The organism is Streptomyces sp. CWNU-52B (genome assembly GCF_047444975.1).
GTDB lineage: Bacteria > Actinomycetota > Actinomycetes > Streptomycetales > Streptomycetaceae > Streptomyces.
In genome coordinates, this window is sequence record NZ_JBLFJV010000008.1 from 1 (window position 1) to 336,222 (window position 336,222).

Annotated in this window: 324 protein-coding genes, 1 tRNA gene, 6 pseudogenes and 1 riboswitch; of the genes and pseudogenes, 167 read left to right on the top strand and 164 right to left on the bottom strand. The window is 70.7% G+C overall.

Annotation, left to right across the window (positions count from 1 at the left end):
• Positions 1–103: 103 nt before the first annotated feature.
• Positions 104–668, top strand: a pseudogene (locus ACLVWQ_RS10760) (GNAT family N-acetyltransferase).
• A gap of 36 nt (positions 669–704) precedes the next feature.
• Here ACLVWQ_RS10760 and ACLVWQ_RS10765 read toward each other — a convergent pair.
• The 6 genes from ACLVWQ_RS10765 to ACLVWQ_RS10790 form a co-directional block, all read right to left on the bottom strand.
• Complete coding sequence (locus ACLVWQ_RS10765) at positions 705–2,315, bottom strand: type VI secretion protein (RefSeq protein ID WP_414108105.1); 1,611 nt, start codon at positions 2,313–2,315, stop codon at positions 705–707.
• Positions 2,316–2,329: 14 nt separating this feature from the next.
• Positions 2,330–3,754 carry an ATP-binding protein gene (locus tag ACLVWQ_RS10770; RefSeq protein WP_414108106.1) on the bottom strand — a complete coding sequence of 475 codons (1,425 nt, stop codon included), beginning with the start codon at positions 3,752–3,754 and terminating at the stop codon, positions 2,330–2,332.
• Between the two features lie 6 nt (positions 3,755–3,760).
• On the bottom strand, positions 3,761–5,320 hold the full coding sequence (locus ACLVWQ_RS10775) for an SCO6880 family protein (protein ID WP_414108107.1): 1,560 nt from the start codon (positions 5,318–5,320) through the stop codon (positions 3,761–3,763).
• Entirely contained in the window at positions 5,317–6,645 is a 1,329-nt protein-coding gene (locus ACLVWQ_RS10780; RefSeq protein WP_414108109.1) for a hypothetical protein, read from the bottom strand. The genes ACLVWQ_RS10775 and ACLVWQ_RS10780 overlap by 4 nt, the downstream gene beginning before the upstream one ends.
• The gene (locus ACLVWQ_RS10785) at positions 6,635–7,480 is read right to left on the bottom strand and encodes a hypothetical protein (protein WP_414108110.1); all 846 of its coding nucleotides are present in this window, start codon (positions 7,478–7,480) and stop codon (positions 6,635–6,637) included. Before ACLVWQ_RS10785 ends, ACLVWQ_RS10780 begins: the two co-directional genes overlap by 11 nt.
• Before the next feature lie 196 nt (positions 7,481–7,676).
• Positions 7,677–7,985: a hypothetical protein gene (locus ACLVWQ_RS10790; protein WP_414108111.1), complete on the bottom strand. Its 309-nt coding sequence runs from the start codon at positions 7,983–7,985 to the stop codon at positions 7,677–7,679.
• A gap of 716 nt (positions 7,986–8,701) precedes the next feature.
• Here ACLVWQ_RS10790 and ACLVWQ_RS10795 point away from each other — a divergent pair.
• From ACLVWQ_RS10795 to ACLVWQ_RS10805, 3 genes are all read left to right on the top strand, one after another.
• On the top strand, positions 8,702–9,058 hold the full coding sequence (locus tag ACLVWQ_RS10795; protein WP_414108112.1) for an ArsR/SmtB family transcription factor: 357 nt from the start codon (positions 8,702–8,704) through the stop codon (positions 9,056–9,058).
• Positions 9,059–9,084: 26 nt separating this feature from the next.
• Complete coding sequence (locus ACLVWQ_RS10800; RefSeq protein ID WP_414108113.1) at positions 9,085–9,726, top strand: SRPBCC family protein; 642 nt, start codon at positions 9,085–9,087, stop codon at positions 9,724–9,726.
• Positions 9,727–9,818: 92 nt separating this feature from the next.
• Positions 9,819–10,211: a hypothetical protein gene (locus ACLVWQ_RS10805; RefSeq protein ID WP_414108114.1), complete on the top strand. Its 393-nt coding sequence runs from the start codon at positions 9,819–9,821 to the stop codon at positions 10,209–10,211.
• On the opposite strand, the gene ACLVWQ_RS10810 is transcribed toward ACLVWQ_RS10805, so the two are convergent.
• From ACLVWQ_RS10810 to ACLVWQ_RS10825, 4 genes are read right to left on the bottom strand one after another with little or no spacing between them, the layout of a single operon-like run.
• Positions 10,202–10,456, bottom strand: coding sequence for a DUF397 domain-containing protein (locus tag ACLVWQ_RS10810; RefSeq protein WP_414108115.1), 255 nt, complete (start codon positions 10,454–10,456; stop codon positions 10,202–10,204). The genes ACLVWQ_RS10805 and ACLVWQ_RS10810 overlap by 10 nt on opposite strands.
• Positions 10,449–10,640 carry a DUF397 domain-containing protein gene (locus ACLVWQ_RS10815; RefSeq protein ID WP_414108116.1) on the bottom strand — a complete coding sequence of 64 codons (192 nt, stop codon included), beginning with the start codon at positions 10,638–10,640 and terminating at the stop codon, positions 10,449–10,451. The genes ACLVWQ_RS10810 and ACLVWQ_RS10815 overlap by 8 nt, the downstream gene beginning before the upstream one ends.
• A 28-nt stretch (positions 10,641–10,668) precedes the next feature.
• Positions 10,669–10,863, bottom strand: a complete 195-nt coding sequence (locus ACLVWQ_RS10820) for a DUF397 domain-containing protein (RefSeq protein WP_414108117.1) — start codon at positions 10,861–10,863, stop codon at positions 10,669–10,671.
• A gap of 9 nt (positions 10,864–10,872) precedes the next feature.
• A complete protein-coding gene (locus ACLVWQ_RS10825; RefSeq protein WP_414108118.1) occupies positions 10,873–11,718 on the bottom strand; it encodes a helix-turn-helix domain-containing protein in 846 nt (281 codons plus the stop codon).
• 198 nt (positions 11,719–11,916) lie between these two features.
• Here ACLVWQ_RS10825 and ACLVWQ_RS10830 point away from each other — a divergent pair, with 198 nt between their 5' ends.
• The 4 genes from ACLVWQ_RS10830 to ACLVWQ_RS10845 all read left to right on the top strand — a co-directional run bounded on the left by ACLVWQ_RS10830 (position 11,917) and on the right by ACLVWQ_RS10845 (position 14,924).
• Entirely contained in the window at positions 11,917–12,345 is a 429-nt protein-coding gene (locus tag ACLVWQ_RS10830) for an ATP-binding protein (RefSeq protein ID WP_414108119.1), read from the top strand.
• 218 nt (positions 12,346–12,563) lie between these two features.
• Positions 12,564–12,911, top strand: coding sequence for a Uma2 family endonuclease (locus ACLVWQ_RS10835; RefSeq protein WP_414108468.1), 348 nt, complete (start codon positions 12,564–12,566; stop codon positions 12,909–12,911).
• Between the two features lie 175 nt (positions 12,912–13,086).
• The gene (locus ACLVWQ_RS10840) at positions 13,087–14,031 is read left to right on the top strand and encodes an NlpC/P60 family protein (protein WP_414108470.1); all 945 of its coding nucleotides are present in this window, start codon (positions 13,087–13,089) and stop codon (positions 14,029–14,031) included.
• A 182-nt stretch (positions 14,032–14,213) separates the two neighbouring features.
• Positions 14,214–14,924 carry a phosphatase PAP2 family protein gene (locus ACLVWQ_RS10845; RefSeq protein ID WP_414108120.1) on the top strand — a complete coding sequence of 237 codons (711 nt, stop codon included), beginning with the start codon at positions 14,214–14,216 and terminating at the stop codon, positions 14,922–14,924.
• Between the two features lie 100 nt (positions 14,925–15,024).
• Here ACLVWQ_RS10845 and ACLVWQ_RS10850 read toward each other — a convergent pair whose 3' ends face one another.
• Entirely contained in the window at positions 15,025–16,605 is a 1,581-nt protein-coding gene (locus tag ACLVWQ_RS10850) for an FAD-binding oxidoreductase (RefSeq protein ID WP_414108122.1), read from the bottom strand.
• Positions 16,606–17,035: 430 nt separating this feature from the next.
• On the opposite strand from ACLVWQ_RS10850, the gene pstS reads away from it, so the two are divergent.
• The 4 genes from pstS to pstB all read left to right on the top strand — a co-directional run bounded on the left by pstS (position 17,036) and on the right by pstB (position 21,170).
• A complete protein-coding gene (gene pstS / locus ACLVWQ_RS10855) occupies positions 17,036–18,166 on the top strand; it encodes a phosphate ABC transporter substrate-binding protein PstS (RefSeq protein WP_414108123.1) in 1,131 nt (376 codons plus the stop codon).
• Between the two features lie 112 nt (positions 18,167–18,278).
• Positions 18,279–19,286, top strand: coding sequence for a phosphate ABC transporter permease subunit PstC (gene pstC, locus ACLVWQ_RS10860; RefSeq protein WP_414108124.1), 1,008 nt, complete (start codon positions 18,279–18,281; stop codon positions 19,284–19,286).
• Positions 19,283–20,344 (top strand): phosphate ABC transporter permease PstA, encoded by a 1,062-nt coding sequence (gene pstA / locus ACLVWQ_RS10865; RefSeq protein ID WP_414108125.1) that lies wholly within the window; start codon positions 19,283–19,285, stop codon positions 20,342–20,344. Before pstC ends, pstA begins: the two co-directional genes overlap by 4 nt.
• Positions 20,345–20,393: 49 nt before the next feature.
• The gene (gene pstB, locus ACLVWQ_RS10870; protein WP_414108126.1) at positions 20,394–21,170 is read left to right on the top strand and encodes a phosphate ABC transporter ATP-binding protein PstB; all 777 of its coding nucleotides are present in this window, start codon (positions 20,394–20,396) and stop codon (positions 21,168–21,170) included.
• Positions 21,171–21,392: 222 nt separating this feature from the next.
• Here pstB and ACLVWQ_RS10875 read toward each other — a convergent pair whose 3' ends face one another.
• Both ACLVWQ_RS10875 and ACLVWQ_RS10880 read right to left on the bottom strand, forming a co-directional pair.
• Positions 21,393–22,391, bottom strand: coding sequence for an anion permease (locus ACLVWQ_RS10875; protein ID WP_414108127.1), 999 nt, complete (start codon positions 22,389–22,391; stop codon positions 21,393–21,395).
• A 7-nt stretch (positions 22,392–22,398) separates the two neighbouring features.
• Entirely contained in the window at positions 22,399–23,019 is a 621-nt protein-coding gene (locus tag ACLVWQ_RS10880; protein ID WP_107015224.1) for a DUF47 domain-containing protein, read from the bottom strand.
• Positions 23,020–23,222: 203 nt separating this feature from the next.
• Between ACLVWQ_RS10880 and ACLVWQ_RS10885 the strand changes: the two genes are divergently transcribed.
• A complete protein-coding gene (locus tag ACLVWQ_RS10885; protein WP_414108128.1) occupies positions 23,223–23,594 on the top strand; it encodes a metal-sensitive transcriptional regulator in 372 nt (123 codons plus the stop codon).
• 122 nt (positions 23,595–23,716) lie between these two features.
• Here the strand turns inward: ACLVWQ_RS10885 and ACLVWQ_RS10890 are convergent, their stop codons facing one another.
• The 5 genes from ACLVWQ_RS10890 to ACLVWQ_RS10910 form a co-directional block, all read right to left on the bottom strand.
• The gene (locus ACLVWQ_RS10890; protein ID WP_414108129.1) at positions 23,717–23,911 is read right to left on the bottom strand and encodes a hypothetical protein; all 195 of its coding nucleotides are present in this window, start codon (positions 23,909–23,911) and stop codon (positions 23,717–23,719) included.
• A 99-nt stretch (positions 23,912–24,010) separates the two neighbouring features.
• Positions 24,011–24,859, bottom strand: a complete 849-nt coding sequence (locus ACLVWQ_RS10895; protein WP_414108130.1) for a hypothetical protein — start codon at positions 24,857–24,859, stop codon at positions 24,011–24,013.
• A gap of 595 nt (positions 24,860–25,454) precedes the next feature.
• Entirely contained in the window at positions 25,455–25,877 is a 423-nt protein-coding gene (locus ACLVWQ_RS10900) for an NUDIX hydrolase (RefSeq protein WP_414108471.1), read from the bottom strand.
• A 46-nt stretch (positions 25,878–25,923) separates the two neighbouring features.
• Positions 25,924–27,075 carry a CHAD domain-containing protein gene (locus tag ACLVWQ_RS10905; RefSeq protein ID WP_414108132.1) on the bottom strand — a complete coding sequence of 384 codons (1,152 nt, stop codon included), beginning with the start codon at positions 27,073–27,075 and terminating at the stop codon, positions 25,924–25,926.
• A complete protein-coding gene (locus ACLVWQ_RS10910) occupies positions 27,056–29,287 on the bottom strand; it encodes an RNA degradosome polyphosphate kinase (RefSeq protein WP_414108133.1) in 2,232 nt (743 codons plus the stop codon). Before ACLVWQ_RS10910 ends, ACLVWQ_RS10905 begins: the two co-directional genes overlap by 20 nt.
• A gap of 196 nt (positions 29,288–29,483) precedes the next feature.
• Here ACLVWQ_RS10910 and ACLVWQ_RS10915 point away from each other — a divergent pair, with 196 nt between their 5' ends.
• From ACLVWQ_RS10915 to ACLVWQ_RS10945, 7 genes are all read left to right on the top strand, one after another.
• Positions 29,484–29,645 carry a hypothetical protein gene (locus ACLVWQ_RS10915; RefSeq protein WP_414108134.1) on the top strand — a complete coding sequence of 54 codons (162 nt, stop codon included), beginning with the start codon at positions 29,484–29,486 and terminating at the stop codon, positions 29,643–29,645.
• Between the two features lie 121 nt (positions 29,646–29,766).
• Complete coding sequence (locus ACLVWQ_RS10920; RefSeq protein WP_414108135.1) at positions 29,767–30,309, top strand: RNA polymerase sigma factor; 543 nt, start codon at positions 29,767–29,769, stop codon at positions 30,307–30,309.
• A gap of 116 nt (positions 30,310–30,425) precedes the next feature.
• Positions 30,426–31,283 (top strand): zf-HC2 domain-containing protein, encoded by an 858-nt coding sequence (locus tag ACLVWQ_RS10925; protein ID WP_414108472.1) that lies wholly within the window; start codon positions 30,426–30,428, stop codon positions 31,281–31,283.
• Positions 31,283–31,468: a hypothetical protein gene (locus ACLVWQ_RS10930; protein ID WP_414108136.1), complete on the top strand. Its 186-nt coding sequence runs from the start codon at positions 31,283–31,285 to the stop codon at positions 31,466–31,468. The genes ACLVWQ_RS10925 and ACLVWQ_RS10930 overlap by 1 nt, the downstream gene beginning before the upstream one ends.
• Before the next feature lie 175 nt (positions 31,469–31,643).
• Entirely contained in the window at positions 31,644–32,519 is an 876-nt protein-coding gene (locus tag ACLVWQ_RS10935; protein WP_414108137.1) for an ABC transporter ATP-binding protein, read from the top strand.
• Positions 32,516–34,084: an ABC transporter permease gene (locus ACLVWQ_RS10940; protein ID WP_414108138.1), complete on the top strand. Its 1,569-nt coding sequence runs from the start codon at positions 32,516–32,518 to the stop codon at positions 34,082–34,084. Before ACLVWQ_RS10935 ends, ACLVWQ_RS10940 begins: the two co-directional genes overlap by 4 nt.
• Positions 34,085–34,089: 5 nt before the next feature.
• A complete protein-coding gene (locus ACLVWQ_RS10945) occupies positions 34,090–34,725 on the top strand; it encodes an ABC transporter (protein ID WP_414108139.1) in 636 nt (211 codons plus the stop codon).
• 461 nt (positions 34,726–35,186) lie between these two features.
• Here ACLVWQ_RS10945 and mshD read toward each other — a convergent pair whose 3' ends face one another.
• Positions 35,187–36,152 (bottom strand): mycothiol synthase, encoded by a 966-nt coding sequence (mshD, locus tag ACLVWQ_RS10950; protein ID WP_414108140.1) that lies wholly within the window; start codon positions 36,150–36,152, stop codon positions 35,187–35,189.
• Between the two features lie 201 nt (positions 36,153–36,353).
• Between mshD and ACLVWQ_RS10955 the strand changes: the two genes are divergently transcribed.
• Complete coding sequence (locus ACLVWQ_RS10955) at positions 36,354–38,186, top strand: bifunctional metallophosphatase/5'-nucleotidase (RefSeq protein ID WP_414108141.1); 1,833 nt, start codon at positions 36,354–36,356, stop codon at positions 38,184–38,186.
• Positions 38,187–38,263: 77 nt separating this feature from the next.
• On the opposite strand, the gene ACLVWQ_RS10960 is transcribed toward ACLVWQ_RS10955, so the two are convergent.
• Positions 38,264–39,211, bottom strand: a complete 948-nt coding sequence (locus tag ACLVWQ_RS10960) for a helix-turn-helix transcriptional regulator (RefSeq protein ID WP_414108143.1) — start codon at positions 39,209–39,211, stop codon at positions 38,264–38,266.
• A gap of 208 nt (positions 39,212–39,419) precedes the next feature.
• On the opposite strand from ACLVWQ_RS10960, the gene ACLVWQ_RS10965 reads away from it, so the two are divergent.
• The gene (locus tag ACLVWQ_RS10965; protein ID WP_414108144.1) at positions 39,420–40,250 is read left to right on the top strand and encodes an SDR family NAD(P)-dependent oxidoreductase; all 831 of its coding nucleotides are present in this window, start codon (positions 39,420–39,422) and stop codon (positions 40,248–40,250) included.
• A gap of 50 nt (positions 40,251–40,300) precedes the next feature.
• Here ACLVWQ_RS10965 and ACLVWQ_RS10970 read toward each other — a convergent pair whose 3' ends face one another.
• From ACLVWQ_RS10970 to ACLVWQ_RS10985, 4 genes and pseudogenes are all read right to left on the bottom strand, one after another.
• Entirely contained in the window at positions 40,301–41,905 is a 1,605-nt protein-coding gene (locus ACLVWQ_RS10970) for a DUF4157 domain-containing protein (protein ID WP_414108145.1), read from the bottom strand.
• A gap of 183 nt (positions 41,906–42,088) precedes the next feature.
• Positions 42,089–43,045: pseudogene (locus ACLVWQ_RS10975) on the bottom strand (pectinesterase family protein); the annotation flags it as partial.
• Positions 43,046–43,250: 205 nt separating this feature from the next.
• A pseudogene (locus ACLVWQ_RS10980) lies at positions 43,251–43,520 on the bottom strand (hypothetical protein); the annotation flags it as partial.
• Positions 43,517–43,720, bottom strand: a complete 204-nt coding sequence (locus ACLVWQ_RS10985; protein ID WP_414108146.1) for a hypothetical protein — start codon at positions 43,718–43,720, stop codon at positions 43,517–43,519. The gene ACLVWQ_RS10985 and the pseudogene ACLVWQ_RS10980, both read right to left, overlap by 4 nt.
• A gap of 138 nt (positions 43,721–43,858) precedes the next feature.
• On the opposite strand from ACLVWQ_RS10985, the gene ACLVWQ_RS10990 reads away from it, so the two are divergent.
• Genes ACLVWQ_RS10990 through ACLVWQ_RS11000 form a run of 3 tightly spaced genes read left to right on the top strand, consistent with a single transcriptional unit; the run spans position 43,859 to position 45,095 of the window.
• Positions 43,859–44,683, top strand: a complete 825-nt coding sequence (locus tag ACLVWQ_RS10990; protein WP_414108147.1) for a helix-turn-helix domain-containing protein — start codon at positions 43,859–43,861, stop codon at positions 44,681–44,683.
• A complete protein-coding gene (locus tag ACLVWQ_RS10995; protein WP_414108148.1) occupies positions 44,680–44,883 on the top strand; it encodes a DUF397 domain-containing protein in 204 nt (67 codons plus the stop codon). The genes ACLVWQ_RS10990 and ACLVWQ_RS10995 overlap by 4 nt, the downstream gene beginning before the upstream one ends.
• Positions 44,880–45,095: a DUF397 domain-containing protein gene (locus tag ACLVWQ_RS11000; protein ID WP_414108150.1), complete on the top strand. Its 216-nt coding sequence runs from the start codon at positions 44,880–44,882 to the stop codon at positions 45,093–45,095. The genes ACLVWQ_RS10995 and ACLVWQ_RS11000 overlap by 4 nt, the downstream gene beginning before the upstream one ends.
• A 21-nt stretch (positions 45,096–45,116) precedes the next feature.
• Here ACLVWQ_RS11000 and ACLVWQ_RS11005 read toward each other — a convergent pair whose 3' ends face one another.
• The 4 genes from ACLVWQ_RS11005 to ACLVWQ_RS11020 form a co-directional block, all read right to left on the bottom strand.
• The gene (locus ACLVWQ_RS11005; RefSeq protein ID WP_414108152.1) at positions 45,117–46,583 is read right to left on the bottom strand and encodes an ATP-binding protein; all 1,467 of its coding nucleotides are present in this window, start codon (positions 46,581–46,583) and stop codon (positions 45,117–45,119) included.
• Positions 46,580–47,320, bottom strand: a complete 741-nt coding sequence (locus ACLVWQ_RS11010) for a response regulator transcription factor (protein WP_414108154.1) — start codon at positions 47,318–47,320, stop codon at positions 46,580–46,582. Before ACLVWQ_RS11010 ends, ACLVWQ_RS11005 begins: the two co-directional genes overlap by 4 nt.
• Positions 47,321–47,470: 150 nt before the next feature.
• Positions 47,471–47,662, bottom strand: a complete 192-nt coding sequence (locus tag ACLVWQ_RS11015; protein ID WP_414108156.1) for a hypothetical protein — start codon at positions 47,660–47,662, stop codon at positions 47,471–47,473.
• Positions 47,663–47,754: 92 nt separating this feature from the next.
• Positions 47,755–48,870 carry a S1C family serine protease gene (locus ACLVWQ_RS11020; protein WP_414108158.1) on the bottom strand — a complete coding sequence of 372 codons (1,116 nt, stop codon included), beginning with the start codon at positions 48,868–48,870 and terminating at the stop codon, positions 47,755–47,757.
• A gap of 271 nt (positions 48,871–49,141) precedes the next feature.
• On the opposite strand from ACLVWQ_RS11020, the gene ACLVWQ_RS11025 reads away from it, so the two are divergent.
• Complete coding sequence (locus tag ACLVWQ_RS11025; protein WP_414108159.1) at positions 49,142–50,902, top strand: trypsin-like serine protease; 1,761 nt, start codon at positions 49,142–49,144, stop codon at positions 50,900–50,902.
• Positions 50,903–51,116: 214 nt separating this feature from the next.
• On the opposite strand, the gene ACLVWQ_RS11030 is transcribed toward ACLVWQ_RS11025, so the two are convergent.
• Together ACLVWQ_RS11030 and ACLVWQ_RS11035 are read right to left on the bottom strand one after the other, a co-directional pair.
• The gene (locus tag ACLVWQ_RS11030; protein WP_414108160.1) at positions 51,117–52,148 is read right to left on the bottom strand and encodes a LacI family DNA-binding transcriptional regulator; all 1,032 of its coding nucleotides are present in this window, start codon (positions 52,146–52,148) and stop codon (positions 51,117–51,119) included.
• Positions 52,149–52,171: 23 nt separating this feature from the next.
• Positions 52,172–53,002, bottom strand: coding sequence for a winged helix-turn-helix transcriptional regulator (locus ACLVWQ_RS11035; RefSeq protein WP_414108161.1), 831 nt, complete (start codon positions 53,000–53,002; stop codon positions 52,172–52,174).
• 270 nt (positions 53,003–53,272) lie between these two features.
• Between ACLVWQ_RS11035 and ACLVWQ_RS11040 the strand changes: the two genes are divergently transcribed.
• From ACLVWQ_RS11040 to ACLVWQ_RS11075, 8 genes are all read left to right on the top strand, one after another.
• Complete coding sequence (locus ACLVWQ_RS11040) at positions 53,273–54,244, top strand: alpha/beta hydrolase (protein ID WP_414108162.1); 972 nt, start codon at positions 53,273–53,275, stop codon at positions 54,242–54,244.
• A 100-nt stretch (positions 54,245–54,344) separates the two neighbouring features.
• Complete coding sequence (locus ACLVWQ_RS11045; RefSeq protein ID WP_414108163.1) at positions 54,345–54,599, top strand: MoaD/ThiS family protein; 255 nt, start codon at positions 54,345–54,347, stop codon at positions 54,597–54,599.
• 8 nt (positions 54,600–54,607) lie between these two features.
• A complete protein-coding gene (locus tag ACLVWQ_RS11050; protein ID WP_414108164.1) occupies positions 54,608–55,756 on the top strand; it encodes a hypothetical protein in 1,149 nt (382 codons plus the stop codon).
• A gap of 448 nt (positions 55,757–56,204) precedes the next feature.
• Positions 56,205–56,948 carry a DUF2993 domain-containing protein gene (locus tag ACLVWQ_RS11055; RefSeq protein ID WP_414108165.1) on the top strand — a complete coding sequence of 248 codons (744 nt, stop codon included), beginning with the start codon at positions 56,205–56,207 and terminating at the stop codon, positions 56,946–56,948.
• Between the two features lie 214 nt (positions 56,949–57,162).
• Entirely contained in the window at positions 57,163–57,243 is an 81-nt protein-coding gene (locus ACLVWQ_RS11060; RefSeq protein WP_350310325.1) for a putative leader peptide, read from the top strand.
• Positions 57,244–57,405: 162 nt separating this feature from the next.
• The gene (locus ACLVWQ_RS11065; protein ID WP_414108167.1) at positions 57,406–58,251 is read left to right on the top strand and encodes a sulfurtransferase; all 846 of its coding nucleotides are present in this window, start codon (positions 57,406–57,408) and stop codon (positions 58,249–58,251) included.
• Positions 58,252–58,296: 45 nt separating this feature from the next.
• Positions 58,297–58,584 carry a DUF1416 domain-containing protein gene (locus tag ACLVWQ_RS11070; protein WP_033324392.1) on the top strand — a complete coding sequence of 96 codons (288 nt, stop codon included), beginning with the start codon at positions 58,297–58,299 and terminating at the stop codon, positions 58,582–58,584.
• A 126-nt stretch (positions 58,585–58,710) separates the two neighbouring features.
• Positions 58,711–58,968 carry a DUF3099 domain-containing protein gene (locus tag ACLVWQ_RS11075; protein WP_414108168.1) on the top strand — a complete coding sequence of 86 codons (258 nt, stop codon included), beginning with the start codon at positions 58,711–58,713 and terminating at the stop codon, positions 58,966–58,968.
• Between the two features lie 27 nt (positions 58,969–58,995).
• Here ACLVWQ_RS11075 and ACLVWQ_RS11080 read toward each other — a convergent pair whose 3' ends face one another.
• Positions 58,996–59,358 carry a DsrE family protein gene (locus ACLVWQ_RS11080; RefSeq protein ID WP_414108169.1) on the bottom strand — a complete coding sequence of 121 codons (363 nt, stop codon included), beginning with the start codon at positions 59,356–59,358 and terminating at the stop codon, positions 58,996–58,998.
• A gap of 302 nt (positions 59,359–59,660) precedes the next feature.
• Here ACLVWQ_RS11080 and ACLVWQ_RS11085 point away from each other — a divergent pair, with 302 nt between their 5' ends.
• From ACLVWQ_RS11085 to ACLVWQ_RS11110, 6 genes are all read left to right on the top strand, one after another.
• Positions 59,661–60,365 carry a hypothetical protein gene (locus ACLVWQ_RS11085; protein WP_414108171.1) on the top strand — a complete coding sequence of 235 codons (705 nt, stop codon included), beginning with the start codon at positions 59,661–59,663 and terminating at the stop codon, positions 60,363–60,365.
• Entirely contained in the window at positions 60,362–61,174 is an 813-nt protein-coding gene (locus tag ACLVWQ_RS11090) for a hypothetical protein (protein WP_414108173.1), read from the top strand. Before ACLVWQ_RS11085 ends, ACLVWQ_RS11090 begins: the two co-directional genes overlap by 4 nt.
• Positions 61,171–62,067 carry a hypothetical protein gene (locus ACLVWQ_RS11095; protein ID WP_414108174.1) on the top strand — a complete coding sequence of 299 codons (897 nt, stop codon included), beginning with the start codon at positions 61,171–61,173 and terminating at the stop codon, positions 62,065–62,067. Before ACLVWQ_RS11090 ends, ACLVWQ_RS11095 begins: the two co-directional genes overlap by 4 nt.
• Positions 62,068–62,287: 220 nt before the next feature.
• A complete protein-coding gene (locus ACLVWQ_RS11100; RefSeq protein WP_414108175.1) occupies positions 62,288–62,863 on the top strand; it encodes an FABP family protein in 576 nt (191 codons plus the stop codon).
• A 106-nt stretch (positions 62,864–62,969) separates the two neighbouring features.
• A complete protein-coding gene (locus tag ACLVWQ_RS11105) occupies positions 62,970–63,395 on the top strand; it encodes a Fur family transcriptional regulator (protein ID WP_414108473.1) in 426 nt (141 codons plus the stop codon).
• A gap of 34 nt (positions 63,396–63,429) precedes the next feature.
• A complete protein-coding gene (locus ACLVWQ_RS11110) occupies positions 63,430–64,404 on the top strand; it encodes a YgfZ/GcvT domain-containing protein (RefSeq protein ID WP_414108176.1) in 975 nt (324 codons plus the stop codon).
• Between the two features lie 10 nt (positions 64,405–64,414).
• On the opposite strand, the gene dtd is transcribed toward ACLVWQ_RS11110, so the two are convergent.
• Both dtd and ACLVWQ_RS11120 read right to left on the bottom strand, forming a co-directional pair.
• Positions 64,415–64,840 carry a D-aminoacyl-tRNA deacylase gene (gene dtd, locus ACLVWQ_RS11115; protein ID WP_414108177.1) on the bottom strand — a complete coding sequence of 142 codons (426 nt, stop codon included), beginning with the start codon at positions 64,838–64,840 and terminating at the stop codon, positions 64,415–64,417.
• A 93-nt stretch (positions 64,841–64,933) separates the two neighbouring features.
• On the bottom strand, positions 64,934–65,209 hold the full coding sequence (locus tag ACLVWQ_RS11120; protein WP_414108485.1) for a hypothetical protein: 276 nt from the start codon (positions 65,207–65,209) through the stop codon (positions 64,934–64,936).
• Here ACLVWQ_RS11120 and ACLVWQ_RS11125 point away from each other — a divergent pair.
• Together ACLVWQ_RS11125 and ACLVWQ_RS11130 are read left to right on the top strand one after the other, a co-directional pair.
• Positions 65,181–65,759, top strand: a complete 579-nt coding sequence (locus ACLVWQ_RS11125) for an aerial mycelium formation protein (RefSeq protein WP_414108178.1) — start codon at positions 65,181–65,183, stop codon at positions 65,757–65,759. The genes ACLVWQ_RS11120 and ACLVWQ_RS11125 overlap by 29 nt on opposite strands.
• Positions 65,760–65,952: 193 nt before the next feature.
• On the top strand, positions 65,953–67,233 hold the full coding sequence (locus ACLVWQ_RS11130; protein ID WP_414108179.1) for a GNAT family N-acetyltransferase: 1,281 nt from the start codon (positions 65,953–65,955) through the stop codon (positions 67,231–67,233).
• A 259-nt stretch (positions 67,234–67,492) separates the two neighbouring features.
• Here the strand turns inward: ACLVWQ_RS11130 and ACLVWQ_RS11135 are convergent, their stop codons facing one another.
• A complete protein-coding gene (locus ACLVWQ_RS11135) occupies positions 67,493–67,678 on the bottom strand; it encodes a hypothetical protein (RefSeq protein WP_414108180.1) in 186 nt (61 codons plus the stop codon).
• A 264-nt stretch (positions 67,679–67,942) separates the two neighbouring features.
• Between ACLVWQ_RS11135 and ACLVWQ_RS11140 the strand changes: the two genes are divergently transcribed.
• Positions 67,943–68,794, top strand: a complete 852-nt coding sequence (locus ACLVWQ_RS11140; protein ID WP_414108181.1) for a GntR family transcriptional regulator — start codon at positions 67,943–67,945, stop codon at positions 68,792–68,794.
• An 81-nt stretch (positions 68,795–68,875) separates the two neighbouring features.
• Here ACLVWQ_RS11140 and ACLVWQ_RS11145 read toward each other — a convergent pair whose 3' ends face one another.
• Positions 68,876–69,064, bottom strand: coding sequence for a hypothetical protein (locus ACLVWQ_RS11145; RefSeq protein ID WP_414108182.1), 189 nt, complete (start codon positions 69,062–69,064; stop codon positions 68,876–68,878).
• 221 nt (positions 69,065–69,285) lie between these two features.
• On the opposite strand from ACLVWQ_RS11145, the gene ACLVWQ_RS11150 reads away from it, so the two are divergent.
• The 8 genes from ACLVWQ_RS11150 to ACLVWQ_RS11185 all read left to right on the top strand — a co-directional run bounded on the left by ACLVWQ_RS11150 (position 69,286) and on the right by ACLVWQ_RS11185 (position 78,141).
• A complete protein-coding gene (locus tag ACLVWQ_RS11150) occupies positions 69,286–70,164 on the top strand; it encodes a winged helix-turn-helix domain-containing protein (protein WP_414108183.1) in 879 nt (292 codons plus the stop codon).
• A gap of 81 nt (positions 70,165–70,245) precedes the next feature.
• A complete protein-coding gene (locus ACLVWQ_RS11155) occupies positions 70,246–70,992 on the top strand; it encodes an HAD family hydrolase (protein WP_414108184.1) in 747 nt (248 codons plus the stop codon).
• 267 nt (positions 70,993–71,259) lie between these two features.
• Positions 71,260–72,135: a GntR family transcriptional regulator gene (locus ACLVWQ_RS11160; protein WP_414108186.1), complete on the top strand. Its 876-nt coding sequence runs from the start codon at positions 71,260–71,262 to the stop codon at positions 72,133–72,135.
• Between the two features lie 185 nt (positions 72,136–72,320).
• Positions 72,321–73,406 (top strand): phosphotransferase family protein, encoded by a 1,086-nt coding sequence (locus ACLVWQ_RS11165; RefSeq protein WP_414108187.1) that lies wholly within the window; start codon positions 72,321–72,323, stop codon positions 73,404–73,406.
• Positions 73,390–74,232: an HAD family hydrolase gene (locus ACLVWQ_RS11170; protein ID WP_414108188.1), complete on the top strand. Its 843-nt coding sequence runs from the start codon at positions 73,390–73,392 to the stop codon at positions 74,230–74,232. The genes ACLVWQ_RS11165 and ACLVWQ_RS11170 overlap by 17 nt, the downstream gene beginning before the upstream one ends.
• 126 nt (positions 74,233–74,358) lie before the next feature.
• The gene (locus ACLVWQ_RS11175) at positions 74,359–74,970 is read left to right on the top strand and encodes a TetR/AcrR family transcriptional regulator (RefSeq protein ID WP_414108474.1); all 612 of its coding nucleotides are present in this window, start codon (positions 74,359–74,361) and stop codon (positions 74,968–74,970) included.
• Between the two features lie 41 nt (positions 74,971–75,011).
• Entirely contained in the window at positions 75,012–77,306 is a 2,295-nt protein-coding gene (locus tag ACLVWQ_RS11180) for a HelD family protein (protein ID WP_414108189.1), read from the top strand.
• 82 nt (positions 77,307–77,388) lie between these two features.
• Positions 77,389–78,141: a DsbA family protein gene (locus ACLVWQ_RS11185; protein ID WP_414108190.1), complete on the top strand. Its 753-nt coding sequence runs from the start codon at positions 77,389–77,391 to the stop codon at positions 78,139–78,141.
• A 140-nt stretch (positions 78,142–78,281) separates the two neighbouring features.
• Here the strand turns inward: ACLVWQ_RS11185 and ACLVWQ_RS11190 are convergent, their stop codons facing one another.
• Positions 78,282–79,136: a nitroreductase/quinone reductase family protein gene (locus tag ACLVWQ_RS11190; RefSeq protein ID WP_414108191.1), complete on the bottom strand. Its 855-nt coding sequence runs from the start codon at positions 79,134–79,136 to the stop codon at positions 78,282–78,284.
• A gap of 496 nt (positions 79,137–79,632) precedes the next feature.
• On the opposite strand from ACLVWQ_RS11190, the gene ACLVWQ_RS11195 reads away from it, so the two are divergent.
• Entirely contained in the window at positions 79,633–80,028 is a 396-nt protein-coding gene (locus tag ACLVWQ_RS11195) for a hypothetical protein (protein ID WP_414108192.1), read from the top strand.
• A 143-nt stretch (positions 80,029–80,171) separates the two neighbouring features.
• Positions 80,172–80,750, top strand: coding sequence for a carboxymuconolactone decarboxylase family protein (locus tag ACLVWQ_RS11200; protein ID WP_414108193.1), 579 nt, complete (start codon positions 80,172–80,174; stop codon positions 80,748–80,750).
• Between the two features lie 220 nt (positions 80,751–80,970).
• Here ACLVWQ_RS11200 and ACLVWQ_RS11205 read toward each other — a convergent pair whose 3' ends face one another.
• From ACLVWQ_RS11205 to ACLVWQ_RS11225, 5 genes are all read right to left on the bottom strand, one after another.
• Entirely contained in the window at positions 80,971–82,101 is a 1,131-nt protein-coding gene (locus tag ACLVWQ_RS11205; protein WP_414108194.1) for a MerR family transcriptional regulator, read from the bottom strand.
• A 154-nt stretch (positions 82,102–82,255) separates the two neighbouring features.
• Positions 82,256–83,074 carry a VOC family protein gene (locus ACLVWQ_RS11210; protein WP_414108195.1) on the bottom strand — a complete coding sequence of 273 codons (819 nt, stop codon included), beginning with the start codon at positions 83,072–83,074 and terminating at the stop codon, positions 82,256–82,258.
• 11 nt (positions 83,075–83,085) lie between these two features.
• The gene (locus tag ACLVWQ_RS11215; protein WP_414108196.1) at positions 83,086–83,223 is read right to left on the bottom strand and encodes a hypothetical protein; all 138 of its coding nucleotides are present in this window, start codon (positions 83,221–83,223) and stop codon (positions 83,086–83,088) included.
• A gap of 8 nt (positions 83,224–83,231) precedes the next feature.
• Positions 83,232–84,227, bottom strand: coding sequence for an aldo/keto reductase (locus tag ACLVWQ_RS11220; protein ID WP_414108197.1), 996 nt, complete (start codon positions 84,225–84,227; stop codon positions 83,232–83,234).
• 89 nt (positions 84,228–84,316) lie between these two features.
• Positions 84,317–84,994 (bottom strand): hypothetical protein, encoded by a 678-nt coding sequence (locus tag ACLVWQ_RS11225; protein ID WP_414108198.1) that lies wholly within the window; start codon positions 84,992–84,994, stop codon positions 84,317–84,319.
• Between the two features lie 669 nt (positions 84,995–85,663).
• Between ACLVWQ_RS11225 and ACLVWQ_RS11230 the strand changes: the two genes are divergently transcribed.
• The 4 genes from ACLVWQ_RS11230 to ACLVWQ_RS11245 all read left to right on the top strand — a co-directional run bounded on the left by ACLVWQ_RS11230 (position 85,664) and on the right by ACLVWQ_RS11245 (position 88,388).
• A complete protein-coding gene (locus ACLVWQ_RS11230) occupies positions 85,664–86,413 on the top strand; it encodes a hypothetical protein (protein ID WP_414108199.1) in 750 nt (249 codons plus the stop codon).
• 173 nt (positions 86,414–86,586) lie between these two features.
• Complete coding sequence (locus ACLVWQ_RS11235; RefSeq protein WP_414108200.1) at positions 86,587–87,120, top strand: helix-turn-helix domain-containing protein; 534 nt, start codon at positions 86,587–86,589, stop codon at positions 87,118–87,120.
• 177 nt (positions 87,121–87,297) lie between these two features.
• Complete coding sequence (locus ACLVWQ_RS11240) at positions 87,298–87,900, top strand: hypothetical protein (protein ID WP_414108201.1); 603 nt, start codon at positions 87,298–87,300, stop codon at positions 87,898–87,900.
• Between the two features lie 146 nt (positions 87,901–88,046).
• Positions 88,047–88,388, top strand: a complete 342-nt coding sequence (locus ACLVWQ_RS11245; protein WP_414108202.1) for a DUF2516 family protein — start codon at positions 88,047–88,049, stop codon at positions 88,386–88,388.
• A gap of 144 nt (positions 88,389–88,532) precedes the next feature.
• On the opposite strand, the gene ACLVWQ_RS11250 is transcribed toward ACLVWQ_RS11245, so the two are convergent.
• The 3 genes from ACLVWQ_RS11250 to ACLVWQ_RS11260 form a co-directional block, all read right to left on the bottom strand.
• Entirely contained in the window at positions 88,533–90,158 is a 1,626-nt protein-coding gene (locus ACLVWQ_RS11250; RefSeq protein WP_414108203.1) for a PP2C family protein-serine/threonine phosphatase, read from the bottom strand.
• Between the two features lie 604 nt (positions 90,159–90,762).
• Positions 90,763–91,854 (bottom strand): NlpC/P60 family protein, encoded by a 1,092-nt coding sequence (locus ACLVWQ_RS11255; protein ID WP_414108204.1) that lies wholly within the window; start codon positions 91,852–91,854, stop codon positions 90,763–90,765.
• 283 nt (positions 91,855–92,137) lie between these two features.
• Positions 92,138–92,947 (bottom strand): class I SAM-dependent methyltransferase, encoded by an 810-nt coding sequence (locus tag ACLVWQ_RS11260; protein WP_414108205.1) that lies wholly within the window; start codon positions 92,945–92,947, stop codon positions 92,138–92,140.
• Between the two features lie 492 nt (positions 92,948–93,439).
• On the opposite strand from ACLVWQ_RS11260, the gene mshA reads away from it, so the two are divergent.
• Positions 93,440–94,777 (top strand): D-inositol-3-phosphate glycosyltransferase, encoded by a 1,338-nt coding sequence (mshA, locus tag ACLVWQ_RS11265; protein WP_414108206.1) that lies wholly within the window; start codon positions 93,440–93,442, stop codon positions 94,775–94,777.
• Positions 94,770–95,276, top strand: a complete 507-nt coding sequence (locus ACLVWQ_RS11270; RefSeq protein ID WP_414108208.1) for a YbjN domain-containing protein — start codon at positions 94,770–94,772, stop codon at positions 95,274–95,276. The genes mshA and ACLVWQ_RS11270 overlap by 8 nt, the downstream gene beginning before the upstream one ends.
• Here the strand turns inward: ACLVWQ_RS11270 and ACLVWQ_RS11275 are convergent.
• The gene (locus tag ACLVWQ_RS11275) at positions 95,248–96,072 is read right to left on the bottom strand and encodes an AraC family transcriptional regulator (RefSeq protein ID WP_414108209.1); all 825 of its coding nucleotides are present in this window, start codon (positions 96,070–96,072) and stop codon (positions 95,248–95,250) included. The two genes, ACLVWQ_RS11270 and ACLVWQ_RS11275, sit on opposite strands and share 29 nt — an antisense overlap.
• A gap of 49 nt (positions 96,073–96,121) precedes the next feature.
• Between ACLVWQ_RS11275 and ACLVWQ_RS11280 the strand changes: the two genes are divergently transcribed.
• Complete coding sequence (locus ACLVWQ_RS11280) at positions 96,122–96,580, top strand: DUF2000 family protein (protein WP_414108211.1); 459 nt, start codon at positions 96,122–96,124, stop codon at positions 96,578–96,580.
• 344 nt (positions 96,581–96,924) lie between these two features.
• Here ACLVWQ_RS11280 and ACLVWQ_RS11285 read toward each other — a convergent pair whose 3' ends face one another.
• The 3 genes from ACLVWQ_RS11285 to ACLVWQ_RS11295 all read right to left on the bottom strand — a co-directional run bounded on the left by ACLVWQ_RS11285 (position 96,925) and on the right by ACLVWQ_RS11295 (position 98,496).
• Entirely contained in the window at positions 96,925–97,740 is an 816-nt protein-coding gene (locus ACLVWQ_RS11285) for an aminoglycoside phosphotransferase (protein WP_414108212.1), read from the bottom strand.
• A gap of 70 nt (positions 97,741–97,810) precedes the next feature.
• Positions 97,811–98,272: a hypothetical protein gene (locus ACLVWQ_RS11290; RefSeq protein ID WP_414108213.1), complete on the bottom strand. Its 462-nt coding sequence runs from the start codon at positions 98,270–98,272 to the stop codon at positions 97,811–97,813.
• Positions 98,272–98,496 (bottom strand): hypothetical protein, encoded by a 225-nt coding sequence (locus ACLVWQ_RS11295; protein ID WP_414108214.1) that lies wholly within the window; start codon positions 98,494–98,496, stop codon positions 98,272–98,274. The genes ACLVWQ_RS11290 and ACLVWQ_RS11295 overlap by 1 nt, the downstream gene beginning before the upstream one ends.
• A gap of 344 nt (positions 98,497–98,840) precedes the next feature.
• Here ACLVWQ_RS11295 and ACLVWQ_RS11300 point away from each other — a divergent pair, with 344 nt between their 5' ends.
• Positions 98,841–100,130 (top strand): Twin-arginine translocation pathway signal, encoded by a 1,290-nt coding sequence (locus ACLVWQ_RS11300; protein ID WP_414108215.1) that lies wholly within the window; start codon positions 98,841–98,843, stop codon positions 100,128–100,130.
• Positions 100,096–100,404, top strand: coding sequence for a 4a-hydroxytetrahydrobiopterin dehydratase (locus ACLVWQ_RS11305; protein WP_414108216.1), 309 nt, complete (start codon positions 100,096–100,098; stop codon positions 100,402–100,404). Before ACLVWQ_RS11300 ends, ACLVWQ_RS11305 begins: the two co-directional genes overlap by 35 nt.
• A 41-nt stretch (positions 100,405–100,445) precedes the next feature.
• Here ACLVWQ_RS11305 and ACLVWQ_RS11310 read toward each other — a convergent pair whose 3' ends face one another.
• Entirely contained in the window at positions 100,446–101,747 is a 1,302-nt protein-coding gene (locus ACLVWQ_RS11310; protein WP_414108218.1) for an MDR family MFS transporter, read from the bottom strand.
• A gap of 154 nt (positions 101,748–101,901) precedes the next feature.
• Between ACLVWQ_RS11310 and ACLVWQ_RS11315 the strand changes: the two genes are divergently transcribed.
• The 4 genes from ACLVWQ_RS11315 (at position 101,902) to ACLVWQ_RS11330 (ending at position 105,933) form a co-directional block, all read left to right on the top strand.
• Positions 101,902–102,663 (top strand): phosphoglyceromutase, encoded by a 762-nt coding sequence (locus ACLVWQ_RS11315; RefSeq protein ID WP_414108219.1) that lies wholly within the window; start codon positions 101,902–101,904, stop codon positions 102,661–102,663.
• Between the two features lie 215 nt (positions 102,664–102,878).
• Positions 102,879–103,850, top strand: a complete 972-nt coding sequence (locus tag ACLVWQ_RS11320) for a response regulator transcription factor (protein WP_414108220.1) — start codon at positions 102,879–102,881, stop codon at positions 103,848–103,850.
• Positions 103,851–104,122: 272 nt separating this feature from the next.
• The gene (locus ACLVWQ_RS11325) at positions 104,123–104,500 is read left to right on the top strand and encodes a hypothetical protein (RefSeq protein WP_414108221.1); all 378 of its coding nucleotides are present in this window, start codon (positions 104,123–104,125) and stop codon (positions 104,498–104,500) included.
• Positions 104,497–105,933: a hypothetical protein gene (locus ACLVWQ_RS11330; RefSeq protein ID WP_414108222.1), complete on the top strand. Its 1,437-nt coding sequence runs from the start codon at positions 104,497–104,499 to the stop codon at positions 105,931–105,933. The genes ACLVWQ_RS11325 and ACLVWQ_RS11330 overlap by 4 nt, the downstream gene beginning before the upstream one ends.
• Positions 105,934–106,056: 123 nt before the next feature.
• Here the strand turns inward: ACLVWQ_RS11330 and ACLVWQ_RS11335 are convergent, their stop codons facing one another.
• The gene (locus ACLVWQ_RS11335; RefSeq protein ID WP_414108224.1) at positions 106,057–106,989 is read right to left on the bottom strand and encodes a LysR family transcriptional regulator; all 933 of its coding nucleotides are present in this window, start codon (positions 106,987–106,989) and stop codon (positions 106,057–106,059) included.
• 168 nt (positions 106,990–107,157) lie between these two features.
• Between ACLVWQ_RS11335 and ACLVWQ_RS11340 the strand changes: the two genes are divergently transcribed.
• Complete coding sequence (locus tag ACLVWQ_RS11340; RefSeq protein ID WP_414108225.1) at positions 107,158–107,901, top strand: SDR family oxidoreductase; 744 nt, start codon at positions 107,158–107,160, stop codon at positions 107,899–107,901.
• Positions 107,902–108,045: 144 nt separating this feature from the next.
• Here the strand turns inward: ACLVWQ_RS11340 and ACLVWQ_RS11345 are convergent, their stop codons facing one another.
• Complete coding sequence (locus ACLVWQ_RS11345; RefSeq protein ID WP_414108226.1) at positions 108,046–108,198, bottom strand: hypothetical protein; 153 nt, start codon at positions 108,196–108,198, stop codon at positions 108,046–108,048.
• Between the two features lie 1,509 nt (positions 108,199–109,707).
• Positions 109,708–110,385, bottom strand: coding sequence for a phosphate signaling complex protein PhoU (phoU, locus tag ACLVWQ_RS11350; protein ID WP_414108227.1), 678 nt, complete (start codon positions 110,383–110,385; stop codon positions 109,708–109,710).
• Between the two features lie 289 nt (positions 110,386–110,674).
• Here phoU and ACLVWQ_RS11355 point away from each other — a divergent pair, with 289 nt between their 5' ends.
• Both ACLVWQ_RS11355 and ACLVWQ_RS11360 read left to right on the top strand, forming a co-directional pair.
• The gene (locus ACLVWQ_RS11355; RefSeq protein WP_414108228.1) at positions 110,675–111,982 is read left to right on the top strand and encodes a sensor histidine kinase; all 1,308 of its coding nucleotides are present in this window, start codon (positions 110,675–110,677) and stop codon (positions 111,980–111,982) included.
• On the top strand, positions 111,979–112,659 hold the full coding sequence (locus ACLVWQ_RS11360; protein ID WP_414108229.1) for a response regulator: 681 nt from the start codon (positions 111,979–111,981) through the stop codon (positions 112,657–112,659). The genes ACLVWQ_RS11355 and ACLVWQ_RS11360 overlap by 4 nt, the downstream gene beginning before the upstream one ends.
• Positions 112,660–112,769: 110 nt before the next feature.
• On the opposite strand, the gene ACLVWQ_RS11365 is transcribed toward ACLVWQ_RS11360, so the two are convergent.
• Positions 112,770–113,483, bottom strand: coding sequence for a copper chaperone PCu(A)C (locus tag ACLVWQ_RS11365; RefSeq protein ID WP_414108230.1), 714 nt, complete (start codon positions 113,481–113,483; stop codon positions 112,770–112,772).
• Between the two features lie 856 nt (positions 113,484–114,339).
• Between ACLVWQ_RS11365 and ACLVWQ_RS11370 the strand changes: the two genes are divergently transcribed.
• The 6 genes from ACLVWQ_RS11370 to ACLVWQ_RS11395 all read left to right on the top strand — a co-directional run bounded on the left by ACLVWQ_RS11370 (position 114,340) and on the right by ACLVWQ_RS11395 (position 121,273).
• Entirely contained in the window at positions 114,340–114,822 is a 483-nt protein-coding gene (locus ACLVWQ_RS11370; RefSeq protein WP_003953493.1) for a CarD family transcriptional regulator, read from the top strand.
• A gap of 388 nt (positions 114,823–115,210) precedes the next feature.
• The gene (gene ispD, locus ACLVWQ_RS11375) at positions 115,211–115,963 is read left to right on the top strand and encodes a 2-C-methyl-D-erythritol 4-phosphate cytidylyltransferase (RefSeq protein WP_414108231.1); all 753 of its coding nucleotides are present in this window, start codon (positions 115,211–115,213) and stop codon (positions 115,961–115,963) included.
• Entirely contained in the window at positions 115,953–116,480 is a 528-nt protein-coding gene (ispF, locus tag ACLVWQ_RS11380; protein WP_414108232.1) for a 2-C-methyl-D-erythritol 2,4-cyclodiphosphate synthase, read from the top strand. The genes ispD and ispF overlap by 11 nt, the downstream gene beginning before the upstream one ends.
• 373 nt (positions 116,481–116,853) lie before the next feature.
• Positions 116,854–118,254 (top strand): cysteine--tRNA ligase, encoded by a 1,401-nt coding sequence (cysS, locus tag ACLVWQ_RS11385; protein WP_414108233.1) that lies wholly within the window; start codon positions 116,854–116,856, stop codon positions 118,252–118,254.
• Positions 118,255–118,385: 131 nt separating this feature from the next.
• Positions 118,386–119,330, top strand: coding sequence for a 23S rRNA (guanosine(2251)-2'-O)-methyltransferase RlmB (gene rlmB / locus ACLVWQ_RS11390; RefSeq protein ID WP_414108234.1), 945 nt, complete (start codon positions 118,386–118,388; stop codon positions 119,328–119,330).
• A gap of 203 nt (positions 119,331–119,533) precedes the next feature.
• The gene (locus tag ACLVWQ_RS11395; protein ID WP_414108475.1) at positions 119,534–121,273 is read left to right on the top strand and encodes a DoxX family protein; all 1,740 of its coding nucleotides are present in this window, start codon (positions 119,534–119,536) and stop codon (positions 121,271–121,273) included.
• 173 nt (positions 121,274–121,446) lie between these two features.
• Here the strand turns inward: ACLVWQ_RS11395 and ACLVWQ_RS11400 are convergent, their stop codons facing one another.
• The 3 genes from ACLVWQ_RS11400 to ACLVWQ_RS11410 form a co-directional block, all read right to left on the bottom strand.
• Positions 121,447–122,178 (bottom strand): nucleotidyltransferase family protein, encoded by a 732-nt coding sequence (locus ACLVWQ_RS11400; protein ID WP_414108235.1) that lies wholly within the window; start codon positions 122,176–122,178, stop codon positions 121,447–121,449.
• Positions 122,179–122,271: 93 nt separating this feature from the next.
• Positions 122,272–122,754 carry a hypothetical protein gene (locus tag ACLVWQ_RS11405; protein WP_414108236.1) on the bottom strand — a complete coding sequence of 161 codons (483 nt, stop codon included), beginning with the start codon at positions 122,752–122,754 and terminating at the stop codon, positions 122,272–122,274.
• A 235-nt stretch (positions 122,755–122,989) separates the two neighbouring features.
• Positions 122,990–124,126, bottom strand: coding sequence for an ABC transporter ATP-binding protein (locus ACLVWQ_RS11410; RefSeq protein ID WP_414108237.1), 1,137 nt, complete (start codon positions 124,124–124,126; stop codon positions 122,990–122,992).
• Positions 124,127–124,415: 289 nt separating this feature from the next.
• Between ACLVWQ_RS11410 and ACLVWQ_RS11415 the strand changes: the two genes are divergently transcribed.
• Positions 124,416–124,489 (top strand) — tRNA-Thr (locus ACLVWQ_RS11415).
• Between the two features lie 46 nt (positions 124,490–124,535).
• Here ACLVWQ_RS11415 and ACLVWQ_RS11420 read toward each other — a convergent pair.
• The 6 genes and pseudogenes from ACLVWQ_RS11420 to ACLVWQ_RS11445 all read right to left on the bottom strand — a co-directional run.
• Positions 124,536–125,933, bottom strand: a complete 1,398-nt coding sequence (locus ACLVWQ_RS11420; RefSeq protein WP_414108238.1) for a tyrosine-type recombinase/integrase — start codon at positions 125,931–125,933, stop codon at positions 124,536–124,538.
• 64 nt (positions 125,934–125,997) lie between these two features.
• The gene (locus ACLVWQ_RS11425; protein ID WP_385219812.1) at positions 125,998–126,183 is read right to left on the bottom strand and encodes a helix-turn-helix domain-containing protein; all 186 of its coding nucleotides are present in this window, start codon (positions 126,181–126,183) and stop codon (positions 125,998–126,000) included.
• Between the two features lie 300 nt (positions 126,184–126,483).
• On the bottom strand, positions 126,484–128,031 hold the full coding sequence (locus tag ACLVWQ_RS11430; protein ID WP_414108239.1) for a YfjI family protein: 1,548 nt from the start codon (positions 128,029–128,031) through the stop codon (positions 126,484–126,486).
• Complete coding sequence (locus ACLVWQ_RS11435) at positions 128,028–128,300, bottom strand: hypothetical protein (RefSeq protein WP_414108240.1); 273 nt, start codon at positions 128,298–128,300, stop codon at positions 128,028–128,030. Before ACLVWQ_RS11435 ends, ACLVWQ_RS11430 begins: the two co-directional genes overlap by 4 nt.
• 86 nt (positions 128,301–128,386) lie before the next feature.
• Positions 128,387–129,283 carry a bifunctional DNA primase/polymerase gene (locus ACLVWQ_RS11440; protein WP_414108241.1) on the bottom strand — a complete coding sequence of 299 codons (897 nt, stop codon included), beginning with the start codon at positions 129,281–129,283 and terminating at the stop codon, positions 128,387–128,389.
• A 26-nt stretch (positions 129,284–129,309) separates the two neighbouring features.
• Positions 129,310–129,510 (bottom strand): annotated as a pseudogene (locus tag ACLVWQ_RS11445) (SAM-dependent methyltransferase); the annotation flags it as partial.
• A 138-nt stretch (positions 129,511–129,648) separates the two neighbouring features.
• Between ACLVWQ_RS11445 and ACLVWQ_RS11450 the strand changes: the two are divergent.
• Complete coding sequence (locus tag ACLVWQ_RS11450) at positions 129,649–129,861, top strand: hypothetical protein (protein WP_414108242.1); 213 nt, start codon at positions 129,649–129,651, stop codon at positions 129,859–129,861.
• A gap of 3 nt (positions 129,862–129,864) precedes the next feature.
• Here ACLVWQ_RS11450 and ACLVWQ_RS11455 read toward each other — a convergent pair whose 3' ends face one another.
• From ACLVWQ_RS11455 to ACLVWQ_RS11500, 10 genes are all read right to left on the bottom strand, one after another.
• Positions 129,865–130,323, bottom strand: coding sequence for a hypothetical protein (locus ACLVWQ_RS11455; protein WP_414108243.1), 459 nt, complete (start codon positions 130,321–130,323; stop codon positions 129,865–129,867).
• 204 nt (positions 130,324–130,527) lie between these two features.
• On the bottom strand, positions 130,528–132,648 hold the full coding sequence (locus tag ACLVWQ_RS11460; RefSeq protein WP_414108244.1) for an FtsK/SpoIIIE domain-containing protein: 2,121 nt from the start codon (positions 132,646–132,648) through the stop codon (positions 130,528–130,530).
• Between the two features lie 110 nt (positions 132,649–132,758).
• On the bottom strand, positions 132,759–133,076 hold the full coding sequence (locus ACLVWQ_RS11465; protein WP_414108245.1) for a hypothetical protein: 318 nt from the start codon (positions 133,074–133,076) through the stop codon (positions 132,759–132,761).
• A complete protein-coding gene (locus ACLVWQ_RS11470; protein WP_414108246.1) occupies positions 133,076–133,465 on the bottom strand; it encodes an RRQRL motif-containing zinc-binding protein in 390 nt (129 codons plus the stop codon). Before ACLVWQ_RS11470 ends, ACLVWQ_RS11465 begins: the two co-directional genes overlap by 1 nt.
• The gene (locus ACLVWQ_RS11475) at positions 133,465–134,325 is read right to left on the bottom strand and encodes a protein spdB (protein WP_414108247.1); all 861 of its coding nucleotides are present in this window, start codon (positions 134,323–134,325) and stop codon (positions 133,465–133,467) included. Before ACLVWQ_RS11475 ends, ACLVWQ_RS11470 begins: the two co-directional genes overlap by 1 nt.
• Entirely contained in the window at positions 134,322–134,765 is a 444-nt protein-coding gene (locus tag ACLVWQ_RS11480) for a Pycsar system effector family protein (RefSeq protein WP_414108248.1), read from the bottom strand. The genes ACLVWQ_RS11475 and ACLVWQ_RS11480 overlap by 4 nt, the downstream gene beginning before the upstream one ends.
• Positions 134,762–135,028 (bottom strand): DUF6284 family protein, encoded by a 267-nt coding sequence (locus ACLVWQ_RS11485; protein WP_414108249.1) that lies wholly within the window; start codon positions 135,026–135,028, stop codon positions 134,762–134,764. Before ACLVWQ_RS11485 ends, ACLVWQ_RS11480 begins: the two co-directional genes overlap by 4 nt.
• Positions 135,029–135,224: 196 nt before the next feature.
• On the bottom strand, positions 135,225–135,404 hold the full coding sequence (locus ACLVWQ_RS11490; protein ID WP_414108250.1) for a hypothetical protein: 180 nt from the start codon (positions 135,402–135,404) through the stop codon (positions 135,225–135,227).
• A gap of 55 nt (positions 135,405–135,459) precedes the next feature.
• Positions 135,460–135,912, bottom strand: coding sequence for a hypothetical protein (locus ACLVWQ_RS11495; RefSeq protein WP_414108251.1), 453 nt, complete (start codon positions 135,910–135,912; stop codon positions 135,460–135,462).
• Positions 135,913–136,318: 406 nt separating this feature from the next.
• Entirely contained in the window at positions 136,319–137,035 is a 717-nt protein-coding gene (locus tag ACLVWQ_RS11500; protein ID WP_414108252.1) for a GntR family transcriptional regulator, read from the bottom strand.
• 65 nt (positions 137,036–137,100) lie between these two features.
• Between ACLVWQ_RS11500 and ACLVWQ_RS11505 the strand changes: the two genes are divergently transcribed.
• Positions 137,101–137,919, top strand: coding sequence for a class I SAM-dependent methyltransferase (locus ACLVWQ_RS11505; protein ID WP_414108253.1), 819 nt, complete (start codon positions 137,101–137,103; stop codon positions 137,917–137,919).
• Positions 137,920–138,228: 309 nt separating this feature from the next.
• On the opposite strand, the gene ACLVWQ_RS11510 is transcribed toward ACLVWQ_RS11505, so the two are convergent.
• Positions 138,229–138,477, bottom strand: coding sequence for a hypothetical protein (locus tag ACLVWQ_RS11510; protein ID WP_414108254.1), 249 nt, complete (start codon positions 138,475–138,477; stop codon positions 138,229–138,231).
• A gap of 437 nt (positions 138,478–138,914) precedes the next feature.
• On the opposite strand from ACLVWQ_RS11510, the gene ACLVWQ_RS11515 reads away from it, so the two are divergent.
• Positions 138,915–139,367 (top strand): hypothetical protein, encoded by a 453-nt coding sequence (locus ACLVWQ_RS11515; protein WP_414108255.1) that lies wholly within the window; start codon positions 138,915–138,917, stop codon positions 139,365–139,367.
• 57 nt (positions 139,368–139,424) lie between these two features.
• Here ACLVWQ_RS11515 and ACLVWQ_RS11520 read toward each other — a convergent pair whose 3' ends face one another.
• The 5 genes from ACLVWQ_RS11520 to ACLVWQ_RS11540 form a co-directional block, all read right to left on the bottom strand.
• On the bottom strand, positions 139,425–140,051 hold the full coding sequence (locus tag ACLVWQ_RS11520; RefSeq protein WP_414108256.1) for a hypothetical protein: 627 nt from the start codon (positions 140,049–140,051) through the stop codon (positions 139,425–139,427).
• Between the two features lie 982 nt (positions 140,052–141,033).
• The gene (locus ACLVWQ_RS11525; RefSeq protein ID WP_414108257.1) at positions 141,034–141,612 is read right to left on the bottom strand and encodes an HAD domain-containing protein; all 579 of its coding nucleotides are present in this window, start codon (positions 141,610–141,612) and stop codon (positions 141,034–141,036) included.
• 30 nt (positions 141,613–141,642) lie between these two features.
• Positions 141,643–142,383 (bottom strand): class I SAM-dependent methyltransferase, encoded by a 741-nt coding sequence (locus tag ACLVWQ_RS11530; protein ID WP_414108258.1) that lies wholly within the window; start codon positions 142,381–142,383, stop codon positions 141,643–141,645.
• Positions 142,384–143,295, bottom strand: a complete 912-nt coding sequence (locus tag ACLVWQ_RS11535) for an aminoglycoside phosphotransferase family protein (protein ID WP_414108259.1) — start codon at positions 143,293–143,295, stop codon at positions 142,384–142,386.
• Between the two features lie 76 nt (positions 143,296–143,371).
• Complete coding sequence (locus ACLVWQ_RS11540) at positions 143,372–144,121, bottom strand: hypothetical protein (RefSeq protein ID WP_414108261.1); 750 nt, start codon at positions 144,119–144,121, stop codon at positions 143,372–143,374.
• A 222-nt stretch (positions 144,122–144,343) separates the two neighbouring features.
• Between ACLVWQ_RS11540 and ACLVWQ_RS11545 the strand changes: the two genes are divergently transcribed.
• The 5 genes from ACLVWQ_RS11545 (at position 144,344) to ACLVWQ_RS11565 (ending at position 154,238) form a co-directional block, all read left to right on the top strand.
• The gene (locus ACLVWQ_RS11545) at positions 144,344–145,699 is read left to right on the top strand and encodes a tetratricopeptide repeat protein (protein WP_414108262.1); all 1,356 of its coding nucleotides are present in this window, start codon (positions 144,344–144,346) and stop codon (positions 145,697–145,699) included.
• Between the two features lie 36 nt (positions 145,700–145,735).
• The gene (locus ACLVWQ_RS11550; RefSeq protein WP_414108263.1) at positions 145,736–146,236 is read left to right on the top strand and encodes an NUDIX domain-containing protein; all 501 of its coding nucleotides are present in this window, start codon (positions 145,736–145,738) and stop codon (positions 146,234–146,236) included.
• Between the two features lie 159 nt (positions 146,237–146,395).
• Positions 146,396–151,894: an FxSxx-COOH system tetratricopeptide repeat protein gene (gene fxsT, locus ACLVWQ_RS11555; RefSeq protein ID WP_414108264.1), complete on the top strand. Its 5,499-nt coding sequence runs from the start codon at positions 146,396–146,398 to the stop codon at positions 151,892–151,894.
• 5 nt (positions 151,895–151,899) lie between these two features.
• Positions 151,900–153,183 carry a CHAT domain-containing protein gene (locus ACLVWQ_RS11560; protein ID WP_414108265.1) on the top strand — a complete coding sequence of 428 codons (1,284 nt, stop codon included), beginning with the start codon at positions 151,900–151,902 and terminating at the stop codon, positions 153,181–153,183.
• Positions 153,180–154,238: a hypothetical protein gene (locus tag ACLVWQ_RS11565; protein WP_414108266.1), complete on the top strand. Its 1,059-nt coding sequence runs from the start codon at positions 153,180–153,182 to the stop codon at positions 154,236–154,238. Before ACLVWQ_RS11560 ends, ACLVWQ_RS11565 begins: the two co-directional genes overlap by 4 nt.
• Before the next feature lie 215 nt (positions 154,239–154,453).
• Here the strand turns inward: ACLVWQ_RS11565 and ACLVWQ_RS11570 are convergent, their stop codons facing one another.
• Positions 154,454–155,182, bottom strand: a complete 729-nt coding sequence (locus ACLVWQ_RS11570) for an alpha/beta hydrolase (RefSeq protein ID WP_414108267.1) — start codon at positions 155,180–155,182, stop codon at positions 154,454–154,456.
• 15 nt (positions 155,183–155,197) lie between these two features.
• Positions 155,198–156,697: an NAD(P)/FAD-dependent oxidoreductase gene (locus ACLVWQ_RS11575; protein WP_414108269.1), complete on the bottom strand. Its 1,500-nt coding sequence runs from the start codon at positions 156,695–156,697 to the stop codon at positions 155,198–155,200.
• Positions 156,698–156,782: 85 nt separating this feature from the next.
• Here ACLVWQ_RS11575 and ACLVWQ_RS11580 point away from each other — a divergent pair, with 85 nt between their 5' ends.
• Positions 156,783–157,685 (top strand): aminoglycoside phosphotransferase family protein, encoded by a 903-nt coding sequence (locus ACLVWQ_RS11580; RefSeq protein ID WP_414108271.1) that lies wholly within the window; start codon positions 156,783–156,785, stop codon positions 157,683–157,685.
• 36 nt (positions 157,686–157,721) lie between these two features.
• On the opposite strand, the gene ACLVWQ_RS11585 is transcribed toward ACLVWQ_RS11580, so the two are convergent.
• On the bottom strand, positions 157,722–158,894 hold the full coding sequence (locus tag ACLVWQ_RS11585) for an FAD-dependent oxidoreductase (RefSeq protein WP_414108273.1): 1,173 nt from the start codon (positions 158,892–158,894) through the stop codon (positions 157,722–157,724).
• Between the two features lie 209 nt (positions 158,895–159,103).
• On the opposite strand from ACLVWQ_RS11585, the gene ACLVWQ_RS11590 reads away from it, so the two are divergent.
• Positions 159,104–159,760 carry a pentapeptide repeat-containing protein gene (locus ACLVWQ_RS11590; RefSeq protein WP_414108476.1) on the top strand — a complete coding sequence of 219 codons (657 nt, stop codon included), beginning with the start codon at positions 159,104–159,106 and terminating at the stop codon, positions 159,758–159,760.
• A 379-nt stretch (positions 159,761–160,139) separates the two neighbouring features.
• On the opposite strand, the gene ACLVWQ_RS11595 is transcribed toward ACLVWQ_RS11590, so the two are convergent.
• Entirely contained in the window at positions 160,140–160,640 is a 501-nt protein-coding gene (locus ACLVWQ_RS11595; RefSeq protein WP_414108477.1) for a hypothetical protein, read from the bottom strand.
• 37 nt (positions 160,641–160,677) lie between these two features.
• Here ACLVWQ_RS11595 and ACLVWQ_RS11600 point away from each other — a divergent pair, with 37 nt between their 5' ends.
• Positions 160,678–162,081, top strand: a complete 1,404-nt coding sequence (locus ACLVWQ_RS11600) for a M1 family metallopeptidase (protein WP_414108274.1) — start codon at positions 160,678–160,680, stop codon at positions 162,079–162,081.
• A gap of 150 nt (positions 162,082–162,231) precedes the next feature.
• Here ACLVWQ_RS11600 and ACLVWQ_RS11605 read toward each other — a convergent pair whose 3' ends face one another.
• On the bottom strand, positions 162,232–162,807 hold the full coding sequence (locus ACLVWQ_RS11605; RefSeq protein ID WP_414108276.1) for a TerD family protein: 576 nt from the start codon (positions 162,805–162,807) through the stop codon (positions 162,232–162,234).
• A 269-nt stretch (positions 162,808–163,076) separates the two neighbouring features.
• On the opposite strand from ACLVWQ_RS11605, the gene arfB reads away from it, so the two are divergent.
• A complete protein-coding gene (arfB, locus tag ACLVWQ_RS11610) occupies positions 163,077–163,505 on the top strand; it encodes an alternative ribosome rescue aminoacyl-tRNA hydrolase ArfB (protein WP_414108278.1) in 429 nt (142 codons plus the stop codon).
• 394 nt (positions 163,506–163,899) lie between these two features.
• On the opposite strand, the gene ACLVWQ_RS11615 is transcribed toward arfB, so the two are convergent.
• Complete coding sequence (locus ACLVWQ_RS11615) at positions 163,900–164,475, bottom strand: flavin reductase family protein (RefSeq protein WP_414108280.1); 576 nt, start codon at positions 164,473–164,475, stop codon at positions 163,900–163,902.
• A gap of 334 nt (positions 164,476–164,809) precedes the next feature.
• Here ACLVWQ_RS11615 and cdgB point away from each other — a divergent pair, with 334 nt between their 5' ends.
• The gene (gene cdgB / locus ACLVWQ_RS11620) at positions 164,810–166,510 is read left to right on the top strand and encodes a diguanylate cyclase CdgB (RefSeq protein WP_414108282.1); all 1,701 of its coding nucleotides are present in this window, start codon (positions 164,810–164,812) and stop codon (positions 166,508–166,510) included.
• A gap of 118 nt (positions 166,511–166,628) precedes the next feature.
• Positions 166,629–167,591 (top strand): carbohydrate-binding protein, encoded by a 963-nt coding sequence (locus ACLVWQ_RS11625; protein ID WP_414108284.1) that lies wholly within the window; start codon positions 166,629–166,631, stop codon positions 167,589–167,591.
• 116 nt (positions 167,592–167,707) lie between these two features.
• On the opposite strand, the gene ACLVWQ_RS11630 is transcribed toward ACLVWQ_RS11625, so the two are convergent.
• The 3 genes from ACLVWQ_RS11630 to ACLVWQ_RS11640 all read right to left on the bottom strand — a co-directional run bounded on the left by ACLVWQ_RS11630 (position 167,708) and on the right by ACLVWQ_RS11640 (position 170,925).
• Complete coding sequence (locus ACLVWQ_RS11630; RefSeq protein WP_414108286.1) at positions 167,708–168,637, bottom strand: 1-phosphofructokinase family hexose kinase; 930 nt, start codon at positions 168,635–168,637, stop codon at positions 167,708–167,710.
• 108 nt (positions 168,638–168,745) lie between these two features.
• A complete protein-coding gene (gene nagA, locus ACLVWQ_RS11635; protein ID WP_414108288.1) occupies positions 168,746–169,975 on the bottom strand; it encodes an N-acetylglucosamine-6-phosphate deacetylase in 1,230 nt (409 codons plus the stop codon).
• Entirely contained in the window at positions 169,975–170,925 is a 951-nt protein-coding gene (locus ACLVWQ_RS11640; RefSeq protein WP_414108290.1) for an ROK family protein, read from the bottom strand. The genes nagA and ACLVWQ_RS11640 overlap by 1 nt, the downstream gene beginning before the upstream one ends.
• Positions 170,926–171,106: 181 nt before the next feature.
• Between ACLVWQ_RS11640 and ACLVWQ_RS11645 the strand changes: the two genes are divergently transcribed.
• The 3 genes from ACLVWQ_RS11645 (at position 171,107) to otsB (ending at position 173,674) form a co-directional block, all read left to right on the top strand.
• On the top strand, positions 171,107–172,384 hold the full coding sequence (locus ACLVWQ_RS11645) for an ABC transporter substrate-binding protein (RefSeq protein ID WP_414108291.1): 1,278 nt from the start codon (positions 171,107–171,109) through the stop codon (positions 172,382–172,384).
• A 169-nt stretch (positions 172,385–172,553) separates the two neighbouring features.
• Positions 172,554–172,790: a DUF3263 domain-containing protein gene (locus ACLVWQ_RS11650; RefSeq protein ID WP_414108292.1), complete on the top strand. Its 237-nt coding sequence runs from the start codon at positions 172,554–172,556 to the stop codon at positions 172,788–172,790.
• A 29-nt stretch (positions 172,791–172,819) separates the two neighbouring features.
• On the top strand, positions 172,820–173,674 hold the full coding sequence (otsB, locus tag ACLVWQ_RS11655; protein WP_414108293.1) for a trehalose-phosphatase: 855 nt from the start codon (positions 172,820–172,822) through the stop codon (positions 173,672–173,674).
• A gap of 88 nt (positions 173,675–173,762) precedes the next feature.
• Here otsB and ACLVWQ_RS11660 read toward each other — a convergent pair whose 3' ends face one another.
• Together ACLVWQ_RS11660 and ACLVWQ_RS11665 are read right to left on the bottom strand one after the other, a co-directional pair.
• A complete protein-coding gene (locus tag ACLVWQ_RS11660) occupies positions 173,763–175,205 on the bottom strand; it encodes an alpha,alpha-trehalose-phosphate synthase (UDP-forming) (RefSeq protein WP_414108295.1) in 1,443 nt (480 codons plus the stop codon).
• A 441-nt stretch (positions 175,206–175,646) separates the two neighbouring features.
• Positions 175,647–176,618 carry a glucosyl-3-phosphoglycerate synthase gene (locus tag ACLVWQ_RS11665; protein ID WP_414108296.1) on the bottom strand — a complete coding sequence of 324 codons (972 nt, stop codon included), beginning with the start codon at positions 176,616–176,618 and terminating at the stop codon, positions 175,647–175,649.
• Between the two features lie 184 nt (positions 176,619–176,802).
• A riboswitch (SAM riboswitch) is annotated at positions 176,803–176,960 on the top strand.
• Between the two features lie 17 nt (positions 176,961–176,977).
• Between ACLVWQ_RS11665 and thrC the strand changes: the two genes are divergently transcribed.
• From thrC to ACLVWQ_RS11690, 5 genes are all read left to right on the top strand, one after another.
• Positions 176,978–178,306, top strand: coding sequence for a threonine synthase (gene thrC / locus ACLVWQ_RS11670; RefSeq protein WP_414108298.1), 1,329 nt, complete (start codon positions 176,978–176,980; stop codon positions 178,304–178,306).
• Between the two features lie 219 nt (positions 178,307–178,525).
• On the top strand, positions 178,526–178,801 hold the full coding sequence (locus ACLVWQ_RS11675) for a MoaD/ThiS family protein (protein ID WP_414108300.1): 276 nt from the start codon (positions 178,526–178,528) through the stop codon (positions 178,799–178,801).
• 474 nt (positions 178,802–179,275) lie between these two features.
• Positions 179,276–179,482: a cold-shock protein gene (locus ACLVWQ_RS11680; protein ID WP_007493268.1), complete on the top strand. Its 207-nt coding sequence runs from the start codon at positions 179,276–179,278 to the stop codon at positions 179,480–179,482.
• 410 nt (positions 179,483–179,892) lie between these two features.
• Positions 179,893–181,521 carry a chaperonin GroEL gene (gene groL, locus ACLVWQ_RS11685; protein ID WP_414108302.1) on the top strand — a complete coding sequence of 543 codons (1,629 nt, stop codon included), beginning with the start codon at positions 179,893–179,895 and terminating at the stop codon, positions 181,519–181,521.
• A 235-nt stretch (positions 181,522–181,756) separates the two neighbouring features.
• Positions 181,757–182,881, top strand: coding sequence for an NADH:flavin oxidoreductase (locus ACLVWQ_RS11690; RefSeq protein WP_414108303.1), 1,125 nt, complete (start codon positions 181,757–181,759; stop codon positions 182,879–182,881).
• Between the two features lie 433 nt (positions 182,882–183,314).
• On the opposite strand, the gene ACLVWQ_RS11695 is transcribed toward ACLVWQ_RS11690, so the two are convergent.
• On the bottom strand, positions 183,315–184,241 hold the full coding sequence (locus tag ACLVWQ_RS11695; RefSeq protein WP_414108304.1) for an NmrA family NAD(P)-binding protein: 927 nt from the start codon (positions 184,239–184,241) through the stop codon (positions 183,315–183,317).
• 144 nt (positions 184,242–184,385) lie between these two features.
• Here ACLVWQ_RS11695 and ACLVWQ_RS11700 point away from each other — a divergent pair, with 144 nt between their 5' ends.
• Positions 184,386–184,964 (top strand): TetR/AcrR family transcriptional regulator, encoded by a 579-nt coding sequence (locus ACLVWQ_RS11700; RefSeq protein ID WP_414108305.1) that lies wholly within the window; start codon positions 184,386–184,388, stop codon positions 184,962–184,964.
• A 40-nt stretch (positions 184,965–185,004) separates the two neighbouring features.
• Here the strand turns inward: ACLVWQ_RS11700 and ACLVWQ_RS11705 are convergent, their stop codons facing one another.
• The 3 genes from ACLVWQ_RS11705 to ACLVWQ_RS11715 all read right to left on the bottom strand — a co-directional run bounded on the left by ACLVWQ_RS11705 (position 185,005) and on the right by ACLVWQ_RS11715 (position 187,779).
• Complete coding sequence (locus ACLVWQ_RS11705; protein ID WP_414108306.1) at positions 185,005–185,592, bottom strand: hypothetical protein; 588 nt, start codon at positions 185,590–185,592, stop codon at positions 185,005–185,007.
• 172 nt (positions 185,593–185,764) lie between these two features.
• Complete coding sequence (gene murQ, locus ACLVWQ_RS11710; protein WP_414108307.1) at positions 185,765–186,739, bottom strand: N-acetylmuramic acid 6-phosphate etherase; 975 nt, start codon at positions 186,737–186,739, stop codon at positions 185,765–185,767.
• Positions 186,740–186,858: 119 nt separating this feature from the next.
• Positions 186,859–187,779: a MurR/RpiR family transcriptional regulator gene (locus tag ACLVWQ_RS11715; RefSeq protein ID WP_414108309.1), complete on the bottom strand. Its 921-nt coding sequence runs from the start codon at positions 187,777–187,779 to the stop codon at positions 186,859–186,861.
• Between the two features lie 233 nt (positions 187,780–188,012).
• On the opposite strand from ACLVWQ_RS11715, the gene ACLVWQ_RS11720 reads away from it, so the two are divergent.
• Together ACLVWQ_RS11720 and ACLVWQ_RS11725 are read left to right on the top strand one after the other, a co-directional pair.
• Positions 188,013–188,417 carry a hypothetical protein gene (locus ACLVWQ_RS11720; RefSeq protein ID WP_414108310.1) on the top strand — a complete coding sequence of 135 codons (405 nt, stop codon included), beginning with the start codon at positions 188,013–188,015 and terminating at the stop codon, positions 188,415–188,417.
• Positions 188,414–188,689 carry a DUF4031 domain-containing protein gene (locus tag ACLVWQ_RS11725; RefSeq protein ID WP_414108311.1) on the top strand — a complete coding sequence of 92 codons (276 nt, stop codon included), beginning with the start codon at positions 188,414–188,416 and terminating at the stop codon, positions 188,687–188,689. The genes ACLVWQ_RS11720 and ACLVWQ_RS11725 overlap by 4 nt, the downstream gene beginning before the upstream one ends.
• A 1-nt stretch (position 188,690) precedes the next feature.
• Here the strand turns inward: ACLVWQ_RS11725 and ACLVWQ_RS11730 are convergent, their stop codons facing one another.
• From ACLVWQ_RS11730 to ACLVWQ_RS11740, 3 genes are all read right to left on the bottom strand, one after another.
• Positions 188,691–189,812 (bottom strand): GNAT family N-acetyltransferase, encoded by a 1,122-nt coding sequence (locus ACLVWQ_RS11730; RefSeq protein ID WP_414108312.1) that lies wholly within the window; start codon positions 189,810–189,812, stop codon positions 188,691–188,693.
• An 18-nt stretch (positions 189,813–189,830) separates the two neighbouring features.
• On the bottom strand, positions 189,831–191,078 hold the full coding sequence (locus ACLVWQ_RS11735) for a Cmx/CmrA family chloramphenicol efflux MFS transporter (RefSeq protein WP_414108313.1): 1,248 nt from the start codon (positions 191,076–191,078) through the stop codon (positions 189,831–189,833).
• 120 nt (positions 191,079–191,198) lie between these two features.
• On the bottom strand, positions 191,199–191,852 hold the full coding sequence (locus tag ACLVWQ_RS11740) for a hypothetical protein (protein ID WP_414108315.1): 654 nt from the start codon (positions 191,850–191,852) through the stop codon (positions 191,199–191,201).
• A gap of 362 nt (positions 191,853–192,214) precedes the next feature.
• On the opposite strand from ACLVWQ_RS11740, the gene ACLVWQ_RS11745 reads away from it, so the two are divergent.
• Entirely contained in the window at positions 192,215–192,907 is a 693-nt protein-coding gene (locus ACLVWQ_RS11745) for a copper homeostasis protein CutC (RefSeq protein WP_414108317.1), read from the top strand.
• 61 nt (positions 192,908–192,968) lie between these two features.
• Here the strand turns inward: ACLVWQ_RS11745 and ACLVWQ_RS11750 are convergent, their stop codons facing one another.
• Entirely contained in the window at positions 192,969–195,146 is a 2,178-nt protein-coding gene (locus tag ACLVWQ_RS11750) for a HelD family protein (protein ID WP_414108479.1), read from the bottom strand.
• Positions 195,147–195,499: 353 nt separating this feature from the next.
• On the opposite strand from ACLVWQ_RS11750, the gene ACLVWQ_RS11755 reads away from it, so the two are divergent.
• The 3 genes from ACLVWQ_RS11755 to ACLVWQ_RS11765 all read left to right on the top strand — a co-directional run bounded on the left by ACLVWQ_RS11755 (position 195,500) and on the right by ACLVWQ_RS11765 (position 197,589).
• Positions 195,500–195,988 carry an acyl-CoA thioesterase gene (locus ACLVWQ_RS11755; protein ID WP_414108318.1) on the top strand — a complete coding sequence of 163 codons (489 nt, stop codon included), beginning with the start codon at positions 195,500–195,502 and terminating at the stop codon, positions 195,986–195,988.
• On the top strand, positions 195,985–197,244 hold the full coding sequence (locus ACLVWQ_RS11760) for a cytochrome P450 family protein (RefSeq protein WP_414108319.1): 1,260 nt from the start codon (positions 195,985–195,987) through the stop codon (positions 197,242–197,244). The genes ACLVWQ_RS11755 and ACLVWQ_RS11760 overlap by 4 nt, the downstream gene beginning before the upstream one ends.
• A gap of 153 nt (positions 197,245–197,397) precedes the next feature.
• A complete protein-coding gene (locus ACLVWQ_RS11765) occupies positions 197,398–197,589 on the top strand; it encodes a hypothetical protein (protein ID WP_414108320.1) in 192 nt (63 codons plus the stop codon).
• Positions 197,590–197,611: 22 nt separating this feature from the next.
• On the opposite strand, the gene ACLVWQ_RS11770 is transcribed toward ACLVWQ_RS11765, so the two are convergent.
• Positions 197,612–199,255 (bottom strand): DNA repair helicase XPB, encoded by a 1,644-nt coding sequence (locus ACLVWQ_RS11770; RefSeq protein WP_414108321.1) that lies wholly within the window; start codon positions 199,253–199,255, stop codon positions 197,612–197,614.
• A gap of 524 nt (positions 199,256–199,779) precedes the next feature.
• On the bottom strand, positions 199,780–202,479 hold the full coding sequence (locus ACLVWQ_RS11775) for a helicase-associated domain-containing protein (RefSeq protein WP_414108322.1): 2,700 nt from the start codon (positions 202,477–202,479) through the stop codon (positions 199,780–199,782).
• A gap of 141 nt (positions 202,480–202,620) precedes the next feature.
• Here ACLVWQ_RS11775 and ACLVWQ_RS11780 point away from each other — a divergent pair, with 141 nt between their 5' ends.
• Together ACLVWQ_RS11780 and ACLVWQ_RS11785 are read left to right on the top strand one after the other, a co-directional pair.
• Positions 202,621–203,670 (top strand): hypothetical protein, encoded by a 1,050-nt coding sequence (locus tag ACLVWQ_RS11780; RefSeq protein ID WP_414108323.1) that lies wholly within the window; start codon positions 202,621–202,623, stop codon positions 203,668–203,670.
• A gap of 208 nt (positions 203,671–203,878) precedes the next feature.
• A complete protein-coding gene (locus tag ACLVWQ_RS11785; protein WP_414108325.1) occupies positions 203,879–204,511 on the top strand; it encodes an HAD family hydrolase in 633 nt (210 codons plus the stop codon).
• A 49-nt stretch (positions 204,512–204,560) separates the two neighbouring features.
• Here ACLVWQ_RS11785 and ACLVWQ_RS11790 read toward each other — a convergent pair whose 3' ends face one another.
• The gene (locus ACLVWQ_RS11790) at positions 204,561–204,809 is read right to left on the bottom strand and encodes a hypothetical protein (RefSeq protein ID WP_414108326.1); all 249 of its coding nucleotides are present in this window, start codon (positions 204,807–204,809) and stop codon (positions 204,561–204,563) included.
• 187 nt (positions 204,810–204,996) lie between these two features.
• Between ACLVWQ_RS11790 and ACLVWQ_RS11795 the strand changes: the two genes are divergently transcribed.
• Entirely contained in the window at positions 204,997–205,380 is a 384-nt protein-coding gene (locus tag ACLVWQ_RS11795; RefSeq protein WP_149509302.1) for a cold-shock protein, read from the top strand.
• A gap of 115 nt (positions 205,381–205,495) precedes the next feature.
• Here ACLVWQ_RS11795 and ACLVWQ_RS11800 read toward each other — a convergent pair whose 3' ends face one another.
• From ACLVWQ_RS11800 to ACLVWQ_RS11815, 4 genes are all read right to left on the bottom strand, one after another.
• Positions 205,496–206,350 carry a 1,4-dihydroxy-6-naphthoate synthase gene (locus ACLVWQ_RS11800; protein ID WP_414108327.1) on the bottom strand — a complete coding sequence of 285 codons (855 nt, stop codon included), beginning with the start codon at positions 206,348–206,350 and terminating at the stop codon, positions 205,496–205,498.
• Positions 206,334–207,095 carry a futalosine hydrolase gene (locus ACLVWQ_RS11805; protein ID WP_414108328.1) on the bottom strand — a complete coding sequence of 254 codons (762 nt, stop codon included), beginning with the start codon at positions 207,093–207,095 and terminating at the stop codon, positions 206,334–206,336. The genes ACLVWQ_RS11800 and ACLVWQ_RS11805 overlap by 17 nt, the downstream gene beginning before the upstream one ends.
• 46 nt (positions 207,096–207,141) lie before the next feature.
• Positions 207,142–207,630 carry a hypothetical protein gene (locus tag ACLVWQ_RS11810; RefSeq protein ID WP_414108329.1) on the bottom strand — a complete coding sequence of 163 codons (489 nt, stop codon included), beginning with the start codon at positions 207,628–207,630 and terminating at the stop codon, positions 207,142–207,144.
• Between the two features lie 72 nt (positions 207,631–207,702).
• On the bottom strand, positions 207,703–209,124 hold the full coding sequence (locus tag ACLVWQ_RS11815) for an MFS transporter (protein WP_414108331.1): 1,422 nt from the start codon (positions 209,122–209,124) through the stop codon (positions 207,703–207,705).
• 468 nt (positions 209,125–209,592) lie between these two features.
• Here ACLVWQ_RS11815 and ACLVWQ_RS11820 point away from each other — a divergent pair, with 468 nt between their 5' ends.
• Together ACLVWQ_RS11820 and ACLVWQ_RS11825 are read left to right on the top strand one after the other, a co-directional pair.
• Entirely contained in the window at positions 209,593–210,597 is a 1,005-nt protein-coding gene (locus tag ACLVWQ_RS11820; protein WP_414108332.1) for a DUF3027 domain-containing protein, read from the top strand.
• Between the two features lie 393 nt (positions 210,598–210,990).
• Positions 210,991–214,218, top strand: a complete 3,228-nt coding sequence (locus ACLVWQ_RS11825) for a sacsin N-terminal ATP-binding-like domain-containing protein (RefSeq protein WP_414108333.1) — start codon at positions 210,991–210,993, stop codon at positions 214,216–214,218.
• Positions 214,219–214,440: 222 nt separating this feature from the next.
• Here ACLVWQ_RS11825 and ACLVWQ_RS11830 read toward each other — a convergent pair whose 3' ends face one another.
• From ACLVWQ_RS11830 to ACLVWQ_RS11860, 7 genes are all read right to left on the bottom strand, one after another.
• Positions 214,441–215,016, bottom strand: coding sequence for a hypothetical protein (locus ACLVWQ_RS11830; RefSeq protein WP_414108335.1), 576 nt, complete (start codon positions 215,014–215,016; stop codon positions 214,441–214,443).
• On the bottom strand, positions 215,013–216,470 hold the full coding sequence (locus tag ACLVWQ_RS11835; protein ID WP_414108336.1) for a hypothetical protein: 1,458 nt from the start codon (positions 216,468–216,470) through the stop codon (positions 215,013–215,015). The genes ACLVWQ_RS11830 and ACLVWQ_RS11835 overlap by 4 nt, the downstream gene beginning before the upstream one ends.
• On the bottom strand, positions 216,467–217,321 hold the full coding sequence (locus tag ACLVWQ_RS11840; protein WP_414108337.1) for an ABC transporter ATP-binding protein: 855 nt from the start codon (positions 217,319–217,321) through the stop codon (positions 216,467–216,469). Before ACLVWQ_RS11840 ends, ACLVWQ_RS11835 begins: the two co-directional genes overlap by 4 nt.
• Positions 217,318–218,220 (bottom strand): zf-HC2 domain-containing protein, encoded by a 903-nt coding sequence (locus ACLVWQ_RS11845; protein ID WP_414108338.1) that lies wholly within the window; start codon positions 218,218–218,220, stop codon positions 217,318–217,320. Before ACLVWQ_RS11845 ends, ACLVWQ_RS11840 begins: the two co-directional genes overlap by 4 nt.
• Positions 218,217–218,780 carry an RNA polymerase sigma factor gene (locus tag ACLVWQ_RS11850; RefSeq protein ID WP_414108339.1) on the bottom strand — a complete coding sequence of 188 codons (564 nt, stop codon included), beginning with the start codon at positions 218,778–218,780 and terminating at the stop codon, positions 218,217–218,219. The genes ACLVWQ_RS11845 and ACLVWQ_RS11850 overlap by 4 nt, the downstream gene beginning before the upstream one ends.
• An 87-nt stretch (positions 218,781–218,867) precedes the next feature.
• On the bottom strand, positions 218,868–221,321 hold the full coding sequence (locus ACLVWQ_RS11855; protein WP_414108340.1) for an HAD-IC family P-type ATPase: 2,454 nt from the start codon (positions 221,319–221,321) through the stop codon (positions 218,868–218,870).
• A 425-nt stretch (positions 221,322–221,746) separates the two neighbouring features.
• Complete coding sequence (locus ACLVWQ_RS11860) at positions 221,747–222,001, bottom strand: DUF2530 domain-containing protein (protein WP_414108341.1); 255 nt, start codon at positions 221,999–222,001, stop codon at positions 221,747–221,749.
• Positions 222,002–222,139: 138 nt separating this feature from the next.
• Between ACLVWQ_RS11860 and ACLVWQ_RS11865 the strand changes: the two genes are divergently transcribed.
• A complete protein-coding gene (locus tag ACLVWQ_RS11865) occupies positions 222,140–223,591 on the top strand; it encodes an NCS2 family permease (protein ID WP_414108342.1) in 1,452 nt (483 codons plus the stop codon).
• Positions 223,592–223,663: 72 nt separating this feature from the next.
• Here ACLVWQ_RS11865 and ACLVWQ_RS11870 read toward each other — a convergent pair whose 3' ends face one another.
• On the bottom strand, positions 223,664–223,846 hold the full coding sequence (locus ACLVWQ_RS11870; RefSeq protein WP_414108343.1) for a CopG family antitoxin: 183 nt from the start codon (positions 223,844–223,846) through the stop codon (positions 223,664–223,666).
• Positions 223,847–224,013: 167 nt separating this feature from the next.
• On the opposite strand from ACLVWQ_RS11870, the gene ACLVWQ_RS11875 reads away from it, so the two are divergent.
• The gene (locus tag ACLVWQ_RS11875) at positions 224,014–224,451 is read left to right on the top strand and encodes a MarR family winged helix-turn-helix transcriptional regulator (RefSeq protein ID WP_414108344.1); all 438 of its coding nucleotides are present in this window, start codon (positions 224,014–224,016) and stop codon (positions 224,449–224,451) included.
• Positions 224,452–224,691: 240 nt separating this feature from the next.
• On the top strand, positions 224,692–226,041 hold the full coding sequence (locus tag ACLVWQ_RS11880; RefSeq protein ID WP_414108346.1) for an MFS transporter: 1,350 nt from the start codon (positions 224,692–224,694) through the stop codon (positions 226,039–226,041).
• A gap of 219 nt (positions 226,042–226,260) precedes the next feature.
• Here ACLVWQ_RS11880 and ACLVWQ_RS11885 read toward each other — a convergent pair whose 3' ends face one another.
• Positions 226,261–227,253 carry an aldo/keto reductase gene (locus tag ACLVWQ_RS11885; protein WP_414108347.1) on the bottom strand — a complete coding sequence of 331 codons (993 nt, stop codon included), beginning with the start codon at positions 227,251–227,253 and terminating at the stop codon, positions 226,261–226,263.
• A 71-nt stretch (positions 227,254–227,324) separates the two neighbouring features.
• Here ACLVWQ_RS11885 and ACLVWQ_RS11890 point away from each other — a divergent pair, with 71 nt between their 5' ends.
• The gene (locus ACLVWQ_RS11890; protein WP_414108349.1) at positions 227,325–228,230 is read left to right on the top strand and encodes a phosphotransferase; all 906 of its coding nucleotides are present in this window, start codon (positions 227,325–227,327) and stop codon (positions 228,228–228,230) included.
• Between the two features lie 50 nt (positions 228,231–228,280).
• Complete coding sequence (locus tag ACLVWQ_RS11895) at positions 228,281–229,555, top strand: MFS transporter (RefSeq protein ID WP_414108350.1); 1,275 nt, start codon at positions 228,281–228,283, stop codon at positions 229,553–229,555.
• 4 nt (positions 229,556–229,559) lie between these two features.
• On the opposite strand, the gene ACLVWQ_RS11900 is transcribed toward ACLVWQ_RS11895, so the two are convergent.
• The 8 genes from ACLVWQ_RS11900 to ACLVWQ_RS11935 all read right to left on the bottom strand — a co-directional run bounded on the left by ACLVWQ_RS11900 (position 229,560) and on the right by ACLVWQ_RS11935 (position 232,993).
• The gene (locus ACLVWQ_RS11900; protein WP_414108352.1) at positions 229,560–230,057 is read right to left on the bottom strand and encodes a DUF6924 domain-containing protein; all 498 of its coding nucleotides are present in this window, start codon (positions 230,055–230,057) and stop codon (positions 229,560–229,562) included.
• 105 nt (positions 230,058–230,162) lie between these two features.
• Positions 230,163–230,675 (bottom strand): hypothetical protein, encoded by a 513-nt coding sequence (locus tag ACLVWQ_RS11905; protein WP_414108353.1) that lies wholly within the window; start codon positions 230,673–230,675, stop codon positions 230,163–230,165.
• Positions 230,672–231,016 (bottom strand): hypothetical protein, encoded by a 345-nt coding sequence (locus ACLVWQ_RS11910; RefSeq protein WP_414108354.1) that lies wholly within the window; start codon positions 231,014–231,016, stop codon positions 230,672–230,674. The genes ACLVWQ_RS11905 and ACLVWQ_RS11910 overlap by 4 nt, the downstream gene beginning before the upstream one ends.
• 4 nt (positions 231,017–231,020) lie before the next feature.
• On the bottom strand, positions 231,021–231,239 hold the full coding sequence (locus tag ACLVWQ_RS11915; protein WP_414108355.1) for a DUF397 domain-containing protein: 219 nt from the start codon (positions 231,237–231,239) through the stop codon (positions 231,021–231,023).
• Between the two features lie 68 nt (positions 231,240–231,307).
• The gene (locus tag ACLVWQ_RS11920; RefSeq protein WP_414108356.1) at positions 231,308–231,724 is read right to left on the bottom strand and encodes a PIN domain nuclease; all 417 of its coding nucleotides are present in this window, start codon (positions 231,722–231,724) and stop codon (positions 231,308–231,310) included.
• Entirely contained in the window at positions 231,721–231,936 is a 216-nt protein-coding gene (locus ACLVWQ_RS11925) for a type II toxin-antitoxin system VapB family antitoxin (RefSeq protein WP_414108357.1), read from the bottom strand. Before ACLVWQ_RS11925 ends, ACLVWQ_RS11920 begins: the two co-directional genes overlap by 4 nt.
• A gap of 77 nt (positions 231,937–232,013) precedes the next feature.
• On the bottom strand, positions 232,014–232,220 hold the full coding sequence (locus ACLVWQ_RS11930) for a DUF397 domain-containing protein (RefSeq protein ID WP_414108358.1): 207 nt from the start codon (positions 232,218–232,220) through the stop codon (positions 232,014–232,016).
• Positions 232,217–232,993, bottom strand: a complete 777-nt coding sequence (locus ACLVWQ_RS11935) for a helix-turn-helix domain-containing protein (protein ID WP_414108359.1) — start codon at positions 232,991–232,993, stop codon at positions 232,217–232,219. Before ACLVWQ_RS11935 ends, ACLVWQ_RS11930 begins: the two co-directional genes overlap by 4 nt.
• A gap of 118 nt (positions 232,994–233,111) precedes the next feature.
• Between ACLVWQ_RS11935 and ACLVWQ_RS11940 the strand changes: the two genes are divergently transcribed.
• From ACLVWQ_RS11940 to ACLVWQ_RS11950, 3 genes are all read left to right on the top strand, one after another.
• A complete protein-coding gene (locus ACLVWQ_RS11940; protein ID WP_414108361.1) occupies positions 233,112–233,531 on the top strand; it encodes a hypothetical protein in 420 nt (139 codons plus the stop codon).
• 108 nt (positions 233,532–233,639) lie between these two features.
• The gene (locus tag ACLVWQ_RS11945; protein ID WP_414108362.1) at positions 233,640–234,659 is read left to right on the top strand and encodes a hypothetical protein; all 1,020 of its coding nucleotides are present in this window, start codon (positions 233,640–233,642) and stop codon (positions 234,657–234,659) included.
• 55 nt (positions 234,660–234,714) lie between these two features.
• Positions 234,715–235,050, top strand: a complete 336-nt coding sequence (locus ACLVWQ_RS11950) for a hypothetical protein (protein WP_414108363.1) — start codon at positions 234,715–234,717, stop codon at positions 235,048–235,050.
• A gap of 2 nt (positions 235,051–235,052) precedes the next feature.
• On the opposite strand, the gene ACLVWQ_RS11955 is transcribed toward ACLVWQ_RS11950, so the two are convergent.
• The 4 genes from ACLVWQ_RS11955 to ACLVWQ_RS11970 all read right to left on the bottom strand — a co-directional run bounded on the left by ACLVWQ_RS11955 (position 235,053) and on the right by ACLVWQ_RS11970 (position 237,621).
• Entirely contained in the window at positions 235,053–235,577 is a 525-nt protein-coding gene (locus ACLVWQ_RS11955) for a GNAT family N-acetyltransferase (protein ID WP_414108364.1), read from the bottom strand.
• Between the two features lie 90 nt (positions 235,578–235,667).
• A complete protein-coding gene (locus ACLVWQ_RS11960) occupies positions 235,668–236,198 on the bottom strand; it encodes a DinB family protein (protein WP_414108365.1) in 531 nt (176 codons plus the stop codon).
• 48 nt (positions 236,199–236,246) lie between these two features.
• Complete coding sequence (locus ACLVWQ_RS11965) at positions 236,247–236,834, bottom strand: Uma2 family endonuclease (protein ID WP_414108366.1); 588 nt, start codon at positions 236,832–236,834, stop codon at positions 236,247–236,249.
• A gap of 88 nt (positions 236,835–236,922) precedes the next feature.
• On the bottom strand, positions 236,923–237,621 hold the full coding sequence (locus tag ACLVWQ_RS11970; protein WP_414108368.1) for an SGNH/GDSL hydrolase family protein: 699 nt from the start codon (positions 237,619–237,621) through the stop codon (positions 236,923–236,925).
• A 101-nt stretch (positions 237,622–237,722) separates the two neighbouring features.
• Here ACLVWQ_RS11970 and ACLVWQ_RS11975 point away from each other — a divergent pair, with 101 nt between their 5' ends.
• Positions 237,723–238,712 carry a WD40 repeat domain-containing protein gene (locus ACLVWQ_RS11975; RefSeq protein WP_414108369.1) on the top strand — a complete coding sequence of 330 codons (990 nt, stop codon included), beginning with the start codon at positions 237,723–237,725 and terminating at the stop codon, positions 238,710–238,712.
• A gap of 117 nt (positions 238,713–238,829) precedes the next feature.
• Here ACLVWQ_RS11975 and ACLVWQ_RS11980 read toward each other — a convergent pair whose 3' ends face one another.
• Positions 238,830–239,444, bottom strand: coding sequence for a hypothetical protein (locus tag ACLVWQ_RS11980; protein ID WP_414108371.1), 615 nt, complete (start codon positions 239,442–239,444; stop codon positions 238,830–238,832).
• Between the two features lie 297 nt (positions 239,445–239,741).
• Between ACLVWQ_RS11980 and ACLVWQ_RS11985 the strand changes: the two genes are divergently transcribed.
• Positions 239,742–241,277 carry a cellulase family glycosylhydrolase gene (locus tag ACLVWQ_RS11985; protein ID WP_414108372.1) on the top strand — a complete coding sequence of 512 codons (1,536 nt, stop codon included), beginning with the start codon at positions 239,742–239,744 and terminating at the stop codon, positions 241,275–241,277.
• A gap of 65 nt (positions 241,278–241,342) precedes the next feature.
• On the opposite strand, the gene ACLVWQ_RS11990 is transcribed toward ACLVWQ_RS11985, so the two are convergent.
• Both ACLVWQ_RS11990 and ACLVWQ_RS11995 read right to left on the bottom strand, forming a co-directional pair.
• Positions 241,343–241,897: a hypothetical protein gene (locus ACLVWQ_RS11990; RefSeq protein ID WP_414108373.1), complete on the bottom strand. Its 555-nt coding sequence runs from the start codon at positions 241,895–241,897 to the stop codon at positions 241,343–241,345.
• A gap of 66 nt (positions 241,898–241,963) precedes the next feature.
• A pseudogene (locus ACLVWQ_RS11995) lies at positions 241,964–242,455 on the bottom strand (DUF6879 family protein); the annotation flags it as partial.
• 276 nt (positions 242,456–242,731) lie between these two features.
• Between ACLVWQ_RS11995 and ACLVWQ_RS12000 the strand changes: the two are divergent.
• Together ACLVWQ_RS12000 and ACLVWQ_RS12005 are read left to right on the top strand one after the other, a co-directional pair.
• Positions 242,732–243,067, top strand: a pseudogene (locus tag ACLVWQ_RS12000) (hypothetical protein); the annotation flags it as partial.
• A gap of 41 nt (positions 243,068–243,108) precedes the next feature.
• Positions 243,109–243,798: a class I SAM-dependent DNA methyltransferase gene (locus ACLVWQ_RS12005; protein ID WP_414108374.1), complete on the top strand. Its 690-nt coding sequence runs from the start codon at positions 243,109–243,111 to the stop codon at positions 243,796–243,798.
• A 74-nt stretch (positions 243,799–243,872) separates the two neighbouring features.
• Here ACLVWQ_RS12005 and ACLVWQ_RS12010 read toward each other — a convergent pair whose 3' ends face one another.
• The 7 genes from ACLVWQ_RS12010 to ACLVWQ_RS12040 all read right to left on the bottom strand — a co-directional run bounded on the left by ACLVWQ_RS12010 (position 243,873) and on the right by ACLVWQ_RS12040 (position 250,818).
• Entirely contained in the window at positions 243,873–244,817 is a 945-nt protein-coding gene (locus ACLVWQ_RS12010; protein ID WP_414108375.1) for an NADP-dependent oxidoreductase, read from the bottom strand.
• A 172-nt stretch (positions 244,818–244,989) separates the two neighbouring features.
• On the bottom strand, positions 244,990–245,364 hold the full coding sequence (locus ACLVWQ_RS12015) for a MerR family transcriptional regulator (RefSeq protein ID WP_414108376.1): 375 nt from the start codon (positions 245,362–245,364) through the stop codon (positions 244,990–244,992).
• Between the two features lie 112 nt (positions 245,365–245,476).
• Complete coding sequence (gene serC, locus ACLVWQ_RS12020) at positions 245,477–246,595, bottom strand: phosphoserine transaminase (RefSeq protein ID WP_414108377.1); 1,119 nt, start codon at positions 246,593–246,595, stop codon at positions 245,477–245,479.
• 307 nt (positions 246,596–246,902) lie between these two features.
• On the bottom strand, positions 246,903–248,156 hold the full coding sequence (locus ACLVWQ_RS12025; protein WP_414108378.1) for a cytochrome P450: 1,254 nt from the start codon (positions 248,154–248,156) through the stop codon (positions 246,903–246,905).
• A 75-nt stretch (positions 248,157–248,231) separates the two neighbouring features.
• Positions 248,232–248,588: a DUF742 domain-containing protein gene (locus ACLVWQ_RS12030; protein WP_414108380.1), complete on the bottom strand. Its 357-nt coding sequence runs from the start codon at positions 248,586–248,588 to the stop codon at positions 248,232–248,234.
• Complete coding sequence (locus tag ACLVWQ_RS12035) at positions 248,585–249,046, bottom strand: roadblock/LC7 domain-containing protein (RefSeq protein ID WP_414108381.1); 462 nt, start codon at positions 249,044–249,046, stop codon at positions 248,585–248,587. Before ACLVWQ_RS12035 ends, ACLVWQ_RS12030 begins: the two co-directional genes overlap by 4 nt.
• The gene (locus ACLVWQ_RS12040; protein WP_414108382.1) at positions 249,043–250,818 is read right to left on the bottom strand and encodes an ATP-binding protein; all 1,776 of its coding nucleotides are present in this window, start codon (positions 250,816–250,818) and stop codon (positions 249,043–249,045) included. The genes ACLVWQ_RS12035 and ACLVWQ_RS12040 overlap by 4 nt, the downstream gene beginning before the upstream one ends.
• A gap of 229 nt (positions 250,819–251,047) precedes the next feature.
• Between ACLVWQ_RS12040 and ACLVWQ_RS12045 the strand changes: the two genes are divergently transcribed.
• The 6 genes from ACLVWQ_RS12045 (at position 251,048) to ACLVWQ_RS12070 (ending at position 259,896) form a co-directional block, all read left to right on the top strand.
• Positions 251,048–253,966 (top strand): FAD-binding and (Fe-S)-binding domain-containing protein, encoded by a 2,919-nt coding sequence (locus tag ACLVWQ_RS12045; RefSeq protein WP_414108383.1) that lies wholly within the window; start codon positions 251,048–251,050, stop codon positions 253,964–253,966.
• A gap of 1,470 nt (positions 253,967–255,436) precedes the next feature.
• On the top strand, positions 255,437–256,174 hold the full coding sequence (locus ACLVWQ_RS12050) for a Crp/Fnr family transcriptional regulator (RefSeq protein WP_414108384.1): 738 nt from the start codon (positions 255,437–255,439) through the stop codon (positions 256,172–256,174).
• Positions 256,175–256,263: 89 nt separating this feature from the next.
• On the top strand, positions 256,264–256,776 hold the full coding sequence (locus tag ACLVWQ_RS12055) for a hypothetical protein (RefSeq protein WP_414108385.1): 513 nt from the start codon (positions 256,264–256,266) through the stop codon (positions 256,774–256,776).
• Between the two features lie 412 nt (positions 256,777–257,188).
• Positions 257,189–258,199, top strand: coding sequence for a phosphotransferase family protein (locus ACLVWQ_RS12060; protein ID WP_414108386.1), 1,011 nt, complete (start codon positions 257,189–257,191; stop codon positions 258,197–258,199).
• A gap of 92 nt (positions 258,200–258,291) precedes the next feature.
• Entirely contained in the window at positions 258,292–258,546 is a 255-nt protein-coding gene (locus ACLVWQ_RS12065) for a helix-turn-helix domain-containing protein (RefSeq protein WP_414108387.1), read from the top strand.
• Between the two features lie 282 nt (positions 258,547–258,828).
• Complete coding sequence (locus tag ACLVWQ_RS12070) at positions 258,829–259,896, top strand: EamA family transporter (RefSeq protein ID WP_414108388.1); 1,068 nt, start codon at positions 258,829–258,831, stop codon at positions 259,894–259,896.
• A 38-nt stretch (positions 259,897–259,934) separates the two neighbouring features.
• On the opposite strand, the gene ACLVWQ_RS12075 is transcribed toward ACLVWQ_RS12070, so the two are convergent.
• From ACLVWQ_RS12075 to ACLVWQ_RS12085, 3 genes are all read right to left on the bottom strand, one after another.
• Positions 259,935–260,369: a hypothetical protein gene (locus ACLVWQ_RS12075; protein WP_414108389.1), complete on the bottom strand. Its 435-nt coding sequence runs from the start codon at positions 260,367–260,369 to the stop codon at positions 259,935–259,937.
• Positions 260,370–260,479: 110 nt separating this feature from the next.
• Positions 260,480–260,848 (bottom strand): cupin domain-containing protein, encoded by a 369-nt coding sequence (locus ACLVWQ_RS12080; protein ID WP_414108390.1) that lies wholly within the window; start codon positions 260,846–260,848, stop codon positions 260,480–260,482.
• 81 nt (positions 260,849–260,929) lie between these two features.
• Positions 260,930–261,628: a helix-turn-helix transcriptional regulator gene (locus ACLVWQ_RS12085; protein ID WP_414108391.1), complete on the bottom strand. Its 699-nt coding sequence runs from the start codon at positions 261,626–261,628 to the stop codon at positions 260,930–260,932.
• Between the two features lie 283 nt (positions 261,629–261,911).
• Here ACLVWQ_RS12085 and ACLVWQ_RS12090 point away from each other — a divergent pair, with 283 nt between their 5' ends.
• The 10 genes from ACLVWQ_RS12090 to ACLVWQ_RS12135 all read left to right on the top strand — a co-directional run bounded on the left by ACLVWQ_RS12090 (position 261,912) and on the right by ACLVWQ_RS12135 (position 273,817).
• A complete protein-coding gene (locus ACLVWQ_RS12090; protein ID WP_414108392.1) occupies positions 261,912–262,667 on the top strand; it encodes a DUF2249 domain-containing protein in 756 nt (251 codons plus the stop codon).
• 37 nt (positions 262,668–262,704) lie between these two features.
• A complete protein-coding gene (locus tag ACLVWQ_RS12095; RefSeq protein WP_414108480.1) occupies positions 262,705–263,115 on the top strand; it encodes a cupin domain-containing protein in 411 nt (136 codons plus the stop codon).
• A gap of 323 nt (positions 263,116–263,438) precedes the next feature.
• The gene (locus ACLVWQ_RS12100; protein ID WP_414108393.1) at positions 263,439–264,233 is read left to right on the top strand and encodes a TIGR03084 family metal-binding protein; all 795 of its coding nucleotides are present in this window, start codon (positions 263,439–263,441) and stop codon (positions 264,231–264,233) included.
• Positions 264,230–265,975 (top strand): acyclic terpene utilization AtuA family protein, encoded by a 1,746-nt coding sequence (locus ACLVWQ_RS12105; protein ID WP_414108394.1) that lies wholly within the window; start codon positions 264,230–264,232, stop codon positions 265,973–265,975. Before ACLVWQ_RS12100 ends, ACLVWQ_RS12105 begins: the two co-directional genes overlap by 4 nt.
• The gene (locus tag ACLVWQ_RS12110) at positions 265,972–267,570 is read left to right on the top strand and encodes an acyl-CoA carboxylase subunit beta (protein ID WP_414108395.1); all 1,599 of its coding nucleotides are present in this window, start codon (positions 265,972–265,974) and stop codon (positions 267,568–267,570) included. The genes ACLVWQ_RS12105 and ACLVWQ_RS12110 overlap by 4 nt, the downstream gene beginning before the upstream one ends.
• Before the next feature lie 20 nt (positions 267,571–267,590).
• Entirely contained in the window at positions 267,591–269,468 is a 1,878-nt protein-coding gene (locus tag ACLVWQ_RS12115; protein WP_414108396.1) for an acetyl/propionyl/methylcrotonyl-CoA carboxylase subunit alpha, read from the top strand.
• Between the two features lie 122 nt (positions 269,469–269,590).
• A complete protein-coding gene (locus ACLVWQ_RS12120; protein WP_414108397.1) occupies positions 269,591–270,757 on the top strand; it encodes an acyl-CoA dehydrogenase family protein in 1,167 nt (388 codons plus the stop codon).
• A gap of 74 nt (positions 270,758–270,831) precedes the next feature.
• Entirely contained in the window at positions 270,832–272,433 is a 1,602-nt protein-coding gene (locus ACLVWQ_RS12125; protein ID WP_414108481.1) for a 4-coumarate--CoA ligase family protein, read from the top strand.
• Complete coding sequence (locus ACLVWQ_RS12130) at positions 272,430–273,215, top strand: enoyl-CoA hydratase family protein (protein ID WP_414108398.1); 786 nt, start codon at positions 272,430–272,432, stop codon at positions 273,213–273,215. Before ACLVWQ_RS12125 ends, ACLVWQ_RS12130 begins: the two co-directional genes overlap by 4 nt.
• Positions 273,203–273,817, top strand: a complete 615-nt coding sequence (locus ACLVWQ_RS12135) for a TetR/AcrR family transcriptional regulator (protein WP_414108399.1) — start codon at positions 273,203–273,205, stop codon at positions 273,815–273,817. The genes ACLVWQ_RS12130 and ACLVWQ_RS12135 overlap by 13 nt, the downstream gene beginning before the upstream one ends.
• Positions 273,818–273,837: 20 nt before the next feature.
• Here the strand turns inward: ACLVWQ_RS12135 and pdxH are convergent, their stop codons facing one another.
• The gene (gene pdxH, locus ACLVWQ_RS12140; RefSeq protein WP_414108400.1) at positions 273,838–274,545 is read right to left on the bottom strand and encodes a pyridoxamine 5'-phosphate oxidase; all 708 of its coding nucleotides are present in this window, start codon (positions 274,543–274,545) and stop codon (positions 273,838–273,840) included.
• A 295-nt stretch (positions 274,546–274,840) separates the two neighbouring features.
• Between pdxH and ACLVWQ_RS12145 the strand changes: the two genes are divergently transcribed.
• Positions 274,841–275,941 carry a citrate synthase 2 gene (locus ACLVWQ_RS12145; protein ID WP_414108402.1) on the top strand — a complete coding sequence of 367 codons (1,101 nt, stop codon included), beginning with the start codon at positions 274,841–274,843 and terminating at the stop codon, positions 275,939–275,941.
• Positions 275,942–276,013: 72 nt separating this feature from the next.
• Here ACLVWQ_RS12145 and ACLVWQ_RS12150 read toward each other — a convergent pair whose 3' ends face one another.
• Entirely contained in the window at positions 276,014–277,018 is a 1,005-nt protein-coding gene (locus tag ACLVWQ_RS12150; RefSeq protein WP_414108404.1) for an isopenicillin N synthase family dioxygenase, read from the bottom strand.
• A 1,047-nt stretch (positions 277,019–278,065) separates the two neighbouring features.
• On the opposite strand from ACLVWQ_RS12150, the gene ACLVWQ_RS12155 reads away from it, so the two are divergent.
• Positions 278,066–279,481 carry a PAS domain-containing protein gene (locus ACLVWQ_RS12155; protein ID WP_414108405.1) on the top strand — a complete coding sequence of 472 codons (1,416 nt, stop codon included), beginning with the start codon at positions 278,066–278,068 and terminating at the stop codon, positions 279,479–279,481.
• Positions 279,482–279,549: 68 nt separating this feature from the next.
• On the opposite strand, the gene ACLVWQ_RS12160 is transcribed toward ACLVWQ_RS12155, so the two are convergent.
• The gene (locus ACLVWQ_RS12160) at positions 279,550–280,548 is read right to left on the bottom strand and encodes an NADP-dependent oxidoreductase (RefSeq protein ID WP_414108406.1); all 999 of its coding nucleotides are present in this window, start codon (positions 280,546–280,548) and stop codon (positions 279,550–279,552) included.
• Between the two features lie 122 nt (positions 280,549–280,670).
• Between ACLVWQ_RS12160 and ACLVWQ_RS12165 the strand changes: the two genes are divergently transcribed.
• Positions 280,671–281,642 (top strand): LysR family transcriptional regulator, encoded by a 972-nt coding sequence (locus ACLVWQ_RS12165; protein ID WP_414108407.1) that lies wholly within the window; start codon positions 280,671–280,673, stop codon positions 281,640–281,642.
• Positions 281,643–281,684: 42 nt separating this feature from the next.
• Here ACLVWQ_RS12165 and ACLVWQ_RS12170 read toward each other — a convergent pair whose 3' ends face one another.
• Entirely contained in the window at positions 281,685–282,440 is a 756-nt protein-coding gene (locus tag ACLVWQ_RS12170) for an SIS domain-containing protein (protein ID WP_414108409.1), read from the bottom strand.
• 283 nt (positions 282,441–282,723) lie between these two features.
• Between ACLVWQ_RS12170 and ACLVWQ_RS12175 the strand changes: the two genes are divergently transcribed.
• Together ACLVWQ_RS12175 and ACLVWQ_RS12180 are read left to right on the top strand one after the other, a co-directional pair.
• Positions 282,724–283,416, top strand: a complete 693-nt coding sequence (locus ACLVWQ_RS12175) for a metal-dependent transcriptional regulator (protein ID WP_362786885.1) — start codon at positions 282,724–282,726, stop codon at positions 283,414–283,416.
• 935 nt (positions 283,417–284,351) lie between these two features.
• Positions 284,352–285,278, top strand: a complete 927-nt coding sequence (locus ACLVWQ_RS12180) for an alpha/beta fold hydrolase (protein ID WP_414108410.1) — start codon at positions 284,352–284,354, stop codon at positions 285,276–285,278.
• A 259-nt stretch (positions 285,279–285,537) separates the two neighbouring features.
• Here ACLVWQ_RS12180 and ACLVWQ_RS12185 read toward each other — a convergent pair whose 3' ends face one another.
• The gene (locus ACLVWQ_RS12185) at positions 285,538–285,909 is read right to left on the bottom strand and encodes a winged helix-turn-helix transcriptional regulator (protein ID WP_414108412.1); all 372 of its coding nucleotides are present in this window, start codon (positions 285,907–285,909) and stop codon (positions 285,538–285,540) included.
• A gap of 87 nt (positions 285,910–285,996) precedes the next feature.
• Here ACLVWQ_RS12185 and ACLVWQ_RS12190 point away from each other — a divergent pair, with 87 nt between their 5' ends.
• Positions 285,997–286,836 (top strand): SDR family oxidoreductase, encoded by an 840-nt coding sequence (locus tag ACLVWQ_RS12190; RefSeq protein ID WP_414108413.1) that lies wholly within the window; start codon positions 285,997–285,999, stop codon positions 286,834–286,836.
• Positions 286,837–286,893: 57 nt separating this feature from the next.
• Here ACLVWQ_RS12190 and ACLVWQ_RS12195 read toward each other — a convergent pair whose 3' ends face one another.
• The 3 genes from ACLVWQ_RS12195 to ACLVWQ_RS12205 form a co-directional block, all read right to left on the bottom strand.
• On the bottom strand, positions 286,894–288,531 hold the full coding sequence (locus tag ACLVWQ_RS12195; RefSeq protein WP_414108414.1) for a transporter: 1,638 nt from the start codon (positions 288,529–288,531) through the stop codon (positions 286,894–286,896).
• Positions 288,528–289,307 (bottom strand): ABC transporter ATP-binding protein, encoded by a 780-nt coding sequence (locus tag ACLVWQ_RS12200; RefSeq protein ID WP_414108415.1) that lies wholly within the window; start codon positions 289,305–289,307, stop codon positions 288,528–288,530. Before ACLVWQ_RS12200 ends, ACLVWQ_RS12195 begins: the two co-directional genes overlap by 4 nt.
• 262 nt (positions 289,308–289,569) lie before the next feature.
• On the bottom strand, positions 289,570–290,220 hold the full coding sequence (locus ACLVWQ_RS12205; RefSeq protein WP_414108417.1) for a bifunctional DNA primase/polymerase: 651 nt from the start codon (positions 290,218–290,220) through the stop codon (positions 289,570–289,572).
• Positions 290,221–290,597: 377 nt separating this feature from the next.
• Here ACLVWQ_RS12205 and ACLVWQ_RS12210 point away from each other — a divergent pair, with 377 nt between their 5' ends.
• From ACLVWQ_RS12210 to ACLVWQ_RS12220, 3 genes are all read left to right on the top strand, one after another.
• Positions 290,598–291,983, top strand: coding sequence for a transcriptional regulator (locus ACLVWQ_RS12210; protein ID WP_414108418.1), 1,386 nt, complete (start codon positions 290,598–290,600; stop codon positions 291,981–291,983).
• Between the two features lie 358 nt (positions 291,984–292,341).
• Positions 292,342–292,596 (top strand): hypothetical protein, encoded by a 255-nt coding sequence (locus ACLVWQ_RS12215; protein ID WP_414108419.1) that lies wholly within the window; start codon positions 292,342–292,344, stop codon positions 292,594–292,596.
• A 191-nt stretch (positions 292,597–292,787) separates the two neighbouring features.
• Entirely contained in the window at positions 292,788–294,623 is a 1,836-nt protein-coding gene (locus ACLVWQ_RS12220) for a hypothetical protein (RefSeq protein WP_414108420.1), read from the top strand.
• 93 nt (positions 294,624–294,716) lie between these two features.
• On the opposite strand, the gene ACLVWQ_RS12225 is transcribed toward ACLVWQ_RS12220, so the two are convergent.
• Entirely contained in the window at positions 294,717–296,075 is a 1,359-nt protein-coding gene (locus ACLVWQ_RS12225; RefSeq protein WP_414108422.1) for an ABC transporter substrate-binding protein, read from the bottom strand.
• A 117-nt stretch (positions 296,076–296,192) separates the two neighbouring features.
• Between ACLVWQ_RS12225 and ACLVWQ_RS12230 the strand changes: the two genes are divergently transcribed.
• A complete protein-coding gene (locus ACLVWQ_RS12230) occupies positions 296,193–296,693 on the top strand; it encodes an SCO4402 family protein (protein ID WP_414108423.1) in 501 nt (166 codons plus the stop codon).
• Between the two features lie 99 nt (positions 296,694–296,792).
• Positions 296,793–297,644, top strand: coding sequence for a formyltetrahydrofolate deformylase (gene purU / locus ACLVWQ_RS12235; RefSeq protein ID WP_414108425.1), 852 nt, complete (start codon positions 296,793–296,795; stop codon positions 297,642–297,644).
• A 311-nt stretch (positions 297,645–297,955) separates the two neighbouring features.
• Here the strand turns inward: purU and ACLVWQ_RS12240 are convergent, their stop codons facing one another.
• Together ACLVWQ_RS12240 and ACLVWQ_RS12245 are read right to left on the bottom strand one after the other, a co-directional pair.
• Entirely contained in the window at positions 297,956–299,209 is a 1,254-nt protein-coding gene (locus tag ACLVWQ_RS12240; RefSeq protein ID WP_414108427.1) for a zf-HC2 domain-containing protein, read from the bottom strand.
• Complete coding sequence (locus ACLVWQ_RS12245; protein WP_414108428.1) at positions 299,206–299,787, bottom strand: sigma-70 family RNA polymerase sigma factor; 582 nt, start codon at positions 299,785–299,787, stop codon at positions 299,206–299,208. Before ACLVWQ_RS12245 ends, ACLVWQ_RS12240 begins: the two co-directional genes overlap by 4 nt.
• A gap of 400 nt (positions 299,788–300,187) precedes the next feature.
• On the opposite strand from ACLVWQ_RS12245, the gene ACLVWQ_RS12250 reads away from it, so the two are divergent.
• Together ACLVWQ_RS12250 and ACLVWQ_RS12255 are read left to right on the top strand one after the other, a co-directional pair.
• The gene (locus ACLVWQ_RS12250; RefSeq protein ID WP_414108429.1) at positions 300,188–300,562 is read left to right on the top strand and encodes an STAS domain-containing protein; all 375 of its coding nucleotides are present in this window, start codon (positions 300,188–300,190) and stop codon (positions 300,560–300,562) included.
• Between the two features lie 163 nt (positions 300,563–300,725).
• Positions 300,726–301,238 carry an EF-hand domain-containing protein gene (locus ACLVWQ_RS12255; RefSeq protein ID WP_414108430.1) on the top strand — a complete coding sequence of 171 codons (513 nt, stop codon included), beginning with the start codon at positions 300,726–300,728 and terminating at the stop codon, positions 301,236–301,238.
• Here the strand turns inward: ACLVWQ_RS12255 and ACLVWQ_RS12260 are convergent.
• Positions 301,217–302,737 carry a class I adenylate-forming enzyme family protein gene (locus tag ACLVWQ_RS12260; protein WP_414108431.1) on the bottom strand — a complete coding sequence of 507 codons (1,521 nt, stop codon included), beginning with the start codon at positions 302,735–302,737 and terminating at the stop codon, positions 301,217–301,219. The two genes, ACLVWQ_RS12255 and ACLVWQ_RS12260, sit on opposite strands and share 22 nt — an antisense overlap.
• A 179-nt stretch (positions 302,738–302,916) precedes the next feature.
• Between ACLVWQ_RS12260 and ACLVWQ_RS12265 the strand changes: the two genes are divergently transcribed.
• The 4 genes from ACLVWQ_RS12265 to ACLVWQ_RS12280 all read left to right on the top strand — a co-directional run bounded on the left by ACLVWQ_RS12265 (position 302,917) and on the right by ACLVWQ_RS12280 (position 307,363).
• Positions 302,917–304,122 carry an amidohydrolase family protein gene (locus ACLVWQ_RS12265; protein WP_414108433.1) on the top strand — a complete coding sequence of 402 codons (1,206 nt, stop codon included), beginning with the start codon at positions 302,917–302,919 and terminating at the stop codon, positions 304,120–304,122.
• The gene (locus ACLVWQ_RS12270; RefSeq protein WP_414108434.1) at positions 304,122–305,276 is read left to right on the top strand and encodes an acyl-CoA dehydrogenase family protein; all 1,155 of its coding nucleotides are present in this window, start codon (positions 304,122–304,124) and stop codon (positions 305,274–305,276) included. Before ACLVWQ_RS12265 ends, ACLVWQ_RS12270 begins: the two co-directional genes overlap by 1 nt.
• Before the next feature lie 4 nt (positions 305,277–305,280).
• Positions 305,281–306,174: an acyl-CoA dehydrogenase family protein gene (locus ACLVWQ_RS12275; RefSeq protein WP_414108436.1), complete on the top strand. Its 894-nt coding sequence runs from the start codon at positions 305,281–305,283 to the stop codon at positions 306,172–306,174.
• Positions 306,175–306,688: 514 nt separating this feature from the next.
• Positions 306,689–307,363 carry an ATP-binding protein gene (locus ACLVWQ_RS12280; RefSeq protein WP_414108483.1) on the top strand — a complete coding sequence of 225 codons (675 nt, stop codon included), beginning with the start codon at positions 306,689–306,691 and terminating at the stop codon, positions 307,361–307,363.
• Positions 307,364–307,861: 498 nt separating this feature from the next.
• On the opposite strand, the gene ACLVWQ_RS12285 is transcribed toward ACLVWQ_RS12280, so the two are convergent.
• On the bottom strand, positions 307,862–308,788 hold the full coding sequence (locus ACLVWQ_RS12285; RefSeq protein WP_414108437.1) for a cyclase family protein: 927 nt from the start codon (positions 308,786–308,788) through the stop codon (positions 307,862–307,864).
• A gap of 96 nt (positions 308,789–308,884) precedes the next feature.
• Here ACLVWQ_RS12285 and ACLVWQ_RS12290 point away from each other — a divergent pair, with 96 nt between their 5' ends.
• The 5 genes from ACLVWQ_RS12290 to ACLVWQ_RS12310 all read left to right on the top strand — a co-directional run bounded on the left by ACLVWQ_RS12290 (position 308,885) and on the right by ACLVWQ_RS12310 (position 314,205).
• On the top strand, positions 308,885–309,793 hold the full coding sequence (locus ACLVWQ_RS12290) for an SDR family oxidoreductase (protein ID WP_414108439.1): 909 nt from the start codon (positions 308,885–308,887) through the stop codon (positions 309,791–309,793).
• A 116-nt stretch (positions 309,794–309,909) separates the two neighbouring features.
• A complete protein-coding gene (locus ACLVWQ_RS12295; protein ID WP_414108440.1) occupies positions 309,910–311,064 on the top strand; it encodes an acyl-CoA dehydrogenase family protein in 1,155 nt (384 codons plus the stop codon).
• Between the two features lie 39 nt (positions 311,065–311,103).
• Positions 311,104–312,153 (top strand): Zn-dependent alcohol dehydrogenase, encoded by a 1,050-nt coding sequence (locus ACLVWQ_RS12300; RefSeq protein WP_414108441.1) that lies wholly within the window; start codon positions 311,104–311,106, stop codon positions 312,151–312,153.
• Between the two features lie 228 nt (positions 312,154–312,381).
• Positions 312,382–313,593 (top strand): FAD-dependent oxidoreductase, encoded by a 1,212-nt coding sequence (locus tag ACLVWQ_RS12305; RefSeq protein ID WP_414108443.1) that lies wholly within the window; start codon positions 312,382–312,384, stop codon positions 313,591–313,593.
• Positions 313,594–313,686: 93 nt separating this feature from the next.
• A complete protein-coding gene (locus ACLVWQ_RS12310) occupies positions 313,687–314,205 on the top strand; it encodes a DUF1203 domain-containing protein (protein WP_414108444.1) in 519 nt (172 codons plus the stop codon).
• A 23-nt stretch (positions 314,206–314,228) separates the two neighbouring features.
• On the opposite strand, the gene ACLVWQ_RS12315 is transcribed toward ACLVWQ_RS12310, so the two are convergent.
• Positions 314,229–315,218, bottom strand: coding sequence for a GlxA family transcriptional regulator (locus ACLVWQ_RS12315; protein ID WP_414108446.1), 990 nt, complete (start codon positions 315,216–315,218; stop codon positions 314,229–314,231).
• A 71-nt stretch (positions 315,219–315,289) separates the two neighbouring features.
• Here ACLVWQ_RS12315 and ACLVWQ_RS12320 point away from each other — a divergent pair, with 71 nt between their 5' ends.
• Positions 315,290–316,642: an MFS transporter gene (locus tag ACLVWQ_RS12320; RefSeq protein WP_414108447.1), complete on the top strand. Its 1,353-nt coding sequence runs from the start codon at positions 315,290–315,292 to the stop codon at positions 316,640–316,642.
• 20 nt (positions 316,643–316,662) lie between these two features.
• Here ACLVWQ_RS12320 and ACLVWQ_RS12325 read toward each other — a convergent pair whose 3' ends face one another.
• Together ACLVWQ_RS12325 and ACLVWQ_RS12330 are read right to left on the bottom strand one after the other, a co-directional pair.
• Positions 316,663–317,184 (bottom strand): N-acetyltransferase family protein, encoded by a 522-nt coding sequence (locus ACLVWQ_RS12325; RefSeq protein ID WP_414108449.1) that lies wholly within the window; start codon positions 317,182–317,184, stop codon positions 316,663–316,665.
• Between the two features lie 40 nt (positions 317,185–317,224).
• Positions 317,225–318,004 (bottom strand): GntR family transcriptional regulator, encoded by a 780-nt coding sequence (locus tag ACLVWQ_RS12330; RefSeq protein WP_414108450.1) that lies wholly within the window; start codon positions 318,002–318,004, stop codon positions 317,225–317,227.
• A 208-nt stretch (positions 318,005–318,212) separates the two neighbouring features.
• Between ACLVWQ_RS12330 and ACLVWQ_RS12335 the strand changes: the two genes are divergently transcribed.
• Positions 318,213–318,590 (top strand): hypothetical protein, encoded by a 378-nt coding sequence (locus ACLVWQ_RS12335; protein WP_414108451.1) that lies wholly within the window; start codon positions 318,213–318,215, stop codon positions 318,588–318,590.
• A 29-nt stretch (positions 318,591–318,619) separates the two neighbouring features.
• On the opposite strand, the gene ACLVWQ_RS12340 is transcribed toward ACLVWQ_RS12335, so the two are convergent.
• The 5 genes from ACLVWQ_RS12340 to ACLVWQ_RS12360 all read right to left on the bottom strand — a co-directional run bounded on the left by ACLVWQ_RS12340 (position 318,620) and on the right by ACLVWQ_RS12360 (position 324,943).
• Positions 318,620–319,246 carry a flavin reductase family protein gene (locus tag ACLVWQ_RS12340; RefSeq protein WP_414108453.1) on the bottom strand — a complete coding sequence of 209 codons (627 nt, stop codon included), beginning with the start codon at positions 319,244–319,246 and terminating at the stop codon, positions 318,620–318,622.
• Positions 319,247–319,298: 52 nt separating this feature from the next.
• Entirely contained in the window at positions 319,299–320,078 is a 780-nt protein-coding gene (locus tag ACLVWQ_RS12345; protein WP_414108454.1) for an enoyl-CoA hydratase/isomerase family protein, read from the bottom strand.
• A 786-nt stretch (positions 320,079–320,864) separates the two neighbouring features.
• On the bottom strand, positions 320,865–323,090 hold the full coding sequence (locus ACLVWQ_RS12350; protein ID WP_414108455.1) for an acetate--CoA ligase family protein: 2,226 nt from the start codon (positions 323,088–323,090) through the stop codon (positions 320,865–320,867).
• Between the two features lie 127 nt (positions 323,091–323,217).
• Positions 323,218–323,847, bottom strand: coding sequence for an SRPBCC family protein (locus ACLVWQ_RS12355; RefSeq protein ID WP_414108456.1), 630 nt, complete (start codon positions 323,845–323,847; stop codon positions 323,218–323,220).
• A 49-nt stretch (positions 323,848–323,896) separates the two neighbouring features.
• Positions 323,897–324,943, bottom strand: coding sequence for a medium chain dehydrogenase/reductase family protein (locus tag ACLVWQ_RS12360; protein WP_414108457.1), 1,047 nt, complete (start codon positions 324,941–324,943; stop codon positions 323,897–323,899).
• A gap of 429 nt (positions 324,944–325,372) precedes the next feature.
• On the opposite strand from ACLVWQ_RS12360, the gene ACLVWQ_RS12365 reads away from it, so the two are divergent.
• Both ACLVWQ_RS12365 and ACLVWQ_RS12370 read left to right on the top strand, forming a co-directional pair.
• Positions 325,373–328,177 carry an ATP-binding protein gene (locus ACLVWQ_RS12365; RefSeq protein ID WP_414108458.1) on the top strand — a complete coding sequence of 935 codons (2,805 nt, stop codon included), beginning with the start codon at positions 325,373–325,375 and terminating at the stop codon, positions 328,175–328,177.
• 13 nt (positions 328,178–328,190) lie between these two features.
• Positions 328,191–328,922: a pyridoxal 5'-phosphate synthase gene (locus ACLVWQ_RS12370; RefSeq protein ID WP_414108484.1), complete on the top strand. Its 732-nt coding sequence runs from the start codon at positions 328,191–328,193 to the stop codon at positions 328,920–328,922.
• A 52-nt stretch (positions 328,923–328,974) separates the two neighbouring features.
• Here the strand turns inward: ACLVWQ_RS12370 and ACLVWQ_RS12375 are convergent, their stop codons facing one another.
• The 4 genes from ACLVWQ_RS12375 to ACLVWQ_RS12390 form a co-directional block, all read right to left on the bottom strand.
• Entirely contained in the window at positions 328,975–329,586 is a 612-nt protein-coding gene (locus tag ACLVWQ_RS12375) for a GNAT family N-acetyltransferase (RefSeq protein ID WP_414108459.1), read from the bottom strand.
• Between the two features lie 43 nt (positions 329,587–329,629).
• A complete protein-coding gene (locus ACLVWQ_RS12380) occupies positions 329,630–330,115 on the bottom strand; it encodes a Zn-ribbon domain-containing OB-fold protein (RefSeq protein ID WP_414108460.1) in 486 nt (161 codons plus the stop codon).
• Positions 330,115–330,564: a DoxX family protein gene (locus tag ACLVWQ_RS12385; protein ID WP_414108461.1), complete on the bottom strand. Its 450-nt coding sequence runs from the start codon at positions 330,562–330,564 to the stop codon at positions 330,115–330,117. The genes ACLVWQ_RS12380 and ACLVWQ_RS12385 overlap by 1 nt, the downstream gene beginning before the upstream one ends.
• A 129-nt stretch (positions 330,565–330,693) precedes the next feature.
• The gene (locus tag ACLVWQ_RS12390; RefSeq protein ID WP_414108463.1) at positions 330,694–332,208 is read right to left on the bottom strand and encodes an ATP-binding protein; all 1,515 of its coding nucleotides are present in this window, start codon (positions 332,206–332,208) and stop codon (positions 330,694–330,696) included.
• A 265-nt stretch (positions 332,209–332,473) separates the two neighbouring features.
• Between ACLVWQ_RS12390 and ACLVWQ_RS12395 the strand changes: the two genes are divergently transcribed.
• Positions 332,474–333,679, top strand: a complete 1,206-nt coding sequence (locus tag ACLVWQ_RS12395) for a flavin-containing monooxygenase (RefSeq protein WP_414108464.1) — start codon at positions 332,474–332,476, stop codon at positions 333,677–333,679.
• A 60-nt stretch (positions 333,680–333,739) separates the two neighbouring features.
• On the opposite strand, the gene ACLVWQ_RS12400 is transcribed toward ACLVWQ_RS12395, so the two are convergent.
• Positions 333,740–334,381 carry a TetR/AcrR family transcriptional regulator gene (locus ACLVWQ_RS12400; RefSeq protein ID WP_414108465.1) on the bottom strand — a complete coding sequence of 214 codons (642 nt, stop codon included), beginning with the start codon at positions 334,379–334,381 and terminating at the stop codon, positions 333,740–333,742.
• Positions 334,382–334,491: 110 nt separating this feature from the next.
• Between ACLVWQ_RS12400 and ACLVWQ_RS12405 the strand changes: the two genes are divergently transcribed.
• On the top strand, positions 334,492–335,124 hold the full coding sequence (locus tag ACLVWQ_RS12405; RefSeq protein ID WP_414108466.1) for a WHG domain-containing protein: 633 nt from the start codon (positions 334,492–334,494) through the stop codon (positions 335,122–335,124).
• A gap of 175 nt (positions 335,125–335,299) precedes the next feature.
• On the top strand, positions 335,300–335,836 hold the full coding sequence (locus ACLVWQ_RS12410; RefSeq protein WP_414108467.1) for a hypothetical protein: 537 nt from the start codon (positions 335,300–335,302) through the stop codon (positions 335,834–335,836).
• The last annotated feature ends 386 nt before the right edge of the window (positions 335,837–336,222 follow it).

A 336,222-nucleotide genomic window follows, 5' to 3' on the forward strand; every position in this document is an offset into this window, starting at 1 on the left:
ATTATTGTGAGAGAGCCCCCGCACTTCGGTGCGGGGGCTTTTTTGCGTTCCCGTGCAGAAACCCCTTCCTGCGAGGACTCCTCCTTCCTTTAGGGTTTTCGTCATGCGCTACGACCCCCATGACGTGTCCCATGACGTGTCCGATGAGTACCTGATCCGTTCCGTGCGTGCCGACGAGTGGCCCGCGGTGCGGGAGATCCGGTTGGCCTCCCTTCAGGATCCGGTGGCCCATCTGGCCTTTCTGGACACGTACGAGAACGCCGTGGCCCAGCCCGACCACTTCTGGCAGGAGCGGGCGGCCGGCGCCGCGGAAGGGGCGCGTGACCGCCGGCAGATCGTCGCCGAGGAGCCCGGTGGGCGGTGGGTGGGTTCCTTGGTCGTGCTGGTCGAGGAGGCAGGGGCATCTGGTCGCCGTGTACGTGCGGCCCGAAGTGCGGGGGCAGGGGCTCACCGAGCGGCTCTTCACGCACGCTCTGGACTGGGCGTGGGAGGTCGCCGACGTGGACCGGGTGCGGCTGTTCGTGCACGAGGAGAACGGACGGGCCCAGGCGTTCTACCGGAGGTTCGGGTTCGTGGCCACGGGCGTGCGCGTTCCGGTGCCGGCGCCGGAGGAGACCGGTGCGCATGAAGTGGAGTTCGTCTTTGCACGGCCCAAGCGGTCGGCCTGAGTCTCTGACTCCCTGAGTAGCAGTCGGTCGCGGGCGTCAGGCCGGGAGTTCGTGGTGGGGCCAGCGGGAGCGGGCCTGCTCGCGGGAGCGGAGCAGGGCCAGGGTGGGGAGGCCACGGTCCGGGCCGGTGCCCTGGCCCGCGGCGAGCAGCTCCGGGAGCTGCGGGAGCGGGGCCACCGCGGCGACGTCGTCCAGGACGAGGGCAAGTGGTGGGTCGAGGCGACCGGAGGATGACCGTTCGGCCATGCGCCGGCCGCGCTCGACCACGCTTGAGGCGAGGGCCGTCAGGAGCGGCATGGCGCCGGGGTTCGACCTCGGGTCCTCGATGGGTTCACCGACCACATAAAGCGTTCCCCCTTCGTTGACGAAGGAATCCAAGGTGAGCGTGTCAGTTCGGTTTGGAGTACAAGCTTCCCGGACGTTGACGGTGGAGAGCGACGAAAGGGCTCGGGCCGTCAACTCCTGCGCGATGTCACGGCGTTCGGGGTGAGAGGTGAGCGCCGCTTCGAGTTCGCCCGCGGAACCGGCCGCAGCCTTCGGGTTCGTACGGAGGATGCGAACGGCTTCCTGGACCTGGGCGCCCTGGGCCCAGCGGTGCACGTGACGGATGGTGCGGCCGTCCACGGCCGCCGCGTGGAGGTAGCTGCGCAGGAGCGTTTCCGCGGTGTCGGCGACCGTCTGGTCGATCTTCGCGGTGGGGCGGACCGGGGCGAGCAGCGCTGCCGCGCGGGCCTTCGCCGTGTCCTTGGTCTCGCAGCCCGAGGAGGGGGACCAGTGGAGGCGGGCCGGGGTGTCGCAGAGGTGGGAGGGGTCGTAGAGGAGGACGGGGCCCAGTTTCGCGCGGGCGTCCTTGGTGGTCGACCAGACGGCGGGGTCCGAGGTGACGACGAGGGCGGGGCCGTCCGCGTCCCGGATCGCCTGGACGGCGAGGGGGTGGCGGGTGTCGCGCGGGCCGAGGACGACGGGGCCCCGCGGGGCCGGAACAGAGGTTTCCCACCCGCCTGCCCGTTCAGCTCGTTCAGCTCGTTCAGCTCGTTCACTGTCAGCGGCCGGGAGAGCCGGCTCAGTGGGATGCGACTCCAGCGGTGGCTCCGCCGCCCGTTGCGGGATCGCCTCGGGGGCGTGCGCCGTCGGCTGCGGTGCCGTGGCGTGTTCGACCGGCGGCTGTGGCGGCCTCCGACGTTCCGGCGCGGGCCCTTCCGCTGCCCGGCCCCGAACGGCCCCGCGGGGCTCGTCCTTCGTCAGGAGGTCCGGCTCCGCCGTGGCGACGGCTGCCCTGCGCCTGTCCCTGCCGGCCCGCCATCTGGCGACCGTGCCCAGCACGAACACGGTGAGGACCAGCAGCACCATCAGCTGCCCGATGAACAGGCCCCAGAAGAGCCCGTACCCGGAGAGCTGATCGACCGGGGTGTCGGGCCAGGCGGCCGCCAGGTCGTGCGGGGCCGCGATGAGCTGGCGGATGGCCAGCGGCGTACGGCGGAAGGTGACCCCGGCGGGCCACGAGCCGTGGGAGAAGAGGCCGGCGACGCCGGTCGCCGTCCACACCATGACGGTCATGCCGAGGGCGAAGGCGAGGATGCCCAGCAACAGGCCGTCGGGGATGCCCCCTTCGCCGCCACGCCCGCGATCGCGATCGTCCGGTCTCATCTCGGGTCGCTCCTCTACGCCACCGTGGACTCGGATGAGCCGTCGAGATCGCTCAGGTGTTGTTCCATGAAGGCCGCGGCCCGTTCCTCGGCCTCCAGCTCGGCGGCGCGCAGCGCGTCGTCCGCGAGGTGGTCCGCCGACGACTCCGTCATGGCGCGGTCGGTGAAGACGAGGGGCCGTTCGGTCTCGGAGATCAGGTGCTTGACGACCTGGACGTTGCCGTTGACGTCCCATACGGCGATGCCCGGGGTGAGCGAGGGGATGATCTCGACCGCCCACCGGGGCAGGCCGAGCACCCGGCCCGTCATTCTGGCCTCGTCCGCCTTCTGGGCGTAGATCGTCCGTGTCGACGCCATCTTCAGGATGGCCGCGGCCTCCTTCGCGGCGGCCCCGTCCACGACGTCGGACAGGTGGTGGACCACCGCCACGAACGACAGACCGAGCCGGCGGCCGAACTTCAGCAGGCGCTGGAACAGCTGGGCCACGAACGGGCTGTTGATGATGTGCCAGGCCTCCTCGACCAGGAAGATGCGCTTCTTCCGGTCGGGGCGGATCCAGGTGTGCTCCAGCCACACGCCGACGATCGCCATCAGGATCGGCATGGCGATGGAGTTGCGGTCGATGTGGGACAGGTCGAAGACGATGAGCGGGGAGTCGAGGTCGATGCCGACGGTCGTCGGGCCGTCGAACATGCCCCGCAGGTCACCGTCGACGAGCCGGTCGATCACCAGGGCGACGTCCAGGCCCCAGGCCCGTACGTCGTCCAGGGCGACGTTCATCGCCTCCGCCGACTCCGGTTCGGGGTGGCGGAGCTGGTCGACGATGTCGGTGAGGACGGGCTGGCGTTCGACGACCGTCTCGTTGACGTAGGCGTGGGCGACCTTCAGCGCGAAGCCGGAGCGCTCGTCCAGGCTGTGGCCCATCGCGACTTCGATGATCGTCCGGAGCAGCGCGAGCTGTCCGGTCGTCGTGATCGCCGGGTCGAGCGGGTTGAGCCGGATTCCCATGTCCAGGGCGGCGGTCGGGTCGAGGCGGATGGGGGTGAGGCCCAGTTCCTCGGCGATGAGGTTCCACTCGCCGACGCCGTCCTCGCCCTGTGCGTCGAGGACGACGACCTGGCGGTCCTTGAACCGCAACTGCCGCAGGACGTACGTCTTCTCCAGGGCCGACTTGCCGTTGCCGGACTCGCCGAGGACCAGCCAGTGCGGTGCGGGGAGCTGCTGTCCGTACAGCTGGAAGGGGTCGTAGATGTAGCCCTTGCCGGAGTAGACCTCGCGGCCGATGATGACGCCGGAGTCACCGAGGCCGGGGGCCGCGGTCGGCAGGTAGACGGCCTGGGCCTGGCCGGTGGAGGTGCGCACCGGCGGGCGGGTCGTCTCGACCTTGCCGAACAGGAACGACGTGAAGCTTTCCGTGAGGACGGACAGCGGATCCCGCATAGAGTCCTACCTCCGGATGCCGGTCGCGAACGGGAGCGTGTTGACGAAGGCGCGGTGGTGCTCGCGGTCGCACCATTCGAGCTTCAGGTACGACTTGCCGGCCGAGGCTCTGATCGTCCGCTTGTCGCGGGCGAGTGCTTCGGGGTTACGGGACGAGACGGTGATGTAGCCGACGAGGTTGACGCCGGCGGCGCCGCTCGCGAGGTCCTGGCCGCGCTGGTCGACACGGTTGTGCGAGGCGACGTCGCGCGGGTCGACGGTGCGGTTCATCTTGGCCTGGCGGCTGGCCTCGGCGTCGTCGTTCGTCTTCTCGGTCAGCATCCGCTCGATGGCGACCTCGGTGGGTTCGAGGTCCATGGTGACGGCGACGGTGCGGATCACGTCCGGGGTGTGGACGAGCAGCGGGGCGAGGAAGTTGACGCCCACCGGGGTCATCGGCCACTCCTTCACCCAGGCCGTGGAGTGGCACCAGGGGGCGCGGGTGGAGGACTCGCGGGTCTTCGCCTGGAGGTAGGTCGGCTCCATGGCGTCCAGCTCGGCCGGCCAGGCGTTGCGCCGGGTCATCGCCTGGATGTGGTCGATGGGGTGGTCCGGGTCGTACATGGAGTGGACGAGCGAGGAGAGCCTGCCCTGGCCGAGCGGCTGGCGCACCCGGATGTCGGCCTCCTGGAGCCGCGAGCAGATGTCGGTGAGCTCGCGGGCCATGACGACGGCGAGACCGGCGTCCTTGTCGAGCTTCTTGCCGCCCTTCGGGCGGGCGGCGCGGGCCATCGCCTGGCCCTCGGCGGCCAGTTCGCGCGAGTAGTGCATGCAGGCGACGAGGTAGGCGCGGTGCTGCTCGCTGCTCGTCGACACCATGGAGGAGAGCTGCTCGTACGACTGCTGGAGCCAGGCGGGTGCCTGCTCGTCGCCGCGTACGGAGACGTCCTTGGCGTGGGCGTCCGGGTCGGCGGGGAGCGTACGGGCGAGCATCTGGATGCGGGTGACGAAGCCGTCGCCGTTGGCGACGTGCTTGAGGAGGGTGCCGAAGCGGTCGACGAGCGCTTCCTGGTCCTCGCTGTCGCGCAGGCCGACGCCCGGACCCTCGATCTCGATCGCGGCGGTGACGGTCTTGCGGTCGGCGTGCAGGAGCACGGCGATCTCGTCGGGGCCGAAGGGCGCCGCGAGCCAGGTGATGCGTCCGATGCCGGGGGGCGGGCCGATCTCTACTTCGCGGCCGTCGATGTGTATGCCGGACTCCATGACGTCGCTGCGGTAGGCGGTGCCCCGTCGGAGCCCTCGCTTGAAACTGCGGTTGATCTCGAACCACTTGTAGAAGGTGCGCCGTTTGTACGGTACGTAGACCGCGGCCAGCGCGAGCATCGGGAAGCCCATGAGCAGCACGATGCGCAGGGACAGCACGGGGACGATCAGGCCGGACATCATGCCGAGGAACGCGCCCACGATGATGAGCCCGATCTCGCCGGACTCGCGGTTCCGGCCGACGATCGCGTTCGGCCGGGCGCGGCCGATCAGATATGTGCGGCGGGGCGTGACCTGATGGGTCAGGTGGGAATCGGTCGTCAACGCCCTTCACCTCCCGTGCGGTTGTTGCTTCCGTTGCGATTGTTCCCGGCGTGGGGGGTGTTCACCGGGCTGGAGCGGGGCGGGGGCGCGGCGGGGGCCGACCCGCCGTTGCCCGAGTTGCCGCGTGAGCTGTGGGCCGCGACGCCGCCGGAGACGGGGTTGGAGGGGCGGGCGCCGCTGTTGCCGCCGCCTCCACCGCCGTTGTTGTCGGCCCGGCTGCTGTGGGTCTTGATGCCCTGGGCGACGAGGGTGGCGGGCGAGCTGATGACGGCCGCGGCCTTGCCTTCGGCGCCCTGCATGATGCGGTTGTTGCGGGAGCCGGCGATCTCGTCGCCGAAGCCCGGTACGAAGCGGTAGATCATCGCGCTGGCGAAGATGGCGAGCAGGATGATCGCGAGGCCGGAGACGACGGCGGAGAAGGAGTCGGGGCCGTCCTCCGCGGAGAGGGCGCCCGCGAGGCCCAGGACGATCACGATGACCGGTTTGACGAGGATGACGGCGATCATGATGCCGGCCCAGCGGCGGACGTGGCCCCAGAGGTTCTTGTCGACGAGGCCGGCGTAGACGACGGTGCCCAGGAGCGCGCCGACGTAGAGGAGGGCCGCGCGGATCACCAGCTCCAGCCACAGGACGCCGGCGGCCAGGATCGACACGAGGGAGACCACGATCAGCATGATCGGGCCGCCGCCGATGTCCGTGCCCTTGTTCAGGGCGCCGGAGAAGTTGCCGAAGAAGGTGTCCGTCTGGTTGCCGGTGGTCTTGGCGAGGACCTCCGCGATGCCGTCGGTCGCGGACACGACGGTGTAGAGGATCAGAGGGGTGAAGGCCGAGGCCAGCACCGTCAGCCAGAGGAAGCCGACGGCCTCTCCGATGGCTGTGCTGAGGGGGACGCCGCGGACCGCGCGCTTGGCGACCGCCAGGAGCCACAGGAGGAGGGTGAGGATCGTCGACGCGGCGAAGACCACGGCGTACTGCTGGAGGAACGTGGAGTTCGTGTAGTCGACGGTCGCCGTGTTCTGGACCGCGTCACTGAGCTTGTCGATGGTCCAGGAGGCGGCCTTGGCGCAGCCCTTGGCGAGGGAGGCGAGGGGGTCGAGGGCGGTGGTGGGGTCGTCGAGGGAGGGGCCGTTGCGGCTGGAGCCGCCGCCGGTGTCTCGTTCGCAGTACTTCTTGGCCTCACCGGGGATGAGATCGCAGACGTCGTCCGAGGGTGTCGGTGTCGGCGTCGGTGCCGCATAGACGCGGGAGGCCGTGAGTACGACCGCGGCCTGTACGGCCGCTGCGACTCCGGCGAGCTTCAGCACACGGCGCGGGCTACCGGGCATACGTGAACCCTCCGTACTCTTCGATGGCCTTGCTGATCTCGTCGGAGGAGGCCGCCTGGTCGTCACCGGGGACGGGAGCCGGACCGTCCTTCTGGGAGTCCTTCGTGACTTTCCAGTCGCCGTCGGACCATCGCAGATCGAAGGTCCAGGTCTTCCAGGCGGAGTGCACGGGGTCGGTCGAGTTCGGTCCGGACATCCCGATGAGTCCCACGCACCAGACCGAGATCCGGGCGCCGCTGTCGCTGTATTCCTCGACTCCGGCGCCCAGGGGGACCGTGCGCGAGACGAAGGTGCTGCCCTCGGGCGCCTTGCCGTCGGCATCGAGACCCAGCTTGCCGAGGAAGCTCTCCGAGTAGGCCTCGTCCATGGGGCCCTGGAGCTTGCTCGCGGCCGCGGACGTGTAGAGCCCGGCGACGATCTCGTGTCGTCTGTCGCTCTGGAACATGCCCGTCGAACCCAGTGCCACGGCGTAGTTCGAGGCCGCGCTCTGGGCGCCCTGTTCGGTCTGTGCGAACCCCGACGGGATCCCGCCCGACTTGGTCCGCACCGGCTGCTCCCCGGAGGGTGCCGTCGGGGCCGGGGCCGCCTTCTTCGTGTCGTTTCCGGTGTCGTCCGAGCCGGAATCCCCGCCACCACGGTTCGCGAAGGCGATGGCCGCAATCAGGAGGACGACGACGCCGACCACCGTGACGAGGCTGCGCGACGACGAACGGCCGCCGCGACGTGCCCCGCCGTAGACGTCGCCGTCACTGTCGGGGAGCCTGGTGCGCGTCTGGCCGCTGCCTCCGTAACCGCCGCCCTCGCCGCGCGCTCCGTGCTCGTCGCCGAGACTCATGACGCGAACGCCCCCTCAACCTCGTGCCGAACCGCGTCGTAGTACGACGGTAGTCCCGCTGGTTCCCGCGCGGGCGCGGTGTGGTGACTGGACATCAGGAAAACGGGACCTCAGCCGGTGGGCACGTCGGACGGGTGGAGTGGTGGAAGGACCGGGTGCGCCCGGCCGGGTCCGAGGACACCGGGCCGGCGGCCGCCTAGACGGCCATGCCGTACACGATGGTGAAGAGCGTGCCCAGCGAGCCGATGATGAAGACTCCGGTGAGGCCCGCGATGATGAGGCCTTTGCCTTGCTCCGCGCTGAAGGTGTCGCGCAGAGCCGTTGCGCCGATACGCTGTTTCGCCGCGCCCCAGATCGCGATACCGAGACACAGAAGGATGGCGACCGCCATCACGACCTCGATCAGCACCCGGGCCTCGTTGCCCAGGGTGCCGAATGGCCCCCAGTCCGGAGCGATCCCGCCGATGATCGTGTTGATGTCGCCCTTTTCGGCTGCGAAAAGCATGTAAGTCACCGCCCCTAGTGGGTTGTTCTGTCACCCCTGCCACTCTGCGCAGAGGTCACAGCCATTGTCGCTGACAATGGCACCGTCGCATGTCGACTTGGAGTCATTGGTTGGCGGGTTTCGTGCGAAACCCTTGTTATCGGTGCTCGCGGGGCCCCCAGGGGGCGCGCGGGACGATCCACGGGGGGCGTATCGTCACTCTGTGTATCACGGCAGGTCACGCCGGGCAATGAAGTGGGAGCGGAACCTGTGGTGTGGTTCCGTCGTTAGCCCCTCTTACGCGACCGCCGCCTGAGAGTGGCTGATTCCGCCTGTCCATCGAGCCCGACTCCGTCCCCTGTGCGCCGGTTCTTCGTGCCGATGTCCTTCGGGCGTACGTCTCCTGGTGAGTAGACGCCACCCGATTTGTGCTGAGTGAAGGTTACCCGGGCGCGGTCGTGGGATGTCGCGAGGTGGGGGCTCACGGTGGACAACGGGTGCACTTCCGGGCTTGGTTGACGGAGGTGCCGCGGGCGGAGGCGCAGGGGAGGCGCACGGAGGTGTCCGGGGGGTGTCCGGGGGTGCAGGGTGGTGAGGCGCGAGGGGTGCGGGTGGTGCGGGTGGCGTGAGTGGCGTGAGTGGCGCGGGCGTCGCGAAGAGTGCCGGGGGTCGCGGGGGTCGTGCGATCCCGAGTATCCGTCTGCGCTTATATAAGTACATGGTGATACTTTGATGCCGTGCACGCATTCGACGTACTCGGTGATCCCGTTCGCCGCCGGATCCTGGAGCTGCTCGCCGACGGAGAGATGAGCTCGGGGGCGGTGAGCGAGGTCGTCCGGGAAGAATTCGGGATATCCCAGCCCGGTGTCTCGCAGCACCTCAAGGTCCTGCGGGAGAACGGCTTCGCCACGGTCAGGCCGGAGGGCACCCGGCGGCTCTACGCCGTGAACTCCGACCCCCTGCGCGACATAGACGCGTGGCTGGACCGCTTCCGGCGTCTGTGGACGCCCCGCCTCGACGCCCTGGCCACCGAGGTGGCCCGGGGCGCACGCGAACGCCGGCTGCGCGAGCGGTCCGGTGACGGCAACCCCTGATCGCTTCACAGTTGAGGAGCAACCCCATGATCGACGTCACGCATCAGATCAACTCTGTACGGCGCCAGGTCGGCAGCCGGGTCCTTGAGGCCGGTGAGGCCCACGTGGTGACCCTGGGCCGGACCTACGACACGACCGTCGAGGATCTGTGGGAGGCCTGTACCGACCCCGAGCGCATCCCGCGCTGGTTCCTGCCCGTCACCGGTGAGCTCCGCCCCGGCGGCAGGTACCAACTGGTGGGCAACGCCGGTGGCACCGTCGAGAGCTGCGACCCGCCCAAGGGCTTCACCGCGACCTGGGAGTTCGACGGGAACGTCAGCTGGATCGAGCTCCGGCTGACCCCCGCGCCGGACGGCGGGACGCGTTTCGAGCTGGACCACATCTCGCCCGACGACGACCCGAAGTGGCAGGAGTTCGGGCCCGGAGCGGTCGGCGTCGGCTGGGACATGGGCCTCATCGGACTCACCCTGCACCTGGCCTCCGGCGGCGCGGCCGTGGACCCCCAGGAGGCCATGGCCTGGTTCGCGACCGAGGAGGGGCTGCGGTTCGCCGCCTTGAGCAGCGAGGGCTGGTACGAGGCGAGTGTCTCCGACGGTGAGCGGGAGGAGGTCGCGCGGGCGAGGGCCGACCGGACGACCGCGGCGTACACGGGGGCGGAGTCCTCCTGAGCGCTCGCCGCCCGGAGCGCTTACTGTTCAGTAACCTCGCATGGCAGGCTCCCCCGTGAGCCTCCCGCCGGACCCGTAGTGGAGGAGAAACCGTGCAGCGGTCGGAACGGTCACCCTTGTTGCTCGCGGGGCTGCTGGCCTCCGCCGCGGTCGCCCACTTCGCGGTGCCGCGGCAGTTCGACGCGATGGTTCCGTCCGCGTTGCCGGGCGCGGCCCGCAACTGGACGTACGCGAGCGGGGTCGTCGAGCTGGCGCTGGCGGCCGGGGTGGCGGTGCCCCGCACGAGGCGGGTCGCTGCGCTGGCCGCCGCCGGGTTCTTCGTCGGGGTGTTCCCCGCCAACGTCCAGATGGCCGTGGACGCGCGGCGCGGGCCCACGCCCCGCAAGGCCGCGGCGCTGGCCCGTCTGCCGCTTCAGGTGCCGTTGGTGCTGTGGGCGCGGGGTGTGGCCCGGAGCGGTCCGGCGGGCCCGGCTGCTCAGGGCTGACCGCCCCCGAGGCCGTCCACGCCTTCCACTCCCTCCACGAAGTGGTCGAACTCGCCGGCCTGTACGCCGAGTACGAAGGCGTCCCACTTCTTCTGGGTGGTCGTGACGACGGTGTCGGGGTCGCTGGTCTCCCGGATGTAGACGAGTTCGTCGTCGCCGAAAGCGAGCTCGATCCAGGGGCCGGGCCCGGTCGCCTCCGGCGGGGCGGCGCGTTCCCAGGTGAGGTTGGTGGGGATGTCAGACATGAGAGGGGCTCTCTTTGAGTACGTGGATGAGGGCGGCGAAGGTTTGGGGGGTGGTCCCGAGGGTGGAGTGGGCGGGGTCGGCGGTTTCGGTGAGGTGGATGGTGCCGGTGGGGGTGGTGATTACGTGGACGCAGGAGTTGCCCTGTGCGCAGTAGGACGACTTCTGCCAGGTGGGTTCGGGCATCTGGGGTTCCTCGCAGGTCCCGGAAGCGTCAGCTGGGCAGGGTTTCCTTCTTGGCCTTCAGCCCGTGGATGAGGGCTGCGAAGGCGTGGGGAGTGGCGCCGAGTATGGAGTGGGCCGGGTCGCTGCTTTCGGTGAGGTGGATGGCTTCGGCAGTGGAGGCCGTGTGTATGCATGAGTCGCCCTCGGAGCAGTAGGACGACTTTTGCCAGGCGGACGGAGTCAAGGGAGTTCCCTAGAGGTCGTGGATCACTGTGCGGATGAGGTCGCGGGTCTTGTCGGGTGACAGGGCCACCGCGTTCAGTTTCTCGAAGAGGTTCCGGTACTTGCGCAGTTGGGCCTCGGCGTCCAGGAACGTGAGGCCGTGAGACTGGTCGAGGTGCACTGTGTCGAGCTCCGGTACTGGGCCGTGAGCGTAGAAGATGGACTGGCCCGACCCGGGGTAGGCGCCGGCGTCGAATGTGATGGCGCGCAGGATGATGTGCTCCCGCTCGCTCGCGTCCAGCAGATGTTTGAGCTGCTGTTGTGACACTGACGGCCCGCCGATCTTCATCCGCAGAGCTGCCTCGTGAATGATCGCCTCATACGGAGTGGGGTCGTCCCGGTACAGCACATCCTGGCGCTTGATGCGGAAGGAGACGCGGTGCTCGATGTCCGGCGGTGAGAGCTCCGTGACTGCCTGACGAAAGATTTCCCGGGCGTGGTCGACGGTCTGGAGCAGGCCGGGGATGCGTGCAGTGATCATCGTGCGCAACGACTGGGCGTTGTGCTCCAGCTCCGCCAGGTCGAGCAACGGGCCGGGCAGGATCTCACGGTACGTCTCCCACCAGCCGCGCTTGCGGCCACCGACCATCCCCGCGATGGCTTCCACCAGAGCTTTGTCCGAGCAGTCGTACCGGCACGCCAAAGTGCGCACGCGCTCCGTACTGACACCGAGCCGGCCCGTCTCCATGTTGCTGACCTGTGCTTGCGGCATGCCGAGGAGCTGAGCGGCCGCCGTCGAGGTGAGGCCTGCCTGTTCTCGCAACTTGCGCAGCTCGACCCCGAGCCGGAGTTGACGCCCTGTCGGGTTGGTGCGCACGGCGATGCTCCTCGATCCTCCGTGCTGCAAGTCACCCACACGGATGGTTGTCCTTACCCTTCACCCTTATTCGGTGAAGAATATAACTACTACCGATACCTTGCTGGTTGAGCGCCTCGCTCAGAAGCACCCCGCTCGACGGAGCGGCCGCGGTCACTGAGCAACCGTCCAACTCCTCTTCGTGATCGGAGACTTCCGATGGCAACGGTATCCCCGTCCTGGGCCTGCACCCTTCAGCTCCCGCGCGATCCGCGGTCACCCGGTATCGGCCGCGCCACCCTGCGCATCGTCCTCGCCGCCCACGGCCTCGCCCCGCTCGTCCCCGCCGCGGAGCTGCTCGCCGGCGAGCTGCTCACCAACGCCCATCTCCACACCAGCGGGCCCTACGCCCTGCGGCTGCGTGCCGTCGCGGCCGCGCGGGTGCGGGTCGGGGTGTGGGACTCCGACCCCACCGTCCCGAAGGAGTTCGACGACCCCGGTCTCGTAGCGCCGGACACGGCCGAGAGCGGGCGCGGTCTGCAACTCGTGCGGGCCTGTGCCGATACGTGGGGCGCGTACCGGCTGAGCGGCGACCGGGGCGGGAAGCTGCTGTGGGCTGAGTGTCAGTGGTGTGACCTAACGTATTGATGGATGAGCGGAGTGTGAGGAGGGTGGAGTGGTGGAGGTCGAACAGCGGCTCGGGGCGGCGTGTGCCCGTGCGGGCCGTGAAACGGAGGAAGCGGCGGCGGTCGCGCAGCGCGGTGGGTTTGAGGAACTGATCAGGCCGAAGCTTCCGCGGGTGCTCGTCGCGACAGAGATGTCGTCCATCGAGATGCCGGACGAACCGGATGACTTCGTGACGCCGGATCTTCTGGTCTGCCCCCGGGACTTTCTGGTCTCCGACGACTGGCTGCTCCGATCCGCGGGACGTCGAGCTCGCCGTGGAAGTCATTTCCCCGTCCGAGAAGTCTCGGGGTATCAGGGACAAAGCCGACTGGTATGCGGTTGCGGGAGTAGTCGCGCTGCTGGTCGTCGACCCTCGCAAGGGCACCTGGGCCCTGCACACCCACCCGGGCGGCGGCGCCTATCAGGACGTGCTGCCCGGCAAGTTCGGGGAGTCCGTGCCGCTGCCTCCGCCGCTCGGCTTCGAGGTCGACACGGATCGGTTCCCGTTGTACGGCGATCCGCCGTGCGCCCGGCGATCGCCTCGCTGACCCGGTTTGTGCCACGGCCGGTTCCACCGAACGGGAGTGCATCGGTTGTGCGTGCTTCCCGGTGGGAAGCTCCTAGGATGACGTGGGCGAATTCCGGAGCTGTTGAGGGCGGTTGACGGTGCGTAAGGGCTGGATCTTGGTGACCGCCGCCGTGGGGGCGGGGCTGAGCTTCGTCATGGTGCTGGTGGTCGGGGTCTACCTGGTCGCCGGGAACCTGGCCAACGGCGCGGGGCAGGGGGCCGTCGGCCTGGCCAAGGGAGCCGTGCCGGCCGCGTACCAGACGCTCGTGCAGAAGTGGGGCAATCTGTGCGGCGCCATCAACCCGGCGCTTCTCGCCGCGCAGTTGTACCAGGAGAGCGGGTTCAACCCCGACGCCAAGAGCCCGGCCGCCGCGCAGGGGATCGCGCAATTCATCCCCGGGACCTGGGCCACGCACGGAATCGACGGCGACGGCGACGGCGACCGCGACGTGTGGGATCCGAATGACGCGATTCCGTCGGCCGCGCAGTACGACTGCACGCTCGCGAAGTACGTCAAGGACGCACCCGGGGACCAGACGGAGAACATGCTCGCCGCGTACAACGCGGGCGCGTACGCCGTCATCAAGTACGGGGGCGTCCCGCCCTACAAGGAAACCCAGAACTACGTGAAGACGATCACGACCCTGGAGGAGAGTTTCGCCGCTCCGGTCGGTCGTGTGCAGCCCTCCCAACAGGCCGCCGGCGCCATCTACTACGCCCAGAAGAAGCTCGGGACGCTCTACCTCTGGGGCGGCAACGGCACCGCTGACCAGGGTGGACGCTTCGACTGCTCCGGGCTGACCAAGGCCGCGTACCACAGCGTGGGCATCACCCTGCCCCGCGTGGCCAACGACCAGTACAACGCCGGGCCGCACCCCGAGCGGGACGAACTCCTCCCCGGCGACCTGGTCTTCTTCTCGGACGACCTCACCAACTCCCGGGCCATTCGGCACGTCGGTATCTACGTCGGCGGCGGATACATGATCGACGCGCCCCGCACGGGCGCCGTGATCCGCTTCGACCCCATCGACACCCCCGACTACTTCGGGGCGACCCGTGTGACGGAAGATGGCGCGAAAGCATTGCCTACCTCTGTGTGAAACACACCCCTGAGCTGCGGCGATGTATCTCTCTTCGGTAACGTCTGAGTGATCATTCGGTGGAGGGCGGAACGTATGCAAGGGGAGTGTGCGTTCCTGTTCTTGTAGCCGATGACGGGGGTTGTGGCGCTGCGCATCCGGTGGGTGCGCTGGAAAGATGACGACGAAGGGGCCGTTGCACCATGGCTGGACTGGCCGACTCCGGATCGAACCCCGACGTCGACTTGCTCTACGACATCAATGGCCTCGCCAAGGACGCGCCGCACTGGTTCGACCGCGTCATGGAGTTCGTGGGTGAGTTCGGGCTGCTGCTCGTCCTGGTGCTGCTGATCCTGTGGTGCTGGTGGACCGTGCGGCGACGGGGCGGGGACGATGCCGCCTCCTCCGTGGCCTCGCTGATCTGGGCGCCGTTGGCCGCCGGGGTCGCCGTACTCGTGAACGTGCCGATACGGGGCTTCGTGGAGCGGCCCCGGCCCTTCGTGGACCATGAGGGGCTGGATGTCCTCGTCGCCGGGAAGACCGACTACTCGTTCGTGAGCGATCACTCGACTCTCATGATGGCCATGGGAGTCGGGCTGTTCCTCGCGAACCGGAAGTTCGGGCTCGTCGGGATAGGGCTCGCGCTGCTCGGTGGGTTCTGCCGGATCTACATGGGCGTGCACTATCCGACCGACGTCCTCGGCGGATTCGCCCTCGGGACCGCGGTGGTGCTGCTGCTCTCGCCGCTCGCCTCCGCCGCGCTGACGCCCTTGGTCCGGGCGATCGAGCGGTCCGGGCGGGTCGGGTGGCTGGTGCGGAGTGATTCCGCCGGAGGGCCGGGCAGGAAGAGCGCCCGGGGTGCGGGCGGTGTGGGGGCCGAGGCGGACCCTGAAGAGCGGGATCTCGCGGCGTAGGCGCTTCCGCTTCGTTTCGCCCGGGGCCCGGGGCCCGGGGTGCGGGGTGCGGGTGTCGGGTGCGGGTGGGTGGGGGCTGGTCGCGCCGTTCCCCGCGCCCCTAGAACGACTGGGGGAACTGGAAGAAGTTCTCGGGGTCGTACTTCTCCTTCAGGGTTTTCAGGTGCGGGGCCGCCGCGCCGTAGTACGCCTTGCGCCAGTTGGTGAGAGTGGAGTCCGTGTAGTTCTGGTAGGCCGAGCCCGAGGCGTGCGGGCCCATGGCCGTGTGGGCCTCGGCCAGCCAGGACTCGGAGGTCCTGCCGGACGTGCCGGGGCGCCACGCCGCGATGTACTGGGCCAGCATGCGTGAGCCGCGGTGGACGAAGGCCGTCGCCGTCGGGTCCACCCGGTTGATCGCGCCGCCCAGGGCGGTGAGCGCGATGCTTCCCGTGCCGCCCCGCACCCCGGATATCTGGGAGAGCAGGGTCCGGACGCCCGCCGCCGGGATCGAGCGGTCGAAGAAGTCCGAGCGGCCCGCGTACGTCTCACGGTTCAGCGCGCCCTCCGTCGAGCGGCCCGGTGTTCCGCCCGGGAGGTGGCACTGCGCGTCGCTGGAGAAGGACGAGCAGCCCGCGTACACCTCCATCGACTCCTCGTAGGAGCGGCGCCTGAGGGAGACGCTCTGCGCGGAGGCGCCGATCCGGTCCGCGAGGCGGTCGACGGCGTTCTGCAGCTCGCCGTACGTGCCGAGCGAGAACGCGGCGACGGAGACGGTGGGCGTGCCGCCGGCCGCGTTCGAGAGGTGGAGCGAGGACCAGATCTCGTCCGGCTGGTCGGGCCCCCACTCCTGCCAGGCGCTCACCACCGCGGCCGCCCTGGACCACGGCCAGGACATGTTCGCCGTGACGCCCCGCGGGGCCGGGTGCGTGGTGAAGCGGAGCTCCGTGACGACCCCGAAGTTGCCGTTGCCCGCGCCGCGCAGGGCCCAGAACAGGTCCTTGTTCTCGGTCGCGCTCGCGGTGAGCCGCCTGCCGTCCGCCGTGACCAGCGTCGCCTGCGTGAGGCTGTCGCACGTCAGCCCGTACGCCCGCGACACCACCCCGTGGCCGCCGCCCAGCGTCAGACCCGAGACGCCCACCGTGGGGCAGGAGCCCGCCGGGATCGTCACGCCCTTCGCGGAGAGTCCGCGGTAGACGTCGATCAGCTTGGCGCCCCCGCCGATCACGGCCTCGTCGCCGGACGCCCGTACCGCGGAGAGCTTCGACACGTCGACGATCAGCCGGCCGTCCCCGGAGGACCAGCCCGCGTACGAGTGGCCGCCGTTGCGGATCGATACGCGGATGCCGTGGGCGCGGGCGTACCCGAGCGCCGTACGGATGTCCTCGGTGTGGGCCACGTACGCGACCGCCGCCGGCTTCAAGGAGTCGAAGCGGGTGTTGTAGAGCTGGCGGGCCGCCGCCCAGTCCGCGTCCCCCGAGCGGACCAGGGGCCCCTCCAGATCCTTGGCCAGGGCCTTCCAGCCCGCCGCCGTGCTGCCGTGGGCCGTCGTCGTGGTGGCTCCGGTGGGTGCGGTCGTCCCGGTCCTGGTGCCGGACGCGCGCGTCCCCTCCGCGGACCGTGGCTCGGAACTCGGGGAGCACGCCGTCGACGCCGCCGTCACCACGACCGCGGCGCCGCCGCCCATGAATGTCCGCCGTTGCATGTGTGCCTCCCGTTGCTCCCGTTGAGGGAAGACGGGGCAACCGCCCGGCGGGTTCCCTGTGCGGGGCCCGGCATCGCCGCCGGAACGGGATCGGCCCGGCGAGGGGGCTTTCGGCCGGGACCGGGTTGGAACCTGTACGTGTTCAACCCGTGAGCGTTCCGTGACCTCACCGCACTGACGGCAGGGGTTCACCCGCCGTTCACTCACGGCCATCGGCGCCTTCACCTGTTCTGCCTAATTTCGGCCTTACCCGGTGCGTGTGCGGACGGATGCAGGCACACCCGCCGGTCGATGGACAGCAGGATGCACGAGCAGGACGACGAGGCACATCAGAACGAAGCAGTCTCATGGACCAGGACGCGGGCCGCGAGACTGCCCCACGACATCGCACGCCGCCAACCACGGCGGCTTCTGGAAGGAACTCCCGAAAGTGAAGCTTCAGCGCAAGAACCGGCTTCGCGCCCTTTCCCTCGGTGCTGTCGCCGTCTCCGGCGCCCTGGCGCTGACGGCGTGCGGCTCCGACGACACCAGCGGCGGTGGGAGCGGCGACAGCGGCACGACGGCCGCCAACAGCTCCATCAAGTGTGACGACGCCAAGGGCCAGCTGCTGGCCAACGGCTCCTCCGCGCAGAAGAACGCGATCGACGCCTGGGTCAAGCAGTTCGCGGCCGCCTGCAAGGACGTGCAGATCAACTACAAGTCCGAGGGTTCGGGCGCCGGTGTCACCGCGTTCACCCAGGGCCAGGTGGCCTTCGCCGGCTCCGACTCCGCGCTGAAGCCCGAAGAGGTCACCGCCTCCAAGGAGGTCTGCAAGGACGGCCAGGGCATCGACCTCCCGATGGTCGGCGGCCCGATCGCCGTCGGTTACAACGTCCCGGGTGCCGAGGGCCTCGTCCTGGACGCGAAGACCATCGCCGGGATCTTCGACAGCAAGATCACCAACTGGAACGACGCGGCGATCAAGAAGCTGAACCCGGACGCCAAGCTGCCCAGCCTCAAGATCCAGGCGTTCCACCGCTCGGACGAGTCCGGCACCACGGACAACTTCACCAAGTACCTGATCGCCGCCGCGCCCGACAACTGGAAGTACGAGGGCGGCAAGGCCTGGCAGGCCAAGGGCGGCCAGTCCGCGCCCGGCTCCTCCGGTGTCGCGCAGCAGGTCAAGCAGGTCCCCGGCGCCATCAGCTACATGGAGCTGTCGTACGCCAAGGACGGCATCAGCGCGGCCAAGCTCGACACGGGCGCCAGCGCGCCGGTCGAGGCCACCTCGGAGAACGCCACCACGGCCATCGCGGACGCCGAGGTCGTCGGCACGGGCTCGGACCTCGCGCTGGAGCTGAACCGCGCGACCAAGGCCGACAACGCCTACCCGATCACCCTGGTCACGTACGAGATCGTCTGCGACAAGGGCAACAAGGCGGAGACCCTCGCCGCCACCAAGGCGTTCCTCACCTACATCGCGAGCGAGGACGGCCAGAAGATCCTGGCCGAGAACGACTACGCCCCGATCCCCGAGGACATCATCGCGAAGGTCCGTACGACCATCGCGAGCCTGAGCTGACCTGAGCGTGTGGTCCGGCCCCACTCCACTCCAGGGGCCGGACCACACGCCGTCCGGTGCACCGCCGCCTGGGGCCGCGCGCAGCGTGTGGCCCCGCAGACCGGAGAACCCCATGGACATATCCACAAAGAACTCTGCAGCGCCTCCCCCCATCTCCCCGCCTTCCGAAGCCGACCAGAAGCGCGCGGCCCGTGTGGCCACGCGGCCCGGAGACCGGATCTTCCTCGGTCTGTCCCGCGGCTCCGGCATCTTCCTGCTTGTGATCATGGCCGCGATAGCGGTCTTCCTCACGTACCGCTCCGTGCTCGCGATCAGCAAGGACGAGAGCAACTTCCTCACCACCCTCGAGTGGAACCCGACCGCCGCCGAGCCGAGCTTCGGCATCGCCGTCCTGGTCTACGGAACGATCATCTCGTCGATCATCGCGATGGTCATCGCGATCCCGATCTCGGTCGGCATCGCCCTGTTCATCACGCACTACGCCCCGCGCAGGCTGAGCGGCGGCATCGCCTTCGTGATCGACCTGCTCGCCGCCGTGCCGTCCATCGTGTACGGCCTGTGGGGCGCCCTCGTTCTCGTACCGCACCTGAACGGCCTCTACGGCTGGCTGGACGACTACTTCGGCTGGACCGGCATCCTCGAATGGCAGGGCGGCGCACCGCGCTCGCTGTTCACCGTGGGCATCCTGCTCGCGATCATGATCCTGCCGATCATCACCAACGTGAGCCGCGAGGTCTTCCGCCAGGCTCCGCTGATGCACCAGGAAGCCGCACTGGCCCTCGGCGCCACGCGCTGGGAGGTCATCCGCATGTCGGTGCTGCCCTTCGGCCGCTCCGGCGTCATCTCCGCCTCGATGCTCGGCCTCGGGCGCGCGCTCGGCGAGACGATGGCCGTGGCCACGGTCCTGTCCTCGAGTTTCGAGATCAACGTCAGCCTGCTCGACGCGGGCGGCGGCACCTTCGCCCAGAACATCGCCAGCAAGTTCAGCGAGGCCACCGTGATGGGCCGGGACGCGCTCATCGCCTCCGGCCTGGTGCTGTTCGTCATCACCTTGCTGGTCAACGGCGCGGCCCGCATGATCATCGCCCGCCGCGCGGAGTACTCGGGGGCCAACGCATGAGCCAGTCAGTGAACGTGGAACGGCCCAGCTCCCTCCAGGGCGCCAGGCTGCCCAAGTGGACGCCGTGGGCGATCGCCGCGGGCTCGGTCGCTCTCGGTCTCGGCATCAGCGCCGCGGCCGGGCTGGACAGCAGCATCCAGTGGGGCCTGATGGCCGCGGTCATCTTCGTGGCCGGCTCGTACGGCCTCGGCGCGCGCGTCGAGGGCCGCCGGCAGGCCAAGGACCGGGTGGCGACCAGCCTGGTCTGGGTCGCGTTCATCCTCGCCGTCGTCCCGCTGATCTCGGTCATCTGGGAGACCGTCAAGCGCGGTGTGAAGGTCCTCGACGGCTACTTCCTCACCCACTCGATGGGCGTGGTGGCCGACACCGATCCCGGCGGCGGCATCTACCACGCGATCATCGGCACCCTGGAACAGGTCGGCATCGCCAGCCTGATCTCGGTGCCGGTCGGCATCCTGACCGCGGTCTACCTCGTCGAGTACGGGCGCGGCGGGCTCGCCAAGGCCGTCACCTTCTTCGTCGACGTCATGACGGGCATCCCGTCGATCGTCGCGGGTCTGTTCGTCCTCAGCTTCTGGATCCTCATCCTGGACATGGGCCCCTCCGGGTTCGCCGGCTCGATGGCCCTGACCATTCTGATGCTGCCCGTGATCGTCCGCTCCACCGAGGAGATGCTCAAGCTCGTACCGAACGAGCTGCGTGAGGCCTCGCTGGCGCTGGGCGTGCCGAAGTGGCGCACCATCATCAAGGTGGTGCTGCCGACCTCCATCGGCGGAATCATCACCGGTGTGATGCTCGCGGTCGCCCGCATCACGGGTGAGACCGCTCCGGTGCTGCTGCTGGTGTGGGGTTCGCCTCTCATCAACTCGGACCCCTTCGACGGCCCTCAGGCCTCGCTGCCGATGTACATCTACCAGCAGTACGCGGGCAGCGGCGGCGCCGGTGTGGCGTACGACCGGGCCTGGGCGGCGGCGCTCACGCTGATCATCTTCGTGATGATCCTGAACCTGGCGGCCCGCGGCATCGCCCGCTGGAAGGCCCCCAAGACCGGTCGCTGACGCGGCCATCCAGCGACCAGTAGTCCTTCTCGAAAGAAGCAGTGATCCCATGGCCAAGCGAATCGACATCAGCGGCCTCAGTGCCTACTACAGCTCGTTCCGAGCCATCGAGGACATCTCGATGACCGTCGAGCCCCGTTCGGTGACGGCCTTCATCGGCCCCTCCGGCTGCGGCAAGTCCACCTTCCTGCGCACCCTCAACCGGATGCACGAGGTGACACCGGGCGGCCGCGTCGAGGGCAAGGTCATGCTCGACGACGAGAACCTGTACGGCGCCGGGGTCGACCCGGTGGCGGTGCGGCGCGAGGTCGGCATGGTCTTCCAGCGTCCGAACCCGTTCCCCACGATGTCCGTCTACGACAACGTGGCGGCCGGGCTGCGCCTCAACGGCAGCTACAAGAAGTCCGAGCTGAGCGACGTCGTGGAGAAGTCGCTGAAGGGCGCGAACCTCTGGAACGAGGTCAAGGACCGCCTGAACAAGCCGGGTTCCGGGCTGTCCGGTGGTCAGCAGCAGCGGCTGTGCATCGCCCGCGCGATCGCGGTGGAGCCGAAGGTCCTGCTCATGGACGAGCCCTGCTCGGCCCTGGACCCGATCTCGACGCTGGCCATCGAGGACCTGATCGGTGAGCTGAAGGAGCGCTTCACGATCGTCATCGTGACGCACAACATGCAGCAGGCGGCGCGGGTCTCCGACCGGACGGCGTTCTTCAACCTGTCCGCGGTCGGGATGCCCGGCAAGCTCATCGAGATCGACGACACGGAGCGGATCTTCTCGAACCCGTCCGTGCAGGCGACCGAGGACTACATCTCGGGCCGCTTCGGCTGAGCGGGCCTGCCGCTCCCCGCTCCACATCGGTCTGAAGACCCCTCGCGGTGCTGCATGGCGGTGCCACCGCGGGGACCCATAGGGCCCGCCTCCCGGTCACAGGGGGGCGGGCCCGTAGGTTTTTCGCCCCCGCCGTCCCTTCCCCCCAGGTACCTGGGGGCGCGGGGAACCGCGCAACGGGGGTGGGGAGCGGAGCCCGAGGGCTCCTGGCTCCGCAGGTCCTTACAGGAACGCCACGTTCACGATCCAGAAGCTCGTCGCCGCCACCAGCGCCGCCGCCGGCATGGTGATGAACCAGCCGAGGATGATGTTCTTCGCGACACCCCAGCGCACCGCCTTCACCCGCTTCGTCGCACCCACACCCATGATCGCCGACGTGATGACATGCGTCGTCGAGATGGGCGCGTGGAAGATGAACGCCGTGGTGAACATGAGCGACGCGCCCGTGGTCTCCGCCGCGAACCCCTGCGGGGGATCCAGCTCGATGATCTTCCGGCCCAGCGTGCGCATGATGCGCCAGCCGCCGGCGTACGTACCCAGCGACAGCATCACCGCGCACGAGATCTTGACCCACACCGGAATCGGGTCGCCCGCGTCCTCGACGTCCGAGATGACCAGGGCCATCACCACGATGCCCATCGTCTTCTGGGCGTCCTGGAGGCCGTGGCCCAGCGCCATGCCGGCCGCCGACACGGTCTGCGCGATCCGGAAGCCGCGCTTCGCCTTGTGCGGGTTGGAGCTGCGGAAGAACCACATGATGACGCACATCACCAGATAGCCGACGACCAGGCCGACGACCGGCGAGATGAACATCGGGATGACGACCTTCTCCAGGACGCCGGACCAGATGACGTCGATGCCGCCCGCGAGGGCCGCGCCCACCATGCCGCCGAACAGCGCGTGGGAGGAGGAGGACGGGAGGCCGAAGTACCAGGTGGCGAGGTTCCACACGATCGCGCCCACCAGCGCGGCGAACAGGATCCACATGCCCTTGTTGCCGTGCGGCGTCTCGATCAGGCCCTGGCTGACGGTCTTGGCGACCCCGCTGCCCATGAAGGCGCCGGCGAGGTTCATCACAGCGGCCATCGCGAGCGCCGCACGCGGAGTGAGCGCACGCGTCGACACGGAGGTGGCGATGGCGTTGGCCGAGTCGTGGAAGCCGTTGGTGTAGGTGAATCCGAGCGCGACACCGATGGTCACGATCAAAGCGAAGGTGTCCATGAAGGGGTCAGGACTCCTTGACCGCGATGGTCTCCACCGTGTTGGCCACGTGCTCGAACGCGTCGGCGGCCTCTTCGAGGACGTCCACGATCTGCTTGAGCTTCAGTACCTCGATGGCCTCGTACTTGCCGTTGAAGAGCATGGCGAGCAGCTTGCGGTGGATCTGGTCGGCCTGGTTCTCCAGACGGTTGACCTCGATCCAGTACTCGGTGAGGTTGTCCATCGTGCGCAGGTTCGGCATCGCCTCGGCGGTGAGCTCCGCCGCCCGTGCCAGCACCTCGATCTGCTGCTCGACGCCCTTGGGCAGTTCCTCCACGTTGTAGAGGACGACCAGGTCGACGGCCTCCTCCATGAAGTCCATGATGTCGTCGAGGGACGACGCGAGGTTGTAGATGTCCTCGCGGTCGAACGGCGTGATGAACGAGGAGTTCAGCTGGTGGAAGATCGCGTGCGTCGCGTCGTCACCGGCGTGTTCCGCGGCCCGCATACGCTCTGCGATCTCGGCCCGGCCGGACGAGTCCGCCCCGAGCAGTTCCATCAGGAGCTTGGAGCCCGTGACGATGTTGTCCGCGGACGCGGCGAACATGTCGTAGAAGCTCGTCTCCCTGGGGGTCAGACGAAAGCGCACGTGGGGTCCTCGGATTGCTTCGGTGTAGGTCAGGCTGATGCTAGGCGCATCATCCAGCCACGGCTAACCGGCCGCCCTTCAGTGTCGCCCATCGGGCACAGTGATCAGCACAGGGTCCCGTGAGGGCATCGGCCAAGGGCCCTATACCCAGCAAAGTTCGTTACGATATACCCGGTAGGGGTATCAGTCAGCAGGAGGACGCGATGACGACCACCGAGGCCGGCGCCACGGTGCCCTCCGGGGAGAGCGCACAGACCGGTGCCGAGGCGATCGTGACGGACCACGACCGCGGGATCCACGGCTACCACCACCAGAAGGACGAGCACCTCAAGCGGCTGCGGCGGATCGAGGGCCAGGTCCGCGGCCTGCAGCGCATGGTCGACGAGGACGTCTACTGCATCGACATACTCACCCAGGTGTCCGCCTCCACGAAGGCGCTGCAGTCCTTCGCGCTCCAGCTCCTGGAGGAGCATCTGCGCCACTGCGTCGCGGACGCCGCGGTCAAGGGCGGCGCCGAGATCGACGCGAAGGTGGAGGAGGCGACGAAGGCGATCGCGCGGCTGCTGCGCACGTGACCCTCCGGGGGCGGGGCCGTCAGTACGTGCGGGGGCCGGTGTGCCGGGTGTGGGTGGGGTGTGGCCGGCCGCGCAGTTCCCCGCGCGCCTTGAGGGGCGCCTCGCAACGGGTGCCGCGAGGTCTACCTTCTGGGGCTTTTGCCGGGTTCCTCGGAGGAGTGTTCTTCGGCCACTTTGAGCACCTCGTCGATACGGTCGGGACTGAGCCGGTCCTCACGAGCGGCCGAGGCCGCGATGATCAGGTCGCCGCACAGCTCGATCTCGGCGAGGGCCACGTGGTCCTGAACTGCCGTACCGCGCGCCAGAGCCACGTGCATCACCTCTTCCTGCCGTCACCGACTTCCTAGAGTAGGGAGCGGCCCACGGACAGCGCATGGCACCAACGGACCATTTCCGGCCCCGCGCGAACAGGCCCCTCACTCGGCGATCCGCCCGGCGAAGATGTCGTCCGCCTTCGGCAGGCGTACGTCGACAGCGGCTCCGAAGTCGTACAGCAGCGTGGTGGAGGCCACAGCCACGGTGTTCTCCCGCTGCCCGTTCACGAAGCTGAACCGGTGACGGACCTTGCGGACCCGGCCCTGGTCGTCGAGGAAGACGTCGAAGGGGACCTTCGCCGTGGCGAACCCTTTCGCCGCCGCCCGCAGCGCCGCCCGGTTGCCCGCCGAGGCCGCACGCGCGGCCACCGTGAGGTCGGCGGTGCCGCGGTAGTGCCGTACGGCCGTGCCCGCGACCGACGTCCTGCCCAGGTACGTCGCCGTCCGGGCGCCCCGCAGCAACTCGGCGGCGGCGAACGGGTCGGTCGCGCCGCCGGTGACCAGGTTCCCGTCGGAGAGGGTGGCCGTGTCGACGCGTACCCACTTGTCGGCGGGTACGCCCGCGCCGCGGTTCTTCATGTAGAGCGCGCCCGGTGCGAGGAGCTCGGTGATCGGGCGGTGGTCGTCGGCGCCGGCCGGGTCCTGCGGGAGCAGCACCTTCAGCCGGCCCACCTGGTCCGCGAAGTCGTAGACACCCTCGCCGCGGATGGTCACGCGGGTGCCGCCGGTGGCCATCTCCATCGACGTACGGGCTTTGGAGGTGCCGGCACGCACCAGGTTCCCGGCGGCCCTGTGCAGTACCTCGACCGGGTCCCCGGCGGTCCGGGCGTCGTCGGAGGCCGCCGTGCCGCCCGAGCATCCGGTGGCCCCGGCGGCGCAGAGCAACAGCCCTGTCGCCGCGGCGGCCAGGGCGACCGCCCCGTCCCTGCGTTTTCGCTGCCGCTCCACCATCGCCTGCTTACCCCCAGCCGGGACGTCCTTGGGCGGGCCTCCTGTCGTTCCGCTTAACGACGGGTGGGAGGTGTTGTCACGCGGTCGGCGGGCTTGGGGAAGCGTTTACCCGGGATCAGTACCGTGGGGCGTGTGGCGCAGCAGGAAGACACAGCTCCCCCGGAACACCGGACGACGACGATCGAACGGGGCCCTTTCTGCCTGGCCCGATGCACCTGCGGCTGGAGCGGCCCGGCCCGCAGAGCCCGCAGCAGAGCCCGCACGGACGCAGAGTCCCACACAACAAAACCACACTGACCCACACAGCCTGCGCGCACTTTGGCGGGCAGCGGCGGGGGTTCGCTTTTAGGGGCGCGGGGAACGGCGCAGTCTTTTGAGGGGCGCGGGGAGCGGGCGGGGTTCGCTTTTAGGGGCGCGGGGAACGGCGCAGTCTTTTGAGGGGCGCGGGGAGCGGGCGGGGTTCGCTTTTAGGGGCGCGGGGAACTGCGCAATCTTTTGAGGGGCGCGGGGAACGGCGCGACCAGCCACAACGGACCCGCACCCGAAAACGCACCGCAGCCCACCCCCAGCCCCACCCGCCCAGCCGCACGCAGTGCTACACGCGTCGCAGAACCGCGACCAACTCATCGACAAGACCCCGATCACGCGCCTGAGTCAGCCGCACCCGCGCCGCGGCCGGAGCAAGCCACAGAACCCGATCCACCTCACTGTTGGGCACAAAAGAACCGCCCGCCACCTCCGCAGCCCAGTAACTCACCTGCTTAGGACGGCCGTTGGCCAGGTAATACACCGTCGCCAGCCCAGGCCCGGGCACACACCGATGACCGGTCTCCTCCTCGACCTCACGGACCGCCCCGGCAAGCGCATCCTCGCCCCGCTTCAGCTTGCCCTTCGGATGCGACCAGTCGTCGTACTTCGGCCGGTGGACCAGACAGACCGTCAACTCGCCGTCGACCGGCGAGCGGCGCCACAGGACGCAGCCCGCCGCGAGTACCGGATCGGTGTCCGCCGTGTTCATCGGGCGCACCGGGACTCCTCTCACACATAGGTGTCGGTGGGGCCGGTCAGGGGGTACCGACCGGTTCCCTCAGCCAGGCCCGCTGGAAGGCGAACCTGGCCGCCTCCACCTCGTGCCGCTGGTCCGCGTGGAGCACCCCGAGCGCGTACGCCGTCGCCGGGGCGATCCGCGGGGTACGGGCCGCCGACGCGGCGGCCGCCGCGGCCTCCGCCGCGTCGCGGTGCAGGTCCAGGGCCTGGCCGGTGTTCAGCAGGCGTACGTCCACGAGGACCTCGTCGCCGAACACCACCTCGCGCGCGTAACGGTGCAGGCGCAGCAGAAGGCGTACCTGGTGCCAGGGGGCGTCCTGGGGCTGCGGGGCCGTGTCGGCGGAGAGGCCGTGGACGAGGGCCTCCGAGTTGTAGGGGTGGCCCGCGGTGACCAGGGGCAGCCCGGTCACGGCGTCGCAGAGCCGTTCCTCCGCGGCGGCGGCCAGCGGCCCCAGAGCCGTACCGGACGAGGACGAGGACGCGGACGAGGCGATGGAGGCGGATGCGGAGGTGGAGGCGGATGCCGAGGCGGCCGCACTCAGCGGGACCTCGCTGGCCAGCACGGCGACGTTGTCGGCGACGGCGTGGAAGCGGGAGGAGCCCAGGGCCTGGAGCGCGGCCGAGTGGGCGCGCGTCCGCGCGAGGGTCAGCTGGCGCTCCAGGAGAGCGCCCGCCTTGGCCGCGCCGACCGTCAGCTGGCCCTTCTCCGACCGTGCCGCGGAGGAGGCGACGGCGGTCTGCGCCGGAAACACTCTCGAACCCGCTCCCACTCCCGCTCCCACTCCTGCTCCTGTCCCCGCTCCCGCCCCCGCCGTCGAGCCCGACAGCCGGTGCAGCGCCGCGAGCAGTCGCTCAAGACGGGCCCCGTACGCGTGCTCACGGGCCAGGGTGCCCGACAGCCAGGCCAGTTCGGGACGCATGCCCTCCGACCAGCCCTCGTCGAGCAGGGGCCGGAACGTGTGCAGGGTGCCGCTGATGCGGCGGGCCGAGCGGCGCAGAGAGCGCGCCGCGTCCACGGCCTCCTTCGAGCCGTTCACCGCCGCGGCGCCGCCGGTCTCGCGGTGCTGGCGCAGTGCGCGGAGGAACTCCGTGGCCTGGGCCCGGAGATAGTCCGCCAGTGCGTCCCCGGCCAGGGGTCCGGCAGTCGGATCAAGGTGTTGCTGTGCCACGCCGGCGCCTCCGGGCGTCTATGAGCATCTCCTGGACGTTGCGCAGGGGCTGGCCGTCGGCGTCGGTCGCGTGCCGGGTCCACTCGCCGTCGGGGCCGAGGTGCCAGGAGGAAGTGGTGTCGGACATGCCGGTCTCGAACAGGCGGGTGATGGCCGACCGGTGGCCCGGATCGGTGATCCTGACCAGTGCCTCGATCCGGCGGTCGAGGTTGCGGTGCATCATGTCCGCGCTGCCTATCCACACCTCGGGCTCGCCTCCGTTGCCGAAGCCGAAGACCCGGGAGTGTTCGAGGAAGCGGCCCAGGACGGACCGTACGCGGATGTTCTCGGACAGGCCCGCGACCCCCGGCCGCACCGCGCAGATCCCGCGCACCCACACGTCGACGGGCACGCCCGCCTGGGAGGCACGGTAGAGCGAGTCGATGAGTGCCTCGTCCACCATCGAGTTGACCTTGATGCGGACATGGGCGGGACGTCCCGCACGGTGGTGCTGGACCTCCTTGTTGATGCGCGCTATCAGTCCGTCGCGCAGGGACTTGGGCGCGACGAGCAGACGGCGGTACGTCTCGCGGCGCGAGTAGCCGGAGAGCCGGTTGAAGAGGTCGGAGAGGTCCGCGCCGACCTGCGGGTCGGCGGTGAGGAGCCCCAGGTCCTCGTACAGCCGGGCGGTCTTCGGGTGGTAGTTGCCCGTGCCGACGTGGCTGTAGCGGCGGAGGGTCTCGCCCTCCTGGCGTACGACGAGGGACAGCTTGCAGTGGGTCTTGAGGCCGACGAGGCCGTAGACCACGTGGCAGCCCGCCTCCTCCAGCTTCTTCGCCCACTTGATGTTGGCCTGCTCGTCGAAACGGGCCTTGATCTCGACCAGGACCAGCACCTGTTTGCCGGCCTCGGCGGCCTCGATCAGCGCGTCGACGATCGGGGAGTCGCCGGAGGTGCGGTACAGCGTCTGCTTGATGGCCAGCACGTCCGGGTCCTCGGCCGCCTGCTCCAGGAACGCCTGGACGGAGGTGGAGAAGGAGTCGTACGGGTGGTGCAGGAGCACGTCCCGTTCCCTCAGGGCCGCGAAGATGTCCGGCGCCGAGGCCGACTCGACCTCCGCGAGGTCGCGGTGGGTGCCCGCGATGAACTTCGGGAACTTCAGCTCCGGCCGGTCCAGGGCGCCGATGCCGAAGAGGCCCGTGAGGTCCAGGGGGCCCGGCAGCGGGTACACCTCGGCCTCGGAGATCTTCAGCTCCCGGACCAGCAGGTCCAGTACGTACCGGTCGATGGACTCCTCGACCTCCAGGCGCACCGGCGGTCCGAAGCGGCGCCGCATGAGCTCCTTCTCCAGGGCCTGGAGCAGGTTCTCGGCGTCGTCCTCCTCGACCTCCAGGTCCTCGTTCCGGGTGACGCGGAACGCGTGGTGCTCCAGGACCTCCATGCCGGGGAAGAGCTCCTCCAGGTGGGCCGCTATGACGTCCTCGATGGGGACGTAGCGGTCCGGGGAGGCCTCCAGGAAGCGGGAGAGCAGCGGCGGGACCTTGACGCGCGCGAAGTGGCGGTGCCCGGAGACCGGGTTCCGCACGACCACGGCGAGGTTCAGTGACAGGCCCGAGATGTACGGGAAGGGGTGCGCCGGATCGACCGCGAGGGGGGTCAGGACCGGGAAGATCTGGTGGCGGAAGAGCGTGAAGAGGCGGGCCTGCTCCTTCTCGGCCAGCTCGCTCCAGCGGACGAGGTGGAGGCCCTCGTCCGCGAGCTGGGGCGCCACGTCCTCCTGGTAGCAGGCGGCGTGCCGGGCCATGAGCTCCCGGGAGCGGGCCCAGATCATCTCCAGCACCTCGCGGGGCTGCAGGCCGGAGGCCGAGCGGGTGGCCACGCCGGTGGCGATGCGCCGCTTCAGGCCTGCCACCCGGACCATGAAGAACTCGTCCAGGTTGCTCGCGAAGATCGCCAGGAATTTCGCCCGTTCGAGGAGGGGCGTGTCCGGGTCCTCGGCGAGTTCGAGGACCCGCTCGTTGAACGCGAGCCAGCTGCGCTCCCGGTCGAGGAAGCGGCCCTGCGGGAGCTGGACGCCGTCCTGCACCGTGTCCTCGTACTCGTCGAGGTCGGCGTCGAGGTCGGGCTCCAGGTCGGAGACGTTCGCCGCCACGGTGTGCGGGCGGTGCGCGGCGATGGAGCCGACGGACGGCTGAGGGTGCTGTACCTGCGCCTTGGCATTGGGCTGGCTCATGAACCCATTCTTCCGTGCCGGGCCGGAAACAGGCGCGTCGGAGAGAGCGGGCGGGAGCGCGGCGACGAGGTGCGGGCTCCCGGTCCCCCTCTTTCGGGAGGGCTCGCGCTCCGGCGGAGGCGAGGGCTCGGGCGGGGCGGGGTTCATTGCCCGAGGGTCGCAAGCCAGTCTGAATCACTGGTTACGGAGACATGACGTGCGGGATATCGCAGGGAGGCTCCCGGGCGTCGACACCTCGGCGCGGCCGTCCAGGTCACTGTCACTGGGCCTGGACCTGGGCCTGGACCTGGACCTGGACCTGGGCCTGGGCCTGGACCTGTCACGGTCACGGTGGCTCGTCACGTCACGTCACCTGTGATGGTCACCCGTGCTGGTCACCTCTGAGGGTCGCCTGTCCGGGTGCGGTGCGTCCGGCAGGGGGTGTGAAAGTTTTTCGGGGTGCCGTGAACCGATCGGTGGGGCTCGTGCGATGAGGGGGTGTGAGGGAAACGAGAAGCGACGGAGATCTGCTGCGGGCCATCGCGGCGGACGGCGACCGGCACGCCTTCGAAGAGCTGTACCGGCGGTATGCGCCCTGGCTCGGGGCGAGACTGCGAGGTCGCTGTTCGGACGCGGGGACGGTCGACGACGTCGTCCAGGAGACGTTCCTCGCGGTCTGGCGGGGCAGCGCCCGGTACCGCTCGGAGGGGGACGTGGCCGGCTGGCTGTGGCGGATCGGCTCGCGGCGGCTGATCGACGCCCTGCGGGGCGACGGGGCCCGGGGCCGGATGCGGCAGGCGCTCGCGCGGCTGCGGCACCGGGAGGAGGCGTCGGCGGAGGAGCGCGTGCTCGCGGGGGTCGAGCACGGGGACCTCGCGGGCGCCCTGGTGAGGTTGTCGCCGGAGCTGCGCTCGGTCCTTCAGGCCACGGTCATAGACGGGCTGACCACCCGGGAGGCGGCCGTCCTTCTCGGTATCCCGCCGGGGACGGTCAAGACACGGGCCCTGCGGGCCCGCAAGCAGCTGCGGGAGGAGTTGGCATGAGCGACACGAACGAGGCCCGCGACGCGAGCGGAAAGTCCCGCGACGCGAGCGGTGAGATCCGCGAAAAGAGCGGCGAACCTCGCGACACGAGAGGTGCGATCCCCGACACGAGCGGTCTGACCTGGCACGTCGCGGACGACGACCTCCGGGCGTACGTGCGGGGCGAGCTGGCGTCGCCGATGCTCTGGTCGGCCGACACCCACCTCATGGCCTGCGCGCGCTGCCGGTCGGTACTCGCCGAGGTGAGCGACCCCGCCCCGCTGGACCGGGGATGGGAGCGGCTCGACGCCGAGCTGGACGCGCCACGGCCCGGATTCCTGGAGTCGCTGCTCGTCCGGGCCGGGGTGCCCGACCACACGGCGCGGCTGCTGGCGGCCACCCCCGTCCTGCGGCTGTCCTGGCTGGGCGCGGTCGTCGCCGTCCTGGCCATGACGGTGCTGGTGACCAACGTCGTGGAGGTGTCCGAGACACCGACGCTGTTCCTCGCCCTCGCCCCGCTGCTGCCCCTGGCCGGCGTCGCGCTGTCGTACGGTCCGGCGCTCGACCCGACGTACGAGATGGCCGTGGTGTCGCCGATGCACGGGTTCCGGCTGCTGATGATCCGGACCGTTCCCGTGCTGGCCATCGCCCTCGTCCTGAACGGCGTGGCGACGCTCGCGCTTCCCTCGTACGGACTGGCCGCCCTGGCCTGGCTGCTGCCCGCGCTCGCGCTCACCACGACCGGCCTTGCGCTGACCCCCCGGCTGGGCCCGGTCCTGGCCCCCGGCCTGGTGGGCGGGGTGTGGGCGGCCGTCCTGCTGGTCGCTCGGAACATGACCGACGGAACCCTCGCTCCGTACACGGCGCCGGGGCAGAGCGTGGCGGCCGTGGTCGCCGTGCTCGCCGCGGGGTTCTTCTACCTCAGCCGCGACCGCTTCGACTCGGCCTCCGCGCACACACCGTTCGCGGGCCCGCAGAACGGGGGTGCGGTCTGATGTCGCTCTTCCTGCGCAGGTGGCTCAAGCTCATCGGAGCCGCGCTGCTGATGACCGGTGTGGTCCTCCTCGGGGTGCTGCGCTTCGCCGTCGAGGTCTGCACGGCCCTCGCCGCTTCCTCCGGCAAGCGCCGTTCGTCCCCGTGGAGCTCGTCGTCCTCCTCCTCGGACGGGGGCGACTGCTGAGGGCCAGGCCCTCAGCCCCCGCACCCACTGTTCCTGCCCTGCCCCGCCCCGCCCCTGTTCCTGGCGCCGCTCCGGCAGCCGGACCGGTGCCGTACCCCGGTCGCCGCAGCCCCTGCCTCAGCGCCCTTCCACTCCCTCCTTCTACACCCCCCCTTCCACTTCACTGGAGCCACGTATGTCCGACCTTCCTTCGGCACCGACGGTGTCCGCCTCCGGGCTCACCCTCCGCTACGGCGGAACGGCCGCTCTCGACGACGTGTCGGTGCGGCTCGGCGAGGGCGTCACCGGACTGCTCGGTCCCAACGGGGCGGGAAAGACCAGCCTGCTGCGGGTCCTGGCCACCGCCGTGCCGCCGGACAAGGGGGCGTTCACGGTGCTCGGCCACGACCCGGGCACGACGGCAGGGCGGCAGGAGGTGCGGCGTGTGCTGGGCTATCTGCCGCAGACACCCGGTTTCCACCCGGACTTCTCGGCCTTCGAGTTCGTCGACTACGTGGCGATCCTCAAGGAGCTGACGGACCGCGCCGCCCGGCACCGCGAGGTGCGGCGCGTCCTGGACGCCGTCGCGCTGTCCGACGTCCGGAGCAAGCGCATCAAGAAGCTCTCCGGCGGGATGCGCCAGCGGGTCGCGCTGGCCGCCGCCCTCATCGGCGACCCCGGCTTCCTGGTCCTCGACGAGCCGACCGTCGGGCTCGACCCCGAACAGCGCATGCGCTTCAGGGAGCTGATCGCCAAGGCGGGGGAGGGGCGGACCGTTCTGCTCTCCACCCACCAGACCGAGGACGTCGCGATGCTCTGCCACCGCGTGATCGTCATGATCGCCGGCCGCGTCCGCTTCGAGGGCACCCCGGCCGAGCTGACCGCGTGCGCGGCGGGCCGGGTGTGGAGCAGCACCGAACGAGACCCGGGCGCCTGGGCCGGCTGGCGCACCGGAACGGGCTCCTTCCGCAACGTCGGCGAACCCCCCGAGGGCGCCGACCTGCTCGAACCGACCCTGGAGGACGGCTACTTGCTCACCCTCGACCAGGACTCCTCGGAGGTGGCCGCATGAGCACCGCCCTGGAGGCTCCCACCCGGACCGCCGGTCCATCGCACGCGCCACGCCCCTGGGCGGCGGTGTTCGCCCTCGCCCGCTTCGAGGCACGCGAACTGCGCATGATCGGCTCCGTCCTCGGCGTGGCGGTCCTGTACGTCGTCTGGGTCGGGTACGAGATCACGCGCCAGGGCGACTTCCCGGTGCTCCAGGACGTCGACCGGGACACGCAGCTCATGCCGCTGCTGGTCGGACTCGTCGTCATGATGGGCGTCAACCGCGCCGTCCTGCGCTCCAGGCGGCGGGGCACGGACCGCCACTTCGACGTCCTGGTCGTCGAACCCTGGCGGCGTACGGCGGCCCATGTGCTGTCCGTCGTCCCGGTGGCGCTGTTCACGGCGGTGTGCGTCGCCGTCCAGTTCGGCTGGGCGGCGTTCAGGCCGGGCGCGGTCGGCACCGGTTCACCCGCGGAACTGGCCGTCGGGCCGCTGACGGTCCTGCTGTTCGGCACGGTCGGTGTCCTGCTCGCCCGGGTGTTCCGCTCCTTCTTCGCGGCGCCGCTCGCCCTCGTCCTCCTCTTCTTCTTCGGGCAGATCTTCGTGACGGCCTCGTCCCCCGCCGACTGGACGAGCTGGCTGGGCCCCGTCGTCATCGAGCCCGGATCCACCCCGTTCCCCTCCGGCATGCTGGGCCGCCCCGCCGCCTGGCACGCCCTGTATCTCATCGGGCTCATCCTGTTCGTGGCCGCTCTGGCGGTACTGGTCAGCGGCGGACGTACGACGCTCGCCAAGGCCGCCGTCGCGGGATCGCTCGCCCTCACCCTGGTGGGCGGGGTCGGCCAGGCCGGCGGCACCCCGGCCGCGGCGCTGGCCGCCCGCGAACTGGGGTCGGCCAGCCCGGAGAAGGTCCGCTCGTGCGTCGAGCACGGCAGGTCCTCCTACTGCGCCTTCCCCGAGTGGACGAACCGCACCGAGGACTGGGCCGCCGTGGTCGACCGCGTCCAGAAGCTCGCGGGCGGCAGAGCCGATACCGAGCGGCTGACCGTGGACCAGCGACTCGACGCCCGCAACGGGCTGGAGTCCGACACCCTGATCGCCCCGTCCGCCGAGCCCGGCCATGTGTCCGTCGGCACGGAGTGGGGCGGCAACCGCGTCCCCGAGTTCGCCGTCGCCGTCGCGTCGGTGCTGGTGGTGGGCGACGAGAAGGCGGCCAGCCGGATATGCGACGCCCGGGTGGTGCCGATCATGTGGATGGCACTGCGCGGGGCGTCCGACCCGATGGGCTCACTCCGTGACGTCCGCCTCGACGACAGCGACTCGGGCCCCGCCATCGTCCTGTCGCCCACGGAGACCTTCAGCATGAACGCCGAACAGACCCGGATCGTGGCGGAGTTGCTCCGCAAGCCGCGCTACGACGTGGCCGGCAAGGTGGAGGCGAAGTGGGCCGAGCTGACCTCGCCCAGGACGTCGATCGAGCGAGTGGCGGAACTGCTGGGCGTACCGGCAGCGGCCAAGACGAAGACGGCCTCGGACGCCTCCGGCGGCGAGGACGGTGACTCGTGCGACAACGAGGACGAGGAGTGACGGTCATGACGCGCGCCCTGCTCCCACCCGTGTGGCGGGCGCTGCCCAGGCGGGCGCTCGTGGGCGCCGCCGCCGTGGGGCTGCTGCTGGCCGGCATCCCGCGGATGCAGTCAGGGCCGCCCGATCCCTTGCTCGCTCTCTACTCCCTGCGGGCCGCAGCGCTCGTCTTCGCCCTCGGCCTGGCGTTCCTGCTGGACGACCCGGCCCGGCACATCACCTCGTCGGTACCGACCCGCCGCCCGCTGCGTGTCGCCCTGCGCGTGGCGCTCGTGGCCCCGGGGGCCGCGCTCTGCTGGACGGCGGCGCTGCTCCTGGTCCCGTCCTCGGTACGTCCGCCGGCCGGCGCCCTCACCCTGGAGGCGGCCACCACAGCGGTCCTGGCCCTTACCGCGGCGGCCCTGGCGATCCGCCGCGTCCACGTCACGGAGCCGGGAGCAGCGATATCGACCGCCCTGCTCGTCACAACGGCGATCACGTTCCTCCTGCTCCCCCACGACTGGGACCTGCTGGTAACCCCCACAGACCCCCGCTGGCCCGCCACCCACACCCGCTGGACCTGGCTACTACTGGCAGCAACCCCCCTGGGAGCAAGAGCCTGCATGGAACCCCCACGAACAAGACCACGCATCCTCAGCCACTAAGGACCACGGGGCTTGGCTTTTCAGGGGCGCGGGGAACGACGCAGTGTCTTGGCTTTCTGGGGGCGCGGGGGAAACGGCGCAGCGTCTTGTGCTTTTAGGGGCGCGGGGAACGGCGCGCTCAGCCGTCACGGCCCGCACTTTCCCAGCGGCTTCAGCCTCGCTCTTCCAGGGGCGCGGGGGGAACGGCGCAGCGTCTTGTGCTTTTAGGGGCGCGGGGAACGGCGCGCTCAGCTCTCACGGCCCGCACTTTCCCAGCGGCTTCAGCCCCGCTCTTCCAGGGGCGCGGGGGGAAATGGCGCAGTGTCTTGTTGCTTTTAGGGGCGCGGGGAACGGCGCGCTCAGCCGTCACGGCCCGCACCTTCCCAGCGGCCTCAGCCCCGTTCCTCCAGGGGCGCGGGGAACTGCGCGACCAGCCACGACGCACCCGCAGTCGAATCCCGGCCCAAGCCCCGCAGGGCCCTTCAGGACTCCGTCCGATACATCAGATCCGTCTCGTACGTGACGAACCCCAGCCGCTCATAAACAGCAACCGCCGCCAGATTGTCCGCATCGACATACAACATCGCATCCGGCACCCCCACCCCCGCCAAATGCCGAAGGCCAACCGTGGTGAGGGCCTTCCCCAGCCCACCCCCCTGCGCATCGGGCCGCACCCCGACGACATACACCTCGCCGAGCCCCTCCGCCGCATGCACCTTCGTCCAGTGGAACCCGACCAGCTCCCCGCCCCGGAAGGCGAGGAAGAACCCGGCCGGATCGAACCACGGCTCCCCCTTCCGGTCGTCGAGGTCCCGCTGGGAGAGCGACCCCTGCTCGGGATGGTGAGCGAAGGCCGCGGCGTTGGCGGCGAGCCACGCCGCGTCGTCCTGACCGGGCACGAAGGTCCGTACGGAGACACCGTCGGGCAGCCTCGGCTCGGGCAGGCCGAGGTCCGCCAAGGACCGCCGCATCTGCCGCAGTTCGCGGAAGAGCGTCAGCCCGAGCACCTGCGCGAGATGCCGCGCGGCCGGATGCCCCCCGTGCGCCCACACCCGCAGCCGCTTGCCGGACTCGGCAAGGAGCGCGGTGCCCAGCGCCCGCCCGTGCCCGTGCCCGCGGTGCTCCGGGTGGACGACCAGCTCGGCGGCCGGCGCCTCGACCGGGTCGGTGTCCTCCAGCTGCGCGTACCCCACGAGCCGGCCCTCGGCGCTCAGCAGGAGATGCCGGATCCCGTCCCGCGCCTCCCCGCGCAACCGCAGCCGGCCCTGCTCGGACACCGCCTGCTGTCCGTCGGCCAGGGCGGCCGCGGCGAGGAGCGCGAGCACGGACTCGGTCCGCTCGGGGCTCAGCGCGGTGAGGACGTCGATGGAACGGGCCGTGGGGTTACCGCCCTTGCCGAGCGAGGCCGAGAGCCTGCGGGCAGCCGGTGCGGTGTCGTCGCTGGTCATGGTTACGAGGGTACGGCGGCCACGGAGTACGAGGGCGCGGCGCTCACGCAATGCCTGCCACGGCACGGTGTGTCCGTTTCATGCCGAAGTACCCCTGACGGCAACCAGCCCGTAACCCCGAACCCCCTGTCGCGCTACGCGCGTTGACTCTAGGCTGCGCCGGGACGAGGCCCACGTATCAGCCGACCCACAGGGGGGCACATGTCAGCCACACCTCAGCCGTACCGCCGCAGACGCCGCACCACCCGCCTCCTCGCGGCGGCCGCGGGCGTCGCCACCGTCGGTGTCCTGGTCGCGGCGGTGCCGCCGGCCGTGGGTGCGTCGGGCGAGTCGACGAAGAACTCCGGCCGGCAGCCCGGCCACCAGCACCAGCAGGGCCGTTACCAGGACGTCCAGCTGCTCTCCTTCAACGATCTGCACGGCAACCTGGAGCCGCCGGCCGGCTCCTCAGGCCGGGTCACCGAGATCCAGGAGGACGGCAGCACCAAGACGATCGACGCGGGCGGCGTCGAGTACCTGGCGACGCATCTGCGCCAGGCCCGCGAGGGCAACAAGTACTCCGTCACCGCGGCGGGCGGCGACATGGTCGGCGCCTCCCCGCTCATCTCGGGGCTGTTCCACGACGAGCCCACCATCGAGGCGCTGAACAAGCTCGACCTCGATGTGACGAGCGTCGGCAACCACGAGTTCGACGAGGGCGCCAAGGAACTGGGCCGCCTGCAGAACGGCGGCTGCCACCCCACGGACGGCTGTTACGTGGCGGGCGAGAAGTTCGAGGGCGCCGACTTCCCGTACCTGGCGGCGAACGTCCTCGACGAGAAGACCAAGAAGCCGATCCTCAAGCCCTACTGGGTGTGGAAGAAGAACGGCGTCAAGGTCGGCTTCATCGGGGTGACCCTGGAGGACACCCCGGGTGTCGTCTCCGCCGAGGGCGTGAAGGGCCTCAAGTTCAAGGACGAGGTCGAGACGATCAACAAGTACGCCAAGGAGCTGGAGAAGCAGGGCGTCAAGTCGGTCGTCGCGCTGATCCACGAGGGCGGGCTCCCGGCCTCGTCGGCGTACAACTACGACTGTGACTCACCCGGTGGCGGCGACGGCATCTCCGGCCCCATCGTGGACATCGCCAAGAACGTCACGCCGAAGGTCGACGCGCTGGTCACCGGCCACACCCACGCGGCGTACGCGTGCACGATCGACGACCCGTCGGGCAAGCCCCGCACGGTCACCTCGGCGGCGTCCTTCGGGCGGCTCTACACCGACACGACGCTGACGTACGACCGCCGGACCGGTGACATCGCCCGGACCGCCGTCGCCGCCGCGAACCACGTGGTGACGCGCGAGGTGCCGAAGGCCCCGGACATGACCGAGCTGATCGCCAAGTGGAACACCCTCGCGGCGCCGATCGGCGACAAGCCGATCGGGTACATCTCCGCCGACATCTCCAGCGCGGGCACCGAGTCGCCGATCGGCGACCTGATCGCGGACGCGCAGCTCGCGTACGGCAAGGAGCTGGACCCGGAGACCGACCTCGCGCTGATGAACCCGGGCGGTATCCGGGCGCCCCTCACCTACGCGGCCTCGGGCGCGGAGGGCGACGGCGTGGTGACGTACGCGGAGGGCTTCACCGTGCAGCCGTTCGCCAACACCGTGAACCTCCAGGACTTCACCGGCGCCCAGGTCGTACAGGTGCTCAAGGAGCAGGTCAGCGGTGTGAACGCGGCCTCGCCGAAGGTGCTGCAGATCTCGTCGGGCCTCACGTACACGCTGGATCTGACGAAGAGCGGCGCCGACCGTGTCGTCACCGACTCGGTCGAGCTGAACGGCGCCGCGATCGACCCGGCCGCCACCTACCGTGTCGCGACGAACAGCTTCCTCGCGGGCGGCGGAGACGGCTTCACCACCCTGGGTCAGGGCACGGGCGACCTGGTGGGCGACGACGACCTCGCGGCCCTGGAGAAGTACCTGCTGGCCAATTCGTCGGCGTCGGCCCCGCTCGCGCCGCCCGCGGCGGACCGGATCACGATCGTCCAGTAACCGCGTGACGCCTGGAACCGCGTGACCGTCCGGCTCGGCGACCGTCCGGCTCGGCGACCGTCCGGCTCGACGACCGTCTAGCCGGACGACCCGTCGTCGTCCGGCGGGCGGTGCGGCAGTCGGCCCCCATGCTCCAGATTCCGTTCTGGTGGCGTGGGGGCCGAGCCATGTGCGGGCGGGACCACGGGGGTGTGTGCCGCCGAGCCGAGGAGCGCCAGTTTGTCGGCGTCGGCGGTGCCGGGGTCGGGGTGGTAGACGACGAGCATGACGCCCTCGGTGCCGGTGACGAGGAGCTTCTCCCGGTTCAGTCGGAGCTCGCCGACCTGCGGGTGGTTGAAGGGCACGGCGACCGCGCCGCGCCGGGGCCGTACGTCGTGCCGGGCCCACAGCTGCCGGAAGAGCGGGCTGGCCAGGGACAGCTCGCCGACGAGTTCGATGTACCGCGGATCGTCGATGTCGGTGCCCACCGCCTCCCGGAAGCTGGCGACGAGGCCGGCCGCGAACGCCTCCGCGTCGGGGTGGAACAGATCCTGTTCGCCGGGGTCGAGGAACATGTCCCGCAGCCGGTTGGCACCGGTGACCAGACGCGGCGAGAGGGCCGTGGCCAGCGGATTGACGGCGAGTACGTCGAGATAGCGGCCCTCGATGAACGCGGGCAGCGGCAGCATCGCCACCAGGGCGGCCGTGCCGGCCGGGACGGTCTCCTTGCGCAGCCGGCGCCGACGGCGAGGCCTGTCCGCGGCGAGGCTGAGCAGATACGCGTGGGAGACGTCGTCGAGGCGCAGGACGCGGGCGAGGGATTCGAGGACCTGCGTCGACGGCCTGCGGTCCCGGCCGCGCTCCAGCCGCAGGTAGTAGTCGGCGCTGATCCCGGCCAGCATCGCGACCTCCTCGCGGCGCAGCCCCGGCGCCCGCCGTACGCCCACGACGGGGATGCCCGCCTCCTCGGGGGAGACGAGGTCGCGGCGGGCACGCAGGAACGCGCCCAGCAGGTTCGGCGGGTTCGGCTCGTCGCTCGTGGCCATGGCTCCACGGTAGGCCGTGAAGATCGGTGCGGAGGGGTGCCAGAGGGGGCCCTGTCGCTCCCCTGTCTGACGGGAGCCCTGGCGGGGGCGGGTGATCGGCCGGATCGTGGGTTCAGGGTTTCCTCGCCCCGCCGCCCCTGCCCCTACCCTTCCCGCCCCGTCCCTTCTGGGGGCTGCGCCCCCGGACCCCCGCATCGGAGTGCCTCCGATGACCCCCACGTCCCCCTCACCCTCACACTCCCCTTCTCCCTCCCCTTCTCCCTCCCCCTCTCCTCTCGCGCTGGTCACCGGAGCGTCGTCGGGGATCGGCAAGGCGTTCGCGGAGCGGCTGGCCAAGGACGGTTACGGCCTGATCCTCGTCGCACGGAGGCGCGAACGGCTCGAAGAGCTGGCGGCCTCCCTCCCCGCCACCGATGTGGAGGTCGTGTCCGCCGACCTGTCGACCGACGCGGGCATCGACACCGTGGCCGGGCTGTGCGCGGACCGGCCGCTGACGACGCTCGTCAACAACGCCGGTGTCGCGCACTACATGCCGTTGGCCCAGCTGCCCGCGGTGAAGGCGCGCGAACTGGTCAACGTCAAGGTGACCGCGCCGACGATGCTGACCCGCGCGGCCCTGCCCGGCATGATCGAGCGCGGTACGGGGACGGTCGTGAACATCGCCGGAATGCTGGCCTTCTCGGGACCCGCCACCCAGCAGGCGGGCCGCGCGGTCTACGCCGGAACGCTGGCCCACGCGGTCGCCATGTCGCAGACCCTCCACGCGGAACTGGCGGGGACGGGCGTGAACGCGCACGTCGTCTGCCCCGGACTCGTGGCCACCGAGTTCCACGAGGTCCAGGGCATCGACCTGTCGGCCGTCCCCCGTATGTCCCCGGAGGACGTCGTGGCCGCCGCCCTGGCCGGTATCGAACTGGGCGAGGTCGTCAGCGCCCCCGGCGTCGAGGACTACGGCCTCCTCACGACCGTGTTCGAAGCGGACCTCGCCGCGTTCGAGGGCCAGAGTCCCCAGCTCGCGTCCCGCTACCGGACCCACTGACTTCCGTGGCTCGCGGGACATGACACCGGGCGGCCGTGCTCGCGGCGGCGTCAGTAGCGGCGCCGGGGCTCCACGTCGACGACGTCGTACCCCGGGTCGTTCGAGGGCTGCCCGCCGTCGTATCCGCCGTCGTATCCGCCGTACCCCGACGGGCCGCCGCCCCCGCTGTATCCGCTGTACCCGCCGTACCCCGACGGGCCGCCGGGTCCGGCGTTGACGATGTTCACGCCGCCGGAGACGTAGGCATTACCCATCGGCGCGGGGTCCGCGTACCCCCTCTCGGGTGACGCCGACCTGCGTCCGTCATCCAGTGCGTAGGGTTCGCCGACCCACTGTGTCGGATTCCGGTCCATGTGACGGCTTTCGCTGTTGGCCGCCCGCGAGCCACCGTTGCACCCCTTGCACAGGACACGGAGATTGGTCGTGTGGTTCGCCGCCGCCCTGGCGTCCGTCAGCCTGATCCCCGTGGCCAGGCGGTAGACGTTGTCCGCGACCGGCACCGGCCAGTCGTCGATGGGATCCACACTGCGGTGCACGTAGGCGAGGATGCCCTCTTTGTGGTCGATCTCGTACCAGTTGTCCTTCTTCGCCTTTTTGGCGACCCTCTTGCTGAATACCATTTTCTGGCATTTCTGACATGCGTAGCGGTTGGCCTGTGCGCTTGAGCTGTACTCGCTGTACGTACTCGCCAGGACCGCGTCCTCGACCCCCGGCAGCCAGGTGAGTTCGTTCCGGACGCCGTTCCACAGCTGCTCGCCCTGCGGTCCGCGTGTCGGCAGTGGGGCACGCCGCGCCTGGGTCATCGGGTCATCTCGATCGCGTCTGCTGCTCGACGTACCGGCGCGGGTGCTCCCGTGCGTGCGCGGCCTCCGCCCGGCCTCGATACGGTCGCTGTCCTGCTGGGTGTGGCGCCGCTCCGACCGTCGGCTGGACAGACCGAAGACTCGCTGGACCGGCGCCGCGCCTGCCGAAGCCTCGGCGGGTGCGGCACTTGACGAGATCAGCCGCTGGAGCCCGGCCGAAGGCGCGCCGGCGTTCTCCATGGCGGCGGCCTGCCGCTCCTCGGGTGAGTGCGGGTCCGATACGCTCAGCCCGTTCCCGTTGTCGTGGCCCGAGACGGGCCCGGCCGCCTGTTGGAAGGTGTGCGCCACCTCGTGCAGCACCTTTGACCGCGTCATGGCGCCGTCGAACACCATGTGAGTGCCCGAGGTGTACGCCTCGGCCCCGACTTCCTGGGCGGACTGACGGGCCGACGCGTCGGTGTGCACCCGCAGGTGCGACAGGTCCACGCCGTAGACCGACTCCGCCTCCTTGCGCATCGGGCCGTCGAAGCGGGTGCCGGGCGTGCTGATGACATTCGTGACGGACGAGCGCTGCACCGACGGTGTGTGCCCACACCCCTGACCGCATCCCGCGCCGTGCCGGCCCTGCTGGTCCTGGTTCTTCTCCTGCTTCTTGTCCTGCTTCTTGTCCTGGGCGATCCGCTGGACGACAGCCGCGTTGCCTGCCGTCCCCTGAAGTGCCAGCGCCTGCATGGGCGTCAGGGCTCTGCCCGCCGAGAGGGCCCCCTGGCCGATGTGCGTACGGTCGGTGATCGCAGGTCGTTCCGACTGATCAGGAGCCCGGCCCCGACCGGCTTCGCGCCGCTTGCGCATACGTTGTTCGCCTCCTCACACAGACGTTTCGCCTGTGTCATTTCTGGCGCAACGATGCAGGTTCTCGGATTGCGTTCGCATCGGTGAGAGTCGCCTATTCCTCCGGGCGCCCGGAGTGTCGGCTCCTGCCAGGCCGCTCCCTGCCGTGCGGTGATCGCTTCCCCCGTCGCGTTCGGCTCGGCCTCAGGCGGTGGGGGTCCAACCGGCCAGCCAGTCCGCGACCTCCTGGCCGGTGGCCTGGGCGTCGGTCAGCTGCGGACGGTCGCTGCTCGCGGCGCCCGACCCGGGGCCGGTGTTCTTGTACTCCGCGAAACGGTCGTCCTTCCAGGAGAAGCCACCCATGTCGATCCACGGGGTCGACCTGATCGCGGCGCTCAGCGTGGTGTCGCGAACCGTGGCCTGTGGGTCGAGGGTCGCGTCGCCGCCCGCGTGCCAGTTGCGCCCGAGGTAGAAGGTCCCGGCGGACACGTCACCGTTCACGGCCGAGCGGTTGATGAGGAAGCCCTTGCGGTCGGCCGCCGTGCTGGGGGCGACGATGTAGCCCGCCGAGGAGCCGTCCCAGCGCTTCTTCAGGGTGATCACGGACTTGTCGATCACGGCGGACGCGCGGCCGAAGATGAAGTCGACGTTGCCGACGACGTAGGAGTTGCTCATGTAGACACGGCCGAGCTTCTCCTTGGCGGCGGTGTCGAGGAGCAGGGTGTCCTGGTCGCCCTCGGTGATGATGCTGTCGAGGAAGACCTGGTCGGCGGCGGTGCGCAGGGCAACCGCCTGGTGACCGCTCAGGCCCTGGTTGGCGGCCTCGTCGAAGTCGTTGGAGATCGTGAGGTTACGGGCCTGGAAGTCGTCGGCCTCCACGGCGACGGTGGCGCTGCCGCTGGTCCCGTACGTGCCGCCGCCGGGCTTCGCCGTACCGGCCGCGTTGTTGTAGACGATGACGGTGTCCTTACGGCTGCCGCCGGTGCCCCGGATGGTCACATGCGGCTTGTTCGACGGGACCTTGACCAGCTCGCGGTACGTGCCCGGCGCGAGGGAGATCACGACCCGCGAGGGGTTGTTCGCCGGCACGGCGTCCACGGCGGCCTGGACACTGGCGAACATGGCGCTGCCGTCCTCGGCGACGGTGAGGTCGGTGACGGCGCTGCTCGCGGCGGTCGCGGTGCCTGCCGTGGCCGCGGTGGAGGCGACCAGGGCCAGCGGTACGGCGAAGGCCACGGCGGTTCTCCGCCTACGGGGGTGGGCCTTGCTGCGGTTCACAGTCACGGGCGGCTTCCGTTCGTGTGGGGGGTGGGGGTGCGGTGGTCGGTTGGGGGTCGCCGCTCGCGGGGGAAAGGTTGCCGGTCCCGATGCGCGCGCCCCGGCTGACCGCGACGCGGATTGCGTCTCCCAGGCATTCGGTCGCCCTGGTGAGCGCGAACCGCACGGCGTACTCACCCGCCTCGGCGTCGTCGAGCACGGCTCTGGCTCCCAGGAGGACCTGTTCACCGGAGTCCAGTTGCGCCGCCTCCAGATCGTCGGCGAGCAGGGAGAGCCGGCTCCGGTCGCTGTCGGTGCTCAGGTAACAGGGCTTGCCCTCAGGGGTCGTCCACGGCAGCAGACGCAGCGCCCCCATCATGCGGACACCTCCAGGTCACGGAGGTAGGGGCGCACGAGAGGCGTGTCCCACTCGAAGCCGCCTGCTTGGAGAGCGAGTTGGCAGCGGCACATCGGTGTGACGGTTGGGGTGGGTACGGCGGGCGCGGCTCGGTGCCGCCCCCGGGCGGGCAGCAGGACGCGCAGCAGTAACTCGCAGAACCACGTGACGAGTTCACCCATGACGGGTGCTCCTTCGGGTGAGAGAGGGGTGCTTGACGAGCGGTTGTCACCGTTCGTGTCGCAATCGTCACCGACCGGATCTACGCTGCGGAAGAGGCTGGGCGTTGTCTGGGCGCCCTGACAACGGTGAGGGGTGACATGGGGGAACTTGTTGACGGGGGAGCGGGTTCGGGACTCGCGGGGCTGGGGCGGACTCTCCGGTTTCTGAGGGAGACGGCCGGAAAGTCGCTGGGGCAACTGGCCCAGGAGACGGCGTACGACAAGAGCTATCTGAGCCGCCTGGAAGCGGGAAAGCGACTGTCCAAGATGACGGTCATGGAGAACCTGGACCGCTACTACGAGTCCGGCGACCTGCTGGTCCAGCTCTGGAAGGTGGCGCGGCACGACGCGTTCAAGGACAAGTACAAGGAGTTCATGGCGCTGGAGGCGACTGCGCGGGTGATGCACCTCTTCACACCGGGAGTGCCTGGACTGGTGCAGACCGAGGAGTTTGCCCGCGAGCTGTTGTCTGGTGCCCAGGCAACAGCGAGCAACACCGAGGAAGTAGAGGAACAGGTGGCTGCACGTATGGGGCGGCAGCTTCTATTACGACGGGACCCGGCGTGCAACGTCCGCTTCATCATTGACGAGTACGCGTTTCGGCGTTCTGCGGCCACCGCGAAGACCTGGGACGACCAACTGCTTCACCTTGAGGCCGTGGCCATGTGGCCGAACGTTGTCCTGCAGGTGCTCCCCTTCGATACCGGAGTACATCACCTCATGGATGGATCACTGACCCTGTTGTGGCAGAAGGACGGAAGCGCTGTTGCCTACAAGGAGGGCAACGGGGACGGCGAGTTGATCGACGACTTGGAGGATGTCCTGCGCCACCGCTTGTCCTACGATCGGTTCCGAGACTTGGCGCTGCCCCCGTCGGACTCGCTGATGTTCATCAGGGGCGTACTGGAGGAACACAGGTCATGAAGCACACCCCTGACCTCAGCACCGCTGCCTGGCGCAAGTCGAGCCACAGCGATGGGGGAGCGAACAACTGCGTTGAGGTGGCCGACGGTTACCCGGGCCTCGTGCCGGTGCGTGACAGCAAGGTCCCCGACGGCCCGGCGGTCGTGTTCGGCGCGTCTTCGTGGGCGTTGTTCGTGAGCGGAGTGGAGGAAAAGGCGTGACTCCTGACCTGAGCGGTGCGGCCTGGCGCAAGTCGAGCCACAGCGACGGCGGGGACAACAACTGCGTCGAGGTCGCCGACAGTTACCCCGACCTCGTCCCCGTTCGCGACAGCAAGACCCCGGCCGCCCGGCCCCTGGTCTTCTCGGGGGCCTCCTGGGCCGTGTTCGTGGGCGGCGTCAAGCGGTCCGTGGGTGTGCGCGCCCTCGCGTGAAGCGAGCCGAGAGCGGCATCTCTAGTCCAGCGCGGGCGGCGGGGTAGGGGCCCCCGGCAGTCGGATCGTCGCGACCGTGCCGCCGCCCTCCGCCGGGCCCAGCGTCACCTCGCCGCCCGACTCCTGGACCGTGCGGGCCACGATGGACAGGCCGAGGCCGGAACCGGGGAGCGCCCGTGCGTTCGGGGAGCGCCAGAAGCGGTCGAAGACGTGCGGGAGTTCGTCGGCGGGGATACCCGGGCCGTGGTCCCGTACGGTCAGCTCGCCCTGCTTGAGCACGACGTCGATCGCGCCGCCCTCGGGGCTGAACTTCACCGCGTTGTCGAGGATGTTCACGATCGCCCGCTCCAGCGCGGTCGGCTCCGCCCGTACGAACCAGGGGTGCACGTCCGCCGTGATCGTCAGCTCCGGGCCGCGCAGCCGGGCCCGCCGCAGGGCCGACTCCACGGTGTCCTGCAACGCCACCACCGGCACCCGGTCGGCCGGGGTCCCCGTGTCCGACCGCGACAGGGTCTGCAGATCGCCGATCAGCGCGGCCAGTTCGGTCATCTGCGCCGTCACCGAGGCGAGCAGCGCCTTGCGGTCCGCCGGGGGGATGGGCCGGCCCGTCTCCTCGCTGCGGGTGAGCAGCTCGATGTTCGTACGCAGCGACGTGAGCGGGGTACGCAGCTCGTGGCCCGCGTCGGCGATCAGCTGCTGCTGCAACTCGCGGGAGCTGGCCAGCGACGCCGTCATCGAGTTGAAGGAACGGGAGAGGCGGGCGATCTCGTCCTCGCTCTCCTCCTCCACGGGGATCCGCACGGAGAGGTCCTCGGTGCGGGCCACGTGCTCGACCGCCTCGGTGAGCTTGTCGACCGGACGCAGGCCCGCGCGGGCCACCGCCAGCCCGGCGGCCCCGGCGCCGAGCACCCCGATGCCGGAGACGAGGAGCAGGATGAGCGCGAGGTCGTTGAGGGTGTCCTGGGTGTTCTTCAGCGGGAGGGCGACGAGCAGACCGGCCTTGGACGAGGCCTGCGTGCTGGGGCCGGTGACGGTCAGCCCCGTCACGACCATGACGCGTACGTCGGTGTCGTCCGAGTCGGTGCCGTTGCGGAAGACGCTCCGCGGGGGACTCTCCTCCCCGATCACGTCCTTGTCGCCCTGGGTGGCCTCGACCGTGCCCATGGAGAACGGCAGGACGCAGGCCGTCCCGTTCTCCATGACCAGCTCGAAGTAGGCGGTGCGCGGCGGGCCGGTGTCGTTGTCGCCGTTCAGCGGAGTCGGCGACTGCGAGCAGTTCGAGACCGCGTCCTGGGCCTGGGCCTCGATGCCCCTCATCGCCAGCGTCTTCTGGAGGTCGTTGTCCAGCTGCTCGATCAGTTTGCCCTGCACGATGAACCAGCACGTCACCGAGACCGCCGCCACCGCGAACGCCACCGCCGCGGCCACCAGCAGGGACAGCCGCGCCCGGATCGGCAGCGCGGTGAAACGGCGTACGACGCCCTTCACTCCGCCCCGCCCGACCGGAGCACGTACCCCACACCCCGCACCGTGTGGACGAGGCGCGGCTCGCCGCCCGCCTCCGTCTTGCGGCGCAGGTACATCACGTACACGTCCAGCGAGTTGGAGCTCGGCTCGAAGTCGAAGCCCCAGACCGCCTTGAGGATCTGCTCCCGGGTGAGGACCTGGCGCGGATGGGCCAGGAACATCTCCAGCAGCGTGAACTCGGTACGCGTCAGCTCGACGGCCCGCCCGGCCCGCGTGACCTCCCGGGTCGCGAGGTCCATGCGCAGGTCGCCGAAGGTGAGCGCGTTGTCCGCCGGGACACCGACCGCCGCGGCGGCGTACGAGCTGCGCCGCAGCAGTGCCCGTACCCGGGCGAACAGTTCGTCCAGCTCGAACGGCTTGACCAGGTAGTCGTCGGCGCCCGCGTCGAGCCCGGTGACCCGGTCGCCGACCGTGTCACGGGCGGTGAGCATCAGGATGGGTGTCGTCGTGCCCGCGCCGCGCATCCGGCGGGCGGCGGTCAGGCCGTCCATCCGCGGCATCTGGATGTCGAGGACGACCAGGTCCGGCTGGTACGCGACGGACTTGTCCAGGGCGTCCGCGCCGTCGACGGCCACCTCGGTGTCGTACCCCTCGAAGGCGAGACTGCGCTGGAGTGCTTCGCGCACGGCCGGCTCGTCGTCGACGATCAGGATGCGCTGCGGTTCACGGTCGCCTTCGGCGGGGCTGGCGGGGCTCATCGCGGTCAGTTCCTCGGGTGCGGTGGGACGTGGGCGGGGCGCTTTCAGCCTCGCACGTTTCCGGGTCGTTCTCGTAGCGCCGCCGGGCCCGGAAGCCGGGAGGGGCCCGGGAAACGGAGGGGCCAGGGAGCGGTCAGCCTCGTACGGCGATCAGCTTCGTACGGTACGGCGGGTGCGGGCGGCGGTGGCGCCGCGGCGGGCGGTGCCGCGCGGAGCCCGCGCCGTGGCCGTCTCGGGCGCGCGGGGCGTCGGCGCGTGCAGCTCGTGGGCCACCGCGAGCGCCAGGGGCAGCCCTGCCGGGTCGGCGCCCGCGAGGGTGTGGGACACGGTCCTGATCTGCATGACGGCCTCCGCGGTCTGGGGTCTGGGGTCCGGGGTCTGAGGTCCGGGGTCTGAGGTGGGTCGGTCGGGTCCGGCGGAAGCGCGCTCGTCGCTCAGCTGTCGGAGCCGCCGGCCCGCAGCGAGGCCAGGTCGGCCTTGACGGTGTTCACCGGGATCGCGAAGCCCAGTCCGACGCTGCCGGCGGTCGACGAGGACGAGGAGTCCGTGGCGGCCGAGTACATCGCGGAGTTGATGCCGATGATGTTGCCGTTCATGTCGATCAGCGCGCCGCCGGAGTTGCCCGGGTTGAGGGACGCGTCGGTCTGCAGCGCCTTGTACGTCGTCGTGGACGAGCCGGTGTCGCCGTTGAACTCCTGGCCGCCGAACTCGAACGGCCACTGACCGCTGCCACCGCCGTTGCCCCCGCTGCCGCCGCCCTGCTGTTGCTGCTGCTGGCCCTGGCTCTCGTCCGTGGAGACGGTGACGTCCCGGTCGAGCGCGGAGACGATACCGCTGGTGACCGTGCCGGTCAGGCCCTCGGGCGAGCCGATCGCCACGACCTCGTCGCCGACCTTGACGGCGTCGGAGTCGCCGAGCGTCGCGGGCGTCAGACCGGACGGCGCGTCCGTCAGCTTGATCAGCGCCAGGTCCTTCTTGCTGTCGGTGCCGACGACGCTCGCGGTGTACGACTTGCCGTTGCTCAACTGCACCTTGATCTGGGAGGCGCCGGAGACCACGTGGTTGTTGGTGATGATCTCGCCGCCGGTCGTGATGACCACACCGGAACCGGTCGAGGAGCCCGCGTTCGAGGTTGCGCTGATCTCGACGATGCTCGGGCTGACCGCCTCGGCGACCCCGGCGACCGTGCCCTTCTTGCTGGTGGCCACGACGCTGGTGCTCGTGGTGCTGCTCGCGGCGGTGTCGTTGCCGGTCAGCTCCTGGAAGGCGTACGCGGTACCGCCGCCCACGGCCGCCGCAGCGATGGCGACGGCGGCGAGCAGGGCCAGCGGCCCCTTGGCACGCCTGCGGGAGGCGGCGGGCGCGGCGGGCGCGGCGGAGACGGGCTCCGCGAGGAGAGCGGTGGGAGCGGTGCCCGGCGCGGCCGGCCGATGCGCCGGCGGGGGCGGCCACTCCGGGTTCACGGGGGAGGCGTACGGCTGCTCGGAGTACGCGGACTGCTGCTGGTCGCCCTGGGGGTACTCGCCGCTACGGCGGAAGCTCTCGGTCATGAGTAAGACTCTGTCGCCCGCTGATGAGAGCTCCCTGAGTGCTCCCTGAGAAGCCCGACAGAACGGCGTATGCCCGATATAAAGGCGCCGGACCCCGCCACGCCAGGGAAACGGGTGATGTCCGCACGGTGATGTGCGGGAAGCGGCGGGCGAACACTTGTCGGGCTGCTGTGAAGTACATGTGCAGAGAGGTTTGCGGACCGCAGGCTTGGTGGGTTCACGACACACCACGTCACACCACCGCGTCACATCACCACTTCAGGAGTCCTGAGTGATACCTGCTCCGCGCAGCCGTTGGAGACGTTCCGCCGCGGCGTTCCCCGCGGCCGCCCTCGCGCTGGCGCTCACGTGCGCCGGCGTCCTCGCCGCCCAGCCCGCGACCGCGGCGGACGGCCCCGCCGGAGGTCTGCCCGACACGAGCCTCGCGCAGCCCGCGAAGCCGGCCTCCTCGCCGAAGGAACTGCACGACCGGATCGCCGACGCCGCGCAGGCGACCGGCGAGACCCCCGAGGACGCGTCGCCCAGCAAGTCGCCGTTCATCATCGGCGGCGGCCAGACCACCATCGCCAGTGCCCCGTGGATGGTCCAGCTCGGCTATTACGACCCGGCCACCGACGAGGGCTACTTCTGCGGCGGCACCCTGGTCGCCCCGAACAAGGTCCTCACCGCCGCCCACTGCGTCGCGGGACTCGACTGGGTGGGCAACGGCGCCGTCCTGGCCGGCACCACCGACCTCGACGACTACACGAACGGCACCTACGCGGGCGTGTTCCGCCAGTGGAACCACCCCCGCTACAACGCCGACACCATCCAGAACGACATCGCGGTGCTCACCCTGGACCGCCCGCTGCTCGACCGGCCGACCCTGCGTCTCGCCGCGTCCGACGACAGCGCGCTCTACACGGCCGGCACCGCCGCCACGGTCTACGGCTGGGGCCTGACCTCGGGGGCGGACGACGCCACCCTCTCGACGAAGCTGAAGAAGGCCAGCCTGCCGCTGGTCGCCGACTCGACCTGTGACAGCGCGATGGCGTCGGTCCTGGGCGAGGACTACTTCGTGGCCGGCTCGATGGTCTGCGCGGGGGCTCCCGCGACGGGCGTCGACGAGGGCACCGACAGCACCTGCAACGGCGACTCCGGCGGCCCGCTGGTCGTCGGCAACAAGATCGTCGGCGTGGTCTCCTGGGGCGTCGCGGGCTGCACCGCCAAGGGCGCCTACCCGGTCTTCTCCAAGGTCAGCTCGTACGCCTGGGCGGCCCAGCCGCGCATCGACGACACGGACCTGTCGTACGACGGCCGCGCGGACCTGCTCGGACGCACTCCGTCGGGGGGCCTCTTCCAGCAGAACAGCACGGGCACCTCGCTCGCGCAGCGCGCCTTCCAGGGCACCGGCTGGCAGAACGCCGACTGGGCCCTCCAGGCCGACCTGGACCGGGACTTCTACCAGGACCTGATCATCCGGGACAAGAACGACGGCAAGCTGTACCGCAGTTACATGGACCACTCCGTCGGTGACTGGGCCTGGATGCAGATCAGTACGGTCTGGGGCGGCTACACGTCGTACGCGATCCCCGGTGACCAGACGGGCGACGGCCGCCCCGACCTGGTCGCGGTGGACACCGACGGCTCGGTCTACCTCTACCCGGGGCGCGGCAACGGCGAGTTCTACGGCAAGGTCAAGGTCGTCAGCGGCTCCTGGAAGAACGTGAAGGTCCTCGGCCACGGCGACCTCTCCGGCGACGGCAAGCCCGACCTCCTGGTCCGCTCCACGGACGGCACGCTGTGGCTCTACCGCGGCACGGGCAAGGAGCACACTCCTTGGGCGACCCGGATCAAGGCCCGTACCGGCTGGAACTTCACCGCGTACGTCTCCAGCGGCGACGTCACGGGAGACGGCATCGCCGACGTCATGACCCGCGACTCGGCGGGCACCCTCTGGCTCTACAAGGGCACGAACAAGCCCACCACGGACCTGTTCACCACCCGCACAAGCCTGGGCACCGGCTTCAACCAGTACAACCTGCTCTTCTGACCCAGCCCCAACACGGCCGCCCCCGCCAACCAGCGGGGCCGGCCGCCACGGGTTCTTCAGGGGCGCGGGGAACGGCGCGCTCAACCACGCCCGACCCGCACCCGGCAGACGGCCGGGGGGCGTGGGCGAAGCCCCGCCTTCAAGGGGCGCGGGGAACGGCGCAGTTTTCGGGGGCGCGGGGAACTGCGCGACCAGCCACGACGCACCCGCAGCCTCAAAACGCGGCCTGGCACCCACAAGAACGCCGGACCACCAAGGAAGACGGGAACAACTTCAACCGCTCCCGCCGAGCCCCAGCAACCCGCAACCCATCATCGAGCACCAGATCAACCGCCGCCCGAGCCATGGCAGACCGATCACTCGCGATAGTGGTGAGCGGCGGATCAGTCAACGCCGCCTCCTTGATGTCGTCGAACCCGGCGACAGCCAACTCCCCCGGCACATCGATCCGCAGCTCACGAGCCGCCCGCAGCACCCCGATCGCCTGGTCGTCGGTGGAACAGAAGATCGCCGGCGGCCGATCCGGCCCGGCCAGCAGCCGAAGCCCCACCTGATACGCGTCGTACCGGTTGTAGAGCGCCTCGAAGAGGCGACCCTCCGTGGAGCGCCCCGCCTCGTGCATCGCACGCCGCCAGCCCTCCACATGGTCCGAGACCGGGTCACCGACGGTCGGCGTCTCCGCGACACCGCCGAGACAGGCCACGTACTCGTACCCGTGCTCCAGCAGATGCCGCGTGGCGAGCTGCGCGCCCCCCACGTCGTCCGTGACCACCGCGACGTCGTCGATCGCCTCGGGCCGCTCGTGCAGCAGCACCACCCGCGCGTCCCACGCGTCTATCTCGGCCGCGGCCAGATCGTTCAGCGCGTGGCTGACGAGGATGAGCCCCGAGACCCGCATACCGAGGAAGGCCCGCAGATAGTGGACCTCGCGCTCGCCGACGTAGTCGGAGTTGCCGACGAGCACCATCTTTCCGCGTTCGGACGCGGCCTGTTCGACCGCGTGCGCCATCTCCCCGAAGAAGGGCTGGCGCGCGTCCGGCACGATCAGGCCTATGAGGTCCGTCCGCCGTGACGCCATGGCCTGGGCGACCCGGTCCGGTCGGTACCCCAGCTCCTTGATGGCGGCGAGTACACGCTCGCGCGTGGCCGGGGCGACCGGCCGGGGTCCGTTGTTGATGACATAGCTGACGACGGCGGTGGACGTACCCGCCAGTCGTGCCACATCATCCCGAGTCACCTTGGCCACGCGCGGAGTCTACGCGGATGGACCTACCGCTGGGCAGGTCGTACGACTTCTTCCTGCGTCCTCGCCTGCGGTTTCGCCGGCGCCTCCGGGGCGGCCGCGGCGTCGAGGTGCGCCGTCTCGTCCGCATCCTCCGGCTTTGGCCGGGCGGCCTTGGCCTTCGCCTCGTCCGCCGCCCGGTCCACCTTCTCCGGGGTAACGAATCGGTAACCGACGTTCCGGACGGTGCCGATCAGCGACTCGTGCTCGGGGCCGAGCTTCGCGCGCAGCCGTCGTACGTGGACGTCGACGGTCCGGGTGCCGCCGAAGTAGTCGTACCCCCAGACCTCCTGCAGCAGCTGGGCGCGGGTGAAGACCCGGCCCGGGTGCTGCGCGAGGTACTTGAGGAGCTCGAACTCCTTGAAGGTCAGGTCCAGGACCCGGCCCTTGAGCTTGGCGCTGTAGGTGGCCTCGTCCACGGAGAGGTCGCCGTTGCGGATCTCCATGGGGGAGTCGTCGTTGACGATCTGCTGGCGGCCCATGGCCAGCCGCAGCCGCGCCTCGACCTCGGCCGGGCCCGCGGTGTCGAGGAGTACGTCGTCGATGCCCCAGTCGGCGGTGACCGCCGCGAGGCCGCCCTCCGTCACGACGAGGACGAGTGGACAGCCGGGCCCCGTGGAGCGCAGCAGCTGACACAGGCTGCGCACCTGCGGAAGGTCACGACGGCCGTCGATGAGGATGACATCGGCACCCGGGGTGTCGACGAGTGCGGGCCCTTCTGCCGGAGCCACGCGTACGTTGTGCAGCAGCAGGCCGAGGGCGGGAAGCACCTCCGTCGACGGCTGGAGGGCGTTGGTCAGGAGCAGCAGAGAGCTCATCGCGCTCCACCTGCCTTGGTCGTCATACGGTCACGCACGGTTCGCTCGCCCATAACGTCTGGTTCCTCCTCGGTCCCTGCGAGGACGTTTTCGGCACTGCTTCGTACTGCTTGTTCGTACTGCTCGTTCGCACTGTTTGCGGCTTCCGCGCCCCTGGGGGCCGCACCTGCGCGGAGAGTCGTATACGCGGTTCGTATACAACGCTCCAGAAAGCGCAAAAGGACCCGGGGGCTTCTCTGCCCGAGTCCTCTGCCCAGGAGAATAGCCCACATGAGCCAAGGTCCGGCAGGTCATGTGACGCGATCTTTCATTCGTCCAGAACCTGAGACGGCTGGAGGATGTACGGAAAGTGCTCCGCGCGGAGCTCCCCGAGGGGCGCTGAGAAAGTTTCTGCGCACCGCCGACGGGGTGACGATCGACGCCGCCTACCAGCCCGGAACGAGCCCGTCCGGTGACCCGTCCGACGACGGTCCGGGGGACCGGCCCGGGGGCCTCGTCATCGTCGTGGCGCACGGCTTCACCGGAGATCTGGAACGTCCGCACGTCCGGCGGGTGGCGGGCGTCTTCGCGCAGTACGCGGCCGTGGTCACGTTCTCCTTCCGCGGGCACGGATCCTCCGGCGGGCGCTCCACGGTCGGCGACCGCGAGGTGCTCGATCTGGAGGCGGCGGTGCGGTGGGCACGAGAGCTCGGTCACACCCGGGTGGCCACCGTCGGATTCTCCATGGGCGGCTCGGTGGTGCTCCGGCACGCGGCCCTGCACGCGCGGAGCGACGAGGAGGACGCGGACCGCGCCGGGAAGAACGCCGGGGAGGACGGGGAGCGCGAGGAGCACAGGGGGCGCACGGGCGCGCACTTGGACGCGGTGGTTTCGGTCAGCGCACCCGCCCGTTGGTATTACCGGGGTACGGCCCCTATGCGGCGCCTGCACTGGCTGGTAACCCGGCCGGTGGGCCGCGCGGTCGGCCGTTACGGGCTGCGCACCCGCATCCATCACCGCGACTGGGACCCGGTCCCCTCCTCCCCGGCGGAGTCGGTTCCGCTGATCGCGCCCACCCCGCTGCTGATCGTCCACGGGGACCGGGACGGCTATTTCCCCGTGGACCATCCGCGGATGCTGGCCGAAGCCTCCGGCGACCACGCGGAACTGTGGCTGGAGCGGGGGATGGGTCACGCGGAGAACGCCGCGGACGACGAACTCCTGGCCCGCATCGGGGAATGGGCCGCCACTCACGCGGGCTAGCCTTGGCGGAATCAGCCACCGTTTCAGTTGTTCCAGTTCACTGTTGATCGAGTTGATCAACGGGCGCCAGACGGAATCAGACGGAATCAGAAGGAATCAGATGGCAAAGGGCACGGTGCGTTACTGGGCCGCCGCCAAGGCCGCCGCAGGCGTCGCCGAGGAGCCGTACGAGGCGGAGAACCTCGCGCAGGCGCTCGACGCGGCGCGCGAGCGACACCCCGGCGAACTCGGCCGGGTCCTGCGGCGATGCTCGTTCCTCATCGACGGTGACCCCGTGGGAACCCGCGGGCATGAGACGGTACGGCTGGCCGAGGGCGGCACGGTCGAGGTGCTCCCGCCGTTCGCAGGAGGGTGACGGGACACATGAGCAACCAGCCGTACGAGGGCCCCTACGAGGGCCCTTATGAGGGGTACAACCCGTACCAGCAGCCGTACGACGAGGCCGCCGCGCAGCAGCAGTACGCCCAGCAGCAACACACGCAGCAGCAATACACGCAGCAGTGGGAGGGCCAGACCTGGGAGACCCAGGTCCAGCCACCGCTCACACCCGGCGCACCGGCCGCGGAGACGGCGTACCTGCCGCAGCAGGGGCCGGGGGAACCGGCGTACGCGCCGCAGTACGGCGCGGTGGCGGAGCCGGACTGGAACCAGCCGCAGGGCTACGGAGCCCCGGCCCCGGCGGCCCCTGCCCCGGCACCGGCGGCCGGCGACGCGGGTGCCGCCTACGGTCCGCCCACCGTCACCGGCGGCCCCCAGCTCACGGCAGCCCAGCGCGCCCGTGCGGAGGGGCGTTCGCCGATCATCGAGCCCGGAGTGCAGCCGGCGGCGCTGACGGCGGTCCTCGGGGCGCTGCTCGCCGGCACGGCCGCCATCGGGCAGTACGCGCTGGTGGTGCCCCTGGTGATCCTCCAGGCGGTGACCGCGGCGGGCTGGTTCCGGCTGAACGGGATGTGGCCGGCCAGGCAGGGCATCGTGCTCGCCTTCGCGGGCGCGCTCACCGCGGACGTGGCCCTGCTCGCGGCCGGTCGGGACAACGCGCCCGCCGCGATCCTCGGCACGCTCGGCGTGTGGGTCCTGCTGACGCTCGTCCTCCAACTGCGCAGCCACGCCTCGCCCGACGAGCGGCTCATGGGCCTGCTGGCCACGGTCGTCTCGGCGGCGCTGGCGATCATCGCCACGGGGCATCTGGCGGCCGACCCGGACGCGGTGATCGTGGGCGGGGTGGCGGTCGCGGCGGCGATCCTGGCGCGGGCGCTGCCGCTTCCGACGGCGGCGTCGGTGGTGGTCGCGTTGCTCGCGGCCGCGGGAGCGGGGATCGCCGTGGGCGGGCTGACGGACCTGGGTACGGGCGGGGCGCTGCTGGGGGCCGGGGCCGGGGTGTGTGCCCTGGTGGGCCACCGGGTCGCCAGTTACGACTACCCGTCGAGGTTCGTGCACTTCACAGCGGGAGTGGCGCTACCGCTGGCGGCGGCGTCCCCAGCGGTATATCTACTGGGCCGAGCCCTACTGTGACCCCGCCCCGTTCTGGGGGCTGCCGCCCCCAGCCCCCCGCATCGGCCTGAACGGCCTCGTCCTCAAACGCCGGACGGGCTAGGTGGTAGGGCCGAAGCCCCGCCTTCCAGGGGTGCGAGGAACGGCGCGCTCAACCACCCCCGGCCCGCACCCGTCGGCCGGCCGGGGGGGCGCGGGCGAAGCCCCGCCTTCCAGGGGCGCGGGGAACGGCGCGCTCAACCACACCTGACCCGCACCCGTCGGCCGGCCGGGGGGCGTGGGCGAAGCCCCGCCTTCCAGGGGCGCGGGGAACGGCGCGACCAGCCCCCACCGGGCCCGCAGACACACCCCCCCGCCGAAGCAAACGCTGTCACAGCTGATCGACAACCCGCCTCGGATTCCCGGCCGAACCCCCCGGTAGGGATACCCTCACGCGGAGAAGACCGCCGAGGTGGGGGAACACGGACACATGCGAGCACTACGAATACTCCTGATCGTCGTTGTCGTCCTGGGCGGACTCTTCGTCATCGCGGACCGCGTCGCCGTGGGCTTCGCGGAAGACGAGGCCGCGGACAGGCTCAAGACCAACGAGGGCCTGGCCAGCACCCCGGACGTGTCGATCAAGGGCTTCCCCTTCCTCACCCAGGTGGTCGGCGGCGAACTGGACGAGGTCGAGGTCGGCATCAAGAACTACGACGCCGACACGAGCGGCACAGGCGACGCCCCCGCCAAGATCCGCATCGACGACCTCACCGCCCAGATGCGCGGCGTCGCGTTTTCCGGCGACTACAGCTCCGCGAAGGCGAACTCGGCCACCGGCACGGCCACGATCTCGTACGCCGAACTCCTCAAGGCGGCCAAGGCCGAGCCCGTGGAGGTCACCACCGGGGTCACCGCCCAGGTGGTCGGCCTCTCCGACGGCGGCAACGGCAAGATCAAGGTCGAGGTGGAGGCCACCGTGCTCGGCACGAAGCTCCCCCGCCCCGTCTCCGTGCTCAGCTCGGTCAGCGTCAAGGGCGACACCGTCGAGGTGCACGCGGACTCCCTGCCCAAGCTGGGCGTGCAGCTCGCCGAGGACAAGGCCCGCCTGATAACCGACTTCCGCCAGAAGATCGACGGCCTGCCGGGCGGCATCAAGCTCGACAAGGTGCAGGCGGCCACCGACGGCGTCGACATCGAGGTGAAGGGTTCGGACGTCAGCCTCGTCGGGTAGGCGGTAACTGCGGTGGCCGGCCGACGGCAGTCCGAAGGGCGAGACCGAGCCGTCCGCACCGCAGATGCGCGAGAGATGTGACGAGGGTCGCGAACGGCCCAGGGGCGCGCGGGAACAACCCGCGCGCCCTCTGCATCCCACATCGCGGACGATCGCGTCTCAGCATGCGACACGCCGGTGACATGCCCGCCTGTCCGTCCTTACGATCGACGACATGAAGCGCCAGGCGGACCTCACGAAGCGGCGGGCAGTAGACCTGTGCCGCGTCGCCGCCATGCTCTGTCGCACTTTCTGAGCGGCACCGGAAGAGCTCCGTCCTTCCGCGAGCCAGGCCCTTCGACCCTCTGTCGAGGCCACCCGCGCCGCGTACGCCCCTGGCGGCCCCGTCCGCAGAGCGCGTACCCGCACCCCTCACTGACGCACAGCCCCGCCGCAACTGCCCCGGAGGAGAACAAGCATGAGCCGCAGTGACGTCCTGGTAGACGCAGACTGGGTCCAGGAGCACCTGGACGACCCGACCGTGGCCGTCGTCGAGGTCGACGAGGACACGTCCGCGTACGAGAAGAACCACATCAGGAACGCCATCCGGATCGACTGGACCAAGGACCTCCAGGACCCGGTCCGCCGTGACTTCATCGACCAGGAGGGCTTCGAGAAGCTCCTGTCGGGCAAGGGCATCGCCAACGACACCCTGGTCGTCCTCTACGGCGGCAACAACAACTGGTTCGCGTCCTACGCCTACTGGTACTTCAAGCTCTACGGCCACGACAACGTGAAGCTCCTCGACGGTGGCCGCAAGAAGTGGGAGCTCGACTCCCGCGACCTGGTCGACGGCTCGCAGGTGCCCGAGCGCGCCGCGACCACGTACAAGGCCAAGCCGCAGAACAAGGCGATCCGTGCCTTCCGCGACGACGTCGTGGCGGCCATCGGCCGGCAGAACATCGTCGACGTGCGTTCGCCCGACGAGTTCTCCGGCAAGCTGCTCGCCCCCGCGCACCTGCCGCAGGAGCAGTCGCAGCGCCCCGGCCACGTGCCGAGCTCGCGCAACATCCCGTGGTCGAAGAACGCCAACGACGACGGCACGTTCAAGTCGGACGACGAGCTCAAGGCCCTCTACGAGGACGAGCAGGTCGACCTGTCGAAGGACACCATCGCCCTGTGCCGCATCGGTGAGCGCTCCGCGCTGACCTGGTTCGTGCTGCACGAGCTGCTCGGCGTCGAGAACGTCAAGAACTACGACGGCTCGTGGACCGAGTACGGCTCCCTCGTCGGCGTGCCGATCGAGCTCGGCGCCGGCAAGTAACCCCCAGGACCCAAGGACCCCAGGCCTCAAGGACGGAAACGAAACATGTGTGGAGCGAAGGCCGGCGGCCCCGACGCCTCGACGATCAAGCCCGGTGAGACCACCATCCAGGGTCAGGTGACCAAGGACGGCGAGCCGGTGGTGGGCTATGTCCGCCTCCTGGACTCGACGGGTGAGTTCACCGCCGAGGTCCCGACCTCGGCGACCGGACAGTTCCGCTTCTACGCGGCCGAGGGCACCTGGACCGTTCGCGCCCTGGTTCCGGGCGGCACGGCGGACCGCACGGTCGTCGCCCAGACCGGCGGCCTGGCCGAGGTGGCCATCGCCGTCTGAACCGTCCGGCGGTTCGCACCGTATGAACGGCCGAAGGGCCGCACCCCCGGGGGTTGGACGCTTTCCGGTAAGGGGTGTGGCCCTTCGGCTTGCCCGGAACCGGAGCAGCCGTTCTACGCTGGACGTATGTATGCGCGAAGGCGGCACGTCTACTTCGCCATGATGGGGACGTGCATCGGGCTGTTCGTGCTGGCCTGGGCCGTCGTACGGCTCTGGTCGGTGCCGGTCGCCGTCGGCATGTGCGTCGTGGCGATGGTGATCCCGCCGATCGCGGCGATGACCGCCAACCGGCGAGGCCCCGACGACCGCTGGTGGGACGACCCGTCGGGCGACACCAAGTCCGACGAGTGGTGGGACGAGCTGGACGGCAAGAAGCGTCAGTAGACGAGTGGCGCCAGTGGACGAGTGGCGTCAGTAGACGAGTGCCTGGGTGTCGTCCGCCAGCGCCTCCTGGACGAAGACCTGCGCCCCCGCGATCCGTACGCCCTCGATCACGTCCTTCTCCGTGATGTCACGGCGGGCCGCGCACTGCGTGCAGAGGGTCAGCCGGCCGCCGGCCAGGATCGAGTCGAGCAGGCCGGAGAGCGGGGCCGCGTGCGGCAGCTCGAACTCGTCGGCGCGGCCCGGCAGCGCGAACCACGCGGACTCGCCGGTCAGCCAGAGCGAGACGTCCACCCCGCTGGCCACGGCGACCGCCGCCACCGTGAAGGCCTGCGAGCAGCGTTCGGGGGCGTCGGCCCCTGCCGTCACCTTGATCACGAGCTTCTTCGCCATGCCCGAATCGTAATCAACTCCCCTGCAACCCAAAGCGTTGGCCATGGGTCTCCTGTGCGCGCGGATACGGAATCCGCGTCTCGCGTTCTGTGGGGGACGACATTTTGGAAACACCCGAGGCACCACCTGAAGCACCGCATGAGGCTTCTGAGAGACCTGAGGCGCCTGAGAGATCTGAGGTGCATGAGGGGCCCGAGGTGCATGAGGGGCCCGAGGCATCCCAGGCACCTGAGGCGCCTGAATCAAAGGATCAAGACGCAGCGGAGGAACCCGCGCCCGCGGCGCCCGTGGCGCCCGCACGTGTGCGCCGGCGTGGACGTACGACACTCCTGATCGCCACGGCCGCCGTCCTCGGCCTGGTCGCCGGAACCTGCACCGGATACCTCATCCAGGCCGACCGTGAGCCCACCGCGCTGCCGTCGCTCTCGCAGCCCGCCGTCGCGCAGGCCGAGGGCAAGGGCCCCGAGCCCCTGTCGGCCGCCCAGGACCGCAGGGTGCGGACCGACGGTGACCTGCGCAAGCTGCTGGTCGAGCGGCCGAGCGGGACCCGGGACGTGACGGACACCGAAGGCACGGACGGCTGGCTGGACCTCGACACGTTCGCGAACGACTACACCGAGCCGAAGGTCGCCTACCGCAACCTCGTCGACGACGAGTTCCGGCGCACGGCCGTCACCGCCTGGCGGACGGGCAGCACGTACACGGCCGTGGTCGAGCTCGTGCAGTACCGCCAGGACGAGGGCCTGACCGCCCGTGATTGGACGGAGAACGAGCAGAACGTGCGGGCGGAGCGCGGGATGGACAGCTGGCCCGTGCCCGGCACGGGCGACGGTATGGCGTACGTCCAGAAGCAGCCCGAGAACAAGGCCGGGTACCTGCCGATGTACTCGGCCCAGGCGTACGCCTGGCGGGGCGACATCGCCGTGCAGATCTATTTGTACGACAGCAAGCCGCTCCCCAAGGCCAAGATCCTGGACCTGGCCGAGCAGCAGATGGAGCGGCTGTGAGCGAGACCTCGAACAGCGTCCCCGCGGGGGAGCCCGAGCCCGTGGCGCCGGACGCGAAGAAGCCCGTACGCAAGGGCAGGATCGCGGCCCTCGTCGGTCTCGGCCTCCTGGCCGCCGCCGTCGTCGCGGGCACCGGCTACACCGTCGTGACCGTCGACGGTGCCGACCGTGACGCCGGCGCGCCCGTCTGGGACCTCCCGAAGGAGAAGGCGGACCACACGAAGCCGGCCGCCGCCACCGGGCTCGCGAGCCTGCTCGTGCCGTACGCGGAGTACGAGTGGCGCCGCGGCCCCGACCTCGGCGAGTACGGCCACGACTCCCAGCTCGACGGTGCCGAGGCCGCCGCCCTGCGCAAGGAGTCGCTGCGCGACCTGCCGCGCTCCCAGCGGCTGCGGCTGGAGAAGCAGATCGACAAGCAGCGCCTCCAGGGCATGGCGATGCGCAGTTACGTCGGCGAGAAGGACATCACCTACGACGACTCGGACCATCCCTTCTCGGTGAGCGTCGTGCTGTCCCGGATGGAGAACAAGGCGGCCGTCCGGGACATCGCCACGTTCCAGAACGAGTTCCTCGACACCCTGGGCGTCTTCCGCGAGGGCCCGGCCGTCAAGGGCCACAAGAACGCCCAGTGCTTCCTGCAGCCCAAGATCGCTGACGGGGAGATCGAGGTGATGTTCTGCTCCGCGTACGAGGGAGACGTGCTGGTCAGCGCCACCGCGTCCGGGACCAGGCCGCTGAACACCAAGGGAGTGGCGTTGCTGCTGCGCACCCAGCTCGACCGCATCACGGACCCGGGGGAGGCGGTATGACCCAGCAGGCAGAACACGAGCAGGTGGAGCAGGCGACCGTGCCTCTGCCGCCCGAGCCCGAGCCCGAGCCCGAGACAGAGCCCGAGACAGAGGCCGAGCCCGAGGCAGCGGCAGCGGTCGTGGTCGTGAAGGACCGCCGGGTCCTGCGGGCCGTGCTGCGGTGGACCGCTGCCGCCGTGGTGTTCGCGGCGGTCGGCACGGCCGCCGCGTACGGCGTCACGCGGCCGGAACGCACCGACCTGCCGGGTCTCGCGACCGAGGCCGACGGCCGCTGGGACTACCCGGAGATCGTCAAGCCGCCGCTGCCGTCCGGCAGCCCGGGGCCCTTCGCCGAGGCCAACACGGCCGCCGCCCACCACGCCGACCTGCGCGCGCTCGTGCTGCCCGCGCCCGAGGGCGCGACGGCCGACAAGGCGCTGCGCGGCAAGGACGGCTGGCTCGCGACGAAGGACTTCCTGGCGGAGTTCACGTCGAAGAAGGACCGGAAGACGGCCGGCCAGGTGCTGGCCGACTACGGGCTGCGGCACATCGCCGCCCGCGGCTGGACCACCCAGGACGGCACGCACACGCGGATCTACCTGCTGCGCTTCGACACGGCGGCCGTCGCGGACGAGCTGTACGCGGCCGAACTGGTCCACTACGCCAGCCCGACGTTCGCCGTGCGGGGCGCCGAGGAGTTCGTCCGGGACGAGGGTTTCCCGGAGAAGACCGAGCTGGCCCACGTGAGCCGTTCCCCGTACCGGGAGATCGCGCCGTACGGTGCGGAGCAGGTCCGGCAGGTCTACCTGTCCGCGGGCGACACGGTCGGTGTGATCGTGCAGTCCCGCAAGGGCACCGCGAAAGCCGTCCCGTTCCGGCAGACCGTGGTCCTGCAGAGCCAGCTCCTGGGCTGACAGACGGACCTCGGAGAGAGAGCCGGTCCCCGTCCCACTAGAGTGGGGACCGGCTCTGTACTGCCCACCACCGCGTCACCCGAGGAGCACCCCGTGCTTGAGTACTTCTTCGAAGCTCTGCTGGTCCTGGTCTGTGTCGGCGTCCTCGCCTTCACCGGGCTGGCCGTGAAGAAGCTGTACCAGGGCCAGCGCTGACCCCCACCAAGGAACTGCCGACCTCATGATCGAGATCCCGTCCGACCTGCACAAGGACCTCGTCCCCCTCGTCTTCCTGCTCGGCGAGTGGACCGGCGCGGGCGTTCACGACTTCCCCGGCGCCGAGAAGTGCAACTTCGGCCAGGAAGTCAGCTTCACCCACGACGGCCGGGACTTCCTCGAGTACCACTCGCACACCTGGGTCCTGGACTCCGAGGGCAACAAGGTGCGGCCGCTGGAGTCGGAGTCGGGCTTCTGGCGCATCGACGAGAACCGCAAGGTCGAGGTCGTGATGGTCCGCGACGACGGTGTGGTGGAGGTCTGGTACGGCGACCTGGCCGCCAAGAAGCCGCAGATCGACCTGGTCACGGACGCGGTGGCGCGGACGGCGGCCTCGGGCCCGTACACCGGCGGCAAGCGTCTGTACGGCTATGTGAAGAGCGACCTGATGTGGGTCGGCGAGAAGCAGACCCCCGACGTCGCGCTCCGCCCGTACATGTCGGCGCAGCTCAAGAAGGTCGTCACGCCGGAGGACGTCGAACGCTGGGCGAAGGTCCTCCCGGACGACATGCCGGACGACGGGATCGCTTTCTTCAAGTAGTTCTAGACTTCCGGGTGTGGTGAGCACTGGAAGCAGCACCGAAGGCACTGACGCCGGCACCGGAACGGGTACCGGCGTCGGCACCGGCTCCGACTGGAAGAGCGATCTGCGGCAGCGGGGCTACCGGCTGACGCCCCAGCGCCAGCTCGTGCTCGAAGCGGTGGACGCCCTGGAGCACGCGACTCCGGACGACATCCTCGTGGAAGTACGCAAGACGGCGTCGGGCGTCAACATCTCCACGGTGTACCGGACCCTGGAGCTCCTGGAGGAGCTCAGGCTGGTCTCGCACGCCCATCTGGGGCACGGCGCTCCCACGTACCACCTCGCGGACCGGCACCACCACATCCACCTGGTCTGCCGGGACTGCACGGACGTCATCGAGGCGGACATCGAGATCGCCGCCGATTTCACCGCCAAGCTGCGGGAGACCTTCGGGTTCGTCACCGACATGAAGCACTTCGCGATCTTCGGCCGCTGCGCGGACTGCGAGGACTGCGCGACGAAGCCCGGCACCGAACCGGGTAAGAAATAAAAACGGCGCCCACACGGTCGTAGGCTGTGTGGATATGAAGAGCCCTCTGCTGTCTCTGCCCGGTGCCGTTCCCGCCGAGGGCGTGGACGAAGGTGTAGCCGCCCACTACGGCGACCTGTTCCGCGAACAGCGTGCCCTCGCCGACGGCACCGGTTTCGTGGACCTCTCGCACCGCGGAGTGGTCGCCGTCACCGGTGACGACCGGCTCAGCTGGCTGCACCTGCTGCTCACCCAGCACGTCAGCGACCTCCCGGCCGGCATGGCCACCGAGGCGCTGATCCTCTCCGCCCACGGCCACGTCGAGCACGCGCTGTATCTCGTCGACGACGGGACGACGACCTGGGCCCACGTGGAGCCCGGCAGCCAGGACGCGCTGATCGCGTATCTGGAGTCGATGAAGTTCTTCTACCGGGTCGAGGTCACCGACCTGACCGGCGAGTACGCGGTCGTGCATCTGCCGGCCGGTTCCATCGCCGAGGTCCCCGAGGGCGTCGTCGTCCGCGAGACGTCGTACGGGCGGGATCTCTTCCTGCCGCGCGCAGGCCTGGAGGCGTTCGCCGAGGACGGCGAGAAGCACGGCCCGGCGGTCGGACTGCTCGGGTACGAGGCGCTGCGCGTCGAGCAGCACCGGCCCCGGCTCGGCTTCGAGACCGACCACCGCACGATCCCGCACGAGCTGGGCTGGATCGGCAGCGCGGTGCATCTGCAGAAGGGCTGCTACCGCGGCCAGGAGACCGTCGCCCGCGTCGAGAACCTGGGCAAGCCGCCGCGCAGGCTCGTCTTCCTGCACCTGGACGGCAGCGAGGTCCACCTGCCGGCGCACGGCACGGAACTGCGCCTCGCGTCCGAGGGACCCGAAGGCCGCAAGATCGGCTTCATCACGACGTCCGTACGCCACCACGAACTCGGCCCGATCGCCCTGGGCCTCATCAAGCGCAACACCCCGCTGGACGCCCCTCTGCTGGCCGACACGACGGCGGCGGCCCAGGAGGTCGTGGTCGAGCCTTAGGGGCCCGCGCTCACATCTCGATCAGCACGGTGAACGGGCCGTCGTTCGTCAGCGAGACGCGCATCTGCGCGCCGAACCTGCCCGTGGCCACCGTCGCGCCCAGTGAGCGCAGCTGAGCCACCACCTCGTCGACGAGGGGCTCGGCCACATCGCCGGGGGCCGCCGCGTTCCAGGTGGGGCGCCGGCCCTTACGGGCGTCCCCGTAGAGGGTGAACTGGCTGATGACGAGCAGCGGCGCGTCGATGTCCGAGCACGACCTCTCGTCGGCCAGCATCCGGACGGACCAGAGTTTGCGGGCCAGTTGGGCCGCCTTCTCCTTGGTGTCCTCGTGGGTCACCCCGACGAGGACGCACAGGCCCTCGCCGCTGATCTCCCCGACCGTCTCACCGTTCACGACGACGCTCGCGCCGTCCACCCTCTGCACCACCGCACGCATACGGACCATCATGCCGTGCGCCCGGTTGACCTCCGTACGCGGTCTTCTTAATGATGCTTAACCGTCCATCTGGGGCCGTTCGGGGGCACTCGGTCACATAGCGGCCACTTGGGGTGGCACGATGCTCCCACACGCCGGTCGAGGGGACGGGTTGAGGCACATGAGCACACCGAGTACGGGGCAGTCACCCGGTTTCGTCTCGCTGATCCGGGGGGAGCCGCCGTCATCGCCGTCGCGGTCGACGCTGCCCCCGCGGTCGCCGTCGCAGACATCGTCATCGTCATCATCGTCGCCGTCGTCGCCGTCGTCACCGTCGTCACCGTCGTCGACACTCTCGGCGGTGCGTCCGGTCGCGGCGCGTCCGCCCACTCAGCGAACGGACAGTCCGATGCCGGATGCCACGCCCGATCTCGGCGTCCTGCGACTGCCCGAGCTGCGCACCCTGCGCAGGGACGCCCAGCGGGACGAGGCCGATCTGAGTTACGTACGGCGGCTGCTGCAGGGGCGGATCGACATCCTGCGGGCCGAGCTGGGGCGGCGTACGACCCCCCGTAAGGGCCTGGCGGGCGGCCCCGGGACTCCGTACGCGGAGAAGGCGTCCGTCGTCGCGCGGCTGTCGGAGATCCTGACGGACGCGCCCGCCAGGCACCGCTCGTCGGCGCGGCACGTGACCGTGGGGACGCCGTACAGCGAGGAGTACCGGCTGCTGGCCGCCGACATGCTCGCCGAGGTCGAGCTGTCGGACCTGGAGGCGCGGACGGATCTGGAGCTGAACACCGCGATGGGGCGGCTCGTGCGGTACGAGCAGCAGGTGTCGCGGCGCCGGCAGCAGTTGCAGCGTACGGCCGACGGATGCAGCGCGGAGATCGCCCGCAGATACCGGGAGGGCGAGGCGCAGGTCGACGACCTGCTCCTGTAGCCGAACAGCCGAACAGTCGAAGAGCCGATCAGCCGCCGATCAGTCGAGCAGCGGATCAGCCGAGCAGTCGAGCAGTCGAGCAGTCGAAGTGTGTGTCACCGCGTACGCGGTGGGGTCGGCCGCACCCGGCCCCTGCGCCGCCCGGACGGAAATCCGCACGACAGCTTCCGGGCCGTATGCCTAGCGTGAGCGCATGAGTTCACGCCGGGAAAGCCTTCAGGGTCTCAGCCAGGACGTCGACGTACGACCCATCGGTGACGCCGAGATCCCGGACTGGGTCCGCGCGCTGAACACGGGCTTCCTGCGGCCCCCGAGCGTGTCGGAGGCCGAGGTCGCGGACCGCGGCACCTACCTCGTGCCCGAGCGGACGCTGGGGGCTTTCGACGGCGAGCGGTGCGTGGGGACCTTCCGGTCGTTCGCGCAGGAGATCACGGCGGTGGGCGGCGCGGCCGTGCAGGCCGACGCCATCACCAGCGTGACCGTGACCCCGACCCACCGCCGCCGGGGCATCCTGACGCGGATGATGGCCCGGGACCTGGCGGCCGCGAAGGAACGCGGTGACGTCGTGGCGACGCTGATCGCCGCCGAGTACCCGATCTACGGGCGGTACGGGTTCGGCGCGGCCACGACCACCGCCGAGTGGACGATCGACGTCCCGCGGGCCGGTCTGGACCCCCGGTGGGCGGGGCCCGACGACGGCGGCCGGATCGACCTGGTGGACGGCGACGCCGTACGGAAGACGGGGCCGGAGCTGTACGAGCGGCTCAGGCGGGCGCAGCCGGGCGCGATCGACCGGAGCGAGCGGTGGTGGCGGGTCGCCACGGGGCACCTGGTGCCGGACCGGGTCGTATGGGCCGAGCCCTTCCACGCCGTGTACCGCACCGCGCGGGGCGAGGTCGCGGGTCTGCTCACGTACACGGTGGACGACCGCTGGGGGGACGCGAAGCAGCCGCTGCAGACCGCGAAGGTCACGGACCTGATCGCCGCCTCGCCGGCGGCGGAGCGCGCCCTGTGGCGGTACCTCTGCTCCGTCGACTGGGTCACGGCCGTCCGGACCGGCTGGCGGGCCCCCGACGACCTGCTGCCGCATCTGCTGCCGGATCCGCGCGCCGCGGCGATCACCACGCTGGTCGACTGGCTGTGGGTCCGGATCCTGGACGTCGTGGCGGCGCTGGAAGCGCGTACGTACGGGGCGACGGGCGCCCTCGTCCTGGAGGTGGTCGACGGGGACGGACTGGCCGGCGGCCGGTACCGACTGGACGCCTCACCCGAGGGGGCGAGCTGCGCACGGACCACCGAGGACGCGGAACTCACCCTGGACGTGGGGGAGCTGGGGGCGCTGTGGCTCGGGGACGAGTCCGTGGTCCGGCTGGTGGCGCTGGGCCGGGTCCGGGAAGAACGAGCGGGCGCCGCCCTGGTGGCCGACGCCCTGCTGCGTACGCCCAGGCGACCGTGGTGCCCGGACATCTTCTGATCTCCGGGAGTCCAGCGGCGCCCGGTTCCCCGGGGCCCCCGGCTCTCGGGGACCCCGGACCCCCAGGCTTCCTTCATCGGTGTTCGTTTCCGTTTCCGTATCCGTAGCTGTTCAGTTGTTGTGCTGTTGTGCTGTGTTGCGTGTTGCTCCCGTACTCCGCGGGCGGCGAACCGGTCCACGGTGGTGCGGGCCGACCGGGCTCCCGGCTCCCCTCCGGAAGGGAACCCGGTCGGCCGGACTGACGGGCGGTGAGGCCCGGTCAGCCGGACTGTGCGAGCAGCACGACGAGGACGACCGCCCCGATGCCGCTGATTGTTGTGTTCTTGGCCTTGATGCCGATGGCGAGGGCGACGAAGGCGAAGACGCCCATCGCTCCGTACTTCACCTGCAGCAGGTACTCCAGACCGATGGCGAGGGCGGCTACGACGATGGCGATGAGCGGCATGCGGTCCCTCCTTCGGGACGGGAAGCGGACCCCCGCTGAGACCGTGCCACCCGGTCGCCCCTCGCGACTCTGGTGGCCAACCCCCCGGAAGCCTAACCATGTTGCTCAAGTTGGTGACCAACTTCTATGGAGTTATCTCCGCTTGGATGCGTCTCATAACCACCTTCACAATAACTGCCCAAAGATGGCGCGAAGTTGTAGGGTTTGGCCGTGGACCCGGAACACGCCGCCGTCAACGGGCGGAAGAGGGCACAGCGGTCACAGATGTCACACCAGGAGGTGGCCGACGAGCTGCGCAGCCGGATTCTCTCAGGTGAGCTGCGGGCGGGAGAGCGCATGCCCACGCAGGCCAGGCTGGCCGACGAGTTCGGAGTCGAGCGCGGGACCGTACGGCAGGCGCTGCGCATCCTGCAGGCGGAGAACCTGCTGTCCAACGTGTCCAAGGGAAGTCCCGCGACCGTGGCGGAGGATGTCGAGAAGGCCCTGACCGGCCCGGAGGCTCCGCCGCAGAGCACCATGGTGACGCTGTCCTCCCGGATCACGGCCGCCTTCTCGGCGCCTCATGTGGAGATCGACGCCCTGTGCCTGACGGCCGTCTCGCTGACGCTCGCGATGGGCGAACCGCTGCGCCTCATCCATGAGGGCCGCATAAAACCGGCCAGGGTCGACGTCCGGGTGCTCCTGCCGTCCCGCGACATCGACCTCGCCTTCCCGGCGGCGGTGGACGCGACGGAGGACGGGGAGCGGGTGCAGCGCCGGTGGCTGGCCCAGCGCAACGCCCAGGGCCAGGTCCTCAAGCACAACCTGCTGGCGTTACGGACGACGCACGGCATCGACGTACACATCACCTTCAGGGCCCTGCCGTTCACTCCGCCGGTGAAGTTGTACCTGCTCAACGAGTCGGAAGCGCTCTTCGCGTACTACACGCTGGCGCGGCGCGGCGAGCAGATCGACCAGGAGTACCTGGAGACGTACGACGCGCAGGGGACCCAGTCGACGCTGTTCCCCTTCGAACAGGGGGAGGGGCTGCGGGCCATGACGTTCGTGGAGCAGTCACATCTGTGGTTCAACGCACTGTGGGAGACCATCAGCTCGGAGCTCGTGCTCACGGGCTGAGATCTCCCACAGGTCCGGTACGCCGGCTCCTCGGATCGTCCGGCGGCTCCTCCTCGGTGACGTCCCCTCGATCGCCGCAGGTCACAGGACCGGCCGCGCGAACATCAGGGCGAGCACGACGGCCCCGACCGAGCTGCACGTGGGGCTCTTGATCCGGAGGCCCACGGTGAGCAGCAGCAGTCCGACGGCGCCGCTCGGACCGTACCGCCACTCGACGAACTGCTCGAAGCCGACGACGAAGAGGGCGGAGACAAGGGCTATGGCGGGCATGGTGGATCCTCCTTCTGGTCTTGCGGGAGCGAGCGGGAATGAGCGGGAACGTGCGGGAGGAGTGCGGTCCCTTCCTAATTGCCAACTGTGAGCGAGTGGAGGCGAACCTTCCGCCATCTTCTCCAAGTTGGCAACCAACTGTGCTTAACTTATCCCCAGTTGGTATCCATCCTCAAACAACTTTCAAACAACTCCCCTTAGATGGGGCAAAGTTGTAGCGTTTGGTCGTGACCCAGGAGAACGTGGCAGTGAACGACAGCAGAAAGCTCTCGCCGCAGGAGATCGCCGACATCCTGCGGGACCGCATCCGCGCGGGTGACCTGCGCGCCGGCGACCGCCTGCCCACCCAGGCCGAACTCGCCGAGGAGTTCGGCGTGGAACGCGGCACCGTCCGCCAGGCCCTGCGTGTCCTCCAGGACGACGGCCTGCTCAGCAACGTCAGCAAGGGAAGCCCGCCGCGGATCGCGGAGGCCGAGCCCGTCCGGGGCGAACCTCAGCCGACGATGGTGGGGCTCGCGCCACGGCTGGTGGACGCGTTCGCCACGACGCGTGTGCGCATAGACGTCGTGTGCCACACGGCGGAGACGCTGATGCTGGCCATCGGGGACCCGGTCCGCAAGATCCACGAGGGGACCCTGCGCCCCGAGTCGATCGACGTGCGCATCCTGGTGCCCTCCCGGGAGATCACCCTCGCCTTCCCGGTCTCCGTCGACGAGGACGCCGACGCGGATCCCGTCCACCAGCGCTGGCTGGACATGCGCAACGCGCAGGGACACGTCCTGCGGCACAACCTCCGGTCCCTGCGCTCCTCGCACGGCATCGACGTGAACGTCAGCTTCCGCGCGCTGCCGTTCACCCCGCCCGTGAAGCTCTACCTGCTCAACGGACAGGAAGCGCTGATCGGTTACTACGTCCTCACCCGGCGGGAGGAGCCGTACGAGAGCCAGACCCTGGAGATGTACGACGCGCTCGGCTCCGAGTCGCTGCTCTTCTCCTTCCTGACCCGGTCGGGACCGCGCGACGCGGCGTTCGTGGCGGAGTCGCAGAAGTGGTTCGACGGGCTCTGGGACACCATCGCCACGAACCTCAACCTGTCCTGACGGCCTGCCGTACCTCCCTTGCGGCCAGAAAGCTGCGGACGCCCTCTGGGAAACGATCGTCGCGAAGCTGACACTCTGTAAGTGACATTCGAAACCAGACAGTTCGAGTTGGTGGCGGGCGAGGCCGAGAAGTTCGACGAGCTGATCGGGCGCGCGAAGTGTGTCCTCTTCGACTTCGACGGCCCGATCTGTCGGCTGTTCGCGGGCCACTCCGCGAAGGGCATCGCCACGGGCCTGGAGGAGTGGCTGGCCGCGCGCGGGCTGGCCGGAGTACTGACCGAGGGGGAACGGGGCAGCCGTGACCCGCACTGGGTGCTCAGCAAGGTCGCCGGGCGCCACCGGGGCAGCGACCTGGTCGTCGAACTCGAGGAGTGGCTCACCCAGCAGGAACTGAGAGCGGTGGCCCGCGCGATGCCGACGGCGTACGCCGATCCGCTCATACGGACCTGGGGTGCGGTGGGCACGCGGCTCGCCGTCGTCACCAACAACTCGGACCGCGCGGTGCGGGCCTACCTGGAGAGCCGGCACCTCGTGGGGTACTTCGCCCCCAACATCTACGGCCGCACCCGGGACCTGCGCCTCCTCAAGCCCCACCCGCACACACTCAACCGGGCCCTGCGCGCGCTCGGAGCGGCACCGGACACCACACTGATGATCGGCGACACCCCGTCGGACCACGCCGCGGCCCGGAGCGCCGGCGTGCACTTCCTCGGCTACGCGCGTAACGAGGCGAAGGCCCGGACGCTGCTGGACGCGGGGGTGGCGCGCTGGAACATCGTGGACTCGCTGGAGACCGTGCTGCGGGCGGTGCGTGGCGGGGCTGCGTGAGGCTGCGCCGCGTGGAGCATGGCGTGCGTTCAATGTGCTTCACCCCCTCGCTGGTTCCCTGACGGCCAGGCCTTCGACGTCAGGTCCCGCCTCTGCCCCGGCCTCTGTTCCCCGGCCCCCCGCCGAGTTCAACCAGCCCACCAATTGGACTGGTTGAGGTTAATTGGTTGTCCCCGGATCGGATGATCGCTAATCAACCAGTCCAACGGGATTGCCGATGTGCGGAGAAGCGGTGTGACGCCGGCGGCCGGGCGGTAGGTTCGATGTGTGGCTACATCAGAATCGCGCGGTAGCGGAGGCGAGGAGTCCACGCAGGCGCGCGTCGAGAGAGTGCTCCGGGAGCAGTTGGAGAACGGGACCTATCCGCTGAACGGCTCGTTGCCCGCGCAGCGTGTGCTCGCCGAGGAGTTCGGGGTGAGCCGGGACACCATCCAGCGGGCGCTGGCCCAGCTGACCGAGGACGGGCTGATCGAGAGCCGGCGGGGCAGCGGCACCCGGGTGATCAGGGTGCCGAAATCCCTTCCCTCGCCCCCGCAGTCGGAGCGGCTGGGCTCCGCGTCGCTCGGCCCCTTGATCGAGCAGGCGTTCCAGCGGGGTGAGGTGGAGCTGGATGTCGCCACCCTCACCGCCGAGACGCTGCTCAGGCACCTGAAGAACCAGCACGAGCTGATCACCGGCAAGGGAGTGGCCGCGCCGGAGACGCTGAGGATCCGCATGCTCCTGCCCTGGACGACGGAGCCGCTCGCCTATCCACGCGCCGAGAACCCCGAGGACACCAGGGTCTGGGAGCGATGGCGCCGCATGGTCCGGGAGAACAGCAGCGAACTGGAGGAGTTGCAGGCCGGCTTCATCGACCTGGGTGTGGACACGAGCATCGAGATCCAGACGATTCCGATGACACCCCAGTTCAAGCTGTATGTGATCAATGACGAGCACATGTTGTTCGGTCCGTACACGGTGCTTCCGCGCAAGATCAAGGTTCCCCGTGCGGACCACCCCGACGAGGTGGAAGCCGTCGACTCGCTGGACGTACTGGGCCTCGGTTCGACTCTCTCGTACCACCGACTGGAGGCGGACGAGGGGACCCACGATTCCCTCTTCTTCAAGAGCATGAAGGAATGGTTCGACTCGTTCTGGGAGTAGTGGCCGGAAAATCTGCGTCCCAAAAGCGCAACCACCGAAGTAATCCCCGGAAAGTAGTTGCTGCGCCACTCACCTACAGTGATGGGTTGCTGTCCAAATGGTGACACGAGGTGAAAGTAGTCACTCCAGTCACTATGTTTGCGCGCATGTTCTCCCCTCAGCCTCGTGGGGCACACCAATCACTGGTGCGCTTCTTCGCGGAGGCGCGCCGCAGAGGCCGCGACGGGCGGGTGGTTTCCGGCCATCACAACACCAACCGCGTCGCCCGTCTGCGACAGCCGCTGGCGTTCCTCCTGGGGGCGGAGTCAGGGAGAGTCCTCGCCAAGTTCCGTACGCCTCTGCCCACCGTCGAGGTCGTGCCGCGGATCTGGCGCCGCGAGTCGGAGATCCTGCGGATCGTCGGGGCGCACGTGGGGGAAGTCCCGTACTGCCTGGCGGACTTCGGCGGATGGTCACTGCACGGCTATCTCGACGGACGGGCACTGGCCGAGGAGCGGCCCACGGGGCCGATCGGCAGCGAACGGCTGATGGAACTGGCGGAGTTCTTCGCCCGCCTCGCCGGGGTGCCCGCGGACGAGCTGCCTCCGCTGCCTGCCGACTGGCCCGACGAGGGCGACAGTCTGGGCTTCCTCGGCTGGCTCGCCCGGTTCGCGGAGCGGGAGGTGCACCAGTCCAATCGGCCGCGTTTCGGCGGCCTCTTCGACGCGGTGGGTATCCCGTTCGACGCGGTGGAGCGCTTCATGGACTCGGTGTCCGGCCTCACCCGGCGGCCGTTCTCCCTGCTCCACACGGACGTCCACCGGGCCAATGTGGTAGTCGTGCCCGGCCCGGCGGGCGGACGCCTGTCCGTCATCGACTGGGAACTCGCCCTGTACGGCGACCCCTTGCACGACCTGGCCACCCATCTGGTGCGGATGGACTACAACAAGACCGAACAGGATCTGATGGCCGGCATGTGGACGGACGCGATGCGGCGCGCGGGCCACGCCGACATGACCGTCGGCATGGACCAGGACCTGCCCGTCTATCTCGGCTTCGAGTACGCGCAGTCGGTGTTCCCCGACGTGATACGCGCGGCACTGGCCCTTCCCGACGACCCTGGCGAGCAGGACCTCATCGAGGCCGCGGGACAGGTCGCCAGAGCGCTGCGCAGGGCGCGGGAACCGCTGGGCTTCACGGAGAAGGTGCCGGATGTACGGGACATCGGTGTGGCGCTCCGCGAGTGGCACGCCAAGGACGAGTTCACGGAGCGGTATGACTGCCGACGTTAGAGGCAGCGAGGGCATTGCGGGCAGCGCAGCCAGCACAGATGCCGGTGGTGTCGAGGGCATCGAGGGCATCGACGGCACCGGTGACATCGACGAGGTCAGGGATGTCGGTGGTGCGTGGGCGCTGCTTGCGGACGCGCGGTGTGTTCTCTTCGACTTCGACGGTCCGATCTGCCGGCTGTTCCCCGAGGACCGGTCGCGGAAGGTCGCCAGGAGGCTCCGGGAGGCGACCGACGAGTTCGGTGCCGGAGACGTACTGACGGAGCAGGCGCGTTCCGACAAGGATCCCCATGTGGTGCTGAGGGCGGTGTACCGGGCGGGACGGAAGCGGGGCCTGCCGGGCCTGCTGCGGGAGCTGGAGAAACTGGTGGTGGAGGGTGAAGTGGAGGCCGCGCGGTCGGCATGGCCCACACCGGACGCCGTTGGTCTGATCGGCGTGCTGTCGGGGCGGCGGACGCGGATGGCCGTGGTCACCAACAACTCGCCCCTGGCCGCCGAGACCTACCTCGGCCGCAAGGGCCTGCTCCACCACTTCGCCGCCGTCGAGGGCCGCACCACCGACCCCGCCCGTATGAAGCCCGACCCCGATGTCGTGTTCCGTGCCCTGCGAAGCCTGCGCCTCGGCCCCGAGGACGCGGTGATGATCGGCGACACCGGAACGGACGTCGAGGCGGCCGGACAGGCCGGCGTGAGGTTCATCGGATACGGCCGCAACCCCGAGAAGCGGGGACGCCTGCGCGCCGCCGGGGCGACGGTCGTGCTCGGGGCGTACGCGCCGCTGCTCCAGCAGGCGGGCCGAGGGGACGGCCGGGATCCGCACGGTGCGTAGGCTCGGACCATGGGCCAGGCAGATCAGACAGACCAGGCGGACCAGGCGGATCAGACGGACGCGAGGGGTGCGGCCGGTGCGGCCGGCGGCGTGAGTGCCGTAGGCGTCGTGGGTGCGGCGGAGACCATGGGCTTGCGTGAGCGCAAGAAGCTGCGGATGTACCGGGACGTCTCCGACATCGCCATCTCGCTCTTTCTGGAGAAGGGCTTCGAGCGGGTCTCCGTCGCGGAGGTCGCCGCCGCTGCCGAGATCTCCAAGCCGACCCTCTTCCGGTACTTCCCCTCCAAAGAGGATCTCGTCCTGTACCGGTTCGCCGACCATGAGACCGAGGCCGCGCGCGTGGTCGGGGAGCGGCCGCACGGCCAGTCCCCGGTCGACGCGCTGCGAGCGCACTTCCTGCTCGGCATCGAGCGCGGCGATCCCGTGACCGGGGTCAACGGCAACCCGCACGTCCTGGCCTTCCATCGGCTGCTGTACGGGACCCCGTCCCTCGTGGCGCGGCTCTACGAGTATCTGGAGCGGTCCGAGGCGGCGCTCGCCACCGCGCTCGGCGGCAGCCTGGAGGCGCGGCTCGCCGCCGGACAGGTCGTCGCCGTGCAGCGGATCCTCGCGATGGACAACTGGCGGCGGATCGCGGACGGCGAGGCCGTCGCGAAGGTGCGGCAGGACGCGTCCGTCGCCGCGGAGGCCGCCTTCGTACGGCTGCGGGACGGGCTTCCAGAATACGCGACGCAGTAATAAATTTAACTCGGTCACGTTATTCGGGTACGCTCGCCCGAATGACGCCAGCCGATCCGCCCGCTGATCCGCCCGCCGACGCGCCCGCGAACCCGCCCGCGAACCCGCTCTCCGAATCCCTCCTCCGCGAACGCGACTACCACGACATCTGCCGAGCCGCCCTCGCCGTGATGGTCGACGGTGCCCAGGAACACGTGGTCACCGGAGAGGACGTGTCCGCGTCCGGCGCCGACGCCGAAGTGCTCGGGTACCGGCTCCGCAGCCGGGCGAAGGAGATGCGGGAACTGCCCGAAGGGCCGCTGTTCTTCGGCCGGTTGGACTTCGGGGCGCGGAGCGAGGCCGCGGGGGACCACGCCGGGCAGAGCTATCACCTCGGGCGCCGCAGGATCACCGAGCACCCCGCGGCCCCGCCCCTCGTCGTCGACTGGCGTGCCCCCGTCTCCCGCGCCTTCTACCAGGCGAGCGCCCGCGATCCACAGGGTGTGGGGGTACGGCGGCGATTCGGCTGGGCGCCGGGAAGCCGAGGTGAGTCGGCGGACCTCACGGGCTTGGAGGACGAGAGCCTGGGAGATGGAGGGGGCGGCGGCCTCCAGGCCCGCGACGTCCTCGACGGGGCAGACCCGGAGGCCGTCCCCCGCCCCGAGAGCCGCATCCTCACCAGTGAGATCGAGCGGCCCCGGGTCGGCCCGATGCGTGACATCGCCGCGACGATCCAGCCGGACCAGGACGATCTCGTACGGGCGGACCTCGCCGTGTCCGTGTGCGTGCAGGGCGCGCCCGGCACCGGCAAGACGGCCGTCGGGCTGCACCGGGCCGCGTACCTGCTCTACACCCATCCGCAGCGCATCCGGCGGGGCGGACTGCTGATCCTCGGGCCGAACCCCACCTTCCTCTCCTACATCGCGGAGGTACTGCCCGCGCTCGGCGAGACCGGAGTGCGGCAGTCCACGATCGGCGCGGAGATCGGCGACGAGATCGGGCTGCACGTGGTTGACGGCGAGGACGGCGAGGACGGTAAAGGTAAAGGCGGAGGGGGCGGCGAAGGCGGAGGGAACGGCGGTAACGGCGGGAACGGGCCGGGAGGCGAGAGCGTCTCCGCCGTCATCAAGCACGATGCCCGGATGGCGGAGGTGTTGCGGCGCGCCCTGTACGCCCGGGTGGGTCAGGCCGTCTCCGACGACCTTGCCGTGCCCGACGGTTCGTACCGCTGGCGGGTGTCCGCCGGCACGCTCGCGAGGATCGTGGCGACGGTACGGGCCGAGGAGCCGCCGTACGCCGTCGGACGTGAGCGCGTACGGACACGGGTCGTGCGGCATGTGCAGGACCGGGCCGAACGCAGGGCCGGGCCCCGGTCGAACACCTGGCTGCAGAAGATCTCGCGGGCGCGGCCCATCGGCGCGTACGTCGACGCGGTGTGGCCCAGGACTCGCCCGGAGGAGGTCGTCGCGGAGCTGCTCGGTGATCCGGCCGTGCTGGCCGCGGCGGCGGAGGGAGTGCTGGACGCGGACGAACAGCGGTCGATCCTGTGGGCCCGGCCGCCCCGGTCGTGGAAGTCCGCACGCTGGACGGCCGCCGATCTGGTGCTGCTCGACGAGGTCGCGGGCCTGATCGAACACCCCGCCGGATACGGCCACTTGGTCATCGACGAGGCCCAGGACCTGTCGCCGATGGAGTGCCGCGCGATCGGGCGCCGCGCCGCCTTCGGGTCGGTCACGGTCCTCGGGGACCTCGCCCAGGGCACCACGCCGTGGGCCGCCCGTGAGTGGGGCGAACTGCTCGCGCATCTGGGGAAGCCCGAGGCGTCGGTGGTGCCGTTGACCACCGGTTTCCGGGTGCCCGAGGCGGTGGTCGAACTGGCGAACCAGGTGCTGGCCCAGCTGGATGTGGACGTTCCTCCCGGCCGGTCCCTGCGCAGGGACGGCGAGTTGCGGATCCGCCCCACGGACGACGTGCCGCACGAGACGGTCGAGTCCGTCCGCCGGGCGCTCACATATGAGGGCTCCGTGGGAGTCATCGCGGCCGACACCGACGTCGTACGGGTACGGGAGGCGCTCTCCGCCGCCGGGATCGAGGCGGCCGACGTGGACCAACTGGGCGCGCGCGTGACGGTGTTGGCGGCGGGCGCCGCGAAGGGGCTGGAGTACGACCATGTCGTGGCCGTGGAGCCGGCGGCGATCGTGGAGGGCACCGGGAGGGGGAGCGGAGGGAGAGGGGGCGGTGGGAGGGGGATGCGTCAGCTGTACGTCGTACTGACGCGGGCCGTGTCCAGACTGGACGTCGTACACGCACGGCCATTGCCGTTGGCACCGTCGCCGTCGCCGTCGCCGTTCGAGTGAGCGCGGAGCGACGCGAACTGACTGTGTGTTTGTTGTGAAGGTGGTCTAAGGTCACGTTGTTCTCTGGGGAGGGGATGAACGCGTGGCGCGTAGGGGGAAGTGGGCTGTGCTGTGCATGGCCGCGCTGACGTTGGGGCCGGCGTCGGCTCTGACGGGGTGCGGGCAGCAGTCGGCGGGGGCGAAGCCCGGTTTCGAGAGCGCGGCGGAACTGCCGGAGAAGCTCGGCGAGGACGGCACCACCATCATGGTGGGCGATCCGGACGCGAGACTGACGGTGGCCTTGTACGAGGACCTGCGCTGCCCGGTGTGTGAGGAGTTCGAGACCGCCGGAGGCAGCCCGGCGTTGCGGAAGGCGATGCTCGGCCGGAAGGCGAAGACCGAGTACACCCTGGCCTCCTTCCTGGACAACGGTCTCGGCGGCAGCGGGTCCAAGAAGGCGGCCAACGCCTTGCGTGCCGCGCTCGGTGAGGACAAGTTCGTGGAGTACCACGAGGTGCTCTACGCCAATCAGCCCGAGGAGAGCGTCGACGGCTACACCACCGCCAGGCTGCTGGAACTGGCCGACGAGGTGGAGGGGCTGCGCGGCCCGACGTTCGACACGGCCGTGAAGACCATGAAGTACCGGGCCTTCGTGACGGCCTCCCAGGAGGCGTACGAGCGGGCCGGGGGAGCCGAGGAACCCAAAGGGCCGGGAACGCCCGCCGCTGCGATCAACGGCGCGTGGCTGCCGGACGAGTACCGCGAATTGATCTTCGACAACAAGATCTTCGGCAAGCTGCTGCAGACGATCTACGACGACCCCCGGTCGTGGAAGGACGCGGCCCAGCCGCTGTAACGCGTCGCTGTAGCACGCCACTTCGGGCGACTTCGGGCCGCATCAGGTCGGACCAGGCCGCACCGGACCAGGCCGCACCGGACCAGGCCACGCGGGCCACGCCGCACCACGACCGGTTCACCTTCGGGTGACGGTCGTGGTCAGTGGGCGGACCTGGCCGGTGCGTCCAGGACGGGGATCAACTGCGCTTCCTCGTACGCCAGATGAGCCTCCAGCGCCGCGGTGAGGCGCTCCACCTCCCCGCGTACGTACCCGGGTTGCGCCGAGTCCGTACCGATGACCTGCTTCAACTCGGCGGTGAGGGCCGCGATCTGCTCGTGCTCTTCGCGCAGGCGGGCCAGGACGGGTTCGAGTTCCGGGTGACGGTCGGCCAGGAACGGGAACATCATGGTGTCCTCGCCGGTGTGGTGGTTGTGCAGGCCCTGGCAGAAGGTCAGGCAGTTGATGCGGAGTTGGGCGCCGAGGTTGGACCCCGCGTCACCGATCTCCTTGCGGATCAGGGCGAGTTCGCGACGGAACGCGTCGTGGACCGCCTTCACGGCCTGACCCATCGACGGGGCGTTGAGGTTCGGCGGGCCACCGCTCGCGATCACGTGCAGGGCGACCACCGGGATCACACGGCTGGTCTTGGCCTGGTACTCGGCCCAGCCGGAGTCGGCCTCGACCGCGCGGGCGAAGGCGTCGTCGCGTGCGGTGCCCTTCAGGACCTCCGCCTCGGCGTCGTACGTGAACACCCCGGTCTCGACGGTGACCCGGGGGCGCGCGACCAGGTTGTGGAACCAGTCCGGATGCTTCGGCGCGCCGCCGGCCGAGGCGATGACCAGCACCCTGCCGTCCCCGTCGGGGTAGTAGCCGACCGGGGTCGTGTGCCGCTCGCCCGAACGCGCCCCCGTGGTGGTGAGCAGGATCAGCCGGGCGCCCTCGAAATAGCCGCCGACCTCCCCGGCGTTGGCTCGGAATTCTTCGATGACCTGCTGGTTGAAGTCGTTGGGCATTCTCTTCTTTCTTCTCGGTGAATTCTGGAAGGAGACGTAAAAAGGCATGGCGAATCGCCGCGGGGCGAAAACGATCCCGCCCACGGTGAAGTGGCGCACGCGGATTGCGCGACGCTGAGCGCGGGGGTGGTGACGGCGGCGAGACGTGCGGATACGCGGTGGCGAGGCATACGAGGCATACGCGGTGCGTACCGTGGGATGCGCCCAGGAACGGGCATGCCGCTCAGGCACGGCTACTCGGCGCGCGCACTGGAGCTGGTGGAGAAAAGGGGCGGCCCTCTGGCCCGCCCGGGCCTCACTCGGAGGCCGGGAACCCTACTGTTTCTTGGCCCATGGCCGACCCGGCAGTCACGGGAAAAGGTTAAGGGAATTCATGCGTTGAGGCAATGCTTTGTCTTCGGGCCGGGGCCGGGGCCGGGGACTCGGCCGGTCCGCGATCGGTGTGCGGTCGATCCGCGGTGGACCGCCGACGCCCGTCCGTGGTCGACTCCCTGCCATGAGTCTGTCGGTCGATGTGTACGTGCTCCGGGCGGAGGGCGGCATCGAGGTGCTGGACGTTCCGGCCGGAAGTTCCGATGTGGCGGGCTGGGAACGTTGGCGCACCGAGGTGTGGGGGTCCGAGCCGGTCCGTTCGCTGGGCGCGCGGTTCCTGCCGCGGCTGGCCACCGAGGACCTGACCGTGGCACCGGAAGAGGTGCTCGATTTCATCGCCGAGTGCGACCTGGTCCGTACGCGTCTGGCGCGGATCGCCGAACACATGCGGGCGGAGCCGGAGACAGGACCGGGTAAGTCCCTCGCCCAGCACGCCGAGGACGTGAGCCGGCGCCTGGACAACATCGTGGACGCGGCACGGCGGGCGTGGGACATCGGGGGCGGGATCATCATCTGGTAGCCGAAGGCGGTGTGAGGCCGGAGGCGGGGTGCTCCAGGAGCGGATGTCACATTCGAGGGACCGACGCAGTCTTGATGCCGAACAGGCAGTGACGGCAGGGATGTCCGGCAGGGACGTCCGAGCGTCCACGGAGGACAGACACCATGGCTCTACGCGCTCCGAAGGCAGAACTCCCCACCGAGATGAGGGAGAACACGATCAAACAGTTCGGCGCGGTGCCCGAACCCTTCGAGGTGACGGCGCACAATCCCAAGGTCGCCCAGGACTCCGTGGAGATCGGAGGCAGGGTGAGCGAGTGGGACATGGCCGACGAGGGACTCAAGACGTTCGCGCACATGGCGGTGGCGGCGCAGGTCGGCTGCGGCTGGTGCCTCGACATCAACTACTTCCAGGCGCTGAACCAGAACCTGGACCTGGTCAAGGCGAGCCAGGTGCCGCGCTGGCGTGAGTCGGAGGTGTTCACGCCGCTGGAACGGGACGTACTGGGGTACGCCGAGGCCATGACGGACACGCCGCCGACCGTCACCGACGAGCAGTACGCGAGCCTGCTGGACCGGCTCGGCCCGGCGGCGATGGTCGAACTGACGGCGTCCATCGGCTTCGCCAACATGGCCACCAGGAACAACTCGGCGCACGGGATCACCTCGCAGGGCTTCTCCGACGCGTGCGGGATTCCGTTGGCCGCGCGCCCTGAGGTACGCGGCGAGGCGTCGACGGCATGACCGGGGCGGGCCGGTCGTCGTAGGCGGCGAGGTCGGCCGAGTACGACCGCGAAGCCGACCGGGCTCTCTTGGCCTCCTCGGCCTCCCCGGCCTCCTTGGCTTTTTTCGCTCTCTTGGCTCTCTTGGCTTTCTTGGCTCGCTGGGCGAGTCGGTGGGCGTCGGCTTCGCGGATGAGCTCCTGGGAGCGGATCCGGTGCAGTTCGCGGAACACGGCGGGCTCCTAGCGCGTGAGCTGCTGGAGCTCCGTCACGTCGGCGACCACACAGCTGACGTTGTCGGGGCCGCCGGATTCGTTGGCGAGGACGACGAGTTCACGTACGGCCTGCTCGGGCTCCGTGACCTCGGAGAGAACCCGGTGGATCTCATCGGTCGGCACGACGTTCGACAGGCCGTCGGAGCACAGCAGGTACCGGTCTCCTGGTCGGGCGTCGTGCAGGCGCATGTCGGGGGTGTCGTCGGCTCCTGAACCCAGCGTGCCCAAGGCCCGTACGAGCAAGGACCGTTGAGGATGGGAGGCGGCCTCTTCAGGGCTGAGGCGTCCTTCGTCGACCATCGACTGCACCATGGTGTGGTCGTGGGTGATCTGGAACAGCTCTCCGTCGCGCAGGAGATGGACGCGGGAGTCGCCGATGTGGACGAGGGCCAGCTGCGAGCCGGTCCAGAGCATCGCGGTGAGTGTGGTGCCGGCCTCCACGGCTGACGAGCCGCTGTCACCGCTACCACTGCTGCCGTCGCTGTTGCCGCCGCCGACGCCGCTGACGGCCTGCTTGGCGTGTTCGACGGCGTCGGCGAGGAGGTTGAGGAGATCGCCCGCGGGGACGCTGTCGGTTTCGAGGCGCTTGAGCGCGTCGACGGCGGCGGCGCTCGCGGGGGCTCCCGCGCTGCCGAAGCCGTCGGCGACGGCGAGCAGGCGGGACCCGGCGTAGGCGGTGTCCTGGTTGCTCTCGCGGACCAGGCCACGGTCGGACAGGGCGGCGTAACGGATTCCCAGGGGCTCGGCGACTGGAGACATGGTGGGGTCCTTCCACGACAGATGGCCGATGAGGAAGGAAGCGAGATCCCGCCGCGCGGCGGTGTCGGCCTCGACCTGCGACCAGTACGCCCTGACCTCCCGGGCCGCGGGGCCCGCCTCCAGCGTGCAGACGTACTGGATGCGGGCCAGCGGCATTCCCAGCCGCCGGAGCCAGGCGACGAGCCGGGCCTGGTCCAGCTGTTCCGGGGAGTAGAAGCGGTAGCCGGTCGTGGGGTCGACGCGAGCGGGGGTCAGCAGTCCGAGTTCGTCGTAGAGGCGCAGCGCCTTCTGCGACAGCCGGGACGCCTTCGCGAACGCCCCGATGGCCAACAACTCCATGCTCGCTCTCCTCCTCATACCGGGCAGGTCACCCGGCCCCACCGATGCTGGGGTCTGCCCCAAGGTGAGGGTCAAGCAGATGACCGGACGGGGGGACGCGGGTTCCCGGAACCTGGCATACGTGCCGGCCGGTGCGTATGCCGGAACTCCGTGTTCAGGACCGGGCGAGAACGCAGAACTCGTGCCCCTCCGGGTCGTTCAGGCACGTCCACGGCACGTCGCCCTGGCCGACGTCGAGGTCGGTGGCGCCGACGGCCCGCAGCCGGGCCACCTCCGCCGCCTTGTCGTCACCGGGGTTCGGCAGCAGGTCGAGATGGACGCGGTCCGGTGCGGTCTTCACGCCGGGTGTGCGGAGGAATTCGAGGTACGGGCCCACGCCCTCGGCAGAGCGGAACACCGCGTGGTCGTCGCTCACCTCGTGCAGGGTCCAGTCCAGCGCCCCGTCCCAGAACCGGGCCATGGCGCGTGGATCCACGCAGTCGACCACCACCGCGGCGATCGGCCCGGTGTCCCGGTAGACCTCCCGAGGCTCCAGCACGCAGAACTCGTTGCCCTCGGGATCGGCGAGCACCGTCCACGGCACGTCGCCCTGGCCCACGTCGGCGGGCGTCGCGCCGAGAGCCTTCAGCCGGGCGACGAGCTCCGCCTGATGGGCCGCGGACGTGGTGGCGAGATCGAGGTGCACACGGTTCTTGGCGGCTGCCCTGGCCTCCGGAACGGAATCGGAAACGGGATCGGGATCGGAAGCGGGATCGGAAACGGGGTCGGGAATGAAAACGGAATCTGGAACAGGAACGGGAACGACATCGACGCAGACCGCCACCGGGTCCGGCCAGACGAGACCGCCGGCGGGTCCGACGTACGTGGTCACGCCGGGGCTGTAGGCACTCCAGCCGAGGGCCTCCGCCCAGAACCGGCCGACCGCCGACGCATCAAGAGCCTTTACGTTCACCTGAACAGGTCGCAGGGCCATGACGGCCGATCCTATGCGCCGACCCCGCTCCACTGCGCAGCCCCGCTTGGCAGCAGCGGGTCGAAGGCCGTCTCGACGTCCACGTCCGTGCCGTCGTACACGGCCTTGGCCGACGCCGGGAGGCGGCCGGTGGCCAGTGTTCTCGTCATCGCACAGGTCACCCATCGGGGGTCGGCACCCGGGCGGGCAGTAGCCCGGCCGACCGTACAGCGGCCCAGAATTCCCTCTGGACGGGGAACGCGAGCATGCGGGCGGTCGCGTCCACCTCTTCCGGAGTCCGAGCGCCGACCACGACGCTCGTCACCGCGGGGTGGCCGAAGGGGAACTGGACGGCCGCCGCGGTCGGGGGCACGGCGAAACGCCGGCAGATCGCGTGCCACGCGGCGACCCGGCGGGCCAGTTCGCCCGGGATCCTGGTGTAGCCGTGCGGTGCGCCGGGGCGGGGGTCGGCGAGCAGCCCGGACTGGTAGACCCCCGCGACCATGACGGCCACGCCCCGGGACGCGCACAGCGGTAGCACCGCGTCGAGGCCCGACTGGTCGAGAAGGTTGTACCGTCCCGCGAGCATGACGCAGTCGGGGCCGGGGTCTGCCACCTCGTTGAGGTAACGGGCCGCCACCGGAGCGTGGTTGACGCCGATCGACACCGCGCCGATGACTCCTCGGCGGCGCAGTTCGGCCAGTCCCCGATAGGCGTCCGACACGGCCGTCGCGAAATCCTCGTCCGGGTCGTGCACATGGAGGACATCGATCCGGTCGAGCCCCAGACGCTCCAGACTGTCCTCGACCGAGCGCATGACCCCGGCGTAGGAGAAGTCGCGCCGGGGCCCGACACCGGGCGGCGGGTCTGCCCAGATGGGCTGGGTGTCACGGCCCCCGGGCTCGATCAGGCGGCCCACCTTGGTGCACAGCGTGTACTCCGCACGGGGACGGCTGCTGAGGGCTGCCCCCGCACGGCGTTCCGACCGGCCGTAGCCATAGACGGGTGCCGTGTCGAAAAGCCTGACGCCGACATCCCAGGCGCGGTCGATGGTGCGCGCCGCGTCGTCGTCGGAGACAGGAGTGAACAGCCCTCCGAGAGAGGCAAGTCCCAGACCCAGGCGGGTGACCCGCAGGGCCGTGCGGCCCAACGGCACCGACTCGTCCGCTCGCATACGCAGCTTCCTTCCTCCAAGGAGTCACGCCCGCCTGCCCGTCGAGACGCAGCTTGGAAAGGGTACGAGCTGTCCTGTCCCAGATGGCCTCAGGTGGTTTCGTCGCTCAGTGGGTAGCCGATCTCAGCCATGTCCTTTGCCAGGGCGCCCGTCGCGATCTCAGGGTTCAAAGCGGCAATCACCTCGCTCGTCAGGGGGTGCAGGGCAAACACGTGCTGAATGGCTGCGAGGGGCACCGGGATTTCGTAGTAGTCCTCGGCGAAGTACTGGAACGCTTCCGCGGACCGGTCGACCAGCAACCGGAACAAGTGCGCGGAGCCGTCCGGATCGCCGGCACCGTCGTCAGGAAACTCGATCGTCCCCGCATTCCAAGCTCCGTCGCCCACCTCCCGCCAGGCGCAGGCGGTCACGACGGGCATTCCGTCCTCGTCGGTGAACGCGGGCTCCTCGACGCAGGAGCGGAAGACCTCCGGGACGTTGTCCAGCACACCCGGCCATGGCTCGTCGTTGGCATAGGGACTCATGTGTGACTCGTGTGCGAAGCCACGGATGTAGGCACCGACGGCCGAGAAGACGATGGAAAACTCGTCGCCCGATCCGTCGCGCATCGAGGCCACCTCTTCTCCGGCGGACCAGTGCGCGTCGAAGGAGTAGTGCCGGTCGGCCCATTCCGGACTGAGTATCGCTTCCAGCATCGCCATCGAGCGGCAGTGATCGCGAAGTGCGGAAATCTCGGGCAGCCGCTGGGCAACATCGTGAATGGTCACGCCTGCATCCAACCTCAGAGGTCTGACAACCACGGAGGCACGGAGTACCGGGCGACTCGGCACAGGGGACACCGGTTATCCCGTCGACGGCCTTCTTGGCCGGTCGTACCTTTGAGCGCCTCGTAGATGCCGCGACCCGGAACGCGGTCCTTGGCCAACCGGTTGGTGTAGCCCCCCCTCCAGAGCCTTGCGGTCGCGAGGGGTGCCAGGCGTGGCGGCGAGGCCGGTGAGTGCGAAGAGCCTGGCCCTGAGCGGCTACCTCGTACGCGCTTGCTGCATCGGCCACCGCGTCGGTGAACGACTCCGCCCGGCCCACCGCTTCACAAGCCAGCCGCGTCACGGTGAACTCGGCCGCCGACCGCTCGTCGACCCGGTCCAGAGGCCGGCGGTCCACCAGCAATCCCCTACAGGCCCGGGATGTTCCGCTGACCGCGGTACGACGGGAAGCCGCGCACCGGCAGCCCGCCTCGAACTCCACCGATGCCTCCTCCAGCGGCTGTGGTACTCACCCCCGGCATCACGCCAGCCGACATCGAACCCCTCCGCCCTCGGCCCCATGCATGCAACTGTGCAGCAACACCGGGAATCCGCCAGATCATCTGGGGTGAGACCCCTCATGAGGATGAAGCCGGGGCCAGGACCGGCAAATTGACCTGGTTGGATCCCCGCATGACGGATTGGTCGCAACTCAGCCACGCCTACGGCTCGGCGGACGACATACCGACCCTGTTGGACCGGATCGCATTGGAACCGAAGCCCGAGCTCTGGAGCGATCTGTGGTCGGCGCTGTGCCACCAGGGCAGCGTCTACTCGGCCAGCTTTGCGGCGCTGCCCTGGCTTGCTGCCGTATCCGGCAGTGACGACCGAGAGCAAGCGGTGAATGCCCTGGCCCTGGCAGGCGCGATCATGGCAGGTGCCGAGCAGCCGCACGGGGCCGGTGATGTTCGCGCGCAGCACGCCGCGGAGGTCGAGAGCCTCCTGGCGGCAGTGAACCAGCAGCTCCGGATGGCATCCGATCGCGCCGACTACATCCACCTGCTGGAAGCCATGCTGGGTTTCGAGGGCGTCGTGGGCTGGAGCGAAGATCTGGCCTGGGGGCTGGGCAATGAGGAGTACGAGGTCGACTGCCCCGGGTGTCAGACCGGCCTGTTCATCGTTCTCGGCGAGCGAGGATTCTTCTCCACCAGCGAGGACTACGCGCTCTCGGGCGACGATGTCGAGACGAGGCCCCTGCTGCCGGCGAACCCGGCAAACCTGGACGGCATCGGCCGACGCCTCCACGACATCGCACTCTCCGATGGTCACCACGAGGTAGCCCACATGCTGACCCACGTATTCGGTCACGCGACGTGCCCGGACTGCGAAACCAACTTCTCCGTTGCTGACCAGGTCAGCGCCGACTGGTCAGCCACCCAGTAGACGCCGGCTCGGTGGGACTCCGCCAAGTCCATCGCCAGAACTGGTGGGACTTCGCCACGTTCCCCGGGAACGGACAACACGACACCTGTTGTGCTCAGGCTCAACACGTGGCGTAGCGCACTATTGCAAGCATGTGCTTGCAATAGTTAGCGAGGGTGGTGCAGGGTAGGCGCATGGCAACGCTCAACGTCGGCAACCTTGGTGAGTACCTGCGGGATCAGCGGCGCAACGCGCAGTTGAGTCTGCGGCAGCTCGCCGAGGCCGCCGGGGTGTCCAATCCATATCTGAGCCAGATCGAGCGCGGGCTGCGCAAGCCGAGCGCGGAGGTGCTGCAGCAGGTCGCCAAGGCCCTGCGGATCTCCGCCGAGACGCTGTACGTCCGTGCCGGGATCCTCGATGCCGAGCGAGACCGGGACGAGGTGGAGACGCGTGCCGTCATCCTCGCCGACCCGACGCTCACCGAGCGGCAGAAGCAGGTGCTGCTCCAGATCTACGAGTCCTTCCGCAAGGAGAACGGGTTCGAGGTCAAGGCCGTCGACGACGTTCTGGCCGCAGGAGACGTAAAGAGTGGTTCAGACGTGGCCGCCGACGTATCGGCCGTCATAGACGTGACGGACGGTGCGGACACCGTGGACACCGTCGTCGACAAGGCCCGCACGGCCGACGGCAGCGCTGCCTCGCAGAAACCACCGGCACGACCAGCATGACCAGAACGACCAGCACCATCCGCATGACCAGCAGTCCTCCGCCGGCTGACCGAGCCCGGTGCAATCGGGCGCGGCGTCACTGAGCCCCGTTCGAACGGGCCGGTCGCCCACGGCGGAGTTACCGACAGACCAAACCCTCACGCTCCACGCGACAGCTATTCCGGGAGGACCATCACCATGGCCATCACCGACGACCTGCGTAAGACCTTCAACAACCCGACCCCCCTCTACTTCGCCGCCGGTACCGCCGACCTGGCCATCCAGCAGGCGAAGAAGGTGCCGGCCATCGTCGAGCAGCTGCGTGCCGAGGCGCCGGCCCGGGTCGACGCCGTTCGCAACATCGACCCGAACGCCGTTCAGGAGAAGGCCACCGCCCGCGCCAAGGAGGCGCAGGAGACCCTTCAGACCAAGGTGAACGACATCATCAGCACCCTGGACACCGACCTGAAGAAGATCGGTGAGACGGCTCAGGACTTCGCCCTGCGCGGTGTCGGCGTCGCCGCCGAGTATGCCGTGAAGGCCCGCGAGACGTACGAGAAGGTCGCCGAGCGCGGCGAGCAGACCGTGAAGACCTGGCGTGGCGAGGCCGCCGAGGAGATCGAGGAGCTGGCCGTCGCCGTCGAGCCGAGCCCCGAGCCCGTCGAGGTCAAGGACGAGAAGCCCGTCGAGGCCAAGGCCGCCCCGGCCCCGGCCCCGGCGAAGAAGGCCCCGGTCAAGAAGGCTCCGACCGCCCGCAGGACCACCGCCCCGGCCAAGAAGTCGACGCCGCCGGCGAAGTAGCGGTCTGACGCGCAGACGCACGTCATGACAGCGAATCCGTGTCACACGAACGGGTCGGGCGCTCCGGGCACTATCGGAGTTCCCGGCCCGTTCTGCGGGTACGGTGACCGCGTAGGGACGACGACTCGATTCGGGTGGTGGGCAAAGTGCTCCTGACGGCATTCGGCGGCCTCATGTGGCTGCTCTTCACCGCCATGCTGGTGCTGGCTGTGGTCGCGCTGGTCATGGCCGGGCTGGCTCGCGACGACGCCTACCGCGCCGCGAACAAGCAGAGCAAGATGTTCTGGCTGATCATCCTCGGCGTCACGGTGGCCGTGAATCTGCTGGTCCCGATGATCTTCCTGCAGATTGCCGGCCTCGTCGCCACGATCGTCTTCTTCGTGGACGTCCGGCCCGCCCTCCAGCAGGTCTCCGGCGGCGGACGCGGCGGCCGCCGGGGCGGCAGCAGCAGCGACGGTCCGTACGGGCCCTACAACGGCGGGCGCTGAGCCGGCCCCGACCCGGGCCGGCGAAGAGTCACCCGGGCCCGGGCCCCACGAAACGGCGGCCACCCGGGCTCAACAACAGGGCGGCCGCCCGGTCACCCCGGAAGCAAGCCCTGGAAGCAGGCCCCGGAAGCAAGCTGTCGCGCTCTACGCCACGCGATCCAGCAGCAGTACCGCCACGTCGTCCGTCAGCTCTCCGCCGTTGAGGTCCCGTACCTCGTTCACGGCGGCCCGCAGCAGTTCCTCGCCGCGCAGCCCCTGCGCCAGTTGACGGCGGACCATGTCCACCATCCCGTCCTGGCCCAGCCGCTCCCTGCCTTCACCCGTACGGCCCTCTATCAAGCCGTCCGTGTAGAGCATCAGGCTCCACTCGCCGCCCAGCTCCACCTGCTGGCGCGGCCACCGGGCGTTCGGCAGCAGACCGAGCGCCGGGCCGCCGTTCTCGTACGGCAGCAGATGCGCGACCGGCGGTGCCCCGATCCCGCCTACGGGGTCGACACCGTCCACACCGATCGCACCGCGCCCACTGTCCCCACCGTCCGTACCGTCCGCGCCGACCAGGGCCCGGGAGCGGGCCGGGCGTGAGAGCAGCGGCGCGGGATGGCCCGCCAGGCACAGGCCCGCGCGGCGCCCGTCCGGCGAGATGTCCACCGTGCAGAGCGTCGCGAAGATCTCGTCGCTGTCGCGCTCGTGCTCCAGGACCTGCTGGAGCGTCGACAGCAGCTGGTCCCCGCACAGGCCCGCGAGGGTCAGCGCGCGCCACGCGATCCGCAGTTCCACGCCGAGCGCGGCCTCGTCGGGGCCGTGCCCGCAGACATCGCCGATCATGGCGTGCACGGTGCCGTCGGGGGTGCGGACCGTGTCGTAGAAGTCGCCGCCGAGCAGCGCGCGCGAGCGGCCGGGCCGGTAGCGCGCGGCGAACCGCAGCGAGGAGCCCTTCAGGAGCGGCGTGGGCAGCAGCCCGCGCTCCAGCCGCGCGTTCTCCTGCGCGTGCAGCCTGGACTCGGTCAGCCGTCGTTCGGCCCGGTCGGAACGCTTGCGCTCCACCGCGTAACGGATCGCGCGGCTCAGCAGCCGGCCGTCCAGTTCGTCGTGGAAGAGATAGTCCTGGGCGCCGACGCGCACCGCTTCGGCGCCGCGCTCGGTGTCGTCGGGCGCGGTGAGCGCGAGCACGGCGTGCCGGGGCGCGAGCCGCAGTACGTGCTTGAGCGTGGCCAGCTCGTCGTCGGCCTCCTGCGCCACCTCCGGCTCCTCGGCCGTGGCCGCCGGGCCGGGCGTGCGCAGTGCGAGGTCGAGCAGGATGCACTGGACGCCGTCGGTGAGCAGCCGCTCGGCCTCGGTGAGGTTGCGGGCGGTACGGACCCGGATCCGCCTGCCTGTCGCGTCCCGCAGTTCGGGCACGGTCAGCGCGCCGGTCGGGTCGTCCTCGATCACGAGCAGCGTCAGCGGGGCGGTGCCGGCTGTGCTGCTGCCCGCGGCGCCGCCGTGCTGAGCGCCGTCGTCGAGGTCGAGATCGAGATCGTGGTCGGAGTCGTCGTGGTCGATGTCGCTGTGACCGGAGTCGTCGTGGGCGGTGTCGTCGCCGTGAGAGGCGCCGACGTCGGCGCCGATCCTCGTCGAGGACGGCTCCTGGCCGGACAGGGTGCCTGGTGTGCCGGACAGGTCGCCCGGTGCGGGCGCCGACTGTGCCGGTCCACCGGATGGAGACGCGGCGTGAGCCTGTCCACCTTCCACGGCGGGGATCGCTCTCTGCCGCGGTACGGGTACGGGCATCGTCTTGGGTTCCTTCCCTCCCCCTGAGGGCATGGCGGGTCAAGGGATCTCGATCCACCGACGGGGACCATAGCGTCAGGCGCCGTCACAAAGGAATGGCGGCAGGCCGGACGCGTGGAAAACAGCCGCCGTCATATGCCGCATCCTGTACCGCAATTGGGCAGGATGTGCTCTTGTACGGGATGACGTACATCACGCCGGGAAGGTTGAGCGCGGCGTCCGGACGTGCCGCGTGTCACGTGCGGCAGGTCACTTCGCCGCCGCCGCTCTGCCGTGCCGGCGCGGGCCGGAGCCGGGGAGCGGAACCAAAGCGACAAGTCTCCCTCCATATGGTGAATGCCTCGAATGCCCACCTCCGGCCGGCCGGACCGGCGCACCGAAGTGACGTACGGCGCCTGTGAAGTGGCAGGGCGTACTCACATCCGGGCAGCGCGTTCGAAGGAGCGCGCGCCCCAGCCGTCAACCGTCAACCGCCTAGGGTCACCGCCAGCCACCACCAGGGCCACCGCCAGCCGCCCACCACCACGGGACGACCGCCGACCGCCGACTGTCGACCGCCACCGGACAGCCCCGCCATGGGGCAAGCCGAGAACCGATCAGGGCCTCACTTGTCGGGTCGTACAACCCCGAGTATCGGCATCGAACCCGCCCCCGCGATCGTCACCGTACGACCGGGGCGAGGCGCGTGGATGATCGCGCCGTCGCCTATGTACATCGCCACATGGCTGGCGTCGGAGTTGTAGATGATGAGGTCGCCGGGGCGCATGGCCTCGACGGCGACGTGGTCGAGCTGCTTCCACTGCTCCTGCGAGGTGCGCGGGATGCCCTGCCCGGCGGCGGACCACGCCTCGGAGGTGAGTCCGGAGCAGTCGTACGTCTTCGGCCCCTCGGCGCCCCACTCGTACGGCTTGCCGATCTGTGCCGTCGCGTACTCCACGGCCTTCTTGCCCTGCGTGGAGGCCTTGTCGCTGATCTCGTCGAGGATGCCGGAGTCCAGCCAGGTCGTCTGCGCCTCGTACGCGGCCTGCTGCTCCAGCTTCGCCAGGCGCTGCTTCTCCTCCTTCTCCAGCTGCGACTCGAGCTTCTCGGCGGCGGCGATCTGCTTCTTGATCTTCTTCTTGGACTCGGCCTTCGTCTCGCGGTTGGCTTCGAGCTTCCGCCACTGGGCCGCCGCGTCGCGCGCGTACTGCTCCAAGTCCTTCTGGGTGCGCCGCATTTCGGCGAGCAGGCCCTTCGTCGCCTGTTCGCCCTGGCGGACCCGGCCCGCGCCCTCCAGGAAGTCCTGCGGATCGTCGCTCAGCATCAGGTGGGCCTCGTCCGGCAGCCCGCCGACGCGGTACTGGGCGCGGGCCGCGGCGCCGATGCGCTCCTTCAGCCGGTCCAGCCGGGTCTTGCCCTCGACGATCTCGCGGGCGAGCCCGACGATCTGCGTGGACTGCTTCTCGGTCCGCTCCTCGGCGAGGTTGTACGCGTCCGTGGCGACCGCCGCGTCGTGGTAGAGCGCGTCCAGCTTCTCGCGGATCGCCTCAAGGTCCTTGGTGCTCACGGGCGTTGTGCCCGGGGCGGGTGACGGGGCCGCCGTGGAGGTCGGTGTCGGCTTCGGGGCCGCGTGGGCCATGCCAGGCGCGGCCAGGATGGTCGCGGCGCAGGCCAGGACCATGGCCGTAGTGGTCAGGCTCCGTGCACCGGATCCCATGAACCGACCCCCAAACTGATTTACCGTCAGTAACGTACGAACGCCTCGGGGATGGTGCCATGTCGGCGCGCAATACGACAGAGGTGGGCAAGAACTCCCTCCCCCCGCTCACCCGTCCCCACCCTGCTGTTCTCTCCCCCCGACGCCCACTTGATGCCTGCTCGACGTCTGCTCGATGCCTGCTCGGTCACGATGCGTTTCGCGCTCCCCGCCAATGTGACGAACGACTCACCGAGATCGTTCCCGGTCGTACGGGCATACGTGCCGGGCGTTGAAGGCGCTCCTACGCCCCCGGCGCCAACGCCTCCCACCGCACCGTCACTTCGCCCTGCCGCCACCGCGCCGCCCCGTCCACGACGGGCCAGTCGGCCGCCAGGTCGCGGACCGCCCGGATCCAGCGCTGCCGGGCGCCGTAGGAGGAGTACGGCGCGGCGGCCGCCCACGCGCGGTCGAAGTCGCGCAGGAAGGCATGCACCGGCTCACCCGGCACATTGCGGTGGATGAGTGCCTTGGGGAGGCGCTCGGCGAGGTCGGACGGGCGGTCCAGGGAACCGAGCCGGGTGGCGAAGGTGACGGTCCGCGGGCCCTCGGGGCCGAGCGCCACCCACACGTGCCGCCGGCCGATCTCGTCGCACGTGCCCTCGACGAGGAGCCCGCCGCGCGAGCCGGCGTCCGCCGGTGCCAGACGCCCGCACAGCCGGGCCCACACCTCGGCCACCTCGGCCTCCTCGTACTGCCGCAGGACGTTCGCAGCGCGGATCAGCGACGGGCGCGCGGGCAGCGGGATCTCGAAGCCGCCGTGCCGGAACCGGAGGCCGTCCCGCTCGTACGGCTTCGCGGCCGCGACCCGGGCCGGCTCGATCTCGACGCCCACCACGCGCGCGCGGGGAGCGACGGTACGGAGGCGCTGGAGCAGCTCGACCGCGGTCCAGGGGGCGGCGCCGTATCCGAGGTCGACCGCCAGGGGGTCCTCGGCGCGGCGCAGTTCGGCGCCGTGGGTGGCCGCGATCCAGCGGTCCATGCGGCGGAGGCGGTTCGGGTTGGTGGTGCCGCGCGTCACCGTCCCCACGGGGGTCGCTGCGCGGGCTCTCATGGGGTCAAGGGTAGGCGGTGCCGTGGGGGGAACTCCGTGTCGGTGCGGGACTCCGGGGGCTGCCGCCACCGACCCCCGCTGTCGGCTTGCACGGCACGGCCCTGCACGGCACAGCTTGAACGGCACAGCCTCGTTCCTCGAACGCCGGGCGGGCTGAAGTACGCGGGTCGGCCACCTCGCGGAGTGGTCCGTACGCAATACGCCCTCGAACGGTTGAGCGAGCTCCGGCAATGATTCGGCAAAGAGGAAATGGAGCGGAACCCTCCGGTGTTCCACGACTTGACGGGCAATCCACGCCCGTTCACCGGTATGCCCGCAGTGCGGCCCAAGAGATCACGGGTAGTGATCATCCTTGGTCCGCCAGTAGTCGCCAGTAGTCGCCAGTGGTCACCGGCAGTCACCCGTAGCTGTCCGTAGTCGCTTCGCAATCGTTCGTAGTCGCTCGTAGTCGCTTGTAGTCGTCCAGGGAATCCGTAGAAAGAGGAACGCCACGTGAGTCAGTACGTGAGCATGCTCGGGCGACGCTCGACGGCGGCGTCCTCAAGGCTTCGCCTGCACCGCAGGCCGCGCCGTGTCGCGATGCTCTCCGTGCACACCTCACCGCTGCACCAGCCCGGCACGGGCGACGCGGGCGGCATGAACGTCTACATCGTGGAACTGGCCCAGCGTCTCGCCGCGATCAACATCGAGGTCGAGATCTTCACGCGCGCGACCACCGGGGCCCTGCCGCCCAAGGTGGAACTGGCGCCGGGCGTCCTGGTCCGGCACGTCGACGCCGGCCCGTACGAAGGACTCGCCAAGGAGGACCTGCCCGCCCAGCTGTGCGCCTTCACGCACGGCGTGATGCAGGCCTGGGCCGGTCACCGTCCCGGCTACTACGACCTGGTGCACTCCCACTACTGGCTCTCCGGGCACGTCGGCTGGCTGGCCGCCGAGCGCTGGGGCACCCCCTTGGTGCACGCGATGCACACCATGGCGAAGGTCAAGAACGCCGCTCTGGCCGTGGACGACGCTCCCGAGCCCGCCGCGCGTGTCATCGGCGAGACCCAGATCGTGCGTGCCGCCGACCGCCTCATCGCCAACACCGCGGAAGAGGCCGACGAACTCGTACGGCACTATGAGGCCGAGCAGAGCAAGGTCGCGGTGGTCCATCCGGGCGTGAACCTCGACCGTTTCCGCCCCGGTGACGGACGCGCCGCCGCCCGTGCCAGGCTCGGGCTCCCGCAGGACGCCCTGATACCGCTCTTCGCGGGCCGCATCCAGCCCCTGAAGGCGCCCGACGTGCTGCTGCGCGCGGTCGCCGTCCTCCTGGAGGAGCGGCCCGAGCTGCGTTCGAACATCATCGTGCCGGTGGTGGGCGGCCCGAGCGGCAGCGGACTCGCCAAGCCCGAGGGGCTGCAGAAACTGGCCGCGCGCCTGGGCATCGCCGACGTGGTGTGCTTCCGGCCGCCGGTCGACCAGGAGCAGCTCGCGGACTGGTTCCGGGCCGCGTCCGTCCTCGTGATGCCCTCCTACAGCGAGTCCTTCGGGCTCGTCGCCATAGAGGCACAGGCGGCCGGCACCCCGGTCCTCGCGGCCGCGGTGGGCGGCCTTCCGGTGGCGGTCCGCCACCAGGAGACGGGCTTTCTGGTGCAGGGACACGATCCCGCCGACTACGCGCGCGTGCTGCGCGATTTCGCCGACAACCGGGCGCTCCCGGACCGGATGGGCGCGGCCGCCGCCCGGCACGCGAAGTCGTTCGGCTGGGACACGGCCGCGGCGGCCACGGCCGACGTCTACACGGCGGCGATGCACGAACACCGCCGTCACGTACGCTCCCACCATGGCTGATGCGGAGCGGACGGCGGGTGCCGGCGGGACCATCGAGGAGTTCCTCAAGGACGCCGAACTGGAGTGGGAGAGTCCGGAGCCCGGCCACTTCGTGGTGAAGCTCCCCGGTACGCGGAAACTGTCGACGACGGTCTCGCTGATCGTCGGCAGACACTCCCTGTCGCTCAACGCCTTCGTGATCCGGCACCCGGACGAGAACGAGGCCGCGGTGCACCGCTGGCTCCTGGAGCGCAACCTCAAGCTGTACGGCGTGGGGTACGCCGTCGACCCGCTCGGCGACATCTACGTGGCGGGCAAGCTCCCGCTGGCCGCCGTCACCACCGACGAGGTCGACCGGCTGCTCGGCTCGGTCCTGGAGGCCGCCGACGGCAGCTTCAACACGCTCCTGGAACTCGGTTTCGCGTCAGCGATCCGCAAGGAGTACGCCTGGCGGGTGTCACGCGGTGAGTCCACCCGCAATCTGGCCGCGTTCAGCCACCTGACCAGCGGTTCGAGCTGACGCGGTAGCGCCCGGGGGCCACGCCGACCAGCCGTTTGAAGTGGCGGTTCAGATGGGGCTGGTCGTAGAAGCCGGTCTCCGCGGCCACCTCGCCCGGAGTGCGCCCCTCCAGCAGCAGCCGCCGGGCCCGTTCGACCCGCCGTGACATCAGGTACTGGTGCGGGGCTATGCCGTAGGCGCCGCTGAAGGCCCGTACGAGGTGGGCGGGGTGCGCGTGCACGAGACCGGCGGCCTCCTGGAGGGTCACGCCCTGGACGAGCCGCTCGTCGAGGAGTTCACGCACCTGCCGGGCGAGCGGATGGTCGGCGCCCCGGCCGTCCTCGGTGTCGTCCCTGGCACCCCCGGGCCGCAGGTGCCCGCGCAACCGCTCGCCGATCAGGGTCAGCCTGCTCTCCGCCTCCAGCTCGTCACCGGGGTGGGCGAGGGCGGTGTGCAACTGCCCGACGCGCCGCCGCAGCACGGGATCGAGCAGCTCCGGGGTGTCCACGGCCGCACCGATGTACGTCTCGTCGAGCCGGCTCAGGTCCAGATACAGGACGCGCTTGCGGAAGCCGTACGGGGTGACCGGCGAGCCGTTGTGCGGAATGTGCGGCGGGAGCAGCGAGACCGTGCCGTCCGGGGTGCCGTGCTCATGGCGGTCGAGGTCGTACCGCACCGCGCCGTCGTCGACGATCAGCAGGGTCCACGCGTCGTGCACGTGCATCGGATACGCGTACTCCGTGAAGTGCGCGTGGAAGACCTCCACGACACCCGGCACACTCGGGCGCCATGCGGAGACTTCACGCTGGGCCACCATGCAAAGAACGTACAAGACGAAGGTGTACGCGGCTCGGCAGTCTCAGCGTATGAACGCCGAACACCTCCCCGCGGACCCAGCCCACACCGAACCGCCCGTGCGCTTCGACACCAAGATCGTCGTCCTGCTGCGGGAGGACCTGGAGCCGTGGCAGCGGCTGAACGTGACCGCGTTCCTCGTGAGCGGCCTCGGCCCGTCGGTCCCCGAGGTGGTCGGGGAGCCGTACGAGGACGCCGACGGTGTCGAGTACCTGCCGATGTTCCGCCAGCCGGTCCTGGTCTTCGAGGGTACGAAGGAGACCCTGACGTCGGCCCACGGCAAGGCCCTCTCCCGTGCCCTGCCCCGCGCCCTGTTCACCTCGGACCTGTTCACCACGGGCAACGACCGCGACAACCGCGCGGCGGTACGAGCCGTACCGACGGCGGAGCTGGACCTGGTGGGCCTCGCGGTGTACGGGCCGCGCAACGCGGTGGACAAGGTGGTGAAGGGGGCACGGATGCACCACTGACCTCCGGCGGCCGGGCCGACGAGGCGGTTGGGCCGCCGGCCAGGCGTCCGATACCGACACCGGTTCTGGTACCGATACTGATACCGGTTCTGGTACGTCACAGCGCCGGACCTGGGAGTGCGCGGAGCTCCTCGATGACCGAGAATCGATCTCTCCCTCAGCGACCAGCTGCCGCATCCGTTCCACAGCCTCGGCATGCCGACGCTGATCGACGGCCTCTCGGAGCGCGGCGCTCACCGTGTTCTGCTTTGTGCTCGTGCCGAGATGGCGTGGTGCTTCGGCCGGGGGGCTTCGTGGTCAAGGTCGATCACTGTGCGGGACCCAGGACCCTCCATCGCATGGTGCTACGAGACTTGTGTGTGCCAGTAGGTCACCCAGTCGTGGGCGAGTCGGCCCATCTGCTTCTTCCAGTCCTGGGGATCGTTGCGAGCGATCTCGTCCCAGACCCGGGCGTTCGCTGCGGAGAACGCGGCGACGGAAGGGTGCGGGGCGGTTGCCCACGACGGGAACTGTCCGCGCGCCCATGCGTCCGCGGCTTCCGGGGCGTGGCCGGCCTCCATGAGCCGCAGGACGAGCACGGCGGGGTCGATCCATGCCGCACCACGGGTGGGCCATGCCCAGTCGATCAGGTGGGCACGGTCGGTCACGAGCAGGTTGTGCGGCGCGAGGTCCGTGTGCAACAGGGTGTCGCCGACGAGCTGCTCGACACCGACACCGACGGCGCCCGCGTAGCCGCTCCACCGGTCCTCGGCACGCTTCAACTCGGTGTCGGGACACGGTGTGTTCTGGAGCTCGTCCAAGGCGTGGGCGACCAGCGGCAGATCGGGGGAGCCGGGGGCGTAGTCGGCATGGCGGCCGACGAGGTGCTCGTATCCGATCAGGTCCCATCCGACGGCCTGCACATGCCACAACAGGCGGGGGCACGACGGTGGCAGATGCGGATTGATCGCGGCCTCGCGCTGCTGCGTTCGGGCCTGCGGGTGATCGATCGGCATGCCCTTGACGAACAGGGACGCGTCGGCGGTGTGGAGGGTGGCGGCGATGCCGGAGTTGGCGCCGGTCTCGGCGGTCGTCGTACGAAGTACAGGGCCGGTGTACTGCTGGATGGCGTCGCGCGCGGCGAGCGGCAGGTCGTCCCAGTGAACGCGGTCTACGGGCATGTGGGGTTCCTGGAGATTCCTGGAGAGTGGACGACGAGCCGCCCTGACCCTATTTGCGGGTGGGGGCGGCTCATGCCTGGAGGTCGGAGGGCCGCCCCTCGCCCTCCAGGGGTGCTGCCGGGCCGGCGGCGGGTCGCAGGTCGAGGTCCTGGCCGTGGGCGTCCTCTTCCTCATCGTCGCCGCGGGGCCCCGCGAGCCGGGCCCCGCGGCTCTCGGCGACGCGGAGGACGTCCTGGAGCGACTCGGTCAACCGGGCTGACAGGTAACGGAGTTCGACGACCCCCGTCTTCGGGTCGGCGCTGAGCGCACGGGCGTGGCCGAGCAGCTCACGGCCCATCCCGAGCTGAACGGACTCGATGTTGTCGGCGATCCGGGAGAGATGGCCGCCTTCGCCGTCCGTGAGGAGGTAGCAAGGCTTGCCCTCCGGGCCGGACCAGGGGAGGAGGCGGGTGATGCGGTGCGGCTGGTACATGGCGTTCCCGGGGTTCGCTGCGCTTGCCTGATCGGTGGGGGACGGGGCGGACTCGCTCATCACGCGGCCACCTTCATGCCGTGGATCAGGTGGGGGCCGATGTCGATGCCGTGGGTGGCGAGCCAGAGGGCGCGGCGCCGGTGGCGTTGCCGCTGCTTTTCGTGCCGCCACTCGTCGAGGGGGAGGGCGTACGGGCGTACGAGGGCGGAGTCCTCGCCGCGGAGGCGGCCGGTGTGGGCGTGAGGCGCCCGGCGGCGGACGGGTGCGGGGCCGCGCACGGTCACTTGGGGCACCTCGGGCGGACCGCCGGCAGGGCGTGCGGCTGCGCGGTGCCGGCCACGCGGGGGTAGGAGCAGTTGCAGTAACTGCGTGCAGAGGAGGGCGATACAGTGCGGCACGTCTACCTGCTTTCCCAGGTGGGCCATGCCCCCGGGCCGCGTGCAGCGCGGTTGCGGGGGTCTGTTTGTTGGTATCTGATACTCGGTTCCGTGTTTGCGGGATAAGTCTCTGTTCCTCCAGGGATGATGGTCTTGCAGAGGCATCGGCAACTAGGTCGGAGTGCGGCCACTCGGCGGCCACTACATGGCCACGTGCGGGAGGAGACGGCTTGACGCCTCAGAATCCGCCTATGAGCAGCAACGAGGTGCTGAGAGCAGCCCGCCTCAAACGCGGGTGGCGATCTGGCGAGGCCGCGGCGCGAGGGGTTTCCGCCGCAGGGCGTGAAGCCCTCGGCGACCCGTATTTCGAAGTGTCGCCGCGTACCTGGAGGCGCTGGGAATCTCCCAAGCCGGGCTGGCCACGAGAGGACTACGCGGTTGCCCTGCATGCCGTATTCGACGTCTGGCCAGAGGCACTTGGGTTCGAGCTTCCGGAGGGATGGGTTGGCACCGAACGACGAGGTGAGGATGGCGAGGGCAGCGTGGAACGTCGGGCTTTCGTGTCGGCAACCGCAGCCGCCCTCGTCGCGGGACCGACCCCGCCCCGACACGTGGACCCGGCGTTGATCACCTACTTCCAGGAGCAGTTGGAAGGCCACTACCGCGCTGACATGCTCCTGGGGCCACATGACCTCATCGGAACCGTCTCGGCTCAATACGAGTTGATCGATCGGCTCGTGCGCGCAGCACAAGGTGAGACGCGCCTTGGTCTGCTCCGAGTCGGAGCCGCCTACGCGGCCCTTGTGGGCTGGCTCTACCAGGATGCGGGAGATCTCGGCGCGGCGGCGTTTTGGCGAGGGGTAACGCATGAGAGCGCGGTCCGATCCCGTGACGCGCACCTCATCGGGTACTCGCTGGTCAACCACGCTCAGGTACGTACCGACCTGGGTGACGGACGCGGGGTCGTGGATCTGTGCGACGCAGCCTTGGAGGAAGGGCGGCGTTTGGCGCCGAAAGTCCGTGTCATGGCGTTACAGCAGCGCGCCCATGGTGCCAGTCTCCTCGGCGATCGTCGGTCTGTGGATCAGCTGATCGACGAGGCGGCCGGACTCCTCGACCGAGTTGATGACGATCTGGCCTGGGGTAACGCGTGTCGTCGCACACCCGGGTACTTGGAAGTGCAGAGGGCGACTTGCTACGGGCGGTTGGGGCTGGGCGCCGATGCGAGTGAGATGTGGAGGCAGGTACTGGACAGCGTGCCGACCACTGCGCGCCGTGATCGTGGGGTGTATCTCGCACGGTACGCAGTGGCATCCGCCGCTGCGGCGGAGCCTGAGCAGGCTGTGGAGATCAGCGGCCAAGCCGTACAGATTGCCGTGGAGACTGGATCTGCTCGCACGAAGCGGGAATTGAGGACCTTGGAGCAGGCCATGCGGCCATGGGCCGATGCGCCAGTGGGGAGGAAACTGGCGGAAGTTCTGACTCCCGTGACGACGAGGGGACGACATGTCAGGAACGCCCACGCCTTTGACGGATGCTGAGATCGAAGAGGGCCTGCGTGAGTTGCCGGAATGGCAGCGCGTGCAGGACGAGATCACCCGGACGTTCAAGATCCGTTACCACGGTGGTGTCGCGCTGCTCGTGCATGTCGCGGACGTCGAACGGCTCATCGGCCACCACGCGGACATCGATCTGCGGTGGGGGAGCGTGCGGTTCGGGATCACTACGCACGACGCCGGTCACAAGCTGACCGAGGCCGACTTCGACCTGGCCCGCCGCATCGACGGGATCGCGGCGGCCCACGGAGCGGAATAGAAGGCGGGGCGCCTGCTCAGGCTCAAGCCACCTGCTCAGGCTCAAGCCGCTTGCTCAGGCCGAGGCTTCGACACCGGGGCCTCCGGCTGTTGTGCCGAGCCCGTGACCGGTGCCGGGGGCGAGGTCGGAGACGAGGTCGGGTCCTCGTCCGGGAGGCGCCGCATCAGCAGCCCGTACCCCAGGCCGGCCACCGTGCCGACCGCCGCGCACGCGCCCCACAGCCACTCGGCCCCGTACCGGTCGATGACGAAACCGGCCATCAGGGGCGCGACGAGGGAGGCGGCGGACCAGGACATCGTGTACATGCCCTGGTACCGGCCGCGGCCGTGCGTGGGGGAGAGGCGGACGACGAGGCCGGTCTGGGTCGGCGCGTTGACGATCTCGGCGAGGGACCAGACGCAGATCGTGAGCGCGAAGAAGCCGACCGAACCGGCGAACGCGGTGAGCCCGAACCCGTACCCCGCGAGCAGGGACGAGACGACGAGGAGCCGCCGTGGATCCCGGTGCTGGATGAAACGGGTGACCGGGATCTGGAGTACGACGATCAGGACGCCGTTGACCGCGATCACCAGCCCGTAGTCGGCGGACGTGAACCCGGCCGTGCCCATCGCCACTGGCAGGCCCACGTAGCCCTGGTGGAAGATCAGCGCCACCAGGAAGGACAGTGCGACGACGCTCATGAAACGTCCGTCACGCAGGACCGTCCGCAGCCCCACCTCGGGTTCGCCCGCCACCTTGTGGACCTGCTCGGGCCGCGACTCGGGCAGCTTCACGAAGACGACGACCGCGCAGATCAGCGTCATCCCGGCCTCGATGAGGAAGCCGGCGAGGTAACTGGCCTCCGCGATGAACCCGGCCGCCGTGGACGAGACGGCGAACCCCATGTTGATCGCCCAGTAGTTGAGCGAGAACGCCCTGACCCGGTCCTCGGGCTTGACGATGTCGGCCATCATCGCCTGCACGGCGGGGCGGGAGGCGCTGCTGGCCATGCCGACGACGAAGGCGACGCCCGCGATGGAGACGGGGTCGTGCATGAAGCCGAGCAGCGCGACGGAGACGGCGGTGGACGTCTGGGCGATGAGGAGCGTGGGCCGCCGCCCGAGCCGGTCCGCCATCACGCCGGAGCCGAGCGAGGAGATCACTCCGCCGAGCCCGTAGAGCGCGGCGACCAGCCCGGCGTACGAGGCGGAGTAGCCGCGGTCGAGCGTGAGGTACAGGGCCATGAAGGTGGCGACGAAGGCGCCGAGCCGGTTGACGAGGGTGCTGGTCCACAGCCACCAGAACTCGCGGGGGAGCCCGGAGACGGTCTCGCGGGCGGCACGTCTCATGGACGTGAGTGGCATCGGGACCCCCAGGTACCTGTAAGTGGCGCGTATCGCAGGCACACCTTACGAGGCTGAGTCCGACGGTGACCACTCGATTATCCGGGGCGAGTCGGGGCGGGCGGCTTCAGGGTGGGCGAGCGAGCCGTCGGATGCTTCGATTACGCTCGGGGCCATGGCCGACGCACCGTACAAGCTGATCCTCCTCCGCCACGGCGAGAGCGAATGGAACGCGAAGAACCTGTTCACCGGCTGGGTGGACGTCAACCTCAACGAGAAGGGCGAGAAGGAGGCAGTCCGCGGCGGTGAGCTGCTCAAGGACGCCGGCCTGCTGCCCGACGTGGTCCACACCTCCCTCCAGAAGCGCGCCATCCGCACCGCCCAGCTCTCGCTGGAGTCGGCGGACCGCCACTGGATCCCCGTACACCGCTCCTGGCGCCTGAACGAGCGCCACTACGGCGCGCTGCAGGGCAAGGACAAGGCGCAGACCCTCGCGGAGTTCGGCGAGGAGCAGTTCATGCTGTGGCGCCGCTCGTACGACACCCCGCCGCCGCCCCTCGAGGACGGCACGGAGTTCTCCCAGTCGGACGACCCGCGCTACGCGACGATCCCCCCGGAGCTGCGCCCCCGCACGGAGTGCCTCAAGGACGTCGTGGTCCGCATGCTCCCGTACTGGTACGACGGCATCGTCCCCGACCTCCTGGCCGGCCGCACGGTCCTGGTCGCGGCCCACGGGAACTCGCTGCGCGCCCTCGTCAAGCACCTCGACGGCGTCTCGGACGCGGACATCGCGGGCCTGAACATCCCGACGGGCATCCCGCTCGCGTACGAACTGGACGCGTCCTTCAAGCCGGTGAACCCGGGCGGCACGTACCTGGACCCGGCCGCGGCGGCGGCGGCGATCGAGGCCGTGAAGAACCAGGGCAAGAAGAAGTAGGAAAAGCGAGCACGCCCCTGACTTGCGCGCATGGTGCAGGTCAGGGGCTGTCGTTTGTCCTGGGCCTGCTGTGGGTCCGCTGTGGGCCAGCTCTGGGACCTCGGCGGGGGAGGGGTGAGACCGGTGGTGTGCATCCCGGTCGGGGCGCGTGACGGGCCGGTGGTGCGCGGGCACTATGGGGGCACCGGGTTGTCGTGTCGTCAAGGGGACCGCACATGGGGGACGTTCCGACGAGGCTCGATGCCAAGAGCATCGGGATTCTGCACGAGGCGTATCACAAGATGACCGAGGGGCTCGCCCGCGAGCGCTACGACCTGTACGACTACGTCCGCGCGACCGCGGCCAAACTGGCCCCCTTCGACTCCTTCTACGTGGCGCTGCTGCACGGCGCCAACCGCGTCCGCTTTCCGTACGGCTACGAGGGAGGCGTCTTCGACGATCCCACCTCCCACACCTACGGACCGGGCGGGCAGACGGACTGGCTGGTCAGGCACCGGCAGACCTACCGCTTCGCCTATGACAACGGCGCCGCGCTGAACGCCGGTGTCTCGTTCGGGGACACCCGCAGAAGGTCGGCCGACGCGGTCACGGTTCCGATGTTCCGGACCGAAGAGGGCTCCCCCGGGCGGTTGTTCGGAATGGTCTCCATGCACAGCTACACGTCGAACGCCTTCGACGACAACGCCGTTCGCTCCTTCGAGTGGCTGACCCGATTACTGGCGCGCCTCCTGGCCCGGGAGAAGGAGGACACCGAGGCTCTTCTCCTGTTGCTTCCCGGCGGCGGCGTCTCACGGACCCTCACGTCGGACCATGTCGTCGAGCACATGAACGCCCGCCTGTCGGAGATCCACCGCCTCGCCCGGCAGATGGTGGAGGCGGCAGAGGAAGCGGCGGGCCGGCGGTGTTCCGAGGAGATCGTCCGGCTCTGCGAGCAGACCCAGACCGAACTGATCGAAATGGCACTGCGGGCCGACGAGGGACCCGAACGGCGCTTCCTCTCCCTGACCGAGGTGGAGCAGAAGGTGGCGGTGCTGCTGGTGAACGGGCTGGGGACCCAGGAGATGGCCACGGACATCGGCCGTAGCCCGAACACCGTGAAGACGCATCTGAAGAACATCTACCGGAAGTACGGGATGACCACCCGGGAGCAGGTCGCCGAGGACGTCCGCAGGCACCTCGCGCGCTGAGCCCCTTCAGTTCCCTTCACAGTTCCCTTCACAGTTCCCTTCACAGCTTCCTTCACAGCTTCCTTCAGGTCCCTTCAGGCTCGCCCGGCCCCCCGCGCCGCCCCGTCCGTTGCCCCGTCTCTCTCCCTCTCGGGTGAGCCGGAGGGTGAGCCGGCGCCCGGTGCCGCTCACCTTGCGAGGGATGGGCGGACGCCCGCCGTGGTGGCACGGTCGTGACAGGCCGTCGCGGCGCGTGGCGGATCCTCCGTACGGACCACAGGGGACGCACCTCCATGACTCTCGACCGCGACCGCGACCTCGATCTCACCCTCTACCTGGAAAAGACCGACGACGAGCTGTACGAGCTGCTCGGCGCCTGCCTCCTCGACGACGGGCTCGGCATCTCTCCGGCGGACCGGGGCGCCAACCGCCGCTTCGGCAAGCAGTGGTTCGAGCACAAGCACCGTGATCTGCAGCGCAGGATCTGCCACCAGGAGCGGGTCCAGGGGCTGCTCGGCAGCACCGGATCGGACCGGGTGCTCGACGCGGCAGCGGTGTACGAGGTCCTGCAACACCTCGGTGAGGAGCCCACCACCGCAGGCGTACTCGCCGTGCTGGTGGCCCGTATCGGCCTCGGCTCCTTCTGCGTGAACGCCCCGGCGCCGTCATGAACGACGAGTCCATGGCGGCACGCAAGCTCCGCCTGATGCAGATCAACCGGGCGGACCAACTGGCGCACATCCGCGAGGAACTGCTCAGGCTCGGCGACCACGAGTCGCTCGGTGCGCTGGACGCGACCATGTCGGACTGGCGCAACAGCGAGTGGGCGTCAGAGGGGGACGACCCGGCGACAGCGTCCTTGCGGCTGGTGACCGAGCAGGTGAAGACGGCGCTGCGGGACCTGGGCTTCTCCAAGGAGCGGCTGGACAGCGTACTTGTCTGCTCGTTCCCCAAGGACGACGTGTCGGCTCAGATGACACCCTTCGCCGACGGATCGGGGCTGGTGGAGGTCTCCGACTCGATTCTCACGCTGGCCGGTCAGTACAGCCAGTTCTCCGGGATCGGTCTGGCGCGGATCGGCTCGCGCGGCAGGCTCAGGGGATTCTTCGAGGCGTTACGCGCGGCCCGTGAGGGAGCGATGGGCGGTGATCCCGCCGTGCTGACCGCGCTGTTGCGCTACTACAACGTCAATCAGCGGGTGTACGGGAAGTCCGCGAAGCTGGGTCACCGGGTGGGCCCCGGGGTCGTGGAGGTCGGCGACCTTGTCATGCTCCAGGCCGTCCGCTTCGTCGTCGGTCATGAGATCGCGCACCATGTGCTGGAGCACCGGACCCCGGTCAGCGCCTTCTCACCGGGCGAACACATTCCGGCGTGCTCCGGCGACCAGCGTCTGGAACTCGACGCGGACCTGCTGGCCTACCGGGCCGTCGGACGGGCGTTGGAGCGCGAGTTCGAGGGCACCGAGACGGAACAGGCCATCCAGTTCCCGTCGTTGCTCGGCCCGCTCGTCGCGATGCTCGCGGTCCATGTGACCGAGCGGGCCCTGTTCGTCCGCAGCGGGACCACCCACCCTCCGGCGCGGACCCGGGCCCAGTCGCTCCTCGACCGGATCGACGAGCGGGAGCGGAAGGTCGCCATGCTCTTCCTCAGCACCCTGCTGACCGCGACGGAACGCTCGGCGGTCTTCGACGGCTCGGAACCGGTCTTCGACTGGGAGTGGGTCGTCCGGACCCCCGATCTGACGTCGCCGCAGCCCCAGGAGTATCTGCGCCGCGTCGCCATGCTCGACCAGTTGCAGAGCCGGCCGCGTGAGTCGCTGGCCGAGGTGCTGGAACGGACGGCCGAGACCGCCGGGAGCTGGGTGGCGGAGGGCGCGCGGCTCGCCGCCGGCGGCGACGGCACCGCCGCGCTGCGGAGTTGGGGGGTCGATGAGGAGACCGTGGCCGTGCTCACCGATCCCCGCCGGGCGCTCCTTCTCCACACACTGGTGGACGAGGTGCGCACCGGTCTCGTCAGGCGCGGTACGGCGGACGCGGCGCTCCTGACGGTCTCGGTGGCGGCCGGATGCCTGGCCGGTTCGGTGTTGGGGGACGCCGGCCGGTGAGGGGGGCAGGGAGCCGTGTCCTGGGCGGCGGTCTCCGCACGGGACACGGCTACTGGCCTTCGGCGCTCGTCGGGCGGACGCGCGTCCGGCGGCGACCGCGGTTCCGGCGCCATGTGCGCCTTCTCAGCCACCAGGTATTACGTACGTACCGGCCGTGAGGTGGGTTCTGGCGAACTCGCGGAAGTCCGTGACCAGCGGGCTGCGGTTGTTGGCGTGGGTCACCAGTACGACCTCGCACGGGTCGATCCCCTTGAGGGGAATGGTGGCGATGTCTTCCCGCAGCGTGCTGCGTCGGTCGCCCGCGGGCAGGATGCCCAGGGCCTGGCCGTGCGCGACGAGTTCGAACTTGTCCTCGAAGCTGTCGTCGGCGCCGGGACCGTCCGGCGCCGAGCCGTCGGCGGGGGGCGGTTCGAGGGGCTGGGACAGGCTCCAGATCGCCGCGGTGCTGTCGCAGGCGACGAAGTCCTCGCCGGCCAGGTCGTCGAGGGTGACGGACGCCATGCCTGCCAGGGGGTGGGACGTGGGGGCGACGAACACCCTGGGTTCCTCGTAGAGGTGCGTCACGCGCAGGTGGTCCGTCGGGAACGGCAGGGGCGTCCTGGTCACGAGTGCGTCCACCCGGCGTTCCGGGAGGGCGTGGGTGTCCTTCCAGCTCAGATGACGGGTGCGTACCCGGGCGTCGGGGTGACGCCGGCGCAGCTCCCGTACCGCCGGGGTGACGATCAGGTCCTCGACGTACCCGATGGTGATCGCGCGGGCGGGTGCGGCGGCACGCGCGGTGAGCGTTGCCTGACGGGCCGCGTCCAGCAGTGCCCGCGCGTGCGGCAGGAACGCGTGGCCCGCCTCCGTGAGCCGGCTGCCCTGCGGTGTGCGATCGAACAGGCGTACGCCGAGCTGGTCCTCCAGGCGCTGGATCTGGCGGCTGAGTGACGGCTGGGCCAGGTGCAGCGCGGTGGCTGCCCGGCCGAAGTTCAGGTGCTCCGCCACGGTCGTGAAGTACCGCACCAGCCGCAGGTCGAGGTCGGGCCCTGTGGGGGGTATGGGCGCGTCAGCCATATGGCCGAGCCTACGTCGTCATGCGCCGGCCGCATGACGACGTGCGAAACAGGTCTTGGACGGCGGACCTGGATTGTCCTTGACTCGAAAGCATCCGATTCGGCGCCGAGTTCGCCGGGACGAGAGCCGATTGCGTGTTGTCGAGAAAGATGTAGAGGGTGACCGACTGTGGGCGAATACAGTGGCAAAAGCGTCGTGATCACGGGTGGCAGCAGTGGTTTCGGTTTCGCGACGGCGAAGCTGTTGGTGGATGACGGGGCGCGTGTACTGATCACCGGGCGTACGCAGGCCACGCTCGACTCCGCTCGTGAGCGGCTCGGGAAGAACGCCGTGGCGGTACGGAGCGATGTGGCGTCGCTCGCTGACCTGGACGCTCTTGCCGGCCGGGTGAAGGAGGAATTCGGTGCGCTCGACGCCCTGTTCGTGAATGCGGGCGTCACACGGTTCGTACCCTTCGAATCGATGTCCGCGGATGTGTACGACGAACTCTTCGGGATCAATGCGAGGGGCTCCTACTTCACCGTGCAGAAGCTCGCGCCGCTCTTGAACGAGGGCAGTGGCGTCGTCATGACGACCTCGGTCGCGAACGTCCTGGGCATACCGATGATCAGTGCTTACGCGGCCAGCAAGGCGGCTCTGCGTTCCATGACCCGCAGTCTCGCCCGTGAGTTGCTCCCGCAGGGGATTCGCGTCAACGCGGTCAGCCCCGGGCCCATCGACACCGGAATTCTGGACAGGTCGATGCCGAAGGAGGCCGCCGAGGTGACCAAGGCGCAGATGATGGAGGACATCCCCATGCGGCGTTTCGGCGATCCCGACGAGGTTGCGAGGGCCGTCGCCTTCCTCGCCTTCGGCGCCACGTTCACCACCGGCGCGGAGCTGGTCGTGGACGGCGGCGGCTCTCAGATCTGAGGGCGACCTGGTTTTGGGGGCAACGGAAGGGCCTCGCACCTGAAGCGGGGCCCTTCCGCGGTCACTGGTCGCGCACCGGCGTTCGTACGTCCTGTGTGTCCGGTCGTCGCGTCCGTCGCATCCGTCTCGTCCCCTCGCGGCGGGTCAGCCGCACTGGCAGGGGCCGCCGGACTGGCAGCCGCAGCCGCAGCCCGAGCCGCAGCCGCAGGCGCCGATGAGCGGCAGGCTCTTGATCTCGACGGGCTGCTGCGTCTCGCGGTTCTGGGTCGGGTCGGGTGTGGTGGGGGAATCGGCCATGGGTCTGGGTCCCTCCTCGAAGGCTTGTGCCTACGTTCCATTGCACGCCTACGAGGTCGGGCGCATCAACGGCGCACGGATGCTTTCGCACCGTTACGCGCACCCAACGCGCCCCCTCAGGGCCGGCCCCCCGACCGGCATGGCGCAGCCACGCGGCGCCTGGCCGGGCGGTCGAACGGCGGAGCCGTCCGCGGTTCCGCGGCGCGGGCTCGGCGGCCGGTCGGTTGAGTGGTCAGGGCGTCGGCGTCCCTGAGGGTTCGGGGGCCGTCGGCCGGCTGGGCGGTTCCGCGCCGTGCGGTTCTCGGCGTCCCTGAGGGCGGCCGCCCAGGCTGTTCAGCAGCAACCCCGCCTTGGCGGTCAGCGACCCTGGTCAGCCCCGAGGGCCCGCCGCAGGCGCCCCCGTCGGACGCCCGCCGCCGACTCCCATCAGCCCGCCGCAGGCAACTCCGGCCGACCGCCGGAGGCGATTTCCGCCAGGCCTGGCGCGGGTTCGGTGTCCGGGGCGCCTGGTTCGGTCCTCGGCGGCCCTGAGGGCTGCCGGGCGGGGCGGCCGCCCCGCGCCGTACGGCCGGCAGCAATCCAGCCGCCCCGCCGCCCCCCTCGTCAGCCCGCCGGAGGCGATCTCCGCCAAGCCTGGCGCGGGTTCGGCGTCCGGGGCGCCTGGTTCGGGCCCGGGAGGCCCACAGGGCTGCCAGGTGGAGCCGGCCGCCCAGGTTGTTCAGTTGGCAGCAACCCCGCCACTGGCGCCAGCGACGCTGGTCAGCCCGCAGGATGCAATCCCGGCCGACCGCCGGAGGCGATCTCCGCCAAGCCTGGCGCGGGTTCGGCGTCCGGGGCGCCTGGTTCGGGCCCGGGAGGCCCACAGGGCTGCCAGGTGGAGCCGGCCGCCCAGGCTGTTCAGTCGGCAGCAACCCCGCCACTGGCGGTCAGCGACGCTGGTCAGCCCGCAGGGTGTATTCCCGGCCGACCGCCGGAGGCGATCTCCGCCAGGCCTGGCGCGGGTTCGGTGTCCAGGGACCTGGTTCGGGCCCCGGAGGCCCTGAGGGCTGCCGGGTGGAGCCGGCCGCCCAGGCTGTTCAGTCGGCAGCAACCCCGCCACTGGCGGTCAGCGACGCTGGTCAGCCCGCAGGATGCAATCCCGGCCGACCGCCGGAGGCGATCTCCGCCAGGCCTGGCGCAGGTTCGGCGTCCGGGGCGCCTGGTTCGGGCCCCGGAGGCCCTGAGGGCCGCCGGGCGGAGCCGGCCGCCCACGCCGTCCGGCCGACAGCAACCCAACCGCCCCGCCGCCGGCCCCCGCCAGCCCGCCGCCAGCGACCCTCGTCAGCCCGCGGGCCTGCCGCAGGCAAACCCCGTCAGCCGGCCGCAGGCAACCCCGTCGGACGGCCGCCGTCGACCTCCATCAGCCGGCCGCCGCCAACCCCCACCAGCCGGCCGCCGCCAACCCCCACCAGCCCGCCGCAGGCAACCCCGGCCAGCCGCCGCAGGCACCCCCGCCAAACCGCCGGAGGCCTACGCGCCTTCGACCTGCGGAGCTGCCTGCAGTTCCTCCGCGTGTTCGCCCGTCACCAGGTAAACCACCCGGTTTGCCACCGACACCGCGTGGTCCGCGAAGCGCTCGTAGTAGCGGCCGAGGAGCGTCACGTCCACCGCCGTCTCGATGCCGTGCTTCCAGCGGTCGTCCAGGAGGTGCTGGAAGAGCGTGCGGTGGAGGAGGTCCATCGCGTCGTCGTCCTGCTCCAGCTGGAGGGCGAGGTCGACGTCCTTGGTGACGATGACCTCGGCCGCCTTCGCCATCAGGCGCTGCGCGAGCTGGCCCATCTCCAGGATCGTGGCGTGCAGATCCTGCGGTATGGCCCGCTCGGGGAACCGCAGCCGCGCGAGCTTCGCCACGTGCTGGGCGAGGTCGCCCGAGCGCTCCAGGTCGGCCGACATACGGAGCGAGGTGACGACGATCCGCAGGTCCGTGGCCACGGGCTGCTGCCGGGCCAGCAGGGCTATCGCCCGTGCCTCGAGGTCGTGCTGGAGGTCGTCGACCTTCTGGTCGGCGGCGATCACGCTCTCCGCGAGCTTCAGGTCGGAGTCCAGGATCGCCGTCGTCGCGCGACCGATCGCCGATCCGACGAGGCGGGCCATCTCGACCAGGCCCTCGCCGATCGAGTCAAGTTCCTCGTGGTACGCGTCCCGCATCAGGATGTCCCTTTCCTACGTCTGCTTCGGGGGCTCATTAGGGGCTCGTGAACCCCACGCTCCCACGGTCCGGCCTGAACGCGACGGTTTCCGCCCCCTCAAATGAACCATCACCGGCACCCAGGTGAATTCTGGGCGACGTCGCCTCTTCCCGCTGGTGGAAGGGGCGCGCGACCCTTTCGTACGAAGTGAACCAGTAGGGTCTCCAGAGTGAACTCTGGGCGACGAGTGTTCGAGTCCACCCTCGGACGGCTGTGACCGGGGCGTACAGCGTGCCTAACCTGGAGCCATGGACGTGAACGCGGCTGTCGCCGCAGCGGCAGCGATCGCCGGTGTACTCACCGGCGTCATCGCCGTGCTGGCGTTCCGCTGGAGCGAGCGGGAACAGAAACGCCCCACCCGCACCTCTCTGCACACCGACCCGGTCCTGCCGCCGGGCGTCGACACGGTTCTGTCCGTGCTCCGCTCCTCCGCGGTCGTCCTCGACGAGGGCGACGCCGTGGTCAAGGCCAGCTCCGCCGCGTACGCCCTCGGGCTCGTACGGGGCGGCAAACTGGCCGTCGAACCGATGATCCTGATGGCCCGCGACACCCGCAGGGACGGTGAGATACGGCAGGTGGAGCTCGATCTGCCCCGGCGGGGCACCGGCCGGGGCGAGGCGCTCGCCGTGTCCGCCCGGGTCGCGCCGCTCGGCTCCCGGCTCGTCCTGCTCCTCGTCGAGGACCTGACCGAGGCCCGCCGCATCGAAGCCGTACGACGCGACTTCGTCGCCAACGTCAGCCACGAGCTCAAGACCCCGGTCGGCGCGCTCTCCCTCCTCTCCGAGGCGGTCATGGGTGCCTCGGAGGAGCCCGAGGCCGTGGAGCGCTTCGCCGGACGCATGCAGATAGAGGCGACCCGCCTCACCAACCTCGTACAGGAGCTCATCGACCTCTCCCGGGTCCAGAACGACGACCCGCTGGAGGACGCCGAGCCCGTACGCGTCGACGAGCTGGTCGCCGAGGCGATCGACCGGTGCCGCCACCAGGCGGGCACCAAACAGATCACCATGGCCGCCGGCGGCACCGCGGACCTCAGCATCTGGGGCAACCGGGGCCAGCTCGCCGCCGCGCTGGGCAATCTCGTGGAGAACGCCGTCAACTACTCGCCCGCCCGTACCCGGGTCGGTATAGCCGCCCGCCGGGTGACCGCACCGGGCGGGGACCTCATCGAGATCGCCGTGACCGACCAGGGCATCGGGATCTCCGAGAAGGACAAGGAGCGCGTGTTCGAGCGCTTCTACCGCGTCGACCCGGCCCGCTCCCGAGCGACCGGCGGTACGGGGCTCGGGCTCGCGATCGTCAAACACGTGGCCGCCTCCCACAGCGGGGAGGTCACCGTGTGGAGCTCCGAGGGTCAGGGCTCCACCTTCACTCTGCGGCTGCCGGAGGCGGGCGCGGCCCGTGACCGCGCAATCGCCGACCGGGCAATCGCCGACCGGGCGACCGGCGACCAGACGTCCGGCCTCGACGAAGACGACGAGACCGGTCAGACCGACGGGACGACCACCGTCTCATCCCCGTACGAACCCTTTTCTGCCCCGGAGGTCCATCCGTGACCCGAGTGCTCGTCGTCGAGGACGAGGAGTCCTTCAGCGACGCTCTGTCCTACATGCTCCGCAAAGAGGGTTTCGAGGTCGCCATCGCGACCACCGGGCCCGACGGACTCGACGAGTTCGAGCGCAATGGCGCCGACCTCGTCCTCCTCGACCTGATGCTGCCCGGACTGCCCGGCACCGAGGTGTGCCGACAGCTGCGCAGCCGTTCGAACGTCCCGGTGATCATGGTCACCGCCAAGGACAGCGAGATCGACAAGGTCGTGGGGCTCGAAATAGGAGCCGACGACTATGTCACCAAGCCCTTCTCGTCCCGTGAGCTGGTCGCCCGCATCCGGGCCGTCCTGCGCCGCCGCGGCGAGCCGGAGGAGGTCGCCCCGGCCGCTCTGGAGGCGGGCCCTGTTCGGATGGACGTGGACCGTCACGTGGTCACGGTCTCCGGGTCCAAGGTCGACCTCCCGCTCAAGGAGTTCGACCTGCTGGAGATGCTGCTGCGCAACGCGGGACGCGTACTGACCCGTATGCAGCTCATCGACCGGGTCTGGGGCGCCGACTACGTCGGTGACACCAAGACGCTGGACGTCCACGTGAAGCGCCTGCGGGCGAAGATCGAGCCGGACCCCGGCGCGCCCCGCTACCTGGTGACGGTCCGCGGCCTCGGCTACAAGTTCGAGCCGTAAGCCGTAGACCGCGCCACCACCGCGACAGTGTGACGTGACGAAGGGCGGAACCCCGGAGAGGGGTCCCGCCCTTCGTCACGTCGTTGTGGCTGGGTGGCTGTGAGAGCCGCTCAGTTGCCCGCAGCCGACTCCGCGGCGTCGGCGCTGGCCGAGGCCGCGTCCGAGGCGTGCGCACCCGCCTCGCCCGCCTCCTCGGTCTCACCCGAGGCCGAACCGGACGCTGCACCGGACGGAGTGCCCGAGGGCGAACCCGTGGCCGCGCCGGACTCCGACCCGGACGCGGAGGGCTCGGTGCCCGGTGTCACCGGGGCCTCGGTCGGGCCCCAGTCGGAGAAGTAGCCCTTCGCCGGGACGACGAACGCCTCCAGCTTCACGTCACCGGTCTTGCTGAAGGTGAAGGTGACCGGGTGCGCGTCACCGTCCTTGAAAGCGTCGTCGCTGCTCTCCAGTACGGCGGAGGCGTTGTCCTTGCCCCCGAGGACCAGCGAGCCGCCGGCCGGGACGGTCACCTTCGCCGAGCCCTTGGCGGGCTTGAGCCGGGCGGCCTGGCCGGCACCCTCGACCGCGATGGACTCCAGGGTCTGGGCGGTACGGCCGCTGTTGAACAGGGTCGCGGTGACCGCGGCGGGGCCCGCCGACTCCGGTTCGGGCTGGGTGATGACGACGGCGTTCTGGATCTTGATGTCGCCGACGGTGGTGGCGGCGTTGTCCGGCTTGATCTCCAAGGTCTGGGCCTTGTGGCCGGCACCGCATGCGGTGAGCGAGGCGAGCGAGAACGCGATGGCGGCGGCGGCGAGGGCGCCGCGTCGAAGGCTGCTGCTCACGGCGGCGGCAACTCCTTGAACGTGGGCGAATCAGAGCGGCTCCTGGTGTTCCGGAGCCGCCCCGAGGGTCAGTCAGCGGCCTCAGGTTACCGAGCCGTTCCCCTGGCGCCGCACCCGACCCGCCTCTACGGCTCCCCGGTCGCGGTCGGACGCCGGTTCTCCGCCCCCGTTTCCGCCGCCCGTGCCGACGGGAGTCCCGCATACGGACCCCACGTACGTACCCCACGTACCTACCCCACGTACGTACCTGTGTTGTGCCTGTGCGCCTGCTGTACCTGACTGTGTACCTGCATGCTCCATGGAACAGGCTGTCGCGTGCTCGTCCGTCTTTCACATAAGAACCGTCGGTAAGTCTCCAGAAGTCTCCGGACGGCTCTTCGGGCAGCTCTTCGGACTGCTCTCCGGGCGGCCTTGTGGATTTCCCGTAATGAATGCACTGCGGCTCCCGGGAGATCGATCTTCGCTGATCTCCGCTCCCCTTCTGTCCGGCTCTCCGGGAGATCTCCACTCGGCTCTGTGGGTGAACTCCTGTCGATCTCCCCGCCGCGTGATCAATTCCGGATTCGTCTCGTACGCGACGGCGATCATCGAACGGAGTAGCGGAAGACGGGCCCCCGGAACCCGACAAATCTGGACGTTCGGGCACGTGGCCGGGGGTCGGGGGTGTTGTAACGTGCGCGTTTCTCTCCGCCGGGAGAGCCGCTCCGACCTGCGAATACCGTCGTCCGCGGCCCCTTCGCAGCACGTTCCTGTTGGGATTGTCAAGCCCCGAGATATGCCCTGACCTGCGAAAACGCCATTCAGAACACGCGGTTTCCGTGTTACCCTGGATAGCCACGGAAGGGGTACCTGTCACATGACGTTCAAGGTTGGCGACACCGTGGTCTATCCCCATCACGGGGCCGCGCTGATCGAGGCTATCGAAACTCGCCAGATCAAAGGCGTGGACAAGACCTACTTGGTGCTGAAGGTCGCCCAGGGCGACCTGACAGTGCGTGTGCCAGCGGACAATGCGGAGTTCGTCGGCGTACGTGATGTGGTCGGTCAGGACGGGCTGGACCGGGTCTTCGAGGTACTGCGCGCGCCGTACGCCGAGGAGCCCACTAACTGGTCGCGTCGTTACAAGGCAAATCTTGAGAAGCTCGCCTCCGGCGATGTCATCAAGGTGGCGGAGGTAGTCCGTGACCTGTGGCGTCGTGAGCGCGAGCGTGGACTCTCCGCCGGCGAGAAGCGCATGCTCGCCAAGGCCCGCCAGATCCTGGTGAGCGAGCTCGCCCTCGCGGAGAACACGAACGAGGACAAGGCCGAGGCCCTGCTCGACGAGGTCCTCGCGTCCTGACGCCCGTAGCGCTCTGATCGCTTTTCGACCAGAGGTGAAACGAGCGGTTCGGCGCAATGAAATGCCGTGGTGCCCGATGACATATCCACTGTCGCCGGGCGCTGCGGCATGTTCGCACCCGGATTCGTCCCCGGAAACCTTGCGCTGACCTTTCCGGTCACTCCTCGTACAGGCTGTACGGCCCGTACGTCCTGTACGACAGCTCAGTCGCTCAGGTGTCCGATACTCGGTATCCGATACCAGGAGTGCCGGGCCCGGACAGCTGGCTCGACCATCTTCACGGAAGGGTCCGGTCAAGGTGTCGCGCCCGGCACTCCCCCAGCCCGTCGGCCGGGGTACGCCCAGGCCATACCCACGTCGGCCGAGCATACAAACCTGACAGGAACCGATGTCTGACGATTCGCGCCCCACGCCTCCCGGGGCCCGCACGGCGGCCGTGATTCCGGCCGCAGGCCGGGGTGTACGCCTCGGCCCCGGCGCCCCCAAAGCGCTTCGCGCGCTGAACGGCACCCCCATGCTGATCCACGCGGTACGGGCCATGGCCGCGTCGCGTGCCGTCTCCCTCGTCGTCGTGGTGGCTCCGCCCGGCGACGCCCCCGAGGTCAAGACGCTGCTCGACTCGCACGCACTGCCGGAGCGGACCGAGTTCCTCGTCGTGCCCGGAGGCGACAGTCGGCAGGAGTCGGTGCGGCTCGGGCTCGACGCGCTGCCCGCCGGTATCGACATCGTGCTCGTGCACGACGCGGCGCGTCCGCTCGTACCCGTCGACACGGTCGACGGCGTCATCGAGGCGGTACGCGACGGCGCCCCCGCCGTGGTGCCCGCGCTGCCGCTCACGGACACCGTCAAGCAGGTCGAGCCGGCCCGGACGCCCGGCGAGCCCGAGCCCGTGGTCGCCACGCCGGAGCGGGCCCGGCTGCGTGCCGTCCAGACGCCCCAGGGTTTCGACCACGACACCCTCGTACGGGCCCACGGGACGGTCACCGACAACGTCACCGACGACGCGAGCATGGTCGAGCAGCTGGGACTGCGGGTCGTGGTGGTGCCCGGACACGAGGAGGCCTTCAAGGTGACACGGCCGCTGGATCTGATCCTCGCGGAGGCCGTTCTGGCGCGACGGAGGCTGACCGATGGGTTCTGAGTCCGCGGAGCCGCCGGTGCCGCCGGTGCCCTCGGCGCCGCTGTTGCCGCAGGTCGGCATCGGCACCGACATCCATGCCTTCGAGGACGGCCGCGAGCTGTGGTGCGCCGGGCTGAAGTGGGAGGGCGAGGGCCCCGGGCTCGCCGGGCACTCCGACGCGGACGTCGTCGCGCACGCCGCGTGCAACGCGCTGTTCTCCGCGGCGGGGCTCGGGGATCTGGGGCAGCACTTCGGTACGGGGCGGGCCGAGTGGTCCGGGGCGTCCGGGGTGACGCTGCTGACGGAGGCGGCGCGGATCGTGCGGGCGGCCGGGTTCACGATCGGCAATGTGGCGGTGCAGGTCGTGGGGGAGCGGCCGAAGGTCGGGAAGCGGCGGGGGGAGGCGCAGGAGGTGCTCTCCGCGGCGGTGGGGGCGCCGGTGTCGGTGTCCGGGGCCACCACGGACGGGCTCGGGTTTCCCGGGCGGGGTGAGGGGCTGATGGCGGTGGCCACGGCGTTGGTCGCGCGGCTGCGCTGACGGGGGTTACCTACCCGCACCTGGGGGCTCCGCCCCCAGCCTCCCGCATCGGCCTGAACGGCCCTCGTCCTCAAACGCCGGACAGGCTGAAAAACCCAACCCCCAGCCGGGCGCCCCTGAAAAGCCGGGCGCAGCCCGCTTTTCAGGGGCGCGGGGAACTGCGCGCCCAGCCACACCCGACCCGCACCCGACAGACGGCCGGGGAGGCGCGGGCGAAGCCCCGCCTTCAAGGGGCGCGGGGAACTGCGCGACCAGCCCCCACCGGACCCGCTGGCGCCCCCCGGGCGGCCCCGGACGCCCCCGGATGTCACGAATACGTGGCCTTGCGGCGGAAGGTCGTGGGGCACTCCCCGGCGCCCACTACCCTGGTGGGGTGACCATTCGTCTGTACGACACCAGCGCCCGGCAGATTCGCGACTTCACCCCGATCACGCCGGGTTGTGTCTCGATCTACCTGTGTGGCGCCACGGTGCAGGCGGCCCCGCACATCGGGCACATCCGGTCAGGGCTCAACTTCGACATCATGCGCCGCTGGTTCGAGTACCGCGGCTACGACGTCACGTTCATCCGCAACGTGACGGACATCGACGACAAGATCATCAGGAAGTCCGCGGAGCAGGAGCGGCCCTGGTGGGCCATCGGCTACGAGAACGAGCGCGCGTTCAACGACGGCTACACGGCACTGGGCTGCCTCCCGCCCACGTACGAGCCGCGGGCCACCGGCCATGTGACCGAGATGGTCGAGATGATGCGCGGCCTCATCGAGCGCGGCCACGCCTACGAGGCCGACGGGAACGTCTACTTCGACGTGCGCTCCCTGCCCGGCTATCTCTCCCTCTCCAACCAGGACCTCGACGAGCTGCGCCAGCCCGCCGAGGACGGCGAGACCGGCAAGCGCGACCCGCGGGACTTCGCCATGTGGAAGGCCGTCAAGCCCGGCGAGCCGTCCTGGGAGACGCCCTGGGGGCGCGGCCGGCCCGGCTGGCACCTGGAGTGCAGCGCGATGGCCCACAAGTACCTGGGCTCCGCCTTCGACATCCACGGCGGCGGCATCGACCTGATCTTCCCCCACCACGAGAACGAGATCGCCCAGGCCAAGGGCTTCGGTGACGAGTTCGCGCACTACTGGGTGCACAACTCATGGGTGACCATGAGCGGCGAGAAGATGTCGAAGTCCCTCGGCAACTCCGTGCTCGTCAGCGAGATGGTCAAGGTCTGGCGGCCCATCGTCCTGCGCTACTACCTGGGCACCCCGCACTACCGCTCCACCATCGAGTACAGCGAGGACGCCCTGCGCGAGGCCGAGTCCGCGTTCGCGCGGATCGAGGGCTTCGTGCAGCGCGTCGTGGAGAAGGCAGGCGGCGCCGTCGAGCCCGCGGCCGAGGTCCCGCCCGCGTTCGCCGAGGCGATGGACGACGACCTGGGCGTGCCCGGCGCCCTCGCCGTCGTGCACACCACGGTCCGGCAGGGGAACTCCGCACTGGCCGCCGACGACAAGGAAGCGGCCGTGGCCCGGCTCGCCGAGGTCAGGGCCATGCTCGCGGTCCTCGGACTCGACCCGCTCGACCCGCACTGGGCGGGCGAGAGCGACCGGGGCGAGGACCTCCACGGAGTCGTCGACACGCTCGTACGGCTGGTGCTGCAGCAGCGCGAGTCCGCCCGCGCCCGCAAGGACTGGGCCACCGCCGACACCATCCGGGACCAGCTCAACCAGTCGGGACTCGTCATCGAGGACGGCCCCCAGGGGCCCCGCTGGACCCTCGGTCCGCGCTGAGCGTTCCTTGATCGATTGTGCCGTCCGGGTGTCCGGGCGGCACACTTCATAGACGTACGGCTCATAGACGACAGACGTACGAGCATTCGCAGCGGCGTACACCCGTACGCCCTCACACAGACAGGTAGGTCATGGCCGCTAACAACCGCCGCATGTCCGGCAAGAAGGGCGCGCAGGTCGGCAGTGGCGGCCAGCGACGCCGGGGTCTCGAAGGCAAGGGCCCCACCCCGCCCGCCGAGGCGCGCAAGGGACACAAGAAGAACCGCATCGCGGGCGCCAAGGCCAAGCAGATCGTGCGCCGGCCCTCGCCGCGCGGCGGCCGGGGCGGCAAGGGCACCTCCGAGATGGTCGTCGGGCGCAACTCCGTCGTCGAGGCGCTGCGCGAGGGCGTACCCGCGTCGATGCTGTACGTCCAGCAGTTCATCGACAACGACGAGCGGGTGCGCGAGGCGCTCCAGCTCGCCGCGGACCGCGGCGGCATCCACCTCATGGAGGCCCCCCGCCCCGAGCTGGACCGCATGACCAACGGGCTCAACCACCAGGGGCTCGTCCTCCAGGTCCCGCCCTACGAGTACGCGCACCCCGAGGACCTCGCGGCCGCCGCGTACGACGAGGGCGCGGACCCGCTGATCGTCGCGCTCGACGGGGTGACGGACCCGCGCAACCTCGGTGCCGTCGTCCGGTCCGTCTCCGCCTTCGGCGGGCACGGCGTGGTCGTGCCCGAGCGCCGTGCGGCCGGCATGACCGCCGGTGCGTGGAAGACGTCCGCGGGCGCCGCGGCCCGTACGCCCGTCGCCCGCGCGTCCAATCTGACGCGGGCCCTTGAGGCGTACAAGAAGGCCGGGATCATCGTGGTCGGGCTCGCCGCGGACGGCGAGTCCACTGTCGGTGACCTGGAGGCGCTCGGCGGCCCGGTGGTCATCGTCGTCGGCAGCGAGGGCAAGGGACTCTCCCGACTCGTGGGCGAGACCTGCGACTTCCGGGTACGGATTCCGATGCCGGGCGGCACCGAGTCGCTGAACGCGGGCGTGGCCGCGGGAGTTGTGCTGTACGAGGCCGCGCGGAAGCGGGGCTAGGGCCGGCGGCCCGGCTGTCCCGGAAGCGGGCGGCCCGGCCGCCCCGGACCGTCGATCGTCCGCGGGTGCGTGGGGGCTGGTCGCGCAGTTCCCCGCGCCCCTGCGGGGCGTTCCCCGGGGCCGGTGGTTGATCTTGACGGGGTCCGGACAGATCGGGCCGGTCAAGGCAGTGTCCTAAACACACATCACTCGGTTAGATGAGTGTGGACACCAGAACACCCCGCACACCCACGGGGGACCGCTCGTCGGGATTCGACGACGTTCCCGCGCTGAGCATGGTGAAGGTGCCGAGCGATCCGGCGCAGGTCATCGTCAATCATGCGAGCTTCCGCGTGCAGCTCAACACCGCGCCGCGGGCCCAGTCCCCGCGTGCCGCGCGGAACTTGAGCTCGGGCGGCGACACAGCGCGCGTCCCCGTCGTCGGCACCGCCGCAGGCACCCGCCGCCGCGCACCGGTCGTCTGGAGCGGCAGGTCCGCCCCCGACGACACCGGCGCCACCCGGCTGTTGCAGGCCGTGCGGAGTACGAGCCTTCGGCACGGCGCCGAGTCTCCGGCGGGCGAAGGCGGCGCGACCCAGGTCATCCCGCGCTTCGACGGCGCCGGGCCCCCCGGGTTCGACGTCGACGCCACCGTCGAGACCCCGACCTTCCCCGGCTCCGACACCTCGGCCTTCCACGGCCCCGAGACCCGCCTCCTGCCGCAGCAGTTGCGCAGCGCGGGCAGCGCCTACGAGGAGGCGGACGAACTCCCGTACGCACGGGACGGGTTCGAGGACGACTCCTACGAGGGTGACGCCTACGAGGGCGACGAGTACGGGGACGAGAACGGCACGGCGCGCAAGCGGCACGGAGCCACCCCCGTCCGGCACGGGTACTACCCCGGCCGCCGGATGAACCTCGGCGTCGTCCTGCTCCCGCTGCGTGTCTTCCTCGGCTTCATCTCCATCTACGCCGGCATGGGCAAACTCTGCGACCCCGTCTACTTCGACGGCGGCGAGCGCGGCTCCATGGTCAAGTGGCTGAACTCGCTGCACCCGTGGGAACTCGCCGAGCCGATGCGGGAGTTCGCGCTCCAGCACCCGGTCGGGGCCGGACTCCTCATCGCCTTCTTCCAGGTGATCGTCGGCGTCCTCACCGTCCTCGGCCTGTGGCAGCGGGTCGCGGCGGTCGTCGGCGGGCTGCTGTCGGCGGCACTGCTGCTCACCGTCAGCTGGAAGTCCGTGCCCGTCTACGACGCGCCCGACATCATCTACCTGGCCGCCTGGTCGCCGCTGATCATCGCGGGCGCACCCGTCTACTCCATCGACGGCCGCCTCGCGGGCGAGGCCTGGCGCACGCTCGGACCGCGCGCCGAGATCTGGACGCTGCGCCGGCGCGTACTGCGGCGCGGCTCTCTCGTCGCGGCCGTCGTCGTCGGACTCACCCTGCTCGTCGGGTCGTTGCTCGGTGGCGCCGTCCGCGACTCCGACCGCGTGGTCGTGCCAGGGCCCGGCGAGGCCCCGCGCAACGAACTGCCCGGCTCCCCGCTCCCGGAGGAGCCCGGCGCGCGCCGGGACAGCCAGAGCCCGTCGGCGCCCAACTCGCCCACCCAGGGCGCGACCTCGGCGAGTCCCTCGGGCGCCCCGGCCTCCCCGGGCGCACCGGCCCGCGAGACGGCCGGCGCGAGCACGGGTCAGCCCAGCCAGACCCAGGGCTCGGGTCAGGCCCCGCCGCAGCAGCAGGCCCCGCCGCAGGCGCCCGCCACCACCGCGGGACCGGCCACCTCGGGCGGCACCACGGGTGGCGGTACGGACGGCGGTGGCGGCTCGGGCGGCGGCTCCGGCGGCGGCACGGGCGACGGAGGCGGCTCGGGTGGCTCCGGCGGATCCGGTGGCTCGGGCGGGTCCGGTGGCTCGGGCGGCTCCGGCGGCAACCCCAAGCTCGTGGGCGGCCTGCTCGGCTGAGGCACCCGTACGACACCTGGCCCGGCGGTTACGCAGATGGGGCCCCGCACCACTCAGGTGCGGGGCCCCATCGGCGTAGCCGCCGTATCTCCGACGACCGGATCCCTGGCGCGAGTTGAGGCGAGGTGAGGTGAAGCGAGGCGAGGTGAGCGGCGGAGTGAGCGGCAGGGGGCTCAACGGCCCAGCGCCGCCAGCTCCTTGGCCGCCTCCGTGAGGTCCTTCGCGGTGTCGATGGCACGCCAGTAGGCGCCCTGCGGGATCGGATAGCCGGCCAGACGGCGTTCGCGGGCGAGGCGCGGGAACGTGGAGCGCTCGTGGTCGCCGAGGGTGGGCAGCAGGTCGGCGAACTGGGGGGAGAAGACGTACACACCCGCGTTGATGCCGTGGGTGGTGGGCGGGGCCTCGATGAAGTCCGTGATGTGACCGAAGTCGTCGGTCTGGACGGCACCCCACGGGAGACGGGGGCGGGCCAGCGCCAAGGTCGCCACCGCGTCGCGCTCGGTGTGGAAGTCCGCCATGTCGCGCAGCGAGAAACGGGTCCAGATGTCACCGTTCGTCGCGTACCAGGGGCGGTCGGGGTGCGGCAGGTGCTTGGCGGCGTACTTGAGGCCGCCGCCGCGGCCCAGGGGCTCCGACTCGACCACGGTGGTCACGGAGACGGGCAGGTTCGCCGACTCCAGCCATTCCTGGAGGACTTCGGCGAGATGACCGCAGGAGACGACGACGTCGGTGACGCCCTCCTCGGCGAGCCAGGCCAGCTGGTGGCCGATGATCGGGGTCCCGGTGCCGGGGATCTCGACCATCGGCTTGGGGCGGTCGTCGGTGTAGGGGCGAAGCCGGGAGCCCTGGCCGCCGGCCAGGACGACAGCTTGAACGGGGCGCGACGCGGCGTTCGGATCGGTCATGCCCGAACTTTACGTGGCGCCCCGCGGGTTTTGCGGAGGGGCGGCTGCCCGGCCGAGCGGGTGGGGAGCCGCGGGCGCGGGCCCGCTGCGGGCTCAGGTGTGCTGGGCTGCCACGCCCGTCGCGAAGGACGTGTCGCACACCGGGCGGGCGAACGACTGGGCCTGGGTGGGACCGTACGCACGGACCGCCGCGCGGCCCAGCGCGCGGGCGATGGAGGCGCAGTGCCTGCCCAGGGACGGACGGTCGTGCACGGCCTCCTGGAGGTGGGTCAGGGCGACCCCCGGGTTCTTCTCGTGGAGTTCCAGCAGGAGCCTGTCGCGCAGCACCTCCTGTGGAGCGCGGACCGGGGCGCGTCGGGAGACGTCCGCGGCGGATGCGGCGAGTGCCGACGTCGAGGAGTCGTGGCCCGACCAGTTGACCCGGGTGACCGCGAGGGTCCCGGAGAGCACCAGGACGACGGGCAGAACGAGGGCGAGAGTACGGCCGACACGGCGGGCCGGGCCGCGGCCGCGTCGTGTCGGTCGGCCCGAGGGGCCGCGGCCGTGTCGCGTCGAGTGGTTAGTGGAGTGCTTCACGCGAGTGAGGGTAGCGCGGGGTGATGATTTGGCGACATTTAGTAATCAGTTCGGGGGACGGGGGAGTGCCTGTTTTCGAGTTTGATGTTGACGAACAGATGTCGAAATGACGGGTCTGCCGGGGTATTTGTCGACAGCGTGGCCCGGCGGATCGGCGTTGGGGGACAGCGAAGAAGGCCCCGCGCGGGCTGCCGCGGGGCCTTCTCGTCGAGCTGGGAACTCTGGTGGGGCCGGGTCAGTCGGTGAGGCGCTCGCCCGTGGAGGTCGAGAACACGTGGGTCTCGCCCGCGCGCGGCACGACGTGGAGCGTGGCGCCCTTCTCCGGGACCGCGCGGCCGCTGACGCGGACGACCAGGTCCTTCAGGTCCTCGCCGACCTTGGCGCTGCCGTAGACGTAGCCGTCGGCGCCGAGCTCCTCGACGACGTTCACGGTCACGGCGAGGCCGGCCGGGGCGTCCGCGGTCTCCTTCGACAGGGACGAGGAGGAGCCGCCGTTCTGCTCGACGATGTCGAAGTGCTCGGGGCGGACACCGACGGTGACCGTACGATCACCCTTGTCGGAGGCGGTCTTGAGGGCCTCGCGGTTGACGGGCACCACGCTGTTGCCGAACTTCACGCCGCCGTCGGTGATCGGGACCTCGACGAGGTTCATCGCCGGGGAGCCGATGAAGCCGGCCACGAAGAGGTTGTTCGGGCGGTCGTACATGTTGCGCGGCGAGTCGACCTGCTGGAGCAGCCCGTCCTTGAGGACCGCGACACGGTCGCCCATCGTCATGGCCTCGACCTGGTCGTGGGTGACGTACACCGTGGTGATGCCGAGGCGGCGCTGCAGCGACGCGATCTGCGTACGGGTCGACACGCGGAGCTTGGCGTCGAGGTTCGACAGCGGCTCGTCCATGAGGAACACCTGGGGCTCACGCACGATGGCGCGGCCCATGGCGACACGCTGGCGCTGACCGCCGGAGAGGGCCTTCGGCTTGCGGGACAGGTAGTCCGTGAGGTCCAGGATCTTCGCCGCGTCCTCGACCTTCTGGCGGATCTCGGCCTTGTTGATGCCGGCGATCTTGAGCGCGAAGCCCATGTTGTCCGCGACGGTCATGTGCGGGTACAGCGCGTAGTTCTGGAACACCATGGCGATGTCCCGGTCCTTGGGCGGCAGGTGCGTGACGTCGCGGTCGCCGATGTGGATCGAACCGCCGTTCACGTCCTCGAGACCCGCGAGCATGCGCAGGGAGGTGGACTTTCCGCAGCCGGAGGGACCGACGAGGACGAGGAATTCGCCGTCCGCGACGTCGAGCTCCAGCTGGTCGACGGCGGGCTTGTCGCCACCCGGGTAGATGCGGGTCGCCTTGTTGAACGAGACAGTGGCCATGGTGATGGGCCCCCTTCACCGGCAGGAACGTGCCGGACGATCCGTTGTAAAGGTGGTGTGCCACGACGGAACGATCCGTAGTGGTGTAGTCCACACGAGCGGACTGGGTCTGGACGCTACCCCTCGTTCATGTGTTCTGTCAGTACTCGGTGGGCAATGAAGTTCGAGGAAATTCTCGACGGACCCCCACGGTGACGTGGGTACACTGCTTCGGGCGTGCTCACGTGTACGACGGAATCACCGTGCCCGTGGTCCACGTGGTGTACGCACAGAGCACGTCCGCGTGCAGGCCTCCTTAGCTCAGCTGGCCAGAGCAACGCACTTGTAATGCGTAGGTCGTCGGTTCGAATCCGACAGGGGGCTCATTTGGATGCCCAGCTCAGACATCGTCTGAGCTGGGCATTTTCGTTCAGCGGATGCGGCGGCGCCGGAGAGCGCGGGCCGCGCGGCTGTCTCCAGTCTCAGTTCTAGTCTCAGTCGTGGGCCCAGAGGCCAGCTCCGGGGCAGGCAGGAAGGTGTCGCCCATGCGGCGCATGGCGTCCTTCGAGAGGTGCGAGCGGCCCTTGACGTAGCGGCGGGTCTGGCTGATCTGCGTGTGCCGAAGGATCTCCATGATGGTCGGCATGTCCACCCCCAGCTCATTGAGGATCGTGCCCGCCGTGTGACGGCTCCCGTCGTAGAGGCGACGGTCACTGATGCCCGCCTCTGCCAGCAGCTCCTTGAACTCTCCCCAGTCGTCCCGGGGGTCGATGGGGCGGCCATCGGGTCGGGTGAACACGGCGTGGTGCTCCTGCCAGAGTTCGCCGGCCGTCTCCTGTAGTTCGTCCTGCTGGGCCTTGTGCGCGAGCAGGTAGGGGATGAATGCGGGCGGGATCGGTACGGGGTTCGTGCTCTTCTTGGTCTTGGGGCGGGTGAAGGCCAGACCTCCGCCCTTGCGGTCGGGGCAGATGCTCGCATGCTTGACGCACGTCGTGGTGCACGGCTTCGGACAACCGCGCTTGTAGCCGCTGTGGGTGGCGCAGTTCGGCGGGCAGGGCTCGAAGCGGTGCAGGCGTGCCCCGCAGGCGTGCGCGTCACCGCAGCCGTGCCGCCACGTGAGGCGTTGGAGCTGCCACCGCGGGTGGAACAGCTCGGCCTGTAGGTCGACGTAGGGCCACCGCAGTCCCAGGGTCTCGCCCTGCCGGAACCCCATGCCGACCCCGACGATCCATCGCATGAAGGTGGGCCGCTTCGCCGCCGCTTCCAGGAACGCTTTCGCCTCTTCCTGGGTGAACGGGTTCGTCTCCGTCTCGTCGATGCTGGGCGGGTCGACCAGGGTGGCGACGTTCTCGCCGATCATCCGGCGTCGGTGGGCAATCTTCAGGGCGCGCGACAGGATGCGGTGCACCTTGACCACGTGAGAGGGAGCGCGCCCGGCATCGAGCATGGCCCGGTACATCTGCTCAAGGTGCTCCGGGGCAAGCTTGTCGATGCGGTGCTTCCCGACTCCGGGGACGATGTCGTTGCGGGTCTTGGACCAGTAGTCGTCCAGCGAGCGGGGCTTGAGTTTCAGGCTCGCGATGTCGGTCAGGTAGGTCTCCATCCACTGTCCGACCGTGGGCTTACGGCCAGCTTTGGTCGCGCGCCCCTCGTCGCGGAGCTTTTCCAGTTCGCGGACCTTGCGGCGCACTGCGGGTTCGGTGCGGGCCATGCGGTGGCGGCGGTCGGTGCTTCCGTCGGGCAGTACGCCCATGGTGACGCGGCCGTGCCACCAGCCGTCATCGCCGAAGTAGATGGTGGATTCCAGGTTCGACTTGCGGGGGCTCATGTGGCTCTCCATGAAAGAGGCGGCCCCGGACGAAGTGTCCGGGGCCGCCTTGAGGGGGCTGGGGTCAGAGGCTGTCGACGTAGGCCTTGAGAACGGTCACCTTGATGCGGCGGCACCGGCCCTGCTTGACGAAAGCCAGGACGCCGTCAGCCATGAGTTCGTAGACGGTGGACCGTCCCAGCCGCAGGGCTTCGGCGGCTTCCTCGGGGGTGTAGAGAAGGGGCTCAACGGGGCGAACGGCGGTGCTCAAGCTGCTTGCCTCCTCGGCACTTTCTGATGGCAGGGCCGCAATCCGCTGACAGAACTGACAGAACCTCCCTTGCAAGCCGTTGAGCTGCGGTTTTGATGGGTTCTGGATCTTTGACAGAACTGAATTAAAACCTGACAGAACCTCGCCGGGGGAGGTTCTGTCACAGGACACCCGGCGGTGCTGCCGGGGGTTCTGTCGAGTTTTAATTGAGTTCTGTCAAAACCGCGATCATAGTCGTTCGTGCAGGTCAGCGGCTTGCGTGGGGGTTGTGTCAGTTCTGTCAGCGGTCTGGGGGTTGTGTCAGGCTCCGCGGGCGATGCGCGGGTGGGTTTCGTAGCGGGGCGAGGGGGGTCGGCCGCCGCGGCCGGTGCGCGGGGGCGGTGGCTGTTGGCGGATCCAGCCGTGTTCTTCGAGCAGGGCCAGGGCGGGGTCCAGGTCGCCGATGGCGGGGAAGTCGGCCCGGCGCAGCATCCGGAACAGCTCGCGCTTGGTGAACTGTGCGGGGTTGCTGGAGACGAGCTGCGCGAGGACGGTGACCGCGGATTCGTGGGCGGGGTCGGCGCTCATGACGCTGAACACGTCCAGGGCGTGCGCGGTGAAGTAGACGCCCAACTCCGTTGCGGCGGCCATGGTGGATGCCTCGATGGGCTTGTGCCATCCGTCGTCGGGGTGGGCGGCGAGGTGCAGGAGTCCGGCGATGCGGGCCACGGCTCCGTCCCGTTTGGACGCCCATTTCACGATCGGCGCGAAACTCCCGTCCGGACCCAGACGCGACTCCGTGACCTTCTGAAAAGCCAGCAGTACCGCGTCCGCTTCCGGCGTGAGCTGGATGAGGGCGGGGTCGGTCCAGTCCGCGAGAGCGAGCGTCAGGCCCGCGAGGTGTTTGGCGTAGGTGGCGGCCACCTGCTCGTCCAGCAGGGCAGGGGTCAGGCTGCGGAAGCCGACCAGGGACAGGGGCTTGGAGTACAGGAAGCGGGCCAGGAGCCCGCGGCCGTCCGCTCCGTCGATGCGGCTGAGCGCGTCCAGGACTTCCGGCTGCACCGCCAGGCCGATCGTGACCGCCGGCGAGTCGACGTGCTGCGCGCTGCGACCCTGCCGGTTGACCCGGAGCATGTCGCCGGCGTGGCCCTTGAGGAACATGCCCATGTTGGGCTTGCCGGTGTAGCGGCCGGCGATGATGTCGAACAACTCACCCTCGGCGCTCAGGCAGGAGATCCGCCCGCCCTGCTCGTCCAGGAGTGTCCCGACGTTCTCCGGTGTCACGTCGTCCGCGACGAGCTGCGGTTCGGCGGGGACCCGCATCTTGTCGGCGTCCTGCGCCAGTTGGACGGCTTCGGCGGTCAGGGCGTCGCGGTGTTCGGACTCCGCGCTGGCGGCCTTGCCCGCGGCTTTCTCGGCTGCGGACTTGGCCAGCCTCGCCAGGGTCTCGGCTTCCGCCCGTACGGGGCCGGAGAGTTCGATCAGGGCTTTCTCCGCATCGAGCAGCGGTTTGACCATGAGGTCGAAGACGGCGGACTTGCGGTTGCCGGGGGGCAGGGCGACGGCGGTGTAGATGTTCACAGGCTCGCGCCAGTGGCCGCGGACGCAGACCTTGACCCGCCCGCCGGCGGCGGTGGCCAGGACCGCCAGGGCCAGGCATCCGGCGAGGTCCGCCGGGGTCTGGGTCTCCTCGGCCACCCCGCGCACCATGCCGGCCAGCCATGCGGGCAGGACGTCCACGGGGAAGTCCGGCAGGGGCGGGCGGGCCCGCAGGGGGATGGGCTCGTCCCAGAAGGGTCCGGTGATCTGCTCGGGTTCGATGTGCTCGAACCCTTCCCACAGATCCGTGTTTACGTCGTTGGTCGTCATGCGGCGGCTCTGCCTTCCAACGAGGGGTTCAACAGCGGGCAGGAGGTGCGGTGTTCGCCATGAGCGGCGACCAGTTGCAGGACGGCGGCACGGCCGATGGCGTGTCGCTCGTATCCGCAGGTGCACCAGGAACGGGCGGACGGGGTGACGCTCCACGACGGCGGCGCGATGATGCGGAGCCAGGCCACGGGGCGGCGCCCGTCGTCCCTGCGCGGGTCAGGACGGACAGCAGTGGGGACGCCTTCGGCGACGCCCTTCGGCTCGCCCACGGCTGGCGTGTCCACAGGCTGTGGAGCGTCTAACGGTCCGGTCGGGGTGGTGGTGATGCTCTTCAGGAGGGGGCGGGGTGGGGTGCTCATGCCGCGTTCCCCCTGTTCCGCTGGTTGTGGGCAACGGACCAGTCCAGTGCGCTGCGCAGGGTCGAGCGGCACTCGGCGACGGTGAGCCCGCCCGCCTCCCCCGCCTCCTGAAGAGCGTTCTCCACCACGTTCCGGGGGAGGTCGCCCCATGCGACGAACCGTCCCAGGGCGCGCGCGGCACGGAACAAGGCGGCCTCGCGCGCACCGTGTTGGGCCGCACGGACGTTGCTCGCCTCAGCGGCAAGCGCTACATCCGCATATCTGCGTGATTGCCCTGCTACGGCCACTGAGGGCCCCTGAGACGCTTTGGGGGCCGGTTGCAGGATGCTTTGCAGCCACAGGGGCAGAGAGGCCGCCACAGGGTCGCTCAGTGCTTCGTACGGTCCGGCGGGGGTGGTGCTGCCCGCGGCGACGACGTACCCGCCCCATGCGCGGGTGTCGACCAGCGGGGCGAGGGTGCCGGCCGTGTTGGCCAGCCGCACGCCGTCCGGGGCGGTGAAGTACAAGTGCTGTCCGCCGCTCGCGGTCCGCGTCCGGTAGGTCTCCGGCACCTGCTCTCCGGTGCGCTCGCAGAGCGCCTCAAAGGTTGCCACGCCGCTAGGCGTGCCCTCACTGCTGTTGCTCTTGGGCATGTCCAGGTCGACGATCAGCAGCCCGGACGGACCGGTGGCGATACCGACGTTGAACGGACCGCGCGACCAGGTGGCACGGATGCGGTCCGCGTCCGTGGTCGCGCGCTGCTCCCACTTGCGGTGCCCGCCCGCACACGGGCCGGTGCCGGGGCAGGCGGCCTCTCCGTGCAGGACGGGGCGCTTGGTGCCGGGCCGGAGCGGGAAGACGTGCCAACCTCGCTCGGCGGCGCTCAGGGCCGCGTTCACCAGGTGCTTGCTCACGCTGCCACCTCCCACGCGGGGGCGAGGGCGCCGTGTTCGAGGACGAACGCAATCGCGTCGGCCTGCACGAACCGGTAGGGGTAGCGGGGCTGTGGGTCCTTGTCGACGCCGGTCACGTCGAAGCCGGCGTCGTCGTAGCCTTTGGCGCCGCCGCCCTGGCAGCAGAACAGATCCAGCAGTGTTGGGCGGTAACCGCGCCCTCGCCGGATGTCGGTGGGTTGCGTCATGCTGGGAGACCTCCAACAGGTCTGTAGTGGGCTGGTTGGCAAGGGCGGCCCCGTGATCTTTGGCGAGATGAGGGGGGCCGCCCTTGGTGTCGTTGCGTGCGGATGGCTGGGGCGGGCGTGGCGGGGTAGGCGGCGGGCATGACGGGGTGGGGTTTTGCCGGGCGTGTGGTGGCTGCTTACGCGGTGGGGTTCCTGATGTTCCTGGGGCTGCGGCACTGGCAGGCCGGGTTGGCGTGGCCGGAGGCAGCACAGGATGCGGCGGTGTTCGCCTTGATCCCCACAGTGGGCGGGCTGGTGTTTCGCCGGGCCTTCCGTATCGGCGAGCGTCGCGAGGACGGTCGCCGGGACTGACCGTCAGCCGTGGAAGTGGTTGCGTTTGATCACGGCTTTGCGGATGTTGACCGTGGTCCCGCCGCGGTGGCCGCTCGTGCCGAGGATCTGTACGGCGATCCAGCCGCCGAAGATCACGGCGGCGAGGGTGATGAGCTGGGTGATGAACGCGGTCAACGCGGCAATGAACGACGTGAGCAGCAACAGCCCGCCGCACACCGCGAGGAACCCGACGCCCCCGAGAGCGACGTTCACCGCCGCACGAGACACGGCCGGTTTCGCGGCGAGGGGTTCGGGCTGCACTGGGCTGATCGCGTAGCCGGTGATGACCCGCCCGTCCGGGAGGATGATGCTCGCCACGGCCGGAACGGTGCCCGGCTGCATGGGCATGAGCGGACCGGCCGGCGGGTGGGTGAGGGGGGTGGGCTGGTGGATGGTCACGGCCCGTTCGGCGGGCCGGTGACCGGAGTGTTCGGGGTACATGCGGAATCCCTTCCGGCGGTGGGTCAGGGAGGCTGAGGCACCCCCTTGGGGGTGCGCTGTAGAGGGGGTTTTCGGGGTCTGACCTGGGGTGCCTCCCTGCCTCCCTGAACGATCATTTGTGCAGGTCAGGGAGAGGGAGGCGGGTCAGGGAGGAGGTCAGGGAGTTCTCCCTGCCTCCCTGACCCGCCACCCGTCGACTCCCTGTCACTCAGCGGCAGAAGCGGAACCCTCGCCGTTGCGGTTGGCGAGAGCGCGGGCGAGCCGGTCACGGACCACGACCATGACCCCGTCGGACTTGTGCGGCTCGGCGCCGGTGCCGTCGAGAACGCGCTTGAGGTCGATGAACGACCACCCGCCGTAGGCGTCCGCGTTCAGGGTGCCGAGCCGGGACAGCACGTCCTTGGTGCGGACCCGCTCCGCGGTGCCGACCACGGTGGCGATGTCCGCGAGCGGGTCGCGGTCGTCGTCGGTGCGGTCGATGGCGTGCCGGGTGGTGACGCCGTCGCGCAGGGCCTTGGCCCGCTCGATGATGGCGGTGGCCGCGTCGTCGTCGATGTAGTGCGTGCGCACCGTAATGGCGGCCTGCCCGGCGGGAATGTCGATGCCGGAGGACGCGACGACCAGCGTTCCCTGATCCAGCCCTGGGCGCAGCATGTTGGGCGCGGCCCCGCCGTCGACTGCCTTGTCTCCCAGTGCCATGCGCGCCTGCGATTCGGTGCCGAGTGCGAGGGAGGCGCGGGTGTGGGCGCCCTCGCGTACGAGCTTGGGGAGGTTCTGGTCGGTGGGGTCCTGGGTGCCCTGCCACATCAGGACGTTGACCGCCCGCCCCTGGTTGTGAATCTTGCGGACCGCCATGAAGTACCGCGAGTTCGCCTTGGACCCGCCGTACGGCCGCTTGTCCTCATCCTTGGCCGGGCACATGAACGCCATCTGCGCCTCATCCACCAGCACGATCAGCGCGGGAAAGGTCGTGCCGGGCGGGGCCTGGATCCGCCGGTTCATCTCGTCCACCGCGCTCTCCACCATCTCGGTCACCTGGATCACGTGCTCATCCGTCGGACCCTGGATCAGGACGCGGGCGCGACCGTCGAACATGGCCCAGTCCCCGACACCCTTGAGGTCCCCGAGCAGGAATTCCACCGACCGGTCCAGTGCGAGCCACAGGGCGAGGGAGCGCAGGGCGACGGTCTTGCCCTGGTTGGACAGGCCGGTGATGAGGAGGTGGCGCTGGTAGAGGCTGAGTGCGGCTGCGTCGCCGCGCAGGTCCTGTCCCCAGGGAGCGCGGCCCTTGCCGTAGTCGGCGGTCATCGTCTCGTCCGTGACCAGCGGAGACGGACCGATCGGCTCGTCCAGCGCGCCGGAGTCGGCCACCCACAGGCGGACCGTGCGGGCGGCGGTCGGGATGGTGATGAACACTTCGTGTTCGTGGCGGGTCAGGTTCTCGGCGAGCTTGCGGCGCCGGTTCTGCACCTCGTTCGTCGACACCCCCGAGGGCAGCGTCACGTCGACTTCCACCCCGCATCCGGCGATCCGGATCGGCCCCAACATGCTCGCGCCGGCGTCGCCCATCTCCTTGATGGCGTTGCGCAGCGCGGGCACCCCGAGGTCGCGCAGGGCCTTGACGACGATCGAGGGGGTGATGGGCTCGCCCTCACCCGATCGGACGTGGTCAGGCATCGACCATGCCGGGGCCGCCTGCTGCTTGCTGCCGACCGCCCACAGCGCGAACAGCGCCAGGAACGGGCCGATCGTGAGCGCGGGCCCCCATACGATCTGAACGATCCGGATCACCGCGGCAATGAAGTTGATGGTGGCGGCGAGCGGGGTGATGACATCGGCGATGTCACCGTTGTTGATGGCCATCACGACCCCAAGTGTGACCAGCGCACCGATCCCCATCCCGGTGCCCACGGCGACGCCCTTGGCCGCGTCGACCGGGGAGTGGAGGAGGTCCATGCGGCGGTGATGGCGGGCGGCGCGGAAGCGCTGCAGCCGCTCCTCCCACTCCTCCGCCACTTCCAGGTTCCCGGCAACCTCCGCCGCCCGGATCATCCGCTCGTAGCGGGCCCCGGTCTTCCCGTCCCAGGTGCGACGGGCCACGATCCGCCCGCCGTTGACCGTGTAGAGGCTGTGCCGCGCCACCGCGCGGGCGGCGGTCTTGGTCTTCTCGTGCGTGGCGACGGTCTTCACCGCGCGGCCGGAGCGCACCCACAACGGGACGATCGGCGCGGGTGCCGGGTCGGGGACCACTGTGAGCACGGTCGGCGTCGCGTCGGTGGCGGGCGGGTCGGTGTGCTTGTGGAGGTGCACGACGTTCTCAGACATGCTGGAACTGCTCCTGACTGCCCCTTGTGGGGCGGAAAGTGTGCGAGAGCCGGGGTGTCCGTGTCCGTGGAAAGTCCCGGACACCCCGGCGGATGAAGGGGTGTGGCTGGTCAGAACCAACCGGACTTCTTCTTGGCGGCCTTGGCGCGGGCGGCCTCGGTGATGACGCGCTGACGCTCCCCGTGCAGCGCGGTCAGCTCCGCGGTCAGCCGCATCTGTGCAGCCGTGCCGGCCGTTTCCAACCGCTGGTCCGCGCGGCCGGTGCTGCGGCCCCGGGCGACCTGGTAGGAGCCGCCGACCAGGGCTCCGGCGATGGCGCGGCGCTCGCGGCTGTTCAGCGGCCACCACTCACCCCGCTGGACCGCTTCCAGCTTCTTGCTCGTCTTGTCGATCTCGCGTTCCAGGCGGCGCAGTTCGGAGTTGCCCATCAGGGGTTCCCTTCCGGTGCGGGCGGGTCGGGGTAGGCGCACGGCACACACATGCCGAGCGAGGCGGGGATCACGTATCCGGCATCACGCCGACAGGCCGGGCACGTACGGCGGGCCGTGTTGGCCTTGGCCAGCGCCGCCCACCGAGCCGGAGTCATCGGACGTACGGGCTTCGCGCAGTCCAGGCGGTACAGGAAGGCGACCAGCGGACCCCGCCGAAAGCGGGGCCTGAGCACCTGCGCCGCGACCGGCTGTCCGCCCGGACGCAGACCGCGGGCACGGAGCTGGCGGCGCGTGACATAGCCGTCAGGGGCGTAGCGCCACGGGAAGGTGGGGATGCCGTGGCGGGCGCCGTTAGGGTCGTAGCACTTGCCGTAGACCCCGGACATCACGCCACGCGCTTCCACGCCGCCCTGAGGCGGACCTCGGATGCGGAGTGGCCGGCCGCCCGGAAGCGGGTGGCCATCTCCCGGTACGAGAGGGCCGGTGTCTCGCTGTGGCGGATGTCGTCGACCAGCGCGTCAAGGGCCGCATCGGTGAGCGCGGGAGCGGCCTCCAGCCGGAGGGCGGTGACGGGCTCGATGGGGCCCCAGACGGGCAGGTCCCAGCGGGGTGTGACGTCGGGTGTGACCCTGCTCGTCACGCTGGTGAGCGCCCTGCCGGTGTCCTCGCCCTCCCGCGCCGCCTCCAGCGTCGACCAGGCCCGGGAGAGGCTCTGTGCGGTCTTGGCCTGGACGCGGGCGACGCGCGCACCGGCCTGCGTCACGGCCGTCAGGCGCGTCTCCTCCGTGGACGCTTCCGCCCGCAGCCGGGCGCGGGCCACGGCCGCCTCATCACGCGCTTCCTGCTGAATGCCGCGGATGGCTCCGAGCGCGTTGGAGGTGAGGGCGGTGCGTTCCCACAGGCCGTGGACCAGCCACAGGGCCTTGGCCGCGATGGGCAGCCAGGCCACGGCCAGCCAGGCACCGGTGTTCTCCTCGCCGGTGAGGGCGTGCGCGATCAGGACGCCGGTGGCGATGAGGCCGAACGACCAGCCGACCGCGGTGACGGCGTTGCTGTGGTCGCCCTGGGCTGCGAGGCGGCGTTCGTAGGCGAGTGTGGCGAGCCATCCGCCGTCGATGCCGAGGCCGACGACCAGGGCGACCGGCCACGGCATCGCGCCCCCGAGCCACATCACGACCACGGCCAGGGTGAGGACCATGGACACCGCCGTCATGGCGACGGCGGGAAGAACGGTCTTGGCGTTCATGCCGCACCCCCCAGGGCGAGCAGGGCGGCGAGGATGAGCAGGGCCCCGCCGGTCATGGTGAGGTCGATGGCGCGGCGCAGGCCGGTGTACTTGGCCATGGCGATGCGGGACAGGTTCGCGACCGCCGCCGCCTGGTCGGTGGTGAGGGTGGCGGTGATCTGGTCGGTGGTGAGGGTGGCCCACAGCGGGAAGCCGTGCCCGCCGCGCAGGTTCGGCCGCACCGACCGCAGCAGCAGACCCGCCGCCACGACCAGCGCTCCCATGCCGAGAGCTCCCGCGACGTACGCGGGGACGGTCAGGGGCACGTCCTTGGCGACCGTCCACGAACCGGCGAGCACTGCACCGACGAACGCCAGCAGCAGACCGGTCTTGGTGTCGGTCCGTACGATCTCCGCCTTCACCTCCGCATGCGCGGCGGCGAGCGTCTGCGGGGTGCTCATGCGGTCGCCCCCGGGATGCGCATCGTGGTGAGGTTGGCCGCTGCGAGGCGGGCGGCGAGCACCTTGCGGCGGGCCCGGCGGATACGCCGTGCGTCCAGCTCGGTGGGGATGCGGTCGAGCGTGATGATCTGTGCGTCGAGCAGGTCGATGTCCGCCCGGATGACGGGCATCTCCTGCTCGATCGCGTCCAGCTCCGCGGCGGTGGGCTCGCGGTCGAAATCGTCGGCGGTAACAACCGCCTGAACAGCACCGATGTACACCATGGGTCGTGGTCTCCCTAGCAGGTGGAACGGCCCGAACAGCACCCCCGGAGTTGCCGCTCCGGGGGTGCGCGCCGTTCGTGATGAGCAGCCGCACGAACAAGGTGCGGCACGACCGCAGAACAGCGGCCGGAGTGCCCCGACCGGGAGTCGAACCCGGTCCATGGACCTTCGGGGCGGGTGGTGCAGACAGGCATGCCTACTTCTGAGTGACCGTGATGTTGCCGATCGGCTCGTATCCCCTGCTGCGCAAGCTGCGCTCGACCGTCTCCCTGGCAGCCTGCGGCGAGGTTGCGCTCAACGTGCCGCGCGCGCTCGTGATCTCCCCAGGAGCCAGGGTGTCGGCGAGCTTTTCGGCGGTGAAGTCGTACTTCGGCATGAGGTTCCTCTCTGGTCGGGGCGGTGGTAAACGCGGGGCGGAGGTGCAGGGGGTGTCAGGCGTAGACGTGCTGGGCTCCGGCGGTGCGCAGCGCGGTGTGCGCCTGGCGGGCCCGCAGACCCGCCGCATCCAGCTCACCGGCGGGCACATCACCCAAAGCCATCGCGGCATCCACCGCTTCCTGCGCCAGGGCGAGGAGGTCGCGGCGCTGCGTGGCCATGTACAGGGTGTCCATGGCGCTGGTGACCGCGGAGCGGGCTGCGTACCGGGCCTGACGTGCTTCGGTGGTGTCCGCCTGCGCTTTCCGGCGGGCCACGACCTTGAGGTACTGCTGTTCACGGTGGCGGACCAGCGCGGCCAGCAGCGCCGGAATCGCCTCGGCGAGCGCCTGGCGGCGGCGCTCGGTCTGCGCGGTGCGGGCGGTGCGGGTGGTGGTCAGGTGCTGCATGAATCCGGCGACGACAGTGCCGGCCAACGTGCCGAAAACCGCGATCAACGTTGCAGTCATGAGGACTCCTGTGAGGTGAAAGGGGGTGATCCGGCTCCCCTCAGCGCTGCTCGTACGAGACGAGCAGCGGAGGCAACCGACCGCAGCCGATGAGCGGCGGAAAGGTCGAGTCGCGCTGAACCGCACACGGGACAGAACCCGCGCACGCCGCCCTCTTGCTTCAGAGGTGGAGCGGCTACCTCAGGCACGCTGTTGAGTTTTCAATCAAGGCGTACTCACTTCGTACTCACCCTCTCGGGCTTTCCTCCGGGCACATCCATAGACTGGACCGGTGGACCGGTCCAGTCAAGCGTCAACTCCGTACGACGTGCCGCCATTTGGGTATCTGTGCAGCTCAGAGGGTGAAAAAGAAAAGAAAAAAGCTGGACCGGCTGACCGGTCCAGCTTTCCCGTGGGTCACTCTGGCCTACATCGCATAGGTCTCCACCCGCTCATAGTGAGAGGAGGGTGTGACCCCTTCCTCGCACACAAGCGGGCGCCCATCCTGGTCGTAGGCCGTGTGTAGGACCACGGCAACCGCCACCGCTTCGGGTAGACCCAAGTGGCGGGCTTCCGTCTCCGTGGCCAAGCGAACCGTGGTCACGTCGACCCCCTCCGCAGGGAAGCGGCCGGTCTGTCGACGGACGTAGCGAGTGGTCCCTTCCGGGATGGGGGCGGTCTGTGCAAGCCGGGGGGAGGCTTCGGCGACCTCGGGCGGGAACCACGCTTCTGCGTAGCTGTGCGGACTTCCGTCCGGGAGCTGGTGAATCCTGATGCGTCGCAACGTAGCGACGCCCGAATCCAGGCCCAGCACGGCCGCTACGCGCGCCGGCGGCTCTGCCCAATCCGGTTCACCCACACGCAGGAAGGGCATACCGCCGCTCACGCGTGCGGACCCAGCCCGGCGTGCGCCCGCAGGCCGGGCGACGGGTGTCTCTGTCACCACAAAGCCGGTGCCCTGCTTGGCGACGACGACGCCGTCGTTCCGCAGTACGTCCATCGCCTTGATGGCAGTCGCGCGCGAGACCGACCACTGTTCTGCCAGGTCACGCCCTGATGGCACGATCTCACCCGCCGCGAACTCTCCGGCGGCAATGCGGGCTCGTAGCGATTCCGCGATCTCCTCGTACTTCAGTAGTGCCATGACTGCCTCTCTTGCTCGGTATCTCCTTGCTGGACTGGTCCACCGGTACACAGCATACTGCCGTTATGTCGAATCTCGGATTGGCTCCCTCTGTTCTGCGCTTCTACGGCGAGACCGTGGATGAGAGCAGGCGCCTGCATCGCTCAGCGGATGGACGTCTTGAGTTGGCCCGAACGCAGGAGCTTTTGCGCCGTTTCCTTCCGCCTGCGCCCGCGACCGTGCTGGACGTTGGCGGCGGTACTGGGGTGCATGCAGAGTGGTTGACCGAAGACGGTTACAGCGTCTCCCTGGTGGATCCCATCCCTCGCCACGTCGAGCAGGCGTCGGCCATCTGTGAGGCATCACTTGGAGACGCGCGAGCGCTGGACGCGGTCGACAGCAGCTATGACGTGGTCCAACTGCTCGGACCGCTCTACCACCTGCCCAGCGCGGTGGACCGCCGTCAGGCACTCGCTGAAGCGAGGCGTGTGGTCAAGCCGGGAGGTCTCGTAGCGGCAGCAGCGATCAACCGCTATGCCTCCCTGTTCGAGCACGTCACGTACGCGCACCTACACACGGACCGCATGCATGAGCCGGTGTCGAAGATTCTGCGAACGGCGGTACATGAGGGCCCCCACTTCACCCTGGCGTACTTCCACCGGGCAGAGGAGCTAGTCGATGAGCTTCGTGCCGCCGGGCTCATCGACGTAGAAGTCTTCGGCGTCGAGGGACCTGCCTGGTCGCTGGTCAAGGCCGTCGAGCAGCAGCCAGGCGAGGGGCCGACGGATGACCTGATTGCCTCCGCGTTGACAGCGGCACGGATGGCAGAACCGTACCCGGAGCTGCTCGCCGCTAGCTCCCATCTGCTTGCAGTGGGCCGTGCCCCTGCAAGCACTGCTGCGTGAGCGGCTGTTTGCAGTCTCGGGATCTGAGTAGCGGGGAATCGTAGCCCGGTGGGCATCGGGGACTCTGCCTGTCGTTCCACGCGGTGGTGCGAGGACCTGCGGTTGCTCCTGGCAGCTGTGCAACGGGGCGAGGGTGTACGGCGCTGCCCAGACTGGCCTGGCCCACTCACCGTTGGTGGACCGGAGGAGCGACGTATCAGCTCGACCGTTACTTTGAGTTACGGATGGCTTATCCAAGGCAGCAAGTCGGAGTGGGGGACTGCAGCCAGTTGTGCGTCAAGCCGACGCGGGAGGTTTTGACTCCCGACGTTACTTCCACTGGTCACGCTGCCGCTGCTGTTCCCTTACGTAAATATTGAAACCGGCGTCATCGATTCGCTGCTGCTCTTGCGTCGTTCGCTGCCCTCCGAATATTTTCCCCAAAAGGTGAAAAAATCCAAAAGCGAAGAACGCGATCCCGGCAAGCGTCAGGAATGCGGAATTCGAATTTGCCTCGTAGGCGATTCCCCATGCGGCGTAACCGCCAATATAGAACACCGTCCAGCCGACTTTGCTCACTGTGCCCCCTTGATTCGAGTTCACTAGGATACAGCAAGACCTTCTTTTATTGGCAGGGTTGCCAGAAACTTTTGCTTCCAGCAATCCAGTGCGATTAGGGAGATTGATGAGGCCTTCGGATCCCTTCAGATTTTTTGGTACCTAATGATCCTTCTGGGGCTGCTTGTTGCCCGCTGCGATCCGTCATGCCACAGTGCATGCGTCGAGTAGTTCAGTACGTATGGGGCAGGCGTGGATCAATGTGCCGGTGAGATTTTTGCGGCGTTGATCGGCGCCCAACGGGTGGCATGGCCATAACGTATTACCATTGAGGGATCGGCGAGTTCGGTCTGAGGCGAGGTGGCATGACAGCAGTTCTGCGTGCGATGGTCATTGCGACGATGTTGTCAGTGTGCGTCGGTTGCGAGAATGGAGAGAAGAGAGACACAGTCTCAAGAATGAGTACATCGGAACTCGTTGCTTGGGGTGAGAATTTAATCGACTGCTCCGTTCCGGGCATGGGAGTTGAGCTTCCCATTCCTGCGGTTCAAGCCGATGTTACCCGCGACGGTACGAAAGATGTAATAGTTTCGCTTGAATGCGTAACTGGTGATGCTAGTTCATTCAGTCACGTTGTCGCACTGGACGGCGCATCTTCAAGCGATAGGCCAGAAATAATTGAATTATTGATCGAATTACCAAAAGGGAAAGACTATCGACGGCTAATCGCGACCGGATTGAAGGTCAGGAAGGTCTCTGTAGACGAAAATTCCATCACTATAGTATCCGATAAGTGGCGCAATATGGATTCCAAGGCTTGTCCGAGCCTTAGGCGTGTCGATGTCTTCGGCATCACGGGTAATGGCTTGAAGGCGGAAAAACCGCTTGTGGTAGAAAAAATGGAATGCTGAGTCCCGTAGTGGGTGGATGTGGTGGCGGTGCCGCCTTCACGTGAAGGAAACTTGGAACTAGGGAACGAATGCGGCCAGTCCTTTGTTGAGCTTGCGCAACTCTGGCGACGTATGCTTAGTTGAATCGATGATGTCGTCCACGATCTTTGCCTCATCCTTAAAGCAAGGCTGGCGGCTGCGATACTCCGAATCGGGTGAAAAGACTAGTTCTGCGTTTCCGATTGTGACGTCTACGAGGTCCGATGATGCCGCATGGGCAACGGTTGGTAGCTCGATTTCCCCTTTATCGCTGGTGATAAAGATTGTAAACCTGTAGATCCATGCCAGCGATCCGGCCGCGCTGTGTTCAGGGCCCACCGTGTAAGAAATCGTTTCCTGTTTGTGGGGTGGTAGGTCCCATCCCATCTTTCGGGTGACTGAAATGGGAGATTTTGCTGAGTCGGGAACTTTAATATCGTACCGTCCTGCGATGCGCCCGTCGCCGCCACCCAGCACGCACTCTTGCCCACTTATGTGATCAAACTTGAACTGAGTCTGGGTGAGTCGCACTGGATTGTCGCTGATATTTCTTAAGGTTACGGAGATTAGCGATGTTCCGACAGTGTTTGTGCCTTTCTCTGTGTCGGTTGACCAGTCGGCCTTGATGTTTTTTTCTTTGTCTACGGTGAAGTCTGCGACCTCCACTGGCGATGGTTCCTTAGGCTCAGGCTGCAGATCTGGGAGAAAAAGAAATAGTAGGCCGACTACCGCTCCTACAACTCCAAGAAACCCGCCGACCGTGGCGAAAATGGCTTGTGGGCGATGCCAGAACCCTAGTTCCTCTGCTTCTGGTGAAGGGGCGCGAGTGTGTACGGAAGGAGTGGATGAACGACTCGGTCGCTGCCGTATGGAGGGCTGTGGCGTCTCAGCGTGACGTCCATGACTGTCTGCGACACCTGACGAGTTACGTACAGGGGCTTCGAGTGTAGGCGGCAGCAATCGCCGCCTGCGAGCATTCCTTTGCCTTCTGAAGAAGGACGTCATGGTTTCCCCCGTGCCCGTGTTGAACCAACACCGTCCTGCTGGTTGTGCTCGATCGTCAAGGGGAGGAAGTAAGCGGAACGATTTTCCTCGGGATTCTTCGGGTTAACAACCTTGCAGGAGGTGATGTCTGTTACGAGGTGAGATCGATGGGGCTAAAGAGGCGTCACCGGAGTAGTGCAGGGTGGGGTACTGATGAGTATGACTTCCTGACCCGCCTACTGCGCACTCACCGGCACAACCACTCATCGTCTGGGACCAGACCACCCCTGCATCCTCAGCGCCCGGCAAAACCTCGCCGCGTAGCGGCGATGGGGGACGTGTCGGGTGCGGTTGAGGCGTAAGCAGACCTTGGGTTCTGAGATAGCCCAGTCTCAGTTCTAGTCTCGTTGGCTGCTCAATCCATCGTGGTACACGCTTGTCCGTGGACGTCCGGCACCTCGCCTGACCTGCAACGCGAGTCTGATGCCGGACGTCCCCGGACCGCTACGGAATCAGCCCGGACAACTTGTAATGCGTAGGTCGTCGGTTCGAATCCGACAGGGGGCTCCGGTGAAGGCCAGGTCATATCGCCCGTGACCTGGCCTTTTGTGTTGCTCGGGTTCGCAGTGGTGAGGGCGCCAGCGCGTCCTGCGACTTCTCTCCGCTACGCGGCTTCGGCTTCATGCGGAACGGCTGGGACATCGGCTTGTGCAAGGAGCAGCCGGGCGGCCCACGCCAGGACGTCGAGTAGATGCTCGGCAAGCAGCCCGACATGGGGATCAGGCTGGACGAGCGTGGTTGCCTGGCCGCGGGCGGTGCGTTCTGCGGCCCATTCGTGGTCGAGGCCGGTGAAGTCGTCGTCGATCCAGATGACGGGTGCGTCGCTGAGCCACGTGTCGACGTGGTCGCGTTTCCACAGGTACCCGTTGGGGTGGCTGGTGGTGATCTGTGGGCGTGGGAGGTCGACGTATGGCAGGAGTGGGAGGCGGAGGAGTGGTCCGATCAGGGTGGTGGCGTCTTGGCGCCAGCTGGTGCACCAGACGGGGGTGACCAGACCGGTTCGGATCACCTGCATGAGCAAGGCGCCATGCGCTGGGTTGAGCCAGATGGTGACGGGGTTGTCGGCGTTCCGGTCTGTGGGTACGACATCGTGCCGGTGGTGGCTTGCCGGACTGGCACCGTCAGCGTCCGGGAAGGGGATGAGGACGCCGTCGATGTCGAGGAGCAGGTAAGGCGGGCACATCGGTTTCTCCCAGGGGAGCCGGGGTGGGGGTCAGAGCTTGCGCGCGGTGATCAGCAGGGTGGTGGGCCGGCGGCCACCGTGGTGGTGGGCGTCGTGGAACTCCTGGGCCGAGGTGAGCCGGAGGCCGGCGCGGTCGAGGTGTTTCTCCCAGCGGTCGGCGTCGAAGTCCCAGCGGGCGATGGGTAGCCGGTTGAGGTCGGGCAGGGTGACGTAGTCGCGGCGGGGGCGGTCGCCGGTGGTGGGCCGTAGACCGCCGCGCTGGGGGTGGGGGACCGAGAAGGCGAGAGTGCGACCGGGTTTCAGGTGCTGGGCGATGGCCGGCAGAAGCAGCTCGGGGGCGACGAGTCCGATGGCGCCGAAGACCGAGTAGACGGCGTCGAACTGCTCGTCTGTGGCTTGCAGGTAGTGCAGGGCGTGGCCGGCGACGAAGGTGAGGTTGTTCAGTCGGCCGTAGTGCGTGCGGGCTCGACGGACTTGCAGGCCGACGAGGTCGACGCCCGTGACGTGGGCGCCGGTTGGGGTCTCCCCTGCTCGAGCCGAGCCGAGAGCTTGGGGAAGGGTGGCGAGGTGAGCGGCGTTGTGGCCGGAGCCGCAGCCAAGTTCCAGCAGCCGCTTGTGGCGCAGGTGCGGGCCGAGGATTTCGGCGCCGGGTCCGCTGCCGGGCCGGGTGGTCCATTCCATCCGGGCGGGCACGGCCAGCGGCTCCGCGGGAGCAGCCGTCGTGCGCTGGAGGGCGTGGACGTACCAGGGGGAAGCCTGGGCGGTGAGCATCTAGGCCTCCAGGAGGTGGAGGACGTCGGTGAGGTGGCGGCGTACGGCCTTGATGTAGGCAGGGTCGGTGGCAGGGTCGTTGATCCAGCGGATCGACTGCTCCATGAACCACTCGACGGCCCACATGCGGTGCCAGCCCAGTGCCCACTGCTCGGCAGGCAGTCCGCCGCGTTCGGCGAGGGCATCGGGGGTGCCGCCTTCGGTGACGTAGGTGTCCAGGAAGCCCCGCAGGCGCACGGGGTCAGGAGTGTCGAGGGTGCCGTGCCAGCTGGCGAGGTCGAGCAGGCCGGGGCCGGTGAAGGCGCGGGCGAGGTCCAGCAGCCGCCAGCCGTGCCGGCCGATGTGGAGGCTGGTGGGGTGGAACTCGGAATGCACCCAGCCGAACGGAGCCACCGTGGCGCCGGCCGAGCGTGTCTCGGCGGCCTGGGCGATCCGGTCGAGCGCGTTTTCGACGTCGTCCGCGTCCTGCCACCGGTCGGCTTTGCGGAGTCGGCCGAGGTGCTCCAAGGCTCGGCTCGGCAGGGTGCGTAGCCGTTCCTGGCCGAGGACTGGCAGGGCGGAGGTGGTGCGAGTGCCGTGCAGGACGACGGCTGCGGCTGCGCCGTCGAGGTAGTCGGCCTCGCGAAGCGGAGTGCCGAGGTCTTCCAGCAGCATTCCGAGCCAGCTGTCCAGCGTTGCGCGGGCACGAACGGTGGGCACCGGGACGCCGAGGGTGTGGGCCAGTCGAAGGGCCTGATCCTCGCTGTCGAACGGCCTCTTGGCGTACTTGAAGACGGCGGTGGTGCCGTCGGGGAAGGTCAGGCGCTCGACGCCGGACATGGACCACACGCGCACCTCCTCGCGAACGGCGGTGGTCTGGCCGACCAGGGTGAGCAGGTCGTCGAGGAGTTCGGTGCTGGGGTTCGCGGTCACGTGGGGGCTCCAGGGGGTTGGTGGCGTCCGGGGCGGGCGAGAGGTGCCGGCCCGCCCCGGAGCCGGGGCGGTGGTGCTACGCGGCCGGGGCCACGCGGTGGGCGTAGACCTGCTCGATCCAGCCGGACTTGAAAGCCGCGAGGTCGTCGCGGAAGGCGGTCATCGAGGCACCGTAGGGCGCCACGACGCCACCGGACTGGTCCGGCACGGACTGGCAGCCGTGCACGAGCCGTCCGCCGAGGGCGGCGTGGGCCTTGACGGCCTCGATGCGGCGGTGCTCGTTGAACCAGCTGCCGTGGTAGACCTCGTCGAGCATGCCGCCCGTCTCGTCGTCCAGGTCGAAGACCACGGAGGTGGCGGCGGGGAAGAACCAGCACGGACCGACGTTGGAGATGCGTCCGTCCAGCTCCACCTTGTTCAGCGCCATCAGCGTGGCCGCCTCGCGCAGCATCCGCAGATGCTCGGCGGTGAACTGCGGCAGGCCGAGGCCGGCGAGGTGCTCGTCGCGGAAGAGGTACGCGTACACCTCGTAGGCGGTGGCGAGTACCTGGGCGGCGTCCGAGGTGGACTCGGCGTGGGTCTTGATGAACTCCAGCGCCAGCTGCTCGACCGTGCTCTCGGTCGTCTCCTCCGCGTTCAGGAGCTGGGACTTGACGAGTCCCCAGTCGGCGACGAGCCAGGTGCTGGACTCGAAGCGGAAGAAGTACTCCGCCGGGTCGATGGTGATGCGACGGCCGTCGATCCGGATGCCGGGCAGGCGGCTCCAGCGCGCGTCGAAGGCCACGGGCAGTACGACCGTGATGGCCGCGGTGTCGATGGTGGTCACTGTGTCTCCGTCTCTGATGAGCCGGTTCCGGGCACAGGAATGCCCGAACCCGGTTTAGGCGTACGGAACTTCGAGGCCGTCCGGCTGAAGGGGAGCCTGGTCACCATGTCGGACCGGGGCCGGGCGGTTGATGATGAGTGAACACTCCGTCACGCACAGTGGGTACGCTGAGAGGCGGTTGAAGCGGTATACGCGGTTTACGGCCACGGACGGGAGGCGAGCGTGGCAGCGCCCAGAGGCCCCAACCCCCGTCTGCGCGACACCATTTCCGCGACCGGCTGCACCTATGAAGCCCTGGCGAGAGACGTCCGGCGCATCGCGGCCGAGAACGGCGAGATCCTCCAGACCAACAAATCGGCCGTCTCCCACTGGGCCAACGGCACTCGCCAGCCGACCGGCCGGACCGGCCAGTACCTCGCCGAAGCCCTGTCGCGCCGTACGGGCCGCATCGTCACCCAGGCCGAGATCGGTCTACGCGCACCTGATGACGAGGAAGCGGCCGAAGGGGATCCCGTCCTGGCCGCCACTGACCTCGGTCGTGCCGATGTCGAGCGCCGCCGCTTCCTCGCGGTGGCCGCCTTCACCACCGCCGGCGTGGCCATGCCCCTCGCCCACGACCACGAGGCCACCGCCCGCATGCTCCGTGCCCGCACCGGTACGTCCGTGGTCGGAGCGGAGGACGTGTACGTCGTACGGCAGATCACCGCTGCCTTCAGCGCGGCAGACGAACGCCTCGGCGGCGGTCACGGGCTGACCACGGTCACCGCCTACCTCGCCGACACCGCCGCCCCCATGCTCCGGGGCCGCTTCCCGAGCGAAGCCTTACGCCGGGCAGCCTTCGGCGCCGTGGCCGAACTCGCCTACCTGGCGGGGTGGAAGCACCACGACCTCGGTCAGGAAGGCGCCGCCCAGCGCTACTACCAGGTCGGCTACCAGCTCGCCTGGGAATCCGACCCGCACGGCCACGCCGCCTGGATGATGCGGGCCCTCGCTCACCAGGCCCTCAGCCTCAAGCAGCCCCATCACTGCGTCGATCTCGTCGAAGGCGCGCTCACCCGTGGCCTGGGCCATGTCGACGGTCAGACCGAGGCGCTCCTCCACATCACCCATGCCCGTGCCTTCGCTGCTGTCGGTGAGAAGTCCGCAGCGGCCCGCGCCCTGCTCGCCGCCGAAGACGCCCTGCTGTGTGACGACGACCTTCAGCCCAGCTACTCCCGTGTCAGCGGCCCTGCCGCCGGCACCGTCGCCAGCCACACCGCCCGCACTCTGACCGACCTCGCCGACCACCTCGGCACCGAGCAACAGCACCGAGACGCCCTGATCCGCTGGGACCCAGAGGAGTACAAGCGCGTCCATGCCCTCACCTACGCCGACCTCGGCGACAGCCTCGCCGCCCAAGCCCGTGCTGATGAGGCCGTGGCTGCCTGGTCCCAGTCCCTGACCTTGATGGAGGGCATGACCTCCGACCGCACCCGCAAAGCCATCACTTCGCTCCGTTCCACCCTCTTCATCTACCAGCGCCGCAAAGTGCCGGGAGCCGCCGAACTCGCCCGCCGCGCACGCGAAGCACTGGCCTAAGCTGCCCACCAACCGGCCGACGAAGGGACACCAGCCGTGGCTCAGCGGACAACCGACGACCAGCCCAAGGCCCTACCGCCCGCCCTCGAATCCATGACCCTGCTGGTCGCCGCCGTCATCGTCCACGACAAGGCCACCAACCGGGTTGTGCTCCTCCAACGCAGCCAGAACGCCAAGTTCGCCCAGGGCATGTGGGACCTTCCCGTCGGCAAGAGCGAACCCGGCGAGCCCGTCACAGAGACCGCGGTACGGGAGCTGTACGAGGAGACCGGCCTGACCGTGAAACCGGAGTCCCTGAAGGTCGCCCACATCATCCACGGCGCCTGGGGCGTCGAGGCTCCCAACGGCTTCCTCACCGTCGTCTTCGCCACCCACGAATGGACCGGAGAACCGGAGAACCGCGAGCCACGCAAGCACGCCCAGGTCTGTTGGGTTGATGCCGAGGCCATCCCTGAAGACTTTGTGGACACCACTGCCAGTGCACTCCACCGATACCTGGACGGGGGCCCGGAAGTCTCCCTCGACGGCTGGCGATAGACACTTGTCCTGAGAGTTCTCGTACTGGTTGCCACCCGGTGACGTACGCGTGCGGGCTCGGCCCGCGCGAGGCGGACTTCGCTACGTGCCCCCTGACAACTTCTATGGTTGTCAGTAGAGTTGACTGCTCGGCACGTCGCAGATGGACGCCACTGGGGGGTGGTCGTGATCATGGGGGAGTCGCAGGTCGCGGCGTCCGCCGTGCTGCAGAGCGACCTGACGGTGCCGGGTCAGGATGTCGGATCTTCCAATACGGCTGGAAATCCTCACCTCGAGAGACACGCGACCGTTCTGTCCGATCAGGCGAAGAAGTCCGCCGCCTGGACAGCGCCCGCCTCTCCGCTGGACAACTTGCCCGAGCTGCCCGCGCAACCCCTCATCGGCCGTGCCCTGGACCTGTCGCACCTCAGCGCATCCTTGCTCGCCGGCAGCGGCGTCGTCACCCAGACGACCACGGTGAGCGGCTTAGGAGGCATCGGCAAGACGGCCGTGGCTCTCAGGTACGCGCATGACCAGCGCAACCGATACCAACTCCTCTGGTGGATCGTCGCCGAGACCGAGGAGCAGATCACGTCCGGATTCGGCGACCTCGCGCTACGCCTGCATCCGACGTGGGCACACGAGGTCACTGTCAAGGAACGTACCGAGTGGGCGCTGACTTGGCTGGAGACTCACTCCGACTGGCTGGTCGTTTACGACAACGTGGAGCGGCCCGAGGAACTGACTCCGTTTCTGGGGCGATTACTCGGCCACGGCCACCAACTAGCCACGAGTCGACTTGGCACCGGTTGGCCGGCGACCACCGCCCTGGTGAGTCTGGACGTACTCGGTCACGAGGACTCCGTCACTCTGCTGCACCTCACGTCCGGGCTCGGCGAGGATGCGCCCGCAACCGGATCCGGTGCTGCCCCCTCACAGGCGTCACTGCTCGCGGGGGACCTGGGGCACCTGCCCCTGGCCCTCGCCCAGGCAGGCGCCTACCTGCGGGAGACAGGCATCAGCTTTGCCGCCTACCGGGACAAGCTGGCCCGGCTGCCCGACACGGTACTGGGCGACGGCGCGGGCAGTTTCGACCGGACGATAGCCCGGATCTGGCGGACCAGTCTTCAGGCGATCCGAGCTGTTCACCCCTCGGCCGCCCCTCTCCTGCACACTCTGGCCTGGTACGCCCCCGAGGCCGTACCGCGCGAGGTGATCGACCGCCTGGGGCACCGTCTTCAGGACGTCGAATCCTCGCTCGCCGCACTGGCTGCCTACCACCTGGTCGCCCTCGGCCCCGAGGGGCCGACGCTGCATCGGCTCGTCCGGCGGACCCTCCAGCACGCCGATCCGGCCGAGATGCCCGAGGCACGCGACCTGGCCGAGGCCGCGTTGGCCGCCGTACTCTCAGATGCCTCCGCCGAGCGCGTACAGCAGAGACTGGCGCATATCCAAGCTCTCGCAGAGACCGGGTTCGCCGTCGAACCGGACGCGGCGGCCGTCGAGATGTATCGGCGCGGGACCGACGAACTCCTCGTACGGGAACAGCACGTCTTGGCGATCCCTTTGATGGCGCAGGCCGTCGACGGCAGCACTCGGCTTCTCGGCGTGGACCATGAGACTACGCTCGACGACCGGGACCGCCTGGCGGAACTGCACGCCAAGGCGGGCGACCCGGCTCGCGCGGTCAAACTGTGCCAGGACGTCTACCTCGACCGTGCCCAGTCCCACGGCCGGGAAGCCGTGGAGACTCTTGCCGCAAGGGAGCGGCTGGCGTACGCGCACCGCAAAGCCGGCGAGGTCACCAAGGCCGTACAGGAACTGACAGCGGTGGTCGGTGACCGCCTCCGGATCCAGGGCGACGAACACCCGGACACGCTCACCAGCCGCAACAACCTCGCCTACGCACTGCAGACGGCAGGCCGATACGAAGCCGCTGTCGAGGAGTTCCAGGCGGTCGTCGCCGACCGCGAACGCCTTCTTGGAGCACGGCACAAGGACACGCTCGCCAGCCGCACCAATCTCGCGTATGCCCATCTACAGGCCGGTGATCACCGCACCGCGCTGAGCTTGTATGAACAGGCGATCGCGGAGCGGCAGCGCCAGCACGGCCCGAACCACCCCGACACGCTGACCAGCCGCGGTTGGCTGGCCTCCGCCCATCAGTCCGCGGGTGACCCGCGGACGGCGGTCGCCCTGTACCGGGAGGTGGTCGACGACCGGAGACGGGAGCAGGGGCCGGACCATACGGACACCCTGCGCAGCCGCCACGAGCTGGGGTGGGCCCTGTCTGAGGCCCAGGGGCCAGATGCAGCGCTGCGGGAGTTCGAGTCGCTGGCGGAGGACAGCGCTCGGGCGCAAGGGCCCGACCATCCCGCCACGCTCCACTATCGCCGCGACATCGCCGAGACCCATCGGGACCGGGCAGACTACGCTCGGGCAGCCGCAGCGTACGAGGCGGTGATCGCTGACTACACCCGGGTCAGGGACAAGGATCACCAGGACACGCTGTGGGCTCGCGGCGCGCTGGCCTACACCTGGCAGCTCGCGGGGGACCACCGGCGTTCGATACAGGAGCGCCAGACCCTGGTCGCGGACCGGACACGGGCACAGGGCGGCTGGCATCCGGCGACGCTCACGGCTCGGGTCAACCTGGCCTTTGCCCATCGAGCGGCGTCCGAGTTTCCGGCTGCCATCGGACTCCTCGAGGATGTGTTGCGGGATCGGCGCGCCATCCTGGGCTCCGAGCATCCTGGGGTCTTCGCCACACGCGAAGCCCTGGCACGCACACTGCAGTGGGCGGACCGCCACACCCGTGCGGTCCGGGAACTGAAGTCGCTGCGCGCGGACATGGAAGGGGTCCTCGGTCCGGACAACCCGCGGGTGCTCAGGGTCCGACTCGCTCTCGGCAGGGTCTACGCCGAGGAGGACCGCCTTGAGCAGGCCCTGGAGCTCTACGAGCCTCTGGTCGAGGACTACGGGCGGCTTCACGGCCCCGACCACCCCATGCCACTCGTCGTACGGCTATGGATAGGTGCGACTCATCGCGAGGCCGCACGGTACGAGCAGGCAGCCGAGGAATTCGATGCGCTGCTCGCCGACCACACCCGCATCCAAGGCCCGGATCATCCGGACACGCTGAACGTCAGGAGTTGGCGCGCCCTCGTCTTCCGGTCCGCTGAGCAGTACAGCCAAGCGATTGCGGCGTACCGGGAGCTGATCGCCGACCACACCCGGCTCCTGGGCCCGGATGCATCGGACACCCTGCACGACCGCAACGGGCTGGCGTTGGCCCAGTTGGGCGATCGTGACCACACGGGCGCGATCTCCGGATTCACAGCACTTCTCGATGATCGGCGCAGGCTCCTGGGGGATGCTGCCCCGGACACCCTGCTCATGCTCGAGAACCTGGCAGACGCCTGTTCGGCGGACGGGCAGTACGACCGCGCCATCGCATTGTACGAAGAGGCTGTCGAGATGTGGACCGAGAAGTGGGGAGCCACACATCCGCGCACCCTGCGCTCGCGGCGGGACCTCGCGATGGTCCAGCGAGCGGCAGGACGGCACCGGTCGTCGCTCAGCACACTGAAGGCCGTGGCCGAAGAACGCGAGCGCGCCGACGGGCCCGATCATGCGGCCGTACTGTCTTTCCGCTATGACTTGGTCACCGGATACAACGCGGCGGGCGACCACGTCCGGGCTGCGGAGTTCGCCGAGCAGCTGCTGACCGACACCGCCCGCGTGCGAGGCCGGGACCACATCACCACGCTGAACACCCGCAGGCAGTTGACGAACGCGTGGAGACAGTCGGGCCAGTACCAGCGGGCCCTGGTCGGGTACGAGATGCTGGTCGAGGAGTACACACGGTTCCATGGTCCGGAGCACACCGCGACACTCGCGATCAGGACACTGCAGGCGTTCGCCTTCTCCGAGCGACTCGACTGCGAGCAGGCCATAGTTCTCGGCCAGGCGCTGGTGGCCGACCGCACGCGCATCCAGGGCGCCGACCATCCCGATGTCCTGCGAGCGCGGCGCGACGTGGCCCGCTGGCGGGAGTGGGACGATGACCGCGCAGGCGCTCTGCGGGACCTGGACCTTCTGCTGCGCGACCATGAACGGGTACTGGGCGCCGATCATCGCGACACCCTTGAGCTGCGCGACGCCGTCGTCTGGACACTGCTGGGAGCTTCCACAGCGATACGTGCTGTCGAAGCGGCCACGCTGTTGGTGGAGGACCTCACTCGGCTGCTGGGGGCGAACGACCTCACCACTCTCGACGCACGAAGGCAGCTCGCGGCGGCGCACGAGTATGCAGGCCATTTCAGCCAGGCCCTGGCCATCCGCATGTCGCTGGTGGAGGACCGCACGCGCGTACAAGGCCCCGGTCACAGCGCAGTCCTGATGGCCCGCAGAAACCTGACCTGGTCCCGGCGATTGCTCGGCGACCGGGCCCAGGCGGTCGACGGCCTTCTGGCACTGGTCGACGACAGCGACAGGGAACGAGGGGTGGACCACCCTGATTCTCTGGACTGTCGCGGCGCCCTGGCTTACGCCTACCGGGAGTTGGGCGATCCACGGCAGGCGATCCTCGTTCTCGAAGATCTCCTCAAGCGGTGTGAGACGGCGCTTCCCGCAGAACACCCCACGACCTTCTGGGTGCGCGGCAGTCTGGCCTGGCTGACGGCGGACATCGGCTCTGCGGATCACGCGGTGCTCATGGCCCGTGATCTGATCGACGACTGCACGCGCCTGTACGGCGTCGGGCACCAGCGGACACTGGACGAACTGCCGGTCCTGGCGCACGTCCTGTCCCAGGCGGATCGGCCGCAGGAGGCGCTGGAGGCTCTCGGTGAACTGCTGCGTACCCAGGCCTGGCTGACGGCAGATCACCTGACGCTGCCCGAAACGCCCGAGGCCGTCGCCCAGGCGCATCTGGACGCCGTCGATGACAGGGCGGCATCCGAGGGCCTTGATGAACTCGTACGCAAGGGCATGGTCGTCGAGATCTTCGCCCGGGTGTACAGCGCCCAGATGCCCACCCTCGCCGTCCAAGTGGCAGACGCTCTCGCCCATGCGGGCGATACCACCGAGGCTATAGCTCTGCTCAAGGCCGTACACACAGCCCGCGCCCACGTCTTCGGTCCCGATCATCCGCGCACGCTGGAGAGCCTCGCCACGCTGGCACTGACGGCCGTCGAGGCCGGCGACCCTGAATCTGCACCCCCCGACGAGGAGTTGTTGGCCCGTTGGGAACACACCTTCGGCGCGGACCATCCCGACACGGAGGAACTTCGCTGGCAGTTGCGCACCGCACGCCCGGCCTGGCGCGTCCGGGTTTCCCTGCTGGGGGACGACGAGCCGACAGAGGGCAGCCCGACGCCGGTCGAGATCAGCCTGGTCCGCGAGGCAGGCGGCACGGCGCCCCCGCCTGCCCAGATGGTGGTGGTCCCGTCCTGGCAGACAGCGGCCTCGGTGGAACCAGCCCTGGCGGAGTACGACCCAGAGGGTGATCCGGCGCGCTTCGTGCTGACCGCGCACGAGCCGGGGGACCACGACATCCGTTTCACGCTGTACGACCATGCGTCCGGACTGGTGTTGCAGGACCTGCGGACGACCGTCCGTGTATTGGGCTCCCCAGCCCAGAACGAGGATGTTCGACACAGTTCCGGGGAGGGCTGACGGGGATGACGCAGGATCTCGCCGTGGAGGTGTCGGAGGACACCGCCCACGGTTTCACGGGGGTGCCGCAGCGTGGCGGCCCGCAGACCGCGGCAGAGGACGTGGTCACGACCGAACTACTCGTGAGGCTGTACCGGTCAGGCCCGGAACGCCTCAGCATCTTCGCGCACGCCCAAGGTATCTCCACATCCGACGACGCGGTGTGGCACGACGCCCCGTTGGAGGTGTCCGCCGAGGAGTTGCAGGATGGCGCGGACCGGTTGCTGACCCTCTGGCGCGACCAGGTGGTCCGTCATCAGGACGCCGAACCCGGGTACGGGCAGCGGGTGGGCGGCTACCCCCTGGCTGAGTCCGTCGACCTGACCGAACTGCGAGCACTGACCGACCCGTTGGTGGCGAAACTTGCAGACGAGGGCTTCGAGTTGCTTCGCGTGCTGCTCGAAGGAAAGGGCTACGACCTCGGCCGCTTCCGCGAGTTCCTGTTGGGCACCCTCACCGGCGGGCAGCAGCTACGCATCAGCTTCAACTCAGAGTGGCAGCTGCCCTGGCCCATGCTCGCGGTGGACCCTGCGGAGTGCGACAGCCCCTGGGAGGCGTTCCTGGGCCACCGGCATCAGGTCGAGCAGGCCCGAACCGGCTACGCCTGGGACCACGCCCCGCTCGGCCGCCGCCAACGGGCCGCCACCAGCCTCAACAAGGACACTGCCCTCGATCACGTGGGCCGGGCGCACGAGGTGCAGCAACTGTTGCAGGACTGCTCCCTGTTGACCGTCCGGACCCACGGAAACCAGCTCCTGGAGGCGCTTTCACGTCCCGTGCTGCACGAGGACCTCATGTACTTCTGGTGCCACGGCCGCTTCGTGCGGACCGGTGCGTCCAGCCAGGTCCTCACCGTACGGCTCTCCGACTCCGAGGACATCGACGGTCCCGTGGTGAAGCGCAAACGGCGCTCCTATCTCCGCTGCCCGCAGTCCCGGTTCAAGCCCTTCGTGCTGCTGAACGCCTGCCATTCGGGGGCGGCCTCCGGACCAGGAAGGCTGAAGCACCTAGGACAGGAGTTGATCGCACAGGGCGCCGACGGTGTCCTCGCGCCGCAGATCGAAATCCCTCAGGTCTTCGCGACCGAGTATGCGCACGCTTTCCTCGACCGGTATCTGACCGGCGGCCACACGGCGGGCGAGACAGGCCAGTGGTTGATACGACGTTTTGCCCAGGACTTCCACAACCCGCTCGCCCTCGCCTACACGCTGAACGGCGGCATCAACACCCGTCTGCGACTGGGCTCATGACCGCCTTGCGAAAGCGGCCCAGGCCGTATCCCCGAACGCCGCGGCTCGCGCCCCCGGCAGAGATCGACCTCGACGAGGAGGGCCGCCTGACAGCGCCGGGCAGCGGGCCCCCGGTACCGGTCTCCCGGGTCGCCGAGCACCTGGCACACCGACTGGCGATCCCCGAGTGGGCCACCGACATCCATGTGTACGTCCATGGCTGGCAGACCCCGCCGACTCAGGCGACCCGAACCGCCGTACGACTTCTGGAGCAGGCCGTCGAACTGTACGAGACGGCCCCGGACCGATACCCGGCCCTGAAATCCGGGTATCGCCCCTGGTGCGTCGTGGTCCGCTGGCAGTCGTCCAGCCGCCCAGGGATGAGGGGCTACGAAAAGATCAGGAACCGGGCACACGCCATGAGTGCAGAGGGCCAGGGCCATGCCCCGTACGTCATCGGGCACTTGCTGGGCTACCTGGACACTGAACGCGCCGACCCTTCCGACCCGCAGGTATTGGCCAACCGGTTCGGCCAATACCTGCACCTGACGGGCCATTCCTTCGGCGGCCGCTTCCTGTGCGAGGCAGTGCAGCGAGCGGCCGAGCGGCCGCCGGTGCTCGGCTGGAGCACTCCGCACGACCTCCGCCGCCCGTTCACTGTGGACAGTATGCTGATCTTCCAGATGGCGGCCCCGCGCGACGCATTTCTGCGCCACTTCGACACTCTGTTCCCGACGGCCACGCACCCTGGCGCCCCGCTCCGCGGTCCCATCGCCCTCACCCACTCCCGCTGGGACCGCGCGACCGGCTTCTGGCACCTGCGCGCCGAGAAGACGCCAGGGATAGGCCACTCTGGCGCGGGGGCGGCCCCGGTACCCCAGTTCTCCACGCGTCTGCTGCCCACCAGCACCAACTATCCGCAGCAGGTCTTGGACCACCGCCTGGTCAACATCGACGCCGACTGGCTCTACCGCGGCAGCCGCCGCACCCGCCTCCACCCCTCGGGCGCCCACTCCGACTTTCTTCGTCCGGAATCCGCTCACCTCCTGCTGACCTTGGCGGAACGCTCACGCTGACCGGGAGCTGTCATCTGCACTGGTCAAGCCCACGCTCTTGCGTGAGGGATGGTTCAGCACAGGACACAGACCAGCCGGAATCCGATCGCCGGGCACCGTCCAGAACCACCCCTCATGACGCGCAAGCTCTTGTGACACCTAGGTCGTCTGTTCGAATCCGGGCAAAGGGCACCGGTGCTCGGAAGAGCTGTGGATGATGTGCCGGAAGGCCCAGGTCACTTGGTGGCCTGGGTCTTTTGTGTGGGTAGGCCTGCTGCCTGGGCGATGACCCGGGCCGTGCGCAGGCCCTCCCGGTGGGCCGAGCCCGAGTGGGCGGGGCGGCAGCGGCCCAGTTCGGGGGCGTACTCGGCCATCACCGCGCCCGGGTGGTCCGTGTCGAGCTCCGTGAGCGGTGCCTTGCGGCCGCAGGCGGCCAGGACGCGCTGGAACTCGTGGGCGTTGGCGAAGTCGCACACGGTGTCCTCCCTGCCGTGCACCAGGTGGATGGCCAGGGGCGGGGCCGAGGCGGCGACCGCCATGGGGGACGGCAGGCCCAGGAGCGGCTCGGGCTGGTTGTAGCGGGCGGAGATGCCCACCACGGCGGCCGGGCGCCAGCCCTGCGGCGGGTCGGGGCGCAGGGCCGTGGCCATCGCGGCCCGGCCGCCCAGGGACCAGCCGACGAGCACGACCTCGGCCGGGTCGCGTACGAAGTCCCAGGTGAAGCGGAGGGACGCGGCGAGCTGGGGGCGTCCGCCGTCGGGGGCGTCCGGGTGCCAGTCGGGGACTATGACGGTGGCGCCGAGCCGGGCGACCTCGGCCGCCAGCGCGCCCAGGACGTCCCGCTCGGCGGGGCCGCGGCCGTGCCAGAGCAGGACCGTCGGGGCGTCCGGGGCGGCTGCGCGGTGGATGTCGAGGAGCTGGCCGTCGGAGGAGTAGCGGACGGTGTCCATGACTGCGGTGCTCATGGGGTTCCCCTTGTCTCAGCGGCCCGCGACCCGGTCGGCGATACGCGCGATCCGGGACGACTGTGCGGCATGGGTGGTGAGTTCGCGGCGGTCGGCGGCTCGATACGTCGCGTACATGCCGTGTACCCCGAGCCAGCGGAAAGGTTCGGGTTCCCACTTGCGGACCTTGTGTTCGACCCAGGGAAGAGTGGTGAGGTCGGTCGCGCCCGACTGGCCGGAATCCTGCTGGACGAGGTCCCGGAGGGTGCGGGCGGCGAGGTTGGCGGTGGCGACCCCGGAGCCGACGTAGCCGCCGGCCCAGCCGAGCCCGGTGGAGCGGTCGAGGGTGACCGTGGCGCACCAGTCGCGCGGCACCCCGAGGACGCCCGACCAGGTGTGGGCCACGGCGACGTCCGAGAGCTGGGGGAAGAGGCGGAGCAGGACCCGGCGCAGGGACTTGACCGTGGAGGCCTGGGTGCGGCCGTCGTTGTCCGTGCGCGAGCCGAAGCGGTACGGGGCGCCGCGGCCGCCGAGCGCGATGCGGCCGTCGGCGGTGCGCTGCGCGTACATGTAGGCGTGGGCCATGTCGCCGAGGGCCTCCCGGCCCTCCCAGCCGACGGACTCCCACTGGGCGGGGGTGAGGGGCTCGGTGGCGATCATCGAGGAGTTCATGGGGAGCCAGGTGCGCTTGTGGCCCTTGAGGGAGGCGGTGAAGCCCTCCGTACAGCGCAGTACGTACGGGGCGCGGACCGTGCCGTGCGGGGTGACGGCGTGTTTGGGCCGGATCTCGGTGACGGGTGTCGACTCGTGGATCGTGACGCCGAGTCTCTCGACGGCCGCCGCGAGGCCCCTGAGCAGTTTGACGGGGTGCAGGCGGGCGCCGTGCGGGGTCCAGGTGGAGCCGAGGGCGTCCGCGACGCGGACACGGTCGGCGGTCTCGGCGGCCCCGTACAGCTCGCGGTCCTTCTCGCCGTACGAGAGTTCCGTCTCGTGGAAGGCCTTGAGACGGGTCAGCTGGGCCGGGGTGTACGCGACCTCGAGTACGCCGCCCTGGTGGATGTCCGCCTCGACGCCCTCCTCGCCGGTGACCCTGACGACCTCGTCGACCGTGGCGTTCATGGCCTTCTGGAGGCGTGTGGCGGCGTCGTGGCCGTGCAGGAGCGCGTACCGGTCGCGGCCGGCGATGCCGTTGTAGAGCCAGCCGCCGTTGCGGCCGGAGGCGCCGTAGCCGCAGAACTTCTGCTCCAGGACGGTGATGCGCAGGAAGGGGACCGCCTTTTTCAGGTAGTACGCGGTCCACAGGCCCGTGTAGCCGCCGCCGACGATCACCACGTCGGCGCTCGCGTCACCCGGGAGGGGTTCGCGCGGGGCGGGGAGGGGCTCGCCCTGCTGGGCGTACCAGAACGATATGCCGCCGTTGACGGTGGTGCGGGGGGCGGCGTCCGTGCCGGTGCCGGTGCCGGTGCGGGGCGCGGGGGGTGTACGGGGCGTGCTGTCCGTACCCGTCGCGCTGTCCGCGTTCTCCGTGCTGCTCATGCGCGGTGACGTTAGCTTCTCAGGGCGGTGGGTGTCTCCTTCGGATTCCGTGGTTTTCGTGAGGGTGAGGGCGAAGGTGGGGTCGATGACCGGGTACGGGCGGCTGCTGGAGCGTGGGGGGCGGTTCCTGGAGCGGTGGGGCCTGCGGCAGGAGGGCGCGCCGATGAGCGGCCGGGTGTCGGTCGTGCTGCCCGTGGTGTGCGGCGACGGGACGCGGGCCGCGCTGAAGCTGCAGGACATCGACGAGGAGACGGCCGGGGAGGGGCTGGCGCTGCGGACGTGGGGCGGCGACGGGGTCGTACGGCTGCTGGCGGAGGACGCGGAGAGCGGCACGTTGCTGCTGGAGCGGCTCGACGAGGGGAGGCCGTTGGCCGGTGTGCCGGATGTGATGAAGGCGACGTCGGTTCTGGCCGGGTTGCTGGCACGGATCACGGCGGTGCCGGCGCCGGCGGGGCTGCGGCGGCTGGACGACGTGGTCGCGGGGATGTTCGAGCGGTTGCCCCCGGTGGTCGCGTCCCTCGCGGGGAGTACGGGGAGTACGGGGAGTACGGGGAGTACGGGGAGTACGGGGGGTAGTACGCGGGATGAGGAGCGGCGGCTGCTGGTGGACTGCGCGACCGCTGTGCGTGAGGTCGCGGGTGAACCGGGGGACCGGTTGCTGCACTGGGATCTGCACTTCGAGAACGTCCTCGCGGGCGACCGTGAGCCCTGGCTCGTCATCGACCCCAAGCCGCTCGCCGGGGATCCCTGCTTCGAGTTGCTGCCCGCGCTCTGGAACCGGTTCGGGGAGGGCGGGGCGAAGGGCGGGGCGGAGGCTGGGGTGGTGCGTCGTTTCGACCTGATGACCGAGGTACTGGGGGTGGACCGGGAGCGGGCGCGTGCCTGGACGTTGGGGCGGGTGCTGCAGAACTCGCTGTGGCGGGTGGAGGAGGGGGAGCCGTTGGACGCGGAGCAGATGGCCATCGGGCGGGTGTTGTTGGGGCGTTGAACCTGGGGGCGGGGAGGGGCGGGGGCGGCGTCCGGTTCAAGCCTGCTTGAGGTCCGAACCCGCCCTGCTGCGGATCTTGAGGGCCAGGGACACCGCTTCCAGCGCGCTGTTGAACGACACCTCGGAGAGCACGCCCGGGGCCGCCACCTGGTCGCCCGCGAGGTAGACGTCGTCGCCGCGGTCCACGCGCGGGCGGTCCCGCCAGCTCGTGCCGGGGAGGTCCACGGCGCCCGTGCGGCCGTTCGCGAGGGCCTCGCGGCGGTACGTGACGCGCTCGCGCCAGTTCGGGAGGCCGAGGTCGAGGAGTTCCTCCGCTCGGGCGATGCCGTCCGCGCGGGACTCGTGGGGCGCGATCGGGATCTGGCCCTGGAGGAGTTGCTCGCCGGCCGGGGCGAGGGTCCGGTCCTGGGCCGTGAACCGCTCGATCCAGCCCGGGCTGTCCAGGTCGGAGACGGCGAACGCGTCGCCGCGGCGGGTGCGGACGGCCAGGTCGAGCAGGGTCGTGCGGCCGCTCGGCCACGTCAGGGACGTGTCGTGGAGGAGGGCGCGGGCCGCGTCGAGCGAGGTGGCGACGATGACCGGGCCGTGGTCGGTGGGGAGCGTGCTCACGCGGGCGAGGGTTTCCACGCGGACGCCCAGGTTCCAGGCCCTGGCCGCCATCCGGTCGATGACGCTCGCCCAGCCGCCGCGCGGGTAGTGCGCTTCCGGGGGGAGCTTCGTGGCGCGGCGCAGGCGTTCCTGGACGAACGCCGCGGAGAGGGAGCCCGGGTCGTGGTGGAAGAGGGCGACCGCGGAGTAGTGGGCCGCCGCGGTGGCCCCTTCCTCGCCTGCGATGCCCGTGGCCCAGGTGGCGAAATCCTGCTCGGTCGGGGCTTGTTCGGCTGTGCGGCGGAGGAGTTTGAGCATCGCGAACGGCGGGGTGCGGCGGAGCGCGCCCTTGTGGCGGAGGCGGAGGCGGGCGGCTTCCAGGGGCGGGAGCGGGGCGAGTTCGCCGAGCAGGCCGCGTTGGGCGAGCCAGGTCCAGTGGGGGCCGCCCTTGTAGAGGGCGTGGGGGCCCTCGTTCGTCCGGTACGGGCCCTCGGCGGTGCGGGCCCGGCCGCCGAGGGTGTGGTGGGCCTCGTACACGGTGACCTTGGAGCCTGCCTCCGCGGCGGTGATGGCGGCGGTGAGGCCGGCGAAGCCGCCGCCGATGACGGTGATGCGGTGCATGGCGTGGGGGTTCCTCTCTGGTGGCTGGTGGCTCGTGTCTGGTGGCTGCTCCTACGACGCCTCGGGGGGCTTGGAATGTGACATCGGGGGTGTTTTGGCCGGTCGGGTGGGGTGTCAGTGGCGGGGTGCAGGATGGGGGCATGGTGAGCAGAGCGGCGAAGGCGGGCGCGGGAGTGGGAGCGAAGGCGGGCGCGAAGGCGGGCGCGGGGGTGAAGGCGGCGCGGCGGCCTGAGGTGCGGTTGCCGTCGTTGGAGGAGTACGACGGTGGTGAGCTGGAGCCGGACGGGGACTACGACGGGCTGCGGTTCACCGATGTGGACTTCGTGGGGCAGGACGGTGGGGGCGCGCGGTTCATGGACTGTGCGCTGACGGGGTGCGCGGTGGATGAGACGCGGTTGCACCATGTGCGGGTGCTGGATTCCGTGATCACCGGGATGCGGGGGGTGGGTACGGACTTCGGCTCGGCGACCTTCCGGGACGTGGAGGTGGTCGATGCTCGGCTGGGCGGGGTGCAGTTGCACGGGGCCGTGCTGGAGCGGGTGGTCTTCCGTGGGGGGAAGATCGACTACCTGAATCTGCGGGAGGCCCGGATCCGGGATGTGGTGTTCGAGGGGTGTGTGCTGGTCGAGCCGGACTTCGGGGGTGCTCGGCTGGAGCGGGTGGAGTTCGTGGACTGTGTGTTGAAGGGGGCGGACTTCAGTGGGGTGTCGTTGACGGATGTGGATCTGCGGCGGGCCGCGGCTGTGGAGTTCGCGCGGGGGGTTGATCGGTTGGCGGGGGCGGTGATCAGTCCGGGGCAGTTGTTGGATCTGGCGGGGGTGTTCGCTGCGGAGGTGGGGGTTCGGGTGGTGGGGGTGGAGGTTTGAGGGGTGGGGTGGGTGCGGGTCCGGTGGGGGCTGGTCGCGCCGTTCCTCGCGCCCCTGGAAGGCGGGGCTTCGCCCTCGCCCCCTGGGTCCGTTCGGTGGGTGCGGGTGCGGTGGGGGCTGGTCGCGCCGTTCCTCGCGCCCCTTGTAGGCGAGGCTTCGCCCGCGCCCCCCGGTCGTTCGGCGGGTGCGGGTCGGGTGTGGTTGGGCGCGCCGTTCCCCGCGCCCCTGAAAAGCGGGGCTTCGCCCCTGCCTTTCAGGGGCGTCGCCTGGCGTCTTTTGGCGGTGCCCGGCCTGGGGTTGGGGTTTTCAGCCTGTCCGGCGTTTGAGGACGAGGCCGTTCAGGCCGATGTGGGGGGCTGGGGGCGGCAGCCCCCAGGGGTCAGGGCAGCCTGGGGAAGCGGGCCTCGAGGTTCCAGATCGCCGGGTTGTCGCGGAGCGCCTCGTGGAGGTCCGTCAGGTCCGCCAGGACGTCGTGCAGGAAGTCGCGGGCCTCGCGGCGCAGTTCCGTGTGGGAGAAGGTGAGCGGCGGCTCGTCGGCGGGCATCCAGTCGGACTCGATGTCGACCCAGCCGAAGCGGCGCTCGAAGAGCATGCGGTCGGACGACTCGGTGAAGTCCAGTTCGGCGTGCTGGGGGCGGGAGGCCCGGCTGCCCAGCGGGTCCTGGTCGAGTTGTTCGACGATGTCGCACAGGGCCCACGCGAAGTCGAGCACCGGCACCCATCCCCAGCCTGTGGACAGCTCCCGGTCCGTCTTCGTGTCGGCGAGGTAGACGTCTCCGCAGAACAGGTCGTGGCGCAGCGCGTGGACGTCCGCGCGGCGGTAGTCGGTCTGCGGGGGGTCCGGGAAGCGGGAGGAGAGGGCGTAGCCGATGTCGAGCACGTGGGTGATGGTGTCACGCCGCTCTAGGATCGCCGTCATGCCCCGGTCCGCTGTTCTCGCTCCTGTCGCTGTGCTGCTCGTCTGTGTTCTCGGCGCCTGTGACGGGGGTGTGCGGGGGGTGGCGGGCGGCGCCGGAGTGCGTGATCCGTACTTTCCCAAGTCGGGGAACGGCGGGTACGACGTCATCCATTACGGGCTCACGCTCGACTACGAGCCCGGGGCACGCCGGCTGGTGGGCAAGGCGGCGATCGAGGCGCGGGCCGAGCAGGACCTCAGCGCGTTCAACCTCGACCTCAAGGGGATGAAGGTCGAGTCGGTCGAGGTGGCGGGGGCGGCCGCCCGGTTCAACCGCAGCGGTGATCATGAGCTGACCGTTCGGCCGCGTGACGATCTGGGGAAGGGCGACGTCTTCACGGCGGTGGTGCGCTATTCCGGGGTGCCGCAGACCATCACCGACCCGGACGGTTCGGAGGAGGGCTGGCTGCCCACCGAGGACGGCGCCCTCGCGCTGGGCGAGCCCACCGGGGCCATGGCGTGGTTCCCCGGGAACCACCACCCGAGCGACAAGGCCGCGTACGACATCGAGGTCGGTGTGCCCGAGGGGCTGGAGGCCGTCTCCAACGGGGAGTTGAGGAGCCGGACGAGGAGCGGGGGGCGTGCCGTCTTCGACTGGCACGTGGCGGAGCCGATGGCGTCCTACGTGGCGATGGTGGCCGTGGGGGAGTTCGACATCCGGCGCTCGGAGGCGGGCGGGGTGCCGAGTTACGTGGCGGTGGACCGGGGCGTGGCGGGGGCGGCCGACGAGGTGCTCGGCCGTCTCCCCGAGGTGATGGAGTGGGCCGAGCGCCGTTTCGGGCCGTACCCCTTCTCGTCCACGGGCGCGGTGGTGGAGCGGGAGGACGACTCGGGGTATGCCCTGGAGACCCAGAACCGGCCCGTTTTCCCGGGTGCTCCCAGCGTCGGGCTCCTTGTCCACGAGCTGATCCACCAGTGGTACGGGAACTCCGTCACCCCCGAGTCGTGGCGCGACATGTGGCTCAACGAGGGCTTCGCGACGTACGCCGAGTGGATGTGGGAGGAGGACCACGGAGGGGAGTCCGTGCAGGACGTCTTCGACGCGTTGTACGACGGCGACTACTTCGACGAGAAGGCGGACAGCGAGGCCGTCTGGGCCTTTCCGCCCGCCCGGCCGCCCGGTGCCTCGCAGATCTCCGACAGCCCGGTGTACGAGCGGGGCGCCATGGTGCTGCACAAGGTCAGGGAGACGGTCGGCGACAAGGTGTTCTTCGGGATCCTGAAGGGCTGGGCCGCCACTCGTCGTCATGGCAACGCGGACACGGACGACTTCACCGCCTACGTGGAGAAGAAGGCGCCGGGGCGGGACCTCTCGGAGGTCTGGGACGTGTGGCTGTACGGGGACGGGCGGCCCGGACAGCCCTGAGGCGGCGGACGGGCCTGAGGCGGCGGACGCGCCTGAGGCGGCCGGCGCGCGGGCCCCGCCCGTGCACGGACGAGGGGCCTCCGGTCCGGCCGCAGCCGGGCCGGAGGCCCCTCGGACGTCCTGCGCTCTCTTTCGAGATCAGACGCTGACTCAGACGCTGACGCCGAAGTCCTTGGCGATGCCCACGAGGCCGGACGCGTAGCCCTGGCCGACCGCGCGGAACTTCCACTCCGCGCCGTTGCGGTACAGCTCGCCGAAGACCATGGCCGTCTCCGTGGCCGCGTCCTCCGAGAGGTCGTAGCGCGCGATCTCGGTGCCGCCGTCCTGGTTCACGATGCGGATGTACGCGTTGCGGACCTGGCCGAAGTTCTGCGAGCGGGTCTCCGCGTCGTAGATCGAGACCGGGAAGACGATCTTGTCGAGGTCGGCCGGGAGACCCGCGAGGTTGACGTTGATCGCCTCGTCGTCGCCCGCGCCCTCGCCCGTGCGGTTGTCGCCCGTGTGGACGATCGTCTGGTCCGGGGTCTGCTTGTTGTTGAAGAAGATGAAGTGACCGTCCGAGTAGACCTTGCCCTCGGTGTTGACCGCGATGGCGGAGGCGTCGAGGTCGAAGTCGGTTCCGGTGGTGGTGCGGACGTCCCAGCCGAGGCCCACGGTGACGGCGGTCAGGCCCGGAGCCTCCTTGGTGAGCGAGACGTTGCCACCCTTGGACAGGCTTACAGCCATTGTTGGGAGTCCTTCCCTCGTTTTTTGTACGTACGGGTCGTGCGCGTGCGGTGCTGCGGTACTGCGCTACTGCGGTGCTGCGTGTCGGGCTTCGTACGTGACGAAGCTACCGCCATCCCTAAGAACGCCGTTGGGGGTCCCCAGGGTTCCGCTCCTCTTTACTTTCTTTACCCGCCGTCGAGGGAGGGGGAGGGCGAGGGGCGCTCGGGGCGCGGAGCGGGGTGGAAAAGCTGGTGACGTGGAGCGGGCGGACAAGGGACCATGGGGGCATGTCCGGTCCCTACGTCATCCGCGGCTCCGTCTCGTTGCCCGAGGCCGAGCTCATGTGGCGTTTCTCGCGCTCCTCCGGGCCGGGCGGCCAGCACGTCAACACGACCGACTCACAGGTGGAGCTGCGCTTCGACCTCGCGCGGACGGAGTCGCTGCCGCCGGTGTGGAAGGAGCGGGCGCTCGCCAAGCTCGCCGACCGGCTGGTCGACGGGGTCGTCGCCGTGCGCGCCTCCGAGCACCGGTCCCAGTGGCGCAACCGCGAGACGGCGGCCGTCCGGCTCGCCTCGCTGCTCGCCGAGGCCAGTGCTCCGCCGCCCAGGCCGCGCCGGGCCACCCGCATTCCGCGGGGGATCAATGAGCGCCGGCTTCGCGAGAAGAAACAACGCGGAGACACGAAGCGCGGACGTTCCGGGCGCGACTGGGGCTGAGGGAGCACGGGGGATCGGGGTCCGTCGGTTGCTTCTGCGTTTCTTCGCGCTTCCCTTGGCTGCCTCTTGCTTCTTCTGGTTTCTTCTTCCTTCTTCCCGTTTTCCGGTGGCCCTCTTCCGGTGGTCCGGCCGGGGCCGGTGGCTCGGGTGACGTGGGTACGAGGACGAATTCCCGGCAACGGGAGAAAAGGCCGGAGGAAATCAGCGAAGGGTCCGGGAGAAGAGGGGATTTCCCGTTCCCGCGGTTCGGGGTCGGCGGCGTGGTCGTACGTGGGCGACCGGCCGCGTACGACCCGGTGCCGCGTCGGGTGTCGCGGCCGGCTTCACACTCGTACACGGTCGGTTGCCCGGCCGGTTGCCCGGTCGGTGTCCGGTGGGGCGTCCGGGAACGCGGTCAGTCCAACTGCCGGTAGCGGCCCCGGAAGTGCGTGAGGGGCCCGCCCTCCGAGTCCGGTGTCGAGGACGTCAGGACCCGGCCGATCACCAGGGTGTGATCGCCCGCGGTGACCCGTTGTTCGGTACGGCACTCCAGGGTGGCCAGGGCGCCCTCCAGCAGCGGCGCCCCGGACGCCGCCCCGCGTACGCAGGGCACGTCGGCGAAGAGGAGGCGGTCGGAGATGCGGTTCTTCATGGCGAAGCGGCTCGCTACGGAGCTCTGCCCCTCGGCGAGGAAGGAGATCGCCCACAGGGGCTGTTCGTCCATCAGGTCGTCCATGCGGGAGCCTTCGCGCAGGCCGATGAGCACGAGGGGCGGGTCCAGGGACACGGACATGAAGGACGTCGCCGTCATGCCGATGTCCTCGCCGCTCGGGCCGTCCGGGTCGGACTGCGGCTCGTGCGCGGTCATCAGGACCACGCCGGCGGCCAGCCGGGACATGGCGGCGCGGAACTCGTCGTTGCTCACCCCCTCAGCATGCACGGAGCGGGTGGGCGGGGAGACCGGGGGAGTGACGGAGGGCGTGTTCAGCACGAGAAGACGCTATTCTCCGCCGACGTTCCGACACATCCGACCAACGCCCGAAACGGGTCCTAGGACCGAAGAGGGAGTGTGACTCCGATCTCTTTCAGTACCTTTCAGGCGCGCGCACATGTTCCACAAATTTGCGTTCAGTAAACGCACCGCGAAAACACAGAAACTCTACTCAATTGTTCATCTTCGCCTGTGACTTGAGTCACAGGTGCCATATTTTGTTGACCCTGTGTACCGAGTGGGCAGCGCGCTGTGATTCAGTGGCGGGGAAGCTGGCAGGGAGTGGGCTGGAGAGAACCCTGGAGTTGCTGTCGAGGTCTCGAGGGGAGGGCGAATGGAGACCGAGTCGGAGCCGTACGTCCGCCTTGCGACCCTGCGGCAGCTGCACCAGGTCATGGCCGACATGAACAAGGCCCGCAGCCTGGCCGACACACTGCAGACCGTCGCGGACGGAGTCGTCAACGGACTCGGTTACGAACTGGCCTGCGTCAACCTCGTCCAGCCCGACGGCGACCTCGTGGTCGCGGCCCTCGCCGGGAACTCCGCCGCCGAAGCCCTCATCACCGGCCGCGTGGGCTCCCGCCTCTCCTGGGAGCGCCGGCTGAACATGGGCGAGGCGTGGGGCGATTTGCGATTCATATCGCACACGGAGGGCTGGGTCCTCGACGACGACGACGTCCCGCAGTGGTACACCGACGGGCCCGAACCGCGCTTCGAGGACGAGTGGCACCCCGCCGACCGTCTCTTCGCCCCCATGCACACCCCGGCCGTGCCGGGCGGCTCCGGCGGCGAACTGATCGGCGTCCTGTCCGTCGACCGGCCGCGCAACGGCCGGCACCCCGGCGCCTGGGGCCGCGAAGCCCTCCAGATGTACGCGTTCCAGGCCGCCATAGCCATCAGCAACGCGCGCCTGCGCGCCAACATGCAGCGCGCGCTCGTGCGCCTGGAGCGGGAACAGCAGGCGCTGCGCGCCAGCGAGGAGAGCTTCCGGCAGGCCTTCGAGTACGCGCCTTCCGGCATGGCCGTCGCCGAGATGGGCGGCGACCAGCACGGCCGGATCCTGCGGACGAACGACGCGCTGTGCCGGCTCCTGCAGCGCCCCGCCGCCTCGATGCGCCGCTACGCCTTCTCCGACCTCGTCCACCCCGAGGACATCGGCACCCTGCTCAGGACCTTCGCCGAGGGCGGCCGCGCCGAACTGCGGCTCTGTCGCCGCGACGGCACGTACGTGTGGGTGTCGCTGCGCAACAGCGTCGTCGCGGACGCCGCCGACGGGCCGCGCTTCCTGCTCACCCACGTCGAGGACATCGAGGAGCGCAAGCGCCGCGAGCTGCAGCTCGCCCACCGCGCCTCGCACGACTCGCTCACCGGACTGCCGAACTCCGCGGAGCTGCGCGCCCGGCTCTCCGCCCGGCTCTGCGCGCGCCCCACGGCGATCGAACCCGGCGTGGTCGACACGATCGACGCGGCGTACGGGCAGGTGGTGGCCGAGCGCAACGCGACCGCGTACGACGTCACCCCGTACGACGCGCACGGGCACGGGCACGGCTTCGACTACCGGCAGGACTCGGACGCCTACGACGCGTACGACCACCATGTGCACACCGTCACACCCGAGGGGGAGAAGGACGACGGGACGAAGGGTCTCGCCGTTCTCTTCTGCGACCTCGACGGCTTCAAGTCGATCAACGACCGGTTCGGGCACAACGCCGGGGACTACGTGCTCATCGAGGTGGCCCGCAGACTGGGCGCCGCCGTGCGGGACGGGGACACGGTCGCCCGGCTCGGCGGCGACGAGTTCGTGGTGCTCGCCGACGGGCTCGGGCGGGCCGACGCGGAGGACCTCGCGGTGCGGCTGCGCAGCGAGATCATCCAGCCGATCAGGGTCGACGGACGGGCCATGCGGGTCGGTGCCAGCTTCGGTATCGGGTGGGCACATTGCGGCATGACGGCGGACGAGGTCCTGCAGTCCGCTGACGAGCGGATGTACGTAGAGAAACGGTCTCGTCCCAAAGCGCACAGGCGTGCGGGCTGATCCGCAGGTCAGCGGTGCCATGCGATCCGAGTCACCCGTTTGGGGCAGTCGGAGCGGGTAGGCTCGCCTTTCGATCCCCCGTACCGCATCTGAACCGCACCCGCTAGGAGACCAAGGGATGACGCCCGGCAACAACGGCGCGAGCGCGCCCGAGGACGACGACCCGTTCGGGTACCTGTACGAGGACGGGAAGGCCGCCGGAGCCCAGCCGCCGAGTGGCGGCGGTGGCTACGGCTACCCGGGCTCGGTCAACCGCGTACGTCCGGTCGGCGAGCGTCAGTACGGTCAGTCCGCGGCGCAGGCCCCCACCGCGCAGTACGGGCAGGTTCCGCAGCAGCAGGGCACGTACGGGCAGCCGAACGTGAACTACTCCGCGCAGCCCGAGAGCTTCTCCAACGGCGCCCCCGGCACGCACCAGCAGTCGTCCCACAGCCGGGGCGGCGGCGGCCGTGGCCGCGGGCCCAACACCAAGGGGCTGCTGATCGGCGCCGTCGCCGTCGTCGCGGCCGTGGTGATCGGCATCGGTATCGCGGTGCTCGGTGACGACTCGGACGACGACAAGGGCGGCGACACCGCGGGCCCGACCACGTCGGCCGGCCAGAGCGCCGAGCCGAGCGAGTCGTCCACCAAGGACGCCGCGGAGCCGGCCGACCTCCCCGAGATCGACGCGAAGGCCCTGAAGCTCGGCGCGGGTGTGTCGACCGCGTCGGACGTCGAGGGCGCGAGCGCGGGGGGTGGCATCTACGTGACCGGGCTCAACCAGGTCGGCGCCGAGGTCACCTGGACCGTCAACGGCATCCCCAAGGCCGGCGCCTACACCGTCTTCACGCGGTACAGCGTCGCCGGCAAGGACGCCAAGATGACGCTGACGGTGAACGGCAAGGAGTTCGGCAGCAAGCTGAACATGAGCAACTTCGCCGGCGCCAAGGACAACGAGTGGGACAAGGGCTGGACGGAGACCTACGCCTACCCGACCCTCACCAAGGGCACCAACACGATCTCCATCTCCTGCCAGGACGGCGACGACTGCAACGTCCTCCTGGACCAACTCCGCCTGAAGGCAGGCCAGGTCAAGAACTGACCCCGCCTTCAGGGGCGCGGGGAACGGCGCAATCTTTCAGGGGCGCGAGGAACTGCGCGCCCAGCCCCCACCGCCCCGCACCCGACGAACCGCCCCCCTGCCACCCCCCAGGGGGCTCACGCCGCGGCAGCCACCCGCGTCACCGACACCAACCCCAGCAACTCCTCGTACGCCCCCCGGTCGAACTCCCCCGCGACCGGCGCCAGCACACTCGCCGCGGACAGCGCCACCGCCCGAGCCAGCCGCTCCGGCCACGGCAGCCGCTCCACCAGCCCCGACAGCAGCCCCGCGACAGCGGAATCCCCCGCACCCGTCGGATTGCCCCGCACGGCCCGCGGCGGGGCGGCCCGCCAGTCCCCGTCGGGCGTACGGGCCAGCAGCCCCCGCGGACCCAGCGACGCCACCACCGCGTGCGCACCCCGCCGGCGCGCGTCCCGGCTGGCCTGCGACGGATCCTGCGCCCCGGTGAGCTCGGCCAGTTCGTCCGCGTTCGGCTTGACGATGTCGGGCCGCGCCGCGATCCCCCGCCGGAACGGCTCACCGCTCGTGTCGAGCAGCACCGGCACCGCCAACGCCCGCGCGGTCCGTACGAGTTGCGCGTACGCCCCGACCGGCACCCCGGGCGGCAGGCTGCCGCACAGGGCCACCGCCGAGGAGGACCGCAGCAGGATCTCGTACGTCTCCTGGAAGGCGGCCCACTCGGCGGGGCTGATCTGCGGGCCGGGTTCGTTGAGCTGAGTCGTGTCACCGCTCGTCGTGTCGACCACCGCGATCGTGCGGCGGGTCGAGCCGCTCACCGGGGCCAGCGCGTCGACGACACCCGGCGTGCGCGCGAGCCCGTCCCGCAGGGCCTGCCCGGTGGCGCCGCCCACGAAGCCCGTCACCCGCACCTCGTGGCCGAGGGCCGCCAGCACCCGCGCCACGTTCAGCCCCTTCCCGCCGGGCCGTTCCGTCACCTCGGTGACCCGGTGGGAGGCGTGCGGCACCAACTCCCGTACGTGGTACGTGATGTCGAGAGCGGTGTTCAGCGTGACCGTGAGGATCACCTGGTCCGGCCTCCCTCGGTCGAGCGCCGTCGCCGGCGCGGCTGCCTGTCCGAGGACCGATCATGTCAAAGACGGCGACGGTCGGCCCATACCGCTGCCGGGCGGGGTTCAGCCGGCCGACGGTTCGATCAGCCATTCACCCCGGCGCATCACGCCCTTGACCTCGAAACCGGAGTCCAGGACCACCAGGTCGGCGTCCTTGCCCGGCTCCAGCGAACCCACCCGGTCGTACAGACCCAGCTGTCGGGCCGGGTTGGCGGAGATGGCCGCGACGACGTCCTCGACGGGCAGCCCGTCCACGGTCACCGCACGCTTGAAGGCCCGGTCCAGGGTGAGCGTGGAGCCCGCGATCGAGCCGCCCTCCACCAGGCGCGCCACACCGTCCGCGACCTCCACCTCCAGCGGGCCGAGCATGTACCGGCCGTCGCCGAAGCCCGCCGCGTCCATCGCGTCCGTGATGAACGCCACCCGCCCGCCGCCCGCGTGGTGGAAGGCCAGCTGGAGGGAGGCCGGGTGGAGGTGGACGCCGTCGTTGATCAGCTCGACGGTGACCCGCTCGTCCTCCAGGAGGGCCGCGATCGGTCCCGGGGTGCGGTGGCCGAGCGTGGGCATCGCGTTGAACAGGTGGGTCGCCACGGTCGCGCCCGCCTCGATGGCCTCCACCGTCTGCTCGTACGTGGCGTCCGTGTGCCCGATCGCCGCGATGACGCCGTGCTCGACGAGGAGGCGTACGGAGTCGATGCCGCCCGTCAGCTCGGTGGCGAGGGTGACCATCCGGGCCTGGCCGCGGGCCGCGTCGATCAGCTTGCGGACCTCCGCAGGGTCGGGGTCGCGCAGCAGCTTCTCGGAGTGCGCCCCCTTGCGGCACGGGGAGATGAAGGGGCCCTCGAAGTGGATGCCCGCCAGGTCGCCCTGCTCGGCCAGTTCGGAGAGGAGCCCGGCGCGCTGGGCCAGGCCGTCCATGTCGCCGGTGACGGTGGAGGCGACGAGGGTGGTGGTGCCGTGCAGGCGGTGGGTGCGGACGCCCTTGAGGATGTCCTCGACGGTGCCCGAGGTGAAGGAGGCTCCGCCGCCGCCGTGGTTGTGCATGTCGACGAAGCCGGGGACCAGGTAGTGGCCTGTGAGGTCTTTGCGGAGGGCGCCCTCGGGGGTGCTGCCGGCGATGCGGGTGCCTTCGACGACGAGGCGGCCGCCGGGCACCGTGCCGGTGGGGAGTACCAGGTTCGCTCCGGTGAGGACCACGGCGTGCGGGTGTGTGGGGGCTGATCGCGCCGTTCCCCGCGCCCCTGACGGGGCGCCGTCGTGCGCCCTGTTGAGAGCCGTGCGCTCAGTGGTCATCAGGCGGATACCTCCGAAGCGGGACGGGAAGGGATGGCGAGCAGGTCCCAGGCGAGGAGGCCCGCGCCCAGGCAGCCGGCCGTGTCCCCCAGTGCGGCGGGGACGACGGACGGCAGTTTCTGGAAGGTGACGCGCCGCTCGACGGCGGCCCGCAGCGGGGTGAACAGGGTCTCGCCCGCCTCGGCGAGACCGCCCCCGATGATCAGGGTGCGCGGGTCCAGCAGGGTGAGCGCGGTGACGAGCCCGTCGGCGAGTGCGTCCACGGCCTCCTGCCAGACCGCCACGGCCCGGGGGTCCCCGGACTCGACGGCCTTCGCGCAGTCCGCCGCGTCCGCGTCCCGGTCGCCGGACGCCGCGGCCCACGCCTCGCTGACCGCCGCCGCGGACGCGTACCGCTCCAGACAGCCGCGCTGTCCGCACGGGCAGGGGGCGCCCTGGGGGCGTACGACGATATGGCCGATCTCGCCCGCGAAGCCGTGCGCGCCCGCCTCCACCCGGCCGTCGATGCCGATCGCGCCCGCGATGCCGGTGCCCAGCGGTACGAACAGGAAGCGGTCCGCACCCCGGCCGGCGCCGATCCGGCCCTCGGCGAGGCCACCGGTGCGAACGTCGTGGCCCAGGGCGACCGGTGCCCCGTACAGCCGCTCGCTCAGCAGGTCCCGCAGGGGTACGTCGCGCCAGCCGAGGTTGGCCGAGTAGGCGGCGATGCCGCGGTCGGCGTCCACGATGCCGGGGACGGCGACGCCGGCGGCCGCCGCGGGTTCACCGAGGTGGCGTTCGCCGTGCGCGCGCAGGTCGGCCGCGAAGGCGAGGATCGACTCGACGACGGCGTCCGGGCCGCGCTCCCGGCCGGTCGTGCGGCGGGCCTGGTGCAGCAGCTCGCCGTCCGCCCCCACGAGGGCGGCCTTCATCCCGGTGCCGCCCACATCCAGGGCGATGACGTGTCTCACGCGTACAGTGTCGCCCCTTACCCCGTGAGAGGTCTAGTCCACTTACGTGGTGTAGACCTTGGATCGAAAATTGCGGATCGATAGCACGAGATCGCACGAGTGAATCCACGAATCCACACATGTGCGGATACGCGGGAGCGCGGATGCGCGGATGCGATTCACGGCGTTGAGGACGGCAGCAGTGCAGCGGCGAGTGACAGGTCTGACAGCGGGGGTGGCCGCACTGGCGGCGACCGCGGCCCTCGGAGGCTGCGGAAGTTCCGGCGGTTCCGGGTCCGGGTCCGGGGACGTCACACTCAGACTGGTGGCGGCCGACTACGGCGACTCCCAGGAGAACAGCTCCCAGAAGTACTGGGACAAGCTGGCCCGTGCGTACGAGACGGACCACCCCGGTGTCGACGTCGAGGTGAGCGTCTACTCCTGGAACGACGTGGACGCCAAGGTCAGGGCGATGGTCGACGCCGGTGACCCGCCCGACCTGGCGCAGATAGGCGCGTACGCCGACTACGCAGCCGACGGGCAGCTCTACCGCGCGGACGACCTGCTCTCCATAGACACCCAGGCCGACTTCGTGTCGCAGCTCTCCACGGCGGGAGAGATAAACCGGACGCAGTACGGCATGCCGTTCGCCTCCTCCACGCGGCTCCTCTTCTACAACAAGAAGCTCTTCGCCGACGCGGACATCACCCCGCCGGAGAACTGGAGCCAGCTCGCCTCCGACGCCGAGGCGCTCAAGGCCCGTGGGGTGAAGTACCCGTACGCGCTGCCGCTGGGGCCCGAGGAGGCCCAGGCCGAGACCATGATGTGGCTGATCAGCGGTGGCGACGGGTACACCGACACGGTCGGCTCCTACCGGCTCGACTCGAAGCAGAACATCGAGACCTTCACCTGGCTGAAGGAAGAGCTGGTCGACAAGGGCCTCACCGGTCCGGTCGCGCCCGCGAAGCTCAACCGCGCGCAGGCCTTCGCGGCGTTCGCCCGCGGTGAGGTCGGCATGCTGAACGGCCACCCCACGCTGATGAAGACCGCCGAGGCGAAGGGCGTGGACGTCGGCATGGTGCCGTTGCCCGGCACGACGGGGCGCTCCAGGGCCACGATGGGTGTCGCCGACTGGATGATGGCGTTCAAGAAGAACGGGCACGCCGAGGAGATCGGGGACTTCCTCGACTACGTGTACAGCGACGAGAACGTCCTTGAGTTCTCCCACATGTACGACCTGCTGCCCGTGACGACGTCGGCCTCCGAGGCGATGGCCCTCGACAAGGACGACTCGGACCTCGTCGAGTTCCTCGGCGAACTGCCCAACGCCGAGCTGTATCCCGTGGGGCAGACGTCCTGGGCGGGGGTCAGCGCGGACATCAAGCGGCAGATCGGCGCGGCGGTGGGGCCGACGGGGGATCCGGCGGCGACGCTTGGTCGCTTGCAGCGGGCTGCGGCGGCGGCAGAGAACGGCAGGTAGCTCCGCTGGTTGTGCGGGTGTGTGGTGCGGGTGAGGTGTGGGGTGCGGGTGGCTCCGGGTGGGTGTTGTCGGGTGCGGGTGGGTGGGGGCTGGTCGCGCCGTTCCCCGCGCCCCTGAAGACAAAAGATTGCGCCGTTCCCCGCGCCCCTCGACGCGTTAGGTTGGGGGGATGGGTGAGGGTGGGTTGACGGAGGAAGAGGTTGCTGTTCTTGGGCTGGAGCGGCGGGGGTGGGGGTCGCCGGGGGCCAAGGAGCGGGCCATTCGGGAGGAGCTGGGGCTCGCCCCGGTTCGCTACTACCAGTTGCTGAACGCCCTCCTGGACGCGCCGCGGGCCCTGGCCCACGACCCCGTGACGGTCAACCGGCTGCGGCGGGTGCGCGAGGTGCGCCGGGCCGAGCGGGCGTAAGAGGCCACCCCGGCGGATAGTGTCGCAGTATGGCCAGTCACCCTGACTCATCGTCGATGCCGAGCCCCGTGACCACGGCGGGCCGAGACGGTCTCGATGCCATCGTCGCGCGGCCCCACCGGGCCGTCCTCGCCTTCGACTTCGACGGCACGCTCGCCCCGATCGTCCCCGACCCCGAGCAGGCCCGCGCCCACCCGGACGCGGTACCCGCGCTGGCGGCGCTGGCCCCTCATGTGGCGTCGGTGGCCGTCGTCACCGGCAGGCCGGCGGGGGTCGCCGTGCGCTACGGCGGCTTCGCGGGCGTCCCGGGCCTCGACCACCTCGTCGTGCTCGGCCACTACGGCGCCGAGCGCTGGGACGCGGTCACCGGCACCGTCCGGGCCCCCGCCCCGCACCCCGGCGTGGCCGCGGTCCGCGCCGAACTGCCCGGCTTCCTCGACGACATCGGCGCCTGGCGGGGCAGCTGGATCGAGGAGAAGGGCCGGGCCGTCGCGGTCCACACCCGCAGGGCCCAGGACCCCCAGGCCGCTTTCGAGGCGCTGCGCGAACCGCTCGCCCGGCTCGCCGAGAGGCACGGCCTGATCGTCGAACCGGGAAGAATGGTCCTGGAGTTGCGCCCGCCCGGCATGGACAAGGGTGTCGCGCTCGGTGAGTACGTCCGCGACGTCGGCGCCGAGTCGGTCATGTACTGCGGCGACGACCTCGGCGACCTCCCGGCCTTCGCCGCCGTCGAGAAACTCCGCTCCGACGGCGTCCCGGGCCTGCTGGTCTGCAGCGGCAGCACCGAGGTGACGGAACTGACCGACCGCTCCGACCTGGTGGTGAACGGCCCCGAGGGAGTGGTCCACCTGCTCACGGCCCTGGCCACCCGGTTGGCCTCGTGATCCTGCGTCCTGCCCCGGGGAACGGCGCAGTCTTCAGCTTCTAGGGGCGCGGGGAACTGCGCACCCGGCCCCCACCGGCCGGCACCTGTCAGTCGACCGACCCCGCGGGGCGACCCGCGGAGCGCAACTCGCGCAACTGGTCCAGGAACCACTGGGCCGGAGGCAGCGCGGTGGCCGCCACAGCCAACCGCTTCGTCCTCTCGGCCCGCTCCTCCACCGGCACCGTCAAGGCCGAGTGCAACGCCTCCGCCGTGCCCGACACGTCGTACGGGTTCACCACGATCGCGTCCTCGCCCAGCTCCTCGTACGCCCCCGCCTCCCGCGACAGCACCAGCACGCAGCCGCCGTCCGACACGACCGGAACCTCCTTCGCGACGAGGTTCATCCCGTCGCGGATGGGGTTCACCAGGGCCACGTCGGCCAGCCGGTACGCCGCCAGTGAGCGGGCGAAGTCGTCCTTCACGTGCAGCACGACCGGGGTCCAGCCCGCCGTCCCGTACCGGGAGTTGATCTCGTCGGCGACCCGCTGCACCTCGGCCGTGTAGTCGCGGTAGACCGCCAGGTCCTGGCGCGAGGGGTAGGCGAACGCCACGTGCACCACCCGCTCGTGCCACTCGGGCCGCTCCGCCAGCAACTGCCCGTACGCCAGCAGCCCCCGCACGATGTTCTTGGACAGCTCGGTGCGGTCCACCCGCACGATCGTCCTGCGGGGGGTGCCGTCGGGGGCGGTGCCGATCTGCTCCCGCAGCGCGGCCGTCCGCTCGTCGACGTCGGGCCGGTGCGAGCGCTCACGCAGGAAGTCCGCGTCGGCCCCGAGTCCGTGCACGCCGATCCGGGTGCCCGACGCGGACAGGGAGTCGGGCCCCAGGACGGTCCGGCAGCACGCCTGGAACGCGTCCGCCCACCGCTGGGTGAGGAACGCGGCCCGGTCCGCGCCGAGGATCCCGTCGAGGACCTTCTCCGCGATGTCGTCGGGCAGCAGCCGGAAGTAGTCCGGCGGGGCCCACGGTGTGTGCGAGAAGTGCCCGATGCGCAGATCGGGGCGCAGCTCGCGGAGCATCCGCGGCACCAGCGTCAGGTGGTAGTCCTGTACGAGGACCGCGGCGCCGTCCGCCGCCTCCTCGGCCAGCGCCTCGGCGAAGGCCCGGTTGTACGTCTCGTAGGCCGCCCACCGGCGCCGGAACTCCGCGTCGAAGACCGGCTCCAGGGGCGTCTGGTACAGCATGTGGTGGACGAACCACAGCGCGGAGTTCGCGATGCCGTTGTATGCGGCCGCGTGGGTGTCGGCGTCGATGTCGAGCATCCGGACGCCGTCCTCGCCGACTCCGCGCCGCACGGCCTCGCGGTCGCCGTCGTCGAGGGCCGAGCAGACCCACAGGGCGCCCGCGTCGGGGCCGATGGCGGAGAGACCCGACACGAGCCCGCCCCCGCCGCGCTTGGCCGTGAGGGCCCCGGTCTCGTCCCGTGCGTACGAGACCGGGCCGCGGTTGGACGCGACCAGGACGGTGTGGGTGCCGCGGGTGGAAGCCATGACTCGAAACCTAGCCCCAGGCGTATACGCTCAAACGTTCCCCCCACCCCCACGCCCCCCTGCGGGGCTTTGCGCCGGGTCCCATCCGCGGGCCGGCGGGGGCTGGCCGCGACCAAAAGACTGCGCAGTTCCCCGCGCCCCTGAGAAGGGGCTGCTCTTTTAGGGGCGCGGGGAACTGCGCGCTCAGCCCCCGCGCTGCCGCAGTCGACGACGGCGCTCCTGCTTCCTGGCGACGCCGCCGCGCGTGGAGGAGGGGGCTGCCTCTTGAGGGGCGCGGGGAACTGCGCGACCAGCCCCTGCGGCGCCGCGGTCGACGACGGCGCCCGTGCTACCGGCTACGCCGCCGCGCGTGGAGGAGGGGGCTGCCTCTTGAGGGGCGCGGGGAACTGCGCGCTCAGCCCCCGCGGCGCCGCAGTCGACGACGGCGCCACCGTTCGGCGGCTACGCCGCCACGCGTTGTGTGTACTCCTCGATCTCCCCCATCGGCGGCCTCTCCTCCGTGTCCACCGAGTGCGTACGCGGCTCGAAGCCACCCTCGCCCCGTACGAACTGCGTCAGCGACGGCCGGATCATATGGCCGCGGGCCAGCCGCAACTGAGCCGTGCGGTAGATCGCCGCGGACATCCGGCCGAGCGCCTGGCTGTCCTGGTGGCGGTGCTTGCGGACCCCGACGTCGACCTGCGCGAGGGCGTCCAGGCCGACGAGGTGCAGCGCGTCGACCAGCATGCCCAGCTCCACGCCGTAACCGACGGGGAACGGCAGCCGTTCGAGGAGCGAGCGGCGGGCCGCGTACTCCCCGCCCAGCGGCTGGACGAAGCCGGCCAGCTGCGGCCAGTGCATGTTGAGCAGCGGGCGCGCCATCAGCTCGGTGACCCGGCCCCCCTGACCCGCGGCGCCCCCGGCACCGGACCCGTCGGACAGGGCGAGCGGGCGGTCGTACATCGCCTTGACGAGGTCCACACCGGGGTCGGTGAGCAGCGGCCCGACGATCCCGGAGACGAAGTCCGCCGAGAACTCCTTCAGGTCCGCGTCGACGAAGGCCACGATGTCCCCACGCGTGACCAGCAGCGAGCGCCACAGCACCTCGCCCTTGCCGGGGACGGCCGGGATACGGGGCAGGATCTCGTCCCGGTGCACGACCCGGGCGCCCGCGGCGGCGGCGACCTCGGAGGTACGGTCCGTCGAACCCGAGTCGATCACCACGACCTCGTCGACGAGCGGCACCTTCGCGGTCATCAGCTCGCGGCGGATCACGGTGACGATCTCGCCGACCGTCGCCTCCTCGTCGAGCGCGGGCAGTACGACACTCACCGTGGAGCCGGTGGAGCGCTTCGCGGCGACGATCTTCTTGAGCGGGCGGTCCTCGACGGACCAGGAGCGCGTGCTCAGCCAGCGCTCGACGTCTTCCAGCACGTGCGGCTCTCCCTTGCGTTCATTGGGATGCGTGTGCCCGGCGCCGCGGCAGCGGTGGGTGGCCGCTGTCATCTCGCGGTTCGGACTGCTCTCTCCACCATCCAGGCCTTCGGTTACAGTCTTGAACAACGCTGATGACCATCGCATGTCGGGGGTCGTTGCGTGTACAACTAAAACTGAATACCGCTCATCCAGAGGGGCAGAGGGATACGGCCCGTTGAAGCCCCGGCAACCCTCCAGCCGGTCTCGTCCTGATCATCGTCGATCAGTGCCGCGAGGCTCCCGGCTCGGGAAGGTGCCAAATCCGTCTCACGGCGAAGTGCGTCGTGAGGAAGATGAGGAGAAAGGGCCTCGCCTCCATGGCTGCGCAGACAGTTGCAAGCACCACGAACTCCGCCCCCGCCGCGAATCCCTCCGCGAGCCACGGCAACTCCGTGGACCTCGGCCCGGCAGCGGCGCTCTCCTGCCGCGAGTGCGGCCACCGCGTCCCGCTCGGCCCGGTCTTCGCCTGCGAGGAGTGTTTCGGACCGCTGGAGATCGCCTACGACTTCTCGGGCTACGACACCGAGGAACTGCGGGCGCGGATCGAGTCGGGCCCCGCGAACATCTGGCGCTACGCGCCGCTGCTGCCCGTCCCCGCGGACGTGGCGGACAAGCCGAACATCAACCCGGGCTGGACCAAGCTCGTCAAGGCCGACAACCTGGCCCGCGAACTGGGCGTCGACCCCGGCAAGCTCTTCGTCAAGGACGACTCGGGCAACCCGACGCACTCCTTCAAGGACCGCGTCGTCGCCCAGGCCATCGAGGCCGCGCGCGCCTTCGGCTTCACCACGCTCTCCTGCTCCTCCACGGGCAACCTCGCGGGCGCGGTGGGCGCCGCCGCCGCCCGCGCCGGCTTCCGTTCCTGCGTGTTCATCCCGCACGACCTGGAGCAGGGCAAGGTCGTCATGGCCGCGGTCTACGGCGGCGAGCTCGTCGGGATCGAGGGCAACTACGACGACGTGAACCGTTTCTGCTCCGAGCTGATCGGCGACCCGGCCGGCGAGGGCTGGGGCTTCGTCAACGTGAACCTGCGGCCGTACTACGCGGAGGGGTCCAAGACCCTGGCGTACGAGATCTGCGAGCAGCTCGGCTGGCGGCTGCCGGACCAGCTGGTCGTGCCGATCGCCTCCGGCTCCCAGCTGACGAAGATCGACAAGGGTCTGAAGGAACTGATCGAGCTCGGCCTCGTCGAGGACAGGCCGTACAAGATCTTCGGCGCCCAGGCCGAGGGCTGCTCGCCGGTGTCCGTCGCCTACAAGGCCGGGCACGACGTCGTACGGCCGCAGAAGCCGAACACGATCGCCAAGTCGCTCGCCATCGGGAACCCGGCGGACGGCCCGTACGTGCTCGACATCGCCCGGCGCACGGGCGGGGCCGTGGAGGACGTGAACGACGACCAGGTGGTCGACGCGATCAAGCTGCTGGCGCGGACCGAGGGGATCTTCGCGGAGACCGCCGGCGGGGTGACGGTGGGCGTGGCGAAGAAGCTGATCGAGAGCGGGCTGCTCGACCCCACTCTGACGACCGTGGTCCTCAACACCGGGGACGGTCTGAAGACCCTGGACGCGGTGGCCTCCGACACGGGGCTCACGGCGACCATCCGCCCGAACCTGGACTCCTTCCACGAGGCCGGGCTCGGTTCCTGACCGTGCATGACCGTGTATGACCTTGCTTGACCGTGGGCTTTGCGCACGGGGCGGTGGGGGCCGGTCGGGCCCCCGCGGCGGAGCCACGGATGTCACAGTTCCGCCGCCGCCCCCGGAAGCGAGATCTCACAGTCCCGCCGCCCCTGAAAGCGCGAAGCCCGCGCCGTTTCCCGCGCCCCTCACGGGCGCTGTAGCCCAGCCACACCCGACGGAGGTCCCATGAGCGTCAACGTCCGCATCCCCACCATTCTGCGCACCTACACGGGCGGCAAGGCCGAAGTGGCCGCCGAGGGTGCGACCCTCGCCGAGGTCATCGCCGACCTGGAGGCGAACCACACCGGTATCGCCGCCCGCGTCCTGGACGACCAGGGGAAGCTGCGGCGGTTCGTCAACGTGTACGTGAACGACGACGACGTCCGTTTCGAGCAGGGGCTGGAGACGGTCACGCCGGACGGCGCGGGCGTCTCGATCATCCCGGCGGTCGCCGGAGGCTGACCGCCCGCCGTGCGCCCTCGTGCGAGGCCCGCCCAGGCCGTCGCCGATTACCTTGAGTAATGGCGAACACGCAGAGTTCATCGAATTGCCCCCTCCGCGAGAGAAGCGGAGGGGGCAATTCTGTATGGTTGAGCGAGGTACAGTTGGGGAAGCTGCTTCAATCCGCCGCCGTGGCCCATATGAGTTCGCGCCCGTGGCCCGACAAGAAGCAGCCAAAGTGCTCGGCCTTTTTGAGCCGTTTATGGCATTTACGGGGCCCGACTTGCCCTGAATCTTCGTGAATCCTTCACATATTTCCGATCAGGCGTGCCCGGAATTCTCGTCGGATTGACCTGTTGCAGACGGCAGTTGGACGGATACATTCAGCCGCGGTCGACGCGTTCCGGCGCACACCCCCAACCGTTGGGGGGTGAGGTCTGACCCGGATCCGCGAAGTGCGGATCTGTGCAAGGGCCAGTAATAGGGGAGTTAGGCATGGCTCAGGGCACCGTCAAATGGTTCAACGCGGAGAAGGGGTACGGCTTCATCGCGGTCGACGGTGGTGCGGATGTATTCGTCCACTACAGCGCGATTCAGATGGACGGCTACCGCACCCTGGAAGAGGGTCAGCGGGTCGATTTTGAGATCTCGCAAGGCCAGAAGGGGCCGCAGGCGGACATGGTCCGACTGGCGACCGGCTGAAGCACGCGCCGACTTACTGCAGCGACGTTCTTCTTTCGAAGGGCTCGTACCTCATGGGTTCCCCCAGGAGGTGCGGGCCCTTCGGTACGTCCCGGCCCCCTTCGGTGCGTCCAGACCCCTCTTCGGCACGTTCAGGCCCCTTCAGTGCGCCCGCGCACCCCTCGTGGTCACCGGTTCGCCCTCTCTCCTCACCTGCTCCCACCTGCGGATCATCGAGAGGCGCTTGCACTCGCATGGGTCGAGTGCTAATCATTGGCGTTAGCACTCTGAAGGTGAGAGTGACAACGAGGACCGGGTCAGTGAGGCCCGCAGGCCGGGTGGGGCAAGGAACCACGAGGTCGGCAGGCCGTCCGTCGCGGGCGCAGGCGCGGTCCTGGAGATTCCACCCCAGTCCGGGAGGACCACTTCACATGGCCAAGATCATCGCGTTCGACGAGGAGGCACGGCGCGGTCTCGAGCGCGGGATGAACCAGCTCGCCGACGCCGTCAAGGTCACCCTTGGTCCCAAGGGTCGCAACGTCGTCCTCGAGAAGAAGTGGGGCGCCCCCACGATCACCAACGATGGTGTTTCCATCGCCAAGGAGATCGAGCTCGAGGACCCGTACGAGAAGATCGGCGCAGAGCTGGTCAAGGAAGTCGCCAAGAAGACGGACGACGTCGCCGGCGACGGAACGACCACGGCGACCGTGCTCGCCCAGGCTCTCGTCCGCGAGGGCCTGCGCAACGTAGCCGCCGGCGCCAACCCCATGGCTCTCAAGCGCGGTATCGAGAAGGCCGTCGAGGCCGTCTCCGGTGCCCTCCTTGAGCAGGCCAAGGACGTCGAGACCAAGGAGCAGATCGCTTCCACGGCTTCCATCTCCGCCGCCGACACCCAGATCGGCGAGCTCATCGCCGAGGCGATGGACAAGGTCGGCAAGGAAGGCGTCATCACCGTCGAGGAGTCGCAGACCTTCGGTCTCGAGCTTGAGCTCACCGAGGGCATGCGCTTCGACAAGGGCTACATCTCGGCGTACTTCGCCACCGACATGGAGCGTATGGAGGCCGTCCTCGACGACCCCTACATCCTGATCGCCAACTCGAAGATCGCCAACGTCAAGGACCTGCTCCCGCTCCTCGAGAAGGTCATGCAGGGCGGCAAGCCCCTGCTGATCATCGCCGAGGACGTCGAGGGCGAGGCGCTGTCGACGCTGGTCGTCAACAAGATCCGTGGCACCTTCAAGTCCGTCGCCGTCAAGGCTCCGGGCTTCGGTGACCGCCGCAAGGCCATGCTCGGCGACATCGCCATCCTCACGGGCGGCGAGGTCATCTCCGAGGAGGTCGGCCTGAAGCTGGAGAACGCGGGTCTGGACCTGCTGGGCCGTGCCCGCAAGGTCGTCATCACCAAGGACGAGACCACGATCGTGGACGGCTCCGGCTCGGCCGACCAGGTCCAGGGCCGGGTCAACCAGATCCGTGCCGAGATCGAGAACTCGGACTCGGACTACGACCGCGAGAAGCTCCAGGAGCGCCTGGCGAAGCTGGCCGGCGGCGTGGCCGTCATCAAGGCCGGTGCCGCCACCGAGGTCGAGCTCAAGGAGCGCAAGCACCGCATCGAGGACGCCGTTCGCAACGCGAAGGCGGCCGTCGAGGAGGGCATCGTCGCCGGTGGTGGCGTGGCTCTGCTCCAGGCTTCCTCGGTCTTCGAGAAGCTCGAGCTGACGGGTGACGAGGCGACCGGCGCGAACGCCGTGAAGCTCGCCCTGGAGGCCCCGCTCAAGCAGATCGCCGTCAACGGTGGTCTCGAGGGTGGCGTCATCGTCGAGAAGGTGCGCAACCTGCCCGTCGGCCACGGCCTGAACGCCGCGACCGGTGAGTACGTCGACATGATCGCCGAAGGCATCATCGACCCGGCGAAGGTGACGCGCTCCGCCCTGCAGAACGCGGCCTCCATCGCCGCGCTGTTCCTCACCACCGAGGCCGTCATCGCCGACAAGCCGGAGAAGGCGGGCGCCGCGGCCGGCGCCGGCGGCGGCATGCCGGGCGGTGACATGGACTTCTGAGCCCCTGGCTCGGCAGTTCATCGCAGCATCGCAGTACGAGACCGAGGGCGGCATCCCATCCAGGGGTGCCGCCCTCGGGCGTGTCCGGGGTCACAGCGGTGTGCGGTGGGGTGGCGGAATGACCTGGTCTCCGGGGCGGTTGATGCGAGGAGCGTTCCATGCGCATGCACATACCCAGTGGCATGCGCTGGTGCGTGACCGTTCGACGCCCCCACGTTCCACGAGGAGTCCCCACGTGACTGTCGCCCCCTCCGCCTCCCGCGCGGCCGAGATCCTCTCCCGGCCCGTCACCCTCAACGGCCTGACCGTTCCGAACCGCATCGCGATGGCGCCGATGACCCGGCAGTTCTCGCCCGGTGGTGTCCCCGGGGAGGACGTGGCGTCGTACTACGCGCGCCGTGCCGCCGCCGGAGTCGGCCTGATCGTCACCGAGGGCACGTACGTGGACCACGAGTCGGCCGGGTCGAGCGACCGGATCCCGCGGTTCCACGGGGCGGAGCAGCTCGCGGGCTGGGCGAAGGTCGCCGACGCCGTGCACGCGGCGGGCGGGACGATCGTGCCGCAGCTGTGGCACATCGGCATGGTGCGGTCGGCCGGGGAGCCGCCGTTCACGGACGCGCCCGCAGTCGGACCGTCCGGGCTGCGCGTCGACGGCACGGCGGGCCAGGGCAAGGAGATGACCCGGACCGACCTGGACGACGTCGTACGAGCCTTCGCCTCGGCCGCCGCCGACGCCGAGCGCATCGGCTTCGACGGGGTCGAGCTGCACGGGGCGCACGGCTATCTGATCGACCAGTTCCTGTGGTCGGGCACGAACCGCCGTACGGACGAGTACGGGGGTGACCTCGTCGCCCGTACGAAGTTCGCCGCGGAGATCGTGGCGGCGGTGCGGGCGGCCGTCTCGCCGGCCTTCCCCGTGATCTTCCGCTTCTCGCAGTGGAAGCAGGAGGTCTACAAGGCGCGCCTGGCCCAGACCCCGGCCGAGCTGGAGGCCCTGCTGGCGCCGCTCGCGGCGGCGGGCGTGGACGTCTTCCACGCGTCGACGCGTCGCTACTGGCTGCCGGAGTTCGAGGGCTCCGACCTGAACCTGGCGGGCTGGACGAAGAAGATCACGGGCAGGCCCACCATCACCGTCGGTTCGGTGGGCCTCGACGGGGACTTCCTGAAGGGGTTCCGGGGGGAGGGCGCGCCGGTCAAGGGCATCGACGACCTGCTCGACCGCCTGGAGAACGAGGAGTTCGACATGATCGCGGTCGGGCGGGCGCTGCTGCAGGATCCGGAGTGGGCGGCGAAGGTGCTGGAGGGGCGGTTCGGCGACTTGTCGGCCTTCGACGCGGAGGCGCTGCGCTCGCTGAGCTGACCCGTTCAGGCGGGCCCAGTTCTGGGGGCTGCCGCCCCCAGCCCCCCGCATCGGCCTGAACGGCCTCGTCCTCAAACGCCGGACAGGCTAAAAAACCACACCCGCCGACCGGCACTGAAATAGCACCGAATCGGACCGCGCCCCTGGAAAGCTGGGGCGCAGCCCCGCTTTCCAGGGGCGCGGGGAACGGCGCGCTCAGCCACACGGGACCCGCGCCCGGCAGTCGACCGGGGGGCGAGGGCGCAGCCCCGCCTTCAAGGGGCGCGGGGAACTGCGCGACCAGCTCCCGCCGGTCCGCACTCGGCGGACGGCCGGGGGGGCGTGGGCGGAGCCTCGCCTTCAAGGGGCGCGGGGAACTGCGCGGCCAGCACCCGCCGGCCCGCGCCCGGCGGACAGCCCGGCCCGGTTTGCCGTCAACCCCACCCGGAGGGTGTCACGTGGCGCGCAGGTACTTCCCGGCCCACGACTCGAACGTCGTCAGCGGGATCCCGAACGCGCTCGCATACTCGGGCCGAGCAGGCTGCCCGGTCACGTTCAGCCGGTCGTGCGAGGCACCCATCGGCGGCATGCCCGCGGCAAGCGCCTCCTCCTCCGTCAGGTCCGGCGCGGACAGGTCCGTACCCAGTGCGCGGGAGAGCGTCTCGGCGATCTGGCTCATCGACAGGTAGTCGCTCGCCAGTTCCAGCTCGACCTCGTGGAACCGCTGAGGTTCGGCGAAGGCCGCTGCCGCCGCCGTGCCGATGTCGTCCACCGCCGCGAGCGACAGCCGGGTCGCCGGCTTGAGGACACTCACGAGACCCCCCTCGATGCCGCGCGGGAAGAGGAACCCCATGGACGGCAGGAAGTTCTCCATGAAGAAGCCCGGCTTGAGGAGCGTCCAGTAGGGGAAGCCGGCTTCCCGGACCCGGTCCTGGATGGCGGTCTTGGCTCCCAGGGTGCCCTCCGACGACGCCCAGCGGCCCTCCGCCCAGCCGGGATCCTCGACGTGCTGCCCGGCACCGCTGACCGAGGTGTGCACGAACTGCGTCACCCCGGCGGCCTTCGCGCCCTCGATGAGGTTGACCGCCTGGGCCACCTCCCCCTGGAAGTCGAAGCCGCTCTCGGTCAGGCCGGGCATCTGCACGGAGAAGACCGCGCGGGCCCCTTCCGCCGCTCGCGTCACGGAGCCACGGTCGTGGAGGTCGCCGGGCACCAGTTCCGCGCCGAGCGCCTCGACGGCCTTGGCCCGGTCGGTGGCCGGGTCACGAACCAGGGCCCGTACGGGAACTCCCGCCGCGAGCAGGGCACGGGCGGTGGCGCCGCCCTGCCTGCCGGTGGCGCCGGTGACCAGGACGGGCGACGTGGTGGTGTCTGTGGACATGCGGGTGCTCCTCTGAGGTGCTTCGGGTGAGGTGCTTGCAGGAGGCATGGAGGTGCCCGGGCCAAAACGGCGGGGCCCGCCGTTTCCTCTCGGCTAAGATACGGCGGGGCCCGCCATTTGACAAAGCCTGAGGTGAGGAAGCCGATGTCCGACCATCGCCGCGCAGACGCCCGCCGCAACTACGCGCGCATCCTCACGGTCGCCGAGGAAGAGGTCGCCGCCCGTGGGGCCGACGCCTCCCTGGAGCAGATCGCCCGCACCGCCGGGGTCGGCTCCGCGACCGTGCGCCGGCACTTCCCCACGCGCCGCGCGCTGCTGGAGGCGGTGTCCCGGACCCGGATCGAGGCGCTGAGCCAGCGTGCGCAGGAGCTGACCGGCAAGGGCGACAGCAGGGACGCGTTGCTGGAGTGGCTGGGCGAGGTCGTCGCCTACTGCGTCTCCGCGCGAGGGCTGGCGGCCGCGCTGACCTACGACGGGTCCCCGGCCGACCCGGTGCACGAGAACTCGTGCTCGGCGTCGCTGGAGGTGGCCGGGGGGCCGCTGCTCCACCGCGCCGTACGGGACGACGCGGTCGCGGCGGGGGTCACGGTCGCCGACCTGATCACGCTGGCCGTCGGGATCGTGCTGGCCACGGAACACCACCGCGACCCCGCCGCCGAGGCGGACCGGCTGTTCCGGCTGGCCGTGGAGGGGCTGAGTCCTTTGAGCAGGGTCAGGGCCTAGTCATCCCGCACCCCGCACCCCTTATCCCTCACGCCGGTCGCTACAGGTTTCCCATCGGCTCGATGTCGGTCTTCACCGGGGTGCCCCAGATCCGTAGCACCTCGTAGTCCGTGAACTCGTGGACCAGGCGGTAGGCCATGCTCGGGCGCGGGCTGCGGCGCTGGGCCGCGAGGTACAGCTCGGCCTCCTGCTTGTCGCGGCGGGGGGTGCCGCAGAGCTGCCAGACCTGGCCGGTCCACATCTCCGGGAGCCAGCGCTGCTGGGGCTGGGGCCGGTCGCCCCTGATGCCGTAACGGGTCTTGCCGTGCTCGGCGCTCTCGTCCGGTGCGGTGGGGCGGCCCTGCGGGTAGGAGTCGTTGACCTTCGAGCGGCGGGCGGCGCGGCGGCGGGTCTCGCAGAGCAGGCACAGGTCGGGGGCGTCCTTGTCGACCGGGCCTGTGGGGTGCTCCGCGCAGCGGGTGGTGGGGGCGGCGGTGGTGACGGTGTCGTCCAGGAGGGCGAGGGCGCGCTTGAGGTCCGCCTTCACTTCGTGGAGTTTGGCGTCCGAGGTCTCGGTGGACAGGGCGTCTCCGTGTTCACCGAGTACGCGGAGGGCTCGGCCCAGAGCGGTCGACTGTGCGTGGTTCACGGGCTTGGCGTCCCTTCCCTTTGGGCCTTTTGAGGTGCCCCCTCAGCCTCGCATGTCGTACTGACAGTGTGGGGGTGGCCGCGGGGCGAGGGCGTCGGCGGCGGCGTCGCCGGGTGCGGGTGGGTGGGGACTGGTCGCGCAGTTCCCCGCGCCCCTGAAAGATCGCGCTCCCTCAGGGGCGGAGGGCCGTTGCCAAGGCCTTGCGCAGGTGGCCGTTCGACTGGGTGAGAAGGTGGGCGGCTGTAGGGCCGTCCACCTCGCCGAGGATCGTGAGGATCGCGTTCTTCACCTCGCCGTCCGTCTCCGTCAGCGCCGCCTCGATCTCCTCGTCGGACGCGCCGGTGGCGAGCGTGACGATACGGCGCGAACGGGCCCGCAGTTTCTCGTTCGAGGCGCGTACGTCGACCATCAGGTTCCCGTAGGTCTTGCCCAGGCGGATCATCGTGATCGTCGACAGCATGTTGAGGACGAGCTTCTGCGCGGTGCCCGCCTTGAGGCGGGTGGAACCGGTGAGCAGCTCGGGCCCTACCACGACCTCGATGCCGTGCTCCGCCGCCGCGGCCAGCGCGCTGCCCGCGTTGCAGGACAGGCCGACGGTGAGGGCGCCGAGCCCGCGGGCGTGCTCGACCGCCCCGATCGCGTACGGGGTGCGGCCCGACGCGGAGACACCGACCACCACGTCGTCCGCCGTGAGGCCCAGCGCGGACAGGTCCTCGACGGCCAGTTCCGCGGAGTCCTCCGCCCCCTCCACCGAGGTCGTCATCGCGCTCGGACCACCCGCGATCAGCCCGACGACCTCGCCCGGGTCCGTGTTGAACGTCGGCGGGCACTCCGACGCGTCCAGTACACCGAGCCGCCCCGCGGTGCCCGCGCCGGCGTAGACGAGCCGCCCGCCGCGCCCCATCCGCTCCGCGACGGCGTCGATCACGGCGGCGATGTCCGGCAGCCGTGCGGCGACGGCGGTCGGCACGGTGGCGTCCTCGCCGTTCATGATCTTCGCGATGTCCAGCGTGGACAGCCGGTCGATCTCGGAGTGCTCCGGACGGAACGCCTCGGTGGTCAGGCTCTCCAACTCGTCCCGCAGACCACGGTGGTCGGAGGGGGAGGAGGTGTCGGGCGCGTCGGTGGCATCGGCGCTGGAGGTCATGTACGGCGGCTCTTTCTGGTACGGGCTGGTACGGGCTGGTACGGGGGGGGCTGGTACAGGCGGTTACGGGACGATCTGCTGGGCGGGCGATCCGGTGCGTGCGGCCGCGCGCGTTCCGGTCACTGACGGGACGTGCTGCGGTGCCGGTGCGCCAACGCCTCGTACGACGCCGACAGGGCCGGCGCGGCCGTCTCGTACGTCCGTTGCGCGACCCCCACGAACAGGCAGTCCACCACCAGCAGTTGGCTGGTCCGTGACGACATCGCCGCGGGGCGCAGCTCGCTCTCCCGCGCCGTGGACGTCGTGAGGATGTGGTCCGCGTACTGGGTGACCGGGCCGTCCGGGCGGCCCGTGATCGCGATCGTGGTGGCCCCGTGCTCGAACGCGACCCGCAACGGCTCGATGACGTCCCCCGTCGAACCGGAGTGCGTGATGGCGATCGCCACGTCCTTGGCCTGTAGCTGCACGGCGTTGGTCACGGCGAGGTGGGGGTCGTTGTGCGCGTGGGCTATCAGGCCGATGCGCAGCAGCTTCTGGGTGAGGTCCTGGGCGACCAGGCCGGACGCCCCGACGCCGTACACGTCGATACGGCGGGCGGCCGCGAGCGCTCCCACCGCGGCGCCCAGTTGCACCGTGTCCAGTGCGGCGGCGGTGTCGGCGAGCGTCTGCTGTTCGTCGTACGCGAGCTTGGCGACCACGTCCGCTATCGGGTCGTCGACCGCGATGTCGGCGGTCACGGCGGGGGCCCGGCCCGACTGTTGCTGGGCGGCGAGGCCGGCGAGGGCGAGGCGGAGGTCGCGGTAGCCGGGGTAGCCGAGGAGGCGGGCGGTGCGGACGACGGTCGCTTCGCTGGTGCCGGTCAGTTCCGCGAGGCCGGTGACGGTGAGGGCCGCGCAGCCTGCGGGGTCGCCGGCTACGGCTTCGGCGACCCGTTGCATGGAGCGGGTCATCGACGGGGCGAGGGTGCGGACCTTTGCGGCGAGGGCTGCGGGGGCCGGCGGGGTTTCGCCCGCGAAAATTTCCTTCACTTCGTGGGTCACGTATGAAAGATATTTTCGGGCGGGGGGAGGGTCAAGAGGACGAGGGGGGAGGGGGAGAGGAGAGGGGCTCGGGGTGGTTCGGGGGGTCGGCGGGTGCGGGTGGGTGGGGGCTGGGCGCGCAGTTCCCCGCGCCCCTAAAAGATTGCGCCGTTGCCCGCGGCCCTGGAGACAAAGATCGCGCTGTTGCCCGCGGCCCTCAAAGACCCTGATTGGTGGTGTCGCACAATGGGGGTATGGAATCCTCGGCCTCTCCCCCTCCCGCTTCCGTCAGTGCGCTGGAGCTGGCGTTGCACGCGGCTCGGGCGGCGGTCATCGCTGATCTTGTCGCGGGTGAGGTCGCCGAGGCCGATGTCGTGTCGATGGTCGAGGAGTCCGTCGTGCAGCGCCGTTGGTGGGTCGAGCAGTGGCCCGAGGGCGTCGAGTACGTGGCCGGGCTCGTCGCCCAGGACGTACAGGACGCCCTGCTGGAGAAGTACGGACGCTGGCCGCTGTGCCCGGTCTGCGCCGAGGGCGGTCCCCATGCCCTGGAGATCGAGCCGGAGCTGGGCCCCGATCCGCACTGGGTGTGCCACAAGGCGGCGGTCTCGGTCGCCGCGGTGGGCGCGCTCGGACCGGCCATGGGGGGTGCCGCGTCGTGAGCGTCTATATCGATCCGCCCGACTGGCCGGGGCACGGCCGTATGTGGTCCCACCTCGTCAGTGACGTCTCCTACGACGAGCTGCACGACTTCGCCCGCCGGCTGGGCGTCCCCGCCCGCGCCTTCGAGCGGGACCACTACGACATTCCCTCGCACCGGTACGAGGACGCCGTGCACGCCGGTGCCGTGCGGGTGCGCAGCCGTGAGGTCGTCCGCATCCTGTACGCGGCCGGGCTGCGCAGGCCCAAGGGGCGGCCCGGTTCCGCCGCGTGACTCAGCCCGTGGCCCGGCCGCGTAGCTCGTACGCGTACTGCTGCTCCCCGTCGTCGCCCACGGAGCCCGCCGCACCTGCCGCGCCCGCCGTGTCCACCCGGGTGAAGCCCGCGCGGGTGAGCACCGCCTGGGAAGCGGAGTTGGTGCGGTCGACCGTCGCGAACAGGGACGTGAGGTCCTCGCGGGCCAGGGCCCAGGCGGACAGGGCGCGCAGGGCCTCGGTGGCGTAGCCGTTGCCGCGGGCCGGCTCCGCCAGGTCGTAGCCGACCTCGGCGCGGCCCTCCTCGTCCGGCGCGCCGTGGAAGCCCAGGCCGCCGACCGCGCGGCCGTCCTCGCGCCTGACCAGCACGAACATGCCCCACTCGGGGCGGTGCACCCCGGCCTCGTACGCCTTCACCACCATGCCGGCGGCGTCCCGGGTGCCAGGGAAGGGGCCGCCCTCGATCCACTCGAAGCCTCCGGTGCCGCCCGTGCGCAGGTCGGCGGCGGCCGCCGGGGTGACGCCCTGGAGGGTGAGGCGGCCGGCGGGGACGACGAGGTTGTTGCTCCAGTGCCAGGTGGAGAGGGGCGCACGGCCGGGCAGTTCGCCGCGGCCCGTGGCCCACAGGAGGGTCCGCCAGTGGTCGGGGCCCGGCTCCGGGCGGACGTGCGGGAAGATCCGGGCCAGTACGTCGGCGCAGAGCGCGGCCGGTGGCTCGTACCCGATCCCGAGGCCCTCCGCCACGTCGTGCGTGTGCACGAGCACCTCGGTGACCCCCATCGCGGCGAAGCCCTCACGGCCCGCGCTGCGGAAGGGGTACGGGTGGTAGGCCCGCGCCTCCCGCGGAGCGGTGCGCACGGCCGCCGCGAGCAGGGCTCCGGTCGCCTCGACGACCTGGAGGACGTCCTCGGCGCTCTCGCACTCCTCGAAGGTGATCTCGAAGGGTACGTAGCGGTCGGCGGGGCGGCCGGCCAGCTGGCCTGCGTACGAGAGGAGGTCCGAGGCGATGTGCTCCGCCGTCCTGCGGCAGCTCCACTCCAGGCGGCCCGCCCGGACGCTCCAGTCCCGGTCGGCCGCGCCGCGCAGGGCGGCGACCGCACCCGAGACGGCCTCTTCCACCTGGTCCCCACCCATGGCTCGCATGCCGGTGAGGATAGGTGATCAGTTCGTGGGGCGGCCCGTCTTTTCTCCGGCCGCCACGGCCGGGGACACGGCTCCGGTACCCGGGGCGGGCACGGCTCCGGTGACCACCCGCGACGACGGCCCCCGCCGGTGCAGGCGCAGCGACACCGTGGTCAGCACCCCCGCCGCGACGGTCAGCGCCGCGCCGGCCCAGGCCGGGGAGGAGAAACCGAGCCCCGCGTCGATGGCGGCGCCGCCGATCCAGGGGCCGCCGGTGTTGCCGAGGTTGAAGGCGGCCGTGGTGGTGGCGCCGGCCAGGGTGGGGGCGTCGGCCGCGACGTTGAACATGCGGGCGTTCAGGGCCGGGGCCGTGTAGAAGGCGGAGACGCCGAGGAGGAAGGCGAGGACGGCCGCCGCGACGGCGTACCGCCCGAGCAGCGCGAGCGCCACGAGCAGGACCGTCGAGGCCGCGATGCCCGACAGGAGCACCCCGAAGAGGTGCGCGTCCGCGATCCGGCCGCCGACCGCCGTCCCGATGAGCGCGCCGATCCCGAACAGCGCGAGCACGCCGGGCACCCAGCCCTCGTCGAGCCCGGCCACGTCCGTGAGCAGCGGGGCGAGATAGCTGAACGCGCAGAAGACGCCGCCCGCGGCGAACGCGATCAGCGAGATGGAGAGCCAGACCTGCCGGTCGCGGTAGATCCGCAGCTCCCGCCTGAGCCGGGGCTTCTCGTCGGGGAGCGGGATACGGGGGATGAGGGTGGCCACTCCCACGAGCGCGACCGCGCTGGCCGCGCCCACCGCCCAGAACGCCGAACGCCAGCCGAGGCTCTCGCCGAGGAAGGCGCCCGCCGGGACGCCGAGGACGTTCGCGATCGACAGTCCGCCGATCATCACGGCGAGGGCGCGGGCACGGGCGGTCACCGGGACCATGGCGACGGCGACGGCGGCGCCGACCGCCCAGAAACCGGCGCAGGCCAGGGCGCTCACGACCCGGGAGGCGAAGAGCACGGCGTAGTTCGGGGCGAGGGCGCCCGCGATCTGGCCGAGGCCGAAGACGGTGATGAGCGCGATGAGGGTGGTACGGCGGGGCAGCCGCAGCGTCGCCACGGCCAGCAGGGGCGCTCCGACGACCATGCCGACCGCGAAGGCGGATATCAGCAGTCCCGCGCGCGGAATGGACACGTGCAAGTCGTCCGCGACCGCCGGCAGCAGACCGGAGAGCATGAACTCGCTGGTGCCCAGCGCGAAGACGGAGAGGCCGAGGATGTAGACGGCCAGGGGCATGGGGTTACGGCTACGGGTACGGGGACGGGTATCGGTACGGGTGGAGGAGCTGGAGCTCGTGGGGACGGGCATATCAGGTGCCAACCTCAAGGACGGACACGCCATTCCACCGGGTGCCGTTCAGCCCGTCAACAGGGTCAGCTCGCTCGTCAGGTTGTGGCGGGCCGGACCCTCCCATTCCCTTGTCCCGTACGGGGTGTGGAAGAGGCGGGGCAGGTCCAGGAGCTGGCGCAGGATCGCCGCGCGGCCCTCGCGGAAGGCGTCCGGTGGCACGAAGGCGTACTCCTCGCGGACCGCCGCCGTGTAGGCGGCGTACGCGTCGGCCGGTGCGGCGAGGATCGCGAGGTCGGCGTCGCACAGCACCTGGCCGTTGCGGTCGTCGCCGGCCGGGGCGTGCGTGAGCGTCAGCCGGACGAGACGGGCGACCTCGGCGGTGGCGGCGGCGGAGAGGCCGGCCTCGGGGAGGGCGCGCTCGGCGAGACGGGCCGAGCGTTCCTCGTTCTCGGAGCGGTCGGGGAGGTAGACCGCGTCGTGGAACCACGCGGCCAGCCGGACCAGATCCGGGTCGTCCGCGCCCTGCTCCAGCACGTCGACGTGGTCGAGGACCGCGGTCAGATGGTCGAGCGTGTGATACCGACGCTGCGGCTCGGACCAGCGGCCGATGAGGTTGTCGGCGTAGGGGGCGGGATCGGCGCCGATCCCGGACACGCCCGCCCCACGACTCCGCCGAAGAGAACCGACCCAACGAGCACGCAGCACACCGAGATCACTCATGCCCCCATTCTCCGCCCACCGGGGCCGCGGACAACGCCGCTACCTCCGCCCACCAGGGGCGCGGGGAACGGCGCAATCTTTTGTCTTTGAGGCGCGCCGGACAACGCCGCAGCCTCCACCCACCAGGGGCGCGGGGAACGGCGCAATCTTTTGTCTTTGAGGCGCGCCGGACAACGCCGCAGCCTCTACCCACCAGGGGCGCGGGGAACGGCGCAATCTGTCGTCTTTCAGGGGCGCGGGGAACGGCGCGACCAGCCCCACCCCACCCGCACCCAAGAAACCGGCCCAAGCCCCGCAGGGAACACGCGTAGGCTGAGTATTGGACTAGACCTGTCCCCGCCGCCCCCGAGGAAAGAGGCCCCATGACCCAGCACGCAGTCCTGGAGGTGATCGCCCTCGACCCCGAGGACGCCGTCGCCGCCGAGGCCGGAGGCGCCGACCGGCTGGAGCTGGTCACCGACATGGCCGCCGACGGCCTCACCCCGCCGGTCGCCACCTTCGCCGGGATCCGCGCCGCCGTGGACATCTCGCTGCGTGTGATGCTGCGCCTGGCGGACGGCTTCGACGCCGGAGACGTACGCGCGCTCGTACGGGTGGCACGGGAGCTGCGGTCCGCCGGCGCGGACGAGTTCGTGCTCGGGTTCCTGGACGGGGCCAAAGACCCCGACCTGCCGGCGCTGGAGTCGGTGCTCGCCGAACTGGACGGCTGCCGTTGGACGTTCCACCGGGCGATCGACCGCGCCGCCGACCGCGACGCCCTGCGCAAGCAGCTCTCCGCCCTCCCCGGCCTGGACACGTATCTCACGGCGGGCTCGCCGGCCGGCGTGGACGAGGGCCTGCCGACCCTGCTCACGGAGGCCGCCCGCCACGGCGAACCGGGCTACGAGCCCCAACTCCTCGTCGGCGGCGGCCTCCGCCTGGACCACGTACCGCGCCTGCGGGCGGCGGGCGTCACCGCCTTCCACATCGGCGGCGCGGCCCGCCCCGACGGCTGGACGGCACCGGTGTCACCGGAGGCCGTACAAGAGTGGCGAACGGCGCTGGACACCGCGTGAGCCGCGTGAGCCGCGCGTCCGCCCGGCCCCACCGGCCCGCGGCCGGCACCCGCGCCTGAACTCAGGGCGTCGCGGGCGGCGCCGGAGCCTCGCTCAGTTGGGCCGGCAGCGGGGCCGCGTGGGTCACGATCAGCCCGGAGACCGCTCGGGTCAGGGTGACGTACAGGCGGCGCAGGCCGGTGCGTTCGTCCGGTTCGGCGTCGACCACGGCCCGGGGTTCGTCCAGGACCACGTAGTCGTACTCCAGACCCTTGGCGAGCGACGCCGGGACCAGGGTGAGGCGGGTGGTGAGGGTCGTCTCCTCACCGGGGGACAGGTGGGGCAGACCCGCCTTCGCCAGGGCCTCCGACAGGAGCGGCACGCGCGTGTCGGCCGCGATCAGACCCACCGACCCCTCCTGCCGCAGCAACTCCTCACAGGCCGCGACCACTTCGGCGGCGCCGTCCGCAGCGCTGCCGTCCGTCGAGCCGCCGTCCGCCCTGATGTCGCGCACCTCGAAGAAGCCCGGGTTCTCGCGGACCGACGCCACCGGGGTCAGGCCCGGTGCGATGTACGGCAGGAGCCGGGACGCGTACGTGATCACGTCCGTCGGTACGCGGAAGCCCGCCGTCAGCTCCTCGACCACCGCATCCCCCTTGCCGAGGTGTGCCAGCGCCTCGTCCCAGCTCCGCGTCGCCCACGGCGTCGTGCCCTGCGCCAGGTCACCGAGCACGGTCGCCGAACCGGTCGTGCAGCGCCGCCCCACCGCCCGGTACTGCATGGGGGACAGGTCCTGCGCCTCGTCGAGCACGACATGCCCGAGGGAGTGCGTGCGCTGTACGAGGTCGGTGGCCTCGTCGATCAGCACGGCGTCCGCGGCCGCCCACTTGACGGACTTCACCGACCGTACGGGCTTCGCCCACCGGATCGTCTCCTGCTCGTCCTCCGTGAGGACACCCTCCGCGTGCCGTGCCAGGAAGTCCGCGTCGGACAGCAGCCGGAACACCAGCTTCGCCGGATCGACCGGCGGCCAGATCGCCTTCACCGCCGCCTTCACCGCGGGGTTGCGGGCCACCGCGTCCTGCACCCGGTCGTCCGGCGCCTCGCCCGACCGCTCCATCTGCACCAGCACGGCGTGCGCGATGCGCTGCGGCAGTGCGTCACGGGCCGCGCCGTACCGGATCTCCCGGTCCAGCAGTTCCTGCACGATGTCCGTCAGTTCGTACGCCGGTACGCGCCAGCGCCGTGAGCCGCGGACCACCACGACGGGCTCGGCCGGCAGGGTGACGTGCGCGCGGACGGCGCGGCGCAGCACCTCCGCCATCCGCGCGTCGCCCTTCACCACGGCGGCCGGGGCCTCGTCCCTGCCCCGCACCTCGACATGCGCGACCAGGTCGTCGACCGTGGCCTGCTTGACCTCCAGCTCGCCCAGCGCGGGCAGCACCTGCTCGATGTAGCTGAGGAAGGACGCGTTCGGCCCGATGACCAGGGTGCCGGTCCGGGCGAGCCGCTCGCGGTGGGCGTAGAGGAGATACGCGACCCGGTGCAGACCGACGGCCGTCTTGCCGGTGCCGGGGCCGCCCTGCACGCAGACCGTGCCGCCCAGACCGGACCGTACGATCTCGTCCTGCTCCGGCTGGATCGTCGCCACGATGTCGCGCATCGGGCCCACGCGCGGGCGCTCGATCTCCTGCTGGAGCAGCTTGCTCGTGGCGGCCGTCTCGCCGGGGTCGGACAGGTGCTCGTCCTCGTACGCGGTGAGCTCGCCGCCCGTGTAACCGAAGCGGCGGCGCAGCGCGACGTCCATCGGGGTGTTCCTGGAGGCCCGGTAGAAGGGCTGGGACACCGGGGCGCGCCAGTCGATCACCATCGGGTCGCCGTCGGCGTCGTGCACGTGCCGGCGCCCGATGTAGAAGCGCTCGCCCCGCGCGCCCTCCGCCCGGTCGGCGCCCGGCGCGTGCAGGTAGTCGAGGCGGCCGAAGAAGAGCGGGGTGTGGGACAGGTCGGCGAGGGCCTTGATGCGGTCGTCGATCTGGCGGGTCAGGACCTCCGCGTTGACCCAGTTCGCGGTGACGTCCCGGATGTCGAGGGACTGGACGTCCTCACGCATCGAACGCAGCGCGGCCCGGGAGTGCGCGAGATGGGCGCGCTCGCGGGCGAGGGGGCCGTCGGACGGCCCCGGTCCGGCCGCGGGGGAAGCGGGAGGAGGGGAGGCGGGGGAGCCGGATGGAGTGGACCCGGATGGAGTGGAGTCGGGCACGGCGGCGTCGGGCGGGGTGGACACGGGCGTTGCCTCCGAGGCGTGGAACCTGCTGCGTGGAATGGCCGCGTCGCCGTACGGCGGGGCGTCGTGCGGCGGGCCGGGGCCGGCCGGTTTCCGTCCGGGCGGCGGCGCTCCAGGGAGGGAGGCGGGGAAGGCGGCGAGTTTAGGCGAAGGGCGGGCCCCGAGGCCAACGGGTTTTCCGTGCCCCCGGCGCGGACCCTCCCGGCCCGGACCCTCCTGGGAGCACCGGGCCGCGCGAGGAGGTAGGCGACTTCTGCCGACGCGAAGGCGCGCGCACCGAGGTGATCCTGACAGCCCGCCCAGGAACCCGCACAAAGAGGAGCCCCCTCGTGGCACCGACCCATGACCCCGCCAAGTCGGCAGACCCCTTGCCCTCCGGAACCACTCAGGTCGTGGACGTGCACTTCGAGGATCTCGATCCCACCGGAGTGCTGCACAACTCGCGCTATCTGCTGCTGGTGGAGCGCGCCGTCACCGGGTTCTGGCTGAGCCAGGGCTGGCACTACGACTCCGCACGCTCCGCCTTCGCCGAATCGATGCAGGTCGTGCGGACCCAGACCATCACCTACCACCAGCCCATCGTCGAGCCCGGCCGGATCGCGGTGCACTTCTGGGTGGACCGCATCGGTAACACCAGTTACACGTACGGCTACCAGATACGGTCCCTCGACCGGACCGCCCTGTACGCCGAAGGCAGCCGGGTCCAGGTGAACCTCGACTCCACGACGCTGATGCCGACGCCGATCACCGGAGGGGTGAAGGAGATCGCCGTACGGCTCATCGGCGACCCGGTGGGCCGTACGGCGCGTGCGGCGTGAGGACGACGAACGGCGACGGCGCCACCGACGCGGCCCCCGGCGCCTCCTGTCCCCACCTCGCCCGTGTGACGCTGGACGCGGCCTTCAAGACGGACGCCCCGCACCGGTACGCCGGTCTGCGCGCGACGGGGCCGGTCCACCCCGCCGTCCTCAACTCCGGGGTCGAGGGCTGGCTCGTCGTCGGCCACGACGAAGCCCGTCAGGCACTGACGCACCCCGCTCTGCTGAAGGACCCGGCTCCGGCGGCCGAGGCCCTGCGCGCGGCCGGTTTCGTGACGCACCGCGCGGACCTCGGGGGCGGCGGCATGCTCCACACCGACCCGCCCACCCACACCCGGCTGAGGCGCCTGGTCGCCGGGGCCTTCACCCCGCGCCGGACGGCGGAACTGCGCCCCCGGATCGAACAGCTGGCCAACGACCTGATCGACGCGCTGCCCCCGGCGGGTGAGACGGACCTCGTCGCGTCGTTCACCGCTCCGATACCCGTCACGGTGATAGCGGAACTGCTCGGCATACCCGCACGGCACCGACCGGACTTCCAGGAGTGGACGAGCGACGGGCTCGCCCTCGGAACTCCGCGCAGTGAGACCGGCTTCCGCAATCTCAACCGCCTGATGGTCGAGCTGATCGAGCTCAAGAGAGCGGTTCCGGAGGACGACCTGACGTCCGCTCTCATCGCCGTGCGCGACGAGGACGACGGGCGCCTCTCCCCGCAGGAACTGATCTCCGCGATGAGGCTCCTGCTCATCGCGGGCCACGAGACGACGCTCAACCTCCTCGGCAACGCCGTGCTCGCCCTGCTCCGGCACCCCGGCCAACTGGAACTGCTCCGCGCGAACCCGGACCTCCTGCCCTCCGCGGTCGAGGAGTTCCTCCGCTACGACGGCTCCGCCGAGATCACCACCATGCGGTACGCCGCCGCCGACCTCGACATCGGCGGCACCCCGATCGAACGAGGCAGCGTCGTGGTCGTCGCCCTGTCCTCCGCGAGCCGCGACGCGCCCCTGGCGGACGGCGGCGACCCCGAACACCTCGACGTGACTCGCCCCGCGGCACGCCACCTCGCCTTCGGCCACGGCATCCACCACTGCCTGGGCGCGCCCCTGGCACGGCTGGAGGCCACCGTCGCCCTGGGAGTACTGCTCAGCCGCTGCCATCGACTGGAACTGGCCGTCCCCTACGGCGAGATCGCCTGGATCCCGCACGGCATGATGCGCGGCGCGCTCGGCATCCCCGTGCGCTACGAGCGCTCGTAGCTCCCTGGCCCCCCGGCCCCCTGCCCTCTAGCTCCCTAGGGAGGCTCCCTGGCTCCCTAGGGGGAGAGGTAGCTCCACGGTCGTACGTGGGGACGACCGAGGTTCAGCCCATGGGCCGATGTAAAGGGGGTGGCCGAATCCGACCATGGAGACATGAGTACCGCGACGTTCACCCCGGCCCCCGTCCGCCCCCGGCCGCCGTCCGGCGCGACCGCGCTGCGCGGCGAAACCCACCGCCACCGCCTCGGCGACGCCCTGCGCGCCGTCAAGGTCTTCGCCGGCGCCACCGTCGGAGTGGTCCTCCTCGGTGAGTACGGAGAGGAAGCGGGCGTACGCCGTCGGTAGCCGCCTCGGTGAGCCCTCGCCCTCAGTTGTCCGCCAGGAGCTCGTCCGCGTCCACGATCCGGTACGCGTAGCCCTGCTCGGCGAGAAAGCGCTGGCGGTGGGCCGCGAAGTCCTGGTCGACGGTGTCGCGGGCCACGACCGAGTAGAAGTGGGCCTGGTGGCCGTCCGCCTTCGGACGCAGCACCCGCCCCAGCCGCTGGGCCTCCTCCTGACGTGAGCCGAAGGTGCCCGACACCTGGATGGCGACCGTCGCCTCCGGCAGGTCGATGGAGAAGTTCGCGACCTTGGACACGACCAGCACGCTGATCTCCCCCTGCCGGAACGCCTCGAAGAGCTTCTCGCGCTGCGCGTTCGACGTCTCACCCTTGATGACCGGCGCGTCCAGATGCTCGCCCAGCTCGTCGAGCTGATCGATGTACTGGCCGATGACCAGCGTCTGCTGGCCCGCGAAACGACGCACCAGCGCCTCGGTGACCTTGCGCTTCGTCGCCGTCGTCGCGCAGAAGCGGTACTTCTCCTCCGTCTCGGCGGTCGCGTACGCCAGCCGCTCGGAGTCGGTGAGGTTCACCCGCACCTCGACACAGTCCGCCGGCGCGATGTAACCCTGCGCCTCGATCTCCTTCCAGGGCGCGTCGAAACGCTTCGGCCCGATGAGGGAGAACACGTCCGACTCCCGGCCGTCCTCGCGCACCAGCGTCGCCGTCAGACCGAGCCGGCGGCGCGCCTGGAGGTCGGCGGTGAACTTGAAGACCGGCGCGGGCAGCAGGTGCACCTCGTCATAGACGATCAGCCCCCAGTCGCGGGAGTCGAAGAGCTCCAGGTGCGGGTAGACACCCTTCCGCTTCGTCGTCAGCACCTGGTACGTCGCGATGGTGACCGGCCGGATCTCCTTGCGCGTACCGCTGTACTCGCCGATCTCCTCCTCGGTGAGACTGGTGCGCTTGATCAGCTCGTGCTTCCACTGCCGGGCCGAGACGGTGTTCGTGACGAGGATCAGCGTGGTGGCCTTCGCCTCGGCCATGGCACCCGCCCCGACCAGCGTCTTTCCGGCGCCGCAGGGGAGTACGACCACGCCCGAGCCGCCGTGCCAGAAGTTCTCCACGGCCTGCTTCTGGTAGGGCCGCAGGGCCCAGCCGTCCTCGGCCAGCGTGATGGCGTGCGCCTCCCCGTCCACGTACCCGGCGAGGTCCTCGGCGGGCCAGCCCAGCTTCAGCAGCGTCTGCTTGATCTGGCCCCGCTCGGAGGGGTGCACGGCCACGGTGTCCGGGTCGAGCCGGGCGCCCACGAGCGGGGTGATCCGCTTCGAGCGCAGGATCTCCTCGAGGACGGGCCGGTCGGTGGTGGTCAGGACGAGCCCGTGGGCCGGGTGCTTGCTCAGCGTGAGCCGCCCGTAGCGGCCCATCGTCTCCGCGATGTCCACCAGCAGCGCGTGCGGTACCGGGTAGCGGCTGTACTGCACGAGCGCGTCCACGACCTGCTCGGCGTCGTGCCCGGCCGCCCGCGCGTTCCACAGGCCGAGCGGGGTCACCCGGTAGGTGTGGATGTGCTCGGGCGCACGCTCCAGCTCGGCGAAGGGCGCGATGACGCGGCGGCACTCGCCCGCCAGCTCGTGGTCGACCTCCAGGAGCAGGGTCTTGTCGGACTGGACGATGAGTGGACCATTCACGCGCGTCCCCTTCTGCACAGCCGTGCGAGGTGCGCGGCCAAACGTCCAGTGTGCCTGATCGCCGGCGCCCGCTGTCGTGAACGGCCGGTGTCCGCGCCCTGTCCTACTGGATGTCTATTCATTCCGAGGAGTGGCACGAATTCAGATGTACCGCCGCGGCCCCGAAGAATGGCGACCGCGCAGGTCACTGCCCAGGCCGCGGCCGAGGGAGCCCCCACGGTCGCCGCGCGCCGAACGCGTGGGGCGCATGAGGATCGGGAAGCCTTTCTGGAGGCGCTGAGCCGGGGTGGGGGCCACGGAGGGGACGGGCCGGACCCGGGAGCTGCCGGGTCCGGCCCGCGGGGCGTGCGGGGGCGTTCGGGGCGGCAGGCCCCCCGCCGGGGGCGATCCCGATCGCGGCGGTGCTGACCGGGACGGTGCTGCCCGGGACGGTGCTCATGGGAAACGTCCGGCACGGCGTCCGGCACGGCGCGCGTGAAAGGGCGCCCGCACCCCCGTGAGTGCCCCTACGGGTGAGGCAGGGCTCAGGCCTGTCCGCCCGGCGGCTCGTCCGCCAGTTCCGCCACGCCTGTCACGCGGTGCAGCGGATACGTGCGGACCTCGTCCGCGGTGTGGTCGTACGCCGTCACGAAGCCGCCCTCCACCCGGACGGGGGCGATGACGCGCTGGCTCGCGGAGCCCTCGGCGTTCACGTAACCGATCCAGAGGGTGCCGCCGGTGAGCACGGCGGCCTGCATGGTGGCGAGGGTCTCGGCGGAGGTGGTGCGCGGCAGGGTGCCGTTCCGCCCCTGGCCCGGCCCGGACCCCTGGCCCTCGTTCCGGTCGGAGGCTACGGACGGCTTGCGCGGGGTCGTGGAGGCCAGGTCACCCGCCCGGATGGCCCGGATCGCGGCGCCCAGCAGGGTCGTGTCGGGGGACGGCGGGCCGTCGGGCACCGGCTCGGGCGCCGCGCGCGGGGGCGTGCGATGGGCGTGCGCGCGGGTGATCAGCACATCGCCCTCGGCGGACTCGGCGGCCGGTGCGAAACCCATCGCGCGCAGCCCTTCGAGGAGCGTGGCCGGGTCGGCCTGCGCGGCCAGGACCGTGGGCGCGAGGCGGCGCAGCCGGAGTCCCTGTGCCCGCTTGTCGGCGACGATCTCGTTCAGGACCGCGTCGTCGTCGCAGCGGACGTACGCCGACGCCGCGCCGATCCGCAGGTGCCCGTGCCTGCGCGCCACGTCGTCGATCAGATAGGCGAGCGGCTGCGGCACCGGCGTACGGGAGTGGGCCGTGAGGAACGCCTGGAGGTCGGAGGCCGAGCGGCCGGCGTCCAGGGCCCTGCGGACCGAACCCGGCGTGAAGCGGTACACCGTCGCCCCGCCCTTCGACTCCACGTCCGCCAGGACGTCCAGCACGTCCGCCAGCGGGCGTCGCAGCGGCCCGGGGGCCACCGCCGTCAGGTCCGCCTGGAGGAGCACGTGGTCCAGGGGCTCCGGGAGGAGCGGGGCCAGCAGGTCGCCCGCCAGGGACGCGGCGGCGGCCAGCTCGGCGGGGGAACGGGGCTCGGGCGAGGGCGCCGGGTCGTGGTGGTTCCGGTGCTGGTCGTGGTGGTGGACGGGGAGCTTGTCACCGGGCCCCGCGCTTGTACGGGTACCCGTGCCCGTACCCGTACGGCTGTCGGGGGCGGCGGTCGGCTCCGGGGCGGGTGCGGCCGGCGGCGCCCCCAGGAGGGCCCGGCCGTGCGCGGACAGCGCGCCCCTGCCGGTGACCCCCAGTGACTCGGCCTCCGTCAGCGTCCACCGGGCGAGGCGGGCCCGCAGATCGTCCGAGGAGGCGGCGCCGCGCAGGGCACGCTCCCAGTGGAGGCGGGCGACGAGGGCGTCGGGGGACGCGGAGCCGCCCTCGGGCAGCGCGGCGAGGAGCCGGAGGACCCGGTGCCGGACCTCGGGGGCCGCCGAACGGTCGAGGCCGGGGCCCAGCGCCGCCAGGGTGCGCTCCTTGGTGTCCCGGCCGCCCACCACACCGGCCGTGCGGGTGGCCGACAGCCACGCCGTGGCCAGCCAGGTCCAGCGCTCGGCCGCCGGGAGGTCCAGCCACTCGTCGTAGACGGGCGTCGCCGCGTACCGCTCGTCGGCCTCGCCGTCCGCGGCCAGCAGGCCCGCCGCGTAGGCGAGTTCGACCCAGAAGGCCGCGACCGGCTCCGGTACGTCCAGGGCCACGGCCGTCCGCTTCAGGTCACGCACGCTCAGACCGCCCGCGCGCAACGCGGAGGGGCCGCCCTCGTCCCAGTCCTTCAGCAGCTCCTCGACGGTGGCGAGCGCGGTGTACGCCTGCCCGGCCGCCGTGGAGTCCACCACCTGCGGACGGTGCACGGAGGCCGGCTCGACCGACGGAGGGAGGGGCTCCGCCCGCTGGTGCGCCCGGCCCGCGCGCAGATGCAGGGCGACCTCGCGGGGCAGTACGACCGTGCCGGGCGCCGTCGGCAGGAGCAGTCCGCGGTCCAGGAGCCAGCGCAGCCGGGACGCCGGGTCGGCGGTCACCTGGCCGTACGGCGGCCCCCAGACCAGCCGCGCCAGGACGTCCAGGGAGTCCGGCGGGGCCGAGTCGAGCAGGGCCGACATCCGGGCGCGGTCGGTGAAGAGCGCCGTGAGGGACTCCACCGCGGACACCGCGTCGTGCGTCGTGGCCAGCCCGGCCGTCGTCAGGAGCTCCTGGATACGGCCAGGGGACATGCCCGTCGTGGCCTCCGCGACCGTCGGGCCGAGACCGGTCGGGGACGGGTGCTGCGGCGAGGGCGCGAGCAGCTCGCGGGCCGTGCGCACCAGCCGTAGCCGGTCGTCCGGGCCCCACACCAGCGCCTGCTCGCGCAGGGTGCCCACGGCGCGCGGGAGCGCCTCGACGACCGCCGGGTCGGTCGCGTCGCCCGCCAGCAGGGCCAGGAGCGTGCCGTACGGCGTCGGGTCCGGGGCCACGGCCAGCGCCTCTGCCGTCTGGAGCGCGAACCGGTCGAGACGCTCCAGGGCGCGGATCACGGACGCGCGCGTGCCCGCCCGGGTGGCCAGCTGGGTCAGGTCGGTCGGTACGGGGGTGATGAGGTCGGGGCGGGCCCGCAGCAGCGCGGACAGGGCGGAGTCGTCCCGGGCTCGCAGGTCCTCCGCGAGCGAACGAGGGTGTGTCCCGGCGGTGGCGGGCTCCTCTGCGGGTGCCCCGCCGGGCCCCTCTGGTGACTGCTCCTGGACGCTCATCCGATCCACGGTAGCGGGTGGGCCCCCGCCGCCGTTCCCGTTGGTGTGAGCCGCTGCCGTGCCGGGGCTGGTCACCGGCGGCGGGCGCGGTACCGTCGGTCGGGCGGGAAAAGACAACGTGGGCGCCCCGGAGGGGACTTCGTGGGGATCGAGAGCGACCAGCTCGTATTCGACTATCTGAGCCGGGTGGGCGACCTGGCCCAGCAGCGGCAGCTGCCGTCCGGGACGCGTATGCGGCTCGTGTCGGAGTTGCGGAACGAGATCGACCGGCGGCGGGCCAAGGCGACCGCCGACAGCCCGGCGTCGGTCCGCCGCATCCTGGATCGCATCGGCAGCCCGGAGTCGGTGGTCACGGCGGCGGACGCCAGGACCGACGGCAACGGGAACGGCAGCGGGAACGGCAGCGGGGCGGGTACCGCCGTTCCCACCCAGCGCGCCAAGGAGCCTGAGACCCGGCCGAAGCGCCTGCGCCGTGCGGTGCCACGGCAGCGGCCCGCGGAGTCGGACGTGGCCGAGACGGCCGGTCCCGCGCCCACCCCGCCGCACCTCGCGAGCACGGACGAGCTCGGCACCGGGCCGCAGCCCGACTGGTGGCGCGTGGAGAGCGGTCCGTTCGGGGCGACGGACAGCGTGCCCGGGTTCACCGGGGGCGTGGAGATCCCGGAACTGTTCAAGCCGCCGCCGGGGGACGAGTTCGACGACGCCGACGCCGACGCCGACGGGATCGACACCGCCGCCGCGCCTGTCGAGGCGGCCGCACAGGCCGGGCGCGTACGCCGTCGGCTGGTCCCGCGCCTGCGCCCCTTCGGCAAGCGGGGCGGCGGGGGCGGCGGTGGGGGCGGTGGCGGTGGCTTCGGCTGGTCCAACCCCCTGCTGCTGCTCGCCGCGGCCCTGCTGGTGGCCGGCGCGATCATCGGCAACCTCATCGTGATGGCGCTGGGCTGGCTGATCGCCTACCTCTCGCGCCGGCTGAGCCCCAGCGAGTCGAAGTGGGCCGTCCTCGTCGTGCCCGGCCTGGTCGTCACGGGGGGAATCGTCTGGCTCTGGGGGCGTTCGGAGAACCGCTGGGGCGCGCCCATCGAACCGGAGCGGATGGGCGACGCGATCTCCGACACGTGGCCGTGGGTCCTGAAGACCGCGGCGGTCGCTTCCGCGTTGTATCTGGTGTGGCGGTCGCAGCGGCGGAAGTAGTGGGTGTGCCTTTTCTGAGCGGCGAGCGGGCGAGCGGGCGGGGTCGGAGGTCGGGTGCGGGTGAGTGGGGGCTGGGCGCGCAGTTCCCCGCGCCCCTTGCGGGGCTTGGTGTGCGGCTCTCTGGGCTCCTGACGGGGCTGGGCGTCGGGTGCGGGTGAGTGGGGGCTGGGCGCGCAGTTCCCCGCGCCCCTTACGGGGGGTGGGCACAATGAGGGGTATGAGTTCTCGTGTGTTGACCGTCGGGTTTGATCTCGATATGACCCTCATCGACTCCCGGCCCGGGATCCGTGCCTGTTATCAGGCGCTCTCCGAGCGGACCGGGACCTACATCGACGCCGATCTCACCGTCACGCGGCTGGGGCCGCCGCTGGCGGAGGAGTTGGTCAACTGGTTCCCGGCCGAGCAGGTCCCGGCCGTGGCGGACGTGTACCGGGAGATGTACCCCGCGTACGCCGTCGCCGCGACGCCCGCGATGCCCGGAGCCCGTGAGGCGATAGCGGCGGTACGGGCCGCCGGGGGCCGGGCGATCGTCGTCACCGCGAAGTACGAGCCGAACGCCAAGCTGCATCTCAGCCATCTCGGGATCGACGCCGACGCCGTCATCGGCGACCTGTGGGCCGAGCGCAAGGCCGAGGCGCTGCGCGAGCACGACGCCGGCGTCTACGTCGGCGACCACACCGGTGACGTACGCGGGGCGCGCACGGCGCGGGCGCTGTCCGTCGCGGTGGCCACCGGCCCGTGCGACGCGGACGAACTGCGTGCGGCGGGCGCCGACGTGGTGCTCAAGGACCTGCTGGAGTTCCCGGACTGGCTGGCGGGTTACGAGGGGGCGCGCCGCTAGGGGGCGCGACCAGCCACGTACCACCGGCGGTCGGGGGAAACCCCGAGGCTCACGAACGGCCGCGCGCCTGCCGGCGCCCACTGGCGATCGACTGGAACACCCCCGCTCCCGCGATGAGGAACCCGACGCCCATCAACATGCTCAGACCGAACATGTACGAAGGAAAGGGCGTCGTGTCGAGCAGCAGCGGGGCGACAGTGACCAGTGTGGCCACGGCTCCGACGAAGAACACGATGGCGCCGGTACGGATCAGGCCGTCTCCGGTCGCGGCGGAATTCGGTTGGGTTTTGTCACGCACTCGACCAGGGTAGTTCCCTGCGCACAGGAACAATCCAGTGACGTCTTGTCAGCAGCCGCCGGACCATTAGCCTTGGTACCGGCGGGTCCGACGACCCGCTGCAGTGCTGTACAGACCTGTTTCCCGAGCAGTTTCAGCCGCCAGTTTCAGCCGCGTTTTTTCGACGAGTACCAGGACGAGGACAGACATGCCGACCGGCAAGGTCAAGTGGTTTAACAGTGAGAAGGGCTTCGGCTTTCTCTCCCGTGACGACGGCGGCGACGTCTTCGTCCATTCCTCGGTCCTGCCCGCCGGAGTCGATGTTCTCAAGCCGGGACAGCGTGTGGAGTTCGGTGTGGTCGCCGGGCAGCGCGGTGACCAGGCACTTTCGGTGACGCTCCTGGACCCCACGCCCTCCGTCGCGGCCGCCCAGCGCCGTAAGCCGGATGAACTGGCCTCCATCGTCCAGGATTTGACCACCCTCCTCGAAAACATCACACCGATGCTGGAGAGGGGCCGCTATCCGGACAAGGCCTCGGGCAAGAAGATCGCGGGCCTTCTCCGCGCGGTGGCCGACCAGTTGGACGTCTAGCGCGCCCCGCGTCCCTTAAAGGGCGCGGGGAACTGCGCGACAAGCCCCCACCGGGCAGCGGACGCAATCCGTCCCGGCCGTCCCTCCCGTCAGGGAAACCGGCCGGGGAAACCCCTCAGGGAAACGCCAGGGCCTCCGGCGCGAGAGGCGGTACGAGCCCCTCGGCCGCCGCTCGCGTCAGGAGGCCGCGAATCGCCGCGTAGCCGTCCTCCCCGAGGTCGGCCGTGAACTCGTTGACGTACAGGCCGATGTGCTGGTCCGCGACCGACGCGTCCATCTCCTGCGCGTGTTCCATCACGTAGGGGCGGGACACCTCGGGGTCCTCCCAGGCCGCGCGCACGGACGAGCGGGCGGACTCGGCGAGCAGCCGCAGCGTGCTCTCGCCGAGCGACCGCTTGGCGATGATCGCGCCCAGCGGGATCGGCAGACCCGTCGTGCGCTCCCAGTGCTCGCCCATGTCCGCGAGGTTGTGCAGACCGTAGTTCTGGTACGTGAAACGGGCCTCGTGGATGACCAGTCCGGCGTCCACCTTCCCGTCCCGTACGGCGGGCATGATCTCGTGGAACGGCATGACCACGATCTCGCCGACCCCGCCGGGCACCGTGTCCGCGGCCCAGAGGCGGAACAGCAGGTACGCGGTCGACTTCTCGCTCGGCACCGCGACCGTGCGGCCGGTGAGGTCCACGCCCGGCTCCCGGGTGAGGACCAGCGGCCCGCAGCCCCGCCCGAGCGCGCCGCCGCAGGGCAGCAGGGCCCATTCGTCCAGGACGTACGGCAGGACGGCGTACGACACCTTCAGGACGTCGAACTCGCCGCGCTCGGCCATGCCGTTGGTGATGTCGATGTCCGCGAAGGTCACGTCGAGGGCGGGCGCGCCGGGGATCCGGCCGTGGGCCCACGCGTCGAAGGCGAAGGTGTCGTTCGGGCAGGGCGAGAACGCGATCTTCAGGGGCTCAGTGAGTGAGGTCATGTGGGTTCCAACTCTCCAGTACGGGTGGGAGCTTCCCGAAGGCCCCGGTGAGTGCCGCGAGGGCGTCGCCGATGCGCCAGGCGGCGCGGTCCCGCGGGCCCACGGGATTGGACACGGCGCGGATCTCCAGTACGGGGACGCCGTGTGCCGCGGCCGCCGCCGCCACTCCGAACCCCTCCATGGCCTCGGCGAGCGCCCTCGGGTGGCGTCGGCGCAGCTCCGCGGCGCGCTCCGCGCTTCCGGTCACGGTGTTCACGGTCAGGACGGCGCCGGTACGCGCTCCGGTGACGGCCGCGATCTCTCGTACGAGTGATTCCGGCGGCCGGTGGGTGACGGTTCCGAAGCCCAGCTCGGTGACCGGGGCGAATCCGTCGGGGGTCTCGGCGCCGAGGTCCGCGACGGTGATCTCGTCGGCCAGGACGAGCGATCCGAGCGGCGCGCCGGGCTGGAAGCCGCCGCCGATCCCGGCGGAGACGACCACGTCGTACGGCTCACCGGCCAGCGCGGCCGCGGTGAGCGCGGCGGCGGTCGACGCGGCGGCGGACGCCGGACCCACACCGCCGGCGAGGAGATCGAGGACGAGGACGTCACCGTCGGGCGGGCCGTCGGCGGTGGGGCGGTCCGCCGGGAGCACGAGCCTGGTGAGGTCCGCTCCCGGAACCGTGTGCTCCCGGGCCGGGGCCGTGAACGCCGCGGCCACCGCGTCCCGTTCGGCGGGGACCGCGGTGGTTACGAGGGCACGCATGAGCGGTGGCTCGGAAGGACCACAGGGTTGGAGCCGGTCGAGCGGCTCAAGCGTCCGCGTTCTCGAGCTTGAAGTTCCAGACGCCCTTGATCTGCGTACCGGCCTTGTTCTGCTGGACGACGCTGATGTAGATCGTCTTGGGGGCGGCCTGGCCCTGCTGCTCCGCGAAGAGGTCGACGCCCTCGAAGGCGTAGTACGTCTTCTTGTACGGGGACGTGACCTGCTGGCCGTTGAGCCACAGGGCCCAGCCCTCGTCGGCGATCTCCGGGTCGACACCGATGCGCAGTGTCTCGCCCTGCGAGACGCTGATCGTGTCGGAGGACTTCTTGAGGGCGCATTTGGCCGCTGCCTCCTTGCCGATGTCCTTGCCGTCCTCGTAGCACTCGGCCTGGACGCTGACCGAGTCCTTGCCGAACGTGACGGTGGCCATCGGCGTCGGCTTGTCACAGGCGGACAGCACGAGAAGTCCGGCAGAAACGGCGCCGACGGCGGCGACAGCGCGGCGACGGCGCGCGAGGGGACGCTGGGAGCTCATGGCCGAAGGTTATCGGGCGGGTCGGGCGCCCCGGCTACGCGGGTGGGGTACGCGGCGTGCCGCGGGCCCCGATCAGGCCAGGTGCGCGTGTTGCCGGCCGCCGTGCCGGGCCGTGCTCAGCAGCCCGCGGACGGTGGTGAGCCAGCCGGTCGCGATGATCGTGGCGGCCACCGCCATGCCGAGCGTGCCGTTGAGCGGCAGGGCGATGCCGATCGCCCCGCCGACCACCCAGGCCATCTGCAGCAGAGTCTCCGAGCGCGCGAACGCCGAGGTCCGCACCAGCTCCGGCACGTCCCGCTGGATCAGGGCGTCCAGGGACAGCTTGGAGAGCGCCTGGGCGAACCCGGCGAACGCGGCGAGCACCGCCACCAGGAGCACCCCGAAGAACACCGCCGCCGTGATCGCCACGCCCAGCACCACCGCGACCACCGTGACGATGATCAGCTCGGGCGCCCGGGATCTGAGGGCCGCTCCGACCGCCGTGCCCAGTGCGTTGCCCACGCCCGCCGACACGCCGACGATGCTCAGTGAGAGCGCCGCGCTGGTGCCGGCCAGCGGATGCTCGCGCAGCAGGAACGCGAGGAAGAAGATCAGGAACCCGGAGAGACCGCGCAGCGCGGCGTTGGCGGCGAGGGCGTGCGTGACCCCCGTACCGACCGTGCGCAGGCCCGGACGCCTGGCCTCCTTCAGGTGCGGTCCGCGCAGGTGCTGTTCGTCCGCGGCGAGCAGGGCCTTGTCCTCACCCTTGGCCGAGTCGACCTTGTGCGGCAGCGAGAACGACAGGAACGTACCCACCACGAAGATCACGAAGGCGCCGTAGAGCGGATAGCGGGGGCCCAGGGCCTGGAGCCCCGCGCCGATCGGGGCCGCCACGCCGGTCGCGAGCAGACCGCCGAGCGTGACCCGTGAGTTGGCCTTCACCAGGGAGAACGCGGGTGGCAGCAGCCGGGGCACCACGGCGCTTCTGACCACCCCGTACGCCTTCGAGGCCACCAGGACGCCGAGGGCCGCCGGATACAGCTCGATGCTGCCCGTGACGACCGCGCTCGACAGCAGCAGGGCCATGAAGGCGCGGGCGATGAACGCGCCCGCCATCGCGGCGCGGCGGCCGTGCGGCAGGCGGTCCAGGAGGGGGCCGATGACCGGGGCAAGGAGCGTGAACGGTGCCATGGTGATGGCCAGGTAGAGCGCCACCCGGCCGCGGGCCTCGTCCGTCGGCACCGAGAAGAACACCGTGGAGGCGAGCGCCACGGTGATCATCATGTCGCCGGCGCCGTTCACCCCGTGCAGTTCGATCAGTTTTCCGAGGCCCGACTCGCCCGCGCCGTGCGCGTGGGTCGCCTTTCTGATGCCTCTCGCCGTACCGGAGAACGGCAGGTGCAGGGCATGGCCGACAGAACGGACGGCCCCGCGCACCGGGCCCGATCCGCTCTTGTCCTCTGCCCCGGCGGCACCGATTCCGGCGGTGCCATGGGGCGACCTCGCGGCTGCCACTCCGCAATAGTGCCCCGAGAACGGCGTATGTAGTGCGGTTACCGCTCGTATAGCGACTGACTGGGCCCCGGGGATCCGATACCGGTCGGCGCGGCCGCACCCGGGTCGGGAACCGGCCAGCACCGGGCCAGGACCGGGCGCTGACCAGGCCAGGCCCCGGTCAGGGCCCCGGTCAGGGCCGTGTCCGGGGCCCCGCTGAGACCCCGCTGGGGCCCTGTCGGGGAAACGCCGCGAAGTGGTGAAGGCAACGCCGGTGTAGGCCCAGCGCCGACGAGACGGTAGCGTGCGTAACGCGCCCGCGGCAGTTGTTCTCGGCCGCGCGCCTCTCGGTCATCCCGCAGAATGGATGACGTAGGTGCGCCCGAGTGCGATCGGGCGCGGACGTCGACGCGGCCCTCCGGTCCGCTCCGTCCGCACCCCGTCGAGGACGGCGCACTCGAGAGACGGCGTAGGAGAGAAGCGATACCTGTGAGCGCGACAACGCGAAGCCGAACCCCCGACCGTCTGTGCGCCGAGGCCGTGGACCTCGCCCGGACAGCCGCCGAGGAGGCCGCCGCTCCCGGCGTTGTCGGGGAGCACGCCGGGGTGGTCAGCGAAGGCGACCGCGTCGTCACGCACTTCTTCGAGTGCAAGGAGATGGGCTACCGCGGGTGGCGCTGGGCCGTGACCGTGGCCCGTGCCTCGCGGGCGAAGGTCGTCACCCTCGACGAAACGGTGCTGCTGCCCGGCACCGACGCGCTCCTGGCACCCGAGTGGGTGCCGTGGAGCGAGCGGCTGCGGCCCGGGGACATGGGTCCCGGGGACCTGCTGCCCACGGACGCGGAGGATCTGCGGCTGGAGCCCGGTTACTCGGGCGAGGACGAGCCCGCGCCGAACGCGGCGATCTCGGAGCGCGCCGAGCTGTCCGACCTCTCCGACTTCTCCGATTTCTCCGGGACGTCCGGCGGTTTTGACGGCTCCGGGGAGACCGTGCGGTCGGCCGACGCGGGGGGTGCCGAGGGGGCCGAGGTCACGATCGGGACACCGGTCGCCGCGCCGCTGGTGCCCTCCCGTGGCTCGATCGCCTCCGTCGCGGAGGAGCTGGGCATGCGGCGGGCCCGGGTCCTGTCGCGGTACGGGCTGCACATCGCGGCCGACCGGTGGGAGGAGTCGTACGGGGCGAAGACGGCGATGGCGCAGGCCGCGCCCGCCACCTGCGTCAGCTGTGGCTTCCTTAACCCCATCGGGGGATCGCTCGGGCAGGCGTTCGGGGTGTGCGCGAACGAGATCTCTCCGGCTGACGGCCGGGTGGTGTCCCTGTCGTACGGGTGCGGTGGGCACTCCGAGGCGGCGGTCATGCCGAAGCCGGCGCGGCCGGCTCCGCCGGTGATCGACGAGACGCGGGTGGATCCGTTCCCGCTGCGTCCGTCGCCGGACTCGGGGTCGGTGTCGGTGGGACCGGACGAGGCGTCGGCGGAATTCGGCCACTCCTAGCCCTGCGTCAGCCTGGCAGGTGCCCACCGGGGTGGGGGCCCGGCGCGTCTGGCGGGTGCCGGCCGACGGAGCCTGAGCGCGCAGTTCCCCGCGCCCCTTCGGGGCGCCCAGGGGCACGCGGCATGCCGGCGGCACACCCAGGGGCGCGGGGAACTGCGCAATCTTGCGGGACGCGGGGAACTGCGTGCATTGAAGGGGCGCGGGGACTGCGCAGTCTTTTGGGGGCGCGGGGAACTGCGCGATCTTTTCAGGGCGATCAGCCCCACCGGGCCGCGGACGGCGTGACCGGTGCACCAGCGACCCGGCCGAGCCTCCTGCAAGGAAACCCGCGGTACCTTCTTGCGGCGGTCCCGGCATCGCCGTGGCCGTTCCATGCGAGAGGGAGAGTGAACCGTGGGCAACTTCGTGCGGCCTGCCGCCGAGGGCATCGATCCGTTCGGCACGGCGCGGCTGCGACGCGGGGTGCTGGACGCCTGGGCGACGAGCCCGGCGCGGTTCCGCGAGGACGCCAACTCCGAAGAGGACCTCGTCCTCGGCGGATACCGGGACCGCCTGGTCGTCGAGCTCGCACAGAACGCCGCCGACGCCGCCTCCCGCGCAGGCGTCCCCGGCCGGCTGAGGCTCACCCTGCGCGACGGAGTCCTCGCCGCCGCCAACACCGGCGCCCCGCTGGACGCGACCGGCGTGGAGTCCCTCTCCACCCTGCGCGCCTCCGCCAAGCGGGACGACAGCGACAGCGCGGTCGGCCGGTTCGGCGTCGGCTTCGCGGCCGTCATCGCCGTGACCGACGAGCCCGCCCTGCTGGGACGGCACGGCGGCGTCCGCTGGTCCCTCGCCGAGGCCCGCGACCTCGCCCTCGACGTGGCCCGCCACAGCCCCGGGCTCGGGGACGAACTGCGCCGCCGTGACGGCCATGTGCCGCTGCTCCGGCTGCCGTTCCCGGCCGAGGGCACCGCACCGGACACGTACGACAGCGTCGTGATCCTGCCGCTGCGGGACCCGGCCGCGGAGGATCTCGCGGAGCGGCTGCTCGCCGGGATCGACGACGCCCTGCTGCTCGCCCTGCCCGGACTCGAAGAAGTGGTCGTCGAGATCGGGGCCGAGGGCGGCACCGTACGCACCATCCGACGCCGTACCGAAAGCGAACGCGAACGCGAAAGCGCAGACGGTGCGGTCGGCGCGGTCGGCGGCGGTGACAACGGTGACGTGGTCGTCGAGGACTCCCGGGACGGGACGACCCGGTGGCGCACCGTCTCCGCGCACGGCGCCCTGGAGCCCGCGCTGCTCGCCGACCGGCCCGTCGAGGAGCGGCTGCGCCCCCGCTGGTCGGTCACCTGGGCCGTCCCGGTCGACACCGACGGCACCCCCGGACGCCCCCGCACCGGGCCCGTCGTGCACGCGCCCACCCCCAGCGACGAACCTCTCGGCGTGCCCGCGCTGCTCATCGCCTCGCTCCCGCTCGACACCACCCGCCGCCACGCCGCCCCCGGGCCGCTCACCGACTTCCTGGTCCAGCGCGCGGCGGACGCGTACGTCGAACTGCTCGCCGCCTGGCGTCCCGTGACTTCCGAGATCATCGGCCTGGTGCCGGGCCCGCTCGGCCAGGGCGAACTGGACGGGGCCCTGCGGCAGGCGATCCTCGAACGGCTGCCGCGGACGGCGTTCCTGCCGCCCGCCGTCGAACCGGGCGAGGACCCTGACCTGCCCGAGGCCCTGCGGCCCCGCGACGCCGAGGTGGTGGAGGGCGCAGGCGCCGAGACCGTGCAGGTGCTCGCGGAGGTGCTGCCCAGCCTGCTGCCCGCCGGGCTCGAACGGCGCGTGGAACTGCGCACCCTGGGGGTCGCGCGGGTGCCGCTGACCGAGGCGGTCGACCGGCTCGCGGGCCTGGAGAAGGCCCCCGAGTGGTGGCGGCGCCTGTACGACAGCCTCGCCGGGGTCGACCCGGACCGGCTGTCCGGGCTGCCCGTGCCGCTGGCCGACGGGCGTACGACCATCGGGCCCCGGCAGATCCTGCTGCCCGTCGTCGACGGGACCGAGGGAACCGGGTTCGAAGGAACCCGGTCCGAAGGCGGAGCCCAGGCCGCGCCCGACGCCCTCGCCCGGCTCGGCCTCAAGGTCGCCCACCCGGACGCCGTCCATCCGCTCCTGGAGAAACTGGGCGCCCTGCCCGCCACCGCGCGGGCCGTCCTGACCACCCCGCAGGTCCGCGCCGCCGTCGCGGGATCCCTCGACGACGACCGCGGCGGCTGGGACGACGACACCACCCCGGACGCCGAGGAACTCGCCGACACCGTCCTCGCGCTCGTCCGGGACGCCCGCCTCGAACCCGGCGACGAACCCTGGCTCGGCGCCCTCGCGCTCCCCGACGACGAGGGCGAACTCGTCCCGGCCGGCGAACTCGTGCTGCCCGGCAGCCCCTTCGCGCAGGTGATGCGGGAGGACGAACTCGCCTTTGTCGACGCCGAACTGGCCGAGCGCTGGGGCGAACAGCCGCTCGCCGCCTGTGGCGTACTGGCCGACTTCGCGCTCGTACGCGCCACGGACGTCGTCCTGGACCCCGACGAACTGGAGCCGCGGGACGGCGACTTCGCCGAGCCCGACGACGCGGGGCTGCTCGACGCCGTCGACGTGTGGTGCGAGGACGCCCTCGACGGGCTGCCTCAGTCGCCGGTGCCGCCCGTCGCGACGGAGATCGTCGCCGTACGCGACCTCGACCTCGTGGACGACGACCGCTGGCCGCAGGCCCTGGCCCTGCTCTCCCGGCCGCCGCTGCGCGACGCGCTCACCCAGCCGGTCCGCGTCCTGCTGCCGGACGGCACGCACGAGATCATCCGGTCCTACACCGCCTGGTGGCTGCGCGGACACCCCGTCCTCGACGGCCGCCGCCCGGCCGGTCTGCGCGCGGCGGGCGGCGACCCGCTCCTGCACGGTCTGTACGACGCCGCCGACGCGGCCGGTTTCGACGACGAGCAGGTGCTGCGGGCCCTCGGCGTCCGTACGTCCGTGGCCGCGCTGCTGGCCGAACCCGGGGGCGGCGCGGAGCTGTTGGACCGGCTTGCGGACCCCGACCGTGAGGTCTCGGCGACCCAGTTGCACGCGCTGTACGGCGCGTTGGCCGACCTCGATCCCGAACAGGTCACGCTGCCGGACGAGTTGCGGGCCGTCGTGGACGGCGAGGTGCGGGTGGTGGACGCGGCCGACGCCGTGGTCGTGGACTCGCCCGACCTGCTGCCCTTCACCGCGGGGACGCCGCTGCTGCCGGTACGGCCCGCGCGGGCCGCCGACCTCGCGGAGCTGTTCCAGGTCCGGCGGCTGAGTGAGTCCGTCACCGGCGAGGTGACGAGCGAGGGGGCCGAACACGACGTACCGGAGTCCGTACGGACCCTGCTGGGTCCGTCGACCCCCGCGACCTATCTCGAACACGAGGAACTCGTCGTCGACGGCACCGAACTCGACTGGCGCCGCACTCGTGACGGGGTGCTGCACGCCGCCACGGTCGAGGGGGTTGCGGCGGGGCTCGCCTGGGCGACGGGGCAGTGGCCTCGGCGGTTCGAGGTGGCCGCGCTGTTGGAGGATCCGTCCAGGACGGAGGAGTTGGCGCGGGATCGTTGGTTCGACTGATTCGACTGAGGGGTGGGCTCGGGTTGTCGGGTCGGGTGCGGGTGCGCTGTGGCTGGTCGCGCAGTTCCCCGCGCCCCTAAAAGATTGCGCAGTTCCCCGCGCCCCTGGAAGGTCGCGCTGTTCCCCGCGCCCTGGAAGGTTGCGCTGTTCCTCGCGCCCCTAAATGATTGCGCAGTTCCTCGCGCCCCTAGAAGGTTGCGTTGTTGCCTGCGTATCTCGACGTTAGTTTTTTGGGCCCGTCAGTGCGTAGGCCGTTGTGCCGATGGTGGTGAGTGCCAGGGACGTCCAGGTGGCTGTCGGGGTGTCGGGGGGCAGGAGCAGCCAGGTTGCCACCCGGGTCGGTGTGCTCGTCGCCGGTGGGGCGAAGAGCGTGAACGACAGCCAGGCGAACGGCAGCGTCCACGCGTACTGGGCGCCCGCCAGCGCCGCGCCCAGCGCGGCAAGGCCCATCAGGCCCGCGCAGTCCCGGACCACGAACGCGGCGGTGGCCGTGGGCCCGCCCATCAACTGCACCGCGAGCAGCGTCGCGCCGACGGCAGCGCCGGCCAGCAGCACGTGGGCCGCTCTGCGCGGCACCCAGCGGATCGCGGCCGTCCGGTCCAGCGCCAGGTCCTGCCCGCCGAGCCCGATCGAGGCCGCCATCACCCCCGTGGCGAGGACGAGTACGGACAGCCGCGGGTCGGCGGGGCCCTCGCCCCCGTCCCGGACGAGCACCCACACCGCCACCGCGCTGAGCACCACCGCGGCTAGCGACGCGGGTACCTGACGCGAGCGTGCGTAAAGGATCAGCCACCTCACCGGGACCCACCGCCGCTGCCGCCGCCGGACAGCGCGTCCAAGGGGTCGCCCTCGTCCTCGCAGGAGAACGCGACCGTGCGCATCGCGGTGATCCGGGCGAGCTGTTCGGCCCGCGGCAGCGCCGTGAGCTTCTGCCACACCGGGCGGCTCTTGGCGTCGACCTCCCGGCGCCAGCCCGCGGGCTCCGTGCCGGGAAGCAGCTTGAACTCCCCGAGCACCCAGCCCACCGCGGCGGTCTGCGCGTACGTGCTGTTCCCCACGGTGCTCCAGCCGGCGGGGGAGCACCCCGGCACCATGCCCTTGGCGATCACCGCGGAGGTCAGCTCCTCGCCCTTCGCGGCGCCGAGGGTGTCGTCGTCGAAGTCGATGAGCACGGTCTCGCGGGACCACCGGGGCGTGGCGCCTTCCGGCAGTACCGCGGTGTTCTCCCGGACCGCCGTCGGCGCCCGGTCGCCCAGGGCGTCGCGCAGCAGGCGCAGCGCCTCCTTGCCAGGACCGGCCAGGTCGGCGAGCCGGTCCTGATGCGTCCTGGTCACGCACACCGGCCCCTCGCACACCTGCTCCGTGGCGGCCTCGTCGACGACGTACATCCGGTCGGGGGCGGAGGGCAGGACGAGCAGGGCGAGCACCGTGCCCGCCAGCAGGGGCGTCAGGGCGAGCAGCCGGACCCGCCGGGTCGCCGCGACCAGCAGCGCGAAGCCGGTCGCGGCCATGCCGAGCAGCCAGACGGTCTGCCCGAGGTGCACGGCTGAGGAGAGCGTGACGAACACACCGCGCACCTCCACCTCCGGTGACAGCAGCGAGATCTTGTTCGGCTCCGTGCTCGGGACCCCCATGGCCCCGGTCGTGCTCGTCCTGCCCAGCGACATGTGCATCAGGGCCGTGAACACGAAGGCGGCCATGGCCGTCAGGGGCGGGGTGAGCACGGACGGCAGGGCCTTCCCGGCTCCCATGCCCAGCACGGACCCCGCGACGAGGGAGAGCGCCGCCACCAGTGAGATCGGCAGCCACCCGAGGTGTGTGTACTCGCTGTGGGAGAGCACGTGGACCGCGCCCACCAGGACGAGGAGCGCGAAGGCCGAGGTCAGCGTGATCGCCGTCGTGCCGGCCAGCGCGCCCGCGCGGTGCCGGGCGGGCCGCGGTGTGCTCGTCAGCAGCTCGGGCATCTTCGAACGGTGGTCGCGCAGGCCCTGCAACGCCCCGAGCCCCACGGCGAGCGGCCACAGGTAGAACAGCAGGGAGCGGGTCCACAGCGCCATGGGCGTCCACTGGGCCGTCCACGCCGTGGTGCCCTGCCACCACTCGCCGTGGAGCAGATGGAGGAACGCCAACGACGCCACCAGGACCACGGCGCCGGCCCACGGGGCGACGGAGCGCTTCAGCTCGATGCGCACGACGCGTGGGATGCGCGGGACGTAGGGGATACGTGGGCTGTGCGGGGCACGGAGGTTCACCAGGTGCCCCTCTCCTGGCCGGAGCCCTGGTCCGGACCCTGCAACAGCGCCGAGTAGCCGCGCTCCAGGGGGCTGTCGCCCACGTGCTCGGGGCTGCCCGCCGCCGCCAGGTCGTCCGGGGTGCCCTGGAAGACCAGGCGGCCCTCGGCGAAGAGCACCACGTCGGTGCAGGCGGCGGCGACGTCCTCGACCAGATGGGTCGAGACGAGGACACAGGTGTCCGTGCCCAGTTCCTGGAGCAGTTGGCGAAAACGCAGCCGCTGCGCGGGGTCCAGGCCGACCGTCGGCTCGTCGAGGAGCAGGACCGTCGGGTCGTTGACGATGGCCTGGGCGATACCGACCCGGCGCACCATGCCGCCCGACAGCGACTTCATCCGGTCGTCGGCGCGGTCCGCGAGGCCCACCCGCTCGACGGCACGCTGCACCGCCGCGGGGATCTCCGCCTTCGGGACCTCCTTCAGCCACGCCATGTACTCGACGAACTCGCGCACCGTGAAGCGCTTGTAGTAGCCGAACTCCTGCGGCAGGTAACCGATCCGGCGGCGCAGCGCCCGGTGCTCGCCGGCTCCGCTCACACCGCCGACCGGCCGGCCGAGCATCTCCAAGGTGCCCTCGGTGGGGCGCAGCACGGTGGCCAGCGTCCGGATGAGGGTGGTCTTGCCCGCCCCGTTGGGGCCGAGGAGCCCGTGCACGCCGGTGCCCAGCGACAGGTCGAGCCCGTCGACCGCCATCCGTTTCCTGCCGACCCGCACCCTCAGCCCGGTGGCCTGGATCTCCCAGGCGTAGGCCGTCGGCGCGAGGTCGGCCGCGCTCACCGCGGACGTCATGTGGTGTTCCTTCCCGAAGGTCATCGATGGGCTCCCGGCACGGTGTACGCGCCTCTGCGGGCGATCACGACACCGACGCCGAGTGCGAGGAGCAGTCCCCACACGGGCAGTCCGTCGGCCCGCAGGGCGACGGCGGTACGTTGGGTGGCCATGGTCGGCACCACCACCACGGCGGCCCACACGGCGCCGAGTCCGACGGCCGCGCGGGTCACCCCGAGGACTCCGCCGAGCGCCAGCGTGGCTGCCGTGAAGGCCAGGCAGGGCAGCAGCCACTGGGCCACCATCACGCCCGTCACCCAGCCGCACACCAGCAGCGCGGGGACGACCACGGCGAGCACGGACGCGGTGCGCCGCAGCACCAGGTACAGCCCGGCCCTGGGCGCCGCGGCCGTCAGTTCGTACGCGGGGTCCAGACCGCGCGACCAGGACGCCGCGACGCCGAGCACGGGCAGGACCGGTGCGAAGAGCAGCACCAGCGACACCTCGCCGGACCCGGACCCGGACCCGAATCCGAACCCGGGACCTGGACCTGGACCTGGAACGGTGGGAGGGCCGGTGAGGGAGCCGGTCAGGTCGAGCAGCAGGGCCAGCAGCGACACGGCCACGGCCATGGCCAGCCAGGGCACCATCGTGGGCGTCATCCACCGCGACAGCCGTGCCGACCAGCGCCGTCCGCGCGGCATCGGCGCGGTGTCCGCCAGCCGGGGTTCGAGGCGGGACCACACGGTGTCGACCAGTGACGCCACGGCGGGCACCTCGGCACCGACGGCGCAGGCCAGCCGGTCACGGCACACCCGGCACGCCTCCAAGTGGGCCTCCACGGCCCACACCTCGTCGGCGGTGAGATCCGTACCGCCCCGCGCGTACCCCTCGACGACCCGCGTCGAGGCGTGCTCCGTACCCCCCGTACTTGCCGTACTCATACCAGCGCCCTCCGCATCGCGATCCGGGCCCGGCGCGCACGGGTCTTGACCGTGCCCTCGGGCAGCCCGAGCAGGACCGCGGTCTCCCGGACGGACAGCCCGTCGAGCACCATGGCCTGCAGTACGTGTCTCAACTCCGGCGCGAGGCAGCGCAGGGCGTCCCCGACATCACCGCCGACGCTGGTCGCGAGCGCCTCCTCCTCGGCGGCGGGGGCCGCCTCGGGGGCCGCGGCGGCCGGCGGCGGCTCCGCGTGGTGCGCCCTGCGCCGGAACGCGTCGACCAGGCGCCGCGCCGCGATCGTCCACAGCCAGCCGGTGGCCGTCCCGCCGACGGCGGACCCGGCGAACGCGCCCGCCGCGCGCCACACCGCCAGGTAGGTCTCCTGCATCACCTCGGCGACGATCTGCTCGTCCACGCACCGGCGGCGCAGCCGCACCGCCAGCCACGGCGACGTACGCCGGTACAGCTCCTCGAACGCGGCACGGTCGCCTCTCGCCACCAGCCGGACGAGACGCTCCTCGTCCACCTCGTGCAACGGCGCTGCCCTGAGTGATCTCACACCGGCTAGACGCGGTGGCCGCGCCGCGGGTTTTCTCCCTGACGTGATCCGCGCCACATACCGCCCACGCGGAGAACCCCCGGTCGGCTACACGGTGAACTTCCGGTCCACCCACCGCCACGTGACTTCCAGGACGGCCGCGGCCGCCACCGCGATCCCGACGGCCGTCCACGGCATGGCCGTCCCGACCAGCTTCAGCGCGAAGAACTCCTGGAGCCACGGCACCACGAGCACGATCAGGAACCCGAGTCCCATCGCGGCCACCAGACCCACCCGCCACCAGGTGTACGGCCGGGCGATGATGGCCAGCACCCACATGGCGACCAGGAACAGCGTCAGCGTCGCCGCACTGGTCTCCGCGTCCAACGCCCCTTCACCGGTGTAGTGGTGACGCGCGAGCAGATACGTGGTGAAGGTGGCGACGGCCGCGACGACCCCGCCCGGGATCGAGTACCGCATCACCCGCCGTACGAAGTGCGGTTTCGCCCGCTCCTTGTTGGGCGCGAGCGCCAGGAAGAACGCCGGCACGCCGATCGTCAGCGTCGAGAGCAGCGTCAGGTGCCGCGGCAGGAACGGGTACTCCACCTGGAAGCACACCACCAGCACCGCGAGCAGCACCGAGTACACCGTCTTCACCAGGAACAGCGTCGCGACGCGGGTGATGTTCCCGATGACCCGGCGCCCCTCGGCGACCACCGAGGGCAGCGTGGCGAAGCTGTTGTTCAGCAGCACGATCTGCGCGACCGCCCGGGTGGCCTCGGAGCCCGAGCCCATCGCGACACCGATGTCGGCGTCCTTCAGGGCGAGTACGTCGTTCACGCCGTCGCCGGTCATCGCCACCGTGTGGCCGCGCGACTGGAGCGCGCCCACCATGTCGCGCTTCTGCTGCGGGGTGACCCGCCCGAACACCGAGCTCTCGTCGACGGCCGCGGCCATCTCCTCCCGTCCGGCGGGGAGCCGGCGCGCGTCGACCGCGGCGGAGGCGCCGGGCAGGCCGAGCTTGGCGGCGACCGCGCCGACCGACACGGCGTTGTCGCCGGAGATCACCTTGGCGCGTACGTCCTGCTGGTCGAAGTAGCGCAGGGTCTCCGCGGCGTCGGGCCGCAGCCGCTGCTCCAGGACGACGAGCGCGACCGGCCGCGCGCCCTCCTGCACGCGCGGGTCGTCGAGGTCCCTGACGGCCCGCGCGAGCAGCAGGACCCGCAGCCCCTGTTCGTTGAGCTGTTCCGTCTCGGCGAGTACGGGGTCGTCGTCGGGGAGCAGTACGTCCGGGGCGCCGAGGAGCCATGTACTGGTCCCGCGCTCGCCCTTGCCCTCACCCTCACGGAAGGAGGCGCCGCTGTACTTGCGGGCGGAGGAGAAGGGGAGCGAGCCCTCGTTGCGCCAGTCCCCGGCGTCCGGGTACGTGTCGATGATCGCTTGCAGGGAGGCGTTCGGCCGGGGATCGGAGGCACCGAAGGCACCGAGGACCTTCTGGAGGTACGCCTCGCCGCCGCCGTTGGCGTGCTCGTGATCGTGCTCGTGGTCGCGGCCCAGAGGCCGTACCTCGGTGACGTCCATGCCGCCCTCGGTCAGCGTGCCCGTCTTGTCGAGGCAGACCGTGTCGACGCGGGCCAGGCCCTCGATGGCGGGGAGTTCCTGGACGAGGCACTGCTTGCGGCCGAGCCGGATGACGCCGATCGCGAAGGCGACGGAGGTGAGCAGGACCAGACCCTCGGGGACCATGGGCACGATGCCGCCGACGGCTCGCGCGATCGAGTCCTTGAAGCCGTTGTTCTTGCTGACGAGCTGGGTGATGACCAGGCCCACGGCGGCCGGGATCAGCATCCACGTCACGTACTTGAGGATCGTGGAGATACCGGTACGCAACTCCGAGTGGACCAGCGTGAAGCGGCTCGCCTCCTCGGCCAACTGCGCCGCGTACGCCTCGCGTCCGACCTTCGTCGCGGTGAACGCGCCGCCGCCCGCCACCACGAAGCTGCCCGACATGACCTGGTCGCCGGGGTGCTTGACGACCGGGTCCGCCTCACCGGTGAGCAGCGACTCGTCGATCTCCAGACCGTCGGCCTCGGCGCACGCGCCGTCCACGACGATCTTGTCGCCAGGACCGATCTCGATCAGGTCCCCGAGCACGATCCCGGAGGTGGAGATCGCGGTGGCGGCCCCGTCCCTGCGGACGGTCGGCCGCGCCTCGCCGATGACCGCGAGGGAGTCCAGGGTCTTCTTGGCGCGCAGTTCCTGGATGATGCCGATCCCGGTGTTCGCGAGGATCACATAGCCGAACAGGCTGTCCTGGAACGGTGCGACGACCATCATGATCAGCCAGAGCACACCGATGATCGCGTTGAACCGGGTGAAGACGTTCGCGCGGATGATGTCGGCGGTGGAGCGGCTGCTGCGGACCGGTACGTCGTTGACCTCGCCGCGTGCGACTCGCTCCGCGACCTCGGCGGTGGAGAGGCCCACGGCTCTCGGGGCGGGGGTGGGTATGGGCACGGGGTGCACAGGGTCGAGTTCGGCACCCGCGTCGATGTGCGTCATGCACCCGACGGTACGGGGGGATATACGGCTTCACCCGCCGAGCGCACCAAAGATCCGACCAGCGGAGGATCCCCGGTGATGCCCTGGTTGTACACGGACGTTCTCTCCGGGGGCGGGAGGTCGGGGCCGAGGCCGGGGTCCGCCTGCGGGCGCACTGTGGCCGAGCGCGCAGTTCCCCGCGCCCCTGGGGGTGTGGCGGGGCAGGTGGTGTGTCACGCGCGGGCCGGTGGGGGTTTCTCGCGCAGTTCCCCGCGCCCCTAAAAACGGGGCTGCGCCCCTGCTTTTGCCTTTAGGGGCGCGGGGAACGGCGCGACCAGCCCCCACCGACCCGCACCCGGCACACACGTGCGCCACCCCCCAGGGGCGCGGGGAACTGCGCGACCAGCCCCCACTCACCCGCACCCGGCACCACAACCGCGCACCCCCTACGGGGCCCCCGCCGCGTCACGCTTGATCGCCGCGTCCCGCCCCCGGACGTACCAGATGCCGATCAGCCCGAGCCCCGCCCCCGCCAGACACGTCCACAGCCACCACAGATGACCGTCGTCGTCGAGCCGGCCGTAGAACGGCAGCTGCACCAGGAAGAGGACGAACCAGAGGATCGTGCCACCGGTGACGGTGGCGACCACAGGCCCCTCCAGGGGCTCCGGTGCCTCATGTGTCGCAGTCCACTTCGCCATGAGGACAGCTTACGAGGCCACGAGATCTACGCGCGGAGATAGCGCCACCGTCCCCATATGTTCATACTGAAACCATCTATGCATGGCCGTTTATGTTCGTACGAAACTCCAAATACCCCCACCGTCTGAGGTCCCCGCATGCCCACCTCGGCCCCCGCCAAGGCCCCCGCGCCCAAGGAGCCGGACCCCACGTCCGCCACCGGCTCCCTCGACCGCTACTTCAAGATCTCCGAGCGGGGCAGCACCCTGCCCCGCGAGATCCGAGGCGGTTTCGCCACCTTCTTCGCCATGGCCTACATCATCGTGCTGAACCCGATCATCCTCGGCAGCGCGAAGGACATGCACGGGCACCAGCTCGACAACGGCCAGCTGGTCACCGCGACCGCGCTGACCGCCGCCTTCACCACGCTCCTGATGGGCGTCGTCGGCAACGTACCGATCGCGCTCGCGGCCGGCCTCGGCGTGAACACGGTCGTCGCGCTCCAGCTGGCCCCCCGGATGTCCTGGCCGGACGCCATGGGCATGGTGGTGCTCGCGGGCCTCGTGGTGATGCTGCTCGTGGCCACCGGTCTGCGGGAGCGCGTCATGAACGCCGTGCCGCTCGGCCTGCGCAAGGGCATCGCGATCGGCATCGGCCTGTTCATCATGCTGATCGGACTGGTCGACTCGGGCTTCGTGTCGCGCATCCCGGACGCCGCGCAGACGACCGTGCCGTTGCAGCTCGGCGGGACCGGGCACCTCGACGGCTGGCCCGTCCTGGTCTTCGTACTCGGCACGCTGCTCACGCTGGCGCTGATCGTGCGCAAGGTGCCGGGCGCGATCCTCATCTCGATCGTCGCGATGACGGTCGTCGCCGTGGTGATCAACGCGGTCGCGACCGTGCCCTCCTGGGGCCTGACCACGCCGAAGTGGCCCGGCAACCCGGTCGCGAGCCCCGACTTCGGGCTCGTCGGGCAGGTCAGCCTCTTCGGCGGCTTCGGCAAGGTCGGCGTACTGACCGGTGTGCTCTTCGTCTTCACGGTCCTGCTGTCGTGCTTCTTCGACGCGATGGGCACGATCATGGGCATCGGCGACGAGGCGGGGCTGACCGACAAGGACGGCAACATGCCGGGCATCAGCAAGGTGCTCTTCGTCGACGGCATCGCGGTCGCCGCGGGCGGCGCCACCTCCTCGTCCGCGACCACCTGCTTCGTGGAGTCCACGGCGGGCGTCGGCGAGGGCGCGCGCACCGGCTTCGCGAACGTGGTCACCGGCGCGCTCTTCGGGGTCGCGCTCTTCCTGACCCCGGTCGCCACGATGGTGCCGTCGCAGGCCGCCACCCCGGCGCTGCTCGCGGTGGGCTTCCTGATCCTGTCCGGCTCGATCCGGCAGATCGACTGGGCCGACCACACCATCGCGATCCCGGCGTTCGTGACGATGCTGATGATGCCGTTCACGTACTCGATCACGAACGGCATCGGCATGGGCTTCATCACGTTCGTCGTGCTGCGGCTGGCGGCAGGGCGCGGCAAGGACGTACCGGTCGCGATGTACGTCGTCTCGGCGGTCTTCGCGTTCTACTACCTGATGCCGGCGCTGGGCCTGACCTGACCTGACCTGCACCGACCTGACCTGCACCGAACCGGCTCAGTTCAGTTCAGCCCGGTTCAGCTCATCGGAGTCTCACTGAACCCCGTAGAACCGGTCCGTCTCCTCGACCGCGGTCTGGAACCGTTCGTCGAAGTCGTCGCGGACGAGTGTCCGGACGACGTAGTCCTGGACGCTCATCCCCCTCTTCGCCGCATGATGCCGGAGCCGCTCCAGCAGCTCCTCGTCTATCCGCAGGCTGAGCACAGTGGTCCCCATGGGTACGAGGGTCGCGGCCCGGCGGCGGCCTGTGTCACTTTCTGCATCTGTCTCACTCGTATGGGTGACAGATGGTTTGGGTGGGGGTGGTGCAGTGGCCGGGGTCACGGCTATTTGCGCCACGCCGCTGTGGTCTTTAGTTAGAGTAATGAGTTATTCTAAAGAACATGCCTGACCTCACCCATGGCGACGATGTTGCCGCCGTGAACTCCCTGCGCTCCGCCGTGATGCGTCTGTCGCGCCGACTCAAGCACCAGCGGGTCGACGAGTCACTGAGCCCGACCGAGATGTCGGTCCTGGGCACCCTCGCCCGCTGCGGCACGGCCACGCCGGGCGAACTCGCCCGCAAGGAGCACGTGCAGCCGCCCTCGATGACCCGCATCGTGGCGCTGCTGGAGGCCAAGGGCCTGGTCCGCCTCGAACCGCACCCGGACGACCGCCGCCAGAAGGTGGTGACGCAGACCGAGCGCGCCGAGGCCATGCTCGACGAGAGCCGCCGCAAGCGGAACGCGTGGCTGGCCTCCCTGGTCGACGGCCTCGACGAGGACGACTGGGCGAAGCTCCGCGAAGCCGCCCCCGTCCTGGAGAAGCTCGCGCACATGTAGGCCGACCCGAAGCGGCGGAGCCCGCACGCACGCCCGCCCGAAGGCGAACGCCGACGCGCACGAACACGGATACGCGGCCCGACACGACACCGACACAGCACAACGCGGCGAGCGCAAAACGAACCGCGCACAAGCGAAAACGAACAAGCGAACCGCGCACAGAACGCAAAGACGCAAGACGCAAGACGCAAAAACGCAAGACGCACAGCACGACCGCGCCACGCAAGGAGGCGAACGCCGTTGAGTACGGGACCCGGAGCAGACTCCGCCCCCGCACCTGCCGACCACAACTCCCCGCCCGCTCCCAAGACCCGTTCCTCGATGTTCAGCTCGCTGAAGATCAGGAACTACCGGCTGTTCTTCACCGGCCAGGTCGTCTCCAACACCGGCACCTGGATGCAGCGAATAGCCCAGGACTGGCTGGTGCTGAGCCTCACCGGCTCCTCGGCCGCCGTCGGTTTCACCACGGCACTGCAGTTCCTGCCGATGCTGCTCTTCGGCCTCTACGGCGGCGTCCTCGTCGACCGCCTCCCGAAGCGCCCCACGCTGCTGGCCACCCAGGCCGCGATGGGCCTCACCGGCCTCGCGCTCGCCTTCCTGACCCTCACCGGACACGTCCAGGTCTGGCATGTGTACGTCGCCGCCTTCGCCGTAGGCCTCGCCACGGTGATCGACAACCCGGCCCGGCAGTCCTTCGTCGCCGAGATGGTCGGCCCGGGACAGCTGCAGAACGCGGTCAGCCTCAACTCCGCGAACTTCCAGTCCGCCCGCCTGGTCGGCCCCGCCGTCGCGGGCCTGCTGATCACCGGCGTGGGCACGGGCTGGGCGTTCCTGCTCAACGGACTGTCGTTCGTCGCGCCCATCGCGGGCCTGCTCATGATGCGTTCCAGTGAGCTGACCCAGGTCGTGCGCACCCCGCGCGGCAAGGGCCAGCTCCGTGAGGGCCTCCGCTACGTCGCGGGCCGCCCCGAACTGATCTGGCCGATCGTCCTCGTCGGCTTCATCGGCACCTTCGGCTTCAACTTCCCCGTCTGGCTGTCGGCGTACGCGGACGACGTCTTCCACGCCGGAGCGGGCGCGTACAGCCTCTTCAACACGCTGATGGCCGTGGGCTCGGTCGCGGGCGCGCTGCTCGCCGCCCGGCGCGGCACGGCCCGGCTGCGCGTGCTGATCGCCGCCGCCGTCGCCTTCGGAGTCCTGGAGATCGTGGCCGCGCTGGTCCCGTCCTACTGGCTCTTCGCCCTGCTCATGGTGCCGATCGGGATGGCGGGACTGACCGTCAACGTGACGGCCAACACCGCGGTCCAGATGGGCACCGACCCGGCCATGCGCGGCCGTGTCATGGCGCTGTTCATGATGGTCTTCATGGGCGGTACGCCGCTGGGGGCGCCCGTCGTCGGCTGGATCACCGACGCGTACGGCCCCCGGATGGGCTTCGCGGTCGGCGGAGTCGTCTCGGCCCTGGCGGCGGTCACCGTCGGCCTGGCCCTGGCCCGCGTCGGAGGCCTGCGCCTGTCGGTCGGCTGGAACCACGGCCACCCGCACGTGCGCTTCGTCCCGAGGAGACGGGAGCTGGCGACCGCGGCGTAGCCCCTCGCCGGGGGTGCGGCAGAGGGGGCGGTTAGGCTCGGGGGTGTGGACCCCAAGACCCGTAACCGGATTATGGCCGGTGTGCTCGTACTGATGTTCGTCGTGGTGGCCTTGGCAGCGGCGGTCGGAGGCAGCTGACCGGCTGCCTCCGACCGCCGCTGCCCCCTCGCTGCCCTCTCCGCCACCCCCTACCGGTAGCGGTACCGGCACCGGTTACCGCTACCAGGCGAAGGCCTCCGGCGACGGGCCGGGGCCCGGGAAGATCTCGTCCAGGCCGGTCAGGACCTCGTCGCTCAGTTCCAGCTCGACGGCTCGCAGCGCGGACTCCAGCTGTTCGGCGGTGCGCGGGCCGACGATCGGGCCCGTGACGCCGGGCCGGGTCAGCAGCCAGGCCAGGGCGGCCTCGCCGGGCTCGATCCCGTGCTTGTCCAGCAGGTCCTCGTACGCCTGGACCTGGGCGCGTGAGGTGGGGTCGGCGAGGGTGTCGGCGGCCCGGCCGCTCGCCCGGCGCCCACCCGAGATCTCCTTCTTGAGGACACCGCCGAGCGTCCCGCCGTGCAGCGGCGACCAGGGGATGACGCCGAGCCCGTACTCCTGCGCGGCCGGGACGACCTCCATCTCGGCGCGGCGCTCGGCCAGGTTGTAGAGGCACTGCTCGCTGACGAGACCGATGGTGCCGCCCCGGCGTGCGGCGATCTCGTTGGCTTGGGCGATCTTGTAGCCGGGGAAGTTGGAGGACCCGGCGTAGAGGATCTTGCCCTGCTGCACCAGTACGTCGATGGCCTGCCAGATCTCCTCGAAGGGAGTGCTGCGGTCGATGTGGTGGAACTGGTAGAGGTCGATGTAGTCGGTCTGGAGCCGCTTGAGGGAGGCGTCCACGGCCCGCCGGATGTTCAGGGCCGACAGCTTGTCGTGGTTGGGATAGGCCTCGCCGTCGGAGCCCATGTACCCGTTCACCTTGGTGGCGAGCACGACCTTGTCGCGGCGCTCGCCGCCCTGGGCGAACCAGTTCCCGATGATCTCCTCGGTGCGGCCCTTGTTCGCACCCCAGCCGTAGACGTTCGCGGTGTCGAAAAAGTTGATGCCCGAGGCCAGTGCGTCGTCCATGATGGCGTGACTGTCGGCCTCGTCGGTCTGCGGGCCGAAGTTCATCGTGCCGAGAACGAGTCGACTGACCTTGAGTCCTGTGCGTCCCAGCTGTGTGTACTTCATGAGTCCAACCCAACGCCTTCGAGCTCACTCGAAGCAAGAGAGCGTCCACTGATGCGGAAGAGGAGGACTGTGTGGAGCCGTCGGAACTGAGCCGCGCGGTCGAGGCGGCCCGGGTGACCGCTTCGGAGCTGGGCCGACAGGTCGACGACGTGGTCGTCGTGCACAACTCGGACCGCGTCGCGCTGCGGCTGGTTCCCTGCGATGTCCTGGCCCGGGTCGCGCCCGAGAGGATGCTGGCCGAGTCGGAGTTCGAGGTGGAGGTGGCCCGCCGTCTCACCGAGGCCGGTGCTCCGGTGGCCGAGCTGGATCCTCGGGGCGATGCCGGGATCGACGCCGGGGCCTGGGTTGGTGCAGGGGCAGGGACAGGGGGCGCCCGGGTCCATGTGCGTGATGGCTTCGCCGTCTCGCTCTGGACCTATTACGAGCCGGTGGGACCGGAGATCGCGCCGGCCGACTACGCGGACGTGCTCCTGCGACACCATGCCGCCCTGCGCCGGATCGAGTTGAAGGCACCGCACTTCACCGACCGGGTCGCCGCGGCGCTCGGAGTGGTGGACGACCGGGTACGTTCCCCCGAACTGACCGACCGGGACCGGAGGTTCCTCAGCGACACGCTCAGCGGACTGAGCGCCGAGATCGGTGTGAGGAGCGGCGCAGACCGGCCCGGTGACCAGTTGCTGCACGGCGAGCCGCATCCCGGCAACCTGCTCAGCACGAGGAGAGGGCCGCTTTTCGTGGACCTCGCCACGTGCTGTCGCGGGCCGGTCGAGTTCGACCTCGCCCATGCGCCCGAAGAGGTGGCGGAACACTACGCGGGGGCCGACCAGGAACTCCTGGCCCGATGCCGCGCCCTCAACTGGGCGCTGTTCTCGGCCTGGCGCTGGCGCCGTGACGACCAGATGCCGGACAGGGACCACTGGAGAGCGGAAGGGCTCGACCGGGTCCGTGCCGCGCACAGGCGCGTGGCTGGCTCATAGTCGACGGGCGGCGCACGCTCCAGGTGACGGCACTCCTAGGGTGATCGCTCATGACGACCCCCCGCGCGGTTCCGCCGTTGTGGCGCGACCGGCGATTCGTGCTGCTGTTCTCCGCTCGTACGGTCTCGGTGCTGGGCAACGCCTTCGCCCGGGTGGCGCTGGCGTTCGCCGTGCTGGAACTGCCGGGGGCGAGCCCTGGGCGGCTGTCCCTGGTGCTGGCCTGCCAGGCGCTGCCGCAGTTGCTGTTCATCCTGGTCGGCGGTGTGATCGCGGACCGGATGTCGCGCTCGCGGCTCATGGTCCTCTCCGACCTCATCGGGGCGGCGGCCTATGGCGGCCTGGCGCTGATGGTGCTGTCCGGGCACGCACCCCTACCGGCCATGTGTCTGCTGGCGGCGCTGGCGGGAACGGCGACCGCGCTGTTTTCGCCGGCGATGACGGGAGTGGTGCCCCTGATCGTGCCCGGGGCTCGGCTCCAGCAGGCCAACGGGCTGCTGCAGATGGGGACCAACACGTCGATGCTGCTGGGGCTCGCGCTGTCCGGCGTGACCGTCGCGTTCGTCGGCGCGGGCTGGGCGCTGGCCATCAACGCCGCGTCCTTCGCCGCCAGTGCCCTGCTCATCAGGGGGCTGCGGGTGACGGCACGCCCGCGGAAGGCGTCCTCCGGCTGGGCCGATCTGCGGGACGGCTGGCGGGAGTTCGCGTCCCGGCAGTGGCTGTGGGTCGTGGTCGTCCAGTACGGGTTCGTCGTGGCGGCCCTCAACGCCAACGCCGGGGTGCTCGGACCGCTCATGGCCGAGCAGCACCTCGGTGGGGCGCGTGCCTGGTCGCTGATCGTCGCCGCGCAGGCGCTGGGCGCGATCGCGGGGGCGGGCCTGGCCGCACGGGTCCGTGTGGCCAGGCCCGTACTGGTGGCGGTGCTCGCGACGTTCCCGGCGGCGCTGCCGATCGCGCTGCTCGCGGTGCGTGCGCCGGTCTGGACGGTGGTCGCGGCGATGTTCTGCGCGGGTGTCTCGTCGGACGTCTTCGGCGTCCTGTGGACCACGACGCTCCAGCGGGAGATTCCCGAGGAGGTCATCTCGCGGGTCAGTTCGTACGAATGGTTCGGCTCGCTGGCCTTCGCGCCACTGGGCCTGCTGGCCGCGGGCCCGCTCGCGTCGGCGGTGGGCACGGGGCCGGCCCTGGCGGGCTGCTCGGCGCTGATCGTGGCGGCCACGGCGCTGGCGCTGCTGTCACCGCGGGTGCGGTCGTTGCGGGTGTCCGAGGGCGGGGCCGGCGTGACACCGGCCCCGCCGCGGAAGGCGAAGCCGGTGCCGGAGGCCTGAGCGGCTAGCCGCTGAAGTCGTCGAAGTCGTCGAAGTCGTCGAAGTCCATGTTGGCGATGGCGAGGTTGCAGTGCATGTTGTGCGGGGTCTCCAGGGCCGGTATGCGGAAGGACCCGGTCTGCTCCTCCGGGTCGGGGTCCGGGTTCACCGCGAGCAACGTCGGCTCGGACCCTTCCATGCTGGCCCGGTCGGCGAGGAAGACCACGGCCCACCCGCACTCGGCCGACTCCTCCTCGTCTCCATCTCCATCACCATCACCGTCTTCGTCTCCGGCCTCGGGCGCGGTGAGAGCGGCGAGGACGTCGGAGGGGGCCGCGTCCGCCCACGCGGGGTCGTCCACGCAGAGGATGTCCTCCTTGAGACTGCCGTCCGGGGCGCTGCTGAAGACCCAGGGCTGATCGAGAGCGGTTAGCACCCGCTGCCAGGCGTCGTCGTCCCGGTAGTCGGTGCGGACGAGCAGCAGGGGCGGGTAGTCGTCATCGGTCTTCGGTAGCACGCGCACGGTCCGGCACTCTTTCCAACAGGCGGCGTCAGCAGCCGCGTTGACGTTGACAGTGAGCCGAAGCGTAGGGGAGGGGTCTGACACCGGGGCCCGGGGAAGGGCCCGTCAGAGGATCCGTTGGGGAGCGTCCGGATGGCAGATGCCGATCTGGTGCTCGCCCAGAGCCTCTCGGTAGGCCAGCAGGTCGTCGAGGTCGCTGGTGACGACGAGAGCCCTGCCGTGATGGGCGGCGATCACGAGTACCAGCGCGTCCACCCCGTCGAAGGTCTTTTTCGCGGGGAGCTTGGCCCGAGCGCCGAGTGCGCCGACGCGCTTGCCGTCGGCTTCGGTGTGCCCCGCGACGCACGGCCGACAGGCGTGGAGCGGATCGTCCCAGTGTTTGGCGGTGAACAGCGGGGCCCGGGAGTCCCTGGCGGCGTACACCGTGCAGCCGGCCAGCACGGGTTTGAGACAGGTGTAGTTCCCTGCTCCCGGCCTCCAGACCTGCCCGAGCACCAGCAGGGGGACGATGGGCCGGTGCCCTCCGCGCCGAAGGATCTCCTGGTGCAGCTTCACGGCCTTCTCACGGCCCTGCTCCAGATGGATCAGCATCCCGGCGTCGTAGACCACAGCGGTCATGCCACGTCCCTCTGCCCGGTGCCCGAACCGAAGAAGGCGTCCAGGGAGGCGGAGATCTCCGCACGCTCGGCATCCGATCCTGAGCCATCCCCGCGCTCTTCCGGCGACTGAACGGTTGAGGCGTCCTGTACGTCCTGCGCGTCCTGTGCCTCCGTCTCGGCGATCAGGTCGTCGAGCGGGGCGAAGGTCCGGGCGACCTGATCGTCGAGCGCCATCGCGGCGCCCACCGCGGCCATGACGTACGTACTGACATCGACCCCTGCCGCTTCCGCGTAGGAGCGGATGCGTTCCTTGGTATCCGGGTCGGTGGCAAAGGTGATCATGCTGCGTTTCGCGGCCATACCGTCAATGTACAACGCCTTTGTACGTGGCGGCATGGGGAAGGAAGGCGGACCAGGTGGCCGGGGTGACCTGGAGGGTGCGGGCGGTGGGGGTTTTGGAGTCGCGGATGTGGATGGTGGTGGGGGTGGCGGAGGAAGGGTCCGTCTGGGGTGCGGCTATCTCGACGCATTCGCCCTCGTTGCCGCTGTAGCTGCTCTTGAACCAGTGCAGGTTGGTGCTCATAGCTCGTGTGCCACCTCTTCGATCAGCCTTGCCGCGCTTTCGGCCCTGGTGTGTGGGCGGTGAGCGCCTCAGCCTGCCGTGCCCGCGGGGGCGACCCAGGAGGTCGGCTGGCCTGTTACCGCGGCGATCATGTCGTAGTCGCCGTCGTAGTGCAGGACCGTGGCGCCGTGCCGTTCGGCGGTCGCGGCGATGATGAGGTCCGCCACCGACAAGGCTTTCCAGTTGCCTCTGCCGACGAGGAGTGCCTGTACTTCCACCGCGCGATCCCATGCCTCGTCCGGCGTTGACAGCCAGTCGAACCCACGCATTTCCTCTCGGATGCGCTCGGCGTCGGCCTTTGACCTGGCGCTGTGCAGCACTTCGAGCTCGACCGCACCGCAGACGGCGAGCAGCCCGGCGTTGTGCAGGGGATCGATGACGGCGCGGACGGCAGGCTTCGGATAGCGAGCCAGCGCCGACTTGTCGATCAGGTACCGATCGGTCACGCGGCGCCCTGCTGGTCTGTCGGGTGGTCCACGGGGCCAGTGAGATCAGGCAGTCCGCCCTCGGCCAGCCAGCCCAGGAAGGAGGCGCGCTTACGGCGTTTGACGGCGTCTTCGAGTGCGGCGTTCACTGTGGCGACCTTGGTGGTCGTGCCGAAGATTTCCGCCGCCTCGGCCAGATTCTCGTCGTCGAGGTCGATCACGGTGCGTGTCATGTGGCCTCCCGGGGGCAGTCAAGCCTTCGCCGCGATGATATCAACACCGACCACTTTTGATATCGATGCTGCGTGGCTCATGTTTCCAGGAAGAGAGCGAGGAAGGCGGACCAGGTGGCCGGGGCGACTTGGAGGGTGTGGGCGGTGGGGGTTTTGGAGTCGCGGATGTGGATGGTGGCGGGGGTGGCGGAGGCAGGGTCCGTCTGGGGTGCGGCTATCTCGACGCATTCGCCGCCCTGGCTGCCGCTGTAGCTGCTTTTGAACCAGTACAGGTCATTGCTCATAGTGTGTCTGCCACCCGTTCGATCAATTTCGTGGACTCCTCGGGGCTGAGGGCCTGAGCTCGCAGAATGCCATACTGTGCGAACAGGTGACCCAGATTGGGCTGTTGGTCCACGAAGTAGCCACCGCTCGGTCCCTCTACGTAGGCAAGCCGATTGCACTCGGCGGTCTCCAGCAGAATCATCGGGCCGTTCAGTCCGGCATGGACCTCGCGGTTGTGCGGCATCACCTGGATCTCGACATTGCGCCGCTGGCTGATCGCGAGAAGATGGCCCAGCTGTTCCTTGAGGGCTGCGGAGCCGCCGACAGGCCGGGTCAACGTGTGCTCCTCCAGGACAAAGCCCATGAGTGGTGCGGGCTTGCGCAGCAGGATCTTTTGACGTTCCAGCCGGGTTGCCACGTGGGCCTCGACCTCCTCGTCCTCGAAGGGTGGGCAGTGGCAATTGATGATCGCCCGTGCGTACATCTCCGCCTGGAGCATCCCGGGGACTACATGGTTCGCGTACATGTTGATGAAGCTGGCCTTCGCTTCCAGTTCGGCATAGTCCTCAAACCATGAAGGAAAGCGACTGGTCTTCAACTTCTTTCCTGCCGCAAGAAGTGCACCCTGTGCACCCAGCGCCTCGTCCGCGATCTCGACGAGCTTCCCCCTGGGCGGACGTTCACCTCGCTCCACCATGGCGATTTGCGACTTGGAGTACCCGGCGTACCCGCCCAACCCCTCCTGCGTCATCCCGGACCGTTCGCGGAAGAATCGCAGCAACGAGCCGAACATCTCCAAGTTGCTCGAACTCTGACCACTGGAGTGCACAACTACCTCCCAAGTGCACGGACGTGCACGTACCGCACATAACCCTGGTCACAGTATGTGAGCGTCCGTAAGTATTTGCTGCATGAATTCGGAAACCGCACCGGTCAGGGTGCACCCCTGGATCCCGGCCTCCGGCCACGGCCTCCGTCACGCCGGCATCCACTTCGACGCCGTACGCATCGCGGGCGTCCTCGCAGAACAAGTGGCCTACGAGGTCATTCAGTTCACTGACTTCCAGGCGGGCCCGATCGTCCGGGAGTCAACGGGGCTCCGCCACATGTACTTCCTGTTGCCCCCGCAAAGTACCCAGGGTTTCCGATGGCCCGCCGGGGTGCGGGCGCTGGGCCGGGACGCGCGGGGATGGGCGTTCGTGGGTGTGCCCGCGCTGGGCGGGCTGACCTGGCCGTTGGACTGGCGGTCGAAGCCGACGCCCGACGAGCCGTTCGTGGACGCGGAGTTGCTGCATGCGGTGGTGAGTCGCCTGATCGGTGTTGTACGGTGACCGCGACATCACGCTCTGTGCGCACTCGTGTGCGGAGCGGTCCTCGGAGGTGCTACGAACACCGCCCGAGGACCTTCACCGCTAGTGGAAGCCTCGAGGTCCACCAGGATGCTTCGGCATGCTATCGCGCCGGTTCGGCGCTACACGAAAGCCTCGCACGACGTCGTACGGCACTCGCGGCTGAACAGCGACGCGAAGGTCCTGCTGCTGTACGTGCAGGGACTGCCTGAGGTCGCCTCTCCGAAGCCGCTCGGCGAACACGCGGCCCGGCTGGGCATGAAGCCGCGGGCCTACCAGAAGGCCAAGCAACTCCTCACCGACTGCGGTTACTTGCACGAGTGGCGTGAGCAGGGTCCGCGGGGCCGCTGGGTCACGGAACAACTCCTCGCCAACGTCACCCTCACGCGTGAAGAGGCGTCCCGGGCCCGCGAGGGCGGCGCGGACGCCGTTGCCGCTGCTGTCGCCGCCGTCGCCGCACCGAGTGAGCGTCCGCCGACGGTCGGTGGGCCGGGGGAGCGGTCGGTCGGCGGCTCTCCCCGGACAGAAGAACGGGGAGAGAAGAACCTTCCCCACCCACCACCCCAAGCCCGGACCCCGGACCCGGATGAAGTTACGGCCAGTGAGATCTCCGTACCCGCACCCGATCCCGTACCCGCGTCCTCGTCCGAACTCAGTGAAGCCGAAGGTGTGTTGCTGTCGCTCCGGCACGCGCACCGGGACCTGCTCCTGGGTGTGCGCGAGGCCCGGCTGCTGGCGGGTGCGGCAGCGGAGTGGCTGCGCAGAGGCGTCTCGGCGGCCGACCTCCGCCGCGCCCTGTCGACCGGCCTGCCACCGGACGGCGTCCGCTCGGCGGTCGGGTTCCTGCGCCACCGCCTGGTCCAGAAGCTCCCGGCGGCGGGATGTCAGCCCGCTTCCCCACCAGCGCCAGCGCCTGAGTGGGCGGAGGCGGCTCCGGTCCGGCGGGGCCTGGTGACCTGCCCGGGGCCGGGGCCCGAGCACGTCTTCCGCCCACGTCACGACGAAACCCACTGCCTCCGCTGCCGCACCGCCGCCGCGTTCGAGGCGACGTTCCAGCCGCTTTCCGAGCCGTGGCGGACGCGCGTACAGGAGTGTGCCGCCGGTGGATAGCGCGTCATACGCTGCTGCCGCAGCACGGAAGCCGGGCTCGGAGAGGAGCAGGGACATGACGGCATGGAGCGAGATCCTTCAGGAGGCCCGCGAGGCCTTGGGCTTCGCCGGACAGGTGGTTCCGCGCAACCTTGAAGGGATCCGCGCCGCCGTCCGGCCCGACCGGCTGCCGGACCTCGATGCCGAACTGGCGACTCTTTCTGAGGGGTCCGCCTTCGAGGCGTTCCTCGACCACTGGTGGACGCAGGCCCTTGCGGACACTGCCGGCGACGCGGACGCCAAAGCCCTCGCCATCGACTTCGCCGACCTCGCGACCGCGCTGCGGGCCAAGGCGACAGGCGGTGGCACATGGTTCGGAGCTGGTAGCGCGCCACGAGGTCACTGTGGGTGACCTCAGGTGAAAGCGACCTCGCTGCGGAGAATGCTGTAAAGCACCATGTCGTGGTAGGTCCCGTTACGGAACTGGGCGCCCCGCAGGACGCCTTCGCGGGTGAAACCCGCTTTTTCCAGGGCGCGTTGTTCGGCGATGTTCTTCACGTTGGTGTGCGCGTCGACCCGGTTCTTCTCCGTGTGGGCGAAGAGGTACTGCGCGATCATCGCCTGGGCCCGCGTGCCGATGCCCTGGCCGCGGACTTCGGGGAGCAGCCCGATGCCGATGTTCCAGCCGTTGTTGAGCGGACCGAAGAGCATGGGGCGCCAACCGACGTATCCGACGGCCTCGTCCGAGCGGACCACCGTGAGTGTTCCGGAGTCGGCCGTCAGCAACCCGTTCTCCGACCAGAGCCGGCGTTTGTGCCCAGGATCGGAGAACCCGAACCAGTCGAATGCCGAACCCGATTCCGGGCTGGTGTTGTGGAGTGAGTCGATAAGTGGCAGGTCCTCCTCCGCCACAGGGCGAAGGCGTATGTCCATGGTCATCCCGGCAGCCTACGACGCGGCTCCGGCGGGCGTGTCGACGCCCGGTCGATCGCTCGCCCAGGCCCCACCCGCACCCCATCCGCGCCCTGCTCACGCCCCCGCCACTCCGTCGATTCGTTCTCGGATGAGGTCGGCGTGACCGTTGTGGCGGGCGTACTCCTCGATCAGGTGGATCAGGATCCAGCGCAGGGAGACTCCCTGGTCGTCGCCCATGTGGGCCGCCTCCTCCTCGGACAGGTGGCCGGAGGCGTCCAGTGGCGCGGCGGCGCTGAGTTCACGGCCTCGGGCGACCTCCGCCTGCCAGAAGGCCGTCGCCTCGGTGAGTCCTCGGTCCGGGTGGAGGGAGAAGCCGTCCACGTTGTCGTCCCCGAAGACCGGTTCCAGATTCTGGCCTGCGAACACGCGCTGGAGCCAGTTGCGTTCCACCTCGGCCATGTGCTGGACGAGGCCGAGCAGTGTCATCGGTGACGGTGGCGCCGAAGCCAGTCGTAGTTGTTCGTCCGTCAGGCCCGCGCACTTCAGGGCGAGCGTCGCACGGTGAAAGTCGAGCCACGCTTCCAGCATGGCGTGCTCATCGGCATGTGCGGGTGGGATGGGCCGCCCGTCAGGCGTCGTCATCATGACGACACCCTTGCAGGAACGGTCACCGTCCGGCAGAGGGCCTCGACGTCAGTCCCGGGGGAACTCGTCCGTCTTCAGGGTGAGGCCGAGGATAGTGTTCGTCATGTCGATGTCCGACCCGAAGGTGACGGACAGTTCCGTGAAGTACTCCCCGTCCTTGGGCTCGGTGTAGAGGTGGCACTTACCCTGGTACGGGTCGGCGATGAGGTAGACGGGGACTTCGGCAAGGGCGTACGCGGCTTTCTTGGGGCCGTAGTCGTTGGCGCCGGTGCTTCTGGAGATCACTTCGGCGACGAACTGAACGTGCTTGCAGCGCCAGTACCCGTTGTCCGCCTTGGCGGCATCCTCGGCCATCAGCGTCACATCACTCGCGAAGCCGTTGAGGTAACCCGGGTAGTCGACACGAACGTCGGACTTCACGCGCTTCCGGGGATACTTGGTCCGGAGTTGCTCGTAGAGGTCCGCGATGATCTCCCAGTGAGTGTCCCGCTGCGGCGACATGAAGATGGCCCCCTCGACGATCTCAGCCTTGTATCCCTCGGGGACGGGCATCCGCTCCAGGTGCTCAAACAGCACGTCAAGCGTGAGTCCCTCGCTCTTCTCGGCCATCTCGATCCTGTCGTCAAGGACGGTCATCGTGGCGCTCCTCCCCGGCCGCTCCTCGGAGGAGTGCAGCCACGCAGTACAACGATACGCACGGTGACCAGGGCGCGCCGGAATTCGGTCAGGCGGTTTTGGCCGCCTCCCGGTCACCCGCGTACGGGGCACCCACCCCCCACCCCTGATGCAACGCCTCCGCGAAAGCCGCTGCCAGTTTGTGTTCGCCGGCGGCGTTCGGGTGGGTGCCGTCGTACGTGTCGTGGTGGATGTCGTACGCGTCGGGGACCGACGCCAGGAGCAGCGAGGACGCAGGCTCGTCCAGGTCCGCCACCGTCTTCGCGAGGAGTTCGTTGAAGCGGGCGATCTCGCGGGCGAAGGGCGCGTCGGACTCGGCCCGGATGTTCGGGATCACCGGGAGCAGCGCCATCGACACGCGGGGGTTCGCCGAGCGGGCCCGCTCGATGAAGGCACGGACGTTCTCGGCGGTCTGGGGCGCGTTCGTGTAGAAGCCCAGGTCGATCAGGCCGAGCGAGACGAGGAGCACGTCCGCCCGCGACGTACGCACCGCGTCGGCTATCAGCGTGCTCAGGTGGTGCCAGCCCTCGCCCCACCCGGCCAGGTGCCCACGGGGGAAGTCCGGGTCGGCGTACTCGTACGAGTCCGGGGCGGCCGTGGCCTTGTCGTACAGCGTCTCCCGGGGGCCGACGATCCGGAACGGGTCCTCGTACGTCGTGCGCAGATGTTGCCACATCCGGTAACGCCACGTGTGTTCCCCGGCGCTCCCGATGGTCATGGAATCGCCGACGGGCATGAACCTGAGCATCCGCTCATGATGGACGATCACCGGCGGGCACGGGGTGTGCGGCGGGGTGTGAAGCTGGACACGCACGCCGAACCTACGGCCGGGGTGGCAGGCTTGGGGGCATGCGTCGCTCGTTCGTGCTCCTTGCCGGGGCCCTTCTCGCCGGGGTGCTCGCCGCGCCCGCCGTTGCCGCCGCCGATGACGACGGGTCGGAGGGTTCGGACGGGTTCACGCTCGAGGACCCCCGGATCACCGAGTCCAGCGGGCTGGCCGCCTCCCGGGCCCACCCCGGCATCTACTGGACCCACAACGACAGCGACGACGGCGCCTTCCTCTACGCCGTCGACAGCAGGAGCGGCAAGACGGTCGCGACCGTCACCATGTCGGGCGTCGGGCGGCCCCGGGACGTCGAGGCCATCTCGATCGGGCCCGACGGCCACCTCTACGTGGGCGACATCGGCGACAACCTCGGCGGCAAGTGGGACCACGTGTGGATCTACGAACTGCCCGAGCCGAAGGAACTCAAGGACCAGACCGTCCGCGCCACGCAGTACGACGTGAAGTACGCGGACGGGGCCCGGGACGCCGAGGCGCTGATGGTGCACCCGAAGACCGGCCGGGTCTACATCATCTCGAAGAACGAGGAGGGCGGCGGCCTGTACGAGGGCCCCGCCGAACTCTCCGCCTCCGGCACCAACACCTTCGAGCGCACCGCCGACATCGACCTCTGGGCCACCGACGCCGCCTTCTCTCCCGACGGCAAGCAGCTCGCCGTACGCGGCTATTTCAACGGCCTCGCGTACGAGTGGAACAACGGCAAGCCGAAGCGGCAGGGCCGGCTGAGCGTGCCGTTGCAGGGGCAGGGCGAGTCGGTCACGTACACCCCCGACGGATCCACCCTGCTGTACGGGAGCGAGGGCGCGGGGAGTTCGGTGGAGCCGCGGGACGCCCCGGGCGAGGGCGGCGGAGACGGCAAGTCGTCGTCGGGCAGCGGCAGTTCGGCCGACGGCGACGACGGCTCGACCGGCGACTTCAAGATGGGCGCGGTCGCCCTGGTCGTCGCCCTCGCGGTCGTCTACGGCCTCAAGCGACTGTTCCGGCGCGGCGACTAGGCAACCGGCGACGGGCGAGCTGGGCGTCGGGCCGGCTGGGCGACGGTGGGGCTGGGCGTCGGCAACGGCCGTCAGCGCGGTTCCGAGCCCGCGCTCGTGGCCGAGCCCGCTGCCCGGTCACGAGCCCGCCGCCCGGTCATGGGCCCGGCTTCGGGCGAGGCCCCACGCGCCAAGGCCCACCAGTACGGCCACCCCCGCCCCGTACGCCGGAAGCCACAGGGTCGTGGTGGCCGACAGGCAGTCGGCGACAGCGGCATGGACCGTGGCCTCCTGCGCGTGGGTCAAGGCGGCGCCGTCCAGCCCGGCCAGCCTCCCCAGCGCGGCCTCCGCCCGGATGCCCTCGTACCTGCCCACCTCAGGACACCCGTCCCGAGTGCCCGGCATCGGGAACAACCACGCCCAGCGTTGCAGCGCGGGGGCCAGCGTGATCGCCACGCACAGGCCGACGACCAGTGAGAACGCGATCAGATTCCGTAGATACGCGTATCCGAGCCCTGGCGTCCACGCCGGCAGCCGGTAGAAGGAGAAGATCACCGCGAGCAGCGTCACCCCGATGTAGGTGGCGAACCACTGCCAGGAACCCTGCGCGAGCGCGGCCGTCAGCACCGCGGCGAGGGCGATGCCGATGACCCCCGGCTGACCGTCGGTGCCACGTCCCGGCGCGGAGGGCGTGGGTGATGTAGGTGAGGTCGACTGCCGGGCGGCTTCTCGACGGCTCGGGCGGTCGGCCATGGTCCCTCCTGCATGCATGGTTCGGAGGTCTTCAGCATCCGGGCACCACGCGCCCCGGCACGGAGCCATGCCGGACCCGCCCGGAGACCCGCCCGGTTGGCGGGAACCCCGGACCCGGGACCCCGGACCCCGGACCCCGGACCCCGGACCCCGGAGTCCTGTCTGTCACTTGGTGTGTCCCGAATGCCGCACGAGTTCTTGACGTGTCCACAGCCAATGTCTTCCATAGGGGTACGTGGTGCGGTGGGAGCGCTCCCACCCGTTCCGGGCCCGCGCCTCCCGAGAGGAAGCAGCGACATGTTCCGCAGCTTGCGAAGAGCGCTGGGTGCTGCCGCCGCGGCGCTCCTGTTGCCGCTGGCCGGTGTCCAGGCGGTCCACGCCGACACGGCAGCCGTCGCGGAGGCCGCCGAGCCGGGAGCCGGTTACTGGCACACCAGTGGACGGCAACTCCTGGACGCAGCGGGCCAGCCGGTACGGATCGCCGGCATCAACTGGTTCGGGTTCGAGACCTCCAACAACGCCGTCCACGGGCTCTGGACGCGCGACTACAAGAGCATGATCGACCAGATGGACTCGCTCGGGTACAACACCATCCGGCTGCCGTACAGCGACGACATCCTCAAGAGCGGTGCCGTGGCCAACAGCATCGACTTCTCCGGCGGCAAGAACGCCGACCTCCAGGGGCTCTCACCCCTCCAGATCATGGACAAGATCGTGGCGTACGCGGGTCAGGACGGCCTGAAGGTCGTACTGGACCGGCACCGGCCCGACGCGGCGGGTCAATCGGCGCTCTGGTACACGTCGGCGGTCCCCGAGACGACGTGGATCACCAACCTCAAGGCGCTGGCCACCCGTTACCGGGGCAACTCGACGGTGATCGGCATCGACCTGCACAACGAGCCGCACGATCCGGCCTGTTGGGGCTGCGGCGACACGACGAGGGACTGGCGGCTGGCCGCCCAGCGCGCCGGGAACGCGGTCCTGTCCGTCAACCCCGAGCTGCTGGTCTTCGTGGAGGGCGTGCAGACGGTCGACGGGGTGTCGGGCTGGTGGGGCGGCAACCTGATGGGGGTCGCGCAGTACCCGGTGCAACTGGACGTGCCGAACCGGGTGGTCTACTCGGCCCACGACTACGCGACCAGCGTGGCCCAGCAGAGCTGGTTCAGCGATCCGTCCTTCCCCGCCAACATGCCGGGGATCTGGGACAAGTACTGGGGCTACATCTTCAAGCAGAACATCGCGCCGGTGTGGGTGGGCGAGTTCGGTACGACACTCCAGTCGACCGTCGACCAGAAGTGGCTCGCGGCGCTGGTGACCTACCTCCGCCCCACGAGCACGTACGGCGCGGACAGCATCTCCTGGACCTTCTGGTCGTGGAACCCCAACTCCGGTGACACGGGCGGCATCCTGAAGGACGACTGGACGACCGTGGACACGGTGAAGGACGGCTACCTGGCGAGCGTCAAGGCACCGGGCTTCCCGCCCGGGTCCGGCGGCGACCCCGGCGACCCGGGCGACCCCGGAGGGGGCACCGCCGCCTGCACCGCCGCGTACACCGTGAGCAGCGACTGGGGCGGCGGCTTCAACGCCGAGGTGAAGATCACCAACTCCGGCACGACGGCACTCACGTCGTGGTCGGCGACCTGGACCTGGCCCGGCACCCAGCAGATCACCAGCATGTGGAACGCGTCCTACACCCAGGCCGGCACGAAGGTGACGGCGACGAACGCCGACCACAACGGGGCGGTGGCGGTGGGCGGTTCGGCCACGTTCGGGTTCGGGGGCGCGCCCGGGGGCGGGGGCGCGCCTGCGGTGAGCTGCACGGCCACGTGAGCCGGCTGACGCAGTTGGTGGAGGTGAGCCAGGGGTGCCGCGGCCGCCGTGGTCTGCGTCGAGTCTCAGCGGCGCCTCCTCGACGGAAGGTCGGTGTCGTCCAGGGCGGACCGCGCCACCGAGGTGAAGCTGCCGAAGCGTTCGGAGACCATGGTCACCTCGACCGCGTGACGCTCGACGAAGTCGACGTTGCGATCCGGGGCGCCCGATGAGTCGCGCCAGGCGAGGAGAGTCGTATGCATCGAGTGGAGTCCCAGGTGGACGCTGTGGGCGGCCTGCTCGACCGACTCGGGTCCCTCCACCGCGAGGCCGGCCCAAGCTACCTGCACCAGAACCAACTGGTCCTGCGCGATCCGGAGCCGCCGATCGGCCTCCGCCAAGTCCGGGGCGTCGCCTACCAGCGCTCGTGCGGCCGTCTTCAGTGCGCTGCGTGACTCGTTGGCCGGGGCCAGGAACGCGCTGTACGCGTCGCGCCGCAGTTGCCTGCGCCACTGGGCGTGCTCGACCTTGGCCTGCCCCTCCAACTGCCGCCGAATCGACCCACTGGAGATGGCCGACGCCGCAACCGTGCCGAGAACGCCGACCGACGCACCCAGCAACGCCGCAAGTCCCTGATCCATGCGGGGGATTATTCACTCTGCCGACCACGGAGGGTCGGTCCCTGGCGGCACGGGTTCCACGAGGAACCGGCGACAGCCGAGCAGGAACAACTGTTCCGTGGTGGGCGGCTTGTCGGCGATACGGACGCGGCCGACGGTCTTGCCGGTATCGGTCTGGCGACGGATGTTGGTGAACCAGGGCTCACTGGGATCCCAGGTCGACGACCCTGTGGTCAGGAACGCCTGGTAGTCGGGGTCCTGACGGTCTGACGCGTAGCCGCGACGCGTCTCGAACCGCCAAGCGGTGTGCTCGAAGGTCTCGAAGAGGCGCCGGAAGGTGTCCCGGTCGACCAGTTCCGGCACTCGCTTCACCGCCTTCGGCCCCCAGTTCACGATCAGTTCACGCGGCACGACCACTGCGGCCTCTCCCGGACCGAAGTGCCGGAGCTGCGCGATGTCGGCAGGGTCGGTGACCGGCGTACCCTGAACGATGATCTCGCCCGTTCCGGCGTCCGTGTGCAGTGCGGGACAGCCGTCGACCTTGCTGTCGGTGTCGGTGAAGAGTAGCTGACGAGCCATGGACGCGGTCCTTCCTGAGGCGTTGATCCAATCAGCATGGACGGGGGTTCGGCCGGGCGCGACGGAGCGAGGAGGGGCGTAGAAGAAAATGCGAGCAATCTGAGCAGTCTGTCGAGCAAATTCGAGAAAGCAGCGTAGTGCCGACCGGTTCTCGGCCTCTAGCGTCCTGTCCATGGCCAGGGAGGAACTGCGCGACTGGGGCGTGTCACCAGCGCGGTACGACGTCTCACCTCACCTCACCGCACTTCACCTCAAGGTAAGGAAACGTCCATGACCGTCCGCGACATGGCGGACCGAGTCCTGGGCAACGCGGTCATGTACACCGTCGGTTGCATGGAACACCCGCAGGTTCACCTCGGTGTCGGCAAGCTCGTCGACATCGGTGTCCACCAGCTCATCCTCGACACGCCTGTGTGGTGGGCGCTCTGCGACACGTACAACGCGGGCCGTTACAAGCACCACGCTCCGTTCGTTGAGCGCCGTCGTGACGGACTCTGTCTGCGCACCGCGGACTTCCTGAAATCCATCGGGTTCGCCGTCGACGAGGAGCTGTGGGCGATCGACGGCGCGGACTGCTCGCCGTGCGACAACAAGGTCCCGGACAGCCACTGAATCGCTGAGACCAGCGATCGAATCGCAGGGAGGAGCGCACGGTGCCCGCACCGCACGACATCTGTGCCGAGGCGGAGCTGTGGGACACCTTCGCGGAGTCCGTCTTCAAGGACGGTGCCGAGCCGGTGTTCTGCTGGACGCAGTACACCGGGCACGGGCCCGGTCCTGAGCTGCTCGGTGCCCCGCCGCCGCGCAGCGTGCTGGAGATCGGCTGCGGTACCGGCCGTGCCCTCGCCTTCCTGGCCCGGCGCGGCATCAGCGCGCAGGGGGTCGATCTGTCACCGGTCATGGTGAAGAAGAGCACCGAGCGGTGGGCCGACACGGGTGCGGGCTTCGCCTGTGGGGAGGTCCTGGAGTGGCTGGCCGGGGCCGACGACGGGATGCCCGGCGTCACGTATGACGCCGTCTACTCGATCTTCGGCGCCGCCTGGTTCGCCGACCCGGGGCGCCTCTTTCCGCTCGTACGGTCCCGGCTCAACCCCGGAGGGGTGTTCGTGTTCTCGCAGCCGCCCGCGATTCCCGGGGCGTACGGCCCGCAGGGCATGTACAAGGGCGGATTCACGGGCAGAGCGATGTTCACGTACCGCTACAGCTACCGGCCCGCGGTCTGGGAGCGTCTGCTGACCCGGGCCGGTTTCGTCTCGGTCGAAGCGCGCGTGCTCGATGCTCCGAAGCCCGGCCACATCGGCACTCTGATCGTCCGCGCGGAGGCGCCCGTCCGCGCGGAGTGAACGAGCATGACGGCCATACCGGCGTACGACCGGCAGGGGCGCCCGGTGTCTGCCGGGCGCCCTGGGTGTCGGGCTCAGGACTGGGTCGCGGTACGGCTGGTCACGTCGATGACCACCTTGCCGAGTGCGTGGCCGCTCTCCACCAGGGCCACGGCTTCGGCTGCCTGTGAGAAGGGGTACGTCTTGACGATGTACGGGTCGAGGCGGCCCTGCACCATCAGGGCGGCCGCGTCTTCCAGGTCCGTCCGGTCCATGCGGCGGAGCACCATCTCGCCGCCCAGCTCGGCCACCGTCGGGTCGGTGACGGACACCACCTTCTTGGGGTCGCGGGCCAGCGGAGCCAGCGTGCGCAGGGACGCGCCGCCGACGAGGTCCACCAGGCCGTCGACCCCGTCCGGTGCGAGCTCGCGCACCCGGGCGAGGACATCACCGTCGGTGTAGTCGACGAACGTCGCGCCGGCCGCTTCCGCGAGCGTCCGCTTGGCGGTGCTGCCCGTGCCGATGACGTTCAGGCCACGATCGCGGGCGACCTGCGCGGTCAGCAGCCCGACACCGCCGCCGACGCCGTTGACCAGTACCGTCGCGCCGCTGGGCAGATCGAGCTGGTCCACCGCGTTCAAGGCGGACGTGGCCGCCACCGGGATGGTGGCCGCCCAGTCGTCGCGGAGGCCCTCGGGCTTGCGCGCGGTGTAGGCCCCGTGCAGGACGGTGGTCTCCGCGTAGGTCCCGGCCCCGTCGAGGGAGCAGCCGAACACGGTGTCGCCCACGGCGAGTCCCTCGACCGCCTCTCCCACGGCCAGTACGACCCCGGTGGCCTCCGCCCCGAACACCTGCGGGAACGGCCGGTCGCCGTAGAACTGCGGCATGATGCCGGAACGCAGCTTGTGGTCAAGGGGGTTGACGGCGGCGACGGTGACCCGGATCAGGACCTCCGACGGGTTCGGCACCGGATCCGGCCGGTCGAAGAACTCCTGGACCTGCGGCCCGCCGAACTCGCGGAACCCGAATGCTTCACTCATTGTCATCTCTCCTGGACCGGACTACGTCCTACGTCCCACGGGTGCCGACGCTCACCGGCTCCGGCTCCGTCTCCGTGGGATCGGCGCCCTGCCGACTCCTCCGGACGCTACGACGTGACACCGGTGTCAGGTGCAAGCGCGCGAGCGCGCAGGCGCGCAGATGTCGGGTTCCTCACCTCGTCCGGGCACGGTCGACGCAGTCGTGGTGGGGGTCGACCGCCGCCTCGATCACGTCCTCCAGGCGGTCGCGCGTGGTGAGCAGGCCGGCGATGCGCTGTTCCATGCGCTGACGTTCGGCCGCCAGGAGCTGAAGCACCTCCGGGGTCGCCTCACCCGCCTCCACGGAGGGCAGCAGCGCACGGACGGCCCGGCTGGAGAGCCCCGCGGCGTAGAGCAGTTGGATGAGCTGGACCCGCTCCACGGCGCTGTTCTCGTACACGCGATGCCCGGCCGGCGTCCGGGTCGAGGTGAGCAGTTGCTGCTGCTCGTAATAGCGGAGTACCCGGGTACTTACGCCCGCTTCCGCCGCCACCTCGCCGATTCGCATGATGGTTCTCTCCCTGATACCGATGTGCGATACCGATGTGCCCTACGGATACGCCGATGGGGGCGACCGGTGTTCTCCGGCGCCCCCATCGGCGTACACGTCGTCGTACGGGTCAGAGCTTCTCGATCACGTAGTCGATGCACTTGGTGAGGGCCTCGACGTCCGCCGGGTCCACCGCCGGGAACATCGCGACGCGGAGCTGGTTGCGGCCCAGCTTGCGGTAGGGCTCGGTGTCGACGATGCCGTTGGCGCGCAGGACCTTGGCCACGGCGGCGGCGTCGACGTCGTCCGAGAAGTCGATCGTGCCGATGACCTGCGAGCGCTTGGCCGGGTCGGTGACGAACGGGTTCGCGTACTTGACGTCCTCGGCCCAGCCGTACAGCGTGCGCGAGGAGGTCGCCGTGCGGCGGACCGCCCAGTCGAGACCGCCCTGGCCGTTCAGCCACTCCAGCTGGTCGTTCAGGAGGAACAGCGTGGCGAGGGCCGGGGTGTTGTACGTCTGGTTCTTGCGCGAGTTGTCGATCGCGGTGGGGAGGGAGAAGAACTCCGGTACGTGCCGTCCGCTCGCGTGGATCCGCTCGGCGCGCTCGATCGCCGCCGGGGAGAAGACGCCGATCCACAGGCCGCCGTCCGCCGCGAACGACTTCTGCGGGGCGAAGTAGTAGACGTCCGTCTCCGTGATGTCGACCGGGAGGCCGCCCGCGCCGGAGGTGGCGTCCACCAGGACGAGGGAGCCGTCGTCGGCGCCCGCGGGCCGCTTGATCGGGGCGGCTACACCGGTGGAGGTCTCGTTGTGGGTGAGGGCGTACACGTCCACGCCCGACTGGGCGACCGGCTCGGGATGCGTGCCCGGCTCGGAGGTGATGACGTCCGGGTCGGCCAGCCAGGGCGCCAGCTTGGCGGCCTTCGCGAACTTCGACGAGAACTCGCCGAAGGTGAGGTGCTGGGACTTGTCGTCGATCAGACCGTGGGTCGCGACGTCCCAGAACGCGGTGGAGCCGCCGTTGCCGAGGACGACCTCGTACCCCTCGGGGAGCTGGAAGAGGTCGCTCACACCTTCGCGGACCTTCCCCACGAGGTTCTTGACCGGGGCCTGGCGGTGGGACGTGCCCATGAGGGACGTGCCCGTTGCGGCGAGCGCGGTGAGCGACTCCGTACGCACCTTGGAGGGGCCCGCGCCGAAACGGCCGTCGGCGGGCTTGAGGTCAGCGGGGATCTGGATATCAGCCACAACGGGAGCGTAGCCGTTTCCGGAAACCTGGGTGAAACGTCGTCCGTCGGATGAGACGGGTGGGCGCGGGTGCGGTGGGGGCTGGGCGCGCAGTTCCCCGCGCCCCTTGTAGGCGGGGCTTCGCCCGCGCCTCCCCGGCTGTCTGTCTGGTGCGGGTCCGGTGGGGGCTGATCGCGCAGTTCCCCGCGCCCCTGCTTTTCAGCCCGTCCGGCGTTTGAGGACGAGGCCGTTCAGGCCGATCCGGGGGTCTGGGGGCGGAGCCCCCGGGGACGGGACGGGTAGGGGCGGCGGGGGCGAATGTCGTCTGTCATGGGGTGAAGCGCACCGGCAAGGTCGTCAGGCCGCCCAGCCACGGGGACGTGCGTCGCGTCAGCGTGGATGCGGGGACCGCCAGGTCGATGTCCGGCAGCCGGTCGAGGACGACCTCGATCGCCGTGCGCGCGACGACCTCCGCGATCTCCTGCGCCGGGAACGGGCACCGATGCTCCCCGTGCCCGAAGGAGAAGTGCGCACCGTTGCCACCGGGCAGCGCGGTCCCGTGGGTGCGGACCTGCGGGTCGTGGTTCGCGGCCTGGATGCCCAGGAGCAGCAGATCCCCCGCGCGCAGGGCCCGTCCGCCGAGCCGTGTGTCGCGGGCCGCCCAGCGCCCGGCCACGTTCTGGGTGGGCGAGTCCTCCCACAGGACCTCGTTCATGGCCTCGGCGACACTGCGCCGGCCACCGAACAGCGAGGCCGCGAAACGCGTGTCCGTCAGCATCAGCCGCAGCGAGTTGCCGATCCACGCGGCGGTCGGCTGGTGGCCCGCGGCCAGCATGACGATCAGGTCCTGGGTGATCTCCTCGTGGGAGAGGGCCAGGCCCCCTGCCGTACGCCCCGAGGCGAGCATCCGGCTGACCACGTCGTCCGCGGGGCGCGCCGCCCGTTCCGCCACCAGGTGTGCCATGGCGGTGGCCACGTGCAACTGCCCGGCGATGGCGTCCTCGTGGCCGTCGACCATGTCGTTCAGGGCGGCGACGAGGCCCGGCCCCTGCTCGTCGGCGAATCCGAAGAGGGTGGCGAGGACGCGTACGGGGAGCAGCGCCGCGTAGTGCGCGACCAGATCGGTCTCGCCCTTGGCGTCGGCGCACACCGCGTCGATCAGCTCGTCGGCGAACCGTTCGGCGTGGGCGCGCAGTTCGAAGGGGTCGACGGCTTCGAGCGCGCCGCCGATCACCGCCGCACGCGCGCGATGGCGTTCGCCGACGGTGTGCAGGACGGAACCGGCGCCGTGCGGAGCGGAGCCGTGCGGCGAGGCGGAGCGTCCGCGGCCGATCACCGGCAGCATCGGCCAGTCGTCGGGGACCCGGTCCCACTGGTTCCAGAGGTCCGAGTCGCGGCTGAACAGCACGGGGTCACCGGTGACCTGGTGCAGCTCGCGGTAGCCGAGTACGAGCCACGCCGGGATGTCCGCGTCGAGCAGCACCGGAGCCACCGCGCCGTACTCGCGCCGCAACTCCCGGTACAGCGCGGCCGGTTCGGACCGGAAGCGGGGTCCGCCGAGGTGCACGGGGTTCTCGTTCACCGGGCGGCCGGCTCGGCGGACGGGCCGTGGGCGACCGAGGAACACGTACGCGACCACGACTGCGTACGCGGGGCGTCAGAGGTTGCGCAGTCCAACTAGCACCTGCTCCAGGATGTGGGAATCGGGACGGCCGCCGAGCTCGGCCCGGCGGGGATGGCGGGCGCTGACGCGGCCCTCGGCGAGCAGGTCGGAGAGCAGGATCTTCGTGATGCTCGCCGGCAGCCGGAGTTCGGCGGCGACCTCCGCGACGGCGGTGGGCCGCTCGGTGAGGCGCAGGATCGCCGCGTGCTCCGACTGCATGCCGGGTACGGGATCGCACTCGGCGACGACCAGTGTCAACAGGTCGAAGGGGGTGCCGGGGGTGGACCGGGTGCGCCCCTGCGTGAGGGTGTAGAGCCGGTCGGGCGCGTCGTCCCTGCCCGGCCGGCTCATGGCGTACGTGGCCGCGCGCTCAGGTGTTCGCCGAGTTGTTCCACGAGCTCGCCCATGGTGTGTCCGACGATCCCGGCGTCCGCCTCCTCGGTCGTGACCACGGCCAGATGCGCGCCCTCGCCGGCCTCGATGATGAACAGGATCCCGCCGTAGAACTCGGTCATCGCCGACCGTACGCCCCCGGTGCCGTCCCCGAACTGGATGGAGGCCCCGTGGGACAGCGACTGGATCCCCGCGGCGATGGCGGCGAGCTGGTCGGCCTGGTCGGCGGAGAGTTCCGGTGTGCGGCACAGTTTCAGGCCGTCCCGGGAGAGCACGAGCGCGTGCCGGGCGCCCGGGGTGCGCGCCAGCAGCCCCTGTACGAGCCAGCCGAGCTTCTCTTCGGTGTTCAGGACAGCGGTACCGGTGGTGGTGGAGATGCCGGTGGTGGCGGAGATGCCGGTGGGGAGGACGGTCATGATGTGGGGTCGCCTTCCGGGTGGGGGACGGCAGGGCTCGTACGGGCCTGCCCGGACTCGTCCGCCGGAGTGCGGCGTACGGCTTGGCGGAAGCTGTTGAAGCGGGCGGCGTGGCTCATCACGTCGGCGGAGGTGGGGGCCGGGGCTGACGTCGGGGAGGGGTTGGGGGTGGGGGAGGGAGAGCGGGTGGTGTCCGCCTCGGCCTCGGCCTCGGCGAGGGTGCGGCCGCGATGCCGCTTGGGGAGCAGCTCGGCGGGGTCGGCGGGCCGGGGCCGGAAACCGTGGGCCGGCACCGGCTCCGGGTCCAGGTCGGGCATGGAGTGGGAGGCGGCGTACGACCCCTGCGAGCCGGACCAGGAGGACCCCGTCGAGTCGGACCACGGGGACTCCGCCGGGTCGGACCAGGGTCCGGGGCGCGGGCCGGGGAAGGGCGCCGCGGACCCCCGTACGACTGTGTCCGGGGACGGTGGGGACGGTGGGGAGGACGGCGCCTGGGCCGAAGTCGGTCCCGGTCCCGGAGCCGAAGCCGGGCCCGGAGTCGACGAAGGCGCCCAGGGCGACGAGGGCGGTGCCGGTGCTGGAGTGAAGAGTGGTGCCGGGGTCGTGAGGATGTCCTGAGGGATGCGGACCAGGACGCCCGTGCCGCCGCGCGCGGAGGGGCGGAAGGAGACCGTGAGCCCGTACTTGCGGGCGAGCCGGCCGACGACCGTGAGGCCGAGCCGGGTGCCGGTGAGGCCGCCGAGTTCGGGCTCCGCGCCGGAGACGGCCCGTTCGGCGCGCCGCAGCTGTGCCTCGCCCATCACCAGGCCGCTGTCCTCCACGGAGACGATGACCCCGGCGGGCACCTCCTCCACGTAGACGTGCACCTCGGCCGTCGGGGGAGAGAAGTTCGCGGCGTTGTCGAGGATCTCGGCGAGCGCGTGCATCACGCCCTCGGCGGCGTGCCCGGCGACCGCCGCCTCGCTCGACGAGTGGACGCGTACGCGCTGATAGCCGCTGATGCGGCCCATCGCGCCGCGCAGGATCGACTCCATGACGATGGGCCGTGCCCAGCGGCGGCCCGAACGCGCACCCGTCAGGACGGCCACGGAGTCGGCGAGCCGGCCCGCCTGCGCGGTGCGGTGGTCGAGGTGGAGGAGGTCGGCGAGCACGTCCTCGTCGGAGTGACGTTCCTCCATGGCGCGCAGATCGGCCAGCATGCTTGTGGCCATGGCCTGTAGCCGGCCGGAGGTGGTGGCCGCCGCCGAGACCGCGGTGGCCCGGTCGGTTCTCGCCTGCCGCAACTCCTCGGCCGCGCGCGCGTTCTCCGTGCCGTGCCGGGTGCGCTCCCGGTCGAGTTCGGCGGCGAGGCGGACCTTCTGGTGGGCGTTCTGCTCGGCGAGCCGCGCGCGTTCGCGGGTGAACTCGTCGGTGAGCCGGGTGAGTTCCCGGGCGGATTCCTCCGCGAGGGCTGCCTTCTCCCGTACTAATCGGCCGGCGTCCCGGGAGACGGCTTCGAGCCGGTGGAGGAGTAATCGGGACGTCTGAACGGCGCGGCCGGCCACGGCCGCTGCCGCGCACAGCAGGAGCGCCGCCGCGCCCAGGCCCCAGCCGAGGGGCACGCGCGCCTGTTCGGGAGCCAGGGCGACCGCGGCGCCGACGGCGCACGCGGCCGGTACGGCCGTGAGGAGCGGAACGACCGCGACGGTACGCAGACGGGGACGTTCGCTGCCGAGTTGTGCGAGGGACGGCCGATCTTTCGTGGGGCGCGCTTGCGAGGTGGGCGCGGTCATGAATCGTGTCCTCGGTCGTGTCCTGGGCGGGATGCGACACCTGGTGCTCAACTGGCGGTCACTATATGGGACTTCGTGATCGGAACGGGCAGGTTCCGGCGCACTCTCACAATTCGTCCTCGAATCGGAAAGTAGCCGCCCCGGCGCGCAATGGGGCGCACGAAAGGAACCACGGCTCGTCGGAGGGAATGCCTCCGGTCGCCGCCGTGCGGAGATGCATGCTGGGGACATGAGCGACAAGAGGGAAGCGGGTCTCGGGGAGTTGCGGTCGGCGCTGGAGAAGTCCCTGCGTGGAACCGTGCGTGGCGAGGTCGCCTTCGACGCGACCGCGCGGGCGCTGCACACCATGGACGCGTCCAACTACCGGCGCGTACCGCTGGGCGTGGTCGCCCCGAGAGACGCCGACGACGTGGCGGTGGCCCTGTCCGTCTGCGCCACGCTCGGTGTGCCGGTGGTGGCGCGCGGCGGCGGTACGTCGATCGCGGGGCAGGCGACCGGTACGGGCGTGGTCCTCGACTTCACCCGGCACATGAACCGGATCGTGTCCCTCGACCCCGGCACGCGTACGGCCGTGGTCCAGCCGGGCGTCGTCCTGGACCGCCTCCAGGAGGCGGCCGCGCCGCACGGGCTGCGCTTCGGGCCCGACCCCTCGACCCACGGCCGGTGCACGCTCGGCGGGATGATCGGCAACAACTCCTGCGGATCGCACTCGGTGGCCTGGGGCACGACGGCGGACAGCGTGCGCGAGCTGTCGGTGATCACCGCGCGCGGCGACCGCCTGCGGGCCGGCCGTGACTGGGCGGGCGCCCCCGACGGTCTGCGGGCCCTGGTGGAGGGCGAGTTGAGCGTCCTGCGGACCGGTTTCCCCGATCTGCCGCGCCGTATCTCCGGGTACGCCCTCGACGCGCTGCTGCCCGAGCGGGGCGCCGACGTGGCCCGCTCCCTCTGCGGCTCGGAGGGCACCCTCGGCATCCTCACCGAGGCGGTCGTACGGCTGGTCGAGGCACCCCGCGCGCGTGCCCTCGCCGTCCTCGGGTACGCCGACGAGAGCGCGGCGGCGGAAGCGGCGGCGGGCCTGCTGCCGCACGGGCCGCTCACGGTGGAGGGGATGGCGGCCGACCTCGTACCCCCGGACGCGGGGCTGCCGCGCGGCGGCGCCTGGCTGTTCGTGGAGACGGGCGGTGACACGGCGGCGGAGGCACGCGCGCGTGCCGAGGGGATCGTGCGCACGGCGAAGGCGACGCACTCGGTGACGGACTCGGTGACGGACTCCTTGGTGGTCACCGACCCCGCCGGCCAGCGCGCGCTGTGGCGCATCCGCGAGGACGCCAGCGGCACGGCGACCCGGATGCCGGACGGCACCGAGGCGTGGCCCGGCTGGGAGGACTGCGCGGTGCCACCGGCCCGGCTCGGCGCGTATCTGCGGGAGTTCCGGGGGCTGTTGAGGTCCCACGGGCTGCGCGGCGCGCCCTACGGCCACTTCGGGGACGGCTGCATCCATGTACGTATCGACTTCGACCTGTTGACGCCGGCGGGCGTGGGCCGCTTCCGGAGCTTCTCGGAGGACCTGGCCGAACTGGTCGTCGCGCACGGCGGCTCGCTGTCGGGGGAGCACGGGGACGGGCAGGCACGGGCCGAACTGCTGCCGAAGATGTACGGGCCCCGGGTGGTAGGACTCTTCGAGCGGGTGAAGGACCTCTGGGACCCGGAAGGGCTGCTCAACCCCGGCATGCTGGTGAGGCCGGATCGCCTGGACGAGAACCTGCGGTTCGCGGTCCTGCCGAGCAGGCCCGTGGACGTGGAGTTCGGCTACCCGGCGGACGGCGGGGACTTCTCGGCGGCGGTACGCCGGTGCGTGGGCGTCGCCAAGTGCCGTACGCCGGCGGCGGCCTCCGGGGCGGCTGGGGCGGCCGGCTCCTCGGTGATGTGTCCGTCGTTCCGGGTCACCGGGGAGGAGGAGCACTCCACGCGGGGGCGGGCGCGGCTGCTGCACGAGATGCTGGCGGGCGAGGTGATCACGGACGGCTGGCGCTCGACGGAGGTGCGCGACGCGCTGGACCTCTGCCTGTCCTGCAAGGGCTGCCGCACGGACTGCCCGGTCGGCGTCGACATGGCCACGTACAAGGCGGAGTTCCTGCACCACCACTACGCGGGCCGCCGCCGCCCGGCGGCGCACTACGCGATGGGCCGGCTGCCGCGGTGGCTGCGGCTGGTGGACCGCACCCGTACGGCGCGGCTGGTCAACTTCCTCGCCTCGGTGGGGCCGTTGGCGGCGGCGGCCAAGCGGCTGGGCGGGATCGCGCCCGAGCGGGAGATCCCGCGGGTGGCGGGGGAGACGTTCACCCGCTGGTGGGACGGCCGGGGGTCCGGGGCGCGGGCCGGGTCCGCGGAGCGGCGGGGAGAGGGCGTACCCGGGCCGGTGGCGGTGGTCCTGTGGCCGGACACCTTCACGGAACACCTCTCCCCGTCCGTCGGGAAGGCGGCGGTACGGGTCCTGGAGGCGGCCGGCCTGACGGTGGCACCGCCGCCGGCGACTCCCCGGGACCGGGTCTGCTGCGGTCTGACGTATGTTTCGACGGGCCAGCTGGACGGTGCGCGCGAGGTGCTGCGCCGCACCCTGGACCTGCTGGACCCGCTCCTCTCTTCTCAGGAGACCCCGCCCGTCGTCGTCCTGGAACCGAGCTGCGCGGCGGCCCTGCGGACGGATCTGCCGGAACTGCTGCCCGACGATCCGCGGGCGGGGCGGCTGGCGGCGGCGGTGCTGACGTTCGCGGAGGCGCTGGAGCGGCACGCGCCGCAGTGGACGCCGCCGCGGCTCGACCGCCCGGTCGTCGGCCAGACCCACTGCCACCAGCACGCAGTCCTGGGCGACGCGCCGGACCGCCGCCTGCGCGAGGCGGCGGGCCTGACCGGCTCCCTGACGGGCGGCTGCTGCGGCCTGGCGGGCAACTTCGGCTTCGAGAAGGGCCACTTCGAGGTGTCGACGGCCTGCGCGGAGGAACAACTGCTCCCAGCGGTCCGAGCGGCGGAGAAGGGAACGGTGATCCTGGCAGACGGCTTCTCCTGCCGCACCCAACTGGAACAGGTGGGAGGGGTACGGGGGCGGCACTTGGCGGAGGCCTTGGCGGAGGGTCTGCCTGACGCCTGACGGGAGGGTCTCACTCACGTCAGAGGTCCGGGCCGGGTCGCACCCCTCAACGCGGCCTGGCTCGGAGGCAGCTCTGGAGCCGTGCAGGGCTGTCGGGGGCAGGCGCTCGGAGTGACGCGACCCGATCGGGGGTGCGCCGGGCGTGACAGGGGGCGCACACGCGCCGCGCGAATATCACACTGTGTAGCCGAGTGATCGGTACCTGTGGTGGGCGCGTATCGGCTCCGTGGCCCGGTCGGGCTGCAACTGGTGTGCGCTGCGCCGGAGCTGACGCAGCCGAAGTTATTCGGCGGCGGTGGCTGAGGGGTCTGCTGTGGCAGGAAGCACCCACAGGTTCACGAACAGCGACTCAGGGCACTAGTCGACATTTGCAGTGATTGTGCTTTGCCGAAGGAGTTTCTGCCCGTATTTCGTTCGCATGCAGGGTCCAATGGATATTTTCTTGGGGTCGGCGTCTGACCTCGGAATATTTATCCTTTGTCGAGAGGTGCGAATGGCTTGAGGTGTCGGTCTCCCCCTCTGGAGGAAGTGTTGATTGCACTCTGTCCGGTGCAGCCGGCCGATGGAGGCGTGTTTGCGGCTGACCGAAAATGGTTGGTCTTGATCGGTGCTAGTCGGTGATAACGCTGTCATGCACGTGCAGTAGGGGCGCGGCCTCCCCCTTGCGTGGGCAAAAGGGGGCGAAGCGTCAGGGTGTGCAGTTGTCGCGTGAGGCTGATCGGATCGAGTGAGGCTTTGTAACAAACCCCTCTGTCTGCGGAGTCTCAATGGCGGTTCAGGGCGCCCTGGCCTGGTGTGACTAGCCGGTAGTGTCCTTGGCCTCTCCGATGGTGTTAGCGTGGCAGTGGTCTGAACCTTGGTGGGTCCGGACCTTTTCGGGGGGTCTCTGAGGGTGGTGCCTCAGGGCCTCCCGTTTTTGCTGCCGGTTCATGTTCGTGCCGTATTCCGATCATGTGCGAGAAAATCTCTTCGGGTGCGCGTGCTGGGGATTAATGGAATACCCTCCGAATCCTTTTGTGGTGTGCTGAGGCTTGTTTATGCAGGCCGACTGGGGTTGCGGACTGCAACATCCCCTCCCGGTGAGGTGTCCCGGCGGGGTCGTGATTCTCCCGAGAGGTTCTCGAAAGTGTGAGTGGCTCTTCACTCCTGCAGGGGAGTAACTTGATGGCGTTAACCATCGCCATCACCTGACTGGGCCGACACCACCCGGTCGACGTGTACCTCCCGTACCTCCCGGAAAGGACGACGGACCCACCGACGTGGGGCCCCGCTGTTCAGTGGGGTCCCAGCACCGCCTTCCGAACAAGGATTCAGACAGCTCATGCGCACCGCCAACCTCGACGGCGTCATACCGCCGTCCTGCCGCAGGCACCGCGGCACTCTGTTAGTGACCCACCGTCACGATCGCCTCATGCGGGGCGTGTACGCCGGGGCACGTCCCGTCATGCCCGTCGGAACGGGAGAGTGACGATGCCCCCCGCTCTCGAGACCGCCCGGCCGGTCGACCTCCAGTGCAACACCGGTATGCCGGAAGGGAGTTTCCCGCGCGGACTGAGCGCCGACACCTGGCGACGCCTGCTGCGGGCGGGACTGCGCGCTCATCTCTTCAAGCCGGGTGAGAGCCTGCCGATGGGATCGGACGACCGGGACATCTACATCGTCTGGGACGGCGCCGTGAAGCAGGAGCGCTTTCCGTTCGGGGAAGGACGCGGTGCCCTCACGGTCACCAGGTTCAGGGGGCGCGGCCAGGTCGTGGGAGAGGCCAAACTCATCACCCCTGACGATTCCTCGGTACGTACCCGGTGTCTGACCCGGACCATTGCCATCCCCTGCGACGAGCAGCCCTTCAACGCGCTGCTCCGCCGGCGACTCGAGGTCCAGCGCGCCCTCCTGCGCAGCCTTGAGGCCCGAAACCGCAGCGACGAAGTCCTCTACACCATGGTCACCCGACCTCCCCTCGAGCGCGTCAGCCGGCTCGTGGTCCACCTCGCCGAGACCACCGGTGTCCCCGATGCCGAAGCCTCCTACCGCACAGTCATCTCCGGCATCAGTCAGAAGGACATCGCCGCGGCTCTCCAGATCGGCGTCTCCACCGCGGAGAGCGCGCTCCGGACCCTGCGCTACCACGGCGACATCGTCGAAGCCCGATACCGGCAGCTCGTCGTCAATGACATCGAGGGACTGCGCCACTGCGCCGCCGGGCGCTGACACCATCCCGGCCCACCGGACCCACCACCCGACGCTGCCTTCCCTCTTCTGCGGGCACGCAGCGGCGTAACTCTGAACGGACCAACAGCATGATGACCAGCAACACGCTGGCGATCGGGACCAGCGCCGGCGCCCTGGTGGCGACCGTCGTCGGCGCCGTCCTCACGGGCGCCCTCACCACGTACACCCTCGTACACCACAGGCAGGTCTTCGCCTGGATCCAGAGGATCCGCCACAAGGACCAGGCGAACACCGAATTCGACAAGCCCGACCAGTGGCTCTCAGACCTGTACAAGGCCCAGTGCAGCCTCACTCAGAAGCCCTGCCGCGCGGAGGACTTCGAGGACATAGCCCAGATCGCCAACATGATCAAGGGCGTCGTCGACCACGCCGGGATCATCGGACCCGACCTGACGAAGGTCATCGAACGTGTCGAGGAGTACCTCGCCACCGGCCTGCCCGAGACCGACTTCTCGGCAACGTCCCGGTCCGAGCAGCGCTCCCAGCTCGGCAGGGCCATGAAGCAGGAGAACGCACGCTGCGAACTGGCGCGGGCCGTGGTGGCCGCGCAGCACCGGATCACTGTGCTCAGACGCGGCTGACCGGCCCGGTGCAGAACGGCGTGACGACCGCGCCAGGGCGGCTGGGGCAAGACCTTCCCGCCTGAGCGTGGTTGCCCTGTGCCCCTCCCCGTGGCCTCCCGTGGCGGCACCGGATCCGAGCGTTGTGAACCGGGTGGCGCCGGTTGTGGGTCCGGTGCCAAGGCGAGTGCTCTCCGGAGGGCCCAGCAAGTTCCAAGACGGCTTCACGGCCCTGATGTAGTCCACTATCTGAAACTAAGAAGTTCATCGTGATGTGCTAACTCTGCATCCGTCCCTGACCCGAACCACTTGGACGGCCCGGTGAACCTCCCCGGCGCTCCACGAGTCCGCCGCAGTCGTCGGCAAGCGGCACAGGTGTGGGGCAGTCGTCTGGCGGAAGTCCTGCCAGGCTTTGACTCGGTAGGTTCTCCGCATGGTCGAGCACGCGGGGCGGGCGCACGTCACTTCTGACGCAGTCGGTTCGGACGGTTCGGATAATTTGGATGACCAAGAGTGGGCGGCCACGCGTGCGTGGGTCGAGAAACAGCTGCCCGAAGGGGAGCGTGTCGAGTCCGCCGAGCGGCTTCGCGGTGGCTGGACCTCGGAGATGCGTCGCCTCCACATCTCCGGCGCGGGCGGCAGACGTCAGTTGGTGCTCCGGTCCTTCGTCAAGCCCTTCTTCCTGCGGGCCGCGGAGGGGCTCCTCGCCCGCGAGGCACAGGTCCTCACGCTGCTGAGGACCACCGATGTGCCGGCGGCCACCCTCCAGGCCGTCGACGCGGCCGGGGAGCACTGTGACCACCCGTCGCTGCTGATGTCGATGCTGCCCGGCGGTATCCGGCTGGAACAGGACCAGGTCGGGGCGCGGGCCGAACTCCTGGCCCGTCACCTGGTGAAGATCCACCGGGTACGGATCACCGAGCACACGCGCCCACGCTCCTACCAGGCATGGACCTCCCCCGAGCGAGTGCGGCTGCCGGATGCGCCGGGCCGGCCGGAGCTGTGGGGGCGCGCGGTCGACGCCATCCGGCGGGACCCACCGGACTACGAGGGGTGCTTCCTGCACCGGGACTTCCACCCCGGCAACGTGCTGTTCAGCGGACACGGCGAGGACCTGCGCGTCAGCGGCGTGGTGGACTGGGTCGAGACGTCCTGGGGCCCGGCCGACCTGGACGTCGCCCACTGCTCCACAGCGCTCGCCCTCCTGCACGGCCCGGACATCGGCATGAGGTTCGCCGACCTCTACGTAGCCGCGGGCGGTCGGCTGAGCGGTGAGCGGGCCGATCACCTGTACTGGCGGCTGCTGGACGCGCTGGCCTTCGCCCCGGACGCCGAGAAGGTCGCCGGACCCTGGAACGAGCTGGGCCGCACCGACCTGACCGCCCGGACTCTCACCGGACGTCTTGAGGATTACCTTGAGGCACTGTTTCGCCGGTACGGCTGACTCTCTGACGACGGTAGGCGACCCTCGGATTGCCTCAGAGCATTGGCGCTGGAGCAGGAGAAGAAAGGGCAGGGCGGATGAAACTCGGCACCATGGCCGATCTGACGGCCGACATCACTCCCGAGAAGCGCGAGCGCGTCGACGCCATCAAGGCGGAACTGGTCGCCGCCGAGCGAGGTCATGAACTGGCCGCTCTCCGTAAGGCGCAGGGGTTCACCCAGGTGCAGGTCGCCGAGGTCATGGGGGTCACCCAAGGGCGGATCAGCCAGATCGAGCGGGGCCTCGCGCGCCTGGACACCTCGACCACGGCCGCCTACCTGCACGCAATCGGTGGCGAGCTGCCGTAAAGGCCACAGTGGGGAACCTTCGGTGAGGCGGTGAGGCGGAGCCTGGGTACGCCGGAGCGGTGAGCGTCAACCACGAAGTCGGCCCCGGCTAAGTGCCTCCCGTCGGCGCTCCGGCGCGCCCCCTGCCCCCTACTGCCGGGGGCTTCCGCTCGCAGTGCAGCGTCCCCGTAAGCTCCAAAGTGGCTTCACAGCCCTGACGGAGTCCATTACTCTGGACTCTCAAGTCCATCATGCTGCACGAACCAATCACTTGATCTCGACCCGAACCACCTGGACGCCCCCGTGAACATCCCCAGCGCCGACCGCGCCCCGACGGTCACCACCCCCACGACCGCCGCCGTAGGGCCGCCGGTCGAGTCCGGCGCCCCGGGCGTAGAGGGCGGTCCGGGGTCAGGCCCGGCGTCGGGGGCGAGGTCCGCGACGACACTCGGGTCCGTGGGGCTCGTGCTCGCCGGAGGCATCTCCGTGCAGTTCGGCGGAGCCCTCGCCGTGCGCCTCATGCCGCGCGTCGGAGCGCTCGGTGTCGTGACGCTCCGCCTCGCGGTCGCCGCGCTCGTGCTGATGGTGATCTGCCGGCCCAGCGTGCGCGGACACTCGCGTGCCGACTGGGGCACGGTCGTCGTCTTCGGCGTCACGATGGCCGCGATGAACGGCCTCTTCTACCAGTCGCTCGCCCGCATCCCGCTCGGCCCCGCCGTCACGCTCGAAGTGCTCGGCCCGCTGATCCTCTCGGTCGTCGCCTCCCGCCGGGTCGCCAACCTCCTCTGGGCGGGCCTCGCGCTCGTCGGGGTCTTCCTGCTGGGCGGCGGAGGCTTCAGCAGCCTCGACCCGGTCGGCGTCGCCTACGCCCTGTCGGCCGGCTCGATGTGGGCCGCGTACATCGTCTTCAGTGCGCGTACGGGGCGCCGCTTCCCGCAGGCCGACGGGCTGGCGCTGGCGATGGTGGTCGCGGCCGTGGTCTTCCTGCCGCTGGGCCTGGTCGAGTCCGGCGGCAGGCTCCTGAACCCGACGACGATCGCCCTGGGCTCCGCCGTGGCGATCCTGTCCTCCGTCCTCCCGTACACGCTGGAACTCCTGGCCCTGCGCCGCCTGCCCGCCTCCACGTTCGCGGTCCTGATGAGCCTGGAACCGGCCATCGCCTCGCTCGCCGGCTTCCTGATCCTGAGCCAGACCCTGTCCGTCACCGAGGCGCTCGCGATCGCCCTGGTCATCGTCGCGAGCATGGGCGCGGTACGGACCCAGGTGGGGCGGGGCAGGGCGAAGGGGCTGGAGTCCAAGGCGGCCGCCGCCTCGACCGCCTCGACCACGACCACGACCACGACCACGACCACGACCAACTCAACCACCTGACCTGGAGGCACCGGGATCAGAGGCCACCCGCGCCTCGGTCAACGGGCCAGTACCGCACAGCCCAGTGCGAACAGGGACAGCACCTTCACGAGCTCCAGCGCCACGTAGTACAGGTGGGCGCGGGACCGGTGCCGTGAGGGGTCCTCGCCCGCGAGCACGGCGTCGGAACGCCTGTTCAGACGGGGGCGGACGACCGCGAGCTGTCCGGCCAGGACCGCCAGGGCGATCGCGGTGAGCGTGACGACGGCCGTGGACGGCGTGGCCGCGGCGACCGCGGCGACAACCGTCACGGCGAGGGCGGTCTCGACGAGGTTGAGCGCGCGGAAGACCAGCCGGCCGATGCCGAGTCCGATCGGGATCGTCACTCCCGGGGCCCGGAACTTCAGCGGCGCCTCCAGGAAGGAGATCGCCAGCACCATCCCGAGCCAGAGAAAGGTGGCCGCGCCCGCCACGGCTGCCGGCGTCGTATTCATCGCTGTGGTCTCCCTCGTGTCCGGGGCGGCGTCCGGCACAAGCCGTTGTGGGACGTCGCCGTCGCATGGGAATGCCGAGGCGTCCGGCGGTGGCACCGTGGCCCGGTGCTTCAGGCGGTCGGCCACGCCTCCAGCCGGGCCGCGAACTCCGGGGGCGAGGCCACGACCATCAGGGAGGCGGGCGCGGTGCCCGGGTTCGCGAGGCTGACCCGCTCACCGGTGTCGATGTGCGCCGCCGAGCCGGGCGCCAGGGTGTGTACGTCCCCGCCGTGGCGCACCTGGACGGACCCGGAGACCGGGATCAGGACGATCTGCGAGGCGCCGTGGTCGTGCTCGGGAAGGCCACCGCCCGGCGGGATCTCCAGGTGGACGACGGCGACCCGGTCGGAGGTGGCAGCGGTCAGGAGCGGTGCGGCAGTCGGGCCGCCGGCCACGGGGGCTCGGCGGCGGGGGGTGGATCCGGTGTCGGCGACGTACATGGGTGACGACTCCTCGTTCGCGGCGCGGGTGAGCCTGCGATGCGCTCCGTATCCGTGCGGGGGCTGGTGTACGAATGGGTTCTATGCGGCCGTGGAGGGCGCCAGATGGGCCAGGCACGCGCCGGGTTCGGCGAAAGGTTCGAGCCGGACGGCTTCCACCGGGGCGCGCAGTTCCGTGAGGGCGCCCTGCATCAGGCCCAGGTGGAGCGGACAGACGATCGTGCCGTACTCCTCGGCGAGTTCGAGGAAGGGGCAGTGCCGCAGCCGGACGGGGCCGGGCACCTCACCGCCGTCGGTGACCTGTGGGTCGAACCCCAGGTCGTCGAGCATCGCGGCCAGCCGGCCGACGGCTTCGTCCGTGCTCAGCCGGCGCGACGGCGGGACCTGCTCGACCAGATACCGGCCCCAGGCGCGTCCCGCTTCGCCGGCGGCCGCCTCGGTACCGGGCCCTGCCGCGGCCAGTTGGCTGAGCAGCATCCGGGCCAGCATCCGGTAGCGGCGTGTACCGCCCCGGTCCATCCCCGGTTTCGGCGCGTAGACCGTGCGCGGGCGCCCCGGACCCGACGGTCGCTCCACCGTCCGCTCGACGCGGGCTTGCGCCACGAGCGCGTCGAGATGGAAGCGGACCGTGTTGGGGTGCACGTCGAGCCGGTCGGCGACCTCGTTGACGCCCAGCGGGGCACCGGCGGTCTGCACGGTGTCGAGCACCGCGCGGCGGCGTCCGGAAAGCTGTTGCCGGTCCCGCTGTTGCCGATCCCCCCGCTCCTGGTTGGTGGCCATGGTGGTCAGCCTTTCCCGAGTTGCGGCGACAGTGTGGCGGGGGCGGACCTGCCACTCCGGCTCCCGGGCCCCGCAGTCGTCCGGACGAATGTACAAGGAACGCTGCCCCCGTAGACGCGGTCGACGGTCGACAGGGGCAACTCCTCTACGCACGCCTTGTCTTCACGTCGACGCGAGGCTCGGCGATCACGTAGGTCACGATCCGCTCCGCACGCCACCCGAGAGGTTTCTCCAAATAATACATGTAATAATTGGGAGAGGAGGCTGAGAGGAGCACGGCGCTGTGGCATCGTCATCAGAGGGCTATTCCGAGGGCTGTTCCGAGATCTTCATCGAGGCGACAGAGACCGACCCGGCCGTCCGGGCCCAGGCGGTGATCCATGCCGTGCACCAACGGCTGCGGATGGGGCTCGCCGCCTTCGGCGAAGCCGAACCGGTCGCCGACACCCCGGGCCTCGCGCACGCGGCCCTGGTGGATTTCTGCACCGGTGAACTGCGCCGCCACCTGGCTGCCGCCGACCAGGCGCTCTTCTCGGCCGCCTCGGGCGCGGCCGAGACCCGCCTGCTGGTCCAGGCCCTGCGCACCACGACCGCGGCCCTCGACGCGCGCATCGACGCACTCGCCGCCACCGACCGCACCGCCGCCGGGGTCGCCGTCGCCCAGGTGATCGAGGCGGTCCTGGACGTCCATCTGGCCGTCGAGGAGACCGTCCTGCTGCCCGCGCTCGCCGCCCTGCCCGGCGCGGATCTGCCCACCCTGGTCACGGACATGCTGACCCTGCTCGCGGGCGGCGAACTCGACCATCCGCCGGTCCTCGACGTCCGTGAGATCCCGCACGGCCGACGCCACCCGCGGATCTTCGCGCGCTACGGCCGGCTGGCCCCTGGCGAGAGCTTCGTCCTGGTCAACAACCACGACCCCAAACCCCTGCGCCGCGAGTTCGAAGCCACCCACCCGGACACCCACACCTGGGACTACGTCGAATCCGGCCCGGAGGTCTGGCGGGTACGGATCGGAAAGGCGGCCGGTGGTGCCTGACACCCCGCCTCCCGGAACCCCCGGAACCCCCGGAGCGATCGACGCGGACGGTGCCGTGCCCTCGCCGGGGTCCGCCGCCGCGCCGACACCGAGCCGGCTGTGCGACGTCCATGCCCTCGGCGGTGCCGATCCGGCGAAGGCGGGTGCCGTGTGGAAGCTCACCGAGTCCGGCCGTCAACTCGACGCCAACCTCGTGCAGCTACCGGCTCACCAGTGCGTGGGGACCCACGCCGAGCCCGACCTCGACGTGCTCCTGCTCGTCGTCTCCGGACACGGCACCCTCGGCACCGGCGACGGGACCGAACCCCTCACAGGTGGCGTGCTGTTCTGGCTCCCCCACGGCTCGACCCGCCGCATCACGGCAGGTGCGGATGGTCTGTCCTACCTCACCGTTCACCGCCGACGCCCCGGCATGCAGATCCGGTCCCGCCTGGCGACGGACGTCTGATCGCCGCTCCGCGAAGGCCGGCCTCAGCGGAGCGGTAGACCTGCCCGGCGGCCTCGCCTTCGCCCTCGGCCGCGCCGGTGTCACCGAAGGCACCCTCGCCGGAGAAACCGACGTATCGGAAGCGGTGGCCTCCCCGCGACCGGCCGGGGCGCGTTCCGCGTGACGTGTCAATTATGCAAGCACGCTTGCTTGTTTATTCGGCCGCTGCCATGCTCCAGAGCGCGACACGCGCCGCGCACCGGACCGCACCGCACCGGACCGCACTGTGCGCATCGCGCCGCGCCGTACACCGCACACCGTCGTGCCCCGAGGGGAGCGCCATCGTGTCCGACCCGTCGTCCGTGATCGACGATCTGTGCCGGGAGAGCGAGCAACTCGATCAGCTGGTAGGGGAGTTGGCGGCCGAGCGCTGGGCGCTCGCCACCCCCGCACCCCGGTGGACCATCGCCCACCAGATCGCGCACCTCACCTGGACCGACCGGTCCGCCCTCCTCGCCGTGACCGACACCGCGGCCTTCGCGCAGGAGGTGGAGAAGGCGCTCGCCTCGCCCCACGGCTTCGTGGACGAGGGTGCGGAGCAGGGGGCCGCCCTGCCCCCGGACCGGCTCCTCGCCGAGTGGCGTGCCGGGCGGGAGGCACTGGAGAAAGCCCTGCGCACGGCACCCGCCGGGACGCGTTTCCCCTGGTACGGGCCACCCATGTCGATCGCCTCCATGGCGACGGGCCGGCTCATGGAGACCTGGGCCCATGGACAGGACGTCGCCGACGCGCTGCGGGTGACGAGGGAGCCCACGGACCGGCTCCGGCATGTCGTGCGCATCGGTGTGCGGGCCCGGGACTTCGCCTTCGGGGTACGCGGGCTCACTCCGCCCGAGGAGGAGTTCCGCGTCGAACTTGCCGCACCCTCGGGTGAGTTGTGGACCTACGGGCCCGAGGGCGCCGGGCAGCGCGTCACCGGGCCCGCCCTGGACTTCTGCCTCCTCGTCACCCAGCGGGCCCACCGCGACGACCTCGCCGTGCGGGCCGAGGGCCCCGACGCCGATCGGTGGCTGGAGATCGCCCAGGCGTTCGCCGGTCCGCCCGGCGCGGGCCGCGCGCCGAAGGGGGCCACGGAGTGACCGGCCCTCGCCCCGGGCTCCGGCCTCTCCGAATCGGCAACGCCTCCGGCTTCTACGGCGACCGCTTCGACGCCATGCGCGAGATGCTCACCGGCGGTCCGCTGGACGTCCTGACCGGGGACTACCTCGCCGAACTCACCATGCTCATCCTCGGCCGCGACCGCCTCAAGAACCCCGCGGGCGGCTACGCGCGCACCTTCCTGCGGCAGTTGGAGGAGTGCCTCGGGCTCGCGCACGAGCGGGGCGTACGGATCGTGGCCAACGCCGGCGGGCTCAACCCGGCCGGACTCGCCGACGCCGTAAGGGAGTTGGCGACGCGGCTCGGCATCCCCGCGCGGGTCGCCCACGTCGAGGGCGACGACCTCACCGCCCGGTACCCCGGCGCCGGGAACCTCGCCGCGCACGCCTACCTCGGCGGTGAGGGCATCGCCGCCTGCCTCCGTGAGGGCGCGGACATCGTCGTCACCGGCCGGGTCACCGACGCCGCGCTGGTCACCGGGCCCGCGTCCGCCCACTTCGGATGGGCCCCGGACGCCTACGACCGGCTCGCGGGCGCCGTCGTCGCCGGGCACGTCCTGGAGTGCGGCACCCAGGCCACCGGCGGCAACTACGCCTTCTTCACCGAGCACGCCCCGGCCCGCCTGCACCATCCGGGCTTCCCCGTCGCCGAGCTCCACGAGGACGGCACCAGCGTCATCACCAAGCACGACGGCACCGGCGGCGTCGTGGACGTCGGCACGGTCACCGCCCAGCTCCTGTACGAGACCTCCGGCGCCCGGTACGCGGGCCCCGACGTCACCTCCCGCCTCGACTCGGTCCACCTCACCCAGGAGGGCCCCGACCGGGTACGGCTGACCGGGACACGGGGTGAGGCGCCGCCGCCCACCCTCAAGGTCGGGCTCAACCGCCTCGGCGGTTTCCGCGGCGAGGTCGTCTTCGTGCTGACCGGGCTCGACATCGAGGCGAAGGCCGCCTTCGCGCGGGCCCAGATGGAGGCCGCGCTCGCCGCCGCCAAGTCCCGCCCCGCCGAGGTCCGTTGGGAACTCGCCCGCACCGACCGGCCCGACGCGCCCACCGAGGAGACCGCGAGCGCCCTGCTCCGGCTCGTCGTGCGCGACCCCGGTCAGGAAGCGGTGGGCCGCACCCTCAGTGGAGCCGCCGTCGAACTGGCCCTCGGCAGCTACCCCGGATTCCACGTACTGGCACCACCGGGGAAGGGCGCCCCCTACGGGGTCTTCGAGGACGTGTACGTGCCCCACGCGGACGTCGACCACGTGGCGGTCCTCCACGACGGGCACCGGATCCAGGTGGCCCCGGCCCAGGACACCCTCGTACTCCAGCCCCAGTCCCAGCCTCAGCCCGACGATGAACCGTTGCTGCCCGAGCCCCTCCCCGCCACCACCGGTTCCGCCGTGCGCCGCGCGCCCCTCGGGCTCGTCGCCGCAGCCCGCAGCGGCGACAAGGGCGGCAACGCGAACATCGGCGTCTGGGTGCGCACGGACGACGCCTGGCGCTGGCTCGCCCACACCCTCACCACCGACCGGCTGCGCGAACTCCTCCCGGAGACCGCCGACTTGACCGTCGTACGCCATGTGCTGCCGAACCTGCGCGCCCTGAACTTCGTCGTCGAGGGGATCCTCGGCGAGGGCGTCGCCGCGCAGCACCGCTTCGACCCGCAGGCCAAGGCGCTCGGCGAATGGCTGCGCTCCCGCCACCTCGACATCCCGGAGGTACTGCTGTGACGGTCCTGGCATCCTCGCTGGACACCTCCTCCGCCGACTACGCCGCCCACCGCGAGGCGATGCTCGGCAAGCTCGCCGACCTCGACACCGAGCACGCCAAGGCCCTCGCGGGCGGCGGCGAGAAGTACGTGGCCCGGCACCGGAAACGCGGCAAACTGCTCGCCCGCGAACGCGTAGAGCTGCTCCTGGACCCCGACACGCCGTTCCTCGAACTGTCGCCCCTCGCCGCCTGGGGGAGCGACTACACGACCGGCGCCTCGCTCGTCACGGGCATCGGCGTCGTCGAGGGCGTCGAGTGCCTGATCACGGCCAACGACCCGACCGTACGCGGCGGCGCCAGCAACCCCTGGAGCCTGAAGAAGGCCCTGCGCGCCAACGACATCGCGTACGCCAACCGGCTGCCGGCCATCAGTCTCGTCGAGTCGGGCGGCGCCGACCTGCCCTCCCAGAAGGAGATCTTCATCCCGGGCGGGGCCGTCTTCCGCGACCTGACCCGGCTCTCCGCCGCCGGTATCCCCACCGTCGCCGTCGTCTTCGGGAACTCCACCGCGGGCGGCGCGTACATCCCCGGCATGTCCGACCACGTGATCATGGTCAAGGAGCGCGCGAAGGTCTTCCTCGGCGGGCCGCCGCTGGTCAAGATGGCCACCGGCGAGGAGAGCGACGACGAGTCGCTGGGCGGCGCCGAGATGCACGCGCGCGTGTCGGGGCTCGCGGACTACTTCGCCGTCGACGAGCGGGACGCCCTGCGGCAGGCGCGGCGCGTGGTCGCCCGCCTCAACCACCGCAAGGCGTACGGGGATCCCGGCCCGGCCGAGCCGCCCAAGTACGACGAGGAGGAGCTGCTCGGCATCGTTCCCGGCGATCTGCGCACCCCCTTCGACCCCCGCGAGGTCGTCGCGCGGATCGTCGACGGCTCCGACTTCGACGAGTTCAAGCCCCTCTACGGGACGAGCCTCACCACCGGCTGGGCCACCCTCCACGGCTATCCGGTCGGCATCCTCGCCAACGCGCGCGGCGTGCTCTTCAGCGAGGAGTCGCAGAAGGCCGCCCAGTTCATCCAGCTGGCCAACCAGCGCGACATCCCGCTGCTCTTCCTGCACAACACCACCGGATACATGGTCGGCAAGGAGTACGAGCAGGGCGGCATCATCAAGCACGGCGCGATGATGATCAACGCGGTCAGCAACAGCCGCGTACCGCACCTCTCCGTGCTCCTGGGCGCCTCGTACGGGGCCGGGCACTACGGGATGTGCGGGCGCGCGTACGACCCGCGGTTCCTGTTCGCCTGGCCCAGCGCCAAGTCCGCCGTCATGGGCCCGCAGCAGCTGGCCGGGGTCCTGTCGATCGTGGCCCGGCAGTCCGCCGCCGCGAAGGGGCAGCCGTACGACGACGACGCGGACGCCGCCCTGCGCGCCATGGTGGAGCAGCAGATCGAGTCCGAGTCCCTGCCGATGTTCCTGTCCGGGCGGCTGTACGACGACGGGGTCATCGACCCGCGCGACACCCGGACCGTCCTCGGCCTGTGCCTGTCCGCGATCCACACGGCCCCCTACGAGGGCGCGCGCGGCGGCTTCGGCGTCTTCCGGATGTGAGAGGGCTGGTGAGAGGTTCCATGATTTCGAGTCTGCTGGTCGCCAACCGCGGTGAGATCGCCTGCCGGGTCTTCCGCACCTGCCACGAACTGGGCATCCGTACGGTCGCGGTGTACTCGGACGCCGACGAGCACGCCCTGCACACGCGCGTGGCCGACACCGCCGTACGCCTGCCGGGCGCGTCGCCCGCCGAGACGTATCTGCGCGGCGACCTGATCGTGAAGGCCGCGCTCGCGGCGGGCGCCGACGCCGTCCACCCCGGATACGGCTTCCTCTCCGAGAACGCCGACTTCGCGCGGGCCGTCCTCGACGCCGGCCTCGGCTGGATCGGACCGCCCCCCGAGGCGATCGAGGCGATGGCGTCCAAGACCCGCGCCAAGGACCTGATGGCGGCTGCCGGGGTGCCGCTGCTCGCCCCCCTGGACCCGGCCGAGGTGACCGGGGCCGACCTGCCGGTCCTGGTGAAGGCGGCGGCGGGCGGCGGCGGCCGGGGCATGCGGATCGTCCGCGAACTCGACGCGCTCAAGGACGAGTTGGCGGCGGCCTCGGCCGAGGCGCTGAGCGCGTTCGGCGACGGGGCGGTCTTCGTCGAGCCGTACGTCGAGAGCGCGCGCCATGTCGAGGTGCAGATCCTCGCCGACGGCCACGGCACCGTCTGGGCCCTCGGCACCCGCGACTGCTCCCTCCAGCGCCGCCACCAGAAGGTCGTCGAGGAGGCACCCGCACCGGGCCTCGGCCCCGACGTGGAGCGGCGCCTGTACGCGGCGGCGACGGCGGCCGCCCGCACGATCGCCTACACGGGCGCGGGCACCGTCGAGTTCCTGGTCTCCGGGGACGGCGGCTCCGAGAAGCGCGTGCACTTCCTGGAGATGAACACCCGCCTCCAGGTCGAACACCCGGTCACCGAGGCGGTGTTCGGGATCGACCTGGTCGCCCTGCAACTGCGCGTCGCCGAGGGCACCCCGCTGGAGGCCGACCCGCCCGCCCCGTCCGGCCACGCCGTCGAGGCCCGCCTCTACGCCGAGGACCCGTCCCAGGACTGGGCCCCGCAGGCCGGCACCCTGCACCGCCTGTCCGTACCCGGCGTCCGGCTGGACACCGGGTACGGCGACGGCGACACGATCGGCGTCCACTACGACGCCATGCTCGCCAAGGCCGTCGCCCACGCGCCCACCCGGGCCGAGGCGGTCCGCAGACTGGCCGGCGCCCTGGAGCGGGCCACGGTCCACGGCCCGGCCACCAACCGCGACCTGCTCGTACGCTCCCTGCGCCACGAGGAGTTCACGGCGGCCCGCATGAACACCGCCTTCTACGCCCGCCACTTGACCGAGCTCACCGCGCCGGCCCCGGACCCGTACGCCCCCTTGGCCGCCGCGCTCGCCGACGCCCACGGCCGCTCCCGGTTCGGCGGCTGGCGCAATCTGCCCTCCCAGCCGCAGAGCAGGCGTTACCTCGTGGCGGGCGAGGAGCACGAGGTCCACTACCGGCACACCCGGCGGGGCCCGGCGGCCGACGGCGTCCACGTGGTGAGGGTGGTCCCCGGGCTCGTCGTGCTCGAAGCAGGCGGCGTACGAAGGAAGTTCGAGGTGGCCCGGCACGGCGACCACGTCTACGTGAACGGCACCACGCTCACGGCCCTGCCCCGCTTCCCCGCCCCCGAGGCCGACCACGCGCCCGGCTCACTCCTGGCCCCCATGCCCGGCACGGTGGTGCGCACGGCGGAGGGCCTGACCACCGGGTCCGCCGTCCGGGCCGGGGACCCCCTCATCTGGCTGGAGGCGATGAAGATGGAGCACCGGATCACGGCCCCGTCGACGGGCACGGTGACGGCTCTGCACGTCACCCCCGGCCAACAGGTGGAGATGGGCACCGTGCTGGCGGTCGTCGAGCCCGACTAGCGGGGGCGCGAGCAACTGCCTGTGCCTGCGGCTGTGGCTTTTAGGGGCGCGGGGAACCGCGCGATCAGCCACGACGGACCAGCACCCTCCCGACGAACAGGACCGCACCCCTGAGGAGCCGTATGACCACCGTCCAGGAAACAGAAGAGCACAAGGCCCTCCGCGCGGCGGTGGCAGCCCTCGGCAACCGCTACGGCCGCGCGTACCTCACGAAGGTCATCGCGGAGGGCGCGAACCCCGACGAGCTGTGGTCGGAAGCCGCGAAGCTCGGCTACCTGGGGGTGAACCTCCCCGAGGAGTACGGCGGCGGAGGCGGCGGCATAGCCGAACTCTCCATCGTCCTGGAGGAGTTGGGCGCGGCCGGCTGTCCCCTGCTCATGCTGGTCGTCTCACCTGCCATCTGCGGCACGGTGATCGCCCGCTTCGGCACGGCGGCCCAGAAACAGGAGTGGCTCCCGGCCCTGGCCGACGGCTCCCGCACCATGGCCTTCGGCATCACCGAACCCGACGCAGGATCCAACAGCCACCGCATCACCACCACCGCCCGCCACGCGGACGACGGCACCGACTGGATCCTCTCGGGCCGCAAGGTGTTCATCTCGGGCGTGGACATCGCCGACGCCACGCTCATCGTGGGCCGCACGGCGGACGCCCGCACGGGCAAGCTCAAGCCCTGCCTGTTCATCGTCCCGCGCGACGCCCCCGGTTTCGGACGGCGGCGGATCGACATGGAACTGCACGGCGCAGAGAAGCAGTTCGAGCTGACCCTGGACGACGTACGGCTGCCCGCCGACGCACTCGTCGGCGACGAGGACGCGGGCCTGCTCCAGCTCTTCGCCGGGCTCAACCCCGAGCGCGTCATGACCGCCGCCTTCGCGATCGGCATGGGCCGCTACGCGCTGTCCAAGGCCGTCGCCTACGCGCGCGAGCGCACCGTCTGGCGGGAGCCCATCGGCGCCCACCAGGCCATCGCGCACCCCCTGGCGCAGGCGCACATCGACCTCGAACTGGCCCGCCTGATGATGCAGAAGGCGGCCCACCTGTACGACAGCGGGGACGACGCCGGGGCCGGGGAGGCCGCCAACATGGCCAAGTACGCGGCGGCGGAAGCCTGTGTGAAGGCCGTCGACCAGTCGGTGCACACCCTCGGCGGCAACGGCCTGACCGGCGAGTTCGGCCTCGCGTCGCTCATCACCGCGTCCCGGGTGGCCCGGATCGCCCCCGTCAGCAGGGAAATGATCCTCAACTACGTCTCGCACCAGACCCTGGGCCTGCCGAAGTCCTACTAGCACCCTCGCTCGTACCGCCACTCCTCTCTCGTACAGCCACCCCCCTCCCTCACAGCTGGAAAGGGCCGGCCATGGTGTTCCGCAGCGAGTACGACGACGTTCCCGCAGTCGACGAACCCATCCACGAGGCGGTGCTGGGCCGTGCCGCCGCCCGGGGTGACGCCCCCGCGCTGATCGACGGCGTGAACGGGACGACCATCACGTACGCCCAACTCGACACGTTCCACCGGCGGATCGCCGCCGCGCTCGCCGAACTCGGCGTCCGCAAGGGCGATGTGTTGGCCCTGCACAGCCCCAACACGGTCGCCTTCCCGACGGCGTTCTACGCGGCCACCCGCGCGGGCGCGTCGGTCACCACCGTGCATCCCCTCGCCACGGCGGAGGAGTTCGCCAAACAGCTGCGGGACTGCGCGGCCCGGTGGATCGTCACCGTGTCGCCGCTGCTGGACACGGCCCGCGCGGCGGCCGAACTGGCGGGCGGCGTACGGGAGATCCTCGTCTGCGACCAGGCGCCCGGCCACCGCTCCCTGCTCGACATGCTGGGCTCCACCGCCCCCGAACCGCAGATCGACATCGACCCGGTGACGGACGTGGCGGCCCTCCCGTACTCCTCCGGGACGACCGGTGTCCCCAAGGGTGTGATGCTCACCCACCGGAACATCGCCACCAACCTGGCGCAGCTGGAGCCCCTCGTCCCGTCGGGCCCCGGCGACCGCGTCCTCGCCGTCCTGCCGTTCTTCCACATCTACGGGCTCACCGCCCTCATGAACGGGCCGCTCAGGCAGGGCGCCGCCGTGGTCGTGCTGCCGCGCTTCGACCTCGACACGTTCCTCGCGGCCATCGAGAAGCACCGCATCACCGCGCTGTACGTGGCCCCGCCGATCGTGCTCGCGCTCGCCAAGCACCCGGCCGTCGAGGGCTACGACCTGTCGTCGCTCAAGTACGTCATCAGCGCCGCCGCTCCCCTGGACGCCGGACTCGCCGAAGCGTGCGCGCGCCGGCTCGGCCTGCCGCCGGTCGGCCAGGCGTACGGCATGACGGAACTCTCGCCCGGCACGCACGTCGTCCCGCTGGGCGCGGAGAACCCGCCGCCGGGCAGCGTCGGGAAACTCATCGCCGGCACGGAGATGCGCATCGTCTCCCTGGACGACCCGGGCAAGGACATCGGCGTCGACGAGCGCGGCGAGATCGTCATCCGGGGACCCCAGGTGATGAAGGGCTACCTGGGGCGGCCCGGCGACACGGACGCGATGATCGACGCGGACGGCTGGCTGCACACCGGCGACGTCGGCCATGTCGACGCGGACGGCTGGCTGTACGTCGTCGACCGGGTCAAGGAACTCATCAAGTACAAGGGCTACCAGGTGGCCCCCGCCGAACTCGAAGCACTCCTGCTCACGCATCCCGGCATCGCGGACGCCGCCGTCATCGGGGTCTACGACACCGACCACAACGAGCGGCCGCACGCGTACGTGGTGCGCCAGCCGGCCGCGCCCGGCCTCACGGCGGCCGACGTCATGGAGTTCGTCGCCGCGCGCGTCGCCCCGTACAAGAAGGTCCGGCACGTCGACTTCATCGACGAGGTGCCGAGGGCCGTGTCAGGGAAGATCCTGCGCCGGGAACTGCGGAAACCACGGGAACAGCGAGAGCCGGGAGAACAGGGGGAGCGCGCATGACGGTGGTGCGACAGGTGCGGCGGTCGTACGAGCGCGGGATCACCACCCTCACGCTCGACGCGCCGGAGCGGCGCAACGCCCTCTCCGCCCGGCTGGTGGAGGAACTGGCGGACGCGCTCAAGGAGTGCGCCGAGGACGAAGACGGGGCCGGGGCGGGGAGCGGGGGCGGGAGCGGCGTACGGGCGGTCGTCCTCACCCACACCGGGAACACCTTCAGCGCGGGCGCCGACCTGCGCGACCCGCCGCACCCGGACGCGCTCGTCGCCCTGCTGCGGCAGATCGTCGAACTGCCCAAGCCGGTCGTGGCCCGCGTCACCGGCCATGTGCGGGCGGGCGGCCTCGGGCTGCTCGGCGCCTGTGACATCGCCGTCGCCTCCCAGGACGCCACGTTCGCGTTCACCGAGGTACGCATCGGGGTCGCGCCCGCCGTGATCTCGCTGCCCCTGCTGGCCAGGCTCGACCCGCGCGCCCTCGCCCGCTACTACCTCACCGGGGAGAGGTTCGACGCGGCCGAGGCCGCCCGGATCGGCCTCGTCACGGCGGCGGGCGACGACGCCCACGACGCGGACGACGTACTCGCGCCGGTGCTTGACGGGCTGAGAAGATCCGCACCACAGGGGCTGGCCGAGACGAAACGGCTGCTCACGGCTAGGGTGCTGGAAATCTTCGACCGGGACGCGGCCGACCTGACCGCCCTCTCGGCCCGGCTGTTCTCCTCCGCGCAGGCCCGCGAGGGAATGACGGCCTTCCTCGAACGACGGGATCCCTCATGGGTTTGGTGAACGGCGCGGCGCAGGCGCCGGTGGAGCGCGTCCCCAAACAGGACCGCAGCCGCGCCACCCGGCAACGCCTCCTCGAAGCCGCCGTCGCCTGCCTCGCCGAACGCGGCTGGGCGGGCTCCACGGTCTCCGTCGTCGCCGAACACGCCGGGGTGTCGCGGGGCGCGGCCCAGCACCACTTCCCGACCCGCGAGGACCTCATCACGGCGGCCGTCGAGTACGTCGCCGAGGAACGCTCCACCGCGTTGCGCGCCCTCTTCCCGGAGGGCGCCGCGGACCGCCGTGCCGTCGTCGCCGCCCTGGTCGACCTCTACACGGGCCCTCTGTTCCGCGCCGCCCTCCACCTCTGGGTCGCCGCCTCGAACGAGGAGCAGTTGCGGGTCCGGGTGACCGAACTGGAGGGCCGGGTGGGCCGCGAGACCCATCACATAGCGGTGGAGCTGCTGCACGCCGACGAGTCCCGCCCCGGCGTACGCGAAACCGTCCAGGGCTTCCTGGACATGTCCCGGGGCCTGGGCCTGGCCAACCTCCTCACGGACGACACGGTCCGCCGGGAGGGCGTGGTCCGCCAGTGGGCCGAGATCCTGGACGTGGCCCTGGGCTGAGGCCCACGCGCTCCGGCCCCTCAAGGACTGAGCCGCTCCACCCGCCAGGCCCCGTCCTCCTGGGCCACGTACCGCAACCGGTCGTGCAGCCGGTTCTCCCGCCCCTGCCAGAACTCGACCGTCCGGGGCGCGACGCGGAACCCGCCCCAGTGCGGCGGCACGGGCACCTGCTCCCCCTCGGGATGACGCGCGGCCAGCTCGGCGTACGAGGCGTCCAGTTCGGCCCGGGAGGAGACCACCGCGGACTGGGCGCTGGCCCACGCGCCGAGCTGGGACCCGTGCGGCCTCGTACGGAAGTACGCCGCCGTCTCGTCACGCCCCGTACGCCGCGCGGTCCCGGTCACGATGACCTGGCGCGCGACGGGATGCCACGGGAAGAGCAGCGAGACGTACGGGTTCTCGGCCAGCTCGCGCGCCTTGCGGGACTCGTAGTTGGTGAAGAAGACGAAACCGCGCTCGTCGTACTGCTTCAGCAGCACCGTGCGGGAACTGGGATGCCCCTCGGCGTCCGCCGTGGAGACGACCATCGCGTTCGGCTCGTACACCGCGCCCTGCGCCGCGGCCTGCGCGAACCAGCGCGCGAACTGCTCCATCGGGTGGTCGGCCAGTTCGGTCTCGTCGATCCCCTCGGCCCGGTACTGCTCGCGCATCGACGCGGGGTCGAGGACCTGGCCGGTGGCCGGGTCGGGAGCGGAAGAGGGATCGAGGGCGGGGTCACGGTCGGTCACATCGTCATCCTGCCGTATTCCGGGGGCGGTCGGCGGGGCGGTCGGCGGGCGTGGGCTTCATCACTGAGTGGCACTCAGTGCCGCGTACTCTCCCCAAAGACGGCACCAACAGATATCGTCCTGCTGCCGAATCGGTTGGGTGACCGCCGACCGCACGGGGCATGACCGGAGTGACGTACGGACCGCGAGTCCAGGTGAGGACCGCGTAACCGGACGATCGCACCTTCAGGGATTCACCACGGTCCAGTTCACATCTCGCAGATCATGTGTCGCACACATCATGAGGAGCCGCCTGATGTCCGACTTCGTACCCGGACTCGAAGGAGTCGTCGCTTTCGAGACGGAGATCGCCGAACCGGACAAGGAGGGCGGCGCCCTGCGGTACCGGGGCGTCGACATCGAGGATCTGGTCGGCCACGTCTCCTTCGGCAACGTCTGGGGGCTGCTCGTCGACGGAGCCTTCAACCCCGGCCTGCCGCCCGCCGAGCCGTTCCCGATCCCCGTCCACTCCGGGGACATCCGCGTGGACGTCCAGTCCGCGCTCGCCATGCTCGCCCCCGTCTGGGGCCTCAAACCGCTCCTCGACATCGACGAGCGGCAGGCCCGCGCGGACCTCGCCCGCGCCGCGGTCATGGCCCTCTCGTACGTCGCCCAGTCCGCCCGCGGCCAGGGCCTGCCGATGGTCCCGCAGCGGGAGATCGACAAGGCGCGGTCCGTCGTCGAGCGCTTCATGATCCGCTGGCGCGGCGAGCCGGACCCCAAGCACGTGGCGGCGGTCGACGCCTACTGGACGAGCGCCGCGGAGCACGGCATGAACGCGTCCACGTTCACCGCCCGGGTCATCGCGTCCACCGGCGCCGACGTGGCGGCGGCCCTCTCCGGAGCCGTCGGCGCCATGTCGGGACCGCTGCACGGCGGCGCCCCCTCACGGGTCCTCGGCATGATCGAGGAGATCGAACGCACGGGCGACGCCGAAGCGTTCGTCAGGCAGGCCCTCGACAGGGGCGAGCGGCTGATGGGCTTCGGCCACCGGGTGTACCGCGCCGAGGACCCGCGCGCGCGGGTGCTGCGCCGCACCGCCCGGGAACTGGGAGCCCCGCGCTTCGAGATCGCCGAGGCCCTGGAGAAGGCGGCCCTGGCCGAACTGCACGCCCGGCGCCCGGACCGCGTCCTGGCGACGAACGTCGAGTTCTGGGCGGCGATCGTGCTGGACTTCGCGGAGGTCCCGGCCCACATGTTCACCTCGATGTTCACCTGCGCCCGTACCGCGGGCTGGTCCGCGCACATCCTGGAGCAGAAGCGCACCGGACGCCTCGTACGGCCCTCCGCGCGCTACATCGGCCCCGGTACGCGCAATCCGCGTGAGATCGAGGGGTACGAGGACATCGCCCACTGAGAGCGAGTGCCCGCCCGGCACGGGCGGGCACGCACGTGTGGCGGCGCTCCGCGGAGGGCCGCCACCCGCAGGTCAGACAGGGGCGGGCGACTCCGCGTGGTGGCGGGCCGCGACCAGCGGGTGCGCCCGCATCCTGCCCCGCAACTCGTCGCGCCCGTACTCCGCGACGGGCGCGACGGGCGTGATGGGCGTGACGGGTGCGAGCGGGGCGTGCGGGAAGGGCAGTGGCTCGATCCGGGCGTCCAGCCGGGGGTTGTGGAGGAAGGGCACGCAGAGCCGGTACCGCTCGGAGGTCCCGGCCGGACCGGTCACCCGGTGCTTGGCGGCGAGCAGATACCCGTCGGTGGCGGCCTCCAGCAGCTCACCGAGGTTCACGACGAACGCGCCCGGGACCGGCCGCACGTCGTGGAAGATCCCGTCCGCCCGCTCCACCTGCAACCCGCCCGCCTCGTCCTGCAGCAGCAACGTCAGGAACCCGTGGTCCTTGTGCGCCGCGGCCTCCTGACCGCCCTGGCCCGGATACCTGACCAGCTTGAGCCGCGGATGGGCCCGCTCGCCGAGGACCGGGTCGTAGAAGCCGGCGGGCGCGCCGACGGAGGCGAGCAACTCGCGCAGGAGCCGCGCCGCGAGGGAACCGAGCCGGTCGATCCACGCGAGGGCGGCGGTCCGCAGCTCCGGCAGCGCGGCGGGCCACTGGTTGGGCCCCTGGAGCCACCAGTACGCGGGCTCGCCGGGCCCGGGAACCCGGGCGGGCCGCTCGGCGCCGATGTCGAACTGCTCGCGCCGGTCGCGGGTGCCGTCGGCGCGCGTGTAGCCGCGGAAGTGCGGGGAGTTGACCGTGTCGAGCGCGGTCCGGTCGGCCTCGTCGAGGGCGAAGAAGCGGTGCGTCGCGTCGAGCAGCGCGGCGGTCTCGGCCTGGCTCACCCCGTGCCCGACGAGCTGGAAGGACCCCACGTCGTGGGCGGCGCTGTGCAGTTGGGCGCGGAGCAGGGCACGCGCCTGGGGGCCGCGGGCGGCCGCGGAGAGGTCGATGATCGGCAGCTGCTGGTACGACGGGGTCGTCGACACGTTCGTCATGGTGTGCGTCCGCATGGGTACGGGGCCGGGCGGCCGCCAGGGGTGGGGCGTGGGCCACGGGTGCCGGTGGAAAGGAGAGACGGAGAGGGAGATAGGAGCAAAGGAGAGGAGCAAAGGAGAGGAGCAAAGGAGAGGAGCAAAGGAGAGAGGGAGAGGAGAGGGGAGGAGAGGGGAGGAGAGAGAAGGGCCGGGGTCAGGCGGAACGCCGACAGCCCATGCTCGTGACGCGCACGTAGTCCACGTGCCGGCGCCGGACGAGTATCGGAAGCATGCGTTCAGGATACTGCCGGCCAGGGCATATGCCCGAGACCGGGATCATCTGGCCGGTATTCGCCCATGAAGGCCGACATTCGCCTACGCGGGAGCCGGAGCCAGGGGCAGTCGGGACCAGGTGCAGCCGGGACCAGGGGGCCGGGACGGCTCCCCATCGGGACACGGCGAACGCGGACGACCCGCGCACTCTGGTCCCCTCCGAGGAGGGAGCCGGCCGGACTTACCGGCGAGCACGCGGGTCGGGTGACTGCTTGAGATTGGGCCGGCTGCACGCTCGTATCACGCGCTGGTCCGGCACCGCACTGAATGTGGTGACGGGCCGCTAGCCCGCAGCCACCTCGCTGGTCCGGGTTTCAGACATGTACCCGATCACCTCCTTTCGGCGTGGTCACACCCTAGGAAGCGTCGCGCCGGGGCTCAAGTGATTTATCGGGGCGGTGATTTTCCGGGACGCCGACGCGTTGAGGCGTTGACGGCGTCGACCTGGGAAGCGATCTTGTGGAGGGTGCCGGAACGACGAAGATCCGGAGACCCGGTCCGACGGCTGGTCCGACGGCCGGTCCGACGCCTGGTCGGACGGCCGCCCACTCGGGCCGACCGGGGCCGAAGTGCACGTGCGCAACGATTTCCTCAATCTTGTGGGAACCAGATGTGGGCTGCGTCACGTTCGAGTTGAATGATTCCTAGTGAGTGATTCGTAGTGTTCGTAGTGAGTGGACAGGCGCGCGGGCACACCGCGCAGGACACGCCGACACGGCCTGCAGGGGGTGCCAGGTGAGTGCTTCACGGCGTAGCGGGACCACGGACGAGCTCGGGCCGCACGAGCCTGAGCGGGACGGGGCCGATCTGCTCGCCGCTCTGCTCGACGGGATGGACGCGGCGCTGTGCGCGTTCGACGCCGACGGAGTGGTGACGCACTGGAACCGGGAGGCCGAGCGGATCCTCGGCTGGAGCGCGGCCGACGCGGTCGGGCGGCACGGCTTCGCCGGGTGGGCCGTGCGGACCGCGGACGCCCAGGAGGTCGAGGGGCGGCTGCTGTCCGCGATGCGGGCCCCGGGGCGGCAGGTCCATGAGTTCGCGCTGCTCACCAAGGAGGGCGGCCGGGTGCTCGTACGGACCCAGTCGGCCGCCGTGCCGGGGCCCGACGGGAAGCCGGCCGGGGTGTACTGCGCCTTCAGCGAGGTGCACGCGCAGATAGATCTGGAGCGGTCCATCGCCCTGAGCGAGGCGCTGTTCGACGACGCCTCCTGGGGTGTCGTGCTCGTCGACGCCGACCTGCGGCCCGCCGTGGTCAACGCCCACGCGGCGCGCGCGCTCGGCACGGGGCGTACCGCCGTACTGGGCCGTCCCCTGGGCGAGTTGCTCGCGCAGGGCGTGGAGGAGCTGGAGAGCGCGCTCACGCACGTGCTCGCGGAGGGCGCGCCGCCGGCGCCCGCCGAGATGTGGGTGACCGTGCGGACCGCGGAGGGCGAGCAGCGCCGTTGCTGGCGCAGCGGCTTCCTGCGGCTCGCCTCGCCGCTCACGGAAGAACCGGTTCCGCTCGGTGTGGGCTGGCTCTTCCAGGACGTGACCGAGAGCAAGCAGACCGAGCAGGAGGCGTCGCTCCTGCGGTTCAGGACCAATCAGCTGCACCGGGCGGCGCGCGCCGCCGCCGAGTGCGAGGACCCGGCGGAGGCGGCGTCGGTCCACCTCGACTTCGCGCTGGCCGGGTTCGCCGACCACGCGCTGATCGACCGGGTGGCCGGTGGCTGGGTGCGCGACGGCGAGGAACCCGTACGGCTGGTACGGGGTCCCGCCACGCCCGCCGGCGCGCCGGGCCCCAGCCTGCCCGCGGGCCGCGCGGGCCTGCCCGTCCGGTACGCCGACGGGCATCCGGCCCTCCAGTGCGTCGAGCGGACCGGTTCCGTACGGGCCAGCGCGGGGGCGACCGAGCCGGGCCGGGCCCGCGACTGGGCCGCCGCCCGGCAGTGGCCCGCGGACTCGGTGCACGCCCTGTGCGTGGTGCTGCGCAGCCGGGGGCGGACGCTGGGGGTGGTGACGTTCCTGCGCGGCGCGAGCCGCACCCGGTTCGAACGGTTCGACGCGACGTACGCGGAGGATGTGGCCGTCCGGATCGCGGCGGCGCTGGATCTGGCGGGGGTGCTGGAGCAGAGGTCCGACGGCGGGCGATGGACCGGTCCCCGGGACTGACCCCGGGGGCTGAGGTCCGGGACTGACCCCCGGGCTGACTTCGGAGCTGAGGTCCGGCGGTCAGGGGGTCAGGGGGCCACCGTCAGTACGATCTTGCCTTGGATGTGGCCCCGCGCGGCCCGCGTGTGCGCGTCGGCCGCTTCGGACAGCGGGTAGGTGCTGTCCAGCCCGACCTGGAGCCTGCCCTCGTCGAACAGGCGCCCGATCTCGGCGAGCTGGGGGCCGTTGGAGCGCACCTGGATGTTCGACACCGTGATGCCCAGGCGCGCCGTCTCCGCCGGGTCGTACTCGGCGAAGAACACCGGAAGCATGGTGCCGCCGCGCTTGAGCACGGTCAGGAAGCGTGAGCTGTCCGGGCCGCCGACGGCGTCGATCACCAGGTCGACATCGCTGACCACGTCCGCGGCCCGGGTCGTGGTGTAGTCGATGAACTCGTCCGCGCCGAGCTCGCGCAGGAACTGCTCGTGCCGGCCCGAGGCCACCGCGACGACGTGTGCCCCCTGCCATTTGGCCAGTTGCACCGCGAAGTGGCCCACTCCACCGGCGGCCCCGTTGACCAGCACGGTCGTCCCCGGCGTGATCGGCACGGGACGGTGCACCCGGCCGGTGAAGGGGGACGGCACGTCGTGGCCGAGATCGACCAGGAACTGCCAGGCCGTGAGCACGGCCATCGGCGCCCCGGCCGCCCGCACGTGGTCGATACCGGTCGGCTTGTGGGCCAGGTCGGAGGCCGGCGCGGCCACGTACTCGGCGTACGTCCGGCCGTCGAATCCGGGGAACCGCAGCATGCCGAAGACCTCGTCGCCGACGGCGAACCCGCGCACGTCCGGGGCGACCGCCCGCACCACGCCCGACAGGTCCGTTCCGGGGGTCAGGGGGAACTCCAGCGTCGGCCTCATCTCGGCCGGCATGACCTTCATCCCCTCCCGCAGGTACCAGTCCGGCGGGTTGACGCCCACCGCGTGCACCTGGACGAGCACCTCGCCCGGACCGACCCCGGGAACCGGCACCTCGTCGTACCGCAGAACTTCCGGCCCGCCGGCTTCGTGGAACTGGATCGCCTTCATCGCGTCTGTCGCTTTCTCGGGGAGACGTTGCTCCTTCAGTCAAGGCCCAGGGCGGCAGGGCCGTCCAAGACCGGTTCGGCAACCCGATCATTCCGAAACGGCATGACACGTACGCTGGAAGCGTGAACGATCTCGGACAGGATCTGGAACTGCGGCTGGTGCGCTACTTCACCGTGGTGGCGGAGCACCAGCACTTCGGCCGGGCGGCCGCCGACCTGCACCTGGCCCAGCCGGCGCTGAGCCGCCAGATCAAGCGGCTGGAGGACCATCTCGGCACCCGGCTGCTCGACCGCACACCCCAGGGCGCCCGGCTCACCCCGGCCGGCCGGACGTTCCTCCCCCGCGGGCAGGCCCTGCTGCGGGCCGCACGCCAGGCCGAGCTGGCCGTGCGGGAACAGGCCGGGACCGAGCGCATCACCATCGGTTACGTCGAGGACCTGGTGATCACCCCCGCCGTACGGGAACTGCGCCGCCGTCATCCGGACGCCGAGATCGCCGCCCGGCATCTGAGCTGCCGTGACATCGGCGCGCTGGCCGACAAGAGCATCGACGCCCTGGTCGCGCGGGCCCCGCTGCCGCTCGCCGCCGACGAGGTGTTCACCACCCCGCTGTACGAGGAGCCCCGGATGCTGGTGGTCCCGCGCGGGCATCCGCTGGCCGGCCGCGCGTCGGTGACGGCGGAGGAGCTGGCCGGCGAGGAGGCGGCGCCGTGCGCGCTGGAGACCGAGGACTGGATCTCGTACCGGATCCTCGGGGCCGGTCTGCCGCCGGTCGAAAGCTACGAGGACAAGCTCGAACTCGTCGCGAGCGGCGTGGCGATCGCCGTGCTGCCGGCCGGTGACCGGCGCAGCTCGCTGCGGCCCGACCTCGTCACCGTGCCGATCGAGGGCGCTCCTCCCAGCCAGGTCGTCCTGGTCAGCCGCAAGGGCGACCCGAATCCGCTGCTCGGGAGTCTCCGGCTGGCGGCCGAGGCCGTGCTGACCGCCCCGGCGGCGGAGCGGAGGTCCGCCGCCGCACCGCGGGCCGAACACCGCCCGGCCGGTTCGCCGGGGAACGGGCACGCCGCGCACCGGGGACTGCGCTCGGCCGTCTGACCGACCGATCAGGACGCGTGGCCGGTGCCACGACGCGTACCGCTACCGCCAGTAGAAGATCCGGTCCGCGTACTCCTCGAAGACGCGGTCGTTCCATTCGAGGCCGCCGTCCACGTTCCCCGACCGCAGCAGCGGCGGCTCGGTCCCGCGGTCCGCGAGGACACCCGCCGCGGTCGCCATGACCGACTGGAGGAGGGCCGACGTGACGACCGTGGAGGCGGACGCGAAGGGCGCCGCGATGGTGTCGAGCGTCAGCTCCGCGTCACCCATCGCGATCTTCGAGTCGAGCACGACGTCGCAGTGGTCCTTCAGATACGTCCCCGACGCGTGCCGGGACGCCGTCTCGGCGGCGTACGCGACCGACGTGACCCCGATGACCTTGAGCCCGAGGGCGCGGGCGGTCATCGCCATCTCGACGGGGAGCGCGTTGCGTCCGGAGAGGGAGACGATCACCAGGAGGTCGCCCGCGCGGGCCGGACTGGCGCGGAGAACCGCGCTCGCGAGGCCGTCGACCCGCTCCAGGGCGGAACCAAGCGTGGCCGGCATGACGTCGACACCGACCGCGCCCGGCACGGCGAGCAGGTTCATCAGCGCGAGACTGCCCGCGCGGTAGACGAGGTCCTGCGCGGCCAGCGACGAGTGCCCGGCGCCGAAGGCGAAGAGCCGGCCGCCGTCCGCCACCGTGTCCGCGATCATCGTCCCGGCGGTCGCGATCGTCGGTGCCTCCTCGTCCCGCACCCGCTGCAGCAGGCCGATCGCGGCGTCGAAGAACTGCCCGGCCAGACTGCTGTCGCTCATCCGCGAAGCCCCTTCCGCTGTCGTGTCGCGGATCACGTTGCGGTCTGGACCACTGCTGTGTCAATACGCTCCACAGGGGCGACACTGGGGCACGAGGGCCCCTTCGCACCTGGCTTCCCACCCGGCAGGGCGCCGGATCCGGCCGAGCCGCGCGGGCGATCGTCACCACGTGGTTTCAACGGCGCGGCACGGTTGTCGGTGGGATGCGTCAGAATTGATGCCAGGGCCAGCGCACACGCCGGTGAGCGACCCAGCCTCCGGCAGAGCTAATCAAGGGGCACGTATGTCCGGACTGATCGACACCACGGAGATGTATCTCCGCACCATCCTCGAGCTGGAGGAGGAAGGTGTGGTCCCCATGCGCGCCCGGATCGCCGAGCGGCTCGACCAGAGCGGGCCGACCGTCAGCCAGACCGTGGCGCGCATGGAGCGCGACGGCCTGGTCGCCGTGGCCAGCGACCGCCACCTGGAGTTCACGGAGGAGGGCCGCCGGCTGGCCACGCGCGTGATGCGCAAGCACCGCCTCGCCGAGTGTCTGCTCGTCGACGTGATCGGCCTGGAGTGGGAGCAGGTGCACGCGGAGGCCTGCCGCTGGGAGCACGTGATGAGCGAGGCGGTCGAGCGCCGGGTGCTGGAGCTGCTGCGCCACCCGACCGAGTCGCCGTACGGGAACCCGATCCCGGGCCTGGAGGAGCTGGGCGAGAAGGACGGGGCGGATCCCTTCCTGGACGCGGGCATGGTCTCGCTGGCCGACCTCGACCCCGGCCTCGACGGCAAGACGGTCGTCGTACGCCGTATCGGCGAGCCGATCCAGACGGACGCGCAGCTGATGTACACGCTGCGGCGGGCCGGCGTACAGCCGGGCTCGGTCGTGAGCGTGACGGAGTCCGCGGGCGGAGTGCTCGTGGGCAGCGGCGGAGAAGCCGCGGAGCTGGAGTCGGACGTCGCGTCCCACGTGTTCGTGGCGAAGCGATAGCGGTGCGGTAGCGGCGGGCGGCGGGCGGCGGGCGGCGGGCGGCAGGACGGCTTCGTGGCGGAGCCGTCGGAGGCCGGTGCGCACGGACGGGACGAGGACAGGCGGTTGACCGGCGACCGCACGGCCGGACGTGCCGCGGCCGGACTCCTCGCGACGGGTGGTCGGCGGCGGGCGGGTGGCGGCGGACTGCGGGCGGCGGGGCTGTGTGTGCGGTGTGCGCACACGCGTGAACGGGGAGCGGGGCCGGTTTCAAGGTCTTTTTCCGCGTGGTCGCGCGGGTTTTCGTACGCCCGGCAGGCCGCCGTCGTACGCGGTGGCGTACTCAGGGGCGCGTCTTTGACCAGGCATCTTGCGGCGACCTCCGCCCGCTCCCGACCTCACGGTCAACTCCCGTAACACACACCTCAGTTGCCCACCCCCGGGCTCCCCGCAGAAACAAAGATTCAGTGCGCGGAATCGCAGCGCACGAGCCGTTCGCATGCGAGGCTGTCGCGAAAGGCATATGACCTGAGGGCTCTTGACCGCGCCGGCAGCGGCGCCGACGCGCGGTCGGGGAGGGGGCGGCGAGAATGTGCCGCGGACGCGTGGAGGGCCCCGGCGCCTCAAGGCGCCGGGGCCTGTCCTCCCCTGTGCCGACCCGGAGCCCCGAGCTCCCAGGGTCGTCCCCTGCGGGCCCTCATCCCCGAGTGGCCCGCCTCCCGTTGGAGATCTCCCCTCGACGGCGACGGTCAATCCTTGCGCGAGGTCACTCGAAGGAGGGGTGTTTCCGCCAAGGGGCCCATGTTCGAATACGCATTCGATAGCGTATGGGTGACGGAACGGCCATGGATTACGCAGGAACAACCAGCAGGAGCAGTGGTACGACAACGGTACGAGTGGGCGGGCCGGCCCGTGCGGGACGAGCCGGCCGAGCGGATCAAGGGGGGTGCCAGCGTATGGTGCGGCGCATCGACGTGACCGGTGCGAGCGGGGTGCGTCTCGCTGCCTGGGAGTTCGCCGACCCTCCCAAGGCCGATCCGGGCAGGAGCGGTCCGGCCGGGACGGCGACGGCGGACGGTGCGACGGCGGACGGTACGACGGTGGCCGGGAGCGAGCAGACGCCCGGCGTGCTTCTGCTGCACGGGCTCATGGGGCGTGCCTCGCACTGGGCGTCCACCGCCCGCTGGCTCGCCGAGCGGCACCGGGCCGTGGCGCTCGACCAGCGGGGCCACGGGCAGAGCGCGAAGCCGCCGGAGACGGAGTACACGCGGGGGGCGTACGTCGAGGACGCGGAGGCGGCGCTGGAGGAGCTGGGGCTCGCCCCGGCCGTCCTCATCGGCCATGCCATGGGCGCCCTGACGGCGTGGCAGCTCGCGGCCAAGCGGCCCGACCTCGTGTGTGGTCTGGTCATCTGCGACATGCGGGCCTCGGCGCTCGGGGGTGCGACGCAGCGGGAGTGGGAGGAGTGGTTCAAGTCCTGGCCGGTGCCGTTCGCCACGCTCGCGGATGTGCGGAAGTGGTTCGGCGAGGACGATCCGTGGGTGGAGCGGCCCAATCCGTCGCGCGGGGAGTTCTACGCGGAGGTGATGGTCGAGCACGCGGACGGGTGGCGGCCGGTTTTCGAGCCCGAGCAGATGCTCAAGTCGCGGGAGACGTGGGTGCACGACGCGCACTGGGAGGAGTTGGCGCAGGTGCGGTGTCCGACGCTGGTCGTTCGGGGGCTCGACGGGGAGTTGGGGCGGGCGGAGTCGCAGGAGATGGTCCGGGTGCTGCCTGATGGGCAGTATGCGGAGGTGGCTGATGCGGGGCATCTTGTGCACTATGACCAGCCGGAGGCTTGGCGGGCGGCGGTTGAGCCGTTCTTGGAGGGGTTGCTCCACTGACTGCGGGGGTTGGGGGCGGGCGTGTTTTGGGTGCGGGTCCGCTGTGGCTGGTCGCGCAGTTCCCCGCGCCCCTAAAAGATTGCGCAGTTCCCCGCGCCCCTGGAGGCAAAGGGCTGCGCAGCTCCCCGCGCGCCTAAAGACAAAAGATTGCGCAGTTCCCCGCGCCCCCAAAAAAGCAAACGACTGCGCCGTTCCCCGTGTCCCCAAGGGCGAAAGACTCTCCGTCACCCGTCCTTCGTCCCTCGTGCCGGGCTGGGGGTTAATCCTTGGGGGGTGTTGAGAGGCGTTGGGTGATGCGGTCGAAGAGTTGTGTCAGGGGTTCGCCGATGTCTTGGCCGAAGTCCGTCAGGCCGTAGGTGACCTGGGGTGGGGTCGTCGGTTCGACCTCTCGCCAGATCAGGCCGTCCTGGACCAGCGAGCGCAGCGTCTGGGCGAGCATCTTCTCGCTGATGCCCTGGATGCTCTCGCGCAGCTCGTAGAAGCGCAGGCCGTTGTTCCGCAGGGCGATCAGTACCCAGATGCCCCACCTGCTGGTCACATGGTCGACCACGTCGCGTGCGGCGCAGTCGGTGTGAAACACGTCATAGCGCTTCGCCACCTCGACCTGCCTGTCCTGCACACCTTCTGTCATGTCATGAGCTTACTTCGAGGTACGCCCTTACTGAAAGTTAGCCCCGCCCCTAGCGTGACGATCACACCGAACAGCAAGGAGCTGATCATGATCGTCGTAACCGGGGCCACCGGAAATATCGGCCGCCCGTTGACGCAGACGCTGGCCGAGGCGGGCCATCAGGTGACCGCGGTGTCACGGCACACGGCGGCGGTGCCGGACGGCGTCCGCCACGTCGTGGCGGACCTGGCCGATCCGGCGAGCCTCAAGCCCGCCCTGGACGGGGCGAAGGCGCTGTTCCTGCTGCTCTCCGGCGACCTGCACGCCACCGGCGCCAACCCCGCCGACATCATCGGCGAAGCCGCGGCCGCCGGGGTCCGCCGGATCGTCCTGCTCTCCACGCTGGGGGTGGTGACCAGGCCCGCCGGCCAGACGCGGATCGCGATGCGCGCGCTGGAGGACACCCTGCGGGAGTCCGGCCTGGAGTGGGTCATCCTGCGGCCCGGCGGCTTCGCCTCCAACGCGCTGTGGTGGGCCGAGTCCGTCCGCACGCGACAGGTCGTCGCCGCGCCCTTCGGCGACATCGGGGTGCCCCTCATCGACCCCGCGGACATCGCGGCGGTCGCGGCCGCCGGCCTGACCGACGACCGGCACATCGGCGGCGTGTACGAGCTGACCGGACCGGAGGTGATCACTCCGCGCCGGCAGACGGAGGACCTCGCCGCCGCGCTGGACTCGCCGGTGACGTTCCACGAGCTCACCCGCGCGGAGGCCAAGGCCGCCATGAGCCAGAGCATGCCGGCGGAGCTGGCCGACGACACGCTGGACATCATCGGCTCCCCGAGCCCGGCCGAACTGCGCGTCAGCCCGGACGTCCAGCGGGTCCTCGGCCGCGCCCCGCGCTCCTTCGCCGACTGGGCCGCCCGCCACGTCGCCGCGTTTCGCTGAGGCCTGCTGAGATCCGCAGCGGGAGTTCCGGCGGGTGGTCCGCCGGAGCCCGCGGCCTCAGCCCTTGCTCACCGCGGCCAGGATCTCCGGGAGGCGGCGGGCCGTTCGCGGGGCGGCCAGGCGCAGGCCCGCCAGGGTGAGCAGGGCGCCGTACACCGTGCCCAGGGGGAGCAGGAGCCAGGTCAGGTCCTTGCCGTCGGCCGAGACGTTCAGCCAGATGGCGAGGGCGATGACGGGGGCGCACAGCAGCGCGGCCGCGACCATGCCGCCGAAGATCGAGATCCAGGCGAGGCCCGCCTGCCCGGGAGCCACGTTCTTGTGGCCCTCCTGCGGGATCGAGTACGGGAAGCGGGCCGAGGACCAGGCACCGGTCGCCAGCATCGCGCCGAGCAGGGCGAAGGACAGGCCGAGCACCTCGGGCAGGGCGGCCCAGTCGCCGAGCAGCGCCGTCGTCAGGACGGTGACGAGGGTCGCGTACGGAAGTGTGATCAGGAGGAGGGCGAGAGCACGGCCCCGCAGTTCGACGTACGCGTCCCGGGTGGAGGAGATCGTCATCGCGACCATCCAGAACGCGGACGTGTCCTGCCCGAACTGGTTGTACATCTGGATGCCGAGCATCCCCGCGGCGAAGCACGCGAAGTAGATCGAGCCGGTCCCCTGCAACGCGTTGAACAGCGGGACGATCAGGCCGATGGCGAGCGACGTCACCCACGCGGCCTTCGTCTTCGGGTCCCGCCAGACGTACCGCAGGCTGCGCTCCACGATCGTCGCCGTGCGTCCGGCGGGCAGCAGACCGCCGAGCCCCGAGGAGCGGCCCGCCTTGTCCCGCGCGGGCTCGGCGGCCTGCAGCGTCGAACCGTCGGGCGAGGTCATCAGCCGGGTGAGGGTCCGCTCCCAGTAACGCAGCAGAGCCGCCAACACCAGGCCGCTCAGGGCGAGCTGGGCGAGGCCGACGGCGTACGAGCCCTCGCTGACGGAGTCCACGGCGCCCAGCGCGGACGCGGGCGGCACCCAGCGCACCACGTCCGCCACCGGGTCCAGCGTGGACAGGCCCGACGAACCGAGCCGCTGCACACCGAAGTTGACGAGCTGCGCGCCCACCGCGATCACCAGACCGCTCAGTACTGCCAGGTCACGGCCCCTGCGACTGGTCAGCAGACGGAGGTTGGCGGTCGCGACGGCCCGCGCGAGGGCCACACAGACCAGCAGCGCGAGGACGACCGCGACGACGCCGGTGACGTACGCCGCCGCGCCGTGCGCCGTCGCGACGACCGAACCGACGAGCAGGCACAGCGTGAACAGCGGCCCGATGCCGACCAGCGATGCCGCCAGGAGCGCGCGGACGAGCGGGCCCGGACGCAGGGGCAGCATCACCAGGCGGGTGGGGTCGAGGGTCTCGTCGCCGCCGGGGAAGAAGAGCGGCATGACGGCCCAGCCGAGCGCCAGTACGGCCGTGAGCAGCACCGTGATGTTCATCGCGTGAGCGTTGCCGCGCAGCACGATCAGCCCGATGAGCTGGAGGGCGGCGAGCAGCAGGACGACGACGAGCGTCGCCACGTACGCCGCCCGGCGTCCCGACGACTGCCGCAGACCGTTGCGGAGCAGGGCCAGCTTCAGCCGTACGACGATGAGGGTGACCGGGGTGACGGAGGCCCTGGAGGCGGGGGCGGAGGCGGCGTCGGTGGCGGCGTTCATCGGGCTCCGGCGCCCAGCCAGTCGAGGTCGGAGCCGGTGTCGCGGTCGTTCGCGCCGACGAGTTCGAGGAAGGCCTGTTGGAGGGAGGGCGCGTCGCCGCGTACCTCGGCGAGCGGGCCGTGGGCGCGGATGCGGCCCGCGGCCAGCACGGCGACCCAGTCGCAGAGCGACTCGACGAGTTCCATGACGTGGGAGGAGAAGACGACGGTGGCTCCGGACGTCGTGTAGCGCTCCAGCACGCCGCGGATCGTCTGCGCGGAGACCGGGTCGACGCCCTCGAACGGCTCGTCGAGGAAGAGCACTTCGGGGTTGTGCAGCAGGGCTGTGGCCAGGCCGATCTTCTTGCGCATGCCGGTCGAGTAGTCGACGACCAGTTTGTGCTGCGCGCCGGCGAGGTCGAGTACGTCGAGGAGCTGGGTGGCCCGTTTGTCGACCTCCGGGCCGGGGAGCCCGCGGAGGCGGCCGGTGTAGGCGAGCAGTTCGCGGCCGGAGAGCCGCTCGAAGAGGCGCAGGCCCTCGGGGAGTACGCCGATGCGGGCCTTGACCTCGGTGGGGTCGCTCCATACGTCGTGGCCGACGACCTCGACGGTGCCCTGGTCGGGGCGGAGCAGTCCCGTCACCATCGAGAGGGTGGTGGTCTTGCCGGCTCCGTTGGGACCGACCAGGCCGATGAACTGCCCTGCGGGCAGCTCCAGATCGATCCCGGCGACAGCCACTTGTTCACCGAACCGCTTCCAGAGCCCTTGCACTCGTACAGCCACCGTGTCCACCGTCATGCGAGGCACGATACGGCGCCGCTGGGCGCTTGGCCGTACGAGGAGGTCTGCGGGTGCGTGGTGGCTGGTCGCGCAGTTCCTCGCGCCCCTAAAGACACAAAGATTGCGCCGTTCCCCGCGCCCCTGGAGACGAGCGGGTGCTGGGTGCTTGGCCGTACGGCGGCGTCTGCGGGTGCGTGGTGGCTGGTCGCGCAGTTCCTCGCGCCCCTGTGTCTTCAGGGGCGCGGGGAACTGCGCGGGCAACCCCCACTTACCCGGAGGGCTAGTCTCGGCCGCAGGCGTAGGCCAAGGGCGAGATCAATTCCTCCGCGTCCGGCAGCCAGCGATTCGCCGGGGTGGGCCGGCACGCCCACTGCACAGCCCCCCGCGCCCCGACCCGCGTGGGCGGCGCCGCCACGTACCCGCCCTCGCCGAACACCTCCAGGTCGAGGGAGGCGAGCGGCCACCCCAGCCTCCGTACGAGATCCGGGACCTTCGCCGCGGCCCCCGGCAGCACGAAGAACTGCAGCCGCCGGTCCGGCGTACAGGTCACAGGACCGAGCGTCAGCTCCAGCCGCTTCATCCGCGCGAGCGCGAGAAGCCCCGCGGTCTCCGGTACGTCGATCGCGTCGAACGTCCGCCCCGTCGGCAGCAGGATCGACGCCGCGGGCCACGCCGCCCACAGCCGCCGCGCGACGGTCGCGCTGCCCGTGGCCGCCGTCGCCCAGTCCGCGCGCGCCGGGTGCGCGCCGGGCACGGCGCACGACGGCTCGCCGCACGAGCAGCACTGCCCACCGGCGACGGCTTCCAGCCAGGTGCCGGGGAACACGTCCCAATGGCGCTCCTCGGCATAACGCACGGCTGTGTCCTGCAGCGACTCGCCGCGCTGCGTCGGGATCTGCGCGGTCTCGGTGCCTGCGATCGTCTCTTCCACGGTGAACTCAACTCCCGCACCCACCAGGGGTTACGCCCACCCGGCCGCCACCGCCGCCCCGCCCGGCCGAGTGCTTCGGGTTTGCCCCCTTTTGGCTGCGCGCGGGGGCGGAGCGCTGATTCCACACGTGGGGCGCATGGGTGCATGCGTGGGGGCGCGCATGGGAGGCGGCAGCGGGGGGTGGGTAGCCATGGGGAGGGTAAGCAACCGGCTTTACCCGGCAATCCTCGCATGTCTCGCATTTTCGGTATGTCTGCGGGGCACTGATCTTCGAGGCCGGATCTTTTCGTCCCCCTCCGGGGAGCGGGAGGCCCCGGCCGCTGAGGAATCATCAACTCGGTGCGTGGGCAGGCACCGCAGCCACAGGGGGTACGCCAATGGCCGCAAGGCCTCTCGTCGCGCGGCAGCCGAACGAACGACTGCAGGCGCTCATCCAGGAAGCGGGCTGTTCCAACGCCGGGCTGGCCCGCCGGGTCAACATGTGCGGCGCGGAACACGGTCTCGATCTGCGCTACGACAAGACGTCCGTCGCGCGCTGGCTGCGCGGACAGCAGCCGCGTGGGCGGGCGCCCGCGATCATCGCCGAGGCGCTGGGCCGCAAGCTGGGCCGGACCGTCACGATCGACGAGATCGGCATGGCGAACGGCAAGAACCTCGCCTCCGGTGTGGGCCTGCAGTTCTCGCCGACGGTGCTCGGCGCGATCGAGCAGGTCTGCGAGTTGTGGCGCAGCGACGTGGGGCGCCGGGACTTCCTGTCCGGCTCGTCCGTCGCGGCCTCCGCGCTCGTCGAGCCGAGCCGGGACTGGCTGATCTCCTCGCCGGACGCGCAGGTCTCGCGCTCGGCCGGGCCGCGGGTCGGACAGTCCGACGTGGCGGCGGTGGCCGCGATGACCCAGGCGCTCGTCGACCTCGACCACCAGTACGGCAGCGGGCATGTGCGCCCGGTCGTCGTGCACTACCTGAACAGCGTCGTCTCGGGGCTGCTCGCGGGCTCGTACCGGGAAGCGGTCGGGCGTGAACTCTTCGCGGCGGTCGCCCGGTTGACGGAGCTCGCCGGCTACATGGCGGTCGACACCGGACAGCCGGGGCTCGCGCAGCGGTACTACATCCAGGCGCTGCGGCTCGCCCAGGCGGCCGGGGACCGTGGCTACGGCGGGTACGTGCTCGCCGCGTCCATGAGCCACCTGGCCGCGCAGCTCGGAAACCCCCGGGAGATCGCGCAGTTGGCGCGGGCGGCGCAGGAGGGGACACGCGGGCGGGTCACTCCGCGCGCGGAGGCGATGTTCCACGCCGCGGAGGCGCGGGGGCACGCGCTGATGGGCGACGCGCGCTCGGCGCAGACGGCGTCCGGGCGGGCCGTGGCGGCGCTGGAGCAGGCCGATCCGGCGGCCGGGGACGACCCGCGCTGGATCGCGCACTTCGACGAGGCGTATCTGGCCGACGAGTTGGCGCACTGCCACCGGGACCTGGGGCAGGCGGAGGCGGCCGCGCGGTGCGCGCAGGAGTCCCTCGACGGGCACCCGGAGTCGCGGGCCAGGCGGCGGGCGATCGGGTACGTGCTGCTGGCGTCCGCGCAGGTGCAGCAGCGCGAGGTCGAGCAGGCCTGCCACACGGGTCTGCGCGCGGTCGAACTGCTGGGCACGCTGCGCTCGAACCGCGGCGCGGAGTATCTGGACGACTTCCAGCAGCGCCTGGAGCCGTACCGGGACGAGCCCGTGGTCCGGGAGTTCGGCGCACGCATGGACCTCCAGGCGGCCGCCTGATCTTTGGCCTGGCCCTACCTGGTCCGATCCGGCTCGGCCGGTCCGGCCTGGTCCGATCCGGCTCGGCTCGGCTCGGTGGACCTGGCCGGTCCGGGCCCTTGCCCGGTCTGGCCTGACCCGGTCTGGCTCGATCCGGACCGGGTCGGCCGGTGATTCGGCTCGGCTCGATGGGCTTGGCTTGGTCCGGCTCGACCTGGACCGCTCCGGCCTGGTCCGGCTCGATCTGTCCCGGCTCGGTTCGACCGAACCGGCCTGTTCCGGAACGGCCTGTCCAGGTCGGCCCGGACCGGTCCGTCGAGGTTCTGTTCGGTCGGATCGTCCGGCATTCTGGCGGGCGGTCCGACCGGCGTTCTGTCGGGTGTCTTGTTCGGAGGCCGGGTCTCAGCCGAGCGAGCAGTTCTCCGAGGTGCGGCGCGGCCCGTACGACCGTGGTGCCCGGGCCGGCGCGGACCGAGACGCCGGGCGCTCCTGCACGTGGCCGCTGGCCGGCGCGCGCTGTGTGAACCGGGTCGGCACCGACCTCGGCGCGGCCACCGACGCGGAGGTCGTCGCCGGGCCCGCTCCCGCTTCCGCCGCTCCCGCGGCCGCCTCCGCGGGGCGCACTTCCGTGTGAAACGAAGCACGTGTGGCGAGGAGGGGCGCGAAATGGAGGCTCGAACAGCGTTCCGGGGGTGGTTTGTTGCTCTCTGTCCCCGGTGGCGGGAGTCACGTCCCGTGCTGCGTGGCACCGGCTTGCGGGGACCCGGTAGCGTGAACCGACGATCCGAAGATCCCCCATAGGTTCCCCCATTCGTAGGAGTCCCGGTGACGCACAACGGACAGGGCGACGAGCCCTCGGCGCGACCCGCGCGCGAAGGCATCGTGCTGCCGTCCGACGGCGGCGAGCCCCTCCTGCCGGGCCAGACCGGCGACCGCGCGGTCCCGGCGGGCGGCCAGGCCTGGGACCAGCCGTGGGGCCCGCGGCCCGCTCCGCAGGCTCCGCAGGAGCCCGGCCAGGGCGGCGGCTGGGCTCCCGCCGGTGAATGGGGCGGCGACCAGGGGCAGCAGGGCGCCGCCCAGGGGTCGGGTACGCAGATCTCCAGCTGGAGCGCGGCGCCGCAGGGTCAGCAGGGTCAGGGCTGGGACGCGGGTGCGTCCGGCGGGCAGGCACCTCAGTACACCGAGCCCTCGGATGCGTACGGGGCGCAGGGCGCGGGCGGTCAGTGGGGTGCCCCGCAGGCGCCCGGCGGCGAGATACCCCAGCGCCATGACGGCCGTCGGGCCACCGACGGGTACGGCGCCCCGCAGCAGCAGCAACAACAGCAGCAGCAGTCGCAGGGCTCCCCCGAGTACGGGCAGGGCGGCTACGGCTACCCGAACGCCTCCGGGGGCCGGACACCCGCGCCGCTCCCCGCCGCAGGGGCCGGTTCCGGCGCCCTGCCGCCCGCCGCCCCGATGGACGAGGGCGCGACCCAGTTCCTGCCGCCCGTCCCCGCGGCCCCGGCCGTGGACGAGGGCGCCACGCAGTTCCTGCCCCCGGTGGGCCCCGGCGCGCTGCCGCCCGAGGTGTCCGCGGCCGGTACGCCGCACCCGGCACCCGGAGCGGCCTCCGGCGACTCCACCCGGTTCCTCGGCCGCGTCCCGCAGGACGGCCCCGGGCCGCTCCCCCCGGTCGCGGACCCCGACGCCCAGCCCACGCAGTTCATGGCACCCGTGCCGGCGGGGCCCGGCGCCGGCGGCCCCGAGGACCGGCAGCAGCCGCCCGCCGAGTTCGACAACCTCTTCCGGACGGACGCCGCCGGAGGCTCCACCCAGCAGCTGCCCCCGTTCGGCCAGCCGGGCAGACGGCAGGGGAGGCAACAGGGCGCCGCCTCACCCGAGTTCGGCACCCCGGCCGGATTCGGTACGCCGTCCGGGTTCGGCACCCCCAGCGCACCCGGTGGGCCGGGCGGGCCCGAGGGCCCGGGTGGCCGTGGCGCGCGCCGGGCCGCGGCGGACGGTGACCGCGGGCGTGGTGGCCGTTCCCGTTCCCGCGTTCCCGTCATCGCCGCCGTCGGCGTGGGCATCGCCGTGCTCGGTATCGGCGCCGGCGCCCTGCTCAGCGGCGGCGGGAGCGACGACCAGGGCGACAAGAACACGACGGTCGCGGCGACCGGGCCCGCCAGCGAGGGCACGGACTCCGACTCGGGCTCCACGAAGGTCAGCGCGGCCGAGGCGCAGGCCGTGGCCCTGGACAAGCTCCTCGCGGACAGCGGCAACAGCCGTGACTCGGTGGTCAAGGCCGTCGACAACGTACGCAAGTGCGACAACCTCGGCCAGGCGGCCACGGATCTGCGGAACGCCGCCAAGCAGCGTGACGGGCTGGTCACGCAGCTCGCGGGGCTGTCCGTCGACAAGCTCGCGAACCACGCGCAGCTGACCGCCGCGCTCAACACCGCCTGGAAGGCCTCCGCTTCGGCGGACACCCACTACGCGGCGTGGGCCGACCAGGTCGGGAAGAAGAAGGGCTGCAACAAGGGGCAGGCCCGCTCCACGGGGCAGACCGCCGCGGGCAACCAGCAGAGCGGCACCGCGACCACGCAGAAGGCCAAGGCCGCGAAGCTGTGGAACTCCATCGCGCAGACGTACGGACTGACCGAGCGCCAGCCCGGACAGCTCTGACCGAGCGTCGGCCCGGACGGCTCCGACCCCAGCGTCGGCCCGGACGGCTCTGAGTGGCGGCGGTCGGTGGCGGGTGCCGGGCGCCGGGTGTCTCTAAGACGTCTGCGTCGTCTCCAGGACCTTCGACACGTCCGCGAAGCCCTTGCGCTCCGTGACCAGCTTGCCCTTGCGCACCACCTGGAAGGTCACGTCCGCGTTGACCAGCCGTGGGAAGCCGCTCGCCGCGATCAGGTTCTGGAAGCTCCAGTTCAGGGTCGGCGTCAGCCCGCCCGTGTCGATCTTCAGGCCGTCGTCGAGCGTGCGCCGCAGGGTCCGTGAGGACACCTCGCCGTCGCCCAGCGACTCGATGGCCTTCCGCAGCGCGGTGTACGCGACCCAGGTCGTCTGCACACCGGGGTCGGCGGCCTCGATGCGGTTGTCGCCGAAGGCCTCCTTCCGGATCACCTCGCGCATCGGATCCCACCGCTCGTCGCTCGACGCCGGGTACCAGCCGGTGACGTACGCGCCCTCGTACGTACGGCCCGTCGCGTCGATCATCGACTGGTCGACGCTGCCCAGCACGGAGGCCGTCCGCACCGCCGGGTAGTCCTCGCGGGCCCGCCGGAACGAGTCCATGAACGTGTCGGTGCGGTCGCCGAGCGCCGGTACCACGCACCCCTCCTCCTGCGGATCCGTCGAGGCGCGCTCCAGCGCCCGCTCGGCGTGTCCCAGGTACTCCGAGGCGTCCTCGGCGGCCCGCTGGTCGGTGGAGGCCGGGTGTCCTCCCGCGGACAGGCCGGAGTCGAGCAGTACGGGCAGTTCGTCGCCGGCGGTCGTGTCGGGGCGTATCAGCGTGACCGGGCCGCAGGTCCTGGCGAGTTGCTGGCCGAGGCCCGCCAGCAGGGACGGCTGGCCGCCGTTGACCGGGTAGGAGAGCGGGCTGGTGAACTCGTCGTCGGTGACGCCGTATCCGCCGAGGTAGGGGATGCCGGCGCCTTCCAGCGGGGAGAAGAAGGAGCGGGCGTGCTGGCTGTACGAACCGACGACCGCGACGACGTTCTCCTTGACCGCGCGGCGGGCGCAGCTCGCGGCGGCCACCGTGTCGTTGTGGTCGTTGCAGGTGAGCACCTTGAGCTTGCGGCCGTTGATACCGCCGTGGCTGTTGACCCAGCGCGCGTACGCCTTCGCCATGGCGGGCATCCCGGGCTTGTTGGTCGTCCTGGTCCCCTCCGGGGCCCACGTCATGACGGTGACGGTGCCGTCCCCCGAACCTCCCGTGCCGCCGGGGACGACACCGCATCCGACGGCTGTCGACAGGGCCAGGGCCAGCGCGCCCGCGGACAGGGCTCTGGCCCTGGTACTGGTGCCGGTCCTGGTCCTGGCCTTCGGCTCCGCCGTGGTGCCGCGGAGGCGTAGGCCGAGACGGGAAGCGTGAGCGCGCAGGGAAGCAGGGGTCTGTCGCCGGGCGGTCATGAACATGCACGATTCCGGCACACCGCTACGGCTGGTGTGACCCTTGGTCAACGCACGGTGACTTCCGGGTGAACAACGGGGTGCGGAGCGGGCCGGTCCGACGGGAACGTACGATCGGTGACCGTGCAAGGTTCGGAGAACTCTTCCCGTCGCGGGCGTCGCTCATCCACCATGGGCGACATGCCACTGAACGATATGCCGTGGTGGCGCTGGCGCAGCAATGTGCGCTCCGCGCTGCACATGCTTTCCGACACCGAGTTCCAGCGAGGGGTGTGGCTCGCGGGGGTCGACGGGTACGGGGATGTGACCGACGCCGTCTATCGCCTCGTCGAGGACACCTGGCTGGACAACTGGTCCGCCGAGAAATACGTCGGGACGATCTTCCGTGACTCGCAGGAGGCCGCGCTCGTCGACTCCGCCGTGCTGCGGGTGCTGCGGATCATGCACCAGGTCGGGCCCGATGCCGCCGTCTCCGTCTATCTGGAGCATCCGGGGTGGGCGGAGGCCGTGCGGGCCGCTCGGGACGCGCATGTACGGATGGCGGTGAGCGACGGGGAGGAGCCGGACGTTCCGCCCCGGACGCTGGAGGTTCTGCGGATCATGACGCGTACGGCGTGACGCGGACTGTTTGAGGGCGGGTCCTCGCCGGCGCGGGTGACCCGTCCGGGATGCGGGCGGGGCGCTTGGGCGCGGGGTCCTTTATGGGACCCTGGCGGCATGACTGAGCAGTACGTCCTGACGCTTTCCTGCCCCGACAAGCAGGGCATCGTGCACGCCGTGTCGAGTTATCTCTTCATGACCGGGTGCAACATCGAGGACAGTCAGCAGTTCGGTGACCACGACACGGGGCTGTTCTTCATGCGGGTCCACTTCTCGGCTCAGGCGCCGGTGACGGTGGAGAAGCTGCGGGCGAGCTTCGCGGCGGTCGGTGACTCCTTCCAGATGGACTGGCAGATCCACCGGGCCGGGGACAAGATGCGGGTCGTGCTGATGGTCAGCAAGTTCGGGCACTGCCTGAACGATCTGCTGTTCCGGGCGCGGACCGGGGCGCTGCCGGTCGAGATCGCGGCCGTGGTGTCCAACCATCCGGACTTCGCCGAGCTCGTGGCCTCGTACGGTGTGCCGTTCCGGCATGTTCCGGTCACCAAGGACACCAAGGCGCAGGCCGAGGCGCGAGTGCTTGAGCTGGTGCGGGAGCAGGGCGTGGAGCTGGTGGTGCTCGCGCGGTACATGCAGGTGCTGTCCGACGACTTCTGCAAGCAGCTGAGCGGGCGGATCATCAACATCCACCACTCGTTCCTGCCGAGCTTCAAGGGTGCGAAGCCTTATCACCAGGCGCATGTGCGTGGGGTGAAGCTGATCGGTGCGACCGCGCACTATGTGACGGCCGACCTCGACGAGGGGCCGATCATCGAGCAGGAGGTCGAGCGCGTGGGCCACCAGGTCACGCCGGAGCAGCTGGTCGCCGTGGGGCGTGACGTGGAGTGCCAGGCGCTGGCGCGGGCCGTGAAGTGGCATGCCGAGCGGCGGATCCTGTTGAACGGGCTGCGGACCGTCGTCTTCGACTGAGGTGCGCTGAGGTGTGCCGAGGTGCGCCGAAGTGTGTCGGGCGCTGAGGTGTGTGCGGCGCTGACGGGTTGCCTCGGGGCGCCTGCCGGGGGTGGGGTCGGGGGCCGGGGCGACATGTCCGTCCTCGGTCTGGCGCGACCGAGCCGTTTCTGCAGGGACCGGTGCGGACGCGCCATCCGCTGCGGGCGGACACGTCGCCCCGGCCCCCTGCCGTTCTCTCGCGGCTGCGGAGGATCGTGGCCCCGCATGCTCATTGGCTCGCGTCGTTCCGCTGGTGCCGGCTCGTATCGTCCTGCCGGGTGCCGGGGCTGCTACATGCGGCTCAGTGATGCCGCCGCGAACAGGACGTCTCTGATCGCCTCTCGGTCTCCCACCTGGCCCGCCGCCGCCTCCTCCGGAGGTACGTGGCCCGCTGCCAGCTGGCAGAACTCCACGCCGTCCAGGGCCACGTGCGCCACTTCGTGGTCGGGGGAGGCCAGGGTGCCGGGGGCGTCGAGCGGGATGAGCCACTCCCCGCCGCCCAGGCCCTCGATCTCCAGGCGGAGGCTGCGGCCGGGGACGCCGGCCGGGACCGGGGGGCGGGGCAGGGCCGGGGCCGCCAGGCCCGCTCGGCGGCGGGCGGCCAGGGCCGAGGGGAGCAGCCGGGCGCCCAGGTCGATCATGGCGTGCAGATGGCGGGGCGAGGGCGGTTCGTAGGGGTAGTCGACCGCGTCCGCGATGTCTTCCGCGTGGACCCAGGTCTCGAAGGCGCGGTCCAGCATCGAGTCCCGCAGCGGGAGTTCGAAGTCGCCGTACGTGACGGGCAGCCGGCCGGAGCCGCCGCCCGCGAAGGCCGTCGTGCGGACGAGGTTGTGGGCCTGCTCACGCCACGGGCCGCGTACGGAACGGGTCGGCGGGACGTGGCCGGCGCGCCAGAAGGCCTCGGTGCGGGCCGACGGCGTGGTCTCGGCTGTGCGTTCCAGCGGGTCGTCCAGGCCGAGGGTGACGGCGACGAGGCCGTCCACGGCCAGGAGGTGGGCGATCACCCCGGCGACGGTGGTGCGCCGGGTCGTCTGTTTGTCGCCGTCGAACCAGCGCAGCCGGACCGGGGCGTGCCACTCCACGTCGCCGATGTCCTGGAGCAGGGCGTCCAGGCGGGCGGTCTCGGCGTCGTACGGAGTCGCCCAGGAGGGGACCGGGATCCGGGGCGGGCGGCGGCCCAGGCAGGCCTCCAGTACGCGGGTGCGCAGGGCCGGGTCCAGGTCGAGGCTCTCCGGCGGGTGCAGGAGGCCCACGGCCTCGCGCAGGCGCAGGGCCTCGTCGGCGCAGGCACCGCAGTCGCCGAGGTGGTCCTCGACCGCCGCCGTCTCCTCGGGGGAGCAGGCCGCCAGCGCCCAGGCACCGAGCAGGGCCTTGAGGACCCGGTGTTCGAGGACCAGGGGTGCGGTGGGCAGGGGGCGGTCCGTGTCCTCCACCGATGTGCGGGGTGTGGGTATGCGCGGGGGCTCGTCGGGGGTCCGGTGCGGGTTCCGGGGGCCGTGCTCCTCCGGGTCTTCCTCGTACGGGAAGGGGTTCGCGCTGTTCACCGGGTACCCCCGTGGTCCGGCGGCGTCCCGGAGGGGCCGGCGTCGTGCGCCGTGGACAGGAGCTGGAGGCCCAGGCGCAGGCGGCGGCGCGCCTCGTCCTCCGTGACGCCCAGGTCGGCGGCGGTCTGGCGGTAGTCGCGGCGCTCGAAGTAGGCGAGGTCAAGGGCGGCGCGCAGCGGGGTCGGCATGGACGTGACGATGTAGTCGGCGCGGGCGGCCACCGAGGCGCGGCGGACCCTGCGTTCCAGTTCGTCGGTGTCGTGGGTGCCGTCGTGGGTGAGCGCGGCGGTCTCCGTGGTGCGCAGGCGCTGGACGGCGAGGCGGTGGGTCAGCGTGGCGACCCAGGAGCGCAGGGGGCCTTGCTTGGGGTCGTACGACTCGGGGTTCTCCCAGATGTGGGTGAAGACCTCGCGGGTGATGCCGTCGGCCGCGTGCTCATCTCCGAGCACGCGATGAGCGAGACCGTGCACGAGTGAAGCGAATCGGTCATAGAGCTCACCGAGTGCGGCAGCCTCCCCTCGTGCGAGCCGCTGCTGCATCTTGCGGTCCCGGCGGGGCGGCGCGTCCCTCTTGGCCATCCGGCCCCCTCACCCCTGTCCGTGCTGTGCGCCTGTGCCTGTGTCCACCGGATTCTCCTCTCCGGCCTCCTCTTGAATGTAGTCGGCACCCGTGACGGCGCACGCCCCTTTGTGTCAATGCGCGCCCCCGGAGGGCGCTCGGATGGTATGGGCCCGCCCGGGAGGGGTTCGCTGTGTGCGCTGGGGTGTCCGGAATGGTGTGATCGATGGTGGTCGAAGTGGAGCGATGTCGACCGGATCAGCCCACCTGGGGCACGTTTCGATTCGGCATTCCGTGTTTCATGGTGGGAGGGGTGGGGCAGCAGCCACGCACCAGGGAAGCTGAGCAGTTGCTTCCGTTTCCGGGTCCGGCCGCGACCGGACCGTCCGGGTCCGACATCGTCGAGCGAGGGACAGACGCGTGACGCTCAGGGTGACCGAAGGCGAACAGAGCGGCTGGGCCGTCGTGCGGGTCGCGGGTGAGATGGATCTGGTCACCTCGCCCGTGCTGCGGCAGCGCATGCACAGCGCCGTGGCCGACGGGCGGCACGATGTCGTCCTGGACCTCTCCGAGGTGCTGTTCTGCGACTCCAGCGGGGTGGGGGTGCTGATCGCGGGCCGCCGGCTGATCCGCTCCTGCCAGGGCCGCCTCCGGCTGATCCTGCCCGCCCAGGGTGCGGTCGACGGTTCCCACGTCAACCGGGTCCTCGGGGCGCTCGGGGTGCGCCGGCTCTTCGACGTGTATCCCGATGTCGACGCCGCCGTCGACGACAAGGCGGGTTCCCTGTCGGCGTGATTCCCGTCACGTGGGGGAAGATCTTTCCGTGGCACCGGTGATGTCGTTGTCGCGGAATTTTCCCGGTCTTGGCACAAGCGTCGTTTTCCCGCTCCCCGGAGCGCCCGGTCGTCGTACGCTCCCTGCCAGACGCACCCCCGTGATGTAAGGCGGCTCGAAAGACATGGTCAGTACCGAGTACGAGCGGAAGATCGCCGCCCGGTTCGCCACCTTCGACCAGGACGGCAACGGCTATATCGACCGTGAGGACTTCAACGCGGCGACCAAGGCGCTGCTCGCCGAGTTCGGCACGACGGCCAGGTCGGACAGGGGCCAGGCCCTCTACATCGGCGCGGAGGCCTTCTGGCAGGGCATGGCCGGCATAGCGGACCGGGACGGTGACCAGCGGATCACCCGCGAGGAGTTCGTGAACGGAGCCGTCAAGCGGCTGCGGGACAACCCCGACCGGTTCGCCGAGATCGCCCGCCCCTTCCTGGACGCGGCCGTCGCCGTCGCCGACAGCGACGGGGACGGCTCCGTGACCGTCGACGAGACCACCCGCATCCTGCGGGCGCTCGGTGTGCCCGCGGAGGTGGCCGCCGCCTCGGCCGGCGCGCTCGACGCGGACACGGACGGGCTCGTCACCGAGCCGGAGATCGTGAGCGCCTTCGCCCGCTACTTCACCGTCCCCGAGTAGCGCTCCCGCAGCTTGTACTTGAGCACCTTCCGCAGGGCCTCGTTGCGCGGAAGGGCGTCCACCAGCTCCAGTTGCTCCGGCAGCTTGTGCGGGGACAGTCCTTCCGCGCGCAGATGGGCGGAGAGGGCGGACAGGGTCAGCGGCGGGGTCCCGGGCGGCTGTTCGCTCGTCTCGACCACCGCGCAGACCCGTTCGCCCCGTTCCGCGTCCGGCAGGCCGATCACCGCCACGTCGCCGACGGCCGGATGGCGGTGGAGCAGGTCCTCTATCTCCTTGGCCGAGATGTTCTCGCCCTTGCGGATGATGACGTCCTTCAGGCGGCCCGTCAGGACCAGATGGCCGCTGCCGGTGAGATGCCCGAGGTCCCCGGTGATCAGGAAGCCGTCCTCGTCGAAGGCCCCGGCCGTCTGCGCCGGGTCCAGATAGCCCCGGCAGACCGCCTCGCCGCGCAGCCGCACCTCGCCGTCGACGATCCGGATCTCCATGCCCTGCGGCGGCCTTCCCTCCGTCGTCGCGAGGTCCTCCTCGGAGTCGTCGGGCGAGCCCATGGTGATCATGGGGACCTCCGTCATGCCGTAACCGTGGGTCAGCCGTACCCCCATCTCGCGTACCACCGCGTGGTGCAGCTCGGGCGGCTTCGGGGCCCCGCCGCCCGCGAGGAGGCGCAGCGAGGGGATGAGCCTCGTATCCGGCTGTTTGCGCTGCTCGGCCAGGAACATCGAGTAGAACGCCGTGGAACCGCCCGCCACCGTCACCCCGCGCTCGCGGAACCCCGCCAGGGCGTGCGGCAGCGCGAACTTCTCGAAGAGGACCGCCGGGAACCCGTACAGCAGCAGCATGACCAGGTAGTCGGGGCCGCCTATGTGCGCGAAGGGGAACGCGATCGAGCCGACGTCCTCGGGCGACAGGTGCAGCGCGTGGGCCAGGCAGGCGCCCCCGGCGATCAGCGAACGGTCCGTGTGCAGCACGCCCTTGGGGTCGGACGTCGTCCCCGAGGTCCAGTAGATCCAGCGCACGTCCGTGCCGCTGGTGGGGGGCGGGGGGAGGGTCGACGGGTCTCCCGAGGGGAGTGCGTCGTACGCCTCGAAGACGCCCGGTGCCTCGATGCGCTTCGCCATCGTCGTGTGGTCGAAGCCGCGCCACGTTCCGGGTACGGCGAAGTGGGACGCCTTCGACTCCCGTACGGCGAAGGCGACTTCGCGGTCCCGGTAGAAGGGGATCACCGGGGACTGCACCGCCCCGAGTCGGGTCAGGGCCGTCGCGAGGACGACCGTCTCGATGCGGGTGGGCAGCTGCCAGGCCACCACCGTCGAGGGGCGTACGCCCATGGCGTGCAGGCCCGCCGCGGTCCTCTCGGCGCCCGCGCGCAGCTCCTCGAAGGTCAGCGTGCGGTCGTCCTGGAAGAGGACGGGGCGGTCCGGGGTGAGCGCGGCGCGGCGTTCGATCAGCTCCCAGAAGGTGCGGGAGGCGCCCAGTTCGTGTGCGGTGTCCGTCGTCATGTCCGTACTCCTCACGGCACTCCTCACCGCCGGACAGCCGGTAGCTGACGGGCAGTCAGTTCGGCTGGAGAGCGTAGGGCTCCATGCCTTGTCGGTCCAGGGGTGCGGGGCTAGCCTTCTGGGGAGGCTATAACTGACGGTCCGTCAGATACTCCTGGTTGGCAAGACGGAGGGGACCCATGACCGAACTGCCCCGCATCATCAGCGTCGACGACCACGTGATCGAACCCGCGCACCTCTTCGAGACCTGGCTGCCGAGCAAGTACCGGGACCGCGGCCCCAAGCCGCTGACCGCCGGCATCGGCGAACTGGCCTACGTGGCGGGCAAGTACCGGATCACGATGGACCCGGACGGGCCGCCGACCGACTGGTGGATCTACGAGGACCTGAAGTTCCCGTACAAGCGCAACATCGCCGCCGTCGGCTTCGACCGGGACGAGATGACCCTGGAGGGCATCACCCGCGAGGAGATGCGGCCCGGCTGCTGGGACCCCGTCGAGCGGCTCAAGGACATGGACGCCAACCACGTGGAGGGGAGCCTGTGCTTCCCGACCTTCCCGCGGTTCTGCGGGCAGACCTTCGCCGAGGCCCACGACAAGGAGGTCGCGCTCGCCTGCGTGCGCGCGTACAACGACTTCATGGTCGAGGAGTGGTGCGGGGGCAGCGGGGGCCGGCTGATCCCGCTGTGCATCATCCCGCTCTGGGACATCGACCTCGCCGTCGCCGAGATACGGCGCAACGCGGCTCGGGGCGTGAAGGCCGTCACCTTCTCCGAGATCCCCACCCATCTGGGGCTGCCGTCCATCCACTCCGGCTACTGGGACCCGTTCTTCGCGGTCTGCCAGGAGACCGGCACGGTCGTCAACATGCACATCGGCAGCAGCAGCCAGATGCCCGCCGCCTCGCCGGACGCGCCGCCCGCCGTCCAGGCCTCGCTCAGCTTCAACAACGCCATGGCCTCGATGATGGACTTCCTGTTCAGCGGGGTGCTCGTGAAGTTCCCCCGGCTCAAACTCGCCTACTCCGAGGGGCAGATGGGCTGGATCCCGTACGCCCTTGAGCGTGCCGACGACGTGTGGGAGGAGCACCGGGCCTGGGGCGGCGTCAGGGACCTGATCCCCGAGCCGCCGTCCACCTACTACTACCGGCAGATCTTCTGCTGCTTCTTCCGCGACAAGCACGGGGTCGCCTCGCTGGACGTGGTCGGGCGGGACAACGCGACCTTCGAGACCGACTACCCGCACGTCGACTCGACCTTCCCGCACACCAAGGAGGTCGCCCTCGACCATGTGAAGGGCCTCGACGACGAGACGGTCTACAAGCTGATGCGCGGCAACGCCATCCGCATGCTGGACCTGGACCTCGACGGACACCGCGCCGGCTGATGGACCTCTCGTACACGCCCGAGGACGAGGAGTTCAGGGCCGGGCTGAGGAAGTGGCTCGCCGAGGTGCTCCCCGGGCTGCCCCCGGCGCCCTCACCCGACGACTGGCCCGGCCGGCGCGCGTACGACCTCGGGTGGCAGCGCAGGCTGTACGACGCCGGGTACGCGGGACTGCACTGGCCCGTCGACGCGGGCGGCCGGGGCGCCACCCCGACCCGGCACCTGATCTTCCTGGAGGAGACGGAGAAGGCGGGCGCCCCCTACGTGGGCGCCAACTTCGTCGGGCTGCTGCACGCCGGGCCGACCGTCGCGGCCGAGGGCACCGCCGCCCAGCGGGCGCGCTGGCTGCCGCCCGTGCTGCGCGGCGAGGAGGTCTGGTGCCAGGGGTTCAGCGAGCCGGACGCCGGCTCCGACCTGGCGGCCCTGCGCACCCGGGCGCGGCGGGACGGCGACGACTACGTGGTGAGCGGGTCCAAGATCTGGACCTCGCACGCCGAAGTCGCCGACTGGTGCGAGCTGTTGGTGCGGACCGACGCCGATGCCCCCAAACACCGGGGGATCTCGTGGCTCGCGATGCCGATGGACGCGCCGGGGATCTCGGTACGGCCGCTGCGCACCCTCGCCGGTTCCGCCGAGTTCGCCGAGGTCTTCCTCGACGAGGTCCGGGTGCCCGTCGCCAACCGGGTCGGCGAGGAGAACGACGGCTGGCGCGTGACCATGGTGACCCTCTCCTTCGAACGCGGCACCGCCTTCGTGGGCGAGGTGGTGGCCTGCCGGCGGGTGCTCGGCGAAGTGGCCCGCGAGGCGCGGAAGAACGGCCGCTGGGACGATGTGCCGCTGCGCCGCAGGCTCGGCAGGCTGAACGCCGAGTTCCGTGCGCTGTGGCGGCTCACCCAGTGGAACGTGAGCGAGTCCGAGCGGACGGGCGGCGTGCCGGGTGTCGGGGGTTCGGTCTTCAAGCTGCGGTACTCGCAGGCGCGGCAGGAGCTGTACGACGCGGCGGCCGAGGTGCTCGGGCCCGAGGGGCTCGACCTGGACAGACCGTGGACGGTGGACCGGCTGTCGTCGCTCTCGTACACCATCGCGGCCGGCACCTCGCAGATCCAGCGCAACATCGTGGCCGAGCGCATCCTGGGCCTCCCGAGAGGACGGTGACCGGATGGACTTCCAACTCACCGACGACCAGCGCGCCTTGCGGGCCGGGGTGCGCGAGCTGCTGGTGCGGCGGTTCGGGCGGGAGCGGTTGCGGGCCGCCGTGGACCGGGACCGACACGAGGGGGCAACGGGGCTCGATCGGGTGCTCTGGCGTGAGTTGGGCGAGGCGGGGTTCTTCGCGCTGCGGCTGCCCGAGGCGCGGGGCGGGGTCGGCCTCGGGCTGCCCGAGGCGGTGCTCGCCTTCGAGGAGGCCGGCCGGGCGCTGCTGCCCGGACCGCTGGTGGCCACCCACCTCGCGGCCGGAGAGGTGCCCGGAGCGGCCACCGGCGAGTGCGTCGTGGCGGCCGTCGACGGCGACCTCGTCGAGTGGCTGGCCGCCGCGGACGTCGTACGCGGCGATGTGACGGGCGCCGTCGCCCTGCGCTCGGCCGACCCGCTGACGCCGCTGCACCGGGTGCCCCGGGCCGCGCCCCCCGATCCGGTGGCCGAACTGCTGACCGCCGCCGAGCAGCTCGGCTCGGCCGCGCGGACCTGCGCGCTGGCCGTGCAACACGCCCGGACACGTGAGCAGTTCGGTCAGCCGATCGGGTCATTCCAGGCGGTGAAACATCTGTGCTCGGAGATGCTGGTGCGGGTGGAAGTGGCCCGCGCGGCGGTGTACGCGGCGGCCGTCACGCGCGATCCGCTCGACATCGCGGCGGCCCGGCTGCTGGCCGACGAGGCCGCCGGACGCGGGGCCCGCGACTGCCTCCAGGTGCACGGCGGCATGGGGTTCACCTGGGAGTCGGAGGTGCACCTCCACCTGAAACGGGCCTGGTCGAGGGCTCGCCGCGGGACGGGCGCCGCGGCGGCCGAGGAGGCTCTCGCCCAGGATCTGCTGGCTCCGGCGGCGCGCTGAGGGACGCGGACCCGCCGTCCGGAGCGCCGCCGGCCGCCGCCGATCGTGGCACGCCGGAACGGGCCGGAGGGGACGGAGGTCACGGAACGTGGCATACCGGAACGGCCGAACGCCGATACGGCGTTGTGTCCCAGGCGTGACTCGTCACGGCCTGGAGTCGGCCCAAGGCTCCGGTACCTTGTGTGGGATGCGAGTGGTTCTGAGGCCGGGCCATCACGGTGTTGCCCCCGGGGCAGCCCCGGATCCGGCGGTGCGCGCCGCTCGCGAGGCAAGGGGCAGGAGCGTTCCTGCCTGTTCGACTCCCCGTGGCGAGCGTCGCACAGTATGCCGTACGCGTACTCCTTCGCGCTGGAATATGCCCGAAGCGCTTGTTGGGGTGACTGTACGTCAACCATGCTGTCTCGCGAGGGCATCACGTTCCGTGAACCCTTTTCTGACCACGATCGTGGCCCTTGCGAGGCGCGAGGCGATGTGTCCGCCGGTTCGGATGGTGTGAGCGGTGCAGGTGCTTCAAGTGCAGCTGGAGATCCGGCCCGACCCCGCGGAGGTGGGGAGAGCCAGAAGGTGGGCCCGTTCGCGGCTCATGGGCTCCGGGATAGAGGCCGATGAGCCACTGGCGGAGACGCTGATCCTGCTCGTCTCGGAGCTGGTCACCAACGCCGTGGTGCACACGGGCCGCCCCGCCGTCCTGCGTCTGCTGATGCCGGACACGGCGCCCGGACCGGCGGCGGGACCGGCAGCGGGGCCGGCAGCGGGGCCGACGTCCGAACGGGCGGCCGGGCGAACGGCCGGGCGGCCGGCCGGTGAGCGGGCCGTCCGCGAGGCGGTCGCGGCCGGCGCGGCCGTCGCGACCGTCCGGCTGGAAGTGCTCGACGCCAGCACCCGGGCCCCGCTCCCGCGCTGCGCGGACGGCGACGAGACCAACGGCCGGGGCCTCGCCCTCGTCGACTGCCTCGCCGACCGGTGGGGCTGGGCCACCGAGGACGCGGGCAAGCGCATCTGGTGCGAGGTGGACCGCTGTTCACCGGCCGCCGAGACGGGCGAGACGGGTCAGGCGGCCGAGGTGGTCGGAGCGACTGAAGGGGCCGAAGAGGCCGAAGAGGTCGAGGGAGTCGAATCGGCCGGGGTCGCGAAGGGCCGCCAGGTGGCTCCGACCGCGTACGGGGACCGGGCGTACGAGGCCGTGTAGTGCGCCGGGGTCGGTCGTACGAGGCCCTGTGACGCGCGGGGCGGACGGAGTGCGGGGTGGTGCGACGCGCGGGAGCGGGCGCTCGAATGCGGACGCGCCCGCTGGCGCACGGGTGGCACGGAGCCGGAGGTCCGGGCGTCCTGCGCTGTCGAGTGCGCCGGGTCGTGCTTCCTTCCACGGTGCTCACAAAGGGTACTTAGGGCATAAATCCCCGAACAGGCGTTGACGTAGCGTGTCCGTTTCGTCACGCTCGTGTTCGGTGATTCGTTGTGAGGGGACGTCGAGGACTCGGTGACGGGGCCCTCGGCGAGCGCGGATCGCGGTGGGCGTCGGCTTCTGCGGGGCCAGGAGCGGGCGCGTCGGAGAGCCGGATGGCGACGCGCGGCCGCGAGTGAGGGAAACGCGCCGTCAGCCGGCCCTCGGCGACCCCTGTCGGCCCTTCTTCGCCCCTCCTGCTCCTTCCCGCCCGCTCCTGCCCCTCTCGTACCTCCGCGCTCGTCAGAGGATCGCGACCGGGGCCACGGGGGTGCCGGTGCCGCCGACGAAGGGTTCGGGCATCGCCGACAGCAGGAACGCGTAACGGCCGAGTTCTCCACAGGCTGTGGACAACTCTTCGAGATTCCAGTTCTGACCCTGGAGCATGCCCATTTCGACCAGGTCGAGGGCATGGACACCCAGCCACAAGTCCGCTATTTCAGGAGGAAATATCTCAAAGGTGAGGGTGTCGTTCGCGACCGCCGCGACATCGCGGGCGTGGAACCACTCCGGAGTGCGCACGGACAGACCGGGGGACGGGAAGGCGTACGCCTGCTTGTCGCCCGCGAGGCAGAGCTGGATCTGACCGGTGCGTACGAGGACGATGTCGCCCGGACCCACCTTCGTCCCGCCCAGTTCCTCGGCCGCTTCGAGGTCCTCCGGGGTCACCGCGTGCCCGCCGTCCAGGCGCTCCGTCCCGAGCGCGCGGGCCACGTCCAGCAGGACGCCGCGCGAGACGATGTGCCGGGGCTTGTCGATGCCGCTGAACCGGGCGCCCCCGTGGGCCGTGATCGTGTCGGCGGGGCGGCCGTTGTAGAGCTTCCCCGAGTGCGAGGCGTGGGTGAGCGCGTCCCAGTGGGTGGCCGCCTGGAGGCCCATCGTCACGACGTCGTCGCTGCACGCGACCGTGCCCGGACCGAACAGCTCCTGGTTGATCTGCACCATCGTGTGCAGCGGATCGACCCGGCCCGGGATCATCCCCGTCTGTACGCCGTCCTGCCGGAGCGGTAGCGCGAGCGGCACGCGCCGCCCGGTGCGGACGCTCGCGGCGGCCGCGCGGACGACCTCGTCGGTGATCAGGTTCAGCGTGCCGATCTCGTCCTCGGCACCCCAACGCCCCCAGTTGTTCACGCGCTTGGCGATCTCGTGGAACTCGGCCGGTAGTGACATGGGTGCTCCCCGGGGCTTGTCTCCAGGTATCTGACGGGTCGTAGAATCGGAGTCAAATCTAACGGACCGTCAGAAACTGCGGGAAGGGGCCGGGGCGTGGGGAACTTCTTGGCGGACAAGGTCATCGCCGTGACCGGGGCGGGCCGGGGCATCGGACGCGCGGTGGCACTGGCGGCGGCGGCCGAGGGCGCGCGGGTCGTCGTCAACGACTACGGGGTGTCCATCGAGGGCTCGGAGCCGACGAGTTCGGTGGCCGACGCCGTGGTCAAGGAGATCGGGGAGACCGGCGGGGAAGCGGTCGCCGTGGCCGACGACATCTCCACCATGGCGGGCGGACAGCGGATCGTCGACACGGCCCTGGAGACGTACGGGCACCTCGACGGCGTCGTCTGCGTGGCCGGGATCCTGCGTGAACGGATGCTCTTCAACATGTCCGAGGACGAGTGGGACCCGGTGCTCGCCACACATCTGAAGGGCACGTTCACCGTGTTCCGCGCTGCGTCCGCCGTCATGCGCCGGCAGGGGTCCGGGACCCTGATCGGGTTCACCAGCGGCAACCACCAGGGGTCCGTCTCGCAGGCCAACTACAGCGCCGCGAAGGGCGGGATCATCTCGCTCGTGCGGAGCGCCGCGCTCGGGCTCCACAAGTACGGGGTCACGGCGAACGCGGTCGCGCCGGTCGCCCGTACGCGCATGTCGGCGAACGTGCCGATGGAGCTGACGGAGATCGGCGAGCCCGAGGACGTGGCCGCACTGGTGGTCTACCTGCTCTCCGAGCGGGCCCGCGAGGAGCGGATCACCGGGCAGGTGTACACGATCGCGGGGCCGAAGATCGCGGTGTGGGCGCAACCGAGGGAACTCCGTTCCGGGTACGCGGAGGGGCGGTGGACGCCGGAGCGGATCGCGGACTTCCTGCCGGGGACGGTGGGGGTGGATCCCATGCCGTTGCTGGCGCGGGTGGAGGAGATGGAGCGGGCGGCACGCGTTGCGAAGGGGGCGCGGTAGGGGCTGGTCGGAGTCTTGCGGGTGCGGGTTGGCTGGGGTGCTGGTCGCGCCCACGCGGCGGAGCCGCAGATGTCACAGCCCCGCGCCCCCAAAAAAGAGGGCAGTGGGAGGGCACCTTGGATTTCGAGGTCACGTCGGAGGACTCGGCGTTTCGGTCGGAAGTGCGGGGCTGGCTCGCGGAGCACGTTCCGGGGGCCGGTTCGGGAGACCGCCGGAGCTGGGAACGGACGCTCGGCAAGGGCGGGTGGATCGGGCTCGGGTGGCGGGAGGAGGGGTACGGGAACCGGGCGGTCGGGCTCAGCCGGCAGGTGGTGTGGGCCGAGGAGTACGCGCGGTCCAGGGCGCCCGCCCGCAGCGGGCACATCGGGGAGAACCTCTTCGCCCCCACGCTCATCGCCCACGGCAGCCAGGAGCAGAAGGCGCGCTTCCTGCCGCCGATCGCCTCCGGTGACGAACTCTGGTGCCAGGGCTACAGCGAACCGGGGGCGGGGTCCGACCTCGCGGGCATCCGCACGGAGGCCGTGCGGGACGGCGGCGCGGGTGGCTACCGGATCAGCGGGCAGAAGATCTGGACCTCGCTCGCGCACGAGGCGGACTGGTGCTTCGTGCTGGCGCGTACGGAGGCGGGGTCCCGCAGGCATCGCGGGCTCAGCTTCCTGCTCGTACCCATGGACCAGCCCGGCCGGATCGACGTACGGCCGATCCGGCAGATGACCGGGACCAGCGAGTTCAACGAGGTCTTCTTCGACGGGGCGTACGCCCGCGCGGAGCATCTCGTCGGCGGCGAGGGCGACGGCTGGCAGGTCGCGATGAGCCTGCTCGGTTTCGAGCGGGGCGTCTCCACCCTGGCCCAGCAGATCGGCTTCGCACAGGAGTTGACGCGGGTCGTGGAGGCGGCCGTCGCCACGGGCGCGGTGGACGACCCGGTCGTACGGGAGCTGCTCGTGCGCCAGTGGGCCGAGTTGCGCACCATGCGGTGGAACGCGCTGCGCACCCTGGGGAGTTCGGCCGACCGGGGTGCCCCCAGCGCGGCCAAGCTGCTGTGGGGCGGGTGGCACCAGCGGCTGGGTGAACTGGCGATGCGGGTACGGGGTGCGGGCGCCGCGGTGGGGCCGGCGGACTGGACGGACGCGGCGCCGTACGAACTCGACGCGCTCCAGCACCTGTTCCTCTTCAGCCGGGCCGACACGATCTACGGCGGTTCGGACGAGATCCAGCGCACGATCATCGCCGAGCGCGTGCTCGGCCTTCCCAGGGAGGCGAAGGGCTGAGATGGGTGCGACGAGCTGGTGGAAGAAGGTGGGGGCGGCATGCGGGGCGTGATCTTCGACGGCGGGCAGACCCAGGTGGTGGACGACCTGGAGGTACGGGACCCGGGCCCTGGCGAGGTGCTGGTCGCGGTGTCGGCGGCGGGGCTGTGCCACAGCGACCTGTCCGTGGTGGACGGGACCATCCCCTTCCCCGTACCCGTGGTGCTCGGCCACGAGGGCGCGGGAGTCGTGGCCGAGGTGGGCGCGGGCGTCACCCACGTCGAGCCCGGCGATCACGTCTCCCTGTCCACGCTCGCGAACTGCGGTACGTGCGCGCAGTGCGACCGGGGGCGGCCCACCATGTGCCGCAAGGCGATCGGGATGCCGCAGCGGCCGTTCGTACGGGCCGGGCGGCCGCTCTACCAGTTCGCGTCCAACTCCGCCTTCGCGGAACGGACGGTGGTGAAGGCCGTCCAGGCGGTACGGATCCCGAAGGACATCCCGCTGGCGTCGGCCGCCCTGATCGGCTGCGGGGTGCTGACGGGCGTCGGGGCCGTGCTGAACCGGGCGCGGGTGGACCGCGGGGACAGCGTGGTCGTCATCGGCACGGGCGGGATCGGGCTCAACGTGATCCAGGGCGCGCGGCTCGCCGGGGCGCTCACGGTGGTCGCGGTGGACTCGAATCCGGCGAAGGAGGGAGTGGCGCGGCGGTTCGGGGCCGGGCACTTCCTCACCTCCACGCAGGGGGTACGGGACATCCTGCCGACCGGCGCCGACCACGTCTTCGAGTGCGTGGGCAGGGTGGAACTCGTACGGCAGGCCGTCGACCTGCTCGACCGGCACGGGCAGGCGGTGCTGCTCGGGGTGCCGCCCGCCGACGCCGAGGCGTCCTTCCTCGTCTCGTCGATGTATCTGGACAAGTCGATCCTGGGCTGCCGGTACGGGTCCTCGCGGCCGCAGCGGGACATCGCGCTGTACGCGGACCTGTACCGCGAGGGCCGGCTACTGCTGGACGAGCTGGTGACGGAGACGTACCCGGTGGAGGACTTCGAGAAGGCGGCGGCGGACGCGGGGGCGGGGCGGGTGGCACGGGCGGTCCTGACGTTCTGACCGTCCCGTGGCCCTCTCCGGCGTCGGCGCCGGGCCGGTCCGGACGGGGCGCGTTATAGTCACAAGGTCGCGAAAAACGATGTTCCGCGGGCCCACCCGCCGGACATCGCTCGTACATCGATGCAGAGGGTTCTGATCGGTGAGCGTCTCCTTGCCGAGACCGGGCGTCCCGTCCGCTCTCGGCGCTTACCACCGCCGCCGCGTGCCGGCGCGACAGAGGAGCGCATCATGCAGAAGACCCCTGCCCCTGCCCCTGCCCCTGCCACTGCCCTTGCCACTTCCACCGACACTGCCGTCGCCGTTGTCGGAGCGGGACTGGGCGGGCTGACGCTCGCCCGGGTGCTTCAGACGCACGGTGTCGCCGCGACGGTCTACGAGGGCGAGGCGTCGGCGACGGCCCGTGCGCAGGGCGGCCTGCTCGACATGCACGTGGAGACCGGACAGGTCGCGCTCCGTGCGGCCGGTCTCCACGACGAGTTCCTCACCCTGGTCCGCCCGGGTGAGGACGCCAAGCGTGTGGTCGACCGCCACGGCACGGTCCTGTTCGACCTGCCCGGGGACCCCGCTTCGGCCCGTCCGGAGGTGGACCGCGGCGAACTCAGGCGCCTGCTCATCGACTCGCTGGCGCCCGGGACGATCAGGTGGGGCCACAAGCTCGCCTCGGTCCGGCACCGGGTGGCGGGCGGCTACGACCTCGGCTTCGCGGACGGTTCCGCCACGCGGGCCGACCTCGTCGTCGGCGCGGACGGTTCCTGGTCGACGGTGCGCGCGCTGCTCACCCCCGCCGAGCCGCTCTACAGCGGCACCTGCTTCACCGAGATCGCCTTCTCCCCGGACGCCCCTGATGCTCCGGACGCCTTGGACGGCCAGTACGGCCAGGACCGCCGGGCGAGCGTGGCCGCGATCGGCGACGGCACGCTGATGGCGGTCGCGCCGGGCAAGGGCATCATCGCCCACCGCTACGCCGACGGGCGGGTGCGCGGATACGTGGCGCTGAACAAGCCGGAGGGGTGGATGAGGTCGATCGACTTCAGCGACCCGTCCGCGGGCCTGCGGCGACTCGCCGCCGAGTTCGACGGCTGGTCGCCGCTGCTGACCGCCTTGGTGACCCGGAGCGACGCGGAGCCGTGGCTCCGGCCCATCTACGCCCTGCCCGTCGGGCTCACCTGGGAGCGGGTGCCCGGCGTGACGCTCGTCGGCGACGCCGCGCATCTGATGTCGCCCTTCGCAGGCGAGGGCGCGAACCTCGCCATGTACGACGGTGCCGACCTGGCGGGCGAGTTGGTGGCGCGACCCGACGTCGAGGCCGCGCTCGCCGCGTACGAGGAGCGGCTGTTCCTGCGGGGCGGTGACGCCGCCGGCCGGTCGGCGAAGAACCTGGAGACCTTCTTCGGCAGCGAGGCACCACGGAGCGTGGTCAGCCTGTTCGATCGCTCCTGACGCGGGCGACGGCGGCCGACGGCGCCCGCCGTCGCCCGACGCGACGTCCGTTTCCCGCCAGCGGGCGCAGGCGCGTCGAGCCAGCATGGGCGCATGACCAGGTACACCGTGCTCCCCGTCGACACAGCCACCCTCAAGGAACTGCGGATCACCGACGACGCGGGCCGCCCCTGCGTCCCGTACCTCGCGACCCGCGACGACGAAGGCTCCCCGCCGCGCTGCTGTCTGCGTCCCATCAGGCTCGGCGAACGGATCGCCCTCGTCTCGTACGCCCCGCTGCGGCGCTGGGCCGCCTCGAAGGGCGCGCGTCCGGGGGCGTACGACGAACAGGGGCCCGTCTTCATCCACGCCGACGACTGCGGCGGGTTCGTGCCCGGCGAGACCTACCCCTTCGACCGGCCGGGCGCCCTGCGTACCGTGCGCCGCTACGACGCCCGGGGCCGGATCGCCGGTGGCCGCCTGCTGGAGATCCCGGTCGACACCACGGCCGGCTTCGACGCGGCCTTCGACGACGCGTTCAGCGACCCGGAGGTGGTGCTCGTGCACGTCCGGGCGCTGGAGTACGGCTGCTTCCACTTCGAGGTGCGACGGCCCGGCGCCGAGGAGCGGTAGCCGCCCGGCACCGTTCGCACCGTTCAGCGGAACGTGCGGCGGTACGACGTCGGGGTGACCCCCAGGGTGGACTGGAGATGCTGGCGCATCGACTGGGCCGTGCCGAAGCCGGCGTCCCGGGCGACCTGGTCGATGGACAGCTCGGTGGATTCGAGGAGGTGGCGGGCCCTTTCGACCCGCTGCTGGGTGAGCCACTGCCCGGGGCTGATCCCGGCCTCCTCCCGGAACCGCCGCGTGAACGTCCGTACCGACATCGCCTCCCGCGCGGCCATGTCCCGCAGCTGGATCGGCTCGTGCAGCCGGCCCAGCGCCCAGGCGCGGGCGGCGGTCGTGGTGGCCGACCGCGGTTCGGGCACGGGCCGTTGGACGTACTGCGCCTGCCCGCCGTCACGGTGCGGCGGTACGACCGTGCGGCGGGCCACCTCGTTGGCGACGGCCGTCCCGTGGTCGCGGCGCACGATGTGGACGCACAGGTCGATGCCGGCCGCGACACCGGCGGAGGTCAGGATGTCCCCGTCGTCGATGAACAGCACGTCGGCGTCGACCCGCACCTTCGGGAAGGTCCGCTGGAAGTGCTCGGCGGACGCCCAGTGCGTGGTCGCCGGGCGCCCGTCGAGCAGACCGGCGGCGGCGAGGACGTACCCGCCCGTGCAGATGGAGACGAGCCGGGTGCCCGGCCGGATCAGGGCGAGGGCCGCGGCCAGCTCGTCTGTGAGCACGCCCTGGTCGTGGACCGGGCCGAACTCGTAGAAGGCGGGGATGACGACGGTGTCGGCGGTGGCCAGCGCCTCGGGCCCGTTCTCCACCAGCACGGAGAAGTCGGCGTCCGTCTCGACCGGGCCGGGCGGCCGGACCGAGCAGGTGACGATCTCGTACAGGTCCCGGCCCTTCGCGTCCCGGGCGCGTCCGAAGATGCGCTGCGGGATGCCCAGTTCGAAGGGGAGGAGGCCGTCCAGGGCGAGGACGACGACACGGTGCCGGCGGAGCGGCTTGTGCGTCACGTGCGTACCCATGGCCCGATCCTATTCAATGGTGTCCTTCGGGCCACTCGTTCGGGGGAGGGGCAGGGCGCAAGCTCGTTGACGTGACACAGACAACCGATGCCGCGGCTGATACCGGCAAGGCATCCGCGCAGGACTCCGGAGCCGGACGCCGCGGGCGGCGCACGCGCGTACGCCGGGGGCACCGCGTGCACCGGGCGTGGTTCGTGGCGGCCGTCACCTTCGTGACGATCATCGGCGCGGCGGCCTTCCGCTCGCTGCCTGGCCTGCTGATCGACCCGTTGCACGAGGAATTCGACTGGTCGCGGGGCACGATCGGCCTCGCGGTCTCCGTCAACCTCGCGCTGTACGGGCTGACGGCGCCGTTCGCCGCCGCGCTGATGGACCGGTTCGGGATCCGGCGGGTCGTCGCGCTCGCCCTGCTCGTGATCGCGATCGGCTCGGGCGCCACGGTGTGGATGACCGCCGCGTGGCAGCTGCTGCTGTGCTGGGGGCTGCTCGTGGGGCTCGGCTCGGGCTCGATGGCCCTCGCCTTCGCCGCGACCGTCACCAACCGCTGGTTCACCGAGCGGCGCGGCCTCGTCACCGGCATCCTCACCGCCGCCTCGGCCTCCGGTCAGCTGATCTTCCTGCCGGTGCTGTCCTGGATCGTCTCGGAGCACGACTGGCGCCCGGCCGCCGTGACGGTGTCGCTGGCGGCGCTCGCGGTCGTGCCGTTCGTCTGGCTGCTGCTGCGCGACCACCCGGCGGACGTGGGCCTGGCGCCGTACGGAGCGGAGCGGTTCGTCGAGAAGCCGGCGCCGGTACCGGGAGCGGCGCGCCGCACCGTCAAGGTCCTCGTCTCCGCCGCGCGCACCGGACCCTTCTGGCTGCTCGCGGGGACGTTCGCGATCTGCGGCGCCTCGACCAACGGCCTGGTCCAGACCCACTTCGTGCCCGCGGCCCACGACCACGGCATGCCGATCACGGCGGCGGCCTCGCTGCTCGCGGTGATCGGTGTCTTCGACGTGGTCGGCACGATCGCCTCCGGCTGGTTCACGGACCGCTTCGACCCGCGCCGCCTGCTGGCGGTGTACTACGCCCTGCGCGGCATCTCCCTTCTCTTCCTCCCCCTCCTCCTGGCCCCCTCGGTCCACCCGCCGATGGTCTTCTTCATCGTCTTCTACGGCCTGGACTGGGTCGCCACGGTCCCGCCCACGATCGCCCTGTGCCGCGACCAGTTCGGCGACGACAGCGCGATCGTCTTCGGCTGGGTCCTCGCCTCCCACCAGGTCGGCGCGGCCCTCGTGGCCTTCCTGGGCGGCGTCGCCCGCGACACCTTCGGCTCGTACGACGTGATGTGGTACGCGTCGGGGGCGCTGTGCGCGGCGGCGGCGCTGATGGCACTGGTGATCCGGCGACGCCGGCCGGTGCCGCCGGGAGCGGTGGCCGTGTGAGGTGGCGCGTGGCGCCGGGTTCAGCCGTCAGGCGCCACATAGCAGAGCGCCTCGCTGGAACGGCCTGCGCCGTAGTGGTGCGTGGCCCGGCCGGTCCTGAGCCAGCCGAGGCGTTCGTAGAGGCGGATGGCCGCGGTGTCCTTGACCATGACGTCCAGCACCAGGCGGCGGCCGGTGCTCAGCCCGTAGTCCATGGCGGCCCGGACCAACCGCTCGCCCAGGGCGGCCTGCCGGGCGTCCCTGACGACGAAGAGCCGGGCCAGTACCCCGAGGCACCGTGCGTCGTCCCCCGCTTGCTCGGCCCACAGGGACACGGCGTCCTCACCGTCCGGCCGCATCACCGCGACATGGCCGACGATCCTTCGCCCCGCCTCCGCGACCCAGGAGGCCAGTACCTGGTCCTCGTCCGACCGCAGCCATGCCTCCGGGTGGGCAACACCTTCGACCGGGTAGCCGTCGGTGGCGTGCACTTCCGTCAAGGCCGCGGCGGCCCCGGGGAGATCCGAGTCCTCGAAGCGGCGGATGACGACGTCGCTGTCCATGCTGGGCTCCTGTTGAGGCCGGCGGGTCGGTGTTCGGCGTTCAGTCGACGGGGAGTTCGTAGAGCAGGCCGGTGCGGTCCGCCCGGTGCACGTACCGGGACACCTCGAAGGGTTCGCCCTCCTGGTCCAGGCTCGTATGCAGGACTTCGAGGACCGGAACCCCAGGGGGCAGGCCGAGAACCGCCGCCTCGGCCGGTATCGGCATGCGCGCCGTGATCTCGTCCCGTACGCGTGTCATGACGTGACCGAGTTCTTCGAGACGGCCGTAGATGCCGTCCTTGCCGGTTCCGGGCCGCGTCAGCGCCGTGTTCTGTGCTTCGGCCCACCGGAGATACGTGGACACGATCTGGACGGGTTCGTCGTCGGCGAAGTAGTGGTTCTCCCGATGCAGCACGCTCTCGTCGTCGACGGGGATGTTCAGACGGTCGGCGATGTCCTGAGGAGGACGTTCCCGGGTGATGCTCACGACATCGATACGGGCCTCCATGCCCTGCCGCTCGGCTTCCAGCCGGAAGGGGGTGAGGCCGGTCTCGCGGTTCCGTCGCGAGTAGCGGTCGCTGCCGAACCGGAACAGCCGCTGCGGCTCCCGTACGAAGACTCCGCTCCCGTGACGGGCCGTCACCAGACCTTCTTCGGCGAGGAGGCGGATCGCCTCGCGGGCCGTGTTCCGTGCGGCCCCGTACTGCTGGGCGAGGGCGCGTTCCGAGGGCAGCTTGCCGCCTGGAGCGAGATGACCGGTATTGATGGCGGCTCGCAGTTCGTCCGCGATGCGCCTGCTCGGCGGCTGGTTCGAGGAGTGGCCGGAGTCTGAAGCTGTCATACGCGCAGCATATCAAGTGGCTTGAGCCAGTGACTTGACGTGCTCGGTCTTCCTTGGTCAAACTGGCTTGAGCCAGTAACGGCCGACAGTCTGTGCCGAACCATGCCGGGGTGGTGCCCTACCGCCAAGCAGACACACCGCCCCGGCTCCCTCGGAAGGGAGCTTTCATGATGCCTGTTACATCACCGGCTGCGGGAGAGGTGGGCGCGTGAGCTACGACCGGAACGCCGTCCACACGCCTCCTCCGGGCTTGAGGCTGTTGCCCTGGGAGACCGACACGGGTAAGCCGTGCTTCCTGTCCACGAACGGCAGTGGTGGACGGCTGTCCAGGCTCGCGGACGAAGTGGAGGCGGAGCAACTCCGGGACGGGGCCGACGTCCTCACGGGCGCGAGGGCTGTCCTGGGTGATCGCAAGGCGGGAGAGTACGCGCTGCGGCGAGCCCTGCGGGCGGCTACGCACGTGCTCGGAGACGTGCTGCGCGTCGCCGACAGCCGGGGCGCCAGGTTGCCCCGACCGGACGGTGACGGCGGGGACGGCGACGGTGACGGAGGTGACGGACCACTGATCGCCGAGACGCGCGGATGAGCCCGCCGGGGCAGTGCTGTGCGTGACGGTCAGATGAAGCGGCCCTTGTGGAACAGCAGGGGGCGTTCGGCCTCGGTTGTTGTGTCCAGGGCGTCCACCCGGCCGATGACGATGAGGTGGTCGCCGCCCGTGTGTACCGCGTGGATCGTGCAGTCGATCCACGCGAGGGTGCCCGCCAGGCGGGGGGAGCCGGTGGCCGGGGCCGCGTCGTACGTGACGCCCGCGAACTTGTCCCCGCCGCTCACCGCGAAGCCGCGGCACAGCTCGCCCTGGTGGGCGGCCAGGACGTTGACGCAGAAGACGCCCGCGCGGGCGATGCGCGGCCAGGTCGTCGACGTACGGCTGACCATGAAGGTGACGAGCGGGGGGTCGAGGGAGAGGGAGGAGAAGGACTGGCAGGCGAATCCCGCGGGCCGGTCGTCCTCGTCGCCGCCTTCGCCGCGCGCCGTGACGGGGGCCGTGATCACTGTCACGCCGGTCGCGAAGGTGCCCAGTACGTTCCTGAAGTCGGCCGGGGCGATGGTCGCGCGCTCGTCCTCGCCGACGCATCGCAGTTCGGGGCGCGGCAGGGGTTCCACGGGCGTTCCGGTCGTTCCCGTCGTGCCGGTCGCCCTGAGGTAGCGGACGGCTGCCGCGGCCATTCCTGCGTGTCCCATCACACCGTCCATTGAAGCTGACGATGCGTCAGATGGGAAGGGCTCCGTTCGCTCAGCGGCCCTCGAACCGTGGGCCGCGGCGCTCCACGAACGCCGTTACGCCTTCGGCCGCGTCCCTCGTCGTCATGTTGATCTCCTGGGCGGCGGCCTCGGCCGTGAACGCGGTGGCGCGGTCGGAGTCCAGGGAGGCGTTCACCAGTTGTTTGGTGAGGGCGAGGGAGCGGGTGGGGCCGGTGGCGAGGCGGTCGGCCCAGGCGCGGGCCGTCTTCTCCAACTCGTCGTCCGGGACGACCCTGTTGACCAGGCCCAGGTGGTACGCGTCCGTGGCGGTGAGGGCGTCGCCGAAGAACATCAGCTCCTTCGCCCGCTGCGGGCCTATCAGGCGAGGGAGGAGGTAGGCGCCGCCGCCGTCGGGGACCAGGCCGCGGCGGGCGAACACCTCGATGAACTTGGCCGATTCCGCGGCGAGGATCAGGTCGCAGGCGTAGGCGAGGTGGGCGCCGAGGCCGGCTGCGGTGCCGTTCACTGCGGCGAGTACGGGTTTCTCGCAGTCCAGGACTGCGGTGATGAGGCGTTGGGCGCCGTTGCGGATGACGCGGGCGACGTCTCCGGGGACTCGGTCCCCTGGGGGTGGGCCGCCTCGTAGGTCTGCGCCGGCGCAGAATCCGCGGCCTGTCGCTGTGAGGACGACCGCGTGGGTGTCGGGGTCGGCGGATGCGGTGTCCAGGAGGTGGATGAGGTGGTCTCGGTGTTCGGGGGTGAGGGCGTTCATGGACTCGGGCCGGTTGAGGGTGATCCATGACGTGTGGTTGTCGAGGGTGTGATTTATCAACGGCTTCTCCGTTCGGTCCAGGGTCAGCGTGCCCCTGCGGGGCTTGGGCAGGTTTGTTGGTGCGGGTCCGCTGGGGCTGAGCGCGCAGTTCCCCGCGCTCCCCTGCGGGGCTTGGGCAGGTTTGTTGGTGCGGGTGCGTTGTGGCCGGTCGCGCAGTTCCCCGCGCCCCTGGGTAGGTGGGGGTTCAGCGGTGCTGTCGGGTGCGGGTTTGTTGTGGTTGAGCGCGCCGTTCCTCGCGCCCCTGGCGAGTGGGCGTAGGGGTGTGGCGGGATGTGTGGCCGCAGCGTACGACGACTCCCACCCACCCTCGCGAACGTGGTCGGCCCGACGCGTTTCCGGCTGCGGACGCACGTCCCGACACGCCCCCACCCGCACCCGACCACCACCCTCCACCCCCACCCACCCCAGGGGCGCGGGGAACTGCGCGCTCAGCCCCCACGCACCCGCAGACACCACACAACCCCAGGCCCCACCCACCCCAGGGGCGCGGGGAACTGCGCGCCCAGCCCCCACGCACCCGCAGACACCACACAACCCCAGACCCCACCCACCCCAGGGGCGCGGGGAACTGCGCGCCCAGCCCCCACGCACCCGCAGACAGAACACAACCCCAGACCCCACCCACCCAGGGGCGCGAGGAACTGCGCGACCAGCCACGATGCACCCGCAGACAAACAACGGCCCAAGCCCCGCAGGGCACCGCGGGGAACTGCGCGCCCAGCCCCCACCGGGCCCGCAGACGAACAACGCGGCCCAAGCCCCGCAGGGCCCGCAGACAACCAACGGCTAGAAGCAAACCGCCAGCGCGTCCAGCGCCACCGCCCCCTGCCCCCGCGGCAACACCATCAACGGGTTGATGTCCAGCTCGGACAGCTCGCCGTCCAGTTCCAGTGCCATCCGCTGGACGCGCAGGACCACCTCCACCAGCGCGTCGAGGTCCGCCGGAGGCCGACCCCGGACGCCGTCCAGCAAGGCCCGCCCCCGCAACTCCCCGAGCATCGACCGCGCCTGGTCCTCGCCGAACGGCGGCACCCGTACCGCCGTGTCCTGGAGGACCTCGACCAGCACCCCGCCCAGCCCGACCGTCACCGTCGGACCGAAGAGCTCGTCGTGGGTCACGCCGACGACCATCTCGACGCCGGGCTCCACCATCTGGCACACCAGAACCCCGTCGAGCGACACGTCCTCGTAGCGGGCGATGTCGGTCAGATCGCGGTACGCGTCCCTGACCTGGCTCGCCGAGGTGAGGCCGATCTTCACCAGACCCAGTTCCGTCTTGTGGGCGAGCCGCGCGCCGGACGCCTTCATCACCACGGGGTACCCGACCAGCCCGGCGGCCCGCACCGCCGCCGCCGCGCTGGTCACCAACTGCTCCCGCGGCACCCGGATCCCGTACGCGCGCAGCAACTGCTTCGCCGCGTGCTCGCTGAGCCTGCTGCCCGGACGCATCAGCGCCCGTGCCTTGCGGCAGGACGGCGACAGGCTGCGCGGTGCCTCGTCGAAGGGGGAGCGGTAGGACGCGGCGAACCGGGCGTGGTCCAGGTGGGCGCGTACCGCCGTGATGCAGTTCGCGAACGTGCGGAAGGTCGCGACCCGCGAGGAGCCGAGCAGCGTCTCGCGGTACGCGGACTCCGTGCCGACCGGCGATCCCCACACCACGCACACCAGTTTGTCCGTCTGCTCCGCCGCGTCCACCAGGTCCTGCGCGAGCCGGTCGCTCATCGGCGGGAACGGACCCGTGATCGGGCAGATGAGCACCCCGACCGCCGGATCCGCCAGGATCGCGTCGATGATCTTCCGGCCGCGCCAGTCCCCGACGGGGTGGCCGCCGTTGTCGACGGGGTTCGTGACGTCCAGGTACTCGGGTATCCACTGGTGCAGTTCCGCCTGCTTGGCGGCGGAGAGCGCCGGCAGCCGCAGCCCCGCCTCGGTCGCCAGGTCCGAGAAGTGGGCCCCCGTACCACCGGAGATCGAGTAGACGGCCACCCCGTCCGCGGACGGCGGCCGGGCGCGCGCCAACAGGGCGGCGGTGTCCTGCAGTTCGTCGAGGCCGTCCACCCGCACGACCCCGTACTGGCGCATCGCGGCGTCCACCACCGCGTCCGCGCCGGTCAGCTTGCCGGTGTGGGAGGCGGCCGTACGGGCGCCCGTCTCGGTGCGGCCGACCTTGACCGCGACGACGGGCACGCCACGCCGGGCGGCCCGGTCGGCGGCCAGCAGGAAGGAGCGGCCGTCCTTCAGCCCCTCGACGTAACAGGCGATGACGCCCACCTCGGGCCGCTCGGCGAAGTACGAGATGAAGTCGGCGCTCTCCAGGTCGGCCTCGTTGCCGGTGGGGGCCCAGTGGGAGAGGCGGATGCCCAGCTCCTGGAGGGTGAAGACCGGTCGGCCCTGGTGCCCGGACTGGGTGATCAGCGCGATCGCCGGCCCGTCCAGGTCGTCGCGGAACCTCTCGAACGCGTTGAGGTTGGTGTTCGGGCCGAGCAGCCGCAGCCCGGAGCGCTGCACGGCGGCGGCGAGCCGTGCCTGCTCGGCGGCGCCCTCCGCTCCCGTCTCGGCGAACCCGGAGGCGAAGGCCACCGCGAACCGCACCTTGGTGTCGGCGAGTTGCTCGATCACGGGGAGCGGGTCGGAGACCAACAGCACGGCCAGGTCGACCTGTTCGGGCAGATCGGCCACCGAGGCGACGCAAGGGATGCCGAACACCGACTCACGGGTGGGGTGCACCGGGTGCAGCCGGGCGCCCACCCGCTCGGCCCAGGCGAGCAGTTGGCGGGTGATGCCGGTGTTCGGGCGCCCCTCCGCGTCGGAGGCGCCGACGACGGCCACCGACTCGGGGCGGAAGAAGCGGTCCAGATCGGGTACGCCGGCGTACAGTGGCCGGCCGCTGACGTCGAGGTCGTCGGTGGCGGCCGGTCTGCCGTGCACGGCAGGGGCCGGTTGCTCGCCGCAGGCGATGACCCGGGCCCGGCGGGAGTCGGTGGTGAGGGTGCCGTGGGTTGATCCAAGCATCGGTCCGCCCGCTCCTGAGTGGCTGCCAATAACTGACGCACTGTCAGATTACTGAACTGACGGCGCGTCAGGAACGGGTCTGCAGGCAAAAGAACTTGTGGCGGACACAGGTTTGACGTCCGGGCGGTCACCGGTCCCGGTGGCCGGCGCAGCCGCTCTTCGTCTCGGCCGTGCTCTTGAGCCGGTTCACCCAGTCCTTGAGGCCGGCGTCGAGGGCGGCCTGGTTGCCGGGGATGTCGGCCTCGGCGGGAGCGCCCGCCCAGGACTCCTCGGTGGTGGCGAGTACGCCGCCCTTGACCTGCTTGAAGGTGAACAGGTGCACGCCGTCGATGCCGTTCACGGGCGCGGCCCACGCGGTGCACCGGCCCAGCTCGACCGACGTGACGGTCGACGTGACCTTCATGTTCTGCGGGGACCAGTCGAAGACCGAGCCAGGTCGCAGCGGTCCGGGCGTCTTCTTCTGCGCCGGTGTGATCTCCGGGATCCAGCTGGACCACGCGTCGATGTCGGTGTGCAGCTTCCAGACCGTCTTCAGCGGTGCCTTGATCAGGGCGCCGGCCCGGCTGATGACCGGTGCGTCCTTGTCGACGGTCACGCCCCGGCATTCCTGGAAGGCTCCGGCGCCGGAGCCGGGCTGCGTCCGGGGCGCGGGGTGGGTTTCGTGCGCCGCGGCGACGGACGGTGCGGTGAAGGCCGTCGCCATGGCGACCGCGGCGACGGTCGAGCCCTGAATGAGCCTGCGCAGTGTGTTCGTCATGTCGTTCTCTTCTCTCTCTTTTTCGGTGGTTTCGGATGGCTGACCCGGGTCACGCCTCCGGGACGATGACGACCTTGCCGGCGACGGTGCGGGACTCGGCGAGGGTCAGCGCCGAGGCGGCGGCCGACAGCGGGATCTTCGCGGCGATCTGCGGGGTGAGGACGTCGTCGGCCACCAGGCGCAGCACCTGGGTGAGGTCCTCGGTCATCCGCTGCTGCCAGGACGCGCGGCAGCGGCGCTTGCCGGCCCAGAAGTTGTAGAAGTGCGCGCTCTTGCCGTTGGGCAGGGAGTTCCACGCGGCGAGCCGTGCGAACAGCTTCATCACCGGCAGCTGGGAGCTGCCCTCGTCGTCCTTGGTGGCGGCGGTGCCGTAGGAGACGAGTGTTCCGCCCTTGCGCAGCAACTGCCACGACTGCTCCACTCCGGCGCCGCCGACGTGGTCGAACACCGCGTCCACGCCTCCCGGGGCGAGCTCGTGGATCCGGGCGTACATGTCCGGGTCGCGGTAGTCGACCGGGGTCGCGCCCAGCTCGCGCACGGTCTCGTGGTGGCGCTCCGAGGCCGTGCCGATCACGGTGATGCCGGCGTGACGGGCCAGTTGGACGAGGGTGGAGCCGACGCCGCCGTTGGCGCCCAGGACGACGATCGTGCCGCCGGTGCGGACCTTGGCGATGCGGTGCAGCATCTGCCAGGCGGTGATGCCGTTGACGGCCACGGTCTCGGCGGCGGCGGAGTCCACCTCGTCCGGTACGGGCATCAGGTCCACGGCGTCGACGAGGAGGTGGCTGGCCCACGCGCCGACCTTGGTGACCGCGGCGAACCGGCGTCCGACGAGTGTGGTGTCGACCTCCGGGCCGACCGCCGTGACGGTGCCGACGAGGTCGTAGCCGGGGACGAAGGGGAACGGGGGCTGGTCGTAGTACTTGCCGCGGCGCATCTGCTGCTCGGCGAACGAGACGCCGGTCGCGTCCATGCGCAGGACGACCTGGCCCTTGGCCGGTGCGGGGAGGTCGCGGGTGCGGAGCTCCAGGCCGTCGGGCTCGACCAGGCCGGGGAGGACGATTTCTGTGACGGTGGTGGTGGCGGTGCTGGTCATGGCGTGTCCCCTGAATGCTTCGGCTGTGTGCTTACGGATGTAAGGCTATACGCGTTAGTTGAGGATCCGCAAGAGGATTCGGCAGTAAACTTCACGGTGTAAGGCAACGGGCGTGTCGGGTCGCGCGGCGGATGCTTCGGGGTGGGTGTCGGAGTGGTTGGTGCGGGTGGTCGGCTGCGGCCCCGGTGGGGGCTGGTCGCGCAGTTCCCCGCGCCCCTGGCAAGCGGGCCGCGCCCCCGGTCCACCGGTGCGGCCCGGACGGCGGCGGGGCGGCGACGGCCGGCGGGGTGATCATGGAGGGGCGCTCTCTTCTCGATGGGTCGAGCCGCCAGACTTGTGCCGACGTACCCGTGCTCGCATCGGCGAACTTCACCTACCGGTCGACAGCCGGTGATACCCGGGTGGTGCCCGTCGCCTAACGTAGGCGGCATGACCTCGGCTCACTCTCCCGGTCAACTCGTCGGCAGGCAGGCTGAGACCGGACGCCTCGACGAGTTGACCGGCGCCGCGCGCGAGGGCCGGGGCGGGGCGCTGGTCCTGCGGGGCGAGGCGGGCATCGGCAAGAGCGCGCTGCTGGAGCACGTACAGCGGGCGGCCTTCGGGTTCCGTACCGTCCGGGCGTGCGGGTCGCAGTACGAGCGGGAGTTGCCGTTCGCCGCCCTCCACCAGCTCTGCGTGCCGTTGCTGCCGCACCTCGCCGAACTGCCCGACGGGCACGGCGAGACCCTGCGGAACGCGTTCGGCCTGGTCGCCGGTGAGCCGGACGTGTTCCGCATCGGCCTCGCGACCCTGGAACTGCTGTCCTGCGCGGCCCGGGAGAGCCCGCTGCTGTGTCTGGTCGACGACGCCCAGTGGCTGGACGCGGCGTCCTCGAAGGTACTGACCTTCCTCGCCCGGCGCGTCAGCTGCGAGCCCGTCGCCCTCGTGTTCGCGGCCAGGCCGGACCGTACGGAGGGCGAACTGGACGAACTGCCCGGCCTGTCCGTCGGCGGGCTCAGCGACACCGAGGCGCGGTCCTTCCTGGCGGCGAAGAGCCATGCGACGCTCGACGACCAGGTCCGCCAGCGGATCATGGCCGAGGCGCGCGGCAACCCCCTGGCACTGCTCGAACTGCCCCGGGACGGTGGCTTCGCCCCGCCGGACACGACGTCGGTGCCGAACCGGATCGAGCGCAGCTTCCGGGCCAGGCTCGACGAACTGCCCGAGGCGGCACGGCTGTTGCTGACCGTCGCGAGCGCCGACCCGACCGGCGACCCGGGCCTGCTGTGGCCCGCCGCGCGGCGACTGGACCTCGACGTGACGGCGTCCGGCGCCGCCGCGACCGCCACCGGCCTCGTCGAGTTCGCCACCCGCGTCCGCTTCTGCCACCCGCTGGCCAGGTCCGCGGTCTACCGGGCCGCGGAGCCCGGCCGGCGCCGTACCGCCCACCGGGTCCTCGCCGAGGTCACCGACCCGGTCACGGACCCCGACCGGCGTGCCTGGCACCGCGCCCAGGCCGGTACGGGCCCCGACGAGGACATCGCCGCCGAGCTGGAGCGCTCCGCGGTCCGTGCCCGGTCGCGCGGCGGCGCGGTGGCCGCGGCGGCCTTCCTCGAACGCGCGGCGGAGCTGTCCCTGGACGCCGGCCGGCGGACCGAACGCACCCTCACGGCCGTGGAGGCCAAGCTCTACGCGGGCCTCGCCGACAGCGCGGCGCGGCTCCTGACGACCGTCGAGAACGCGGCACTCGACGAACTCCAGCACGCCAGGGTCGATCTGCTGCGCGGCCAGATCGCCTACGTACGCAACAACGACGGCGACGGCCCGATGTTCATGCTGCGCGCCGCACAGCGCCTCGTGGACGTGGACCCGGAATGGTCCCGCGAGCGCTTCCTGGACGCGCTGGAGATGAGCCTCGTGGTCGGCCGGGCCACCGGTGTGATGGACATGGTCCTCGCGGCGGCCCGGTCCGCGGCGCCCGCACCGCGTTCCCGGAACGTCCAAGGAGCCGAAGGAGCTGAAGGAGCTGAAGGAGCCGAGGGAGCTGAAGGAGCCGAGGGAGCCGAGGGTGTTCCGGACGTCCTCGACGCGTTGATCCGGCTGGACGCGGACGGACACCGGGCCGCGGTCCCGCTGGTCCGGAGCGTCCTCGACGGTGACGGCGACGCGCCGATGTGGACCCGGCGGCCCGCACTCGCCGTCATGCTCGCGGGCGAACTGTTCGACCCGCACGCCCTCGGAGCGATCATCGAGTGGCTGATGAAGACCGGCCGTGAGTCGGGTTCGCCGCTCATACTGCGCCTGGGCCTCGCCCAGCTGGCGTCCTACTCCGTACTGACCGGCGACCTGGGGCAGGCGATGGAGGCCATCGCCGAGGAGGCTGCCGTCGCCGACGCGGCCGGCGGGCACCCGGTGACGTACCACCGGCTGCAGCTGGCGGCGATGCGTGGCCGTCGCGAGGAGGCGCTGGAGCTGTTCGAGACGGTCACCACGGCGGCGACCGCGCGTGGCACCGGGCAGCTGATCGCCAACGTCCACGTGGCGGAGGCCGTGCTGCACAACAGCCTGGGCGACTACCCGGCCGCACTGACCGCGGCCCGGCAGGCCGCCGAGCACGGCGACCTCTTCCTCGCCGGGTTCGCCCTGCCCGAGCTGGTGGAGGCGGCCGTCCGGTGCGGCGAGCACGACGAGGCCGCCAGGGCGCTGGAGGCGCTGACCGAGCGCACCGAGGCGAGCGGGACCGTCTCGGGCCTGGGCATCGCGGCGTACGCACGCGCGCTGGTGACCGGGGTCGAGGACCACTACCGGGCGGCCATCACGTACCTGGAGAAGAGCCCCATGCTCCCGTACCTGGCCAGGTCCCATCTCCTGTACGGGCAGTGGCTGCGGCGCGAGGGCCGTCGGCGGGACTGCCGCCGGCATCTGCGTACCGCGCACGAGCTGCTGTCCGGGGCGGGCATCGAGGCGTTCGCCCGGCGGGCCGCGGACGAGCTGCGGGCCACCGGCGAGAAGGCCCTCGACCGGTCCGGGACCAGGTACGACCAGCTCACCGCGCAGGAGGTGTACATCGCCCGGCTCGTCGCCACCGGGGCGACGTCCAAGGAGATCGCCGGGCGGCTGTTCCTCAGCCCGCGCACGATAGACGCCCACCTGCGGAACATCTTCCGCAAGCTCGGCATCTCCTCCCGCAGGCAGCTCAGGGACCACCCCGGCCTCGGCGGCGCGGGAGAGGGGCGAGGGGGAGCGAGGGGATGATCGGGGCATGGCCATGAGCGACGACACCCCCACCCCGCCCGTCGAGCCCGTCCCGCCCGGCGAGCCCGCTGAGATCTCCGAGTTCGTACGGTTGTTGCGGGCCCAGCGGGTCTGGGACACCGAGCTGCCGGACTTCGACCCGGCCGGGGCCCCGGCCGATCCGCTGCCGCTCTTCGAGCAGTGGTTCGCCGGGGCCGTGGCCGCCGGGCAGCGTGAGCCGCACACGATGTCGCTGGCCACGGCGGACGCCGACGGCCTGCCCGACGTACGCACCGTGATGCTGCACGGCGCCGACGCGCGGGGCTGGCACTTCGCCTCCCACGCGGGCAGCCGCAAGGGCCGGCACCTGGCGTCCCGCCCGTACGCGGCGCTCGGCTTCTACTGGCCGGCGCAGGGCAGGCAGGTCAGGGTGCGCGGCCCGGTGACCGTCGCCCCGCCCGAGGTCGCGCGCGCCGACCTGCGGGCCCGCTCGGCCGGGGCGCTCGCCTCCGCGCTGGTGGGGCGGCAGAGCGAAGTGCTGGAGTCGTACGAGGAGTTGACGCGCGCCTCGGACGCGGCGTGGGAGCGGGCCCGTCGTGAGCCGGACGCGGCCGTGCCGTCGTGGACGGTGTACGTCCTGGACCCGGACGAGGTGGAGTTCTTCCAGGGCGACGCGCGCCGCCGGCACGTACGGCTCACCTATCGCCGCACGAAGGCGGACGGTGCGGACGGCACACCGTGGCGCAAGGAGTTGCTGTGGCCGTAGCGCTGTAGCGGCACGTATCCAGTGGTGGGCCGGTGGGCCGGTGGGCCGGTGGTCAGGGCAGCGTGGGTTCGAGGTCGACTTCGGGGTCGGTGGCCAGGCGGGCGTGCAGATGGACGTCCCGGAAGGCGTCCAGGCGCCCCGCCTGGAACATCGCCTCGCGCAGGGTCCCCTCGCACGGGTAGCCGCACCGCTCGGCGATCCGGCACGACGCCTCGTGGCCGAGCGCGTGTCCCAGTTCCAGCCGGTGCAGGCCGAGTTCCTCGAAGGCCCAGCGTGAGGCCAGGGCGAGCGCGCGGGTGGCCACCTGGCGGCCACGGGCGTCGGGCAGCACCCAGTAGCCGACGCGGGCGACGCGTATGACGTGGTCGATGTCGTTGACCCCGATGTGCCCGAGCCGCAGGCCGTTCCGGGCGTCCGTCACGCAGAAGGAGGTACTCACCCCCTCCTGGGCCGTCTTGATCCGTGCCCGCAGCGAGTCCTGCGCCTGGGCCCGGGTGTCCACCGGTCTGAGCGGAGTGTTCCACCGCTGGAACTCGGGGTCGGTGTAGCCGCGCAGCCACGCCTGGACGTCCTCCTCGGCGTCCGCGTCCCAGGGGCGGAGCCACAGTCCGTAGCCGTGGATCTCGGGCAGGGGGAGGGAGGAGGACTCGTACAAGTCGGTCATCGGGCCATTGAACAACGGCGCCGCGGAACGCCAGGAGGCACCCCTAGGGTGTCTCGTCCGGGACGGAGACCGCCGGCCGGAACACCGGAACCACGACACCGCCCACCGCGGCCGCGGCGCCCGCCACCCCCTCGGCGTCCTCCGGGTTCTCCGGGCCCTGCGGGCGGAAGGCCACCTCCAGCGCCATCCCCACCCGCAGCGCCCCCGCCTCGCAGTCCACCACCTCGGTCATCATCCGCGGCCCCTCTTCGAGATCGACGACGGCGGCGACGTACGGCGTGCGGGTCCCGAAGGGCGGCAGGTCGTTGCGGTGGACGACGGACCAGGTGTAGAGCGTGGCCCGGCCGCTCGCCCGTTCCCAGGTCACCGACTCGCTCCAGCAGTGCGGGCAGAACTCGCGGGGGTAGTGGTGCACGCGCCCGCACGCGTCGCACCGGCGCAGCAGCAGGTGCCCGGCGGCGGCCGCGTCCCAGTACGGCCGGGTGAAGGCGTCCGTCTCCGGCAGGTCGAAGCGGGCGGCGGCGGCCATCAGAAGAGTCCCAGCGCGCTGTCCAGCGACCAGGTCTGCCAGGACATGCCGAAGAGGGCCACCAGGGAGATCAGCGCCATCATCGTGTTCTGCCCCTGCTCGGCCCAGTCGTGGATCATCAGGACGAGGTAGAGGAGGTTGAGCAGCACTCCGCAGACCAGGGCGACCGGGGTCAGGAAGCCCACGACGAGGCCGAGGCCGAGGGCGAGTTCGGCGTACACGACGACGTACGCCATCGCGCGCGGCCGGGGCGCGACCACCACGTCGAAGCCGCCGCGCACCGCGTTCCACCGGTGCTTGGCCGCGACGTCCGCCGCCCACGCGATCCCGGTCCCCCGCTCGAACCAGCCCTTCTTGTCCTTGTGCCGCCAGCTCTCCAGCCACCACAGCCCGAGACCGATCCGCAGGACGGCCAGCCATTCGGCTCCATCGAGCCAGATCGTGTCCACTGAAGTCCCCTGCCCTCGACGGAATCTGACGGTACGTCAGTTCAGTCGATGCGTGGGTGTTCGCGCAAGGCCGCTGCGTGAAACTCTCCGGGCGAGCACCCGGCTCCACCCGGAGCTGGAGACCCGGCATCAGGTCAGGATCCCCGCCGGGAGTGCCTTCCCGTACAACTCGTCCAGTCCCACCAGCAGTACGTCCCCCCGCCCGGCCTCGCCGAGCAACGCCTCGCTGAAACCGGCGGCGCTGAAGCACGCCAGCGCGCAACGCGTGGTGTCCATGCCCCGCGCGGAGAGCAACTCCCTGGCCCGGCCGAGCCGTTCCAAGTGGGGGACACCCATGACGGTCCCCCACTTCACCTCACCGAGCAGAGCGACCGCAGGCTTGTGCCCGCCGGACCCCGGTTCGACCACCGCCACGTCGATCTGAATCTGCCGGCGTTCCTTCGGGTCGGTCACCACGCCGCTGCCGACCTTCCCGAGGGAGGTGCCGAGCAGGGACCGCCCCGGCCCGAGCACATACTCACGGCATACCGTCTCGAAGTGCGGCCCCGCCACCTGAGCGGCGAAGCGCTCCGCGGACTGGGCCCACACCTCCGCGGCCTGGCCGCTCTCCAACCGTGCCCAGGACGGCCGCATCACGGCCTCGTAGAAATTGATCAGCGGCTCGGTGATGCGGTACTGCGACTTCCCGGCCCGGAAGACGTCCTCTTCCCGTGCGAGGAGGTGGCTGTCCTCCAGCACGTGAAGAGGGTGCGAGATGTCGACGGACTTACGGCCGATGTATCCGGCGATGCCGCCTCTCGTCGCATTGCCGTGCGCCACGGCCGCGAGCACCGAGTGGTACAGGGCGGTGTCACGGATGTCCGCTTCCTCGGCGAGCAGATACCGCGCCTCCCGGAAGAGGGGGCTGAACGGAGAAAGGACCGTACGGCAGATCCAGTCGTCGAAGTCGGCCAGACCGCCGGGAACGTCGTCCGCGAGAAACTGGCGACGATACGCGGGGGTGCCTCCGACGACGGCGTGAAGCCTGGCGGCGAGCGCCGGATCGCCGCCGACACCCCAGAAGTCCGCTGCTGCCCGGTATCCGAAGGGCCGTACGACGAGTTCGAGCTGGGCCCGGCCGCGCAGGGGCGCCGTGCTGGCCAGCAATCCGCCCATGACGGACATCGCCGAACCGCACAGAAGCAGCCGCATGCGACTCTCCTCCACCTGGAAGCGGTCGGTCTCACGCTGAATGAGCGAGGGGAGCTCCGGAGCCACCTTCGACAGGTAGGGAAACTCGTCGATGACCACGAGGAACGGACTGCCTTCCCGGCCGGGGAGGGCGAGACTGAAGAGATACGAGATCGCGTCGTCCCAGGTGTCGAACGAGAAGGACACCGGCGAACCCGCGTGCTCGGCCAGGGCCGCACTGAACTGGCGAAGCGACTCGGCCTCGGTGCCGGCGGTGGCCCCGAAGTAGAAGCCCTTCCGCTGCTCGACGAGTGCGCGTAGAAGATACGTCTTCCCCATGCGCCGCCGACCGCTGACGATGCCGAGCATGGCGTGCGGCAGGGGACGGTCCGCGAAGGCCGTGAGCGCGTCCCATTCGCCCCCGCGATCGAAGACGCGTGACGGCTTGGCGGGGGGCTTGTCCCGTTGCTGCAATTGAGCTCCCTGGACGCTTTTTGTAAGGGGTACGATGCTAAGGACTGTACTCCTTATGGTTGGCGTGACGTCGTCCGGCCGCGAACTCCCGAGTGAGCGAGTGGGCCTACGTCACCCGTCCCGTCGTGGTCGCGTCCCACACCGCACGCGCGCGAGTGGCCTACGACACAGGCCCCACACACGTCTCCTACAGCCGTGATCAATTCGCAACCGATTCCGGGCTTGACCGAGACCCATCAAGTGACGGCGTGCATACGCTCGGCACATGGCCGACTCTTCCGACCCGACATTCCCGGCGCCCGCGCCGCAGCAGGACCGACCCGTGTACGTCATCGGGGGCGGGCCCGGCGGACTCGCGACGGCGTACGCGCTGCGCGCCCAAGGCGTACGGGCTGTCGTGCTGGAGAAGTCCGACCGCGTCGGGGCGTCCTGGCGGCGGCACTACGACCGGCTGCGGCTGCACACCACGCGGCGGCTCTCCGGGCTGCCCGGTCTGGCGATGCCGCGCTCCTTCGGGCGGTGGGTGTCACGTGACAACGTGGTGCGCTATCTGGAGAAGTACGCCGAGCACCACGAGCTGGAGGTCGTCACGGGCGTCGAGGTCTCCCGCGTGGAGCCCGCCGCCGACGGCCACGGCTGGCTGCTGCACGCCACCGGCGGGCGTCAGCTGACCGGCAGCGCGGTGGTCGTCGCCACCGGCTGCAACCACACGCCGTACGTGCCCGAGTGGCCGGGCCGTGACGCGTACACCGGCACCTTCCTGCACGCGGGCGAGTACCGCGACCCCGCCCCGTACACCGGGCTGGACGTCCTGGTGGTCGGCGTGGGCAACACCGGCGCCGAGATCGCCGTGGACCTCGTCGAGGGCGGCGCCTCGCGCGTACGCCTCGCCGTGCGGACCGCGCCGCACATCGTGCGCCGGTCGACGGCCGGCTGGCCGGCCCAGTACACCGGGATCCTGTGCAGGCGGCTGCCGGTCGCGCTGGTGGACCGGCTGGCCGGGCCGATCGCCAGGCTCAGCGTTCCGGACCTCTCGGACAAGGGGCTGCCGCGGCCCGACACCGGGCTGTACTCGCGGGTGAAGCAGGGGTCCATCCCCGTGCAGGACGTCGGCCTCCTCGACGCCGTGCGCAAGGGCCGGGTCGAGGTCGTGGCCGCGGTCGAGGGGTTCGAGGACGGCAAGGTCGTCCTCGCGAACGGTGACCGCGTCGGCCCAGACGCCGTGATCGCCGCGACCGGCTACCGGCGCGCCCTGGAAGGCGTCGTCGGTCACCTCGGCGTGCTCGACGCGAGCGGACGCCCGGTCGTCCGGGGCGCCCGCGCCCCGAAGGCCGCGCCCGGTCTGTACTTCACCGGCTTCACCAACCCGATCAGCGGCATGTTCCGCGAACTGGCCATCGACGCCGAGAAGATCGCGAAGGCGATCGCGCGCGACGCCGGACGTCGGAGTCCGTCCCGCGCCGCACGCTGACACCTTCGTTCCCGCTCTCGCTCCCGGGGCGGACCCCCGGAGGCCGTCACGGGCCGTTCCTCACTCGTCCGTGAAGTGCGCGAGCGTCGTGATGACGCGTTCGGCGATGTCCGGCGGCCAGGGGAACGAAGGGGAGACCGCCCGCTGGTGCGCGAGCCCGTGCAGGCCGAGCCAGAGCGCGACCGTGTCGGCGGGTACGTCGGTACTCGTCGCTGAGCCGTCGGCGACACAGGCCCCCAGGGCTCCGGCGAGCCGCTGCATGCTCTCCTGGCCGAGCGTGGCCATGTCCTCCTTCGTCACGGAGCTCGCGTTCAGGTCGGGCACCCAGAGCCCCCCGAACATCGTGCGGTAGCGCCCGGGGTGCGCCCGGCCGAAGTCCAGGTAGGCCCGGCACACGGCCGTGAGCCGCTCGCGGGGCGTGTCGCCCGCGGCGTCCACGGCGGCGTCGAGGAGCGCGTCCAGCTCGGTGAAGGCGCTGCGCACCACGGCCAGCATGATGGCCGGCTGGTCCGGGAAGTGCCGGTAGATCGAGGGGGCGGCGATCCCCACGCGGCGGGCGACGGAGCGCAGGGTGATGGCGCTCTCGTCGCCGGTCTCGTCGAGCAGGTCGACCGCCGCCTGCACGATCTCCTGGCGCAGTCGGTCGCCCTCCCCGCGACGGTTGCGTACGCGGACGGGTGTCGCTGAAGTGTCGTCTGCCATGTCGTTACCTTACAGCGGGAAACTTATGTGCGTTACCCCTTGCGCTCCATCGGTTAACGCTCGTAGCCTTACGTCTGTAATCAGACGGGCCGAGCAGAGCGGGAGCAGCCATGAACGACATCACCCCCCGGGTCCGGCCGAGGAACCGCCGCGGTGAGGGGGACAGGCTCCGCGTCGAGATCCTGGCCGCGGCGGCCGAGCTGCTCGAAGCCGACGGCGACGAGCGGGCCGTGACGCTGCGGGCCGTGGCCCGCCGGGCCGGGATCGCCGCCCCCTCGATCTACCCGCACTTCGCCGACCAGCCGGCCCTCATGCTCCAGGTGATGCGGCAGGCCTTCGACGAACTGGCGGCCTGGATCCGGTCCGCGCTCGACGAGGCGGGCGAGGATCCCCAGGAGCGCCTGCGCACCGTGTGCCGGGCCTACCTGGACTTCGCCCGCGACCACCCCGAGCGCTACCGGGTCATGTTCGGCGGCAACCGGACCCCGTTCGCCGCCGACTGCGACCCGGCGACCCTCTGCGACCCGGGAACGCTCGGCGCGGAAGCGATGCGGATGCTCACCGACTGCCTGGCCGACTGCCTCGCCGCGGGGGACTGCACCAGCACGGACCCGGCCGCCGACGCGGTCGCGCTCTGGCTCGGCCTGCACGGGCTGGCCCACCAGCGGGCCATCTCCCCCTCGTTCCCGTGGCCGGCGGACATCGTCCATCGCGTCGCCTTCCCCCTGTCCCACCTCGTATGACCCCTCGCCCGCGGGGGCGTCGGGGGGTGTGGCGCAGGCCGGACGGTAGCGCTGGCCCCACCAAGGATCCGGGTGCGGCCTCTCTCGTGGCCGAGGCCGGCCGACGACATTGTTGAACCCGGTTGAACCCAGTTGATCTCAGGGGCAGTCAGCCCCTCCCAGGAAGGAAACCCCCATGGACTCGCAGCTCGCGTCGCAGCCGGAGACGGTGGGCGAGGTCGCTCCCGGACCCTTCGCCTCCTTCGTCCGGTTCGTGGTGTGCGGCGGTGGCGTCGGGGTCCTCTCCAGCGCGGCTGTGGCGCTGCTGGCCGGGTCGATGCCCTGGGCCGTGGCGAACGCGGTGATCACTGTCGTGTCCACCGTCCTCTGCACGGAGCTGCACGCGCTCTTCACCTTCGGCACCGGGGAGCGGGCCGGGTGGCGCCGGCACTGGCAGTCCGCCGGTTCGGCGACGGTTGCGTACGCGGTGACCTCGCTCGCCGTGTTCGCCCTGCACCTGGTGCAGTCGTCGCCGGGCGCGCTGACCGAGCAGATCGTCTACCTCGGCGCCTCGGGGCTCGCGGGGGTCGGACGCTTCCTGGTACTGCGGCTGTTCGTCTTCTCGGGCGACCGCGCGGAGGGCGCCGCCCGGCCGCGCGCCGTGCGGGCCGTCGCCCCGGTGGCGGTCAGGCGGGTGCCGCGCTCGGAGCTGGTGCTGGTCGCCGGGGCGTGAGGGGCGTTCCCGCTCCCGCCCGACACCAGTGCTGTCGCAGTCTGAGAACCGGACTGTGGAGGAAGATCAGCGTTGGGGCTGGCCGCGCAGTTCCCCGCGTGCCCCTGCGGGGCTTGGGCAGGTTTGTTGGTGCGGGTCCGCTGGGGCTGGTCGCGCAGTTCCTCGCGCCCCCGGGTAGGTGGGGGTTCAGCGGCGCTGTTGGGTGCGGGTCTGTCGTGGTTGAGCGCGCCGTTCCCCGCGCCCCTGGGTAGGTGGGGGCTCGAGTCCGATGGTTGGTGCGGGTTTGCTTTGGCTGAGCGCGCAGTTCCTCGCGCCCCTTACTAGAGGGGGCTCGGGCCGGTTGTTCGGTGTAGGGGGTGTGGCGGGATGTGTGGCCGCAGCGTACG

Coding starts and splice junctions, on each gene's coding strand:
- nagA (WP_414108288.1), bottom strand. CDS start 169,975: ATGACCACTGAGCGCACGGCTCTCAACAGGGCGCACGACGGCGCCCCG.
- ACLVWQ_RS11480 (WP_414108248.1), bottom strand. CDS start 134,765: ATGAGCACCCCGCAGACGCTCGCCGCCGCGCATGCGGAGGTGAAGGCG.
- ACLVWQ_RS12325 (WP_414108449.1), bottom strand. CDS start 317,184: ATGGACAGCGACGTCGTCATCCGCCGCTTCGAGGACTCGGATCTCCCC.
- ACLVWQ_RS12045 (WP_414108383.1), top strand. CDS start 251,048: ATGAGCGACAAGAGGGAAGCGGGTCTCGGGGAGTTGCGGTCGGCGCTG.
- ACLVWQ_RS11130 (WP_414108179.1), top strand. CDS start 65,953: ATGAGTTCACGCCGGGAAAGCCTTCAGGGTCTCAGCCAGGACGTCGAC.
- ACLVWQ_RS12255 (WP_414108430.1), top strand. CDS start 300,726: ATGGTCAGTACCGAGTACGAGCGGAAGATCGCCGCCCGGTTCGCCACC.
- ACLVWQ_RS11845 (WP_414108338.1), bottom strand. CDS start 218,220: ATGAGTACGGCAAGTACGGGGGGTACGGAGCACGCCTCGACGCGGGTC.
- ACLVWQ_RS12160 (WP_414108406.1), bottom strand. CDS start 280,548: ATGAAGGCGATCCAGTTCCACGAAGCCGGCGGGCCGGAAGTTCTGCGG.
- ACLVWQ_RS12330 (WP_414108450.1), bottom strand. CDS start 318,004: ATGACAGCTTCAGACTCCGGCCACTCCTCGAACCAGCCGCCGAGCAGG.
- ACLVWQ_RS11935 (WP_414108359.1), bottom strand. CDS start 232,993: ATGTTCGGCTCGTTGCTGCGATTCTTCCGCGAACGGTCCGGGATGACG.
- ACLVWQ_RS12355 (WP_414108456.1), bottom strand. CDS start 323,847: ATGACGAACACACTGCGCAGGCTCATTCAGGGCTCGACCGTCGCCGCG.
- ACLVWQ_RS11950 (WP_414108363.1), top strand. CDS start 234,715: ATGACGGCATGGAGCGAGATCCTTCAGGAGGCCCGCGAGGCCTTGGGC.
- ACLVWQ_RS11925 (WP_414108357.1), bottom strand. CDS start 231,936: ATGACACGCACCGTGATCGACCTCGACGACGAGAATCTGGCCGAGGCG.
- ACLVWQ_RS12405 (WP_414108466.1), top strand. CDS start 334,492: ATGAACGACATCACCCCCCGGGTCCGGCCGAGGAACCGCCGCGGTGAG.
- ACLVWQ_RS10995 (WP_414108148.1), top strand. CDS start 44,680: ATGAAGCACACCCCTGACCTCAGCACCGCTGCCTGGCGCAAGTCGAGC.
- ACLVWQ_RS12310 (WP_414108444.1), top strand. CDS start 313,687: ATGACCAGGTACACCGTGCTCCCCGTCGACACAGCCACCCTCAAGGAA.
- ACLVWQ_RS12350 (WP_414108455.1), bottom strand. CDS start 323,090: ATGCTTGGATCAACCCACGGCACCCTCACCACCGACTCCCGCCGGGCC.
- ACLVWQ_RS11980 (WP_414108371.1), bottom strand. CDS start 239,444: ATGGCCGACCGCCCGAGCCGTCGAGAAGCCGCCCGGCAGTCGACCTCA.
- ACLVWQ_RS11795 (WP_149509302.1), top strand. CDS start 204,997: ATGCCGACCGGCAAGGTCAAGTGGTTTAACAGTGAGAAGGGCTTCGGC.
- ACLVWQ_RS11515 (WP_414108255.1), top strand. CDS start 138,915: ATGAGTACATCGGAACTCGTTGCTTGGGGTGAGAATTTAATCGACTGC.
- ACLVWQ_RS11490 (WP_414108250.1), bottom strand. CDS start 135,404: ATGCCGAAGTACGACTTCACCGCCGAAAAGCTCGCCGACACCCTGGCT.
- ACLVWQ_RS12015 (WP_414108376.1), bottom strand. CDS start 245,364: ATGCGAATCGGCGAGGTGGCGGCGGAAGCGGGCGTAAGTACCCGGGTA.
- ACLVWQ_RS10910 (WP_414108133.1), bottom strand. CDS start 29,287: ATGAGCCAGCCCAATGCCAAGGCGCAGGTACAGCACCCTCAGCCGTCC.
- ACLVWQ_RS11895 (WP_414108350.1), top strand. CDS start 228,281: ATGACGACCCCCCGCGCGGTTCCGCCGTTGTGGCGCGACCGGCGATTC.
- ACLVWQ_RS11700 (WP_414108305.1), top strand. CDS start 184,386: ATGTCCGACCATCGCCGCGCAGACGCCCGCCGCAACTACGCGCGCATC.
- ACLVWQ_RS11730 (WP_414108312.1), bottom strand. CDS start 189,812: ATGCGAGCCATGGGTGGGGACCAGGTGGAAGAGGCCGTCTCGGGTGCG.
- ACLVWQ_RS10900 (WP_414108471.1), bottom strand. CDS start 25,877: ATGAACACGGCGGACACCGATCCGGTACTCGCGGCGGGCTGCGTCCTG.
- ACLVWQ_RS12085 (WP_414108391.1), bottom strand. CDS start 261,628: ATGGCCACCAACCAGGAGCGGGGGGATCGGCAACAGCGGGACCGGCAA.
- ACLVWQ_RS12050 (WP_414108384.1), top strand. CDS start 255,437: ATGCCCCCCGCTCTCGAGACCGCCCGGCCGGTCGACCTCCAGTGCAAC.
- ACLVWQ_RS12245 (WP_414108428.1), bottom strand. CDS start 299,787: ATGGCCAAGAGGGACGCGCCGCCCCGCCGGGACCGCAAGATGCAGCAG.
- ACLVWQ_RS10850 (WP_414108122.1), bottom strand. CDS start 16,605: ATGCAACGGCGGACATTCATGGGCGGCGGCGCCGCGGTCGTGGTGACG.
- ACLVWQ_RS10815 (WP_414108116.1), bottom strand. CDS start 10,640: ATGCCCGAACCCACCTGGCAGAAGTCGTCCTACTGCGCACAGGGCAAC.
- ACLVWQ_RS11575 (WP_414108269.1), bottom strand. CDS start 156,697: ATGAGCAGCACGGAGAACGCGGACAGCGCGACGGGTACGGACAGCACG.
- ACLVWQ_RS11940 (WP_414108361.1), top strand. CDS start 233,112: ATGAATTCGGAAACCGCACCGGTCAGGGTGCACCCCTGGATCCCGGCC.
- ispF (WP_414108232.1), top strand. CDS start 115,953: ATGGGTTCTGAGTCCGCGGAGCCGCCGGTGCCGCCGGTGCCCTCGGCG.
- ACLVWQ_RS11495 (WP_414108251.1), bottom strand. CDS start 135,912: ATGACTGCAACGTTGATCGCGGTTTTCGGCACGTTGGCCGGCACTGTC.
- ACLVWQ_RS11250 (WP_414108203.1), bottom strand. CDS start 90,158: ATGCCCGTACCCGTACCGCGGCAGAGAGCGATCCCCGCCGTGGAAGGT.
- ACLVWQ_RS12410 (WP_414108467.1), top strand. CDS start 335,300: ATGGACTCGCAGCTCGCGTCGCAGCCGGAGACGGTGGGCGAGGTCGCT.
- ACLVWQ_RS12315 (WP_414108446.1), bottom strand. CDS start 315,218: ATGGGTACGCACGTGACGCACAAGCCGCTCCGCCGGCACCGTGTCGTC.
- ACLVWQ_RS11170 (WP_414108188.1), top strand. CDS start 73,390: ATGACTGCCGACGTTAGAGGCAGCGAGGGCATTGCGGGCAGCGCAGCC.
- ACLVWQ_RS11140 (WP_414108181.1), top strand. CDS start 67,943: ATGTCACACCAGGAGGTGGCCGACGAGCTGCGCAGCCGGATTCTCTCA.
- ACLVWQ_RS12370 (WP_414108484.1), top strand. CDS start 328,191: ATGAGCGACGACACCCCCACCCCGCCCGTCGAGCCCGTCCCGCCCGGC.
- ACLVWQ_RS10800 (WP_414108113.1), top strand. CDS start 9,085: ATGATCGACGTCACGCATCAGATCAACTCTGTACGGCGCCAGGTCGGC.
- ACLVWQ_RS11970 (WP_414108368.1), bottom strand. CDS start 237,621: ATGCTCAGGTTCATGCCCGTCGGCGATTCCATGACCATCGGGAGCGCC.
- ACLVWQ_RS11525 (WP_414108257.1), bottom strand. CDS start 141,612: ATGTGCCCGCCTTACCTGCTCCTCGACATCGACGGCGTCCTCATCCCC.
- ACLVWQ_RS11745 (WP_414108317.1), top strand. CDS start 192,215: ATGACCCAGCACGCAGTCCTGGAGGTGATCGCCCTCGACCCCGAGGAC.
- ACLVWQ_RS12145 (WP_414108402.1), top strand. CDS start 274,841: ATGTCCGACTTCGTACCCGGACTCGAAGGAGTCGTCGCTTTCGAGACG.
- ACLVWQ_RS11255 (WP_414108204.1), bottom strand. CDS start 91,854: ATGGGATCCGGTGCACGGAGCCTGACCACTACGGCCATGGTCCTGGCC.
- ACLVWQ_RS11475 (WP_414108247.1), bottom strand. CDS start 134,325: ATGAACGCCAAGACCGTTCTTCCCGCCGTCGCCATGACGGCGGTGTCC.
- ACLVWQ_RS11285 (WP_414108212.1), bottom strand. CDS start 97,740: ATGCCCGTAGACCGCGTTCACTGGGACGACCTGCCGCTCGCCGCGCGC.
- ACLVWQ_RS11040 (WP_414108162.1), top strand. CDS start 53,273: ATGAGCCAAGGTCCGGCAGGTCATGTGACGCGATCTTTCATTCGTCCA.
- ACLVWQ_RS11485 (WP_414108249.1), bottom strand. CDS start 135,028: ATGGTGTACATCGGTGCTGTTCAGGCGGTTGTTACCGCCGACGATTTC.
- ACLVWQ_RS12065 (WP_414108387.1), top strand. CDS start 258,292: ATGGCCGATCTGACGGCCGACATCACTCCCGAGAAGCGCGAGCGCGTC.
- cdgB (WP_414108282.1), top strand. CDS start 164,810: ATGGAGACCGAGTCGGAGCCGTACGTCCGCCTTGCGACCCTGCGGCAG.
- ACLVWQ_RS11290 (WP_414108213.1), bottom strand. CDS start 98,272: ATGAGCGAGTCCGCCCCGTCCCCCACCGATCAGGCAAGCGCAGCGAAC.
- ACLVWQ_RS11695 (WP_414108304.1), bottom strand. CDS start 184,241: ATGTCCACAGACACCACCACGTCGCCCGTCCTGGTCACCGGCGCCACC.
- phoU (WP_414108227.1), bottom strand. CDS start 110,385: ATGCGGGACGCGTACCACGAGGAACTTGACTCGATCGGCGAGGGCCTG.
- ACLVWQ_RS12075 (WP_414108389.1), bottom strand. CDS start 260,369: ATGAATACGACGCCGGCAGCCGTGGCGGGCGCGGCCACCTTTCTCTGG.
- ACLVWQ_RS11865 (WP_414108342.1), top strand. CDS start 222,140: ATGCCCACCTCGGCCCCCGCCAAGGCCCCCGCGCCCAAGGAGCCGGAC.
- ACLVWQ_RS11355 (WP_414108228.1), top strand. CDS start 110,675: ATGGACGTGAACGCGGCTGTCGCCGCAGCGGCAGCGATCGCCGGTGTA.
- ACLVWQ_RS11235 (WP_414108200.1), top strand. CDS start 86,587: ATGGCAACGCTCAACGTCGGCAACCTTGGTGAGTACCTGCGGGATCAG.
- ACLVWQ_RS11570 (WP_414108267.1), bottom strand. CDS start 155,182: ATGAGCACCGCAGTCATGGACACCGTCCGCTACTCCTCCGACGGCCAG.
- ACLVWQ_RS11100 (WP_414108175.1), top strand. CDS start 62,288: ATGATCGAGATCCCGTCCGACCTGCACAAGGACCTCGTCCCCCTCGTC.
- ACLVWQ_RS12270 (WP_414108434.1), top strand. CDS start 304,122: ATGGACCTCTCGTACACGCCCGAGGACGAGGAGTTCAGGGCCGGGCTG.
- ACLVWQ_RS11505 (WP_414108253.1), top strand. CDS start 137,101: ATGTCGAATCTCGGATTGGCTCCCTCTGTTCTGCGCTTCTACGGCGAG.
- ACLVWQ_RS11230 (WP_414108199.1), top strand. CDS start 85,664: ATGACGGATTGGTCGCAACTCAGCCACGCCTACGGCTCGGCGGACGAC.
- ACLVWQ_RS12170 (WP_414108409.1), bottom strand. CDS start 282,440: ATGAGCGACAGCAGTCTGGCCGGGCAGTTCTTCGACGCCGCGATCGGC.
- ACLVWQ_RS12175 (WP_362786885.1), top strand. CDS start 282,724: ATGTCCGGACTGATCGACACCACGGAGATGTATCTCCGCACCATCCTC.
- ACLVWQ_RS12130 (WP_414108398.1), top strand. CDS start 272,430: ATGACGGTGGTGCGACAGGTGCGGCGGTCGTACGAGCGCGGGATCACC.
- ACLVWQ_RS12030 (WP_414108380.1), bottom strand. CDS start 248,588: ATGAGCCGGCCGGGCAGGGACGACGCGCCCGACCGGCTCTACACCCTC.
- ACLVWQ_RS10965 (WP_414108144.1), top strand. CDS start 39,420: ATGACCCCCACGTCCCCCTCACCCTCACACTCCCCTTCTCCCTCCCCT.
- ACLVWQ_RS11975 (WP_414108369.1), top strand. CDS start 237,723: ATGCGTCGCTCGTTCGTGCTCCTTGCCGGGGCCCTTCTCGCCGGGGTG.
- groL (WP_414108302.1), top strand. CDS start 179,893: ATGGCCAAGATCATCGCGTTCGACGAGGAGGCACGGCGCGGTCTCGAG.
- ACLVWQ_RS12150 (WP_414108404.1), bottom strand. CDS start 277,018: ATGACGAACGTGTCGACGACCCCGTCGTACCAGCAGCTGCCGATCATC.
- ACLVWQ_RS11050 (WP_414108164.1), top strand. CDS start 54,608: ATGAGCAACCAGCCGTACGAGGGCCCCTACGAGGGCCCTTATGAGGGG.
- ACLVWQ_RS11680 (WP_007493268.1), top strand. CDS start 179,276: ATGGCTCAGGGCACCGTCAAATGGTTCAACGCGGAGAAGGGGTACGGC.
- thrC (WP_414108298.1), top strand. CDS start 176,978: ATGGCTGCGCAGACAGTTGCAAGCACCACGAACTCCGCCCCCGCCGCG.
- ACLVWQ_RS11580 (WP_414108271.1), top strand. CDS start 156,783: ATGACCGGGTACGGGCGGCTGCTGGAGCGTGGGGGGCGGTTCCTGGAG.
- ACLVWQ_RS11300 (WP_414108215.1), top strand. CDS start 98,841: ATGAGCAGCAACGAGGTGCTGAGAGCAGCCCGCCTCAAACGCGGGTGG.
- ACLVWQ_RS11470 (WP_414108246.1), bottom strand. CDS start 133,465: ATGTCCGGGGTCTACGGCAAGTGCTACGACCCTAACGGCGCCCGCCAC.
- ACLVWQ_RS10770 (WP_414108106.1), bottom strand. CDS start 3,754: ATGCGGGATCCGCTGTCCGTCCTCACGGAAAGCTTCACGTCGTTCCTG.
- ACLVWQ_RS12375 (WP_414108459.1), bottom strand. CDS start 329,586: ATGACCGACTTGTACGAGTCCTCCTCCCTCCCCCTGCCCGAGATCCAC.
- ACLVWQ_RS11860 (WP_414108341.1), bottom strand. CDS start 222,001: ATGGCGAAGTGGACTGCGACACATGAGGCACCGGAGCCCCTGGAGGGG.
- ACLVWQ_RS11530 (WP_414108258.1), bottom strand. CDS start 142,383: ATGCTCACCGCCCAGGCTTCCCCCTGGTACGTCCACGCCCTCCAGCGC.
- ACLVWQ_RS11660 (WP_414108295.1), bottom strand. CDS start 175,205: ATGGCTTCCACCCGCGGCACCCACACCGTCCTGGTCGCGTCCAACCGC.
- rlmB (WP_414108234.1), top strand. CDS start 118,386: ATGGCCGCTAACAACCGCCGCATGTCCGGCAAGAAGGGCGCGCAGGTC.
- mshD (WP_414108140.1), bottom strand. CDS start 36,152: ATGACCAGCGACGACACCGCACCGGCTGCCCGCAGGCTCTCGGCCTCG.
- ACLVWQ_RS11400 (WP_414108235.1), bottom strand. CDS start 122,178: ATGACCGATCCGAACGCCGCGTCGCGCCCCGTTCAAGCTGTCGTCCTG.
- ACLVWQ_RS11420 (WP_414108238.1), bottom strand. CDS start 125,933: ATGAGCCCCCGCAAGTCGAACCTGGAATCCACCATCTACTTCGGCGAT.
- ACLVWQ_RS11740 (WP_414108315.1), bottom strand. CDS start 191,852: ATGAGTGATCTCGGTGTGCTGCGTGCTCGTTGGGTCGGTTCTCTTCGG.
- ACLVWQ_RS10940 (WP_414108138.1), top strand. CDS start 32,516: ATGAGCACCGCCCTGGAGGCTCCCACCCGGACCGCCGGTCCATCGCAC.
- ACLVWQ_RS11220 (WP_414108197.1), bottom strand. CDS start 84,227: ATGCGAGCGGACGAGTCGGTGCCGTTGGGCCGCACGGCCCTGCGGGTC.
- ACLVWQ_RS12275 (WP_414108436.1), top strand. CDS start 305,281: ATGGACTTCCAACTCACCGACGACCAGCGCGCCTTGCGGGCCGGGGTG.
- ACLVWQ_RS12035 (WP_414108381.1), bottom strand. CDS start 249,046: ATGACCGTCCTCCCCACCGGCATCTCCGCCACCACCGGCATCTCCACC.
- ACLVWQ_RS11195 (WP_414108192.1), top strand. CDS start 79,633: ATGAGTCTGTCGGTCGATGTGTACGTGCTCCGGGCGGAGGGCGGCATC.
- ACLVWQ_RS11565 (WP_414108266.1), top strand. CDS start 153,180: ATGACCGCCTTGCGAAAGCGGCCCAGGCCGTATCCCCGAACGCCGCGG.
- ACLVWQ_RS12185 (WP_414108412.1), bottom strand. CDS start 285,909: ATGACAGAAGGTGTGCAGGACAGGCAGGTCGAGGTGGCGAAGCGCTAT.
- ACLVWQ_RS11785 (WP_414108325.1), top strand. CDS start 203,879: ATGAGGGGTATGAGTTCTCGTGTGTTGACCGTCGGGTTTGATCTCGAT.
- ACLVWQ_RS12190 (WP_414108413.1), top strand. CDS start 285,997: ATGATCGTCGTAACCGGGGCCACCGGAAATATCGGCCGCCCGTTGACG.
- ACLVWQ_RS12195 (WP_414108414.1), bottom strand. CDS start 288,531: ATGAACGCCGCCACCGACGCCGCCTCCGCCCCCGCCTCCAGGGCCTCC.
- arfB (WP_414108278.1), top strand. CDS start 163,077: ATGTCCGGTCCCTACGTCATCCGCGGCTCCGTCTCGTTGCCCGAGGCC.
- ACLVWQ_RS11765 (WP_414108320.1), top strand. CDS start 197,398: ATGAGTACCGCGACGTTCACCCCGGCCCCCGTCCGCCCCCGGCCGCCG.
- ACLVWQ_RS12115 (WP_414108396.1), top strand. CDS start 267,591: ATGATTTCGAGTCTGCTGGTCGCCAACCGCGGTGAGATCGCCTGCCGG.
- ACLVWQ_RS11450 (WP_414108242.1), top strand. CDS start 129,649: ATGACGGGGTGGGGTTTTGCCGGGCGTGTGGTGGCTGCTTACGCGGTG.
- ACLVWQ_RS11960 (WP_414108365.1), bottom strand. CDS start 236,198: ATGATGACGACGCCTGACGGGCGGCCCATCCCACCCGCACATGCCGAT.
- ACLVWQ_RS11460 (WP_414108244.1), bottom strand. CDS start 132,648: ATGTCTGAGAACGTCGTGCACCTCCACAAGCACACCGACCCGCCCGCC.
- ACLVWQ_RS10875 (WP_414108127.1), bottom strand. CDS start 22,391: ATGGACACCTTCGCTTTGATCGTGACCATCGGTGTCGCGCTCGGATTC.
- ACLVWQ_RS11335 (WP_414108224.1), bottom strand. CDS start 106,989: ATGGCTGACGCGCCCATACCCCCCACAGGGCCCGACCTCGACCTGCGG.
- ACLVWQ_RS11310 (WP_414108218.1), bottom strand. CDS start 101,747: ATGCCACTCACGTCCATGAGACGTGCCGCCCGCGAGACCGTCTCCGGG.
- ACLVWQ_RS11955 (WP_414108364.1), bottom strand. CDS start 235,577: ATGACCATGGACATACGCCTTCGCCCTGTGGCGGAGGAGGACCTGCCA.
- ACLVWQ_RS11045 (WP_414108163.1), top strand. CDS start 54,345: ATGGCAAAGGGCACGGTGCGTTACTGGGCCGCCGCCAAGGCCGCCGCA.
- ACLVWQ_RS12080 (WP_414108390.1), bottom strand. CDS start 260,848: ATGTACGTCGCCGACACCGGATCCACCCCCCGCCGCCGAGCCCCCGTG.
- ACLVWQ_RS10785 (WP_414108110.1), bottom strand. CDS start 7,480: ATGAGTCTCGGCGACGAGCACGGAGCGCGCGGCGAGGGCGGCGGTTAC.
- ACLVWQ_RS11945 (WP_414108362.1), top strand. CDS start 233,640: ATGCTTCGGCATGCTATCGCGCCGGTTCGGCGCTACACGAAAGCCTCG.
- ACLVWQ_RS11305 (WP_414108216.1), top strand. CDS start 100,096: ATGTCAGGAACGCCCACGCCTTTGACGGATGCTGAGATCGAAGAGGGC.
- ACLVWQ_RS11410 (WP_414108237.1), bottom strand. CDS start 124,126: ATGGCCACTGTCTCGTTCAACAAGGCGACCCGCATCTACCCGGGTGGC.
- ACLVWQ_RS11270 (WP_414108208.1), top strand. CDS start 94,770: ATGGCTGATGCGGAGCGGACGGCGGGTGCCGGCGGGACCATCGAGGAG.
- ACLVWQ_RS11875 (WP_414108344.1), top strand. CDS start 224,014: ATGCCTGACCTCACCCATGGCGACGATGTTGCCGCCGTGAACTCCCTG.
- ACLVWQ_RS11205 (WP_414108194.1), bottom strand. CDS start 82,101: ATGGAGTTGTTGGCCATCGGGGCGTTCGCGAAGGCGTCCCGGCTGTCG.
- ACLVWQ_RS12400 (WP_414108465.1), bottom strand. CDS start 334,381: ATGGCAGACGACACTTCAGCGACACCCGTCCGCGTACGCAACCGTCGC.
- ACLVWQ_RS11215 (WP_414108196.1), bottom strand. CDS start 83,223: ATGACGAGAACACTGGCCACCGGCCGCCTCCCGGCGTCGGCCAAGGCC.
- ACLVWQ_RS11180 (WP_414108189.1), top strand. CDS start 75,012: ATGACGCCAGCCGATCCGCCCGCTGATCCGCCCGCCGACGCGCCCGCG.
- ACLVWQ_RS11455 (WP_414108243.1), bottom strand. CDS start 130,323: ATGTACCCCGAACACTCCGGTCACCGGCCCGCCGAACGGGCCGTGACC.
- ispD (WP_414108231.1), top strand. CDS start 115,211: ATGTCTGACGATTCGCGCCCCACGCCTCCCGGGGCCCGCACGGCGGCC.
- ACLVWQ_RS10970 (WP_414108145.1), bottom strand. CDS start 41,905: ATGCGCAAGCGGCGCGAAGCCGGTCGGGGCCGGGCTCCTGATCAGTCG.
- ACLVWQ_RS10845 (WP_414108120.1), top strand. CDS start 14,214: ATGGCTGGACTGGCCGACTCCGGATCGAACCCCGACGTCGACTTGCTC.
- ACLVWQ_RS11010 (WP_414108154.1), bottom strand. CDS start 47,320: ATGAGCCCCGCCAGCCCCGCCGAAGGCGACCGTGAACCGCAGCGCATC.
- ACLVWQ_RS11200 (WP_414108193.1), top strand. CDS start 80,172: ATGGCTCTACGCGCTCCGAAGGCAGAACTCCCCACCGAGATGAGGGAG.
- ACLVWQ_RS11065 (WP_414108167.1), top strand. CDS start 57,406: ATGAGCCGCAGTGACGTCCTGGTAGACGCAGACTGGGTCCAGGAGCAC.
- pstB (WP_414108126.1), top strand. CDS start 20,394: ATGGCCAAGCGAATCGACATCAGCGGCCTCAGTGCCTACTACAGCTCG.
- ACLVWQ_RS11500 (WP_414108252.1), bottom strand. CDS start 137,035: ATGGCACTACTGAAGTACGAGGAGATCGCGGAATCGCTACGAGCCCGC.
- ACLVWQ_RS11370 (WP_003953493.1), top strand. CDS start 114,340: ATGACGTTCAAGGTTGGCGACACCGTGGTCTATCCCCATCACGGGGCC.
- ACLVWQ_RS12040 (WP_414108382.1), bottom strand. CDS start 250,818: ATGACCGCGCCCACCTCGCAAGCGCGCCCCACGAAAGATCGGCCGTCC.
- ACLVWQ_RS11280 (WP_414108211.1), top strand. CDS start 96,122: ATGAACGCCGAACACCTCCCCGCGGACCCAGCCCACACCGAACCGCCC.
- ACLVWQ_RS12395 (WP_414108464.1), top strand. CDS start 332,474: ATGGCCGACTCTTCCGACCCGACATTCCCGGCGCCCGCGCCGCAGCAG.
- ACLVWQ_RS11735 (WP_414108313.1), bottom strand. CDS start 191,078: ATGCCCCTGGCCGTCTACATCCTCGGCCTCTCCGTCTTCGCGCTGGGC.
- ACLVWQ_RS12300 (WP_414108441.1), top strand. CDS start 311,104: ATGCGGGGCGTGATCTTCGACGGCGGGCAGACCCAGGTGGTGGACGAC.
- ACLVWQ_RS11080 (WP_414108169.1), bottom strand. CDS start 59,358: ATGGCGAAGAAGCTCGTGATCAAGGTGACGGCAGGGGCCGACGCCCCC.
- ACLVWQ_RS11075 (WP_414108168.1), top strand. CDS start 58,711: ATGTATGCGCGAAGGCGGCACGTCTACTTCGCCATGATGGGGACGTGC.
- ACLVWQ_RS11020 (WP_414108158.1), bottom strand. CDS start 48,870: ATGACCGAGAGCTTCCGCCGTAGCGGCGAGTACCCCCAGGGCGACCAG.
- ACLVWQ_RS10830 (WP_414108119.1), top strand. CDS start 11,917: ATGGCAACGGTATCCCCGTCCTGGGCCTGCACCCTTCAGCTCCCGCGC.
- ACLVWQ_RS12010 (WP_414108375.1), bottom strand. CDS start 244,817: ATGAGTGAAGCATTCGGGTTCCGCGAGTTCGGCGGGCCGCAGGTCCAG.
- ACLVWQ_RS11600 (WP_414108274.1), top strand. CDS start 160,678: ATGCCCCGGTCCGCTGTTCTCGCTCCTGTCGCTGTGCTGCTCGTCTGT.
- ACLVWQ_RS11605 (WP_414108276.1), bottom strand. CDS start 162,807: ATGGCTGTAAGCCTGTCCAAGGGTGGCAACGTCTCGCTCACCAAGGAG.
- otsB (WP_414108293.1), top strand. CDS start 172,820: ATGGCCAGTCACCCTGACTCATCGTCGATGCCGAGCCCCGTGACCACG.
- ACLVWQ_RS11465 (WP_414108245.1), bottom strand. CDS start 133,076: ATGGGCAACTCCGAACTGCGCCGCCTGGAACGCGAGATCGACAAGACG.
- ACLVWQ_RS12135 (WP_414108399.1), top strand. CDS start 273,203: ATGGGTTTGGTGAACGGCGCGGCGCAGGCGCCGGTGGAGCGCGTCCCC.
- ACLVWQ_RS10890 (WP_414108129.1), bottom strand. CDS start 23,911: ATGCACGTGGCTCTGGCGCGCGGTACGGCAGTTCAGGACCACGTGGCC.
- purU (WP_414108425.1), top strand. CDS start 296,793: ATGACTGAGCAGTACGTCCTGACGCTTTCCTGCCCCGACAAGCAGGGC.
- ACLVWQ_RS11810 (WP_414108329.1), bottom strand. CDS start 207,630: ATGAGCTCCCAGCGTCCCCTCGCGCGCCGTCGCCGCGCTGTCGCCGCC.
- ACLVWQ_RS11775 (WP_414108322.1), bottom strand. CDS start 202,479: ATGAGCGTCCAGGAGCAGTCACCAGAGGGGCCCGGCGGGGCACCCGCA.
- ACLVWQ_RS11965 (WP_414108366.1), bottom strand. CDS start 236,834: ATGACCGTCCTTGACGACAGGATCGAGATGGCCGAGAAGAGCGAGGGA.
- ACLVWQ_RS12200 (WP_414108415.1), bottom strand. CDS start 289,307: ATGACGGTGGACACGGTGGCTGTACGAGTGCAAGGGCTCTGGAAGCGG.
- ACLVWQ_RS11805 (WP_414108328.1), bottom strand. CDS start 207,095: ATGCGTGCCCTCGTAACCACCGCGGTCCCCGCCGAACGGGACGCGGTG.
- murQ (WP_414108307.1), bottom strand. CDS start 186,739: ATGACCTCCAGCGCCGATGCCACCGACGCGCCCGACACCTCCTCCCCC.
- ACLVWQ_RS10960 (WP_414108143.1), bottom strand. CDS start 39,211: ATGGCCACGAGCGACGAGCCGAACCCGCCGAACCTGCTGGGCGCGTTC.
- ACLVWQ_RS12380 (WP_414108460.1), bottom strand. CDS start 330,115: ATGGCCGCCGCCGCCCGCTTCGACCTGCCGGAGACGGACGCCTTCACC.
- ACLVWQ_RS12180 (WP_414108410.1), top strand. CDS start 284,352: ATGGTGCGGCGCATCGACGTGACCGGTGCGAGCGGGGTGCGTCTCGCT.
- ACLVWQ_RS12055 (WP_414108385.1), top strand. CDS start 256,264: ATGATGACCAGCAACACGCTGGCGATCGGGACCAGCGCCGGCGCCCTG.
- ACLVWQ_RS12265 (WP_414108433.1), top strand. CDS start 302,917: ATGACCGAACTGCCCCGCATCATCAGCGTCGACGACCACGTGATCGAA.
- ACLVWQ_RS11275 (WP_414108209.1), bottom strand. CDS start 96,072: ATGGTGGCCCAGCGTGAAGTCTCCGCATGGCGCCCGAGTGTGCCGGGT.
- ACLVWQ_RS10955 (WP_414108141.1), top strand. CDS start 36,354: ATGTCAGCCACACCTCAGCCGTACCGCCGCAGACGCCGCACCACCCGC.
- ACLVWQ_RS11430 (WP_414108239.1), bottom strand. CDS start 128,031: ATGACGACCAACGACGTAAACACGGATCTGTGGGAAGGGTTCGAGCAC.
- ACLVWQ_RS10885 (WP_414108128.1), top strand. CDS start 23,223: ATGACGACCACCGAGGCCGGCGCCACGGTGCCCTCCGGGGAGAGCGCA.
- ACLVWQ_RS11905 (WP_414108353.1), bottom strand. CDS start 230,675: ATGACCGCTGTGGTCTACGACGCCGGGATGCTGATCCATCTGGAGCAG.
- pstC (WP_414108124.1), top strand. CDS start 18,279: ATGGACATATCCACAAAGAACTCTGCAGCGCCTCCCCCCATCTCCCCG.
- ACLVWQ_RS12210 (WP_414108418.1), top strand. CDS start 290,598: ATGGCCGCAAGGCCTCTCGTCGCGCGGCAGCCGAACGAACGACTGCAG.
- ACLVWQ_RS11240 (WP_414108201.1), top strand. CDS start 87,298: ATGGCCATCACCGACGACCTGCGTAAGACCTTCAACAACCCGACCCCC.
- ACLVWQ_RS11070 (WP_033324392.1), top strand. CDS start 58,297: ATGTGTGGAGCGAAGGCCGGCGGCCCCGACGCCTCGACGATCAAGCCC.
- ACLVWQ_RS11320 (WP_414108220.1), top strand. CDS start 102,879: ATGGGGGACGTTCCGACGAGGCTCGATGCCAAGAGCATCGGGATTCTG.
- ACLVWQ_RS12340 (WP_414108453.1), bottom strand. CDS start 319,246: ATGGGACACGCAGGAATGGCCGCGGCAGCCGTCCGCTACCTCAGGGCG.
- ACLVWQ_RS11720 (WP_414108310.1), top strand. CDS start 188,013: ATGGAATCCTCGGCCTCTCCCCCTCCCGCTTCCGTCAGTGCGCTGGAG.
- ACLVWQ_RS11315 (WP_414108219.1), top strand. CDS start 101,902: ATGGCCGACGCACCGTACAAGCTGATCCTCCTCCGCCACGGCGAGAGC.
- ACLVWQ_RS10790 (WP_414108111.1), bottom strand. CDS start 7,985: ATGCTTTTCGCAGCCGAAAAGGGCGACATCAACACGATCATCGGCGGG.
- ACLVWQ_RS12260 (WP_414108431.1), bottom strand. CDS start 302,737: ATGACGACGGACACCGCACACGAACTGGGCGCCTCCCGCACCTTCTGG.
- ACLVWQ_RS11175 (WP_414108474.1), top strand. CDS start 74,359: ATGGGCTTGCGTGAGCGCAAGAAGCTGCGGATGTACCGGGACGTCTCC.
- ACLVWQ_RS10945 (WP_414108139.1), top strand. CDS start 34,090: ATGACGCGCGCCCTGCTCCCACCCGTGTGGCGGGCGCTGCCCAGGCGG.
- ACLVWQ_RS10985 (WP_414108146.1), bottom strand. CDS start 43,720: ATGGGTGAACTCGTCACGTGGTTCTGCGAGTTACTGCTGCGCGTCCTG.
- ACLVWQ_RS12360 (WP_414108457.1), bottom strand. CDS start 324,943: ATGACCAGCACCGCCACCACCACCGTCACAGAAATCGTCCTCCCCGGC.
- ACLVWQ_RS11345 (WP_414108226.1), bottom strand. CDS start 108,198: ATGGCCGATTCCCCCACCACACCCGACCCGACCCAGAACCGCGAGACG.
- ACLVWQ_RS11135 (WP_414108180.1), bottom strand. CDS start 67,678: ATGCCGCTCATCGCCATCGTCGTAGCCGCCCTCGCCATCGGTCTGGAG.
- ACLVWQ_RS11915 (WP_414108355.1), bottom strand. CDS start 231,239: ATGAGCACCAACCTGCACTGGTTCAAGAGCAGCTACAGCGGCAACGAG.
- ACLVWQ_RS12225 (WP_414108422.1), bottom strand. CDS start 296,075: ATGACCGCCCGGCGACAGACCCCTGCTTCCCTGCGCGCTCACGCTTCC.
- ACLVWQ_RS10810 (WP_414108115.1), bottom strand. CDS start 10,456: ATGTCTGACATCCCCACCAACCTCACCTGGGAACGCGCCGCCCCGCCG.
- ACLVWQ_RS10935 (WP_414108137.1), top strand. CDS start 31,644: ATGTCCGACCTTCCTTCGGCACCGACGGTGTCCGCCTCCGGGCTCACC.
- ACLVWQ_RS10930 (WP_414108136.1), top strand. CDS start 31,283: ATGTCGCTCTTCCTGCGCAGGTGGCTCAAGCTCATCGGAGCCGCGCTG.
- ACLVWQ_RS11650 (WP_414108292.1), top strand. CDS start 172,554: ATGGGTGAGGGTGGGTTGACGGAGGAAGAGGTTGCTGTTCTTGGGCTG.
- ACLVWQ_RS11985 (WP_414108372.1), top strand. CDS start 239,742: ATGTTCCGCAGCTTGCGAAGAGCGCTGGGTGCTGCCGCCGCGGCGCTC.
- dtd (WP_414108177.1), bottom strand. CDS start 64,840: ATGCGTGCGGTGGTGCAGAGGGTGGACGGCGCGAGCGTCGTCGTGAAC.
- ACLVWQ_RS11055 (WP_414108165.1), top strand. CDS start 56,205: ATGCGAGCACTACGAATACTCCTGATCGTCGTTGTCGTCCTGGGCGGA.
- ACLVWQ_RS11855 (WP_414108340.1), bottom strand. CDS start 221,321: ATGACGCACATCGACGCGGGTGCCGAACTCGACCCTGTGCACCCCGTG.
- ACLVWQ_RS10895 (WP_414108130.1), bottom strand. CDS start 24,859: ATGGTGGAGCGGCAGCGAAAACGCAGGGACGGGGCGGTCGCCCTGGCC.
- ACLVWQ_RS11060 (WP_350310325.1), top strand. CDS start 57,163: ATGAAGCGCCAGGCGGACCTCACGAAGCGGCGGGCAGTAGACCTGTGC.
- ACLVWQ_RS11145 (WP_414108182.1), bottom strand. CDS start 69,064: ATGCCCGCCATAGCCCTTGTCTCCGCCCTCTTCGTCGTCGGCTTCGAG.
- ACLVWQ_RS10840 (WP_414108470.1), top strand. CDS start 13,087: ATGGTGCTGGTGGTCGGGGTCTACCTGGTCGCCGGGAACCTGGCCAAC.
- pstA (WP_414108125.1), top strand. CDS start 19,283: ATGAGCCAGTCAGTGAACGTGGAACGGCCCAGCTCCCTCCAGGGCGCC.
- ACLVWQ_RS11325 (WP_414108221.1), top strand. CDS start 104,123: ATGACTCTCGACCGCGACCGCGACCTCGATCTCACCCTCTACCTGGAA.
- ACLVWQ_RS11625 (WP_414108284.1), top strand. CDS start 166,629: ATGACGCCCGGCAACAACGGCGCGAGCGCGCCCGAGGACGACGACCCG.
- ACLVWQ_RS11210 (WP_414108195.1), bottom strand. CDS start 83,074: ATGGCCCTGCGACCTGTTCAGGTGAACGTAAAGGCTCTTGATGCGTCG.
- ACLVWQ_RS10780 (WP_414108109.1), bottom strand. CDS start 6,645: ATGCCCGGTAGCCCGCGCCGTGTGCTGAAGCTCGCCGGAGTCGCAGCG.
- ACLVWQ_RS11095 (WP_414108174.1), top strand. CDS start 61,171: ATGACCCAGCAGGCAGAACACGAGCAGGTGGAGCAGGCGACCGTGCCT.
- ACLVWQ_RS12365 (WP_414108458.1), top strand. CDS start 325,373: ATGACCTCGGCTCACTCTCCCGGTCAACTCGTCGGCAGGCAGGCTGAG.
- ACLVWQ_RS11885 (WP_414108347.1), bottom strand. CDS start 227,253: ATGAAGTACACACAGCTGGGACGCACAGGACTCAAGGTCAGTCGACTC.
- ACLVWQ_RS11840 (WP_414108337.1), bottom strand. CDS start 217,321: ATGACCTTCGGGAAGGAACACCACATGACGTCCGCGGTGAGCGCGGCC.
- ACLVWQ_RS11800 (WP_414108327.1), bottom strand. CDS start 206,350: ATGACCTCACTCACTGAGCCCCTGAAGATCGCGTTCTCGCCCTGCCCG.
- ACLVWQ_RS11110 (WP_414108176.1), top strand. CDS start 63,430: ATGAAGAGCCCTCTGCTGTCTCTGCCCGGTGCCGTTCCCGCCGAGGGC.
- ACLVWQ_RS11035 (WP_414108161.1), bottom strand. CDS start 53,002: ATGAGCTCTCTGCTGCTCCTGACCAACGCCCTCCAGCCGTCGACGGAG.
- ACLVWQ_RS11675 (WP_414108300.1), top strand. CDS start 178,526: ATGAGCGTCAACGTCCGCATCCCCACCATTCTGCGCACCTACACGGGC.
- ACLVWQ_RS11330 (WP_414108222.1), top strand. CDS start 104,497: ATGAACGACGAGTCCATGGCGGCACGCAAGCTCCGCCTGATGCAGATC.
- ACLVWQ_RS11585 (WP_414108273.1), bottom strand. CDS start 158,894: ATGCACCGCATCACCGTCATCGGCGGCGGCTTCGCCGGCCTCACCGCC.
- ACLVWQ_RS11870 (WP_414108343.1), bottom strand. CDS start 223,846: ATGGGGACCACTGTGCTCAGCCTGCGGATAGACGAGGAGCTGCTGGAG.
- ACLVWQ_RS12120 (WP_414108397.1), top strand. CDS start 269,591: ATGACCACCGTCCAGGAAACAGAAGAGCACAAGGCCCTCCGCGCGGCG.
- ACLVWQ_RS11910 (WP_414108354.1), bottom strand. CDS start 231,016: ATGGCCGCGAAACGCAGCATGATCACCTTTGCCACCGACCCGGATACC.
- ACLVWQ_RS11990 (WP_414108373.1), bottom strand. CDS start 241,897: ATGGATCAGGGACTTGCGGCGTTGCTGGGTGCGTCGGTCGGCGTTCTC.
- ACLVWQ_RS11190 (WP_414108191.1), bottom strand. CDS start 79,136: ATGCCCAACGACTTCAACCAGCAGGTCATCGAAGAATTCCGAGCCAAC.
- ACLVWQ_RS12060 (WP_414108386.1), top strand. CDS start 257,189: ATGGTCGAGCACGCGGGGCGGGCGCACGTCACTTCTGACGCAGTCGGT.
- ACLVWQ_RS12285 (WP_414108437.1), bottom strand. CDS start 308,788: ATGTCACTACCGGCCGAGTTCCACGAGATCGCCAAGCGCGTGAACAAC.
- ACLVWQ_RS11560 (WP_414108265.1), top strand. CDS start 151,900: ATGACGCAGGATCTCGCCGTGGAGGTGTCGGAGGACACCGCCCACGGT.
- ACLVWQ_RS10990 (WP_414108147.1), top strand. CDS start 43,859: ATGGGGGAACTTGTTGACGGGGGAGCGGGTTCGGGACTCGCGGGGCTG.
- ACLVWQ_RS11015 (WP_414108156.1), bottom strand. CDS start 47,662: ATGCAGATCAGGACCGTGTCCCACACCCTCGCGGGCGCCGACCCGGCA.
- ACLVWQ_RS10765 (WP_414108105.1), bottom strand. CDS start 2,315: ATGAGACCGGACGATCGCGATCGCGGGCGTGGCGGCGAAGGGGGCATC.
- ACLVWQ_RS11930 (WP_414108358.1), bottom strand. CDS start 232,220: ATGAGCAATGACCTGTACTGGTTCAAAAGCAGCTACAGCGGCAGCCAG.
- ACLVWQ_RS12305 (WP_414108443.1), top strand. CDS start 312,382: ATGCAGAAGACCCCTGCCCCTGCCCCTGCCCCTGCCACTGCCCTTGCC.
- ACLVWQ_RS11260 (WP_414108205.1), bottom strand. CDS start 92,947: ATGAGAGCCCGCGCAGCGACCCCCGTGGGGACGGTGACGCGCGGCACC.